373 protein-coding genes, 1 tRNA gene, 3 rRNA genes, 1 other RNA gene and 17 pseudogenes (2 of these 395 cut by a window edge) are annotated in these 461373 nt (G+C 63.3%); 228 read left to right on the forward strand and 167 right to left on the reverse strand.

The window, feature by feature from the left end:
- The 65 genes from flgE to KU43P_RS08045 all read left to right on the forward strand — a co-directional run.
- A protein-coding gene (flgE, locus tag KU43P_RS07725) for a flagellar hook protein FlgE (RefSeq protein WP_317662018.1) crosses the window boundary here: on the forward strand, positions 1-45 show its final stretch. The gene continues 1317 nt to the left of window position 1, outside the view; the window shows 45 of its 1362 coding nt (coding positions 1318-1362); the start codon falls outside the window, past its left edge; its stop codon occupies positions 43-45.
- Between the two features lie 72 nt (positions 46-117).
- The gene (locus tag KU43P_RS07730) at positions 118-303 is read left to right on the forward strand and encodes a hypothetical protein (protein WP_317662020.1); all 186 of its coding nucleotides are present in this window, start codon (positions 118-120) and stop codon (positions 301-303) included.
- Positions 304-600: 297 nt separating this feature from the next.
- Positions 601-1341: a flagellar basal-body rod protein FlgF gene (flgF, locus tag KU43P_RS07735; RefSeq protein WP_317662022.1), complete on the forward strand. Its 741-nt coding sequence runs from the start codon at positions 601-603 to the stop codon at positions 1339-1341.
- A 47-nt stretch (positions 1342-1388) separates the two neighbouring features.
- Positions 1389-2174, forward strand: a complete 786-nt coding sequence (gene flgG, locus KU43P_RS07740) for a flagellar basal-body rod protein FlgG (protein WP_054900084.1) — start codon at positions 1389-1391, stop codon at positions 2172-2174.
- Positions 2175-2209: 35 nt separating this feature from the next.
- The gene (flgH, locus tag KU43P_RS07745; protein WP_317662031.1) at positions 2210-2905 is read left to right on the forward strand and encodes a flagellar basal body L-ring protein FlgH; all 696 of its coding nucleotides are present in this window, start codon (positions 2210-2212) and stop codon (positions 2903-2905) included.
- A gap of 12 nt (positions 2906-2917) precedes the next feature.
- Entirely contained in the window at positions 2918-4027 is a 1110-nt protein-coding gene (locus KU43P_RS07750; RefSeq protein WP_317662033.1) for a flagellar basal body P-ring protein FlgI, read from the forward strand.
- An 11-nt stretch (positions 4028-4038) separates the two neighbouring features.
- Complete coding sequence (gene flgJ, locus KU43P_RS07755) at positions 4039-5202, forward strand: flagellar assembly peptidoglycan hydrolase FlgJ (protein WP_317662034.1); 1164 nt, start codon at positions 4039-4041, stop codon at positions 5200-5202.
- A gap of 12 nt (positions 5203-5214) precedes the next feature.
- Positions 5215-7245, forward strand: a complete 2031-nt coding sequence (flgK, locus tag KU43P_RS07760) for a flagellar hook-associated protein FlgK (RefSeq protein ID WP_317662035.1) — start codon at positions 5215-5217, stop codon at positions 7243-7245.
- A 15-nt stretch (positions 7246-7260) separates the two neighbouring features.
- Positions 7261-8844 (forward strand): flagellar hook-associated protein 3, encoded by a 1584-nt coding sequence (locus KU43P_RS07765; RefSeq protein WP_317662036.1) that lies wholly within the window; start codon positions 7261-7263, stop codon positions 8842-8844.
- Positions 8845-8917: 73 nt separating this feature from the next.
- On the forward strand, positions 8918-12490 hold the full coding sequence (locus KU43P_RS07770; protein ID WP_317662037.1) for a glycosyltransferase: 3573 nt from the start codon (positions 8918-8920) through the stop codon (positions 12488-12490).
- Between the two features lie 64 nt (positions 12491-12554).
- Positions 12555-15290, forward strand: a complete 2736-nt coding sequence (locus KU43P_RS07775) for a glycosyltransferase family 2 protein (RefSeq protein WP_317662038.1) — start codon at positions 12555-12557, stop codon at positions 15288-15290.
- A 227-nt stretch (positions 15291-15517) separates the two neighbouring features.
- Complete coding sequence (rfbF, locus tag KU43P_RS07780) at positions 15518-16288, forward strand: glucose-1-phosphate cytidylyltransferase (protein ID WP_317662039.1); 771 nt, start codon at positions 15518-15520, stop codon at positions 16286-16288.
- Positions 16270-17343, forward strand: coding sequence for a CDP-glucose 4,6-dehydratase (gene rfbG / locus KU43P_RS07785; RefSeq protein ID WP_317662040.1), 1074 nt, complete (start codon positions 16270-16272; stop codon positions 17341-17343). The genes rfbF and rfbG overlap by 19 nt, the downstream gene beginning before the upstream one ends.
- Positions 17340-18662, forward strand: a complete 1323-nt coding sequence (rfbH, locus tag KU43P_RS07790; protein ID WP_317662041.1) for a lipopolysaccharide biosynthesis protein RfbH — start codon at positions 17340-17342, stop codon at positions 18660-18662. Before rfbG ends, rfbH begins: the two co-directional genes overlap by 4 nt.
- Positions 18662-19357, forward strand: a complete 696-nt coding sequence (locus KU43P_RS07795) for a sugar phosphate nucleotidyltransferase (protein ID WP_317662043.1) — start codon at positions 18662-18664, stop codon at positions 19355-19357. The genes rfbH and KU43P_RS07795 overlap by 1 nt, the downstream gene beginning before the upstream one ends.
- On the forward strand, positions 19354-20718 hold the full coding sequence (locus tag KU43P_RS07800) for a CBS domain-containing protein (RefSeq protein ID WP_317662045.1): 1365 nt from the start codon (positions 19354-19356) through the stop codon (positions 20716-20718). The genes KU43P_RS07795 and KU43P_RS07800 overlap by 4 nt, the downstream gene beginning before the upstream one ends.
- Complete coding sequence (locus KU43P_RS07805; RefSeq protein WP_317662047.1) at positions 20715-22613, forward strand: N-acetylneuraminate synthase family protein; 1899 nt, start codon at positions 20715-20717, stop codon at positions 22611-22613. The genes KU43P_RS07800 and KU43P_RS07805 overlap by 4 nt, the downstream gene beginning before the upstream one ends.
- Positions 22614-22656: 43 nt before the next feature.
- A complete protein-coding gene (locus tag KU43P_RS07810; protein ID WP_317662049.1) occupies positions 22657-24444 on the forward strand; it encodes a thiamine pyrophosphate-binding protein in 1788 nt (595 codons plus the stop codon).
- A gap of 1 nt (position 24445) precedes the next feature.
- Complete coding sequence (locus KU43P_RS07815; RefSeq protein WP_317662051.1) at positions 24446-25201, forward strand: TylF/MycF/NovP-related O-methyltransferase; 756 nt, start codon at positions 24446-24448, stop codon at positions 25199-25201.
- The gene (locus KU43P_RS07820; protein WP_317662053.1) at positions 25194-26258 is read left to right on the forward strand and encodes an FkbM family methyltransferase; all 1065 of its coding nucleotides are present in this window, start codon (positions 25194-25196) and stop codon (positions 26256-26258) included. The genes KU43P_RS07815 and KU43P_RS07820 overlap by 8 nt, the downstream gene beginning before the upstream one ends.
- Positions 26255-26887 carry a class I SAM-dependent methyltransferase gene (locus KU43P_RS07825; RefSeq protein ID WP_317662055.1) on the forward strand — a complete coding sequence of 211 codons (633 nt, stop codon included), beginning with the start codon at positions 26255-26257 and terminating at the stop codon, positions 26885-26887. Before KU43P_RS07820 ends, KU43P_RS07825 begins: the two co-directional genes overlap by 4 nt.
- 25 nt (positions 26888-26912) lie before the next feature.
- Positions 26913-27833 carry a nucleoside-diphosphate sugar epimerase/dehydratase gene (locus KU43P_RS07830; protein ID WP_317662057.1) on the forward strand — a complete coding sequence of 307 codons (921 nt, stop codon included), beginning with the start codon at positions 26913-26915 and terminating at the stop codon, positions 27831-27833.
- 69 nt (positions 27834-27902) lie between these two features.
- Positions 27903-31376: a glycosyltransferase gene (locus tag KU43P_RS07835; RefSeq protein WP_317662059.1), complete on the forward strand. Its 3474-nt coding sequence runs from the start codon at positions 27903-27905 to the stop codon at positions 31374-31376.
- Positions 31373-32419: an NAD-dependent epimerase/dehydratase family protein gene (locus KU43P_RS07840; RefSeq protein WP_317662061.1), complete on the forward strand. Its 1047-nt coding sequence runs from the start codon at positions 31373-31375 to the stop codon at positions 32417-32419. The genes KU43P_RS07835 and KU43P_RS07840 overlap by 4 nt, the downstream gene beginning before the upstream one ends.
- A gap of 242 nt (positions 32420-32661) precedes the next feature.
- Positions 32662-33597: a ketoacyl-ACP synthase III gene (locus KU43P_RS07845; protein ID WP_317662063.1), complete on the forward strand. Its 936-nt coding sequence runs from the start codon at positions 32662-32664 to the stop codon at positions 33595-33597.
- A gap of 252 nt (positions 33598-33849) precedes the next feature.
- The gene (locus KU43P_RS07850; RefSeq protein WP_317662065.1) at positions 33850-34698 is read left to right on the forward strand and encodes a flagellin domain-containing protein; all 849 of its coding nucleotides are present in this window, start codon (positions 33850-33852) and stop codon (positions 34696-34698) included.
- Between the two features lie 69 nt (positions 34699-34767).
- On the forward strand, positions 34768-35127 hold the full coding sequence (locus KU43P_RS07855; RefSeq protein ID WP_317662067.1) for a flagellar protein FlaG: 360 nt from the start codon (positions 34768-34770) through the stop codon (positions 35125-35127).
- Positions 35128-35205: 78 nt separating this feature from the next.
- Entirely contained in the window at positions 35206-36615 is a 1410-nt protein-coding gene (fliD, locus tag KU43P_RS07860) for a flagellar filament capping protein FliD (protein ID WP_317662069.1), read from the forward strand.
- Positions 36616-36747: 132 nt separating this feature from the next.
- Entirely contained in the window at positions 36748-37143 is a 396-nt protein-coding gene (gene fliS, locus KU43P_RS07865) for a flagellar export chaperone FliS (protein ID WP_317662071.1), read from the forward strand.
- Between the two features lie 14 nt (positions 37144-37157).
- Positions 37158-37454 carry a flagellar protein FliT gene (locus KU43P_RS07870; RefSeq protein WP_317662073.1) on the forward strand — a complete coding sequence of 99 codons (297 nt, stop codon included), beginning with the start codon at positions 37158-37160 and terminating at the stop codon, positions 37452-37454.
- A gap of 166 nt (positions 37455-37620) precedes the next feature.
- The gene (gene fleQ, locus KU43P_RS07875; RefSeq protein WP_317662075.1) at positions 37621-39096 is read left to right on the forward strand and encodes a transcriptional regulator FleQ; all 1476 of its coding nucleotides are present in this window, start codon (positions 37621-37623) and stop codon (positions 39094-39096) included.
- A 205-nt stretch (positions 39097-39301) separates the two neighbouring features.
- Positions 39302-40519: a sensor histidine kinase gene (locus KU43P_RS07880; RefSeq protein WP_317662077.1), complete on the forward strand. Its 1218-nt coding sequence runs from the start codon at positions 39302-39304 to the stop codon at positions 40517-40519.
- Entirely contained in the window at positions 40519-41889 is a 1371-nt protein-coding gene (locus tag KU43P_RS07885; protein WP_317662079.1) for a sigma-54-dependent transcriptional regulator, read from the forward strand. Before KU43P_RS07880 ends, KU43P_RS07885 begins: the two co-directional genes overlap by 1 nt.
- A 106-nt stretch (positions 41890-41995) precedes the next feature.
- Positions 41996-42328, forward strand: coding sequence for a flagellar hook-basal body complex protein FliE (fliE, locus tag KU43P_RS07890; protein ID WP_008097326.1), 333 nt, complete (start codon positions 41996-41998; stop codon positions 42326-42328).
- 15 nt (positions 42329-42343) lie between these two features.
- Positions 42344-44119, forward strand: coding sequence for a flagellar basal-body MS-ring/collar protein FliF (gene fliF, locus KU43P_RS07895; protein ID WP_317662081.1), 1776 nt, complete (start codon positions 42344-42346; stop codon positions 44117-44119).
- Complete coding sequence (fliG, locus tag KU43P_RS07900) at positions 44112-45131, forward strand: flagellar motor switch protein FliG (protein ID WP_027921181.1); 1020 nt, start codon at positions 44112-44114, stop codon at positions 45129-45131. The genes fliF and fliG overlap by 8 nt, the downstream gene beginning before the upstream one ends.
- A gap of 92 nt (positions 45132-45223) precedes the next feature.
- Positions 45224-45988 carry a flagellar assembly protein FliH gene (gene fliH, locus KU43P_RS07905; protein WP_317662084.1) on the forward strand — a complete coding sequence of 255 codons (765 nt, stop codon included), beginning with the start codon at positions 45224-45226 and terminating at the stop codon, positions 45986-45988.
- On the forward strand, positions 45978-47336 hold the full coding sequence (fliI, locus tag KU43P_RS07910) for a flagellar protein export ATPase FliI (protein ID WP_317662086.1): 1359 nt from the start codon (positions 45978-45980) through the stop codon (positions 47334-47336). The genes fliH and fliI overlap by 11 nt, the downstream gene beginning before the upstream one ends.
- A gap of 7 nt (positions 47337-47343) precedes the next feature.
- The gene (gene fliJ / locus KU43P_RS07915; RefSeq protein ID WP_317662088.1) at positions 47344-47790 is read left to right on the forward strand and encodes a flagellar export protein FliJ; all 447 of its coding nucleotides are present in this window, start codon (positions 47344-47346) and stop codon (positions 47788-47790) included.
- A 142-nt stretch (positions 47791-47932) separates the two neighbouring features.
- A complete protein-coding gene (locus KU43P_RS07920; RefSeq protein WP_008093298.1) occupies positions 47933-48238 on the forward strand; it encodes an STAS domain-containing protein in 306 nt (101 codons plus the stop codon).
- 8 nt (positions 48239-48246) lie between these two features.
- Positions 48247-49938, forward strand: coding sequence for a fused response regulator/phosphatase (locus KU43P_RS07925; RefSeq protein ID WP_317662091.1), 1692 nt, complete (start codon positions 48247-48249; stop codon positions 49936-49938).
- A 48-nt stretch (positions 49939-49986) separates the two neighbouring features.
- The gene (locus KU43P_RS07930) at positions 49987-50334 is read left to right on the forward strand and encodes an Hpt domain-containing protein (RefSeq protein WP_317662093.1); all 348 of its coding nucleotides are present in this window, start codon (positions 49987-49989) and stop codon (positions 50332-50334) included.
- A 72-nt stretch (positions 50335-50406) separates the two neighbouring features.
- Positions 50407-51702, forward strand: coding sequence for a flagellar hook-length control protein FliK (locus KU43P_RS07935; protein ID WP_317662094.1), 1296 nt, complete (start codon positions 50407-50409; stop codon positions 51700-51702).
- 289 nt (positions 51703-51991) lie between these two features.
- Positions 51992-52489 (forward strand): flagellar basal body-associated protein FliL, encoded by a 498-nt coding sequence (fliL, locus tag KU43P_RS07940; RefSeq protein WP_317662096.1) that lies wholly within the window; start codon positions 51992-51994, stop codon positions 52487-52489.
- Between the two features lie 9 nt (positions 52490-52498).
- Entirely contained in the window at positions 52499-53467 is a 969-nt protein-coding gene (fliM, locus tag KU43P_RS07945; RefSeq protein WP_317662098.1) for a flagellar motor switch protein FliM, read from the forward strand.
- A gap of 47 nt (positions 53468-53514) precedes the next feature.
- Positions 53515-53979 carry a flagellar motor switch protein FliN gene (gene fliN / locus KU43P_RS07950; RefSeq protein ID WP_317662100.1) on the forward strand — a complete coding sequence of 155 codons (465 nt, stop codon included), beginning with the start codon at positions 53515-53517 and terminating at the stop codon, positions 53977-53979.
- Positions 53980-54432: a flagellar biosynthetic protein FliO gene (gene fliO / locus KU43P_RS07955; protein WP_317662102.1), complete on the forward strand. Its 453-nt coding sequence runs from the start codon at positions 53980-53982 to the stop codon at positions 54430-54432.
- Entirely contained in the window at positions 54432-55199 is a 768-nt protein-coding gene (gene fliP, locus KU43P_RS07960) for a flagellar type III secretion system pore protein FliP (protein WP_317662104.1), read from the forward strand. The genes fliO and fliP overlap by 1 nt, the downstream gene beginning before the upstream one ends.
- 21 nt (positions 55200-55220) lie before the next feature.
- Positions 55221-55490 (forward strand): flagellar biosynthesis protein FliQ, encoded by a 270-nt coding sequence (gene fliQ / locus KU43P_RS07965; RefSeq protein WP_008093282.1) that lies wholly within the window; start codon positions 55221-55223, stop codon positions 55488-55490.
- Positions 55491-55497: 7 nt separating this feature from the next.
- Entirely contained in the window at positions 55498-56274 is a 777-nt protein-coding gene (gene fliR, locus KU43P_RS07970; RefSeq protein ID WP_317662106.1) for a flagellar biosynthetic protein FliR, read from the forward strand.
- 2 nt (positions 56275-56276) lie between these two features.
- Positions 56277-57419, forward strand: coding sequence for a flagellar biosynthesis protein FlhB (gene flhB / locus KU43P_RS07975; protein WP_317662107.1), 1143 nt, complete (start codon positions 56277-56279; stop codon positions 57417-57419).
- Positions 57420-57594: 175 nt separating this feature from the next.
- Entirely contained in the window at positions 57595-59724 is a 2130-nt protein-coding gene (gene flhA / locus KU43P_RS07980) for a flagellar biosynthesis protein FlhA (protein ID WP_317662109.1), read from the forward strand.
- Between the two features lie 11 nt (positions 59725-59735).
- The gene (gene flhF / locus KU43P_RS07985; RefSeq protein WP_317662111.1) at positions 59736-61043 is read left to right on the forward strand and encodes a flagellar biosynthesis protein FlhF; all 1308 of its coding nucleotides are present in this window, start codon (positions 59736-59738) and stop codon (positions 61041-61043) included.
- A 93-nt stretch (positions 61044-61136) separates the two neighbouring features.
- On the forward strand, positions 61137-61970 hold the full coding sequence (fleN, locus tag KU43P_RS07990; protein WP_016393812.1) for a flagellar synthesis regulator FleN: 834 nt from the start codon (positions 61137-61139) through the stop codon (positions 61968-61970).
- On the forward strand, positions 61967-62707 hold the full coding sequence (fliA, locus tag KU43P_RS07995) for an RNA polymerase sigma factor FliA (RefSeq protein ID WP_054900043.1): 741 nt from the start codon (positions 61967-61969) through the stop codon (positions 62705-62707). Before fleN ends, fliA begins: the two co-directional genes overlap by 4 nt.
- 118 nt (positions 62708-62825) lie before the next feature.
- Positions 62826-63200, forward strand: a complete 375-nt coding sequence (locus tag KU43P_RS08000; protein ID WP_104881405.1) for a chemotaxis response regulator CheY — start codon at positions 62826-62828, stop codon at positions 63198-63200.
- Positions 63201-63218: 18 nt separating this feature from the next.
- Positions 63219-64007, forward strand: coding sequence for a protein phosphatase CheZ (locus KU43P_RS08005; RefSeq protein WP_317662116.1), 789 nt, complete (start codon positions 63219-63221; stop codon positions 64005-64007).
- Positions 64008-64019: 12 nt separating this feature from the next.
- Positions 64020-66230, forward strand: coding sequence for a chemotaxis protein CheA (locus tag KU43P_RS08010; RefSeq protein WP_317662118.1), 2211 nt, complete (start codon positions 64020-64022; stop codon positions 66228-66230).
- 46 nt (positions 66231-66276) lie between these two features.
- Positions 66277-67407 (forward strand): chemotaxis response regulator protein-glutamate methylesterase, encoded by a 1131-nt coding sequence (locus KU43P_RS08015; protein ID WP_317662120.1) that lies wholly within the window; start codon positions 66277-66279, stop codon positions 67405-67407.
- A complete protein-coding gene (locus tag KU43P_RS08020) occupies positions 67407-68147 on the forward strand; it encodes a flagellar motor protein (protein ID WP_317662122.1) in 741 nt (246 codons plus the stop codon). Before KU43P_RS08015 ends, KU43P_RS08020 begins: the two co-directional genes overlap by 1 nt.
- A gap of 3 nt (positions 68148-68150) precedes the next feature.
- Positions 68151-69008 carry a flagellar motor protein MotD gene (gene motD, locus KU43P_RS08025; RefSeq protein ID WP_317662124.1) on the forward strand — a complete coding sequence of 286 codons (858 nt, stop codon included), beginning with the start codon at positions 68151-68153 and terminating at the stop codon, positions 69006-69008.
- A 149-nt stretch (positions 69009-69157) separates the two neighbouring features.
- Positions 69158-69949: a ParA family protein gene (locus KU43P_RS08030; protein WP_317662126.1), complete on the forward strand. Its 792-nt coding sequence runs from the start codon at positions 69158-69160 to the stop codon at positions 69947-69949.
- Positions 69946-70815: a CheW domain-containing protein gene (locus KU43P_RS08035; RefSeq protein WP_317662128.1), complete on the forward strand. Its 870-nt coding sequence runs from the start codon at positions 69946-69948 to the stop codon at positions 70813-70815. Before KU43P_RS08030 ends, KU43P_RS08035 begins: the two co-directional genes overlap by 4 nt.
- A 42-nt stretch (positions 70816-70857) precedes the next feature.
- Positions 70858-71337 carry a chemotaxis protein CheW gene (locus KU43P_RS08040; protein WP_016393802.1) on the forward strand — a complete coding sequence of 160 codons (480 nt, stop codon included), beginning with the start codon at positions 70858-70860 and terminating at the stop codon, positions 71335-71337.
- A gap of 1 nt (position 71338) precedes the next feature.
- Positions 71339-71734 (forward strand): DUF2802 domain-containing protein, encoded by a 396-nt coding sequence (locus KU43P_RS08045; protein ID WP_317662131.1) that lies wholly within the window; start codon positions 71339-71341, stop codon positions 71732-71734.
- A 37-nt stretch (positions 71735-71771) separates the two neighbouring features.
- Here KU43P_RS08045 and KU43P_RS08050 read toward each other — a convergent pair whose 3' ends face one another.
- The 4 genes from KU43P_RS08050 to KU43P_RS08065 form a co-directional block, all read right to left on the reverse strand.
- The gene (locus KU43P_RS08050; protein WP_317662132.1) at positions 71772-74519 is read right to left on the reverse strand and encodes a dermonecrotic toxin domain-containing protein; all 2748 of its coding nucleotides are present in this window, start codon (positions 74517-74519) and stop codon (positions 71772-71774) included.
- Positions 74520-74608: 89 nt separating this feature from the next.
- Positions 74609-77338 (reverse strand): dermonecrotic toxin domain-containing protein, encoded by a 2730-nt coding sequence (locus tag KU43P_RS08055; RefSeq protein ID WP_317662133.1) that lies wholly within the window; start codon positions 77336-77338, stop codon positions 74609-74611.
- Positions 77339-77401: 63 nt separating this feature from the next.
- The gene (locus KU43P_RS08060) at positions 77402-77746 is read right to left on the reverse strand and encodes an EscU/YscU/HrcU family type III secretion system export apparatus switch protein (RefSeq protein WP_317662134.1); all 345 of its coding nucleotides are present in this window, start codon (positions 77744-77746) and stop codon (positions 77402-77404) included.
- On the reverse strand, positions 77743-79281 hold the full coding sequence (locus KU43P_RS08065; RefSeq protein WP_317662135.1) for a flagellar hook-length control protein FliK: 1539 nt from the start codon (positions 79279-79281) through the stop codon (positions 77743-77745). Before KU43P_RS08065 ends, KU43P_RS08060 begins: the two co-directional genes overlap by 4 nt.
- Positions 79282-79409: 128 nt before the next feature.
- Here KU43P_RS08065 and ccmA point away from each other — a divergent pair, with 128 nt between their 5' ends.
- The 15 genes and pseudogenes from ccmA to KU43P_RS08140 all read left to right on the forward strand — a co-directional run bounded on the left by ccmA (position 79410) and on the right by KU43P_RS08140 (position 90490).
- Positions 79410-80042, forward strand: a complete 633-nt coding sequence (gene ccmA / locus KU43P_RS08070; RefSeq protein WP_317662137.1) for a cytochrome c biogenesis heme-transporting ATPase CcmA — start codon at positions 79410-79412, stop codon at positions 80040-80042.
- Positions 80030-80707: a heme exporter protein CcmB gene (gene ccmB / locus KU43P_RS08075; RefSeq protein ID WP_411567235.1), complete on the forward strand. Its 678-nt coding sequence runs from the start codon at positions 80030-80032 to the stop codon at positions 80705-80707. The genes ccmA and ccmB overlap by 13 nt, the downstream gene beginning before the upstream one ends.
- A gap of 46 nt (positions 80708-80753) precedes the next feature.
- Entirely contained in the window at positions 80754-81518 is a 765-nt protein-coding gene (locus KU43P_RS08080) for a heme ABC transporter permease (protein WP_317662139.1), read from the forward strand.
- Complete coding sequence (gene ccmD, locus KU43P_RS08085) at positions 81518-81694, forward strand: heme exporter protein CcmD (protein WP_016393795.1); 177 nt, start codon at positions 81518-81520, stop codon at positions 81692-81694. The genes KU43P_RS08080 and ccmD overlap by 1 nt, the downstream gene beginning before the upstream one ends.
- Entirely contained in the window at positions 81691-82134 is a 444-nt protein-coding gene (gene ccmE / locus KU43P_RS08090) for a cytochrome c maturation protein CcmE (protein WP_317662140.1), read from the forward strand. The genes ccmD and ccmE overlap by 4 nt, the downstream gene beginning before the upstream one ends.
- A gap of 11 nt (positions 82135-82145) precedes the next feature.
- Positions 82146-84118: pseudogene (locus tag KU43P_RS08095) on the forward strand (heme lyase CcmF/NrfE family subunit).
- Positions 84115-84651 (forward strand): DsbE family thiol:disulfide interchange protein, encoded by a 537-nt coding sequence (locus KU43P_RS08100; RefSeq protein WP_317662142.1) that lies wholly within the window; start codon positions 84115-84117, stop codon positions 84649-84651. The pseudogene KU43P_RS08095 and the gene KU43P_RS08100 overlap by 4 nt, the downstream one beginning before the upstream one ends.
- The gene (locus KU43P_RS08105; protein ID WP_317662144.1) at positions 84648-85124 is read left to right on the forward strand and encodes a cytochrome c-type biogenesis protein; all 477 of its coding nucleotides are present in this window, start codon (positions 84648-84650) and stop codon (positions 85122-85124) included. The genes KU43P_RS08100 and KU43P_RS08105 overlap by 4 nt, the downstream gene beginning before the upstream one ends.
- Entirely contained in the window at positions 85117-86301 is a 1185-nt protein-coding gene (ccmI, locus tag KU43P_RS08110) for a c-type cytochrome biogenesis protein CcmI (RefSeq protein WP_317662146.1), read from the forward strand. The genes KU43P_RS08105 and ccmI overlap by 8 nt, the downstream gene beginning before the upstream one ends.
- 12 nt (positions 86302-86313) lie before the next feature.
- On the forward strand, positions 86314-86733 hold the full coding sequence (locus KU43P_RS08115; protein ID WP_176517193.1) for a hypothetical protein: 420 nt from the start codon (positions 86314-86316) through the stop codon (positions 86731-86733).
- A 203-nt stretch (positions 86734-86936) separates the two neighbouring features.
- Complete coding sequence (locus KU43P_RS08120) at positions 86937-87875, forward strand: 2-hydroxyacid dehydrogenase (protein WP_317662149.1); 939 nt, start codon at positions 86937-86939, stop codon at positions 87873-87875.
- Positions 87876-87925: 50 nt separating this feature from the next.
- Entirely contained in the window at positions 87926-88714 is a 789-nt protein-coding gene (locus tag KU43P_RS08125) for a PhzF family phenazine biosynthesis protein (RefSeq protein ID WP_317662150.1), read from the forward strand.
- A gap of 77 nt (positions 88715-88791) precedes the next feature.
- Positions 88792-89199, forward strand: coding sequence for a GFA family protein (locus KU43P_RS08130; RefSeq protein WP_317662152.1), 408 nt, complete (start codon positions 88792-88794; stop codon positions 89197-89199).
- 72 nt (positions 89200-89271) lie between these two features.
- Entirely contained in the window at positions 89272-89610 is a 339-nt protein-coding gene (locus tag KU43P_RS08135; protein WP_317662154.1) for an FKBP-type peptidyl-prolyl cis-trans isomerase, read from the forward strand.
- 217 nt (positions 89611-89827) lie between these two features.
- Positions 89828-90490 (forward strand): histidine phosphatase family protein, encoded by a 663-nt coding sequence (locus KU43P_RS08140; RefSeq protein ID WP_317662156.1) that lies wholly within the window; start codon positions 89828-89830, stop codon positions 90488-90490.
- A gap of 111 nt (positions 90491-90601) precedes the next feature.
- Here KU43P_RS08140 and KU43P_RS08145 read toward each other — a convergent pair whose 3' ends face one another.
- From KU43P_RS08145 to KU43P_RS08155, 3 genes are all read right to left on the reverse strand, one after another.
- On the reverse strand, positions 90602-91330 hold the full coding sequence (locus KU43P_RS08145; protein WP_317662157.1) for an aspartate/glutamate racemase family protein: 729 nt from the start codon (positions 91328-91330) through the stop codon (positions 90602-90604).
- 16 nt (positions 91331-91346) lie between these two features.
- Positions 91347-92879 (reverse strand): NCS1 family nucleobase:cation symporter-1, encoded by a 1533-nt coding sequence (locus KU43P_RS08150; RefSeq protein ID WP_317662159.1) that lies wholly within the window; start codon positions 92877-92879, stop codon positions 91347-91349.
- Positions 92880-93331: 452 nt separating this feature from the next.
- Entirely contained in the window at positions 93332-93769 is a 438-nt protein-coding gene (locus KU43P_RS08155; protein ID WP_317662160.1) for an Lrp/AsnC family transcriptional regulator, read from the reverse strand.
- Between the two features lie 133 nt (positions 93770-93902).
- On the opposite strand from KU43P_RS08155, the gene KU43P_RS08160 reads away from it, so the two are divergent.
- The 3 genes from KU43P_RS08160 to KU43P_RS08170 are packed head-to-tail and all read left to right on the forward strand — an operon-like array spanning position 93903 to position 95957.
- Entirely contained in the window at positions 93903-94799 is an 897-nt protein-coding gene (locus KU43P_RS08160; protein ID WP_317662162.1) for a DMT family transporter, read from the forward strand.
- 32 nt (positions 94800-94831) lie between these two features.
- The gene (locus KU43P_RS08165; protein WP_317662164.1) at positions 94832-95758 is read left to right on the forward strand and encodes a class I SAM-dependent methyltransferase; all 927 of its coding nucleotides are present in this window, start codon (positions 94832-94834) and stop codon (positions 95756-95758) included.
- 55 nt (positions 95759-95813) lie between these two features.
- Complete coding sequence (locus KU43P_RS08170; protein ID WP_411567236.1) at positions 95814-95957, forward strand: class I SAM-dependent methyltransferase; 144 nt, start codon at positions 95814-95816, stop codon at positions 95955-95957.
- A gap of 105 nt (positions 95958-96062) precedes the next feature.
- Here KU43P_RS08170 and KU43P_RS08175 read toward each other — a convergent pair whose 3' ends face one another.
- Positions 96063-98087 carry a mechanosensitive ion channel family protein gene (locus KU43P_RS08175; protein ID WP_317662166.1) on the reverse strand — a complete coding sequence of 675 codons (2025 nt, stop codon included), beginning with the start codon at positions 98085-98087 and terminating at the stop codon, positions 96063-96065.
- 183 nt (positions 98088-98270) lie between these two features.
- The gene (locus tag KU43P_RS08180; protein WP_317662168.1) at positions 98271-99269 is read right to left on the reverse strand and encodes a sulfate ABC transporter substrate-binding protein; all 999 of its coding nucleotides are present in this window, start codon (positions 99267-99269) and stop codon (positions 98271-98273) included.
- A gap of 149 nt (positions 99270-99418) precedes the next feature.
- Between KU43P_RS08180 and KU43P_RS08185 the strand changes: the two genes are divergently transcribed.
- Positions 99419-99541: a hypothetical protein gene (locus tag KU43P_RS08185; RefSeq protein ID WP_317662170.1), complete on the forward strand. Its 123-nt coding sequence runs from the start codon at positions 99419-99421 to the stop codon at positions 99539-99541.
- On the opposite strand, the gene KU43P_RS08190 is transcribed toward KU43P_RS08185, so the two are convergent.
- From KU43P_RS08190 to gcl, 7 genes are all read right to left on the reverse strand, one after another.
- Positions 99525-100349, reverse strand: a complete 825-nt coding sequence (locus KU43P_RS08190; protein ID WP_317662172.1) for an ion transporter — start codon at positions 100347-100349, stop codon at positions 99525-99527. The two genes, KU43P_RS08185 and KU43P_RS08190, sit on opposite strands and share 17 nt — an antisense overlap.
- 44 nt (positions 100350-100393) lie before the next feature.
- Positions 100394-101269, reverse strand: a complete 876-nt coding sequence (locus KU43P_RS08195; RefSeq protein WP_317662174.1) for an urea transporter — start codon at positions 101267-101269, stop codon at positions 100394-100396.
- A gap of 351 nt (positions 101270-101620) precedes the next feature.
- Entirely contained in the window at positions 101621-103036 is a 1416-nt protein-coding gene (pyk, locus tag KU43P_RS08200; protein WP_317662176.1) for a pyruvate kinase, read from the reverse strand.
- Positions 103033-104307: a glycerate kinase gene (locus KU43P_RS08205; protein WP_317662178.1), complete on the reverse strand. Its 1275-nt coding sequence runs from the start codon at positions 104305-104307 to the stop codon at positions 103033-103035. The genes pyk and KU43P_RS08205 overlap by 4 nt, the downstream gene beginning before the upstream one ends.
- A gap of 198 nt (positions 104308-104505) precedes the next feature.
- Positions 104506-105399, reverse strand: coding sequence for a 2-hydroxy-3-oxopropionate reductase (locus KU43P_RS08210; RefSeq protein ID WP_317662179.1), 894 nt, complete (start codon positions 105397-105399; stop codon positions 104506-104508).
- A gap of 49 nt (positions 105400-105448) precedes the next feature.
- A complete protein-coding gene (gene hyi, locus KU43P_RS08215; RefSeq protein WP_317662181.1) occupies positions 105449-106231 on the reverse strand; it encodes a hydroxypyruvate isomerase in 783 nt (260 codons plus the stop codon).
- A 52-nt stretch (positions 106232-106283) separates the two neighbouring features.
- Positions 106284-108059, reverse strand: a complete 1776-nt coding sequence (gene gcl, locus KU43P_RS08220; RefSeq protein WP_317662183.1) for a glyoxylate carboligase — start codon at positions 108057-108059, stop codon at positions 106284-106286.
- Positions 108060-108316: 257 nt separating this feature from the next.
- On the opposite strand from gcl, the gene KU43P_RS08225 reads away from it, so the two are divergent.
- Entirely contained in the window at positions 108317-108757 is a 441-nt protein-coding gene (locus KU43P_RS08225) for a GlcG/HbpS family heme-binding protein (protein ID WP_317662185.1), read from the forward strand.
- A 102-nt stretch (positions 108758-108859) separates the two neighbouring features.
- On the opposite strand, the gene KU43P_RS08230 is transcribed toward KU43P_RS08225, so the two are convergent.
- On the reverse strand, positions 108860-109471 hold the full coding sequence (locus tag KU43P_RS08230) for a TetR/AcrR family transcriptional regulator (RefSeq protein ID WP_317662188.1): 612 nt from the start codon (positions 109469-109471) through the stop codon (positions 108860-108862).
- A gap of 131 nt (positions 109472-109602) precedes the next feature.
- Between KU43P_RS08230 and KU43P_RS08235 the strand changes: the two genes are divergently transcribed.
- A complete protein-coding gene (locus tag KU43P_RS08235) occupies positions 109603-110517 on the forward strand; it encodes a DUF808 domain-containing protein (RefSeq protein WP_317662190.1) in 915 nt (304 codons plus the stop codon).
- A 108-nt stretch (positions 110518-110625) separates the two neighbouring features.
- Here KU43P_RS08235 and KU43P_RS08240 read toward each other — a convergent pair whose 3' ends face one another.
- The 7 genes from KU43P_RS08240 to puuE all read right to left on the reverse strand — a co-directional run bounded on the left by KU43P_RS08240 (position 110626) and on the right by puuE (position 117592).
- Entirely contained in the window at positions 110626-111408 is a 783-nt protein-coding gene (locus KU43P_RS08240; RefSeq protein WP_317662192.1) for an outer membrane protein OmpK, read from the reverse strand.
- Between the two features lie 354 nt (positions 111409-111762).
- Positions 111763-112548 (reverse strand): outer membrane protein OmpK, encoded by a 786-nt coding sequence (locus tag KU43P_RS08245; RefSeq protein ID WP_317662194.1) that lies wholly within the window; start codon positions 112546-112548, stop codon positions 111763-111765.
- Between the two features lie 139 nt (positions 112549-112687).
- Positions 112688-114043: a nucleobase:cation symporter-2 family protein gene (locus tag KU43P_RS08250; RefSeq protein WP_317662196.1), complete on the reverse strand. Its 1356-nt coding sequence runs from the start codon at positions 114041-114043 to the stop codon at positions 112688-112690.
- A gap of 171 nt (positions 114044-114214) precedes the next feature.
- Positions 114215-115543 (reverse strand): urate hydroxylase PuuD, encoded by a 1329-nt coding sequence (locus KU43P_RS08255; protein WP_317662198.1) that lies wholly within the window; start codon positions 115541-115543, stop codon positions 114215-114217.
- A 46-nt stretch (positions 115544-115589) separates the two neighbouring features.
- Positions 115590-116093: an ureidoglycolate lyase gene (locus KU43P_RS08260; protein ID WP_016393761.1), complete on the reverse strand. Its 504-nt coding sequence runs from the start codon at positions 116091-116093 to the stop codon at positions 115590-115592.
- A gap of 57 nt (positions 116094-116150) precedes the next feature.
- Positions 116151-116666 carry a 2-oxo-4-hydroxy-4-carboxy-5-ureidoimidazoline decarboxylase gene (gene uraD, locus KU43P_RS08265; protein WP_317662200.1) on the reverse strand — a complete coding sequence of 172 codons (516 nt, stop codon included), beginning with the start codon at positions 116664-116666 and terminating at the stop codon, positions 116151-116153.
- Positions 116666-117592: an allantoinase PuuE gene (gene puuE, locus KU43P_RS08270; protein WP_176517141.1), complete on the reverse strand. Its 927-nt coding sequence runs from the start codon at positions 117590-117592 to the stop codon at positions 116666-116668. The genes uraD and puuE overlap by 1 nt, the downstream gene beginning before the upstream one ends.
- Before the next feature lie 375 nt (positions 117593-117967).
- On the opposite strand from puuE, the gene uraH reads away from it, so the two are divergent.
- Positions 117968-118321: a hydroxyisourate hydrolase gene (gene uraH / locus KU43P_RS08275; protein ID WP_054884130.1), complete on the forward strand. Its 354-nt coding sequence runs from the start codon at positions 117968-117970 to the stop codon at positions 118319-118321.
- Between the two features lie 373 nt (positions 118322-118694).
- Here the strand turns inward: uraH and KU43P_RS08280 are convergent, their stop codons facing one another.
- Positions 118695-120044 (reverse strand): NCS2 family permease, encoded by a 1350-nt coding sequence (locus KU43P_RS08280; RefSeq protein ID WP_176517138.1) that lies wholly within the window; start codon positions 120042-120044, stop codon positions 118695-118697.
- 284 nt (positions 120045-120328) lie between these two features.
- Here KU43P_RS08280 and KU43P_RS08285 point away from each other — a divergent pair, with 284 nt between their 5' ends.
- Together KU43P_RS08285 and aqpZ are read left to right on the forward strand one after the other, a co-directional pair.
- Positions 120329-121084 carry a GntR family transcriptional regulator gene (locus KU43P_RS08285; protein WP_317662207.1) on the forward strand — a complete coding sequence of 252 codons (756 nt, stop codon included), beginning with the start codon at positions 120329-120331 and terminating at the stop codon, positions 121082-121084.
- 232 nt (positions 121085-121316) lie between these two features.
- On the forward strand, positions 121317-122015 hold the full coding sequence (gene aqpZ / locus KU43P_RS08290; RefSeq protein ID WP_317662209.1) for an aquaporin Z: 699 nt from the start codon (positions 121317-121319) through the stop codon (positions 122013-122015).
- On the opposite strand, the gene guaD is transcribed toward aqpZ, so the two are convergent.
- The 4 genes from guaD to xdhA form a co-directional block, all read right to left on the reverse strand.
- Positions 122012-123316, reverse strand: a complete 1305-nt coding sequence (gene guaD, locus KU43P_RS08295) for a guanine deaminase (protein ID WP_317662211.1) — start codon at positions 123314-123316, stop codon at positions 122012-122014. The two genes, aqpZ and guaD, sit on opposite strands and share 4 nt — an antisense overlap.
- Positions 123317-123326: 10 nt before the next feature.
- Positions 123327-124172, reverse strand: a complete 846-nt coding sequence (gene xdhC / locus KU43P_RS08300; protein ID WP_317662213.1) for a xanthine dehydrogenase accessory protein XdhC — start codon at positions 124170-124172, stop codon at positions 123327-123329.
- 139 nt (positions 124173-124311) lie between these two features.
- Complete coding sequence (gene xdhB, locus KU43P_RS08305; protein WP_317662215.1) at positions 124312-126711, reverse strand: xanthine dehydrogenase molybdopterin binding subunit; 2400 nt, start codon at positions 126709-126711, stop codon at positions 124312-124314.
- On the reverse strand, positions 126704-128158 hold the full coding sequence (gene xdhA, locus KU43P_RS08310) for a xanthine dehydrogenase small subunit (protein WP_317662217.1): 1455 nt from the start codon (positions 128156-128158) through the stop codon (positions 126704-126706). Before xdhA ends, xdhB begins: the two co-directional genes overlap by 8 nt.
- A gap of 267 nt (positions 128159-128425) precedes the next feature.
- Between xdhA and KU43P_RS08315 the strand changes: the two genes are divergently transcribed.
- From KU43P_RS08315 to ffs, 5 genes are all read left to right on the forward strand, one after another.
- Positions 128426-129085 carry a GntR family transcriptional regulator gene (locus KU43P_RS08315; RefSeq protein ID WP_317662218.1) on the forward strand — a complete coding sequence of 220 codons (660 nt, stop codon included), beginning with the start codon at positions 128426-128428 and terminating at the stop codon, positions 129083-129085.
- Positions 129086-129088: 3 nt separating this feature from the next.
- Positions 129089-132577 carry a chromosome segregation protein SMC gene (smc, locus tag KU43P_RS08320; protein ID WP_317662220.1) on the forward strand — a complete coding sequence of 1163 codons (3489 nt, stop codon included), beginning with the start codon at positions 129089-129091 and terminating at the stop codon, positions 132575-132577.
- A gap of 205 nt (positions 132578-132782) precedes the next feature.
- Positions 132783-133682, forward strand: a complete 900-nt coding sequence (gene zipA, locus KU43P_RS08325; RefSeq protein WP_317662222.1) for a cell division protein ZipA — start codon at positions 132783-132785, stop codon at positions 133680-133682.
- A 100-nt stretch (positions 133683-133782) separates the two neighbouring features.
- A complete protein-coding gene (gene ligA, locus KU43P_RS08330) occupies positions 133783-136113 on the forward strand; it encodes an NAD-dependent DNA ligase LigA (protein WP_317662224.1) in 2331 nt (776 codons plus the stop codon).
- Positions 136114-136345: 232 nt separating this feature from the next.
- An RNA gene (ffs, locus tag KU43P_RS08335) (signal recognition particle sRNA small type) lies at positions 136346-136442 on the forward strand.
- A gap of 32 nt (positions 136443-136474) precedes the next feature.
- On the opposite strand, the gene KU43P_RS08340 is transcribed toward ffs, so the two are convergent.
- Positions 136475-136903 carry a helix-turn-helix domain-containing protein gene (locus KU43P_RS08340; protein WP_317662225.1) on the reverse strand — a complete coding sequence of 143 codons (429 nt, stop codon included), beginning with the start codon at positions 136901-136903 and terminating at the stop codon, positions 136475-136477.
- Between the two features lie 82 nt (positions 136904-136985).
- Here KU43P_RS08340 and KU43P_RS08345 point away from each other — a divergent pair, with 82 nt between their 5' ends.
- A complete protein-coding gene (locus tag KU43P_RS08345) occupies positions 136986-137474 on the forward strand; it encodes a DUF2938 domain-containing protein (protein WP_317662226.1) in 489 nt (162 codons plus the stop codon).
- A 338-nt stretch (positions 137475-137812) separates the two neighbouring features.
- Here KU43P_RS08345 and KU43P_RS08350 read toward each other — a convergent pair whose 3' ends face one another.
- Positions 137813-138580, reverse strand: a complete 768-nt coding sequence (locus tag KU43P_RS08350; protein ID WP_317662228.1) for a substrate-binding periplasmic protein — start codon at positions 138578-138580, stop codon at positions 137813-137815.
- Between the two features lie 123 nt (positions 138581-138703).
- On the opposite strand from KU43P_RS08350, the gene dnaX reads away from it, so the two are divergent.
- The 3 genes from dnaX (at position 138704) to recR (ending at position 141830) form a co-directional block, all read left to right on the forward strand.
- Positions 138704-140740, forward strand: a complete 2037-nt coding sequence (gene dnaX / locus KU43P_RS08355) for a DNA polymerase III subunit gamma/tau (RefSeq protein WP_317662229.1) — start codon at positions 138704-138706, stop codon at positions 140738-140740.
- 63 nt (positions 140741-140803) lie between these two features.
- Positions 140804-141139, forward strand: a complete 336-nt coding sequence (locus KU43P_RS08360; RefSeq protein WP_317662230.1) for a YbaB/EbfC family nucleoid-associated protein — start codon at positions 140804-140806, stop codon at positions 141137-141139.
- A gap of 88 nt (positions 141140-141227) precedes the next feature.
- Positions 141228-141830, forward strand: a complete 603-nt coding sequence (recR, locus tag KU43P_RS08365) for a recombination mediator RecR (RefSeq protein WP_317662231.1) — start codon at positions 141228-141230, stop codon at positions 141828-141830.
- 138 nt (positions 141831-141968) lie between these two features.
- On the opposite strand, the gene KU43P_RS08370 is transcribed toward recR, so the two are convergent.
- From KU43P_RS08370 to ccoN (KU43P_RS08445), 16 genes are all read right to left on the reverse strand, one after another.
- Positions 141969-142517, reverse strand: coding sequence for an adenine phosphoribosyltransferase (locus tag KU43P_RS08370; protein WP_009683910.1), 549 nt, complete (start codon positions 142515-142517; stop codon positions 141969-141971).
- A gap of 55 nt (positions 142518-142572) precedes the next feature.
- Positions 142573-143307, reverse strand: coding sequence for a Crp/Fnr family transcriptional regulator FnrA (fnrA, locus tag KU43P_RS08375; RefSeq protein ID WP_317662233.1), 735 nt, complete (start codon positions 143305-143307; stop codon positions 142573-142575).
- Positions 143308-143494: 187 nt separating this feature from the next.
- Complete coding sequence (hemN, locus tag KU43P_RS08380; RefSeq protein WP_317662234.1) at positions 143495-144877, reverse strand: oxygen-independent coproporphyrinogen III oxidase; 1383 nt, start codon at positions 144875-144877, stop codon at positions 143495-143497.
- A gap of 247 nt (positions 144878-145124) precedes the next feature.
- Entirely contained in the window at positions 145125-145808 is a 684-nt protein-coding gene (locus KU43P_RS08385; protein ID WP_317662235.1) for a sulfite exporter TauE/SafE family protein, read from the reverse strand.
- Positions 145801-146013, reverse strand: coding sequence for a cbb3-type cytochrome oxidase assembly protein CcoS (gene ccoS / locus KU43P_RS08390; RefSeq protein ID WP_317662236.1), 213 nt, complete (start codon positions 146011-146013; stop codon positions 145801-145803). Before ccoS ends, KU43P_RS08385 begins: the two co-directional genes overlap by 8 nt.
- Positions 145992-148466, reverse strand: coding sequence for a heavy metal translocating P-type ATPase (locus KU43P_RS08395; protein ID WP_317662238.1), 2475 nt, complete (start codon positions 148464-148466; stop codon positions 145992-145994). The genes ccoS and KU43P_RS08395 overlap by 22 nt, the downstream gene beginning before the upstream one ends.
- Positions 148466-148993 (reverse strand): FixH family protein, encoded by a 528-nt coding sequence (locus KU43P_RS08400; RefSeq protein WP_317662239.1) that lies wholly within the window; start codon positions 148991-148993, stop codon positions 148466-148468. Before KU43P_RS08400 ends, KU43P_RS08395 begins: the two co-directional genes overlap by 1 nt.
- Before the next feature lie 15 nt (positions 148994-149008).
- On the reverse strand, positions 149009-150424 hold the full coding sequence (gene ccoG / locus KU43P_RS08405) for a cytochrome c oxidase accessory protein CcoG (protein WP_317662241.1): 1416 nt from the start codon (positions 150422-150424) through the stop codon (positions 149009-149011).
- A gap of 302 nt (positions 150425-150726) precedes the next feature.
- Positions 150727-151704, reverse strand: a complete 978-nt coding sequence (gene ccoP / locus KU43P_RS08410) for a cytochrome-c oxidase, cbb3-type subunit III (RefSeq protein ID WP_317662243.1) — start codon at positions 151702-151704, stop codon at positions 150727-150729.
- Positions 151701-151898: a cbb3-type cytochrome c oxidase subunit 3 gene (locus KU43P_RS08415; RefSeq protein WP_317662245.1), complete on the reverse strand. Its 198-nt coding sequence runs from the start codon at positions 151896-151898 to the stop codon at positions 151701-151703. The genes ccoP (KU43P_RS08410) and KU43P_RS08415 overlap by 4 nt, the downstream gene beginning before the upstream one ends.
- 5 nt (positions 151899-151903) lie before the next feature.
- A complete protein-coding gene (gene ccoO / locus KU43P_RS08420; RefSeq protein WP_317662247.1) occupies positions 151904-152512 on the reverse strand; it encodes a cytochrome-c oxidase, cbb3-type subunit II in 609 nt (202 codons plus the stop codon).
- Positions 152512-153954, reverse strand: a complete 1443-nt coding sequence (gene ccoN / locus KU43P_RS08425; protein ID WP_317662249.1) for a cytochrome-c oxidase, cbb3-type subunit I — start codon at positions 153952-153954, stop codon at positions 152512-152514. The genes ccoO (KU43P_RS08420) and ccoN (KU43P_RS08425) overlap by 1 nt, the downstream gene beginning before the upstream one ends.
- Positions 153955-154554: 600 nt before the next feature.
- Positions 154555-155496, reverse strand: coding sequence for a cytochrome-c oxidase, cbb3-type subunit III (ccoP, locus tag KU43P_RS08430; protein WP_317662251.1), 942 nt, complete (start codon positions 155494-155496; stop codon positions 154555-154557).
- Positions 155493-155684, reverse strand: a complete 192-nt coding sequence (locus tag KU43P_RS08435; protein ID WP_317662253.1) for a cbb3-type cytochrome oxidase subunit 3 — start codon at positions 155682-155684, stop codon at positions 155493-155495. Before KU43P_RS08435 ends, ccoP (KU43P_RS08430) begins: the two co-directional genes overlap by 4 nt.
- Positions 155685-155689: 5 nt before the next feature.
- Positions 155690-156298 (reverse strand): cytochrome-c oxidase, cbb3-type subunit II, encoded by a 609-nt coding sequence (ccoO, locus tag KU43P_RS08440; RefSeq protein ID WP_317662254.1) that lies wholly within the window; start codon positions 156296-156298, stop codon positions 155690-155692.
- Positions 156299-156311: 13 nt separating this feature from the next.
- Positions 156312-157736: a cytochrome-c oxidase, cbb3-type subunit I gene (gene ccoN / locus KU43P_RS08445; protein ID WP_317662256.1), complete on the reverse strand. Its 1425-nt coding sequence runs from the start codon at positions 157734-157736 to the stop codon at positions 156312-156314.
- 51 nt (positions 157737-157787) lie between these two features.
- Between ccoN (KU43P_RS08445) and KU43P_RS08450 the strand changes: the two genes are divergently transcribed.
- Positions 157788-158480 (forward strand): alpha/beta family hydrolase, encoded by a 693-nt coding sequence (locus KU43P_RS08450; RefSeq protein ID WP_317662257.1) that lies wholly within the window; start codon positions 157788-157790, stop codon positions 158478-158480.
- Between the two features lie 152 nt (positions 158481-158632).
- On the opposite strand, the gene KU43P_RS08455 is transcribed toward KU43P_RS08450, so the two are convergent.
- Together KU43P_RS08455 and KU43P_RS08460 are read right to left on the reverse strand one after the other, a co-directional pair.
- A complete protein-coding gene (locus KU43P_RS08455) occupies positions 158633-158917 on the reverse strand; it encodes a pyrimidine/purine nucleoside phosphorylase (RefSeq protein ID WP_317662258.1) in 285 nt (94 codons plus the stop codon).
- Positions 158918-158982: 65 nt separating this feature from the next.
- The gene (locus KU43P_RS08460) at positions 158983-159531 is read right to left on the reverse strand and encodes an exonuclease domain-containing protein (protein ID WP_317662259.1); all 549 of its coding nucleotides are present in this window, start codon (positions 159529-159531) and stop codon (positions 158983-158985) included.
- Between the two features lie 162 nt (positions 159532-159693).
- Here KU43P_RS08460 and KU43P_RS08465 point away from each other — a divergent pair, with 162 nt between their 5' ends.
- The gene (locus tag KU43P_RS08465) at positions 159694-160494 is read left to right on the forward strand and encodes a substrate-binding periplasmic protein (RefSeq protein ID WP_317662260.1); all 801 of its coding nucleotides are present in this window, start codon (positions 159694-159696) and stop codon (positions 160492-160494) included.
- A 64-nt stretch (positions 160495-160558) separates the two neighbouring features.
- Entirely contained in the window at positions 160559-161572 is a 1014-nt protein-coding gene (locus KU43P_RS08470; protein ID WP_317662262.1) for a GNAT family N-acetyltransferase, read from the forward strand.
- Between the two features lie 114 nt (positions 161573-161686).
- Here KU43P_RS08470 and KU43P_RS08475 read toward each other — a convergent pair whose 3' ends face one another.
- Positions 161687-162217 (reverse strand): RNA polymerase factor sigma-70, encoded by a 531-nt coding sequence (locus KU43P_RS08475; protein WP_317662264.1) that lies wholly within the window; start codon positions 162215-162217, stop codon positions 161687-161689.
- 306 nt (positions 162218-162523) lie between these two features.
- Here KU43P_RS08475 and KU43P_RS08480 point away from each other — a divergent pair, with 306 nt between their 5' ends.
- The gene (locus KU43P_RS08480; protein ID WP_317662265.1) at positions 162524-175477 is read left to right on the forward strand and encodes a non-ribosomal peptide synthetase; all 12954 of its coding nucleotides are present in this window, start codon (positions 162524-162526) and stop codon (positions 175475-175477) included.
- 259 nt (positions 175478-175736) lie between these two features.
- On the opposite strand, the gene dsbG is transcribed toward KU43P_RS08480, so the two are convergent.
- From dsbG to dsbD, 3 genes are read right to left on the reverse strand one after another with little or no spacing between them, the layout of a single operon-like run.
- A complete protein-coding gene (dsbG, locus tag KU43P_RS08485) occupies positions 175737-176495 on the reverse strand; it encodes a thiol:disulfide interchange protein DsbG (protein WP_317662267.1) in 759 nt (252 codons plus the stop codon).
- A gap of 1 nt (position 176496) precedes the next feature.
- Positions 176497-177333 carry a TlpA family protein disulfide reductase gene (locus tag KU43P_RS08490; RefSeq protein ID WP_317662268.1) on the reverse strand — a complete coding sequence of 279 codons (837 nt, stop codon included), beginning with the start codon at positions 177331-177333 and terminating at the stop codon, positions 176497-176499.
- Positions 177333-179045, reverse strand: coding sequence for a protein-disulfide reductase DsbD (gene dsbD / locus KU43P_RS08495; RefSeq protein WP_317662270.1), 1713 nt, complete (start codon positions 179043-179045; stop codon positions 177333-177335). Before dsbD ends, KU43P_RS08490 begins: the two co-directional genes overlap by 1 nt.
- A gap of 254 nt (positions 179046-179299) precedes the next feature.
- On the opposite strand from dsbD, the gene KU43P_RS08500 reads away from it, so the two are divergent.
- The 5 genes from KU43P_RS08500 to KU43P_RS08520 are packed head-to-tail and all read left to right on the forward strand — an operon-like array spanning position 179300 to position 185411.
- Positions 179300-182131 carry a xanthine dehydrogenase family protein molybdopterin-binding subunit gene (locus tag KU43P_RS08500; protein ID WP_317662271.1) on the forward strand — a complete coding sequence of 944 codons (2832 nt, stop codon included), beginning with the start codon at positions 179300-179302 and terminating at the stop codon, positions 182129-182131.
- Positions 182124-182660, forward strand: coding sequence for a (2Fe-2S)-binding protein (locus KU43P_RS08505; protein ID WP_317662272.1), 537 nt, complete (start codon positions 182124-182126; stop codon positions 182658-182660). The genes KU43P_RS08500 and KU43P_RS08505 overlap by 8 nt, the downstream gene beginning before the upstream one ends.
- Before the next feature lie 2 nt (positions 182661-182662).
- Positions 182663-183874 (forward strand): cytochrome c, encoded by a 1212-nt coding sequence (locus KU43P_RS08510; RefSeq protein WP_317662274.1) that lies wholly within the window; start codon positions 182663-182665, stop codon positions 183872-183874.
- 2 nt (positions 183875-183876) lie between these two features.
- Positions 183877-184848, forward strand: coding sequence for an XdhC family protein (locus tag KU43P_RS08515; RefSeq protein ID WP_317662276.1), 972 nt, complete (start codon positions 183877-183879; stop codon positions 184846-184848).
- Positions 184845-185411, forward strand: a complete 567-nt coding sequence (locus KU43P_RS08520) for a nucleotidyltransferase family protein (protein WP_317662277.1) — start codon at positions 184845-184847, stop codon at positions 185409-185411. Before KU43P_RS08515 ends, KU43P_RS08520 begins: the two co-directional genes overlap by 4 nt.
- 15 nt (positions 185412-185426) lie before the next feature.
- Here the strand turns inward: KU43P_RS08520 and KU43P_RS08525 are convergent, their stop codons facing one another.
- From KU43P_RS08525 to KU43P_RS08535, 3 genes are read right to left on the reverse strand one after another with little or no spacing between them, the layout of a single operon-like run.
- A complete protein-coding gene (locus KU43P_RS08525; RefSeq protein WP_317662279.1) occupies positions 185427-186047 on the reverse strand; it encodes a GAD-like domain-containing protein in 621 nt (206 codons plus the stop codon).
- A 45-nt stretch (positions 186048-186092) separates the two neighbouring features.
- Positions 186093-186716 (reverse strand): GAD-like domain-containing protein, encoded by a 624-nt coding sequence (locus tag KU43P_RS08530; protein WP_317662281.1) that lies wholly within the window; start codon positions 186714-186716, stop codon positions 186093-186095.
- Between the two features lie 15 nt (positions 186717-186731).
- On the reverse strand, positions 186732-188066 hold the full coding sequence (locus tag KU43P_RS08535) for a DUF6861 domain-containing protein (RefSeq protein WP_317662282.1): 1335 nt from the start codon (positions 188064-188066) through the stop codon (positions 186732-186734).
- A gap of 250 nt (positions 188067-188316) precedes the next feature.
- On the opposite strand from KU43P_RS08535, the gene KU43P_RS08540 reads away from it, so the two are divergent.
- From KU43P_RS08540 to KU43P_RS08600, 13 genes and pseudogenes are all read left to right on the forward strand, one after another.
- Entirely contained in the window at positions 188317-189000 is a 684-nt protein-coding gene (locus KU43P_RS08540; protein WP_317662283.1) for a response regulator transcription factor, read from the forward strand.
- Positions 188997-190319 carry an ATP-binding protein gene (locus KU43P_RS08545; RefSeq protein WP_317662284.1) on the forward strand — a complete coding sequence of 441 codons (1323 nt, stop codon included), beginning with the start codon at positions 188997-188999 and terminating at the stop codon, positions 190317-190319. Before KU43P_RS08540 ends, KU43P_RS08545 begins: the two co-directional genes overlap by 4 nt.
- A 439-nt stretch (positions 190320-190758) precedes the next feature.
- Positions 190759-191029 (forward strand): annotated as a pseudogene (locus tag KU43P_RS08550) (hypothetical protein).
- A 4-nt stretch (positions 191030-191033) separates the two neighbouring features.
- Positions 191034-191306, forward strand: a complete 273-nt coding sequence (locus tag KU43P_RS08555; protein WP_317662286.1) for a DUF3077 domain-containing protein — start codon at positions 191034-191036, stop codon at positions 191304-191306.
- Between the two features lie 208 nt (positions 191307-191514).
- Complete coding sequence (locus KU43P_RS08560; RefSeq protein WP_317662287.1) at positions 191515-192906, forward strand: aspartate aminotransferase family protein; 1392 nt, start codon at positions 191515-191517, stop codon at positions 192904-192906.
- A 198-nt stretch (positions 192907-193104) separates the two neighbouring features.
- Positions 193105-203298 carry a non-ribosomal peptide synthetase gene (locus tag KU43P_RS08565; RefSeq protein WP_317662288.1) on the forward strand — a complete coding sequence of 3398 codons (10194 nt, stop codon included), beginning with the start codon at positions 193105-193107 and terminating at the stop codon, positions 203296-203298.
- The gene (locus KU43P_RS08570; RefSeq protein WP_317662289.1) at positions 203295-206357 is read left to right on the forward strand and encodes an amino acid adenylation domain-containing protein; all 3063 of its coding nucleotides are present in this window, start codon (positions 203295-203297) and stop codon (positions 206355-206357) included. The genes KU43P_RS08565 and KU43P_RS08570 overlap by 4 nt, the downstream gene beginning before the upstream one ends.
- 227 nt (positions 206358-206584) lie before the next feature.
- Entirely contained in the window at positions 206585-209116 is a 2532-nt protein-coding gene (locus KU43P_RS08575; protein WP_317662291.1) for a TonB-dependent siderophore receptor, read from the forward strand.
- A 532-nt stretch (positions 209117-209648) separates the two neighbouring features.
- The gene (locus KU43P_RS08580; RefSeq protein ID WP_317662292.1) at positions 209649-209924 is read left to right on the forward strand and encodes a PAAR domain-containing protein; all 276 of its coding nucleotides are present in this window, start codon (positions 209649-209651) and stop codon (positions 209922-209924) included.
- Between the two features lie 17 nt (positions 209925-209941).
- Positions 209942-210388 (forward strand): polymorphic toxin type 44 domain-containing protein, encoded by a 447-nt coding sequence (locus KU43P_RS08585; protein ID WP_317662293.1) that lies wholly within the window; start codon positions 209942-209944, stop codon positions 210386-210388.
- Positions 210369-210761 carry a hypothetical protein gene (locus KU43P_RS08590; RefSeq protein ID WP_317662294.1) on the forward strand — a complete coding sequence of 131 codons (393 nt, stop codon included), beginning with the start codon at positions 210369-210371 and terminating at the stop codon, positions 210759-210761. The genes KU43P_RS08585 and KU43P_RS08590 overlap by 20 nt, the downstream gene beginning before the upstream one ends.
- Before the next feature lie 542 nt (positions 210762-211303).
- Positions 211304-211579 (forward strand): hypothetical protein, encoded by a 276-nt coding sequence (locus KU43P_RS08595; RefSeq protein ID WP_317662295.1) that lies wholly within the window; start codon positions 211304-211306, stop codon positions 211577-211579.
- Positions 211576-211848 (forward strand): annotated as a pseudogene (locus tag KU43P_RS08600) (DUF3077 domain-containing protein). The gene KU43P_RS08595 and the pseudogene KU43P_RS08600 overlap by 4 nt, the downstream one beginning before the upstream one ends.
- A gap of 128 nt (positions 211849-211976) precedes the next feature.
- Here the strand turns inward: KU43P_RS08600 and KU43P_RS08605 are convergent.
- The 7 genes from KU43P_RS08605 to pvdM form a co-directional block, all read right to left on the reverse strand.
- Positions 211977-212927: an alpha/beta hydrolase gene (locus KU43P_RS08605; RefSeq protein ID WP_317662296.1), complete on the reverse strand. Its 951-nt coding sequence runs from the start codon at positions 212925-212927 to the stop codon at positions 211977-211979.
- A 61-nt stretch (positions 212928-212988) separates the two neighbouring features.
- Positions 212989-221532: a non-ribosomal peptide synthetase gene (locus tag KU43P_RS08610; protein ID WP_317662297.1), complete on the reverse strand. Its 8544-nt coding sequence runs from the start codon at positions 221530-221532 to the stop codon at positions 212989-212991.
- The gene (locus KU43P_RS08615) at positions 221532-227891 is read right to left on the reverse strand and encodes a non-ribosomal peptide synthetase (RefSeq protein WP_317662298.1); all 6360 of its coding nucleotides are present in this window, start codon (positions 227889-227891) and stop codon (positions 221532-221534) included. Before KU43P_RS08615 ends, KU43P_RS08610 begins: the two co-directional genes overlap by 1 nt.
- A 119-nt stretch (positions 227892-228010) precedes the next feature.
- On the reverse strand, positions 228011-229666 hold the full coding sequence (locus KU43P_RS08620; protein WP_317662300.1) for a cyclic peptide export ABC transporter: 1656 nt from the start codon (positions 229664-229666) through the stop codon (positions 228011-228013).
- A 73-nt stretch (positions 229667-229739) separates the two neighbouring features.
- On the reverse strand, positions 229740-230621 hold the full coding sequence (locus KU43P_RS08625; protein WP_317662301.1) for a formylglycine-generating enzyme family protein: 882 nt from the start codon (positions 230619-230621) through the stop codon (positions 229740-229742).
- A gap of 14 nt (positions 230622-230635) precedes the next feature.
- Positions 230636-231907, reverse strand: coding sequence for an aminotransferase class V-fold PLP-dependent enzyme (locus KU43P_RS08630; RefSeq protein ID WP_317662302.1), 1272 nt, complete (start codon positions 231905-231907; stop codon positions 230636-230638).
- Positions 231908-231924: 17 nt separating this feature from the next.
- Positions 231925-233271: a pyoverdine-tailoring dipeptidase-like protein PvdM gene (gene pvdM, locus KU43P_RS08635; protein ID WP_317662303.1), complete on the reverse strand. Its 1347-nt coding sequence runs from the start codon at positions 233269-233271 to the stop codon at positions 231925-231927.
- A gap of 210 nt (positions 233272-233481) precedes the next feature.
- On the opposite strand from pvdM, the gene KU43P_RS08640 reads away from it, so the two are divergent.
- Positions 233482-235110, forward strand: coding sequence for a PvdJ/PvdD/PvdP-like protein (locus tag KU43P_RS08640; RefSeq protein WP_317662305.1), 1629 nt, complete (start codon positions 233482-233484; stop codon positions 235108-235110).
- A gap of 140 nt (positions 235111-235250) precedes the next feature.
- Here the strand turns inward: KU43P_RS08640 and KU43P_RS08645 are convergent.
- Positions 235251-235439 (reverse strand): annotated as a pseudogene (locus KU43P_RS08645) (TolC family protein); the annotation flags it as partial.
- 1 nt (position 235440) lies between these two features.
- Between KU43P_RS08645 and KU43P_RS26985 the strand changes: the two are divergent.
- Positions 235441-235554 (forward strand): annotated as a pseudogene (locus KU43P_RS26985) (hypothetical protein); the annotation flags it as partial.
- A 140-nt stretch (positions 235555-235694) separates the two neighbouring features.
- Here the strand turns inward: KU43P_RS26985 and KU43P_RS08650 are convergent.
- Positions 235695-235883: pseudogene (locus KU43P_RS08650) on the reverse strand (TolC family protein); the annotation flags it as partial.
- Between the two features lies 1 nt (position 235884).
- Here KU43P_RS08650 and KU43P_RS26990 point away from each other — a divergent pair.
- A pseudogene (locus KU43P_RS26990) lies at positions 235885-235998 on the forward strand (hypothetical protein); the annotation flags it as partial.
- 140 nt (positions 235999-236138) lie between these two features.
- Here KU43P_RS26990 and KU43P_RS08655 read toward each other — a convergent pair.
- A pseudogene (locus KU43P_RS08655) lies at positions 236139-236327 on the reverse strand (TolC family protein); the annotation flags it as partial.
- A gap of 1 nt (position 236328) precedes the next feature.
- On the opposite strand from KU43P_RS08655, the pseudogene KU43P_RS26995 reads away from it, so the two are divergent.
- Positions 236329-236442, forward strand: a pseudogene (locus tag KU43P_RS26995) (hypothetical protein); the annotation flags it as partial.
- A gap of 140 nt (positions 236443-236582) precedes the next feature.
- On the opposite strand, the pseudogene KU43P_RS08660 reads toward KU43P_RS26995, so the two are convergent.
- Positions 236583-236771: pseudogene (locus tag KU43P_RS08660) on the reverse strand (TolC family protein); the annotation flags it as partial.
- 1 nt (position 236772) lies between these two features.
- Here KU43P_RS08660 and KU43P_RS27000 point away from each other — a divergent pair.
- A pseudogene (locus tag KU43P_RS27000) lies at positions 236773-236886 on the forward strand (hypothetical protein); the annotation flags it as partial.
- Positions 236887-237026: 140 nt separating this feature from the next.
- On the opposite strand, the pseudogene KU43P_RS08665 reads toward KU43P_RS27000, so the two are convergent.
- Positions 237027-237215: pseudogene (locus KU43P_RS08665) on the reverse strand (TolC family protein); the annotation flags it as partial.
- A 1-nt stretch (position 237216) separates the two neighbouring features.
- Here KU43P_RS08665 and KU43P_RS27005 point away from each other — a divergent pair.
- Positions 237217-237330: pseudogene (locus KU43P_RS27005) on the forward strand (hypothetical protein); the annotation flags it as partial.
- A 140-nt stretch (positions 237331-237470) separates the two neighbouring features.
- On the opposite strand, the gene KU43P_RS08670 reads toward KU43P_RS27005, so the two are convergent.
- Genes KU43P_RS08670 through KU43P_RS08680 form a run of 3 tightly spaced genes read right to left on the reverse strand, consistent with a single transcriptional unit; the run spans position 237471 to position 242021 of the window.
- Entirely contained in the window at positions 237471-238874 is a 1404-nt protein-coding gene (locus KU43P_RS08670) for an efflux transporter outer membrane subunit (protein WP_317662306.1), read from the reverse strand.
- A gap of 3 nt (positions 238875-238877) precedes the next feature.
- Positions 238878-240842, reverse strand: a complete 1965-nt coding sequence (locus KU43P_RS08675) for a MacB family efflux pump subunit (protein WP_317662308.1) — start codon at positions 240840-240842, stop codon at positions 238878-238880.
- On the reverse strand, positions 240843-242021 hold the full coding sequence (locus KU43P_RS08680) for an efflux RND transporter periplasmic adaptor subunit (RefSeq protein WP_317662310.1): 1179 nt from the start codon (positions 242019-242021) through the stop codon (positions 240843-240845).
- 198 nt (positions 242022-242219) lie between these two features.
- Here KU43P_RS08680 and KU43P_RS08685 point away from each other — a divergent pair, with 198 nt between their 5' ends.
- From KU43P_RS08685 to KU43P_RS08695, 3 genes are all read left to right on the forward strand, one after another.
- Entirely contained in the window at positions 242220-242696 is a 477-nt protein-coding gene (locus KU43P_RS08685; protein WP_317662312.1) for a sigma-70 family RNA polymerase sigma factor, read from the forward strand.
- 170 nt (positions 242697-242866) lie between these two features.
- The gene (locus KU43P_RS08690) at positions 242867-243343 is read left to right on the forward strand and encodes a histidine kinase (RefSeq protein WP_317662313.1); all 477 of its coding nucleotides are present in this window, start codon (positions 242867-242869) and stop codon (positions 243341-243343) included.
- Positions 243344-243410: 67 nt separating this feature from the next.
- On the forward strand, positions 243411-244736 hold the full coding sequence (locus tag KU43P_RS08695; protein ID WP_317662315.1) for an MFS transporter: 1326 nt from the start codon (positions 243411-243413) through the stop codon (positions 244734-244736).
- 366 nt (positions 244737-245102) lie between these two features.
- On the opposite strand, the gene KU43P_RS08700 is transcribed toward KU43P_RS08695, so the two are convergent.
- Positions 245103-246785, reverse strand: a complete 1683-nt coding sequence (locus KU43P_RS08700; RefSeq protein ID WP_317662317.1) for an electron transfer flavoprotein-ubiquinone oxidoreductase — start codon at positions 246783-246785, stop codon at positions 245103-245105.
- A gap of 533 nt (positions 246786-247318) precedes the next feature.
- On the opposite strand from KU43P_RS08700, the gene KU43P_RS08705 reads away from it, so the two are divergent.
- From KU43P_RS08705 to KU43P_RS08745, 9 genes are all read left to right on the forward strand, one after another.
- Positions 247319-248068 carry an electron transfer flavoprotein subunit beta/FixA family protein gene (locus KU43P_RS08705; RefSeq protein WP_016498683.1) on the forward strand — a complete coding sequence of 250 codons (750 nt, stop codon included), beginning with the start codon at positions 247319-247321 and terminating at the stop codon, positions 248066-248068.
- Positions 248069-248998, forward strand: coding sequence for an electron transfer flavoprotein subunit alpha/FixB family protein (locus tag KU43P_RS08710; protein WP_317662320.1), 930 nt, complete (start codon positions 248069-248071; stop codon positions 248996-248998).
- 78 nt (positions 248999-249076) lie between these two features.
- Positions 249077-249898, forward strand: coding sequence for a substrate-binding periplasmic protein (locus KU43P_RS08715; RefSeq protein WP_317662321.1), 822 nt, complete (start codon positions 249077-249079; stop codon positions 249896-249898).
- 9 nt (positions 249899-249907) lie between these two features.
- Entirely contained in the window at positions 249908-250261 is a 354-nt protein-coding gene (locus tag KU43P_RS08720) for a DUF4398 domain-containing protein (protein ID WP_317662323.1), read from the forward strand.
- Complete coding sequence (locus KU43P_RS08725) at positions 250258-251070, forward strand: OmpA family protein (RefSeq protein WP_317662325.1); 813 nt, start codon at positions 250258-250260, stop codon at positions 251068-251070. The genes KU43P_RS08720 and KU43P_RS08725 overlap by 4 nt, the downstream gene beginning before the upstream one ends.
- A 216-nt stretch (positions 251071-251286) precedes the next feature.
- Entirely contained in the window at positions 251287-252729 is a 1443-nt protein-coding gene (locus KU43P_RS08730; protein ID WP_317662327.1) for a PLP-dependent aminotransferase family protein, read from the forward strand.
- A gap of 64 nt (positions 252730-252793) precedes the next feature.
- Positions 252794-253240: a hypothetical protein gene (locus KU43P_RS08735; RefSeq protein ID WP_317662329.1), complete on the forward strand. Its 447-nt coding sequence runs from the start codon at positions 252794-252796 to the stop codon at positions 253238-253240.
- Positions 253241-253361: 121 nt separating this feature from the next.
- Complete coding sequence (locus tag KU43P_RS08740; protein WP_317662331.1) at positions 253362-253616, forward strand: YkgJ family cysteine cluster protein; 255 nt, start codon at positions 253362-253364, stop codon at positions 253614-253616.
- Positions 253617-253650: 34 nt separating this feature from the next.
- Positions 253651-254262: an START domain-containing protein gene (locus KU43P_RS08745; protein WP_317662333.1), complete on the forward strand. Its 612-nt coding sequence runs from the start codon at positions 253651-253653 to the stop codon at positions 254260-254262.
- Positions 254263-254417: 155 nt separating this feature from the next.
- Here the strand turns inward: KU43P_RS08745 and gltA are convergent, their stop codons facing one another.
- Complete coding sequence (gene gltA, locus KU43P_RS08750; RefSeq protein WP_054884059.1) at positions 254418-255707, reverse strand: citrate synthase; 1290 nt, start codon at positions 255705-255707, stop codon at positions 254418-254420.
- A gap of 352 nt (positions 255708-256059) precedes the next feature.
- On the opposite strand from gltA, the gene sdhC reads away from it, so the two are divergent.
- The 11 genes from sdhC (at position 256060) to KU43P_RS08805 (ending at position 270186) form a co-directional block, all read left to right on the forward strand.
- Complete coding sequence (gene sdhC, locus KU43P_RS08755; RefSeq protein WP_012315350.1) at positions 256060-256446, forward strand: succinate dehydrogenase, cytochrome b556 subunit; 387 nt, start codon at positions 256060-256062, stop codon at positions 256444-256446.
- The gene (sdhD, locus tag KU43P_RS08760) at positions 256440-256808 is read left to right on the forward strand and encodes a succinate dehydrogenase, hydrophobic membrane anchor protein (protein ID WP_008091903.1); all 369 of its coding nucleotides are present in this window, start codon (positions 256440-256442) and stop codon (positions 256806-256808) included. Before sdhC ends, sdhD begins: the two co-directional genes overlap by 7 nt.
- 3 nt (positions 256809-256811) lie before the next feature.
- A complete protein-coding gene (gene sdhA, locus KU43P_RS08765) occupies positions 256812-258584 on the forward strand; it encodes a succinate dehydrogenase flavoprotein subunit (RefSeq protein ID WP_016393098.1) in 1773 nt (590 codons plus the stop codon).
- Between the two features lie 11 nt (positions 258585-258595).
- A complete protein-coding gene (locus KU43P_RS08770; protein WP_012315348.1) occupies positions 258596-259300 on the forward strand; it encodes a succinate dehydrogenase iron-sulfur subunit in 705 nt (234 codons plus the stop codon).
- 246 nt (positions 259301-259546) lie between these two features.
- Entirely contained in the window at positions 259547-262378 is a 2832-nt protein-coding gene (locus KU43P_RS08775) for a 2-oxoglutarate dehydrogenase E1 component (protein WP_317662340.1), read from the forward strand.
- A gap of 42 nt (positions 262379-262420) precedes the next feature.
- Positions 262421-263644 carry a 2-oxoglutarate dehydrogenase complex dihydrolipoyllysine-residue succinyltransferase gene (gene odhB, locus KU43P_RS08780; protein WP_317662342.1) on the forward strand — a complete coding sequence of 408 codons (1224 nt, stop codon included), beginning with the start codon at positions 262421-262423 and terminating at the stop codon, positions 263642-263644.
- 93 nt (positions 263645-263737) lie between these two features.
- Positions 263738-265174 carry a dihydrolipoyl dehydrogenase gene (lpdA, locus tag KU43P_RS08785; protein WP_317662344.1) on the forward strand — a complete coding sequence of 479 codons (1437 nt, stop codon included), beginning with the start codon at positions 263738-263740 and terminating at the stop codon, positions 265172-265174.
- Between the two features lie 172 nt (positions 265175-265346).
- Positions 265347-266513 carry an ADP-forming succinate--CoA ligase subunit beta gene (gene sucC, locus KU43P_RS08790; RefSeq protein ID WP_011534748.1) on the forward strand — a complete coding sequence of 389 codons (1167 nt, stop codon included), beginning with the start codon at positions 265347-265349 and terminating at the stop codon, positions 266511-266513.
- On the forward strand, positions 266513-267397 hold the full coding sequence (sucD, locus tag KU43P_RS08795) for a succinate--CoA ligase subunit alpha (protein ID WP_003254203.1): 885 nt from the start codon (positions 266513-266515) through the stop codon (positions 267395-267397). The genes sucC and sucD overlap by 1 nt, the downstream gene beginning before the upstream one ends.
- A gap of 433 nt (positions 267398-267830) precedes the next feature.
- Positions 267831-269144, forward strand: a complete 1314-nt coding sequence (brnQ, locus tag KU43P_RS08800; RefSeq protein WP_317662347.1) for a branched-chain amino acid transport system II carrier protein — start codon at positions 267831-267833, stop codon at positions 269142-269144.
- 295 nt (positions 269145-269439) lie between these two features.
- On the forward strand, positions 269440-270186 hold the full coding sequence (locus KU43P_RS08805) for a DUF599 domain-containing protein (RefSeq protein ID WP_317662348.1): 747 nt from the start codon (positions 269440-269442) through the stop codon (positions 270184-270186).
- 67 nt (positions 270187-270253) lie between these two features.
- On the opposite strand, the gene KU43P_RS08810 is transcribed toward KU43P_RS08805, so the two are convergent.
- Positions 270254-270529, reverse strand: coding sequence for a hypothetical protein (locus tag KU43P_RS08810; protein ID WP_016393105.1), 276 nt, complete (start codon positions 270527-270529; stop codon positions 270254-270256).
- A gap of 152 nt (positions 270530-270681) precedes the next feature.
- Here KU43P_RS08810 and KU43P_RS08815 point away from each other — a divergent pair, with 152 nt between their 5' ends.
- From KU43P_RS08815 to KU43P_RS08830, 4 genes are all read left to right on the forward strand, one after another.
- Positions 270682-271158, forward strand: coding sequence for a PaaI family thioesterase (locus KU43P_RS08815; RefSeq protein WP_317662350.1), 477 nt, complete (start codon positions 270682-270684; stop codon positions 271156-271158).
- Positions 271155-271637, forward strand: a complete 483-nt coding sequence (locus tag KU43P_RS08820; protein WP_317662351.1) for a PaaI family thioesterase — start codon at positions 271155-271157, stop codon at positions 271635-271637. Before KU43P_RS08815 ends, KU43P_RS08820 begins: the two co-directional genes overlap by 4 nt.
- Positions 271638-271707: 70 nt before the next feature.
- Positions 271708-273612 (forward strand): molecular chaperone HtpG, encoded by a 1905-nt coding sequence (htpG, locus tag KU43P_RS08825; protein ID WP_317662353.1) that lies wholly within the window; start codon positions 271708-271710, stop codon positions 273610-273612.
- A 61-nt stretch (positions 273613-273673) separates the two neighbouring features.
- On the forward strand, positions 273674-274399 hold the full coding sequence (locus KU43P_RS08830) for a dienelactone hydrolase family protein (protein WP_317662355.1): 726 nt from the start codon (positions 273674-273676) through the stop codon (positions 274397-274399).
- 99 nt (positions 274400-274498) lie between these two features.
- Here KU43P_RS08830 and KU43P_RS08835 read toward each other — a convergent pair whose 3' ends face one another.
- Complete coding sequence (locus KU43P_RS08835; protein WP_317662357.1) at positions 274499-275362, reverse strand: pirin family protein; 864 nt, start codon at positions 275360-275362, stop codon at positions 274499-274501.
- Between the two features lie 112 nt (positions 275363-275474).
- On the opposite strand from KU43P_RS08835, the gene KU43P_RS08840 reads away from it, so the two are divergent.
- Positions 275475-276479, forward strand: coding sequence for an amidohydrolase family protein (locus KU43P_RS08840; RefSeq protein WP_317662359.1), 1005 nt, complete (start codon positions 275475-275477; stop codon positions 276477-276479).
- Between the two features lie 239 nt (positions 276480-276718).
- On the opposite strand, the gene fabB is transcribed toward KU43P_RS08840, so the two are convergent.
- From fabB to KU43P_RS08865, 5 genes are all read right to left on the reverse strand, one after another.
- Positions 276719-277939 carry a beta-ketoacyl-ACP synthase I gene (gene fabB, locus KU43P_RS08845; protein ID WP_317662361.1) on the reverse strand — a complete coding sequence of 407 codons (1221 nt, stop codon included), beginning with the start codon at positions 277937-277939 and terminating at the stop codon, positions 276719-276721.
- Positions 277940-277950: 11 nt separating this feature from the next.
- A complete protein-coding gene (gene fabA, locus KU43P_RS08850) occupies positions 277951-278466 on the reverse strand; it encodes a 3-hydroxyacyl-[acyl-carrier-protein] dehydratase FabA (RefSeq protein ID WP_008089108.1) in 516 nt (171 codons plus the stop codon).
- Positions 278467-278667: 201 nt separating this feature from the next.
- Positions 278668-280599: an ATP-binding protein gene (locus KU43P_RS08855; protein ID WP_317662364.1), complete on the reverse strand. Its 1932-nt coding sequence runs from the start codon at positions 280597-280599 to the stop codon at positions 278668-278670.
- Complete coding sequence (locus KU43P_RS08860) at positions 280596-281486, reverse strand: ABC transporter substrate-binding protein (RefSeq protein WP_317662366.1); 891 nt, start codon at positions 281484-281486, stop codon at positions 280596-280598. The genes KU43P_RS08855 and KU43P_RS08860 overlap by 4 nt, the downstream gene beginning before the upstream one ends.
- Entirely contained in the window at positions 281486-283633 is a 2148-nt protein-coding gene (locus KU43P_RS08865) for a TonB-dependent receptor plug domain-containing protein (RefSeq protein WP_317662368.1), read from the reverse strand. Before KU43P_RS08865 ends, KU43P_RS08860 begins: the two co-directional genes overlap by 1 nt.
- A 115-nt stretch (positions 283634-283748) precedes the next feature.
- On the opposite strand from KU43P_RS08865, the gene KU43P_RS08870 reads away from it, so the two are divergent.
- From KU43P_RS08870 to sixA, 3 genes are read left to right on the forward strand one after another with little or no spacing between them, the layout of a single operon-like run.
- Positions 283749-284774, forward strand: coding sequence for an NAD(P)H-dependent glycerol-3-phosphate dehydrogenase (locus KU43P_RS08870; RefSeq protein ID WP_317662370.1), 1026 nt, complete (start codon positions 283749-283751; stop codon positions 284772-284774).
- A gap of 26 nt (positions 284775-284800) precedes the next feature.
- Positions 284801-285148, forward strand: a complete 348-nt coding sequence (locus KU43P_RS08875; RefSeq protein ID WP_317662372.1) for a DUF4389 domain-containing protein — start codon at positions 284801-284803, stop codon at positions 285146-285148.
- On the forward strand, positions 285145-285597 hold the full coding sequence (sixA, locus tag KU43P_RS08880) for a phosphohistidine phosphatase SixA (RefSeq protein WP_317662374.1): 453 nt from the start codon (positions 285145-285147) through the stop codon (positions 285595-285597). Before KU43P_RS08875 ends, sixA begins: the two co-directional genes overlap by 4 nt.
- 740 nt (positions 285598-286337) lie before the next feature.
- On the opposite strand, the gene KU43P_RS08885 is transcribed toward sixA, so the two are convergent.
- The 3 genes from KU43P_RS08885 to KU43P_RS08895 form a co-directional block, all read right to left on the reverse strand.
- A complete protein-coding gene (locus KU43P_RS08885) occupies positions 286338-286856 on the reverse strand; it encodes a hypothetical protein (protein WP_317662375.1) in 519 nt (172 codons plus the stop codon).
- A gap of 827 nt (positions 286857-287683) precedes the next feature.
- The gene (locus tag KU43P_RS08890) at positions 287684-288967 is read right to left on the reverse strand and encodes a hypothetical protein (RefSeq protein WP_317662376.1); all 1284 of its coding nucleotides are present in this window, start codon (positions 288965-288967) and stop codon (positions 287684-287686) included.
- 533 nt (positions 288968-289500) lie between these two features.
- On the reverse strand, positions 289501-290511 hold the full coding sequence (locus KU43P_RS08895) for a hypothetical protein (protein ID WP_317662378.1): 1011 nt from the start codon (positions 290509-290511) through the stop codon (positions 289501-289503).
- 105 nt (positions 290512-290616) lie between these two features.
- On the opposite strand from KU43P_RS08895, the gene KU43P_RS08900 reads away from it, so the two are divergent.
- The 13 genes and pseudogenes from KU43P_RS08900 to KU43P_RS08960 all read left to right on the forward strand — a co-directional run bounded on the left by KU43P_RS08900 (position 290617) and on the right by KU43P_RS08960 (position 303540).
- A complete protein-coding gene (locus tag KU43P_RS08900; RefSeq protein ID WP_317662380.1) occupies positions 290617-290994 on the forward strand; it encodes a hypothetical protein in 378 nt (125 codons plus the stop codon).
- Positions 290995-291088: 94 nt separating this feature from the next.
- On the forward strand, positions 291089-291877 hold the full coding sequence (locus tag KU43P_RS08905; protein ID WP_317662382.1) for an alpha/beta fold hydrolase: 789 nt from the start codon (positions 291089-291091) through the stop codon (positions 291875-291877).
- Entirely contained in the window at positions 291874-292728 is an 855-nt protein-coding gene (locus tag KU43P_RS08910) for an alpha/beta hydrolase (protein WP_317662384.1), read from the forward strand. Before KU43P_RS08905 ends, KU43P_RS08910 begins: the two co-directional genes overlap by 4 nt.
- Positions 292729-292837: 109 nt before the next feature.
- Positions 292838-293620 carry a DUF4892 domain-containing protein gene (locus tag KU43P_RS08915; protein WP_317662386.1) on the forward strand — a complete coding sequence of 261 codons (783 nt, stop codon included), beginning with the start codon at positions 292838-292840 and terminating at the stop codon, positions 293618-293620.
- A 12-nt stretch (positions 293621-293632) separates the two neighbouring features.
- Entirely contained in the window at positions 293633-294685 is a 1053-nt protein-coding gene (locus tag KU43P_RS08920) for an AI-2E family transporter (protein ID WP_317662388.1), read from the forward strand.
- Between the two features lie 223 nt (positions 294686-294908).
- Positions 294909-294998: a K(+)-transporting ATPase subunit F gene (gene kdpF, locus KU43P_RS08925; protein ID WP_033743702.1), complete on the forward strand. Its 90-nt coding sequence runs from the start codon at positions 294909-294911 to the stop codon at positions 294996-294998.
- A gap of 9 nt (positions 294999-295007) precedes the next feature.
- Positions 295008-296702: a potassium-transporting ATPase subunit KdpA gene (gene kdpA / locus KU43P_RS08930; RefSeq protein WP_317662390.1), complete on the forward strand. Its 1695-nt coding sequence runs from the start codon at positions 295008-295010 to the stop codon at positions 296700-296702.
- A gap of 10 nt (positions 296703-296712) precedes the next feature.
- The gene (gene kdpB, locus KU43P_RS08935; RefSeq protein ID WP_317662391.1) at positions 296713-298767 is read left to right on the forward strand and encodes a potassium-transporting ATPase subunit KdpB; all 2055 of its coding nucleotides are present in this window, start codon (positions 296713-296715) and stop codon (positions 298765-298767) included.
- A gap of 10 nt (positions 298768-298777) precedes the next feature.
- Positions 298778-299329 (forward strand): potassium-transporting ATPase subunit KdpC, encoded by a 552-nt coding sequence (kdpC, locus tag KU43P_RS08940; protein WP_317662393.1) that lies wholly within the window; start codon positions 298778-298780, stop codon positions 299327-299329.
- Between the two features lie 142 nt (positions 299330-299471).
- Positions 299472-299687 (forward strand): annotated as a pseudogene (locus tag KU43P_RS27010) (sensor histidine kinase KdpD); the annotation flags it as partial.
- A gap of 145 nt (positions 299688-299832) precedes the next feature.
- Positions 299833-300048 (forward strand): annotated as a pseudogene (locus KU43P_RS27015) (sensor histidine kinase KdpD); the annotation flags it as partial.
- A 145-nt stretch (positions 300049-300193) separates the two neighbouring features.
- A complete protein-coding gene (locus KU43P_RS08955) occupies positions 300194-302848 on the forward strand; it encodes a sensor histidine kinase (protein WP_317662397.1) in 2655 nt (884 codons plus the stop codon).
- Entirely contained in the window at positions 302845-303540 is a 696-nt protein-coding gene (locus tag KU43P_RS08960) for a response regulator (RefSeq protein ID WP_317662398.1), read from the forward strand. Before KU43P_RS08955 ends, KU43P_RS08960 begins: the two co-directional genes overlap by 4 nt.
- 48 nt (positions 303541-303588) lie before the next feature.
- Here the strand turns inward: KU43P_RS08960 and KU43P_RS08965 are convergent, their stop codons facing one another.
- The 11 genes and pseudogenes from KU43P_RS08965 to gloB all read right to left on the reverse strand — a co-directional run bounded on the left by KU43P_RS08965 (position 303589) and on the right by gloB (position 317026).
- A complete protein-coding gene (locus KU43P_RS08965) occupies positions 303589-304944 on the reverse strand; it encodes a hypothetical protein (RefSeq protein WP_317662400.1) in 1356 nt (451 codons plus the stop codon).
- Positions 304945-305088: 144 nt separating this feature from the next.
- A pseudogene (locus KU43P_RS08970) lies at positions 305089-306146 on the reverse strand (NAD(P)-binding protein).
- Between the two features lie 118 nt (positions 306147-306264).
- Positions 306265-306528: a DUF3077 domain-containing protein gene (locus tag KU43P_RS08975; protein WP_317662401.1), complete on the reverse strand. Its 264-nt coding sequence runs from the start codon at positions 306526-306528 to the stop codon at positions 306265-306267.
- Between the two features lie 133 nt (positions 306529-306661).
- Positions 306662-306901 (reverse strand): hypothetical protein, encoded by a 240-nt coding sequence (locus KU43P_RS08980; protein ID WP_317662403.1) that lies wholly within the window; start codon positions 306899-306901, stop codon positions 306662-306664.
- A gap of 285 nt (positions 306902-307186) precedes the next feature.
- Complete coding sequence (locus tag KU43P_RS08985) at positions 307187-308806, reverse strand: ABC transporter ATP-binding protein (RefSeq protein ID WP_317662405.1); 1620 nt, start codon at positions 308804-308806, stop codon at positions 307187-307189.
- Position 308807: 1 nt separating this feature from the next.
- The gene (locus KU43P_RS08990) at positions 308808-309827 is read right to left on the reverse strand and encodes an ABC transporter permease (RefSeq protein WP_016393134.1); all 1020 of its coding nucleotides are present in this window, start codon (positions 309825-309827) and stop codon (positions 308808-308810) included.
- Between the two features lies 1 nt (position 309828).
- Entirely contained in the window at positions 309829-310902 is a 1074-nt protein-coding gene (locus KU43P_RS08995; RefSeq protein WP_317662408.1) for a microcin C ABC transporter permease YejB, read from the reverse strand.
- A 1-nt stretch (position 310903) separates the two neighbouring features.
- Positions 310904-312739, reverse strand: coding sequence for an extracellular solute-binding protein (locus KU43P_RS09000; RefSeq protein WP_317662410.1), 1836 nt, complete (start codon positions 312737-312739; stop codon positions 310904-310906).
- Positions 312736-314565 carry an extracellular solute-binding protein gene (locus KU43P_RS09005; RefSeq protein WP_317662412.1) on the reverse strand — a complete coding sequence of 610 codons (1830 nt, stop codon included), beginning with the start codon at positions 314563-314565 and terminating at the stop codon, positions 312736-312738. Before KU43P_RS09005 ends, KU43P_RS09000 begins: the two co-directional genes overlap by 4 nt.
- A gap of 165 nt (positions 314566-314730) precedes the next feature.
- Positions 314731-316146, reverse strand: coding sequence for a lytic transglycosylase domain-containing protein (locus KU43P_RS09010; protein WP_317662414.1), 1416 nt, complete (start codon positions 316144-316146; stop codon positions 314731-314733).
- 100 nt (positions 316147-316246) lie between these two features.
- A complete protein-coding gene (gene gloB / locus KU43P_RS09015) occupies positions 316247-317026 on the reverse strand; it encodes a hydroxyacylglutathione hydrolase (RefSeq protein WP_317662416.1) in 780 nt (259 codons plus the stop codon).
- 85 nt (positions 317027-317111) lie between these two features.
- Here gloB and KU43P_RS09020 point away from each other — a divergent pair, with 85 nt between their 5' ends.
- The 4 genes from KU43P_RS09020 to KU43P_RS09035 all read left to right on the forward strand — a co-directional run bounded on the left by KU43P_RS09020 (position 317112) and on the right by KU43P_RS09035 (position 321563).
- On the forward strand, positions 317112-317885 hold the full coding sequence (locus tag KU43P_RS09020) for a class I SAM-dependent methyltransferase (RefSeq protein WP_317662418.1): 774 nt from the start codon (positions 317112-317114) through the stop codon (positions 317883-317885).
- A 13-nt stretch (positions 317886-317898) separates the two neighbouring features.
- Positions 317899-318345, forward strand: a complete 447-nt coding sequence (rnhA, locus tag KU43P_RS09025) for a ribonuclease HI (RefSeq protein WP_176516318.1) — start codon at positions 317899-317901, stop codon at positions 318343-318345.
- Positions 318346-318396: 51 nt separating this feature from the next.
- Entirely contained in the window at positions 318397-319155 is a 759-nt protein-coding gene (dnaQ, locus tag KU43P_RS09030) for a DNA polymerase III subunit epsilon (protein WP_317662421.1), read from the forward strand.
- 158 nt (positions 319156-319313) lie between these two features.
- A complete protein-coding gene (locus KU43P_RS09035) occupies positions 319314-321563 on the forward strand; it encodes an Orn/Lys/Arg decarboxylase N-terminal domain-containing protein (RefSeq protein WP_317662423.1) in 2250 nt (749 codons plus the stop codon).
- Here KU43P_RS09035 and KU43P_RS09040 read toward each other — a convergent pair.
- Positions 321547-321765 (reverse strand): hypothetical protein, encoded by a 219-nt coding sequence (locus KU43P_RS09040; protein WP_176516311.1) that lies wholly within the window; start codon positions 321763-321765, stop codon positions 321547-321549. The genes KU43P_RS09035 and KU43P_RS09040 overlap by 17 nt on opposite strands.
- Positions 321766-321921: 156 nt before the next feature.
- Here KU43P_RS09040 and KU43P_RS09045 point away from each other — a divergent pair, with 156 nt between their 5' ends.
- Together KU43P_RS09045 and KU43P_RS09050 are read left to right on the forward strand one after the other, a co-directional pair.
- Positions 321922-322482 carry an NADPH-dependent FMN reductase gene (locus KU43P_RS09045; protein WP_317662425.1) on the forward strand — a complete coding sequence of 187 codons (561 nt, stop codon included), beginning with the start codon at positions 321922-321924 and terminating at the stop codon, positions 322480-322482.
- Positions 322483-322574: 92 nt separating this feature from the next.
- The gene (locus KU43P_RS09050; protein ID WP_317662427.1) at positions 322575-327032 is read left to right on the forward strand and encodes an NEL-type E3 ubiquitin ligase domain-containing protein; all 4458 of its coding nucleotides are present in this window, start codon (positions 322575-322577) and stop codon (positions 327030-327032) included.
- A 117-nt stretch (positions 327033-327149) separates the two neighbouring features.
- On the opposite strand, the gene phnX is transcribed toward KU43P_RS09050, so the two are convergent.
- Together phnX and KU43P_RS09060 are read right to left on the reverse strand one after the other, a co-directional pair.
- The gene (phnX, locus tag KU43P_RS09055; RefSeq protein ID WP_317662428.1) at positions 327150-327977 is read right to left on the reverse strand and encodes a phosphonoacetaldehyde hydrolase; all 828 of its coding nucleotides are present in this window, start codon (positions 327975-327977) and stop codon (positions 327150-327152) included.
- A gap of 34 nt (positions 327978-328011) precedes the next feature.
- Entirely contained in the window at positions 328012-329118 is a 1107-nt protein-coding gene (locus tag KU43P_RS09060; protein ID WP_317662429.1) for a 2-aminoethylphosphonate--pyruvate transaminase, read from the reverse strand.
- A 133-nt stretch (positions 329119-329251) separates the two neighbouring features.
- Between KU43P_RS09060 and KU43P_RS09065 the strand changes: the two genes are divergently transcribed.
- From KU43P_RS09065 to KU43P_RS09100, 8 genes are all read left to right on the forward strand, one after another.
- The gene (locus KU43P_RS09065) at positions 329252-330115 is read left to right on the forward strand and encodes a LysR substrate-binding domain-containing protein (protein WP_317662430.1); all 864 of its coding nucleotides are present in this window, start codon (positions 329252-329254) and stop codon (positions 330113-330115) included.
- 58 nt (positions 330116-330173) lie between these two features.
- The gene (locus tag KU43P_RS09070; protein WP_317662432.1) at positions 330174-331202 is read left to right on the forward strand and encodes an AraC family transcriptional regulator; all 1029 of its coding nucleotides are present in this window, start codon (positions 330174-330176) and stop codon (positions 331200-331202) included.
- A gap of 83 nt (positions 331203-331285) precedes the next feature.
- Positions 331286-335752, forward strand: a complete 4467-nt coding sequence (locus tag KU43P_RS09075; RefSeq protein ID WP_317662434.1) for an NEL-type E3 ubiquitin ligase domain-containing protein — start codon at positions 331286-331288, stop codon at positions 335750-335752.
- A 131-nt stretch (positions 335753-335883) separates the two neighbouring features.
- Positions 335884-337530 (forward strand): acyl-CoA synthetase, encoded by a 1647-nt coding sequence (locus KU43P_RS09080; RefSeq protein ID WP_317662435.1) that lies wholly within the window; start codon positions 335884-335886, stop codon positions 337528-337530.
- Between the two features lie 12 nt (positions 337531-337542).
- Entirely contained in the window at positions 337543-338310 is a 768-nt protein-coding gene (locus KU43P_RS09085; RefSeq protein ID WP_317662436.1) for an SDR family NAD(P)-dependent oxidoreductase, read from the forward strand.
- 12 nt (positions 338311-338322) lie between these two features.
- Entirely contained in the window at positions 338323-339516 is a 1194-nt protein-coding gene (locus tag KU43P_RS09090) for an acetyl-CoA C-acyltransferase (protein WP_317662437.1), read from the forward strand.
- An 8-nt stretch (positions 339517-339524) separates the two neighbouring features.
- Positions 339525-340652, forward strand: a complete 1128-nt coding sequence (locus KU43P_RS09095) for an acyl-CoA dehydrogenase (protein WP_317662439.1) — start codon at positions 339525-339527, stop codon at positions 340650-340652.
- Positions 340653-340665: 13 nt separating this feature from the next.
- On the forward strand, positions 340666-341439 hold the full coding sequence (locus KU43P_RS09100) for an enoyl-CoA hydratase (RefSeq protein ID WP_317662440.1): 774 nt from the start codon (positions 340666-340668) through the stop codon (positions 341437-341439).
- Positions 341440-341472: 33 nt separating this feature from the next.
- Here KU43P_RS09100 and KU43P_RS09105 read toward each other — a convergent pair whose 3' ends face one another.
- The gene (locus KU43P_RS09105) at positions 341473-346008 is read right to left on the reverse strand and encodes a dermonecrotic toxin domain-containing protein (protein WP_317662441.1); all 4536 of its coding nucleotides are present in this window, start codon (positions 346006-346008) and stop codon (positions 341473-341475) included.
- 396 nt (positions 346009-346404) lie between these two features.
- Here KU43P_RS09105 and KU43P_RS09110 point away from each other — a divergent pair, with 396 nt between their 5' ends.
- From KU43P_RS09110 to KU43P_RS09125, 4 genes are all read left to right on the forward strand, one after another.
- The gene (locus tag KU43P_RS09110; protein WP_317662442.1) at positions 346405-346809 is read left to right on the forward strand and encodes a TraR/DksA family transcriptional regulator; all 405 of its coding nucleotides are present in this window, start codon (positions 346405-346407) and stop codon (positions 346807-346809) included.
- Between the two features lie 186 nt (positions 346810-346995).
- Positions 346996-347190 (forward strand): hypothetical protein, encoded by a 195-nt coding sequence (locus tag KU43P_RS09115; RefSeq protein ID WP_317662443.1) that lies wholly within the window; start codon positions 346996-346998, stop codon positions 347188-347190.
- 360 nt (positions 347191-347550) lie between these two features.
- On the forward strand, positions 347551-348021 hold the full coding sequence (locus KU43P_RS09120) for a hypothetical protein (RefSeq protein ID WP_317662445.1): 471 nt from the start codon (positions 347551-347553) through the stop codon (positions 348019-348021).
- A complete protein-coding gene (locus KU43P_RS09125) occupies positions 348018-348230 on the forward strand; it encodes a hypothetical protein (RefSeq protein ID WP_317662446.1) in 213 nt (70 codons plus the stop codon). Before KU43P_RS09120 ends, KU43P_RS09125 begins: the two co-directional genes overlap by 4 nt.
- A 12-nt stretch (positions 348231-348242) precedes the next feature.
- Here KU43P_RS09125 and KU43P_RS09130 read toward each other — a convergent pair whose 3' ends face one another.
- The 7 genes from KU43P_RS09130 to KU43P_RS09160 all read right to left on the reverse strand — a co-directional run bounded on the left by KU43P_RS09130 (position 348243) and on the right by KU43P_RS09160 (position 355398).
- Positions 348243-348608, reverse strand: a complete 366-nt coding sequence (locus tag KU43P_RS09130; RefSeq protein ID WP_317662448.1) for a Na+/H+ antiporter subunit G — start codon at positions 348606-348608, stop codon at positions 348243-348245.
- Positions 348605-348883 carry a K+/H+ antiporter subunit F gene (locus tag KU43P_RS09135; protein WP_016393160.1) on the reverse strand — a complete coding sequence of 93 codons (279 nt, stop codon included), beginning with the start codon at positions 348881-348883 and terminating at the stop codon, positions 348605-348607. Before KU43P_RS09135 ends, KU43P_RS09130 begins: the two co-directional genes overlap by 4 nt.
- On the reverse strand, positions 348880-349368 hold the full coding sequence (locus KU43P_RS09140; RefSeq protein WP_317662450.1) for a Na+/H+ antiporter subunit E: 489 nt from the start codon (positions 349366-349368) through the stop codon (positions 348880-348882). The genes KU43P_RS09135 and KU43P_RS09140 overlap by 4 nt, the downstream gene beginning before the upstream one ends.
- Positions 349365-351044 carry a monovalent cation/H+ antiporter subunit D gene (locus KU43P_RS09145; protein ID WP_317662452.1) on the reverse strand — a complete coding sequence of 560 codons (1680 nt, stop codon included), beginning with the start codon at positions 351042-351044 and terminating at the stop codon, positions 349365-349367. The genes KU43P_RS09140 and KU43P_RS09145 overlap by 4 nt, the downstream gene beginning before the upstream one ends.
- Positions 351041-351385 (reverse strand): Na+/H+ antiporter subunit C, encoded by a 345-nt coding sequence (locus tag KU43P_RS09150; RefSeq protein ID WP_003250128.1) that lies wholly within the window; start codon positions 351383-351385, stop codon positions 351041-351043. The genes KU43P_RS09145 and KU43P_RS09150 overlap by 4 nt, the downstream gene beginning before the upstream one ends.
- Entirely contained in the window at positions 351385-354300 is a 2916-nt protein-coding gene (locus tag KU43P_RS09155) for a monovalent cation/H+ antiporter subunit A (protein ID WP_317662457.1), read from the reverse strand. The genes KU43P_RS09150 and KU43P_RS09155 overlap by 1 nt, the downstream gene beginning before the upstream one ends.
- A gap of 150 nt (positions 354301-354450) precedes the next feature.
- Complete coding sequence (locus KU43P_RS09160; protein ID WP_317662459.1) at positions 354451-355398, reverse strand: DMT family transporter; 948 nt, start codon at positions 355396-355398, stop codon at positions 354451-354453.
- An 83-nt stretch (positions 355399-355481) separates the two neighbouring features.
- On the opposite strand from KU43P_RS09160, the gene KU43P_RS09165 reads away from it, so the two are divergent.
- Positions 355482-356045 (forward strand): helix-turn-helix domain-containing protein, encoded by a 564-nt coding sequence (locus KU43P_RS09165; protein WP_317662460.1) that lies wholly within the window; start codon positions 355482-355484, stop codon positions 356043-356045.
- A gap of 52 nt (positions 356046-356097) precedes the next feature.
- On the opposite strand, the gene KU43P_RS09170 is transcribed toward KU43P_RS09165, so the two are convergent.
- Positions 356098-356646 carry a cysteine hydrolase family protein gene (locus tag KU43P_RS09170; protein ID WP_317662461.1) on the reverse strand — a complete coding sequence of 183 codons (549 nt, stop codon included), beginning with the start codon at positions 356644-356646 and terminating at the stop codon, positions 356098-356100.
- A 79-nt stretch (positions 356647-356725) separates the two neighbouring features.
- Complete coding sequence (gene soxR / locus KU43P_RS09175; protein ID WP_317662462.1) at positions 356726-357196, reverse strand: redox-sensitive transcriptional activator SoxR; 471 nt, start codon at positions 357194-357196, stop codon at positions 356726-356728.
- A gap of 87 nt (positions 357197-357283) precedes the next feature.
- On the opposite strand from soxR, the gene KU43P_RS09180 reads away from it, so the two are divergent.
- Positions 357284-357664: an antibiotic biosynthesis monooxygenase gene (locus KU43P_RS09180; protein ID WP_317662464.1), complete on the forward strand. Its 381-nt coding sequence runs from the start codon at positions 357284-357286 to the stop codon at positions 357662-357664.
- Here the strand turns inward: KU43P_RS09180 and KU43P_RS09185 are convergent.
- Both KU43P_RS09185 and KU43P_RS09190 read right to left on the reverse strand, forming a co-directional pair.
- Positions 357643-358413 (reverse strand): alpha/beta hydrolase family protein, encoded by a 771-nt coding sequence (locus KU43P_RS09185; RefSeq protein ID WP_317662466.1) that lies wholly within the window; start codon positions 358411-358413, stop codon positions 357643-357645. The two genes, KU43P_RS09180 and KU43P_RS09185, sit on opposite strands and share 22 nt — an antisense overlap.
- Positions 358397-359515 (reverse strand): DUF3182 family protein, encoded by a 1119-nt coding sequence (locus tag KU43P_RS09190; RefSeq protein WP_317662468.1) that lies wholly within the window; start codon positions 359513-359515, stop codon positions 358397-358399. Before KU43P_RS09190 ends, KU43P_RS09185 begins: the two co-directional genes overlap by 17 nt.
- A gap of 208 nt (positions 359516-359723) precedes the next feature.
- On the opposite strand from KU43P_RS09190, the gene KU43P_RS09195 reads away from it, so the two are divergent.
- Positions 359724-361532: an aminopeptidase P family protein gene (locus KU43P_RS09195; RefSeq protein WP_317662470.1), complete on the forward strand. Its 1809-nt coding sequence runs from the start codon at positions 359724-359726 to the stop codon at positions 361530-361532.
- Between the two features lie 43 nt (positions 361533-361575).
- Here the strand turns inward: KU43P_RS09195 and KU43P_RS09200 are convergent, their stop codons facing one another.
- Positions 361576-361857 carry a hypothetical protein gene (locus tag KU43P_RS09200; protein ID WP_317662471.1) on the reverse strand — a complete coding sequence of 94 codons (282 nt, stop codon included), beginning with the start codon at positions 361855-361857 and terminating at the stop codon, positions 361576-361578.
- Positions 361858-362045: 188 nt separating this feature from the next.
- Positions 362046-362933 (reverse strand): threonine/homoserine exporter RhtA, encoded by an 888-nt coding sequence (gene rhtA / locus KU43P_RS09205; RefSeq protein WP_317662472.1) that lies wholly within the window; start codon positions 362931-362933, stop codon positions 362046-362048.
- A 595-nt stretch (positions 362934-363528) separates the two neighbouring features.
- Between rhtA and KU43P_RS09210 the strand changes: the two genes are divergently transcribed.
- The 3 genes from KU43P_RS09210 (at position 363529) to rrf (ending at position 368507) form a co-directional block, all read left to right on the forward strand.
- A 16S ribosomal RNA gene (locus KU43P_RS09210) occupies positions 363529-365065 on the forward strand.
- A gap of 298 nt (positions 365066-365363) precedes the next feature.
- Positions 365364-368255: ribosomal RNA gene (locus tag KU43P_RS09215) — 23S ribosomal RNA — on the forward strand.
- A 136-nt stretch (positions 368256-368391) separates the two neighbouring features.
- Positions 368392-368507: ribosomal RNA gene (gene rrf / locus KU43P_RS09220) — 5S ribosomal RNA — on the forward strand.
- The 16S, 23S and 5S rRNA genes sit together here, the layout of an rRNA operon.
- 59 nt (positions 368508-368566) lie before the next feature.
- Here rrf and KU43P_RS09225 read toward each other — a convergent pair.
- Entirely contained in the window at positions 368567-369430 is an 864-nt protein-coding gene (locus KU43P_RS09225) for a universal stress protein (RefSeq protein WP_317662474.1), read from the reverse strand.
- A gap of 154 nt (positions 369431-369584) precedes the next feature.
- Here KU43P_RS09225 and KU43P_RS09230 point away from each other — a divergent pair, with 154 nt between their 5' ends.
- Positions 369585-370202, forward strand: coding sequence for a tRNA-(ms[2]io[6]A)-hydroxylase (locus KU43P_RS09230; protein ID WP_317662476.1), 618 nt, complete (start codon positions 369585-369587; stop codon positions 370200-370202).
- A 22-nt stretch (positions 370203-370224) separates the two neighbouring features.
- Here the strand turns inward: KU43P_RS09230 and KU43P_RS09235 are convergent, their stop codons facing one another.
- Entirely contained in the window at positions 370225-370545 is a 321-nt protein-coding gene (locus KU43P_RS09235; RefSeq protein WP_317662478.1) for a YqjD family protein, read from the reverse strand.
- A 128-nt stretch (positions 370546-370673) separates the two neighbouring features.
- Here KU43P_RS09235 and KU43P_RS09240 point away from each other — a divergent pair, with 128 nt between their 5' ends.
- Positions 370674-370937: a hypothetical protein gene (locus tag KU43P_RS09240; protein WP_317662480.1), complete on the forward strand. Its 264-nt coding sequence runs from the start codon at positions 370674-370676 to the stop codon at positions 370935-370937.
- A 5-nt stretch (positions 370938-370942) separates the two neighbouring features.
- Here the strand turns inward: KU43P_RS09240 and KU43P_RS09245 are convergent, their stop codons facing one another.
- Complete coding sequence (locus KU43P_RS09245; RefSeq protein WP_317662482.1) at positions 370943-371431, reverse strand: LEA type 2 family protein; 489 nt, start codon at positions 371429-371431, stop codon at positions 370943-370945.
- Between the two features lie 135 nt (positions 371432-371566).
- On the opposite strand from KU43P_RS09245, the pseudogene KU43P_RS09250 reads away from it, so the two are divergent.
- The 3 genes and pseudogenes from KU43P_RS09250 to KU43P_RS09260 all read left to right on the forward strand — a co-directional run.
- Positions 371567-372073 (forward strand): annotated as a pseudogene (locus tag KU43P_RS09250) (RNA polymerase sigma factor); the annotation flags it as partial.
- Positions 372074-372077: 4 nt separating this feature from the next.
- Positions 372078-372953, forward strand: coding sequence for a FecR family protein (locus tag KU43P_RS09255; RefSeq protein WP_317662484.1), 876 nt, complete (start codon positions 372078-372080; stop codon positions 372951-372953).
- 128 nt (positions 372954-373081) lie between these two features.
- A complete protein-coding gene (locus tag KU43P_RS09260) occupies positions 373082-375502 on the forward strand; it encodes a TonB-dependent receptor (protein ID WP_317662485.1) in 2421 nt (806 codons plus the stop codon).
- 130 nt (positions 375503-375632) lie between these two features.
- Here the strand turns inward: KU43P_RS09260 and KU43P_RS09265 are convergent, their stop codons facing one another.
- The gene (locus tag KU43P_RS09265) at positions 375633-376523 is read right to left on the reverse strand and encodes a LysR family transcriptional regulator (protein ID WP_317662486.1); all 891 of its coding nucleotides are present in this window, start codon (positions 376521-376523) and stop codon (positions 375633-375635) included.
- Positions 376524-376625: 102 nt separating this feature from the next.
- On the opposite strand from KU43P_RS09265, the gene KU43P_RS09270 reads away from it, so the two are divergent.
- The 6 genes from KU43P_RS09270 (at position 376626) to KU43P_RS09295 (ending at position 382081) form a co-directional block, all read left to right on the forward strand.
- Positions 376626-377705 (forward strand): extracellular solute-binding protein, encoded by a 1080-nt coding sequence (locus KU43P_RS09270; RefSeq protein WP_317662488.1) that lies wholly within the window; start codon positions 376626-376628, stop codon positions 377703-377705.
- 26 nt (positions 377706-377731) lie between these two features.
- Entirely contained in the window at positions 377732-378697 is a 966-nt protein-coding gene (gene speB, locus KU43P_RS09275; protein WP_317662489.1) for an agmatinase, read from the forward strand.
- 133 nt (positions 378698-378830) lie between these two features.
- Entirely contained in the window at positions 378831-379148 is a 318-nt protein-coding gene (locus KU43P_RS09280; protein ID WP_317662490.1) for a hypothetical protein, read from the forward strand.
- A 23-nt stretch (positions 379149-379171) separates the two neighbouring features.
- Positions 379172-380320: a PQQ-dependent sugar dehydrogenase gene (locus tag KU43P_RS09285; RefSeq protein WP_317662491.1), complete on the forward strand. Its 1149-nt coding sequence runs from the start codon at positions 379172-379174 to the stop codon at positions 380318-380320.
- A 60-nt stretch (positions 380321-380380) separates the two neighbouring features.
- Positions 380381-381487: a cell division protein ZapE gene (zapE, locus tag KU43P_RS09290; RefSeq protein WP_317662493.1), complete on the forward strand. Its 1107-nt coding sequence runs from the start codon at positions 380381-380383 to the stop codon at positions 381485-381487.
- 12 nt (positions 381488-381499) lie between these two features.
- Positions 381500-382081: a DinB family protein gene (locus KU43P_RS09295; RefSeq protein ID WP_317662495.1), complete on the forward strand. Its 582-nt coding sequence runs from the start codon at positions 381500-381502 to the stop codon at positions 382079-382081.
- Positions 382082-382117: 36 nt separating this feature from the next.
- On the opposite strand, the gene KU43P_RS09300 is transcribed toward KU43P_RS09295, so the two are convergent.
- From KU43P_RS09300 to yegQ, 6 genes are all read right to left on the reverse strand, one after another.
- Positions 382118-383116, reverse strand: a complete 999-nt coding sequence (locus KU43P_RS09300; protein ID WP_317662497.1) for an alpha/beta fold hydrolase — start codon at positions 383114-383116, stop codon at positions 382118-382120.
- Between the two features lie 75 nt (positions 383117-383191).
- Complete coding sequence (locus KU43P_RS09305; RefSeq protein ID WP_317662499.1) at positions 383192-383629, reverse strand: YqaA family protein; 438 nt, start codon at positions 383627-383629, stop codon at positions 383192-383194.
- A complete protein-coding gene (locus KU43P_RS09310; RefSeq protein ID WP_317662501.1) occupies positions 383629-384057 on the reverse strand; it encodes a DUF411 domain-containing protein in 429 nt (142 codons plus the stop codon). Before KU43P_RS09310 ends, KU43P_RS09305 begins: the two co-directional genes overlap by 1 nt.
- Before the next feature lie 15 nt (positions 384058-384072).
- Positions 384073-384813 (reverse strand): copper resistance protein B, encoded by a 741-nt coding sequence (locus tag KU43P_RS09315; RefSeq protein ID WP_317662502.1) that lies wholly within the window; start codon positions 384811-384813, stop codon positions 384073-384075.
- Positions 384806-386545: a copper resistance system multicopper oxidase gene (locus KU43P_RS09320; protein ID WP_317662503.1), complete on the reverse strand. Its 1740-nt coding sequence runs from the start codon at positions 386543-386545 to the stop codon at positions 384806-384808. The genes KU43P_RS09315 and KU43P_RS09320 overlap by 8 nt, the downstream gene beginning before the upstream one ends.
- A gap of 80 nt (positions 386546-386625) precedes the next feature.
- Positions 386626-387969: a tRNA 5-hydroxyuridine modification protein YegQ gene (gene yegQ, locus KU43P_RS09325; protein WP_317662505.1), complete on the reverse strand. Its 1344-nt coding sequence runs from the start codon at positions 387967-387969 to the stop codon at positions 386626-386628.
- Positions 387970-388099: 130 nt separating this feature from the next.
- Here yegQ and KU43P_RS09330 point away from each other — a divergent pair, with 130 nt between their 5' ends.
- Positions 388100-389164: an AI-2E family transporter gene (locus KU43P_RS09330; protein ID WP_317662507.1), complete on the forward strand. Its 1065-nt coding sequence runs from the start codon at positions 388100-388102 to the stop codon at positions 389162-389164.
- Between the two features lie 18 nt (positions 389165-389182).
- Here KU43P_RS09330 and KU43P_RS09335 read toward each other — a convergent pair whose 3' ends face one another.
- Complete coding sequence (locus KU43P_RS09335; protein WP_317662509.1) at positions 389183-391246, reverse strand: TonB-dependent receptor family protein; 2064 nt, start codon at positions 391244-391246, stop codon at positions 389183-389185.
- A 230-nt stretch (positions 391247-391476) separates the two neighbouring features.
- On the opposite strand from KU43P_RS09335, the gene KU43P_RS09340 reads away from it, so the two are divergent.
- From KU43P_RS09340 to KU43P_RS09350, 3 genes are read left to right on the forward strand one after another with little or no spacing between them, the layout of a single operon-like run.
- On the forward strand, positions 391477-391725 hold the full coding sequence (locus tag KU43P_RS09340; RefSeq protein ID WP_317662511.1) for a helix-turn-helix domain-containing protein: 249 nt from the start codon (positions 391477-391479) through the stop codon (positions 391723-391725).
- Between the two features lie 10 nt (positions 391726-391735).
- Complete coding sequence (locus KU43P_RS09345) at positions 391736-392128, forward strand: head completion/stabilization protein (RefSeq protein ID WP_317662513.1); 393 nt, start codon at positions 391736-391738, stop codon at positions 392126-392128.
- Entirely contained in the window at positions 392112-392474 is a 363-nt protein-coding gene (locus KU43P_RS09350) for a hypothetical protein (protein ID WP_317662514.1), read from the forward strand. Before KU43P_RS09345 ends, KU43P_RS09350 begins: the two co-directional genes overlap by 17 nt.
- Before the next feature lie 9 nt (positions 392475-392483).
- Here the strand turns inward: KU43P_RS09350 and KU43P_RS09355 are convergent, their stop codons facing one another.
- Positions 392484-392864: a helix-turn-helix domain-containing protein gene (locus tag KU43P_RS09355; RefSeq protein ID WP_317662516.1), complete on the reverse strand. Its 381-nt coding sequence runs from the start codon at positions 392862-392864 to the stop codon at positions 392484-392486.
- Between the two features lie 200 nt (positions 392865-393064).
- Between KU43P_RS09355 and KU43P_RS09360 the strand changes: the two genes are divergently transcribed.
- Positions 393065-393367 (forward strand): ogr/Delta-like zinc finger family protein, encoded by a 303-nt coding sequence (locus KU43P_RS09360; RefSeq protein ID WP_317662518.1) that lies wholly within the window; start codon positions 393065-393067, stop codon positions 393365-393367.
- Between the two features lie 44 nt (positions 393368-393411).
- Here KU43P_RS09360 and nuoN read toward each other — a convergent pair whose 3' ends face one another.
- The 16 genes from nuoN to KU43P_RS09440 all read right to left on the reverse strand — a co-directional run bounded on the left by nuoN (position 393412) and on the right by KU43P_RS09440 (position 412280).
- Positions 393412-394881, reverse strand: coding sequence for an NADH-quinone oxidoreductase subunit NuoN (nuoN, locus tag KU43P_RS09365; protein WP_317662520.1), 1470 nt, complete (start codon positions 394879-394881; stop codon positions 393412-393414).
- Positions 394882-394888: 7 nt separating this feature from the next.
- The gene (nuoM, locus tag KU43P_RS09370; protein WP_176518015.1) at positions 394889-396421 is read right to left on the reverse strand and encodes an NADH-quinone oxidoreductase subunit M; all 1533 of its coding nucleotides are present in this window, start codon (positions 396419-396421) and stop codon (positions 394889-394891) included.
- A 40-nt stretch (positions 396422-396461) separates the two neighbouring features.
- Positions 396462-398315, reverse strand: a complete 1854-nt coding sequence (gene nuoL / locus KU43P_RS09375) for an NADH-quinone oxidoreductase subunit L (protein WP_317662522.1) — start codon at positions 398313-398315, stop codon at positions 396462-396464.
- Positions 398312-398620 (reverse strand): NADH-quinone oxidoreductase subunit NuoK, encoded by a 309-nt coding sequence (gene nuoK / locus KU43P_RS09380; RefSeq protein WP_003251446.1) that lies wholly within the window; start codon positions 398618-398620, stop codon positions 398312-398314. Before nuoK ends, nuoL begins: the two co-directional genes overlap by 4 nt.
- Before the next feature lie 3 nt (positions 398621-398623).
- On the reverse strand, positions 398624-399124 hold the full coding sequence (gene nuoJ, locus KU43P_RS09385) for an NADH-quinone oxidoreductase subunit J (RefSeq protein ID WP_317662523.1): 501 nt from the start codon (positions 399122-399124) through the stop codon (positions 398624-398626).
- A gap of 10 nt (positions 399125-399134) precedes the next feature.
- Entirely contained in the window at positions 399135-399683 is a 549-nt protein-coding gene (gene nuoI / locus KU43P_RS09390) for an NADH-quinone oxidoreductase subunit NuoI (RefSeq protein ID WP_003251442.1), read from the reverse strand.
- A gap of 11 nt (positions 399684-399694) precedes the next feature.
- Positions 399695-400702: an NADH-quinone oxidoreductase subunit NuoH gene (nuoH, locus tag KU43P_RS09395; protein ID WP_016391389.1), complete on the reverse strand. Its 1008-nt coding sequence runs from the start codon at positions 400700-400702 to the stop codon at positions 399695-399697.
- Positions 400699-403413 (reverse strand): NADH-quinone oxidoreductase subunit NuoG, encoded by a 2715-nt coding sequence (gene nuoG, locus KU43P_RS09400; RefSeq protein WP_317662527.1) that lies wholly within the window; start codon positions 403411-403413, stop codon positions 400699-400701. The genes nuoH and nuoG overlap by 4 nt, the downstream gene beginning before the upstream one ends.
- 133 nt (positions 403414-403546) lie before the next feature.
- The gene (gene nuoF / locus KU43P_RS09405) at positions 403547-404911 is read right to left on the reverse strand and encodes an NADH-quinone oxidoreductase subunit NuoF (RefSeq protein ID WP_063544322.1); all 1365 of its coding nucleotides are present in this window, start codon (positions 404909-404911) and stop codon (positions 403547-403549) included.
- Positions 404908-405405 (reverse strand): NADH-quinone oxidoreductase subunit NuoE, encoded by a 498-nt coding sequence (gene nuoE / locus KU43P_RS09410; RefSeq protein ID WP_176518011.1) that lies wholly within the window; start codon positions 405403-405405, stop codon positions 404908-404910. The genes nuoF and nuoE overlap by 4 nt, the downstream gene beginning before the upstream one ends.
- 2 nt (positions 405406-405407) lie before the next feature.
- Positions 405408-407189 carry an NADH-quinone oxidoreductase subunit C/D gene (gene nuoC, locus KU43P_RS09415; RefSeq protein ID WP_317662531.1) on the reverse strand — a complete coding sequence of 594 codons (1782 nt, stop codon included), beginning with the start codon at positions 407187-407189 and terminating at the stop codon, positions 405408-405410.
- Positions 407190-407268: 79 nt separating this feature from the next.
- Positions 407269-407946: a NuoB/complex I 20 kDa subunit family protein gene (locus KU43P_RS09420; protein ID WP_003251429.1), complete on the reverse strand. Its 678-nt coding sequence runs from the start codon at positions 407944-407946 to the stop codon at positions 407269-407271.
- A 9-nt stretch (positions 407947-407955) separates the two neighbouring features.
- Positions 407956-408369 (reverse strand): NADH-quinone oxidoreductase subunit A, encoded by a 414-nt coding sequence (locus KU43P_RS09425; RefSeq protein ID WP_003251427.1) that lies wholly within the window; start codon positions 408367-408369, stop codon positions 407956-407958.
- A 380-nt stretch (positions 408370-408749) separates the two neighbouring features.
- Positions 408750-409412 (reverse strand): lysoplasmalogenase, encoded by a 663-nt coding sequence (locus KU43P_RS09430; protein WP_317662534.1) that lies wholly within the window; start codon positions 409410-409412, stop codon positions 408750-408752.
- 315 nt (positions 409413-409727) lie between these two features.
- Positions 409728-411053, reverse strand: a complete 1326-nt coding sequence (gene aceA, locus KU43P_RS09435; RefSeq protein WP_008096174.1) for an isocitrate lyase — start codon at positions 411051-411053, stop codon at positions 409728-409730.
- Between the two features lie 492 nt (positions 411054-411545).
- Positions 411546-412280: a secretin N-terminal domain-containing protein gene (locus tag KU43P_RS09440; protein WP_317662537.1), complete on the reverse strand. Its 735-nt coding sequence runs from the start codon at positions 412278-412280 to the stop codon at positions 411546-411548.
- A gap of 165 nt (positions 412281-412445) precedes the next feature.
- Here KU43P_RS09440 and KU43P_RS09445 point away from each other — a divergent pair, with 165 nt between their 5' ends.
- On the forward strand, positions 412446-413888 hold the full coding sequence (locus KU43P_RS09445; RefSeq protein ID WP_317662538.1) for a SulP family inorganic anion transporter: 1443 nt from the start codon (positions 412446-412448) through the stop codon (positions 413886-413888).
- Positions 413889-413970: 82 nt separating this feature from the next.
- On the opposite strand, the gene fusA is transcribed toward KU43P_RS09445, so the two are convergent.
- Both fusA and KU43P_RS09455 read right to left on the reverse strand, forming a co-directional pair.
- Entirely contained in the window at positions 413971-416082 is a 2112-nt protein-coding gene (gene fusA, locus KU43P_RS09450; RefSeq protein ID WP_317662540.1) for an elongation factor G, read from the reverse strand.
- A 73-nt stretch (positions 416083-416155) separates the two neighbouring features.
- Entirely contained in the window at positions 416156-416581 is a 426-nt protein-coding gene (locus KU43P_RS09455) for a hypothetical protein (protein ID WP_317662542.1), read from the reverse strand.
- Positions 416582-416830: 249 nt separating this feature from the next.
- Between KU43P_RS09455 and KU43P_RS09460 the strand changes: the two genes are divergently transcribed.
- The gene (locus tag KU43P_RS09460; protein WP_110744700.1) at positions 416831-417133 is read left to right on the forward strand and encodes a hypothetical protein; all 303 of its coding nucleotides are present in this window, start codon (positions 416831-416833) and stop codon (positions 417131-417133) included.
- Between the two features lie 3 nt (positions 417134-417136).
- Here the strand turns inward: KU43P_RS09460 and KU43P_RS09465 are convergent, their stop codons facing one another.
- Positions 417137-418381 carry an aspartate aminotransferase family protein gene (locus tag KU43P_RS09465; RefSeq protein WP_317662543.1) on the reverse strand — a complete coding sequence of 415 codons (1245 nt, stop codon included), beginning with the start codon at positions 418379-418381 and terminating at the stop codon, positions 417137-417139.
- A gap of 160 nt (positions 418382-418541) precedes the next feature.
- A complete protein-coding gene (gcvA, locus tag KU43P_RS09470; protein WP_317662544.1) occupies positions 418542-419438 on the reverse strand; it encodes a transcriptional regulator GcvA in 897 nt (298 codons plus the stop codon).
- Between the two features lie 254 nt (positions 419439-419692).
- On the opposite strand from gcvA, the gene KU43P_RS09475 reads away from it, so the two are divergent.
- The 5 genes from KU43P_RS09475 to KU43P_RS09495 all read left to right on the forward strand — a co-directional run bounded on the left by KU43P_RS09475 (position 419693) and on the right by KU43P_RS09495 (position 423894).
- On the forward strand, positions 419693-421075 hold the full coding sequence (locus tag KU43P_RS09475) for an amino acid permease (protein WP_317662545.1): 1383 nt from the start codon (positions 419693-419695) through the stop codon (positions 421073-421075).
- 57 nt (positions 421076-421132) lie between these two features.
- Positions 421133-421630: a PaaI family thioesterase gene (locus KU43P_RS09480; RefSeq protein ID WP_317662546.1), complete on the forward strand. Its 498-nt coding sequence runs from the start codon at positions 421133-421135 to the stop codon at positions 421628-421630.
- Positions 421631-421908: 278 nt separating this feature from the next.
- The gene (locus KU43P_RS09485; protein ID WP_317662548.1) at positions 421909-422304 is read left to right on the forward strand and encodes a DUF4398 domain-containing protein; all 396 of its coding nucleotides are present in this window, start codon (positions 421909-421911) and stop codon (positions 422302-422304) included.
- Positions 422305-422315: 11 nt separating this feature from the next.
- Positions 422316-423089 (forward strand): OmpA family protein, encoded by a 774-nt coding sequence (locus KU43P_RS09490; RefSeq protein ID WP_317662550.1) that lies wholly within the window; start codon positions 422316-422318, stop codon positions 423087-423089.
- A 109-nt stretch (positions 423090-423198) separates the two neighbouring features.
- Positions 423199-423894 carry a glutathione S-transferase N-terminal domain-containing protein gene (locus KU43P_RS09495; protein ID WP_317662552.1) on the forward strand — a complete coding sequence of 232 codons (696 nt, stop codon included), beginning with the start codon at positions 423199-423201 and terminating at the stop codon, positions 423892-423894.
- Between the two features lie 89 nt (positions 423895-423983).
- Here KU43P_RS09495 and KU43P_RS09500 read toward each other — a convergent pair whose 3' ends face one another.
- A complete protein-coding gene (locus KU43P_RS09500; RefSeq protein ID WP_317662553.1) occupies positions 423984-425600 on the reverse strand; it encodes an inorganic phosphate transporter in 1617 nt (538 codons plus the stop codon).
- A 128-nt stretch (positions 425601-425728) separates the two neighbouring features.
- On the opposite strand from KU43P_RS09500, the gene KU43P_RS09505 reads away from it, so the two are divergent.
- Complete coding sequence (locus KU43P_RS09505) at positions 425729-426115, forward strand: DUF488 domain-containing protein (RefSeq protein ID WP_317662555.1); 387 nt, start codon at positions 425729-425731, stop codon at positions 426113-426115.
- On the forward strand, positions 426105-426536 hold the full coding sequence (locus tag KU43P_RS09510) for a GNAT family N-acetyltransferase (RefSeq protein ID WP_317662557.1): 432 nt from the start codon (positions 426105-426107) through the stop codon (positions 426534-426536). Before KU43P_RS09505 ends, KU43P_RS09510 begins: the two co-directional genes overlap by 11 nt.
- A 117-nt stretch (positions 426537-426653) precedes the next feature.
- On the opposite strand, the gene KU43P_RS09515 is transcribed toward KU43P_RS09510, so the two are convergent.
- The 11 genes from KU43P_RS09515 to KU43P_RS09565 form a co-directional block, all read right to left on the reverse strand.
- Positions 426654-428108 carry a right-handed parallel beta-helix repeat-containing protein gene (locus KU43P_RS09515; protein ID WP_317662559.1) on the reverse strand — a complete coding sequence of 485 codons (1455 nt, stop codon included), beginning with the start codon at positions 428106-428108 and terminating at the stop codon, positions 426654-426656.
- A gap of 3 nt (positions 428109-428111) precedes the next feature.
- The gene (locus KU43P_RS09520; protein WP_317662560.1) at positions 428112-429317 is read right to left on the reverse strand and encodes a polysaccharide lyase; all 1206 of its coding nucleotides are present in this window, start codon (positions 429315-429317) and stop codon (positions 428112-428114) included.
- A complete protein-coding gene (locus tag KU43P_RS09525) occupies positions 429308-430708 on the reverse strand; it encodes an alginate O-acetyltransferase AlgX-related protein (RefSeq protein WP_317662562.1) in 1401 nt (466 codons plus the stop codon). Before KU43P_RS09525 ends, KU43P_RS09520 begins: the two co-directional genes overlap by 10 nt.
- 28 nt (positions 430709-430736) lie before the next feature.
- On the reverse strand, positions 430737-431366 hold the full coding sequence (locus KU43P_RS09530) for an alginate O-acetyltransferase AlgF (protein WP_317662564.1): 630 nt from the start codon (positions 431364-431366) through the stop codon (positions 430737-430739).
- 18 nt (positions 431367-431384) lie between these two features.
- Positions 431385-432479 (reverse strand): alginate O-acetyltransferase, encoded by a 1095-nt coding sequence (locus KU43P_RS09535; protein WP_317662566.1) that lies wholly within the window; start codon positions 432477-432479, stop codon positions 431385-431387.
- 9 nt (positions 432480-432488) lie between these two features.
- Positions 432489-433916 (reverse strand): MBOAT family O-acyltransferase, encoded by a 1428-nt coding sequence (locus KU43P_RS09540; RefSeq protein ID WP_317662568.1) that lies wholly within the window; start codon positions 433914-433916, stop codon positions 432489-432491.
- 14 nt (positions 433917-433930) lie between these two features.
- Positions 433931-435385 (reverse strand): alginate export family protein, encoded by a 1455-nt coding sequence (locus KU43P_RS09545; protein WP_317662570.1) that lies wholly within the window; start codon positions 435383-435385, stop codon positions 433931-433933.
- A complete protein-coding gene (locus KU43P_RS09550) occupies positions 435382-436833 on the reverse strand; it encodes a sel1 repeat family protein (protein ID WP_317662572.1) in 1452 nt (483 codons plus the stop codon). Before KU43P_RS09550 ends, KU43P_RS09545 begins: the two co-directional genes overlap by 4 nt.
- A gap of 18 nt (positions 436834-436851) precedes the next feature.
- Positions 436852-438015, reverse strand: coding sequence for a PilZ domain-containing protein (locus tag KU43P_RS09555; protein WP_317662574.1), 1164 nt, complete (start codon positions 438013-438015; stop codon positions 436852-436854).
- A 16-nt stretch (positions 438016-438031) separates the two neighbouring features.
- Positions 438032-439561 (reverse strand): glycosyltransferase, encoded by a 1530-nt coding sequence (locus tag KU43P_RS09560; RefSeq protein WP_317662576.1) that lies wholly within the window; start codon positions 439559-439561, stop codon positions 438032-438034.
- Between the two features lie 88 nt (positions 439562-439649).
- Positions 439650-440957 (reverse strand): nucleotide sugar dehydrogenase, encoded by a 1308-nt coding sequence (locus tag KU43P_RS09565; protein WP_317662577.1) that lies wholly within the window; start codon positions 440955-440957, stop codon positions 439650-439652.
- A 537-nt stretch (positions 440958-441494) separates the two neighbouring features.
- Between KU43P_RS09565 and KU43P_RS09570 the strand changes: the two genes are divergently transcribed.
- The 5 genes from KU43P_RS09570 (at position 441495) to KU43P_RS09590 (ending at position 445149) form a co-directional block, all read left to right on the forward strand.
- Complete coding sequence (locus KU43P_RS09570) at positions 441495-441884, forward strand: helix-turn-helix domain-containing protein (protein WP_317662578.1); 390 nt, start codon at positions 441495-441497, stop codon at positions 441882-441884.
- Between the two features lie 63 nt (positions 441885-441947).
- Complete coding sequence (gene uvrY, locus KU43P_RS09575; protein ID WP_317662579.1) at positions 441948-442586, forward strand: UvrY/SirA/GacA family response regulator transcription factor; 639 nt, start codon at positions 441948-441950, stop codon at positions 442584-442586.
- A gap of 6 nt (positions 442587-442592) precedes the next feature.
- Complete coding sequence (gene uvrC, locus KU43P_RS09580) at positions 442593-444416, forward strand: excinuclease ABC subunit UvrC (RefSeq protein WP_317662580.1); 1824 nt, start codon at positions 442593-442595, stop codon at positions 444414-444416.
- Between the two features lie 33 nt (positions 444417-444449).
- On the forward strand, positions 444450-445010 hold the full coding sequence (pgsA, locus tag KU43P_RS09585; RefSeq protein ID WP_317662581.1) for a CDP-diacylglycerol--glycerol-3-phosphate 3-phosphatidyltransferase: 561 nt from the start codon (positions 444450-444452) through the stop codon (positions 445008-445010).
- Between the two features lie 63 nt (positions 445011-445073).
- Positions 445074-445149: transfer RNA gene (locus KU43P_RS09590), tRNA-Gly, on the forward strand.
- A 319-nt stretch (positions 445150-445468) separates the two neighbouring features.
- Here the strand turns inward: KU43P_RS09590 and KU43P_RS09595 are convergent.
- The 9 genes from KU43P_RS09595 to KU43P_RS09635 all read right to left on the reverse strand — a co-directional run bounded on the left by KU43P_RS09595 (position 445469) and on the right by KU43P_RS09635 (position 452643).
- On the reverse strand, positions 445469-445648 hold the full coding sequence (locus KU43P_RS09595; protein WP_317662582.1) for a rubredoxin: 180 nt from the start codon (positions 445646-445648) through the stop codon (positions 445469-445471).
- Positions 445641-446627 carry a LysR family transcriptional regulator gene (locus KU43P_RS09600; protein ID WP_317662583.1) on the reverse strand — a complete coding sequence of 329 codons (987 nt, stop codon included), beginning with the start codon at positions 446625-446627 and terminating at the stop codon, positions 445641-445643. Before KU43P_RS09600 ends, KU43P_RS09595 begins: the two co-directional genes overlap by 8 nt.
- Positions 446628-446693: 66 nt before the next feature.
- Entirely contained in the window at positions 446694-447560 is an 867-nt protein-coding gene (locus KU43P_RS09605) for a DMT family transporter (RefSeq protein ID WP_317662584.1), read from the reverse strand.
- Between the two features lie 52 nt (positions 447561-447612).
- Positions 447613-448824, reverse strand: a complete 1212-nt coding sequence (locus KU43P_RS09610; protein ID WP_317662585.1) for a cation:proton antiporter — start codon at positions 448822-448824, stop codon at positions 447613-447615.
- Between the two features lie 38 nt (positions 448825-448862).
- The gene (locus KU43P_RS09615) at positions 448863-450095 is read right to left on the reverse strand and encodes an ATP-grasp domain-containing protein (protein WP_317662586.1); all 1233 of its coding nucleotides are present in this window, start codon (positions 450093-450095) and stop codon (positions 448863-448865) included.
- Positions 450092-450967 (reverse strand): iron-containing redox enzyme family protein, encoded by an 876-nt coding sequence (locus tag KU43P_RS09620; protein WP_317662588.1) that lies wholly within the window; start codon positions 450965-450967, stop codon positions 450092-450094. Before KU43P_RS09620 ends, KU43P_RS09615 begins: the two co-directional genes overlap by 4 nt.
- 11 nt (positions 450968-450978) lie before the next feature.
- Positions 450979-451425, reverse strand: coding sequence for a DUF3291 domain-containing protein (locus KU43P_RS09625; protein ID WP_317662590.1), 447 nt, complete (start codon positions 451423-451425; stop codon positions 450979-450981).
- Positions 451422-451880, reverse strand: coding sequence for a VOC family protein (locus KU43P_RS09630; RefSeq protein WP_317662592.1), 459 nt, complete (start codon positions 451878-451880; stop codon positions 451422-451424). The genes KU43P_RS09625 and KU43P_RS09630 overlap by 4 nt, the downstream gene beginning before the upstream one ends.
- A 16-nt stretch (positions 451881-451896) precedes the next feature.
- Positions 451897-452643 carry an ArpA protein gene (locus KU43P_RS09635; protein WP_317662594.1) on the reverse strand — a complete coding sequence of 249 codons (747 nt, stop codon included), beginning with the start codon at positions 452641-452643 and terminating at the stop codon, positions 451897-451899.
- Between the two features lie 898 nt (positions 452644-453541).
- Here KU43P_RS09635 and KU43P_RS09640 point away from each other — a divergent pair.
- A complete protein-coding gene (locus KU43P_RS09640) occupies positions 453542-453901 on the forward strand; it encodes a transposase (protein ID WP_317658071.1) in 360 nt (119 codons plus the stop codon).
- An 8-nt stretch (positions 453902-453909) separates the two neighbouring features.
- Positions 453910-454743 (forward strand): IS3 family transposase, encoded by an 834-nt coding sequence (locus KU43P_RS09645; RefSeq protein WP_317663719.1) that lies wholly within the window; start codon positions 453910-453912, stop codon positions 454741-454743.
- A 317-nt stretch (positions 454744-455060) separates the two neighbouring features.
- On the opposite strand, the gene KU43P_RS09650 is transcribed toward KU43P_RS09645, so the two are convergent.
- Together KU43P_RS09650 and KU43P_RS09655 are read right to left on the reverse strand one after the other, a co-directional pair.
- Entirely contained in the window at positions 455061-456443 is a 1383-nt protein-coding gene (locus KU43P_RS09650; RefSeq protein ID WP_317662596.1) for a DUF1329 domain-containing protein, read from the reverse strand.
- 23 nt (positions 456444-456466) lie between these two features.
- A complete protein-coding gene (locus tag KU43P_RS09655) occupies positions 456467-458044 on the reverse strand; it encodes a DUF1302 domain-containing protein (RefSeq protein WP_317662597.1) in 1578 nt (525 codons plus the stop codon).
- Positions 458045-458273: 229 nt separating this feature from the next.
- Here KU43P_RS09655 and KU43P_RS09660 point away from each other — a divergent pair, with 229 nt between their 5' ends.
- Complete coding sequence (locus KU43P_RS09660; RefSeq protein WP_317662599.1) at positions 458274-459083, forward strand: FAD-dependent oxidoreductase; 810 nt, start codon at positions 458274-458276, stop codon at positions 459081-459083.
- A 4-nt stretch (positions 459084-459087) separates the two neighbouring features.
- Positions 459088-459966, forward strand: coding sequence for an SDR family NAD(P)-dependent oxidoreductase (locus KU43P_RS09665; RefSeq protein WP_317662601.1), 879 nt, complete (start codon positions 459088-459090; stop codon positions 459964-459966).
- A gap of 117 nt (positions 459967-460083) precedes the next feature.
- Here KU43P_RS09665 and KU43P_RS09670 read toward each other — a convergent pair whose 3' ends face one another.
- Positions 460084-461373, reverse strand: partial view of a FadD3 family acyl-CoA ligase gene (locus KU43P_RS09670; protein ID WP_317662603.1) — the 3' portion only. 294 nt of this gene lie beyond the right edge of the window; only the last 1290 of its 1584 coding nucleotides appear in the window; the start codon falls outside the window, past its right edge; its stop codon occupies positions 460084-460086.

Here is a 461373-nt window from a genome sequence, read left to right on the forward strand (position 1 = left end):
TCCACCGAAAGCACCATCATGCAGACCATCATCCAGATGACCTGATGGTCGCGGCTTGATGGTGTGAGGACGAACCCCTTTGTCGTGAAGGGGTTCGTCGTTTTTGCCGGAGGATTCATGAAAAGGCTGGTTGTCGCATTGCTGGCTGCTTTTTGCCTGTACCAGGCGCAGGCAGGTACGGCGCCGTGGTGGCGTTGGGAAAGCCAGGTGGATGGGCGCCTGGTGTGTTCGCAGTGGTCGCCGGGGGAGGGCTGGAAGCGCTTTGCCGGTCCTTACAACAACGGCGGTTGCCGGGAACGATGATTGCTGTGCCTGCCTCATCGCCGGCAAGCCGGCTCCTACAGGTACGGCACTGACTTGAGCAACACCGCCGCACCTGTGGGAGCCGGCTTGCCGGCGATGAGGCCGCCACAGGCAGCCGCCATTGCCGCCACCGGCAATCAGGCGCCGGATAACCGGCGTTCGCCCCTCCGCTAAAACCCGCCAAAGCCCGTATTCACGGGCTTTTTCTCACTTTCAAAAAGTTGGTTCGGAACTTGCTTTAGTGCCTGCACAGCAACGGCAAGCGGCAAACGCTCGCCAGTGCAGCGGAGGATGACTGTGGACAAGATGCTTTACGTGGCCATGACCGGCGCCAGCCAGAACGCGCTGGCGCAGAAGGCCCACGCCAACAACCTGGCGAACATTTCCACCAACGGCTTCCAGCGTGACCTGGAGCAGGCCCGCTCGATGCCGGTGTTCGGTGACAGCTTTCCGTCGCGAGCCTTTGCGATGACCGAGCGCCCGGCCACCGACTTCAGCGAAGGGCCGATGGTCGAGACCGGGCGTGACCTGGATGTGGCCGTGGCCGGCCAGGGCTTCATCGCCGTGCAGGCTCCCGACGGTAGCGAAGCCTATGTGCGTACCGGCAGCTTGAACATCGACGCCCTCGGCGTGCTGCGCGCCGGCAACGGCATGCCGGTGATCGGCAACGGTGGCCCCATCGCCATTCCGCCTGAGCAGAAGGTCGAAGTCGGCGAAGACGGCACCATCAGCATCCGCTCCATGGGCGAAGACCCGCGGGTGATGGCCGAGGTCGACCGCATCAAGCTGGTCAATCCCGACACCAAGGGCCTGACCAAAGGCCTGGACGGGCTGATCCACACCGGCAACGGCCAGCCTGCGGCTGCCGACGTCAACGTGCGTGTGGTCTCGGGCTTCCTGGAGGGCAGCAACGTCAACGCCGTGGAAGAAATGACCTCGGTACTGGCGCTGTCCCGTCAATTCGAACTGCACGTCAAGATGATGAACGCGGCCAAGGAAGGCGATGAAGCCATGGCGCGTGTTTTGCAACTCGGCTAACCACACTTGAACGGGTGCCGTAAAACAGGCGCACGAGGAGAATACTGATGCTTCCGGCTCTTTGGGTCGCTAAAACCGGCCTGTCCGCCCAGGACACCAACCTCACGGTCATTTCCAACAACCTGGCCAACGTTTCCACCACCGGCTTCAAGCGTGACCGCGCCGAGTTCCAGGATCTGCTGTACCAGATCAAGCGTCAGCCAGGTGCCCAGTCGACCCAGGACAGCGAGCTGCCGTCGGGCCTGCAGGTCGGTACCGGTGTGCGCATCGTCGGCACCCAGAAGAACTTCCAGACCGGCAGCCTGCAAACCACCGAGAACCCGCTGGACATGGCGGTCAACGGCCGTGGCTTCTTCCAGGTACTGCAGCCGGACGGCACCGTTTCGTACACCCGCGACGGTACCTTCCACCTGAACTCCGACGGCCAGATCGTCACCGCCAACGGCTTCGCCCTGGAGCCTGCGATCGTGGTGCCGAACGACGCCCAGACCTTCACCGTGGGCCAGGATGGCACCGTGTCGATCACCACTGCCGGCAACCCGGCTGCCCAGGTGATCGGCAACATCCAGACCGCCGACTTCATCAACCCGGCTGGCCTGCAGGCCATTGGCGAGAACCTGTTCCTGGAAACCGCCGCCAGTGGCGCGCCACAGGTTGGTACTCCAGGCCTGAACGGCTTCGGCACCACCCTGCAGCAGACCCTGGAAAACTCCAACGTCAGCACCGTCGAAGAGCTGGTGAACATGATCACCACCCAGCGTGCCTACGAGATGAACTCCAAAGTCATCTCCACCGCCGACCAGATGCTGTCGTTCGTCACCCAGCAGCTGTAAGCCCTAGTCCCTGATACACCGTGAGGTAATGAGTCATGAAGCGTTCGTTGTCTGTCTTCGCCCTGGGGGGGGCGGTGTTGCTGGCTGGTTGCGTCGCGCCGACGCCCAAGCCCAACGACCCGTACTACGCGCCGGTTCTGCCGCGCACCCCATTGCCGGCGGCGGCCAACAACGGTTCGATTTACCAGGCCGGGTTCGAGCAGAGCCTGTACACCGACCGCAAGGCCTTCCGGGTCGGTGACATCATTACCATCACGCTCAACGAGAAGACCTCGGCGAGCAAGAATGCCGGCTCGCAGATTCAGAAGAACAGCAAGGCAGACATCGGCCTGACCTCGCTGTTCGGCACCACGCCGAACACCAACAACCCGTTCGGCAGTGGCGACCTGAGCCTCGAAGCCGGCTACAGCGGTGACCGCGCCACCAAGGGCGACAGCAAGGCGACCCAGGGCAACACCCTGACCGGCTCGATCACCGTCACCGTCGCCGAAGTGCTGCCCAACGGCATCATCGCCGTGCGCGGCGAGAAATGGCTGACTCTGAACACCGGCGAAGAGCTGGTGCGCATCGCCGGCCTGGTGCGCGCCGACGACATCGCCACCGACAACACCGTGCCATCGACCCGGGTGGCCGATGCACGTATCACCTATTCGGGCACCGGCTCGTTCGCCGATGCCAGCCAGCCGGGTTGGCTCGATCGCTTCTTCATCAGCCCGCTCTGGCCTTTCTGAGTACGGATGAACATGTTCAACCTTAGGCAGCTGATTGCCGCAACCTTGCTCCTGTCCTGCGCGTTCGGTGCCCATGCCGAACGCCTGAAGGACATCGCCAGCATTTCTGGCGTGCGTTCCAACCAGTTGATCGGTTACGGCCTGGTGGTGGGGCTCAACGGCACGGGTGACCAGACCACCCAGACGCCGTTCACCCTGCAGACCTTCAACAACATGCTGTCGCAGTTCGGCATCAAGGTGCCGGCAGGTTCCGGCAACGTGCAGTTGAAGAACGTCGCGGCAGTGTCGGTGCATGCCGACCTGCCGGCCTTCGCCAAGCCAGGCCAGGTGGTGGACATCACCGTGTCCTCGATCGGCAACTCCAAGAGCCTGCGCGGCGGCAGCCTGCTGATGACCCCCCTCAAGGGTATCGATGGCAACGTCTATGCCATCGCCCAGGGCAACCTGGTGGTCGGCGGTTTCGATGCCGAGGGCCGTGACGGTTCGAAGATCACCGTCAACGTACCGTCGGCCGGCCGCATCCCTGGCGGTGCTTCGGTCGAGCGCGCGGTGCCGAGTGGCTTCAACCAGGGCAACACCCTGACCCTGAACCTCAATCGCCCTGATTTCACCACCGCCAAGCGCATCGTCGACAAGGTCAACGAACTGCTTGGCCCAGGTGTCGCCCAGGCCGTGGACGGCGGCTCGGTGCGGGTCAGTGCGCCGATGGACCCGAGCCAGCGCGTCGACTACCTGTCGATCCTGGAAAACCTCGAGATCGACCCGGGCCAGGCGGTTGCCAAGGTCATCATCAACTCGCGTACCGGCACCATCGTGATTGGCCAGAACGTCAAGGTCTCGCCGGCGGCCGTAACCCACGGCAGCCTCACCGTGACCATTACCGAAGACCCGATCGTCAGCCAGCCGGGGCCGTTCTCCAATGGCCAGACCGCCGTGGTGCCGCGCTCGCGGGTCAATGCCGAACAGGAAGCCAAGCCGATGTTCAAGTTCGGCCCGGGCACCACGTTGGATGAGATCGTCCGTGCGGTGAACCAGGTGGGCGCAGCGCCTGGCGACCTGATGGCCATCCTCGAAGCCCTGAAGCAGGCCGGCGCGTTGCAAGCCGACCTGATCGTGATCTGAGGACGCTGGCGATGAACTCCAAGAGCCTGGTCTCCAGCACAGCCGACAGCGGCGCCTACACCGACCTCAATCGCCTGAGCTCGCTCAAGCACGGTGACCGCGACAGCGATGCCAACGTGCGCAAGGTGGCCCAGGAATTCGAGTCACTGTTCATCAGCGAGATGCTCAAGGCCTCGCGCAAGGCCAGCGATGTGCTGGCCGACGACAACCCGATGAACACCGAGACGGTCAAGCAGTACCGCGACATGTACGACCAGCAGCTGGCCGTGAGCATGTCTCGCGAAGGTGGCGGTATTGGCCTGCAGGACGTGCTGGTGCGCCAGTTGTCCAAGCACAAGCCAGCCACGGCCAACACCAGCCCGTTCCCGCGCATCGAAGGCAATGCCCCGACGCTGTGGGGCAACAAGGTGGCAGAGCCTGTACATGCGGCCCAGTCTGCCCTGCGCAACGACGTGGCCGCGCTCAATTCGCGGCGCCTGGCGTTGCCAAGCAAGCTCACCGATCGTTTGCTGGCCGGTATCGTGCCGTCGGCAGGCGGCACCGCAGCCACCACCAATACCTTGGCTGTGCCAGTGCGTGACGGGCAGCAGGTGGCAAGGGCCATAGCCGTGCCCGACAACGGCCTGCGTATCACTGGGCGCGCCGTGGCCCAGCCGCCGCTGGCACCGAAGAAAGCCTTTGCCGACAGCGACGAATTCGTCGCCACCATGCTGCCGATGGCCGAGCAGGCCGCCAAGCGCATCGGTATCGATCCACGTTACCTGGTGGCCCAGGCCGCGCTGGAAACCGGCTGGGGCAAGTCGGTCATGCGCAACAGCGATGGCAGCAGCAGCCACAACCTGTTCGGCATCAAGGCCACCGGCAACTGGGAAGGCGATTCGGCGCGGGCGATCACCAGCGAATTCCGCGATGGCCAGTTCGTCAAGGAAACGGCGGCGTTCCGTTCCTACGATTCCTACCAGGACAGCTTCCACGATCTGGTCAGCCTGCTGCAGAACAATTCCCGCTATCAAGATGCGGTGAAGTCGGCCGATAGACCAGAACAGTTCGTGCAAGAGTTGCAGAAGGCCGGGTACGCCACCGACCCGAATTACGCCAGCAAGATCTCGCAGATCGCAAGACAGATGAAGTCGTACGAGCAATACGCAGCGCTCGGTACCACAACGAAACTTTAAGGGCATGGAACCATGGCGAGTCTGATCAACATTGGTATGTCGGGGCTTGGCGCCGCGCAGTCGGGGATGTACACCCTCGGTAACAACATCGCCAACGCCGACGTCGAGAGCTACTCGCGCCAGCAGAACGTGCAGAAGACCAAGGGCGGCCAGCAGGTCGGCCAGGTCTTCATGGGCACCGGCACCACGCTGGCCGATGTGCGCCGGGTGTACAACTCGTTCCTCGAGAACCAGCTGCGCACCACCACCTCGCTGAGCAGCGATGCCTCCTCGTACCTGGACCAGATCTCGCCGCTGGACACTGCCCTGTCGAGCAGCGACACCGGCATCACCGCCGCCCTGCAGAGCTTCTTCAGCGCCATGCAGGACGCTGCGGCCAAGCCCACCGAAGACGCTTCGCGTCAGCTGCTGCTGACCAGCGCGCAGTCTCTGGCCAAGCGCTTCAACACGCTGGCGTCGCAGCTCAACCAGCAGAACAGCAACATCAACAGCAACATGGCGTCGCTGACCGATCAGGTAAACAACCTGACCAAGACCATTGCTGATCTCAATGACCAGATTTCCCGTGTCAGCTCCGTCACCGGCCAGCCCAACGACCTGCTCGACCAGCGCGATGGCGCGGTGCGCGAGTTGAACAAGCTGATCGGCACCGACGTGGTCGAGCGTGAAGGCAACTACGATATCTACCTGAAAAACGGCCAGGCCCTGGTGCTGGGCAAGACCACCCAGACCCTGGGTGTCGAGCCGAGCGCGACCGACCCGACGCGCATGAGCCTGATCCTCAATCGTGGCTCGACCAAGATGGACATCACCAACAGCGCCACCGGTGGCGAGCTCGGTGGGTTGATCCGCTACCGCAAGGAAACCCTCGACCCGGCGCTCAACGAGTTGGGCCGCGTGGCCCTGGTGGTAGCCGACGCGATCAACAGCCAGTTGGCCCAGGGTATCGACAAGAATGGTGACTTCGGCGCCACACTGTTCGGCGATATCAACAGCCTCAAGGCCATCAGCGAGCGCAGTGTCGCCAAGCTCGGCAACAGCGCCGGTTCCGGCAACCTCGACGTGACCATCAAGGACACCGGCAAGCTGTCCACCAGCGATTACCAGGTGACCTTCACCAGCGCCACCGGCTACAGCGTGCGCAAGCTGCCTGAAGGCACCGACATGGGCAGCTTCGACCTTACCGACAACCCACCACCGGTGATCGATGGCTTCACCCTGTCGTTGAACGGCGGTGGCCTGAGCGCCGGTGACAGCTTCAAGATCACCCCAACGCGCAACGCTGCGGCCAGCATCGATACCGTACTCACCGACCCCAAACGCCTGGCGCTGGCTTCGCCACTGACCGCCACCAGTGGCTCTGGCAACAAGGGCACGGGCGTGATTACCCAGCCGACGTTGACGTCGCAGCTGGACATCTACGATGCAGCCCAGCGCACCCAGTTGCAGAACGGCCTGAAATACTCCACGCCGGTCAAGCTGGTGTTCGGAGACGAAGGTACCTCGCCCCAGGCGTACAAAATGTACGACGCCAAGGGTACCGAGATCGGCAGCGGCACCATCATCCCGGGCCAGGAAAACAAGCTGCAACTGTCGGTACCAATGGTCGACGGCAATGGCAACTCGCTGGGTGGCAACTTCACCTTCGAAATGAGCGTGTCCGGCGCACCGAAGAATGGCGACAGCTATTCCGTCGCGCTGACCGGCGCAGGCTCGGCGGACAACCGCAACGGCCAGTCGGTGATCGACCTGCAGACCAAGCCCACCGTCGATGTCGGCGCCAACGGCAAGGGCATCAGCTTCACCGATGCCTACGCCAAGCTGGTGTCCAACGTCGGGGGCAAGGCCGGCCAGGCACAGATGGACAGCGACGCCACCACCGCGCTGCACACCTCGGCGCTGGAAAGCCGCAACAACCTGTCGGGGGTGTCGATCGATGAAGAGACTGGCAACCTGATCAAGTTCCAGCAGTACTACACCGCGTCGTCGCAGATCATCAAGGCGGCTCAGGAAACTTTCGCCACCCTGATCAACAGTCTTTAAAAGGAGCCGTAGATCGTGAGCGTACGCATCTCTACTTCGCAGTTCTACAACACCAGCAGCAGCAACTATCAGCGCAACTTCGCCAACGCGGTGAAAAGCCAGCAGGATGCCAGCGATGGCATCCGCGTGCGCTCTGCCAAGGACGATCCGGTTGGCGCGGCGCGCCTGCTGCAGTTGGAGCAGCAGCAGAACATGCTCAAGCAGTATTCGGGCAACATCACCAGCGTACGCAATGCCCTGGGCACCACCGAGAGCACCCTCAATGCCATCGGCACGATCCTGCAGCGGGTCAACGAACTGGCGGTGAGCTCGGGCAACGGCACCTTCACCGATGCCGATCGCAAGGCCAACGCCGACGAACTGGCCTCGCTGGAAGATCAACTGTTCTCGCTGATGAACAGCAAAGACGAGAACGGCAAGTACATCTTCTCCGGCTCCAAGGGCGATACTGCGCCTTACGTGCGCAATGCCGACGGCACCTACAGCTATCAGGGTGATCAGGGCAAGCTGAACCTGCAGGTGGGTGACATGCTCAGCCTGGCCGCCAACGAGACCGGTTACGACGCCTTCGAGCAGGCGCTCAACACCAGCCGCAGCGAAACCAAGCTGACCGCGCCAGCCACCGACGATGGCCGTGTCAGCCTGTCCAACGGCCAGGTTTCCGGCAGCTCGACCTACAACGACCGTTTCCGCAGTGGCGAGCCGTACACGATCGAGTTCATCAGCAGCACCGAGTACAAGATCACCGACGCCAACAACAACGACGTCACCCTCGAAGCCAGCCAGGGCGGCAAGTTCGACCCCAATGGCGACAACACCACCATCAGCTTCCGGGGTGTCGACCTGCGCCTGGACATCAGCCTCAAGGACGGCGACAAGGGCAACGAAGACGCCGCCATCGCCGGCCATACCTTCAGCCTGAGTTCCAAGGCCGACCAGGTCTCCGGCACCCGTAGCCCAGGCAACACCTCGTCGGAGCAGGTGACGGGCGCGACCATTACCGATGAGGCCGCCTACAAGGCAGCGTTCCCCTCCGGCGGCGCGGTGCTCAAGTTCACCGGCACGAACACCTTCGAGCTGTACGCCTCGCCGATGACCGCAGACAGCCGCCCAGTCGCCTCGGGTGCCCTGGGAGGCCCGAACGGCACGACTGCCACGGCAGCCGGCGTCAGTTTCGAGTTGTCGGGTGCGCCTAATGCGGGCGATTCGTTCGGGGTGAAGGTCGACACGCACCAGACCCAGAACGTGCTCGACACCATCGGCCAACTGCGCAAGGCGCTGACCAGCCCGGTCGACAACGACCCGGTTGCCCGGCAGAACTTCCTCGCCTCGCTGGATTCGGCGATCGGCAACATCGCCAGCGCCACCGATCAGGTGTCCTCGTCGATCAGTGCCATCGGTGGGCGTGGCCAGGCGCTGGATGTGCAGGCGGAAACCAATGAAGCGCTGAGCACCGAAAACACCAAGACCCAGAGCTCGATCCGCGAAAGCGATCCGGCCGAGGTGATGCTGCGTCTGCAGATGCAGACCAACATGCTGCAAGCCTCGCTGCAGGCCTATGCCAAGGTCGCCGGGTTGTCGCTGGTCAACTACATCTGATCCTCCTCTCGTGTCACCGGCCGCGCATTGCCCCTACGGGGCCGTGCGCGGACCTCCTCCCAGGTCCCTCATCGTGAATCATTCGGCTCTCGTCACCCTTGCCATCGCCGCATTCAATCCCGACTTCCTGCGCAGCGCCTTGCTCAGCGCGGTGAACCAGGATTATCCGAACCTCGAAGTGCTGGTGTGTGACGACAGCCGGGGCGAAGACGTGCAGCGGATCGTCGACGAAGTGGCGAGGGAGGCTGGCAAACCGGTGCGCTACCTGCGCAACCCGCAGACACTGGGGTTCGGTGGCAACCTGCTGATGTGCCTCGAACAGGCCCAAGGTGAACTGATCAAGTTCCTCTGCGATGACGATTTGCTGTTCACCGATTGCGTAAGCCTGCAAGCGGCAGTGATGAACGCACATGCCGATGTCAGCATGACCATCTGCCAGCGCATGCTGTGCGCTGCGGACGGTACCTTGCTGCCGTCGCGCAACCTCAACAGTGTGCTGTGTCCGGAAGAGGCCGTGGTCAAGGGCAGTGACCTGCTCGAAGCGCTGGAAGTGGGCGCCCCCAATCTGTTCGGCGGCCTCAGCCATGCGCTGATGCGGGTTGCCCAGGTGAAGATGTTCCTGCCGGCACTGGTCGAGCAGGGGCAGGGCTTCGTTGCACGCCTGGACCTGGCGCTTTACATCTGCCTGATGCGCCGTGGCAACCTGGGGCATCTGGAGCGTTTTCTCAGCGTTGAGCGGCTGCACCCGGGGCGCCTGAGCCACCAACCGAGCGTGACTCTGGCTTACCCCATCGAAACCGACTGGATCAAGGCGATGCTGGCCGCGCGCGGCAGCGAGGCGGCACCGGCCAAGGGCTGGGTGCGCTATGTGCCAATGGCGCGCTATGTCGATGATCAGCATACGTGCTGGGAAGAGTATGACCTCAATGGGCTCAGCGCCCTGCAGGAGGCGCGCACGCTACAGCAGGTGGGCAGCGACAGCCTGTCGTTCGAAGAGGTCTACGCCGAGTGGCTGGACTACCGCACCCTGTCCGATGCCCAGCTCAAGCTGCTGCCCAAGCGTTTCGAGCAATGGCCTGCAAAGCCGCGTATCGTGCCGGTGATCTGGGCTGAGGCGGGCGATGAGCAGGCGCTGCGGGCAACGCTCGACAGCCTGGCGGGGCAATCTTATGCGCCCGCTGCTTGCTGGGTGCTCGCCGCAGAGCAGGTCAAGGCGCCGCAGGTGCCCGGTATCGAATGCCTGCCCCGGCAGGGCAACGGCCTTGCCCAGTTGCAGGCGCGCCTGATGCAGGCGGACAGCGCCGACTGGGTCTTCCTGCTGCAGGCCGGCGACCGCCTGGTGCCCCAGGCGCTGGCGATCATGGCCGAGCGCATGGCGTTGCGTGATCGTGTGTGCCTGTATGTCGATGAAGGGGGCCACGACACCCTCAACCCAGGCATGCCGATCTTCAAGCCGGACTTCAACCTCGACCTGATGCGCAGCTTGCCCTACGTCGGGCGCTTGCTGGCGTTCGAGTGCAAGGCACTGCTTGCCGCAGGCGGGTTCGATGAGCAATTCGACATCCTGGCGCCCCACGACCTGTTCTGGCGCCTGGTGGAGAACCGCGGCCTGCAGGTGGTCGAGCACATCGACGAACTGCTGGTGCACAGCCAGTGGGATTACGGCCAATGGTTGAGTGACCCGCGCTGCGTGGCGCAAGCGCCTCGCGTGGTGCAGGCGCACCTGCAGCGCCTGGGCGTCGAGGCCGAGGTCGAGGGTGCCGCAGACCAGGCGGTATGCCAGGTCACGTATCACCATGAGGGCCAGGCGGGGGTGTCGATCCTGGTGAGTGTCGGCGATGACCTGGCCAAGGCCCGGCGCTGTGTCGAGTCGTTGTTCGAGCACACGGCCTATGGCAACTTCGAAGTGTTGCTGGTTGCCGCTGCCGACGCGCCGCTCGACCTGCGGCAGTGGCTGGAGGCCATGAACAGCCTGGGCAGTGACCAGCTGAGGGTGATCGAAGTGGCCGCCGGCACGCGCGTAGCGCGGCTCAATGAGGCGAGTGCGGTAGCACGGGGTGATTTTCTGCTGATGCTCGACAGCGCCTGCGTGGCCTTCGATGCGCGTTGGCTGGGTGAGTTGATGGCCCAGGCGCAGCGGCCTGAAGTCGGTGTGGTCGGGCCCAAGTTGTGCGACGCTGCCGGCCAAGTGGTGGGCGCCGGGCTGGTACTCGGCTTGCACGGCGAGGTGGGCACTCCGTTCGTGGGGTTGCCGGCGCACGAGAGCGGCTACATGCACAGGCTGCGTTCCACGCAGAACTGCAGTGCCCTGGCTCTTGATTGCCTGCTGGTACGCCGTGAGCTGTTCGAGACCTTGGGTGGTTTCGACCTGGAGGGCTTGCAAGGCTCGTTGCAGGATGCCGATTTTTGCCTGAGGGCGGGCGAGCAGGGGTATCTGCTGGTGTGGACGCCTGCGGCGCTGCTGGCCCGCCTGGGGGCGGCGAGCCACAGCGCCGTGGACAGCCAGCAACTTACTGGCGACAAGGGCCTTTTCTACCAGCGCTGGCTGGCCAAGGTCGCTCGCGATCCGGCGTACAACCGTAACCTCAGCCTCAAGATGGCCAGCTTCACCCTCGAGCCCGGGCTGCGCCAAGGCTGGGATCCTTTCCTCAAGCGGGTGCTGCCTGCTGTGTTGGCGTTGCCCGTCAACTCGTCTGCCGTTGGGCACTATCGCATGACCCAGCCGTTCCATGAGCTGGAAAGTGCCGGCTGGGTCCAGGGCCGGGTGGGTTATCGCTTCCCGGACTTGATCGAGCTGGAGCGTGAAAAGCCCGATGTGGTGGTCTTCCAGTACCGCAGCAAGATGGCTTCGGTCGAGGAGATGGGGCGCCTGGTGCGCTCGTCCAGCGCCCGGCATCTCTACGAGATCGATGACTACATCATCGATGTGCCCAAGCGCAACGACCACTCGCGCAACATGCCCGCCGACATTCGCGAGGCGGTGCGCCAGGGTATCGCCATGTGCGACCGGGTGATCGCCTCCACCGAGCCGTTGGCCGATGCCTTGTCGAGCATGCACCGCGATATCCAGGTGGTGCCCAACATGCTCGCAGCGCAGCTGTGGTGCGGCCTGGCCAGTGAGCGCCAAACCAGCGCCCGTCCGCGTGTGGGCTGGGCGGGTGGCACCAGCCACCGAGGTGACCTGGAGCTGCTGCTGGAGGTGATCAAGACCTTGGCCGACGAGGTCGACTGGGTGTTCTTCGGCATGTGCCCAGATGCGCTGCGCCCTTACGTGAAAGAGTTCCATCCGGGCATACCGATGGCGCTCTACCCGAAGAAGCTGGCCAGCCTCAACCTGGACCTGGCGTTGGCCCCGCTGGAGCAGAACCTGTTCAATGACTGCAAGAGCAACCTTCGCCTGCTCGAATACGGCGCTTGTGGCTTCCCGGTCATCTGTTCGGATACCAAGGCCTACGCCGGTTACCTGCCGTGCACGCGGGTGGCCGGCAATCAGCCGCACGAGTGGCTGGAGGCGATACGCATGCACCTGGCCGACCCGGATGCCAGCTACCGCCAGGGCGACGCCCTGCGCGAAGTGGTGCTGCGCGACTACGTGCTGACCGAGCGCCATCTGCAGCATTGGGCCAACGCCTGGTTGGCCGACTGAAGCACCGCGCCGGCGCCCAGGGCGCCGCCTGCGGTATCACTGGAATTTGAGCATCGGGTACATCATGACTGGACCAACAACCGTGAACACCTTGTCACCCCGCCATACCCATGTCTTGCTGCTGGGCAGCGCCGATCAGGGTTACCGCACGCGCGCCATGGCCTACCTGCAGGCGGGCGGATGCCAGGCCAGCGTTGTCGACGGTGAGACCGGCGAGCAGTTGCGCGCCGCGTTGAAACAGGCGCTGGACCAGGTCGATACGCCGTTCGTGGTGCTGGCCAAGGACAGTGACTTCCTGCTGGTCGATGCCCTGCAACAGGCCCTGGACTGTCTGCAGGCTCACCCCCATGTGCAGGGTGCGCAGGGCTATGCCTTGGGCATGCAGCCGGGTAACAGCACGGTCAGCTATTACCGACTGGGTCGCACGGCCCACCAGGCGGTGGCAGGTGGCCTGCGCGAGCGCGTGCAGCAGTATGGCCTGAGTGGCCTGCAGCCGTGGCGCGCGGTGCTGCGCGTGGATGCGCTGCGCAGCGCCCTGCACGAGGCGGCGCTGCAGGTGGCGGATGAAGACTGGCTGCTCGGCCTGTCCTTTGCGTTGCTGCGCCAAGGGGACATCAAGGTGCTCGAGCAGACCCAGGTGGTCAGCGAGTGCGTGGACCTGGCTGTCGATGCCGACGCCATGCTGCCGGCCATCCGCACCCTGCGCCAATGGGACGAGCAGAAAGGCGGCGACTTCGCGGACGAGGAAGGCTTCGCCATTCTGCGCCAGTTCGCGCTCAGCCTGGGTGCGCCCGACCCTGCGCCGTTGCTGTTCGTATCGCCATGGACCAGCGTGGTCAATGAGCCGGAGCGCAGCTTCGAAGCCCGTCAGTACGTCGAGCTGCCTTACTACAACGCCGGGTTGTTCCGGCAGTTGTCGGCGCTGGAGTTCCTGCAGCACGCCTGGCCGGTGGGCCAGGCCCATGTACGGGCGCTGGAGGGCGCCTGGGTGCGTCAGCGCGATCTGCTGCAGCAGCATGCCAACGACAACGTGAAGACACTGCGCAGCCGGTACTGGCAGGCACTGTCGGTCAACCTCTTCGCGCCACAGATCTGCAGCCTGCTGCTGGACACCTTGGCAGACGATGAAGACGATGCCCGCAACGAACTGCAGGCCTGGATCGAGCGCCTGCAGTTGGTTGGTGCTGCGCAGGTGTCCGAGCGCCTGGCGCACACTCCATCGGGGCAGGTGCTCCAGGCCCTTGCCCAGGCGACCTTGGACGCTGTCGGCCAGCAGCGAGTACGCAAGCACCTGAAGGCTGGCCAGCGCACCGCAATGGCCTTGCTGGTGCTGGACCTGGCAGACGATGACGAAGCCTTGCAACGTACCTTCGACAGTGTGGTCGCCAGTGGCTTGCGCGATCTGCGCATCGTGGTGCTCAAGGCCGGCAAGCTACCTGCGATCACTACCGTGCGCGATACCTTGCACTTCATCAAGGTGTTGCCTGATACCGTTGTTTCGCACCTCAACCAGGTGGTACGCCAGCTCCCGAGCGATTGGCTGATGCTGCTGCAAGCTGGTGACGAGCTGGCCGGCAGCGGCTTGTTGCGCCTGCAGGTAGAGCTGGCGCAGGCAGGCCAGTGCCATGCCGTGTGTGGCAATGAAGTGCAGCGCGACAGTGAAGGCCGCCTGATTGCCATCCAGCGGCCAGGGGCTGACGTCGACCTGCTGCGCAGCCGGCCAGATCTCATGGCGCAGCACTGGCTGTTGCGCAAGGACGTGGTTCTGGAAGTCGGCGGGTACAGCGACGCCTGTCGCCAGGCGCTGGAGTTCGACCTGCTGCTGCGGGTGATCGAGGCCCATGGCCTGGGCGGCCTGGCACATGTCGACGAATACCTGGTGGTCGGCCAGGTCGACCGTGAGGCCATGCTGCCGGGTGTGCTGTCCACGCTTGACCGACACCTGGGTGTGCTGGGCTACCGTGCCCAGGTCGTGCAGGGGCATGAGGGGCGCCTGGACATCGAGTTTCGCCATGCCGCCACCCCGATGGTCAGTATTTTGCTGTCGGCCAGTGGCGACATGCAGCAGCTCGCGGCAAGCCTTGCCAGCATCCAGCAGCGTACCCGATACCCGCGTTATGAAGTGCTGGTGGTCACCGAGGGTGAGCAGCCGCAGGAAGCCAGCCTGGGCGGGCGAGTCAGAATGTTGTCCTGCCCGTCGCAGGCGCTGGCGCAGCGCTTCAATCTGGCGGCAGAGCACGCACGTGGTGAGTACCTGGTGTTGATGAGCGACCGCAGCCAGGTTGCCAACCCAGGCTGGATTGAAGCTTTGCTCAACCAGGCCCAGCGCCCTGAGGTGGGCGTGGTGGGCTGCCAGATGTACGACGCGGACGGCAGCGTCAGCCATGCAGGCTATGAGTTGCTGGAGGGGCAGCAGGTGCATGCCAGCTGGTTGGGCGTCGCCGGCCGCGCCGGTGCTGATGCGTTGGGGTTGGGGGTGGTGCGCGCCAGCCATGCGGTTTCGGCCGATGGCCTGATGGTGCGCAAGGAGGTGTTCGAGGCACTGGGGGGCTTGCCGCAGGGCGATGCGCCAGACATCGCGCTGTGCCTGCAGGTGTCGCAAGCAGGCCTGCTGGTGCTGGTGGCGCCCCAGGCGCAATTGTTCAATGCCGGCGTGCCGTCGCTGCCGTCCGCGGTGCGCGAGGCACTGGCTGCGCAAGCGCCTTGGGCCTTCGCCCGTGCGCTGGCGGTGGATGGCGCGTTCGGCATCGGCGAGCAGCCAGGTGAGGCCGGGCCACGCTGGTTGCGTGAGCTGGGCTAGCCCCCAGCGCAAGATGAAGCCGGGCTCAGCCCGGCTTTTTTTTGTCTGTCGAATGGGGCGAAGCCCCGAAATCTCCTGCCTTTGGGCGCTTTTTCGCGCCATTCGCCCGGCGCTGCGCCATCGATGGGCAAGTTGGCAATCTTTTTGCTTCGCCTGCCCAAGTTGCTGAATTGGTCAGTATTTTGTCAGCCCGGTCCGGGGCAACGGCCTCTCAAGGTAAGTCGACAATGAAAACAGTCATCCTGGCCGGCGGCCTGGGTACACGCATCAGCGAAGAGTCGCATCTTCGTCCCAAGCCGATGATCGAGATCGGTGGCAAGCCGATCATCTGGCACATCATGAAAATCTACTCCCACTACGGGATCAACGATTTCGTGATCTGCCTGGGTTACAAGGGCTATGTGATCAAGGAGTACTTTGCCAACTACTTCCTGCACATGTCCGACGTGACCTTCGACATGTCGGAAAACCGCATGCACATCCACAACCGCAATGCCGAGCCGTGGCGCGTGACCCTGGTCGACACCGGTGACAACACAGCCACCGGCGGGCGCCTGAAGCGTGTGCGCGACTATGTCGGTGACGATACCTTCTGCCTGACCTACGGCGACGGTGTGGCCGATGTCGATATCCCGGCACTGATCGATTTCCACAAGGGGCACGGCAAGCTGTCCACCGTCACTGCCGTGCAGCCGCCAGGACGCTACGGTGCGCTGGATGTGCGTGGCGAGCAGGTGCACGGCTTCCAGGAAAAACCCCTGGGTGACGGCGGCTGGATCAACGGCGGTTTCTTCGTCCTCGAACCGGGCATCTTCGACTACATCGAAGGCGACGACACCACCTGGGAATACGAACCGATGCGCGCTCTGGCCAGCAGCGGCCAGTTGATGACCCATACCCACCGCGGCTTCTGGCAGGCGATGGACACCCTGCGCGATCGCACCTACCTGGAAGAGCGCTGGAAGTCGGGAGAGGCGCAATGGCGGGTATGGTCGTAAGCCGCAGCTTCTGGGCCGGGCGCAGGGTCTTCCTGACTGGCCACAGCGGTTTCAAAGGCAGTTGGCTGGCGTTGTGGCTCAGCGAGCTGGGTGCCGAGGTGTACGGCTATTCGCTGGCACCGTGCACGTCTCCTGCCTTGCACGACAGCGCACGCCTGGCCGAGCGAGTGGCCGGCGAATTCGCCGACATACGTGATGCCGAGCAGTTGACGCGCAGCCTGGTGGCGTTCGAGCCGGAGATCGTCCTGCACCTGGCGGCGCAGCCACTGGTGCGCGAGTCGTACCGCACGCCAGCGCAGACCTATGCCACCAACGTCACGGGCACGCTCAACCTGCTCGAAGCGGTGCGCCGCTGTGACACGGTGCGTGCGGTTCTGGTGGTGACCAGCGACAAGTGCTACGAGAACCGCGAGTGGCTGTGGCCCTATCGCGAGCAGGATGCCCTGGGCGGTCACGACCCCTACAGCAGCAGCAAGGCCTGCGTCGAACTGCTCTGCGCCTCGTGGCGCGAGTCGTTCCTGCGCGAGCGCGGCGTGGCCTTGGCCACTGCACGGGCCGGCAACGTGATTGGCGGTGGCGACTGGTCGGCCGACCGCCTGCTGCCCGACATCCTGCGGGCCTGGGACGCAGGGCAGGCGCTGACCTTGCGCTACCCCGGTGCGGTGCGCCCCTGGCAGCACGTGCTCGACCCCTTGCAGGGCTACCTGTTGCTGGCCCAGGCGCTGGTCGAACAGGGCCAGGCACTGGCTCAGGCATGGAACTTCGGGCCTGACAGCGAAGGCACGGCAACCGTGGGTGAAGTGGTCGAGGCCATGGCCGCGCTGTGGCCTGGCGAGGCGCGCTGGGCCGTCGAGGCCGGTGTCCAGCCTCACGAGGCCGGGTTGCTCACCCTCGATTCATCCCGCGCGCGCCAGCAATTGGGCTGGCGCCCGCAATGGGATCTGCAGCAGGCCCTGCGGCAGACCCTGGAGTGGCATCGCGCCTGGCGCGACGGTCAAGACATGCAGCAATACAGCCGCGCGCAGATCGCGGCCCATGAAGGCGGAAAACAATGACTGATCAAACGGCGCAGCAGTTGCGCCAGCAAATTGCCGAACTGGTGGGCCGTTACGCGGAACTCGAGTTGACCGCACCTGCGTTCGTGCCGGGGCAGCATGCCGTGCCGCCATCGGGCAAGGTCATCGGTGCGCCGGAGCTGCAGGCCATGACTGAGGCGGTGCTGGACGGCTGGCTGACCACCGGGCGTTTCAACCAGGCCTTCGAAAAGCGTCTGGCCCGCTACCTGGGGCGCCGTGGCGTACTGACCGCCAACTCGGGGTCTTCGGCCAACCTGCTGGCGTTTTCCGCGCTGACCTCGCCGCGCCTGGGTGACCGGGCGATCCGCAAGGGTGACGAAATCATCGGTGTGGCGGCGGGCTTCCCGACCACGGTCAACCCGATCCTGCAGTTCGGTGCCGTGCCGGTGTTCGTCGATATCGAGATGGGCACCTACAACATCGACCCTGCATTGATCGAGGCGGCAATCAGCCCGCGGACCAAGGCAATCATGCTGGCCCATACCCTGGGCAACCCGTTCAACCTCAAGGTCGTGCGCGAGCTGTGCGACCGCTACGGGCTGTGGTTGATCGAGGACTGCTGCGACGCCCTCGGCGCGACCTACGATGGGCGCCAGGTCGGCAGCTTCGGCGACCTGGGTACCCTGAGCTTCTACCCCGCGCACCACATCACCATGGGCGAGGGCGGTGCGGTGTTCACCGATTCGCCGCTGCTCAAACGCATCGTCGAGTCGTTCCGCGACTGGGGCCGTGACTGCTATTGCGGCCCAGGCGAGGACAACACCTGCTCCAAGCGCTTCTGCTGGCAACTGGGCGACCTGCCGCAAGGTTACGACCACAAGTACACCTACTCGCACTTGGGCTACAACCTGAAGATCACCGACATGCAGGCCGCCTGTGCGTTGGCGCAGATGGACCGGGTCGATGACTTCATCGCTGCACGCAAGCGCAACTTCAACTGGCTCAGCGAGCGCCTGGCCGGCTGCAGCGAGCAGTTGATCCTGCCGCACGCCACACCCAACAGTGACCCTTCCTGGTTCGGCTTCCCGCTGACCCTGCGTGACGGCTGTGGCGTCGAGCGCCTGGACCTGCTGCGCCACCTGGACGCGCAGAACGTGGGCACACGCCTGCTGTTCGCCGGCAACCTGACCCGCCAGCCTTATCTGCAAGGCCTGGAATACCGCGTGTCGGGTGAGCTGACCGTGACCGACAAAGTGATGAAGGACACCTTCTGGATCGGCTTGTGGCCAGGCTTGACCGATGACCACCTGGAACATGCTGCCAGCAGTATCGAGCAGTACGTGCGGAGGCTGCGCTGATGCGTGCCTACGTTCTGTGCGGCGGCTTCGGCACGCGCCTGCAGAGCGTGACCCAGGGCTCGCAAAAGGCCCTGGTCAGCGTGCATGGCGCGCCCTTCCTGCAAGCGGTGCTGTGCCAGCTGGCGCAGGCCGGCATTACCCAGGTGGTGCTGTGCGCGCACTACCGCGCCGACCAGGTGGCCGAGCAACTGCCGGCCCTGGCCCAGGCCAGCGGCCTGGCGCTGCACCTGGTGGTCGAGGCCGAGCCGCTGGGCACCGGCGGGGCGCTGCTCAATGCGCTGCACGAACACCCGGCAGCGGGGCGCTACCTGGTGCTCAATGCCGACACTTACCTGGATGCACCGGCCTACCGCCTGGCCGTCCAGGGCTCCGGCAATGCCATCCTCGGTGTCCAGGTCGACGAGCGCAGCCGTTACGGCAGCCTGGCGCTTGACGAACAGGGCGCGCTGCACGCGATCAACGAAAAAGGCGTGGCCGGCCCAGGGCTGATCAATGCCGGGGTCTATGCGTTCGACGCTGAGGCGTTTGCCGCAGCCGCTGGGCACGCCTGCTCGCTCGAGCGCGACCTGTTGCCCACCTTGTTGCGGCGCAGCGCGGTCGCTGTGTGCCAGTACCAGGGGCGATTCATCGATATCGGCACGCCGGAATCGTTTGCCCGTTACTCCAGCGAATTCCAGATGAGCGCTGCCCAATGAACTCACTCGTCCAGACCCTGAGCATCAGCGAAAAGCACAGCATCCTCGATGCCGTCGAACGCATCGAGGCCGGCGCCCTGCAGATCGTTTTCGTCGTCGATGGCGCCGGGCGCCTGGTCGGCGTGGTCACCAACGGCGACGTGCGCCGGCACTTGTTGCAAGGTGGGCAGACCGACCTGCCGGTAACGGCCTGCATGAACCGCCAATTCCGAGCGGTGCCGGTGGGTACCTCGCGCGAGGAGCTGCTCAAGCTGTTCGACCTGGGCTACATCGCTCTGCCGGGTCTGGATGTCGAGCAGCGGCTGGTTGAGGTGTACACCCGCCAGCTTGCTGCCAGTGCCGAAGTGCCGGTGCTGGCTCGGGCACGTGCGCCGGTGCGCATGAGCTTCTGCGGTGGTGGTACCGACCTGACCTATTTCTTCATCGACCATCCGGCCGCCGTGCTGAGCTGCACCGTGGGCCTCTACGCCCACGCCACGCTGGTGCCGCGCAACGACAAGCAGATCACCATCCATGCCGAGGACCTAGGCCGCGAAGAGCATTTCGATTGCCTGGCAGATCTGCTGGCCACCCCCGAGAAGAGCCTGCTGGCGACGATCGTTGCGGTGATCAAGCCCAAGTACGGCTTCGACCTGTTCCTGCGCTCGGACTTCCCGGTGGGGTCGGGCCTGGGCGGCTCGTCGGCGGCCACCACGGCCACCATCGCGGTGTTCAACGAGCTGCGCCAGGACCGCTGGAGCACCTACGAGATTGCCGAACTGGCGTTCCAGGCCGAGCGCCTGTGTTTTGGCATCGCCGGAGGGTGGCAGGACCAGTACGCCTCGGCGTTCGGCGGCTTCAACCTGATCGAGTTCGAGAACCAGCGCAACCTGGTGCACCCGATCCGCCTGGAGGATGCCATTCGCAACGAGTTCGAGTCGTGCCTGCTGCTGTGCAACACCGGCATCTCCCACGACTCGGGCCGGCTGCACGAGCTGCAGCGTGAAGAGATCGCGGCCGAGGAGTCGCAGACCGAACTGCTGCATGCCAGTGTCACCCTCTGCCGGCGCATGCATCGGCACCTGATTCGCGGCGAGCTGCGCGGGGTCGGTGAATGCCTGGATGAAGCGTGGCGGCTGAAGAAGCGCTTTTCCTCGGCGATCAGCCACGGGCGCCTTGACGCCATCTACGACGCGGCAATCGCCGCCGGCGCGGTCGGCGGCAAGCTGCTCGGTGCTGGCGGCGGTGGCTTCTTCCTGTTCTACGTGCAGCCTCAACTGCGCCAGCGTGTGATCGACGTGCTGGCGGGTGTGGGCTGTCAGACCCAGAATTTCCGCTTTGAATCCAGCGGCGTAACCTCATGGCGAGCGAAAATCCAATGACTTCCATTCTTCTCGACGGCGTCCCTGTTGGCGGCGAGCGTGTCTACGTCATCGCCGAAGTGGGCAACAACCACAATGGCTCCCTGGCGCTGGCCCGGCAACTGGTGGATGCGGCGATCGAGGCCGGTGCCGATTGCGTCAAGTTCCAACTGCGCAACCGCGAAGCGCTGTACCGGCGCAAGGCCGATGGCTCGCGCGCCGAAGACCTGGGCGTCGAATACATCCAGGACCTGCTGGACAAGGTCGAGCTGAGCCTCGATGAACACCGCCAGGTGCGTGAGTACTGCGCCCACAAGGGCATCACCTACCTGTGCACGCCGTGGGACGAGCCGAGTGTCGATGCGCTTGCCGAGTTCGACGTGGCAGCGCTGAAGATCGCCTCGGCGGACCTGTGCAACCCGTACCTGATCGCCAAGGCCGCGAGCCTGGGCAAGCCGCTGATTCTCTCCACCGGCATGTCGTTCGAGCACGAGATCATTCGTGCCATCGAGCAGTTGCAGGCACTGGGCACGCCGTTTGCCCTGCTGCACTGCAACAGCGCCTACCCGGCCCCTGAGTCCGACATCCAGCTGGGCTACCTGGGGCGCTTGCAGCAGTTGCACGGGCTGATCGGTTACTCGGGGCACGAGCGCGGCATCGCCATCACCCTGGGCGCCGTGGCGCTGGGGGCGAAACTGGTGGAACGCCACATCACCCTGGATCGCGACATGGAAGGGCCGGACCACCTGGCCAGCCTGGAGCCGACCGAATTCCGCCAACTGGTCGAAGGTATTCGCCAGTTGGAACTGGCCCTGCCATGGCAGGGGCCTGGCCGTCATGCCAGCCAGGGCGAGCTGCTCAACCGCGAGAACCTCGGCAAAAGCGTGATTGCCGCCCGCCCCATCGCCCGTGGCAGCGTTCTCGAAGCGGGCATGCTGCGCATCGCCAGCCCTGGCCAGGGCCTGGCGCCTTACCGCCTGGAAGAGCTGCTGGGCAAGCCAGCGCAGCGGGACATCGCCCAGGGCGATTTCCTGTTCGAAAGCGACCTGCAAGAACAGCAGCCCGAACAGAAGCTGGCCTTCGACATGCCGGTGCGCTGGGGCGTGCCGGTGCGTTACCACGACTTCCTCGACTACCGCCGACGCATCGAGCCGGACCTGTTCGAGTTCCACCTGTCGTATCGCGACCTGAGCCTCGAACCGCAGCCATTCCTGGCGCCGGTTGCCTGTTCGCGCCTGGTGGTGCATGCCCCGGAGCTGTTCGAGAACAGCGAGCTGCTGGACCTGGTCGCGGACGACCCCGCCTACCGCCAGCGCTCCATCGATAACCTGCAGCGGGTGGTGGAGGCGACCGAGCAGATCGCCGCGTTCTTCCCGGATGCCGATGCCCGGCTGATCGTCGCCAATATCGGCGGCTTTTCCGCCGATGCGCCGCGCCCCCTGGCGATGCGCCCGGCGCTGTACGAGCGCTTCTACGAGAGCTGCGCACGGGTCGACTTCGGCAGCACCGAGCTGATCCCGCAAAACATGGCGCCGTTCCCATGGCACTTCGGCGGCCAGCGTCACCAGAACATTTTCATGATGCCGGACGAGCTGGCCGCCCAGGCCCGTGACAGCGGCATGCGCCTGTGCCTGGACCTGTCGCACCTGCAGATGACCTGCTTCCACTTCGGCCTCGATTTCCAGGAAGCCCTGGGCTTGCTGTTGCCGTACTCGGCGCACCTGCACGTGGCGGATGCCAAAGGCACCAACGGCGAAGGCGTGCTGATGGGCACCGGCGACATCGACTGGCCTGCGGCCTGGGCGCAGATCAAGGCCCATCGGCAGGTGAGCTTCATTCCAGAGGTATGGCAAGGCCATAAGGATCACGGCGCAGGTTTCTGGTCGGCGCTGGCGTTTTTGAATCGATTGAATTGAGCCGAACGTTCGGCGAACTGAGGTTTGAGAGATGGGAAACAAGATGCGTGTAGCTGACTACATCATGAATCGGCTGGCGGAGCTGGGCATCAAACAGGTGTTCTTCCTGCCGGGCGGCGGTGCCATGCATCTTAACGATGCCCTGGGCCGTCACCCTGACCTCGAGCCGGTCCTATGCCTGCATGAACAGGCCTGCGGCATTGCCGCCGAGGCCGCCGGCAAATTGTCGGGCGGGCCGAGCGCCTGCATGACTACCTGCGGGCCGGGCGCCACCAACGCGGTCACCGCGACTCTGGGCGCCTGGCTGGACTCCACCCCGGTGTTCTTCATTTCCGGGCAGGTGAAGACCGCCGACCTCAAGGCTGACAGCGGCCTGCGCATGTTGGGTGTGCAGGAAGCCGATATCGTCTCGATCGTGTCGTCGATCACCAAGCGCGCCGTGACCCTGACCGACCCGCTGGCCGTGGCCGAAGTGTTCGACGAGCTGGAGCACGCCGCGCTCACCGGCCGTCGTGGCCCCGTGTGGCTGGACGTGCCGTTGGATGTGCAAGCGGTGCAGATCGACCCGGCGACCCTGCGGCGTGCGCGCCTACCAGCACCGGCTGCGGCCGCTGACCTCACGCAGCCCGTGGCCCGTACCCTGGAGCTGCTCAAGCAGGCCAAACGCCCGGGCATCATTGCCGGCAGCGGCATCCGCATGGCAGGGGCGGTCGAGGCGTTCCGGCAGCTGGCGCAAAGCGCTGGCGTGCCAGTGATGCCGACCTGGCTGGCGATGGACCTGATCGAAGACGAGCACCCGCTGTACGGTGGCCGTCCAGGTTCGATCGCACCTCGCTGGGCCAACTTCACCCTGCAGAACTGCGACCTGTTGATCGTTCTCGGCTCGCGCCTGGACATGGCACTGACTGCCTACAACCATGCGCACTTCGCACCCAAGGCGAAAAAGATCGTGGTCGACATCGACCCAGCCGAAATCGCCAAGCTGCAGATGGACATCGAGTTGCCGGTGGTCTGTGACGTCAAGCCGTTCATCGAACAGCTGCAAGCGGCGGTGAATACCGAGTGCCTGCCAGACTTCGCCAGCTGGCGTGCGCAGATCGCGACCTGGCGTGCACGTTATCCGCTGCTGCAGGCCGAGCACGCCGACGACAGCCAGGGCGTGAGCATGTATCACTTCAGCGACCGGCTTTCGGACCTGCTCAAAGAGGGCGATGTCATCGCCCCGGGCAGCTCCGGCTTCGCGTCGGAACTGTTCCTGCTCAACCTGCGCTTGAAGAAGGACCAGCGCTGCTTCCACAACCGCGGTACCGGCTCGATGGGCTTTGGCGTACCAGCGGCGATCGGCGCATGCCTCGCGGCGGGGCGCAAGCAGACCATCTGCGTCGACGGCGACGGTGGTGTGCAGATGAACATCCAGGAACTGGCGACCCTGGCAGCGCAGAAGTTGCCGATCAAGTGCTTCGTCATCAACAACCAGGGCTACGCCTCGATCCGCACCTCGCAGAACGCGCACTTCAAGTTGCTGGTCGGCGCCGATGCCAGCAGCGGCCTGCAACTGCCTGACCTGCAGCAGCTCACCGCAGCCTACGGTGTCGGCTATGCGCGCATCGACAGCCATGCGGCGCTCGACGAGCAATTGCTGGCCGTGCTCGAGCGCGACGGCCCAGTGGTCTGCGAAGTCGTGGTGCAGGTCGAGGAAGCGCGCGTGCCGCGCGTCATGACCCGCATCAACGAACAAGGCAAACCCGAGACCGGCGCGCTGGAAGATCTGTACCCCTTCCTGCCACGGGACGAGTTTGCCGCGCAGATGGCCATTTCGGAGCACGACTGACATGGCGTGGCTGAAGAGAACGCTGACGGGCTGGAGCTATCGCTACTTGCGTGGCACCCGCGCATGGGCGCATGCCCGCTCGCCGGAAATCCACCACGAGCGGCTGTTGCCTTACGCCAGCTATGCGCCCTGGCAGGGTGACCAGGCCTTCGAGCGCGCCTTGGCGCAGGTCCAGGGCAAAACCCTGGTCGACAAGTATCGCCTGTACGAACTGTGGTCGCTGGCGCGTCAGCTGGAGCACCTTGAAGGGGACTTCCTCGAGGTCGGCGTCTGGCGGGGCGGCTCCGGCTGCCTGCTGGCGATGGCCAGCCAGCGCCCCGGTCGCCAGGTGTTCCTGGCCGATACCTTTGCCGGGGTGGTCAAGGCGGGCAGCCACGACACCCGCTATCAGGGCGGCGAGCACGCCGACACCGACATCGGCCTGGTCCAGGCGCTGGCACGCGAGTGCGGCGTTGCCGACCGCGTGCAACTGCTCAAGGGGATGTTCCCCGAAGAGAACGCCGAGCGCGTCACGGGGCAACTGGCCTTGGTGCATATCGACGTCGATGTCTACGAGTCCGCTCGCGACGTGCTGAACTGGGCATTGCCGCGCCTGCTGCCAGGCGCCGTGGTGGTGTTCGACGACTACGGCTTCTTTGGCTGTGAAGGCGTGACCCGCCTGGTCAACGCCTTCGTGCTCGACAATCCGGACTTCCGCTTCCTGCACAACCTCAATGGCCACGCCGTGCTGGTGCGCGTGGGAGCCAGCCATGCTTGACCGGCAGAACTTCAAGCACCTGCTGGTGTACGGCGCTCGCCTGGCGGGGCAGCGTGTGCAGGCCTACCTGGCTGAGCGCGATATCCGCGTCGACGGCTTTCTCGACCGCGACACCTTGTTGGGCGATGTCCAGGGGCTCGGCGTCAGCACTGCGCAGGCCTGGGCCGAGGCCCATGACCCGGCCCAGGCCTGTGTGGTCATCGGCCTGTTCAACAACTACGTCGATGTGGCCGAGGTGGTGCGTGACCTGCGCCAGCTCGGTTTCGGCCGAGTGCTCAGCCTGGTCGAGTTCGTCAACCTGATGCCGGAGGGGCAGCCGTTTCGCTACTGGCTGGTCGAAGGCGCCTATTACCAGGCCCATGCCGAGCGCATTGCATTCATGCGCGAGCACCTGGCCGACGAGGCCAGCCGCACGTTGCTCGACCGTATCGTCGAATTCCGGACCACCGGCGACTACCTGGGCCTGCCCGCACCGTCCCCACGCCAGTACTTCCCCGCCGACCTGCCGGCCTGGCCGCAGCCGCTGCGTTTCATCGATTGCGGCGCCTACGTGGGCGACACCGTGGCAGAAATGCGTGAGGCAGGCGTGGCGTTTGCGTCGGTCGCGTGTTTCGAGCCCAACCTGGAGAACTATGCAGCCCTGGTCGAGAGCGTGCGTGGCCTGGATGCGGTGAACTTCCCGTGCGGGGTATCCGACCGCAACCGCCAGGTGGGCTTCGATGGGGCCCTGGGCGCCGGTGGCCACCTGGTCGAGTCGGGCGGCGAGACGGTGACCTGCGTGCGCATCGACGACGCCTTGCCGGGCTTCGCGCCAAACCTGATCAAGATGGATATCGAAGGCGAGGAACCTGCGGCGCTGGAAGGTGCGAGGCAGACCTTGGCGCGCCATCGACCGAACCTGGCCATCAGCATCTATCACCGCGCCGAACACCTGTGGAGCATCTTCGAGCAGTTGCACGGCTACGGGCTGAACTACCGATTTTATTTGCGCTGCCACGCTCACAGCACGTTCGACACCGTGCTGTATGCGCTGAGCAGTGAAGAGGGAAGACCATGAGCCTGTTGGAAAAGTCGATCTACTGGGACAGCTTCTACAGCAGTCGTAAAAAGGGCGCGCCGGCGTACCCCTCGCAGTTTGCCGCGTTTGTCATCAATGAACTGGCGGATGTCGACGGCATCATCGAGTTCGGCTGTGGCAATGGTCGCGACAGCGAATTCTTTGCCGCTCACGGCTTCGAGCTGCTGGCCCTGGATGCCTCGAAAGAGGCCATCGAGCTGTGCCGGTCGCGTTCCGCCCATGAGCGTGCGCGCTATGTGCAATCCACGGCAGGTGAGGCACGCGACGCCCTCCAGGGCTTCCTGGCCGGCAAGCGCAAGGTGGCCGTGTACGCACGGTTCTTCCTGCATGCAATCGAGGAAGCCGAGGCCGCGGCATTGCTGGACCTGCTGGGCGTGATGCTGCCCTCCGGCAGCCAGGTGTTCTTCGAGTACCGCACCGTGGACGATGCAGCCCAGGACAAGATCTTCGGCACCGACCACTATCGTCGCTACCTGGAACATGGCAGTGCATTGGCCGGCATCGAGCGGGCAGGGTTCAGCATCGTCTACCAGATCGAAGGGCACGGCCTGGCCAAGTTCCGCGACGAAGATGCCAAGGTTGGCCGTTGTGTCGCGCAGAAAAATTGAGCAGCAGTGAACCGAGGTGAATGACATGCAGGACCTGCAAGGCAAGAAAATCGTCCTCTTTGGCGCGGGCAAGAGTGGCGGCCTGTTCATCGAGCAGAACCTGGCACTGAACATTCTGGCCGTGGCCGACAACGACCCCGGCAAGCAGGGTGGGCTGTTCAATGGCTACCCGGTGATTGCTGCGCAGCAGATCGCCCAATCCGGTTGCGAGGTGATCGTGATCACCAGCGTCTGGTCCGACAGCATCCTCAAGCAATTGGCGGAGCTGGGCCTTGACCACCTGCCGACGGTGATTCCGGGCAAGCGTGAAATGAAGGGCATGCGCGACATCCATCCCTTCTCCCACCCGTTGACCAAGCGCTTGGCCAGCGAGCTGGTGATCGCCTTGAACACCCTCACCGATGCTGCAGGCATCGATCTGTACCTGGACTTCGGCACGTTGCTCGGCGCTTTGCGCGAAGGCGATTTCATCGCTTGGGACGACGATATCGACTTTTCCGTGAATGCCGAGCAGTTCGAGCGCCTGGTCGGCCTGGTGCGGGAAAACCGCGACAGCCTGCCGGTGCACGAAGGCGTGTTGTGGCGCATCGAGGTGATCGCCACCCATGGCGTCGACTTCGCGATCCGCATCACTTGCGACAACGCCGAGGGAAGCGACGCGATCATCCCGTTCGAGACCGACATCGCCCGCCGTGTGCGCCGCGACGGTTCGGCTGTGGTGATTGGCGCCATGCCGGAGTGGTTCTGCCCCGAGCGGCACTTCGATGGCTTCGACCCGGTGCAGCTGTTTGGCACGACGCTCAAGGCGCCAAGCGATGCCTACGGCTACCTGGATTTCGTGTATGGGGAGTGGCAGGTGCCGAAGAAGGACATGTCGTTCGCCGATTACAACCATTCCGGCGAAGTGCTGTTCGAGCACTACGACAATTCCATTCGCGCGCTGTAACACGCGTGCCAGGAAGCGACCGGGCCCTGCGTGGGCCCGGTCACGTTCAACGGTCAGCAGGAGTTCCAGATGGTCCGTTCGTTGTTTGCCAAGCGACCCAGCCCTTACTACATCATGGCCCCGGATTACCGCCGCAGTTCGGCGGGCATCCGGGTGTTGCACATGCTGTGCGATGCCTTGATGCGAGCCGGGCAGGAGGCCTACGTCGCGGCAACTGGCATGCACCCCGGCCTGATGACGCCGCTGCTGACCGAAGCGGTCGTCGCGGTGCACAAGGCGCAAGGGGTCGAGCCGATCATCGTTTATCCGGAAGTGGTCGATGGCAACCCGTTCAAAGGCAACGTGGTGGTGCGTTACCTGCTGAACCGGCCAGGGTTTCTGGCCAGCGTCAGCCCGTTCGCCGAAACGGATGTGCTGTTCGCCTACACCCGCGAGCTGCTGCAGCCGGGCATGGATGAGGACCGCGTGCTGTACATGCCTGCAGTCGACCTAAGCATTTTCTGCCCGCCAGCGGACAGCGCCACGCGCATTGCCGGCAAGGTCTGCTATTACCGTGGTAGAAAGTCCCAGGTCGAGATCGACCCGGCGCTGCTGGGGGCCGACGCCGTCGAGATCACCGGGCAGAGCCCAGGCTCCTGGGAAGAACTTGCCGCACTGTTCCAGAGCTGCGAGTACTTCTATTGCACGGAACCGTCGGGGCTGGCTGCCGAGGCCGCCTTGTGCGGCTGTGTCGCGGTAGTGTTGCCGGGCGCCTATGCCCCCCGCCCCCTGTCGCAGCACGAGAACAACAGCTACGGCGTTGCGTGGGGCAACACGCCGCAAAGCCTGGAGCAGGCCAGGGAAACACTGCCGTTGCTGCGTGAGAGCCTGTTGCAGCACCAGCGTACGTTCTGGACGGCGCTCGATCATTTCATCGACGTGACCCAGCAGGCTGTCGAGCTGCACCGAGCACGCGCGCAGATCAGCGAGGCCCAGCGCTGGCTGGCGCAGCGAACGCTGAGCGACGCCCAGCGTACGCAGGTCGATCACTACCTCGAAGCACGGCCGACGCTGCGTCTGGCAGTGGTGGTGGTCGACCGGCAGGGTGAGCCTGCCGCGCTGGGCAAAACCCTCGACAGCCTGGCGGCGCTCGCTGTGCCCGGCCTTTCGGTGCAGCCTTTGGTGGTGGCCGATCGTCAGGGTCTGGTGACGGCGATCAATACGCAGGTTGCCGACAGCGCCTGTGAACTGTTCATGCTGCTGGAGCCTGGCGAAACCTTGACTGCGTCGGGGGCGCTGAGCCTGGTGCTGGAGCGCGCCGCTGCACCGACGTGCCGTGCGTTGTATGCCGACGAGGCATTGCAGGGCAGCAATGGCACGCTCGAACTGCAACTGCGCCCGGCCCTCAACCTGGATCTGTTGCTGAGCCTGCCGGCGGCCATGGCGCGCCATTGGCTGTTCGACCGTGAAGTCTGGCTAGGCCTGGGGGGCTTCGATGTCGAATACCCAGAAGCATTCGAGTTGGCCTTCATCCTGCGCCTGATCGAAGCCGCTGGCCTGGAAGACCTGGGGCATATCAGCGAACCGCTGGTGATTGGCCATGCACCGTTGTTGCAGGACCTTGCCCAGCAGCGCGAGGCAATCGAGGCTCACCTGCGCCAGCGCGGCTACGCCGCGGCGGTGGTGACCTCGCGCAGACCAGGCCGCTACGAGCTGGATTACGGCCACGACAACTGCCCGCCAGTCAGCATTCTGATCCGCGTGCAAGGCCAACTCGCCTACGCCCAACGCTGCCTGCAGAGCCTGCTCGAAGGAACCGACTACGGCAATTACGAAGTGCTGCTGCTCGACCACGGCAATGATGATGCGGCCGTCGTGCAGTGGTTGGCAGGCATCGAGCAGATGGCTGCCGGCCATCTGCGGGTGCTGCGTTTTGCCGCCGAGATTGACCAGCAGGCCGTGTTGAACCAGGCGGCAGGTGAGGGGCGGGGCGAGTATCTGGTGTTCCTTGATGCCCAGGCCGGGGTGATCGAAAGGGACTGGCTGGTGCAGATGCTCAACCACGCCATGCGACCTGAAGTAGGGGCCGTGGGCGCCAGGTTGATCGACGGTGATGGCAAGGTTCGCCACGCCGGCCTGTTGCTGGGGCTTGCTGGGCCGGTGGCTGCGCCCTTCGAGGGGATGGCAGGCGATGCGCCGGGTTACCTGCATCGCCTGGAAGTCGATCAGAACTACACGGCCCTGGGCGAGCAATGCCTGATGGTGGGCCGGGAGCTGTTCGTCTCGCTGGGCGGTTTCGATGCGCAGATGGCGCCTTGGGCGCACGTCGACCTGTGCCTGAAATTGCAACAGGCAGGCTACTTGAATGTATGGACGCCGCGTGCGCAGTTGCTGATCAGCGGCGGCGAAACAGCGCCTGCCACGGCGGAGCAGGAAGATGGCCTGTACGGCCGCTGGTTGCCGGCGATTGCACGTGATGCTTCGAGCAATCCGAACCTGATCGCGGGGGAGGATCAGCAGAGCTTTGCCTACGCTGACGCGGCGGTCTCCTGGCGCCCGCTGGCGGCCGTTACCGCACTGCCGACCGTGCTGGCACTTGGTGGCGGGGCTGGGGGGAGTCAGCATCGGCTCGAACGGCCTTTCGATTCGTTGAGTGCACGCGGGCTGATCCAGGGTGCGCGGCCTGGCAAATGGCTGGAGGTACCCGCGCTGGAGCGCTTCGCGCCTGATGCGATCGTCATGCAAGGCCCGCTCGGCCCTTCGCATGTTCAGGCAATGCGGCGCATGAAGGCCTTCAGCAAAGCCTTCAAGGTCTACGACCTGGCTACCTACCTGCCGGGTGCTCAACTGCAGGGGCCTTTCGCGCGTCAGCGGCCCGAAGATGTGCTGGCCTTGCTGCAGCTGGGCCTCGAGTGCGTGGATCGCCTGCTGGTGCCGACACCGTTCATGGCGCAGGTTTGCGATGGCTTCGCTGCCGATATCCGGGTGCTGGCCGATCGCCTTGTGCCTGAGCAGTGGGCGGGCCTGCAGAGCTTGCGGCGCTGCGATGTCAAGCCTCGGGTGGGTTGGGTAGGCGGCTTGGGGGAGCTGGACGATCTGGAACTGATTGCCGACGCGGTCAAGGCGTTGGCGGGCGAGGTGCACTGGGTGGTGCTGGGCAGTTGCCCTGAACACCTGCGGCCGTACCTGCATGAGATCCATGCAGCTGTGACGCCTGCCCAGTATCCCGGCAAGCTCGCTTCGTTGAACCTCGACCTGGCGGTGGTGCCGTTGCGAGACAGCCTGTTCAACCGTTGCAAGAGTCATTTGCGTCTGCTGGAGCATGGCATTTGCGGTGTGCCGGTGATCTGCAGCGATATCGAAGCGCACCATGGCGATCTGCCGGTCAAGCGGGTGTCCGACGAGGCCGCCGCGTGGGTGGAGGCAATCCGGCTGCATGCCGGCGACCTGGACGCCGTTGCGCAGCTCGGCGATTACCTGCGCCAATGCGTATTGCAGGGCTGGATGCTGGACGGGCCTGCGCTGACGCAATGGCGTGACGCCTGGCTGGGGGCGGCATCATGAGGCAGGACTCGGCCGAGGCCTTGATGGCCCAGGATATCCAGCGCATCGCCACGCATGTGGACCTCACTGCGTTGTCGGGCCAGCACCTGCTGCTGACCGGCTGCACCGGTTTTTTCGGTAAATGGTTGCTGGTGATGCTTGCCATGCTGAACCGCAATGGCGCGGCGATTCAGGTAACGGCGGTCTCTCGATCGCCCGAGCAATTTCTCTGCCGGTATCCGCAGTATGCCGATGCGGCCTGGATCCGCTGGCTGCAAGCCGATGTTCGCGCTCTCGATGGGGTGCTGGCGGGCGTTCGGGTTGACGGCGTGATCCATGCCGCCACCGATACCCTCGGTGGCGGTCAGGCGGATGCTCTGCAGCTGTATGACACGATCCTGGGGGGCGCGCGCAGTGTCTTGGAATTGGCCGTGCGCAGCGGTGCTCGGCGTGTGCTGTTCACCGGCAGTGGGGCGCAGTACGGTGCCCTCCCATGGGGATGTCCGGTAGCGGAAAGCAGTGCTCGCGCCTGTGATAGCACGCAGCCGGCCAGTGCTTATGCCGAAGGCAAGCGCGCACAGGAAACCCTTGCTGCGCTTTATGCGCAGCGCCACGGCCTGGAGGTGGTCTTCACTCGCTGTTTCGCGTTTTCCGGGCCTGGATTGGCACTGGACGCGCATTTCGCCATCGGCAACTTCGTTCGCGATGCCTTGTACCAGGACGAACTGGTGCTCAACTCCAGCGGCAGTGCGGTGCGCAGCTATCTGTACGGCGCGGATCTGGCCGTCTGGCTGCTCGCCCTGCTGGCCAGAGGGGAGGGCGGGCAGGCCTACAACGTCGGCTCCGACAAGGCATTGAGCATCGCTGAACTGGCCCATCGAGTGGTCGCGCGGCTGGCACCCGGCAAGCCGGTGCGCATCCTTGGGCAGGACGCAGCAGCGCAGGCGCGCTCCTACTACGTGCCGGACATCGCAAAGGCGCGCGCGCTGGGTCTGGATGACTGGACGACACTCGATCAGTCCATCGACAGCATGGGGCGGTGGGCCGCTGCATTGGACCGCTGAACCGGGCCTGCCTGCAGGCAATGGCCACCCATCACGCGATGATTCTTGCCCGTGGTTTCACTTGGGCGACAAAAAGCGCGTGACTCGGGAGTCAGAACGGGCATCTTCACTGTATATTGTCGAAACCGGGAACCGTCGTGTCGCCCGGACACAGCGTCAGGGATAGGGCCTGCACCCATCGCCTGGCGTTTTGCCGTTTAGGCCACGACGGGCATTTCGCTGTTACTGAATTGGGAAGCCATATGATTGGCATTAAAAGCATCGCCAGTTACGTGCCGACTGAAGGCGTGGACAACTACGCCCAGGGCGCGAAATTCGGCAAGGACCAGGATTTCATCTTTGGCAAGATCGGCTCCACGTTCTTGCCACGCAAGGAAGCCGCCCAGGAAACCTCCGACCTCTGCGTCGAGGCCGCCAGGAACCTGTTCGCTGCCAATCCATCGCTGGACCCGGCATCCATCGACGCCGTGATCGTCGTGACCCAGAACGGTGATGCCGAGGGCCTGCCGCACACGGCCGCCATCGTCCAGCACAAGCTTGGCCTGTCGACCGCCATCGCCGCCTTCGATATTTCGCTCGGTTGCTCCGGCTATGTCTATGGCCTGTACGCGATGAAAGGCTTCATGGAAGCCGCAGGCTTGAAAAATGGCCTGCTGATCACCGCCGACCCTTACTCGAAGATCGTCGACCCGGAAGATCGCAATACCACCATGTTGTTCGGCGATGCCGCTACCGCGACCTGGATGGGCGAGGGCGCCAGCTGGCAGTTGGGCAAATCGTTGTTCGGCAGCGATGGTGCCGGTGCCGAGCATCTGCGCACTACCGATGGCAAGTTCTTCATGAACGGCCGTCAGGTCTACAACTTCGCCCTGGTCAAGGTGCCGGCGCACCTGAAGCAGCTGCTCGAAGCGAGCGAGCTCAGCGCCGACGACATCGACCTGTACTGCCTGCATCAGGGTAGCGCGGCCATCGTCGATGCCGTTTCGGCGCGCTTCGATGAGGGCGAGCACAAGCAGAAGTTCGTTAAGGACATGGTCGAAACCGGTAATACCGTTTCGTCGAGCATTCCGCTGCTGCTGGAAAAGCACGTGATGGGCTCGCAGCACAGGCGCATTGCCCTCAGTGGTTTTGGCGTAGGGCTGTCGTGGGGCTCGGCGATCATCGAGCGTCAGAACTGATCGCTCGCCAGCCTTGGAAAAAGCGCCACCCCCTGCAGGTGGCGTTTTTTTTTCGCCTGCGACGGCGTCCGCCTGGATTCTGGCGTCAAACCCTTGATTTCATTGGGCTGGCAGGATGCCAGCAATTTTTTTTGAAAAATCCCTAAAGCAACCCGCCCTGACGACGATAACAATTACGAAGGTTCTCTGTGCCGCACCCGGCGAATTGCCAAGGCCGGAAGCCGTAGTACCCAATCCAACGAGGAATTCGTCATGGCTTTGACTGTTAACACCAACACCACCTCCCTGGGCGTCCAGAAGAACCTGAACCGTGCTACCGACGCGCTGGCCACCTCGATGACCCGCCTGTCCTCCGGCCTGAAAATCAACAGCGCCAAAGACGACGCTGCCGGCCTGCAGATCGCTACCCGCATGACCTCGCAGATCCGTGGCCAGACCATGGCGATCAAAAACGCCAACGACGGTATCTCCATCGCCCAGACCGCTGAAGGCGCGATGCAAGAGCAGACCAACATTCTGCAGCGTATGCGTGAACTGGCCATCCAGTCGCGAAACGACTCCAACAGCGCCGACGACCGTATCGCCCTGGACAAAGAATTCCAGTCGATGTCTTCGGAACTGACCCGTATCGCCAACAGCACCCAGCTGAACGGCAAGAACCTGCTGGACGGTTCGGCTTCGACCATGACCTTCCAGGTTGGCTCGAACACCGGTAGCGTCAACCAGATCACCATCAACCTGACCCAGAAGTTCGACGCTGCCTCGCTGGGTATCGGTTCGTCGATCAACATCCAGGGTTCCAGCAGCACCCTGTCGGAAACCAACTACAGCGCCGCTGTTGCTGCCATCGACACCGCTCTGCAGACCATCAACACCAACCGTGCTGACCTGGGTGCCTCGCAGAACCGTCTGACCAGCACCATCAACAACCTGCAAAACATCAACGAGAACGCCGAAGCCGCCCGTGGCCGTGTACAGGACACCGACTTCGCTGCTGAAACTGCCCAGCTGACCAAGCAGCAGACCCTGCAGCAAGCTTCGACTTCGGTTCTGGCCCAGGCCAACCAGCTGCCGTCGGCAGTACTGAAGCTGCTGGGCTAATCTGCCTAGTTGCTGGCGGGGAAGTGCTCTTGCGGCGCTTCCCCGCCTTTTCATTGCGAGGTGGTGGACATGGACATGAGCGTCAAGCTGAACCTGTCTTATCCGGCCGCACGTTCGGCCGAGCAGGTTGCCGAAAAGCCGGTTGTCCGGCAAACGGAGCAGGTTAAGACCGAAGACGACAAGAAAGACCCATTGGCGGTGCAAGATACCGACAAGGTCAAGAGCGCCGTCGCGGAGATCGAGAAGTTTCTGAAGGCGTCGCAACGCAATCTGGAATTCTCCACGGATGAAGAATCCGGCAAAATCGTTGTCAAAGTCATCGCAACCGATAGCGGTGAGCTGATTCGTCAATTGCCCTCGGAAGAGGCGCTGCGGATCGCCCACAGCCTGAGCGATGTCAACAGTGTTCTGTTCGACGCCAAGGTATGATCGGCGGCGAACACTAATGAAGTGATGCTTCACGGTCCCGCAGGAGCGGGCCTGACGCGTTGAGAGAGGGACTACAGCATGGCAAGCCCGATTACTTCCAGTACTGGCCTTGGATCCGGTCTGAACATCACCGAGATCGTGAGTGCTCTGGTTACCGCCGATACGGCGGCGAAAAAGGCGCAGATTACCCGCCAGACCAGTAACAATACCGCGATGATCTCGGGCATTGGCTCGCTGCGCAGTGCCCTCACGGCGTTCCAGGACGCCATGAAGAAGCTCAACGACAAGGACGCGCCGTCCTTCAACGCATTCGCGGCCACCTCGGGCAACGAAGCGGTGGTCAAGGTCAAGTCGAGCAACGCCGCAGTAGCCGGTAGCTATGACATCAAGGTGATCAACCTGGCGACCGCATCCAAGGTCGCTAGCCAGTCGTTTGCCGGTGGGGCGAGCACATCGATTCCCGAAGGCGAGCTGACCATTTCCCAGGGCGACAACGACTACAAGGTGAACGTGGCCGCAGGTTCGACCCTGCAGAGCGTGCGCGACCAGATCAACAAGGAGCTGGGCGCCAAGGGCCTTTCCGCGAACATCGTCAACGAAGAGAGCGGTTCGCGCCTGGTCATCGGCTCCACCACCACCGGTAAAGGGTCGGACATTTCGGTGAGTGGCATCGCCGAGCTCGAAATCGACGGCACCAGCAAGATGACGGGTACCGGCGCGGGTTACATCACCGACCTGGCCAAGGACGCCGAGCTGACCGTCGACGGCCTGACGGTGAAGAGCGCGAACAACACCATCAGCGATGCCATCAGCGGCATGACCCTGGAGTTGACCGGGGCCACGGCGAGCGGTGCCGCAGGTACGGCCACCAAAATCACCGTGGCTGCCGATAACGATGGCCTGAAGAAGTCGGTGCAGAGCTTTGTCGATTCCTACAACACCCTGCAGAAGGCGATTACCTCGCTGACGACCACCTCGCGTGACGCGGATGACAATCTGGTCCTTGGCCCATTGACCAACGACCCGACCACTCGCTCGCTGCTGGCCGACGTGCGCAAGGTGTTGAGCGAGGTGGGCAGTGGTGACCAGCTGACATCCCTGAGCCAGCTGGGTATCAACACCCAGAAGGACGGCACGCTGGAATTCAACACCACCAAGTTCACGTCGGCGATGAACGACAAGAAGCTGGGTACCGAGGTGCAGCAGCTGTTCACGGGTACCAACGGCATCTTCGAGCGCATGAACAAGGCGATCGATCCGTACAACGCGACTGACGGCAGCCTCGCCACACGCAAGGCCAACCTCGACAAGGTCGCCAAGAACCTCAGCGACCAGCAGGCTGCGCTGGATCGGCGCACCGACTCGCTGACCGAGTCGCTGACCAAGAAGTACGTCGCCCTGGACACCGCGCTGGGCAAGATGAAAGCCCAGGCGGACCAGATCACCTCGATCTTCGAGGCGATCAACGCCCAGGCCAAGAAGTCCTGATTCGGCCTGCGTGATAAAAGCCCGGCAGCGTCCACCGACGCGCCGGGCTTTTCGTTTTGGCCCTAAAGTTTTTTGACGCAGCGGCGATACACAAGGTACAAGCAACCTTTTTCGCTGCAACGAGGTAGATCCATGAACCCGATGTTGGCCCTTCGGCAATACCAGAAAGTCAATGGTGTGGCACAGACTTCCGAAGCCAGCCCGCACCGCTTGGTGCAGATGCTCATGCAGGGCGGCCTCGATCGCCTGGCGCAGGCCAAAGGCGCCATGGCACGCAAGGACATTGCCCAGAAGGGCATTCTGATCGGCAAGGCCATCGACATCATCGGTGGCCTGCGCGAAGGCCTGGACCTTGAAAACCACGCAGACAGCCTGACCGAACTGGACAACCTGTACACCTACATGAGCCGTCGGTTGATCGAGGCCAACGCCAAGAGCGACCCCGCCATCATCGACGAAGTGGCGCGCCTGCTGATCACCGTGAAAGAGGGTTGGGATGCGATCGGCGACCCGTCGTCGGCTTCCTGATCAAGGAGGATGACATGACCGAGGTAATCGCCCGAATCGAACAGACCCGCGAGATGCTGCTGGCTGCCCTGGCCAGCCGCGACTGGGACGCGGTCGGCGAGCTCGACCTGCAGTGCCGCCTGCGCATCGACGATGTGCTCACCGAGGCGCGTGGCAACGAGGCTGACGTGCGCGATAGCCTGGAGCAATTGCTGCTCGTGTACCGCCAATTAATTGAAGTTGCAAGTGGCGAACGTCAATCGATAGTCGACGAGATGACGCAAATCCGTCAGGCGAAAAACGCGGCTAAGGTATACCATCTGTTCAGTTGATCCACAGATGGGCAAAAAGCCGTGCGCCATTAATTTGACTGTATGCGTTTTTTTGACTTTACTAGTGGCTGTTTTCGAATTTCAGACGTCCGAACACTGACCATTCAGTCGGAATGATCTCGAGCATGCCTTCGGGCGCCGATATGACTAGGGAAGTTGCTATTGCATGTGGCGTGAAACCAAGATTCTTCTGATCGATGACGACAGCGCCCGCCGCCGCGATCTGGCGGTGGTTCTGAACTTTCTCGGGGAAGAGAACCTCTCGTGCTCCAGCCAGGACTGGCAGCAGGTGGTTGAGTCGTTGTCTTCCAGTCGCGAAGTGCTCTGCGTGCTGATCGGTGCCGTGAATGCTCCAGGCGGGGTGCTTGGGCTGCTTAAGACAGTGGCAGGGTGGGATGAGTTCCTTCCGGTGCTGCTGATTGGTGAAATTTCTTCTGCGGACTACCCGGAAGAGCTTCGCCGCCGGGTGCTGTCCAACCTGGAAATGCCGCCCAGCTACAGCCAGCTGCTCGATTCGCTGCACCGTGCCCAGGTCTACCGCGAGATGTACGACCAGGCCCGCGAGCGCGGTCGCCAGCGTGAGCCCAACCTGTTCCGCAGCCTGGTCGGCACCAGCCGTGCCATCCAGCACGTGCGGCAGATGATGCAGCAGGTGGCCGATACCGACGCCAGCGTGCTGATCCTCGGTGAGTCCGGCACCGGCAAGGAAGTGGTGGCGCGCAACCTGCACTACCACTCCAAGCGCCGTGAAGCGCCGTTCGTGCCGGTCAATTGCGGGGCAATTCCCGCCGAGTTGCTGGAGAGCGAGCTGTTCGGCCATGAGAAGGGCGCCTTCACCGGCGCCATTACCAGCCGCGCCGGGCGTTTCGAGCTGGCCAATGGCGGTACCTTGTTCCTCGACGAGATCGGCGACATGCCGCTGCCGATGCAGGTCAAGCTGTTGCGTGTGCTGCAGGAGCGCACCTTCGAACGGGTGGGCAGCAACAAGACCCAGAGCATCGATGTGCGCATCATCGCCGCGACCCACAAAAACCTCGAAAGCATGATCGAGGATGGGACGTTCCGCGAAGACCTGTACTACCGCCTCAACGTGTTCCCCATCGAGATGGCGCCGTTGCGCGAGCGCGTGGAAGACATCCCGCTGCTGATGAACGAGCTGATCTCGCGCATGGAACATGAGAAGCGCGGCTCGATCCGCTTCAATTCCGCGGCCATCATGTCGCTGTGCCGCCACGGTTGGCCGGGTAACGTTCGTGAACTGGCCAACCTGGTCGAGCGCATGGCCATCATGCACCCCTATGGGGTGATTGGCGTGTCGGAGTTGCCGAAGAAATTCCGCTACATCGACGACGAGGACGAGCAGCTGGTCGACAGCCTGCGCAGCGACCTCGAAGAGCGTGTGGCGATCAATGGCCATGCGCCGAGCTTCGCCAACCACGCCATGCTGCCGCCTGAAGGGCTGGACCTGAAGGACTATCTGGGCAGCCTGGAACAGGGCCTGATCCAGCAAGCGCTGGACGATGCCAACGGTATCGTGGCACGGGCCGCTGAACGTTTGCGCATTCGTCGTACTACCTTGGTGGAGAAGATGCGCAAGTACGGCATGAGTCGTCAGGGTGGTGAGGATCAGGCCGAAGATTGATTTCGCCTGGGTCCGCCCCATCGCCGGCAAGCCGGCTCCCACAGGTAAGCAACAGCCTTTGAAATGTTGTGGAACACTTGTGGGAGCCGGCTTGCCGGCGATGGGGCCAGGCCTGAAAAGTACAAACCCCCATCCCCGGCACGGCTATTGCTACACCGCTGGCACCACACCGTTTTTATGACGGTCAGCCACGCGAGAGAGCACGATGCCCCAGGCCGCCCACCATTCCCGAGCCCTTGATCTGCAGGGGCGAACCCCGGTCGAACAGGAGAGTCGAGAGGGGCTGGAGCAGGCGTTCGCCCTGTTCAGCCAGATGTCCACCCAGCTCAACCAGTCCTACAGCATGCTCGAAGCGCGCGTCAGCGAGCTCAAGGGTGAGCTGGCAGTGGTCGGTGCCCAGCGCATGGCCGAACTGAACGAAAAGGAACGCCTGGCCAACCGCCTGCAAAACCTGCTCGACCTGCTCCCGGGTGGCGTGGTGGTAATCGACGACCAGGGCCTGGTGCGCGAAGCCAACCCGGCGGCCTGCGAACTGCTCGGCGAGCCTTTGATCGGCCAGCTCTGGCGCCAGGTGATCGCCCGGTGCTTCGCCCCGCGCAAGGACGATGGCCATGAGGTGTCGCTGCGTGACGGGCGTCGCCTGTCCATCGCCACGCGTTCGCTGGATGCCGAACCTGGCCAGTTGGTGCTGCTCAACGACCTGACTGAAACCCGTCGCCTGCAAGATCAGTTGGCGCGCCATGAGCGCCTGTCTTCGCTGGGGCGCATGGTCGCCTCGCTGGCCCATCAGATCCGCACGCCACTGTCGGCAGCCATGCTGTATGCCAGCCACCTGGCCGATGGCGAGCGCGAGCTCGCGCCAGAGACCCGTCAACGTTTTGCCGGTAGCCTCAAGGAGCGCCTGCACGAGCTGGAGCACCAGGTGCGCGACATGCTGGTGTTTGCCCGCGGCGAACTGCCGATGACCGACCGGCTGACGCCAAAGGGCCTGTTCCAGGCCTTGCAGCAGGCGGCCCAGGCCCATGTGCAGGGGCATGCTGTGCGCTGGCAGTGCGACACCCACCTGGGGGAGTTGCTGTGCAACCGCGATACCCTGGTGGGCGCCTTGCTCAACCTGATCGAGAACGCCCTGCAGGCCAGCGAAGGCCCGGCGCGGCTCAAGGTGCACCTGTTCCGCCGCCAGCACTGCTTGCACCTGTGCGTCAGCGACGCCGGCAGCGGCATCGAGCCCGATCTGTTGGGGCGCCTGGGCGAACCGTTCCTCACCACCAAGGCCACCGGTACCGGGCTCGGCCTGGCGGTGGTCAAGGCCGTGGTGCGTGCGCACCAGGGCAGCTTGCAGCTGCGTTCCAAGGTGGGTCGCGGCACCTGCGTAAAAGTTGTGCTGCCGTTGATCGACGGGCAGCCCGTGGAGGTCGTGTGATGGCAATCAAGGTGCTGCTGGTCGAGGATGACCGTGCCCTGCGTCAGGCGCTGGGCGACACCCTGGAAATCGGTGGCTTCGCCTACCAGGCCGTTGGCAGTGCCGAGGAAGCGCTGGAAGCGGTAGCGGGCGAAGCGTTCAGCCTGGTGGTCAGCGACGTGAACATGCCAGGCATGGACGGCCACCAGTTGCTGGCGCAATTGCGTCGCCATCACCCGCAGTTGCCGGTGCTGCTGATGACCGCTCATGCGGCTGTGGAGCGTGCGGTGGAAGCCATGCGCCAGGGCGCGGCCGATTACCTGGTAAAGCCGTTCGAGCCCAGGGCGCTGCTGAGTTTGGTCGAGCGCCACGCGGCGGGGCGTCTGGCGGCAGACGAAGGGCCGGTGGCCTGCGAGGCGGCCAGCCGGCAACTGCTGGAGCTGGCCGCACGCGTTGCCCGCAGCGACTCCACCGTGCTCATTTGCGGTGAGTCGGGTACCGGCAAGGAAGTGCTGGCGCGCTATATCCATCAGCAGTCGCCGCGGGCAGCGCAGCCGTTCGTGGCGATCAACTGCGCGGCGATCCCCGACAACATGCTCGAAGCCACCCTGTTCGGCCATGAAAAAGGCGCGTTCACCGGCGCCATCGCCGCCCAGGCCGGCAAGTTCGAGCAGGCTGAAGGCGGCACCCTGCTGCTCGACGAGATCTCCGAGATGCCTTTGGGCCTGCAGGCCAAGTTGCTGCGTGTGTTGCAGGAGCGTGAGGTGGAGCGGGTCGGTGGGCGCAAGCCTATTGCTCTGGACATCCGCGTGCTGGCTACCAGCAACCGCGACATGGCCGGTGAAGTGGCGGCGGGGCGCTTCCGTGAGGACCTGTTCTATCGTCTGTCGGTATTCCCCTTGGCCTGGCAGCCCCTGCGCGAGCGCGCCGGCGATATCCTGCCGCTGGCCGAACGCTTGCTGGCGCGGCATGTGGCGAAGATGAAGCATGCGCCGGTACGCCTTTCTGCAGAGGCTCGCGCCTGTCTGCAGGCGCACACTTGGCCGGGTAACGTGCGTGAGCTGGACAACGCCTTGCAGCGGGCGCTGATCCTGCAGCAGGGCGGGGTGATCGAGGCGGCGGATTTCTGTCTGGCAGGCGCCATTCCCTTGTCGGCGGCGCCGCAAGCCATTATTGCGCCGGTATCGGTCGATGCCGTGGCCGATGCCGGCGGCCTGGGCGACGACATGCGTCGCCACGAATTCCAGATGATCATCGACACCTTGCGCGCCGAACGCGGCCGCCGCAAGGAGGCGGCCGAGCGGCTCGGCATCAGCCCGCGAACCCTGCGCTACAAGCTGGCGCAGATGCGCGATGCCGGGCTGGACGTGGAAGCCAGCCTGTACGGCTGATTCGGCCTTTTCAAAGATCGTGGAGCGGGCTGGCACTCTTGTTGCTAGTTCTGGGCTATCCGCCGCATGAGTGTCAAAAAAATGCGGCCGCCGGAGAGAGAAGTTCATGAGCCAAGGTGTTGAATTCAATCGTCTGATGTTGGACATGCGCGCCATGCAGGCAGAAGCCATGTCCGCGCCCAAGGCCACTGCCGCGCCTGAACTGGCGCCAGGGCAGAGCAGCTTTGCCGACATGCTCGGCCAGGCCATTGGCAAGGTGCATGAGACCCAGCAGGCCTCGACCCAGTTGGCCAATGCCTTCGAAATCGGCAAGAGCGGCGTCGACCTGACTGACGTGATGATCGCCTCGCAAAAAGCCAGTGTGTCCATGCAGGCGTTGACCCAGGTACGCAACAAGCTGGTCCAGGCGTACCAGGACATCATGCAGATGCCGGTTTGAGGACGGAAGTGAGTCATGGCTGAAGCAGTCGTCGAAAACGCCCCCGCCAAGAGCGGATCGCCCGCGAGCAAGCCGCCGTTGTTCGGCATGGCGTTTCTGGAAAACATCTCGCAGATGCCCATGCTGCGCCAGGTTGGCCTGCTGGTCGGGTTGGCGGCGAGCGTGGCGATCGGCTTTGCCGTGGTGCTGTGGTCGCAGCAGCCGGACTACCGCCCGCTGTATGGCAGCCTGGCGGGCATGGACACCAAGCAGGTCATGGATACCTTGGCCGCTGCCGATATTCCCTACAATGTCGAGCCCAACTCCGGTGCTCTGCTGGTCAAGGCCGACGACCTCTCCCGTGCGCGCCTGAAACTGGCAGCCGCCGGTGTGGCGCCAAGCGACGGCAACGTCGGTTTCGAACTGCTCGACAAGGAGCAGGGCCTGGGCACCAGCCAGTTCATGGAAGCCACCCGCTACCGTCGCAGCCTGGAAGGCGAGCTGGCGCGTACCGTTTCCAGCCTGAACAACGTCAAGGCCGCACGTGTGCACCTGGCGATCCCGAAAAGCTCGGTGTTCGTGCGCGATGAGCGCAAGCCGAGCGCCTCGGTGCTGGTCGAGCTGTATCCGGGCCGTGCGCTGGAAGCGGGCCAGGTAATGGCCATCGTCAATCTGGTCGCCACCAGCGTACCGGAACTGGACAAATCTCAGGTCACCGTGGTCGACCAGAAGGGCAACCTGCTCTCCGAACAGTTGCAAGACACGGCGCTGACCATGGCCGGCAAGCAGTTCGACTACAGCCGCCGCATGGAAGGCATGCTCACCCAGCGGGTGCACAACATCCTGCAGCCGGTACTGGGTAACGACCGCTACAAGGCCGAAGTGTCTGCCGACCTCGACTTCAGCGCGGTGGAATCCACCTCCGAGCAATTCAACCCGGATCAGCCGGCGCTGCGCAGCGAGCAGTCGGTCAACGAACAGCGCGCCAGCAGCCAGGGCCCGCAAGGTGTGCCGGGTGCCTTGAGCAACCAGCCGCCAGGCCCGGCCTCGGCGCCGCAGACCACCGGCGGTGCCGCAGGCGCCGCCGGTGCCATCCAGCCTGGCCAGCCGCTGGTGGACGCCAACGGCCAGCAGGTCATGGACCCGGCCACCGGCCAGCCGATGCTTGCCCCATACCCTTCGGACAAGCGTCTGCAGACCACCAAGAACTTCGAGCTGGACCGCTCCATCAGCCACACCCGCCAGCAGCAGGGTCGCTTGACGCGCCTGTCGGTCGCGGTGGTGGTCGATGACCAGGTCAAGGTCGACGCCAATGGCGAAAGCACCCGTGCGCCATGGGGCGCCGAAGACCTGGCGCGCTTCACCCGCCTGGTGCAGGACGCCGTGGGCTTCGATGCCAGCCGTGGCGACAGCGTGACGGTGATCAACGTGCCGTTCGCCGCTGACCGTGGCGAAGAGATCGCCGACATCGCCTTCTACCAGCAGCCGTGGTTCTGGGACATCGTCAAGCAGGTACTGGGCGTGCTGTTCATCCTGGTGCTGGTATTCGGCGTGTTGCGCCCGGTGCTCAACAACATCACTGGCGGCGGCAAGCAAGCTGCCACAGACAGCGACATGGAGCTGGGCGGCATGATCGGTCTGGATGGCGAACTGGCCAACGACCGCGTCAGTCTGGGTGGCCCGACAAGCATTCTGTTGCCAAGCCCGAGCGAGGGTTACGAGGCGCAGCTCAACGCAATCAAAGGCCTGGTGGCCGAAGACCCGGGCCGTGTGGCTCAGGTCGTGAAAGAGTGGATCAACGCCGATGAGTGACAATCGAGCCATTACCGCCAAGCTCAGCCGTGTCGACAAGGCAGCTATTCTGCTGCTGTCGCTCGGTGAAACCGATGCTGCGCAAGTGCTGCGCCACATGGGCCCGAAGGAAGTGCAGCGGGTCGGTGTGGCCATGGCGCAGATGGGCAATGTGCACCGCGAGCAGGTCGAGCAGGTGATGAGCGAGTTCGTCGAGATCGTCGGCGACCAGACCAGCCTGGGCGTGGGCTCCGACGGCTACATCCGCAAGATGCTCAACCAGGCCCTCGGCGAGGACAAGGCCAACGGCCTGATCGACCGCATCCTGCTCGGTGGCAACACCAGCGGCCTGGACAGCCTCAAATGGATGGAGCCGCGTGCGGTGGCCGATGTGATCCGCTACGAGCACCCACAGATCCAGGCTATCGTGGTCGCTTATCTGGACCCCGACCAGGCCGGTGAAGTGCTGAGCAACTTCGACCACAAGGTGCGCTTGGACATCATCTTGCGCGTGTCGTCGCTCAACACTGTTCAGCCAGCGGCGCTCAAGGAACTGAACCAGATTCTCGAGAAGCAGTTCTCGGGCAACTCCAATGCCGCGCGCACCACCCTGGGTGGCATCAAGCGCGCCGCCGACATCATGAACTTCCTCGACAGCTCCGTGGAAGGCGCACTGATGGATTCGATCCGCGAGATCGACAACGACCTGTCGGAGCAGATCGAAGACCTGATGTTCGTGTTCAACAACCTGGCCGACGTCGACGACCGCGGAATCCAGGCGCTGCTGCGCGAAGTGTCCTCCGACGTGCTGGTGGTGTCGCTCAAGGGCGCCGACGAGCGGGTCAAGGACAAGATCTTCAAGAACATGTCCAAGCGTGCCTCGGAACTGCTGCGCGACGACCTGGAGGCCAAGGGCCCGGTACGCGTCAGCGACGTCGAGACCGCGCAGAAGGAAATCCTCACCATCGCCCGCCGCATGGCCGAGGCCGGCGAGATCGTGCTCGGTGGCAAGGGCGCCGAGGAAATGATCTGACCCTGCAAACGGTTATAGGAGCGGCCTTGTGCAGCCCTTTCGCGACACAAGGCCGCTCCTACAGCGAGCAGGGTTTTTGAGTAATTGAGAACATGCCCACCAAAGAATCCCACCCCAGTGACCTGATCCGCGCCCGCGACCTCGTGGGCGTCGACGTCTGGGCGTTGCCCAGCTTCGATCCCGAGCCGGAACCCGAGCCTGAGCCGGAACCGGAAGTCGTCGAGGAAGAAGTCGAGGAAGTGCCGCTGGAGGAGGTCCAGCCGCTGACCCTCGAAGAGCTCGAAGCGATCCGCCAGGAAGCCTACAACGAAGGCTTCGCCACCGGCGAGCGCGAGGGTTTTCACAGCACCCAGCTCAAGGTGCGCCAGGAGGCCGAGGAAGCCCTCAATGCCAAGCTGGCCGGCCTGGAGCAACTGATGGGGCACCTGCTCGAGCCCATCGCCGAGCAGGATACGCAGATCGAAAAGACCGTTGTGCACCTGGTGGCGCACATGGCCCGTCAGGTCATCGGCCGCGAACTGCGCAGCGACTCCAGCCAGATCACCCAGGTGCTGCGTGAAGCCCTGAAGCTGCTGCCCATGGGCGCCGACAACATCCGCATTCACCTCAACCCCCAGGACTTCGAGCTGGCCAAGGCCCTGCGCGAGCGCCATGAGGAGAGCTGGAAGCTGCTGGAGGATGACGCACTGCTGCCAGGTGGTTGCCGAATCGAAACGCTGCACAGCCGCATCGACGCGACCATGGAGACGCGCATCGAGAAGGCCGTGGCCCAGCTGTTCGACCAGCTGCACGACCAGGCCCTGCACCCGGCGGCGCCAGACATGTCCGTCGAGATAGGCGCCAATGATGCGCCTTGACCGCACCAGCTTCGGCAAACGCCTGGGTGGCTATGCCGAAGCGATCGAGCTGCCCGTGCAGCCGGTGGTCGAAGGCCGCCTGCTGCGCATGGTCGGCCTCACCCTCGAGGCCGAGGGCCTGCGCGCAGCGGTCGGCGGGCGCTGCCTGGTAATCAACGACGACAGCTACCACCCGGTGCAGGTCGAAGCCGAGGTGATGGGCTTTTCCGGCAGCAAGGTGTTTCTCATGCCGGTCGGCAGCATCGCCGGCATTGCCCCGGGGGCGCGGGTGGTGCCGCTGGATGACAGTGGGCGCCTGCCCATGGGCATGAGCATGCTCGGCCGGGTGCTCGATGGCGCCGGCCGTGCGCTGGACGGCAAGGGCGGGATGAAAGCCGAAGACTGGGTGCCGATGGATGGCCCAATCATCAACCCGCTCAACCGCGACCCGATCAGCCAGCCGCTGGACGTTGGCATTCGCAGCATCAATGGCCTGCTCACCGTCGGGCGCGGCCAGCGGCTGGGTTTGTTCGCCGGTACCGGTGTCGGTAAATCGGTACTGCTGGGCATGATGACCCGCTTCACCGAGGCCGAGATCATCGTGGTGGGGTTGATCGGCGAGCGGGGCAGGGAGGTCAAGGAGTTCATCGAGCACATCCTCGGTGAAGAAGGCCTCAAGCGCTCCGTGGTGGTCGCCTCTCCAGCAGACGATGCGCCACTGATGCGCCTGCGCGCCGCCATGTACTGCACCCGTATCGCCGAATACTTCCGCGACAAGGGCAAGAATGTCCTGCTGCTGATGGACTCGCTCACCCGCTTTGCCCAGGCCCAGCGGGAAATCGCCCTGGCCATCGGCGAGCCCCCGGCGACCCGCGGTTATCCGCCGTCGGTGTTCGCCAAGCTGCCGAAACTGGTGGAGCGCGCTGGTAACGGCGAGCCCGGTGGCGGCTCGATCACCGCGTTCTACACCGTCTTGTCCGAAGGCGACGACCAGCAAGACCCCATCGCCGACTCGGCGCGCGGCGTGCTCGACGGCCACTTCGTGCTGTCTCGCCGTCTGGCCGAGGAAGGTCATTACCCCGCCATCGACATCGAGGCCTCGATCAGCCGGGTCATGCCGCAAGTGGTCGATGCCGACCACCTGCGCCAGGCGCAGAAGTTCAAGCAGCTCTGGTCGCGCCTGTCGCAGAGCCGCGACCTGATCAGCGTCGGTGCGTATGTTGCCGGTGGCGACCCGGAAACCGACCTGGCCATTGCCTTGCAGCCCAGGCTGGTGGACTTCCTGCGTCAGGGGCTGGACGAAAATGTCGGCATGGGCCAGAGCCGCCAGGAACTGGGGGCGATCTTCATGCCCCCGGGCAATGGTTGAGTAGGCCATGAGCACGCCTAGCCGTGCCGCGCGCCTGGCGCCGGTGGTGAACATGGCCGAGGAGGCCGAGCGCAAGGCTGCGCAGCGCCTGGGGCATTTTCAGCAACTGGTGGCCCAGGCGCAGGCGAAGCTGGCGGAGCTGGAGTCGTTCCGCGAAGGCTACCAGGCGCAATGGGTCGAACGTGGCGGGCAGGGCGTCGATGGCAGTTGGCTGCTCAATTACCAGCGCTTCCTGGCCCAGCTGGAAACGGCCATGACCCAGCAACGGCAAAGCCTCATCTGGCACCAGAACAACCTGAAAAATGCCCGTGGCACCTGGCAGCAGGCCTATGCCCGGGTAGAAGGGCTGCGCAAGCTGGTGCAGCGGTACATGGACGAGGCGCGGCGGGCGGAAGACAAACGTGAGCAGCGCTTGCTGGATGAGCTGTCCCAGCGGTTGCCGAGGCATCTGTAGGCTGTGACGGCCCTATCGCCGGCAAGCCGGCTCCCACGGGGCCGGCGATAGCGCCCACGCAGGCAAGCCCGGTTTGCTACTCCAGCCGCCGCCTGCTAAACCTTGAAGAGTTGCATTCGCCATCATCGAAGGAATCGCTAGCATGGCAGTCGAGACCGATTTTTCGCAGGACGGGAAAAAACTCACGATCAAGATCAAGGGGCGGTTCGATTTCGGCAAGCATCAGGAGTTTCGCGATGCCTACGAGCGCCAGCCAAAACGGCCCGACTCGGTGGTGGTCGACCTGAAGGACACCACCTACCTGGACAGTTCCGCCCTCGGCATGCTGCTGTTGTTGCGCGACCACGCGGGCGGCGATGACTCCGACGTGCGGGTGGTGCATGCCAGCTCCGACGTGCGCAAGATCCTGGCCATCTCCAACTTCGAAAAACTGTTCGACATCAGTTGAGCGCCGAGATGCCTCCCGAACAGGCATTGACCGTGCTAGTGGCCGAAGATGGCGCCACCGACCGCCTGTTGCTGGCGCAGATCGTGCGGCGCCAGGGGCACCAGGTGTTCACTGCCGAGAACGGCGAGCAGGCCGTGGCGCTGTTTGCCGAAAAGCGCCCGCATATCGTGCTGCTCGATGCCCTGATGCCGGTAATGGACGGCTTCGAAGCCGCACGACAGATCAAGGCCCTGGCCGGCGAGGCGCTGGTACCGATCATCTTTCTGACCTCGCTCAACGAGGAGGACGCGCTGGTGCGCTGCCTGGAGGCCGGGGGCGACGACTTCATGGCCAAACCCTACAGCGCGGTGATTCTCGGCGCCAAGATCCGCGCGATGGACCGCCTGCGCCGGCTGCAGGCCACGGTGCTCGAGCAGCGCGACCAGATCACCCGCCATCACCACCACCTGCTCAATGAGCAACGGGTGGCCAAGGCTGTGTTCGACAAGGTTGCTCATTCCGGTTGCATCACGGCGCCGAATATCCGTTACCTGCAGTCGCCCTACGCGTTGTTCAACGGCGACTTGCTGTTGGCGGCGTTCACGCCTTCGGGCGACATGCATGTGTTGCTCGGTGATTTCACCGGCCATGGCTTGCCCGCCGCCGTGGGTGCCATGCCCCTGGCCGAGGTGTTCTACGGCATGACCGCCAAGGGCTACGGCCTGGCGCAGATTCTGCGCGAGATGAACGCCAAGCTTAAGCGCATACTGCCGGTCGACATGTTCTGCTGCGCGCTGTTGCTGAACCTGAGCGTGCAGCGCGGGACGGTGGAGGTGTGGAATGGCGGCATGCCGGACGGTTACCGGTTGTCGGCCAGTGGTGATGTGCTCTGTACCTTGACCTCACGCCACCTGCCTCTCGGAATCCTGGGTGCCGAGCGTTTCGACGACAGCACCGAGGTGGTTCCACTGGCATCGGGCGAGCGATTGCTGCTGCTGTCCGACGGCGTCGTCGACACTGCAGATGACCAGGAGCGGCTGTTTGGCGTCGAGCGCCTGCGGGCGGTGCTGGCGGCCAACCGTGACCCGGCGCACCTGTTCGACGAAGTGATGAAAGCATTGCAGTGCTTTGGCGGGCGCCCGAGAGATGACATCAGCCTGTGCGACATCCGCATGTTCGCCCCCCAGGAGCAGGTGCCGGCGCCAACGCTCTATTCCGACAGCGGGCGCTCCAGCCCGCTGGACTGGTCGCTGGGCTTCGAGTTGCGCGGCGAAAGCCTCAAACGGTTTAACCCGGTTCCCTATCTGGTGCAATTGCTGCAGGAGATCCATGGCCTGCGCCCACGTACTGGCGCTTTGCACAGCGTGCTCAGCGAGTTGTATTCCAATGCCCTGGAACATGGCGTGCTGGGCCTGGATTCGCAGCTCAAGCGTGATGTGCAGGGTTTTGCCGATTACTATCAGGAGCGCGCTCGACGGCTGGGCACCTTGGCCGATGGCTTCGTGCGCATCGACCTGAAAGTGGAACCGTTGGCCACCGGTGGGCGTCTGATGATCGAGATGCGCGACAGTGGCGCGGGGTTCGATGTGAGCAAGGTGCTTTCGCGCCCGCCTCGGGAACAGAGCCTCAGCGGTCGCGGCCTGAGACTGGTACGCCGGCTTGGCAGCAGTGCCGAATGGCGCGAGGGCGGGCGTTGTGCGCGGGTGCAGTTCGAATGGTGAGCCGTTTGGCGGCTCGGGCATAATCCGGCTTGATCAAGGAGTGAGCAAGTGACTGACATGCATATTGACCACAGAGTGCTCAGGGACCTGCAGGAGGTCATGGAAGAGGGCTATCTGCAATTGCTGGAAACCTTCCTTGAAGATTCCGAGCGACGCCTTTGCCAGCTGCACGGTGCCAGGACCGCCGACGAGCTAGGCAGGGTGGCCCACAGTTTCAAGGGCAGTAGCAGCAACATGGGCGCTGTAGAGCTCGCCCAGCTCTGCCAGCAACTGGAGCAGCGGGTAAAGGACCGCTCGTTGTACGGCATCGAAGACCTGATCAACCGCATCGACCAGGAATACCTGGAGGTACAGCGCTTCTATCGCGGCGAGCGCGAACGGGTGTCGGCGAGCTGATCGGCAGGTTGGCGCGAGTTTTGCGTGTCTGTGCCAGGACGATATTCATGTTTTTGGCGCGGAGACCTTTCAATGCCTGTCGCACCCAACCCTTTGTTGCAAGCCAGCACCCTGAGCAAGCCGTCGAGCGCCGCTTCCTCTCGGGTGGACAAGCCGCTGCAGGCGGCCGGCGGGCAGGGCAGCGGCTTCGACCAGGTCATGGCCAACCAGGGGCGCGACAAGCCTTCGCTGCGTGATGACAAGGTCAAGCCTAAGGACAAGCCTGATACCGACCAGGGCGGCAAGCAGGCGGCAACCGACAAGCCGGCTGTTGCCGATGACGGCAACAAATTGCCAGCAGACGATCAGGCGCAGGCCAGCACTGACGCCACCGCCAATGCTGACGCCAGCTCGTTGGATGCCAGTCTGGTGGCTGGCCAGGTCACCGATGCGCAGCCGGGCGCGCAACTGTTGCAGGCACAAGCCCAGGCCGTGGCGCCGGTGTTGCAGGCAGCTGCCCAGCAGCCATTGGTGCCGGCGTTGCCCGAAGAAGATGCCGGCGAACCTTTCGACCCTGAGGCCGATGCGCTGGCCAACATGCCAACCCTGCGCCTGGCCCTCGAGCAGAGTGCCCAGGCAAAAGGCACGACATCGGCTCATGCGGCCAGCACCGCGCAGCAGCCGCAAGCCGAGGATGGCCCGGTTGCCGTCAATCCATTGGCGAACCTCATCGACAAGGTCGAGGCCGAGGCGGGGCAGTCGGAGTCGGGTGACAAGGCATTCGGGGCCTTGCTCGAAGACGGCCTGAAAGACACCAAGAGTGCCAGCAGCGATACGCGCATCGACGATTTCGCCAACCGTCTCGCCAGCCTGACCCAGGCGGCCACGGCCAAGACCGCCAATGCCGTACCGGTCAGCCCCAGCCCCTTGCAACAGCCGCTGGCGATGAACCAGAACGCCTGGGCTGAAGGCTTGGTCAACCGGGTCATGTACCTGTCGAGCCAAAACCTCAAGTCGGCGGATATTCAGTTGGAACCGGCCGAGCTGGGGCGTTTGGACATTCGCGTCAACCTGGCGGCGGACCAGTCGACCCAGGTCACCTTCATCAGCGGCCATGCGGGCGTGCGTGATGCGCTGGATAGCCAGGTGCACCGCTTGCGCGAGCTGTTTGCACAGCAGGGGTTGGCGCAGCCGGACGTCAATGTCGCCGACCAGTCGCGCGGGCAGCAACAGCAGCAAGCGCAGCAGGATGGTTCGCAGTTGTCTGGCGTAGCGGCGCGGCGGGCGCAGGAAGGGGGTGGCGTGGGGCAGGGTGAAGTTGCCGATGCTGGTCGGGTGGTCGAGCAGCAGGTGGTTGTTGGTGATAGTGCGGTAGATTTTTACGCTTGAGGTTTTTGTAGTGGGTGAGATCGAGCGCCGCCCGCGCGGCGCATCGCGGATGAATCCGCTCCTACATTTCTTGTAACGTGCCACAGTCTGCCAGGCCATGGTTGCCCGCCTTTGGCGCCCGCCAAAAAATCCTGTAGGAGCGGATTCATCCGCGATGCGCAGCGCCGGCGGCGCTCGATCTCGACCTCACCACATCACCCTCATCAAACCTCCTCTCAAAACCTGGCATAACACTTGCTCAAGCCACGTCATCCTCCTTTGAAACCCCGCTGGACGACGGATTATTGGCATGGCGAAGAGCGACGCAGTGAAAGACCCCGCCGCTAAAGGCAAACTCAAGCTGATCCTGCTGCTGGTGCTGGCCCTGCTGCTGGCAGTCGGCCTGTCGGTGGGCGCCACCTGGTTCATCATGCACAAGAGCGAGCCAGCCCCGGCCGCCGACCCGGCGGCGGCCAACGTCAAGCCGGCGGCGATCTACGAGCCCCTGGCCCCCGCCTTCGTGGTCAACTTCAACCAGAACGGCCGCCAGCGCTACATGCAGGTGAGCATCACGATGCAAGGGCGCAGCCAGGCCGACCTGGATGCCCTCAAGGTGCACATGCCGGTCATCCGCAACAACCTGGTGATGATGTTCTCCGGGCAAGGCTTCGACACCCTCGCCAGTAGCTCGGTAGGGCAGGAGATGCTGCGTCAGAAAGCCACCGCGGTGGTGCAGGAAGTCGCTCAGAAAGAAGTCGGCAAGCCGGTGGTCGACCAGTTGCTGTTCACCAATTTCGTATTGCAGTAGGAGTCCGCCATGGCCGTACAGGACCTGCTGTCCCAGGATGAGATCGATGCGCTGTTGCATGGCGTCGACGATGGGCTGGTACAGACCGAAAGCGTTGCCGAGCCCGGCAGCATCAAGAGCTACGACCTGACCAGCCAGGACCGTATCGTGCGGGGTCGCATGCCGACCCTGGAAATGATCAACGAGCGGTTCGCCCGCTACACCCGCATCAGCATGTTCAACCTGCTGCGCCGTTCCGCCGACGTGGCCGTGGGCGGCGTGCAGGTGATGAAGTTCGGCGAGTACGTGCATTCGCTGTACGTGCCTACCAGCCTCAACCTGGTGAAGATCAAGCCGCTGCGCGGCACCTCGCTGTTCATCCTCGACGCCAAGCTGGTGTTCAAGCTGGTGGACAACTTCTTCGGCGGTGACGGCCGTCACGCCAAGATCGAAGGCCGTGAATTCACCCCGACAGAGCTGCGTGTGGTGCGCATGGTGCTCGACCAGTGCTTCGTCGACCTCAAGGAGGCCTGGCAGGCGATCATGCCGGTCAACTTCGAGTACATGAACTCCGAGGTCAACCCGGCCATGGCCAACATCGTCGGGCCAAGTGAGGCGGTGGTCGTGTCCACCTTCCACATCGAGCTGGACGGCGGTGGCGGCGACCTGCACGTGACCATGCCGTACTCGATGATCGAGCCGGTGCGGGAAATGCTCGACGCAGGCTTCCAGTCCGACCTGGACGACCAGGACGAGCGCTGGGTCAAGGCCCTGCGCGAGGACGTGCTGGATGTTTCCGTGCCGCTGACCGCCACGGTCGCCCGGCGCCAGCTCAAACTGCGCGACATCCTGCACATGCAGGCCGGCGACGTGATCCCGGTGGAGCTGCCCGAGCACCTGGTGCTGCGCGCCAACGGCGTGCCGTCGTTCAAGGCGCGCCTGGGCTCGCACAAGGGCAACCTGGCCCTGCAGATCATCGACCCGATCGAACGCCGCTGACGGTGTGCCGGTCGCTCACTACGAATTGAATGCCTGTCGAGGACATCATGGCTAACGAAAACGAGATCACCTCCCCCGAGGACCAGGCCCTGGCCGACGAATGGGCTGCCGCCCTGGAAGAAACCGGTGACGCCGGCCAGGCTGACATCGACGCGCTGCTCGGTGGCGACGCTGGCAGTGCCGGCGCGGGCCGCCTGCCGATGGAAGAGTTCGCCAGCTCGCCACGGCCGAAGGAAAACGTCAGCCTCGAAGGCCCGAACCTGGACGTGATCCTGGATATTCCGGTGAACATCTCCATGGAGGTCGGCAGCACCGAGATCAACATCCGCAACCTGTTGCAGCTCAACCAAGGCTCGGTGATCGAGCTCGATCGCCTGGCGGGCGAGCCGCTCGACGTGCTGGTCAACGGCACCCTGATCGCCCATGGCGAAGTGGTCGTGGTCAACGAGAAGTTCGGCATCCGCCTGACCGACGTGATCAGCCCCAGCGAACGCATCAAGAAGCTGCGCTGAGTGAAAGGCACGGTGCGGGCCATGACGGCCCTGATCGCCTTGCTGGCCAGCGAAGTGGCAATTGCCGCAGCCGTCACCACGCCGGCCGCACCACCCGCCGCCGCGCCCGGCAGCATGGGCGGGCAACTGGCACAGATGGTATTCGGCCTGCTGCTGGTGGTCGGCCTGATCTTCTTCCTCGCCTGGGTGCTGCGCCGCATGCAGGGCGCTGCCCCCAAGGGCGGCCAGGTGATCGAGATCGTCGGCAGCCGCGCCATCGGCCCGCGTGATCGGCTGCTGCTGGTGCAGGTGGGCAAGGAACAGATCCTCATCGGCCATACCCCAGGCAGCATCGAAGCCTTGCATGTGCTGGCGGAGCCGGTGGAGGTGCCAGCCAGTGCCCGCCAGGCGACGCCGGAATTCGCCCAGCGGCTGATGGAGCTGATGGGCAAGGATCAGAAGGACAAGAAGTGATGAGTCGCGCCCTGCGCATCCTGTTGAGCACCTTGCTGCCAATCGCGCTGTTGCTGGTCGCGCCGCTGGCCCTTGCCGCCGACCCGCTGTCGATCCCGGCCATCACCCTGTCCAATGGCCCGGACGGCCAGCAGGAATATTCGGTCAGCCTGCAGATCCTGCTGATCATGACGGCGCTGAGCTTCATTCCGGCGTTCGTCATCCTGATGACCAGCTTCACCCGCATCATCATCGTGTTCTCGATCCTGCGTCAGGCCCTGGGCCTGCAGCAGACGCCGTCGAACCAGGTGCTGACCGGCATGGCGCTGTTCCTGACCATGTTCATCATGGCGCCGGTGTTCGACCGGGTGAACCAGGACGCTCTGCAGCCGTACCTGAAGGAGCAGATGACCGCCCAGCAGGCCATCGACAAGGCCCAGGGGCCGCTCAAGGACTTCATGCTGGCGCAAACCCGGCAGAGCGACCTGGACCTGTTCATGCGCCTGTCCAAGCGCACCGACATCGCCGGCCCCGACCAGGTGCCGCTGACGATCCTGGTGCCGGCGTTCGTCACCTCGGAGCTGAAGACCGCATTCCAGATCGGCTTCATGATTTTCATCCCGTTCCTGATCATCGACATGGTGGTTGCCAGCGTGCTGATGGCGATGGGCATGATGATGCTGTCGCCGCTGATCATCTCGCTGCCGTTCAAGATCATGCTATTCGTGCTGGTTGATGGCTGGGCGCTGATCATGGGCACCCTGGCCGGCAGTTTCGGCGGCGTCTGACGCCGTCAAGGAGAGCCCCGCATGACCCCTGAAGTTGCCGTCGACCTGTTCCGCGATGCCCTCTGGCTGACCACGCTGATGGTCGCCATCCTGGTAGTGCCGAGCCTGCTGGTGGGCCTGATCGTGGCGATGTTCCAGGCCGCCACGCAGATCAACGAACAGACCCTGAGCTTCCTGCCGCGCCTGCTGGTGATGCTGGTGACGCTGATCGTCGCCGGGCCCTGGTTGGTGCAGAAATTCATGGAGTACATCACCGGCCTGTACACCAGCATCCCGCAGCTGATCGGTTGAAGCCGCCATGCTGGAGCTGACCGACGCGCAGATCGGCACCTGGGTCGCCACCTTCATGCTGCCGCTGTTTCGGGTGACGGCACTGCTGATGACCATGCCGATTTTCGGCACCCGCATGTTGCCGGCGCGCATCCGCCTGTACGTGGCGGTGGCCATCACCGTGGTGATCGTGCCGGCGCTGCCACCGTTGCCCGAATTCGACCCGCTGAGCCTGCGCGGTTTGCTGCTGTGCGGTGAGCAGGTGATCGTGGGTGCGTTGTTCGGCTTCTCCCTTCAGTTACTGTTCCAGGCTTTCGTGATCGCCGGGCAGATCGTCGCGGTGCAGATGGGCATGGCCTTCGCTTCCATGGTCGACCCGGCCAACGGCGTCAACGTGGCGGTGGTCAGCCAGTTCATGACCATGCTGGTGAGCGTGCTGTTCCTGCTGATGAACGGCCACCTGGTGGCCTTCGAGATACTGACCGAGAGCTTCACCACCCTGCCGGTGGGCAATGCGTTGGTGGTCGGCCAGTTCTGGGAGATGGCCGGGCGGCTGAGTTGGGTGTTCGGTGCGGGGTTGCTGCTGATCCTGCCGGCGATCGCCTCGCTGCTGGTGGTGAACATCGCCTTCGGCGTGATGACCCGCGCCGCGCCGCAGTTGAACATCTTTTCCATCGGTTTCCCGCTGACCCTGGTGCTGGGCATCGGCATCTTCTGGGTGGGCCTGGCCGATATTCTTTCCCACTACCAGGCATTGGCCAGCGAAGCGCTGCAGTGGCTGCGTGAACTGGCAAGGGCGCGCTGAGCATGGCTGAGAGCGAGAGCGGTCAAGACAAGACAGAAGACCCCACCGACAAGCGCAGGCGCGACGCGCGCGAAAAAGGTGAGATCGCCCGCTCCAAGGAGCTGAACACGGTGGCGGTGACCCTGGCCGGCGCCGGGGCCTTGCTGGCCTTTGGCGGCAACCTGGCCGAGACCTTGATGACGCTGATGCGCCTGAATTTCTCGCTGCCACGCGAGGTGCTGGTCGACGAGCGCTCCATGGGCCTGTTTCTGCTGACGTCCGGCAAGATGGCCATCTGGGCGGTGCAGCCGATCCTGGTGCTGCTGTTCGTGATCGCCTTCGTCTCGCCCATCGCGCTGGGTGGTTTCATCTTTTCCGGGAGCCTGCTGCAGCCCAAGTTCAGTCGCATGAACCCGCTTTCGGGGATCAAGCGCATGTTCTCGCTGAACTCGCTGACCGAGCTGCTCAAGGCGCTGGCCAAATTCTTCATGATCCTGATCGTGGCGCTGGTGGTGCTCAGCAATGATCGCCAGGCGTTGCTGGCCATCGCCAATGAGCCGCTGGAGCAGGCGATCATCCACAGCGTTCAGGTGGTGGGCTGGAGTGCGCTGTGGATGGCGGCTGGCTTGCTGATCATCGCCGCGGCGGATGTGCCGTTCCAGCTCTACCAGACATTCCAGAAGCTGAAGATGACCAAGCAGGAGGTCAAGGACGAGTACAAGGACAGCGAGGGCAAGCCCGAGGTCAAGCAGCGCATCCGCCAGCTGCAGCGTGAGGTGTCGCAGCGGCGCATGATGGCTGCGGTGCCGGAGGCTGATGTGATCATCACCAACCCGACGCACTATGCCGTGGCCTTGAAGTACGACCCGGAGAAGGGTGGGGCGGCGCCCCTGTTGCTGGCCAAGGGTACCGATTTCATTGCCTTGAAGATTCGCGAGATCGGCGTGGAGCACAAGGTGCAGATTCTCGAGTCGCCGGCCTTGGCGCGGGCGATCTACTACTCCACCGAAGTGGAGCAGGAGATCCCGGCGGGGTTGTACCTGGCGGTGGCGCAGGTGCTGGCCTATGTGTTCCAGATTCGTCAGTACCGGGCTGGCAAGGGCAAGCGGCCTGAGCCGTTGAAGGAAGACCTGCCGATTCCGCCGGACCTGCGCCGAGACGGTTGAGGGCTGGGGGTTTGGCGGTAGGGGTGTGTTGGTTTTGAGATCGAGCGCCGCCCGCGCGGCGCTCGATCTCAAAACCACCCTACATTCCAAGCCATGCCCAAAGTTGGAAGGCTTCTTGCAAAGCCACGCCCAAGCGCCCCTTGGGCGTCAAAGTTTTGCATGAAGAGGACTCGCGGTGGATCGCACTCAGTTAATCAGCAACGCCCGGCAAAACCTGGCCGGTCTCGGCCGGGGCAACCTGGGGGTGCCGTTGTTGCTGCTGGTGATGTTGGCAATGATGATGTTGCCGATACCGCCGTTCCTGCTCGACGTCTTCTTCACCTTCAACATCGCCCTGTCGATCGTGGTCCTGCTGGTCTGCGTGTACGCTTTGCGTCCGCTGGATTTCGCCGCGTTCCCCACCATCCTGCTGGTGGCCACGCTGCTGCGCCTGGCCCTGAACGTCGCCTCCACGCGGGTGGTCATGCTTCACGGCCAGGAAGGCCACGGCGCTGCGGGCAAGGTGATCCAGGCCTTCGGTGAGGTGGTGATCGGCGGCAACTACGTGGTCGGTGCGGTGGTGTTCGCCATCCTCATGATCATCAACTTCGTGGTGGTGACCAAAGGTGCCGGGCGTATCTCCGAAGTAAGCGCGCGCTTCACCCTCGACGCCATGCCCGGCAAGCAGATGGCCATCGATGCCGACCTCAACGCCGGCCTCATCGATCAGGCCCAGGCCAAGTTGCGCCGCGCCGAGGTGGCCCAGGAAGCCGAGTTCTACGGCTCCATGGACGGTGCCAGCAAGTTCGTCCGAGGCGACGCCATTGCCGGCCTGCTGATCCTGTTCATCAACCTGATCGGCGGCATGCTCATCGGCATGCTACAGCACGGCATGAGCTTCGGCGATGCCGGCCGGGTGTACGCCCTGCTGACCATCGGTGACGGTTTGGTGGCGCAATTGCCATCTCTGCTGCTGTCCACCGCCGCCGCGATCATGGTCACCCGTGCCTCGGGCTCCGAGGACATGGGCAAGCTGATCAACCGGCAGATGTTCGATTCGCCAAAAGCCCTGGCGGTGTCGGCGGGGCTGATGATCGTCATGGGCCTGGTGCCAGGCATGCCGCACGTCGCCTTCCTCAGCCTCGGCCTGTTGGCCGGTGGCGGCGCTTACCTGGTGTGGAAAAAGCAGCAGAAGGCCAAGGTGCAGGCGCAGCAGGAAGCGCAGCGCCAGCAGGACCTGCTGCCCTCGCCGCAGCGTGCGATGGAAACCAAGGAGCTGGGCTGGGACGATGTCACGCCCATCGACATGATCGGCCTGGAGGTTGGCTACCGGCTGATCCCACTGGTCGACCGTAACCAGGGTGGCCAGCTGCTGGCGCGGATCAAGGGGGTGCGCAAGAAGCTCTCCCAGGACCTGGGCTTCCTCATGCCCACCGTGCACATTCGCGACAACCTCGACCTGCAGCCCAGCGCCTACCGCCTGACGCTGATGGGGGTGATTCTGGCCGAAGCGGAGATTTATCCGGACCGTGAGCTGGCGATCAACCCGGGGCAGGTGTTCGGCACCCTCAACGGCATTGCCGCGCGCGACCCGGCGTTCGGCCTGGAGGCGGTGTGGATCGATATCGGCCAGCGCGCTCAGGCGCAGTCGCTGGGCTACACCGTGGTCGACGCCAGTACCGTGGTGGCCACCCACCTCAACCAGATCCTGCAGAAGCACTGCCACGAACTGATCGGTCACGAGGAAGTGCAGCAACTGCTGCAGGTATTGTCCAAGGCTTCGCCTAAACTTGCCGAGGAATTGGTGCCCGGTGTCATTTCCTTGTCGGGCCTGCTCAAGGTCCTGCAAGCGTTGCTCGCCGAACAAGTGCCAGTACGCGACATTCGCAGTATTGCCGAGGCCATCGCCAACAATGCCGGCAAGAGTCAAGATACCGCCGCGCTGGTCGCGGCAGTGCGCGTCGGATTGTGTCGTGCCATCGTGCAAAGCATTGTCGGCGTTGAGTCCGAGCTGCCTGTGATCACCCTTGAGCCAAGGTTGGAACAGATTTTGCTCAATAGTCTGCAAAGGGCCGGGCAAGGTCAGGAAGACGGTGTTCTTCTGGAGCCGAGCATGGCCGAAAAGCTGCAGCGTTCGTTGATCGAGGCGGCCCAGCGTCAGGAGATGCAGGGCCAGCCGGCCATCCTTCTGGTTGCCGGCCCGATTCGAGCCATGCTGTCGCGCTTCGGTCGCCTGGCTGTACCGAATTTGCATGTTCTGGCGTATCAGGAAATACCGGATAACAAGCAAGTCACCATCGTTGCCACCGTGGGCCCCAACGGCTGAGGTAGTGGGTTATGCAAGTTAAGCGTTTTTTCGCCGCCGATATGCGTCAGGCCATGAAGCTGGTCCGTGATGAGCTGGGCTCCGATGCCGCCATCATCGGCAACCGCCGCATCGCCGGCGGTGTCGAGCTGACGGCCGCGCTGGACTACAAGCTGTCCGCGCTGGCCCCGCGCGTGCCCAACGCCGAGCTGGAAGAAGAGCTGCGCAAGACCCAGACGCGCATCGCCACTGCCCAGGCCGAGCTGGACAACCGTGAAGACGCCAGCGAAGGCAATCGCCAATTGTTCGCCGGGCAGTCGCTGACTGCTTCCGAACCGTTGATCGAACCGCATGTGGATGTGCCGGTGGCGCCTGCCGCGCCAGCACCTGCGGCGGTCGATCAGCGCGTGTTCGATGCCATGCGCTCCGAGCTCTCGGGTCTGCGCGAGCTGCTGGAAGTGCAGCTCGGCTCGCTGGCCTGGAACCAGTTGCAGGGCGCCAAGCCTGCACAAGCCAACCTGTGGCGTCGCCTGCAGCGCATCGGCCTGTCCGGCCCGATCGCCCGCGAGCTGCTCGACCTCACTGCCGAGATCGAAGAGCCGCGCCAGGCCTGGCGCATGCTCCTGGCGCACCTGGCGCGGATGATCGAAGTGCCCGAGGTCGAGCCGATCGAAGAGGGCGGGGTGATCGCGGTGGTCGGCCCGGCCGGCATGGGCAAGACCACCACGCTGGCCAAGCTGGCTGCCCGCTACGTGCTCAAGTACGGCCCGCAGAACCTGGCCCTGGTGAGCATGGACAGCTTCCGTATCGGCGCCCAGGAGCAGCTCAAGACATTGGGCCGCATCCTCAACGTGCCGGTGACCTACGTCGACCCGGGCCAGTCGCTGGCCCAGGCACTGGAGCCGCTGCTGCGCAAGCGCGTGGTGCTGATCGATACCGCTGGCCTGCAGGCCAGCGACCCGGCCCTGCGCATGCAGCTGGAAACCCTGGCTGGACGCGGCATCGCCGCGAAGAATTACCTGGTGCTGGCCACCACCAGCCAGAAACAGGTGCTCACCGCTGCCTACCACAGCTACAAGCGCTGCGGCCTGGCCGGTTGTATCCTGACCAAACTCGATGAAACGGCGAGCCTCGGCGATGTGCTGAGCCTGGCCATCAGTCATGAACTGCCCGTGGCCTACCTGACGGATGGCCCGCGCATTCCTGACGACCTGCACCTGCCGCGCCCGCACCAGTTGGTGACCCGCGCCGTCAACGTGCAGTTGCAGGACGAGCCCAGCGAAGAGGCCATGGCCGACATGTTCGCTGATCTCTATCACAACCCGCGTCGAGCAGGTTGATGATGAAGCGTGTGCAAAATACCTACACCAAGGGGGCCGCAGTAATGCCCCTAGTGTGGCTTGGGTCCAAGCGAGACAAGGTAAACAACGAACATGGGTAGCATGCATCCCGTACAGGTGATCGCCGTCACCGGTGGTAAAGGTGGCGTCGGCAAAACTAACGTTTCAGTGAACCTGTCCCTGGCGCTGGCCGAACTCGGCCGCCGGGTCATGCTGCTGGACGCCGACCTGGGCCTGGCCAATGTCGACGTGTTGCTGGGCCTGACCCCTAAACGCACCTTGGCCGATGTGATCGAAGGGCGCTGCGAATTGCGCGATGTGCTGCTGCAAGGGCCGGGCGGTGTACGCATCGTGCCGGCGGCCTCGGGCACCCAGAGCATGGTGCACTTGGCCCCGGCTCAGCACGCCGGCCTGATTCAGGCGTTCAGCGAGATCGGTGACAACCTCGACGTGCTGGTGATCGACACCGCTGCGGGCATTGGTGACTCGGTAGTCAGCTTCGTCCGTGCGGCCCAGGAAGTGTTGCTGGTGGTGTGCGACGAACCGACTTCCATCACCGACGCCTACGCGTTGATCAAGTTGCTCAACCGCGACTACGGGATGAACCGTTTCCGCGTGCTGGCCAACATGGCGCAGAGTCCGCAGGAAGGGCGCAACCTGTTCGCCAAGCTGACCAAGGTCACCGACCGTTTCCTCGACGTGGCCCTGCAGTACGTGGGCGCCGTGCCTTACGACGAGTGCGTGCGCAAGGCGGTGCAGAAGCAGCGGGCCGTGTATGAAGCCTTCCCGCGCTCCAAGTGTGCGCTGGCCTTCAAGGCCATCGCCCAGAAAGTCGACAGCTGGCCGCTGCCGGCCAACCCGCGCGGGCACCTGGAGTTCTTCGTCGAGCGCCTGGTGCAACCCACCAGCGCAGGGCCGGTGCTATGAACGCGAGCGGTTTCAAGATGTACAGCAAGGCATCCAAGGACGCCCAGTACGAATTGATCGAACGCTACGCCCCGTTGGTCAAGCGCATCGCCTACCACCTGCTGGCGCGCCTGCCAGCCAACGTGCAGGTCGAAGACCTGATCCAGGCCGGCATGATCGGCCTGCTGGAAGTCGCCAACAAGTACGACGCCAGCAAGGGCGCGAGCTTCGAAACCTATGCCGGCATCCGCATCCGTGGCGCGATGCTCGACGAGGTGCGCAAGGGCGATTGGGCACCGCGTTCGGTGCACCGCAACACCCGCATGGTCAGCGACGCGATGCGCGCCGTTGAAGCCAGAACCGGCCGCGACGCTAAAGATCATGAAGTTGCTGCCGAACTCCAATTGAGTCTCGATGATTACTACGGGATCTTGAACGATACCTTGGGTAGCCGCCTGTTCAGTTTCGACGACCTGTTGCAGGACGGCGAGCACGAAGGGCTGCACGAGGACGGTGCCAGTGGCCAGGTCGAGCCATCGCGGGACTTGGAAGACGAGCGCTTCCAGGCGGCCTTGACCGATGCCATTGCCAACCTGCCGGAGCGTGAGCGGCTGGTGCTGGCGCTGTACTACGACGAAGAGCTGAACCTCAAGGAGATCGGTGAGGTGCTGGGGGTCAGCGAGTCGCGTGTCAGCCAGCTGCACAGCCAGTGCGCCGCGCGCCTGCGCAGCCGTTTGGGGGAATGGCGGGCGCGTTGAGCCCGAGGTCGTTGCAGTCGTTTTCCACGTGCGTTTTCCATGTTGCACCGATTTGATTGAATGCGTGCTCGCAGCCGAGCGCGTTTGAGACTGCTTGGAGGTCTACTTGAACAAAGACATGAAAATCCTCATCGTTGACGACTTTTCGACGATGCGGCGGATCATCAAGAATCTGTTGCGTGATCTGGGCTTCACCAACACCGACGAGGCCGACGACGGCACCACGGCGCTGCCGATGCTCGAAAGCGGCCATTACGACTTCCTGGTGACCGACTGGAACATGCCCGGCATGTCCGGTATCGACCTGCTGCGCAAGGTGCGCGCCCATGACCGCCTCAAGGGCATGCCGGTGCTGATGGTGACCGCCGAAGCCAAGCGCGACCAGATCATCGAAGCGGCCCAGGCCGGCGTCAATGGTTACGTGGTCAAGCCGTTCACCGCCCAGGTGCTCAAAGAAAAGATCGAGAAGATCTTCGAACGCGTCAACGGCTGAGTCACGTCAGGGGGCGCCATGGAATCAACACAAACGTCTTTGGGGGAGTTCGAATCGACCCTGAAGAAGCATGCCCAGGAGCTGGTCGAAAGCCTGGAACGGGGGCGTTTCGGCGAGGCGGTGCAGCTGATCCATCAGCTCAACCAGACCCGCGACCGTGGCCTGTACCAGGAAGTCGGCAAGCTCACCCGTGAGCTGCACAGCGCGATCGTCAGCTTCCAGATCGACCCGGCCATGCCGCAGGCCGAGGAAGTCTCGCAGATCACCGACGCCACCGAGCGCCTGTCCTACGTGGTCAAACTCACCGAAGGTGCCGCCAACCGCACCATGGACTTGGTGGAGGAGAGCACACCCGTGCTCAACGACCTGGCGGCCGAAGCGCAGAACCTTAGCGTCGACTGGCAGCGCTTCATGCGCCGCGAAGTCGCCGCGCCGGAATTCCGCGAGCTGGTCAAGCGCGTCGACAGTTTCCTGACGCACAGCGCCGAGGGTAACCGCAAGGTCTCCGGCCACCTCAACGACATTCTCCTGGCCCAGGACTACCAAGACCTGACTGGCCAGGTGATCAAGCGCGTCACTGCGCTGGTGACCGAAGTCGAAAGCAATCTGCTCAAGCTCGTGCTGATGGCCAGTCAGGTCGACCGCTTTGCCGGCATCGAACATGACCACCAGCAGCTGCGCGCTGAAAAAGATCAAGAAAAACATCCGACTCGGGGTGAAGGTCCGCAGATTCATGCCGATAAGCGTGAAGACGTCGTGTCCGGTCAGGACGATGTCGATGATCTGCTGTCCAGCCTGGGTTTTTAAGGAGCACGTTTAATGAGCTTCGGCGCCGATGAAGAAATCCTTCAGGATTTCCTGGTAGAAGCCGGCGAAATTCTTGAGCAACTGTCCGAGCAACTGGTCGAGCTGGAAAGCCGGCCCGACGATGCCGACCTGCTCAATGCGATCTTTCGCGGTTTCCACACTGTAAAAGGGGGCGCCGGCTTCCTTCAGCTCAACGAGCTGGTGGAGTGCTGCCATATCGCCGAGAACGTGTTCGACATCCTGCGCAAAGGTGAGCGCCGGGTCGACGCGGAATTGATGGATGTGGTGCTCGAAGCGCTGGACACGGTCAACAGCATGTTCGGCCAGGTGCGCGAGCGCAGCGAAGTGACCGCGGCCACGCCTGAACTGCTGGCGGCCCTGGCGCGCCTGGCCGAGCCTGCCGGCGCCGACCAGCCAGCGCCTGCGCCTGCGCCGGTGGTGCAAGCGCCTGCCGCCGAGGCCGACATCACCGACACCGAGTTCGAGCAACTGCTCGATTCGCTGGATGCGGTGAAGGCCCAGGCAGAGGCCGCCGCCGAACAGCTCGAGGGCGAGACCCTCAGTGGTTCGGCAGACGAAATCACCGACGCCGAATTCGAATCGTTGCTCGATCAGTTGCATGGCAAGGGCCAGTTTTCGCCCGAAGTCGCCGCGGCCGAACCGGTGGCCGATGCCGCCAGCGTGCCGGTGAGCGACGAGATCACCGACGAGGAGTTCGAGTCCCTGCTCGACCAGTTGCATGGCAAGGGCACCTTCCAGGCCGACGCGCTGCCTGCTGCTGCAGCGGTGGCCAGCAGTGCACCTGCCGCCAGCAGCGAGGAGATCAGCGAGCACGAATTCGAAGCGCTGCTCGACCAGCTGCATGGCAAGGGTAAGTTCTCCGGTGACAGCGTCACCGCCGAGGCCCCCGCTGCGGTTGCAGCGCCCGTTGCGGCCAAGGCTGAACCGCAGCCGGTGGCCAAGCCGGCCCCGGCCGCAGCGCCTGCCGCCGCCAAGCCTGCCGCACCTGCCCGCGCACCTGCACCTGCTGCCGACAAGCATGCGGTCAGCGAAGCGGAAACCACCGTGCGCGTCGACACCGCGCGCCTGGACGAGATCATGAACATGGTCGGCGAACTGGTGCTGGTGCGTAACCGCCTGGTGCGCCTGGGCCTGAACAGCGGCGACGAGGCCATGTCCAAGGCCGTGTCCAACCTCGACGTGGTCACCGCCGATTTGCAGACCGCGGTGATGAAAACCCGCATGCAGCCGATCAAGAAGGTGTTCGGCCGCTTCCCGCGCCTGGTTCGCGACCTGGCCCGCCAGCTCAAGAAGGAAATCAACCTGGAGCTGGTCGGCGAAGAGACCGACCTCGACAAGAACCTGGTCGAAGCCTTGGCCGACCCGTTGGTGCACTTGGTGCGCAACGCCGTCGACCATGGCGTGGAAATGCCCGACGAGCGTGAAGCCGCCGGCAAGGCCCGCACCGGCCGCGTGGTGCTTTCGGCCGAGCAGGAAGGCGACCACATCCTGCTGTCGATCTCCGACGACGGCAAGGGCATGGACCCCAGCGTCCTGCGCGCCAAGGCCGTGGAAAAGGGCCTGATGGACAAGGACGCCGCCGAACGCCTGAGCGAATCGGACTGCTACAACCTGATCTTCGCCCCGGGCTTCTCGACCAAGACCGAGATCTCCGACGTGTCCGGCCGTGGTGTCGGCATGGACGTGGTGAAGACCAAGATTTCCCAGCTCAACGGCTCGATCAACATCTTCTCGGCCAAAGGCCAGGGTTCGAAGATCGTCATCAAGGTGCCGCTGACCCTGGCGATCATGCCGACCCTGATGGTGATGCTGGGCAACCAGGCGTTCGCCTTCCCGCTGGTCAACGTCAACGAGATCTTCCACCTCGACCTGTCGCGCACCAACGTGGTCGACGGCCAGGAAGTGGTGATCGTGCGCGACAAGGCGCTGCCGCTGTTCTACCTCAAGCGCTGGCTGGTCCAGGGCCAGGTGCACGAAGAGCAGCACGAGGGCCACGTGGTGATCCTGTCGGTCGGCACCCAGCGCATCGGCTTTGTCGTCGATCAACTGGTCGGCCAGGAAGAAGTGGTAATCAAGCCGTTGGGCAAGATGCTGCAGGGCACCCCGGGCATGTCGGGGGCCACCATCACCGGTGACGGCCGCATCGCGCTGATCCTCGACGTGCCGAGCATGCTCAAGCGTTACGCGGCACGGCGTATTTGATTTCGGCGGCGCACCCTGGCGGGTTGCGCCGCCTAATGGAGTGTTTATGGCAGTCAAGGTCCTGGTGGTGGATGATTCCGGTTTCTTCCGCCGCCGCGTCTCGGAAATCCTCTCGGCGGACCCGACGATCCAGGTCGTGGGTACCGCGACCAACGGCAGGGAAGCGATCGACCAGGCGCTGGCGCTCAAGCCCGATGTCATCACCATGGACTACGAAATGCCCATGATGGACGGCATCACCGCGGTGCGGCATATCATGCAGCGCTGCCCGACGCCGGTGTTGATGTTCTCCTCGCTGACCCATGAAGGCGCCCGGGTCACTCTCGATGCGCTGGATGCCGGCGCGGTGGACTACCTGCCGAAGAACTTCGAGGACATCTCGCGTAACCCGGACAAGGTCAAGCAGATGCTGTGCGAAAAGGTGCACACCATTTCCCGCAGCAACCGCCGTTTTGGCGGTTACGCCAGCCAGCCTGCCGCCCCTGCACCGGCACCGGCCATCTCCGCGCACCATGCTCCAGCCAGCAGCCTGGCCAGCCCGGCTCCGGCACGCACCGCTGCGCCTGCACGCCCTGCACCGGCCCCTGCTGCCCATTCGCCTGCGCCCAAGCGCAAGCCCTACAAGCTGGTGGCGATCGGTACTTCCACCGGCGGCCCGGTGGCGCTGCAGCGGGTGCTGACCCAGCTGCCGGCCAGTTTCCCGGCGCCGATCGTGCTGATCCAGCACATGCCCGCAGCGTTCACCAAGGCCTTTGCCGAGCGCCTCGACAAGCTGTGCAAGATCAGCGTCAAGGAAGCCGAGGACGGCGACGTGCTGCGACCAGGCCTGGCGCTGCTGGCCCCCGGTGGCAAGCAGATGATGATCGACGGCCGTGGCACGGTGAAGATCCTGCCCGGTGACGAACGTCTCAACTACAAACCCTGCGTGGACATTACCTTCGGTTCGGCGGCCAAGTCGTATGGCGACAAGGTGCTGTCGGTGGTGCTCACCGGCATGGGCGCCGATGGCCGCGAAGGCGCGCGGCTGCTCAAGCAGGGCGGCAGTACGGTGTGGGCCCAGGATGAGGCAAGCTGCGTGATCTATGGCATGCCCATGGCCATCGTCAAGGCCAACCTGGCCGACGCGGTGTACAGCCTGGACGAGATCGGCAAGCACCTGGTAGAGGCCTGCGTCTGATGGATGTCCTTAGCCTGATTGGCCTGATCCTGGCCTTCGTCGCCATCGTCGGCGGCAACTTCCTCGAAGGTGGCCATGTCGGTGCGCTGATCAATGGCCCGGCGGCGCTGATCGTGCTCGGCGGCACCCTGGCGGCGGCCTTGCTGCAGTCGCCGCTGCCGTCGTTCAAGCGTGCCCTGCAGATTCTGCGCTGGATCATCTTCCCGCCGCGGGTGGACCTGGCCGGTGGTATCGATCGGGTGGTGAACTGGAGCCTGACGGCGCGCAAGGAAGGCCTGTTGGGCCTGGAGGGCGTGGCCGATGCCGAGCCAGACCCGTATGCGCGCAAGGGCCTGCAACTGCTGGTCGATGGCGCCGAGCCGGAGTCGATCCGCAGCATTTTGGAAGTCGACTTCCTGACCCAGGAAGGCCGCGACATCCACGCCGCCAAGGTGTTCGAGAGCATGGGCGGCTATGCGCCGACCATCGGCATCATCGGTGCGGTGATGGGCCTGATCCATGTGATGGGCAACCTGGCCGACCCCTCGCAGTTGGGCAACGGCATTGCCGTGGCCTTCGTCGCGACCATCTACGGCGTGGCCAGTGCCAACCTGATCCTGCTGCCGATCGCCAACAAGCTCAAGGCCATCGTGCTGCGCCAGTCGCGCTACCGCGAAATGCTTCTCGAGGGCCTGCTGTCGATCGCCGAAGGCGAGAACCCGCGCTCGATCGAGCTGAAGCTGCAAGGCTTCATGGAGTAGCCCATGCGTCGCCGTCGTCACACCGAAGAACATGAGAATCACGAGCGTTGGCTGGTGTCCTATGCCGACTTCATCACCTTGCTGTTCGCGTTCTTCGTGGTCATGTACTCGATTTCTTCGATCAACGAGGGCAAGTACAAGGTCATCTCGCAAGCGCTGCTGGGGGTGTTCAACGACCCCGAGCGAAGCATGAAGCCGATCCCCATCGGCGACGAGCAGCCGCTGAGCGTCAAGCCGGCCGAGCCGCTGATCAAGGACAGCGAACAAACCGACGCGGGCCTGGCACAGACCAATGTCGACCCACTCAAGACCATCAGCGACGACGTGCGTGATGCCTTCGGCGACTTGATCAAGTCGGACCAGATGACCGTGCGTGGCAACGAGCTTTGGGTCGAGATCGAGCTCAACTCCTCGCTGCTGTTCGGCAGCGGCGACGCCATGCCCAGCGACAAGGCGTTCGACATCATCGAGAAGGTGGCGAACATCCTCAAACCGTTCGCCAACCCGGTGCATGTGGAGGGCTTCACCGACAACCTGCCGATCCGCACCGCGCAGTACCCGACCAACTGGGAGCTGTCGTCGGCGCGGGCGGCGAGCATCGTCCGCTTGCTGGCGATGAACGGGGTGAACCCTGGGCGCATGGCGTCGGTGGGATATGGCGAATACCAACCGGTGGCCAGCAACGACACCGCCGATGGCCGTGCGCGCAACCGCCGAGTGGTGCTGGTGATTTCGCGCAACCTTGAAGTACGCCGCAGCCTGACCGGCACCGGCAGCGCCAATGCCACCCCGGACGCTGCACTGCGACGGGCTGGCACACAAAGTGCACCGGCAACGCCAGCAACCAAGGCGGGGCAATAACTCGTCAATTCTCTGTCACCGCATGTTCTGTGGGAGCCGGCTTGCCGGCGATGCAGCCCACGCGGTGTGTGGCACCGGCTCCGCCGGTGATCGCCGGCAAGCCGGCTCCCACAGAGGTTCAGCGGCACTAATGAGTCAAGAGTTGTCCTATGAGAGTCTGGGCAGTAGCCAACCAAAAAGGTGGAGTCGGCAAGACCACCACCACCATCGCCCTGGCCGGCTTGCTGGCCGAGGCGGGCAAGCGCGTGGTCGTCGTCGACCTCGACCCGCATGGCTCGATGACCAGCTATTTCGGGCATAACCCCGACGCCCTGGAGCACAGCTGCTACGACCTGTTCCTGCACAAGGGGCAGGTCCCTGATGGCCTGCCCGGGCAACTGCTGCTGCCCACCAGCGATGAGCGTATTTCGCTGCTGCCGTCGAGCACCGCGCTGGCGGTGCTGGAACGCCAGTCGCCGGGGCAGAGTGGCCTGGGCCTGGTGATCGCCAAGAGTCTGGCGCAGCTGTGGCAGGATTTCGACTTCGCCCTGATCGACAGCCCACCCTTGCTGGGCGTGCTGATGGTCAATGCCCTGGCGGCCAGCCAGCAACTGGTGATCCCGGTGCAGACCGAATTCCTGGCGGTGAAGGGCCTGGAGCGGATGATCGGCACCCTGGCCATGGTCAACCGCTCGCGTAAGCAGGCGTTGCCCTATCAGATCGTGCCGACCTTGTTCGACCGCCGTACCCAGGCCTCGCTGGGTACCCTCAAGGTGTTGCGCGATACCTATGAACAGCAGGTCTGGCAGGGTTACATTCCGGTCGACACGCGCCTGCGCGACGCCAGCCGCAACGGCGTCACGCCGTCGCAGTTCGACGGCAAGAGCCGCGGCGTGATTGCCTACCGGGCGCTGCTCAAGCACTTGCTCACCTACAAGACTGCAGTGCAGGTGGCGTCATGACGTTGAAGACCGGCAGCCGGCCGCAGATGGCCTTGCAGTCTTACCTGGACGGCCTGCTGCAAGAGGCCACCGAGTGCGCAGACCTGCTCGACTTGCCGCCAGCGCGTGACGAGTTCGCTGACGCCGTGCGTGAGGAGCAGGCCCGCGATGCGCGCCAGCCGGCGCCGGTCGTCAGCCTCGCGGCCAAGCCTTTCGCTGAGCCGCAGCTCAAGATCTTGCCGACCGTGCTCCCCGTTGAAGAGCCGGTCGTGGTGGTGGTCGAGGCTGAGGTGGTGGCCGAGGCCAGCGTCCCGGTACTGACCGAGGTGCAGGCGCCCGAGCCGGTAGCGCCGCTGGTCGAAGTGCACCTGCCGGCCGCCGAATCGCCGCCGCCACGTGCCACGGCCGACGGCCGCCCGGCCTGGGCCGCCGAGCCATTCGAATGCCTGCTGTTCGACGTCGCCGGGCTGACCCTGGCGGTGCCGCTGGTGTGCCTGGGCTCGATCTACAGCCTGGAGGGGCAGGAGCTGACGCCGTTGTTCGGTCAGCCAGACTGGTTCCTCGGCATCCTCACCTGCCAGGCGGGCAACCTCAAGGTGCTGGACACCGCGCGCTGGGTGATGCCCGACCGCTACCGCGACGACTTCCGCCAAGGCCTGAACTACGTGATTTCGGTGCAGGGCTACGAATGGGGGTTGGCGGTGCATCAGGTCAGCCGCTCGCTGCGCCTGGACCCGTCGGAAATCAAATGGCGCAGCCAGCGGGGCCAACGCCCGTGGCTGGCCGGCACGGTCATCGAACACATGTGTGCACTGCTCGACGTTGCCGAACTGGCCGAATTGATCGCCAGCGGCGCGGTCAAGCAGCTGCACGGCAAACACAAATAACTGCGAACACACCGCCATTGGCGGCATTTGAGGGCTAGGGGAATGAAAAAGTCGTCTGCACAAGGTTCCGAAGATCCGATCCTGCAGTGGGTAACCTTCCGTCTGGACAACGAGTCCTACGGCATCAACGTCATGCAGGTGCAGGAAGTGCTGCGCTACACCGAGATCGCCCCGGTGCCGGGCGCGCCAAGCTACGTGCTGGGCATCATCAACCTGCGCGGCAACGTGGTGACGGTGATCGACACTCGTCAGCGCTTCGGCCTGATGCCATCGGATGTGACCGACAACACCCGTATCGTCATCATCGAGGCGGACAAGCAGGTGGTCGGCATCCTGGTCGACAGCGTGGCCGAGGTGGTCTATCTGCGCCAGTCGGAGATCGAAACCGCACCGAACGTCGGCAACGAAGAATCGGCCAAGTTCATCCAGGGCGTGTGCAACAAGAACGGTGAGCTGCTGATCCTGGTCGAGTTGGACAAGATGATGACCGAGGAAGAGTGGTCCGAGCTGGAGAACATCTGAGTTGATCTTCGAGGTTGCTGTCATCTTCCTGGCGCTGCTTTGGGCGCTGAGCCTGTGGTTCTTCCTCAACTACAGCAAGCGCCAGCGCGAACTGGCCGCCCAGCAGGCGGTCGGTGATGCGCTGCGTGACCAGCGCATCAAGGACCTGGCGAAGAGCCTGGAGGACTATCAAAACGGCACCGTGCGCATGGGTGATGCCATTCATGAGTTGCGGGCGACGGTGTCGACCCTGCCGGACCGGCTGGAACGCCTGGAACAGCGCGACCCGAGCAATGTCACTTTCACCCAGGCCGCCAGGCTGGTGGGGATGGGCGCCAGCGTGGCAGAGCTGACCGAGACCTGTGGGCTGACCCAGGCCGAGGCGGAGCTGATGAGCAAGTTGCACCGCAGCGAGTGACAGCAGTGCCGGGCCGCTTGGCGGCCCGGGCTGTGCTTCAGGTGGTGGTCCAGGAGTGGTTGCCGCCAGTTCTGGCGATGCGGTTCAACGGCAGGTGCGCGCGCCAGGACTGGCTGAAAGCCTGCCTGGGAATGAACAGATCGCCGTTGAGCAGTTGCATCGCATACAGGTTGAATATCTGCCGCAATGTACCCAACCCCGGCAGTTGCCGCTCCACGACATCGGTGAGCAAGCGTGGTCCGGTCATCCGGTTCAGGCGCGCGGCATACAGATAGAACCCGCGCGAATCGCTGGCAATGTCTGGCCGGCTATCATAGAAATCAGGCTCTGCCAGATAGCGGGTGTGCATTTCATCCGAGATCGCTCGCAGCGTAGGGTTGCCGGGGTGGCTGCCGATCAGGCTGGTGTTGTATTCCCAGTTCATCGTCAGCTTCTGGTTGCTCATGGGCGGTGGCAGCAACAGGCCCTCCGGTGTGGTGGCCAGTGTCAGGTTGTCGATGGCCGCCATGTCCTGAGGTGCGGGTTGCTGCGGATCACGCAGCGGGTCTTCGTGAGCGCCCAGGAGCGTATCGTCGATGTCCATGTACAGCCCGCCTTCGTGGTCCAGCAGCGGGTAGCGCAGCACATCCGAGGCTGACGAGAAGTTGCTGGCAACGCCACCGTTACCGTCGATTGCATGCTGGTATTGCGTGAAGTACGGGCTTTCCCTGAACGATGCATAGAACGCATGCTCCTCAAGTGTGAGCACTTCCACGCCTGGCGCCTGTTCGGCCAGTAATCGGGTGTTCTCGGCGAACGCCTCGGGCGACGTATTGGACAGGAACAGCCGGTAGCGGTATTCGCTACCGGCCAGCCTTCGTGCGTTTGCTGCCAAGTTATCGAGCAACTTGGCGTCGATCACCTTGTTGCCCACCCAGATCGAGGAAATGCGCTTGGGGATCGCTTGCAGCCGCTCGGTTTCCAGTGTGGGCAGCTCGACCGGCAGAGGCAGATCGACCCCTAGCGAGCGCAGGGTTCTCATGCGCATAGGGTCCGTGACCGGGCGCGCCATGGCATCGATAGGCGTGAGGTCCATGTTGCCGTCCTTGGCAATGTAGAAGGTTGGCATCACAGCGTTGGCGTCAATGTCGGCGATGAATGCGTCATGCTCCATGTCATACATCACATTGAAGCCATACCCGCCACTGGAGGCTTGAAGTTCGTCCAGTTCACCGTTGTACAGCGGTTGACGTATCACCGACTCGGCCACGGCAGGATCGCCACCGGGTAAAGGCGCGATGGCGTCGTTGATGACGAAGTAGTCCGCGACATCCAGTTCGGGGAGGTGTGGCGGTGAAACCGGGCTCAGCGGGTATCCCCAGCGTTCGTTGACCCAGGTGGGAAACACGAAGCCGTCGCGCTTGATACTGAAAAGCTCGGTCGCCTTCAGGCCTGCTTGCGCTGCCAGCGGCAAGGCATTGAGCAGGCCGAATTCGATGTTGCCGACAGCGTCAGCTTTGGCATCCAGCGACTTACCATTGACGGCCTGATCGACGCCGAGCCCGAACTGGGCGAGGCCGCCAAGCGCGAACAGCGGCGCCAACTCCGGCACCACCAGCGCCAGGGGTGCCAGGATAGTGAGGGTGGTGCTCACGTAGCCGCGCCATTTGGCCTTGGTCACGTCACTGTTGCGGGTGATGATGAAGTCGGCATCATCCAGGCTGCGCTGGCGCTGGTATTGGCAGAGGGCCTGGAAAATGTCGCCATCGATGCTCGGGCTGTACGTGTTGGCGCGGTAGTTCACGTAATCGTGCGGGGACCATCGACCATCGGTGGTGAAGCCGGGTCGGTTGGGCGAAAGATGAGGGATGTCCGGATAGGTCGCCAAGCCTTCAAGCGCTGTGTCCAGGCCGCTGAAATCCAGACCGTCCGGGGTGTCGGCGAGGCGAAAATGGCTGCGCAGGGCCTGGCGGGTGTCCTTGTTTCGACATTGCGCTGCAATCCAGTCCTTCATGGCCTCCATGCTTTCAAACGTATGCATGGGCGACGCATTGCCCGGTATGTACAACAACACACCCGGTGTGGCCCTGTCGGCGATGCACAACACATCGGTGGCGACATAGCCGTAGATGTTCAACGGGCGGATCTTCAGGCCATCCGAGCGCTTCGACAGCCCTGCGGCCTGCCAGGCCAGCGCGCGCCCTTGCTCGCTGAGCGAACCCTGGCTCACCTGCTTGTTGCAGGCTGCGATGAAATTGATCTTGGCTGCCAGGCAGTGGTCTTGGGTGTGCTCATTCCAGTAGCTGTCCAGCATGGTTTTGAAGCGGGTGTGGAAGTCGAGCTCCCAGATGAAACGCTGCAAGGCCTCGGCAGGTATCTGAAGATGGGTGCTGGCGTCGTAGCGAGGAGGATTGGTCTTGCGGAACAGGCCGTTGAATACCGAATAGTCGGCGCCACTGTGCAGGGCGCCAGGTGGCGGCAGGGCTTCGACGATGTGCAGGGGCCCTTGCGGAAAATAGCCCGCCCAGGGTGCGCCGATCAATCCACCGATCAGGTTGTTGCTCGACTCGCCCTGCCAGTCCGTGAGCACGGCCTCGATCAGTGACAGGCGGTTGACGACCACGGCCTTCTGGCCACGGTAGTGCAGGGTCACGACGTCAGTGTTCGCAGGGTCGAGTTCCAGCCCTTGCTGGGTGTTCGCCCACTCGCCGATCTGGCGACCGGCTTCGAGGTCGGGCCTGGGGAGATGGGCCAGCAGGTTGCGAACGAATTGCACGCCAGTGGCGTTCACATAGGAGGTTGGCATGGGGTCACCTGGTCTTGGAAGGAGTGCAAGGGTTTACCAATGCGGTGATGGCCCAGCGGTACATACTGCAGCCACCACTGTGAATGCCCTTACAGGTGAAGCCAGCTATGGGCCTGGCCAATCCGAGCCACTCGGTCAAGCGGCGCGTAGGCATGTATCCGCTGCATGAACTCACTCAGGTCCACGGTCTGGCGGATGTCATGGATGGGGGAGGCCAGCAGGTTGCAGATCTCGCGCAGTTGTGAAAGCCAAGGAAGGTGCTGGTCGATGACCTCGTTGAGCATGCCCGGGCCGGTCAGCTGGCTCAGGCGCCGGGTGTAGGTGGAAAAGGCGGTCGGCGCGTTCGTCGGGTCAGGGCGGTGCTGGTAGAAGTCCGCGGCAAGGTCGAAACGGCGGCGCATCTCGTAGGAGATAGTGTCCAGAGTCGGGTTGCCTGCGTGGCTGCCAATCATGCTGGTGTTGTACTTGATGTACATGCCCAACTGGTCGTTGGAAACCGGCGGGGCCAGCAACAGGCCGTCTTGGGTGGTGCTAAGTTCGGTGTCCAGCAGCGGCACATGGGATTGTTGGTTATGCACGGTCACCAGCAACCGGTCATCGGCATCCAGATACAGCCCGCCGAAGTGGTGCAGCACGCGGTAGCGCAGGATGTCGCTGGCTGAGCTGAAGTTGGTAGCGGTGCCACCGTTGCCCTCGATCGCCGACTGGTACTGGTGATAGAAGGGCGACTTGAGGAAGGTTTGGTAGAAGGACTGATCCTCCAGAGGCAACACCTCGAGGGCTGGGGCCTTGTCCGTCAGTTGCGCGAAATTGGCCTCGTAGGCCCCACGGTTCATGCGCGACAGCAAGAGCTGGAAACGGTAGCCGCTGTCCTTGGCTGCTTGGGCGTTATGCACCAGGCTGTCGAGAAATTCACCCGCGATCAGGCGGTCACCGACCCACACACTGGTGATCAGCCGAGGTATAGGCGTGCACTGCAGCAAGTCGTAGGCCGCCAGTTTGATCGGCAACTGCAGATTTATGCCCAACGTGCGCAATGTGGCCATGCGCTGGGCATTGGAAACCAGGCGCTCGGGCGCTTCAAGGGGCACGAGGGCATCGCCTCCGGGTACCCAGCGGGGCGGCTGGGCGAGCAACGCATCGCGGGTCCTGATGAAGCTGTTGCTCGATATTTCGTATTTGACCCACTCGGAAACAATCTCCTGGCCATCGTGAAAGTAACCGATGAAACGGTGCTCCAAGCTTGCATCGACACGGGCGACGACGCTCGCTAATTGCGCGTCGGACAGCTGGGGTGCTTGGCGAAAGGCGCTTTGCGCCGGTTGCATCTCGATCGCATCAGCTTCGTCCGGCGTGCTTTGGTTCATCAGACTTCGCAGGCGCGACGGCACGGCGAAATCAGGGCGGCACCAACTGAACAGGTCGCGCGAGGCGCGCGCCAGATTGATCGCCGTCGGCACCGCGTTGAACAGCCCATAGACCTGATCCGTCACACCCTCGGCCTTCTCTTCCAGGCTGCGACCATTGACCACCCGGTCCATGCCCAGGCTGAACTGGGCCAGGCCGCCGATCACCAACATGGGCGTCAGCTCTGGCACCACCAGCACCAGTGGCGCTGCGATCGTCATGGCCAGGTTGAGGAAGCTGACCCATTGGGCCTTGTCGATCTGATGATTGGTCGTGATCTGACTGTTGGCATCCTGGTAGCTGCGCTGCTTCTGAAGTCGGGCCAGGTAATGAAACAGGTCGTCACCGATGTGCGGGCTGTATTTATCGGGTTGGAAGTCGACGATAGCCTGTGGATCCCAGATCCCGCTGGTGGCGAACCCTGGGTGGTTGACCGGGAAATGGTGCGCGGCGGGAAAGCGTCCAAGGCCGGTCAACGCGGTTCGCACGCCACTGAAGTCCAATCCATCGGGCCAGTCCAGGGGGCTGAAGGCCTGTAGCAGTGCCTGACGCTTGCTCGGGTTCTGGCACTGTTCGGCGAACCACGCCTTCATGGCCTTTCGCTCAATGAATTCGTGGAACGGCGATGTGTTGCCTGGCAGGTAGAGCAGGGTGAGCCCAGATGCCGTGTCGCGGATACAAAGTATCGAGGACGAAGCATACCCATAGACATTGAGCATCGAGACCTGGGTTGAGGGGCTTCGGGGGATCAGATCGGCGGCCTGCCAGGCGAGGCGCTTGGCCTGTTCGCAGAGGCTGCCTTCGAGCAACTGCTTGTTGCAGGCGGCAATGAAACTGATCTTCAGGCCCCGCTGATAGAGCGTCAGATGCGTGTTCCAGTAGTCATCGAGGCTGGTCTTGTAGCGGTTGTGCAGGTGCAAGCCCCAGATGAACGACTGAAAGTCCTCGGCACGGATCTGCACCCGGTTGTGTGGCCCATAGCTGGCAGGCTCGGTGCGCTGGTACAGGCCGTTGAAGACTATGAATGGCGAGCCATTGGAGAACAGGTCGAGCGGCTTGAGGCGGGTCACAAGGTTGACGCTGCTCGAGGGCGCGATACCGGCCCAGTCGCCGAAGTGAAAACCGCCGAATGTTGCGGTAGATTCGCCTTGCCAGTTGCCCAGCAGGGCTTCGATCAGGCTCATGCGCTGCATGATCACCGCATTTTCACGCACGAACGGCTTGCCAGCGTCATCCTGCTGGCGTTCGAGCTGATAGTGAAGGGTCACGACGTCGATGCTCTCAGGTGGCAGAGCCACGCCTTGCTTTTTCAGCCATTCATTGAGCAACTGGCGCGCCAGGCTGTCTGGGCGCGGCAGGCCGACCAACGCCTCGCGCGCCAGGCGCAGGTTTTCCGGGGGGATAAAGTTCATCGGGGGCAGCTTCCTGTGGCTTGAGAAAGCCCAAGCTTTCAGTGCCTGCCCCGGCGCAGGGTGCTAGATAGTGCTCGACCCGGGTGGCAGGAGCAGTTGCCCCGGTGTGATGTCTTGCGGGCTGCAGGGTTGTTCGTTGAAGCCTGCCGGCACCTTGCCGCGCAAGTGCCAGGCGAAGGCGATGATTTCGGCGATGGTCAAGTACAACGCCTCGGGGATCTGGTCGCTCAGCTCCAGGCGCGCTAGCAGGCGCACCAGCTCGGCGTTTTCGTAGATGGGCACTTCGTGCTCACGGGCGATGGCCAGGATGGCCTCGGCCAGCTCGTCGTCGCCCTTGGCGCTCAAGGTCGGGGCTTGCTGGCCGTCGTAGCTCAGGGCAATGGCCTGGCGGGGTTGCCTGTCGGTCATGCAGTTTCGTCCACCCAGCGTTGTTCGAGGCGTGTGCGCGCACCTTGTGGCGGTGTGCCGGGGTGGCAGGCCAGGTCGCCGACCTCCAGGCCCCGGGCCAGCAGACGTTCGCGTAGTGCGCCGAGCTGGCTGTCGATCAGGCGCGCGGTATCCGGAAGCTCTGCCCACAGTTGGCCGCTGAGGCGGCCCTGGGTCAACTGTGCCTGAACTTGAAGCGGCCCCAGCGGCGGCAGGTCGAAGGCCAGTTCGATGCGCCACAGCGACTCCAGCGGGTCGCGTTGTTCGCGGCGGGGGTCGGCTTGTTGCTCGGGGGTGTCTTCGCGTTGCAGCTTGGCCTGCAGCGGGATGAACTCTTGGCCGTGGCGCACTGGGATTTCGGTCTGCCAGGTGGTCTGCAGGTTGCCGTTTTCCAGCGTGCCGGTCTGTTGCAGGCTGCTCAGGGCGTGGCTTTGCAGGCGCGAGATGGCGGCGGCGGCCAGGCGCAGCAGTTGTTGCAGGTCGCCTTCGTCTTCCATGGCCTGCAGCAGCCGCGAGGGCAGGGGGAAGACGCCGGGGGGCTGGCGCGGGCTGACCCGTTCGAGCATGCCCAGGGCGCTGCGGGCCACGGCCGGCATGATCTGGGCCAGGCTCGAGGGGCTGGCCGAGGTGATCGCGCCATCCACGGGCACCTGTGCCACCAGGCGTAGCAGCTGGGCTTTGAGGTCCACACCCGTGGCCAGGCCACCCAGGAGTTTGGCTTCGAGAAAGGTGCCGCTGTTGGCAAGGGCCTGGGCCAAGCTTTTGGCATCACCCAGCTGACGTGCATCCGGCAGGCTGGCCAGCAGGCGTTCGGCGCTGCCGCGCAGTTCGCCATCGCCTGTGCGGGCCAGTTGCTGCAGGGCGTCGAGCAGCCCTGGCAGGGAGGCTTGGCGCCCCTGTTGGGTGGCAAGCTGCTGGGCGACGTTCAATTGTTCCTGGCGCCCGCTCAGGGGCACGAAGCGCAGCGACTGGTCGCCTTGCACCAGGGCGCTGAGCAGGCTGCCGACAGGTAATGGGCGAGGGCTGTCGATGGTCAGTGTGGCGCCGGCCTGGGCGGTGTTGAGCAGGCTCACCAAAGAGCGGAAGGTGGTGGCGGTGCCGGGGTCCTGCAGCAACTGGCTGGTCAGGACTTTGCCTTGGAGCAGGGTGCCGACTGGCACCTTGCCGGTATCGAGTTGGGTCAGGGTGGCGATATTGCTGGCGCTGGCCTGTTGCACCATCACCGCCAGGCGATCGCTTTGTGGCTGGCTCACCGTGACCTGGCTGCCCGGCGCAAGCGGTTGGCTGGCACTTGCCTGGACCTGGGCCTGATTGCCATTGGCCTGGAGAATGCGCAGCACCAGCTGGAACTCGCTGCCACTCTGCTTGAGTGTCAGTACCTCGGCCTGCGCGGTCTCGCCAGGCTTGAGCAGGCCGGGCTGCGCCTGGGTCAGGCTGAGCAGTTCGGCGGTCATCGCCGCCTTGATCGCTTGGGCGCTCACCGCAGTTTGTGCGCCGAGACTATTGATTTCAGTCATGATTGTATACAACCTGTCGAACCCGCCCTCTTGGCAGCGAAGCCGTGCATGTAATAATGCCGTCCGTCCGCCACTGCCAGTTTAACGGCAGCGAAGAGGGCGACTTGAGAATTGCATAAGGCGAAACCGTGACCTTTCACCTCCAAGCCGTGGGCCTGGCCTGCGAGCGCGACTGGCGCCTGCTGTTCGAGCACCTGCATTTCGAACTGCGGCCCGGCGACATGCTGCAGATCAGCGGCCCCAACGGCAGCGGCAAGACCAGCCTGCTGCGTTTGCTCGCCGGGCTGATGCAACCGACTGCCGGGCAGATCCTGCTGGGCGGCCAGCCGTTGGCCGAACAGCGCCATGCGCTGGCCAGCATCCTGTTGTGGATTGGCCATGCCGCGGGCATCAAGGACCTGCTGACCGCCGAGGAGAACCTCACCTGGCTGTGTGCCCTGCACCAGCCGGCCACCCGCGATGCCATCTGGTCGGCCCTGGAAGCTGTTGGTCTGCGTGGTTTCGAAGATGTGCCTTGCCATACCCTGTCGGCTGGCCAGCAGCGCCGCGTGGCCCTGGCCCGCCTGCACCTGGACAGCCCGCCGCTGTGGATTCTCGACGAACCGTTCACCGCCCTCGACAAGCAGGGCGTGGCGCAGCTCGAGGCGCACCTGGCGGCCCATTGCGAGCAGGGCGGCACGGTCGTGCTGACCACCCACCACACGCTGGAACGCAAACCCTCTGGTTACCGTGAACTCAACCTGGGGCAATGGGCGGCATGAGCGTATTCATCCTGTTGGTGCGCCGCGAAGCGCGCCTGCTGTTCCGCCGTCCGGCGGAGCTGGCCAACCCCTTGGTGTTCTTCGCCATCGTCGTGGCCCTGTTCCCGCTGGCGGTAGGTCCGGAGAGCCAATTGTTGCAAACCTTGTCGCCCGGACTGGTCTGGGTCGCGGCATTGCTGGCGGTCCTGCTGTCGCTCGACGGTCTTTTTCGCAGTGATTTCGAGGACGGCTCGCTGGAGCAGTGGGTACTCTCGCCACACCCTTTGGCCATGCTGGTACTGGCCAAGGTGCTGGCGCACTGGATCTTTTCCGGTCTGGCACTGGTATTGTTGGCGCCTCTGCTAGCGCTGATGCTGGGTTTGCCCAGCCATTGCCTGCCGGTGCTGTTGGGCTCACTGTTGCTGGGTACGCCGGTGTTGAGCCTGCTGGGCGCGGTAGGCGCAGCGCTGACGGTCGGCCTCAAGCGCGGTGGTTTGCTGCTGGCGTTGCTGATTCTGCCGTTGTATATCCCTGTATTGATCCTGGGCAGTGGTGCGTTGCAGGCGGCGTTGCAGAATATGCCGGCCACCGGCCATCTGCTGTGGCTGGCGAGCCTGACGGCCCTGGCGGTTACCCTGGCACCCTTTGCGATAGCGGCCGGCCTGAAGATCAGCGTCGGCGAATAACGAGTCCCGGGCTTTCAAGCCCGGCTAATACCCTGGATGTACCCTGATGAAAATAAGCTGGACGTGGTTCCACAAACTGGGTTCCCCCAAATGGTTCTATGCCATCAGCGGCCGCATGCTGCCGTGGCTGACCGTTTCCGCCATCTTGCTGCTGGCCACCGGCGTGATCTGGGGCCTGGCCTTCGCCCCCGAGGACTATCAGCAGGGCAACAGTTTCCGCATCATCTACATCCACGTGCCGGCGGCCATGCTGGCGCAGTCGTGCTACGTGCTGCTGGCGGTGGCTGGGGTGGTGGGGCTGGTATGGAAGATGAAGCTCGCCGATGTCGCCCTGCAATGCGCCGCCCCCATTGGCGCCTGGATGACCGCCGTCGCGCTGGTGACCGGGGCCATCTGGGGCAAGCCGACTTGGGGCAGCTGGTGGGTGTGGGATGCACGCCTGACCTCGATGCTGATTTTGCTGTTCCTGTACTTCGGCATCATCGCCCTGGGCCAGGCCATCACCAACCGTGACAGCGCGGCCAAGGCCTGTGCGGTCTTGGCCATCGTCGGCGTGATCAACATCCCGATCATCAAGTACTCGGTGGAGTGGTGGAACACCCTGCACCAGGGGGCGACCTTCACCCTCACCGAAAAACCAGCCATGCCCGCCGAAATGTGGCTGCCGCTGCTGTGCACGGCGCTGGGCTTCTATTGCTTCTTCGGCGCAGTACTGCTGTTGCGCATGCGCCTTGAAGTGCTCAAGCGCGAAGCGCGGGCCAGCTGGGTGCGGGAAGAGGTGTTGAACAGCCTGGGTCGGAGGGCCGCGTGATGAGCTTTTCTTCATTCGGCGATTTTCTCGCCATGGGCCACCATGGGCTGTACGTCTGGTCGGCCTATGGCATCTGCCTGACGGTGCTGGCGATCAATGTCGCAGCGCCGCTGCTGGCCCGCCGTCGCTACCTGCAAGAAGAGGCGCGCCGTCTGCGCCGGGAGAACAACCTGTGAATCCGCAGCGCAAGAAACGCCTGTTCCTGATCCTCGGCCTGCTGGTCGGGGTCGCGGTGGCCGTCGGCTTTGCCTTGAGCGCCCTGCAGCAGAACATCAACCTGTTCTATACGCCCACCCAGATCGCCAATGGCGAGGCACCGCTGGATACGCGCATCCGCGCCGGCGGCATGGTCGAGAAGGGCTCGGTGCAGCGCTCAGGCGACTCGCTCGACGTGCGCTTCGTGGTCACCGACTTCAACAAGTCGGTGCCGATCACCTACCGCGGCATCCTCCCGGACCTGTTCCGCGAAGGGCAGGGCATCGTCGCCCTGGGCAAACTCAATGGCGACGGTGTGGTGGTGGCCGACGAGGTGCTGGCCAAGCACGACGAGAAGTACATGCCGCCTGAAGTCACCAAGGCCCTGAAAGAAAGCGGCCAAGCGGAGGCTAAGCCATGAATGCAGCGCTGGTGATCCCCGAACTCGGCCAACTGGCGATGATCCTGGCGATCTGCTTCGCCGCCGTGCAGGCCACCGTGCCGCTGCTCGGCGCCTGGCGCGGCGACAGCCTGTGGATGAGCCTGGCGCGGCCGGCCGCTTGGGGGCAGTTCGCCTTCCTCGCGTTTGCCTTCGCCTGCCTGACCCACGCGTTCATGACCGACAACTTCTCGGTGGCCTACGTGGCCAGCAACTCCAACAGCGCCTTGCCCTGGTACTACAAGTTCAGTGCCGTGTGGGGCGCGCATGAAGGCTCGCTGCTGCTCTGGGCCTTGATCCTGGGGGCTGGACTTTCGCCGTGTCGATATTCTCGCGGCAGTTGCCGCAGGTGATGCTGGCGCGGGTGCTGGCGGTGATGGGCATGATCAGCGTGGGCTTCCTGAGCTTTTTGATCATCACCTCCAACCCGTTCGAGCGCCTGCTGCCGCAAGTGCCGACCGACGGTCGCGACCTCAACCCGCTGCTGCAGGACTTCGGCCTGATCGTTCACCCACCGATGCTGTACATGGGTTATGTGGGCTTCTCGGTGGCCTTTGCCTTCGCCATCGCAGCTCTGCTCGGCGGGCGCCTGGATGCGGCCTGGGCGCGCTGGTCGCGGCCCTGGACAATCGTCGCCTGGGCGTTTCTCGGGGTAGGCATCACCTTGGGCTCCTGGTGGGCCTACTACGAATTGGGCTGGGGTGGCTGGTGGTTCTGGGACCCGGTGGAAAACGCCTCTTTCATGCCGTGGCTGGTGGGCACCGCATTGATCCACTCGCTGGCGGTGACCGAAAAGCGTGGGGTGTTCAAGAGCTGGACCGTGCTGCTGGCGATTGCCGCTTTTTCGCTGAGCCTGCTGGGCACCTTCCTGGTGCGCTCCGGCGTGCTGACCTCGGTGCACGCGTTCGCCGCCGACCCCTCGCGCGGCGTGTTCATCCTGATCTTCCTGCTGTTCGTGGTCGGTGGCTCGCTGACCCTGTTCGCCCTGCGCGCGCCGGTGGTCAAGAGCCAGGTGGGCTTTGCCCTGTGGTCGCGCGAGACGCTGCTGCTGGCCAACAACCTGGTGCTGGTGGTGGCCGCCTCTATGATCCTGCTCGGCACCCTGTACCCGCTGGTGCTCGATGCCCTGACCGGGGCCAAGCTGTCGGTCGGGCCGCCTTACTTCGATGCCTTGTTCCTGCCGCTGATGGCGCTGCTGATGGTGGTGCTCGGGGTAGGCGTGGTGGTGCGCTGGAAGGACACGCCGGGCAAGTGGCTGGCGAGCATGATGACCCCGGTGCTGATCGGCAGTGCGGTGCTGGCACCGCTGGCAGGCTTCATCCTCGACGACTTCGACTGGCCGACCCTGAGCGCCTTCGCCCTGGCTGCCTGGGTGGTGCTCAGCGGCCTGCGCGACATCCTCGACAAGACCCGCCACAAAGGCCTGGCCAAAGGTGTGCGTGGCCTGACCCGCAGCTACTGGGGCATGCAGCTGGCGCACCTGGGCCTGGCGGTTTGCGCCCTCGGCGTGGTGTTGTCGAGCAACAACAGCGCCGAGCGCGACCTGCGCATGGCGCCGGGCGAAAGCGTGGAGCTTGGTGGCTACCACTTCTTGTTCCAGGGGGCCAAGCACTTCGAAGGGCCTAATTTCATCTCCGACAAAGGCACCATCGTGGTCAGCCGTGACGGCCGTGAAGTAACCACCCTGCATCCGGAAAAACGCCTGTACACCGTGCAGCAGTCGATGATGACCGAAGCGGGTATCGATGCCGGCTTCACGCGCGACCTGTACGTAGCCCTGGGCGAGCCGCTGGAAAACGGCGCCTGGGCGGTGCGGGTGCATATCAAGCCTTATGTTCGCTGGATCTGGCTGGGCGGTCTGCTGACCGGCCTGGGCGGCTTGCTGGCGGCCTTCGACCGGCGCTATCGCGTCAAGGTCAAGACCCGGGTGCGTGATGTCCTGGGCGTGTCTGGAGCAGCTGCATGAAGCGTTGGATCATGGTGGTGCCACTGGCGGTATTCCTGCTGATGGCGGTATTCCTGTACAAAGGGCTGTTTCTCAAGCCCGACGAGCTGCCCTCGGCGATGATCGGCAAGCCGTTCCCGGCGTTTTCCCTGGCCTCGACCCAGGGCGATCGCAACCTCACCCAGGCCGACCTGCAGGGCCGCCCGGCGCTGGTCAACGTCTGGGCTACCTGGTGCCCGTCGTGCAAGGTCGAGCACCCATACCTCAACCAGCTGGCCGAGCAGGGCGTGGTGATCTACGGCATCAACTACAAGGACGACAACGCCGCTGCCTTGAAGTGGCTGGCCGAGTTCCACAATCCGTACCAGCTGGATATCCGTGACGAGCAGGGCAGCCTGGGCTTGAACCTTGGTGTGTACGGCGCGCCAGAAACCTTCCTGATCGACGCCAAGGGTGTCATCCGCTACAAGCACGTGGGCATCGTCGATGCCAGCGTCTGGCGCGAGCAACTGGCGCCCCTGTACCAGGGCTTGGTCGACGAGGCCAAGCCATGAAGCGCTGGCTTGCAGCCGCCGTGCTGGGCATGAGCCTGGCCGGTGTGGCCAAGGCGGCCATCGATACCTATCAGTTCCGCGACGACGCCGAGCGCGAGCGCTATCAGCAACTGACCAAGGAACTGCGCTGCCCCAAGTGCCAGAACCAGGACATCGCCGACTCCAACGCGCCGATCGCCGCCGACCTGCGCCGCGAGATCTTCCGCATGTTGGGCGAGGGTAAGAGCAACCAGCAGATCGTCGACTTCATGGTCGACCGCTATGGCGACTTCGTGCGCTACAAGCCTGCGCTCAGTGGCCGGACCTGGCTGCTGTGGTTCGGCCCGGGCATTCTGCTGGCAGGCGGGTTCTTGGTGCTGGCGGTGATCGTTCGCCGGCGCCGTGGCCCGGTGACCCAGGGCGCGGAGCATTTGTCCGCTGAAGAACGCGAGCGTCTCGCCAAACTGCTGGAAAAAGAACAGACCCATGATTGAATTCTGGCTTAGCGCGGGCCTGCTGCTGCTCGCTGCCCTCGGCTTTCTGCTGATCCCGATCCTGCGTGGCCGCCGCCAGCAGCAGGAAGAAGACCGTACGGCGCTGAACGTGGCCCTGTACCAGGAACGTGTCGCCGAGCTGGCCGCCCAGCAGGCGGCCGGCGTGCTGGACGACACGCAACTGGCCAATGGCCGCGATGAGGCTGCACGGGAACTGCTGGCCGACACCGAAGGTGCCGATGCGCCGCGCCAGGGGCACCTGGGCAAGGCCTTGCCATTGTTGGCGGCGGTGCTGGTGCCGCTGCTGGGGCTCGGGCTGTACCTGCACTTTGGTGCGGCCGACAAGGTCCAGCTCACCCAGGAATTCGCTGCCGCACCGAAGAGCATGGAAGAAATCACCTCTCGCCTGGAGCGTGCAGTCGAAGCCCAGCCGGATTCCGCCGAAGGCTTGTACTTCCTCGGCCGTGCCTACATGGCCGAGCAACGGCCGGCGGATGCCGCCCGGGCCTACGAGCGCGCCGTGGCACTGACCGGTCGCCAGCCCGAGTTGCTCGGGCAGTGGGCCCAGGCGCTGTACTTTGCCGCCGACAAGCAGTGGAGCGCTCAGGTGCAGGCGCTGACCGACGAGGCACTCAAGGCCGACCCCAACGAGGTCACCAGCCTTGGCCTTCGTGGTATCGCAGCCTTCGAAGGCGAGCGTTATCAGGAAGCGATCGATTACTGGACGCGCCTGCTCACGCAGTTGCCCGAGGGCGATGCCTCGCGCGCGGCGTTGCAAGGTGGCATCGACCGCGCAGCGGAGCGTCTGGGCGGCAAGGCTGCCAAACCTGTCGCCACGGCGCGGCTGAAGGTGCGGGTGGAGCTGGCGGCAGCGCTCAAGGACAAGGTCAAGCCCGACGACACCGTGTTCATTTTCGCCCGTGCCAGCAATGGCCCGCCCATGCCGTTGGCGGCTAAACGGGTGACCGTGGCGCAGTTGCCGCTGGAGGTCGAGCTGTCCGATGCCGACGCGATGATGCCGCAGATGAAACTGTCGGACTTTGCCGAAGTCCAACTGGTTGCACGTGTGTCCCGTGCCGGTCAGCCTACCCATGGCGAGTGGATCGGCCAGGGAGCACCGTTGGCCAACACGACCCAGGCCACCCAACAATTAGTCATCGACAGCCCTGACCCGTAAGAGAAACCTGCCATGCACAGTACCGTCCGCCTGACCCTGATCACCCTGGCCCTGGGTTTGTCCGCGTGTACGGTGCGTGAGCCGTATGAGCAGCCGTCGCCGCCGGTGGAGACGGTGCCGTCCCACCCGGGGCCGGTGGTCAAGCCCCTGCCTGGCGGCCAGCCGTCGACGCAGCCGAGCAAGCCGGCGGCGATTCCCAAACCGATGCCGCGTACCTCGGCCAGCTTCGCTCCGCCACCGGGTGGCGCCAGTCACTGGGATCCCAAGCTGGGTGTCTATGTGCTGGAGAAGAAGCCCAATACCTTCTACCGGCAGCGTACCTACTACCGCTATGACGGTGGCTGGAGCTGGTCACTGAGCCCGGATGGGCCGTGGCAGGAAACCGACAGCAGCGGGGTGCCGGGTGGCCTCGGGCGGGCCTTTGCGCAGTAAGTCCTATGGCCCTATCGCCGGCAAGCCGGCTCCCACCTGTGCGCCACGGCTTCCAGTCCAGCGGTGAACCTTGTAGGAGCCGGCTTGCCGGCGATAGGGCCAGGACAGGCATACCCATACAAAACAGTTACCCCCTGATTTTGCGATTGACTGTGCCGGCCCCTGACTCCGCATAATGCCTCCCTGATATTCAAGGAGGTGGCATGCACAAGACAGTTCTGGTGCTGGTGGAAACCGTCGACGATTACCTGCCACTGCTCGAGCAGGCCGGCTACCGGCTCATCCGCGCACCGTCCCCCCAGTTACGCGCCGAAGCGATCCAGCGCCACGCCGCTGAAATCGACGCCGTGCTGACCCGCGGCCCTCTTGGCCTGAGCGCCGTCGAAATCCAGGCGATGCCGGCACTGCAGATCATCTGTGTGATCGGTGCCGGTTATGAACAGGTTGACCTGGCCGCCGCCGCCGCCCGCGGCATTACCGTCACCAACGGCGCTGGCGCCAACGCGACCGCCGTTGCCGACCACACCTTGGCCATGCTGTTGGCGCTGCTGCGCGACATCCCCCGCGCCGATGCCAGCACCCGTCGTGGCGAATGGAACCGGGTCATCAGCCCCTCGGTCAGCGGCAAGCGGCTGGGCATCCTCGGCCTGGGAGCGGTTGGCCAGGCCATCGCCAAGCGAGCCAGCCTGGGCTTCGACATGAGCATCAGCTACCACAGCCGCAGCCCACGCCAAGGCGTGCCCTACACCTGGTACGACAGCCCGCTGCACCTGGCCGAGGCCGTCGACATTCTGGTGGTGGCTACGCCCGGTGGTTCCAGTACCCGGCATCTGGTCGATGCCCAGGTGCTAGAAGCGCTGGGCACCGAGGGTTTCCTGGTGAACATTGCCCGCGCCAGCGTGGTGGATACCGAGGCCCTGATCGCCGCGTTGCAGCAAGCCCGGATCGCTGGTGCCGCGCTGGACGTGTTCGACGATGAGCCGGCCGTTCCCGAAGCATTCAAGGCACTCGGCAATACCGTGCTCACCCCTCACGTGGCCGGCCAGTCGCCGGAGGCCGCGCGCGACACCGTAGGCCTGGTGCTGCGCAACCTGCAGGCATTTTTTGCCGGTGAGCCCGTGTTGACCCCGGTGCGCCTGTAACCCTTTTCAGACATCTGCCTGGCAACCCCCGGGCTACAAGGAGTGTGTGCATGCAACTCGAAATCTTCCAGGTCGATGCCTTTTCTGCCGAGCCGTTCGGTGGCAACCCGGCGGCGGTGATCCCGCTGGATGCCTGGCTGCCGGACGATGTGCTGCAGCGCATTGCCGAAGAAAACAACCTGTCGGAAACCGCCTACTTCGTGCGCAATGGGGAGGCCTTCGACCTGCGCTGGTTCACCCCGACCGTGGAGGTTGACCTGTGCGGCCACGCCACCCTGGCGTCGGCCTATGTGCTGTTCGAGCAACTGGGCGAGCAGGCAGCCGTGCTGCGCTTCAACACCCGCAGTGGCGAACTGCGGGTAAGCCGAAGCGCCGACGGTCTGCTAGCCATGGACTTCCCGGCCAAGCAGCCGACCGCCGTGGAAACCCCGGCGGGGCTGCTGCAAGCGCTGGGCCTGGGCCAGGCAGCGGCGGTGTACCGCAGCGACGACTATGTCGTGGTGATCGAGGATGCGCTGTTGCTCGACAGCCTGACGCCAGACTTCGTTGCGTTGAACGCCTTCGATGTGCGTGGCATTGCCGTGACGGCGGCAGGGCGTGGCTTTGACTTTGTTACCCGCTGGTTCGGCCCGCGGGTTGGCGTGAATGAAGACCCGGTAACCGGCTCGGCGCACACTTCGCTGGCGCCCGTGTGGGCGGAGCGCCTGGGCAAGCAGGTACTGAGCTGCGAGCAGGGCGGCGTACGCAAAGGCCAACTGCAGTGTGAAGTGCCTGGCAATGGACGGGTCATCATCAGCGGGCGAGCGGCCTTGTACCTGAAGGGCAGCATCTACATCTGATGCCGGGGATGGGGCGGCGGGCCCTTGGCAATGGCCCGTCTATACTTGCCCACCCACCCCTTGCAAGGAGCCCCATCATGACCCTGGAAAAACGCGGCAGTTGCCTCTGCGGCGAAACCCATCTGCGTGTCACGGTCGACAACACTCATATCAGCGCCTGCCATTGCAGCATGTGCCGCAAGTGGACCGGGGGCCCGATGCTGGTGGTGCATTGCAGCCAGCCGCCAGTGATCGAGGGGCGTGCACCCAGCGTCTACGACTCGTCCGACTGGGCCCAGCGCGGCTTTTGCGGGCAGTGTGGCACCCACCTCTATTACCGGCTCAAGGCCAATGATTTCTACGCGGTGCCGGTCGGCCTGCTCGACAACGATGAAGCCTGGGATTTCGACCTGCAGATCTTCGTCGAGCAGAAGCCGGCCTGGTACTGCTTCGCCAACCAAACCAAGGAACTGACCGGGCAGCAAGCCTTCGAGCAGCTGGGTTGAGCCTGTCGGCTTGCCAAAACCGTGCATTCCTGCGAAAAGGGCGGCCATGAATTTCAGCGTTGGAGCACGCCCATGAGCAGCGAACTGCACATTACCGACCTCGTCGAAGGCGACGGCAAGGCCGTCGTCAAAGGCGCCCTGATCACCACCCAGTACACCGGCTGGCTGGCCGACGGCAGCGAATTCGATTCGTCCTGGTCGCGGGGCAAGCCCTTCCAGTGCGTGATCGGCACCGGCCGGGTGATCAAAGGCTGGGACCAGGGCCTGATGGGCATGCGCGTCGGCGGCAAGCGCAAGCTCCAGGTGCCGGCGCACCTGGGGTATGGCGAACGCAGCGTGGGCGCGATACCGCCGAATTCGGACCTGACGTTCGAAATCGAGTTGCTGGAGGTGTTGACTCGGGACGATTGAGGCGCAATCGCCTAAATATTTTGGCAACACTTGGTCACTATTCTGAGCCTTGCCTAGGGAACGGCCTCCACACTCAGGAAGGAACCAAACGGGCCAACGGTACTCTGAGCCCTACTCGTTGCCAGGGAAGGCACTCACTATAGGGACGCCTCGGGCACAGTCCGCAGGGCAGGTGGCGGGTAAACCGACACCTTTTTGCCACGAGAGCCACCTTTCCATGAAGTTGCCACCTTTCCTCCGGCGCCGTCGCCACCTGCTGCTGAGCCTGGCCTTGATCGGCGCGGCGGCGCCTCTGGCACTGGAGGTGGTCGAAAGCCGGGCACAGCCGGTCGACGGTACCCAGACCCTGGTGTTCCTGCGTCACGCCGAGAAGCCTGGCGAAGGGTTGGGGCAGCTGAATTGCCAAGGGCTCAACCGCGCACTGGACCTTGCCACACTGCTGCCGGAACGCTTTGGCAAGGCGGATTACGTATTCGCCGCCAACCCCACGCGGGAAGTCGAGGAAGGTAGCCAGGACCAGAGCTACAGCTACATCCGCCCGTTGATGACCATCACCCCGAGCGCGATTCGACTGGGGCTGCCGGTGAACATCGATTTCGGTGCCAACGACACCGACGCGCTCGCCGACGAACTGCTCAGCGAAAAGTACCGCAACGCCACCGTCTACACGGCCTGGTCCCACGGTTACCTGCCGGAGCTGATCAATACGGTAGCCGGCAAGGCACTGGGTGAAGATCGGGTGATCACCCAGGACTGGAACGGGGATGATTTCGATAGCCTGTATGTGCTGACCCTGACCTGGCACGACGGCAAGGCCAGCCTGCTCAGCCGTAGTGTGCGCCAGGGGCTGGACGGCGGGGAGCAGGGTTGCCCGACTTGAACCGCACCGGCCCTATCGCCAGCAAGCTGGCTCCCACAGCTACTCCACAAGCCATGAAAGCAGTGGTTTCCCTGTGGCAGCCGGCTTGCCGGCGATAGGGCCCGTCGAGGCTTAACGCCCGAACCGCATCGGCCAGCCCACCACCTTCTTGACCCGAGGCGTGGCATAGGTGCGCACCTTCGAGGTGCTCAAGCCCATGCGCACCAGCGATTCGGCGATGGTCACCGCCGCACCCACACCGTCCACCACCGGCACCCCGGTGCGCTGGCGAATCTGCTCGTCCAGCCCGGCCATGCCGCCGCAGCCCAGGCAGATCACCTCGGCCTTGTCGTCGCGCACGGCCCGTTCGGCCTGCTCGACGATCGCCTCCACCGCACGTTGCGGGTCGGCTTCCAGCTCCAGCACGGCCAGGCCACTGGCGCGCACCGACGCGCAGCGGTCGTACAGCCCGGAAAGCTTCAGGCGGTCCTCGATCAGTGGCACGGTGCGGTCCAGGGTGGTCACCACCGAGTAGGCGTGGCCCAGGTACATGGCCGTACTGGCCGCCGCATCGGTAATGTCCACCACCGGCACATCGAGCAGTTCCTGCAGGCCTTCTCGACCATGTTCGCCATAGCCGGCCTGGATCACCGCGTCGTAGGGGCCGTCATAGGCCAGTACACGGTCCATCACGGCAATGGCGGCCAGGTAACTCTCGAAGTTGCCCTCCACCGACTCGGCACCGAACCACGGCGTCAGGCCGATGATTTCTGTACCGGGCGATGCCACGCTGCGTGCCTGTTCGGCGATGGCTTCGGTGATGGCGGTGGTGGTGTTGACGTTGGCGATAAGGATACGCATGGACAGTCCTCCCTGATCAGTGGCTGCTGTGGTCGACGGCGATGCATTCGCCGCTGACGTCGAGGTATTGGCGGTTGCGCGGGGCGATCAGCAGGTACACCGCGGCGGCGATGCCGGCACCGATCAGCCAGGAAAACGGCGCGATGGCGTGGAAGTTCGGTACCAGGGCCAGGACGATGGCCAGCAGGGCAGCCGGCAGGAAGGCGGCCACGGCGCGCAGGTTGATGCCCTTGCTGTAGTGGTAGGCGCCGGCCGGGTGCTCGCTGTACAGCTCCGGCACGTTGATGCAACCTTTGCGCAGCAGCCAGTAGTCGGCCATGATCACGCCGTACAGCGGGCCAAGCAGGGCGCCCAGGCCGGACAGGAAGTACACGATCACCAGCGGGCTGTTGTACAGGTTCCACGGTAGGATCAGCACGGCAAGGGTGGCGCTGATCAGCCCGGCACGGCGGAAGTTCAGGTGACGCGGCGCCAGGTTGCTGAGGACGAAGGCCGGGGCGACGAAGTTGGCCATGATGTTCACCGCCACGGTGACGATCAGGAAGGCCAGGCAGCCCAGCACCAGGAAGGCCGTGCTGGGAATGCTGGCGATGATCTGGGTCGGGCTGTCGATGATCTGGCCGTTGATCTGGAACTGCGCGCCGCACAGCACCACGGTGATCATGGCGAACACCAGGATGTTCACCGGCAGGCCCCAGAAGTTGCCGACGCGGATGGTCTTGCGGCACGGCGAGGAGCGGGCGAAGTCGCAGAAGTTCAGCACCAGGGTGCCGTAGATCGCCAGCCACAGGGCGCCGCCGGCGAAGATGTTGCGCCACATCTCATAGCCGCTCAGCGGCTCGGTCACCGACCAGGCGATGCGCGCATCGGCCTGGAAGTACATGAACACCGCCAGGCTCGCTACGGTCAGCAGGATCACCGGGCCGGCGAAGGCCTCGTAGCGGCGCACCATCTCCATGCCGTAGGCGAGGATCACCAGCTGCACCAGCCAGATCGCCACGAAACACACCCAGCCCAGGCTCGAAAGGCCCAGGATACTGTTGTGGTCGTAGCTCGCCAGTTGCGGCCACACGGCGGTGAGCAGCACGCGCAGCACCACCGAGGCCAGGTAGGTCTGAATGCCGAACCAGGCGATGGCGATGACCGCGCGGATCAGCGCCGGAATCTGCGCCCCGTGGATGCCGAAGGCGATGCGGCTGATCACCGGAAAGGGCACGCCGGTCTTCTGGCCCATGTAGCCGGAGAGGTTCATGAAGAAGTACACCAGCGCAGCGCCGATGGCCAGCGACAGGAGAATTTGCCAGCCGCCCAGGCCCAAGGCGAACAAGCCCATGGCGAAGGAGTAGTTGGCGATGTTGTGCACATCGTTGGTCCACAGCGCGAAGATGCTGTAACGGCCCCAGCGCCGACCTTCCATTCGGGTCGGGGCGAGGTCGCGGTTGTGCAGGCGTGGGCTCAGCTCAAGTAACGGAAGCTCGCCGGCATGGGTGGATGAAGGGCTGGTGCTGGCGACGGATAGTTCAGGGGCAAGGTCGAGGCTGGTACTCATTCCGGCGGGCTCCTGATGCACGTGGACTGCGATGAGCGGGCATGCGCACGGGCTCGCCATCTCGTCGGTGCAGCGTTGGCATCACAGGGTTCTGGACGCGGCGGCTGGTGGTTGGGCCAGCGTCGCGGGTTCTTGTGTATTTATGTTTTGTTGAACTTGTATACAAAACACGAACACACAAAAGCGAGTTCCATGCCAGGCGATAAACAGTCTTTTGCTGGCCATCATTTTGAATCTATCTGACTGATAGATAAGTGAATGAAATAGCGAAACTATAAGTTGACCAATTGAACAGGATTAAATTTTTAGTTGGTCTGTTAGTTGATCGATTGGTCAAATTTAGTTAAACGGAATGTGTAACGGTTTGGGGCGTTACTTGAGAAAGTGCACACAAAAATGGCACCTATGGTGACATTCTTGTGTACAAAAAATAGTCAGCTTTTTTCCAGCCCTCACGCCATCGGCGGCAAGCGCCGTTTCACCGGCGACTTCTTGATGATCGCGGTATTGGTTTCGGCCAGCACATTGATCCGGTCCAGCAAGGTATCGAGCTGCTCCATGGACCGCACATGCAACCGGGCGATGAAGCAGTCCTCGCCGGTCACCTTGTCGCACTCGGTGAATTCCGGGATGGCGATGATCTGCCGTTCCACCTCCTGCAACTGCCCCGGCAACGGACGGATGCGCACGATGGCCTGCAATTGGTAACCAAAACTGCGTGGGTCGACATCGACCGTATAGCCACGCAGCACGCCACGCTCTTCCAGGCGCCGCAGCCGCTCGCTGACGCTGGGGGCAGACAGGCCGCTGATCTGTGCCAGCGCCTTGAGTGAACGGCGTGAATCCTCCATCAGGGCGTTGATCAGCAATTGGTCGATGGCATCGGTCATGGTCGCCTCATTAGGTATTTGTGAAGATCTGCCTTGATAGTAAAGGTGATCTGGCAAACGCGCCTTGGTTATCGACTGGAAGGCAGGTGGCATGCCTCTGCATACTAGGGCCATCGTCAATGGGAGACATGCGATGGACAGTTCATTGCGCCGTGGTTCGTTGGAGATGGTCGCCGCCATGCTGATATCCGGCACCATCGGGTGGTTCGTGCTGGTCTCTGGCCAACCGGTGCTGGAGGTGGTGTTCTGGCGCTGCGTGTTCGGCGCCGGCACCTTGCTGGTGATCTGCGCGGCACTGGGTTTGCTCAAGCCGGGCGTGATCAGCGGCACTGCCTTGCTCCTGGCCATTGCCAGCGGGGTGGCCATCGTCGGTAACTGGGTATTGCTGTTTGCCTCCTACTCGCGGGCGTCGATCGCCATTGGCACTGCGGTTTACAACGTACAGCCGTTCATGCTGGTGGGGCTGGCGGCGCTGTTTCTCGGTGAAAAGCTGACCCTGGCCAAGGTCACCTGGCTGAGCGTGGCCTTCCTGGGCATGCTGGCGATCGTCAGTGCCCACGGCGCTCGGCAGGCCAGTGGTGACGACTACCTGCTGGGGATTGCCCTGGCCCTGGGTGCGGCGTTTCTGTACGCCATCGCCGCGTTGGTGATCAAGCGCCTGAAAGGCACGCCCCCGCATTTGATCGCCCTGATCCAGGTGATCACCGGTGCGCTGCTGCTGGCGCCCTGGGTCGAGTTCGGCGGGCTGCCTGGCGAGCCTTCGGCGCTTGCCAGCCTGGTGACCCTGGGCATTGTGCACACCGGGCTCATGTACGTGCTGCTGTACAGCGCCATCCAGCGCCTGCCCACGGCGCTGACCGGAGCTTTGTCGTTCATCTACCCGATCGCCGCGATCCTGGTCGACTGGGTGGCCTTCGGGCACCGCCTGGCGCTATTGCAGTGGCTGGGGGTGGCGCTGATTCTGCTGGCAGCGGCGGGCATGCAGCAAGGTTGGTGGTTCCGTTCGGCGCAGGTCGTGGCCAAAGGGTAGAATGCTCCCCTTTTACTTGCTTGCGACTTGCCATGACTTCGCCGATCCAGACCCTCGAACAGCACCTGCTCACCGCACTCGACCCCGCCCCGCAGGAAACCCGCCGCCTGTTTCACGGCCGCGGACGCTGCTGGCCGGGGCTGGAGCAGATCACTGTCGACTGGCTCCAGGGCGTGCTGTCGGTGGCGCTGTTTCGCCAACCGCCAGAAGGCCAGCTGGCCGAACTTGAGGATATGCTCGGCCGTATCGCTTCGCACCCGCACTGGGCCGGCCAGGCAATGCTGATCCAGCACCGCTACTTGCCCGACAGCCCAGGCCAGTGGGTGTGGGGCGAGCCCAGTCAGCAGCGCGAGGTGGTCGAGGATGGCCTGCGTTATCTGCTCGATCTCGGCGTGCGGCAGAACACTGGCCTGTTCCTCGACATGCGCTATGGTCGACGCTGGGTGCGCGAACAGTCCGCAGGCAAGCGGGTGCTCAACCTGTTCGCCTACACCTGCGGCTTCTCGGTAGCAGCGATTGCCGGCGGCGCCGAGCAGGTGGTCAACCTGGACATGGCCAAGGCCGCGTTGTCGCGGGGCCGCGACAACCACCGGCTCAATGGCCATGATGCGTCGCGGGTGGCGTACCTGGGGCATGAGCTGTTCAAGTCATGGGGTAAGGTGCGCAAGTACGGGCCGTATGACCTGATCATCATCGACCCGCCCACGTTCCAGAAGGGCAGCTTCGTGCTGACCCAGGATTACGCGAAGATCTTGCGACGCTTGCCGGAGCTGCTGAGCGAGGGCGGCACTGTGCTGGCGTGTGTGAACGACCCAGGGATTGGGCCGGAGTTTCTGATCGAGGGCATGGCAGAACAGGCGCCGTCGTTGGTGTTCGTCGAGCGGTTGGAGAACCCGCCGGAGTTTCCGGATGCTGATCCGGCGGGGGGGTTGAAGGCTTTGGTGTTTCGGCAGGTTTGATGTTGGTTTCGCTGGCGCTATCGCCGGCAAGCCGGCTCCCACAGGGATGGCAGCGGTGTACCTGTGGGAGTTTCTGATCGAGGGCATGGCAGAACAGGCGCCGTCGTTGGTGTTCGTCGAGCGGTTGGAGAACCCGCCGGAGTTTCCGGATGCTGATCCGGCGGGGGGGTTGAAGGCTTTGGTGTTTCGGCAGGTTTGATGTTGGTTTCGCTGGCGCTATCGCCGGCAAGCCGGCTCCCACGGGTACACCGCTGCCATCCCTGTGGGAGCCGGCTTGCCGGCGATAGCGCCAGTAGCGCCAACCTCAAGCTGAAACCCCCCGCACCGCCAGCGGATACACTTGGGCAAAGCTTACGTTCTCGGTCTGGTCCACACGTTTCTTCAACCGCTCGTTGAACGCCCGGCTCACCGCATACTGCCCCCCTGAAATGGTGCGGAACTGCGCCGTGAGCACAAACCCGTTCAAGTCCATCCTGTCCACCCCAAATACCTGCAGCGGGCCCTGCAGGTTGATGCGCAGCAGCGGATCATCGCTGATCGACTGCCCCACCTCATGGATCAGCGCCAGCGACTCGTCCACGTCGCTGTCATAGGTGAACTGCACCGAGAAGAACGCATAGGCGAATTGCCGCGACTGGTTGGTGACTGCCTTGATCTGGCCGAATGGCACCGAATGCACGAAGCCCTTGCCATCGCGCAGGCGCAAGGTGCGGATGGTCAGGCTCTCGACCGTGCCAGCGTGGCCGGAGTCGAGTACCACCCAGTCGCCGATCGAGATGGTGTCTTCGATCAGGATGAACAGCCCGGTGATCACATCCTGCACCAGCTGTTGCGAGCCGAAGCCGATGGCCAGGCCAATCACCCCAGCACCGGCCAGCAGCGGCGCCACATTGATGCCCAGGTTGGCCATGGTGGTGATGGTGCAAATGACCACCAGCACGACCTTGATGGCATTGCGCAGCATCGGCAGGATGGTCCGCACCCGGGTACTGGGCTGGCGCGCCGCACGGCGGCCGGCCGGCGGTTTCAGTGCTTCCTGGATGGCGGTGTCGAGCACTACCCAGAGCAGCCAGGTCACCAGCAGGATCAGGCCGATGCTCGACAGCGAATTGCTGATCGCCTGGCCCAGGCTGTTGCTCAGCGCAAAGTCGATCACCGAAAAGCCCCAGATCCGCCCCAGCAGTTCGATGAAGGTGACCGCCATGGCAATGCGCAGCAGGGCATGGGCGAGGCTTCGCAGCAGCTCCTTGTACGGCCGCACCCGCTGCGCGGCATCGGCGTCTCCAGGGGCCAGCAGGTGTTGCAGCAGGGTGCTGAGGAACACGGTGCAAACCAGCAGCACTGTAGTCAGCAGAGCGTTCTGCAAGGCTTTATGGCTTTCGGCGCCGGCACCGACCAGGTGAATGGCCGACACCAGGATCATCAGCAGGATCGGCAGGTACCACAACACCGAGAAGATCCGCAGGGTTTCCTGCACGGCCCGGTGCTGCTGACGATCCTTGAAAGCGCGGTTGCGGATCAGGTGCGCGACCGGGCGGCGCAGGCGGATGACCAGGCTGGCGAAGATGAAGGTGGCGACCAGCCCGGTGGCCACGGCGATGCTGGCGGTGATGTTACCGCCCAGTTGGCGAGCGATCTGCGGGCTGGTCAGGGCATCGCTCCAGGCGGCGAGAAAACCGATCATGAACAGCGGCCGCGGTGCCAGGCGCTTGATCACCGCCACGGCGGCGCGCTTGTGGCCGGCATCGAACAAGGTGACCAGGCAGAGGATGATCGAGGTGGAGAACAGGCCGCTGCTGGTGGCGTAGGCCAGGCTCAGGCCCAGGGCCCGGGCCACCGACGGCTCCAGGAAGCGGCTGGCGTACAGAGTCAACGGCAGGCTGGCGAGGGCGGGAAGCGTGTAGGGCAGCAAGTACCCGAGCAGGCTGCTGGCGCGTTTGCGGGCGCGCAACCACGGAGTGCTTGCGGCGCGTTTGGCGGCCCAGCGGCCGAGGGTGGTGAGCAGTGCGAAGCAGGCGGCCCAGGCCAGCGTCAGGAGCATGAAGTCGCCAGCCAGTTGCAGTGAGTCGTTGGCCGAATGGCGGTCGACCAGGCGCTCCATTTCCTTGGCGGCGCGGTCGGTGCGCAGGCGCCAGGCATCGACCAGGTGGGCGTCCAGGTCGAGCTCCTGGGCGGCGCTGTCCAGGCCGTCGGCCAGTGCACCGAGCAAGCCGCCCTGGAGCACCGGTTCGGGGTCGGCGGGTGATTCTTCGGTGAGGGCAGGGTCTGCGGCGAGCAGGTGGCTGCTCAGCAGGCAGCCGAGCAGCAGGGTGGCGAGGTAACGCAGCACTGGAGTACTCCTTGGGCCGGGTGAGCGGGGCAGGGTTACTCAAGGAACTGATGGCTGATGGGTGGGGAAAGTTCGATGGAATTGTAGGGCCCTATCGCCGGCAAGCCGGCTCCCACGGGTACAGCGGTGCTCTCACTGTGGGAGCCGGCTTGCCGGCGATAGGGCCGGCGCTGCCTGCATCAATTACTGATTGGTATAGATCTGGTCGAACACGCCACCGTCATTGAAGTGGGTCTTCTGCACGGTACGCCAGTCACCAAAGGTCTTCTCGACCGACAGGAAGTCCACTTTCGGGAACCGGTCGTTGTACTTGGCCAGCACGGTTGCATCACGCGGGCGCAGGTAGTTTTGCGCGGCGATTTCCTGAGCCGCAGGCGACCACAAGTACTTCAGGTATTCCTCGGCCACGGCTTGGGTGCCTTTCTTGGCCACCACCTTGTCGACCACGCTCACCGGCGGTTCGGCTTCAGCCGACACGCTTGGGTAGACCACCTCGAACTGATCGCGACCGAACTCGCGGGCAATCATCTCGGCTTCGTTCTCGAAGGTCACCAGCACGTCGCCGATCTGGTTGGTCATGAACGTGGTGGTGGCGGCGCGGCCACCGGTATCGAGCACCGGCGCCTGCTTGAACAGCTTGCCGACGAACTCGCGGGCCTTGGATTCATCGCCGCCCTGCTTGAGCACATAGCCCCAGGCCGACAGGTAGGTATAGCGGCCATTACCCGAGGTCTTCGGGTTGGGCACGATCACCTGCACGCCGTCCTTGAGCAGGTCGGGCCAGTCCTTCAGTGCTTTCGGGTTGCCCTTGCGCACGATGAACACGGTGGCCGAGGTGAACGGCGCGCTGTGGTTCGGCAGTCGCTCAACCCACTCTTTCGGAACCAGCCCACCATTGTCGGCCAGGGCATTGATGTCGGTGGCCATGTTCATGGTGATGACATCGGCCGGCAGGCCATCGATCACCGCGCGCGCCTGCTTGCTCGAACCGCCGAAAGACATCTGCACAGTGACCTTCTCGTTGTTCTCGGCCTCCCAGTGTTTCTGGAACGCTGGGTTGTAGTCCTTGTAGAAGTCGCGCATCACGTCGTAGGAGACGTTAAGCAGGGTCGGAGCGGCCTGGGCGAGGTTGCCCAGGGCCAGGCCTGCGGCCAGCAGCGAGGCGGTGAAGAGCTTTTTCACGAAGCATTCCTTGGTCTGGTTCAAAGGTTTGGCAATTTGCCAGCGACTATAGCGTTTCGCTATGCAGCGCTTAAAGACCGAATGGCTCTTTGCTTATGCGCTTTGCATGGGCAGCTTTTGCCGCCCATCGGCGTTAGCTCGCAGGGTCTGTGCCTGAAGTCGGGTACCTGGCCCGTGTCGAGGCGGTCAATGCCGAGCGCCAGGCAGCCCGCACCGCCTTGCTGGTAGAAATGACTCGCGAGGCATTGGCGGCGGTCAGTCGCTCTTGCTGAACAGCGCATTGCCACAGCGCGAGCAAAAGGCTGCGCCGTGCTCATGGGTGGATTTGCGGCACGTCGGGCAATCGTGCTGCAACTGCTCGCCGCGCATGGCGTTGGCCAGTTCTGCGGTGAAGATGCCGGTGGGCACGGCGATGATCGAGTAACCGGTGATCATCACCAGCGACGACAGCACCTGGCCCAGTGGCGTCTTCGGAACGATGTCGCCGAAGCCCACGGTGGTGAGGGTGACGATGGCCCAGTAGATGCCTTTGGGGATGCTGGTAAAACCATGCTCCGGGCCTTCGACCACGTACATCAGGGTGCCGAACACGGTGACCAGGGTTGATACGCTGAGCAGAAACACGATGATCTTCTGCTTGCTGCCGCGCAGGGCCTCCAGCAGGTAATGGGCCTGCTTGAGGTAGGGGCTGAGCTTGAGCACGCGGAAGATCCGCAGCATCCGGATGACCCGGATGATCAGCAGGTACTGGGCGTCGCTGTAATAGAGCGCGATGACCCCGGGCACGATCGCCAGCAGGTCGACCAGGCCGTAGAAGCTGAAGGCATAGCGCAAGGGCTTGGGCGAGCAATACAGGCGGGCCAGGTATTCGACCAGGAAGATCGCCGTGAAGCCCCATTCGATGCCGGCCAGCACCCCCGCGTAACTGCGGTGCACTTCGTCGATGCTGTCGAGGATTACCGTGACCAGGCTGGCGAGAATGATCAGCAGGAGGATCTTGTCGAAGCGTCTTCCAGCCACGGTATCGGTCTGGAAGACGATGACGTAGAGCCGCTCGCGCAGGCTCGCAGGGTTGTTCATGGGCTCGTTCCATTGGGCAATGGGCTGAGCCTAGGGGCTGGCTTTCAGCTCTGCAAGCGGCGGGCGTTGCTGCGCTGGTTGAGCTGCGTGAGGTGGTTGCCCAGGTGCATCAGCCAGCAGGCGACGACGAAGGGCGCGGTCAGCCCGGCGACGGGCAGCAGCTTGAACAGCGGCTGCAGCAGCAATGCGAGGATGATCGCCAGCAGCGTCACCCAAGGTTTTTCGTTCTGGCGGCAGAAGGCCAGTGCGGCCAGCGCGGCATTGAACCCATACAACCCCATCCAGGCAGCTTGTGCCTGGTCAGCCAACAGCGCCACGCCACCGCCGATGGCCGAACCGATCACAGCCCACATGGCCGCGTAAGGGCTGGCGATGAACATCCCGATAATGATCAGCAAGCCGGCCAGTGGCTGATCGAGCAGGAAGATCTGCCCCACTCCGCGTGCCAGGGCAGGCAACGGCTCGGCTTCGACGAAACCGTTGGGTGTGGGTGTGGCCATCAGCAGCGTGGCCCAGCCGAGCAGGACGAAGGGGGCGGTGTAGGCGATCAGCAGCTTGCCACCGCGCTTGCGCCACTGGTGGGTGATGATGCTGGACAGGCCGCCGGCGGCGATGATCAGCGGCGGCATGATTGCCGACCAAGGCAGCACGGCGCTGATCAGGATGCCGATCAGCACGCCGTTGTAGCAGTACAGCCCGGCCTGACGGTCGGCGCGGTCATAGCCGCGGCGCTGGGCGGTGAGCAGGCCGGCGAGGGCGCCGAGCAGGGCGCCACCGACCAGGTTGGGGGCGGTCAACAGGATGGCCAGCAGGCAACACAGGCCGCACAGGGGGTTGCGCAGCAGCAGCACCTGGCTGAAACCGTTGAGCAAAGCCGTGGCCCAGTCGGGGCACGGGTTGACGAAATTCTTGGTGTACATGGGCAGTCGGTAAGGTTGAGAGAGGAGCGGTGGGCCTCTTTGGGCCTCGGTTTTCCGCATGAAGGGGAGGGCTTCGCCCTCCAATCGCTGGCAAGCCAGCTCCCACAGGTACAACAGTGCTTCCAGAAGCAGCACAGAAGTGCTTCCAGAAGCACCACAGAAGTGCTTCCAGTAGCAGTGCGAAGTGCTTCCAGAAGCACCACAGAAGTGCTTCCAGTAGCAGTGCGAAGTGCTTCCAGAAGCACCACAGAAGTGCTTTCAGAAGCAGCGCAGAAGTGCTTCCAGAAGCAGCGCAGAACGCTGTGGGAGCCGGCTTGCCGGCGATCGGGGCGCCAAGCGCCCCCAAGGATTTCAGACCAGCGTCTCGATCCGCAGCGTATTAGTCGAACCCGGCTTGCCAAAAGGCACACCGGCGGTAATGAGCAACGTATCGCCACGGCTGGCCATGCCCTGCGCCTGGGCAATTTCCAGTGCAGTGGAAACCACCTCGTCTACCTGGCGCAGGCGGTCGTTGACCACCGAGTGCACGCCCCAGGTCACGCTCAGGCGACGCGCAGTATTCAGGTTCGGCGTCAGGTTCAGGATCGGCGCCCGTGGCCGCTCGCGCGCGGCGCGCAGGGTCGAGGCACCCGATTCGCTGTAGTTGACCAGCACCGCCACCGGCAGGATGCCGCTGATACGGCGAATCGAGCAGCTGATGGCATCCGACACGGTGGCCTCGGCCTTCGGCCGACCGACATCGAGCTGGGCCTGGTAGTCCGGGCCATTCTCCACTTGGCGGATGATTTTGCTCATCATCTGCACGGCTTCCAGCGGGTAGTCGCCGGAGGCGGTCTCGGCCGAGAGCATCACTGCATCGGCACCTTCGGCCACGGCGTTGGCCACATCGGTGACTTCGGCGCGGGTCGGCGCTGGCGAGAAACGCATCGATTCGAGCATCTGCGTGGCCACCACTACCGGCTTGCCGAGCTGGCGGCAGGTATTGATGATGCGCTTCTGGATCTGCGGCACGCTTTCGGCCGGTACTTCCACGCCCAGGTCGCCGCGGGCGACCATGATCGCGTCGGATAGCTCGGCGATGGCCTGCAGCTGCTCGACGGCGGACGGCTTCTCGATCTTGGCCATCAGGTAGGCGCGGTCGCCGATCAGCTGGCGGGCCTCGGTGATGTCTTCCGGGCGCTGCACGAACGACAGGGCTACCCAGTCAACCCCCAACTCCAGGCCGAAAGCCAGGTCGCGGCGATCTTTCTCGGTGAGCGGGGAGAGGTCGAGCACCGCTTGCGGCACGTTGACGCCCTTGCGGTCGGACAGCTCACCACCGGCCAGCACTTCGGTGTCGATGGCGTCGCTGTGCTTGGCGGTGACCCGCAGGCGCAGCTTGCCATCGTCGAGCAGCAGGTCCATGCCTGGCTCCAGTGCGGCGATGATCTCCGGGTGAGGCAGGTTGACCCGGCGGCTGTCGCCTGGGGTCTTGTCCAGGTCCAGGCGCAGGGCCTGGCCGCGTTGCAGCTGGACCTTGCCGTCAGCGAAACGGCCCACGCGCAGTTTTGGCCCCTGCAGGTCCATGAGGATGCCCAGCGGGTAGTTCAGTTGCTGCTCGACTTCACGGATCCACTGGTAGCGCAGGGCGTGGTCGGCATGCTCGCCGTGGCTGAAGTTGAGGCGGAAGATGTTCACCCCGGCTTCGACCAGCTGGCGGATGTCGTCGATGCCGTTGATCGCAGGGCCGAGGGTGGCGAGGATTTTGACTTTCTTATCAGGCGTCATGATTGTGCAGTCTCGAGGATCAGGATGGCGCGGAAGTCGTTGACGTTGGTGCGGGTCGGCTCGGTGACGATCAGTGCGTCGAGCGCTGCGAAGTATCCGTAGCCGTTGTTGTTGTCCAGCTCATCGCTGGCCGACAGGCCCAGGGCTTCGGCGCGGGCGTAGCTGTCTGGCGTCATGAAGGCGCCGGCGTTCTCTTCCGAGCCGTCGATGCCGTCGGTGTCACCGGCCAGGGCGTAAACGCCCGGCAGGCCCTTGAGGCTTTCGGTAAGGCTGAGCAGGAACTCGGCGTTGCGCCCGCCACGGCCATTGCCGCGCACGGTCACGGTGGTTTCGCCGCCGGACAGGATCACGCAGGGTGCCTTCAATGGCTGGCCGTGCTGGACGATCTGCCGGGCGATACCGGCATGCACCTTGGCCACTTCGCGCGATTCGCCCTCCAGGTCGCCGAGGATCAGCGGGCTGAAGCCGGCCTGGCGAGCCTTGACGGCGGCGGCCTCGAGCGATTGCTGGGGCTTGGCGATCAGCTGGAAGTGGCTGCGGGCCAGGGCCGGGTCGTCGGCCTTGACGGTTTCCGACGCCGGGTTGTTGAGCCAGTCGATGACGGCTTTGGGCGCTTCGATGTCGTAGCGCTTGAGGATCGCCAGGGCATCGGCCGAGGTGCTCGGGTCGGCCACGGTGGGGCCGGAGGCGATGACCGTGGCCAGGTCGCCTGGTACGTCGGAAATGGCATAGGTGTAGACGGTGGCTGGCCAGCAGGCCTTGGCCAGGCGGCCGCCCTTGATCGCCGAGAGGTGCTTGCGCACGCAGTTCATCTCGCCGATGGTGGCGCCGGATTTGAGCAGGGCCTTGTTGATCTGCTGCTTGTCGGCCAGGGTCAGGCCTTCGGCCGGCAGGGCCAGCAGGGCGGAGCCGCCACCGGAGAGCAGGAAGATGACGCGGTCGTCTTCATTGAGGTTGCTGACCAGTTCCAGCACGCGCTTGGCCACGGCCAGGCCGGCAGCGTCGGGGACCGGGTGGGCGGCTTCGACCACCTCGATCTTCTGGCAGTTGGCGCCGTGGCCGTAGCGGGTCACGACCAGCCCGGAGACTTCGCCCTGCCAGCTTTTCTCGACCACCTCAGCCATGGCGGCGGCGGCCTTGCCAGCGCCGATGACGATGACCCGGCCGCTACGGTCGGCGGGCAGGTAGGGTTCGAGGACTTGGCGCGGGTGGGCGGCGGCGATGGCTGTTTCGAACAGCTCGCCCAGAAGTTTTTGCGGATCGACCGACATGGCAGGCTCCCAGAATTCTTGTTGTTCTCAGAATCGAAAACGCCCCTGGAACTGCCTCCGTGCAGGCCGAACCAGGGGCGGGTGTTGCTCGGTGTGAGATTCATCGCCGGCAAGCCGGCTCCCACAGGGGAGGGTGTGCAGTCCTTGTGGTAGCCGGCTTGCCGGCGATTGGGCTGCAGAGCAGCCCCACTACTTGAATCACTTATCGTCGCGGATCGAGAAGTTGGCCATGTGCTCCAGGCCTTTGATCAGCGCCGAGTGGTCCCAGTCGCCGCCGCCCAGCGCCACGCAGGTGCTGAACACTTGCTGGGCGTTGGAGGTGTTGGGCAGGTTGATGCCCAGCTCCTTGGCGCCTTGCAGGGCCAGGTTCAGGTCCTTCTGGTGCAGGTTGATGCGGAAGCCTGGGTCGAAGGTGCCTTTGATCATGCGCTCGGCGTGCACTTCGAGGATCTTCGACGACGCGAAGCCGCCCATCAGTGCTTCACGTACCTTGGCAGGGTCGGCGCCGTTCTTGGCGGCGAACAGCAGGGCTTCACCGACGGCCTGGATGTTCAGGGCAACGATGATCTGGTTGGCGACCTTGGCGGTCTGGCCGTCGCCGTTGCCGCCGACGCGGGTGATGTTCTTGCCCATGGCCTGGAACAGTGGCAGTGCGCGTTCGAAGGCTTTCGGGCAACCACCGACCATGATGCTCAGGGTCGCAGCCTTGGCACCGACTTCGCCGCCGGACACCGGAGCGTCCAGGTAGGCAGCACCAGTGGCCTTGATCTTTTCGGCGAAGGCCTTGGTGGCGGTCGGCGAGATCGAGCTCATGTCGATCACCACCTTGTTCGGGCCGACACCTTCGGCAACGCCGTTCTCACCGAACAGGACGCTGTCGACCTGCGGGGTGTCCGGAACCATGACGATGATGAATTCGGCTTCCTGGGCAACCTCTTTCGGGTTGGCCAGGGCCACGGCGCCAGCGGCGATCAGGTCGGCCGGGGCAGCATCGTGGTGGGTGGAAACGAAGATGCTGTGACCTGCTTTCTGCAGGTTCTGAGCCATGGGCTTGCCCATGATGCCGGTGCCGAGGAATCCGATTTTAGCCATGAGAAATTACCTCTTTTATATTTGTTCGCGGGCCCGAAGGCGCGGTGATTCAGATCGCGTTATGGGTCTTGAGCCAGCCCAGGCCTGCTTCGGTAGTGGTCAGCGGCTTGTACTCCGCGCCCACCCAACCCTGGTAGCCGATGCGGTCCAGGTGTTCGAACAGGAAGCGGTAGTTGATCTCGCCGGTGCCAGGTTCGTTGCGGCCCGGGTTGTCGGCCAGCTGGATGTGGTTGATCAGTTGCAGGTTGGCTTCCATGGTGCGAGCCAGGTCACCTTCCATGATCTGCATGTGGTAGATGTCGTACTGCAGGAACAGGTTGTCGCTGCCCACCTCGGCCTGGATTTCCAGGGCCTGCTGGGTGGTGTTCAGGTAGAAACCCGGGATGTCGCGGGTGTTGATCATTTCCATGACCAGGCGAATACCGGCGGCCTTGAGCTTGTCGGCGGCGTAGCGCAGGTTCTCGACGAAGGTCTTGCGCACGGTGGCGCAATCCGGGCCTTGTGGACGAATGCCGGCCAGGGCGTTGACCTGGGTGTTGCCCAGTACCTTGGCGTACTCAATGGCCTTGTCGACACCGGCGCGGAACTCTTCGATGCGGTCAGGGTGGCAGGTAATGCCGCGCTCACCTTTCGACCAGTCGCCCGCCGGCAGGTTGAATAGCACTTGGGTCAGGCCGTGGGCATCGAGCTGCTGTTTGATTTCGGCTGCGCTGAAATCATACGGGAAGAGGTATTCGACACCGCTGAAACCGGCGTCGGCGGCAGCCTTGAAGCGGGCCAGGAAGTCCTGTTCGGTGAACAGCATGGACAGGTTGGCAGCGAAGCGAGGCATGAGTTGTCTCCTTGCGTTGAAGGCCCCCGGGCAGCCCGGGGGCGTCAGGCGATCAGTCGAGCAGCGAGATGGCGGTTGGCGCGTCGTTGCCGACCAGGGCGAGGTCTTCGAATTCGTTGACCGCGTTGATCTCGGTGCCCATGGAAATGTTGGTCACACGCTCGAGAATCACTTCGACCACCACCGGCACGCGGAACTCTTCGGCCATCTTCTGCGCCTTGAGCAGGGCAGGGGCGATGTCGTTCGGCTCGAACACGCGGATGGCCTTGCAGCCCAGGCCTTCGACCACGGCGACGTGGTCGACACCGTAGGTGGCGGCGTCGGTGGCGTTGATGTTCTCGAACGCCAGTTGTACACAGTAATCCATGTCGAAGCCACGCTGCGCCTGGCGAATCAGGCCCAGGTAGGCGTTGTTCACCAGTACGTGGACGTACGGCAGGTTGAACTGCGCGCCCACGGCCAGTTCTTCGATCATGAACTGGAAGTCGTAGTCACCGGACAGCGCCACAACCTTGCGTTTCGGGTCAGCCTTGACCACGCCCAGGGCAGCAGGGATGGTCCAGCCCAGCGGGCCGGCCTGGCCGCAGTTGATCCAGTGGCGTGGCTTGTACACGTGCAGGAACTGTGCGCCGGCGATCTGCGACAGGCCGATGGTGCTGACGTAGCAGGTGTCCTTGCCGAAGACCTGGTTCATCTCTTCGTAGACGCGCTGAGGCTTGACCGGCACGTTGTCGAAGTGGGTCTTGCGCTGCAGGGTGGCTTTGCGCTGCTGGCAGTCTTCCAGCCACGCCTTGCGGCACTTCAGCTTGCCAGCGGCTTTCCACTCGCGGGCCACTTCCAGGAACACGTCCAGCGCCTTGCCGGCATCGGAAACGATACCCAGGTCCGGGGTGAATACACGGCCGATCTGGGTCGGTTCGATGTCCACGTGCACGAACTTGCGGCCTTCGGTGTAGACATCGACCGAACCGGTGTGGCGGTTGGCCCAGCGGTTGCCGATACCGAACACCAGATCGGATTTGAGCAGGGTGGCGTTGCCATAGCGGTGCGAGGTCTGCAGGCCGACCATGCCGACCATCAGTTCGTGGTCGTCCGGGATGGTGCCCCAGCCCATCAGGGTCGGGATCACCGGCACGCCGGTCAGTTCGGCGAACTCGACCAGCTTGTCGCTGGCGTCGGCGTTGATGATGCCGCCACCGGCTACCAGCAGTGGGCGCTCGGCGTCGTTGAGCAGGGCCAGGGCTTTTTCAGCCTGTACGCGGGTAGCGGACGGCTTGTTGACTGGCAGCGGCTCGTAGGCGTCGATGTCGAATTCGATCTCGGCCATCTGCACGTCGAACGGCAGGTCGATCAGCACTGGGCCTGGGCGGCCGGTGCGCATTTCATAGAAGGCCTTCTGGAAGGCGTAAGGCACCTGGCCCGGCTCCAGAACGGTGGTGGCCCACTTGGTGACCGGCTTGACGATGCTGGTGATGTCGACGGCCTGGAAGTCTTCCTTGTGCAGGCGAGCACGCGGAGCTTGGCCGGTGATGCAGAGGATTGGAATGGAGTCGGCCGACGCGCTGTACAGGCCGGTGACCATGTCGGTGCCGGCTGGGCCGGAGGTACCGATGCACACGCCGATGTTGCCCGGGTTGGCGCGAGTGTAGCCCTCGGCCATGTGCGAGGCGCCTTCGACGTGACGAGCGAGGACGTGATCGATGCCACCCACTTTCTTCAGGGCCGAATACAACGGGTTGATGGCAGCCCCCGGGATGCCGAATGCGGTATCTACACCTTCACGGCGCATGACCAGAACGGCTGCATCGATTGCTCTCATTTTGCTCATGGTTTGTGCCTCATCGATTTTGTAATTGTATACAACTTGCTTTGTGCCAGAGTGTATTCATGGCTGGCAGCTCAGGTCAACGGGTTTTCGTCGGAGGAGGTCGCTTTCGTTCGAGCGCCCATGAAAACGGCGGTTTGCGGTCTCGCATACGATCGTTTCAATTTATTGTATACAAAAATACATTCAGTTGTGTTCTATTGCCTTATCGGTTTTTCACCTGCCCTCAGGGCTTCTCACAACAAGAAGAGGACCTTTCCATGAACGCTTTGAACCTGAAAGTCGCTGTCAGCCTGGTCAACGCCGCGCTGGCGGCGGGCCGCAAGATCAATGCCGCACCCTTGACGGTGGCGGTGCTGGATGCCGGTGGGCACCTGCTGGCGCTGCAGCGCGAGGACGGGGCCAGCCTGATTCGGCCGGAAGTGGCCACGGGTAAGGCCTGGGGGGCGATTGCCCTAGGCAAGGGATCGCGCTTGCTGGCGCTGGATGCTCAGCAACGGCCGGCGTTTTTCGCGGCGTTGAACGGTCTTGGCGAGCGCCCGGTGGTACCGGCGCCGGGTGGTGTGCTGATTCGTGATCAGGACGGCAAGGTGCTGGGAGCGGTAGGGATCAGCGGCGATACGTCGGATATCGACGAACAGTGTGCGATCAGTGCGATCGAGGAGATAGGGTTGAAGGCGGATGCTGGGGTGGCTGCCTAAATCCCTCTTGGCTGTACTGGCCTCATCGCCGGCAAGCCGGCTCCCACAAAGTGCCTGTGTGGCCCATCCCTGTGGGAGCTGGCTTGCCGGCGATGGGGCCCATCAGGCCGCCTCAGGCTCACACCCCTTGAGCACCAGGCGAATGATGGTCTCCGCCGCCGCTTCATAATCACTGTCGGCCAGCTTGGCCTTGCCGGTGATCACCGAGATCTGCCAATCGAAGTCGGCGTAGGTCTGCGTCGCTGCCCAGATGCTGAACATCAGGTGATGCGGGTCGACATTGGCAATCTGCCCACGCTCGATCCAGCGTTGGATGCACTCGATGTTGTGGCGAGCCTGCTCGTTGAGCTGCTCGACCTGGTTCGGCGACAGGTGCGGCGCACCGTGCATGATCTCGCTGGCGAACACCTTCGAAGCATGCGGCAGGTCGCGCGAGATGCGGATCTTCGAGCGGATGTAGGAACTCAGCACTTCCTTTGGATCACCGTCGGCATTGAACGGCGTCGACGCCTGCATGATCGGCGCGATGATGCTCTCGAGCACTTCGCGGTAGAGGTTGTCCTTGGACTTGAAGTAGTAGTACACGTTCGGCTTGGGCAGGCCGGCCTTGGCCGCGATATCGCTGGTCTTGGTGGCGGCGAAGCCCTTGTCGGCGAATTCCTCGCTGGCCGCGCGCAGGATCAGTTCCTTGTTGCGCTCGCGAATGGTGCTCATGGTCGGGGGTCTTCCTCGTGTCTGGCCACCTCTGAGAGTGACCGGGCATGGTAGCACCGGCGTCCACAAGCGCTCAAGGCAGCGACTTTCGGCTAGACTCCGGCCCACTCATCAAACAGGAAGCGACAAACATGGCAGGCAGCAGTCTATTGGTACTCCTTGACGACATCGCCACCGTGCTCGATGACGTCTCGCTGATGACCAAGGTCGCGGCGAAGAAGACCGCAGGCGTGCTGGGCGACGACCTGGCGCTCAACGCCCAGCAGGTCACGGGTGTGCGCGCCGAGCGCGAGATCCCGGTGGTGTGGGCGGTGGCCAAGGGTTCGTTCATCAACAAAGCGATCCTGGTGCCGGCGGCGCTGCTGATCAGCGCGTTCATCCCGTGGGCGGTGACACCACTGCTGATGATCGGCGGTGCCTACCTGTGCTTCGAAGGGTTCGAGAAGCTGGCGCACAAGTTCCTGCACAGCAAGGAAGAGGACAGCGCCCAGCACGAGGCGCGCAAGGAAGCCGTGGCGGATACCAACGTCGATCTGGTCGCCTATGAGAAGACCAAGATCAAGGGCGCGGTGCGCACCGATTTCATCCTGTCGGCAGAGATCATCGCCATTACCTTGGGCACTGTGGCGGATGCGCCACTGACCCAGCAGATCATCGTGCTGTCGGGCATCGCCATTGTCATGACCATCGGCGTGTACGGGCTGGTGGGTGGCATCGTCAAGCTAGATGACCTGGGCCTGTGGATGACCCAGAAGGCTTCGAAAGTTGCCCAGGCGGTAGGCAATGGCATCCTGCGTGCTGCGCCCTACATGATGAAAAGCCTGTCGGTGATTGGCACCGCGGCGATGTTCCTGGTCGGTGGCGGGATTCTGGTGCATGGCGTCGCACCCCTGCATCACGCCATCGAGGCATTCAGCGCAGGGCGCGGTGGGGCGCTGACCGGCGCTTTGCTCAATGGTGGTGTGGGGATTGTCGCGGGTGCCGTGGTACTGGCGTTGGTTGCAGTGGCCGGGAAGCTGTGGCGAGCTGTAAAACCCGCAACCTGATGCGGATCGCCGGCAAGCCGGCTCCCACAGTCGACCGCCTATCTCAGGCAGGGCGCTATGCTCGTGGGAGCCGGCTTGCCGGCGATGGGCTGCAGAGCAGCCCCCCTATCAGAAGTGAACCTTGACCAGGAAGCTCGCGGTGTTCTGGTCAGTGGTGAACCCATCGGAATCCTTGATCCCGTACTTGTTCTTCCAGTAGTCGTACTCGAAACCGACGTACAACTGCTTCTCGCCCAGGTGCAGCGCCTTGCCCAGGTCGTACTTGACCTGCGGGTTGAAGTGCAGGTTGGCGTGGTACTCGCCGCGGCTGTTCTCGTCGTTGTCGACGACCCAGTCCATGAAACCGTCGATGAGGATGTCGGACGAGCCCACAGGGATGGTGTACGACCATACGGGCGTGATCTGCCAGACGTTGTCACCCGGGCGGCTGCCGTCGGTGGTGCGCTGGTAGAAGTTCAGCTGGAAGTAGTCAAAGCCTGGGATGGCCAGGTCGAAGCCTGGGCCGATCAGATACGACTCGGTATCACCTTCGCCGAACTCGTAGGTCATGGCCAGCAGCACGTCCTTGACCGGGCCGAACTCCAGCTTCTGGTCGAAGATCTTGCCGAACGACAGGCGCGGGCTGAATTCACCGTAGTAGGTGTTGTCGCCGTTGTTGAAGTCCTTCTTGCCGTTATAGAAGATCTTGTCGACGAAGAAGAAGTTGTCGCCGTACTTCCAGCCATCGGCGTGCTCGAAGGTAACGGTCTGCTGAACCTCGGGGTTGACCTTGAAGTTCTTGCCCCACAGGTAGGTCAGGCTGTTGTTCTGCCACTGCAGCAGGTCGCCGGCGAAGGTCGTGCCGCAGGCCAGCAGGCCGCCCGCGAGAATCAGGCTATTGATGGTACGCATTGCGAGTGTCGCTCCCTTGTTTTGATCTGTTGTCAGCGCTCGTACAGGCGCTGTTTTTGTCTTTTGAGTCAGCTTTTTTCGATAGGCCACAGCTGTTTGGCAAGAGCTGCGCCAACTTTTCCGGGTTGGCTACAACGGTCCTGCTCGACTCGTTCTGAACGGATGAAAATGGGTATTTCAGGCTGGCAACACGTTGGCCAACCGCCCGAATTCATTGACTGAGCGGTCAGTAAACGCAGGCAGGATCCGTCCTGCCCTGATCGAGGGGGCGCGCAGATTACTGGCTTGCGCGCCGGTCCTCAAGTGCTCCGTCCTGGAGCACGGTGTTACAAACTTGTGCGTTCGGTCAGGTTATCAGAAATGCACCTTGATCAGTGCACTGGCCACGCTCTGATTGCTTTCCAGGTTGCCGCGGCTGTCGATGCCGTACTTGTCCTTCCAGTAGCTGTACTCGAAGCCGACGTAGAGCTGTTTGGCGCCCAGATTCAGCGCCTTGCCCAGGTCGTATTTGACCTGCGGGTTGAAGTGCAGGTTGGCGTGGTAGGTGCCACGACGGGTTTCGTCGTTGTCGGTCACCCAATCCATGTAACCGTCGATCAGAATGTCGGATTTACCCAGCGGGATGGTGTACGACCAGCCGGGGGTGATCTGCCAGACATTGTCGCCAGGGCGGCTGCCTTCGGTGTTGCGCACATAGAAGTTGAGGGTGAAGTAGTTGAAGCCCGGGATGTCCAGGTCGAAGCCGGGGCCAATCAGGTAGGCCTCGTTGTCGCCTTCACCGCGTTCGTAGGTCATGGCCAGCAGCACGTCCTTGACCGGGCCGAAGGCCAGCTTGCGATCGAGGATCTTGCCGAACGACAGGCGCGGGCTGAACTCACCGTAGTAGGTGGTCACGCCTTTGCTCGGGTCGGGTTTGCCGTTGTAGAAGATCTTGTCGACGAACATGAACGTGTCGCCGTACTTCCATTTGTTGGCGTGTTCGAAGGTGATGGTCTGCTGGATGTCGGGGTTGACCTTGAAGTCCTTGCCGTACAGATAGGTCAGGCTTTCGCCATGCCAGAGCAGCCATTCGCCTGCATGGGCGGGGAGTGTGGCCAGCAGGCTGCTGCCCAGCAGCAGGGACGTGGTGATGCGCTTCATGTTGTGATTCCCGGACTTATTGTTTTTGTTGGCGGTTTTTTCGGCGCGCAGGCGCCCCGAGCGGCCCATTCCGGCGGGCCGACGGTGTAACGGTTACTGCGGGTATGAGCAGGGGCGGCCAGAAGCCGCCCCGCTAGGCTCAATGCTGGTGACAGGCGTCGTTGTGCACAGCGCGGTCGGCGCCACCGAGGATGTTGAACAGCACGTTCAGCACCAGGGCGCTGACCGTGGCCATGGCGATGCCGCTGTGGGTGATGGGTTCCATCCACTGGGGCATTTGCGCGAAGAACTCCGGACGGACCACGGGGATCAGGCCAAAGCCGACGCTGACCGCAACCAGCAGCTGGTTGCGGCGGTCGCCGATGTCCGCTTCCTGGAGGATCTTGATCCCGGTGGCGGTGACCATGCCGAACATGGCGATGGACGCGCCGCCCAGTACCGCAGGTGGGATCGAGGCAATCAGGAAGGCCGCCTTCGGCAGCAGGCTGAGCAGAATCAGCAGTGCGCCGGCGACCACGGTGACGTAGCGGCAGCGTACCCCGGTCATCTGCACCAGGCCGATGTTCTGGGCGAAGGAGGAGTGGGTGAAGGTGTTGAAGAAACCGGCGACGAACGACGCACCGGCATCGCACAGCAGGCCGCGACGCAGCATGCCGGGCGTGACTTCACGATCGGTTACCTTGCCCAAGGCGAGGAACATGCCCGTGGACTCGACGAAGATGATCACCACCACCAGGCACATCGACAGGATCGGTGCCAGGCTGAAGGTCGGCATGCCGAAGTGCAGTGGGGTTACCACTTGCAGCCACGGTGCCTCGTTCAGGCCAGACAGGTCGACCATGCCGATGGAGCCGGCCAGGATGTAACCCAGGCCCATGCCTACCAGTACCGAGACGTTGACCCAGAAGCCGCGCATGAAGCGGTTGATCAGCAGGATGACTGCCAGCACCAGGCCAGCCACCATCAGGTAGATCGGCGAGCCGAAGGCTTCTGCCTCGTGGCCGCCACCGGCCCAGTTGACCGCCACCGGGAACAGCGAAAGGCCGATCGAGGTGATGACGGTACCGGTGACCAGCGGTGGGAAGAAGCGCACCACCTTGGACATGAACGGCGCGATCAGCATGCCGAAGAAACCGGCGGCGATGGTTGCACCGAAGATGCCCTGCAGGCCTACGCCGGGCATGCCGGCCATGGCCACCATGCTGCCGACCGCAGCGAAACTGGCGCCCATCATCACCGGCATGCGGATCCCTACCGGGCCGATACCGAACGACTGGATGATGGTGGCCACGCCGGCGACGAGCAGGTCGGCGTTGATCAGGAAAGCGACTTCTTCGCGAGACAATCCGGCAGCCTGGCCGATGATCAGAGGTACGGCGATCGCGCCTCCGTACATCAGCAACACATGTTGCAGGCCTACCAGGATCAGTTGGAACAGGGGCAGAGGCTGTCGCGGCGGCGCCACTGGAATGTACGCCTTGCGTGACTCGGACATGCAGCACCTCGAGTTTTGTTTTTATTCTCGGATCCAAGCGCCAGGCCAAGGCCTGGGCGCTCGATGCTTGCTTGTTGCGTGTTTCTTGTAAGTTGGGCCGGCAATGCCGGCCCATTCGCGGCGCAAGGCCGCTCCCGCTGGGGCGCGCGGACGCCCCGTCGGGAGGGTGTATCAGTTGACCTGCGCGCCTTTGGCGATCCAGTCACCGACGAGCTTGCGCTCTTCGGCGGTCATCTGGGTGATGTTGCCCAGCGGCATGATCTGGCTGGCGACCGCTTGCGCTTGAATGCGCGCGGCCTGGGCCTGGATCTGCTGCGGGGTGTCGAACATCACGCCGGCAGGGGCGGCGCTGAACAGTGGGCTGGTCGGTTTCGACGAGTGGCACACACTGCAGCGCTCCTGGATGACTTTGTGGATCTTGTCGAAGTCGCCACCGGCGGCCTGTGCGGTCGCCTGGGCGGGGGCTTCGGCCGGTGCGGCAGGGGCTTCTGCCGCCTTGGCAGCGTCTTCGGCACGCTGCTCGGCAGCGGTCTTGCCACCCACTGCGGTTGCTGGCAGCGGTTGGTACTCGATCTTCGCCGCAGCCTGCTCAGGTGCAACAGCCATCGGCTTCGGACCGGTGACGTAGGCCAGGCAGATCATCGCCAGAGCGCCCACAGGCAGGGTCCAGGCGTACTTGTTGCTGTCGTGGCGGGTGTTGAAGTAGTGGCGGATCAGAACCGCGGCTACTGCGATACCGGCCAGGATCAGCCAGTTGTACTGGCTACCGTAGGTGCTCGGGAAGTGGTTGCTGATCATGATGAACAGCACCGGCAGGGTGAAGTAGTTGTTGTGACGCGAACGCAGCAGGCCTTTGGCCGGCAGTACCGGGTCAGGCGTCTGGTTGTTCTCGATCGCCGCCACCAGCTGGCGCTGGGCCGGCATGATGATGCGGAACACGTTACCCACCATGATGGTGCCGATGATCGCGCCGGTGTGCAGGTACGCACCACGGCCGCTGAACACCAGGCTGAAGCCGAAGCAGGCAGCGATGATCAGGACGAACAGCACGGCACCGAGCAGGGCAGGGTGCTTGCCCAGCGGCGAGTCGCACAGGAAGTCGTAGATGAACCAGCCGGCGACCAGCGAACCGATACCAATGGCCACGCCTTCGGCACCGCTCAGGGTGCTGCCGGGTGCCAGCAGGTACAGGCTCGGGTTCCAGTAGAACACCACGCACAGCAGGGCGATACCGGACATCCAGGTGAAGTAGGCTTCCCATTTGAACCAGTGCAGGTTCTCGGGCATTTTCGGGGGTGCGAGTTTGTATTTCTCCAGGTGGTAGATACCACCGCCGTGAATCGCCCAGAGATCACCCGACAACCCATCGCGCGGGTTGCTTCGATTCAGGTGGTTCTCCAGCCAGACGAAGTAGAACGATGCACCGATCCAGGCGACACCGGTGATCATGTGAACCCAGCGAATGCTCAGGTTCAGCCATTCGTGAAGGTGTGCTTCCACAGTATGTACCTCATGCCGATCACCCTGTTGGATGACCGACCGTTTCTTATTGGTGGGGATTGAGGATCAGCATCTGTTCCTCGGTGAAGTAATGCTCGTCGCAGTTGTTGCCGGAACCACTGCGATCAACCACCAGGAAATCATCCCGCTTTTCGATCGTCAGCACCGGGTGGTGCCAGACGCCGCGATGGTAATTGACGCCCTGCCTGCCGTTGCTGCGGAAGGCACGGACCAAACCTGATACAGGTGCATCGCCAACCGGCGCGACCACGATCAGAAAGGGGTTGCCGAGCAGCGGAATGAAAGCCTGGCTGCCCAGCGGATGGCGTTCCAGCATGCGCACGGTCAGCGGCATGTCCTGCGCGTCGGCGCGGAAGATGCTGATGATCGCGTTGTCTTCAGGCTCGGCGGTCTCGACCGTGGCGAGCTTGTGGAAGCGCATGGTCGAACCGTTGTTGATCATGAAGTGGTCGCTGCCATCGGTTTCGATCACGTCTCCGAAAGGGGCGAAGGCTTCTTTGGTCAGGGGTTCGATCATCAGGGTGCGCATGCGGTTATCTCTTCTAAGTTCGTTGTTCTGGATAAGGCTCTTTCGTTGCCGCAGCGGTTACAGCTGCAGCAGGCGGAACAGGGCGATCAGGTTGATCTGCGCCAGGGCTTCCTTGAATTCGGCATCGGCATCGTTGTGGATGCGTTTTTCGAACGAAGCAAGGATCTGGTGCCGGTTGCTGCCCTTGACCGCCATGATGAACGGGAACTGGAACTTGGCCTTGTAGGCGTCGTTCAGTTCGGTGAAGCGGGCGAATTCCTCGGCGGTGCACTGGTGGATACCGGCGCCGGCCTGCTCGTTGGTGCTCGATTCGGTCAGCTCGCCCTGGATCGCGGCCTTGCCGGCGAGGTCCGGGTGAGCATTGATCAGCGCCAGCTGATCGGCGTGGTTGGCGCTGAGCAGGATGTCGCTCATGCGCTGGTGCAGCGCCTCGATCTCGTCCAGTTCACCCAGTTGGCCCAGGTCGTAGGCTTTTTCGGCGACCCACGGCGAGTGCTCGTAGATGTCGGCGAAAACCTTGACGAAGGCGTCACGGCTCAGGGTGGATGGCTTGAGGGTCTTGAAGGCGGTCATCAGGCGTTCTCTTTCTTGTACGGGTGGGTGGTGTGCCAGTGGCGGGCGATATCCGCGCGACGGGCGAACCAGACCTGCTCATGGCTCTTGGCGTAGTCGACGAAGCGCTTGAGCGCTGCCAGGCGCGCCGGGCGGCCGACCAGGCGGCAGTGCAGGCCGATGGAAAGCATCTTCGGCGACTCGGCACCTTCGGCGTAGAGCACGTCGAAAGCATCCTTGAGGTACTGGAAGAACTGCTCGCCGCAGTTGAAACCCTGGACCTGGGTGAAGCGCATGTCGTTGGTGTCCAGGGTGTAGGGGATCACCAGGTGCGGCTTGCCGGTCGGGTTGTTCGGTTCCCAGTAGGGCAGGTCATCGTCGTAGGTGTCGCTGTCATACAGGAAACCACCTTCTTCCATGACCAGGCGACGGGTATTCGGGCCGGTGCGGCCGGTGTACCAGCCTACCGGACGCTCGCCGGTCAGCTCGGTGAGGATGCGGATGGCTTCGAGCATGTGCTCGCGCTCCTGGGCCTCGTCCATGTTCTGGTAGTCGATCCAGCGGTAACCATGGCTGCAGATCTCGTGGCCGGCTTCGACCATGGCGCGGATCACGTCAGGGTGGCGCTGGGCGGCCATGGCCACGGCGAACACGGTCAGCGGTACGCCGCTGTCCTTGAACAGCTTGAGCAGGCGCCATACGCCGGCGCGGCTGCCGTATTCGTACAGCGACTCCATGCTCATGTTGCGCTGGCCCTGCAGCGGCTGGGCAGCGACCATCTCGGAGAGGAAGGCTTCGGATTCCTTGTCACCGTGCAGGATGTTGCGCTCGCCGCCTTCTTCGTAATTGAGGACGAACGACAGCGCGATGCGAGCGTTGCCCGGCCATTGCGGGTGAGGAGGGTTGTTGCCGTAACCGATCAGGTCGCGAGGGTAGTCAGCGCTCACTGCAGTCTTCCTTCTTGTGTGTTGGTGCGGGGTGGGCGGGCCGCGTCGGTATGTCGCACCACCGGATGGGCTGATTGTATACAACTTCTGAAATCTTTTGTAAGCCTGTTTTTCCGCATTTCTTCCCTTTTGTCGCATGAGAATGTATTGCAAGAAACCTGCCCAGTTGGTCAGCAATTACCATGGGGGTCTGCGCAGGCCTTGAATTTGCGACAGAAAGCATTGGGCGCAGGGCTGTGACGGATGGGCTCAAAAAATTGTGTACAATTTGCTAATGGAATGTCTTAATAACGCCATTCCCGCCCATCGCAGGCGCTTTGCCGTGGCGATGGCTGTGTATTTTTTGCCCACAGATTGAACAAGAGGCGACAAGCAATGGGACGTTTGACCACACACGTACTGGATGCCGCTCACGGCTGCCCGGGCAGCTCGATCAAGGTTGAGCTGTATCGCGTCGAAGGCCAGCAGCTGGAGCTGGTGAACACTGCCCTGACCAACAGCGATGGCCGCGTCGATGCGCCACTGCTGCAGGGTGACGATTACCGTACTGGCGTCTATCAGCTGCAGTTCAGCGCTGGCGCCTATTACCGTGCTCGCGGCGTACAGCTGCCGGACACGGCGTTTCTCGATGTTGTTGTGTTGCGCTTTGGCATCGACGAGAAGCAGGAGCACTACCACGTGCCGCTGCTGATCTCGCCGTACAGCTATTCGACCTATCGCGGGAGCTAGTTGGTCGCTAGAAGAATCTTCGTAGGTCCTTGGCCCGCTCTCACACTGGCGGGCTTTTTTTCGTCTGCAGGAAAGTGACGCAGAATGTACGCCGTGAATGTTGCAGTGGGCATGAAATCGAGCGCCGCCCGCGCGGCGCATCGCGGATGAATCCGCTCCTACATTTGTTGCAACGTGCCGCAGTCTGTCAGGCCATGGTTGTCCGCCTTTGGGGCCCGCCGCAACATAGCGTCGAGCCAACAAGGCTGGCAACCATGGCCTATCAGGCATAGGCACGTTGCAACAAATGTAGGAGCGGATTCATCCGCGATGCGCCGCGCGGGCGGCGCTCGATCTCGAAAACCCTAAAAACCTACAGCCAAGCCACCCGTGTTCAGAGGAACACGAACTTGGCAATGAAGATCGCGCACAGCACCCACAGGCTGGCCGAGATTTCCTTGTACTTGCCGGTCCCCGCCTTCAGCGCCACATAGCTGATAAAGCCCAGGGCAATACCATCCGCCACCGAGAAGGTCAGCGGCATCATGATCACCGTGACGATCGCCGGAATGCTGTCGGTCGCTTCATCCCAATGAATGTGCGCCATGCTGCCCATCATCAGCATCGCCACGTAGATCAGCGCACCGGCCGTCGCATAGGCCGGAATCATCCCCGCCAACGGCGCGAAGAACATCGCGGCAATGAACAGAATACCGACCACCACGGCGGTCAGCCCGGTACGGCCGCCGGCGGCCACGCCCGCAGCACTCTCGACGTAGCTGGTCACCGGCGGCACCCCGACCACGGCACCGAACACGCTCGAAGCACTGTCGGCCTTCAGGGCCCGCGACAGGTTCTCGATACGCCCGTCAGGCGCCACCAGGTTGGCCCGCTGGGCAACGCCCATCAGCGTGCCGGCAGTGTCGAACATGTGCACGAAGAGGAACGCCAGTACCACGCTGATCATGCTGACGTTGAACACGCCCGCTACATCCATGGCCATCCAGGTCGGTGCCAGGCTCGGCGGCATCGACATCACCCCGCCAAACTTCACCAGGCCAAGGCCCCAGCCGGCGAGGGTCACGCCGATGATGCTGATGAGGATCGCGCCGAACACACGCTTGTAGCTGAGGATGGCGATCAGCAGGAAACACACTGCCGCCAGCAGCGGGCCTGGCTCATGCAGCGAGCCCAGCTTGATCAGGGTGGCCGGGCTGTCAACGATGATGCCCGCGGTCTTCAGGCCGATCAGCCCGAGAAACAATCCGACGCCGGCCCCCATGGCATGGCGCAGGCTGACCGGGATGCTGTTGAGCAGCCATTCGCGCACTTTCGACAAGGTCAGGAACATGAACAGCACACCCGAGACGAACACCGCCCCCAGCGCGGTTTCCCAGTTGTAGCCCATGGTGCCGACCACGGTGTAGGTGAAGAAGGCGTTCAACCCCATGCCTGGTGCCAGGCCCACCGGCCAGTTGGCGTACAGGCCCATCAGCAAGCAACCGAGCGCGGCGGCGATGCAGGTGGCGACGAACGCCGCACCGTGATCGATGCCGGCGTCGGCCATGATGTTGGGGTTGACGAAGATGATGTAGGCCATGGTGATGAAGGTGGTCACCCCGGCTATCAACTCGGTTCTGACGGTACTGCCGTGTTGCTTGAGTTTGAAAATCCGTTCCAGCCAACTCGTTTCGAGCGGTGGAGCGAGATCCAGCGTAGGTGCGTCGGATTTGCGGCTTTCCACAGCGAGTACTCCTCAAGTCTTTCTTGTTGTTCTTGGAGCCAGTGACCTGCGCAATGCACTTGGTGGCTCCGCGAGGGATGGCAGACGTCTGACACGCTTTGTTGACTCGCGGGTCAAGAAGTTGCCCGATGGATTATGCTTTTGTGTACAAAGAATGCAAATAATGTTTTATGTTTTGTGCGCAGAAACCGCCGCGCAACGGCTATATAGGTAAAAGCCCACCTGCAGAAACGGCTCAGCCTGTGTACAATGGCGCCATACTTTCCTTCGTGCCTCGAGAGCCCATGAACGAACAGCTGCAACCTCTGAAGAAACCTGCACGTGCCGGCAAGGCTGGCCGCAGTGGTACCCAGGACGACATCGTCTATGCGCATATTTTCGAGGCGATCCTCGAACAGCGTCTGGCGCCGGGCACCAAGTTGAGCGAGGAAGCGCTGGGCGAGATCTTCGGCGTCAGCCGCACCATCATCCGTCGCGCTCTGTCGCGCCTGGCCCATGAAAGCGTGGTGCTGCTGCGGCCCAACCGCGGCGCGGTGGTGGCCAGCCCAACGGTGGAAGAGGCGCGCCAGGTGTTTTTCTCGCGGCGCATGGTCGAGCGTGCCATCACTGAACTGGCCGTTCAGCATGCCACCCCCGAGCAGCTCAACGAACTGCGCCACATGGTGCGCGAAGAGCGCGACAGTTTCTCCCGTGGCGACCGAGGTGCCGGTATCCGGCTTTCCGGCGAGTTCCACCTCAAGCTGGCCGAAGCGGCGGGCAATGCACCCCTGGTCAGCTTCCAGCGCAGCCTGGTGTCGCAGACCTCGCTGATCATTGCCCAGTACGAAAGCGGCAACCGTTCACACTGCTCTTACGACGAGCACATGCAGCTGATCGATGCCATCGAGGCGCGTGACGCCGAGCAGGCGGTGAGCCTGATGATGCATCACATGGACCATATCGACAGCAAGCTGAACCTGGACGAGGAAAGTGCCTCGGACGACTTGCATGCCGTGTTTTCCCACTTGCTGAAGAAGCCCAAGGCCTCGGCCAAGGGTTGATCGTATGCCTGAATGAACTGGGGGCCGCTTCGCGCCCCATCGCCGGCAAGCCGGCTCCCACGGATCACATGCTGTACCCGTGGAGCCGGCTTGCCGGCGATGGGGCTGCGAAGCGGCCCCCTGCAGTTTCTGGCCTTTCGCCGATTACCTGATAAATTTGCTAGTTGCAAACCCCTTTTCAATGTGGTTGGGCTTGCGCCGTTCGTGCGTTCAACTACAGAGGAAAAGGTCCATGACCATGTCTTTGGGTGTGCGTATGGGTGCCGAGCTTGTCGGTACCTTCTGGCTGGTGCTGGGCGGCTGTGGCAGTGCAGTGCTCGCGGCCAGTTCCCCGCTCGGCATCGGCGTTCTTGGTGTCGCCTTCGCCTTCGGCCTCACCGTGCTGACCATGGCGTTCGCCATCGGTCACATTTCCGGATGCCACCTCAACCCTGCCGTGTCGTTCGGGCTGGTGGTGGGTGGGCGCTTTCCGGCCAAGGAGTTGCTGCCCTACGTGATCGCCCAGGTGATCGGGGCCATCCTGGCAGCGGCGGTTATCTACTTCATCGCCAGTGGCAAGGCAGGCTTCGAGCTTTCATCGGGCTTGGCCTCCAATGGCTACGCGGACCATTCCCCCGGAGGCTACTCGCTGGCGGCAGGTTTCGTCAGTGAAGTGGTGATGACGGCGATGTTCCTGGTGATCATCATGGGTGCGACCGATGTGCGTGCACCGGCCGGCTTTGCCCCAATCGCCATCGGCCTGGGCCTGACACTGATTCACCTGATCTCGATCCCGGTGACCAATACCTCGGTCAACCCCGCGCGTAGCACGGGGCCGGCATTGTTCGTCGGTGGCTGGGCCTTGCAACAGCTGTGGCTGTTCTGGCTGGCGCCGCTGATCGGGGCAGCGATCGGCGGCGCGCTGTATCGCGGCCTGGCAAAAGAACCTTAGCGCTGGTGCACGCAACGCCCGGCGGCGTAGGTTTCACGCACAGTGCGGTCGTCGCCCAGGGTGGTTAGCACGAACAGGGTCTCTTCGATGCTGCCGGACTGCTGGATACGGTAGTCCAGTAGCGGCGTGGCCTTGTAGTCGAGCACCACGAAGTCGGCATCGTTGCCTGGGCGCAGGCTGCCGATGCGGTCGTCCAGGCGCAGGGCGCGGGCGCCGCCGAGGGTGGCCAGGTACAGTGACTTGTAAGGGTGCAGGCGCACGTCCTGCAGCTGCATCACCTTGTACGCTTCGTTCAGGGTGTTGAGCAGCGAGAAGCTGGTGCCGGCGCCGACATCGGTGCCCAGGCCCACATTGACCTTGAAGCGCTCGGCCTGGGGCAGATTGAACAGGCCGCTGCCCAGGAACAGGTTGGAGGTCGGGCAGAAGGCGATGGCCGAGCCTGTTTCGGACAGGCGCTGGCACTCTTCGTCGCACAGGTGCACGCCATGGGCGAACACCGAGCGCTCGCCGAGCAGCTCGAAGTGATCGTAGACGTCCAGGTAGCCCTTCTGCTCAGGGAACAGCGACTTGACCCAGTCGATTTCCTTGAGGTTCTCGGACAGGTGAGTGTGCATGTATACACCCGGGTGTTCCTTGAGCAACTGGCCGGCAACGGACAGCTGTTCCGGGGTGCTGGTCGGTGCGAAACGCGGGGTTACCGCATAGTGCAGGCGGCCCTTGCCATGCCAGCGCTCGATCAGCGCCTTGCTCTGGGTGTAGCTGGTTTCGGCGGTGTCGGTGAGGTAGTCCGGGGCGTTGCGATCCATCATCACCTTGCCGGCGATCATTCGCAGGTCCAGGCGCTCAGCTTCTTCGAACAGGGCATTGACCGACTCGGGGTGCACGCTGCCGAACACCAGGGCGGTGGTGGTGCCGTTGCGCAACAGCTCCTGCAGGAAGATCTTCGCCACCTTGTCGGCATGGGCCTTGTCGGCGAACTGCTTTTCGCACGGGAAGGTGTAGGTGTTGAGCCAGTCCAGCAGCTGCTCGCCGTAGGAGCCGATCATGCCGGTCTGCGGGAAGTGGATGTGGGTGTCGATGAAGCCAGGGGTGATCAGCGCGTCCTGGTAATGCACCACTTCGATGTCGGCATCCAGGGTCGGCAGCAGCTCGCTGGCGTGGCCCAGGGCGCTGATGCGGCCATCGTCGATCACCAGCAGGCCGTCCTCGAAGTATTCATGGGAAGCGTCCAGGCCCACCTCGGCCGGGTCGGCGATGCTGTGCAGGATGGCGGCACGGTAGGCTTTGCGGGTAAGGGTCATATCACACTCGTCAAAGGGCTTGGCTGCGCCGGGAGGGCGGCAGCAGTTGGGCAATGGGGCCGGCGTTGACAGCAGCGTCGTGCTGGCCGAAGCAGGCGTTGTAGGTGGCAATGATTTCGGCGGCGATGGACACGGCGATCTCGATCGGCAGCTTGCCCTTGACCTCGGCCATGCCCATCGGGCAGCGCATGCGTGCCACCACGGCGTCGTCGAAGCCGCGCTCGCGCAGGCGATGCTCGAACTTGACCCGTTTGGTCTTCGAGCCGATCAGGCCGAACCAGGTGTAATCGTTGCGCTTGAGGATGGCGGCGGTCAGTTCCAGGTCGAGCTGGTGGTTGTGGGTCATGACGATGCAGTAGCAGCCGGCAGGCAGCTCGGCCACTTCGTCGACCGGTTCCTCGCTGACCACCTTGGTCACCCCGTTGGGGATGAGTTCGGGGAATTCCTGTTCGCGCGAATCGATCCAGCGCACCCGGCAGGGCAGTGCGGCGAGCAAGGGTACCAGAGCACGGCCGACATGGCCCGCGCCGAAAACGGCGATCTCGGCCTGCACGGCGGCCATCGGTTCGAACAGCAGCACGGTGGCGCCGCCGCAGCACTGGCCAAGGCTGGCGCCGAGGCTGAAACGCTCCAGATGCGGGGTGCTGCGGTGTTCCTCCAGCATCTGCCGGGCGATGTGCAGCGCCTTGTATTCCAGGTGGCCGCCGCCGATGGTGTCGTACAGGCCGGTGGCGCTGACGACCATCTTCGAGCCGGCGTTGCGCGGGGTCGAGCCGCGTTCCTCGATGATGGTCACCAGGACGCAGGCTTCGCCACGGGACTGGTGGTCGGCGAGGGCGTTGATCCATTGGTGCATGATGCAGATCCTCATGTTCAGGTGGCCTGTTCGGGCCCCATCGCCGGCAAGCCGGCTCCCACAGGGTCAGTGCAGCCATGGACGCGTGTGTGGGAGCCGGCTTGCCGGCGATGGGGCCCTCAAAGGCGCCCAGCCAACCTCAGTGAGTCACGGTTTCCAGTTCTTGTTCGGCAGCTTGCTGTTGAGCCACCGCCTTGCGCATCTGCTCGCAGCCCCACAACACCCGCTCCGGCGTCGCCGGTGCATCGATATCCGGCTGCACTTTGTAGTCGGCCATGCTGGCCACGGCATCCTTGATCGCGCACCAGGCGGCGATGCCGAGCATGAACGGCGGCTCGCCCACGGCCTTGGAGTGGAACACCGTGTCTTCGGGGTTCTTGCGGTTCTCCACCAGCTTCACCCGCAGGTCCAGCGGCATGTCGGCCACTGCTGGGATCTTGTAGCTGGCCGGGCCGTTGGTCATCAGCTTGCCCTTGGCGTTCCACACCAGTTCTTCGGTGGTCAGCCAGCCCATGCCCTGGATGAAGCCGCCTTCGACCTGGCCGATGTCGATGGCCGGGTTCAGCGAATCACCCACATCGTGCAGGATGTCGGCGCGCAGCATCTTGTACTCGCCGGTCAGGGTGTCGACCACCACCTCGACGCAGGCAGCACCGAAGGCGTAGTAGTAGAACGGCCGACCACGCGCCTGGCTGCGGTCGTAGAAGATCTTCGGCGTGCGATAGAAGCCGGTGCTGGACAACGACACCTGGGCGAAATAGGCCTGCTGCACCAGTTGTTCGAAGCTGACGATCTGGTCGCGCGCCCGCACATGGCCGTTGCGGAACTCCACATCCTCCTCGGTCACGTTGTAGTGTCGTGCGGCGAATTCGGTCAGGCGCTTCTTGAGAATCTCGGCAGCGTTTTGCGCCGCTTTGCCGTTCAGGTCGGCGCCACTGGAGGCCGCGGTCGGCGAGGTGTTGGGCACCTTGTCGGTGTTGGTGGCGGTGATCTGGATGCGGCTGAAATCGACCTGGAAGATCTGCGCCACCACCTGCGCCACCTTGGTGTTCAGGCCCTGGCCCATCTCGGTGCCGCCGTGGTTCAGGTGGATGCTACCGTCGGTATAGATGTGGATCAGCGCACCGGCCTGGTTGAGGAAGGTGGCGGTGAACGAGATGCCGAACTTCACCGGGGTCAGCGCCAGGCCTTTCTTGAGCACCGGGCTGTTGGCGTTGAAGCGGCGGATCGACTCGCGGCGCTCGGCGTAGTCGCTGCTGGCCTCCAGCTCTGCGGTCATTTCTTCGAGCATGTTGTGCTCGACGGTCTGGTAGTAGTGGGTGACGTTGCGCTCGGTCTTGCCATAGTAGTTGGCCTTGCGCACCGCCAGCGGGTCGCGGCCCAGGTGACGGGCGATATGGTCCATTACCTGCTCGATGGCAACCATGCCCTGCGGGCCGCCAAAGCCGCGGTAGGCGGTATTGGAGGCAGTGTTGGTCTTGCAACGGTGGCCGTGCACGGTGGCATCGCCCAGGTAGTAGGCGTTGTCGGAGTGGAACATGGCGCGGTCGACGATCGAGCCGGACAGGTCCGGCGAGTAACCGCAGTTGCCGGCCAAGTCGAAGTTGATACCGTGCAGCCGGCCGTCATCATCGAAGCCCACGTCGTACTCGACGTAGAACGGGTGGCGCTTGCCGGTCATCATCATGTCTTCGACACGCGGCAGGCGCATCTTGGTCGGCTGGCCGGTCAGGCGCGCGATCACCGCACACAGGCAGGCCGGGCTGGCGGCCTGGGTTTCCTTGCCGCCAAAACCGCCGCCCATACGGCGCATGTCGAGCACCACTTTGTTCATCGGCACGTCGAGCACTTCGGCGACCAGCTTCTGAACCTCGGTGGGGTTCTGCGTGGAGCAGAACACGATCATGCCGCCGTCTTCGGTGGGCATCACCGACGAGATCTGCGTCTCCAGGTAGAAGTGCTCCTGGCCGCCGATGTGCAGCGTGCCCTGCAGACGGTGCGGGGCGCTGGCCAGGGCAGTGGCCGAGTCGCCGCGTTGGTGGGTGTGGCTGTCGAGCACGAAGTGTTGCTTGCGAAATGCCTCGACCACGTCCAGTACCGGCTCCAGGTCTTCGTACTCGACGATCGCGGCCATGGCTGCGCGGCGGGCAGTGTCCAGGTCGCGGGCGGCGACGGCGAGCACCGGCTGGCCGAAGAACTCCACCTTGTCGATGGCCAGCAGCGGATCACCGGCGACCACCGGGCCGATGTCCTTGAGGCCGGGAATGTCTTCGTGGGTGATGGCGATGCGCACGCCTTCGAAGGCGTAGCACGGCGTGGTGTCGATGCGCAGGATGCGCGCATGGGCACGGTCGGCGGTGCGGGCATAGACATGCAGCTGGTTGGGGAATTCCAGGCGGTCGTCGATGTACACCGCTTCGCCGGCCACGTGCTTGTCGGCGCTGTCGTGCTTGACGCTGCGGCCGACTCCGGTGGTCAGGTCCTGGCTGAACAGTTCGGCCATCTCGGCCTGGCTCTTGACGGCGTGATGGTTAGACATAGTCGGTCACCCGGGTTTCGATGTACGGCGTTTGCAGTTCGATGAAGTACTTGCGCAGCAGGTTCTGCGCGGTCAGCAGGCGGTATTCCTTGCTGGCGCGGAAGTCGCTGAGCGGGGTGAAGTCTTCGGCCAAGGCCTGGCAGGCACGCTCGATGCTGGCCTGGTTCCACGGCTTGCCGCGCAGGGCCGCTTCGCAGGCGCGGGCGCGCTTGGGGATCGCTGCCATGCCGCCGAAGGCAATGCGCACACCGCTGACTACGCCGTCTTCGATGCTCAGGTTGAAGGCGCCGCACACCGCCGAGATGTCATCGTCCAGGCGCTTGGACACTTTATAGGCACGGAAGGCCCAGTCGTTGCTGGCTCGTGGCACGATGATCTTCTCGATGAACTCGCTGTCCTGGCGGGCAGTGATGCGGTAGTCGATGAAGTAGTCTTCCAGCGCCATGCTGCGCTGGCGCTCGCCTTGGCGCAGGACGATCTGCGCATCCAGGGCGATCAGCAGGGGTGGCGAGTCGCCGATCGGCGAGGCGTTGCCGATGTTGCCGCCGAGGGTGCCCTGGTTGCGGATCTGCAGCGAGGCGAAGCGGTGCAGCAGGTCGCCGAAGTCCGGATATTCCTCGTTGAGCGCGCCGTAGCAGTCGGTGAGCGGGGTGGCCGCGCCGATTTCCAGATGGCTGGCGGTCTTGTCGATACGCTTGAGTTCGGCGACGTGACCGACATAGATCATCACCGGCAGGGTCTTGTGGAACTGGGTGACTTCCAGTGCCAGGTCGGTGCCGCCGGCCAGCAGGCGTGCTTCAGGGTGCGAGCTGTACAGGTCGGCCAGGTCGGCCACGGTCAGCGGTACCAGGCAACGTTTGTCGCCGCTGTTGAGTTCGCCGGTCTGGGTCGGGGCGATGGCCTTGAGGCGGCTGATGGTTTGTGCCTGCTGCGCATCGAACTGGTCACGGCACGGCAGGCGGCAGCTCTGCTCGGCAGCATCGAGGATCGGGCGATAACCGGTGCAGCGGCACAGGTTGCCGGCCAGGGCTTCCTGGGCCTGGTGCAGGTCGTGGCCCTGGCTGTTCTTCTGCAGGGCGAACAGCGACATGACGAAGCCGGGGGTGCAGAAGCCGCATTGCGAGCCATGGCAGTCGGCCATGGCCTGTTGCACGCTGTGCAGCTGGCCCTGATGCTTGAGCCCTTCGACGCTGATCAGTTGCTTGCCGTGCAGGGAGGAAACGAAGGTCAGGCACGAGTTGACGCTGCGGTAGCGCAGGCTGTCCTCGCCTTGTTCATTCTGCATGAGCTCGCCCACCACCACGGTGCAGGCGCCGCAGTCGCCACTGGCGCAGCCCTCTTTGGTGCCGGGTTTGCCCAGGTGCTCGCGCAGGTATTGCAGCACCGTCATGTTCGGGTCCAGGGCGTGCTCACTACGCAGCTCCTGGTTGACGAGAAACTGGATCACGGGGAAGGCCTCGCAATGGTTTTATTGTTGTTGAGCCGACAATAAGCAGAGCTGACGAACTGGTCAATATTTTTCTGACTTTTGAGTCAGGAAAGTGCGCATGCCAATGCCCGACCGAACATACTGCCCATAGCTAAAGCATAGATCGCGCCGAACCACAGGCTGCCCGGCCGCCTAAATAAAGCGCCGCGCCCCTCTGCGCGAGGGCCGGGCAAGTGCGCTACAATCCGCCCCTTGAGCCCAGTTCAATGATTTTGAAGGAAAACCATGACGTTCAAGGCGCCGGACAGCCTCTCCGAGCAAATTGCCGACTACCTGGCCGAACGCATCATTCGCGGCGAGCTTGCCCCCGGCGAGCGTATCCAGGAGCAGAAGGTCACCCAGGCACTGAATGTCAGCCGTGGCTCGGTGCGTGAAGCGTTGTTGATCCTCGAACGTCGCCATCTGGTAGCGATCCTGGCGCGTCGTGGTGCCCATGTGACACGTCTGGACGAGCGTAGCGTACGCAGCCTGTGCGCCCTGATGGGGGAGTTCTACATCCTGCTGGGCAACGCCGTTGCACAAAAATGGCGCACCGATGCCGACCTGCGCCCGTTCCTGGAGATCCAGCAGCGTTTGCAGCAGGCGCGCGAACAGCAAGATATCAAGGCGTTCGTGGCAGAAAGTTTTGCAGTGATGCGCGCCGCTTATCCGTTCGCCGACAACCCGTACCTGCAGGAAACCGTGGAAAACCTGCAGCCGGCCATGAGCCGTGCCTACTACCTGGCTCTGGACCAGCGCCAGGCCAGCATGGTCGACTACCTGGACCTGTTCGCCCGCCTGCTCGACGCCGTGGTCGCCCGCGACCTGCCGCGCATCCGCGAGGTGCTCACCGCCTATTGCCAGCGCAGTTGCGAGCTGGTGCTGGCGGCGCTGGCCCGAGGCTGATCGATGCGCCTGAAGTGCATTCGCCTGGCCGGGTTCAAGTCGTTCGTCGACCCGACCACGGTCAACTTCCCCAGTAACATGGCGGCCGTGGTCGGCCCCAACGGCTGCGGCAAGTCCAACATCATCGACGCAGTGCGCTGGGTGATGGGCGAAAGCTCGGCGAAGAACCTGCGCGGCGAATCGATGACCGACGTCATCTTCAACGGCTCCACCAGCCGCAAGCCGGTGAGCCAGGCCAGTATCGAGCTGATCTTCGACAACAGCGAAACCACGTTGCTGGGCGAGTACGCCGCCTACGCCGAGATTTCCATCCGCCGCAAAGTCACCCGCGACGGGCAGAACACCTACTACCTCAACGGCACCAAGTGCAGGCGCCGTGATATCACCGATATCTTCCTCGGTACCGGGCTGGGCCCGCGCAGCTACTCGATCATCGAGCAGGGCATGATCTCCAAGCTGATCGAGGCCAAGCCCGAGGAGCTGCGCAATTTCATCGAGGAAGCGGCTGGCATCTCCAAGTACAAGGAGCGCCGCCGCGAGACCGAAAGCCGTATCCGCCGCACCCAGGAAAACCTGGCGCGGCTGACCGACCTGCGCGAAGAGCTGGAGCGTCAGCTCGAACGCCTGCATCGGCAGGCCCAGGCGGCCGAGAAGTACCGCGAATACAAGGCCCAGGAGCGCCAGCTCAAGGCGCGCCTGTCGGCCCTGCGCTGGCGCGATCTGGATGAACGGGTACGTCAGCGCGAGGCGGTGATCGGTGACCAGGGCGTGGCCCACGAGGCCCTGGTCGCCGAGCAGCGCAACGCCGACGCCAGCATCGAGCACTTGCGCGATGGTCACCATGAGTTGTCCGAACGCTTCAACCAGGTGCAGGGCCGCTTCTATGCGGTGGCTGGCGATATTGCCCGTGTCGAGCAGAGCATCCAGCATGGCCAGCAGCGCCTGCGCCAGCTGCAGGACGACCTCAAGGAAGCCGAGCGCACGCGTCAGGAAACCGAATCGCACCTGGGTCATGACCGTACCCTGCTGGCCACCCTGGGCGAAGAGCTGGCCATGCTCGAGCCGGAGCAGGAAATGACCCTGGCAGCCGCCGAGGAAGCCGCCGCGGCCCTCGAAGAGGCCGAACTGGGCATGCACGGCTGGCAGGAGCAATGGGACAGTTTCAACAACCGCTCCGCCGAGCCGCGACGCCAGGCTGAAGTGCAGCAGGCGCGGCAGCAGCAACTGGAGGCCAGCCTGGAGCGCCAGGCCGAGCGCCAGCGCAAGATGGCCGAAGAGCGCGACCAGTTGGGCGCCGACCCGCAGGATGCCGCCATGCTCGAGCTCGCTGAACAGCTGGCCAGCAGCGAGATGCTGCTCGAGGAGCTGCAGCACTCGGAAGGCCAGGTGGTCGAACAACTGGAAACCGTGCGCGAGCAATTGCAGCAGGCGACCCAGGCCCAGCAACAGCAGCAGGGTGAACTGCAGCGCCTGGGCGGCCGCCTGGCCTCCCTGGAGGCACTGCAACAGGCTGCCCTGGAGCCCGGGGTCGGTGCCGCCGACTGGCTGCGCGGGCAAGGCCTCGAGCAGCGTCCGCGCCTGGCCGAAGGGCTGCGGGTGGAGCCGGGCTGGGAGCTCGCAGTGGAGGCCGTACTGGGTGCCGACTTGCAGGCAGTGTTGGTGGATGAGTTCGCCAGCCTGGATTTCAGCGCTCTGGAGCAGGGCGAGTTGCGCTTGCTGCTGGCGTCCGACACAGCGGCTCGCCAGCCCGGCAGCCTGCTCGACAAGGTCGAAGGGCGCACCGACCTGGCGCCCTGGCTGGGCCAGGTTCGGCCGGTGGAAGATCTTGCCCAGGCCTTGGCGCAACGTGCCTCGCTTGGCGATGGGCAAAGCCTGGTCAGCCGCGATGGCTATTGGGTCGGCCGGCATTTTCTGCGCATCAGCCGAGGTGGCGAGGCCCAAGGTGGCGTACTGGCCCGTGGCCAGGAAATCGAGCGCCTCGGCGAGGAGCAGCTGGAGCAGGAAGCCGCGCTGGAACAGCTTGAAGAGCAACTGCAAGCGCTGCGCGAGCAGCAGTTGGGCCTGGAAGAACAGCGTGAAGCGCTGCGTCGCCGCACTCAGGATGAAAACCGCCAGCATGGTGAGTTGAACGCAAGTCTCAGCGCCGGGCGTGCCCGTGCCGAACAGGTCGAACTGCGCCGCCGCCGCCTGCAGGAAGAATTGAGCGAGCTCCAGGAACAGCGCGAACTGGAGCATGAGCAACTGGGCGAGGCGCGCCTGCTGCTGCAGGACGCCCTGGACCTGATGGCCCAGGACACCGAGCAGCGCGAGCAGTTGATGGCCCGCCGCGACACCTTGCGCGAAGGCCTCGACCGTATCCGCCAGGAAGCCCGCCAGCACAAGGATCACGCGCATCAGCTGGCCGTGCGCCTGGGTTCGTTGCGGGCCCAGCACGATTCCACCCGCCAGGCCCTGGAGCGTCTGGAGCAGCAGGCTGCGCGTCTGAACGAGCGTCAGGAACAACTGAACCTGAACCTGGAAGAGGGCGAGGCGCCGCTGGAAGAACTGCGCCTGAAGCTTGAAGAGCTGCTGGAGCGTCGCATGAGCGTCGACGAAGAAATGCGCCAGGCCCGCCTGCACATGGATGAGGCCGACCGCGGCCTGCGCGATGCCGAGAAGCGCCGCACCCAGGCCGAGCAACAGGCCCAGTTGCTGCGTGGCCAGCTGGAGCAACTGCGCCTGGAATGTCAGGGCCTGGATGTGCGCCGCAAGACCTTGCAGGAGCAACTGCTGGCCGATGGCTACGACTTGCAGGGCGTGCTTGCCACTGTCGAGGCCGATGCCAGCGAGCAGGGCACCGAGCAGGAGCTGGAGCAGGTGGAGGCACGCATCCAACGCCTTGGCGCGATCAACCTGGCGGCCATCGAAGAGTACGAACAGCAGTCCGAGCGCAAGCGCTATCTGGATGCGCAGGACGCTGATCTGGTCGAAGCGCTGGACACCCTGGAAAACGTCATCCGCAAGATCGACAAGGAAACCCGCAACCGCTTCAAAGATACCTTTGATCAGATAAATGCCGGATTACAGGCACTTTTCCCAAAAGTTTTCGGTGGTGGCAGCGCTTATCTGGAACTGACGGGCGAAGATCTACTCGATACAGGGGTGACGATCATGGCGCGTCCGCCGGGCAAGAAGAACAGCACCATCCATCTGCTGTCCGGCGGCGAGAAGGCATTGACGGCACTGGCGTTGGTGTTTGCCATCTTCAAGTTGAACCCCGCACCGTTCTGCATGCTCGACGAGGTCGATGCGCCGCTGGACGATGCCAACGTCGGCCGGTACGCCCGGCTGGTCAAGGAAATGAGTGAAAGCGTGCAGTTCATCTACATCACCCATAACAAGATTGCCATGGAAATGGCGGACCAATTGATGGGGGTGACCATGCATGAACCGGGTTGTTCACGTCTCGTTGCGGTTGATGTGGAGGAGGCGCTGGCCATGGTTGACGCCTGATAAGCGAATATGGGTCGCATTCTGTAGGTAAATGCCCCCCGTCACGTGCGACAGACGGTGTAAAGTTGTCTTTGGTCGTGCTAGCTTAATGTCACTCGTTTTTTGCGTGGGTAAAACGCCTGTCAGAACATAGAGTTGGCGCCACGTGTTAAAGGGCTTTGAACCCTTTGTTTTCAAGCATATTTTTATAGAGGCACGGGATTACATGGAAATCGGTCTGCGCGAGTGGCTGATCGTCATCGGCATCATTGTCATTGCCGGTATTCTTTTCGACGGCTGGCGCCGCATGCGCGGCGGAAAAGGCAAGTTGAAATTCCGTCTGGATCGCAGTTACTCCAACCTGCCGGACGAGGAGGGCAGTGCTGAAGTGCTCGGCCCGTCGCGGGTGCTGGATACCCAGAAGGAGCCTGAGCTGGACGAAAGCGACCTGCCTTCGCTCAGTGCACCTGCGCGAGAGCGCGAACGCGAGCGTGAGCCGAAGCCGGCAAAGGCCAGCAAACGTGGCAAGCGTGCCGCCGAGGCGCCGGTGCAGGCTCAGGGTGACCTGAACCTGGCCGCCGAGCCCCGTGAGCCCGACCTGTTCGCTGATGCCGCCGACGATTTTGCCGCCGACGACAACCGCAGCAGTGGTTTCACCGCTACCGGCACTGCGGCCGCCAAGGATCTGCCGCCGGTGGAAGAAGTGCTGGTGATCAGCGTGATTTCCCGTGACGAAGGCGGCTTCAAAGGCCCGGCACTGCTGCAGAACATTCTCGAAAGCGGCCTTCGTTTCGGCGAAATGGACATCTTCCACCGCCATGAAAGCATGGCCGGTCACGGCGAAGTGCTGTTCTCCATGGCCAACGCGGTCAAGCCCGGTATTTTCGACCTGGACGACATCGACCACTTCAGCACCCGTGCGGTGAGCTTTTTCCTCGGCCTGCCAGGCCCACGTCATCCGAAGCAGGCCTTCGACGTGATGGTGGCTGCGGCGCGCAAGCTGGCCCATGAACTCAATGGCGAGCTGAAGGATGACCAGCGCAGTGTGCTGACCGCGCAGACCATCGAACACTACCGCCAGCGCATCGTCGAGTTCGAGCGCCGGGCGCTGACCCAGAAACGTTGATGCTGTTTTGCGAGCGGACCTTGCCTCGGTCCTGCTCGCCCCGATACGAGCGCAAGAGCAGCCAGGGGCTGCTCTTTTGCTTTGCAAGAGAGCCTGAAAAATGAACGCCGAAACCCGAATCCACGCCTTGCGCGCCGAACTCGACCAGCACAACTACCGCTATTACGTGCTCGACGAGCCGAGTGTGCCCGACGCCGAGTACGACCGTCTCTTCAACGAACTCAAGGCGCTGGAAGCCGAGCACCCGCATCTGGTGACCCCTGACTCGCCAACCCAGCGCGTCGGAGGGGCGGCCTTGGCAGCCTTCGGCCAGGTGCGCCACGAAGTGCCCATGCTCAGCCTGGGCAACGCCTTCGAAGAGGCCGACCTGCGTGAGTTCGGTCGCCGTGTGGTGGATGGCCTCGATCAGCCCGGCGCGGTCGACTTCAGTTGCGAGCCTAAGCTCGATGGCCTTGCGGTCAGCCTGCTGTACCGCGACGGCCAACTGGTGCAGGGTGCCACCCGGGGCGACGGCACCACCGGTGAAGACATCAGCGCCAATGTGCGCACCGTGCGCAATATCCCGCTGAAGCTGCAAGGCGAAGGCTGGCCGGCCGTGCTCGAAGTACGCGGCGAGGTGTTCATGAGCAAGGCCGGGTTCGACCGGCTCAACGCCGCCCAGGCCGAAGCCGGCGGCAAAACCTTTGCCAACCCGCGCAACGCCGCCGCTGGCAGCCTGCGCCAGCTCGATTCGAAGATCACCGCCAGCCGGCCGCTGGAATTCTGCTGCTACGGTGTAGGGCAGGTGTCAGCCAGCATCGGTGAAAGCCATATCGGCATTCTCGAGCAGCTCAAGCAGTGGGGCCTGCCGATCAGCCGTGAGCTCAAGCACGCCTCGGGTATCGAGGAGTGCCTGGCCTACTACCGTGACATCGGCGAGCGACGCAACAGCCTGGCGTACGAAATCGACGGCGTGGTGTTCAAGGTCAATAGCCTGGCAGCCCAGCGTGAGCTGGGCTTCCGTGCCCGTGAGCCGCGCTGGGCCATCGCCCACAAGTTCCCGGCCATGGAAGAGCTCACCGAAGTGCTGGATGTGGAGTTCCAGGTTGGCCGTACCGGCGCGGTGACCCCCGTGGCGCGCCTCAAGCCGGTCAAGGTGGCGGGTGTGACGGTGTCCAACGCCACCCTGCACAACATGGACGAAATTGCCCGCCTGGGCCTGCGCATTGGCGATACGGTGATCATCCGCCGTGCCGGCGACGTGATCCCACAGGTCATGCAGGTGGTGCTCGAGCGGCGTCCCGAGAATGCTCGCCCGGTAGAAGTACCCAGCGAGTGCCCGGTGTGCGGCTCGCAGGTCGAGCGTACCCAGTTGATCAAGCGCAGCAAGGGCAAGGAAACCACCAGCGAAGGTGCCGTGTATCGCTGCGTTGGCCGCCTGGCCTGTGGGGCTCAGCTCAAGCAAGCGATCATCCACTACGTATCTCGCCGTGCCATGGACATCGACGGCCTGGGCGAGAAGAGCGTTGAGCAGTTGGTGGACGAAGGCCTGATCGGCTCCCCGGCAGACCTGTACAAGCTGGAGTTCGACCAGATCGTCGGCCTGGAAGGCTTCGCCGAAGTGTCGAGCAGGAAGCTGCTCGATGCCATCGACGCCAGCAAGCGCCCGACCCTGGCGCGCTTCATCTACGCCCTGGGCATCCCGGACGTGGGCGAGGAAACCGCCAAGGTGCTGGCGCGCTCGCTGGGCAGCCTTAAGCGCGTGCAGCAGGCGCTGCCCCAGGTGCTGACCTACCTGCCGGACATCGGCCTGGAAGTTGCCCATGAGATCCACAACTTCTTCGAAGACGAGCACAACCGCAAGGTGATCGAGCAGTTGCTGGCGTGTGGCATGAAGCTGCAGGACGAAGGCGAGCTGGCCGCCGAGTTCGCCGCCAGCACCACCTTGGCCGGGTTGATCGCCAAGCTCGACATCGCCTCTGTCGGGCCTACCGGGGCGGAAAAACTGGTGGCCAAGCTGGGCAGCCTGGAAAAGATCATCGAGGCTGACGGTATCGACCTGCGCCAGGCCTTGGCGGCGAAGCAGGCCGATGCGGTGCGTGAGTTCTTCAAGGACGAAGCCAATCAGAAGCTGGCCCGTGGCATCGAGGCCCAGTTGCTGGCGTTCGGCATGCACTGGAGCTGCGAGAAGAAAGTTGCCGAAGGCTTGCCACTGGCGGGCCAGACTTGGGTGCTGACCGGCACGCTGGAACGCATGAGTCGCGACGTTGCCAAGGAGAAGCTGGAGAGTCTGGGGGCCAAGGTGTCTGGATCGGTGTCGGGCAAGACCCATTGCGTGGTGGCCGGCCCAGGGGCGGGTTCCAAACTGGCCAAGGCCAGTGAGCTTGGGGTGAAGGTGCTGGATGAGGATGCGTTCGTCGTATTCCTGGGTGAGCAGGGCATCGCGGTCTGACTGCGCTTGCCTCATCGCCGGCAAGCCGGCTCCCACAGGGACAGCGCTGCGGTCAAGGCCTATGCCGCCCCTGTGGAAGCCGGCTTGCCGGCGATGAGGCCCTTTCAAGTATCTTGATCTCGGGACAAGTCATTGAGAAATGATGACTTTTTCTCCCTCAGAGGTTGTATCTGCTCTCCAGACCGGTACAATGGCGCCACTCGCTGCCTAGCGAGTCGCGTAGTGGTGGCCCCATCGGTCCCCCCGCATTGATTACCCGTTAACCTGGTCAGGCCCGGAAGGGAGCAGCCATAGCGGGAACATCGAGTGCCGGGGTGTGGCTGGTGGGGCCGCCTCCATTTCCGGGGTCGGAAAATCGGCCTTATCCCCTGAATGGCCGTTTCAACGCATAAGCCGATTTGTCCTCTTTCTTTCCATGTCCCGCCGCTGACAATTTCATCAGCCGCTGGAATGTCGGGCAGGCCAGATGATCCTCCTCAGGGCACTGCGCCGCATGTCGCAATCCCTTGCTCATCGCTTGCAACTGCCTGATCCGCGCATCCAACTCGTCGGCCTTGGCGATCAGCATCTGCCGGTCAACCTGCAGGTTTACCAGCATCGTGCCCACTTCATCCAGCGAAAATCCCGCAGCCTGCCCCAGGGCGATCAGCGCGAGCCTGTCTGCCACATCGGCCGCAAACTGCCGCCGCTGGCCCTGCCCGGCGAGTGATGTAAGCAAGCCTTTCTTCTCGTAATAACGCAGCGTCGATGCTGGTACACCTGTGCGCTTGGCGACATCGGCAATGTCCATGTTGGGCCCTTGACTTGAAGTTGACTTCAACTTCTATGCTGCGGGGCAAAGGGGTGATCGTCAATCTTCGAGGGCTTGTTCAATGACGTTGTCTGCGATGTTTCTTGCTGCTTTGCCAATAGGTATAGGTGCCACGGTGGTCATGGACTTGTGGGGGCTGCTGCTGAGGCGGTTGGGTGTGGCCACGTTGAACTTCGCCATGCTCGGGCGTTGGGCAGGGCATGTGCTTCAGGGGCGAATCCGGCACCAGGCGATTGCCAAGGCCGAGCCGGTGCGGCATGAACTGGCGTTGGGGTGGGTAATTCATTACGGCATCGGCGTGTTGTTCGCGGGGCTGCTGGTGGTGCTTGTCGGGGAGCGTTGGTTGCAGGCGCCCACCTTGGGGCCTGCGCTTCTTGTCGGCCTGGGCACGGTCGTGGCGCCGCTGTGTTTCATGCAACCAATAATGGGGGCAGGGTTCTTTGCCTCGAGAACGCCGACGCCTGCGCGTAACTGTTTGAAGAGCTTGGTGACGCATTTTGTGTTCGGGGTGGGGTTGTTTCTGAGCGCGGCGATGATCGTCTCGCCCTAGTGCGTGGACACGAGTGCTCGCCGTTAAAGGTGTGTAGTCATTGAGACCGAGCGCCGCCCGCGCGGCGCATCGCGGATAAATCCGCTCCTACATTTGTTGCAACGTGCCTATGCCTGATAGGCCATGGTTGCCAGCCTTGATGGCACGACGCAATTTTTGGGGGGGTGCTGGGCTCACCTGGCTATTTCGGCGGGCGCCAAAGGCGGACAACCATGGCCTGACAGGCCGTGGCACGTGGCAACAAATGTAGGAGCGGATTTATCCGCGATGCGCCGCGCGGGCGGCGCTCGGTCTTGACCATGACACATCACCCAACTCAAGCCCCCGCGCGCGCCCCTTCACGGTCGAGCCGCCGAAACTCCCTCCGAATATCCCGTCGCCCCATACCGCCGAGCAATCCGATCGATCTCCCCCGATTCTTTCATCCTCACCAACGCCCTCAGCACCCCTTGAGTCGGTATCGCCGGGTCGTTGCGTACCATGCATCCCAAAGCCTGCTCCTCCAGCACCCCAAGTGCCTGCAGGCGCTGCTCTGGAGGCAAGTGTTGATTGAACCACTGCAACGACAGCTCATTGCTTACCGCATGCCGATAGCGCCCAGCCAGCAGCTTCTGCAGCGCCAACTCCTGGCTGCGGCTGTCCTCCCGGTGCAATTGCCCCTGCACGAACAGCGGCTCCAGTGTGCGGTAGGCATACCCCAGCACGGTACCAATGGCCTGCTGCGGCAGCTGCTCCGGGCGTAAAGGGCTACTTTCGCTGGCCCTCCCCACCAGCACATCACGCTGATGAAACAGCGGTATGCTCCAGACGAAATTCCCCGGCCGGTCGTTGAACCACTGGGTGCTCACATAGCAGCGTACGTCGATATCGCCGTCCTCCATCGCCTGTTGCAGGCGCAGACGGGCCAGCACGTGATATTCGGGAAGGGAGCCCGCTTCGCGGGCCACGGCTTGCATCAAGTCGAACAGCAAGCCTTCCACCGGCTGGCCGCCTTCGACCCGCACCAGCGGCATGCTCCAGCTCTCGGCCACGGAAAAACGCAGCACCGGTGGGTCCGCCAGGCCGTGGGCGCACCAGAGCAACAGCAGGGCAAGCAGTCTTCGCACTGCACATCCTCCTTGAACAGCGTGCCAGTGCCTAAGCTTAGACGAACCACGCAGGGTGCAATTTCGGCCCCGCTCCGCTAGCATTAGCGATCTTCCGCTCGATCAGGCTGCGATGGTTTTTCGATGAGTTATCAGGTTCTTGCACGTAAATGGCGTCCGCGCTCGTTCCGCGAAATGGTCGGCCAGGCCCATGTGCTCAAGGCCTTGATCAATGCCTTGGACAACCAGCGCCTGCACCACGCCTACCTGTTCACCGGTACGCGAGGGGTCGGCAAGACTACCATTGCGCGCATCATCGCCAAATGCCTGAACTGCGAAACCGGCATCACCTCGACGCCCTGCGGCACCTGCTCGGTCTGCCGGGAGATCGATGAGGGCCGTTTCGTCGACCTGATCGAGATCGACGCCGCCAGCCGCACCAAGGTCGAAGACACCCGCGAACTGCTCGATAACGTGCAGTACGCGCCGAGCCGTGGGCGCTTCAAAGTCTACTTGATCGACGAAGTGCACATGCTCTCCACCCACTCGTTCAACGCCTTGCTCAAGACGCTGGAAGAGCCGCCGCCCTACGTCAAGTTCATTCTCGCCACCACCGACCCGCAGAAACTGCCGGCCACCATCCTTTCGCGCTGCCTGCAGTTTTCGCTGAAGAACATGAGCCCGGAGCGGGTGGTCGAGCACCTGAGCCATGTGCTGCAAGCCGAGAACGTGCCGTTCGAGCCGGACGCCCTGTGGCTGCTTGGCCGTGCTGCCGATGGTTCGATGCGCGATGCCATGAGCCTGACCGACCAGGCCATCGCCTTTGGCGAGGGCAAGGTGCTGGCTGCCGATGTGCGTGCGATGCTCGGTAGCCTCGATCACGGCCAGGTCTACGGCGTGTTGCAGGCACTGCTCGAAGGCGATGCACGGGCACTGCTGGAAGCCGTGCGCAATCTCGCCGAGCAGGGGCCGGACTGGAGCGGCGTACTGGCCGAGATGCTCAATGTGCTGCACCGGGTGGCTATCGCCCAGGCCCTGCCGGACGCGGTGGACAACGGCCAGGGCGATCGTGACCGGGTGTTGGCACTGGCCTCGGCCTTGCCGGCCGAAGACGTTCAATTCTATTACCAGATGGGCCTGATCGGCCGCCGCGACCTGCCATTGGCGCCGGACCCGCGTGGCGGTTTCGAAATGGTTTTGTTGCGGATGCTGGCGTTCCGCCCTGCGGATGCCGACGATGCACCGAAGCCGGTACTAAAGCCGGTGGGGATCAGCCAGGCCACAGCTGATCCGGCAACTCCGGTGGCAGCGCCCGCAGTTGCGGCGCCTGTCGTTGCTGCCGTGGCGCCCGCGCCTGAAACTGCCCCAGCGGTAGAGGCAGCGCCTGCTCCGGCGTCAGAACCCGAGCCCGAGCCCGAGCCTGAACCCGAGCCCGTTGAGCCTACGCCGGTGGCAGAGGAAGTCATCGACCTGCCCTGGGAAGAGCCCGCCACCGCCATCGCGCCCGTGCCGGTCAATGTGGAGCCCGAATCCGTTGCTCCCGTAGTGCCCCCGGCGCCCGCCTGCGAGCCGGCCTATGAAGCGCCGCCGTTCGACCCGTCCGCCTATGCCCCGGCCGGTATGGATCGCGACGACGAGCCGCCCATGGACGAGGACTACTACGGCGGTGACAGCGATCCGGTCGGCTTCAGCTACCTCGACGAACTGGCCGAACACGTGCAGGAAGAGGCGCCTGTCGTCGCCCCTGAGCCGTTGCCCGCGTCCAAGCCGGCGACCGGCCTGGCCCTGCAATGGCTAGAATTATTCCCGCAGTTGCCTGTCTCCGGCATGACAGGCAACATCGCCGCAAACTGCACGCTCATGGCTGCAGAAGGCGATGACTGGCTGCTGCACCTGGACCCGGGCCAGGGTGCATTGTTCAACGCCACCCAGCAGCGCCGGTTGAACGAAGCGCTCAACCAGCACCTGGGGCGCACCCTGAACCTGCGGATCGAGCTGATTCGCCCCGAGCAGGAAACCCCGGCCCAGGCTGCGGCGCGCAAGCGTGCCGAGCGCCAGCAGGACGCCGTGAGTGCGATCCAGCAGGATCCGTTGATCCAGCAGATGATCAAGCAGTTCGGTGCCACGGTGCGACAGGATACTATTGAGCCTGTAGACGCCCTGGTCAGCCAGGAGCAGTAACGGATAACCATGCGGCCGGCCTTTGCCGGGCCGCATCACATGACCCAATCGAGGTATACCCCCATGATGAAAGGTGGCATGGCCGGCCTGATGAAGCAGGCCCAGCAGATGCAGGAAAAAATGGCCAAGATGCAGGAAGAGCTGGCCAACGCCGAAGTGACCGGCCAATCCGGTGGTGGCCTGGTCAGCGTCGTGATGACTGGCCGTCATGACGTCAAGCGTGTCAGCATCGACCAGAGCCTGATGTCGACCGAAGAAGACGACAAGGAAGTGCTGGAAGACCTGATCGCCGCAGCGCTGAACGACGCCGTGCGCAAGATCGAGCAGAACAGCCAGGACAAGATGGGCAGCATGACCGCCGGCATGCAACTGCCGCCGGGCTTCAAAATGCCGTTCTGATCGTTTATTTGCTACACAGGGGGAGTAACGGCCTGGCGGTCGTTGCTCCCTTGTTCATTCTGATTCCCTGACTTGCAGGCCTGCCTACATGAGCTTCAGCCCCCTGATTCGCCAACTGATCGACGCTTTGCGCACCCTGCCGGGTGTCGGCCAGAAAACCGCCCAGCGCATGGCCTTGCAGCTGCTGGAGCGTGACCGCAGTGGCGGCGTGCGCCTGGCCCAGGCGTTGAGCCAGGCCATGGAAGGGGTTGGCCATTGCCGCCAATGCCGGACCTTGACCGAGCAGGAGCTGTGCCCGCAGTGTGCCGACCCACGCCGTGACGACAGCCAGCTGTGCGTGGTGGAGGGGCCTATGGATGTATATGCGGTGGAACAGACCGGCTATCGTGGCCGCTATTTCGTGCTCAAGGGGCACCTCTCGCCGATGGATGGCCTTGGCCCGGAGGCGATCGGTGTGCCGCAGTTGATGGCACGCATCGAGGAGCAGGGCAGCTTTACCGAGGTGATCCTGGCGACCAACCCGACGGTGGAGGGGGAGGCGACTGCGCATTACATTGCCCAGTTGCTGGCGGAGAAGGGGCTGGTGGCGTCGCGGATTGCCCATGGTGTGCCGTTGGGCGGCGAGCTGGAGCTGGTTGATGGCGGCACGCTGGCGCATGCCTTTGCGGGACGCAGGCCGATTTCGCTGTGATTGCGTGGGGCTGCTCTGCAACCCAATCGCCGGCAAGCCGGCTCCCACAGGTACTACGCTGACCTCAAGGGCTGTGCACCTCTTATGTGGGAGCCGGCTTGCCGGCGATTCGGGCCGCAAAGCGGCCCCGGAACCCACTCAGTACTCGCTGAGGGAAAACTCGGTCAGGCAGAATGTCGGCACACCCGCAGCCTGCAACCGACGCGACCCATCCAGTTCAGGCAAATCGATGATCGCCGCGGCCTCGAACACCTGGGCCCCGGTACGGCGCACCAGGTTGGCTGCCGCCAGCAGCGTGCCGCCAGTGGCGATCAAATCATCGAAGATCAGCACCGAGTCCCCTTCGCACAGGCTGTCGGCATGCACTTCAAGGAAGGCTTCGCCGTATTCGGTCTGATAACCTTCCGACAACACGTCGGCCGGCAGCTTGCCCTGTTTGCGGAACAGGATCAGCGGCTTGTTGAGCTGGTGGGCAATGATCGAACCGATCAGGAAGCCCCGCGCGTCCATGGCGCCGATGTGGCTGAACTCAGCCTCCACATAGCGCTCGATGAACTGGTCGGCCACATAGCGCAGCCCGCGTGGCGATTGGAACAGCGGGGTGATGTCGCGGAAGATCACGCCCGGTTTGGGGAAGTCCACTACCGGGCGGATCAGGGCTTTGAGGTCGAAGGCGTCGCTGTGCATTATTGCGGGTATCCTGGAAAAACGAATGCGCCAGTATACCTTTTTAGCGCAGCTTTCAGGCCTCCATCGCGCCACCGGCCAGCGCACAGAGCTGGATCGGGTCGAGGATGTGAACTTCCTTGCCTTCGGCGCGGATCAGGCCGTTCTGCTGGAAGCGGGTGAACACCCGCGACACGGTTTCGACCGCCAGCCCCAGGTAGTTGCCGATCTCGTTGCGCGACATGCTCAGGCGAAACTGGTTGGCCGAGTAGCCGCGGGCACGGAAGCGTGCGGAGAGGTTGACCAGGAAGGTGGCGATGCGCTCGTCGGCAGTCTTCTTCGAGAGCAGCAGCATCATCTGCTGGTCGTCGCGAATCTCGCGGCTCATCACGCGCATCAACTGGCGGCGCAGTTGTGGCAATTGCACCGAAAGCTCATCGAGTCGCTCGAACGGGATCTCGCACACCGAAGTGGTTTCCTGGGCCTGGGCCGACACCGGGTATGCTTCGGTGTCCATGCCTGACAGGCCGACCAGTTCACTGGGCAGGTGGAAGCCGGTGATCTGTTCTTCACCGCTGTCGCTCAGGCTGAAGGTCTTGAGGGCGCCGGAACGTACTGCGTAGACCGAGCCGAAATTGTCACCTTGGCGGAACAGGAACTCGCCTTTTTTCAGCGGTCGTCCGCGCTTGACGATGTCATCCAGTGCATCCATGTCTTCCAGGTTGAGCGAAAGAGGCAGGCACAGGGGCGCCAGGCTGCAATCCTTGCAATGGGCCTGGTTGTGGGTGCGCAGTTTGACTGGCTCGGACATTTGAATCGATCCTTGTGGGAAAGCACACATAAGTCGTAAGGGTAACCTACGGCATAGGGTGTAGGCCAGCGTGCGCTATTGTGGTGCGCCCTGGCCGAACCCCAGCTGCATGATGCCGGGGGTTCGTTCACTGCCCATAGTGTGCCTGGCTTTGCCGCTTGTCCATGCGGTCAAACGACTCGTCTGGCTAGATGACGCGCGAGAAGCGCTGACGGTCGTGCATCGCCAGGTAGGCATCGAACAGCATGCAAACCGAGCGAGCCAGCAGGCGCCCGGCCGGCAAAATGCGAATGCCCTTGTCGTCGATGCTGATCAGGCCATCGCGCTGCAGGGTCTGCAATTGCGGCCAGAGGTCATTGAAGTAGCCGCGAAAATCGACCGTGAAGGCCTCCTCGATCGGCTCGAAATCCAGTTCGAAATGGCAGATGAGCTGCTGGATCACCGCTCGCCGTACCCGGTCATCGTGGTTGCACAGCAGCCCGCGTTGGGTCGCGAGCTGGGCGTTGGAGAGGCTGTCCTGATAGGTGTTGAGGTCGCTGCTGTTCTGGCAGTAAAGGTCGCCGATCTGGCTGATCGCCGACACCCCGAGGCCGATCAGGTCGCAGTGGCCATGGGTGGTATAACCCTGGAAGTTGCGCTGCAGCGTGCCTTCCTCCTGGGCTACGGCCAACTCGTCGTCGGGCAGGGCGAAGTGGTCCATGCCGATGTAGCGGTAGCCGGCTGCGGTGAGCTGTTCGATGGTGTTGCGCAGCATCTCGAGTTTCGCCGCCGGCCCCGGCAGTTCGCCGGCGTCGATGCGCCGTTGGGGCATGAAGCGCTCGGGCAGGTGAGCGTAATTGAACACCGACAGGCGATCGGGCTGCAGACGGATGACTTCCTCCACCGTGCGGGCGAAGCCTTCCGGGGTCTGCCTGGGCAGGCCATAGATCAGGTCGAGGTTGACCGAGCGAAACTGCAGGGTGCGCGCCGCTTCGATCAGGGTGCGCGTCTGCTCCAGGCTCTGCAGGCGGTTAACCGCCCGCTGCACCGCCGGGTCCAGGTCCTGCACGCCGAGGCTGACGCGGTTGAAGCCCAGTTCGCGCAGCAGGCCCATGGTGGACCAGTCGGCTTCGCGCGGGTCGATTTCGATGCCGTAATCGCCGGAGTCATCGTCCAGCAGGTTGAAGTGCTGGCGCAGGGTCGCCATCAACTGGCGCAGTTCGACATGGCTGAGGAAGGTGGGGGTACCGCCGCCGAAATGCAGTTGCTCGACCTTTTGCTTGGGATCCAGGTGGCAGGCGATCAGTTGGATTTCCTGCTCCAGGCGCTGCAGATAGGGCGCAGCGCGGCCGCGGTCCTTGGTGATGACCTTGTTGCAGGCGCAGTAGTAGCAGATGTTGGCGCAGAACGGCACGTGCACGTACAGCGACAGCGGGCGTACCGCTCGACGGCTTTCACGCAGGGCGTGGAGCAGGTCGAACGAGCCCACCTCGCTGTGCAGTTGCACCGCGGTCGGGTAGGAGGTGTAGCGTGGGCCGGCCAGATCGTAGCGGCGGATCAGGTCGGCATCCCAGCGTAGATCTTCGAGCATGTGGGCGGTCCCCGGAATGAGCAGCAGTGTCCGGAGTCTATGACTGTCTGAAGAGGGCCGTTTTGATTTGTATCAAAAGGCATCAGGGCGGCGGGGCGGGCGTGAAATCGGTTTTTTGATTCACATTAAAAGCAATTGGCTGCGCTGTAGGGCCCAATCGCCGGCAAGCCGGCTCCCACAAGGACCTCGCGGTGCGCTTCCTGTGGGAGCCGGCTTGCCGGCGATGGGGCTGCGCAGCAGCCCCCCCTCAATGCCCCATCAGCCAGTGCTGATGGGGCCCGGGCAGGGTCCAGATGCCGAACAGGATCACCAGCACGCCGCCCGCCATCCGCACGCTGCGCCGGCGCAACAGGCTGTTCACCCGCTCCGCCGCCAAGCCAGTGGCTACCAATACCGGCAACGTACCCACGCCGAACGCCAGCATCAGCGCCGCGCTGTACCCCGCATTGCCCTGGCTGGCGGCCCACAGCAAGGTGCTGTACACCAGCCCGCACGGCAACCAGCCCCACAAGGCGCCGAGCAACAGCGCCCGAGGCAGGCTGGACACCGGCAACAACCGCGAAGCCACAGGCTGTACATGTCGCCACAGCCCCCTGCCGAGGGCCTCGATGCGCGTCAGCCCGCTCCACCAGCCGGCCAAGTACAGGCCCATGGCGATCAGCAGCAGTGCAGCTATCACCCGCAACCCGAGGGCTGCCGGGCTGCTGGCCACGGCCCAGCCGGCAAGGCCCAGGAGTAGGCCGGCGCAGGCGTAACTGAGGATGCGGCCCACGTTGTAGGCCAGCAGCAGGCGTGCGCGCCGGGCGCGTTGCTCGGGGGGGATGGCCAGAGTCAGGGCGCCCATCAGGCCGCCGCACATGCCCAGGCAATGACCGCCGCCGAGCAGTCCGAGGATCAGTGCCGAGCCGAGCAAGGCAAGCAAGTCAGGCACGGGGCGGTGTTTCCTTGTCTTCGGGCTTGGCGGCTTCGTCGTTCACGGCGGCCTGGTGGCGTGGGTCCTGGTCATCGAACAGGATGCTGTGGGCGGGGCTGTCGAGGTCGTCGTACTGGCCGCTGTCCACCGCCCAGAAGAAGATGTACACGGCAACCCCGACAAGCAGCAGGGCGGCCGGGATCATGACATAGAGGGCGGGCATGTGGACTTCCTTCCAGTGTGTGCCGCGCCGCTTGCGTGCGAGCCCGTGCCGGCGGGCAGGCGGGTCAGGCGCAAGGCGTTGAGCACCACGATCAGCGAACTGACCGACATACCGATGGCCGCCCACACCGGGGTGATCCAGCCGAGCGCGGCGAACGGCAACATGAGGCCATTATACAGGGTTGCCCAGAGCAGGTTCTCGAGGATGTTGCGGCGGGTGCGGCGGGCCAGGTCGAAGGCCTGTACCAGTGCTTGCAGGCGGTTGCTCAGCAGCACCGCGTCGGCGCTGGTCTTGGCAAGGTCGGTGGCGCTGCCCATGGCGATGCTGATGTCTGCGGCGGCCAGCACCGGCACGTCGTTGACGCCATCGCCGAGCATCAGCACTTTGCGGCCGGCCGCTTGCAGGGCCTTGAGCCGGTCCAGCTTGTCGTCCGGGCGCAGGCCGCCGATGGCCTGGTCGATGCCCAGCTGCGCGGCCACCTCGGCGACCATCGGCGAGCTGTCGCCCGACAGCAGCAGGGTGCGCCAGCCGCGTGCCTTGCAGGCGGCCAGCAGGGCCGGAGCATCTTCGCGCAGGCGGTCATCGAGGCCGAACCAGGCCAGCGGGCCCTGGCGGTCGCCCAGCAGCAGCCATTGCCCGCGCGGCTCCGGCACAGTGGGAATCTCCGTGCCGCTCAAGGCGCACACGAAGGTGGCCTGGCCGATGCGCAGGCGCTGGCCTTCGACCTGACCTTCCAGGCCCAGCCCCGGTACGCTCTGCACATCATCGGCGGCGCTGGCGGTGCGGCCGAACGCGCGGGCGATGGGGTGTTCGGAGCGGTTTTCCAGAGCGGCGGCCAGGGCCAGGCAGCGGTCGGCGGGCAGTTCGCCGAGCGGGCGGATGCTGCGCAAGGCCAGGCGGCCTTCGGTAAGGGTGCCGGTCTTGTCGAAGATCACCGTGTCGATCTGGTTGAGGCCTTCCAGCACGTGACCGCGGGTGATCAGCAGGCCGAGTTTGTGCAAGGTGCCGGTGGCAGCGGTGAGGGCGGTGGGGGTGGCCAGCGACAGGGCACAGGGGCAGGTCGCCACCAGCATGGCCAGGACGATCCAGAACGCCCGCGTCGGTTCTGCATGCCACCACCACAGGCCGATGGCCACGGCAGCCAGCAGGCTGAACAGCAGGAACCACTGCGAGGCACGGTCGGCGATTTCCGCCAGGCGCGGCTTTTCGCTCTGTGCCCGCTCCAGCAGGCGGACAATGGCCGACAGGCGCGAATCGTGGCCCAGGGCTTGGACCTCCACGTGCAGGGTGCTTTCCACGTTCAGCGTGCCGCCGGTGACGTGTTCGCCAGCCCGGCGCGGCTGCGGCAGGTACTCGCCGGTGAGCAGCGATTCATCGACGCTGGAGCGGCCCTCGACAATGCGACCGTCGGCCGGTATCACCGCACCGGGCAGCACCTGCACGGTGTCGCCGCGCTGCAGTTCGCCGAGCAGGATACGTTCGGCATGGCCAAAGGCATCCAGGCGCAGGCACGAGGCCGGCAGCAGGTTGACCAGTTGCGCGGTGGCCGCTGCCGTGCGCTCCCGGGCGCGGCGTTCCAGGTAGCGCCCGGTCAGCAGGAACAAGGCGAACATGCCCACGGTGTCGAAATACAGCTCGCCACTGCCGGTGACTGCGGTCCAGATGCCGGCACCGAAGGCCAATGCGATGGCCAGCGAGACTGACACGTCCATGGTCAGGTGACGGGTGCGCAGGTCTCGGGCAGCGCCCTTGAAAAACGGTGCGCAGCTGTAGAACACGATCGGGATGGTGAGAAACAGCGCGACCCAGCGCAGGATGGTGTGCATCTCGGGCGACAGGTCGATGTTGAATTCCGGCCAGGTTGCCATGGTTGCCATCATTGCCTGGAACCACAACAACCCGGCCACGCCCAGGCGGCGCAGGGCGCTGCGGTTTTCCCGGGCCAACTGTTCGGCGGCCTGGTCGGGCTGGTACGGATGAGCCGCATAGCCGATATGGCGCAGTTCGGCCAGCAGCCTGGAAAGTGGCAACTGCTGGTCGTCCCAGTCGAGCAGCAGGCGGTGGTTGGACAGGTTCAGGCGGGCTTCGGCGACACCGGGCAGGTTGCGCAGGTGCTTCTCGATCAGCCAGCCGCAGGCGGCGCAACTGATGCCTTCGACCAGCAGGGTGGCCTCGGCCCGCTCCCCGGCGTGGCGCACGAACGACTGTTGCACGTCGCTGCGGTCATACAGGGCCAGTTCGTCTTGCAGCTGCTTGGGCAGTGCCTCGGGGTTGGCGCTGCTGTCGCTGCGGTGCTGGTAGTAGTGTTCCAGGCCGCCAGCAACGATGGACTCGGCCACCGCCTGGCACCCGGGGCAGCAGAACTGCCGAGGCTCGCCGAGGACCTCGGCGGTGAAGCGGCTACCGGCGGGGACGGGCAGGGCGCAGTGGTAGCAGGGAGTGGGTTGGGTCATTACTGGTGCTCGGCACCTTGCAGCGCTTCATCACCCAGTTGCAAGGCCACCCCATGCTCGACCTTTTCTTCCTCGAACAACCGCCACACATGTTCATCCTGGCTGCCCAACAGTTCGACGAACCGCCGCCCTTCGACCTTGTCATCCAGTTGCCCGACATAACGCCCCGCTTCGGCGCGGCTGAGCGGCACCTTGCGGTCCTTGTCCGGCTGGGTCGGCGAGATCAGGTTCAGCTCCAGGCTCTGCGGGTCGCTGTTGCCGGTCAGGCGCACGTCCACTTCGCCGGTCAGTTCGTCGAGGTGCACGCTGGCCTTGAGGTTCAGGGTCTGGGCCAGCAGTTCACGGTCCAGCGAGCGGTTGATGCCCTTGCCGGCCTCGTAGTAGTTGTCGTTGACCAGGTTGTCCGGGTTGTGCACGGCGATGCTGACCATGGTCAGGCTCAGGCACACCGAGGTGGTGAGGATGCCGATGATGATCCAGGGCCAGAGGTGCTTGTACCAAGGGCTGGTGGCGGTAGCGGCAGGCATTGTCTGTATTCTCTCTCAGCGGATCTGTGGGCCGATGAAGCGGCTCTTGGCATTGACCTCGGCGGCGCTGTCGTCGGCGCTCTTGAGGATGAAGGTGATTTCGTTGGTGGTCGAGGGCAGTTTCTCGGGGGAAACCGACAATTGCACCGGCAGGCTGACGATATCGCCGGCCGCCACGCGGATTTCGCGCTGGCCTTCCAGGCGCAGGTCCGGCAGGCCGGTAGCGTCCAGCACGTAGACGTGGTCGCGCTGGTCCTTGTTCATGACCTTGAGGCTGTACACGTTCTCGATCCGTCCCTGGGCATTCTCGCGGTACAGCACGCGGTCCTTGCTGACGTCGAAACCAACCAGCGAACGGGTGGCGAAGGCAGTGGCCAGGGCGCCGATCATCACCAGCAGCACCACGGCGTAACCAATCAGGCGCGGGCGCACCCTATGTGTCTTCTGCCCCGACAGGTTGTGCTCGGTGGTGTAGCTGATCAGCCCTTTGGGGTAGCTCATCTTCTCCATGATGCTGTCGCAGGCGTCGATGCAGGCGGCGCAGCCGATGCACTCGATCTGCAGGCCGTCGCGGATGTCGATGCCGGTCGGGCATACCTGCACGCACATGGTGCAGTCGATGCAGTCGCCCAGGCCCTGGGCCTTGTAGTCAGTGTCCTTCTTGCGCGGGCCGCGGGTTTCGCCGCGGCGCGGGTCGTAGGAGACGATCAGCGTGTCCTTGTCGAACATCACGCTCTGGAAGCGTGCATAGGGGCACATGTACACGCACACCTGCTCGCGCAGCCAGCCGGCGTTGCCGTAGGTGGCGAGGGTGAAGAAACCGACCCAGAAGTAGGCCCAGCCATCGGCCTGGCCTGTGAAGAATTCCATGACCAGTTCACGGATCGGCGAGAAGTAGCCGACGAAGGTCATGCCGGTGACGAAGCCAATCAGCAGCCATAGGCTGTGCTTGGCGAACTTGCGCAGGAACTTGTTGCCGCTCATGGGCGCGCGGTCAAGCTTCATGCGCTGGTTGCGGTCGCCCTCGGTGACTTTTTCGCACCACATGAAGATCCACGTCCACACGCTCTGCGGGCAGGTGTAACCGCACCACACGCGGCCGGCGTACACGGTGATGAAGAACAGGCCGAAGGCGGCGACGATGAGGATGCCTGAGAGCAGGATGAAGTCTTGTGGCCAGATGGTGGCGCCGAAGATGTAGAACTTGCGCTCGGGCAGGTTCCACCACACGGCCTGGTGGCCACCCCAGTTCAGCCACACGGTGCCGAAGTACAGGAGGAACAACACTGCCCCGCCGACCATGCGCAGCCTGCGGAACACGCCGGTGAAGGCGCGGGTGTAGATTTTCTCACGAGAGGCGTAGAGGTCGACGGAGTCCTTCCCTTTGCTGGCAGGCGGGGTGACGTCATGTACCGGAATTTGCTTGCTCATCATCAAGTCCCACGGCAGTGGAGAAACGCCGCGGCCAGTGCATGCCGGCCGCAGTCTCGCGCCGTCTGCCGGCGCGCTGCGATCCATGATACGCCGGTGATGGCACCCTGGGGTCGCGCTGCGACCTTTTGTCGCATTGGGTTGGCGATGTGAATCGTGATATGGCGGGTGTCAATTGATTCAGGTCATGAAGCGGGTGAATTCACTGGCCTCATCGCCGGAAAGCCGGCTCCCACAAGGTCTCCGTACTACTGGGAGGCTTTTGTGGGAGCCGGCTTGCCGGCGATAGGGCCAGGCCTGCCTTACTCGGCCTTGGCCGGCTCCGCCTGATGCGACAGGCTGTACACGTAAGCGGCCAGCAGGTGCACCTTGTCGTTACCCTGAAGCTGTTCCTGCGCCGGCATCTGCCCCTGGCGCCCGTAGCGGATGGTCTGCTGCAACTGGGCAAAGCTCGACCCATAGATGAACGCCTGCGGGTGGGTCAGGTTAGGTGCGCCCATTGCTGGCGTGCCCTTGCCTTCCGGCCCGTGGCAGGCCACGCAGTTGGTGGCGAAGATCTTCTGCCCGTTCTCGGCATCGGCCTTGACGCCTTCCGGCAGGCTGCGGCCATCGAGTTTGCTGACCACGAACGCCGCCACATCGGCCACGCCCTGCTCGCCGATCACTTCCGACCAGGCCGGCATCACCCCATGGCGACCGCCCATGATGGTGGTCTTGATGGTTTCCGGCTCGCCGCCCCAGCGCCAGTCGTTGTCGGTCAGGTTGGGGAAGCCGTAGGCGCCCTTGGCGTCGGAGCCGTGGCACACCGAGCAGTTCGAGGCGAACAGCCGTGCGCCCATCTTCAATGCCTGCGGGTCCTTGGCCACTTCCTCGATGGGCATGGCTGCGAACTTGGCGAAGATCGGCCCGAAGCGGGCATCGGCCTTGGCCATTTCCTTTTCCCACTCGTGCACGCCGGTCCAGCCTGGCTGGCCATTGGTGAACTCGGTCTGCTTGTCGTTATCCAGGTAGCTGTAGCCTGGCAGGATGCCTTTCCAGTTGCCCAGGCCCGGGTACAGCACCAGGTAGCCCAAGGCAAAGATGATGGTGCCGACGAACAGCCAGAACCACCATTTCGGCAACGGGTTGTCGTATTCCTCGATGCCATCGAAGGCATGCCCGACGGTTTCGTCGGTGACCTCTTCGCGCTGGCCCTTGCGGGTCGACAGCAGCAGCCAGGTCAACGAGAAGATGGTGCCCAGGGTCAGGACGGTGACGTACAGACTCCAGAAGGTTGTCATTGTTGTTTGCTCCCAGAAGCTTTTGCTTGCGCTTGCTCGACGTGCTGTTTGGCCTCGGGATCATCCGCGAAGGGCAGTTGCGTGGCTTCGTCGAATTCCTGCTTGCGCCGTGGGTTGAACACCCACAGCGCCAGGCCCACGAACGCCACCATCACCACCACGGTGCCCAGGCCGCGAATCATCCCGATATCCATCAGCGTCACCGTTTGCTTTTGATGATGGTGCCAAGACCCTGCAGGTACGCGACGATGGCGTCCATTTCGGTCTTGCCCTTGACCGCGTCGCGGGCACCGGCGATATCGGCGTCGGTGTACGGCACGCCGAGGGTGCGCAGCACGTCCATCTTCTTCGCGGTGTCCTTGCCGTCGAGCTTGTTTTCGACCAGCCACGGGTAGGACGGCATCTTCGACTCCGGCACCACGTTGCGCGGGTTGTACAGGTGCGCGCGGTGCCAGTCGTCCGAGTAGCGCCCGCCCACGCGCGCCAGGTCCGGGCCGGTGCGTTTGGAGCCCCACAGGAATGGGTGGTCCCACACGCTTTCGCCGGCCACCGAGTAGTGGCCGTAACGCTCGGTTTCGGCGCGGAACGGGCGGATCATTTGCGAGTGGCAGCCGACACAGCCTTCACGGATATAGATATCGCGGCCTTCCAGTTCCAGCGCGGTGCGTGGCTTCATGCCTTCGACGGGTTTGTTGGTCACGTCCTGGAAGAACAGCGGGACGATCTGGGTCAGGCCACCGACGCTCACGGCGATGACCATGAAGAAGGCCAGCAGGCCTATGTTCTTCTCGACGGCTTCATGCTTCATCAGTGCGCTCCCACGACGACGATCTTGGCGGCTTCTTCAGCCTGCACCGGGTTGGCGGCGCGAACAGTGCGGTACACGTTGTAGGCCATCAGCAGCATGCCGGAGGCGAAGAACGCGCCGCCCAGGGCCCGGACGATGTAACCCGGGTGGCTGGCCTGCAGGGCTTCGACGAAGGAGTAGGTGAGCGTGCCGTCATCGTTGATGGCGCGCCACATCAGGCCCTGGGTGATGCCGTTGACCCACATCGAGGCGATGTACAGCACGGTGCCGATGGTCGCCAGCCAGAAGTGCGCGTTGATCAGGCCGACGCTGTGCATCTGGTCGCGGCCATACAGGCGCGGGATCATGTGGTACACGGCGCCGATCGAGATCATCGCTACCCAGCCCAGAGCGCCGGCGTGGACGTGGCCGATGGTCCAGTCGGTGTAGTGCGACAGCGAGTTCACGGTCTTGATGGCCATCATCGGGCCTTCGAAGGTGGACATGCCGTAGAACGCCAAGGACACCACCAGGAAGCGCAGGATCGGGTCGGTGCGCAATTTGTGCCAGGCACCGGACAGGGTCATCATGCCGTTGATCATGCCGCCCCAGCTCGGAGCCAGCAGGATGATCGACATCACCATGCCCAGCGACTGTGCCCAGTCAGGCAGTGCGGTGTAGTGCAGGTGGTGCGGGCCGGCCCAGATGTACAGGGTGATCAGCGCCCAGAAGTGCACGATCGACAGGCGATACGAGTAGATCGGCCGCTCGGCCTGCTTGGGCACGAAGTAGTACATCATCCCCAGGAAGCCGGTGGTAAGGAAGAAGCCCACGGCGTTGTGGCCGTACCACCACTGGATCATCGCATCGGTGGCGCCGGAGTAAGCCGAGTACGACTTGAACAGGCTCACCGGCAGCGAGATGTGGTTGACGATGTGCAGCATCGCGGTGACCACGATGAAGGCGCCGTAGAACCAGTTGCCGACGTAGATGTGCTTGGTCTTGCGCTTGACGATGGTGCCGAAGAACACCAGGGCGTAGGTAACCCAGACAATGGCCAGCAGGATCGCGATCGGCCACTCGAGTTCGGCGTATTCCTTGGTGGTGGTGTAGCCCATCGGCAGGGTGATCAGCGCGCCGAGGATCACCGCCTGCCAGCCCCAGAAGGTGAAGGCGGCCATGCTGTCGGAAATCAGCCGGGTCTGACAGGTTCGCTGCACCACGTAGTAGCTGGTGCCGAACAGCGCACAGCCGCCGAAGGCGAAGATGACCAGGTTAGTGTGCAGGGGGCGCAGGCGGCCGAAGCTGGTCCAGGGCAGGTCCAGGTTCAGTTGCGGCCACACCAGCTGCGAGGCGATGAAGACGCCGAGGCCCATGCCAAGGATCCCCCAGACCACCGTCATGATGGCGAACTGGCGGACGACCTTATAGTTATAAGCAGTCGGACTGATTGCTGTGCTCATTCTAAGGTTCCACGGTTTTGGTGTTCTTGTTGGTTGAAAAATCGGCGCCAGTATCGATAACCACCAGGGTTATGGCAACGCAAGGAACGTGCGCCGACCCGTGTCCGGGCCCTGTTGCCGGTGTCCCGCGGCAACTGGGTACGAACGATTGTACACAAATAAATATTTGTAATGTGTACCGTTTTTCACCTTTTTCTGATCGATCGGTCAAGCTTTTTCTGCGGATGGCGTCAGGCGCTGCGCCACGTCTGCCTCGCTGGATTGGCGGCGAGGTCCACTGAGGCAACAAGCTTAGTTCGGTTAGGGGGGGGTGCAAGGCGAGGGGAGGCTTGGTATTGGTGGTGTGGCGTAGATCGAGCGCCGCCCGCGCGGCGCATCGCGGATAAATCCGCGCCTACATTTGTTGCAACGTGCCACGGTCTGTCAGGCCATGGTTGTCCGCCTTTGGCGCCCGCCGAGAAATCGCGTCGTACCCCAAGAGCTGGCAACCATGGCCTATCAGGCATAGGTACGTTGCAACAAATGTAGGCGCGGATTTATCCGCGATGCGCCGCGCGGGCGGCGCTCGATCCAACAGTCGAAATATCTCTTACGTCCAACTCACTGAGCAGTCACGACCTCAGTAGCGTTCGCCTGCGACAGGCTATACACATAAGCCGCCAGCAAATGCACCTTGTCATTCCCCTGAATCTGCGCCTGGGCCGGCATCTGCCCCTGGCGGCCATAGCGAATGGTCTGCTGCAACTGAGCAAAGCTCGACCCATAGATGAACGCCTGCGGATGGTTCAGGTTCGGTGCCCCCATGGCCGGTGTGCCATTGCCTTCAGGCCCGTGGCAGGCCACGCAGTTGGCGGCAAAGATCTCCTTGCCCTTGGCCGCGTCAGCCTTGACCCCTTCCGGCAGGCTGCGGCCGTCGAGGTTGGTCAGCACATAGGCGGCCACATCGGCCACGCCTTGCTCGCCAATCACCTCGGCCCAGGCCGGCATCACCCCATGGCGGCCGTTCATGATCGACGCCTTGATGGTTTCCGGCTCGCCACCCCAGCGCCAGTCCTTGTCGGTCAGGTTGGGGAAGCCATAGGCGCCCTTGGCGTCCGAGCCGTGGCACACCGAGCAGTTGGAGGCGAACAGGCGGCCGCCCATTTTCAGCGCCTGCGGATCCTTGGCCACTTCCTCCACGGGCATGGCGGCGTACTTGGCGAAGATGGGGCCGAACTTGGCGTCGGCCTTGTCCATTTCCTTCTGCCACTCGTTGACGCCGGTCCAGCCGTTCTCGTAGCCGGGCAGGATGCCTTTCCAGTTGCCCAGGCCCGGGTAGAGCACCAGGTAGCCAGCGCCGAACACCAGGGTGCCGACGAACAGCCAAAACCACCACTTGGGCAGCGGGTTGTCGTATTCCTCGATGCCATCGAAGCTGTGCCCCATGGTCTGGTCGGTGGTGTCGCTGCTCTGGCCCTTGCGGGTCGACAGCAGCAGCCAGGCCAGGCCAATCAGGCTGCCGATGGTCAGTACGCTGATGTACGTACTCCAGAAGGTTGTCATTGCTGGGTACTCCTAATGGCGGTTTCCCGGCCCGCAGGCGGCAGGCGGTCGTCGACGAAGGGCAGCAGGCGCGCTTCGGCGAAATCACGGTCGCGGCGGCGGTTGAACACCCACAGCGAGAGGCCGATGAAGGCGATCATCACCACCAGGGTGCCCAGGCCGCGGATCATGCCGATGTCCATTTCCATCGCAGTTACCTCTTGTTCTTGATCGCGGTGCCCAGCACCTGCAGGTAGGCGACCAGGGCGTCCATCTCGGTCTTGCCCTTGACCGCATCACGCGCCCCGGCAATGTCCTCGTCGCTGTACGGCACGCCCAGTGTGCGCAGGGTGCGCATCTTGGTGTCGGTGTGGCTGTTGTCGACCTGTTGCGCCACCAGCCACGGGTAGGACGGCATCTTCGACTCCGGCACCACGTTGCGCGGGTTGTACAGGTGCGCGCGGTGCCAGTCGTCCGAGTAGCGCCCGCCTACGCGCGCCAAGTCCGGGCCGGTGCGCTTGGAGCCCCACAGGAATGGGTGGTCCCACACGCTTTCGCCAGCCACCGAGTAGTGGCCGTAGCGCTCGGTTTCGGCGCGAAACGGGCGGATCATCTGCGAGTGGCAGCCGACGCAGCCTTCGCGGATGTAGATATCGCGCCCTTCGAGCTGCAGCGCGGTGTAGGGCTTCATGCCTTCCACCGGCTTGTTGGTCACGTCCTGGAAGAACAGCGGGACGATCTGGGTCAGGCCGCCGATGCTGACGGCGAACACCATCAGCAAGGCCAGCAGGCCGACGTTCTTCTCGATCACTTCATGTTTCATCAGGCAGGTCTCCTCAGGCCAGTTGCACGTTGGCAGGGGCGGCGACGGCGGCCGGTGCACGCACGGTGCGCCAGGTGTTCCAGGCCATCAGGAACATGCCGCTGAGGAAGATCGCACCACCGACGAAGCGCACGATGAAGCCAGGGTGGCTGGCCACCAGGGTTTCCACGAACGAGTAGGTGAGCGTGCCGTCGCTGTTCACCGCCCGCCACATCAGGCCCTGGGCGATGCCGTTGACCCACATCGAGGCGATGTACAGCACGGTGCCGATGGTCGCCAGCCAGAAGTGCGCGTTGATCAGGCCGATGCTGTGCATTTGCTCCTTGCCGAACACTTTCGGGATGGTGTGGTACAGCGCGCCGATGGAAATCATCGCCACCCAGCCGAGGGCGCCGGCGTGGACGTGGCCGATGGTCCAGTCGGTGTAGTGGGACAGGGCATTGACCGTCTTGATGGCCATCATCGGGCCTTCGAAGGTGGACATGCCGTAGAACGCCAGCGATACCACCAGGAAGCGCAGAATCGGGTCGCTGCGCAGCTTATGCCAGGCACCGGAGAGGGTCATCATGCCGTTGATCATGCCGCCCCAGCTCGGGGCCAGGAGGATCAGTGACATCACCATGCCCAGCGACTGCGCCCAATCGGGCAGCGCGGTGTAGTGCAGGTGGTGCGGACCGGCCCAGATGTACAGGGTGATCAGCGCCCAGAAGTGGACGATCGACAGGCGATAGGAATACACCGGGCGCTCGGCCTGCTTGGGCACGTAGTAGTACATCATCCCCAGGAAGCCTGCGGTCAGGAAGAAGCCCACCGCGTTGTGGCCGTACCACCACTGCACCATGGCATCGGTGGCTCCGGCATACACCGAGTACGACTTGGTCAGGCTGACCGGCAGCTCCAGGTTGTTGATGATGTGCAGCATCGCCACGGTGAGGATGAAGGCGCCGAAGAACCAGTTGCCCACATAGATGTGCTTGGTGTTGCGCTTGATCAGCGTGCCGAAGAACACGATGGCGTAGCAGACCCAGACGATGGTGATCAGGATGTCGATGGGCCATTCCAGTTCGGCGTATTCCTTGGAGCTGGTGTAGCCCAGCGGCAGGCTGATCGCTGCCAGCAGGATCACCAGTTGCCAGCCCCAGAAGGTGAACGCGGCCAGGCGCGGTGAGAACAGGGTGGTCTGGCAGGTGCGTTGCACCGAATAATAGGAGGTGGCGAACAGGGCACAGCCGCCGAAGGCGAAGATCACCGCATTGGTATGCAGGGGGCGCAGGCGGCCGAAGCTGGTCCAGGGGAGGTCGAAGTTGAGGGAAGGCCAGGCGAGCTGGGCGGCGATGAAGACGCCGAGCCCCATCCCGACGATTCCCCACACCACCGTCATGATGGCGAATTGGCGGACCACCTTGTAGTTGTAGGCGGTACTGCTGGTTGTGTTCATGTATGGGTTCCCATCCACGGTTATTTTGGCAGGCTTTACAGCGAGGCAAGCATGAGTAATGGGCAAAGTGCCGGTATTGACGGGGATCAATGGGCGAAGATCGGAAATGTCCCAGGCTTGCGCTGCGATCCTCCATGGAATCAGGCAGATAGCGCACCCAAGGGGTGCCTGATCCTGGCCCACGGCGCAGGGGCGCCGATGGACAGCGATTTCATGAACGAGATGGCGCAAAGGCTTGCGGCGCTAGGGGTAGGGGTGATTCGTTTCGAGTTCCCCTACATGGCCGAGCGCAGGGTCGGGGGTGGCAAGCGGCCGCCCAATCCGCAGAAGGTGTTGCTTGATTGCTGGCGCGAGGTTTACCGGCAGGTGCGACCTTTGGTCACAGGAAAGTTGGCCGTGGGCGGCAAATCGATGGGCGGGCGCATGGCCAGTCTGCTGGCCGACGAATTGGGCGCGGATGCGCTGGTGTGCCTGGGGTATCCGTTCTATGCGGTGGGCAAACCGGAGAAACCACGGGTCGAGCATTTGGCGCAGTTGCGCACGCCGACGTTGATCGTGCAGGGCGAGCGAGATGCGTTGGGCAATCGGGAGGCGGTGAAAGGGTATGCGCTGTCACCGGCGATCGAGGTGAGCTGGCTGGTGGCGGGGGATCATGACCTCAAGCCGCTGAAGGCTTCGGGGTTCAGCCATGAACAGCATCTGCAGGCGGCGGCAGAGCGGGTGGCGGGGTTTCTGCTGAAATAGCGCTGGCCTCATCGCCGGCAAGCCGGCTCCCACAGAGTGCGGTGCGATTCTTGGACTGCCCCCAAGGCTTGGATTGGTGTCCAACTTCCTGGGGGCAGTCCATTCTTGTGGGCGCCGGCTTGCCGGCGATGAGGCCGGTGCAGGCGTGCTGCTTAGTCGCGGTACTCGCACAGGTAAGCGGTATCCACCTTGACCTGCAGCTGGAACTTGCTGTCGGCAGCCACATTGAACTTGTCGCCGGCGTTGAAGGTTTCCCAGTTGTCGCTGCCTGGCAGCTTGACGGTCAGCGCACCGGAAACCACGTGCATGATTTCACGCTTGGCAGTGCCGAACTCGTATTCGCCCGGGGCCATCACACCGACGGTGGCCGGACCTTCGGTGCCTGCGAAGGCGATCGACTTGACGGTGCCGTTGAAGTACTCATTGACCTGGAACATGGGCGACTCCTGAAAGAATGGGGGTGAAAAAGGGCTGGCCAGTATGCCCAAGCCCATTCACGCCGTCATCTGCTTTCAGGCAGGCTCAAGGGCAGCAGGCGCGCGGTATTGCGCGCATCCTCCAGGGCCCGGTGCTGCTGGCCGCAAAAGTGCATGCCGGCCAGTTGCAGGGCTCCGTTGAGCCCGGTCGGGCGCTGCAGGTGGCGGGCCTTGGCGAAGCGCTGCTTGAGGTTGATGTGGGGCAGGGTGCGCAACAGGCTGTCGAGCTGATGCTGCTGCCATTCCTGCAGCAGTTGCTGGCGGTCGTAATCGCCCCAGCTCACCCAGGCCTGCAACTGCCCGCGGTGGTGCCCCAGCCAGCGCTCGAACCGCGCCCATACCTCGGGGAACGCTGCGGCGCTGTCGACGCTGGCCTGGCTGATGTGGGTCAGCTCGCGGCAGAACGGCGTCAGTTGCGGCCGCCGCCGCGGCCGCACGAAACGCTGGAAATGGTCCACCTCGCGGCCCTCGCGGGTCACCAGGCTGGCGCCGATTTCAATGATTTCCATCTCCGTGACCGGCCAGCCACCGTCATCGGTGGTGGCTTCCAGGTCGATCACCAACCAGTGGCCCATACCAGGCTCCCATGCCGTACATGCTAGAGCAGCGTAGCCAATCTCCGGGCTCACGGCACCCTCTGGCAAAATGCCCTCACTTTGGCGTTTCCAGCAGTTGTGCCGTTATCCGAAAACGCCTAGCTTAGGCCATCCAGGTATGAACCGTGATGAGTGTCCGTCTTGACTCCAGCACCCGGCCTGAAGGTTTTTTCCACCCTGCTGCTGGCGGCCGCTGCCTGGCTGGCGGCACCGGCATGGGCGGCCGACGCCATTGATGTGAAGATTGGTGCCGCGCATTTCCCGCCATATACCGTGCGCCCGGAGCAGGGCGCCGACACCGGGCTGCTGCCGCAACTGGTCGAGGCCCTTAACCGCCTCCAGCCGGAGTATCGCTTCGTGCTGGTGCCCACCTCCATCCAGCGGCGCTTTGGTGACTTCCAGCAAGGCCGTACCGACATGGCGATCTTCGAGAACCCGGAGTGGGGCTGGCAGCAGATCCCGCACCAGGCCGTGGACATGGGCCTGGAAGATGCCGAAGTGTTCGTTGCAAAGAAGCTCGACGGCCGCGACCAGCATTATTTCGACGACCTGCACGGCAAGCGCCTGGCGCTGTTCAACGGTTATCACTATGCCTTCGCCCGCTTCAACCCCGACCCGGAGTATCTGCGCAAGGCCTACAACGCGACCCTGACCTACTCCCACGACAGCAACCTGCTGATGGTTCAGGCCGGGCGTGCCGACATCGCCCTGGTCACGCGCTCCTACCTCAGCGACTTCCTCACGCGAAACCCCGCCAGCCTCGACCAGCTGATGGCTTCCGAGCGCATCGATCAGGTCTATCACCACTACGCCTTGCTGCGCCCAGGCGCCCCTATCAGCGACCAGAAATTTGCCGCCTTGATGCGTTACCTGCGTGAAACCGGTGAGCTGACGCGGATCTTCCAACCCTACCGGATCACCGTCGCGGCGCCTGCCGAGTAAATTCCCCGGCTGCGGCCACGTTTGCACAAGTGAGCCTTTCTTCCACTTACCGTGAGCCGAGACCATGCCGTTCGATGCCGCTACGCAGCCGTTGTCACAGCCTCGCTGGCCCAGCCTCAACGCCGAAGAGGGCGATTGCTGGCTGAGGCTGACGCTGGATGAGCGCCCCTTGATCCAGGTGCGCCTAGTGCCGGGCGATACTGTGCAAGTCCATGTCGAAAGCTTGTGCCCGGAGCGCCCGCAGCAAGCCTTGTGGGCCGCCTGCTACTGGCTGCTGTCGCGTGACCCCGCCTGTCAGCGCCTGGCCTGGCAGTTGCCCCAAGCGCTGCCCGAGGCGCTGAGCAGCGGGCTGCTGGTGGCAAGTGACAAGCCAGGGCTGTACCTGTGCGAGCGCACCCTGTTCTGGCAGTTGCCGCAACCCTGGCTCGGCCAGCTGTCGACCGGCGCCTACCCGCAGCAGCTGCAATTGAGCGACGGCAAGCGCCACCCGCGCCGGTCGCCCAAGCCCCGTGGCGAGGTGTACCGCCGGTTCGATGCCCGGTTGGGCAGTTGGGTGTCGCTGCGCACCCTGGATATCGACCGAGACTTGGAGCGCTTCAACCGCTGGCAGAACAACCCGCGGGTGGAGAAGTTCTGGCAGGAGGGCGGCTCGCTGGCGCAGCACCGGGAATACCTGGCCAAGCTCGAGGCCGACCCGCACGCCCTGACCCTGATCGGTAGCTTTGACGACCAACCGTTCGCCTACTTCGAAGCCTATTGGGCCAAGGAAGACCGCATTGCACCGTTCTACCCGGCCGACGATTACGACCGTGGCGTGCATATGCTGGTGGGCGAAGAGAACCACCGGGGGCCGCACAAGGTCGCCAGCTGGCTGTCGGCGCTGGTGCACTATCTGTTCCTCGACGACCCGCGCACCCAGCGGGTCGTCGCCGAACCGAGGGCCGACAACGGCAAGATGATCGGCTACATGCAGGACCAGTGCTTCCATTGCGAAAAGGAGTTCGACTTCCCGCACAAGCGGGCGGCGCTGATGATCCTGGGGCGTGAGCGCTTCTTCGACCGGTGCAAGTTGGCCTGATACCGAGTCGCCTTCATCGCCGGCAAGCCGGCTCCCACAGGTACCCCACCGACATTGAGATCGGTGGTGTCCCTGTGGGAGCCGGCTTGCCGGCGATGAAGGCGACGCCGAACTTCACCCCTGCCGATTGGCCGTCTTGCGGCAATGCACCAACGCATCTCGAATCATGAAGTTGACCAGGGTCGGCGACACCCCCAGTTCCTTGGCGATGTCCTTCTGCGGCACGCCATGCAACCGGTACATCTCGAACGCATAGCGGGTGCGCGGGGGCAGTTCGTTGAGCGCCTCGGCAATGTGTTCCAGCGCCGCGAGGTTGATGTGGGTGGCTTCCGGCGAGGCATTGAGCACAACCACGTTGAGGCCTTCCTCTTCGCTGCCCGAGTACTTCAGCTCCATTGCCTGCTTGCGGTAATGGTCGATCGCCAGGTTGCGCACGATCTGGAACAGGTAGCTGAGCTGGGCTTTGAACGACGAGGTGATCTGAGGCGCGGAACCGAGCCGGAAGAACGCGTCCTGCACCACATCTTCGGCGCGCGAGCGGCAACCGGTGATGCGTGCGGCGATCTTGACCAGAATGCTGCGGTTGTCGACGAATGCCTGGAGTAAGGGTGAATCGCACTTTCTTGTGGATAGTTGTTCCGCCATGGAAATCACCTTGTCTCGGAAGGGAAAGGGAGCCCCCCAGATGGGGAAGCTTCCTACGACGTGCGACAAACTATTCATAATGATAATGATTGTCAAATACGAAAGTTAATGAGTATCTATTAGTTTCAGATCTAAGCCAGTGGCCGTGATGCAGTTCACTTTTTGACAGGCCCGGCACGGCGTCCTGCCGTTAATTTCTTCCGCTGCCCATCCGTTCCCCTGTGTACATCCGGCCGCCGCACGCTGCCCGCCGACCCGCGCCAGGCAGCCCGGCCCGACCTATCCAGACACTGGCAGGAACACCCCATGACGGACGCCCACGAACTCCCGCTCTCGCTGGTCCAGGCACTGGCGCAACGCGCCGCGCGCACGCCGGACCGCATCGCCCTGCGCTTCCTGGCCGATGCCCCCGGCGAGCAGGCCGTGCTCAGTTACCGCGAGCTGGACCTTCGCGCGCGCACCATCGCCGCCGCCCTGCAGGCCCGCGCCAGCTTCGCCGACCGCGCCGTGCTGTTGTTCCCCAGCGGCCCGGACTACGTTGCGGCCTTCTTTGGCTGCCTGTATGCCGGCGTCATCGCTGTGCCGGCCTATCCGCCGGAGTCGGCGCGCCGCCATCACCAAGAGCGCCTGCTTTCGATCATCGACGACGCCGAGCCGCGCCTGCTGCTGACCGTGTCGGCATTGCGCGATGGCCTGCAGGGCCTCGAAGCCCTGGCCGGCGCCAACGCCCCGGCGATGCTGGCAGTGGACACCCTGGACCCGGCCTTGGCCGAAGCCTGGCGCGAGCCGGCGCTGGCCAGCGACGACATCGCCTTCCTCCAGTACACCTCCGGCTCCACCGCGCTGCCCAAAGGCGTGCAGGTCAGCCACGGCAACCTGGTGGCCAATGAACAGTTGATCCGCCATGGCTTCGGCATCGACCTGAACCCCGACGATGTGATCGTCAGCTGGCTGCCGCTGTATCACGATATGGGCCTGATCGGCGGCCTGCTGCAGCCGATCTTCAGTGGCGTGCCGTGCGTGCTGATGTCGCCGGGCTACTTCCTCGCCCGGCCATTGCGCTGGCTCCAGGCGATCAGCGAATACGGCGGCACCATCAGCGGCGGGCCGGACTTCGCCTACCGCCTGTGCAGCGAACGGGTCAGCGAGGCGGCCCTGGCCGGCCTCGACCTCAGTCGTTGGCGCGTGGCCTATTCCGGCTCCGAGCCGATCCGCCAGGACAGCCTGGACACCTTCGCCGAGAAATTCGCAACCTGTGGTTTCCAGGCCAGCAGCTTCTTCGCCAGCTACGGGCTGGCCGAGGCGACCCTGTTCGTCAGCGGCAGCCGCCGCGGGCAGGGCATTGCAGCGCTGGAGCTGGATGCCCAGGCGCTGGCCGCCAACCGCGCCCAGGCCGGTGAGGGCAGCGTGCTGATGAGCTGTGGCTACCCGCAGCCGGGGCACGCGGTGTGCATCGTCGAACCCCAGCGTCTGGAGACGCTGGGTGACGACCAGGTAGGTGAAATCTGGGCTGCCGGCCCGAGCATCGCCCTGGGTTACTGGCGCAACCCCGAGGCCACTGCCCGCACGTTCGTCGACAGGGACGGGCAGACCTGGCTACGCACCGGTGACCTCGGTTTCATGCGCGCAGGCGAGGTATTCGTCACCGGCCGCCTGAAGGACATGCTCATCGTACGCGGCCAGAACCTCTACCCGCAGGACCTGGAAAAGACCCTGGAGCGTGAGGTCGAGGTGCTGCGCAAGGGCCGTGTGGCGGTGTTCGCCGTGGACGACCAGGGCGAGGAGGGGATTGGCGTGGCGGTGGAGATCAGCCGCAATGTGCAGAAGGCACTGCAGCCCGAGGCGCTGATCAAGACCCTGCGCCAGGTCATCGCCGATGCCTGCCGCCAGGCGCCGGCGGTAGTGCTGCTGCTCAACCCGGGCGCGCTGCCCAAGACCTCCAGCGGCAAGTTGCAGCGCTCGGCCTGCCGCCTGCGCATGGATGACGGCAGCCTGGATTGCTACGCCCGCTTCCCGGCACCTGCCGCCAGTTGCCAAACCGGTCCCGCGAGCGAGGGCTTGCAGGCGCGTATCGCCAGTGTCTGGCGGGAATTGCTCAAGGTCGAAGCGGTGGCCGGCGACGACCATTTCCTGCTGCTGGGCGGCAACTCCATCATCGCGACTCAGGTGACCGCGCGCCTGGCCGACGAGCTGGGCATCGCGCTTGGTCTGCGCACCTTGTTCGAGGCCCCGATTCTGGCCGACTACAGTGCGGCCGTTGCGGCCGTCATCGAGCAGGGCGGCGGCCAGGCCTCGGCCATCGCCACCCTGAACCGCGGCCAGGCGCTGCCGCAGTCGCTGGCGCAGAACCGCCTGTGGCTGCTCTGGCAACTTGAACCGCAATCGGCGGCCTACAACATACCCGCCGGCCTACACCTGCGTGGCGAGCTGAACGAGGCCGCGCTGGAATCGGCGTTTCAGGCGCTGGTGGCGCGGCACGAAGCGCTGCGCACGGTATTCAGCGAAGAAGATGGCCAAGCGTTGCAGCGGGTATTGCCCGAGCAGCCGTTCAGCCTGAACCGCCTGGGCCTGGAAGGGTTGTCGGCCGCTGAGGTGGCCGAGCGTCGCGAAGCACACGCGCAGCAACCGTTCGACCTGGCCCAGGGCCCGCTGCTGCGGGTAATGCTGGTGCGCCTGGCGGACGAAGACCACCAGTTGTGGGTGACCCTGCACCACATCGTCGCCGATGGCTGGTCGCTGAACATCCTTCTCGACGAATTCGCCAAGCTGTACGCGGCCCACAGCCAGGGGCTGGAAGTGACGCTGGCGCCGCTGTCGCTGGGCTACGCCGACTACGGCGACTGGCAGCGCCAATGGCTGGCCGAGGGCGAAAGCACACGGCAACTGGCTTACTGGAAAGATCAGTTGGGCGATGCGCTGCCGGTGCTCGACCTGCACCCCGACCAGCCGCGCGCCAGCCAACAGGCCAAGCGCGCCGAACGCCTGACCGTGAAGGTACCGGCCCCGCTGGCCGAGGCCATCAAGCAGTTGGCCCGCGAACAACAGGCCAGCCTGTTCATGGTCCTGCTGGCGGGCTGGCAAGGCTTGCTGCACCGTTACACCGGCCAGGGGGATATCCGCGTCGGCGTGCCCAACGCCAACCGCCCGCGCCAGGAAACCCAGGGCATGGTCGGCTTCTTCATCAATACCCAGGTGCTGCGTGCGCAACTGCACGGTCGCCAGCCGTTCGCCGAGCTGCTGACCCAGGTGCGGCAAGCCACCCTGGGCGCGCAGGCCCACCAGGACCTGCCATTCGAACAATTGCTCGAAGCCTTGCCCGAAGCCCGCGAACAAGGCCTGTTCCAGGTCATGTTCAACCACCAGCAGCGTGACCTGTCGGCCCTGCGCCGCCTGCCGGGCCTGTTGGCCGAAGAACTGCCGTGGCACAGCCGCGAAGCCAAGTTCGACCTGCAGTTGCACAGCGAAGAAGACCATCAGGGCCGCCTGAGCCTGGCCTTCGACTATGCTGCCGAGCTGTTCGACCGCCGCACCGTCGAACGCCTGGCCCAGCACCTGCTGGCGCTGCTGGAACAGGTGTGCGCGCAACCGCAACTGGCCTTGGGCGATGTCGACCTGCTCGATGCGCCAGGGCGCCAGCAATTGCTGGCCTGGGGGCAGGCGCCTGCGCCCATGGCGCAACGCCTGGTGGTCGAGCAGCTCAACGAGCAAGCGCGCCTAACCCCGCAACGCACGGCGCTGGCCTGGGAGGGCGGGAGCCTCGACTACGCCGAACTGCACCAGCAGGCCAACCGCCTGGCCCATTACCTGCGCGACAAAGGCGTCGGCCCCGACACCCGTGTAGCCATCGCCGTGGAGCGTTCGCCGCAACTGCTGGTCGGCTTGCTGGCCATCCTCAAGGCCGGCGGCGCCTACGTGCCGCTGGACGTCGACTACCCGGCCGAGCGCCTGGCCTACATGCTGGGCGACTGCCAGGCCAGCCTGCTGCTGAGCCACAGCGGGTTGCTCGATAGCTTGCCGCAGGTCGAGGGCGTCAGCGCCATCGCCCTCGACCAGCTGCACCTGGACAGCTGGCCAAGCCACGCGCCGGGGCTGCACCTGCACGGCGACAACCTGGCCTACGTGATCTACACCTCCGGCTCCACCGGCCAGCCCAAGGGCGTGGGCAACACCCATGCGGCCCTGGCCGAGCGCCTGCAGTGGATGCAGGCCACCTACACGCTGGATGACAGCGACGTGCTGATGCAGAAGGCACCGATCAGCTTCGACGTGTCGGTATGGGAGTGCTTCTGGCCGCTGGTCACTGGCTGCAAGCTGGTGCTGGCCGGCCCTGGCGAACACCGTGACCCGCAGCGCATTGCCGCGCTGGTGCAGCAGCATGGCGTGACCACGCTGCACTTCGTGCCGCCGCTGTTGCAGGTTTTCGTCCAGGAGCCTCTGGCCGCAGGCTGCACCAGCCTGCGCCGGCTGTTCTGCGGTGGCGAGGCGCTGTCGGCGAGCCTGCGCGACCGCGTGCTGCAATGCCTGCCGCAGGTGCAGCTGCACAATCGCTACGGCCCGACCGAAACCGCCATCAACGTCACCCACTGGCATTGCCGGGCCGAGGATGGCGCGCGTTCGCCGATCGGCCGGCCGCTGGGCAACGTGCTCTGCCAGGTGCTCGATGATGAACTGCAACTGGCGGCGCCAGGTGTGCCGGGGGAGCTGTACCTGGGCGGAGCGGGCCTGGCCCGGGGTTACCTGGGGCGCCCAGGCCTGACCGCCGAACGCTTCGTGCCCCAGGCCGATGGCGATGGTGCGCGCCTGTACCGCAGCGGCGACCGCGCCCGTTGGCATGTGCAGGACGAGGCCCTGGAATACCTCGGGCGTCTCGACCAGCAGGTGAAGGTGCGTGGCTTCCGGGTCGAGCCCGAAGAAGTCCAGGCCTGCCTGCTCGGCCAGCCGGGCGTGGAGCAGGCGCTGGTGCTGATCCACCAGGATGCCGTCGGTGCGCAACTGGTCGGCTATTACAGCGGCCCCGCACTGGCGGAGGCGCTGCTGGCCAACCTGGCGCAGCGCCTGCCGGCCTACATGGTGCCGGCGCAGTTGATCGCGCTGCAACACCTGCCGCTGGGCCCCAGTGGCAAAGTCGATCGCAAGGCGCTGCCGGCGCCGGTCTGGCAGCAGCGTGAACATGTCGAACCTCAGACTGCGTTGCAGCAGCAGGTCGCGGACATCTGGCGCGAGGTGCTGAACCTGCCACGCATCGGCCTGTACGATGACTTCTTCGCCCTCGGCGGCCACTCCCTGCTGGCCACCCAGATCGTCTCGCGCACCCGCCAGGCCTGCGATGTCGAGTTGCCGCTGAAAGTGCTGTTCGAAGCCAGCGAGCTGGGCGCCTTCTGTGAGCAGATCGCCCGCATCCAGGCAGCCGGCGAGCACAACCTGCAAGGTGCGATCGCCCGAGTCGATCGCCGCCAGGCCGTGCCGCTGTCGTACTCGCAGCAGCGCATGTGGTTCCTCTGGCAGATGGAGCCGCACAGCCCCGCCTACAACGTCGGCGGCATGGCGCGCCTGCGTGGCACGCTGCATGTGGATGCCTTCGAGCGTGCCTTGCAGGCGCTGATCGTGCGTCACGAAACCCTGCGCACCACCTTCCCGGCCATCGACGGCGTGCCCTACCAGTGCGTCGCCGAAGACAGCCCGCTGCACCTGGACTGGCAGGACTTCAGCGCCTTGCCAGGCGCAACCCGCCAGCAGCGCCTGCAGCAGCTGGCCGACGAGCAGGCGCACCAGCCGTTCGACCTGGAGCGTGGCCCGCTGCTGCGCGCCTGTCTGGTCAAGGCCGAGGAGCGCGAGCACTACTTCGTGCTGACCCTGCACCACATCGTCACCGAAGGCTGGGCCATGGACATCTTCGCCCGCGAGCTGGGCGAGCTCTACGAAGCCTTCGTCGACGACCGCGAGTCGCCCCTGGCGCCGCTGCCGGTGCAATACCTCGACTACAGCGTGTGGCAACGCCAGTGGCTGGAAAGCGGCGAAGGCGCCCGCCAGCTGGCCTACTGGAAAGCCCGTCTGGGCGATGAGCACCCGGTGCTGGCGCTGCCCGCCGACCGCCCACGCCCGGCAGTGCAGAGCCACCGTGGCGAGCTGCACCGCTTCGACCTCGACCCGGCGCTGGTGGCCCGCGTGCATGCCTTCAACAACCAGCGCGGCCTGACCCTGTTCATGACCATGACCGCCACCCTGGCCGCCTTGCTGCACCGCTACAGCGGCCAACGCGACCTGCGCATCGGCGCGCCGGTGGCCAACCGCATCCGCCCGGAAAGCGAAGGCCTGATCGGCGCCTTCCTCAATACCCAGGTGCTGCGCTGCGAACTGGACGGGCAGATGACCGCCGCCGCCTTGCTCGACCAGGTACGCCAGGCCGCCATCGAAGGCCAGTCGCACCAGGATCTGCCGTTCGAGCAGTTGGTGGAAGCACTGCAACCGCCGCGCAGCAGCGCCTACAACCCGCTGTTCCAGGTGATGTGCAACGTGCAGCGCTGGGCCTTCCAGCAAAGCCGTGAGCTGGCGGGCATGCAGGTGGACTACCTGGTCAACGACGCCAGCGCCACCAAGTTCGACCTGTACCTGGAAGTCACCGACCTCGATGGCCGCCTGGGCTGTTGCCTGACCTACAGCCGCGACCTGTTCGACGCACCGCGTATCGCCCGCATGGCCGAGCATTGGCAGCAGTTGCTGGCCGGCCTGCTCGACGACCCGCAACAGCGCCTGTGCGAACTGCCGATGCTGGCCGACGCCGAGCAGCAGGTGCTGATCGGCCAGTTGCAAGGCGAGCACCACCATGCCCTCGACCAGACCTTGCACGGCCTGTTTGCCGCTCAAGCCGCGCGCACGCCGCAGGCCGGTGCGCTGACCTTCGCAGGCCAGCACCTGAGTTATGCCGAGCTCGACCAGCAGGCCAACCGCCTGGCCCGTGCCCTGCGCGAGCGCGGCGTCGGCCCGCAGGTGCGCGTAGGCCTGGCCCTGGAGCGTTCGCTGGAGATGGTGGTCGGCCTGCTGGCCATCCTCAAGGCCGGGGGCGCCTATGTGCCGCTCGACCCGGAATACCCGCTCGACCGCCTGCGCTACATGATCGAGGACAGCCGCATCGGCCTGCTGCTGAGCCAGCGCGCCTTGCTCGATACCCTCGGTGAGCTGCCGGCCGGTGTGCAGCGCTGGAGCCTGGAAGACGACGCCGTAAGCCTGTCCGCCTACAGCGATGCGCCACTGGACAACCTCAACCTGCCCCAGCACCAGGCCTACCTGATCTACACCTCCGGCTCCACCGGCAAGCCCAAGGGCGTGGTGGTCAGCCACGGTGAAATCGCCATGCATTGCCAGGCGGTGATCGATGCCTTCGGCATGCGCGGCGATGACTGCGAGCTGCACTTCTATTCGATCAACTTCGACGCCGCCAGCGAACGCCTGCTGGCACCACTGCTGTGCGGCGCTCGCGTGGTGCTGCGGGCCCAGGGCCAGTGGGGAGCCGAGGAGATCTGCCAACTGGTGCGCGAGCAGCAGGTGAGCATTCTCGGTTTCACCCCCAGCTACGGCAGCCAGCTGGCCCAGTACCTGGCCGGGCAGGGCAAGCAGTTGCCGGTGCGCCTGGTGATCACCGGCGGCGAGGCGCTGACCGGCGAGCATCTGACGCGCATCCGCCAGGCCTTCGCCCCGCAGCAGTTCTTCAACGCCTACGGACCGACCGAAACCGTGGTCATGCCGCTCGCGTGCCTTGCACCCGACACCTTGCCCGCCGACGCCGGCAGCGTGCCAATCGGGCGGGTGATCGGTGCCCGCAGCGCCTATATCCTCGACGAGGACCTGGCGCTGCTGCCACAAGGCGGCATCGGCGAGCTGTACGTCGGCGGTGCCGGCCTGGCCCAGGGGTACCACGACCGCCCAGGCCTGAGCGCCGAGCGCTTCGTCGCCGACCCGTTCAGCGCGGGCGGCGGGCGCCTGTACCGAACCGGTGACCTGGTGCGCCTGCGCGCTGATGGCCTGGTGGAATACATCGGCCGCGCCGACCAGCAGGTGAAGATCCGCGGCTTCCGCATTGAACTGGGCGAAATCGAAAGCCGCTTGCAAGAGCACGCCGACGTCGACGAAGCCGTGGTCCTGGCACTCGACCTGCCCGGTGGCAAGCAATTGGTCGGTTATCTGGTGTGCAAGCAGGCCGGCGCCGACTGCGACGCACAGGCCCGGCTGCGTGAAGCGGTCAAGACCGATGCCCGCCAGCACTTGCCTGACTACATGGTGCCCGCGCACCTGGTGCTGCTCGACAGCCTGCCGCTGATGGGCAACGGCAAGCTCGACCGCCGCGCATTGCCAGCGCCGGACCTGGAACAGGCCCGCCAGCATTACCAGGCACCGGCCAACGCGCTGGAAGAGCAACTGGCCCAGGTATGGCGCGAGGTGCTCAACGTTTCCCGTGTGGGCGTGCAGGACAACTTCTTCGAGCTGGGCGGCGATTCGATCCTGTCCATCCAGGTGGTCAGCCGAGCCCGCCAGTTGGGGTTGCAGTTCACACCACGCGACCTGTTCCAGCACCAGACCATCCAGACACTTGCCGCCGTGGTCACCCGCAGCGAGGCCGCCAGCGGCATCGAGCAGGGGCTGCGGCAGGGCAAGACTGGCCTGACGCCGATCCAGCACTGGTTCTTCGACAGCGAAGTGATTCAGCCCCAGCACTGGAACCAGGCGGTACTGCTGCAAGTGCGCCAATCGTTGGACCAGGCGCAACTCGAATACGCACTGGCAGGGCTGCTGGAGCACCATGACAGCCTGCGCCTGCGCTTCACCCAGGCAGCTGGCCGCTGGCAGGGCGAGTATGCCGCGCCTGCCAATGCGCAGTTGCTGTGGACGGCCACGGTGGCCGACTTCGAAGACTGCCAGGCGCTGTACAGTGACGTGCAGCGCAGCCTGGACCTTGAACAGGGCCCGTTGCTGCGCGCCGTGCTGGTCACGGACGGGCAGGGTGCCCAACGCCTGCTGCTGGCGATCCACCACCTGGTGGTCGACGGCGTGTCCTGGCGGGTGCTGCTCGAAGACCTGCAGGCGCTGTACCGTGGCCAACCACTGGTGGCCAAGACCCACGCCATGGCCGACTGGGCCGCACGCGTGGCCAGCTACGCCGGCAGCGACTCGCTGCGTGACGAGCTCGGCTGGTGGCAAGGCCAGCTCGGCAGCCTGCGCCATGACCTGCCTTGCGATCACCCGCAAGGTGGCAACCTGCATCGCCATGCCGACACCTTGACCATCGACCTGGACGTGGAGCAGACCCGCCAATTGCTGCAACAGGCCCCGGCGGCCTACCACACCCAGGTCAACGACCTGTTGCTGACCGCCCTGGCACGCACCCTGTGCCGCTGGAGCGGCGACCAGCAAGTGCTGGTTCAGCTCGAAGGTCACGGCCGTGACGGCCTGTTCGAAGACATGGACCTGACCCGCAGCGTCGGCTGGTTCACCAACGCCTACCCCCTTTGCCTCAACCCGCAGGCGGGTGACGGCGATGCCGCGCGCGCCACGTCGATCAAGCGGATCAAGGAACAACTGCGCCAGGTGCCGCACAAAGGGCAGGGCTACGGCGTGCTGCGCTATCTGGCCGAGCCTGCCACCCGTGAACACATGGCGGCGCTGCCGCAGGCGCGGATTACCTTCAACTACCTGGGCCAGTTCGACCAGCAGTTCGACGCCGCAGCGCTGTTCCAGCCGCTGGATGCCCCGGCGGGCCTGGCCCATGATCTGGATGCGCCGCTGCCGAACTGGCTCAGCGTCGACGGCCAGGTCTACGGCGGTGCCTTGCAGCTGCGCTGGACCTACAGCCGCGAGCGCTACGCTGCGCAGACCATCGCCCAACTGGCCGACGCCTACCGCCAGGAGCTGCTGGCTCTGGTCGCCCACTGCCTGGCCGATGGCAACGGCAGCTTCACGCCGTCGGACTTCCCGCTGGCGCACCTGACCCAGGAGCAGATCGACGCACTGCCGGTTGCCGCCGCCGAGATCGAGGACGTCTATCCACTCACCCCGATGCAGGAAGGCCTGCTGCTGCACACCCTGCTGGAGCCGGGCACCGGCATCTACTACATGCAGGACCGCTACCGCATCAACAGCGCCCTCGACCCGCAGCGCTTCGCCCAGGCCTGGCAGGCCGTGGTGGCGCGGCACGAAGCCCTGCGTGCCTCGTTCAGCTGGAACGCCGGCGAAGCGATGCTGCAGATCATCCACAAGCCGGGCAAGACGTCGGTCGACTACCAAGACTGGCGCGGCCTCGACGAAACGGCCCAGGAGCAGCGCCTGCAGGCCTTGCACAAGGACGAGCGCGAGGCCGGTTTCGCGTTGCTGCGCGAGGCACCGTTCCACCTGCGCCTGGTGCGGGTCGACGATGAGCGCTACTGGTTCATGATGAGCAACCACCACATCCTCATCGATGCCTGGTGCCGCTCGTTGCTGATGAACGACTTCTTCGAGCTCTACCAAGCCCTCGGCGAAGGCCGCCAGGCGCAACTGCCGGTACCGCCGCGCTACCGCGACTACATCGGTTGGCTGCAGCGCCAGGACCTGGACGAGGCCCGTGGCTGGTGGCAGGCCAACCTGGCCGGCTTCGAGCGCGCCACGGCCATCCCCAGCGACCGCCCGTTGCGCAATGACCACGCCGGGGACGGCATGGTCGTCGGTGACTGCTACACCCGTCTGGCCGTCAGCGACGGAGTGCGCCTGCGCGAACTGGCCCAGGCCCACCAGCTGACCATCAATACCTTCGCTCAGGCGGCCTGGGCGCTGGTGCTGGCACGCTACAGCGGCGAACGTGACGTAGCCTTCGGCGTGACCGTGGCCGGGCGCCCGGTGAGCCTGCCGCAGATGCAGCGCACCGTCGGCCTGTTCATCAACAGTATCGCCCTGCGCGTGCAACTGCCCGCACCCGGCCAGCGCCGCAGCGTGCGGCAGTGGCTGCAAGGCCTGCTGGAGCGCAACATGGAACTGCGCGAGTACGAATACCTGCCGTTGGTAGCGATCCAGGAATGCAGCGAGCTGCCCAAGGGCCAGCCGCTGTTCAACAGCCTGTTCGTGTTCGAGAACGCGCCGGTGGAAAGTGCGGTGCTCGACCATGCCCAGCACCTGAACGCCAGCTCCGACTCGGGCCGTACCCACACCAACTTCCCCTTGACGGCGGTGTGCTACCCGGGCGACGACCTGGGCCTGCACCTGTCATTCGACCAGCGCTACTTCGACTACCCGACCGTCGAGCGCCTGCTGGCCGAGTTCAAACGCCTGCTGCTGGCGCTGGTGCAGGGCTTCGAAGGAGATGTGAACGAACTGCCGCTGCTCGGTGAAGCAGAACAGCGCTTCCTGCTCGACGACTGCAACCGCACCGAACACGCCTATGCCCTGGAGCACAGCTATGTTTCGCTGTTCGAGGCGCAGGTCGCCGCTCACCCGCAGCGCACCGTGGCTCGCTGCCTGGAGGCGTCCTACGACTATGCCGGGCTGAACCTTGCGGCCAACCGCCTGGGCCATGCCCTGGTTGCCGCGGGCGTGGCCGTCGACCAGCCTGTCGCTTTGCTGGCCGAGCGCGGCCTGCCGCTGCTGGGCATGATCGTCGGTAGCTTCAAGGCCGGTGCCGGCTACCTGCCGCTGGACCCAGGCCTGCCGCCGGCGCGCTTGCAGCGCATCGTCGAGCTCAGCCGCACACCGGTGCTGGTGTGCAGCGCGGCCTGTGCCGAGCAGGCGCGCCAGTTGCTGGATGAACTGGTGAGTGTGGCCCGGCCGCAGCTGCTGGTATGGGAAGACATCCAGGCCAGCAACGTCGCCAGCCACAACCCCGGCATCCACAGCGGGCCAGACAACCTTGCCTACGTGATCTACACCTCGGGCTCCACCGGCCTGCCCAAGGGCGTGATGGTCGAGCAGCGCGGCATGCTCAACAACCAGCTCAGCAAGGTGCCGTACCTGGCCCTGAGCGAGCAGGACGTGATCGCCCAGACCGCCTCGCAGAGCTTCGACATCTCGGTGTGGCAGTTCCTCGCCGCGCCGCTGTTCGGCGCCAAGGTCGAGATCGTGCCGAACACCATTGCCCACGACCCACAGGGCCTGCTGGCGCATGTGCAGGCCACCGGCATCACCGTGCTGGAAAGCGTGCCGTCGCTGATCCAGGGCATGCTCGCCAACGACCATCAGGCCCTCGACGGCTTGCGCTGGATGCTGCCGACCGGTGAAGCCATGCCCCCGGAGCTGGCTGCGCAATGGCTGCAGCGCTACCCGGGCATCGGCCTGGTGAACGCCTACGGGCCGGCGGAGTGCTCGGACGATGTGGCGTTCTTCCGCGTCGATCATGAATCGACCCAGGGGAGCTACCTGCCGATCGGCACGCCGACCGACAATAACCGTCTGTACCTGTATGACGAAGACCAGGCCCTGGTGCCGCTGGGGGCCGTAGGCGAGCTGTGCGTGGCCGGTACCGGCGTAGGTCGTGGCTATGTGGGTGATCCGCTGCGTACTGCGCTGGCGTTCATCCCGCATCCGCACGGAGCGCCGGGCGAGCGTCTGTATCGGACCGGCGACCTGGCACGGCGGCGGCCGGACGGTGTGCTCGAGTATGTCGGGCGTATCGACCATCAGGTGAAGATTCGCGGCTACCGCATCGAGCTGGGCGAGATCGAGGCCCGTCTGCACGAGCAGGTCGAGCTTCGGGATGCTGCGGTGGGGGTGCAGGAAGGTGTCAATGGCAAGCACCTGGTCGGTTACCTGGTGGCGCATCAGGGTGTCAGCGCCGACGCCGCGCTGCTCGAGCAGGTCAAGCAACGCCTGCGCGCCGAGTTGCCGGAGTACATGGTGCCGCTGCACTGGGGTTGGTTCGACAGCCTGCCGCACAACGCCAACGGCAAGCTCGATCGCAAGGCCTTGCCGGCCATCGACATCGGCGGCCAGCACAGCCAGGCCTACCTGGCGCCGCGCGATGAGCTGGAGGAAGTGCTCGCGGGTATCTGGGCCAGTGTGCTCAAGGCCGAGCGGGTAGGGGTGCACGACAACTTCTTCGAGCTGGGCGGGCATTCGTTGCTGGCGACGCAGATCGCTTCGCGGGTGCAGAAGCAGCTGCAGCTCAATGTGCCGCTGCGGGCGATGTTCGAGTGCAATACGGTGGAGGCGTTGGCGGGCTATGTGCGTGGGTTGCAGGACAGTGCATTGGATGAGGACAAGGTGGATCGGCTGAGTGACCTGATGGCGGAACTGGAGGGGTTGTGATGGGTTCGCCGAGCGTCAATCACCGTCCATGAGATCGAGCGCCGCCCGTTCGGCGCATCGCGGATGAATCCGCTCCTACAGAGGCCGGCGCAATTTCTCGGCGGGCGCCAAAGGCGAACAACCATGGCCTTACAGACCATGGCACGTTGCAACAAATGTAGGCGCGGATTCATCCGCGATGCGCCGCGCGGGCGGCGCTCGATTTGTGCCGCGCCACAACGCCCAAGGCTTGCACCGACTTCGCGCGCCAGCCAGAAACTCAACGCTTCCCGAGAATCTGCCCCAGCAACTCGGGACGCGGCGCCCCCTGTTGGCTCTGCAGGTTCCCCTGCTCATCCTGATAGAAAATCGCCGGCGTCGCCTGCAACCCCATCTCGTCCATCAGTGCCATGTTGGCCTCAAGCTTCTTCTGCACCGCCTCTGGCACCTGCTCCAGCGCCTTCAAGGTGCTCGCCTTGCCGGCCTTCTCATGCTGCTCCAGCGCCTTGGCCGGATCCTTCGCGGCCAGCAGCGCCGCCGACTTGCCCGGGCTGTCCTCGCGAATGATGCCGACCATGATGTGCCGCAGCTGCACCTTGCCCGACTCCACCCACGGCCGGGCCTGCTGCCAGAACATGTTGCAATACGGGCAGTTCGGGTCGCTGAACACATACACCTTGCGCGGTGCATCCGCCTTGCCGTCGGCGATCCAGTTGGTCTTCTCCAGCTTGGCCCAGATGGCTTTGGACATCGGCCCGTACACCAGCTTTTCCAGCGGCTCGGCGCTCATGTCCTTGCCTTGTTCGTCGAGCAGGCTACCGACCAGCACGTGCTTGCCACCGGGCGTGAGGTACAGGGCGATGCCGTTGTTCTGGTACTCGGCGGCGTAGCCGCGCAGGCCGTCAGGCGCATCGAAGCTGCCCTTGATCACGGCGCCCTTGGCTTGCAGTTGCTGGATCGCCTTCGGCAACTCTTCAGCCTGCGCCATGGGGCTGGCCAGCAGGGCCAGGGAGAGGGGCAGCAGTGCAGTCAATCGCATGTCAGTTTCCTTGTGCGGCAGGGGCGGGCTCGGCGGCCCGCTGGAAAGGTTCCAGGGCATGGCGCAGGCTGGCCCGGGACAGTTCGCCGAGGTGGCTGCCGATCAGGCGGCCGTTGGCGTCGTAGAACAACGTGGTGGGCAGGGCCATCGACCCGACCCGCTGGGCCAGCACACCGGTGCCGTCGAACAGCACATGGGTCAGGCTCAGCCCGGTGGTGGCAAGGAAGGTGCTGACGTTCTCCGGCGTCTCGCCCTGGTTGACGAACAGGAACGTCACGTGGGGGTATTCGCCCTGCGCCTGCTGCAGCACCGGCATCTCCCGCCGGCACGGCGGGCACCAGGTGGCCCAGATGTTGATCACCAGCGGCTTGCCCCGGTAGCTGTGCAAGGCCACCGACTGGCCACCGGCGTTGCGCAGGCTCAGCTCGGGCAGCTCGGTGCCCTTGCTGTACAGGTGGCTGCCCAGGCTGGTCAGGCCCCAGAACAGTGCGCCGCTGAACAGTGCCCAACCCAGTGGGCGGCGCAGCCCGGGGTGGCGCCAGCCCTGCCAGAGGGTGGCCAGCACGATGCCGATCAGGCCGGACCAGAGCAGGAAGCCGCCATCGCGGATGTCGATGACCTGCAGCAGGTCATCGCGGTACATCGGCCAGTAGGCCAGGACGAAACCCAGGCGGGCGCACAGCAGGCCGACAAGGAACAGGTTGAACAGCGCCGACTCCGGGCTTTCGCCGCCGCGCCGGGCGGTCCACCAGCCCACCAGGCTGGCCACGCCCAGGGCAGCAAGCATCAACAGGTGGTTGAGGGCCATGGTCAATGGCCCCAATGTGACGGTCAGCATCAACCTTGGCTCCTGGTCTGGTTCCAGTGTTGCAGGAACCCGGCGGCATCCACTTCACCGGTGATGCGTCGGGCACGGCGCTCCTCGCCCTCCGGGCCGAGCCAGATGATGCTGGGCGGGCCGGGTACCTGGTAGCGTTGCAGCAGCTCGCGGCTGGCCGGTGAGTCGGCGGTCACGTCCAGGCGCAGCAGGTGCACGCCGGCCAGGCTGGTTTGCACGTCGGAGCGGGTGAACACCTGCTTTTCCATGACCTTGCACGACACGCACCAGTCGGCATAGTAGTCCAGCATCACCCACTGGCCGCGGGCCTTGGCAGCGTCCAGTTCGCGTTGCAGATCTTGCGGGTTGCTGACCGTGACGAAGGTATCTTCGCTGTGTTGCGCGGCAACCGGCGCGCCACCGCCGGTGAAGGGCCGCAGCGGTTGCCACAGGTCATCGCCACCGGCGGCGGCGCCTACCAGTAGCAGGCCGCCCCACAGTGCACCCAGCAGCGGCACTGCACGCAGGGCAGGCAAGCGCTGCAACGCAGGCCACGCTGCCCAGCCCAGGGCGATCAGCCAGGCGCCGCTCAAGGCAAGCAGCAACGGGGCGCCGAGCAGGCCACGCACGGTGTACAGGGCCATGGCCAGGAACACGAAGCCGAATACTCCCTTGACCCGGTTCATCCAGGCGCCCGGGCGCGGCAGGTAGCGGTTGCCCAGGGTCACCAGCAACAACAGCGGCACGCCCATGCCCAGGCCCAGGGTGAACAGCACCAGCGCGCCCTGCAGCACATCGCCGCTCTGGGCGATGTAAAGCAGCGCGCCGGCCAGGGGGGCGGTCATGCACGGGCCCATCAGCAAGCCCGACAGCGCACCGAGCAGCGCCGCGCCAAACAGGTTGCCGCCCTGGGTGCCTTGCCCGGCACGGTCCAGGCGGTCGCGCAGGGCCGCGGGCAGTTGCAGCTCGAAGGCGCCGAACATGGGCAGGGCCAGCACCACGAACAACGCCGCCAGGCTGCCCAGCAACCACGGCTGTTGCAGCCACGCCTGCAGGCTGGCACCGAGCAATGCGGCAACCACACCCAGCGCCGCGTACACCAGCGCCATGCTCAATACATAGACACCCGCCAGCACCCAGCCACGCCGGGCGCTTGCGCCGTTGCCCAGGACGATGCCGGCCAGGATCGGCAACATCGGCAGCGAGCAGGGGGTGAACGCCAGCAGCAGGCCAAGGCCGAAGAACGCCAGCAGGCTCCAAGCCAGGCTGGCGCTCTGCAAGCCGCTGGCCAGGGCCTGGTCGCTGGCCTGGTCGGCGACCGGTGCGGCGCTGCCGCCCAGGTCGATCACCGTGGTCTGTGGTGGGTAGCACAGGCCGGCGTCGGCGCAGCCCTGCCAGCCCAAACGCAGCTGGCCCTGGGCGTTGGCCGGCAGCAGCAGTTCGAGCTGATCGCGGTACACCGCGCTGTCGCCGAAAAACTCGTCATGGTGGTTGAGGGCAGGGGGCAGCTGCGGATGCTGGTCGGCAGGCAGCCCGTCGAACTTAAGCCGCTTCTGGTACAGGTAGTAACCCTGCTTGATTTGGAAGAACAGGCGCATCTGCCCGTCGGCCTGGCGGTCGTGGGTGAGCACAAAGGCCTGGTTTACCGGTAGGAAGTCGGGTTTGACGTCGAAGGGGTTGGCCTGCAGCGGGCCGGCCAGCAGCAATGTCAGGAAGAGCAGGAAAACGCGCATGTCTTCGCCTTGGCAGTACGTGAAGTGGGGCCATGCTGGCCTGGAACGATTAACCCAAGGTTAACCCAAGGCCTTCCGATGCAGCCTTCGGCTCAGACACACCGCGACATACTGTCCGCTTGACTTTGCTTAAAGGCAATTTTCCTGATATAAAACTGACTTTATAGTCAGCTTTCAGGCTTTTCCCCTCCCTGTTCTCCAGCACCTAGAATCAAAAGATGGGCAGACATCCTTTTCTGCCCAGAGGATCAAGCATGTCCAACCGTGATATTTCCCGGCGCTCCTTCCTGCAAGGTGGGTTGATCGCCGGCGTCGGCGTGACCCTGGCGCCCCTCGGCAGCCAGGCGTTCGCCGCCCTGATGGAAGACCGTGTCACCACCTCGCCGCAGAAGTGGATGAACCATGATGGCAAAGCGCGTTTCCGCAACGACGCCCTGTCCAAGGTGTGTGGCAACAAAGTCTTCGCCCGCGACATCCGCTCCAAGGACATGCCCGGCTGGCCCGCCCAGCAAGGCCACGCGATGTTGCTCAAGATCACCAAGGCCGACCGCATCTATGCCGGTTACGACCTCGACTGGCTCGGCGCTGACCTGCAGCCGGACCGTGTCGTCACCGCGGCCGACCTGCAAAAGGACGGCATCGCCTGGCCGGAAGCCCACTCGCCTGACCCGCTGCTGCCCCCTGGCAAGGTGCCGATGTTCATCGGCCATCCGGTGGCGATCCTGATCTGGAACGACTTCGAGCGTTACCGCCAGGCCAAGCGCAAGCTGCAGTTCAACGACAAGGCAATCCGCTACGGCGCCCAGGCGCCGCTGTACCAGGGCGACCCCTATGGCAGCTTCCGCTTCGTGCGCGTGGGCGGCGCCACGCCGTTCGACGACGACGAGTTCTCCAGCCTGAAGAACTCCATGCTGTTCCCCACCATCCTCAACCGCAAACCGGTGTGGTCCAAGCAGCCCAACCAGCACGGCGACCTGACCGAGCAGGGCCTGTTCTATGCCAAGCGCATGGGCGAGCAGCTCGATAACCCGCCGCAAGACTGGCTGGTGTTCGACGAGCGCTACAAGACCCCGTCGATCGAGCCAGCAGCGCTGGAGCCGGACAACGGCAACGGTTGGTACGACCCGGCCAGCGGCACGCTGCACTTCGTGGTCGCCACCCAGTGCCCGTTCGAAGTGGCGCAGGAATGCGTGCACATGATCAAGCCGTCGCGCTTCGCCCTGCAGCACCTGAACATGCACCCCGGCTACACCGTGGGTTACGGCTCCAAAGACAACAACATCTTCGTGTTCTACGCCGCGGTTGCCGCGCTGTATGGCGCCGGTGTGCCGATCCGCCTGGCCAACGACCGCTACGAGCAGTTCCAGAGCGGCATCAAGCGCCACGCCTTCGACATCCGCTACCAGTTGGCCGTGGACAAGAAGGACAACAGCTTCAAGATCTTCCGCGCCGACATGAGCTGCGACGGCGGTGGCCGCATCAACTACAGCCCGTCGGTGGCTGCGGTCGGTGCCACGGCTGCCCAGTCGATCTACTACATGCCGCAGAATGACCTGTCCGTCACCGCGTACCACTCCCGTGGCGTCGAGGCCGGCTCCATGCGCGGCTACGGCACCCTGCAGACCATGGCCGCCACCGAAATGATGGTCGACGAGATCGCCGGCCGCCTGGGCGTGGATGCCATCGAACTGCGCCGCGCCAACGCGCTGAAATCGGGCATGAAGAACACCCAGGGCGCGGTCCCGGCCGGCGCCTTGCGCCTGCACGAGATCCTCGACAAGGCTGCCGCCCACGAGTGGTGGCGCAACCGCGACGCGCGCAAGCAGGCGATGGACGCCAAGGACCCGGACCACTGGTACGGCGTGGGCTTCGCCATCTGCCAGAAAGACTTCGGCACCGGCTCCGAAGCGCCGATGGCCAGCATCGAGTTCACCGCCGATGGCCGCATCAGCCTGCGCCACATCGGCACCGAGCTGGGCACCGGCATGTCCACCTCCCAGGCCCTGGTGGTCAGCGACTTCCTCGGCCGCTCGGCCGATGAAGTGACCACCGCCGTCACCGAATGGCCGGAGCTGCAACTGACCACCAGCGGCAATCCGTACCTGATCAGCCAGGCCGAACAGGACGCCGCGCTGCGTAACCCGCGCTGGGTCGGCAAGCTGGCCTCTCCATCGTCGGCCACCAACTCGGCCTTCTACTTCAGTCACGCCACCCGCGAAGCGGCGCGCGCGCTGTTCAACCACGGCCTGTGGCCCGCCGCCATGGCGCTGTGGAGCAAAGGCCCGTTCGGCGGCCAGGCCAACCCGTTGGTGGTACGCCGCGAGAACGCGGTGTGGGTCAACGGTGAGCTGACCGGCAACGGCCTGGCGCCGATCCCCTTCGCCGAGCTTGCGAAAAAAGCCCACGAAATGGGCCTGGTCACCGGCGTCAGCGTGCACGGTTTCAACCGCTGGAGCTGGGCCGAGGCCGACTTCGTCATCGACGGCGTGCGCGAGCGCTTCCCGCTCGATGCCATGGCGGTGAAGTATGGCGACGGTGCGGTCAATGCCAAGAAAGCGCAGATGACCAGCAACGGCTACCACCTGCTGGATCGGCAGAACGCCGGCTACCCGGCCACCCAGCTGAACAACGCCATGGTCACCTACTACAGCCCGGTGGCGACCATCGTCGAAGTGAAAGTGAACAAAGGCACCCGCGAAGTGCAGGTGCTCAACCACCACAGCTGGGTCGAGTGCGGCCGTGTGCTGGTGCCGGAACTGGTCAAGGGCCAGCTCGAAGGCGGCATCGCCATGGGCATCGGCCATGCCCTGACCGAAGAAATGCCCCTGCATGAAGGTGGCCCGGGGGAGGGCGACTGGAACTTCAACCGGTATCGCCTGCCGCATGCCAAAGATGTGGCGGTGTGGCAGCAGACTTCCGAGATCCTGCCGCCGCTGTCGCCGACCGACCCGTCCAAAGGCATCGCCGAGGTGGTGATGATCCCGGTGGTCGGTGCCATCGGCAACGCCGTGGCCCACGCCATTGGCAAACGTGTACGCGATCTTCCGATTACTCCAGCCCGTATCAAGGAGGCCCTCAATGGCTAACCGTTCGCTTCAACTGACCCTCAACGGTCAACCGGTCGGCCCGGTCGAGGTCCCCGATGACCTGGCGATGATCGACTACCTGCACGAGCACCAGAACCTCACCGGCTCCCGCCTGGGCTGCGGCCAGGGCATCTGCCACGCCTGCGTGGTGATCGTCGACAACCCCGACGGCACCAGCGAGGAAGTGCGCACCTGCATCACCGGCGCCCACTACTTTGCCGGCAAGAAAGTGCGCACCATCGAAGGCCACGCCAAGCAGGACGAGGCCGGCAACATGACGCTGAACCCGATCCAGCAGAAGTTCGTCGACCTGTTCGCCTTCCAGTGCAGCTACTGCGCACCGGGCTTCGTCAACGCCGCCACCGTGCTGGTGGAAAAGGCCCAGCGTCAGCCGCTGAAGAAAAGCGAAGTGGAAGACAGCATCGAGGCCAGCCTCGGTCACCACATCTGCCGCTGCACCGGTTACGTGCGTTATTACGACGCCACGCGGACCGTGCTCAATGATCTCGGCCTGGTCAAGGAGGGTTGAGCATGGGCTTTGTTCGTTCCGGCCTGGCGCTGGCGCTCGGCCTCGCCGTTTCGCTGGCCGCGCAGGCGTCCGATGACGCGCAGGTCAAGCGTGGTGAATACCTGGCCCGCGCCGCCGACTGCATGGCCTGCCACACCGCCGAGGGCGGCGCGCCGTTCGCCGGTGGCCTGCCGATCCATTCGCCGTTCGGCACCATCTACGGCAGCAACATCACCCCGGACAAGCAGCACGGCATCGGCAACTACAGCGCCGACGAGTTCTTCGCCGCGGTGACCGAGGGCAAGCGCAAGGATGGCGCCAACCTGTACCCGGCGATGCCGTACACCTCGTACCACCTGATCACCCGGGAAGATTCCGACGCGATCCTGGCGTATCTGATGACCATCCCGCCGATCAACCGCCCGGCGCCGGAGACCAAGCTGAGCTTCCCGTTCAACGTGCGCACAGGCCTGTCCGGCTGGAACATGCTCTATGGCAAGAGCGTGCAGTTGCAGCCCGCCGAGGGCAAGAGCCCGGCCTGGCAGCGTGGGCAGTACATGGTCGAAGTCATGGGCCACTGTGGCGAGTGCCACACCCCGCGCAACCCGATCGGTGCACTGCAACAGGACAAGCGCCTGACCGGTGGCCTGCTCAACGGCTACCTGGCCCCGAGCCTGCTGGCCCAGGACCTGGCGGATCGTGGCTGGACCCAGCCGGACCTGACCACCTTCCTCAAGCACGGTATCAGTGCCCAGGGCAGCATGTTCAACGAGATGTTCCCGGTGGTGCACCACAGCACCCAGCACCTGGAGGACGCCGACCTGGCCGCCATGGCCACCTATCTGCTGGGTGAACAGCCACCGGCTGCCAAGGTCATAAAGGAAGTGCCACTGGACCAGCTGACCGACAGCGCCAAGCGCGGCCGCCAGCAGTACCTCAACGTCTGCGCCGGTTGCCACGGTGTCGACGGCGAAGGCAAGCCGCACATCGCGGTGGCCATGCAGGGCAACACGGTGCTGCGCCAGGGCGACTCGCGCAACCTGGTCAAGGCTATCCTTGACGGCATCCGTGAGCAGCAGTTCACTGGCTTCGAACGCATGCAACCGATGCCAGGCTTTGCCGACAAGCTCAACGATCAGCAGGTGACGGACATGGTCAACTACCTGCGCCAGGCCTGGGGCGGACTGCCCGGTGACCTGAGCGTGCAGCAGCTCGCCGAGCTGAAGGCGGAGTAAAGGTGCAGCATCTCGATCTGCAAGTCATGCGCCAGGCCCTGCAGTGGTCTGGCAACGGCCAGCGGGTATGGTTGTGCACGGTGCTCGCCACCTACGGCTCGGCGCCCCGTGCGCCGGGCTCGTTGCTGGCGGTGAACGACAGCGGGCAGTGGGTCGGCTCGCTGTCGGGCGGCTGTGTGGAAGATGATTTCCTCGAACGCGTGGCGCTGGGCGAGTTTCCCGAGCCGGTGGCCATCGTGCGCTACGGCGACGGTAGCGACCGGCGCTCGAACATTCGCCTGCCGTGCGGCGGGGTGCTCGAGGTGCTGGTGGAGAACCTGCCGGCCGACTGCGAGGTGCAGGCGCATTTGCGTGCGCTGGAAAGTGCCTTGCAGGGGCAGCGTCGGTTGTTGCGCGAAGTGAGCCTGCCGCAAGGCGATCGCCGGCTCAGCGACGACTGCGCTCAGGGGCCGCGGGTGGTGCGTGAGGCCAGCCGCGTGTACTTGCGGGTCGGTGCTGCCCAGCGCCTGCTGCTGGCGGGGTATTCCAGCGTCGCGCATTACTGCGCCGAGTTCGGCAAGGGCATGGGCTTCGAGGTCATCCTCTGCGACCCGCGCGAAGAGGTGCTTGAAGGCGTGGTGCTGGACGGCATTGAAATACGCCGGGAGCTGCCTTCGGAGTACATCGCCAATGGCGGTTGCCATGCCGACACGGCGGTGGTGGCGCTGACCCATGACCCCAAAATCGACGACCTCGCCATGCTCGAAGCCGTGCGCACCGAAGCGTTCTATATCGGTGTGATGGGTTCGCGCGCGACCTCCGACAAGCGCCGCGAACGCCTGCACCGGATCGGCGGCCTGGGTGCCGACGAGCTGGCCCGCATCCATGCCCCCATCGGCCTGAACCTGGGCAGCAAGACCCCGGCGGAGATCGCCCTGGCGGTGCTCGCCGATATCCTGCGCCAGCGCAACGGCATCGAGCGGGCTTCGTTGTGAGTGTGGTGGCGCTGGTGCTGGCGGCGGGGCGCAGCGTGCGTTTTGGCGGTGACAAGCGCCGGGCCACGCTGGACGACGGGCGCAGCTTGCTGGTACATAGCGTCGAGCGCGCCTGCTCGGTGTTCAGCGATGTGCGCGTGGTGCTGCGTGAGGGCGAGCGGGGCGAGGATCTCGGCTTGCCGGGGAATTGCCGAGTCATTGCCAGCCCGGATGCCGGGTTGGGGATGGGGCATAGCCTGGCGGCTGGGGCGGCTTCGCTGGTCGACAGTGATGCACAGGCAGTGGCGGTTCTGTTGGGCGATATGCCTTGGATAGCGCCGGCAACCTTTGGCCAGCTGGTCTCGGCTGCGGGTGCATCCGCCATCGTCTTGCCACAGCATGACGGGCAGCAGGGGCATCCGGTGTTGTTCGGGCGCGCTTTCTGGCCGGCGCTTTCACGCCTCACGGGTGATGAAGGGGCAAGGTCGGTAGTGAAGGCGCACCCGGCGAGTTGCATCAGGCTTGAAGTGCAGGACGCCGGGGTGTTGCAGGACGTGGACCGGCCTGAAGCGGTTTACCGCTGAGCGCGTTCGTTCTGCCTATTCATCTTGTGCGTCCTCGTCATCGAGTTCATACGGCTCGAGCTCGGCCATCTGCGAGAGCAGAATCAAATGCACTTCGGCGTTCAGTCGCTGCAGATGTTCCAGCTTGGCTGAGCCTCCCAGCATCAGGGCAGGCACGAAACCGTACATCTCATCAGATGCCAGGTCGCCCAGTGTTGCCCGGGCCTCGTCGAAAAGGTCCAGGCCGATGTTTTCGGTCATGGCCCACATCAGCAGGCTCTGGATCTTGTTATCTCGTTCTTCGTTGTTCGCGCTTGGAGCGCTCAGGAAGTAGCGGGAATGGTAGGCCGCAATGGTCAGGATGGAACCGGTGTTTTCACCCCACAGGTACAACTCGCCGAAAGCGCTGCGGGCGATGAGGTGGTAGGTGTCGTGGGTGCTGCCTCCGATCCATGAATCGACTACGGATTCGTATTCAGCTGGGTTGACCAGCCAGAAAAGGCCACCGCCGTAGCCGCACCAGCCGTGTTCTTTCCAGTAGTCGAGGAGTTGGATGGGGAGTTTGTCTTTGTAATGTTCGAGAGCTGAAGCCGGTACGGGCCGGTGGCCGATCGGGTCGCCGAAGGTTTCGAGGAAGATGGAGAAGACTACGTTCATAGGTTAATTCCTTTTTAGTTTTATGTATGTTGAAAAGCAGCGGCACTAGGCTGGTCTGGCGGAAAAAGGGTAGGGTTCAAGGTCTGTCAGCTGTGCCAAGAAGACCAAATGCTCAACGGCGCTGACCTTTTTGAGGTGTTCCAGAGAGTCGGAACCACCTAGCATGAGGGCCGGGAAAAAGCCGTACATCTCGTCATGGTTGAGATTGCCAAGCTTTTTTCGTGCGGATTCGAATAGGTCGTTAAAATCGTTCGAGTCGACTTTTCTTGATAGGATAAAGCCTTGAATTTCAGTGTTGAGCTGTTCCTTTGTGAAGTGCTTGTTGTGAAATACGAATCGGGAGGCAACGCTTGTTATCTTCAAGGAGAAGCCCGTATTTTCACCCCACAGGTACAAATCTCCGAAAGCACTTCGTGCAATCAAGTGGTAGCTGTCGTGCAAACTGAGATTGGTATTATCTAGCCAGTATGAAACCACGGCATCGTATTCTTGTGGATTGACCAGCCAGAATATGCCATTTCCATAGCCAGCCCACCCATGCTCTGACCAATACTCCAATAGTTTGGGAGGGAGTTTATCTTTGTACCGCTCAATTGTTGAGGTGGGTACTTCTCGGCGGTCGATCGCCGGGCCAAAATTTTCAATGAATCTAGAAAATATCTTGTCCATTTCAGGTTCCTGGTTTTAGCATTTATGAAGTTTGACATTCATACGTGTTGAGCTTCTGAGGTGCGGCGGCACCGTTTCAGCAGCTTTTTTTAGTTCCGGTATCTTGGTTTTCCATTGAGCGCCAATTATTGAATTAATTTGGCGGTCTCCAAAGTCGGATATCATATCTTTACCACCGGCTACGAGGTCCGGATTGTGTAATGCTGCTATGACTGACATGTGGTTTTTGGTTTTTTCGATGGCTACAATTTGTGCCTCAAATGGATCCATGATTTTCATTAGCTCAGATTCTATGTCGTCCTGAAATGAGTCTTGGTAATCTTTTCTCGCCTTTGTGGCTAATCCTTTATTCCGTTGTTCAGGGTTTTCGATTCTTTCCAGAAATTTTTCGACAGTCATCCAGTTCAGTCCATCCTCCTGGCCATTCAGCTGTCGTTTGAATTCGCCTATGTTGTATTCCGGCACCTTATCAGCTTTGAAACATTCGACATTATGTAATGCCATTGTGCTGGGATGGGGCTTTGTCGTCTCCTTCTTGGATTGATTCGTTGGACCTTGGTCATGTGAGTCAGATGCCCCCTTACGCCGCTCCGGCACCTGCAGATCCGGCCGCTTCTTCAACCCCTCCTCATGCTTGAGCATCCACTGCCCCAGCCGCGCGCCCTTGCTGCTGGCCGCCATCTCCTGCGCCAGCACCCGGGCATCGCCGCGTCCGCGGGTGAGGTAGGAGACGATCGCCCCCAACAGCAGCACCACCACTTCCACATGCCCCAGCGCAATGTGATGAGCAGCACGGGAGACCGTATCCGGGTGGTCCTGGCTGAAGGGGTTGAGGCCATCGCTGCGCGTCCCTTCCCAGGCGATGCGAATGCCATCGAGGTAGTACTCGCCGATGCGCGGCAGGCCTTCGACGAAGAACTCGGCGATGGAGGCAAGCCCCAGCACACCGAGGATCCAGCCACTGACCTGCAGGCCCATCGCTGCGCCGGCGCCGGCGAAGGGAATCACCCCCGCGCCGCCGGCAAACGCCCCGAACCCGGCGCCGATGGCGCCGCCGGTGAGGGTGCTGGCGGCGACGATCATCGCCATGTCCCTCACCACCCTCAGCAGGTCATCGACGATGCTGGCGATCTCAAGCTCGGCAAAGCGTTGGCGCAGCATGACGCTGGCCTGCCACTGGGCCTGGTTGAAGGCCGAACGCACCGCCTTGACCCGGTTCAGGTTGAGGGACAGCGAGGGGGCGGCCTGGTTGAGAGGGTCGAGAAAATGGGCGCCTCCTTGATAGCCCATTGCGTCAATGATGCGTGATTCGATCTCGAGCCATGACGGCACGAGGAAATCCAGATACATGAGGTGTCTCCCTGACATCGCGTACAGGGGGAAATCTCATCACAGATCTTTTGAGGAAAAATCCGTAAAGCTTGTAGGAAAAGTCTCTATCGTCTCCGAACGAGCAGGTTTAAGGTCGAATCGAAGAAAAGGATATTTCGCCTTGCATCCAAGGCAATCACCCCACACCAACCGCCGAATAAAGCCCATAATCCCCAGTTAATCCCTCCATAGTGCAATGCCACCCACACCATTCCGGGAGCTTCAGACCATGCACGTTCTGCTCTGCGAGGACGACGACCTGATCGCCAGCGGCATCTGCGCCGGCCTCACCGCCCAGGGCCTGACCGTCGACCGCGTAGCCAACGCCGCCGCTGCCCGGGCCATGCTCCAGGCGGCGCAGTTCGACGTGATGATCCTCGACCTGGGCTTGCCCGACGAAGACGGCCTCAAGCTGTTGCGCCGCCTGCGCCAGCAGGGCATCGACTTGCCGGTGCTGGTGCTCACCGCCCGCGATGCGGTCACCGACCGGGTCGACGGTTTGCAGGCCGGCGCCGATGATTACCTGCTCAAACCCTTCGACCTGCGCGAGCTGGCCGCACGCTTGCACACCTTGTTGCGGCGGGTCGCCGGGCGGGCGGTGAACGTGATCGAGCATGGCCCGCTGCGTTACGACCCAAGCAGCTGCGAAGCCACCTTGGCCGGCCAATCCGTGGACCTGTCGCGGCGCGAGCAGGCGTTGCTCCAGGCGTTGCTGCAGAACCCCGGGCGGGTGCTGTCGAGCGAGCAGCTCAAGGATTGCGTGTACGGTTTCAGCGATGAAGTGGAGAGCAACGCGCTGAACGTCCACATCCACCATTTGCGGCGCAAGCTCGGCAACAGCATCGTCGAGACCGTTCGCGGCCTGGGCTATCGCCTGGGGCCGGCGCAGGCGCCGGAGGACGCGGCATCATGAGCCTGCGGGTACGCCTGAGCCTGATCCTGGGCAGCGCCTTCATCATCATCTGGGTGCTGGCCGCCGCCTGGATGCTGCGCGACCTGCGCCAGCAGATGATGTTCTCCCTCGACCAGCGCCTGGTGGCCTCGGCGCGCATGGTCGCCGGGCTGATCGACCAGTTGCCCAAGCCGCTGACTGCCAAGGGCGAGGAGGCGCATTTTTCCGCCGACCAATTCACGGTGCCCGATGGCATGGCCTGCCAGGTGACGTCGCTGCGCGGCGAAATCCTCGCCAGCAACCACAAGCACGACGGCACGATGGATGACCAGCAGAGCGGCTTCCGCGACCAGACCATCGACGGCGCGCTGTGGCGCACCTTCACTTACAACCACGGCGATGTGCGCATCACCACCGCCGACCGCCACATGGAGCGCGAGGCGCTGAACCAGTCCATCCTGCTGGCCGCTTCGGCGCCGGTGCTGATGGCGTTGCTGGGCAGCCTCGGGCTGGTGTGGATCGGCCTGGGCAAAGGCCTGGAACCGCTGAACCGCATGCGTGATGCCCTGCGACGACGGCGCGCCGACAGCGTCGAGCCGTTGCAGGTGTCCGGCCTGCCCAGTGAGCTGCAGCCCTTGCTCGATACCCAGAACCAGCTGTTCCTGCGCATCGCCCAGACCCTGGAGCGCGAGCGGCGCCTGACCGACGATGCTGCCCACGAACTGCGCAGCCCGCTGACCGCGATCAAGACCCACCTGCAGGTGGCGCGGATGACCGATGGCGCAGTGCGCGAGCAGGCGCTGGAACATGCCGAGCAGGGCGCCGATCGCATGCACCGCACGCTGGAGCAGTTGCTGATGCTGGCGCGGGTGGAGGGCAGCCTGTCGTTCGAGGATGGCGTGCAGTGCAGTGCCGAGCAGGTCGCGCGGCAGGCGGTGCAGGATGCCGGGGGCGGTGACAACCGGCGCATCGTGCTGCGGTTGCCCGAGGAAGCTGCGCAGATCTACCTGGGCATGCCTGCGCCGCTGGCAGTGGCGGCGTTGCGCAACTTGCTGGATAACGCGTTACGTCATGGCGGCGGCAGCGAGGTGGAGCTGGAAGTGCAGATGGACGCGGGGCAGGTGGGCTTCATGGTGCGTGACCATGGGCCGGGGATCGCCGATGGGGATCTGCAGCACCTGACCGAGCGCTTTTGGCGCAATGGGCAGAGTGGTGGGTGCGGGCTGGGCCTGGCGATTGTGCAGGCCATTGTGCAGCGTTGTGCCGGGAGCCTGAAGTTTGACAGCCGTGGTGATGGGTTGCGGGTGTTGTTGCAGGTACCGGCGCGTTCGGGCGGTTGATCATTTCTGCCTGTACTGGCCCTATCGCTGGCAAGCCAGCTCCCACAGATGCACCGCTGTTCTCAAGGGCGGTGCTGTACCTGTGGGAGCTGGCTTGCCAGCGATAGGGCCAGCAGCCGTAAGATATTTCTGAACCTGAAACCAAATGCTTCAGTGTTGGCATCTTTGGGAATTATCCTACGTGCGCTACTGAAGTTTCGCTGTTGTCGGGGAAATGCCTCACGGATAACGTTTCCGGGTCGCTCCGGCGACCGGGCATGAGAACCCGACAGATCAGCTAGCAGCACCTTTATGGTGGCCGTACGTGGGCGGGCTTTTGCCTGGCCGAGTGTTTGCTAGCTTCTATCGGCTTTCTCACACCCGCGTACGGCTGCCGCCTTCAATCCATGAGAAAGATTCAGGTGGTAGTTCCCTTTGCCTATGAAGCTGGAATTACACAATGAAGAAGCTCGTACCCGATCCTCCCCGACCTAAAACCCCCAACACCCCTTTCTTCACTGTCCAATCCGACATGTACCCCCCCCGACGCCCTGGCCCACGTCAGCGAGCTGCTACGCGGCGTCATCGAAACCATCGACGAACACTGCCGAACCCGTGCGGGCGAACCTGGCTTGAACATGCTGGGCAATGCCATGCATGCCAGCGAGATCGCGTTTGCGCTGGTGGAGCATGTGCACACGCGGCTCTATGGCCAACAGGCCCAGGGGTAACGACATGGCTGACCAGCCCAAGATCGTCACAACCGTCGGCGTCGAGACGTTCCTCGATGTCGGTAACCCGCCCATCGACCTGTTACGCGTCCAGCCAGGCATTCCGATCGATGATGCCTACGAGCAAGTTTCGATACTGCTGGGCTACATCAAGCACCTGGTGCGTGAGGGTGACATGGAAGATGACCACAAGCTGCTCGGCGCAGCGGATTACCTGGGAGCCTTGGCCAAGGCATTGATGAATGATATCGAGGTGGCCAAGAACAGGTTGCATTGACCTCAAGGGCCCAATCGCTGGCAAGCCAGCTCCCACAGGTATCCCACTGTTCTCAAGTGCGGCGCCGTACCTGTGGGAGCCGGCTTGCCGGCGATAGGGCCCGCGCAAACCCCAAAAAATCCAACCGCAACCGCTAAATCCTCCCCGCACCCAAGCGTTTCCCAAGCGACAACCACCCGCACATTCGCTTGCTTGCGAGGATTCACCCATGTCGATCGCTTCCAGCCTTGCCCAGGCCCTGCCGGCCAGTGCGCCGCAACCGCTGTACGAGTTCACTGACTCGCCCCTGCTGCAACGCCAGCAACAACAGGAATCCAACGCCCGCAGCTACCCCCGGCGCATCCCGCTGGCACTCAAGCGCGCCCGTGGCATCCATGTCGAGGACGTCGAGGGTCGTCAGTTCATCGATTGCCTGGCCGGTGCCGGCACCCTGGCCCTGGGCCACAACCACCCGGTGGTGATCGAGGCGATCCAGCGCGTGCTGGCCGACGAAATCCCCCTGCACACCCTGGACCTGACCACGCCGGTCAAGGACCGCTTCGTCCAGGACCTGTTCAGCGTGCTGCCCGAAGCGCTGCGCCGCGAGGCCAAGGTGCAATTCTGCGGCCCCACCGGCACCGACGCGGTGGAAGCGGCGCTCAAGCTGGTGCGCAGCGCCACCGGGCGTAGCACCGTGCTGGCCTTCCAGGGTGCCTACCACGGCATGAGCCAGGGCGCGCTGAGCCTGATGGGCAGCCACGGTCCCAAGCAGCCGCTGGGCGCGTTGCTCGGCAATGGCGTGCAGTTCATGCCATACCCCTACGATTACCGTTGCCCGTTCGGCCTGGGGGGCGAAGCCGGGGTCAAGGCCAGCCTGCATTACCTGGAAAACCTGCTGCTCGATCCGGAAAGCGGGGTACCACTGCCCGCGGCAGTGATCCTTGAAGTGGTGCAAGGCGAAGGTGGGGTGATCCCGGCCGACATCGCCTGGCTGCAAGGTGTGCGGCGCATCACCGAGCAGGCCGGGGTAGCGCTGATCGTCGATGAAATCCAGAGCGGCTTCGCCCGCACCGGGCGGATGTTCGCCTTCGAGCACGCCGGTATCGTGCCGGATGTGGTCACCCTGTCCAAGGCCATTGGCGGCAGCCTGCCGCTGGCGGTGGTGGTCTACCGGGACTGGCTCGATACCTGGAAGCCAGGCGCCCACGCCGGCACCTTCCGAGGCAACCAGATGGCCATGGCGGCGGGCTCTGCGGTAATCAACTACCTGGTCGATCATCGCCTGGCCGAGCACGCCGAAGCCATGGGCCAGCGCCTGCGTGAGCACCTGCTGAGCCTGCAGCGCCAGCACCCGCAACTGGGTGACATTCGTGGCCGTGGCCTGATGCTGGGGGTGGAACTGGTCGAGCCGACCGGCACCCTCGATGCACTGGGGCACCCACCGGCCAACCGCGAGCTGGCGCCCAAGGTGCAGCGCGAGTGCCTCAGGCGCGGGCTGATTCTCGAACTGGGTGGCCGCCACGGCGCGGTGGTGCGCTTCCTGCCGCCGCTGATCATCACTGCGCCGCAGGTCGATGAAGTGGCGCAACGTTTCGCCGAGGCGCTGGCCGCAGCGCTTTGACCCAGGGGGCCGTATGGCGGCCCCCCTCTGAGCCCCTTTCCTTCAGAGGCGGCGTGCCTGCCGCCTCTCATCCTTGCGTGGGCGGCCGCCCACCTCGCACAGCCCATCCGCCACGGTTAATTTTTTCCAGGCTGCATCCGTTTCGTAGGGATAGCCGGGCACTGCCCGTGGTACCTCACTCGTACGGAAAGCAAGCCGATGAATCCCGAAAAGTCCCTGCAACTGGCCCGCCGTTTCATTGAATTGCCGCTGGACAAGCGCCGCCTGTTCCTTGAGACCCTGGCCAGGGAGGGTATCGACTTTTCCCAGTTCCCGATCCCCGCCGGGGTAGCGGCCGAAGACCGCCTGGCACCGTCCTACGCCCAGCAGCGCATGTGGGTGTTGTGGCAACTGGACCCGCAAGGCGGCGCCTACAACCTGCCGGGCGCGGTGCGCCTCACCGGCGCCCTGGACGAGGCGGCCCTGCAGCAGGCGTTCGTGTGCCTGCTGGAGCGCCACCAGAGCCTGGCCTGCGTGTTCCAGCAACAGGCCGACGAGCGCCTGCACCAGGTGCACCGCCCGGCGGCACCGCAGGTGCAGCGCCTGGACCTGCGCGCACTGGCCCCAGCCGCCCGCGAGGCTCGAGTGCAGGCCGAGGTCGAGGCCGAGTCGCTGCGCCCGTTCGACCTGGCCCAGGGCCCGCTGCTGCGCATTCGCCTGCTGCAACTGGCCGAGCAGGAACACGTGCTGCTGCTCACCCTGCACCACATCGTCTCCGATGGCTGGTCGATGAACGTGCTGATCGACGAATTCAGCCGTTGCTACGACGCCTTCGCCGCGGGCGCACAACCGCAGTTGCCGGCTTTGCCGATCCAGTACGTCGACTACGCCCTGTGGCAGCGTCGCTGGCTCGAAGCCGGCGAGCTGGAGCGCCAGCTGGCCTACTGGCAGGGCAATCTGGGCACGGAGCATCCGGTGCTGGAGTTGCCCCTGGACCACCCACGGCCCGCCAGCCCGAGCTTTAGCGGCGCGCGCTTGGAATTGCCGCTGGACGGCGAACTCGCCCAGCAACTGCGCAGCTTCGCCGCCCGCCACAACCTGACCCTGTTCATGCTGCTGCTCGGCGCTTTCGGGCTGCTGCTGCAGCGCTACACCGGCCAGAGCGACCTGCGCATCGGCAGCCCAGTGGCCAACCGCAACCGCGCTGAGGTCGAAGGGCTGATCGGCCTGTTCGTCAACACCCAGGTGCTGCGCCTGCAGCCCGATGACCAGGGTGATGCACTGCGCTATCTGCAGGCTGTGCGGCAAACCGTGCTGGGCGCCCAGGCCCATCAGGACCTGCCGTTCGAGCGCCTGGTGGATGCCTTGAAGGTCGAGCGCAACCTCAGCCACGCGCCGCTGTTCCAGGTGATGTACAACCACCAGCCACAGGTGGCAGACCTGTCGGCAGTGACCCTGGCCTCGGGCCTGGCGTTGTCGGCGCTGGAGTGGCGTAGCCGCACCACTCAGTTCGACCTGAGCCTGGACACCTACGAGCGCGGCGGCGTACTGCACGCCGCCTTCACCTACGCGGTCGACCTGTTCGACGCGGCCACCGTCGAACGCATGGCCGAGCACTGGGTCACCTTGCTCCGCGAGCTGGTGGCCGATGCGACGCGGCCGATCTGGCAACTGCCCATGCTCGCGCCGGCAAGCCTTCACACCCAGCTTCACGAGTGGAATGCTACGGCCGCCCGCTACCCGCTGCACCAAGGTGTGCACCAGTTGTTCGAGGCCCAGGCACAACGCACCCCCCAGGCCCGCGCGCTGCGCTTTGGCGACAGCACCTTGAATTACGAAGAGCTGGACGCCCGAGCCAATCGCCTGGCCCATTACCTGCGAGGGCAGGGCGTGACCACCGACACCCTGGTGGGCGTGTCGGCCCAGCGCAGTGTTGAAATGGTCGTGGCCCTGCTGGCGATTCTCAAGGCCGGTGGCGCCTATGTGCCGCTCGACCCGGAATACCCCGAAGATCGCCTGGCTTACATGATCGAGGACAGCGGCATCCGCCTGCTGTTGACCCAGCAAGCGTTACTCGCCAGCTTGCCGCTGCCGGCGGGCGTGCAATGCGTGGCCCTGGACACCCTGGAACTGGGCGGCTTGCCCAGCCGCTCACCGGCGCTGGCGCTCGAACCGGCCCAGCTGGCCTATGTGATCTACACCTCCGGCTCCACCGGCCGCCCCAAGGGCGCCGGCAACAGCCACCAGGCACTGACCAACCGGCTGTGCTGGATGCAGCAAGCCTACGGCCTGGGTGCCAGCGACACGGTGCTGCAGAAGACCCCCTTCAGCTTCGACGTGTCGGTATGGGAATTCTTCTGGCCGCTGATGACCGGCGCCTGCCTGGCCGTGGCAGCCCCCGGCGAACACCGCGACCCGCAGCGCCTGATCGCCAGCATCCAGCGCCATGGCGTCACTACCTTGCACTTCGTGCCGTCGATGTTGCAGGCCTTCATCCATGAACCCGGTGTCGAAGCCTGCCGCACCCTGACGCGCATCGTCTGCAGCGGCGAGGCGCTGCCGGTGGATGCCCAGCGCCAGGTGTTCACGCGCTTGCCGGGCGCCGGCCTGTACAACCTCTATGGCCCCACCGAAGCCGCCATCGACGTGACCCACTGGACCTGCGTCGAAGAGGGCAAGGACAGCGTGCCGATCGGCCAGCCGATCGCCAATATCCGCACCTACGTGCTCGACGCTGGGCTGCAGCCCGTTGCCCCGGGCGTGTCCGGCGAGCTGTACCTGGGCGGCATCGGCCTGGCCCGTGGCTACCACCGCCGGCCTGGGCTGACAGCCGAGCGCTTCGTCGCCGACCCGTTCGCCGACGGCAGCCGCCTGTACCGCACCGGCGACCGCGTGCGCCAGCGCGCCAATGGCGTCATCGAATACCTCGGGCGCTTCGATCACCAGGTGAAGATCCGTGGCCTGCGGATTGAACTAGGCGAGATCGAGGCGCGCCTTGCCGAGCATGAATACGTGCGCGAGTGCGTGGTGCTGGCCCTCGATGGCCGCCAGCTGGTGGCCTACCTGGTGCTCAACGCCCAGCCCGAGGGCTGGCAGGGCACGCTCAAGGACTGGCTGCTGCAGACCCTGCCCGAGTTCATGGTGCCCAGCTACCTCATGGCCCTCGACAACTTGCCGCTGACCCCCAACGGCAAGCTCGACCGCAAAGCCTTGCCGCAACCCGAGGCCACGGCGCAAGGCGCCTACGTGGCCCCTGAAAGCGATGCCGAACGCCAGCTTGCGCAGGTGTGGAGCGAGGTGTTGGGCGTGGCCCAGGTAGGCCTGGACGACAACTTCTTCGAACTGGGTGGCGACTCGATCATCGCCATTCAGGTGGTCAGCCGTGCCCGCCAGGCCGGGCTGGCACTCAACCCACGCGACCTGTTCCAACACCAAACCCTGCGCACCCTGGCCCAGGCCGCAGGCGAGGTGAAGTGCGTGCAGATCGACCAGCGCCCGGCCGAAGGGCCGGCGCTGCTCACCCCCGTGCAACGGCAGTTCTTCGACACACCGATACCGCAGCGCCAGCACTGGAACCAGGCCTTGCTGCTGGTGCCGCGCCAGCCGCTGCAGCCGGAGCAACTGCAGCAGGCCTTGGCCCAGGTGGTGGCGCAGCACGATGCCCTGCGCCTGCGCTTTACCCAGGGCGATGGCCACTGGCAGCAGGCCTATGCAGCACAGGCTGTGCCACGGCTGTGGCAGCGCGAGGCGGCCAGCGAAGCAGCCCTGGCCGCCGTGTGCGATGAGGCCCAACGCAGCTTGCGCCTCGACCAGGGCCCGTTGCTGGCGGCGGTGCTGGTGGCCATGGCCGACGGCAGCCAGCGCCTGTTGCTGGTGATCCATCACCTGGTGGTCGATGGCGTGTCCTGGCGCATTCTCCTCGAAGACCTGCAACGGGCCTGCCTGGGCCAGCCGCTGCCGGCCAGAACCAGCAGCTATCAGGCCTGGGCCGAGCGCCTGGCCGGGCATGCCGAGGCGTGCATGGCGCAGCTCGAACACTGGCAGGCGATGGGCGAGGGCGAAGAGCTGCCGCGCGACCGCGCCGTGGCCCACACCCGCGTGGCCGATGAGCGCAAGGTCAGCATCAGCTTCCCGCCGGCCCTGACCCAGGCCCTGTTGCAACAGGCGCCCAGCGCCTACCGCACCCAGGTCAACGACCTGCTGCTGGCGGCGCTGGCCCGCGCCGTGTGCCAGTGGAGCGGGCAGCGTCAGGTGCTGGTGCAGCTCGAAGGCCATGGCCGCGAGGCGCTGTTCGAAGACATCGACCTGACCCGCACCGTGGGCTGGTTCACCAGCATGTACCCAGTCGCCCTGCGCCCTGAAGCTGAGCCCGGCGCCTGCATCGCGGCGGTCAAGGAGCAACTGCGCGCCGTGCCGGCCCGTGGCTTGGGCTACGGCGTGCTGCGCTACCTGGGCCCTGACGCGGTGCGCGAGCAACTGGCGCGCCTGCCGCAACCTCGGGTCACCTTCAACTACCTAGGCCAGTTCGACAGCCAGTTCGAGGCGGGTGCGTTGTGGCAGCCCGATCCGCAGGGCGCCGGCCAGGGCCAGGACGAGGAGGCGCCGCTGGCCAACTGGCTGAGCGTGGAAGGGCAGGTTTATCAAGGCGAACTGGGCATCAGTTTCGGCTTCAGTCAGGCCATGTACGACACCGCTACCATCGAAGCCCTGGCCGCAGGTTTCGAGCATCAGTTGCGCGCGTTGGTCGAGCATTGCCTGCAACCGGGCGTGGCCAGCGCCACGTCGTCGGACTTCCCCTTGAGCGGCCTGGACAGCGCCGGGCTGGCCGCGCTGGAGCAGAATCTTGGCGAGGTCGAGGACATCCTGCCGCTGTCGCCGCTGCAACAGGGGCTGCTGTTCCACTGCCTGCACGTGGCCGAGGCCGGCGACTACATCAACCAGTTGCGGATGGACATCGACGGGCTGGAGCCACAGCGGTTCGTGGCCGCCTGGCAGGCCGCACTGGATGCCCACCCCAGCCTACGTGCCAGCTTCCATTGGCCCGATGGCGCGCCGCAGCCGCTGCAAGTGATTCACCGCCAGCGGCAACTGCCGTTGAGCGAGCACGACTGGCGCAACGAGCCGGCACAGCAGGTGCACCTGCAGGCGCTGGCCGAGCAGCAACGCCTGGCGCTGAGCGCCACCGATCAGGCGCCCTTGCTCGGCATTGCCCTGGTGCGCCTGGGCGAGCAGCGCTGGCACCTGATCTACACCCATCATCACTTGCTGCTCGACGGTTGGAGCCATGCGCAACTGCTCGGCGAAGTGATGCAGCGTTACCGCGGTGAGCGGCCGCGCCAGGGCGGGGCCAATCCACGGGCGTACCTGGCCTGGCTGCAGGCCCGTGACCTGCAGCGGGATCAGCAGTTCTGGCAGGCCCAGCTGCAAGGCCTGCAGGCGCCATCGTTGCTCGCCAACCAGCGCCGCGGCATAGAAGCAACCGGCCAGGGGCTTTGGCAGCAACGCCTGGACGCTGAAACCTCGGCGCAGATCAAGGCTTCGGCACGGGCACGCAAGGTCACGGTCAATACCCTGGTTCAAGCCGCGTGGCTGTTGCTGCTGCAACGTCACTGCCGCCAGGACGTGGTGTGCATGGGCGCCTCGGTCGCCGGGCGGCCTGCGCAGCTGCCGGGTATCGAAGCGCAGCTGGGGCTGTTCATCAACACCGTGCCGGTCGTGGCCGCGCCTCGCTTGGAGCAACGCCTGGACGACTGGCTGGAGCAACTGCAGGCCGGCAACCTGGCGATCCGCGAGCACGAGTACACCCCGCTGGCCGATATCCAGCGCTGGGCGGGCAGGGCCGGCGAGGCGCTGTTCGATACCCTGCTGGCGTTCGAGAACTACCCGGTGGCCGAGGTGCTGCAGGCTACCGGCGACGGCCCGCGTTTCGGCGTGCCGCAGAGCCATGAGCAACCCCACTACGCGCTGACCTTGTCGGTGGGCATGGGCGACGCCTTGCAGGTGGACTATCGCTTCCGCCATGACGCCTTCGCCCTCGCCGACGTGCAGCGCCTGGCCGTGCAGTTCGGCCACCTGCTGCAGGCCATCGCCGCGCCGGGCAACCCGTGTCTCGGTGAGCTGGGGTTGCTCGAAGGGGCTGCACGGCAACGCTGCGCACTGCAGTGGCAGGCCGCGCAGGCCCCCGTTGCAAGGCTGGCCGTGCACCAGCAGATCGAGGCCCAGGCTGCGCGCAACCCACGGGCCACGGCGCTGATCGCCGAGGACGGCAGCCTGGATTACGGCCAACTCAATGGCCTGGCCAACGCCTGGGCACAGCTGCTGATCGACCGCGGTGTCGGCCCCGAAGACCTGGTGGGGCTGTGCAGCGAGCGCGGCCTGGCCATGGTCGTCGGCCTGCTGGCGATCCTCAAGGCCGGTGCAGGCTATGTACCGTTGGACCCGCACTACCCACGCCAACGGCTGCAGGACATCCTCGACGACAGCGCAGTGAAACTGGTGCTGGCCACCCACGAGGCCGCCCAGCCGCTGCAACTGGCCGCCGCCGACTGGCTGTGGCTGGACCAGCCGCAAGCGCCGCTGGCGGCCAACCCCGCACCGCGTGCGGCTGCCGACAACCTGCTGGCGCTGATCTACACCTCCGGCTCCACCGGCCGGCCGAAAGGCGTGGCGCTGACCCACGGCGTCATCGCCGCGCACCTGCAGACCATGGCCGAGCAGTACCAGGTCACGGCGCAGGACCGTTTCGTGCACTTCGCTTCGATCAACTTCGACTGGGGCACCGAGCAGTGGCTGTTGCCCCTGAGCCAGGGTGCCTGCTGCATCCTGCGGGGCGACCAGATCTGGACGGCGGCCCAAGCGTTCGAGGTGATCGAGCGCGAACGCGCCAGCGTGGTGTATTTCCCCACCCAATACGCCTGCCAGCTGGCCGAATGGGCCCGCCAGGAAGGCCGGGAACTGCCGGTCCGTTGCCTGAACGTGGCCGGTGAGGCACTGCCACGCGAAGGCTTCGAGCGGCTCCAGGCGCATGTGCGGCCGCAGCGTATCGTCAATGGTTACGGCCCCACCGAAACCGTGATCACCCCGCTGCTGTGGCAGGCAGATGGCACCACCCGAATCGACACCGGCTACGCGCCGATCGGCACACCGGTGCCGGGGCGCAGTGCCTACCTGCTCGACCCGGCCATGCAACTGCTCGATGCCGGCAACGTCGGCGAGCTGTACATCGGCGGCCCATGCCTGGCCCGTGGCTACTTCGGCCAGGCGGCGCTGACCGCCGAGCGCTTCGTGCCCGATCCGTTCGACCCGGTGGGTGGTGGGCGCCTGTACCGCAGCGGCGACCTGGTGCGCCAGCAGGCCAATGGCGAGCTGGAGTTCCTCGGTCGCCTCGACCACCAGGTGAAGATTCGCGGCTTCCGCGTCGAACCCGGTGAGGTCGAGGCTTGCCTGCTGGCCCGCGCCGATGTGCGCGAGGCGGTGGTGATGCCACGCGGGCAGGGCGCCGACCTGCACCTGGCGGCCTGGCTGGTGCCGGCCGAGGCGCCGCTCGACGGCAGTGGCCTGCGCCAGCGCATCCTTGACGACCTGCGTGCGAGCCTGCCGGCGTACATGGTGCCGGCGCGCCTGCAACTGCTCGATCGAATGCCGCTGAACCCCAATGGCAAGGTCGATCGCAAGGCGCTGCCAGAGATCGCGGACGACAGCGCCGTGGCCTTCAGTGCGCCGCTGGACGCTCTCGAACGTGAAGTCGCCCAGGCCTGGGCAGACGTGCTGGGCATGGCCGAGGTCGGGCGCTTCGAGCATTTCTTCGAGGCCGGCGGCCATTCCTTGCTGGCCACCCAGGTCGTCGCCCGCTTGCACCGTACGGGCCACACCGGCATCGGCGTGCGCGAGCTATTCAGCCACCCGCGCCTGTGCGATTTCGCCGACTGCCTGCGTCAGGCGCAGCCGGCCGCCGTCACCGGGCCGCAGTTGCGGGCCCTGGGCGACAAGGCCAGCGCGCCGTTGTCCCTGGCCCAGCGCCGGCTGTGGATCGCCGAGCAGTTCAGCCAGGGCAACGGCGCCTACGGTATGCCGCTGGCGCTGCGCCTGGCCGGCCCGCTGCAGGTCGAGTGCCTGCACCAGGCCTTGCAGGCGTTGGTGCAGCGTCACGAGGTGCTGCGCAGTGCGGTGGGCTGCGACGACGAAGGCGAGCCGCTGCTGCTGATCCAGGCGGCGCTGAACATCGAGCTGCCGCACGAAGACCTCACCGCGCTCGGCGCTGGCGAACAGCATCTGCATGTGCTCGAAGCGCAACTGGCCAATGTGCGCCAGCCGATCCCGCTGGACCAGGCGCCGATGCTGCGGGCGCGCCTGCTGCGGCTGTCGGGCGAGGCCCATGTACTGCTGCTGAACATGCACCACATCATCTCCGACGGCTGGTCGATGGCGCTGATGGTCAACGAGCTGATCGCCAGATACAGCGCCTTCGCCCAGGGCCAGGCGCCCGCGCTGCCTCCCTTGGCCTTGCAATACTCCGACTACGCCTTGTGGCAGGCCGAATGCGAGCGCGCCGGGCTGCTGCAGGCGCCGGCCCAGTGGTGGCGCGACGCACTGCATGGCAGCAGTGGGCGGCTTGGCCTGCCCACCGACCTGCCGCGCCCGGCCCAGGCGTCGCAGGCCGGCGAGAACCACACCTTCGACCTGCCGCAGGCCACCGTCGAGGCGGTGCGCGCGCGCGCGGCGCAACTGGGCGTGACGCCCTACATGCTGCTGCTGGCGGCGTTCCAGTTGCTGATGCACCGCGCCAGCGGCCAGCACGACCTGCTGCTGGGCGCCGACGTTGCCGGCCGCGAGCACTCCGACCTGGAGGCGCTGATCGGCTTCTTCGTCAACGTGCTGCCGCTGCGCTCGCAACTGGATGAGCAACTGGACTTCGCCGCCTGGCTGGCCCGTACCCGCAGCACTTTGCTCGACGCCAGCGCCCAGCAGGCGCTGCCGTTCGACCTGATCGTCGAAGCCGCCGGCGCCCCGCGCCACCCGGGCATGAATCCGCTGGTGCAAGTGCTGTTCGTGATGAACGACATGCCTGTGGCACACAGCGGCCTGGCCGACCTGCAGGTGCAGGTGCTGCCGCAGGCGGGCGGTTACTCGAAATTCGACATGGCGCTGTTCATCGACCCGGTCGAGGCCGGCTGGCGCGTCACCTGGCAGTACGCCACCGATCTGTTCAAGGCAGAACGGATCCAGGCCCTGCAGTGTGGCTGGCTGGACATCCTCGGCCAGGTGCTGGGCAACCCACATATCCAACTGAGAGAGATCACTATGTCGGTTCACAGTGAAATCGTCGCGGCGCCCGCTGCAGGCAGCGCGCAACCGCGCAAGGACAAGCTCGGCAGTTTCCTCAAGCGTGGCGCGGCGGCGGCCAAGCCGGCCAGCGTGGTGCGCGAGCAGACGATGGTGCCGGGCCAGGCCTTCCCGTTGCTGGTCGAGCCCATCGACCCCGGCGTGAGCCTGACCGATTGGGTGGTGGCCAACCGCGCCGAGGTCGAGCGCAAGCTGGTCAGCCATGGCGGCATTCTGTTCCGCGGCTTTGGCCTGCAGACCCCGCAGGATTTCGAAGCCTTCGCCGAAGCGGTGCAGCCAGGGTTGTACGGCCAGTACGGTGACCTGCCGAAGAAGGAGGGCGGCAAGAACACCTACCGTTCCACGCCGTATCCAGAGCAGAAGATGATCCTGTTCCATAACGAGAGTGCCCACCAGGACCGCTGGCCGCGCAAGCAGCTGTTCTTCTGCGAGCTGCCGTCGCCGGTTGGGGGCGCCACCCCGGTCGTGGACTGCCGGCTGATGTACCAGCGCCTGCCTGATGGCTTGCGCCAGCGATTCGAAGAGAAAGGCCTGCTTTACGTGCGCACGTTCACCCACAAGCTGGACGTGTCCTGGCAGCACTTCTTCAAGACCGAGTCGCGCGCCGAGGTCGAGCGCCGTTGCCAGGCCGCAGGCATCCAATGGCGCTGGCTGGACAACGACGAGCTGCAGATCCGCACACCGTGCCCGGCCGTCATCGAGCACCCGGTCAGCGGCCAGAAGAGCTTCTTCAACCAGGTGCAGCTGCATCACGTGTTCTGCCTGGATGAAGATGTGCGTGAAGACCTGCTGGCCCTCTATGGCCTGGAACGCATGCCGCGCCATGTGTACTTCGGCGATGGCAGCCCGATCGAGGACGCCGACATGGCGCTGATCGGTGAGCTGTACGAAGCCTGCGCCGTGCGCTTCGACTGGCAGGCGGGTGACGTGATCCTGCTCGACAACATGCTCGCTGCCCACGCCCGCGATCCGTTCCAGGGGCCGCGCAAGATTGTCGTCGCCATGGGCGACATGATGACCCGCGCCGACCTCGAAACCCACACGCTGAACCGTACCGGAGAGCAAGCATGAACATGACCGTCGAAGCGAGCGGCTTGCCGCTGTTGCCCGCGCAAGCGCTTGGCGTGCCAGTGCAGCCGATGCCCCGTCAGGAGGTGGCGAGGTTCATCACCTTGCAACTGGCCGCGCTGCCGGCCCCAGGCCTGCTGCAGGCCGCCTTGCAGCAGTGGCAGGGGCAACACGACGCCTTGCGCCTGCGTATCGGCCAGGCGACCGGCTATCGTGGCCTGCGCCAGTTCTTCGAGGCCCAGGGGCGGGCCCCGGTGGTCACGCGTGTGGCGGCGGATGACGCCGCCGGCCGCCAGGCCTGGTTCGAGCAGACGGTGGATGTGCAGGCCGATGCGCCTGTCGCGCTGCTGCTGTGCGAGCGGGCTGATGGCGGTGGCGAGCTGGTGCTCGGCGTGCTGGCCGCGGTGGCCGATGAGGCCAGCCTGCCGTTGCTGGCGCAGCGCCTTGCGGCTGCCTGCCAGGGCGAGTGGGCCGCGGCTGAAGAGGGGGATTTCGAACAGTACGTGCAGTGGCGCAGCGAAGTTATGGTCGATGAAGACGCCGCCACAGCACGGGCCTACTGGGCCGCGCTCGACGCGACGGCTGCCGGTGCCCAGCAGTTGCCCTGGCGACAGGCCCAGGGCAGCCCGCGCTGTGCCCATGCCGCACTCGACGCGGTGGTGCTGCAGAGCTTGAGCGGCTTGGGCGTGCCACTGGAGACGGTACTGCAGGGCGCCTGGTGGTTGCTGCTGGCACGCCTGGATGGCCAGCCAAGCCAGGTGGTCAACTGGAGGTACGACAGCCGCCGTGACTATGACTACTTCGCCAGCAGCGTGGGCGTGTACCACAAGCAACTGCCGCTGCTCATCGACTATCAGGCCGACCAGCCCGTGCAAGCCTGGTTGCAAAACCTGGCCGCGCAGCTGGAGCAGCACGGTACCTGGCAGGAGTACTACGCCCCCGAACTGCCCCCAGGGTTGTCGCCTGCGGCCATCGGCTTCGCTTTGCTGCCTGTTCACCCAGCCTTGCCGGGCGGTTGGAAGGTGCTGGGGCTGAAATCTCCGGCACTTGGCCAAGAGGTGCTGCTGCACGTGGACCTGGACCCGGCACAGCCCCAGGTAGTGCTGCAGCATTGGGCTTCGCTGCAGTGCCCTACCTTGCTGCTGGAGCAGTACGTGACGTTGCTGGCGAGTATCGCCCAGGCCCCAGGCACGGCGTTGGCCAGCCTGGCCCTGGTCGGTGAGCAGCAGCGCGGCCTGGTGCTGGAGCGCAACATCGACGTCGCAGCGGTCACGGCGGGCGAGCTGTTGCCGGTACGTGTTGCACGCTGGTTGCAGGAGCAGCCACAGGCACTGGCAGTGGTCGAGCCCGGCGCGTCCTGGAGCTGGCAGCAATTGGACCAGTTGGCGAACACCCTGGCCGCGCGTCTGCAAGCCGAAGGGGTTGGCGAAAACAGCGTGGTGGGCCTGCTGCTGCCGCGCTCGGCTCAGTGGCTGGCGGCGGTGCTCGCATGCTGGAAATGCGCGGCTGCCTATGTGCCGCTGGACCCGGCCTGGCCTGGCGCGCGACGCGAGCAGGTGTGCCGCCTGGCCGGGGTACAGGTGCAGGTCGATGCTTCGCTGTTCGAACAGCTCGGCAACACGGTCCAGGCGTTCGCAGCGCGTCCGCTGCACACCCACAGCGCCGCCTATGTGCTGTTCACCTCCGGCTCCACCGGTGAACCCAAAGGCGTGGTCATCGAACATGGCCAACTGGCCGGTTATCTGCAGGCGGCCGAACAGGCCTTGGGGCTCGCCACCTGCAAGCACTTCGCCTTCAGCGCCACGGTAGCGGCCGACCTGGGCCTTACCAGCCTGTTCGGTGCTTTGCAGGTAGGCGCCACCTTGCATGTGGCCGACGAAGCGGTGATGCAGGACCCCGCAGCCTTCGCCGTCTTCGTGCGCGAGCAGGGCATCGACTGCCTGAAGATCGTGCCGTCGCACCTCGCTGCGCTGCTGGACAACGCCCAGGCCTGCCTGCCTTCCACGGTGGTGCTGGGCGGCGAGGCGCCGGGTGCGCAACTGCTGGAGCGCATTCACCGGCTGGCACCGCAGGCCCGCGTGTTCAACCACTACGGCCCGACCGAGGCCACGGTCGGGGTGCTGGTGCAGCGGCTGCAGGCCGGCGCACCGGCGCCGGGTTTCGCCGAGGTGCTGGCAGGCAACCGGGTGTACGTGCTGACGGCCGATGGGCAGTTGGCAGCTGTAGGCGAGTTGGGTGAGCTGCACCTGGCCGGGCGCCAGCTGTGCCGTGGCTACCTGGGGAGTGACAGCGGCGAGCCGCGTTTCATCGACAACCCCCTGCGCCCCGGCGAACGCCTGTATCGCACAGGTGACCTGGCGCGCTACCAGCCTGACGGCAGCATTCTGCTGCAAGGCCGCCAGGATCATCAGGTGAAGATTCGTGGCTTCCGAATCGAGCTGGCCGAGGTGGAAGCGCGCCTGCTTGAGATCGAGGGTATCGCCCAGGGCGCAGTGGTCACGCTCGAGCCGCAACCAGGGCAGCAAGAATTGCTGGCCTGCTACGTCGCCCCGGCGCTGGATGAGGCGACCCTGCGCGCACGCTTGGCCGCGAGCTTGCCGGCAGCCATGGTCCCGGCCCACTTGCGCCGCCTGCAAAGCCTGCCTCGCTTGGCCAATGGCAAGGTCGACCGGCGTGCCTTGGCGCAATTGCCAGCCCAGGCGGAGCAGCGCGAGCCGCACGACGAACCGCAGGACGCGCTGCAGCGCCTGCTGGCCCAGCGCATGGCCCAGTTGCTCGGGCGCGACAAGGTCGGCATCCACACCGACTTCTTCGCTGCCGGTGGTCATTCGCTGCTGATCATCAAGTTGGTGGCGGGTATTCGCAAGTTGCTCAACTGCGAGATTGCCCCGGCACTGGTGTTCGAGCATCCCACGGTGGCGGGGCTGGCCGAGGCGCTGCAGGCAGGCGAGGCGAACAGGGGGCAGTTACAGAGGATCGCCCAGGCTCGCCTGCAACTGGAAAGCATGAGCCCGGAAGAAAAGGCCCGATTGCTGGCCAAGGCGAACAACGCCACGGCCTAGCTTGGCGACATGGCACGTGATGAAGGCAGCCCTCGGGCTGCCTTTTTCATGGCCGTGAAAACCGCCCGCAAACGTAAATGAAAAAAGTTATCAGTTTTTTTAACGTTCGTGCGTCTTACTAGTGAGCCGCACTAAACGCGTTGTTCCATCCGCGTGGTCCTCACCCCAAACGGTTCATAGAGACCGTCAACCAAACACTCATAGAACAGTCGGAGTCAGTTGCGCACATGAAGTCCAAACGTACGCGAAACAAGGGGGGCGCCGTTGCTGGCAAGCCAGGTAAGTGGAGCCTGCAGGCTTCGGCACTGGTACTGAGCCTGGCGATGGCGCACGCGCATGCCAAACCGGTGGCGGTGGACATTCCAGCCCAGCCGCTGGACCAGGCCTTGGTTAGCCTCGGTCAGCAGACCGGGCTGCAGATGGTTTACTCGCCCGACCTGGTCAGCGGCAAGCGTGCACCCAAGGTCAGCGGCACCATGGAGCCTGACCAAGCGCTCGCGCAACTGCTGGCCGGCGCTGGCCTCACCTACCGTATCGAGAACAATTCGGTGCTGCTGATCAGCACCGACAGCAGCGACATCGGCGCAGGCGCCATGGTCATCGGTGAAACCACCATCATGGGCCAGGGGATGGGCCAGGCCACCGAGAACACCGGTTCCTACACGCCGGGCCTGACCAGCGTCGGCTCCAAGAGCCCGACTTCGCTGAAGGAAACCCCGCAATCGGTGTCGGTGGTTACCCGCCAGTTGATCGAGGATCGCCAGATCACCGACATCAACGATGCGATGAAGACCGTGCCCGGCGTGACCGTGCAGAGCAACACCTTCCGTATCCAGGACTTCTATTCGCGCGGCTTCCCGATCCAGAACATCCAGCTCGACGGCGCCGCGCCCATGGCCCTGGGCACCACGGCCGGCAGTTTCTATTCGTCGAACGTCTACGACCTCGCCGAATTCGACCACGTCGAAGTGCTGCGCGGTGCCAGCGCGCTGTTCGGCGGCACCGGCGACCCGGGCGGCATCATCAACCTGGTGCGCAAGCGCCCACTGGACTTCTACCAGCTCAAGTTCACCGCCTCGGCGGGTAGCTGGGACAACTACCGCAGCGAGCTGGACGTGACCGGCCCGCTGGGCTTTGATGGCAAGCTGCGTGGCCGCATGGTGGTGGCCTATCAGGACCGCCAGTACTTCGTCGACAACCGCGCCACCGACAAGCCGCTCATCTACGGCGTGCTCGAGGCTGATGTCACCGACGACACCATGCTCACCGCTGGCGTGCGCTACAACAAAGTGCATGAAACCGGTACTGCCTCGGCCGTGCCGCGCTACAGCAACGGTGCCGACCTGGGCCTGCCGCGCCACACCGGCCTGTCCACCACCTGGGCCTATGCCGATGGCTATTCCCGCGAATACTTCGCCAAGGTCGACCATCGCCTGAACGACGACTGGAAGCTCAACCTGAGCTACACCAACATCTACGACACCATCGACACCAACAACGCCACCACCCTGGGTTCGGTCAACCCGGTCACCGGCAGCGGCGTGACCCGCTACGGCACCTGGGTCACCCAATGGAGCGAACAGCACCTCTGGGATGCCAACGTCTCGGGTGACTTCAGCATGTTCGGCCTCGACCACCGCCTGGTGGTCGGCGGTGACTATCAGGAGATCGACAGCCGCTGGCAAGGTACCGGCCGCTTCACCACCGCCGGTGGCCCGGTCAATGTCTTCGACCCAGACTCCACGCCGTGGGACGATCCGGGGGCGCGGCCGAACATCAGCCGCGACTACAAGCCCAACAGCCAGACCCAGTACGGCCTGTATTCGAGCCTGCGGCTGCAGCTGGCCGAGCCGCTGCACGTGATCCTTGGCGCACGGGTACAGCGTTACAAGTTCGACCAGACCTACCAGTCTGCCAACGCTGCTGGCGTGTGGACCCAGCAGTCGCGTGTCGACATGCGTGAGCCGACCAAGGTCACGCCGTTCGGCGGCATCGTCTACGACCTGAACGACGAGTGGGCGGCTTACGCCAGCTACGCGGAAATCTACAAGCCGCAGCAGAACCTGCTGGCTGGCCCGGCGAGCTCGGGCTCGACGCTCGACCCGATGAAAGGCAAGACCTACGAAACCGGGATCAAGGGCGAGCTGTTCGGTGGTGCGGTCAACACCAGCATCGCGCTGTACTACACCAAGCGTGAAGACCAGGCCGTGTTGGACCCGAACTACCCGTCCAGTGCGGTGCTGTTCGGTGGCAACTGCTGCTACCTCAATGGCGGCGAGACCATCAGCAAGGGTGTCGACATGGAAATTTCCGGCGAGATCCTGCCGGACTGGATGATGATGGCCAGCTACACCCTCAACCTGAACAAGAACCGCGACACCGGGAGGGCGCTGAGCACTGTCACGCCCAAGCACTTGGCCAAGCTGTTCACCACCTATCGCCTGCCGGGCGTGCTGAACGACTTCCGCGTCGGTGGTGGCGTGGACATCCAGAGCGCCACCAAGGTCAGCGGCACTGCCGCGACCTATGACAGCCTGGGTAATGTGGTGCAGGCGGATGTGCCGTTCGAGTACCAGCAAGGGGGCTATGCGATCTGGAACGCGATGGTCGACTACCGCATCGACGAGCACTGGAACGTGGCGCTCAATGGCAACAACCTGTTCGACAAGAAGTACTACCAGACGGTGGGGACGTCGACCTATGGCAACTACTATGGCGATCCGCGCAACTTCATGCTGACGGTGCGGGCTACGTACTGAGTGTTGAGGGTGTGAGAAAAACCGGGGCTTGCTCCGGTTTTTTTGTGCTTGTCGTGGGTTTTCTGGCGCCCTTGAGATCGAGCGCCGCCCGCGCGGCGCATCGCGGATGAATCCGCTCCTACATTTGTTGCAACGTGCCTATGCCTGATAGGCCATGGTTGCCTGCCTTGTTAGTACGACGTGATTAGTGGGTTGGTGCTGATGCCCACCCTATTGTTCGCCGGGCGCCAAAGGCGGACAACCATGGCCTGACAGACTGCGGCACGTTGCAACAAATGTAGGAGCGGATTCATCCGCGATGCGCCGCGCGGGCGGCGCTCGATCTCAAGGACGCCAGCGATGGGGCCTTTACATCCACAGTGTGGAAAATCTTTGGTTTGGTGAGCGATTGTCTCTTTAAAAGTGACTATTTGAGAACGAGCGTGTAGGACATTTCAGCGTGCTTTGTAGGATCACTCTTGCTGTGTTTCGGGGTGATTTTCTTGCTCTTGGTGGGTGCTAGCTTCCCGGCTTTCACTCGAGGAGATAGCGCATGGCACGTTTCAGGATCCAAGGCAGGAACCAGGCCTTGAACGGGGATCGCACCACCACAGGGGCCGTATGCCTGGCTAGCGGCACCGGATTCAAAGGGCGTGGGCGTGAAGCATTGCGGGTGCAGGACAAGACCACCCCATGTCCTGTCTGTGGTGAAGTCGGAACGCTCGTCGAGGGCGTACAAAACTTCGTGATCCAAGGCCGCCCGGCGGTGATTGATGGGGCGTTGGTGGCGTGCAAATGCCCCTTGGTATGCACGCCTTTTACCTCCTAAGTTCCAAGCAATGGAGCTTGGCAATATTGCTGCTGCAATGGCCCTTTGGGCCATGGGACCATAAGATGACGATTGGACAAAGGTTCGGTGGGCCTTGGCAAAAGCAAGGCCACGTCGACGACTTCTACGATATCTGGTCGAACATCCACTATGGCTACGTAGGGCGCGCTGGCGGCCTATCTGAAAGCGCTCTTCTGGACGGCGCGGGGCTTGAACAGATTGCATCAGACTCGATTCGGAAAGTTCAAAAGTGGGACGAGCGAAAAGGGCCACAGCGCTCCGCAGACATCGAAGCATTGAGGGCTTGGGATGATATAGGTGACCGAATCGCTATCAGCATTGGCGTCAACCTGTACAAAAAGCACCCAAACGGCGGGATTACGGCAAAGATACTCATGGACGAAGTTTTAGTATTGCCTCGTTCAAGCTGGGGAGATGGCATACGTGACCACGTCTGCAAATAAGCCGAAACGGCATTTCTGGCGTTGGATGACGGCGCTATTACTCGCGCCCATCATCTTTTGGTATGTCGCCACGCCTCAAGTGAGTTTCCATTTCTCTGACAAAGGACAAGGGCGCCTCGGGTACATTTTGAATATTCAGCACGCTATCTCAAAAGGTGAGATCTACCCAGGTGGAGCCACGGGTGGTGCAGGGCACATTTTCCCGAACGATCAGTTCTTCATGGAGTTCGATTGGAACAACAGGGGAGAATCGCACTGCATTCGGGTTAAGCCGAAGTGGCCGAACACCGATGTTTACATCGGGGCAGATGGTGCTGTCGATAGCCGCACTGACGGTAAACTTATCGAAGCATGTGGGCCACTACCCAAATAGGAAACCCGCCTAGGCGGGTTTTCTCATGACGACTCACTGCAAATGCACTTTGAATTCTGTGACTGCCTGTCGCATCGCCGCCTAACCGCTGACACTTGACTCGCAATCGGTTAGCCGGCGCCTGATGCAATTGGAGGAGGGGCGGCATGTGACGAGGGCCGTGTAAGGCTTTGTCGGTTTTTTGAGAAAACGGTTGGCTCAGCTCTAGTGCTCCGCAGGTCAGGTGTAAGACATTTCTGAATCTGAAACCAAATGCTTCAGGATTCGCATATTTGGGAATTATCCTACGAGCGCTGCTGAAGTTTCGCTGTTGTCGGGGAAATGCCTCACGGATAACGTTCTCGGGTCGTTCCGGCGACCGGGTGTGAAAACCCGACGATAAGCAATCTCGGCCAGCTGTCATGGCGGCCGTGCGCGGGCAGACTTCGGTCTGGCCGAGTTTTCCTTTGCTTCCTCGGTTTCTCACCCCGCGTACGGCTGCCACCTAAACCCGTGAGAAGGTTCAGGTGGTGGTTCCTTTAAGTAAGCGAAGGGAAATCACCATGAATAAGATCGTCCCCGATCCTCCCCGCCGTAAACCTGTCACTACCCCTTTCTTCACCGTCCAATCCGACATGTACCCGCCCGACGCCCTGGCTCACGTCAGCGAGCTGCTACGTGGCGTCATCGAAACCCTCGACGAACACTGCCGCGCCCGCGCTGGCGAATATGGCCTGAGCATGCTGGGCAATGCCATGCATGCCAGCGAGATTGCCTACACGCTCGTGGAGCATGTGCACACTCGGCTGTATGGCCAACAAGTGTGGGGTGAGATATGACGGATAAACCCAGGATCATTACCACCGTCGGCGTGGAGACTTTCCTTGATGTGGGGTTCCCGCCAGCAGGCCTGCTGCGTGTGTAGCCTGGTATTCCGATCGATGATGCCTATGAGCAAGTTTCGGTGCTGCTGGGCTACATCAAGCACCTAGTGCGTGAGGGCGACCTGGAGGATGACCATAAGTTGCTTGGTGCAGCGGATTACCTGAGCGCCATGGCCAAGGCGTTGATGAACGATATCGAGATGGCCAAGAACCGCCTGCATTGAGCTCGAGGGCCCTATCGCCGGCAAGCCGGCTCCCACAGGTACACCACCGCTCTTGAGGCTGGTGATGTACCTGTGGGAGCTGGCTTGCCAGCGATAGGGCCGGTTCAGGATATCAAGCAGGCACCTGCCTATCCCAAAACCCCCTCCAACCACTGCCCAGCTGCCGCATAAACCTCGGCGCTAGCCCCGGTAATCCCCGACATCCGCAAAAAGTCATGGGTCAATCCCGCCTCGATGCGCAGGCTGGTCGGCGTGCCGCTGGCTTCCAGCTTGCCGGCATACTCCAGCCCTTCATCGAACAGCGGATCGTACTGAGCCAGGTTCACGTAAGCCGGCGCCATGGCCGGCAGCGCCGGATGCAGCAGCGGTGAGGCGCGCCAGTCGCCGTGCGCCTGGGTGCTGCCCAGGTAGTGTGCGTAGAACCAGTCCAACGTCGCACTTTCCAGCAGGTAACCTTCGGCATACCGTTGATGCGAGTTGCGTCGGGTACTACTTTCCGCCACCGGATAGAACAGCAACTGCGCCTTCACCGCCTTGGCCTGCGGTCGTTCGGCCGCCGCGATCGCCATCACCGTGGCCAGCGTCGCCCCGGCGCTATCGCCGGCCAGCACCAGGTCCGTCGCCTGCAGTTCGAGCATGCCGGCGTTGCGCTGCAGCCATTGGACAGCATCCTCGCAGTCGTGCAGGGCGGTCGGGAACGGTCGCTCCGGCGCCAGTCGGTACTCAGGTGCGAACACTGCGTAGTCACCCAGGCAGGCCAGCCGACGACAGACGCAATCGTGCGAATCGAGGCTGCCGACCACATAGCCACCGCCATGCAAATACACCAGCGTGGACTTGGGCGTGATACCCGGGCGACGGTACAGGCGGGCGGGCAATTGCACGCCATCGCGGGTGTCGAACTGCAGCGCGCTCACCTCGACCTGCGCGGGTGGGTCGGGGTCGAGCAGGCGTGAAGCATTTTCGAACTCCGCACGTGCCTGGGCGACGCCCAGCGCATGCATCGGCTGGCTCTTACCGGTCAGGCGGCCGAGTTCGGCCAATTCCAGGAACGCTTCCAGATCGCAGTCCAGGGACATTCAGGTATTCCTTGCAAATCGATGAAAAAGGCCCGGCCGCAGAGCGCGGCCGGGCGTCGGTTCAGACGGCTGGCGCGGTCACCCTGTGCAGGCGCTCATGCAGGGCGTCGAGCAGGGCGGCATGGCCGACGATGGCGTAGTGGTCCGCGGCCAGGCGCTGGCTGGAGCGCACTGCGCGGTTCGCTTCGAAGGCCTGGGCAAAGCCGGCATCGGTACTGTCGGCCCACCAGCAATCGAGGCGTGCGGTCACCGGGGGCAAGGCATGCAGCCGCAGCGACAGGGCCTTGAGGGTCATGGCAGTGGCGAAGGTGCGCGCCAGTTCGTCGCTCGACGGCAGCCCGCTTGCCTCGGCACCAGCCAGGCTTTGTTGGATCAGCATCTGCAGCCTTGCAGCATCGGCATTGGCCGGCGCCGACAGCAGCGGCAAGCTGGCTGCAGGGAGGCCGCTGACCACCGCAAGGAAAGCCCGCAGGTCGCCCCCGCAGTCGTCCTTCAGTGCCTCGCCCGCTTCCCCCGGCACGTACGTGTCCACCAGGCCGAGCAGCTCGACCTGCTGGCCCTGGCGCTCCAACTCGCGGCCAACCAGCATGGCCAGCGTCCCGCCCAGCGACCAGCCCAGCAGGCGATACGGGCCCTGTGGCTGTTTCTGGCGGATGTACTGGGCATAGTCGATGGCCATGGCCTCCAGCGACTCGTCCTGCCACTGACGGTCGAGCAGCATGCGGTTCTGCAGGCCATAGACACTGCACAGGCCGTCCAGGCGCTGGGCCAGCGGGCGGTAGTCGAACACCGTGCCGAACCCTGCATGCAGGCAGAACAGCGGCGCCTGCTGCTCGACCTTGCGGTTGAGCAGCAGCAATGGGTCGAGCGCAGCCTGCGGCTGGTCGCTGGCCGGGCACAGCTCGGCGATGGTCGGCCGGGCGATCAGGTCGCGCAGCTTCAGGTTCAGGCCCAGTTCGGGCTGGTTGCGCAGGCGCGACAGCACCTTGAGCACGCCCAGCGAATCGCCGCCAAGTTCGAAGAAGTGATCGGTCACGCCGACCCGTTGCAGGCCCAGCACATCGGCCCAGATGGCCGCCAGGGCCCGCTGGCGCTCGTCCGCTGGCGCCTGATAAACGCGTTCTGCCAGGCTCGGCTCGGGCAGCGCACGGCGGTCGACCTTGCCGTTGGGGGTCAGGGGCAGGGCATCGAGCACCATCAACTGGGCCGGCACCATGTAGTCCGGCAGCACCTGGCGCAGGTGCTCGAGCAACGGCGCGGTAGCGCGCTCGCCCTCGCTGCGCACCACGTAGCCGACCAGTTGCTTGCCCGTGGCCGCCTCACGGGCCACCACCACGGCATCGAGCACATCGGGAATGTCGCGCAGGCGCGCTTCGATTTCGCCCAGCTCGATGCGAAAACCACGGATCTTCACTTGGTTGTCCAGGCGGCCGAGGTAGTCGAAAACGCCGTCCGGGCGCTGGCGCACCAGGTCACCCGTGCGGTACAGCCGCCCGCCGGTAGTGCTGAACGGGTCAGCGACGAAACGCTCGGCGCTCAGCCCCGGGCGGGCGTGGTAACCACGGGCCAGGCCTTCGCCGCCGATATACAGCTCGCCGGCCAGGCCCACAGGCAGCGGATTCAGGCAATCGTCGAGCACGTACAGCGTGCGGTTGCCCACCGCTTCGCCAATCGGTGCATACACCGCGTCGCAGTGTGCGCTGACGGGGGCCTTCCACAGCAGCGGGGTGACCACGGTCTCGGTCGGGCCATAGCCATTGGTGAGGTACTGGGGCTTGAGCACCTGCTTGACCCGCTCGAAGTTGGCGTCGGCCACCGCATCGCCACCGAAGCAGTAGATGCGCACCGGCGGCGGGGTGGGCTGGCCTTGGCCGTACTCAGCCAGTTGCTGCAGGTAGGCCGGTGGGAAACAGGCGATGCTGATCGCCTCGGCGTGCAGCACGTCCCAGGTCTCCTGCGGGGTCCACAGCGTATTGCCGCGAATCACCAGCTGGCCGCCGCTGATCAGGGTCGACAGCCAACGCTCCTGGGCGCCGTCGAAGGCGAACGACATGAACAGCAGCTCGCGGGTCGCCGGGCTCATCTCGTAGCGTTCGATGATGGCCTGGCAGTGCATGCGCAGCGGGCCGCGTGCCACGGCAACGCCCTTGGGGTTACCGGTGGAGCCGGAGGTGTAGATCATGTAGCTGAGCTGGTCGTCCAGGGCCTGTCGGCTGGGGCTGTGCTCGTTGAGCGACAGTGCGCAGCAGTCCAGGTCCAGGCGGCGCTGCGCCGCTATGCCAAGGCGCTCGCCGATGGCCTGCTCGGTGAGCAGCAACGCCACGTCGGCGTCGCCGATGATCCACTGCAGGCGCTCGGCGGGGTAGTCGATGTCCAGCGGCACGTAGGCGGCGCCGGCTTTCATCACGGCATAGAAGGCGACGACGGTATTCACCGAACGGCTCAGGGCAATGCCGACCCGGTCTTCGCGGCCGATGCCGCGTTCGATCAGGGTCCAGGCCAGGCGGTTGGCCTGTTGCTCGAGCTGCGCATAGGTCAGCTCGCGGCCATCACAACGTACCGCGACCTGGTCGGGGCGTTGCTCGGCGTGGCGGCCGATCAGGGCGGCCAGGTCGGGCTGATCGACAACGCTCGCCTGTGGCTGCGGTTGGGCGACGCCGACCGGCAAGCCGAGCGTGCCGACGGGGGCTTCGGGGTTGCCCAGCAGGCCGCCCAGCAGGGCCTCGTAGTGGCTGCGGATGGCCTCGACCTGGTGCACCTGGAAGTGGTCCAGGCGGTAGAGGAACTCGATGCGCAGGCGTGTATCGAGGTGCACGGCCAGGTCCATCGGGTAGTTGGTGACATCGCGCAGCTGCGCCTCGCCGAAGCGCAGGCCGGCGCTGCCAGCCGATTGCAGGCGTTCGTCGATCGGGTAGTTTTCGAACACGATGATGCTATCGAACAAGGCCTGGCCGTTGCTCTGGGCCCAGCGTTGGATGTCCGCCAGCGGGGTATGTTCGTGGTCGCGCACTTCAAGGTTGCAGGTTTGCAGTTGCTGCAGCCAGGCGTGCAGCGGTTGGGCCGGGTGCGGGGTCTGGATGATCGGCAAGGTGTTGATGAACAGCCCCAGCAGGCTGTCGGCACCCGCCAAGCTTGCCGGGCGCCCGGACACCGTGGCGCCGAAGCACACGGTCTGCTGCCCGGTGTAGCGCTGCAGCAGCAACACCCACGCGGCTTGCACCAGGGTGTTGGGGGTGACCCGCAGGCGCTGGGCCTGTTCGCGCAAGCGCTGGGTGCGTTGTTCGTCCCAGTGCAGGTACAGCGCATCGTGGCCTTGCGCGCCCGCCGCGTTGCGGGTGCCGGCGGCACCTGCCAGTTGCGTCGGCCCCTGCAGCTCGGCCAGGCGTGGCCGCCAGAAGGCCTCGCTGGTTTGTTGTGCGGGTGCCTGCAGCCAACGGATGTAGTCGCTGTAGCGGCCTTGCAAGGCCGGCAGAGGCTGCCCGGCATAGCACTGGAACAATTCACCGAGCAGGCGCGACTGGCTCCAGCCGTCCATGAGGATATGGTGGCTGGTCAGGATCAGCTGGTGGCGTTCGTCGTCCAGGCGAACCAATAGCAGGCGCAGCAAGGGCGGGGCGAGCAGGTCGAAGGGGCGACGACGCTCGGCTTCGGCGGCGGCGGCCAGGCGCACCGGGTCGATGGCCTGGCCGCGCCAGTCTTCCTCGCGGGCGTCGAGTTGGCCCTGGCGCAATACCACCTGCAGCGGCTCGCGCAGGTGCGGCGCTTGCCAGAAGGCGCTGCGCAGCATTTCGTGGCGTTCCACCAGCTGGCCCCAGGCGGCGATGAAGCGTGCCGCTTGCAGGCCCTCGACCTCGACGCTGGTCTGGTTGATGTAGAAATCACCGTCGCCGTTGTCCTGGGTGTGGAACAGCATGCCCTGCTGCACGGTGGCCAGCGGGTAGAGGTCTTCGACCTGCTCGCAGGGGAATGGCAGCGTGGCCAACTGGGCCTGGGTCAACCGCGCCAGTGGCACGTCCGAAGGGGTCAGGCCAAGGCGCTTGCCCTGGCCGCACAGCGCCACCACGGCGCGCAGTTCGCAGGCGTAGTCGTCGGCCAGTTGCTGCAGCCGGGTGGGCTCGAACATCAACGGGCTGAAGCTCCAGTTCAGGCGAAGCTCGCCGTCGAACACTTGGCCATTGAGCGCCAGCCAGTTCTGCAGCGGTGCATCCGGGTGCTGCTCGTGGCCCTTGTCTGCCGGGGTCGGGCGGAACAGGGCGCGGTCATCGCCGTTGCCACTGTCGAACTGGCCCAGGTAGTTGAAGGTGATGCGGGCGCTCGGCAGTGCCTTCAGGGCCTCGCGCAGCGCTGGGTTGGCGTAGCTGCGCAGGGCGCCGAAGAACGCGCCCTTGGCAGGCAGCGCGCGCAGCTGCTCCTTGGTGAGCATGATTGCCTCGGCCAGCGATTCGCCGGCGCTGATGCGCGCCGGGTAGAGGCTGGTCAGCCAGCCGACCGTGCGGGTCAGGTCGGCTTCGTCGTCGGCGAAGGCTTCGCGGCCATGGCCTTCGAGTTCCACCAGGTGGTCGCGGGCGCCGGTCCAGCGTTGCAGCACACGGGCCAGGGCGGCCAGCAGCAGGTCGTTGACCTGGGTGCGGTAGGCCGGCGGACAATCCTTGAGCAGGCGCGCGGTGGTGTCGGCGTCCAGGTGGGTGGTAACACGCTGGCTGTCACGCACGCGCAGCGGTGCGCCGGTGTCCAGGGCGGGGAGTGCGGTGTCGATACCGGCGCTCTGGGTTTGCCAGAACGCGTCCTCCTGCTCACCTGCAGGGCTTTGGGCATGCGCTTGCAGGCGCAGGGCCCAGTCTTTCACCGATAGCGTACGCGGTGGCAGTTCGCAGGTTTGACCGGCGCTGGCCTGGGTGTAGGCGGTGTGCAGGTCTTCGAGCAGGATGCGCCAGGACACGCCGTCCACTGCCAGGTGGTGAATCACCAGCAGCAGCTGCACTTGGCCTTCGACTTCACCCAGCACTGCCCGCAGCAGTGGGCCGCGGCTCAGGTCGAGGCTGCCCTGGGCGCGGTCGCTCAGGGCCTGCCAGGTGTCGCCGTGGCTGACGTCGAACAGCCAGAGCAGATCGTCACCCGGCGCGTGTTCATCAAAGCGTGCCTGCCATTCGCCTGGCTGCGCTGCAAAGCGCAGGCGCAGGGCGTCATGGGCAGCCACCAGGGCGTGCAGCGCCTGGCGCAGGTGGGCAGGCTCCAGCCGCTGGCTGGCGTTGAGCATCACCGATTGGTTCCAACGGTGCGCCTCGGGCATGGCTTGGGCGAAGAACTGCTGTTGCATCGGTAGCAGCAGGCTGTTGCCACGGGCCGGCAGGTGGGTGACCTGAGCCTGGTGCGGCTGGGTCTGGGTGACTTGCGCCAGGGTGCGCACGGTCTGGTGGTTGAACAGGTCCTTGGGGCTGAAGTGCAGGCCGTCGCGACGCGCCTGGCTGACCAGCTGGATGGACACGATCGAGTCGCCGCCGAGCTCGAAGAAGTTGTCGTCGATACCGACCTGCTCGCGCTTGAGCACGCGCTGCCAGAGCTGCACCAGGCGCGCCTGCAATTCATCCTCGGCGGCGCTGTAGCTGGCCTGGGGCTGGGCCTGGCCGGGTTTGGGCAGGGCCTTGCGGTCGAGCTTGCCGTTGGGGCTCAGTGGCATGGCGTCGAGGAACAGCCAGTGGTTGGGCACCATGTAGTCGGGCAGGTGGGCCAGCAGGGCCTGGCCCAGTTGCTGGCGATCTGGCGCTGGCTGGTCTGCCTTGGCGACCAGGTAGGCGACCAACTGGTTGTCCACGGCCAGTACCGCCGCTTCGTGAATGGCCGGTTGCTCCATCAGCCGCGCCTCGATCTCGCCCAGCTCGATACGCAGGCCGCGGATCTTCACCTGGTGGTCGATGCGCCCGCAGTATTCGATCACGCCGTCGGCGCGGTAGCGTGCCAGGTCGCCGGTGCGGTACATGCGTGCGCCGGGCTGGAACGGGCAGGCGACGAAGCGTTCGGCGGTGAGCGCCGGGCGCTGGTGGTAGCCGCGGGCCAGGCCCACGCCGCCCAGGTACAGCTCGCCGATGACGCCGGCAGGCTGTGGTTGCAGACCGGCGTCGAGGATCCAGCAGGCCAGGTTGGCAATCGGTGTGCCGATCGGCACGGTGGTTTTTCCTTCGTCACGGCAGGTCCAGTGGGTGACGTCGATGGCCGCCTCGGTGGGGCCGTAGAGGTTGTACAGGTGTGCTTGTGGCAGGCGTGCGAACACCTGCTGCTGGGCGTCCACCGGCAGGGCTTCGCCGCTGCAGATGATCCGCTGCAGCTGGGTGCACGTGGCGACTTGGTCGTCGAGCAGAAACGCCTGGAGCATCGAGGGCACGAAGTGCAGGGTGCTCACCTGATGCTGGTGGATCAACTGCACCAGGCGCGCCGGGTCGCGGTGGTCGCCGGGTGCTGCGATGGCCAGGCGGGCGCCGGTGATCAGCGGCCAGAAGAACTCCCACACCGACACGTCGAAGCTGAATGGCGTCTTCTGCAGCACGGTGTCGCTGGCGTCCAGGCCATAGGCCGCCTGCATCCATTGCAGGCGGTTGGCCAGGGCCTGGTGACTGTTGCCGGCGCCTTTGGGGCGACCGGTGGAGCCGGAGGTGTAGATGACGTAGGCCAACTGCTCTGGGGTGCAGGGCAGTTGCGGATCGTGCTCGGGCTGCGCTGCTTGCGAGTCGTCGAGCAGCAATACCGGCAAGTCGGCTGGCAGTGGCAGGTGTTCGCGTAGGTGCGACTGGGTCAGCAGCAGGCCGATGCCGCTGTCCTCGAACATGTAGCTCAGCCGGTCGGCGGGGTACTCCGGGTCCAGCGGCACATAGGCACCACCGGCCTTTAGGATCGCCAGCAGTCCGACCACCAGTTCCAGGCTGCGCTCGGCCGCAATGCCGACTGGGGTGTCCTGACGCACACCCTGGGCGATCAGGGCGTGGGCCAATTGGTTGGCCTGGCGGTTGAGCTGGGCGTACGTCAGCGTGGTTTCGCCGAACAGCAGCGCCGTGGCGTCCGGCGAGCGGCGCGCCTGGGCTTCGACCAGGGTATGGATCGACGGTGCGGCAGGGTAGGCGTGGGTGGTGTCGTTCCACTGTTCGAGCAGTTGCTGGCGCTCGTCATCAGCCAGCAGCACGACTTCACCGATGGCCAGTTGCGGGGCATCGACCACCTGTTCCAGCAGGCGCAGCCAGTGCTGGCCCAGGCGCTCGATGGTGGCGTGGTCGAACAGCGCGGTGGCGTAAGTAAGGCTGGCGCTCAGGCCTTGCGCGTCCTCGTGGGTGTTGAGAGTCAGGTCCAGTTGCGCGGTTTCGCCGGCCAGTGCCAGCGGCTCGATATCCAGGCCGTGGTTGCGTGCTGCGCTGCCCTGCTGGGCCGCACTGACCTGGTGGTTGAACATCACCTGGAACAGCGGGTTGTGGCTGAGGTTGCGCTGCGGTTGCAGCGCCTCGACCAGTTGTTCGAACGGCAAGTCCTGATGCGCCTGGGCCTGCAGGGTGGTGGCCTTGACCTGGTCGAGCAGTTGGCTGAACGACAGGGTCGGCTGGCACTGGCCGTCGATGACCAGGGTGTTGACGAAGTAGCCGATCAGGTCTTCGGTCTCGACCCGGTTGCGGTTGGCACTGGGCACGCCGATGCGGATGTCCCGCTGGCGCGTGTAGCGGTGCAGCAGGGCCATGAACGACGCCAGCAGCACCATGAACGGCGTGGCCTGGTGCGCGTGGGCAAGCTGGCGCACGGCCTGGGCCAGGGTGGGCGAGATCGCCAGTGGCAGGCGCGCGCCCTCGAAGCGCTGCACGCTCGGGCGCGGGCGATCCAGTGGCAGCTCCAGCACCGGCACTTCGCTGCCCAGACGCTGGCGCCAGTAGGCGAGCTGGCGCTCCTGCTCGCCGGCTTCCATCCAGTGACGCTGCCAGATGGCGTAGTCGGCGTATTGCAGCGGCAGCTCGGCCAATTGGCTGGGGTGGCCCTGGCTGAGGCGGGCGTAGCAATGGGTCAATTCCTTGACCATCACCTGCATCGAGCGGCCATCGCTGACGATGTGGTGCTGCACCAGCAGCAACACGTGATCGTCAGCGCCCAGTTGCACCAGCTCGGCGCGCAGCAAGGGCCCGTTGGCCAGGTCGAATGGCTCGCGTACCTGCTTCTGAAGGTAGCCCTGCAGGGCGGCCTCGTCGAGCACGGTCAGGTTCAACACAAGGGGGGTTGCTGCTGCGACCTGTTGGGCGACACCGAGCTCATCCTCGACGAAGCGAGTGCGCAGGCTGTCATGGCGGTGCACCAGCTGCTCCAGGCTGGCCTGCAAGGCTCGGTGGTCCAGCGTGCCGCGCAGGCGCAGAGCGCAAGGGATGTGGTAGGCGCTGGACTGGCGGTCGAACTGCCACAGGAACCACTGGCGCTGCTGGGCATAGGACAGCGGCAGGCGCACGAATTCCTCGCGCACCCGCGGGATCGGCAGGCTGGCCAGCGACAGGCCTTCCTCGCGCATTTTCTGCAGGTATTGCCGGCGCTTTTCCAGCGCCAGCAATACGAAGCGCTTGGCGATCCTCGAAGCGGTAGTGCTGTCCATCAGTGTTCCTCCATTTCGTCGAGCCAGGCTTCGAGGGTGTCGAGCTTGTGTTCATCGACCGCGGTTGTCGTGGTGTCCAGGTGAAGCGCCAGGGCTTCCAGGGTCGGGTGCTGGAACAGGTCCGGCGGGGTGAGCTCGCGGCCCAGGTCGAGTTGGATGCGCGAGACGGCATTGATCACCAGCAGCGAGTGCCCGCCCAGCTCGAAGAAGTCGTCGTCCAGGCCCACGGCCTGCACGCCCAGCACCTGCTGCCAGACGCTTGCGAGCTGCTGTTGCAAGGGGGTCTGCGGAGCACGGAAGGGCCGATCGGTATTGCTGTCGGGTGGGCCTGGCAGGGCCTTGCGATCGAGCTTGCCGTTGGGGCTCAGCGGCATGGCGTCGAGCCATACGCAGTGGGCTGGCACCATGTAGTCGGGCATCTGCGCCTTCAGCGCGGCGCGCAGGGCGGCGCTGTCGCGGGCGTGGCCGGGGTGGGCCACCACGTAGGCGAGCAGGCGCGCACCGGTCGGGCGTTGGTCCGCGATCACCACGGCCTGGCTCACGCCCGGTTGCTCCATCAGCCGTGCCTCGATCTCGCCCAGCTCGATGCGCAGGCCGCGGATCTTCACCTGGTGGTCGATGCGCCCGCAGTATTCGATCACGCCGTCGGCGCGGTAGCGTGCCAGGTCGCCGGTGCGGTACATGCGTGCGCCGGGCTGGAACGGGCAGGCGACGAAGCGTTCGGCGGTGAGCGCCGGGCGCTGGTGGTAGCCGCGGGCCAGCCCCACGCCGCCCAGGTACAGCTCGCCGATGACGCCGGCAGGCTGTGGTTGCAGGCCGGCGTCGAGGATCCAGCAGGCCAGGTTGGCAATCGGTGTGCCGATCGGCACCGCCGTCCTGCCTTCGTCGAGGCAGGTCCAGTGGGTGACGTCGATGGCCGCTTCGGTGGGGCCGTAGAGGTTGTACAGGCGTGCCTGGGGCAAGTGCTCGAACACTTGCAACTGGGCGTCCACTGGCAGGGCTTCGCCGCTGCAGATGATCCGCTGCAGCTGGGTGCACGTGGCGACCTGGCCGTCGAGCAGAAACGCCTGGAGCATCGAGGGCACGAAGTGCAGGGTGCTCACCTGATGCTGGTGGATCAACTGCACCAGGCGCGCCGGGTCGCGGTGGTCGCCGGGTGCTGCGATGGCGAGGCGGGCACCGGTGATCAGCGGCCAGAAGAACTCCCACACCGACACGTCGAAGCTGAATGGCGTCTTCTGCAGCACGGTGTCGCTGGCGTCCAGGCCATAGGCCGCCTGCATCCATTGCAGGCGGTTGGCCAGGGCCTGGTGACTGTTGCCGGCGCCTTTGGGGCGACCGGTGGAGCCGGAGGTGTAGATGACGTAGGCCAACTGCTCTGGGGTGCAGGGCAGTTGCGGATCGTGCTCGGGCTGCGCTGCTTGCGAGTCGTCGAGCAGCAATACCGGCAAGTCGGCTGGCAGTGGCAGGTGTTCGCGTAGGTGCGACTGGGTCAGCAGCAGGCCGATGCCGCTGTCCTCGAACATGTAGCTCAGCCGGTCGGCGGGATACTCCGGGTCCAACGGCACGTAGGCACCACCGGCCTTTAGGATCGCCAGCAGTCCGACCACCAGTTCCAGGCTGCGCTCGGCCGCAATGCCGACTGGGGTGTCCTGACGCACACCCTGAGCGATCAGGGCGTGGGCCAATTGGTTGGCCTGGCGGTTGAGTTGGGCGTACGTCAGCGTGGTTTCGCCGAACAGCAGCGCCGTGGCGTCCGGCGAGCGGCGCGCTTGGGATTCGACCAGGGTATGGATCGACGGCGCGGCAGGATAGACGTGAGCCGTGTCGTTCCACTGTGAAAGCAGTTGCTGGCGCTCGTCATCAGCCAGCAGCACGATTTCACCGATGGCCAGTCGCGGGGCATCGACCACCTGTTCCAGCAGGTGCAGCCAGTGCTGGCCCAGGCGGGCGATGGTGGCCGCTTCGAACAGGTCGCGGTCGTAGCTGAAACTGGCGCTCAGGCCATGAGTGCCCTGAGCGGTGGCCAGGGCCAGGTCGAACTGGGCCTGCAACGGCTGGGTGTCCAGCGCTTCAAGGCGCAGTGCACCGAGCGGCGTGGCTTCGGCGGCCTGGTGGTGGTTGTACAGCACCTGGAACAGGCCCTGTTGCGCGCCGCGCTGGGGCAGCAGGGCGTCGAGCAGTTGCTCGTAGGGCAGGTCCTGGTGGTCCTGGGCGTCGATCATCGCCTGGCGGGTCTGCGCCAGCAGCGCGGCGAACGGCAGGTCGACGGTGCATTCGGCGCGCACCACCAGGGTGTTGACGAAGAAGCCGATCAGGGGCTCGGTCTCCACCCGGTTGCGGTTGGCCGCCGGCATGCCGATGCGCAGGTCCGGCTGGCCGGTGTAACGGTGCAGCACAGCCTGCCAGGCGCTGAGCAGGACCATCGGCACGGTGGCCTGGTGGGCACTGGCAAAGCCTTGCAGGGCTTGGGCGAGCGCATCGGGCAACGTTAGCTGCAGGCGCCCGGCCGGGCGTTGCGAGTGGTCGCGGCGCGGATGGTCGCAAGGCAGTTCCAGCACCGGTTGCTCACCGCCCAGCCGTGTGCGCCAGTAGGCGAGCTGGCGCTCGCGCTCGCCAGCGTCGAGCCAGCCCCGTTGCCAGGCGGCGAAGTCGGCGTATTGCAGCGCCAGTGGCGGCAGGGCCTGGCCCTGGTAGAGCGCGCACAGCTCGCGGACCATCACCTGCATCGACCAGGCGTCGGACACGATGTGGTGCTGCACCAGCACCAGCAGGTGTTCATCGGCAGCCATGCGGGCCAACCCCACCCGCAGCAGGCGACCGCTGGCCAGGTCGAAAGGCTGGCCGAGCAGGCTGCCAACGAAGGCGTCGCGTGCGGTTTCGGGCAGGGCCTGCGCCTGCAGGTTCAGCGACCACGGGGCGAGGATCTGCTGGCGTGGTTGCGCACCGTCGAGGCTGAAGGCCGTGCGCAGGGTTTCATGGCGGGCGATCAGCTGGTCGAAGGCACGGTTCAGGGCGGCGACGTCCAACGGGCCATTCAAGTGCAGCACGCTGGGGATATGGTAAGCGGTGCTGGCCGGGTCGAGCTTCCACAACAGCCACTGGCGTTCCTGGGCGAAGGACAACGGTAGCTGTTCGCGCGTGGCCTGAGCCTCGATGAGGCTTGGCCGGGTGCTTTGCAGGTTGGCCAGCGACTGGCAGAAATCGCCCAGGCGCGGCTGGTCGAACAACAGGTGCAGGGGGAACTCCAGGGCCAGTTCGTGACGCAGGCGCGAAACCACCCGTGCCACCAGCAGCGAGTGCCCGCCGAGGGCGAAGAAGTCGTCCGCCAGCCCCACGCGCTCGGCCTTGAGCAGCTCGGCCCAGGTGGCCGCGACTTGCCGCTGCAGGGCGGTGGAGGGTGCCAGGTATTCGGCCTGTTGCGGTTGCTCGCCCAGGGGCGGCAGAGCCTTGCGGTCGAGCTTGCCGTTGGGGCTCAGCGGCATGGCGTCGAGGAACAGCCAGTGGTTGGGCACCATGTAGTCGGGCAGGTGGGCCAGCAGGGCTTGGCTCAGGTGCTGGCGATCCGGTGCTGGCTGGTTGGCCTTGTGCACCAGGTAGGCGACCAACTGGTTGTCCACGGCCAGCACGGCGGCTTCGTGAATGGCCGGTTGCTCCATCAGCCGTGCCTCGATCTCGCCCAGCTCGATGCGCAGGCCGCGGATCTTCACCTGGTGGTCGATGCGCCCGCAGTATTCGATCACGCCGTCGGCGCGGTAGCGTGCCAGGTCGCCGGTGCGGTACATGCGCTCGCCGGGCCGGAACGGGCAGACGACGAAGCGCTCGGCGGTGAGTGCCGGGCGCCGGTGGTAGCCGCGGGCCAGGCCCACGCCGCTCAGGTACAGCTCGCCGATGGCGCCGGCAGGCTGTGGTTGCAGGTTGGCGTCGAGGATCCAGCAGCCCAGGTTGGCAATCGGTGTGCCGATCGGCACGCTGGTCCTGCCCTCGTCGAGGCAGGTCCAGTGGGTGACATCGATGGCCGCTTCGGTGGGGCCGTAGAGGTTGTACAGGTGTGTTTGCGGCAGGCGTGCGAACACCTGCAACTGGGCCTCCACCGGTAGGGCCTCACCGCTGCAGATGATGCGTTGCAGGGTGCCGCAGCGCGGCATCTCGCCATCGAGCAGAAACGCCTGGAGCATCGAGGGCACGAAGTGCAGGGTGGTTACCCGGTGACGCTCGATCAGCGCCACCAGGCGTGCCGGGTCGCGGTGGTCGCCGGGTGCGGCGATGGCCAGGCGGGCGCCGGTGATCAGCGGCCAGAAGAACTCCCACACCGACACGTCGAAGCTGAACGGAGTCTTCTGCAGCACGGTGTCGCTGGCGTCCAGGCCATAGGCCGCCTGCATCCATTGCAGGCGGTTGGCCAGGGCCTGGTGACTGTTGCCGGCGCCTTTGGGGCGACCGGTGGAGCCGGAGGTGTAGATGACGTAGGCCAACTGCTCTGGGGTGCAGGGCAACTGCGGATCGTGCTCGGGCTGCGCTGCTTGCGAGTCGTCGAGCAGCAATACCGGCAAGTCGGCTGGCAGCGGCAGGTGTTCGCGTAGGTGCGACTGGGTCAGCAGCAGGCCGATGCCGCTGTCCTCGAACATGTAGCTCAGCCGGTCGGCGGGGTACTCCGGGTCCAACGGCACGTAGGCACCACCGGCCTTTAGGATCGCCAGCAGTCCCACCACCAGTTCCAGGCTGCGCTCGGCCGCAATGCCGACTGGGGTGTCCTGACGCACACCCTGGGCGATCAGGGTGTGGGCCAATTGGTTGGCCTGGCGGTTGAGTTGGCCGTAGCTCAGTTGCGTGTCGCCGAACACCAGCGCAATGGCGTCCGGGGTGCTGCGTACCTGGGCTTCGACCAGGGCGTGGATCGACGGCGTGGCAGGGTAGGCATGAGCAGTGGCATTCCAGCCTTCCTGCTGCTGTCGATGCTGGGCGGTGGCCTGCAGCTGCAGTTCGCCGAGCGCGCAGTGGGGGTTGTCGAGCATGGCCTGCAGCAGCGCCAGCCAGTCCTGGCCCAGGCACTGGGCGGTGGCAGCCTCGAACAGTGCAGCGTCGTACTCCAGGGTGATGCGCAACTGCTCGCGGCCCGCCTGCACGTTGAGGCTGAGGTCGAACTTGGCGTTGGCAGGCGCGCTCGGCAGCGGCTCGATGCGCAAGCCGGCGAAGCCCGGCGTGGCCTGTTCGGCGTTGTCGCTGGTCCAGTTGAACAGGCAATGGAACAGTGCACCGCTGGCGCCCTGGCGCTGTTCGGCCAGCACCTGCTCCAGCGGGTGGTCGGCGTGCTCGAGGCAGGCCAGGGCGTGGCGACGGACCTGATCGAACAGGCCGGCCACGGTCTGCCGCGGGTCGAGGCGGGCGCGGTGGATCTGGCTGTTGACGAAGTAGCCGATCAGCGCCTGCACCTGCTCCTGGTTACGCCCGGCATTGGGCACGCCGAGGATGAAATCGTCCTGGCCGCTGCGCCGGCCGAGCACCAGCTGCCAGGCCGCCAGCAGCACCATGAACGGTGTCAGGCCATGGGTCCGGCAAGCGGCCTGAAGCTGGTTGAACAGCGCTGGCGATACGGTCCATTCACAGGTTCCGGCAGCCACCGGCGGCAAGCTGTTCCGTGGATGGTCGGTGGGCAGTTCGAGCAGGCGGATGCCGCCTTGCAGATAGTCGCGCCAGTAGTTCGCGGCTTGGGCATGCGCCGGGCTGGTCAGGTAGGCGCCGCGCTGCCAGTGGGCGAAGTCGTGGTACTGCACGGCCGGGCGCGGCAAGGCGTGCCCGCTGGCGTATGCCTGCGCCAGGTCGCGCAACAGCAACGGGTTGGACCAGGCATCACTGATGCTGTGGTGGCTGGTCAGCGTCAGCACATGGCGATCGGTGTCCAGCTGGTACAGGCAGGCGCGCAGCAGCGGTGCCTGGGCGAGATCGAACGGGGTGCTGGCGTCCGCTTCCAGCGCCGTTTGCAACACGGCTTGCGGTTGGCCGCGCAGGTCGACGCTACGCAGGTTCAGGCGTGCCTCGCGCTCTACCAGCAGGCGCGGCTGGCCCTGCACCTCGGCAATGCGCGAGCGCAGGATGTCATGCCGATCGATCACACGGTCCAGGGCCTGCTGCAGGTCGGCTGGGCGCAACGCACCGTGCAGCACGAAGGCACGCGGCTGGTTGTAGGTGGCGGCGTTGGGGTCCAGCTGGGCGAGCAGCCAGAGTTGTTCCTGGGCGAAGGACAGCGGGGCGTCTTCGCAGCCTTTGGCAACGATGCCGGCTGGGGTGGCGGTGGGCTCGTCGAGCTCGCAGAGCAGGGCCAGCAGCGCGTCATCGGTCGATTGGTCGTGGAAGGTCATCTCGGTCTCGCCATCACTGGAGAATTAAGCGTATTGAGAGAGACGAAGGTGCAGCGGGGTGATTTAGGCGGGCGGCGAAACAGCCGCACCCGGCGCGCACGGGGCGCGCCAGGTGGGGCTCAGGCGAGGGCGGGGGCGGGTTCGATCAGCACGTTGCCTGCCTGCAGGCGCACCAACTGATCGGCGATGTCGAAGTAACGGTCGTCGTGGGAGATGACGATGATGGTCTTGCCCAGGCGCTTGAGGTCGGGCAGCAGCTCGGTATAGAAAATGCGTCGGAAGGTCGGGTCCTGGTCGGCGGCCCATTCGTCGAACACCAGTACCGGGCGTTCCTCGAGCCAGGCGTTGATCAGCGCCAGGCGCTTGCGCTGGCCGGTGGACAGGTCGGTGGTGCTGAACGCGCCGCCCTCCACCTTGACCTTGTGGGCGATCTCCAGGCGTTCGAGGTAGCGGTTGGCATCGTCGGGGATGTGCGTGTCGCCCTGCACCACGTCATCGAACAGGTAGTAGTCGGCGAACACCGTGGTGAACAGCTGGCGGTAGTCGTCGCGCTGGGCGGCGTCGATGGCCTGGCCGTTGAGCAGGATCTGCCCGCGCTGCGGCGGGTACAGGCCCAGCAGCAGCTTGATCAGGGTGGTCTTGCCGCAACCGTTCTCGCCGACCACGAAGACGATGTCGCCTTGGGCGATGCGCAGGTTCACCGGGCCTACCTGGAACGGCTGGGCGCCTGGGCTGGGCTGGTAGGCGTAGCTCACCTCGCGCAGCTCCAGGCTGTCGACCGCCACCGGCTTGTTGCCGTGGTCTTCCAGCAGCAGGTGCGGTTCGGGCGAAGAGAACTGCTCGGACAGCTCGGCGATGCGGCGGAAGGCGATCTGCGCCCGGCTGACCACCGGCAAGGTGCCGATCAGATGCTCCAGCGGGCCTTTCATGTACAGCAGCACCAGCACGAACCCGCTGATAGCCTTGGGCTCGGCACTCGGCCAGAGGAACTGCAGGGTCAGGCCAAGGCCGATGACCACGAAGAACAACATCGAGCCGAAGCTCTTGGCGATCACGAAGGTGTTGATCGAGCGCACCTGGGTGGCGCAGATCTCGTCGGCAGTGTCCTGGATGCCCTGGCGGAACATGCGCTGGCGTCGCGGGCGGTGGATGCGCAGTTCCTTGGCGCCTTCGGCCACCGCGTGGTAGTGCTTCTGCAACCGGTCTTCGGCTTCGCGTGCGGCCATGAAGCCCTTGATGCCGCGGCCGCGGGCAATGTACTGGATGACGCTGCCGATGCCGATCGCCAGCAGCATCATCAGGAACATCGGCAGCGACAGCGTGGCCAGGTAACCCAGGCAACCGAGGGTCACGGTCAGCGAGATGGCCAGCGGCGCAAAGGCGAAGGCGAAGTCGCTGATGGTGTCGACGTCGTGGGTGAGCACCGGGATCAGCCGGTGGCTGCGAAAGCGCTCGATCTGCTCGATGGGCGCCGACAGCACTTTCTCGCCCAGGGCTTTGCGCAGCTTGGCAATGATGTGCTGGCCGACGTAGTTGGTGCCGATGTCCGAGCAGATGGAGCTGGCCAGGGCCAGTGCGCATAGGCCGGCAAAGCCCAGCACCACGCTGTTGCTCAGGCCGCCCTCGGCGTGCAGGCCGCTGTTGATGGTGGCCAGCAGCGCGGTGACGCTGAGGCCACCGACCATGCCCATGGCAATGGACAGGCTGACGATCGGCCAGAAGGGTTTGAGCAGGATGAACAGCTCGCTCAGGGCCCCGCGGGGTTTGGAGGTCATGATGGATTCCTGGATCAGAGGCGTGAGTACACCGTTAGGACGAGTGGCCCGAAAGGCAATTTAAGTGCTGGCCCTACAGCTCCCGAACCACCCGAAAGCCCAGCCAGTCGCCCAGGCGGCCGGGGGTATTGGTGTTGCGGTTGCCCGAGCGGGAGAAGATCGGCGCCTCGCCCCAGTCGTTGCCGCGGATGCTCACGACCTTGCAGCTGCCTTCGGCGCGGTGGGCCTGGCCCCAGGCACTGCCGTCGGCGGGCGCGCCCTGGTAGCTGTTGTGGTAGCAGTCGGCGACCCATTCGTAGACGTTGCCGTGCATGTCGTAAACGCCGAAGGCATTGGCCGGGAAGCTGCCCACCGGCGAGCTGAAGCTGAAGCCGTCCTTGGGGCCGTAGACGTTGGCGTGCTGGCTGATTTCCAGGGTGGCGTCAGGGTCGAGCGGGAAGGGGAACATGCCGTTGCTGCCGCCACGGGCGGCGTATTCGCGCTCGGCCTCGTTGACCATGCGGTAGTGCTTGCCGGTCTTCTTCGACAGCCAGGCCACGTAGTCCTGCACGTCGTGGTAGCTCATGCACACCGCCGGTTGCCGCGGGCCTTGCTTGTAGCTGGGCTTGCTGGCGGTGCAGCGCCGGCCGGGGCGCTCGTCGCCGTCTTCGATGCGGGTGCCGCTGGCCTTGAGGTAGGCGTCCCACTCCCCGGCGGTGACCTGGAAGCGGCTGATGGCGAAGGGCTTGGCGAAGGTCACCGGGTGCTGCGGGCCTTCGTCGTCCTGGCGGCCCATTTCGTCGGGCGGGGTGCCCATGGTGAAGGTGCCGGCGGGCAGCACCACCATTTCCGGGCAGAGCGTGTCGCAGTCACGGAACACGTTGCCGGGGCTGTCGACGGTTGGCGCAGCCAGGGCCGGCAGGCTGCAGGTGGCCAGCAGGGCGGCCAGGGTCAGGCGGTTCAGGGGAGCAGTCATGGGCAATGCCTTGTTCACAGGTTGCGAGTGATCAGGGCCATGGCCCGATCGATCTGCTGCTCGTCGTTGAGCAGGCTGGGGGCCAGGCGAATCACCGGGCCGACGTCGCGGTACACGGCGTCGCACATCACCTTGTTGGCGGTGAGGTCGGCGGCGACGGCGTCGACGTTGCGGTCCTTGATGCGGAAGAAGGTGAAGCCTGCGCTATGGCGTTCGCTGCGCGGGGTCACCAGCTGGATCTGGCGGTGCTCGGTGAGGCGCTCTTTGAGCAGGCTGTTGAGCTGGTGGATGCGTTGCTGCACGTCGGCCTTGCCCAGCTCCAGGTGCAGCTTGAAGGCTTCGCCGGCAGCCCAGCGGTGTTCGAAGGCGTGGTAGCCGCCTGGGGTCATGATGGTGGCGAAGTCTTCGTCGCGGGAGAAGGTGGCGAAGGTCGGCGTCAGGTGCTCCATGCCGGTGGAGGCGGCGCAGATGATGCCGGTGCCGCGTGGGCCGAACATCCATTTGTGGGTGCCGGCGATGAAGTAGTCGCAGTTGAAGTCGGCGAAGCGTGCGTTCTCCACGCCGAAGCCGTGCACGCCGTCGACCACGTAGAGGATGCGCTCGGCTTCGCTGCGGTTGCGATTGTGCTGGCGCACCAGCGCGCCGATCTCGCCCACCGGCAGCTTGACGCCACTGCCGGAGTGCACCCAGGTCATGCCCAGCACCCGGGTCTGAGGGCCGATGGCGTTGTCCAGGGTGCTCAGGACCTGGTCGGTGGACACCGTCCAGGGGTCGTCGAACAGGCGGATCTTGCGCACTGCCGTGCCCTGGCGCTGGGTGCGGAAGGCCAGTGCCTTGTGGGTGGAGTAGTGCTCGTGCTCGGTGACCAGGATTTCCTGGTCGGCGCCTACCTTGAGGCCGCCGTAGATCATCGCCAGGCCCTCGGTGGTGCTTCCGGTCAGGGCGACCTGGCGAGGCTGCACCTCCAGGTAGCGCCCGGCCCATTCACGCACTTCGTCCTCGCGCTTCCATTCGTACTGGCTTTCCCAGTCCATCAGCGCGGCGGGGTTGCGGTCGAGGTCGGCGCGGTGGCGATCGATCGCCGCCTGCACCGGGCGCGGGTGGGCGGTGACCAGGAAGTTGGCGAAATGCGCCACCTGTGGGTCGAGCGCAAACAGCGTGCGCAGGTTGCGCCATTTGTCTGCGCCCGTGAGCGGGGTGTCGGTGCTGGCCAGGGCATTGGGCAGCAGGGGCAGGCCGGCGGCCAGCAGGCCGGCCTGTTTGAGGAAGGTGCGGCGGTTGCTCATGGTAAGGCGGGCTCGCTTCAGCGGTTGGCGACGGGGAGGGCGGCTTTTTGCACTTGGGCCCAGGCGCGCAGGAAGTTGCCCGCCCAGAGTTTGGCGATGTCGGCTTCGCTGTAGCCGCGGGTGAGCAGCTCGGCGGTGACATTGCGGATCTCGCTGACGTCCTTCCAGCCGTCCAGGCCGCCGCCGTCGTTGAAGTCCGAGGCGATGCCGACGTGGTCGATGCCAACCTTCTTCACTGTGTAGTCGATGGCGTCGACATACTGCTTGAGGGTGGCCTTGGGCTCTTCGTCGAGGATGCTGTAAAGCGAGCTTGCGTACTCGCCGAAGCGGGCTTCTGGCCAGATCGCAATCACCGCGTCGCCCGGCATCAGGGCATTGGCCAGACCTTGCAGGGGTTGCAGATCGAAGCGCGCCCGCAGGGCGTCGAGCTTGTCCACCACCGGTTGGGTCAGGGGTTTGAGGTACTGGCCGAAACCGACCACCTGGATCACGCCGCCGCTGTCCTTGATCAGCTGCATTTCCTTGTCGGAAAGGTTGCGCGGGATGTCCACGAAGGCCCGCGGTGCCGAGTGCGAGGCCACCAGCGGCGCGCGCGACAGGCGGGCGACGTCTTCCAGGGCGAGGGTGGACATCTGCGAGACGTCGATGATCACGCCCAGGTCGTTCAGGCGCTTGACCGCCTGCTCGCCCAGTGGTGACAGGCCGCCCAGCGCGTCGGCAGTGTCGTTGAAGAACGGCAGCGGTCGCGAGGAGTCGGCCCAATCGTTGTTGCCGACATAGCTGAAGCCGAACATGCGCATGCCGCGTGCGGCCCACAGGTCGAGCTGCGACAAGTCGTGGCCCAGCGGGTAGGCGTTGAGCATGCTGATGAAGATGGCGAACTTGCCTTCGCCGTTCAGGCGCCGGAAGTCGTCGGGGGTGTAGGCGATGCCGACCTGGTTGGGGAAGTCACGGACCATGCCGGTGATGATCTTGTAGCGCGCTTCCTGCTCTTGCCGGGCGGCGTCGACGAAGCCTGCGGTGGGGCGGTGCGGGGCATTGGCGCCGTTCCAGATTTCCGGCCAGCCGAACACCGTCAGGGCCGCGCCCGACAGACGCCCGCGGTTGGCCTTGGCCAGGTCGAACTGGCCAGGGCCGTCCTTGTCCGCTTCGTGGCCGGCGCTGCCCAGCGCCAGCGGCACGGTGACGTGGCTGTCGAACGAGAGCATGTGGTCGTGCAGCGCCTCGGCCTGCTGGACGATCTTCAGCGGGTAGCCTGCGTGCAGGTGGCGCCAGTAGAAGTAACCGGCGGCACTCCCCAGGGCGACCGTCAGGGCCAGGGGAAGGCCAATGTACAGGGCTTTGCGGGAGCGGGTCTTGGTCATTGCCATCTCGTTGCGCGTTGATCGGGTGGGCCTTGCGCCGCAGCGGCTGGGCACGGCCAGGGCTTGGGTATGAGGTTGAACGAACGACGACGGGGCAAATTTATCGACGACGCTGCTGCGTGCCGGCCCGTTAAATTTCGCTGCGCGGGCAACGTTCTAGCCTTGGACAGGCCGTGCTTCATGGCCGCAACGAATGCTCAGGTAGTGGCAATGACGATTTCTCGACGCGGGTTCATCGCCGGTGTGGCATTGACGGGCGTGGTAGTACCCGGTGCGCTCTATGCGCGGCACGTGCAGCGCCAGCAGTTCGACGAGCAGTTCCCGGAAACCCCGGGCGAGGCCGTGGTGGAACTGGCCGATGCACCCCTGCAGCAGTTGGGCGATACCTTGCGCGGGATCTGGCGCTGGACCTGCCATGGCGAAGATGCCGGCCTGCAAGGCTTACCTGAGGGTGAGCTGGAGCTGCTGCTGGACGTGGCGCCGAGTGGGCGCGGTCTGCGCGGCTACCTGGACACGCCCGAGCGCCTGCGCAGCGAACAGGCGCCACGCTACCGGGTACTGGGCGACTTGCTGACGGACAAGCCCGGCACCTTGCGCTGGCGCCTGTTTGCCACCCAAGCCGGCGACGATCAGGCCCACTATGAGTGCCAGGTGGTGCTCGACGAAGCCTGGGGCGGCCTTGGCAATGCCGGGCCGGCCAGCCTCAACGGGCGGATTGCCCGGCTCGACCGGGCACTGACGCTGCCGTTGCAGGACAATCAGTTCCTGGCGGTTAAGCGCACCTTCCCCGAACCCCGGGAAACGACTCCTTTGTCACCCGCCCTGCTGGCCTGGTTGGTGGCGCCGGAGCATCGGCTGTTCCATCAGTTGTGGCATGCGTCGCGTGACAAGTGGCACAAGCTGGACAAGGACAAGCAGGCGTCACTGCGTGGCCTGGGCTGGCAGCCGGGGCCGCGTGACCAGGAGCGCGATGCCCGTGGCCGGCACAAGGATCGCAACGGCTCGGGGGTCGACTTCTTCTTCATGCACCGGCACATGCTGCGCGCCGCCCGTGCCCTGCAGGACCTGCCATCGTGGCCGCGCTTTCCGTTACCGCAGCCGGAGCTCGAGCGCGACCGTGCCGGTTTCGTGCGTTACTTCGACAACCAGGATGGCAATGCCTTGCCGCCCACCTGGCTGGCGCCGAGCGATGCGCAGTACACCCAGTGGGTGCGCGACATCAAGACGCCCGATACCTATCACGGCAATTTTCAGGTGTGGGAGTCGCGCTACAGCGACCCGCACTACCTGAGCACGCTGACCCTTGGCCAGTTCGGCTCGGAGATGGAGCTGGGCCTGCATGACTGGTTGCACATGCGTTGGGCCTCGGTGCCGCGTGACCCGTCCAATGGCATGCCAGTGCCGTTCGCGCGTGCGCCGGAGGACTTCGCGGCACGCTGGTTCGAGGCGCAGAACGACTTTCTGGGCGACCCGTTTTCATCCCATGTGAACCCGGTGTTCTGGCATTTTCATGGCTGGATCGATGACCGCATCGAGGATTGGTTCAGGGCCCACGAGCGTTTGCACCCGGGCCAGGTCCGGCGCACCGAAGTCAATGGCGTGCCGTGGTTCGCCAAAGGGCCGTGGGTCGAGGTGGCCGACCCTTGGTTGGGGCCGGATACCCATGGTTGCTCGACGGTGCCGGGGCTGAGGCCGGGGCGCAGTGTGGAGATGGACCCGGAAACCATGAAGCTGGCGTTGCGGATCATTTTTGGTGATGACGACCTGTTTGCCAGGTTGAAGCCGAAGGTGCCACAGCGGCCTTGGTATGCGCGCAATCTGAAACTGGCAAAACGCTGAGAGCAGATGCCACGCCGCCCCGCGATCCCTGTGGGAGCCGGCTTGCCGGCGATAGGGCCCTGACAGGCTAACCGGCTTTGCCTGCTCCGGCCTCATCGCCGGCAAGCCGGCTTCCACAGCCGGTCATGGGCAACGCGGTATCAGCGCTCGACCTGCCAGCCTCCACCCAGCGCTTTGTACAACGCCACGCTCCCTTGCATCCGAGCCAGCCGCAACTGCGCCTGTTGGTCCTGGGCCAGGTACAGCGTGCGCTGGGTCTCCAGCACGCTCAGCAAAGTTTCCGCCCCAGCGCCATAGCGCTGCTGCGCCAGGTCGAAGGCCTGCCGTGCCATGAAGCTGGCGTTGCGGATCATTTTTGGTGATGACGACCTGTTTGCCAGGTTGAAGCCGAAGGTGCCACAGCGGCCTTGGTATGCGCGCAATCTGAAACTGGCAAAACGCTGAGAGCAGATGCCACGCCGCCCCGCGATCCCTGTGGGAGCCGGCTTGCCGGCGATAGGGCCCTGACAGGCTAACCGGCTTTGCCTGCTCCGGCCTCATCGCCGGCAAGCCGGCTCCCACAGCCGGTCATGGGCAACGCGGTATCAGCGCTCGACCTGCCAGCCTCCACCCAGCGCTTTGTACAACGCCACGCTCCCTTGCATCCGAGCCAGCCGCAACTGCGCCTGTTGGTCCTGGGCCAGGTACAGCGTGCGCTGGGTCTCCAGCACGCTCAGCAAAGTTTCCGCCCCAGCGCCATAGCGCTGCTGCGCCAGGTCGAAGGCCTGCCGTGCCATGAAGCTGGCGTTGCGGATCATTTTTGGTGATGACGACCTGTTTGCCAGGTTGAAGCCGAAGGTGCCACAGCGGCCTTGGTATGCGCGCAATCTGAAACTGGCAAAACGCTGAGAGCAGATGCCACGCCGCCCCGCGATCCCTGTGGGAGCCGGCTTGCCGGCGATAGGGCCCTGACAGGCTAACCGGCTTTGCCTGCTCCGGCCTCATCGCCGGCAAGCCGGCTTCCACAGCCCGTCATGGGCAACGCGGTATCAGCGCTCGACCTGCCAGCCTCCACCCAGCGCTTTGTACAACGCCACGCTCCCTTGCATCCGAGCCAGCCGCAACTGCGCCTGTTGGTCCTGGGCCAGGTACAGCGTGCGCTGGGTCTCCAGCACGCTCAGCAAAGTTTCCGCCCCAGCGCCATAGCGCTGCTGCGCCAGGTCGAAGGCCTGCCGTGCCATGAAGCTGGCGTTGCGGATCATTTTTGGTGATGACGACCTGTTTGCCAGGTTGAAGCCGAAGGTGCCACAGCGGCCTTGGTATGCGCGCAATCTGAAACTGGCAAAACGCTGAGAGCAGATGCCACGCCGCCCCGCGATCCCTGTGGGAGCCGGCTTGCCGGCGATAGGGCCCTGACAGGCTAACCGGCTTTGCCTGCTCCGGCCTCATCGCCGGCAAGCCGGCTCCCACAGCCGGTCATGGGCAACGCGGTATCAGCGCTCGACCTGCCAGCCTCCACCCAGCGCTTTGTACAACGCCACGCTCCCTTGCATCCGAGCCAGCCGCAACTGCGCCTGTTGGTCCTGGGCCAGGTACAGCGTGCGCTGGGTCTCCAGCACGCTCAGCAAAGTTTCCGCCCCAGCGCCATAGCGCTGCTGCGCCAGGTCGAAGGCCTGCCGTGCCATGAAGCTGGCGTTGCGGATCATTTTTGGTGATGACGACCTGTTTGCCAGGTTGAAGCCGAAGGTGCCACAGCGGCCTTGGTATGCGCGCAATCTGAAACTGGCAAAACGCTGAGAGCAGATGCCACGCCGCCCCGCGATCCCTGTGGGAGCCGGCTTGCCGGCGATAGGGCCCTGACAGGCTAACCGGCTTTGCCTGCTCCGGCCTCATCGCCGGCAAGCCGGCTTCCACAGCCGGTCATGGGCAACGCGGTATCAGCGCTCGACCTGCCAGCCTCCACCCAGCGCTTTGTACAACGCCACGCTCCCTTGCATCCGAGCCAGCCGCAACTGCGCCTGTTGGTCCTGGGCCAGGTACAGCGTGCGCTGGGTCTCCAGCACGCTCAGCAAAGTTTCCGCCCCAGCGCCATAGCGCTGCTGCGCCAGGTCGAAGGCCTGCCGTGCCATGAAGCTGGCGTTGCGGATCATTTTTGGTGATGACGACCTGTTTGCCAGGTTGAAGCCGAAGGTGCCACAGCGGCCTTGGTATGCGCGCAATCTGAAACTGGCAAAACGCTGAGAGCAGATGCCACGCCGCCCCGCGATCCCTGTGGGAGCCGGCTTGCCGGCGATAGGGCCCTGACAGGCTAACCGGCTTTGCCCGCTCCGGCCTCATCGCCGGCAAGCCGGCTTCCACAGCCGGTCGTGCGCAACGCGGTATCAGCGCTCGACCTGCCAGCCTCCACCCAGCGCTTTGTACAACGCCACGCTCCCTTGCATCCGAGCCAGCCGCAACTGCGCCTGTTGGTCCTGGGCCAGGTACAGCGTGCGCTGGGTCTCCAGCACGCTCAGCAAAGTTTCCGCCCCAGCGCCATAGCGCTGCTGCGCCAGGTCGAAGGCTTGCCGTGCCTGCAGCACTTCCTCGTCCTGCCATTGACGCTGGGCGTCCACCCCGTGGATGGCGTTGAGGGCCTTTTCGACATCCGCGAAGCCGGCGAGGATGCTACTGCGGTAGGCCTCCAGCAATTCGTCATGCTCGGCCTCGGCCAGTTGCTTGGAAGCGCGCAGTCGGCCGTTGTTGAACACCGGTGCGACGAGGCCAGCAGTCAGTGTGTAGTAGGACGTGTCGAAAACCTCGGCGAAGGTATTGGCGCCGGTGCCCAGGTTGGCGCCGAGGGTCAGTTTGGGCAGCATCGCCGCTCGTGCCACTTGCACGTTGGCACTGGCGGCGGCCAGGCGTGCCTCGGCGGCGGCGATGTCCGGGCGCCGGGCCAGCAGTTCGCTGGGCACGCCACTGCCGATGGCCGGCCATTGAACGCTGGCGATGGTTTGCCGGCTGGCAGGTAGTGCCTGCACCGGGTCGCCGAGCAGCGTGGCCAGGGTCACGCGGCTGTCCTGCAGTTGTTGTTCGACCCGCGGCAGTTGGCGCTGCTGAGCGGCCACCAGGCTACGCTGCTGGGCCAGCTCCAGGCGCGTGGCCGAACCGGCGCGTTCGCGGCTTTCGACCAAGTGCAGCACGTCGCGGGCATTGCTCAGGTTGAGTTGGGCGATGCGCAGTTGTTCGGCCAGGGCCAGGCCTTGCAAGTAGCTGTCGGCCACGGCGCTGACCAGGGTCAGCTCCACTGTCTGGCGGTCGAAGCGGCTGGCATCGAGGTCGTGCAGCGCGCTGGCCCGGGCTGCGCGCAGGCCACCCCAGAAGTCGAGTTCGTAACTGGCACTGAGCTGGGTGCCGAACGCCGTGTAGGTCGGTTCGCGGCGGCTCACGTCCAGTTGGTCGGCGCCGTTACCGTGCAGCAGGCGCTGGCGGCTGCCATCCACGCCCACTTGCAGTTCCGGCAGCAGCGGCGCGCCGGCGATCACGGCGCGGGCTTGGGCCTGGCGGACCCGCGCCGTGGCGGCGGCCAGGTCATGGGCATTGCGCCGGGCGCGTTCGATCAACTGGTCAAGCTCCGGGCTGGCGAAGGCTTGCCACCAGGTTGACGATGGCAGCTCCAGGTTCGAGGCGGCCGTTTCGCCTTGCCAGTGCAGCGGTGCTGCGATGCCGCTGGCGGGCGGTGGCGGCGTACTGCAGGCGGCGAGGCCCAGGCACAGGGTCAACAGGCTGATGCGGCTTGGCATTGTCATGGCTTATTCGCTGGTAAGGGCTTTGACCGGGTCGAGTCGGGAGGCCTTGCGGGCCGGCATGAAGCCGAACACGATGCCGGTGGCGACAGCGCAACTGAACGCGCCGAGGATGGCCGGCAGGGCGAAGGCCACCGCGACCTGCGCCAAGGTCAGCGCGCCGCCGATCGCCAGGGCCAGGACAATGCCGGTGACCCCGCCGACCATCGACAGCATCATCGCTTCAGTGATGAACTGGCGCTGGATGTCGCGCTGGCGGGCTCCGGTGGCCATGCGGATGCCGATCTCGCGGGTGCGTTCGCGCACGGTCATGAGCATGATGTTCATCACCCCGATGCCGCCGACCAACAGCGAAATCGCGGCGATCGCGCCCAGCATCAGCGACAGGCTGTTCTGGGTGCGTGCCTCGGCCTGGATCAGTGCTGCGTCGTTGGTCAGTTCGAAGTCGTCTTTGCCCTGGTGACGCGTGCGCATCAGCCGTGTGATCGCCGCCTCGCTGTCGGCGACCCGGGCCGAATCGGCGGCGGCGATGATCACGTATTCCGGGTCATGGCTGCCGAACAGGCGGGTGGCGGCGGCGGAGTAGGGGACCACGATGCGCTCGTCGCTCTTCTGGTCGCCGGAGCTGGCGCCCTTGGCGGCGAGCAGGCCGACCACTTGGAATGGCACGTTGCCGATCAGCAGGTATTGGCCCAGGGCATCGCTGCCAGGGCCCATGAGCTTGTCCCGGACCTTCTGGCCGATCACCGCCACGGCGGCGCCGCTGCGTTCGTCGGCTTCGCTGAAGAAGCTGCCCTCGACCACCGGCCAGTTGAGAATGCGCGGGAACTCGACGTTGTTGCCACCGACGTAGAACTTCTGGTTGTTGTTGCCGTGGCGCACCATCACGTCGCTGCCGATCACCGGCATCACCCGCTGCACCTGGGGCAGCTCGGCGATGGCCGCGACATCGTCGAGGGTGACGATGCCGCCCGGCTCGCGCAGGGTCGGCGGGCGGCCGTTGAGGTAGAGGATGTTGGAGCCGAATGCCGCCATCTGCGCCATCACCTGGCGCTTGCTGCCTTCGCCGACGGCCAGCATGACCACCACCGAGGCCACGCCGATGACGATGCCGAGCAAGGTCAGTGCGGTGCGAAAACGGTTGATCCACATCACCCGCCAGGCGGCCTGCAGCGCTTCGAGCAGCTCACCTTGCCAGGCACCATACTGGGTGGCGCCGCGGTCCAGGCGCTGGCGCAGCGCTTCGGCCTGCAAACCGTGGGAGGCACCAGCCGGTGCTTGATCGGCGGCGGAGTCGCTGATCACCAGGCCATCACGAATTTCCACGACGCGACGCGCCCGCTGCGCCACCGTACGGTCATGGGTGATCAGAATGATCACATGGCCCTGGCTGGCCAGCTCGTCGAGCAAGGCCATGACTTCGCGGCCGCTGTGGCTGTCGAGGGCGCCGGTGGGCTCGTCGGCGAGGATGATTTGGCCGCCGTTCATCAGTGCCCGGGCAATCGACACGCGCTGCTGCTGGCCGCCGGACAACTGGTGCGGGCGGTTGCCCAGGCGGCTGGCCAGGCCCAGACGTGTCAGCAAAGCGGCGGCGCGGGCGTGGCGTTCGGCGGGCGGGGTGCCGGCGTAGATTGCCGGCATTTCGACGTTTTCCTGGGCCGAACCGGACGGGATCAGGTGGTAACCCTGGAACACGAAACCGAAGGCTTCCCGGCGTAGCCAGGCCAGTTGGTCGCCATCGAGCTGGGCGACGTCCTTGCCGGCGAACAGGTAGCTGCCTGAGGTCGGCCGGTCGAGGCAGCCGAGGATGTTCATCAGGGTCGACTTGCCCGAGCCTGAGGCGCCGACGATGGCAATGAACTCGCCGGGCTGGATGCTCAGGCTGATGCCGCGCAGCACGTCGACCTTGGGCGTGTCGTCGCCGCCGTAGGATTTGCGGATATCCCGCAGCTCGATCAGGGGACTGGACATTCAACCTCCGCTGGCGGTGGCGGCGCCGATGACCAGGCGCTCGCCTTCGTCGAGCCCGTCGAGGATCTGCACGCGCAGGCGGTCGCTGAGGCCGGTGCGTACCTGGCGCTGTTCGACCTTGCCGTCCTTGCCCAGTACCTGGGCCAGGCGCTGGCCGTCGCTGGCGCCGTCGTCCAGAGCAGCCAGCGGTACGGTGAGCACTTGGCTGGCCTGGCCGGCGACGAAGAACACCTGGGTGGTCATGTCAGCCATCAGCGCGCCATCGGGGTTGTCGACGTCCAGTAGCACGGTGTACTGCACCACCTGGCTGGCGGTGGAGCCGGCACTGGCGCTGAGCGGGCTGCCGCCGCCCTGGCTGGCGTGAGCCAGGGGCTTGGGCGGGATCGGCAGGATCTGGCGCACGGTGCTGTTCCAGCGGCGCTTGCCACCGGCGAGGGTGGTGAAGTAGGCGGTCATGCCCGGTTTGACCTTGCCGATGTCGGCTTCCGACACCTGGGCCCACACGGTCATTGGCGACAATTTGGCGATGCGCAGGATCAGCGGAGTCTGCTGCTGGGCGTTGAGGGTCTGGCCTTCGCGGGCATCCACCGCGACCACGGTGCCGTCCATGGGCGCGTAGATGCGGGTGTAGCCCAGCTCGGCTTCGTCGCTGCGCAGGTTGGCCTGGGCCTGGCGAATCTGCGCCTGGTACATGTCGATGCGGGCCTGGGTCACCTTGAGCTGGGCATCGGCTGCCTGCAGGTCTTCGGCGCGGGTGGCGCCTGCGGCGGCCAGTTCGTGCTGGCGTTTGTGCTGCTGCTGGGCCAGCAGGTATTGCGCCTGTTGCTCGGCGAGCTGCGCCTTGAGGTTATCGATCGAGAAACGCCCGGCGTCGAGCCTGGCTTGCTGGGTAGAGGGGTCGATCTCCACCAGCAACTGGCCCTTGCGCACTTCGTCGCCGGCTTCCACGTGCAAGGTGCGGATCTGCCCCGAGGCCTGTGCACCCACATCTACATAACGGCGTGGCTGCAGGGTGCCGAGGGCGGTGACACTGCTTTCGATGTCGCCACGGGCAACGGCAACGGTGCTGACCGGCAGGGCGTCGAAGGGCAGTGCCTTCCAGGCCAGCAGGCTGCCCGCGGCCAGCAAGCCGAGGCTACCGAGGAGAATGCGGCGGCGGGTATTGGGTGAGCGTCTCATGCGGGCTTCCAGCCAAGGGTGGGCCACACGCGGCCAGGGCAGGGCGCGCAGGGAGGTGCCAGTAAGACGAAGGCAGGCGGGGCGGATTTAGATCGGGGCGGGAAGGAGTGTTGCTGAGAATAATTATAATTTGTAAGATCCGTCGCTGTTATCACTCAGACCTTGTCCCGGCCTGTCAGGACGACCCCAGGTGCCGTCGTGGAACATTACTATCGCGAATTGGTGAGTTTTCTTTCTGCTCGCCTGGGTAATCGCCAGGCGGCCGAAGACGTTGCCCACGATGCGTACCTGCGGGTGCTGGAGCGCACCGGCACGCAGCAGATCGATCACCCCCGCGCCTTCCTCTACCGCACTGCGCTGAACCTGGTGATCGACCGCCATCGGCGCCATGTGCTGCGCCAGACCGAGCCGCTTGAGGTACTGGACCAGGACGAGCGCTGGCACAGTGCGGCACCCACCCTGAACCTGCAGCTCGACCAACGCCTGGCTTTGATGCGCAAGGCCCTGGACGAGTTGAGCCAGCCCTGCCGCGACAGCTTCCTGTTGCGCAAGCTCGAAGGCCTGTCCCATCAGCAGATTGCCCAACGCCTGGGCATCTCCCGCAGCCTGGTGGAAAAGCACATCGTCAACGCCATGAAGCATTGCCGGGTGCGCATGCGCCAATGGGAATCCTGAAAAAGTGGTCGTAAGCCGGTGAAAATTCTGTGTGCTGGCCACTTGATTTCTCACTGTTTCCCGACAACTATCTAAATTGACCCCTCCAGGAACCTCCTGGTGGTTGCCTGTTACTGGCGTAGTTGGGTCAGGGAGCGTGCCCTTATTCACCTGACTGCCCAGGTCCGACAATGACCAACAAGACCCTGCGCATCCTGATTGCCGACGAGCACCCGTGCCAGCGCCTGCAGCTGGAAAAACTGCTCAATGGCCTGGGCTATTACCGGATTGCCCCGGTGGAAAGTTTTGACGAACTGCAGCGCCTGGTGCATTGCGCACTGCAGCCATTCAATCTGCTGGTGGGCAATTACGAACTGGGCAGCCACGCCGGCGTCGACCTGGCGCGTTTCTGCCGGGTCAGCGCGCAGATCCAGCACGCACTGCTGTATCACTCCCAGCATCTGAAAGTCCCTGCGGTGCCGCAGACCGAGCGCCAGGCGGTGAACGTCAGCCTGCCGCAGGTGCCGGACAACGAGGCGCTGGAGTCTTTCATGGCGATCATCGACGCACCGGTGGTGATCGGCAAATTGTCCCTTCCGCCAGGGCTCTCCGGCGGCAAGCAGGCCTATCATCGCCGAAACTTCGCACACACCGTATTCAGCCGCTAACCGGAAGGGCAGGGCCTGACAGGGATTTGCTATCCTCTTGCCCTTTGCCGATTTGCGGACTCCTGCCATGACTTCCATCGATACCGCTCGCCCGCCCCGGTTCAGCCGCGGCGACCATCGGACCCTGGGCCTGGCGGCGCTGGGTGGCGCGCTGGAAATCTACGATTTCATCATTTTCGTGTTCTTTGCCCTGACCCTCAGCCAGCTGTTCTTCCCGCCGGAAATGCCCGAGTGGCTGCGCTTGCTGCAGAGCTTCGGCATCTTCGTCACCGGCTACCTGGCCCGGCCGCTGGGGGGCATTCTCATGGCCCACTTCGCTGACCACCTCGGGCGCAAGCGGGTGTTCAGCCTGAGCATCCTGATGATGGCCCTGCCTTGCCTGCTGATCGGGGTGATGCCGACCTATGCCGACATTGGTTATGCCGCGCCCTTGATCCTGCTGGCCCTGCGCATCCTGCAGGGCGCCGCGGTGGGCGGCGAGGTGCCGAGCGCCTGGACCTTCGTCGCCGAGCATGCCCCTGTCGGGCGGCGCGGTTATGCCCTGGGCTTCCTGCAGGCTGGGTTGACCTTCGGCTACCTGCTCGGCGCGCTGACCGCGACGCTGCTGGCGCAGTTGTTCACCCCGCAGGAAATTCTCGATTACGCCTGGCGTTATCCGTTCCTGCTCGGTGGGGTGTTCGGCGTGATCGGCGTATGGCTGCGCCGCTGGCTCAGTGAAACGCCGGTGTTTCTGGCCATGCGCGAGCGCCAGCAGCCGCCGGTGAAATTCCCCCTGCGGCAGGTGCTTGGCGAGCATCGCCGGGTGTTGATCCCGGCAGCGCTGCTGACCTGCGTGCTGACCTCGGCGGTGGTGGTGCTGGTGGTCATTACCCCGACGGTGATGCAGCAACGCTTCGGCATGACGCCAGGGCACACCTTCGCCCTGAGTAGCGTTGGCATCGTCTTCCTCAATATCGGTTGCGTGCTGGCCGGGCTGCTGGTCGATCGCCTGGGCGCCTGGCGTGCGCTGATGATCTACAGCCTGTTGCTGCCGCTGGGCATCGGTGCGCTGTATGCGAGCTTGGTCGGGCAGTGGGGCGTGACCTGGCTGGCCTATGCGCTGGCGGGGTTGTCGTGTGGTGTGGTGGGGGTGGTGCCGTCGGTGATGGTCGGGTTGTTTCCGGCACAGATCCGCGTGTCGGGGATTTCCTTCACGTACAACGTCGCCTATGCTCTCTGGGCGAGCACCACGCCTTTGGCTTTGATTGCGCTGATGCCGTGGAGCCCATGGGTGTGTGTCGGTTTTTGTCTGATCATGGGTACGGTCGGGTTGCTCACCGCGCTGTATTTCGGGCGTCGGGAGCCGCTGGTGTTCGCGGCCGAGCCGATGCCAATCATGTGTGCTGACAAATGAGGCAGGGCATGGCTTGGGTTCTGTAGTGGGGCTTAAACCGAGCGCCGCCCGCGCGGCGCATCGCGGATAAATCCGCTCCTACATTTGTTGCAACGTGCCATGGCCTGTCAGGCCATGGTTGTCCGCTTTTGGCGCCCGCCGAAATAGCCAGGTGAGCCCAGCATCACCCCAAAAATTGCGTCGAGCCACCAAGGCTGGCAACCATGGCCTATCAGACATCGGTACGTTGCAACAAATGTGGGAGCGGATTTATCCGCGATGCGCCGCGCGGGCGGCGCTGGATCTCGAAGGCGCCAAAGACCTCAAAGCGAAAAGCCCCCGGTTCTCACAAACCGGGGGCTTTTCTTTGCCGCAAGGGCAGGGGGCTTACATGTTCGGGTAGTTCGGCCCGCCCGCACCTTCAGGGGTGACCCAGGTGATGTTCTGGGCCGGGTCCTTGATGTCGCAGGTCTTGCAGTGCACGCAGTTCTGCGCGTTGATCTGGAAGCGCTTGTTGCCGTCTTCCTGGGTGACCACTTCGTACACGCCGGCCGGGCAGTAGCGCTGGGCGGGCTCGTCGTACAGCGGCAGGTTGCTGGCGATCGGCACGTTGGGGTCGGTCAGCTTCAGGTGGCAGGGTTGTTCCTCTTCATGGTTGGTGCTGGAGAGGAATACCGAGCTGAGCTTGTCGAAGCTGAGCTTGCCGTCCGGTTTCGGGTAGTCGATCTTTTTCGAGTCGGCGGCCAGCTTGAGGCAGGCGTAGTCCGGCTTGGTGTCGTGCAGGGTGAACGGCAGCTTGCCGCCGAACCAGTTCTGGTCGACGTAGTTGAACGCCGCACCCAGCAGTGGGCCGAACTTGTGCATGGCCGGGCCGAAGTTACGGCTGGCGAACAGTTCTTCGTGCAGCCAACTGGCCTTGAAGGCGCTGACGTAGCTGTTCAGTTGGTCACCGCCTTCGCTGCCGGCAATCAGGGCGTCTGCCACTGCTTCGGCGGCGAGCATGCCCGACTTCATAGCGGTGTGGCTGCCTTTGATCTTGGCCACGTTCATGGTGCCCAGGTCGCAACCGATCAATGCGCCACCATTGAAGACCATTTTCGGCAGCGAGTTGATGCCGCCCTTGGCCAGGGCACGGGCACCATAGCTGATGCGCTTGCCGCCTTCGAGGTATTGGCTGATCACCGGGTGGTGCTTGAGGCGCTGAAATTCGTCGAACGGCGACAGGTACGGGTTGGCGTAGGACAGATCGACGATCAGGCCAACCACCACTTGGTTGTTTTCCAGATGGTAGAGGAACGAGCCACCGGTGTTGTCCTTGGCCACCACATCCAGAGGCCAGCCAGCGGTGTGCACCACCAGGCCTTGCTCATGCTTGGCCGGGTCGATTTCCCAAATTTCCTTGAGGCCAATGCCGTAGTGCTGGACGTCGGATTCGCTGTCGAGGTTGAAGCGCTTGATCAGCTGCTTGCCGATATGGCCACGGCAGCCTTCGGCGAACAGGGTGTACTTGGCGCGCAGCTCCATGCCCGGCGTGTAAAGGCCTTCCTTCGGGTTGCCTTCACGGTCGACGCCCAGGTCACCGGTGACGATGCCGCGAACCACGCCGTTCTCGTCGAACAGCGCTTCCTGGGCAGCGAAGCCCGGGTAGATTTCCACACCCAGATTCTCGGCCTGCTGGGCCAGCCAGCGGCACAGGTTGCCCAGGGAGATGATGTAGTTGCCGTGGTTGTGCATGGTCTTGGGCACGAACAGGTCGGGAACCTTGGTCGAGCTGCCGGCGTCTTTGAGCACGTAGATATCGTCGCGCTTGACTTCGGTGTTCAGCGGCGCGCCGAGCGCTTTCCAGTCAGGGAACAGTTCGTTCAGGGCGCGTGGTTCGAATACCGCACCGGAGAGGATGTGGGCGCCGACTTCGGAGCCTTTCTCGACCACGCAGACGCTGATCTCGCTACCGGCTTCGGCGGCCTTCTGCTTCAGGCGGCAGGCGGCGGACAGGCCCGCCGGGCCGGCGCCGACGATGACCACGTCGAATTCCATGTATTCGCGTTCCACTGGTTCTCTCCTACTCATCAAGGCTCGTGCTGTTGCTTGGTCTTATTGGGGTGCTTGCGTGCAGCGGCTCATCACGGGAGCGAAACTGTAGCTACGCAAGGGATGGACTACACCGTTTTGTCTTGGCCGCGCATTATATCTACACCACTCGGCGGGTCCAATACAAACGTTTGTTTGAATTTGCCGCAGGCCAGTAAAATCACAGGAACGCGGCTGGAGGGTGACCGATTTGCCGTATTGACCGGATTGGGTGTTACGGTCAAGATACGAGCGGTTTTACGTTCGCCGTAGCCTGACCGTCGGGCGCAGGTGCACCCCTAAAGACCAGGCGTAGCGCAGGGTTTTCGGGCCAGACCCGGTTTTGTAGTGGAGTCTACACGCCACGACAGAAAATGACTCGCGGGTTTTGCCTGAAGCGTCTGAACAGGACTGATTGGTCATTGTGAAGTTTGCACTTCCCGGTACGTTTTTAGAGGTGCCCTTGTACCCACGCGCATCGCCGGGCATGGCCCCAGGCGACTATCTATTCACCGGAGAGTAACGAGGAATCCATGAAGGTTCTTGTAGCTGTCAAACGAGTGGTCGACTACAACGTCAAGGTTCGCGTCAAGGCGGACAACTCCGGCGTCGACCTTGCAAACGTCAAGATGTCCATGAACCCCTTCTGCGAAATTGCCGTGGAAGAGGCCGTGCGCCTGAAAGAGAAGGGCGTCGCGACCGAGATCGTCGTCGTCTCCGTCGGCCCGACCACTGCCCAGGAACAGCTGCGTACCGCGCTGGCGCTGGGTGCTGACCGCGCCATCCTGGTCGAAGCCGCCGATGAACTGAACTCCCTGGCCGTGGCCAAGGCGCTGAAAGCCGTTGTCGACAAGGAGCAGCCACAGCTGGTCATCCTCGGCAAGCAGGCCATCGACAGTGACAACAACCAGACCGGCCAGATGCTGGCCGCGCTGACCGGCTATGCCCAAGGCACCTTCGCCTCCAAGGTTGAAGTGGCTGGCGACAAGCTGAATGTCACCCGTGAAATCGATGGCGGCCTGCAGACTGTTTCGCTGAACCTGCCGGCGATCGTCACCACCGACCTGCGCCTGAACGAGCCGCGCTACGCGTCGCTGCCGAACATCATGAAGGCCAAGAAGAAGCCGCTGGAGACTGTCACTCCAGACGCGCTGGGCGTATCGCTCGCGTCCACCAACAAGACCCTGAAAGTCGAAGCGCCGGCTGCTCGCAGCGCCGGTATCAAGGTCAAGTCGGTGGCCGAACTGGTCGAGAAGCTGAAGAACGAAGCGAAGGTAATCTAAATGACTATCCTGGTTGTCGCTGAATACGAGAACGGTGCCGTTGCCCCGGCTACCCTGAACACTGTCGCCGCCGCCGCCAAGATCGGTGGTGAGATCCACGTGCTGGTCGCAGGCCAGAACGTCGGTGGCGTCGCCGAGTCCGCTGCCAAGATCGCTGGCGTGGCCAAGGTGCTGGTTGCCGATAACGCAGCCTACGCCCACGCCCTGCCGGAAAACGTCGCGCCGCTGATCGTCGAGCTGGCCAAGGGTTACAGCCACGTGCTGGCGCCTGCCACCACCAACGGCAAGAACATCCTGCCGCGCGTTGCTGCGCTGCTGGACGTCGACCAGATCTCCGAGATCATCTCGGTGGAATCGGCCGACACCTTCAAGCGCCCGATCTACGCCGGTAACGCCATTGCCACCGTGCAATCGAGCGCTGCGGTCAAGGTCATCACCGTGCGTACCACCGGCTTCGACGCCGTGGCTGCCGAAGGTGGTTCCGCTGCCGTTGAAACCGTTGCTGCCGCGCACAACGCCGGTATCTCCGCCTTCGTCGGCGAAGAGCTGGCCAAGTCCGACCGCCCAGAGCTGACCGCTGCCAAAATCGTCGTCTCCGGCGGCCGTGGCATGGGCAACGGTGACAACTTCAAGCACCTGTACAGCCTGGCCGACAAGCTCGGCGCCGCCGTCGGTGCCTCGCGCGCTGCGGTCGACGCAGGCTTCGTGCCGAACGACATGCAGGTCGGCCAGACCGGCAAGATCGTTGCACCACAGCTGTACATCGCCGTCGGTATCTCCGGCGCGATCCAGCACCTGGCCGGCATGAAGGACTCCAAGGTGATCGTCGCGATCAACAAGGACGAAGAAGCGCCGATCTTCCAGGTGGCCGATTACGGCCTGGTCGCTGACCTGTTCGAAGCGGTCCCAGAGCTGGAAAAGCTGGTCTGATCCGGCTGCTTCACTTATAAAGAAGCCCGGCCCTCGTACTGAGGGCCGGGCTTTTTTTTGCCGGGCAAGGAGTGATGGATGGCGTTTAGCAAAGCGGGCAGGGGGCTGATGTGCGTGTTGGCGATGTGTTCGCCGCTGGTCATGGCAGCAGGCAAGTGCGAGCGCCTGGTGGCAACCGGCAGCCCGGATGCTCCACCGTACTCCTGGCAGGACCCGAAAGACCCGAAGCACCTGATTGGCGCCAATGTCGACCTGCTCCGGCAGGTGGCCGGCGAGCTTGGCGTGAAAGTGGAAGTACTCAATGCCGGCAGGCGCGACCAGGCGTTGGAAGAGGTGCGCAGCGGGCGCATCGACCTGCTGCTCGATACGCCCATGCAAGTGGAGCAGTTGACCGCGCTGGATTACATTCACCCACCCCTGCAGCTTAATGAGTACCTGGTGTGGACGCGCCATGATGCGGCGCTGGCGTTCGAAGGCCCGGCGGATCTGGCCAAGTACCGCGGCAGCCTGTCGGAGCGCGCTCGCCTGACCCCGGCATTCAGTGCCTTCGCCAAGGCCCAGCTTCAGCTGGAGCCTGCGCAGAACCTGACCCAGGCCTTCCAGAAACTGGTGCTGGGGCAGGTCGATTACGTGCTGGCCGGGCGCTACTCCGGCATGGCCATGACCCAAAGCCTGGGCATGAGCAGCCACCTTATTGCCCGCGGCCTGCCGGTGGATCGCCCTGGCTTGTACCTGGCGGTTTCGCACAACTCGGCTTGCAATGATGCCTGGCTGCGTGGGCAATTGGCGAAAAAGCTGACAGAATTGCCGATCTCCGGTGCGTCCGAAGCCGTGCTGCAACGAAATGTCGAGCGCTGGAAAGTGCAGATGCAAGTGCAGGCGGACGCCCCCAAACAGTAGGAAGAGTGCGTGAGAACCCAATCACTGATCCTTGCCGTGGCTTTGCTCGGCCTGGCTGGCTGCGCCAACGATCCGGCGCCCAATGAGCAGATGCGTATTTCCGAGCAGGCGCTGGAGCAGGCCAAGGCTGTTGGCGCCACCGACGAGGTCGAGGCGATGAAACTGGCCGAGGGCAAGTTCGCCCGGGCCAAGACCAATATGCTCACCGAGGACTACCGCGACGCCCGCATGCGTGCCGAGCAGGCCGAGCTGGATGCGCGCCTGGCTGAGGCGCAGGTGCTGAACCAGAAAAGTGACGAACAGCTCGAGCTGCTGCAGTCGCGGGTCAAGCGCCTGCGCAAGCAGCTGGAGGTGCAGCCATGATGCGCAGCAAACCGATTGCAGCATTGGCGTTGCTGGCGCTGGTGGCGGGCCTGCAGGGCTGTGCCAGCCAGCGCAGCTCGGCGGCGCTGGACGATGCCACGGCGGCCTTCCAGAAGGTCAAGGATGATTCCGATGTGCTGCGCAGCGCGCCGCGTGACGTGATCCGAGCCGGCGAATCCCTGGCCCGTGCCGAGCGCCTGTCCAGTTACATCGGCACTGGCAGCGACGTGCGCCATTATGCCTACCTGAGCCAGCGCTACAGCGAGATTGCCAGCGAACATGCCAAGTTGGCATTGAACCAGGAGCGCCTGGCCAAGCTCGACCTCGAGCGCCAGCGCCTGCAGCTGGCCCTGCGTGAGGCCAAGCTAACCAGCGTGCAACAGCAGGGCAAATGGGTTGAAACGCAGATTGCCGCATTGGCCTCGGAGCAGGCCGATCGTGGTCTGGTGATGACCTTGGGCGATGTGCTGTTCGACACCGGCCGCGCCGACCTCAAGAGTTCGGCCAGCCGCACGGTGCTCAAGCTGGTGCAGTTCCTTCAGCTCAACCCGCGGCGCGTGGTACGCATCGAGGGTTATACCGACAGTACCGGCGCGCCCGAGGACAACCTCAAGCTGTCGCGTGATCGCGCGCAGGCGGTGGCCGATATGCTGGTCGACCTGGGCATCGACGATAAACGCCTGCAGGTCGAGGGCTATGGCGACCAGTATCCGGTCGAGGCCAATGCTTCGGAGCGGGGTAGGGCGCAGAACCGTCGGGTGGAGATCGTCTTCTCCGACGAGAAGGGCAAGTTGGCGCCGGCGCGCTGACTTCAGGGCCTCATCGCCGGCAAGCCGGCTCTCACAGGTGCGGCGCGGCCCTTGAACGTTGGGTTGTGCCTGCGAGAGTCGGCTTGGCGGCTACAGGGTTTGCAGTGCCATGCAACTGTAATGTCGACTATTCTGCAATCTGTCCCAGTACACTTTGCAACTGTTACGGTATTCTCTACCGCCAGTGAGTCGCACAAAAACAACGAGCCGCCCGCCATGACCAACCTGCTGCTGTACCAGCGTATCGCCCAGCAACTGGCCGACGACATCCGCCGTGGTGTCTATCAGCCAGGCGAGCGGGTGCCGTCCGTGCGCAAGATGAGTGCCCAGCTCAATGTCAGCCATGCCACGGTGCTGCAGGCCTATGCGAACCTCGAAGACCAGGGGCTGATCCGCGCCCGGCCGCAATCGGGCTATTACGTGCACCAGACCCCGGCGCTGACCGCGCAGACCCCGGATATCGCCCGGGTCGAGCGCCCAGGCCTGGTCACCCGCGCCAGCATCATCCAGCAGGTGCTGACCGAAGCGCGCCGTGATGGTGTGTTCCCGTTCGGTGCTGCCGTGCCCCATGTCGACTACCTGCCGGTGCGCGCCTTGCACCAGCAGATTGCCAAGGTCACCCGCTTCCATAGCCCTCGCGCTTTCAGCTACATGTTCAGCCCCGGTTTTGAGCCACTGCGGCGGCAGATCGCGATTCGCATGCGCGATGCCGGTGTGCTTGTGGACCCGCGCGAGGTCATCGTCACCCATGGTTGTGTCGATGCATTACAGATGTCGTTGCGGGTGCTGACCCGGCCGGGTGACCTGATCGCTGCCGAGTCTCCCACCTACTATGGTTTGCTGCAGCTGGCGGATCTGCTGGGGCTCAAGGTCATTGAGATTCCAAGCGACCCTTCCACAGGTATCAGCCTCGAAGCCTTGCAGTTGGCGGCCAACCAGTGGTCGATCAAGGCGCTGGTGCTGACCACGCGCCTGAGCAACCCGCTGGGTGGCACTGTGCCCGAGGAGCGGCAGAAGCAACTGTTGCGCCTGGCCTCGGACTTCGACATCCAGATCGTCGAAGACGACATCTATGGCGAACTGATGTTCGAGCAGGGCAAGACCAAGGCGCTCAAGGCGTTCGACCGGCTTGACCGGGTGATCTACTGCTCGAGTTTCTCCAAGACCCTGTCGCCTGGTGTACGGGTCGGCTGGATGGTGGCGGGGCGCTACCAGGACGAGATTCAGCGGTTGCAGACCTTCACCACCCATTCGGCATGCAGCGTGACGCAGATGGGGGTGGCGGCCTACTTGGAGAACGGCGGTTACGACCGCCACCTGCGCTATATTCGCCAGGAGTACCGCAAGAATCTCAGCGCCTATCAGCTGGCGGTGCAGCAGCACTTTCCCGAAGGCACACAGATGACCCGGCCCACTGGTGGCTTCATCCTCTGGGTGAGCCTGCCGGGGCGGGTCAATACCCAGGAGCTGCATGTGCGTGCGCTGGAGCAGGGGATCAGCATTGCGCCGGGGCTGATCTTCAGCAATACCGAGCAGTTCAATCACTGCATACGGCTCAACTGCGGGATTCCGTGGAACAAGGAAGCCGAGCGGGCGGTGATCACCTTGGGCTTGCTGGCCCAGCAGTTATGCAGAGAGTCTGTAACCGCACTTTTGTAAGGCTTGCCAGGGGCGGGAGGAACGTAGAGCATACGCACTTTTCCAGCCTGCCCGCCGATGTCCCATGAAACTGTTGCGTAGCGTTGCCCTGATCGTTTGCCTTGCGCTGTTGTGCCTGCCTGCCGGTATGGCCCAGGCTGCGCAACCTGCCGCCCAGGAGCAGGGCAAGGTGGCTCGGCACCCTGCCAAGTCTCCCGCCAAGCAGCCCGCCAAGCCTGTCAAGAAAAAGGCCAAGCCGGTCAGCAAGGCGGTGCGTCAGCCACTGCCCAAGGCCAGGCTGGACTTGAGCCTTCCGGTCGATATGGTCAATGAGCTCGAGCCCAATGTCGGCAACTCAACTACCCGACGCAAACCTTTGCTGCCCGCCATGTTCACGGAAAAGCCGCAAACCGACGACAGCCCGTTCCAGCTCAATGGTCGCTTGATCAGCAATGAAATGCAGCTGCAGTTGCGTAACGACAGCCGGCGTGATGTGGAGGGTGCTGCCATCGAATTCGAGTTCCGCCAATAGGTATGGCGAACTGACTGCCGGGTCACGGCAGATTTCATCGGGCCAGTAATTTCAAACATGTGTTTGAGCGGTTACTATCCAGGGACGTTCGTCCCGTTTTGCTCCAGGGAGTCCTGTTTCCATGAAGTGTCGCGAGGGTTGCGGTGCCTGTTGCATCGCCCCATCCATCAGCTCGGCGATGCCGCGCATGCCCGAGGGCAAGCCGGCCGGCGAACGCTGCCTGCACCTGACTGTCGACAACCTTTGCGACTTGTTCGGCAAGCCTGAGCGCCCGGCGGTATGTGGGGGGTTCAAGGCGGATGTCGAGGTGTGCGGCAATGACCGTGAGGAAGCGATCAGGATACTGGGCTGGTGGGAGCAGATGACGGCGGCGTGACAAGGCTGGGTCTTCGACAACAAGGATAAAGATGATGAGATCGTTCAAGCGTATTGCACTGCTGTGTGGCATGGGTGTTCTGCTGGCGCCGGCCGCCTGGGCGGAAAACTGGCAAGTGGCCAAGGACGAGGAGGGGATCAAGGTCTCCCTCAGTGAAGTGGCGGGGTCCAAGTACAAGGCCTACCAGGGTGTGGCCCTGATCAAGGCGCCCTTGGCCAAGGTGAAGGCGCTGCAGGAGGATGTGGCTGGGGCATGTGCATGGATACATGAGTGCAAATCCCAGAAGTTGCTCAAGCACGAGGGCGACCAGAGCTGGACCTATACCCAATTCAATACCCCGTGGCCGGTAACGCCGCGGGATTCGGTGCTGCATATCACCACGGTCGAGGGTGCTGATGGCAGCCTGACCCGTAATCTGAAAGAAGAGCCTACCTATCTGCCGGAAGAGAAAGGTTTTGTGCGGGTGGCGAAAGTCGAAGGCTTCTGGAAGTTGGTGCCCAAGGGAGCCGACATGACGGAAGTCACCTATCAGGTGCACACCGAGCCAGGTGGCAGCGTGCCGGCGATGGTCGCCAACAAGTTCGTGGTGGACGCGCCGTTCAATACCCTGAAGGGGTTGCGCGAACGGGCTGAAAAGAACAACTGAGGTCTGAACTGGCCCTATCGCCGGCAAGCCGGCTCCCACGTTTAGCATTGTGGGTTACCTGTGGGAGCCGGCTTGCCGGCGATAGGGCGGATACAGGCACACAGCAACAAAAAAGGCTGCCCGAGGGCAGCCTTTTTGCGTTCGGCTCAGGGAGCTTACTTGCGGTCTTTCAGTTCAACGATGTCGCGCTGCAGCTCACCGGTGTACAACTGGCGCGGACGGCCGATCTTGTACGGGCTGGAGAGCATTTCCTTCCAGTGCGAGATCCAGCCCACGGTACGGGCCAGGGCGAAGATCACGGTGAACATGCTGGTTGGAATGCCGATCGCCTTGAGGATGATCCCCGAGTAGAAGTCGACGTTCGGGTACAGCGAGCGCTCGATGAAGTAAGGATCGGTCAGGGCGATCTCTTCCAGGCGCATGGCCAGTTCGAGCTGCGGGTCGTTTTTGATGCCCAGCTCGCCGAGCACTTCGTCGCAGGTCTTCTTCATCACGGTGGCGCGCGGGTCGCGGTTCTTGTACACGCGGTGACCGAAGCCCATCAGCTTGAACGGGTCGTTCTTGTCCTTGGCCTTGGCGATGTACTTGTCGATGTTCGAGACATCGCCAATTTCATCGAGCATGGTCAGTACGGCTTCGTTCGCACCGCCGTGGGCAGGGCCCCACAGTGCGGCGATACCGGCGGCGATACAGGCGAACGGGTTGGCACCCGAGGAGCCGGCCAGGCGCACGGTGGAAGTGGAGGCGTTCTGCTCATGGTCGGCGTGGAGGATGAAGATCCGGTCCATTGCCTTGGCCAGTACCGGGCTGATCGGTTTGATCTCGCACGGGGTGTTGAACATCATGTGCAGGAAGTTTTCCGCGTACGACAGGTCGTTGCGCGGGTACATCATCGGCTGGCCCATGGAGTACTTGTAAACCATCGCGGCCAGGGTCGGCATCTTGGCGACCAGGCGCACCGCGGAAATTTCGCGGTGTTGCGGGTTATTGATATCCAGGGAGTCGTGGTAGAACGCCGACAGGGCGCCGACCACGCCGCACATCACCGCCATCGGGTGAGCGTCGCGGCGGAAACCGTTGAAGAACGACTTCAGCTGCTCGTGAACCATGGTGTGGTTCTTCACGGTGCTGACGAACTGAGCCTTCTGCTCGGCATTGGGCAGTTCGCCGTTGAGCAGCAGGTAGCAGGTTTCCAGGTAGTCCGATTGCTCGGCGAGCTGTTCGATGGGGTAGCCGCGGTGCAGCAGTACGCCCTTGTCGCCGTCAATGTAGGTGATCTTCGACTCGCACGAGGCAGTCGCCATGAAACCAGGGTCGAAGGTGAAGTGACCAGTGGCCCCCAACCCGCGGACGTCGATTACATCAGGACCAACGGTGCCGGTTAAAATGGGCAGCTCGACGGGGGCAGCGCCCTCGATGACCAACTGCGCTTTTTTGTCAGCCATGTGGCCTCCTATTAATGCTTGAAATCATCAGACAGACCCCCCACGCAGGGCCCGCACCACTATAGAGAAGTAAATTCGAATGTCAATTTGCCTAAAGGCTGCTTGAAAGCGGGCTGCAGGCCTGATTTTTCACGAAATTCTCGCCCATTTACGCCTTTTGCTCGCTAAAGGCAATGCGCTATTTGGGCTACCCCCTCACGTTGTCATAAGCAGCCTAACTGTCTATACTCGGCACCCGACTCCCAGGGGCTTGCAAGCCCGAACTGCTGGGGGTCGCCGTTCCCTGGGTGGTGGGTACCTGACCAGTACACTTACCAACAACTTTGCCCTGATTCGCTAGGGGCTCTTCAGTGTGAAAAAAGCCGTGAAAAGCCAACGACCTGTAAACCTAGACCTAAGGACCATCAAGCTTCCTGTCACTGCGTACACGTCCATCCTGCACCGTATCTCCGGCGTCATCCTGTTCCTCGGCCTTGCCATCATGCTTTATGCACTGGGCAAGTCGCTGGGCTCCGAGGAAGGCTTCGGCGAGGTGAAGGCGTGTCTGACCAGCCCGCTGGCCAAGTTCGTGACCTGGGGCCTGCTGTCCGCCCTGCTTTATCACCTCGTGGCAGGTGTACGCCACCTGATCATGGACATGGGCATCGGTGAGACGCTGGAAGGCGGCAAGCTGGGCTCGAAAATCGTGATTGTCATCTCCGTGGTGCTGATCGTTCTGGTGGGAGTTTGGGTATGGTAACCAATGTCACGAACCTGTCGCGTTCGGGCCTCTATGACTGGATGGCGCAGCGCGTATCGGCGGTCGTTCTCGCGGCTTACTTCATCTTCCTGATCGGCTACGTGGTCGCCCACCCAGGCATCGACTACACCCAGTGGCACGGTCTGTTCTCCAACAACGCGATGCGGATCTTCAGTCTGCTGGCCCTCGTTGCCCTGGGCGCTCACGCCTGGGTCGGCATGTGGACCATCGCCACCGACTACCTGACGCCGATGTCGTTCGGCAAGTCGGCGACTGCGATTCGTTTCCTGTTCCAGGCGGTATGCGGCGTTGCAATGTTCGCTTACTTCGTCTGGGGTGTGCAGATTCTCTGGGGTATCTGATCCATGGCTAGCATTCCTACTATTTCCTTCGACGCCATCATCATTGGTGGCGGCGGCGCCGGCATGCGCGCAGCGCTGCAGCTGGCTCAGGGTGGTCACAAGACTGCCGTGGTCACCAAGGTCTTCCCGACCCGTTCGCACACTGTATCCGCCCAGGGCGGCATCACCTGCGCCATCGCTTCGGCCGACCCGAACGACGACTGGCGCTGGCACATGTACGATACCGTCAAGGGTTCCGACTACATCGGTGACCAGGACGCTATCGAATACATGTGTCAGGAAGGCCCGGCTGCGGTCTTCGAGCTGGACCACATGGGCCTGCCGTTCTCGCGTACCGAAACCGGCCGTATCTACCAGCGTCCGTTCGGTGGCCAGTCCAAGGACTTCGGCAAGGGTGGCCAGGCTGCCCGTACCTGCGCCGCTTCCGACCGTACCGGCCACGCGCTGCTGCACACCCTGTATCAGGGCAACTTGAAAGCCGGCACCACCTTCCTCAATGAGTACTACGCAGTCGACCTGGTAAAGAACCAGGAAGGCGCCTTCGTCGGTGTGATCGCGATCTGCATCGAAACCGGCGAAACCATGTACATCAAGTCGAAGGCCACTGTTCTGGCCACTGGCGGTGCGGGCCGTATCTACGCCTCGACCACCAACGCCCTGATCAACACCGGTGACGGTATCGGCATGGCCCTGCGTGCAGGTGTACCGGTGCAGGACATCGAGATGTGGCAGTTCCACCCGACCGGTATCGCCGGCGCCGGTGTACTGGTGACCGAAGGTTGCCGCGGTGAAGGTGGCTACCTGATCAACGCCCACGGCGAGCGCTTCATGGAGCGTTACGCGCCAAACGCGAAAGACCTGGCCGGCCGCGACGTAGTCGCCCGTTCCATGGTCAAGGAAATCATCGCCGGCAACGGCGTGGGCCCGAACAAGGACCACGTACTGCTGAAGCTGGACCACCTGGGCGAGGAAGTGCTGCACAGCCGCCTGCCAGGTATCTGCGAACTGTCCAAGACCTTCGCCCACGTCGACCCGGTTGTCGCGCCGGTGCCGGTCGTTCCAACCTGCCACTACATGATGGGCGGCGTTGCCACCAACATCCATGGCCAGGCCATCACCATGGACGAAGAAGGCAAGGATCACATCATTCCTGGCCTGTTCGCCGTAGGTGAAGTGGCGTGCGTATCGGTTCACGGTGCCAACCGTCTGGGCGGCAACTCGCTGCTCGACCTGGTGGTGTTCGGCCGTGCTGCCGGCCTGCACCTGGAGAAGGCGCTGAGCGATGGCATCGAGCATCTCGACGCCAGCGACACCGATATCGATGTTGCCCTGAGCCGCCTGAACAAGCTCAACGAGCGTTCCACTGGCGAAGACGTTGCCAGCCTCAAGCGCGAGCTGCAGAGCTGCATGCAGAACTACTTCGGTGTATTCCGTACCGGTGAATACATGCTGAAGGGTATCGAGCAGCTGGCTGGCCTGCGCGAGCGTATCGCCAACGTCAAGATCAACGACAAGTCCCAGGCCTTCAACACCGCGCGTATCGAAGCGCTGGAGCTGCAGAACCTGCTGGAAGTTGCCGAAGCGACCGCCATTGCGGCCGAAGCCCGTAAAGAGTCCCGCGGCGCTCACGCCCGTGAAGACTTCGAAGACCGTGACGACGAGAACTGGCTGTGCCACACCCTGTACTACCCGGGTGAGAAGCGCGTTGCCAAGCGTGGCGTCAACTTTGCGCCGAAGACTGTTCCAGCCTTCGAACCAAAAGTCCGGACTTACTAAGGGTGGCTGCTATGTTGAAAGTCGAAGTTTATCGTTACAACCCGGACACCGACTCGGCGCCCAAGATGGAGTCGTTCGACGTCGATACCGGCGGCAAGGACCTGATGGTTCTGGATGTGTTGGCGCTGATCAAGGAAAAGGACGAGGGCTTCTCGTACCGTCGCTCCTGCCGTGAAGGCGTTTGCGGTTCCGATGGCATGAACATGAACGGCAAGAACGGCCTGGCCTGCATCACCCCGCTGTCGGGCGTGGTCAAGGGCAACAAGCTGGTATTGCGCCCGCTGCCGGGCCTGCCGGTCATTCGTGACCTGGTCGTCGACATGAGCATCTTCTACAAGCAGTACGAGAAGGTGAAGCCATTCCTGCAGAACGATACGCCGGCTCCGGCTATCGAGCGTCTGCAGTCGCCGGAAGATCGCGACAAGCTGGACGGCCTGTACGAGTGCATCCTGTGCGCCTGCTGCTCGACCTCCTGCCCGTCGTTCTGGTGGAACCCGGACAAGTTCCTGGGCCCCGCTGCCCTGCTGCAGGCCTATCGCTTCCTGGCCGACAGCCGTGACACCAAGACCCAGGAGCGCCTGGCGTCCCTGGACGACCCGTTCAGCGTATTCCGCTGCCGCGGGATCATGAACTGCGTGAACGTTTGCCCGAAGGGTCTGAACCCGACCAAGGCAATCGGCCACGTACGTAACATGCTGCTGCAAAGCGGCACCTGATTCAAAGCGTTGTAACTGCAGTAAGCCGAGGTGCGGGTGGTGAGCCCGCACTGAGGTAAAACCTGAGCAAGGGCCTACAAAGCCCGCGCTCGATACCTATGAAGATATGAGACCAGCAGGGGCTTTCCGGGCTGGTACCCGGAAAATCAGCAGGATCCAAGTGGCGTGGTTCAGTCGCTGTGTTCGGACTTTTCCAGGTTTGCTGTGGCTCTCGCCGATCAGTCCCCTAACCGAGGGTGACCAAGCATGCAAGAAAGCGTGATGCAGCGCATGTGGGAAAGCGCCCACCTTTCAGGTGGTAACGCTGCATATGTGGAAGAGCTCTACGAGCTCTACCTGCACGACCCTAACGCTGTGCCAGAAGAGTGGCGCACTTACTTCCAGAAGTTGCCTGCTGATGGCAGCACCGCTACCGATGTATCGCACTCGACGATCCGCGACCATTTCGTACTGCTGGCAAAGAACCAGCGCCGCGCCCAACCGGTATCCGCCGGGAGCGTGAGCACAGAACACGAGAAGAAGCAGGTTGAAGTTCTGCGACTGATCCAGGCCTATCGTATGCGCGGCCATCAGGCTGCCAAGCTCGACCCGTTGGGGTTGTGGCAGCGCCCTGCGCCCGTAGACCTGTCGATCAATCACTACGGCTTGACCAATGCCGATCTTGATACGACCTTCCGTGCCGGCGACCTGTTCATCGGCAAAGAGGAAGCGAGCCTACGCGACATCTTCGAGGCGCTCCAGAAGACATATTGTCGCACCATTGGTGCCGAGTTCACCCACATCACCGATTCCGAGCAGCGCAGCTGGTTCCAGCAGCGCCTGGAAAGCGTGCGCGGCCGTCCGGAGTTTTCCGCCGACGTGCAGGCCCACCTGCTCGAGCGCGTGACTGCCGGTGAAGGCCTTGAGAAGTACCTGGGCACCAAGTACCCGGGCACCAAGCGCTTCGGCCTGGAGGGTGGCGAAAGCCTGATCCCGATGCTGGACGAGATGATCCAGCGCTCCGGCTCCTACGGCACCAAGGAAGTCGTCATCGGCATGGCCCACCGCGGCCGTCTGAACGTGCTGGTGAATACCTTCGGCAAGAACCCGCGCGAGCTGTTCGACGAGTTCGAAGGCAAGAAGATGAACGAGCTGGGCTCCGGTGACGTGAAGTATCACCAGGGCTTCTCCTCGAACGTGATGACGCCGGGTGGCGAAGTTCACCTGGCTATGGCGTTCAACCCGTCCCACCTGGAAATCGTCTCGCCAGTGGTGGAAGGTTCGGTGCGCGCCCGTCAGGACCGTCGCAACGACACCGTCGGTGACAAGGTTCTGCCGATCTCGATCCACGGCGACGCTGCATTCGCCGGCCAGGGCGTGGTCATGGAAACCTTCCAGATGTCGCAGACCCGCGGTTTCAAGACCGGCGGTACCGTGCACATCGTGATCAACAACCAGGTTGGTTTCACCATCAGCAACCCGCTGGACTCGCGTTCCACCGAGTACGCTACCGACGTCGCCAAGATGATCCAGGCGCCGATCCTGCACGTGAACGGTGACGATCCGGAAGCGGTGCTGTTCGTGACTCAGCTGGCCATCGATTACCGCATGCAGTTCAAGCGTGACGTGGTCATCGACCTGGTCTGCTACCGTCGCCGCGGCCACAACGAGGCCGACGAGCCGAACGGCACCCAGCCGCTGATGTACCAGCAGATCAGCAAGCAGCGCACCACCCGTGAGCTGTACGCCGAAGCGCTGATCCAGGCCGGTCGCATCGACGCCGAGCGTGCCCAGGCCAAGATCGACGAGTACCGCAACGCGCTGGACAACGGCCTGCACGTTGTGAAGAGCCTGGTCAAGGAGCCGAACCGCGAGCTGTTCGTCGACTGGCGTCCATACCTGGGTCATGCCTGGACCGCGCGCCACGACACCCGCTTCGACCTCAAGACCCTGCAGGAACTGTCGGCCAAGCTGCTGGAACTGCCAGAAGGCTTCGTCGTTCAGCGTCAGGTATCGAAGATCTACGAAGATCGCCAGAAGATGCAAGCCGGTGGCCTGCCGATCAACTGGGGTTATGCAGAGACCATGGCCTACGCCACCCTGCAGTTCGAGGGTCACCCGATCCGCATGACCGGCCAGGACATCGGCCGTGGCACCTTCTCGCACCGCCATGCGGTGTTGCACAACCAGAAGGACGCCACCACCTACGTGCCGCTGCAGAACCTGTTCCCGGGCCAGCCGAAGTTCGAACTGTACGACTCCTTCCTGTCGGAAGAAGCGGTACTGGCCTTCGAATACGGCTACTCGACCACCACGCCGAACGCGCTGGTGATCTGGGAAGCCCAGTTCGGCGACTTCGCCAACGGTGCGCAAGTGGTGATCGACCAGTTCATCACCAGCGGCGAGCACAAGTGGGGCCGTCTGTGCGGTCTGACCATGCTGCTGCCACACGGCTATGAAGGGCAGGGGCCGGAGCACTCCTCCGCGCGTCTGGAGCGTTACCTGCAGCTGTGCGCCGAGCACAATATCCAGGTCTGCGTACCGACCACCCCGGCACAGATCTACCACCTGCTGCGTCGTCAGGTCATCCGTCCGCTGCGCAAGCCGCTGATCGTCCTGACGCCGAAGTCGCTGCTGCGCCACAAGCTGGCCATCTCGACTCTGGAAGACCTGGCAGAAGGTTCGTTCCAGACCGTGATCCCGGAAGTCGACGCAATCGACCCGGCAAAGGTCGAGCGCCTGGTCCTGTGCAGCGGCAAGGTCTACTACGACCTGCTGGAAAAACGCCGTGCCGAAGGCCGCGAAGACATCGCGATCCTGCGTATCGAGCAACTGTATCCGTTCCCTGAGGACGATCTGGTCGAAATCCTGGCGCAGTACACCAACCTCAAGCATGCGGTCTGGTGTCAGGAAGAGCCGATGAACCAGGGCGCCTGGTACAGCAGCCAGCACCACATGCGCCGTATTCTGGGCCGCCACAACAAGGCACTGGTCCTCGAATACGCCGGCCGCGACGCGTCTGCCGCGCCAGCTTGTGGTTACGCTTCGAAGCACGCCGAACAGCAGGAAAAACTGCTGCAAGACGCCTTCACTGTCTAACGCCTTCGCGCACCTGAAACCGAATTTAAGGAAACACTGATAATGGCTATCGAGATCAAAGCCCCAACCTTCCCGGAATCGGTCGCCGACGGCACCGTTGCCACCTGGCACAAGAAGCCTGGCGAAGCCGTCAAGCGTGACGAGCTGATCGTCGACATCGAGACCGACAAGGTCGTTCTGGAAGTGCTGGCTACCGCCGATGGCGTGCTGGGCGACATCGTCAAGGGCGAGGGCGACACCGTCCTGTCCGACGAAGTTCTGGGTTCGATCGTTGAAGGTGGCGCTGCTGCCGCTGCGCCAGCTGCTGCCCCGGCCGCTGCTGCTCCGGCTGCCGCTGCCGCCGACGCTGGCGAGGACGACCCGGTCGCCGCTCCAGCCGCGCGCAAACTGGCTGAAGAGAACGGCATCGACCTGGCTACCGTTGCCGGCACCGGCAAAGGCGGTCGCGTGACCAAGGAAGATGTGGTTGCCGCCGTTGCCAACAAGAAGTCGGCACCTGCCGCCGCTCCGGCTGCCAAGCCTGCCGCTGCCGCCGCTGCCCCGGTTGTGACCGCTGCTGGCGACCGCACCGAGAAGCGCGTACCGATGACCCGCCTGCGCGCCAAGATCGCCGAGCGTCTGGTCGAAGCCCAGTCGAACATGGCGATGCTGACCACCTTCAACGAAGTCGACATGACCGAAGTCATGGCCCTGCGTTCGAAGTACAAGGACCTGTTCGAGAAGACCCACAACGGCGTACGCCTGGGCTTCATGTCGTTCTTCGTCAAGGCCGCCACCGAAGCGCTGAAGCGTTTCCCGGCAGTCAACGCCTCGATCGACGGCAACGACATCGTCTACCACGGCTATGCCGACGTCGGCGTTGCCGTGTCGAGCGACCGTGGCCTGGTGGTTCCGGTTCTGCGTAACGCCGAGTCGATGAGCCTGGCTGAAATCGAGAACGGCATCGCCACCTTCGGCAAGAAGGCCCGTGACGGCAAGCTGGCCATCGAAGAGATGACCGGCGGCACCTTCACCATCACCAACGGTGGTACTTTCGGTTCGATGATGTCGACCCCGATCGTCAACCCGCCGCAGGCTGCCATCCTCGGCATGCACAACATCATCCAGCGTCCGATGGCCATCAACGGCCAAGTGGTAATCCGCCCGATGATGTACCTGGCGCTGTCGTACGATCACCGTCTGATCGACGGCAAGGAAGCGGTAACCTTCCTGGTCACCATCAAGAACCTGCTGGAAGATCCGTCTCGCCTGCTGCTGGACATCTAACCCTCTGGCTGCGTACCGTTCGGCCCCTGCCTTCGAAAGAAGCGGGGCCGCGCGGTTCGCGGCTTGTAGCTTGTAGCTGATAAGGAATCTTTTATGACCCAGAAATTCGACGTAGTGGTGATTGGTGCAGGTCCTGGCGGCTATGTGGCTGCCATCAAGGCTGCCCAACTCGGTCTGAAGACTGCCTGTATCGAGAAGTACACCGACGCCGAGGGCAAGCTGGCCCTGGGCGGTACCTGCCTGAACGTAGGCTGCATTCCATCCAAGGCGCTGCTGGACAGCTCCTGGAAGTACAAGGAAGCCAAAGAGAGCTTCAACGTCCACGGTATCTCCACTGGCGAAGTGAAGATGGACGTGGCCGCGATGGTTGGCCGCAAGGCCGGCATCGTCAAGAACCTGACCGGCGGCGTTGCCACCCTGTTCAAGGCCAACGGCGTCACTTCGATCCAGGGCCACGGCAAACTGCTGGCTGGCAAGAAAGTCGAAGTCACCAAGGCTGACGGCACCACCGAAGTCATCGAAGCCGAGAACGTGATCCTGGCTTCCGGCTCCCGTCCGATCGACATTCCGCCGGCTCCGGTCGACCAGAATGTCATCGTCGACTCCACCGGCGCCCTGGAATTCCAATCGGTACCCAAGCGCCTGGGCGTGATCGGCGCTGGCGTGATCGGCCTGGAGCTGGGCTCGGTATGGGCTCGCCTGGGTGCTGAAGTCACCGTCCTGGAAGCCCTGGACACCTTCCTGATGGCTGCCGACACTGCCGTGTCGAAAGAAGCCCAGAAGACCCTGACCAAGCAAGGCCTGGACATCAAGCTGGGCGCTCGCGTGACCGGTTCGAAAGTCAACGGCAACGAAGTCGAAGTGACTTACACCAATGCCGAAGGCGAGCAGAAGATCACCTTCGACAAGCTGATCGTTGCGGTCGGCCGTCGCCCGGTGACCACCGACCTGCTGGCCTCGGACAGCGGTGTGACCATCGACGAGCGTGGCTACATCTTCGTCGACGATCACTGCGCTACCAGCGTTCCAGGCGTGTACGCCATCGGTGACGTGGTGCGTGGCATGATGCTGGCACACAAGGCCTCGGAAGAGGGCATCATGGTCGTCGAGCGCATCAAGGGCCATAAAGCCCAGATGAATTACGACCTGATCCCGTCGGTTATCTACACCCACCCGGAAATCGCGTGGGTCGGCAAGACCGAACAAGCCTTGAAGGCCGAGGGTGTTGAGGTTAACGTAGGCACCTTCCCGTTCGCGGCCAGCGGCCGTGCGATGGCTGCCAACGACACCGGTGGTTTCGTCAAGGTCATCGCCGATGCCAAGACCGACCGCGTTCTGGGTGTGCACGTGATTGGCCCATCGGCTGCCGAGCTGGTGCAGCAGGGCGCAATCGCAATGGAATTCGGCACCAGTGCCGAGGATCTGGGCATGATGGTCTTCAGCCATCCAACCCTGTCCGAAGCGCTGCATGAAGCAGCGCTGGCTGTGAATGGCGGCGCCATTCACGTGGCCAACCGTAAGAAGCGTTAATTATAAGAAACCACGGCGGGCTGCCCGTCGTGAGTCTTGCGTGCATGACTCACCGCGGAACGTCCGCCGGATCGAACTACACGGGAAAACCCGGGGTTAACGGTCACAGGTGGTGCGGCGCCAGCAATGGCGCAGCGCCGAAGCGCAGTACCTAACGAAGACGGTAAAAAGCATGAATCTTCACGAGTATCAGGGTAAGCAGCTGTTCGCTGAATACGGCCTGCCAGTTTCCAAGGGTTTCGCAGTCGATACCCCTGAGCAAGCTGCAGAAGCCTGCGACAAGATCGGTGGTTCCGAGTGGGTTGTTAAGGCCCAGGTTCACGCCGGTGGTCGCGGTAAGGCGGGCGGCGTCAAGCTGGTTCGCAGCAAGGAAGACGCCAAGGCGTTCGCTGCACAGTGGTTGGGCAAGAATCTGGTCACCTACCAGACCGATGCCAACGGTCAACCCGTCTCCAAGATTCTGGTCGAATCCTGCACTGACATCGCCAAAGAGCTGTACCTGGGCGCTGTCGTAGATCGTTCGAGCCGCCGTATCGTGTTCATGGCCTCCACCGAAGGTGGCGTGGACATCGAGAAAGTCGCTCACGAAACGCCTGAGAAGATCCTCAAGGCCACCATCGACCCGCTGGTCGGCGCTCAGCCGTTCCAGGGTCGCGAGCTGGCATTCCAGCTGGGCCTGGAAGGCAAGCAAGTTCAACAGTTCGCCAAGATCTTCGTTGGCCTGGCCAAGCTGTTCAAGGATCACGACCTGGCGCTGCTGGAAGTGAACCCGCTGGTCATCAAGGCCGACGGCGACCTGCACTGCCTCGATGCCAAGATCAACATCGACGCCAACGCCATGTACCGTCAGCCCAAGCTGAAGACCTTCCACGACCCGTCCCAGGACGACGCCCGTGAAGCCCACGCCGCCAAGTTCGAACTGAACTACGTTGCCCTCGAAGGCAACATCGGCTGCATGGTCAACGGTGCCGGCCTGGCCATGGGTACCATGGACATCGTCAACCTGCACGGCGGCAAGCCAGCCAACTTCCTCGACGTAGGCGGCGGCGCTACCAAAGAGCGCGTTACCGAAGCGTTCAAGATCATTCTGTCCGACAGCAATGTCGCGGCCGTTCTGGTCAACATCTTCGGCGGCATCGTTCGCTGCGACATGATTGCCGAAGGCATCATCGGTGCAGTGAAAGAAGTCGGCGTCAAAGTACCGGTCGTCGTTCGCCTTGAAGGCAACAACGCCGAACTGGGCGCTAAAGTACTGGCAGAAAGCGGTTTGAACATCATTGCGGCAACCAGCCTGACCGACGCTGCTCAACAAGTTGTCAAAGCTGCGGAGGGCAAGTAATGAGCGTCCTGATCAATAAAGACACCAAAGTCATCTGCCAGGGCTTCACCGGCTCGCAGGGTACTTTCCACTCCGAACAAGCCATCGCCTACGGCACCAAGATGGTCGGCGGCGTAACCCCAGGCAAGGGTGGCACCACCCACCTGGGCCTGCCGGTGTTCAACACCGTCAAGGAAGCCGTGGAAGCTACCGGCGCTGACGCTTCGGTCATCTACGTTCCGGCTCCGTTCTGCAAAGACTCGATCCTGGAAGCGGCCTTCGGCGGCATCAAGCTGATCGTCTGCATCACCGAAGGCATTCCTACCCTGGACATGCTGGACGCCAAGGTCAAGTGCGACGAGCTGGGCGTGACCCTGATCGGCCCTAACTGCCCAGGCGTCATCACTCCGGGCGAGTGCAAGATCGGCATCATGCCAGGCCACATTCACCTGCCAGGCAAGGTCGGTATCGTTTCCCGTTCCGGCACCCTGACCTATGAAGCTGTGAAGCAGACCACCGACGCCGGCTTCGGCCAGTCGACCTGCGTCGGCATCGGCGGTGACCCGATCCCAGGCTCTAACTTCATCGATATCCTGAAGCTGTTCCAGGAAGATCCGAAGACCGAAGCGATCGTGATGATCGGTGAGATCGGCGGTTCGGCTGAAGAAGAAGCTGCGGCCTACATCAAGGCCCACGTGACCAAGCCGGTCGTTTCCTACATCGCCGGTGTTACCGCACCTGCGGGTAAGCGCATGGGCCACGCTGGCGCCATCATCTCCGGCGGCAAGGGCACTGCGGACGAGAAGTTCGCTGCCCTGCAGGACGCGGGTGTGAAAACCGTGCGTTCCCTGGCTGACATCGGCAAGGCCCTGGCCGAGCTGACTGGCTGGGAAGCCAAGAAGTAAGTAGCACGTAATACCCCCACGCGCACAAAGGCCACCTTCGGGTGGCCTTTGTCGTTTCTGAGGTTTGTATTGCCTGTACTGGCCCCATCGCTGGCAAGCCGGCTCCCACCGTCACACCACATGTCATAAAGGCTGTGTTGTACCTGTGGGAGCCGGCTTGCCGGCGATAGGGCCGACGAATGTTTCAATCCGAGGATAATTCCTACTGTTCGCGGTCAACCAGACGACAAACATGTACGCACATCGGACAAGCAGCACTGTGCCAGTGCGTTTGCTGGGTAAAACGGTTAATCTACGCGTTCACTCTGTGCCCGTACCCCAAAAGGGAACGACACGCTAAACGGGTCTGGCCTATCAAGCCGGGCAGCATTTCCCTCATCCATGGGGAAATCCCTTCTCGAATCCCGATTTCAGCAGTGTGGTACTACCCTAAATGAAAGTTTTAAAAGGCCAGGATATCCTGGCGCTTGGCTTTATGACGTTCGCGCTTTTCGTGGGCGCCGGCAATATCATCTTCCCGCCTATCGTCGGCCTGCAATCCGGCCCGCACGTGTGGATGGCAGCACTAGGCTTCCTGGTGACTGCGGTAGGCCTGCCAGTCATCACCGTGGTCGCGCTGGCCAAGGTCGGCGGCGGCATGGATGCGCTGAGCAGCCCGATCGGCAAGTTCTTCGGCGGCTTGCTGGCGGCCGTGTGCTACCTCTCGGTCGGCCCGCTGTTCGCGACCCCGCGTACCGCGACCGTGTCGTTCGAAGTGGGCGTGGCACCGCTGACCGGCGAAAGCCCGCTGGCGCTGTTCATCTACAGCCTGGTGTACTTCATCGTCGTGCTGGCAGTTTCCATGTATCCGGGCAAGCTGCTCGATACTGTGGGCCGCTTCCTCGCGCCATTGAAGATCATCGCCCTGGCCGTGCTCGGCATCGCCGCCTTCGCACTGCCGGCCGGGACCATTGGTGAAGCGCAGCCGGCCTATGCCGCCGCCGCGTTCTCCAAGGGCTTCTCCGATGGCTACCTGACCATGGACACTTTGGGCGCCCTGGTCTTCGGTATCGTGATCGTCAACGCTATCCGCTCGCGCGGTGTCGAGTCGCCGAAGCTGATCACCCGCTACGCCATCATCGCCGGCCTGATTGCCGGTGTCGGCCTGGCGCTGGTGTACATCAGCCTGTTCCGCCTGGGTGCCGGCAGCCACGATATCGCTGCGGATGCCACCAATGGCGCGGCAGTACTTCACGCGTATGTGCAGCACACCTTCGGTTCGCTCGGCAGCGGGTTCCTGGCCGTGTTGATCGCCTTGGCTTGCCTGGTAACTGCAGTGGGCCTGACCTGTGCCTGCGCCGAATACTTCAGCCAGATCCTGCCGCTGTCGTACCGCGCTCTGGTGGTGATCCTGGCGGGCTTCTCGCTGCTGATCTCCAACCTGGGCCTGACCAAGCTGATCATGTTCTCGATCCCGGTGCTGACCGCCATCTACCCGCCGTGCATCGTGGTGGTGGGCTTGAGCTTCGTGAAGGACCTGTGGAATTCGCCGACCCGTATCCTGGCGCCAGTGATGCTGGTGTCGCTGGTATTCGGTATTGTCGACGCGATCAAGGGCAGCACCATCGCCCACGTGCTGCCAGACTTCATGGCGCACCTGCCGCTGAGCGATCAGGGCCTGGCCTGGCTGGTACCGTCGGTGGTAACGCTGGTTGGCGCCGTGGCCTGCGACCGCATGCTCGGCAAGCCGCGCGAAGCGCTGGCCTGATGTGTTGAAGCCTGGGGGCTGCACCGGCCACAAGCCACAGGGTGCGCGCCGCAGGTGAAGACCAGAAAACCCCGCATTCGCAAGGATGCGGGGTTTTTGTTTGTCTGCACCGGCCTCATCGCCGGCAAGCCGGCTCCCACAAAAAAAGCCACCACTGACCCTGTGGGAGCCGGCTTGCCGGCGATGAGGCCGGTGCAGGTAAAGCGTATTTTCAGCCAATCATGTGTCTTTACTGGCTTGCCGGCGTCGAAACCCGGTCCTTACCCTTTATGCACCTTGCCCTCGGGAAACCTGCATGAACTTCATCCAAAGCAACCTCCACAACCTGCTGGCCATCTGCTGGTTCGCGCTCTGCTGGGGTGGCTACACCCGTTATGCCATCTGGAAAGGGCGCGACACCGCGTGCCTGGCCAGCGTGCTGCACCTCTACCGCGAAGACTGGATGCGCCGGATGTTGCTGCGCGACAACCGTATTGCCGATGCCAGCGTGATCGGCAACCTCGAACGCAATGCATCGTTCTTCGCTTCCAGCACCCTGATCATCCTGGCCGGCATTCTCACCGTGCTGGGCGCATCGGACCGTGCACTGTCATTGCTGGCTGACCTGCCATTGGTGCAGCAGGCATCCCAGGGCATGTCGGAAATCAAGCTACTGTGCCTGGCAATGGTATTCGTCTATGCGTTCTTCACTTTCAGCTGGTGTATGCGTCAATACAACTTTGCAGCGGTGTTGGTGGGCTCTGCACCCATGATTGGCGAGCGCCTGGTCAATGAGCTGGAGCGCAAGGCCTTTGCCTCAAGAGCCGCACGGGTATTGTCGTTGGCGGCCAACCAGTTCAACTTCGGTCTGCGTTCTTATTATTTCGGCATGGCCATGCTCACCTGGTTCATCAGCCCGTGGTTGTTCATGGTCGTGAGTGTGGGGGTAGTGCTGATTCTGTATCGTCGCGAGTTCCATTCCGATGTGCTCGAGGTCATGGTATTCACGCCAACGGAGAGTGCACCCGGCGAGACAAGCAAGGAAACTACCGTCATTAACTGAAACGTTTAATCCAAAAGTGATGGATACAAAAAAACCCGACAATGTCGGGTTTTTTTGTACAGCTCGATTACTGCTTGGCAGGCTCGGCTGGCGCGGTTTCCGGAGCCGGAGTTGCCGGAGCGGCTTCTTCGGCTGCCTTCTTCTCGGCTTCGGCCTGATCTTTGGCGGCTTCGGCGTTTTCCTTAGCAGCGTCGTTCATTTTATCCTGAGCTTCGCCCATCTTCTCCTGGGCTTGCTCGGCGTGTTGCTGTGCGTCCTGGGCTTTGTCTTCGCTCGCTTTATCGCAAGCGGCCAGGCCCATGGCAGCGGCCAGCATCAGAGCAAAAGCAAAAGGTTTACGCATGGGGGTGTATCTCCTTGGTGGGATAAGTGACTTGTTCCTTCGAGTTCACGAGTCTGGAATAAGTTCCGCAGAGATTACAGATATATAACATCGTGTTCTATATAGACTTTTTATCCTTTTTATGAAGCGCGCAGGTAACAGGGAAAGAACCGATGAGCGACTCCAGCTTGATGGCCATGGCCGAACGATTCTTGTCGGCACTAAAACATTGCCAAGTGTTGCAAATGCGTGTGGACCATGCGGATGCCGAAGGCATGACACTGATGATGCCCTGGTCACCGACCATCGTCGGCAACCCGCAGACCGGTGCCGTGCATGGTGGTGCGCTGACCACACTGATGGACACCACTTGCGGCATGGCCACCTTGTGTGTGCTGCCGCGTTTCGAGGTCTGCCCGACCCTGGACCTGCGCATCGACTACATGCACCCGGCCGAGGCGGGCAAGGCAATTTACGGCCATGCGCAGTGCTACCGGGTTACCCGTGACGTCATCTTTACCCGCGGTACCGCCTACCAGGACGACCCGGACCAGCCGATCTGCCAGGTGGTGGGCACGTTCATGCGTCTGGGTCAGGAAATCAAAGGCGGCATTCGTTTCGGCAACAGCCTGAAGGAGGGCGGCGCATGATTCCCCAGGACGTCCGTCAGCGGCTGAACGCAGCCCATGCCGTGGGCGATTATGAACCCTTGCTGGCGCTGATCCCCTACGCGGCCCTGATCGGCATCACTTGCGAACGCCAGGGCGATGACCTGCTGTTTTGCCTGCCGGCCAATCAGGACAACATTGGCAACCCGTTGCTTCCGGCCATTCACGGGGGGGTCATCGCCGGCTTCATGGAGCTTTCGGCAGCGCTTTACCTGTTGATCTACAGCGAGAGCGCGAGCATTCCCAAAATCATCGATTTCTCCATCGACTACCTGCGCGCCGGCCATTATCGCGACACCTATGCCCAGTGCCAGCTCTGGCGCCAGGGGCGGCGAGTGACCAACGTGGCGATCACCGCCTGGCAGGCTGACCGGCAATCACCGATCGCCACGGCGCGTGCACATTTCAAGATCGAACCGGAAAAGCCCTTGAAATCATCAGGTCAGCCCCCATCTGAATGACATCCGCCGTCAACGCAGGCCAAATCGGCTGCCAGGCGCCAACTGCCATCAGATCGGAGTTTTGAAGACCATGAGTGTGGAAACACAAAAGGAAACCCTGGGCTTCCAGACCGAGGTGAAGCAACTGCTGCACCTCATGATTCATTCGCTGTACTCGAACAAGGAGATCTTCCTGCGTGAGCTGATCTCCAACGCCTCCGACGCGGCCGACAAGCTGCGTTTCGAAGCCCTGGCCAAGCCCGAGCTGTTCGAAGGCGATGCCGATCTGAAGATCCGCCTGAGCTTCGACAAGGACGCCGGCACCGTGACCCTCGAGGACAACGGCATCGGCATGAGCCGTGAAGACGTCATCGCTCACCTGGGTACCATCGCCAAGTCCGGCACCGCCGACTTCATGAAGAACCTCACCGGTGACCAGAAGAAGGACTCGCACCTGATCGGCCAATTCGGCGTGGGCTTCTACTCGGCCTTCATCGTGGCCGACAAGGTCGACGTCTTCAGCCGCCGCGCCGGCCAGCCGGCCGCCGAGGGCGTGCACTGGTCGTCCAAGGGTGAGGGTGAGTTCGAGGTCGCGACCATCGACAAACCTGAGCGTGGCACCCGTATCGTCCTGCACCTGAAGAAGGACGAGCAGGAATTCGCCGATGGCTGGCGCCTGCGCAACGTGGTCAAGAAGTACTCCGACCACATTGCCCTGCCGATCCAGCTGCCCAAGGAGCAGGCTGCCGCCGAAGGCGAGGAACAGCCGGCCCAGGAGTGGGAAACCGTCAACCGCGCCAGCGCCCTGTGGACCCGTCCGCGTACCGAGATCAAGGACGAGGAATACCAGGAGTTCTACAAGCACATCGGCCATGACTTCGAGAACCCGCTGGCCTGGAGCCACAACAAGGTCGAAGGCAAGCTCGAGTACAGCTCGCTGCTGTACGTGCCGGCCCGTGCGCCGTTCGACCTGTACCAGCGCGAAGCGCCACGCGGCCTGAAGCTGTATGTGCAGCGCGTGTTCATCATGGACCAGGCCGAGTCGTTCCTGCCGCTGTACCTGCGCTTCATCAAGGGCGTGGTCGACTCCAACGACCTGTCGCTGAACGTGTCCCGCGAGATTCTGCAGAAAGATCCGATCATCGATTCGATGAAGACCGCGCTGACCAAGCGCGTGCTGGACATGCTGGAAAAGCTGGCGAAGAACGAGCCGGAGCAATACAAGGGCTTCTGGAAGAACTTCGGCCAGGTGCTGAAGGAAGGCCCGGCCGAGGACTTCGCCAACAAAGAGAAGATCGCCGGCCTGCTGCGCTTTGCGTCCACTCACGACGACAGCGGCGAGCAGAGCGTTGCCCTGGCGGACTACCTGGCACGCGCCAAGGAAGGCCAGGACAAGATCTACTACCTCACCGGCGAGACCTACGCGCAGGTCAAGAACAGCCCGCACCTGGAAGTCTTCCGCAAGAAAGGCATCGAAGTGCTGCTGCTGACCGACCGCATCGACGAGTGGCTGATGAGCTACCTCAACGAATTCGACGGCAAGTCCTTCGTCGACGTCGCCCGTGGCGACCTGGACCTGGGCAAGCTGGACTCCGAAGAGGACAAGAAGGCCCAGGAAGAAGTCGCCAAGGAAAAAGAAGGCCTGGTCGAGCGCCTGAAGGGTGCCCTGGGTGACAGCGTTGCCGAAGTGCGTGTGTCGCACCGCCTGACCGATTCGCCGGCGATCCTCGCCATCGGCGAGCAGGACCTGGGCTTGCAGATGCGCCAGATCCTCGAGGCCAGTGGGCAGAAAGTGCCGGATTCGAAGCCGATCTTCGAATTCAACCCGACCCATCCGCTGATCGAGAAGCTCGACAACGAGCAGAGCGAAGACCGCTTCGCCGAACTCTCGCACATTCTCTTCGACCAGGCGGCCCTGGCGGCCGGCGACAGCTTGAAGGATCCGGCGGCTTACGTTCGTCGCCTGAACAAGCTGCTGGTCGAGCTGTCTGCTTGAGTTGATGCACAGGAAAGCCCGCTTCGGCGGGCTTTTTTCATGGTGGGCTAAGGAGTGCTTGATGAGCAAGGTAATCGTCGAATCGTTGGTTTATCACCTGTCCGGCAAGACCTATGAAAGCCGCCTGGTCTACGAGCCAGGCGCGCTGGCGAGGCCGGGCCTGGTGATGGCGCCGAACTGGATGGGTATTGGCGAAGGCGCGGAGCGCATTGCCAAGGAAGTGGCCGAGAAAGGTTACGTAGTGCTGGTTGCCGACCTGTATGGGCAATTGGTGCGCCCGTCCAATGCGGACGAGGCAGGCGCGGCGATGATGCCGTTGAAGAATGACCGGGCCGAGCTGCGCAAGCGGATGACCGAGGCCTTGTCGCAGCTGCTGGGGCAGTCCAAGGCGTTGTTGGAGCCTGGCGAGGTGGCCACCTTTGGCTTCTGCTTTGGCGGTTGCTGCGCCCTGGAGCTGGCCCGTAGCGGTGCCGACCTGAAGGCTGCAGTGTCGTTCCATGGCACGCTGGATACCCCGAACCCCGAGGATGCCAAGCGTATCAAGGGCTCGGTGCTGGTGCTGCACGGCGCTGCCGACCCGCTGGTGCCGAAGGAGCAGTTGCCGGCGTTCGAGGAAGAGATGAACGCGGCCAAGGTGGATTGGCAGTTACTGAGCTACGGCGGTGCGGTGCATTCGTTTACCGATCCGAATGCCAATGTGCCAGGCAAGATGCAGTATGACCGCCGTACCTCGCAGCGGGCATTCTGCTCGATGCACAACCTGCTTGCCGAAGTGTTCCGGCGCTGATTGGGCAGGGGCTGCTACGCAGCCCATCGCCGGCAAGCCGGCTCCTACACAGAGCTGTGGGAGCCGGCTTGCCGGCGATGGGCCGCAAAGCGCCCTAGGTCAGCGGGGCAAGTCGATCCGCGATGTCTCCCCTGGAACCACTGGCCAATCCCCCGCAGCCCACTTCGCCCTGGCCTGCTCGATCAACTCCGGATCGCTCGCCACGAAATTCCAGTTCATCCGCCGTGGCCCATCCAGCGGCTCGCCGCCGATAAGCACCAGCTGGCACTCACCCTGCGCATACAGGGCTATTTCTTCGCCCTCCGGCAGCACCACCAGGCTGCACGGCTCGACTTCTTCATCGTTCATCATCAGCTCGCCATCCAGTACATACAGCGCCCGCTGCGGATGTTCATCGGGCACCAGCAGGGTGGTGGCCGGTTGCATCCGTACATGGGCATAGAGGGTAGGGGAGAGCACCGGCACCGGAGACTCCAGGCAGAACCCGCTACCGGCAATCATGCAGATGCGTACCCCCAGGCTGTCGCTGACCGGCAGGCTTGCCGCCGGGTGATGGCTGTAGCTAGGCGTGCCTTGCTCCAATTTTCGCGGCGACGCCAGCCATACCTGCAGCCCATGCAGGCGCGAGCCATGGGCCAGGGCGTCGGCAGGGGTTCGCTCGACATGCGCCACGCCGCTGCCTGCGGTCATCCAGCTCACGTCGCCGGGCAGCACGCGCTGTTCCGAGCCCAGGCTGTCCTTGTGCAGGATCGCCCCTTCGAACAGGTAGGTCAGGGTCGACAACCCGATATGCGGGTGCTGACGGATATCCATGCCATGCCCCGGCGCATAGTCGGTTTCGAGCATGTGGTCGAAGAACACGAACGGGCCGACACTGCGGCATTGGGCCGAGGGCAGCGGGCGCAGGATCGGTTGGCCCTCCACCGATTCGGCGCGTGGGCGAATGATCAGGGGGCTGCTCATACTGGGCTCCAGGGGGGAGGAATTGCCCAAGCATAGCGGTTTGGCGGGTGAAGCTGAACCGTCGTGCCCGCCGCTCGGTCTACCTTGCTGTATTCGCAAAAGGAAGCTGCCCATGATCGCCAGAGCGCTGGCTTGCGTGCTGTTGTTCGGAACGTTGTGCCAGGCGGCGCAGGCGCGCGACTACCGCTACAGTGACGCCCACCTCCACTATGTCGACTTCTTCCAGGAAACCGAGGGCATGCCGGCGCTGCTCAAGGCCATGGACGAGGCCGGCATCGAGCACTCGATGATCTCGGGCATCCCGGTGGCCAAGAAATGGCACGAGGACGAACCCAAGCGCCCGCGCTACTACGCAGGCGACGATGCCGATGCCTACTGGTACAGCGCCACCGATACCTACGTGGCGGCGGCTCTCCAGCAGTTGCCTGAAGCGCAGCGCAAACGCTTTCATCCGTTTCTCACCGGTTTCAATCCGGTGGACAAGAACGCAGTCAGCCATATCGAACGCATGCTCGACCTATACCCCGGCCTATGGCAAGGCATTGGCGAGGTCTTCACCCGCCATGATGACCTCACCGCACTCACCAGTGGCGATACGCCGCGGGCCAACAACGAGGCCATGACACGCATCTATCACCTGGCGGCCGAGCGTGACATGCCGGTGCTGCTGCATTCAAACATCACCTCCAAGCGCGAGCGCAACCCGCTGTACCTGGCCGAGATCGAGGAGCCGCTACGCAATCATCCGCATACTCGGTTCATCTGGGCGCATGCGGGCAGCAGCATGGAGATTCATCGGCACCAGACGCAGATGGACTTTCTTTTGCCGGTGCTGTCGCGCTTGCTGGAGGATTACCCGAATCTGTATGTCGACCTGTCGTGGAGCGTGCTGGAGCCTTATCTGCTGGATGACAAGGGCGTTCCGCGCCAAGCGTGGGTCGACCTGGTGGTGAAGTACCCGGAACGGTTCATGCTGGGGTCTGATGTGGTGGGCAAGTTTGGCAGCCTTGGCGAGCAGATGCACGGGTTCAAGCCGTTTCTGGAGGCGTTGCCGGAGGGGGTGGCGAACAAGGTGGCGCGGGAGAACTTTCTGGCCGTTTTGCCCGGGCAGAGGTAGAGGTAGCCTCGGCTGGCCCTATCGCTGGCAAGCCAGCTCCTACATGTACCGCGCTGTACTCAAGGCCTGTGGTAAATCGGTGGGGGCTGGCAAGCCAGCTCCTACATGTACCGCGCTGTACTCAAGGCCTGTGGTAAATCGGTGGGAGCTGGCTTGCCAGCGATAGGGCCAGTTCAGGCGGCCCATGAATGAAAACGCCCCGAACCAGTCGGGGCGTCTTCAACTACAGCATCAAGGCCTTACTTGCCTTCCCAGCGCTTGAGCACCAGGGTGGCGTTGGTGCCGCCAAAGCCGAAGCTGTTGCTCATGACCGTGTCGATCTTCGCGTTCTCTTCGGTCTTGCGCAGTACCGGCAGGTCGGCGACCTCAGGGTCCAGCTCGTCGATGTTGGCGGAGCCGGCGATGAAGTTGTTCTCCATCATCAGCAGGCAGTAGATCGCCTCGTGCACGCCAGCGGCGCCCAGCGAGTGGCCCGACAGGCTCTTGGTCGAGCTGATCTTCGGTGCCTTGTCGCCGAACACTTCACGCACACCCTTCATCTCGGCAACATCACCGACCGGGGTCGAGGTGCCGTGGGTGTTCAGGTAGTCGATCGGGGTGTCGACGGTGGACAGTGCCTGCTGCATGCAGCGGATGGCACCTTCGCCGCTTGGGGCAACCATGTCGTAGCCGTCGGAGGTCGCACCGTAGCCGACGATTTCGGCATAGATCTTGGCGCCACGGGCCAGGGCGTGTTCCAGCTCCTCGACCACCACCATGCCGCCACCGCCAGCGATGACGAAGCCATCACGGTCGGCGTCGTAGGCGCGCGAGGCCAGTTCCGGGGTGTCGTTGCGCTTGGTCGACAGGGCGCCCATGGCGTCGAACAGGAACGACTGGCTCCAGTGCTCTTCTTCACCGCCACCGGCGAAGACGATGTCCTGCTTGCCCCACTGGATCTGCTCCAGGGCGGTGCCGATGCAGTGCGCGGACGTGGCGCAGGCCGACGAGATCGAGTAGTTGATACCTTTGATCTTGAACGGAGTGGCCAGGCACGCCGACACGGTGCTGCCCATGGTGCGGGTGACGCGGTATGGGCCGACGCGCTTGACGCCTTTCTCGCGCAGGGTGTCCAGCGCTTCCATCTGGTTCAGGGTCGAGGCGCCGCCGGAGCCAGCCACCAGGCCGGTACGCGGGTTGGAAACCTGCTCTTCGGTCAGGCCGGCATCCTTGATCGCGTCCTGCATCGCCAGGTAGGCGTAGGCAGCGGCGTGGCCGACGAAGCGGTAGACCTTGCGGTCGATCAGTTCTTCGAGGTTGAGGTCGATGGAGCCGGAAACCTGGCTACGCAGCCCCTGTTCCTTGTATTCCGGGTTGTAACGGATACCCGGACGGCTGTTGCGCAGGTTTTCGGTGACGGTAGCTTTGTCATTGCCCAGGCACGATACGATGCCCAGACCAGTGATAACGACGCGGCGCATGCGAATAACCCTTAGAAATTGTCAGTGGAGGTGAACACGCCGACCCGCAGGCCTTCGGCAGTGTAGATCTCGCGGCCGTCAACGCTGACCGAGCCATCGGCGATGGCCATGTTCAGCTTGCCCTTCAGGACGCGCTTGATGTGAATGTTGTAGGTGACTTTCTTGGCGGTAGGCAGAACCTGGCCGAAGAATTTCACTTCGCCCGAACCCAGCGCACGGCCGCGGCCTGGCAGGCCCTGCCAGCCGAGGAAGAAGCCGACCAACTGCCACATGGCATCAAGGCCCAGGCAGCCCGGCATCACCGGGTCGCCTTCGAAGTGGCAGGCGAAGAACCACAGGTCCGGGGTGATATCCAGCTCGGCGACCAATTCACCTTTGCCGTACTTGCCGCCTTCTTCGCTGATATGGGTGATGCGATCGACCATCAGCATGTTCGGCGCGGGCAGTTGCGCATTACCTGGGCCGAACAGCTCACCGCGACTGCAGCGCAGCAGGTCTTCCCGAGTAAAGGCGTGTTGTTTGGTCATGCGAGCTCCTCAATAACCCCCTGTGGCAGGGGATGAATCTTCCCGGCCAACCCGGCATCTCTCCGAGCGGCAGCCTACAGGTAGACTATTGCGTTGTGGTGAAAGTCACAGCGCACCTGGCGAAAGAAGTACAGGTGTGCACTGAAACGTCTATTTTCAGGGCCGACGAAGGTCCTGTCCAGTCCTTAAGACTGCCGCACTTTAGCATTTATCGCCAGTCGCGGCTGTCCGGCCGGGTAACCAGCGTTGCAATACCCGCTGCAGGTCGGTGCGGCGGAACGGTTTGCTCAGGTAATCATTCATGCCGGCGGCCATGCAACGCTCGCGATCGCCCTGCAGCGCATTGGCGGTCAAGGCGATGATCGGTAGCTCGGCGGTGCCGGGCAGCAGGCGGATGCGCCGAGTGGCCTCGTAGCCGTCCACCTGGGGCAGGCGGCAGTCCATCAGCACGGCTGCGAAGCGCTGATGGCTGGCTTGCTCCACCGCCTGGATGCCGTCGTGGGCCACGCTGACTTCCAGGCCCAGGCTGCGCAACATGGCCTCGATGACGCTTTGATTGACCGGATTGTCCTCAACCAACAGGATCCGTTCGCCTGTGGCCATCGGTGCCGGCTCCAGCGCGCTGCCCGGGAGGGCCGCCGGTGCGGGGTTGGCCAGGGTCAGCGGCATTTCCAGGGTAAAGGTTGAACCCAGGCCTTCGCGGCTCTCGCCACGCAGCTTGCCACCCATGCGCTCGGCCAGGGTGCGGGCGATCGACAGCCCCAGGCCGGTACCGCCATAACGGCGCGAAATCGAACTGTCGGCCTGCTGGAAGGCCACGAACATCATTTCCAGGCGTTCACTGTCGATGCCGATGCCGGTGTCGCGCACGCTGCAGGTAAACCACAGCTGCTGGCGGTCAAGCATCTGCCAGCGCGCCTCCACCTGCACTTGGCCGCGTTCGGTGAATTTCAGGGCGTTGCCTACCAGGTTCAGGATGACCTGGCGAATGCGTGTAGGGTCGCCAACCACATGCGCTGGCTCCGCGCCGTCCGGCAGTTGCAGGTGCAGCTCCAGACCTTGCTGCTGCGCGGTGTGCTGAAACGACTGCACGCTGCTGGCGATCAGCTCGCCCAGGTTGAAGTCGATGCGCTCCAGCTCCAGCGTGGTGCGCTCGATACGCGAGAAATCGAGGATGTCGTTGATCACCTTCAGCAGGTGCCCGGTCGATTCGCTGGCTACCGCCGTGTACTCGGCCTGCTCGCTGGTCAGTTGGGTGGTTTCCAGCAGTTGCAGCATGCCCAGCACGCCGTTCATCGGCGTGCGCAGCTCGTGGCTCATCATCGCCAGGAATTCCGACTTGGCGCCGTTGGCCTGTTCGGCTTCCTCGCGTGCCTGGATCAGTTGGGCAATCGCTCGCTTCTGCTCGACGCTGGCCTGCTCCAGGGCGCTGGCCAGGTTGTTGATGTGACGGGCCAGGTGGCCTAGCTCGCTGTCGTCGACCACCGGCAGCGGCGCATCGTATTCACCTTGCTGAATCGCCTTCACCGCGTGCCCCATGTCGCTGATCGGCTTGGCCAGGCTCAACGCCAGGCGGCGGGCGAGCAAGAAGGTGAAGAGCAAAGCGAACAGGGCCAGGATGCCCGCCTTGATGACGATTTCCTGCTGGCGCTGGCTGAACGCATCATCCGACATGCCGACGATCACTCGGCCTAGATAGTCGTCGCCGATGGACGGTGGCGCTGCCTTGCCTTCCTGCAGGAAATCGCTGTCCAGGCGAATCTGCTGCAGGCGGATCGGTGCCTGGAACACTTCCACCCGCTGCGCCCGATTGCTGCTCTCATCGGACTGCTCGACGTACACCAGGATGTGGTTGCGGCTGTCCTGCACCTCCAGGAAACGCACGTGGGGGATGCTCAAGGTGGCGCGCATCAGGCCTTCGAGCACTTCGTTGTTGCCGGAGATCACCCCGTATTCGCTGGCCGGTGCAAGCTGGTTGGCGATCAGTTGCCCGGTGTGGTTGAGCTCCTGGCGTAAATCCTGGATGCGCACGAAGGTGAAGAAACTGATCAGCAGCAAGGTCAGCAGCAGCGCAGGGCCCAGGCTGATGATCTGGGTGCGGGTGTGGATATCCCAGCTCAGGCGTTTGCTCATGGGGTGGGTTCTCCTTGCGCCAGGGCCTTGGCAGTGGCCTTCGGATCGATCGGTTCAAGGCCCAGGGCGCGTGCCACCTGCTGGTTGCCACTGACCCCGAAACGTGCCGGATAGAGGCTGCGCGGCCAGCGCGCGGGCGGTTGATCGAGCAACTGGTCGAGTACCGCCAGCCAGTCATCCTGGTCGCTGTAGGTACTGGCCAGGGCGCCGGCGCGGACGAAGCCGGCATTTGGGCCGATCAGCGCCATCTGCCGGCCATAGCTGCTGAGCAGCAGGTTTTTCGCGGTCTTGGAGTTGAACAGGTCGTTGTCGTCGAGCCCGAGCAGGACGTCGCTGCTACCCAGAAGGTGCTGCAACGGCCGGCTGTCACGCTGGTCGGGCCAGTCCTGGGCGACGATTTCCAGGCCCAGCGGGCGTGCTGCCAGGCGCAGTTCATCGACCAGGAAGTGGCTGTGCTCACCGTACAGCACGCCAATGCGCTGGGCCTGCGGCAGCAGGTAGCGGGCCAGGCGCAACTGCCGGGCCAGGGGCGGGTCACTCCAGAGCAGGGTCAGGTAAGCGGGGCGTGACTTTCCCAGGCGCTGTTCAGCCTGTACCCGGCTGATACGCATGGCCAGGGCGGGCGGCCCGGCGCTTTCACTCAGGCGCCATTGCAACGCGTCGCTGTCGAGCAGCACCAGGCGCAGGTCGGGCTTGAGCTGGCCGGGGCGTGGCAGTTCGGCGACGGTCTTGAACATTACCTGGTCATGGCCGCGACGGCTTTCCAGGGCTGCGGCGAAGCTGCGGATGCCGGGCTGATCCTCGCCGCCGACCACCAGGATTTCACTGGCGCACAGCGAACCCAATGGCCAAAGGCAGAACAGCAGCAGGCGCAGCAGACGGGCCATCAGAACTCCAGCTCCGCGCTCACGCTCAGGCGGTGGCGGCTGTCGTAGCGGTTCTGCATGGCGGTGGTGGGTTCATCGTCCAAGCGCTGCTGCCACAGGGCGGCCAGCTCCAGGTTGCTGCCCTGAATGCGAAAACGCTTGGCCAGGCGCAGGTCGAGGCGCTCGTAGCGGTATTGGTTGAGGGCGTCGTCGCCATAGTAGAACAGCGCGCTGGACCAGCCCTTGCCCCATTCGCGCATCCAGCCGGCCGAGCCGCTGTTGCGGGCGGTATTGGCGCTGTCGGCGGGGTTGCTGGCCCAGGCATCGACGTAGGCATAGGTGAAACGCAGGCGATCACGCCGGGTGGCGCGCCAATCGAACTGCGCTTCGCTGCCACTGAAACGGGCCTTGTTGGCATTGCTGGCGATGTACTGGTTGTTGCGCAGAGGCTCGCTGATCATTCCGGTGATCTCGTCGTAGAACAGCTTCACATCCATGTTCAGGTCGAAATCGGTGAACTGGCCGTTGTAGCCCAGCTCCCGCGAGCGCATGCGCTCCTGGTCGAGGTTGCCCGGGCCGCGGGTCTTGACGAAGTATTCGCCATGCTGCTGGCCGAAGGCATTGGGGGTCAAGTTCTTGACCGTGTAGCTCCAGTTGACGTTGTTCTCGAACATGTCCGGCGAGCGTACCGCCTCGGAGTACACCGCCCGCAAACCGTGGCGGGGAGTGATCAAGTAGTTCACCGCCATGCGCGGAGTGAGCGAGCTGCCAGACAGCTGGGAGTCTTCGAACATCGCGCCGCCCTGCAAGATCCAGTGCTCGTCGGCGCGCCATTCGAGCTGGCCGAAAAGGCGCCAGGTCTGATCGTCGAGGCTGCCGTCGAAGTAGGTCTGTGAATCGGCGCGGTCGTAGCGGTAGTTCATGCCGCTGAGCAGGCGCAGGCTGTCGGTGAGGCTCAGGGTGTCCTGGATTTCCAGGTCATAGCGGGTTTCCCGGGTGCTCTGGTCGACGTCACCGCAGACCACGTTCTTGCCGCCCTGGTTGTTCCACTGGTCCTTGATGGCATCGACCAGGGCCTGCTCTTCGGGGTTGCTGCTGCTGGGCGGGTTGTTGGCCCCGCGCGCGACCTGCTCGGCGAAATTCGGGTTCAGTTGCCACAACCGGGTCAATTCCGGGCTGAACGACAGCGCCGCATCGCAGGCGCGCCAGACCTGCTGGCGGTCGAAATGCTGGGCCGAGCCCTGCACATACAGGCTGTGCTCGGGGTTGAAATCGATGTTCCAGCGTACCGAGCCTGCATAGTCCTTGGCATTGACGTCGGCGTTGTCGCCGCTTTCGGTAACGAAGGGGAACACCGGCTGGTAGGTGTAGGGCCGTTGATTGCTGTCTTCCTTGGCCGCCAGTTGCCACTCCAGGGTCTGGTTGGGCGCCAGGGTATGGCTGACGCTGAGGTTGAAGCGGTTCAGGCGGCGGCTGTCACGGTAGTCCTGGCCGAACTGGTTTTCATCGAAGCCGTCGTCCTTCTGGCCCGATACCGAAAGGCGCAGGTCGCCGCCGTCCCAGCCCAGGCCGTGGCTGAGGTAGTAGTCGTCGATGCCGTCCTGGCCGCGGGTCAGCTTCATGCGCGTGCCATGGCTGTCGGCCGGGTTGCGGGTCAGGATGTTGACCACCGCCATCAGCGCGTTGGCGCCGTAGCTCACGGTATTGGGGCCGCGGAACACCTCGATGCGCTCGATATCCTCCAGCGCCACCGGGATATCGCTCCAGTCCACCGTGGCCAGCCCGGCACGGTAGACCGAGCGGCCATCGATAAGCACTTGCATGCGTCGTGCTTCGTTGACGTTGGTGCCGTGGTAGTTGACGGTCGGCTGGTTGCCGGCGCCGTAGCCGATCATCATGCCCGGCACCAGGCGCAGCAATTCGGGGATGTCGCGGGCCCCGCTGGCACGGATCAGTTCGCTGTCGAGCACGGTCATGCTGCCTGGCACCGCTGCCGGGGATTGTTTCAGCCGCGTGGCGGTCAGAACCTGCGGCAGGTCGGTGTTGTCGATGAACAGGTCGTCGGCCATGGCCGAACCGCCGAGCAAGGCGGTGAGCAGCAGCAGGCGAGGGTAGGGGGGCGTGCCAGGAAACACGATACGGCCTTGTATCAGAGTTGAAGCACGCATGTTAACTGACCGGTGAGGTTTTGCCAGTGGCCTGCGAAGAGGCCACTGGCTCTGGCGCAGGCGCGCCGTATAATGGCGGGGTCGCCACTTAACTTATGGCCTTAACGGATTGAATATGACTGAACAGCAACCTGTTGCAGTTCTGGGAGGTGGCAGCTTCGGCACCGCCGTGGCGAATCTGCTGGCCGAGAACGGTGTGCCGGTGCGCCAATGGATGCGCGACCCCGAGCAGGCTGAGGCGATGCGCGTCAATCGCGAGAATCCGCGCTACCTCAAAGGTATCCGCCTGCACGATGGCGTCGAACCGGTCAACGACCTGTTGGCGACGTTGCAGTCCAGTGACCTGATCTTCGTTGCGTTGCCCTCCAGCGCCTTGCGCAGCGTGTTGGCCCCGCATGCCCAACTGCTGCGCGGCAAGTGCCTGGTCAGCCTGACCAAGGGCATCGAGGCGCAGAGCTTCAAGCTGATGAGCCAGATCCTCGAAGAGATCGCACCCCAGGCGCGCATCGGCGTGCTGTCGGGCCCGAACCTGGCCCGCGAGATCGCCGAGCACGCACTGACCGCCACGGTGGTCGCCAGCGAGGACGAAGCACTCTGCCAGCGTGTGCAGGCCGTGCTGCACGGGCGTACGTTCCGTGTCTACGCCAGTGCCGACCGTTTCGGCGTTGAGCTGGGCGGTGCGCTGAAGAACGTCTACGCCATCATCGCCGGCATGGCGGTGGCCCTTGGCATGGGCGAGAACACCAAGAGCATGCTCATCACCCGCGCACTGGCCGAGATGACCCGCTTCGCCGTGAGCCAGGGTGCCAACCCCATGACCTTCCTTGGCTTGGCTGGCGTCGGTGACCTGATCGTCACCTGCTCCTCGCCCAAGAGCCGCAATTACCAGGTCGGCCATGCCCTCGGCCAGGGTTTGAGCCTGGAAGAGGCCGTCAACCGTCTGGGCGAGGTGGCCGAAGGGGTCAACACGATCAAGGTGCTCAAGGCCAAGGCCGAGGAAGTACAGGTCTACATGCCGCTGGTGGCCGGCCTGCACGCCATCCTGTTCGAAGGCCGCACGCTGAACCAGGTGATCGAGCGTCTGATGCGTGCAGAGCCCAAGACTGACGTCGACTTCATTTCCACTAGCGGCTTCAACTGAGCCGCTTAATGAGCAAGGAGCAAGACATGAACGATACCCCCGAGCGCGCCCAGCGCGAATCGATCATCCTGCGGGTGCTGTGGATGGTGGTGTTCCTGATCATCTGGCAACTGGCCGAGATTCTGCTTGGCGGGCTGGTGTTGGTTCAGCTCATCTACCGGATTATCTACGGCGCACCGAGCGCCAGCCTGATGAACTTTGGCGACAGCCTGAGCCAGTACCTGGCGCAGATCGGCCGCTTCGGCACCTTCCACACCGACACCAAGCCCTGGCCATTCGCCGACTGGCCGGCCCCCCGTGCGCCGGAAGGCGAAGCACCGCACGCCGTGGCCCCGGCACCGCATCCGGTGCGTGACGAGGAGCCCAAGCTGTGAAGCTGTGGGTGTTGCGCCATGGCGAAGCGGAGCCACGGGCCAACAGTGACGCCGAGCGGCGGCTGACCGCTCATGGCCGCGAACAGGTGCTGCACAGCGCGGCGCGGCTGCTGAGTCAGCCTTTGCAGGCGATCATCGCCAGCCCCTATGTGCGCGCTCAGCAGACGGCGGCGCTGGTGCATGACACGCTGGGGTTCGTAGAGCCGGTGCGCACCGTGCCGTGGCTGACGCCCGACAGTGACGTGCGTGAAGTGATCGATGAAATCGAGCGGCTCGGGCTGGAGCATGTGCTGCTGGTCAGTCATCAGCCATTGGTGAGTTGCCTGGTGGGGATGCTGAGCGAAGGGCACCGACAAGGGCCGGGGATGGGGACGGCGAGTCTGGCGGAGCTGGAGGGTGAGGCTGGGTTGGTGGGTTCGATGAAGGTGTGTGGGGTTCATCACGCCTGAGGATCAGGGACAGTTGACTTATGTTCAAACACAATACTGCGCGGTAGTCCCAGCTCACAGCCGCCAAATCGAAAGTCGACAATCACGCACGCCAGGAAATGTTCCTGGCGTGCGCCTCTCCTTCCCAAAACTGCCCTATGAATATTTATCGTTTGCACAGGGGGTCAGTTAGTTTTGGTAGCCATTTTGCGGGCTCGATTATTTACATGGGTGTTTACAGGTACTTCATGTAGATGTCGGATAATCTGTCATAGCTGTGGTCTCCGTCGTTGGCTACGGAAAGTTGCATTTTTGTTATTTTTTGTGAATAGGTAAATGTGTAAGTTCCTCGGTATTGGTGATGTCGGGTGTCTAGAAGTTGGCTTCCATTGTATAGACTAAATTGATTGTCTGCGCCGCCAGTGTGAGTTAGGGTGAGGCTTTTGAGTGGTCTATTAAAGATCCATTCTATGGAATGCTGGCCAGGTGTATAGCGCACGATGCCAACCGTCAAAAAGTTCGTTCCGATCGTGGCGGTAGCAATAGCACTGACGCTGAAAAATGATAGCTGTAAGGGCGCCGTAATTATTCCTTCTGGAGCGGTTACAAAGTCCTCAAAATCCTCTGCGCTTAGTATGGCTAGTTCCTGGATAGCTGAGGTGTAAGGTTGCCCGCCACCGGCGCGCGTAACCTGGTAATAGACTTCTAACCGTTGCCCTGCGCAGGCAATTACCTGCGCTATTGGTACATCGATTAGTTGGTCAGTGATTCTCTGTCACTTCCTTTAAAGGCTGGCGTTGGGCGCCGAAGTACAGAACAATACTATCCTGAGGGGCCATCCCTTTGTATGCCTTGATTATCACTCGCAGCCCGGTTGCCGGCACATCCTCTGGCGGTAACTGATCACCAGTCGCCAATGGAATTTCAGGCGCTGGTAACACGAGATCTTCCAGCTTTCGCACGGTCAGTTCCAAACCCGGGAACAGCCGTGCCGCTGCCTCATCCGTGCCCTGGTCGAATGCCACCCGCACCTCGACTTTCAATGGCGTCCCATGCTTGAGCTTCAGCAACTCCGAGCGTTCTGCTGCCTTGCTTAATCCATTGGCGACTTCCGGCGCTGTCACGGGCAGGTTCTGCGCTGCGTAGAAACTATGCGCCGCCCCGTTTTCCAGCGTACCACTGAGCTTGATCCAGTACCGCTGACCTTCGCCAATCAACGGCCAAGGCTCGATTTGCACTTCGGCGTCGCCGCTGAAGCTGCTCAGGTCCAGATGTGCCATCTTCGGCTTGCGGCACCCCCGGCACTGGCAGCCGAGTGTTACTGAGTGTCCCGACTTTCAGCATAAGCGGCAGCGAGAGTTTCGGCGTCTCCTCCCCACGGCTAACGGCATACAGCACCTCAGGTTCTTTACCCTGGTTGGCCCCGATCACATGAGCCGGCACCGTGAACTGCTTCGTGCCACTGCCATCGCCATTTTCCGGATCGCTCTGATAACTGGCCGCCGCGTTATGGCCGATGACGCGCACGTCAATGCGGTCGCTGGCGTTCATGCTGTCGTAGGTCACCTCGACCGTTGCACCGTTTCTTGCGTCGTACGGCCTCAAGCTGCCATCGGGCTGAGCTTCCAGCACCTTTGGCGGCCCAAATGTCTCACTGGCCTGGCGCTTGACGGTGAAGACCAGAGGCTTGGAAATGCTGTTGGCGCTGGTCGTCACACGCGTGCCGTGGGGAGCACCGCCCTGCGCTGACACGCTTTCGGTCAGTCCAGGGGTACTGTTGCCGGTAGGGTGTACCATGTTCTGGATACCTGCTGTATGGGAAGGTGCGAGCAGTATGTGAGTTTTATCTGCACGGAAAAACTGGCAAAAATACTAGGTCCCTGGCCATTCGCGATTGGCCGCCGCCGTGCCGCCAGTGCGCAATGGCCATTTGCAGAAATCGGCACCGCAGAGCACCGCCAGCCTGGCAGTGCTAAGGGGATGGGCCATTGGTTGGCCTGATGGCTTTGCACGGTGTTTATGTACCCATTTGATTATTCAGCGATGAAGCCGCTCCCATCAAATCAGCACAGGTCAGATGACCTGTGCTGATTTATTCGGATAATCCTCAACGCCATTCCAGATCGTTAACCCAGTATCCCCCTTGAGTTGAATGTTTTCCTATGAGTAGGAGATGCGTTATATAATGGCCGTCAGGCGCAGAGTAGCAGAAAGGTACTGGGGTGAGGTCGGGAGTGGGTGGAGAGGTTTGTTCGAACAGCAGTTGGTTGTTGTTAAAATACTGGATCGAGTTTGTTTTGCCTTCGTTTGCAACTTCTGCGGCGGAGAAATTTTTAATCGGATTGGGGAAAATGATCTTCACGGTAGAAATGCCTGATATCATTAGCCCGTGAATGCGTGTGGTGGGGTCCGTATATATTCCGGTATAGTATGTGCTGGGCTTGTGTGTCATTAACTCTGCAGTGATTCCGGAGGGGAAGTTATTAGGCCTTCCAATGGAGAATCTTTGTTGGGTAGCGGTAGACCAATTCTCTCGCCCTTTTGGATAAATCATAACAATCAATTCGAGAATCGGGAATTCCCGTGCAGCCGATTCGTTCGATCCTTGATCGAATGCCACCCGTACCTCGACTTTCAATGGCGTCCCATGCTTGAGCTTCAGCAACTCCGAGCGTTCTGCTGCCTTGCTTAATCCATTGGCGACTTCCGGCGCTGTCACGGCCAGGTTCTGCGCTGCGTAGAAACTATGCGCCGCCCCGTTTTCCAGCGTACCACTGAGCTTGATCCAGTACCGCTGACCTTCGCCAATCAACGGCCAAGGCTCGATTTGCACTTCGGCGTCGCCGCTGAAGCTGCTCAGGTCCAGTGTGCCATCTTCGGCTTGCGGCACCCCCGGCACTGGCAGCCGAGTGTTACTGAGTGTCCCGACTTTCAGCATAAGCGGCAGCGAGAGTTTCGGCGTCTCCTCCCCACGGCTAACGGCATACAGCACCTCAGGTTCTTTACCCTGGTTGGCCCCGATCACATGAGCCGGCACCGTGAACTGCTTCGTGCCACTGCCATCGCCATTTTCCGGATCGCTCTGATAACTGGCCGCCGCGTTATGGCCGATGACGCGCACGTCAATGCGGTCGCTGGCGTTCATGCTGTCGTAGGTCACCTCGACCGTTGCACCGTTTCTTGCGTCGTACGGCCTCAAGCTGCCATCGGGCTGAGCTTCCAGCACCTTTGGCGGCCCAAATGTCTCACTGGCCTGGCGCTTGACGGTGAAGACCAGAGGCTTGGAAATGCTGTTGGCCCTGGTCGTCACACACGTGCCGTGGGGAGCACCGCCCTGCGCTGACACGCTTTCGGTCAGTCCAGGGGTACTGTTGCCGGTAGGGTGTACCATGTTCTCGATACCTGCTGTATGGGAAGGTGCGAGCAGTATGTGAGCTTTATCTGCACGGAAAAACTGGCAAAAATACTAGGTGTTCAGTCCCAGTGAGTCATGGTGCTTCCTTAACGCCTCATGAGGAGGATGCATTTTGGAAGGACGTATCCATGGCTCAGCCCGCACGACGCCGCGAATCCGAGCCGAGCTCCAAGCGTCGAAAGAGTCGAATCGAAAGCTCGCCGCCTGCGCAAGCACATATACCTTGCACTTTTCACGGGTGGCTAACGTTGCCGAGCAGCCTTGGCGATGTGAAATGAATTGCCGCCGTTTGAAACTGGCAAGTTCGCGTGACTTGCCAAGCAGGCTGGAGAATCTGAATAACGATGCAGCTGTTGCGCGAACCAGCCGGCACCACGCTCCTGCTGTTGCGGGGTTAGGGCTCAACGACAAGGAGCGACCGCAGGCATTGGGCGATCAGCAAAGCGTCTATCTGGCCATGCGCCGCAGCCTCGATTCAATGCTGGACGGGTAGGTTCTGGATGCGGCTCTCACTGCTTCCAGCAGACGGATGTAAGCCGCACGGTGGTCGAGTGGGGCGGCTGGCCAGGATTGCACTCCAAAAGAATACAGACACCCTCGACGTCCCTGTGAAAATGCGAAGGTGTGGCGCCGACGGGTATCGTCATCGTTGCGCTATTTGCGTTCAATGGGAGGCGGATAGTTTGCCTTTGATCACCGTTCAGGTGCCATTCTGCGCGGAAGTTCAGAGTATGAATGTTTGGGCTGATCAAATAAAAGTTGAAAGTAACGGTGAGTGGACTTGTCAGTGGGTAGGTAACGCCTGCTATGCCAACACGCAGGAAGCTGTAGGCCCTGCCATCTGTTGTATCCCCATCGTAGAAAGACAGCTCACGACCGCTAGCGGATGCAACGATTTGAGCATTGGCCGCGCCGCCGTTTGCGGCTTGAGGAAAAATGTTCAAACGGGAGGGGAAGTAGTTACGGCTATTGTCAGGGTAACGTTGCCCTACCGGTGCGCTGGAGAAGTCTTCACAGATTTCACGTGACAGAATTTTTAGCGGCACGACAGGAGATGGCACTGGGCCGCCGCCGAATGCGCGAGTAACTTCATACTTCACCTGTTGTGTGGTGTCCGCGTAAGCGTCCACCGTCGTTTTGGGGATAAAGAAGTTCTGCTGAACCTTGGCGTTCACGCGTTGTGCGGGTGTGGCATACGTTCCGAAGTGCATGACGATCATGTCCCCGATCTCCATGCCCTGGTACACCGGCACATCGACGGGCAGCCCGGTAGTGGGTACAGCGTTGGGCGGGAGTTGATTGCCCGGCGCCAACAGTATGACAGGAGGATGCAGTAGCAGATCGTCCCGTTTGCTTACTTTGAACGTCAGCGGCTGTGATTGCCCTGCGCGACGGTTGGTCGTTATCAGTGACATGTGCAGATCTCCTGGCGAGAGGGTGATGGCAATCACATTATGCAGCACGGCCAGTGGGGCGAAACTGGCAAAAATATCAGGTATGCGGCGGTACACGGTCGGCACGTTCAGGCACCCTGTACCTGGTATTTTTGCCAGTTGCCGTGCGCTTTGGCTCGCGGTTAGCGTTGAGCCAAAGCCCTGAATAAGTCGGGGATCAGGGAGTGGCGCATGAGTGTTCGACGTTTGGAACTGGTGAGTTCGCTGGATTTGCTGAGCACGGTGGATAGCCTGCACAACGGTCTTGAGCTGGACTTTGCTCAGTACAGCCTGCTGCGTGAAGCGGCCGAGGCCAAACTCTGCCTGCTCAGGGAACGAGTAAAGCGGCGCGATGCACGGGCACCGCAGAATGCCGAGGTGGAATTGGTCAACCTGCAGAGTGCCTGCCTGCGCGTCGCCCATCTGCTGCAGACCAGTTGCCTGGCGTTGCGCCGCCTGCAACTGGACTACCAGGACCAGTGCCTGGCGCGCGAAGCGTTGGAAAGCCAACTGCTGTACATGCAAGCCTGCCTGCGCCGCTCGATGAGCAGTTTCAAGTCTGGGCAATGACCTGATTGCCCTTGCCGATGACCTATACGGACATTGCCGAACGCCAGTGCCATGCCGACAATGGGCCATCCTTCCCTGCTCCGGACCCGGCGCCATGTCGCAGCAGATCTTCTTCGCCCATGCCAACGGCTTTCCCTCGGCCACCTACGGCAAGCTGTTCGCTGCCCTGGCGCCGGACTACCAGGTCAGCCACCTGGCCCAGCACGCCCATGACCCGCGCTTCCCGGTGAACGAAAACTGGCAGAACCTGGTGGATGAACTGCTGCACCACCTGGCCCGCCAGGACACACCGGTATGGGGTGTGGGCCATTCCCTGGGTGGTGTGCTGCACCTGCATGCGGCCTTGCGCTGCCCGCATTACTACCGCGGCGTGGTGATGCTGGATTCCCCAGTGCTGACCCGCGCCGACCAGTGGCTGCTGCGCACCGCCAAGCGTTTCGGCTTCATCGATCGGATCACGGCGGCGGGGCGTACCCTAGGGCGGCGTGAGGCATTCACTGACCGCGACAGCGCGCGGGACTACTTCGCCAGCAAAAGCCTGTTCCGCCACTTCGACCCCGACTGCCTGGACGCTTACGTGCAGCATGGCCTGGAAGAGGCCGAGCAGGGGTTGCGCCTGCGTTTCGACCCGGCCACCGAAATCAGCATCTACCGCAGCATCCCCCATGCCAGCCCGGCCCCCGCGTGGCAGTTGCAGGTGCCGTTGGCGATGGTGTGCGGCGAACGTAGCAATGTGATTCGCCGTCATCACCGACTGGCCGTGCGTGGCATGCCCACGGGTGAATACCACCGCGTGCCCGGTGGCCACATGTTCCCCCTGGAGCGGCCGACCGATACCGCCAGCCTGATCAAGGGCCTGTTCGACCGCTGGAGCCAGGCATGAGTGCACACGTCGAGGAAATCCGCCTGAGCCTTGGCCATATCGAGCTCGCCGCGCATCTGTTCGGCCCCGCTGACGGCCTGCCGGTGATCGCCCTGCATGGGTGGCTGGACAACGCCAACAGCTTCGCCCGCCTGGCGCCGCAATTGAAGGGGCTGCGCATCGTCGCCCTGGACCTGGCCGGGCATGGATACTCCGAACACCGGCCGCCAGGCGCCGGCTATGCGCTGGCCGACTATGCCCACGACGTGCTGCGGGTTGCCGAGCAGCTGGGTTGGCAGCGGTTTGCCCTGCTCGGGCATTCGCTGGGCGCGATCATTTCGGTGCAACTGGCCGGGGCGCTGCCTGAGCGGGTCAGCCATCTGGCGTTGATCGACGGAGTCATCCCGCCGACCGGTGCCGAACAGGACGCCGGTGAGCGCCTGGGCATGGCCCTGCAGGCCCAACTGCGCCTGGACGGCAAGCGCAAGACGGTATACCCGACCCTGGAGGAGGGCGTGCAGGCGCGCATGAAAGGCATGGTCGCGGTCAGCCGTGAGGCCGCCGAACTGCTGGCCCAGCGCGGCCTGATGCCGGTGCCCGGTGGTTACAGTTGGCGCAGCGACAGCCGCTTGACCTTGCCGTCCCCGGTGCGCCTGAGCCAAGCCCAGGCGATGGCTTATGTACGCCGGGTGAGTTGCCCTTCCCGTCTGGTGGTAGCCGCAGACGGCATGCTGGCCCGCCACACCGAATTGCTGGAGCAGCTACCCTTTGAGCAGGCAGTGTTGCCCGGAGGGCATCACCTGCACCTGAACGATGAAGAAGGCGCGGCCCTTGTCGCAGACTGTTTCAATCGCTTCTTTGGCTTTGCTTGACTTGCACCGGACAAGTGTCGAGGCTTGGCGGGTTGAACAGGGAGACAACCATGTACATGCCAGACATCCATCAATCTTTCACCGGCGCCGCGTGCGGCATGGGTGGCCGATGAGCATTCGAGTTCTCGTCGCCGGCTGCCTGGGGCTCGCCAGCCCGTTGTTGTGGGCCGGCAGCCTGCCGGTCCCCGTGGATGCCAAGGTGGTCGACCAGCGCCCGGCCGTGGAGCAGGAGCGTATCTACCCGATGGGCCCGCTGCGCAAGATCAGCGGCCGCCTGCGCGTCGACGACAAGGTCGAGAGCCGCGGCCAGGTCAGCTCGGTAACCTATGAACTGCCGGTCGAGCGTACCGCGCGCGAAGCCTTCACCAGTGCCCGCGAAGCATTGCAGCACGACGGTGGCTACCCCTTGTTCTGGTGCCAGGGCCGCGACTGTGGCGAGGCCAGCCTGTGGGCCAACGATGTGTTCGGCAATGCCCGCCTCAATGGGGGTGACGAGCAGCAGGCATTCATCCTGTTGCGCCGTTCCGCCGAAGAGGCCGACACCTTGGTCGCGCTGTACAGCGTCACCCGCGGCAACCGCCGCGCCTACCTGCATGTGGAAGAGTTCGTCGCCGGCAGCCCGCTGGGCGACCTGCTGCCCACGGCGGCCACGGTGCTGCGCGAAATGCGCGACACTGGCAAGCTCGACTACCCTGACCTGAGCGCGCCGCAGCCCACCTGGGTGGGCCTGCTCAGCCGCAGCCTGAACCTGGACAGCACCTTGCGCGCCAGCCTCAGCGGTGTCGAGGCCGAGGCCTGGCGCGAGCAATTGGTCAAGGCCGGCGTGCGCAGCAACCGGCTCGAAGTCGGCAGCGCACCTACCGATGGCTTGCACCTGGAACTGATCCGTTGAACGAGTGCCAGCATGGCCAACAATGACCGCCTGTTGATCCAGATTGTTCTGCTGGCGTTGCTGGGTGCAGCGCTGTGGGTGATGGCGCCCTTCATTTCCGCGTTGTTGTGGGGCGCCATCCTAGCCTTCGCCAGCTGGCCGTTGATGCGCCTGCTGACGAGGGTGCTGGGCGGGCGCGAAACCTTGGCTGCCAGTTTGCTGACCACGGCCTGGATCTTGATCGTGGCGTTGCCGCTGGTGTGGCTGGGGTTCAACCTGGCAGACCATATTCGCGATGCCACGGCTTTCGTGCGCGATGTGCAGGTCGACGGCCTGCCTGAAGCGCCGGACTGGCTGGGCAGCATCCCCCTGGTCGGCGAGCGCCTGGTCCGTTGGTGGCAATCCATGGACCAGCAAGGTGCGGCGCTGATCGCCTCGGTCAAGCCATACCTCGGCCAAGTCGGCAACTGGCTGTTGGCACGCAGCGCCCAGATCGGCAGCGGCGTGCTGGAGTTGTCCCTGAGCCTGGTCTTCGTGTTCTTCTTCTACCGTGACGGCCCGCGCCTGGCGGCGTTCGTGCTGCGGTTGCTGCAGCGGTTGGCGGGAGACCGCGCCGAGTACTACCTGGAGCTGGTGGCGGGAACCGTGCAGCGGGTAGTCAACGGCGTGATCGGTACCGCCGCGGCCCAGGCGCTGCTGGCGCTGATCGGCTTCCTGATTGCCGGTGTGCCAGGGGCCATCGTGCTGGGCCTGGTGACCTTCATGCTCAGCCTGATCCCCATGGGGCCGCCGCTGGCCTGGATACCCGCCACCGGCTGGCTGGCGTGGAAGGGCGAGTATGGGATGGCGGTGTTCCTGGGCATCTGGGGTACCTTCGTCATCAGCGGCGTGGACAACGTGCTCAAGCCTTATCTGATCAGCCGGGGCGGCAACTTGCCGCTGGTGATTGTTCTGCTGGGCGTTTTTGGTGGGTTGATTGCCTTTGGCTTCATTGGTCTGTTCATCGGGCCGACCCTGTTGGCGGTGGGGTACAGCCTGCTGCTGGACTGGAGCCGCAATGCGGGGCAGCAGACGCCGCAGCGCTGATCTGACAGTCCCTATCGCCAGCAAGCTGGCTCCCACAGGGGAGGTACCCCATAGCCGCCTGTGGGAGCCAGCTTGCTGGCGATAGGGCCTGTCCAGCCACCCCAAAGCTCAATCTTTACGCTTTCTTTATTCCCACCCCCACCCCTCGATCTCGCCCCTTTACGCCCCTCCCTCGCACACTTTCCCCAAAGCGGCCCAAGCCGCACCAAGGGGAGTTCCACTCATGTACATGCTCGACGGGCTGTCACTGCTTCTGGCAGTGGCATTGGCGATTTACCTGCTGGTGGCGCTGCTGCGCGCCGATCGCAGCTAGGGAGCGGCCATGCACAGTCACGACTTCGTTTTGCTGCTGGCATTCTTCGCCATCGTGCTGCTGCCGGCACCTTGGCTGGGGCGGTTCTACTACAAGGTCATGGAAGGCCAGCGCACCTGGCTGACGCCACTGCTCGGCCCCGTCGAACGCGGCTGCTACCGGCTCGCAGGGGTGAAGGCTGAACAGGAGCAGGGCTGGAAGCAATACGCCCTGGCGCTGCTGGCCTTCAACCTGGCCGGCTTCCTGTTGCTGTTCGCCATCCTGCTGTTGCAAGGCTACCTGCCACTGAACCCGCAGCACCTGCCGGGCCAGGCGTGGTCGCTGGCCTTCAACACGGCGGTGAGCTTCGTCACCAATACCAACTGGCAGGCCTACAGCGGCGAGGCCTCGGTCAGCTACCTGAGCCAGATGCTGGGCATGACCGTGCAGAATTTCGTCAGCGCCGCCACCGGCCTGGCCGTGCTGGTCGCCCTGTGCCGCGGCATCGCCCGCCGCTCGAGTGCCAGCCTGGGCAACTTCTGGGTCGACATGACCCGCGCCACCCTCTACGGCCTGTTGCCGCTGTGCCTCGTGCTGGCACTGCTGCTGGTTTGGCAGGGCGTACCGCAGACCTTCGCCGACTACGCCCATGCCGTGACCTTGCAGGGTGCCGACCAGAGCATCCCGCTCGGCCCGGCCGCCAGCCAGATCGCCATCAAGCAACTGGGCACCAACGGTGGCGGCTTCTTCGGCGTCAACTCGGCGCACCCCTTCGAGAACCCCACGGCCTGGAGCAACCTGTTCGAGGTGGCCTCGATCATCCTGATCCCGGTGGCGCTGGTGTTCACCTTCGGGCATTACGTCAAGGACCTGCGCCAGAGCCGGGCGATCCTGGCCTGCATGCTCAGCCTGTTTCTCATCGGCGGCGCCACCGCGCTGTGGTCGGAGTACCAGCCGAACCCGGCGCTGGAAAGCGCCCAGGTGCAGCAGGGCGCGCCCATGGAGGGCAAGGAAAGCCGCTTCGGCACGACCGGCTCGGTCCTGTGGACGGTAACCACCACCGCGGCCTCCAATGGTTCGGTCAACGCCATGCACGACAGCCTCAACCCGCTGACCGGCATGGTGGCGATGGTCAACATGATGGTCGGCGAGGTGATCTTCGGCGGCGTCGGTGCCGGGCTCTACGGCATGCTGCTGTTCGTGCTGATCGCGGTGTTCCTGGCGGGCTTGATGATCGGCCGGACCCCGGAATACCTGGGCAAGAAGTTGCAGGCGCGGGAAGTGCAGCTGCTGGTGGCCACCTTGCTGGTGATGCCGGTCGGCGTACTGGTGCTCGGCGCCATCGCCGCCAGCCTGCCGGGCCCGGCAGGCGCGGTAAGCAACCCGGGCGCCCACGGCTTCAGCCAGCTGCTGTACGCCTACACCTCAGGCACTGCCAACAACGGTTCGGCATTCGCAGGTTTTGGCGCCAACACGGTGTTCCACAACCTGATGATCGGCCTGGCCATGCTCATTGGCCGCTTCGGCTACATCCTGCCGATCCTGGCCTTGGCTGGCAGCCTGGCGGCGAAGAAAAGCGCGCCCCAAGGCCTGAACAGCTTCCCCACCCACGGCCCGCTGTTCACCGGCCTGCTGGTGGTGACCATCCTGCTGGTCGGTGGCCTGACCTTCCTGCCGACCCTGGCCCTGGGGCCGATCGCCGAACACCTGAGCCTGGGTTTCTGAGGAGCTGACCATGAATATGCCCATTCCTGAAGTGAACGCCCCGCACAGCGCCAAGGACCAGACCCGTTTCGCCGCGCTCTGGCGCCCGGCGCTGGTGCAGGCTTTCGTCAAGCTCGACCCGCGCCAGCTCAAGCGCTCGCCGGTGATGCTGGTGGTGGCCCTCACCGCCGTGCTGACCACCGCGCTGTGCTTCGCCCCCGATAACGGCGTGAGCACGGCGGTGGCCGTGCAGATCGCGTTGTGGCTGTGGTTCACCGTGCTGTTCGCCAACTTTGCCGAAGCCCTGGCAGAAGGCCGTGGCAAGGCCCGCGCCGACAGCCTCAAGGCCGGTAGCCAGGGCCTCACCGCGCAACGTCGCCGGGGTGATGGTTCGTTCGAAACCGTCGCCGCCAGCCAACTGCGCAAGGACGATGTGGTGCGAGTCGTGTCAGGGGGGATGATCCCCGCCGACGGTGAAGTGCTCGAAGGCATCGCCGCGGTCAATGAGGCGGCCATCACCGGTGAGTCGGCGCCGGTGATTCGAGAGTCCGGTGGTGATCGCTCGGCGGTGACCGGCAATACCCGCCTGGTGTCCGACTGGCTGCTGATTCGCGTCACCAGCAACCCGGGCGAGTCGACCCTGGACCGCATGATCGCCCTGGTCGAAGGCGCCAAGCGGCAGAAGACCCCCAACGAAATCGCCCTCGACATCCTGCTGATCGGCCTGACCCTGATCTTCCTGATCGTGGTCGTCACGCTGCAGCCATTCGCCCACTTCGCGGGCGGCAGCCTGCCGTTGATCTTCCTCGCCGCGCTGTTGGTGACGTTGATTCCGACCACCATTGGCGGGCTGCTCTCGGCCATCGGTATCGCCGGCATGGACCGCCTGGTGCGCCTGAACGTGATCGCCCGCTCGGGGCGTGCGGTGGAAGCGGCCGGCGATGTGCACACGCTGATGCTCGACAAGACCGGCACCATCACCTTCGGCAACCGCCGTTGCAGCGCGCTGCATGCGGCCACCGGCGTCACCGCCAAGGAGCTTGGCGAGGGCGCCTTGCTCGCGTCACTGGCCGATGACACCGCCGAAGGCAAGTCGATCGTCGAGTACCTGCGCCAGCTGCACGACTTCGTCGAGCCGGCTGCCGAGCAGTTCGAAGCCATTGCCTTCAGCGCCGAGACGCGCCTGTCTGGCATTGACTTCCAGCAACACCGTTACCGCAAAGGGGCGGTCGATGCGGTGCTGGCCTTCGTCGGCATGCACCGCCTGGAGATGCCGGCCGCACTGGCCCGCGAAGTGGAGCGCATCGCCCAGAGCGGTGGTACGCCGCTGCTGGTGTGCGTGGACAAGCGCCTGCTCGGCGTGATCCACCTCAAGGATGTGGTCAAGCCTGGCATCCGCGAGCGTTTCGCCGAACTGCGCAAGCTGGGCATCCGCACGGTGATGGTGACCGGCGACAACCCGCTGACCGCCGCCGCCATCGCCGCCGAAGCTGGCGTGGATGACGTGCTCGCAGAAGCCACCCCGGAGAAAAAGCTGGCGCGCATTCGCCAGGAGCAGAACGACGGCCGCCTGGTCGCTATGTGCGGCGACGGCGCCAACGACGCCCCGGCGCTGGCCCAGGCCGATGTCGGCATGGCCATGAATGACGGCACCCAGGCCGCCCGCGAAGCCGCCAACATGGTCGACCTGGACAGCGACCCCACCAAACTGCTGGACGTGGTGCAGGTCGGCAAGGAGCTGCTGGTGACCCGCGGTGCGCTGACTACGTTCTCCATCGCCAACGATGTGGCCAAGTACTTCGCCATCCTGCCGGCGCTGTTCGCGGCCATCTACCCGCAGCTGGGCGTGCTCAATCTGATGCACCTGGCCAGCCCGCAAAGCGCGATCCTCTCGGCGATCGTGTTCAACGCACTGATCATTATCGTGCTCATCCCCCTGGCCCTGCGCGGCGTGCGCGTGCAGGCGGCGAGTGCGGCGCACCTGCTGCGGCGCAACCTGCTGATCTACGGACTGGGCGGCATTGTCGTGCCATTTGCCGGGATCAAGCTGATCGACCTGCTGCTCAACGTTTTGCACCTGGTCTGAGGAGGCCACCATGAACAACTATGTACGCCCGGCACTGAGCCTGATCTTGCTGATGACGGTGCTCACGGGTGCGCTGTATCCGCTGGCGGTGACCGGCATTGCCCAGGTGGCATTCCCGGAACAGGCCAATGGCAGCCTGGTGCGGGATGCCTCGGGCCAGGTGCGCGGCTCGGCGCTGATTGCCCAGGATTTCCAGGGCGATGGCTGGTTCCATTCGCGGCCTTCGGCGGGGGGGTATGCCACCGTGGCCAGCAGTGCCAGCAACCTGTCGCCGAGCAACCCGGCGCTGGCCGAGCGGGTGGCCGGGGATGCGGCGAAGTTGTATCGGGCGGAGCAGGGGCCGGTGCCGCAGGCCTTGCTGACCACGTCTGGCAGTGGGCTGGACCCGCATTTGCCGCCGCAGGCGGTGGCTTACCAGATCCCGCGGGTGGTGGCATCGCGGCAAGTGCCGGTGGAGAGGTTGCAAGCCTTGCTGGAAGAGGCCACCCTCCACCCATTGATCGGGCCGCCGGTGGTCAATGTGCTGGCGTTGAACCAGGCGCTGGAGAATTTGGGACAGTGACGCTGGGGCCGCTTCGCGGCCCAATCGCCGGCAAGCCGGCCCCCACAGGATCGGCACAGGTCTTGCGTCGTGTGGGGCCCTTGTGGGAGCCGGCTTGCCGGCGATGGCCTGCGAAGCAGGCCCAACCATTGAAGGATGAAACATGAGTAACGCAGCCCGCGCCGACGCGCTGTTGGCCAATCTTCCGCGCGAAGGCCGCGGCCGGCTCAAGGTCTTCCTCGGCGCCGCCCCCGGTGTAGGCAAGACCTTCGCCATGCTCCAGGCCGCCCACGCCCAGCAACGCCAGGGCGTGCAAGTGCTCGCCGGGATGGTGGAAACCCACGGCCGCGCCGAAACCGAGGCCTTGCTTGGCGGCCTGCGCCACCGGGGCCGCTTCGCGGCCCAATCGCCGGCAAGCCGGCTCCCACAGGATCGGCACAGGTCTTGCGTCGTGTGGGGCCCTTGTGGGAGCCGGCTTGCCGGCGATGGCCTGCGAAGCAGGCCCAACCATTGAAGGATAAAACATGAGTAACGCAGCCCGCGCCGACGCGCTGTTGGCCAATCTTCCGCGCGAAGGCCGCGGCCGGCTCAAGGTCTTCCTCGGCGCCGCCCCCGGTGTAGGCAAGACCTTCGCCATGCTCCAGGCCGCCCACGCCCAGCAACGCCAGGGCGTGCAAGTGCTCGCCGGGATGGTGGAAACCCACGGCCGCGCCGAAACCGAGGCCTTGCTTGGCGGCCTGCGCCACCGGGGCCGCTTCGCGGCCCAATCGCCGGCAAGCCGGCTCCCACAGGATCGGCACAGGTCTTGCGTCGTGTGGGGCCCTTGTGGGAGCCGGCTTGCCGGCGATGGCCTGCGAAGCAGGCCCAACCATTGAAGGATGAAACATGAGTAACGCAGCCCGCGCCGACGCGCTGTTGGCCAATCTTCCGCGCGAAGGCCGCGGCAGGCTCAAGGTCTTCCTCGGCGCCGCCCCCGGTGTAGGCAAGACCTTCGCCATGCTCCAGGCCGCCCACGCCCAGCAACGCCAAGGCGTGCAAGTGCTCGCCGGCGTGGTGGAAACCCACGGCCGCGCCGAAACCGAGGCCTTGCTCGGTGGCCTGCAGCAGCAGCCGCAACTGCGCAGCGAGTACCGTGGCGTCACCCTCGAGGAAATGGACCTCGACGGCCTGCTCAAGGCCGCCCCCTCCCTGGCCCTGGTCGACGAATTGGCCCACACCAACGCGCCCGGCAGCCGCCACGCCAAGCGCTGGCAGGATGTGCAGGAACTGCTTGCCGCTGGCATCGACGTGTACACCACAGTCAACGTCCAGCACCTGGAAAGCCTCAACGACAAGGTCCGCGACATCACCGGCGTACAGGTCCGCGAAACCCTGCCAGACTGGGTACTGCAGGAAGCCTTCGAGCTGGTGCTGATCGACCTGCCGCCACGCGAACTGCTCGAACGCCTGCGCGAAGGCAAGGTGTATGTGCCCGAGCAGGCGAGGGCTGCGATCGATGCCTACTTCTCGCAAACCAACCTCACCGCACTGCGTGAACTGGCCATGCAGACTGCCGCGGCCCAGGTCGATGCCGACCTGGCCCATGGCTACCGCCAACGCGGCCAGGAGGCGCCGACCCTGCGCGGGCGCATGCTGGTCGGCGTTGACGGTGACGACCAGGCCGAGCGCCTGGTGCGCCATGCCAGCCGCGTTGCGCAGCGGCGTCATCTGCCCTGGAGCCTGGTCCATGTCGACAACGGCCGGCTGCGCGACGAAACCGCCCGCCACCGCTTGCAGGCCGCCCAGCAACTGGCCGAACGGCTTGGCGGCGAAGTGGTACTGCTGCGCGCCGGCGAAGTGGCGCGCACGCTGATCCAGCATGCCGTCGAGCGTCGTGCCAGCCTGGTGTTGGTGGGGCAGTCCCGCGACCGGCTGCGCCGGCGTTTCTTCGGTGCAGGCGTGGCGGCGCGCCTGCTGCGTGAAAGCCATGGATTGGAGGTCAACGTACTCGACCGCGACGCACAGCCGGCCCCGGCGAAGGCTGCGGTGCAACGGGTTTGGGTGTGGCGGCATTACCTGCTGGCATTACTCGCCACTGTGCTCGCGGCGGGGTTGTCATGGGCCGTGTCGAGCGTGCTGGCATTGCCTAATATCTCCCTGGTGTTTCTCGCCGCCGTGCTGCTGGTCGCTGTGCGCAGCAGCCTGGGGCCGGCGCTTGCCTGCGCGGCCTTGTCGTTCCTGACTTACGATTTCTTGTTCATTCCGCCGAACTTCTCCTTCAGCATCCAGCGCGAAGAAGACGTGCTGACGCTGGTGTTCTTTCTGCTGATGGCGGCCCTCACCGGCAATCTCGCCGCGCGTCAGCGCAGCCAATTGCAGGCCTTGCGCGAAACCCAGGCGCAGACCAGCCAACTGCTCGACCTGTCGCGCCGGCTGACCGTGGCCACCGACCGCCAAGCGGTATTCAACGCCGCAGGTCAGCACCTGAACGGCTGGCAGGACGTGCAAGTGTGCCTGCTCGAGCGCAACGCCGAAGGCTTGCTGCAGCTGGCCAGCGGCGAAGCGCACGTGCTGGGCGACAATGAGCGCGCCGCCGCCGAGTGGGCCTGGCAACACGGCCAGGCTGCAGGGCATGGCAGCGATACGTTGCCCAATGGCCGCTGGTGGTGGTGGCCGTTGGCCGTCGATGATCAGCCCTTGGCCTTGCTCGGCGTGCGCCCGCGTTCCGGCGAGCCGCTCAGTGCCCAGCGCCGGCGCTTGCTTCAGGCACTCGGCCAGCCCCTGGCCCAGGCGCTGGCCCGTGCCCGCCTGGCCGAGCAGTTGGAGGCAGCGCGCCTGCACGGCGAAACCGAGCAACTGCGCAGCGCCTTGCTGGCCTCGGTCTCCCACGACTTGCGCACCCCGTTGACGGCCATGCGCGGCAGCATCGACAGCCTGCTGGCGCTGGGCGAAGCGATCCCCGCCGAGGATCGCCGCGAATTGTTGGAAGGCACCCGTGACGAGGCCGAACGCCTCGACCGCTACATCCAGAACCTGCTGGACATGACCCGCCTCGGCCACGGTGGCTTGAAGCTCGCCCGCGACTGGGTGGTCCCGGCCGATATCGTCGGCAGCGCGCTCAACCGCCTGCGCGTGGTGCTGGCGCCGTTGCGCGTGCACACCAACGTCCCCGCCGAGCTGCCGCTGCTGTTCGTGCATGCTGCGCTGATCGAGCAGGCGCTGATCAATGTGCTGGAGAACGCCGCGCGTTTCTCGCCTGCTCAAGGCCGCCTGGAACTGCAGGTATCGGTACACGAAGAGCAGCTGCGTTTCGCTGTCAGCGACCAGGGCCCGGGCATCCCGGTGCCTGAGCGCGAGAAAATCTTCGACATGTTCTACACCGCCGCTCGCGGTGACCGGGGCGGGCAGGGAACCGGCCTGGGCCTGGCGATCTGCCAAGGCATGATCGGCGCCCACGGTGGGCAGATACGGGTCGGCGAAGGCATCGATGGCCAGGGCACCTGCATCACTCTATGCTTGCCGCTCCCTCAGCAACCCGAAGCCGAACACGAAGCCCCATGAGCCAGTCCGCCACCCTCCTGGTCATCGACGACGAACCGCAGATTCGCAAGTTCCTGCGCATCAGCCTGGTCTCCCAGGGCTACAAGGTGATCGAAGCCGCCACCGGCAGCGAAGGTCTGGCCCAGGCAGCATTGGCCAAGCCCGACCTGGTGGTGCTCGACCTCGGCCTGCCGGACATGGACGGCCAACAGGTGCTGCGTGAACTGCGTGAATGGAGTGCGGTGCCGGTGCTGGTGCTGTCGGTGCGGGCCAGTGAGGTGCAGAAGGTCGACGCGCTGGACGGCGGGGCCAACGACTACGTGACCAAGCCGTTTGGCATCCAGGAGTTTCTCGCCCGAGTACGTGCGCTGTTGCGCCAGGTGCCGCAGTCCGGTGGGGGCGAAGTGTCGGCCAGCTTCGGGCCACTGACCGTGGACTTTGCCTTTCGCAAGGTGACCCTGGCGGGCGTGGAGGTGGCGCTGACGCGCAAGGAGTACGCGCTGCTGGCGCTGCTGGCCGGGCACCCGGGGCGGGTGATCACCCAGCAGCAGCTGCTCAAGGATATCTGGGGGCCGAGCCATGTGGAGGACACCCATTATCTGCGGATCGTGGTCGGGCATTTGCGGCAGAAGCTGGGTGATGATCCAACGGCGCCGCGGTTCATCATTACCGAGGCCGGCGTCGGTTACCGGCTGGTTGCGCCTTCACACTAGCGACCGGCTGACGCAGCGGCCCGAAGGCCGTTGCGTCAGCAAAGGCTGTCAAGTCTCTTTCAGGACGATGACGGGGCGTGGAGCGTGGGTCTGACCAGCATCGACGAACTGACCGTTGCCTGATCGCACATTGCATATATTCATGAAATAGGCCCAGCCAGCACTTGCTGGTTGGTTACTCCAGATGCCGAATGCAATATTCGGATGGCTCCTGGCCAGTGGCCAATTAAGCAGTGTGGCCACGTCCGCGTTCTCCCTAGCGTACATGTCGTACATCTGTTGCATTTCTGTCGTCGAAGCAAGGCGCCCGCCCCAACTTGCTGCAGTCTGCAAGGCTGTCGCCCAATTTTGCAAACCACCAGTGTCCTGCATCGTTTTTACACCGGTGACCGTCAAGAGGAAATGGCCAGTCACGCCGGAGGCATCTGTGGCGTTGATGTAGGCAGTGCCGTTTCTCCATACGGTGATCAAGCCGCTATTGTTGATCGTTGCCACCGTCGGATTTTGGCTACTGTAGGTATAAGGGGGGGTTCCACCTTGCGCAGTTCGCGTGAACATCGCCCCAGCGGGCGGGTAGACAGGGTTGCGCGAAGTCGCGACGACGTAATTGGTGGCTGGAAATGTGTAGTTGCTGCCGAAGTCGAGCCCAGATTGAACGGTATAGCTTTTCAATGGGAAGCTGACGGCGGCAGAACCATCATTGAATGCCACGGTGAGGTATAGAGTGAGCGTCGAATTGTTCTTGAGCTGCCTGAGCGTAGATAGGGCAACGGGCGCCTGCTGCTGCGATACGCTGCCAACCGCAAAATTCTGCCAGGTCGGATGGCTCCAGTTGTAAGCCCCGCCATCATGGCCAGTACCCTCGAAACGTAGGCTGATCTTCTGCCCGACCGCCATGAAGGGCCACACATTTACTACCACGGTCGCGTCACGTACCAACCCTGTGATGTTCAGCTGGCCTGTGTTGTTGGCTTCGAGAATAATCGGTCCATGTGCGTTCAAAGCCGGTGGATCTACTTTCAGTGTCAACACCCCGGACGTGTCGGTCACACCCTTGTGGGTAACCTCGTAGATCACGTTGATACTGCGGCTTATCCCCTTGATGATATCCGGTCTGTTCACCGGCACCGTGACAGTGCCACCGGCTTCCCCAGCTCGTGCTGGGTAGCGTGTGCCATCCCAGATCAGCACGATGCTATCGGTTGTGCTCATCTTGTCATAGTTGATAACCACATTGACTGGCACATTTTCAATCGGCACCAGCACATTGTCGGGTGCTTCGCGCACACTGGGTGCAGGCAAAGTCAGGCTGACATTGCGAACGGTGAACACCAGTGGCGAAGAAGTGCGGGTGATGGCGTTGCGCGTGCTCGAACAGGTCTGGGAGGTCATGGTTGTTTTCATAGAATCCTCGTCGATAAGCGGGCGCCGAAATACAGTTTTTGGTTGAACCAACTATGCAAAGCGGACTGTTGATTAACCTATACAAAGCGCGTGCACGTGTAACCTGTCAGTTTTGCTAGGTCCGGCAGTTTTATCCGTGACACCTCACCCCAGTTCACTCACCGCGCGCCACGCCTCATCGATGGCCGCGTGGGCGTAGGGGGCCCCGGCTGCATCGGAATTGGCGATGGTGACATTGCCGACCTTCTGGCGGGCCAGCGCCATCAGCGCTGCGCTTTGCTGCATGTCATCGAACAAGGGATTGGCAAAATACGAGTAGCCGTGTGGCCAACGATTGACGGTGACGGCCTGGACATCCTTGCTGTAGTCAAAGCCAGCCGGCCCCAGCATGGCTTGCAACTGATCGCGGATCATGGCTTCCATCTGCTCGAAACTCATGGCGTAGAGCTTGCTGCGCCCGGTACGGGCCTGGCTGCGGGCGTCCAGACCCGAACCTGGGCTGGTAGGCACATGGACCATGTGCAGGCCGATGGGCCGGTTCGGATCACGTGGGTGGCGGTAACCACCGATATCGACCGGGTAGTCCAGCTTGACCCGGCTGTAGGGCTGGTTCGGCGCATAGATTTCATGCACGCCCAGTTTCATGAAGCTGCGCCAGTTGCGGATGATCACTTTGCTGTACACCAGCGGGAACTTCACGTTCTGCGCTCGAAGGCGGTTTCGAACCGGTCCACATTGACGTTGAGCGCCTTGAGCAGCCCGTTCACGGTATCGCTGAACAGATGCTTGGGTGACTGAAACGCTTCGCTGCCACCGTAGCCGAGGATCAGCCCGTCGCTGGCGTTGAATTCATTGCGCGTGGCGTGACCGCCGAAGTCATCATGGTTCTCGAGGATCAGCACGCGTGCCCCTGGGTGCTTTTGCCGATAGAACCAAGCGGCTGACAACCCGCTGATCCCACCACCGACCACCACCAGGTCGTACTGCTCTTCTACCTGCAGGTTGTCGGTGTCGAACACCTTCTTCTCCCAGCCCATCTGGTGCGCCACCTCGAACGCGCCGGGGTGGCTGCCGCGCAGGCCGGTGAGGGCAGGGGGGTAGTAGCGACCAGAAGGGGCGGCCTGGAGGATCTGTATCGGGGTGAGGCCCGCACCGATGGTGAGGGCTACGCCATTGAGAAAGTCGCGTCGTGTGATGGTCATGTCAGTGTCCTTACCGGGAAACCATTTGGCCATCGGAGTCTAGTTGCGCCCCCTCGATCATGGGCGCAGCCCTGCCAGGTAAAGTGCTTCCAAAGATGCACAGGCAGTGCCCGTGACCTCAGTGCATCATGCCCAGTTCGGCGTCATCGATCAGCGCCTTGGCCAATGCGCTCAGGTAGTGCGAGGCCCAGATCAGTTGGGGGTTGTCGTCCATCAGGCCGGCGATGGTCATGTCGCGCACATAGCCCATCAGCTCGGAGGCTTGTTCGCGGGCGTCCTGGCAGGGGATGCCGGGTTCGATGCGGAACAGGGGGTGGGTGTGGTTTTCGCCTTGGAAGAAGGTGGTTTTGCCTACGGTGAAATGGGTGTTGTCTGTGGTCATTGCATCATCTCCCTGAAATTTCCGTTGCCTGGGCTGGCCCTATCGCCGGCAAGCCGGCTCCTACAGGGATCTCCACAGGGCCTGTAGGAGCCGGCTTGCCGGCGATAGGGCCAGGCAACACATCACTGTTGGTCTAGTGCAGCGTCCTCGGCTCAGCCGGCATCTGCACCTGGATCAACATGGATTCGAGCATGACGCGCAGCGCCTCCATCTCATGCATCGACGCCATCATCAGAATCGAAGCAGGTGCCTTGGGCTGCAGCAGAAGTGCCTGGTGAATCACGGTCTGGGCGCACAGGGCGTAGTCCGTGGCCTGGATGAGGGTGTCTTCGAGGGAGTGGTTGTGCGGTGGATCGGGGACGATCTTTAACATGACGACTTTCCGTTTTGGTGCGGCCACCTGACTGCTGTCAAACAGAAGGGTGGCAGCTGTACGTGGGTTGACAGACCGGCGGAAATCGTAAAGTTCCGGCGCACGCAAGCGTGCCCGCACGTACAGCCGCCATAAAGGGCGTTCCGTACACGATTTCCCGTCACAGCCTGTCAAAGCTGTATCGTTGATTTGCAACGACCCACCGAGCCTAGGGCTCTGCCAGAACGACCGCAACGGAAAAATGGCGGTAAGAGTATCTTTGGGAAACGTCCTACAAGATAGAGCTTAAAACTGATTTCTTTCCCCATTCGGCTGCAAGAACGCCGCTTCCAGCAACTGCTGCGTGTAAGCATGTTGCGGCGCACGGAAGATCGCCTGCGCATCCCCCTGTTCCACCACATGCCCATGCTTGATCACCATCAGCTGGTGGCTCAGCGCCTTGACCACCGCCAGGTCATGGCTGATGAACAGGTAGGTCAGGTTGTACTTCTGCTGCAGATTCCTCAGCAGCTCCACCACCTGCCGCTGCACCGTGCGGTCCAGCGCTGAAGTCGGCTCATCCAGCAGAATCAGCGCAGGCTTGAGCACCAACGCCCGGGCAATCGCGATGCGCTGGCGCTGCCCGCCGGAAAATTCATGGGGATAGCGATGCCGCGTGCGCGGGTCCAGCCCCACTTCCTCAAGCGCCGCAATGATCGCGGCCTCCTGCTCGGCCGGGGTGCCGATACGGTGAATCCGCAAACCCTCGCCGACGATATCCGCCACGCACATGCGCGGGCTGAGGCTGCCGAACGGGTCCTGGAACACCACCTGCATCTCGCGCCGCAGTGGCCGCACTTGCTTCTGGTTCATCTCTTCCAGCGATTGCCCGTGGAAGCGAATACCGCCGCGGCTGGAAATCAACCGCAGAATCGCCAGCCCAAGGGTGGACTTGCCCGACCCGGACTCGCCGACGATGCCTAGTGTCTGCCCCTGGGGCAGGCTGAAATTGATGCCGTCCACCGCCTTCACATGGTCGACCGTGCGCCGCAGCAACCCCTTCTTGATCGGGAACCACACCTTCAGGTCGTTCACTTCCAGTAGTGGCGCGCCAACCGGGTTGTGCGCCGGCCCACCGCTAGGCTCGGCATTGATCAGCATCTGGGTGTAGTGATGCTGCGGCGCGCTGAACAGCGTGGCGCAATCGGCCTGCTCGACGATCTGCCCGCGCTGCATCACGCACACCCGGTGGGCGATGCGCCGGACCAGGTTGAGGTCATGGCTGATCAGCAGCAGTGCCATGCCCAAGCGCGACTGCAGCTCCTTGAGCAAGTCGAGAATCTTCAACTGCACGGTCACATCGAGCGCGGTGGTCGGCTCGTCGGCAATCAGCAGGTCCGGCTCGTTGGCCAGGGCCATGGCGATCATTACCCGTTGGCGCTGGCCGCCGGAGAGTTCATGGGGCAGGGCCTTGAGGCGCTTACGCGGCTCGGGTATACCGACCATTTCCAGCAACTCCAGGGTGCGCGCCGTCGCTTCCTTGCCGGTAAGGCCCTTGTGCAGCAGGAGGATTTCGTTGATCTGCTTTTCGATGCAATGCAGCGGGTTCAGCGAGGTCATCGGCTCCTGGAAGATCATCGCAATGCGGTTGCCGCGGATGCGCTGCATGACCTTTTCGTTCTGTTGCAGCAGATCTTTGCCTTCGAAGCGGATGCTGCCGCTGGGGTGACGCGCCAGGGGGTAGGGCAGCAGGCGCAGGATCGAGTGGGCGGTCACCGACTTGCCCGAGCCGCTTTCGCCGACCAACGCCAGGGTTTCGCCCTTGCGGATGTCGAAGCTGACGCCGTCGACCACGCGGTTGACCTGCTCCCCGGTGACGAATTCCACCGCCAGGTCGCGCACTTCGATCAGGTTCTGTTCGGTCATTTCACTTCCTCGGGTCGAAGGCATCGCGGGCGGATTCGCCGATGAACACCAGCAGGCTCAACATGATCGCCAGCACGGCGAAGGCACTGATGCCCAGCCAGGGCGCCTGCAGGTTGGACTTGCCCTGGGCCACCAGCTCGCCCAGCGATGGCGCACCGGGCGGCAGGCCGAAGCCGAGGAAGTCCAGCGCAGTCAGGGTGCCGATGGCGCCCGTGAGGATGAACGGCATGAAGGTCATGGTCGAGATCATCGCGTTGGGCAGGATGTGCCGGTACATGATCGCGCCGTTGCGCATGCCCAGCGCGCGCGCGGCACGCACGTATTCCAGGTTGCGCCCGCGCAGGAATTCGGCGCGCACCACATCCACCAGGCTCATCCACGAGAACAGCAGCATGATCCCCAGCAGCCACCAGAAGTTGGGCTGCACGAAGCTTGCGAGGATGATCAGCAGGTACAGCACCGGCAAGCCCGACCAGATCTCCAGAAAGCGCTGGCCGGCAAGGTCCACCCAGCCGCCGTAGAAGCCCTGTAAGGCGCCGGCGATGACGCCGACGATGGAACTGAGAATGGTCAGGGTCAGGGCGAACAGCACCGAGATGCGGAAGCCGTAGATCACCCGTGCCAATACATCGCGGCCCTGGTCGTCGGTGCCCAGCCAGTTGTCCGCCGAAGGCGGTGCGGGGGCGGGTACGCGCAGGTCGTAGTTGATGCTCTGGTAGCTGAACGGGATCGGCGCCCACAGCACGAAGCTGTCCTTCTTGGCCAGCAGTTCCCGGATGTACGGGCTCTTGTAGTTGGCCTCCAGTGGGAATTCGCCGCCGAAGGTGGTTTCCGGGTAGCGCTTGAACGCCGGGAAGTACCATTCGCCGTCGTAGCGCACGGCAATCGGCTTGTCGTTGGCGATCAGTTCGGCGCCCAGGCTCAGGCCGAACAGGATCAGGAACAGCCACAGCGACCACCAGCCGCGGCGGTTGGCCTTGAAGCGCTCGAAGCGCCGGCGATTGAGAGGGGACAAGGCCATGTCAGTGCTCCCGGCTGGCGAAGTCGATGCGTGGATCGACCAGGGTGTAGGTCAGGTCGCCGATCAGTTTCACCACCAGCCCCAGCAGGGTGAAGATGAACAGGGTGCCGAAGACCACCGGGTAGTCGCGGTTGATCGCCGCTTCGAAGCTCATCAGGCCCAAGCCGTCGAGGGAGAAGATCACCTCGATCAGCAGGGAGCCGGTGAAGAAGATGCCGATGAAGGCCGAGGGGAAGCCGGCGATCACCAGCAGCATGGCATTGCGGAACACGTGCCCGTACAGCACCCGCGGGCGGCTCAGGCCCTTGGCCTTGGCAGTGACCACGTACTGCTTGTTGATCTCGTCGAGGAAGCTGTTCTTGGTCAGCAGGGTCATGGTGGCGAAGTTGCCGATCACCAGCGCGGTAACCGGCAGCACCAGGTGCCAGAAGTAGTCCAGCACCTTGCCGGTGGTGGACAGCTCATCGAAGTTGTTGGAGGTCAGCCCGCGCAGCGGGAACCAGTCGAAGTAGCTGCCGCCGGCGAACAGCACGATCAGCAGGATGGCGAACAGGAACGCGGGGATGGCATAGCCGACGATGATCGCCGAACTGGTCCAGACGTCGAAGTGGCTGCCGTGGCGCACCGCCTTGGCGATGCCCAGGGGGATCGACACCAGGTACATGATCAAGGTGCTCCACAACCCCAGCGAAATCGACACCGGCATCTTCTCGACGATCAGGTCGATGACCTTGGCGTCACGGAAGAAGCTGTCGCCGAAATCCAGCTGGGCGTAGTTCTTGACCATGATCCACAGGCGCTCGGGCGGCGACTTGTCGAAGCCGTACATGCGCTCGATCTCGGCGATCAGGGCCGGGTCCAGCCCTTGGGCGCCACGGTAGTTGGAGCCGGCCACCGACACTTCGGCGCCGCCACCGGCGATGCGGCTGGTGGCGCCCTCGAAGCCTTCGAGCTTGGCGATCATCTGCTCAACCGGGCCGCCGGGGGCGGCCTGGACGATGATGAAATTGATGATCAGGATGCCGAACAGGGTCGGGATGATCAGCAGCAGGCGGCGCAGGATGTAGGCCAGCATGTCATTGAGCCTCTTGCGCAGACGCTTCGGTCACCGCCGGAGTGACGTCGGGCTTGATCCACCAAGTGTCGATGCCGATATCGTACTTGGGCGATACCTTGGGGTGGCCGATGTGGTTCCAGTAGGCCACGCGCCAGGTCTTGATGTGCCAGTTGGGGATCACGTAGTAGCCCCACAGCAGCACGCGGTCCAGGGCGCGGGTGTGGTCGACCAGGCTTTGCCGGGAGTCGGCGTTGATCAACTGCTCGACCAGTTGGTCGATGGCCGGGTCGCGCAGGCCGATGAAGTTGCGGCTGCCGGGGTTGTCGGCGGCGGCGCTGGTCCAGTATTCGCGCTGTTCGTTACCGGGCGAGTTGGACTGCGAGAAGCCGCTGACGATCATGTCGTAGTCACGCGAACGCAGGCGGGTGATGTACTGCGAGACGTCGACCCTGCGGATGTTCAGGTCGATGCCCAGGTCGGCCAGGTTGCGCTTGAACGGCAACAGGATGCGTTCGAATTCGGTCTGCGCCAGCAGGAACTCGATGGACACCGGCTTGCCGTCCTTGTCGACCATCTTGTCGTCGACGATCTTCCAGCCGGCTTCCTGCAGCAGCTTGTAGGCCTGGCGCTGCTGTTCGCGGATCATGCCGCTGCCGTCGGTCACCGGGTTGTGGAAGGCTTCGCCGAAGACCTGATCGGGCACTTTGCCACGCAGCGGTTCGAGGATTTTCAGCTCGCTCGGGCTGGGCACGCCCTTGGCCGCCATTTCGGAGTTCTCGAAGTAACTGCCGGTGCGGGTGTAGGCGCCGTTGAACAGCTGTTTGTTGGTCCATTCGAAGTCCAGCAGCAGGCTCAGTGCCTGGCGCACACGGATGTCCTGGAACACTGGCTTGCGCAGGTTGAAGATGAAGCCCTGCATGCCGGTGGGGTTGCCGTTGAGCAGTTCTTCCTTGATCAGGCGGCCGTCGCGCACTGCCGGCACGTTGTAGGCGGTGGCCCAGTTCTTCGCGCTGGTCTCCAGGCCATAGTCGAACTGGCCGGCCTTGAGGGCTTCGAGGGCGACGGTGTTGTCGCGGTAGGAATCGAAGGTCATGACGTCGAAGTTGTAGAAGCCGCGGTTGATCGGCAGATTCTTGGCCCAGTAGTCCTTGACCCGCTCGTAGCGGATCGAGCGGCCGGCCTTGACCTCGGCGATCTTGTAGGGGCCGCTGCCCAGCGGGATTTCCAGGTTGCCACGGTTGAAGTCGCGGCCTTCGTACCAGTGCTTGGGCAATACCGGCAGCTGGCCGAGGATCAGCGGCAGCTCGCGGTTGTTCTTGTGCTTGAACTTGAACAGCACGCGCAGCGGGTCTTCGGCGACCACTTCGGCGACGTCGGCGTAGTACTGGCGGTACAGCGGCGCGCCGTCCTTGATCAGGGCGTTGAAGGTGAACACCACGTCTTCGGCGCGCATCGGGTGGCCGTCGTGGAAGCGTGCCTCGGGGCGCAGGTAGAAGCGTACCCAGCTGTTGTCCGGCGCCTTTTCGATCTTGCCGGCCACCAGGCCGTATTCGGTGAAGGGCTCGTCCAGGCTCTGGCGCATCAGGGTGTCGTAGATAGCGCTGACGTTGTCGGCCGATACACCCTTGTTGATGAATGGGTTGAGGCTGTCGAAGCCGCCGAAGCTGGACTGGCGGAAGGTGCCGCCCTTGGGCGCGTCCGGGTTGACGAAGTCGAAGTGCTTGAAGTCGGCCGGGTACTTCGGCGCCTCGTCGTACAGGGTCAGCGCGTGCTGCGGCGCGGCCAGGGCCGGCAGGCTCAGGCAGGCCAGCAACAGGCTGCCGGCCAGCTGGCGCAGGCGGGGCATGGGCATCATTGGGCTTTCTCCGAAGGCTTTATCCACCAGCTGTTCAGCCCGAGGGTGTAGGGCGGCGTGGTGACGAAGGCGAACCGGTTGCGGTAGGCCAGGCGGTGATTGTCGAGGTACCAGTTGGGGATCATGTAGTACTGCCATGAAAGCACGCGGTCCAGGGCGCGCGCGGCGGCGACCTGGTCATCGCGGGTGCGGGCGGCGAGCAGGGTGTCGAGCAGGTGGTCGACCACCGGGTCCTTGACCCCAGCATAGTTCTTGCTGCCCTTGGTCGAGGCCTGGCTGGAATGGAAGTACAGCCACTGTTCCAGGCCGGGGCTCAGGGTCTGGTTGAGGGTCATCAGGATCATGTCGAAGTCGAACTGGTCCAGGCGTTGTTTGTACTGGGCACGGTCCACGGTGCGCAGGCGCGCATCGATGCCGATGCTCGCCAGGTTTTCGACATAGGGTTGCAGAATGCGTTCGAGGTTGGGGTTCACCAGCAGCAATTCCAGGCGCAGTTGCTGGCCCTTGCTGTCCACCAGGCGCTGGGCGTCGAGTTTCCAGCCGGCCTGGCCGAGCAGGGTCAGGGCCTGGCGCAAGGTCTGGCGGCTGATGCCACGCCCGTCGGTGTGGCTGACCTGGTAGGGCTGGGTGAACAGCCTTTCCGGCAGTTGGTCGCGAAACGGCGCCAGCAGCAGCCATTCCTTGCCGGTGGGCACGCCGGAGGCAGCGAATTCGCTGTTGGGGTAGTAGCTGGTCGAGCGGCGGTAGGCGCTGCTGAACAGGGCGCGGTTGGTCCACTCGAAGTCGAGCATCAGGCCCAGCGCCTGGCGTACCCGGGCATCGCTGAAGGCGGCGCGGCGGCTGTTCATGAACAGGCCTTGGGTCTGGGTCGGGATGCGGTGCGGGATCTGCGCCTTGATCACCTCGGCGCGGCGCACGGCCGGGAAGTTGTAGCCGTTGGCCCAGTTCTTCGCCTGATGCTCGATATAGATGTCGAACTCGCCGGCCTTGAAAGCTTCGAAGGCTACCGTGGCGTCGCGGTAGAACTCGTACTCGACGCGCTTGAAATTGTACTTGCCGCGGTTTACCGCCAGGTCCTTGCCCCAGTAGTTCTTCACTCGCTCGAACACCAGGCGCCGGCCCGGTTGCACCTGGGTGATGCGGTAGGGCCCGCTGCCCAGCGGCGGCTCGAAGGTGGTGGCCTTGAAATCGCGGCCTTGCCAGTAGTGCTTGGGCAGCACCGGCATTTCGCCCAGGCGCAGGATCAGCAACGGGTTGCCGGCACGTTTGAAGACGAAGCGGATGCGCAGCGGGCCGAGGATATCGACGCGCTGTACTTCCTGCAGGTTGGTGCGGTAGATCGGGTGGCCTTCCTTGAGCAGAGTGCGGTAGGAAAACGCCACGTCCGCCGAGGTAATAGGCTTGCCGTCATGCCAGCGTGCTTCTGGGCGCAGATTGAACACCACCCAGCTGCGGTCCTCGCTGTATTCGACCGAGCGGGCGATCAGGCCGTAGCTGGAGGTGGCTTCGTCGCCCGATGGGTCGTACTGGCCAGTGCCGACCATCAGCGTTTCATTCAGCTCGCTCACGCCGTACTGCAGGAAATTTGGCGTGGTCACCGGGCTGGTGCCCTTGAAGGTGTAGGGGTTTAGCGTGTCGAACGTGCCGAACGCCATGGCCCGCAAGGTGCCGCCCTTGGGCGCTTGCGGGTTGACCCAGTCGAAGTGGGTGAAGGTGGCTGGGTACTTGAGCGTGCCGAACTGCGCGTATCCGTGGCTTTCGCTCACCATCGCGGCTGCGGGAAAGCTCAAGGCCAGGCTGAGTGACAGCAGGAGGGGACGTATCAAGTCGGCATCCGATCCAGAGGCGTTGGGCTTTGGTCGGGGTACAGTAACAGCTTGGCGGGGTTGGAAAAAGAGGATGTCAGGGGGAACGGGAGGGGGCGCTGTGCGCCCCAATCGCCGGCAAGCCGGCTCCCACAGGCGGCGTGCGATTGGGCGATTGGGGTTACATCAATGCGACAGATAGACGGTCAGCGTCTGCCCCGGCTTGAGCGCATGCCCGCTGCGCGGATTCCAGCGCTTGAGGTGCTGCATCTCGACATTGAAACGTTTGGCAACCAAATACAGCGAGTCGCCCTTGCGGACCTTGTACTGGGTAGAACGCTTGCCGGAGGCGGCCACCCGGTTACCTGCAGCGCTTGGCCCTTTGCCACCGCGCAAGGCCAGGACCTGGCCGGCCTTCACGCGGTTACCCGGCAGCTTGTTCCAGCGCTGGATGTCCTTGACCGAGACACGGTTGGCCTTGGCGATGCTGCTCAAGTTGTCGCCACGCTTGACCCGGTAGCTGCGTGCGGTAGCCGGCGCCCTGGATTCGGCCACGGCGCGTTCGAACACGGCCTTGTTCGGTTGCAGGCTGACAATCTGCTCGGGTTTGAGGTCGGTGAGCAGTTGCGCCTTGGCGGTTGGCACCAGCAGTTGCTTGGGGCCGTCCACGGTCATGCGTTTCTTGAATGCCGGGTTGAGCTGGATAAGCTCGTCTTCGTCGATGTTGGCGAAGGCGGCAACCCGCGACAGGTCGAGGCGCTCGTTGATGGCGACGGCTTCGAAGTAGGGCTCGTTGGCGATCGGGTTGAGGTTGACGCCATAGGCCTCGGGGGTCGAGACCACCTGCGACAGAGCCAGCAGCTTGGGCACGTAGTCGCGGGTTTCCTGCGGCAGTGGCAGGTTCCAGTAGTCGGTAGGCAGACCGAGCCTTTCGTTGCGCTCGATCGCCCGGCTAACGGTGCCTTCGCCGGCATTGTAGGCGGCCAGGGCCAGCAGCCAGTCGCCGTTGAACATGTCGTGCAGGCGGGTCAGGTAGTCCAGTGCGGCGTTGGTCGACGCGGTGATGTCGCGGCGGCCGTCGTAGAAGTTGGTCTGGCGCAGGTTGAAGTGGCGCCCGGTGGACGGGATGAACTGCCACATGCCGGCGGCATGGGCACGCGAGTAGGCCATCGGGTTGTAGGCACTCTCGATTGCCGGCAGCAGGGCCAGCTCCAACGGCATGTCGCGCTCTTCGAGGCGTTCGACGATGTAGTGCAGGTAGAGGCTGCCACGCTCGCCGGCATTCTCGAGGAACGACGGGTTGCTGGCGAACCACAGGCGCTGCTGCTCGATGCGCGGGTTGACGTCGATGCTGTCCTGCAGGGCGAAGCCCTGGCGCATGCGTTCCCATACATCCTGCGGTGGCTCGGCGGGCTTGATCGCCAGCGGGGCTGGTTTGTGCTTGATCCGCGCCTGGTAGTTGTGCGCGCGAACGCTGTCGGCTTCGTCGAGCTGACGGGTGCTCTGGCAGCCCACCAGGGTGGCGGCCAGCGCCAGCGCACTGATTTGGGCCAGGCGCGTCAGGGCGACTGAGTGAGCGGTTCTGCGGCTACGTGAAGACATCGGCTGGGACAGGTTTCCGGGCGAAAAATTTCGGCGATTCTAGAAACCGCTCCCGGCCGGGTCAACCGTTGTCAGCCCTCTGCGATATATCTTGAGGTTATCAGAAGGTGTCCTTCCAAGACCTCAAGGCAGCAAAAACAGTGACCTGCGAGTCGTTTGAATGTCCCTTCCATTCGTCTGCTTTTTGTTTAACTAATGTTTCAGATGTACGCAGGAAGGGGTTGGTCAGGCGCTCCAGGCCGATGGTTGATGGCAATGTGATGCGATTTTCCGCGCGCAAACGGGTAACGTCTTCGAACCGCTGCTGAACGTGCGGATTGCCGGGCTCCACGGCCATGGCAAAACGCAGGTTGCTCAGGGTGTATTCGTGGGCGCAGTACACTTTAGTGTGTTCCGGCAGCGCGGCCAGGCGGGCCAGGGCGGGCTGCATCTGCTGTGGCGTGCCTTCGAACATACGCCCGCAGCCTGCGGCGAACAGGGTGTCGCCACTGAACAGCACGGGCGTGGCGGGCTGATCGCTGAACAACGCGATATGGCCAAGGGTGTGCCCTGGCACGGCGAGCACCGTGAAGTTCACGCCCAGCACCGTGACCTGGTCGCCTTCGTCCAGCGCCAGGTCGCGGCAGGGAATGCGCTCGTTGGCAGGGCCGCAGACTCTGGCGCCGGTCAGCTGCTTGAGGCGTTCGACGCCACCGACGTGGTCGTTGTGGTGGTGGGTGACCAGAATGTCTTCCAGTACCCAGCCGGGGTGCGCGGCCAGCCAGGCCTCCACTGGGCCGGCGTCGCCGGGATCGACCACCGCGCAGCGGCGTTTGGCAGTATCCTGTAACAACCAGATGTAGTTGTCGGAGAAAGCGGGGAGAGCATCGATCTGTATCATGGTGCGGATCCGATTCGCCTAGCGTGGCACATGAGGGCATCTTAGCCGCGATGGCGCGGGGCGAGAACCTTCGAGGGAGAGCGCAATGACCGACCAAGCCTTTGCCCAGGCCGACCCAGACTGGATCGAGCTGATCAGCCTGGCCCGTGAGTGGTTCAACGGCCCGCTCGGCCAGTTGATGTTGAAGGAAGAGGAAAAACTGCTGGAAGAAGAGCTGGGGCGCTTCTTTGGCGGTTACCTGGTGCATTATGGCCCTTGTGCCGAAGCGCCGCCCAGCGCCCCTCAGGTGCAACGCAATGTGCGCCTGGGCGCACCGCTGCCGGGTGTGGAGATCGTCTGCGAGGAGCAGGCCTGGCCGCTGAGCGAGCATGCCGCCGACGTGGTCGTGCTCCAGCATGGCCTGGATTTCTGCCTGTCGCCCCATGGGTTGTTGCGCGAAGCCGCCAGTGCTGTGCGCCCGGGCGGCCATTTGCTGATCGTCGGCATCAACCCCTGGAGCAGTTGGGGCATGCGCCATTTCTTCAGCCATGGCGCGTTGCGCAAGGCTCGCTGCATTTCACCATCTCGGGTAGGCGACTGGTTGAACCTGCTGGGCTTCGCCCTGGAGAAACGCCGCTTCGGGTGCTATCGTCCGCCGCTTGCCTCGCCGGCCTGGCAACAACGCCTGGCAGGCTGGGAACGTTTGGCGGGTGGCTGGCAAGGCTCCGGTGGCGGGGTCTACCTGCTGGTGGCGCGCAAGATGGTGGTCGGCCTGCGGCCGCTGCGCCCGGAGCGTCGCGAGCCGATGGGCAAGCTGCTGCCCTTGCCGTTGGCCAAGGTCAACCGCACCGCCGTCAACCCCGATACCGAAAAGCACTGAACATGAGTGGTACATGAGCGAAAGCGTCGAGCTGTATACCGATGGTGCCTGCAAGGGCAACCCTGGCCCCGGCGGCTGGGGCGTCCTGCTGATCTACAAGGGCGTCGAGAAGGAACTGTGGGGCGGTGAGCGCGAAACCACCAACAACCGCATGGAGCTGATGGCGGCGATCCAGGGGCTGATGGCGCTCAAGCGTGAATGCGAGGTGGTGCTGACCACCGACTCGCAGTACGTGATGAAGGGCATCAACGAATGGATGGTCAACTGGAAGAAGCGCGGCTGGAAGACCGCCGCGAAAGAGCCGGTGAAAAACGCCGACCTGTGGCAGTTGCTGGACGAGCAGGTCAACCGCCACAAGGTCACCTGGAAATGGGTGCGTGGCCACATCGGCCACCCGGGCAACGAACGTGCCGACCAGCTGGCCAACCGCGGCGTCGAGGAAGTGCGCGCCAAGCGCTGAGCTGGGGTACAATCCGCGGCTCTGTAATCGATGCAAGTTGGAGCGCCCCGCGTGGAGCAGCAGCAAGATAAACGCCTGGTCATTCTCGACACCGAAACCACCGGCATGCCGGTCAGCGAAGGCCACCGGATCATCGAGATCGGTTGCGTCGAGGTCATCGGCCGGCGCCTGACCGGGCGGCACTTCCACGTCTACCTGCAGCCTGACCGCGAAAGTGACGAGGGCGCGATCAACGTCCACGGTATCACCGATGCCTTCCTGGTCGGCAAGCCGCGCTTCGCCGATGTCGCCCAGGAGTTCTTCGACTTCATCCAGGGCGCCACGCTGGTCATCCACAACGCGGCGTTCGACGTTGGTTTCATCAACAACGAGTTCGCGTTGCTGGGGCAAAGCGACCGCGCCGATATCTCGAACCACTGCACCATCCTCGATACCCTGTTGCTGGCGCGTGCCCGTCACCCGGGGCAGCGCAACAGCCTCGATGCGCTGTGCAAACGCTACGACATCGACAACTCCGGCCGCGAGCTGCACGGCGCATTGCTCGACTCCGAGCTGCTGGCGGACGTCTACCTGGCGATGACGGGTGGCCAGACCAGCCTGTCGCTGGCTGGGCACGGGGCTGACGGTGACAACGACGGTCAGGGCAGTGGTGGTAGTGAAATTCGCCGGATTGTCGGCCGTGCGCCGGGGCCGGTGATCATGGCCAGTGCCGAGGAACTGGAGGCCCATGCCGAGCGTTTGGCGGCGATTGCCAAGTCGGCGGGTGGGCCTTCGATGTGGCAGGCGTTGACGGAGACGCCTGCTGGCTGACTCTTGGTTTGTAGCGGCCCTGTCGCCGGCAACCCACTGAACTCGATAACAGTGGTTTTCCTGTGGGAGCCGGCTTGCCGGCGATAGGGCCGCTACGGTAATCATCAGGCTCTACTACCCTGAGGAAGGATGCTCTGTCCTTCGGAGGTAGCAGCCTGATGTACAAGGACCTCAAGTTCCCCATCCTCATCGTCCACCGTGCCATCAAGGCCGACAGTGTCGCCGGTGAGCGCATCCGTGGCATCGCGCAGGAACTGAGCCAGGACGGCTTCGCCATCCTCGCCGCCGCCGACCACGCCGAAGCGCGCCTGGTCGCCGCCACCCACCATGGCCTGGCCTGCATGCTGATCGCCGCCGAGGGCGTCGGGGCCAATACCCACCTGCTGGAAAACATCGCCGAACTGATCCGCCTGGCCCGTGCCCGTGCGCCCGACCTGCCGATCTTCGCCTTGGGTGAGCAGGTCACCCTGGAAAATGCCCCCGCCGAGGCCATGGGCGAGCTGAACCAGTTGCGTGGCGTCCTCTACCTGTTCGAAGACACCGTGCCATTTCTCGCCCGCCAGGTGGCGCGCGCTGCGCACAACTACCTCGACGGCCTGCTGCCACCGTTCTTCAAGGCGCTGGTCCAGCACACCGCGCAGTCCAATTATTCCTGGCATACCCCTGGCCACGGCGGCGGTGTAGCCTACCGCAAGAGCCCGGTGGGCCAGGCGTTCCACCAGTTCTTCGGGGAAAACACGCTGCGCTCGGACCTGTCCGTCTCGGTGCCCGAGCTTGGGTCGCTGCTCGACCACACCGGCCCGCTGGCCCAGGCCGAAGCCCGTGCGGCGCGCAATTTTGGCGCCGACCACACCTTCTTCGTGATCAACGGCACTTCCACCGCCAACAAGATCGTCTGGCACGCGATGGTCGGCCGTGATGACCTGGTGCTGGTGGACCGCAACTGCCACAAGTCGGTGGTGCACGCGATCATCATGACCGGTGCTATCCCTGTCTACCTGTGCCCGGAGCGCAACGAACTGGGCATCATCGGGCCTATCCCGCTCAGTGAGTTCACCCCAGAGGCGATCCAGGCAAAGATCCAGGCCAACCCGCTGGCGAAGGGGCGTGAGCCGCGGATCAAGCTGGCAGTGGTGACCAACTCCACCTACGACGGCCTGTGTTATCACGCCGGCCTGATCAAGCAAGTGCTTGGCCCCAGTGTCGAGGTGCTGCACTTCGACGAGGCCTGGTTCGCCTACGCGGCGTTTCATGAGTTCTTCGCCGAACGCTATGCCATGGGCACCCTGTGCAATGCCCATAGCCCACTGGTTTTCAGCACCCACTCCACCCACAAATTGCTTGCCGCCTTCAGCCAGGCGTCGATGATCCATGTGCAAGATGGCGCGCAGCGCCAACTCGACCGCGACCGGTTCAATGAAGCGTTCATGATGCATATCTCCACTTCGCCGCAGTACAGCATCCTCGCCTCGCTGGATGTGGCGTCAGCGATGATGGAGGGGCCGGCGGGGCGCTCGCTGTTGCAGGAGATGTTCGACGAAGCCCTGAGTTTTCGCCGGGCCCTGGCCAACCTGCGCGAGCACATTGCCGCCGATGACTGGTGGTTCAGTATCTGGCAGCCGCCAGCGGCGGAGGGTATCCAGCGCCTCGATGCCCAGGACTGGCTATTGCAGCCGAGGGCCGAGTGGCATGGTTTTGGCGAGGTTGCGGACGACTATGTGCTGCTCGACCCGCTGAAGGTGACATTGGTGATGCCGGGCCTGAGTGCCGGTGGCGTGCTGGGCGAGCACGGCATTCCTGCGGCGGTGGTCAGCAAGTTTCTCTGGGAACGCGGCCTGGTGGTGGAGAAGACCGGGCTCTACAGCTTCCTGGTGCTGTTCTCGATGGGCATCACCAAGGGCAAGTGGAGCACGCTGCTGACCGAGCTGCTGGAGTTCAAGCGCCACTATGACGCCAACACCGCGCTTGGCACGTGCCTGCCCAGCATCGTCGCGGTCGACGCTTCACGTTACCAGGGCATGGGCCTGCGCGATCTGTGCGATCAGTTGCACGCCTGCTACCGCACCAATGCCACGGCCAAGCAACTCAAGCGTCTGTTCACGCGCTTGCCCGAAGTGGCCATGACGCCGGCGCGGGCCTACGACCTGATGGTGCGTGGGGAGGTGGAGGCGGTACCGATCGAGGCGCTGCTCGGCCGGGTCGCTGCCGTGATGCTGGTGCCTTACCCGCCGGGCATTCCGTTGATCATGCCGGGCGAGCGGTTTACCGAAGCGACCCGCTCGATCCTCGACTACCTGGCATTCGCCCGTGCTTTCAACAGTGGCTTCCCCGGCTTCGTCGCCGATGTGCATGGCCTGCAGAACGAAAGTGGCCAGTACACGGTGGACTGCATCAAGGGATGCGAATGATCTCGACGCCGGTGCGCGCCAGTTCGAAGCGGTCTTCACCCAGGTGGTTGACGCGGTCGCCAATGGCCAGGCGATAGGTGGTGATCGGCGCACCCAGGGCGCTGCCGTCGGTTTGCAGGGTCGACTCCTGGAACTCGTGAACGGGGTAGATGCGGCCTTCGGCGTCTCGGGCGTGGAACTGGCCGACCATTACTGCTGCCATTTAGGTGAAAACCTCTGAAATACGTAGGAAATGTCTGCAGGGATAGACCGTGCAACCCGGCGGGAGTTTTCGTCTTCGGCAAAAAAAACCTAAGTGCCGAGGAACGGTCATCTATAACTACATCGTCTCTTTAGCCAGCAAAGGTTGGAAATCGCCATGAGCCAGGTGTATTCGGTAGCGGTCGTCGTCGGCAGCTTGCGCAAGGACTCCTACAACCGCAAGGTGGCCCGCGCCCTTTCAGAGCTGGCACCGTCCAGCCTTGACCTGAAGATCGTCGAGATCGGCGACTTGCCGCTGTACAACGAGGATGTCGAGGCCGCAGGTGTGCCCGAGCCGTGGAAGCGCCTTCGCGAAGAGATCCGCCGTAGCGATGCCGTGCTGTTCGTCACCCCGGAGTACAACCGCTCGGTGCCAGGTTGCCTGAAAAATGCCATCGACGTAGGTTCGCGACCTTACGGCCAGAGCGCCTGGAGCGGCAAGCCCGCGGCCGTGGTGAGCGTGTCGCCGGGGGCCATTGGCGGCTTTGGTGCCAACCACGCCGTGCGCCAGTCGCTGGTCTTCCTCGACATGCCCTGCATGCAGATGCCAGAGGCCTACCTGGGCGGTGCAGCGAACCTGTTCGATGACAGTGGCAAACTCAGCGACAAGACCCGGCCGTTCCTGCAGGGCTTCATCGACAAGTTCGCCTCTTGGGTCAAGCTGAACCGGGCGGTCTGAGCTCACGCCCTTGCCGGCAGCCATTCCAGCTGTAGTCAGGCCGGGTAATCCTTACAGCATTGTCGCTCCTGAACCTCGTTGCTGGAGCGACAATGTCCAACACACCCTCGGCGATGCGCACGGCCGATGAAAAAATCCTCGGCGCCACCGATGACTTCATTGCTGCAAGGCTGCCGGCCTGGTTGAAGCAGGCTTCACGCGCCCAGTTGTCAGGATTGCGTGCGGCTTTCAATATTCACCAGGCCAGCCAGGCGCGCCTGCGTAGGCACACCCTGAAGCTCGAACCGCTTGACGTATTCGCCGAAAAGCACCTCAAGGTGCTGTTGGCCAAGCCACTGCCCGAGGGCGTGGAGTTTTCACAGCTTGAATGGCTGGTGGTGACGCCCTGGCTGGGTACGCTCGGCAGTTCTGACATGCAGGCGTTTGGTTACCAGGCATCACGCACCTCCGGCATCTTGCGGCTGATGAGCAACTTCGAGCTTGGCAATTCCTTCTATGCCGGATCCGGTCTGGTCGCGCCTGGCCAGGATGAAGTGCTGTCGATCTCGGATACGGAGCTGGTGTCCACGTGCCGAATGCTGGATGTGGGAAAAAAATATCAGGATGAGTTGGACCAGGTCTTCAACGCTGAGGCCTTGGGCATCCTGGCCGATGACAAGCGTTCCGGGCTTGCGTTGGCAAGCAAGATCGCAGCGATGAAAGGCGACATTTCCGCCAAGGTGGAGATCGCCTTGCTTGAAATGACACGCGAACAGATACATCTGGAGAAGTCGGGGCTGCGCGGTTACGGCGGAACATTGCAGGTGCTCGGTCAGGTTGCGGCTGATGGCATGCTGGTCCGCTTGCGCGATGTGGAGGGCCGGCAGGTGGGTGTCCTGCTCTACCTGCCGAGCGATCCGTTGCAGGCATTGCGCTACTTCGCTGATGAAACTTCGATGAACAGTGCCCTGGCCGCATTGCTGCAAGACGAATCCTACCTTTCCTTTTTCACTCAGCTGATCAGCCTGCAAAACCGGGCCAGTTTCGTCGAGCAACTCGGCAAGCGCCTGAAAGACCCGAAACCTGACCTTGACCTCGAAGGTGTCGTGGTTGAGGGCAGCATTTTCGACGCATTGGCCAGTGCCCAGGTCAAACGCACCAAAGAAGATGCGCGGTTACTGTTGGTGCCAACGGCCGAGGCCGATGTCAAGGCCGCCCGCGCCCGGCATGAGGCCTGGAAGTCGGCAGGCCTGAACCTGATCAACCTGGCAGGGCTTTTCATCCCGGTGCTTGGTGCGCTGTTGCTGGGGCAACTGGTGTTGCAGACCTTGAGTGATGTCTTCGAGGGCGCACAGGACTGGTACGAGGGGCACCGTCATGAAGCCTTGGAGCATATGCTCGGCGTGGCCGAAGCGCTGGCTGTGACCACCGCGACCGTGGTCGGCGTGAGTGTCGTGCGCAGTGCCCTGGTCGCTGCCATGGAGCCCGTCAATGTAAGAAGCGGTATCAAGCGTCTGTGGGACGACAGTCTCGTGCCTTACGAGTCGGTGCCCGGGAACATTGCCCTGCGTCCCGATGGCTTGTATGGCGATGGCAAGCAGCGCTGGCTGCGCTCCGGTTCACGTTACTACGAGGTGCATCGGCCTGACCCGCAGGGCCCTTATCGGTTACGCCATCAGCGTCGTTCAGGGGCATACGAGCCCGTCGTGCTGCATAACGATGAGCGATGCTGGCGGCCGATATGCGAGCGGCCCTGGGAGTGGGATGACCGTGCGCGAATGCTCGATCGGCTGTGGCCGCAGCACCCGATGATCGGTGCGCAACGGGCGGAGCAGGTGTTGCGCGTGGCAGGGGTCGATCAAGATGAACTGCGTGGCATCCTGATGGAAAACCGGGTGTTGCCTGTCAATCTGCGCGAAGCGCTGCGCAGCTTCGAGGCGGATGAGCAAATCGGGCGGTTCTTCGACCATTTGCAGCGCAAACGTCTGGATGCGCAGGATGAGAAGCTATTGAAGTGGTGCGAGGGGTTGCCCGATGTGGGCAAGGGTATCGCGCAGGTACTGAAGGCAAAGCTGCAGCTGCGCGGGGCGCTTTACATGCACCTGACACGGCCGGACATTGTTGGAAACGACCCTTTGTTCAAACAGTTGCAGAGGGATTTTCCTGGTTTGGGAGATAGCTATGCCACGCTGCTGGCAGGCGGGGCCAGTGCGCTTGAACGCAGTGAAGCAGTCAGCAATCGCAGGCTTCCCCAAGGGTTGGCGCTCAAAGCGGCTTCGTTGCTGCGTGTGGCGAGAATCAGCAAGGCCTTGGCGGGCCTTTACCTTGCCAGCGGCTATTGCACGGAAACCGGCGAGCTGGTGTTCGCATTGCTCAATCAACTTGACCCTCGGACCATCAACATCAACCTGTGTGAGGGTGAAGTCGACGGACGCCTGGTGGCGAGTCTGGTGGCGCAGGGCCAGGGAGAGCCATTACGGACACTGGTTCATCAGGAGGGGCGGTTCAATGCCTTCGAGGCTGATGGCAGCAAGCTTGAGATTTCCGTAGACGACCCGGGCGATCTTTTCGAAGTCATCACCGCATTGACGACGCCTGCCCAATGGGCCGAGTTGGGGGTCGAGGGGGATGACGGGGTCAGCCAGGTACTGCGGGGCCGGGCACTGGAGCAACTGCCTGAAGGCCATGAGGAGATTGCCCGCTTCATGGAGTGGCCAGAGCGCACACGTTGGTTCAACCCGGGGCAACGCCTGGAAGACGGCCGGGTCGGTTACCTGCTCAGTGGGCGCGGTGCAGAGCGCGCGAGAACGTCTCGGGAGGTGTTGCGAGACGGTATGCGCCGCTACTTTCCGGGCTTGAGCGAAACGCAAATCGATAAGGAACTGCAGCGAATGCTGGCGGGACGGGCTTCGGCGTACGATCTGTTGCTCGAGTTGCAGGACGACCACGAGCAGTTGGAAGTGACGCTGCAACGCTGGCAAGGCAGTGAGCTCAATGATGCCAGGCGGCAAATCCGTGGACACGTTGCCCAACGTCTGAGAAGAGCGTGGGGCGCGCAGGCCGAGGTGGAAGCGGTGAACGATGACGGTGTGGTACGGCAGCGCCTGAGCCTGACTGACTTGACTATCACCACCCTTCCGGCATTTGCGCTACAACTGAACTTCACCTACATCACCTCGTTGGTGATGACCGGTACAACGATCAGCGAAGTGCCGTCACAATTTCTCAGTGCTTTTAGCGGTTTGCGGGTTTTGAGCATGGGGGGGAATGCGCTGCTGCGGGTTCCAGAAGGTATTTCATACCTCACCGAGCTGCGCGAACTGAGCTTGGCGCGCAACAACATTCGACTGGACGCTGCCTCCGAGCAGGCATTGACCCGATTGCCGCGCCTCTGCTCGCTCGACCTCAGCCATAATCCTCTTGGTCAATTCGCGATGAGGTTCAATCATCTGCCGCACATGGTGAAACTCTATTTGCGTAACTGTCGCCTGGGTACCTGGCCGCTCGGCGTGGAGCTCTGTGGCTTTCTCGAGGTAGCAGACTTGCGCTACAACCAGTTGCCGGCTGCGCCAAACGACTTGCTGCTCATGCCGTATGAGTTTCGCCGCGCTTTCCAGCTTGACGGCAATTCGATAAGCAGTGGAGACCTGCAGCGCTTCTACGCGTTGGACAGCATACCGGAAGAGCCGTCTGGGCCGCCCGTCTCGACGATCGATGCACGCGCGTGGTGGTCAGGTGAAGATGCCCAGGGCCAGGTCAGCCTCGGTAAACGCTGGGACGAATTGCAGAAAACAGTGGAAGGGCAAAAGTTTGTTGGACTGTTGGGCAACCTGATTGCGTTTGCCGACTTCAGCTGGAAGCGGTCTTACCTGTTCGAACAGGGCTGGAGCGTGCTGACCGAGCGGGAAAACAATGCCGTGTTTCGCCAGCAAGTCGACGCATTGATGGCCCAGCCGATGACAGATGACAACGCTGTCATCGACCGTTTCAGCCAGTTGTCATTGCACTTGCGCATTGCTCGGGCAGAGGCGCGTGTGGCTGTTGGCCGCGGTGCCGAGCTATTGGATTTCGGGCGGGCGTTGATGCGGCTGGACTTCCTGAACCAGTACGCGCGTCGAGATGTTGTCCGGCGTCAGCAGGTGCGCGCGCGCGTAGACCGCATGGCAATTGTCTTGGGCTACAGGGTGCGGCTGCGCCAGCGCTTGAACTTGCCCCAGCAGCCGTTGGCACTGCGCGAGTCGCAGGACGGTCGGGTATCCGGGGAGCAGTTGCTGGAGGCGCTGCGTGCCTTGCGCGAGAACGAAACCCATGAAAATCTGGCAGCCAGCCTCTGTCGCCGGTCGTTCTGGCAACGGTATGTGGAGCTTGAGAATGCCGGTGCATTCAGTCACTTGACAGACGTGTACACGCAGAGGCGCAACCTTATCGAAGGGCAGCGTGTTCAGTTGGGTGAGCTCCAGTATCGAGCCAGCCTGAACGCGCTGGAAATCGAAAAGGACGCCGATACCCATGCCTTGAGGCTGCAGCTCACCTTGCAGACCATTCGCAGCCTTGAGAGAAGTCGGGGATAGACAAGGGTTGCGCTCGGGCGATTTCACCCAGCGCTTTGGCGCGCAAGCCCGCTCCTGCAGGCTCGAGGTTGTGCCTGTAGGCGCGGGCTTGCGCGCGATGGGTGCAGCACCGAAGGATCAGGATGCCTGCGGCATTTCCCCTTTGGCCAAGCGCCGGTTGATGTCTGCAATCACCTCGGGCAGCTCATTGATGGTATCGATCAGGTAGTGCGGGCGAGAATGCTCGAACATCGCGTGGATACGTTTTCGCTCGCTTTCCAACTTTTCCGCACTCAGTGCCTGATAGCCTTCCCAGGTCAGGCCCAACGCGTTGCCCGAGCACACCAGGGCCACGGTCCACATGCCGGCGCGGCGGCCTTCCAGGATGCCCGGCACCGTGTCGTCAACCTTCACGCAGGCCGCCACATCATCGATGCCCAGGGCAATCACGTTGGCCAGGGCCTGGGCTGGCCATGGGCGGCCATTCGGGGTTTCGTCGGTGGCCACCACATGGTCGGCGACATAACCGTTGTTGGCCGCCAATTCCACCACCTTGTCCATCACCACTTTCGGGTAGCCCGAGCACGAGCCGATCTTCAGGCCGTCCTGGCGCAGGCCGGTGAGGGTGTCCAGGGCGCCAGGGATCAGCGCCGAGTGCACGGCGATCTTTTCGATCTGCAGTGGCATGAAGCGGTTGTAGATGGCGGTGACATCATCATCGGTCGGCGTGCGGCCGAACACCTTGCGATAGCGTTCGGCGATTTCTGGCACATCGCACAGGGTGCGGATGTGGTCCCACTTGCCCATGCCCATCGGGCCACGGGCTTCTTCGATCGAGACCTGTACATCGAACTCGGCGAAGGCTTCGACGAAGATCTGGGTCGGGGCGAATGAGCCGAAGTCGACCACGGTGCCGGCCCAGTCGAGGATGGCGGCTTGCAGCTGGGTAGGGTTGCTGTAGTTCATGTGCGCGTTTTCCTGAAATTGAAAGGGCAGCGAGTCAGATGTCCAGTACTTCCATTTCCCGCAGCACGTCGGCCACGGCAGTGACGGCGGCCTGCATGCCGTCCGCCCCGACCACGCCAATGCAGCCGACGCGGAAGGTCTCGACCTGGGTCAGCTTGCCCGGATAGAGGATGAAGCCCTTGGCCTTGACGCGTTCGTAGAAGTCCTTGAACTGGTAGCGGGCATCGTTCGGCGCATGAAAGGTAACGATGATCGGCGCCTGGATCTCGGCTGGCAGGAAGCTGCGCAGGCCGATGGCGGCCATGCCCTCGAGCAAGGTCTTGCAGTTGTTGGCATAGCGCTGGTGGCGGGCGGGCAGGCCGCCTTCCTCGTTGTACTGCTGCAAGGCCTCGTGCAGGGCCGCGACCACGTGGGTCGGTGGGGTGAAGCGCCACTGTCCGGTCTTGGCCATGTAGGCGTGCTGGTCGTGCAAGTCCATGGCCAGCGAATGGGCATTACCTTCGGCAGCGGCCAGCGCGGTCTTTTCGGCGAATACGAAGCCCATGCCCGGTACGCCTTCCAGGCATTTGCCCGAGGCGGCGATCAGTGCTTCGAAGGGGATCTGGCGGGCGTCGATCGGCAGCGCACCAAAGGAGCTCATGGCGTCGATGATCAGGCGCTTGCCGTGGCGTTTGATCACCTGGGCGATCTCTGGCAGCGGGTTGAGGATGCCGGTGCTGGTTTCGCAGTGGATCAGCGCCACGTGAGTCACGGCCGGGTCCGCGGCGAGCAGGCGGTCGACGTCGGCGGCAGTGGTCGGTTGGTCTTCGGCGGTTTCGAAGGTGCTGAAGGTACGGCCGAGCACTTTGCAGATCTTCGCCAGGCGTTGGCCGTAGGCGCCGTTGATCAGTACCAGGACCTTGCCGTCAGGGGGTACCAGGGTGCCGATGGCGGCTTCCACGGCGAAGGTGCCGCTGCCCTGCAGGGGCACGCAGTGGTGGCTGGCGCTGCCGTCGATGATCGCCAGCAGCTGCTCGCAGACGCTGGCGGTCAGTTGGTTGAAATCGCGGTCCCAGGAGCCCCAGTCCACCAACATGGCTTGACGGGTGCGCAGTGACGTGGTCAATGGGCCGGGGGTCAGCAGAATCGGGGCGTTGCTCATTCCGTGGTTCCTCACAAGCTGCGGTGGTCGCCGGTTGGGTGGGCGCTGAAACTACGGGGCCTAGGTTGCAATTCGCCAAGCTATCAATCAAATTGTTTGTTGTTATGTCAGCTATAAGTCAGGCCGATACGAAATGAACCTGTTCCAGCTTCGTGCTTTCGATGCCGTTGCCCGCGAAGGCAGCTTCACACGTGCCGCCGAGCGTCTGTTCATCAGCCAGCCGGCGGTCACCGGGCACGTCAAGGCACTCGAGGAGCACTATCAGATCACGCTGCTCAGGCGTACCGCTCGGCGCGTCGAACTCACCGAAGAAGGCACGCGCCTGGCGGCCATCACCCGTGCCATGTTCGGCCTGGCCGAGGAGGCGCAGGCCATGCTCGAAGCCAATCGTCAGCTCCTTACCGGGCGTCTGGAGGTGGCTGCCGATGGGCCGCACCGGGTCATGCCCATGCTGGCGCTGCTGCGCGAGCGCTATCCAGGCATTACCGTCAACCTGCGCCTGGGCAATGCGCAGGAGACCCTGGCCGCGCTGCTGTCGGAGCATGCTGACGTCGCCGTGCTGACCGAGATCGAGCCGCGCAAGGGGCTGCATCTGCAGAGCCTCTGCGAGTCGCACTTGTGCGCATTGCTGCCCGTAGGCCACGACTGGGCCAGCGGCGAGGGTGACCTGCCGCTGGCCGCACTGCACCAGCAGATCATGGTCCTGCGCGAGCCGAGCTCGACAACCCGGCGTACGTTCGACAAAGCCTGTGCCCAGGCCAAGGTACAACCGCGTGTACTGCTGGAACTGGACAGCCGCGAGGCGGTGACCGAAGCCGTGGCCTCGGAACTGGGCATTGGTGTTGTCTCGTCGACCGAGGTGGCGCATGACCCGCGTGTGGTGGCTCGACCGTTGGCGGGAGAGGGGCTGCGTAACCAGCACATGCTCGGTTGCCTGGAGCGGCGCCGCGAATTGCGCTTGATCCAGGCCTTCCTTGGCTTGGCGGCAAGCCTGTGAGGCCGCGCCTGGTTGCCGTAAGATGGCCGCCAACGAGCAAGCTGGCGCCGGATGGCCGATGAGCGAGAAAGATACGATTTCCATGCAACTGGTGCGTGAGGCGCTGTTGCAGAGCTGCCCCGACAGTGATGCCGCTGGCGCCCTGCTGCGACGCGCCGGGATCGATGCCAGCCTGTTCGAACAGGCCGATGCACGGGTGCCTGCAAGCGCCTATGCGCGCCTGTGGCGGCTGTTGTCGCAGCGCTGCAATGACGAGTTCTTTGCCATGGATCCCCGTGGCCTGCGAACCGGCAGCCTGGCTCTGCTGGCGCGCGCCGCCATGGCCCAGCCCAGCCTGGGTGAAGCGTTGGACGTGGCCTTGGGTTTCCTTGGCCTGATGCTCGAAGACCTGCAACCGGTACTGGTGCGCCAAGGCAGCCTGGCCGAGATCGTCATTGGCGAGCCGCGGGAGCGACCGCGGCGCGCCTTCACCTATTTCACCTTCTGGATGATCGTGCATGGTGTGGCCTGCTGGTTGGCCGGACGGCGCATTCCCATTCTGGCCATCGACCTGCGCTGCGCCGAGCCAGCGTTCTGCGATGACTATCGGGTGATGTTCTCCGAAAATCTCCAGTTCGACCGGCCACGCACACGCATGATCATCGCCGCCGATTGCCTGGCGCTGACGCCCAGGCGCACGGCGGAAGACCTGCAGCGCTTCCTGGCGGAGGCGCCCGGCAACATTCTTGTCAAGTACCGCGACCCGGACAGCCTGGCCCGGCGCATTCGCCATGACCTGCGCCAGCATGACCCGGCGGGTTGGCCTGATGCCGAGCGCCAGGCGCTTGAGCTGTGCATGTCAGCTTCCACGCTGCGCCGCCGGCTGGCGGAAGAGGGGCAGACCTATCAGGGCCTGAAAGACAGCGTGCGGCGGGAACTGGCGATCAGTTGGCTGGCCGACGCCGAACTTGGCCTGGCGCAGGTTGCCGAGCGCCTGGGGTTCGCCGACAGCAGTTCGTTCTACAAGGCGTTTCGCAAGTGGTTCGGTTGCAACCCGGGACATTACCGCACGTTGGTGTTGCAAGGGGATGGCGCGAGCGTCTCGTAGTTTGCTGCTGCGGCAGTTCCCTCTGCGGTGTCGAACCGCCACTGCAGCACTGTATGCGTTTTCCGACCTTCAGAGGTGTAGTGATGGCGCAAACCAAACAGCCTGTCAGGGCGCTCGACAAGTATGCCGACGCGTTCGTGGCAACCCGGCTTCCCCAGTGGCTCAAGCAAGCATCGCCCGGACAGATCAACAAACTGCGTGACTGTTACACGGCGCATCGCAACAGCCATGAGCCACTGGACAAGGCACTGCGCAGCCTGCCAACGCCCCAGGCCTACGCGCTGAAGGTATTCACACCTTTGCTGTCGAATTCAGCGGCCACACTGGGACTCGACAAAATGGAATGGCTCGATGTGCGTCGTCGCCTGAACGTGCCCGTTGGCATTGGCGTACCCACCGATGAGCTCAGGTACGTGCGAACACCGGCATTGTTGACCCTCATGCAGAATTTCCCCGAGGGCGATCCTTTCTATGAGGGCAGTGGGCTGGTGGTCGCGGGCGAGTCATTGGTACTGATCGATGGGAATGGCTTGGCCAAGCAGTGCCGAAAGGCGGATGCAGGCCAGGGTTATCAGAAATTGCTGGCATCCACCGTCACCGATTCAGTGCTTGGGAAATTGGCCGCGCACAAGCGCACAGGTTTCGCGTTGGCGCTGGAATTGACGGCGCTCAAAGGGCAGCTGGACGGTGCAAGCCATGCAGCATTGCGGGCTGTGGGCACGACCTCGCTCGGGGACAAGCTGCTGCGTGGTTATGCCGGGCAGCTGAAAGTCCTGAATTGCTTGATCGCCGATGCCTTGCTGATCCGGCTGCACGAAGCAGACGGGAAGAACAAGGGCATGGTGCTGTATTTGCCCAGCGATGTGCAGCAGCCGCTACGCTATTTCGCTGATCTCGCGGCGCTGAGCGATGCCTTGGTCAAGGACCTGGGCGAGACGGCATTCAAGCAAAACCTGTGCAATCAGGTGAAGCTGAGGGAACGGGCCAACTTCATCGAAACCCTGAACCAGCGACTGATGGATTCCCAACCCGATCTCCAACTTGAACACGCCACGCTGACAGGCGATGTTTTTGCCGCCCTCGCCAAGGCACATTTCGAACACCTGGAAGACGATGCCAGGATGCTGCTGGTGTCCACGGCCGATGCCGACAAGACTGCTGCGAGCGAGCGCCTGAAGCGGTGGGAGGGGATTGCCATGGGTGCAGCGGGCATCGCCGGCTTGTTCGTCCCGGGGCTGGGTGAGTTGCTACTGGCGCAGCTGCTGGTTCAGGTCACCGAGCAGTTCTACGACGGCGTGACGGATTGGGCGCAAGGCCATCAGCATGAGGCTGCGGAGCATTTGCTCGGAGTGGCGGAAATTGTTGCAGTCACAGCCGTGACTGCGGTCGGAGCCGGCGTGGTCGCTCGCGGCTTCGCGCGTAGCGCCGTTATCGATGAGCTTGAACCGGTCACCGTGAAACAAGATGACGACCGCCTGTGGAAACACGACCTGAGTGCTTACGAAGTCAGCCCCGGTCTGGCGACATTGCAAGATGATGGCTTTTACCATGAGGGTGACCTGCGCTTTTTGCGCATCGATTCGCGCTATTACGAAGTGTATCGACCTGACGAGGCTGGCCCCTGGCGGCTGCTTCATCCAGAGCGTGACGATGCCTTCGAGCCCGAGTTGGTCGGCAATGGCGAACGCTGCTGGCGACTGCGCTTGGAACGCCCATTGGAGTGGGACGACAGCACCTTGATGCTCGAACGGTTGTGGCCAAGCCACCCACCTCGGGAGGCCACAGAGGCCGCACGGATTCTGCAAGTGGCCGGTGTCGATAAAGACGAGCTGCGTGGCTTGCTGGTGGAGAACCGCCAACTGCCGGTGAACTTGCGTGATACGGTGCGGCGCTTCGACGCCGATGCCCGGATCAACCGGTTGTTCAGCGCGCTTGGCCAAGCGCCAGAGACAATTCCCGAAAAGGACATGCTCACCTGGTGCAAGGCACAGGCAGAACTGCAAGGGCTGTCTGACACGCAGATCGGCAGCACGCTGCTGCAGGACCAGGGCCGATGGGGGCATGCTCTGTTCGAGCATCTGACCGCCCCCGGTGAAGTGGATGATGCGGTGCTGGCACTGCTCAAACGCGATTTCCCAGGATTGCCGGATGCCTATGCACGTGAAGCGCTGAGCAGGCTGAAAGTCGACGAGCGCCTGGCCATGGCGGCGAGCCAGCGGTTGAACCTGTCGCTGGCCCAGAAGGCCCGCGCGCTGCTGCAACTGGCACGGGTCAATCGCGCAATCGATGGCGTGTACCTGCAGAACGCCTATACCGACGGTAGTGGTGAACTGGTGATTGCGTTGCTGAGAAAACTGCCTGACTGGCCTGGCGATCTCAATCTCGAACTGCGCAAGGGTAACGAAAGCGGGCCTTTGCTGGCGCAATCGAACCCACAGGGTAACGCCGAGTCGCGCACGGTGATGGTCTATCGGCAAGGCGGCTTTCGCCTGTATGACCACCGAGGGGTGGAGCGCGCCGAGGAAATCGCTGAGCCCGCCAGCCTGTTCGATGCCCTGGTGGCCTTGCTCAAACCTGAACAGCGTACGCGCCTGGGGCTTTCTCAGGACAGCGCGGCGCAACAACTGCGTGAGCGGTTGGCCAAACAACTGCCAGGCCAGCGAAGCCAGGTGTTCAATCTGCTCGGCTGGCGCAATCAGTCGCCATGGTTCAACCCCGGCGCACGCCTGGCCGATGGCCGAGTCGGTTACACCTTGGGCGGCCGCACACCGGGCAGTGAAGTCTCCGTTAGAACCCTGCGCGAGCGTATTCGCGCGTTGTACCCAGGGTTCACCGAAGTGCAGGTCGAGAGCTTTTTCCAGCGTTTGTTGCGCGAGCCTGGTTCGCCCTTGGACCAGCTTCTGGAGCACGAGGACAATTTCAGGCAACTGGACCGCGCGCTCACGCGCTGGGAGCGCGCCACCACGAACGAAAACTTGCGCAATCAGCAACGACAATTCGCTGAACAGCTTCGTCGGGCCTGGCGCCTGGATGGCGGAGTTGAAATCGATCTCGCAGACAACACCGACACGGTGCGCCTGAGTCTCAGTGGCTGGCAGATCGAGCGATTACCGACTCTGCCCGCTGAGGTCGACATGAGCCATATCGGCGAATTGGTGTTGGCCGGCATGGGGCTGCAGGACGTGCCGGCGAACTTCCTGCGTTGCTTTCGCCACGTGCATACCTTGGTCCTCACCAACAATCACCTGACCAGTATTCCTCCAGGCCTTTCCCACCTGCAGTCGTTGCGCACGCTGCGGTTGATGTCCAACCGTATTCGCATGAGCAGCCAGGACCAGGACATGCTGCGTTCGATGCCCTACCTGCACATGGTGGACTTGAGCCATAACCCGTTGCGTAGCCTCAGCCTGAGGTTCAATGAACTGCCACAATTGCGTAGGCTGCGTCTTGACAATTGCCATTTGCAGGTCATGCCTGAAGGCCTTGAGCGCTGTGAGTTTCTGGAGTTCGCGGACCTGAGTGACAACCAGATCCGGACCCTACCGCCCGAACTGGTGCGGATGCCCTGGAGATTCCGGGCGCGGCTGAATCTGAGTCGCAACCCGCTGTCCGCTGCAGAGCGTCAGCGGTTTTACGGGCTGAGTCACCAACGTCACGGTACAGAGTTGAACGTGCCTGTTGACGCTGATGCGCACCTGAACCGATGGCTGGGCGACCAGCCTGAAGCACATCACCCCGCGCGAAGGGCGCTGTGGCAACGGCTGCGGGGGATGGGTGGCAGCAGCGAGCTGTTCGAACTGCTGCAGGCGCTGACTGAAGGCAGCGATTTCACCCATGCAAGAGCATACGTGAGCGACCAGGTGTGGCGATTGCTGTCGGCGCTTGACCAGGATCAAACACTGCGCATGGAAATCTTCGAGAGTGCCCGCGAACCCATAGGTTGTGTGGACAGTTCGGCAGAGCGCTTCAGCCGTCTGCAGATCCAGGCGCTGGCCCATGAGGCGAGCCTGCGCAGTGCGCAAGCCGACGCGGGGCCGGAATTACTGACGCTCGGTCGCCAGTTGTTTCGTCTGGAAGCGCTCGATCGCTTCGCTTTCCAGGCAGTGGAACAGCGGCGGCGGGTGCAAGGTGTTGTTGATGACCTGGAGATTGTGCTCGGCTACCGCATTCACCTGGCCAAAGCGCTCAACCTGCCTTGCCAGCCCCAGAACATGCGCTTTCAGGGCCTGGCTGACATCACCGAAGAGCGTGGGCGGGAGGCGCTGGCTGCCGTGCAGGCAGAGGAAACGCCTGAAGCACTGGCGCAAAGTATCGCCCGCCAAGGGTTCTGGACCGCCTATCTGCGCCAGCAGCACCCTGAAGCCTTCGCCGCAACCGCCAGGGCTTTCGACGCGCGCGGTGAAGCGCTCGATGAGCAGGCCAGCACGTTGACCAGCGAGGACTACACCCAGCGTTGGGATGAGCTCAAATACGAGCGCGAAGCGGCAGAGCAGGCGCTTGAACTGATGTTGACCCGCGACGCGTTGGAGCGGACCACCGGGGAGCGCTAAGGCCAAGGAGCGCCAACGGCCAAACCGCTCATCCAGATTGACAGCTTTGGCCATTGTCCCAGTGCGGCCTTGGCGTGACCATCGTTAGACCTATGGTGCGATTCCAACAATAAAAAACCAGGAGTCTGACGATGCGCGATTACGCCGAGGCCGTCCGTTCGTTCGCCTATGCCGATGCCGTGAGCACGGCACTGCAGGGCAACCTCAAGGGCCTCAATGCCTGTATCGAATGCTGCGATCGGCATGTGGGCGAGGGCAAGACCGCGTTGGTCTGGGAAGACCGCGACGGTAACGGCAAGCGCTACACCTTCGAGCAGTTGCAAGGATTGGCAAGCCGTTTTGCCAATGTCCTCAAGGAACAGGGCGTAAAGCCGGGCGACCGGGTTGCCGGCCTGTTGCCACGAACCCCCGAGCTGCTGGTGACCATTCTTGCCACCTGGCGTCTCGGCGCGGTGTACCAACCGCTGTTCACCGCCTTTGGCCCCAAGGCCATCGAACACCGCCTTGAGCAATCCGGGGCCAAGGTCGTGGTCACCGATCGGGGCAACCGTCCCAAACTCGATGAGCTGACAGTCTGCCCAGTCCGCATCACCGTCAATGCAGCTCGAGGCGAGCTGGATTTCCAGTGCCTGCTCGACGCCGCAGCGCCCGCATGCGACCCGGTTCTGCGCTGTGGCGACGACCCGTTCCTGCTGATGTTCACCTCGGGCACCACGGGCCCGGCCAAGCCGCTGGAAGTGCCGCTGCGGGCAATCGTGGCATTCCAGGGCTACCTGCGCGATGCCATCGACCTGCGCCCGGAAGACCACTTCTGGAACCTGGCCGACCCTGGTTGGGCCTATGGCCTTTACTACGCCGTTACCGGCCCGCTGTCGCTGGGCCATGCCACCACCTTCTACGATGGCCCTTTCAGCGTCGAAAGCTGCGCGCGGGTCATCGCCAAGCTGGGTATCACCAACCTGGCGGGTTCGCCTACGGCTTACCGCCTGCTGATTGCTGCCGGGCGTGAGTTTTCGGCGCCAATCCAGGGGTATCTGCGGGTGGTCAGCAGCGCGGGCGAGCCGCTCAATCCTGAAGTGATTCGCTGGTTCGCCGACGAACTGGGCGTGACCATCCACGACCACTACGGCCAGACCGAGCTGGGCATGGTGCTGTGCAACCATCATGGCCTGCAGCACCCGGTTCACCTTGGCTCGGCCGGCTTTGCCATCCCCGGTCACCGCATCGTCGTGCTCGACGAGCAGGGCAACGAACTGCCTGCCGGCCAGCCTGGCATCCTTGCCGTGGACCGGGAGCAATCGCCGCTGTGCTGGTTCGCCGGATACCATGGTCTGCCCACCAAAAGTTTCGTCGGCAAGTACTACCTCAGTGGCGATACCGTCGAGCTCAACCACGATGGCAGCATCAGCTTCGTCGGTCGTAGCGACGATGTGATCACCACCTCCGGATACCGGGTCGGTCCGTTCGATGTGGAAAGCGCACTGATCGAGCACCCCGCAGTGATCGAGGCGGCGGTGATCGGCAAGCCGGATCCCGAGCGTACCGAGCTGATCAAGGCCTTCGTCGTGCTCGCGGCCGGTGTGAGCGCTACCCCGGAACTCGAAGAGACGCTGCGCCAGCATGTACGCCAGCGCCTCTACGCCCATGCCTACCCACGGGAAATCGAATTCGTCAGCGAGCTGCCCAAGACCCCCAGTGGCAAGCTGCAACGTTTCATCCTGCGCAATCAGGAAATTGCCCTACAACAAGCGGCGCATGCCAACCGCGCCAGCGCCTGAAGGAAATGCATCATGCAGATAGCCAACAGCAACTTCATCGTCAGCGGCGCGGCCTCGGGGCTGGGTGCCGCAACCGCGCACATGCTGACCGAGGCCGGTGCCAACGTCATGCTGGTCGACCTCAATGCCCAGGCCGTGGAAGTCACAGCGCGCGAGCTGGGTGACCGTGCACGGTTCGCGGTGGCCGACATCAGCGACGAGCAGGCCGCCAAGGCAGCCGTAGACGCCGCCGTGGCCGCCTTTGGCAGCCTGCACGGGCTGGTCAACTGCGCAGGCATCGTCGGTGCCGAGAAAGTATTGGGCAAGCAGGGGCCCCATGGGCTGGCCAGCTTCGCCAAGGTCATCAACGTCAACCTGATCGGCAGTTTCAACCTGCTGCGCCTGGCGGCCGCGGCCATGGCCGAAGGCGCCGCCAACGCTGAAGGCGAGCGCGGGGTGATCATCAATACGGCGTCGATTGCCGCCTACGACGGCCAGATCGGCCAGGCTGCCTACGCAGCGTCAAAGGGCGCCATCGCCAGCCTGACCTTGCCGACCGCCCGCGAGCTGGCGCGCTTCGGCATTCGGGTAATGACCATCGCCCCGGGCATTTTCGAAACCCCGATGATGGCCGGCATGACCCAGGAGGTCCGCGACTCGCTGGCCGCCGGTGTACCGTTCCCACCTCGCCTGGGCCGCCCCGTCGAATACGCGGCACTGGCTCGTCACATCATCGAGAACAGCATGCTCAATGGCGAGGTGATCCGCCTCGACGGTGCGCTGCGCATGGCTGCCAAGTAAGGAGAAACGAACATGACCCTTGCCAACGATCCGATCGTCATCGTCAGCGCCGTGCGCACGCCCATGGGTGGGCTGCAGGGCGACCTCAAGAGCCTGACCGCGCCGCAACTGGGCAGCGCTGCCATCCGCGGTGCTGTGGAACGTGCCGGTATCGACGCTGCCAGTGTCGAGCAGGTGCTGTTCGGTTGCGTACTGCCTGCCGGCCTGGGCCAGGCTCCGGCACGCCAGGCCGCGCTGGGCGCCGGGCTGGACAAGCACACGACGTGCACCACCTTGAACAAGATGTGCGGCTCGGGCATGCAGGCTGCGATCATGGCCCACGACCTGCTGCTGGCCGGTAGCGCCGACGTGGTGGTGGCCGGCGGCATGGAAAGCATGACCAATGCCCCATACCTGCTCGACAAGGCGCGCGGCGGTTACCGCATGGGGCACGGCAGGATCATCGACCATATGTTCATGGATGGCCTCGAGGATGCCTACGACAAAGGGCGCCTGATGGGCACCTTTGCCGAGGACTGCGCCCAGGCCAACGCCTTCAGCCGCGAAGCCCAGGACCAGTTCGCCATCGCTTCGCTGACCCGCGCCCAGGAGGCGATCAGCAGCGGTCGGTTCGCGGCCGAGATCGTTCCGCTGGAAGTCACCGAGGGCAAGGAAAAACGCATCGTCAAGGACGATGAGCAGCCACCCAAGGCGCGCCTGGACAAGATCCCGCAGCTCAAGCCCGCGTTCCGCGAAGGTGGCACCGTCACCGCCGCCAACGCGAGCTCGATCTCCGACGGTGCTGCGGCACTGGTGCTGATGCGCCGCTCCGAAGCCGACAAGCGTGGCCTCAAGCCGCTGGCGGTGATTCATGGCCATGCGGCGTTCGCCGATGCCCCGGCACTGTTCCCCACCGCGCCGATCGGTGCCATCGACAAGCTGATGAAACGCACTGGCTGGAACCTGGGCGAGGTCGACCTCTTCGAGATCAATGAAGCCTTTGCCGTGGTCACCCTGGCGGCCATGAAGCACCTGGACCTGCCCCACGAGAAGGTCAATATCCACGGCGGTGCCTGCGCCCTGGGCCACCCGATCGGTGCCTCCGGCGCGCGCATCCTGGTGACCTTGCTGTCGGCCCTGCGCCAGAACAACCTGCGCCGTGGCGTGGCAGCCATCTGCATTGGCGGTGGCGAGGCCACGGCCATGGCAGTCGAATGCCTGTACTGAGGTGAGCCATGCTGGTAACTGACGAGCAACAACAGATCGCCGACGCCGTGCGCGAATTTGCCCAAGAGCGGCTCAAGCCGTTTGCCGAGCAGTGGGACAAGGCCCACCGCTTCCCGAAAGAGGCCATCGAGGAGATGGCCGGCCTGGGCCTGTTCGGCATGCTGGTGCCGGAACAGTACGGCGGCAGCGACACCGGCTACGTGGCCTATGCCATGGCGCTGGAGGAGATCGCCGCTGGGGATGGCGCCTGCTCGACCATCATGAGCGTGCACAACTCGGTGGGTTGCGTGCCGATCCTCAAGTTCGGCACCGAGCAACAGAAGCAGCAGTTCCTCGCGCCGCTGGCCAGTGGCGCGATGCTCGGCGCCTTCGCTCTGACCGAGCCCCAGGCCGGCTCCGATGCCAGCAGCCTGAAAACCCGTGCGCGGCTGGACGGCGATCACTACGTACTCAATGGCAGCAAGCAGTTCATCACGTCCGGGCAGAACGCGGGTGTGGTCATCGTCTTCGCCGTCACCGACCCAGACGCCGGCAAGCGGGGGATCACGGCCTTCATCGTGCCCACCGATAGCCCTGGCTACCAGGTGGCGCGGGTCGAGGACAAGCTCGGTCAGCACGCCTCCGATACCTGCCAGATCGTCTTCGACAACGTGCGGGTGCCGGTGGCCAACCGCCTGGGCGAGGAAGGGCAGGGCTACAAGATCGCCCTGGCCAACCTCGAAGGTGGGCGCATCGGTATCGCCTCGCAGTCGGTGGGCATGGCCCGCGCAGCCTTCGAAGTGGCGCGCGACTACGCCAACGAGCGCCAGAGCTTTGGCAAAGCCTTGATCGAGCACCAGGCGGTGGCCTTCCGCCTGGCCGACATGGCCACGAAAATTGCCGTGGCGCGGCAAATGGTGCTGCATGCTGCGGCGCTGCGCGATGCCGGGCGTCCGGCCCTGGTGGAAGCCTCGATGGCCAAGCTTTTCGCCTCGGAAATGGCCGAAAAGGTCTGTTCGGATGCCTTGCAGACGCTTGGTGGTTATGGCTATCTGAGCGACTTCCCGCTGGAGCGGATCTACCGCGACGTGCGTGTCTGCCAGATCTACGAAGGCACCAGCGACATTCAGCGCATGGTCATTGCGCGCAATCTTTGAAGGAGCAGTCTGCATGGCATTTGAAACCATTCTGTTGGACATCCACGGCAAGGTCGGCCTGATCACCCTGAACCGCCCGCAGGCGCTCAATGCGCTGAACGCGCAGATCGTCGGCGAGATCAACCAGGCCCTGGACCAGCTGGAGAAAGACCCGAACATCGGTTGCGTGGTACTGACCGGTTCCGCCAAGGCCTTTGCCGCGGGCGCCGACATCAAGGAAATGGCCGACCTGCAATACCCGCAGATCTATGTCGATGACCTGTTCAGCGATGCCGATCGTGTTGCCAACCGGCGCAAGCCGATCATCGCTGCCGTGTCCGGCTTCGCCCTTGGCGGTGGCTGCGAACTGGCGATGATGTGCGACTTCATTCTCGCCGCCGATAACGCCAAGTTCGGCCAGCCCGAAATCAATCTGGGCGTGCTGCCCGGCATGGGCGGTACCCAGCGCCTGACCCGCGCCGTGGGCAAGGCCAAGGCCATGGAGCTGTGCCTGACCGGCCGCCTGATGGGCGCCGAGGAAGCCGAGCGTGCCGGCCTGGTCGCCCGCGTGGTACCGCAGGCCGAGCTGCTCGAAGAAGCCCTGAAAGTGGCGGCCACCATTGCCAGCAAATCGATCCCGGTGAGCATGATGGTCAAGGAGAGCGTCAACCGTGCGTTCGAAGTCACCCTCAGCGAGGGGGTGCGCTTCGAACGCCGGGTGTTCCATGCCGCGTTCTCCACCGAAGACCAGAAGGAAGGCATGGCCGCCTTCATCGCCAAGCGTGAGGCGCAGTTCAAGGATCGTTGAGATCCCTGGCCAGACCCTTCTGCGCGCAACCACTCAGGGTGTGAAGAAGTAAGCGTTCGCCGCGGCCCGATCGATCGGGCTGCGGTGGACCTCGACTTCACGGCCGTCAGGATTCTTGGCCAACCGACCGCGCTCGTAGCGTTGCTCGGCGGTCTTGAGATGACCTGCGGTGTAGTCGGCCTGCCGCGTGTTCATGGCGGGGTAGTGGAAGTGGGCAAACCAGTGCGCCTGGTTCTGGTGGCGTATGACGAACTCTTCCAGATAGTCGTCGCTGCGCCCTGCGACCTTGGCCAGTTTGTGGCGTGGCCCGGTCGACTCGATCACCACCTGTTCCCGCTCCAGCAGGAACTGCAGCTCACCCATCCTGGGGGCCTGCAGCAGTGCCACTCGTGCCCGCTGTGCGGTCGCCTGATCGGCCAAGGTCGATGACATGTCCTCTATCGCCTTGATGCTGATGGCTGCGTCAGCATCCGGCGTGCCTTCGTCGGTCTGGTTGTCGCGTGTCAGGCGCAACTCGATGGCGGCGCGGTGCTCGTCCAGTCGTGCGCGATGGCCAAGCAGGCTGTCCTGGATGTCGACCGGGATATAGGTGTTGGCCTTCTTGCTCTGCATCAGGGCGACTTCCTTGCGGGCACCATCGAGTAACCGGGTGCTTTGCTTGAGCAGCGTCTTCAACATCGCAGGTGCCTTGCCCGGTGACGTATTGGTCTTGTTTATCGGAGTGGGCTCGACGGCGGCCCACAGGTCGTCTTCGCGCTTGTAAGCAGCAGAGACAGAGTCGCCCTCGACCCCTGGAATGTCGACGATGTCGTTGTCATCTGTACGGGGTTGGCCAAGCAGCAGACCGTCATCGCGGGTTTCGATGAGCCCGGGCAGTTGCTCGTTCAACTGGGATATCGTGCTGCGCTCGTCGTTCCCGGGATACTCCGAGCGCTCGAAGTCGACGCTGGTGCTGATGGCGTTGACATCGCTCCTCAGGTCATTGAGCAATGGGGGCACGTTGTCCTTGCCGAAGGCGTCTGCCAGGGCACTTAGCCGAGTCCTGGCTTTGCCCAGATTCGAGGCGATGCTTTGCAGCACCCGCCGCATGACCTCATCGCTGGCGTTGGCTTGCTTGTGCAGTTGCAAGTACTGACTGATGGCCAGATCGATGTTGCGCCAGGCACGCAAGAGCCAGATACCTTCATTGTGTTCTTCGTCGAGAATCAGGCGGTCGAAGCGGTTCTCGCAGCGTATGAAGCGCCAGTGCACGATCGTCCAACTGCCCTGGTGCGGCTCGATCTGTCTCAGCATCTCGGTCACCTTGGGCAGGGCCGGACCGGCCAGTCGGCGCATCTGTCCCAGGCATTGGGTGAAGGCGGTGGCATTGTCGAAGAGCTGGTCGATCAGGCCTCCCGTATCTTCCAGGCGTTTTCGAAGAATGATGACGTCTGTGGGGGAGAGCTCGGCCAGGCGATCAATCATGCCCGTCAGGTGCGCGCGTTCGGGCTTGTAGAGGCGCAACTGCAATTCACGTATCTGCAACTGGCATTCGAGCTGATGGAACAGGGTGCCGGCGCGCTTGAGCTTGTAATCTTGCACCGGGGTTTGTGCGTTCAGCTCGTGCAGGCGCTGGATATGTTCTGCGATGAACGCCTCAAAGACTTGCAGTTTTTCCAGGCAGCCGCGAATGACGCGAGGCTCATTGGAGCCTTGCCCCAGCGTGCTGACTTTCCTGAGTTCGGGTAGTCGGGCGACGATGCTTTTCGAGTCGGTGACCAGGCGTTTGGCCAACTCCTCGGTGCTTTTCCTGATGGTGTCCTTCGATTTGGCGATCTGCTTCCTGGGAGGCATGCCACCTCTGAGGCGCAACCCAAGGTCCAGCTGCCAGCGGTCCGCTTCATCGCGCCGCAGCCACGGGCCGAGTGCGCTGCCATCGGCTGTGCCGACGATTCGAAACTGTTCGCTCACAGCATCGAGTTGCACCTTGTAGACCTTGCCTTCGATCCGACCGTACAGCTGGTCGGCATGCAAGTAGAGGCCGCGCATGGGGCCAGAGGGCACCGCGGAACCGAGGGTGTCGGCCGAAATGTCGGCCCGCAGCTCGTCGAGCGCACTGGCCTGCTTGCTGTCGAGCTTGAGCGTCGGTTGCGCCCAACCGAATTCGAGCCGTGTCTCGGTCGGGCTGGTGACCACCACCGGTGCAGGCGTCTGTGCCTGCTGCTGGCCGGGAGGCAGGGCAGCGTCCAGAGGGTGCTCCTGCTCCATACGGTCCATCGCGTGGTTGAAGATCAGAAAGGCGACATTGACCAGCAGTGCTATCCAGTCTGCGCTGCGGTCTCCCGGCTGGTTGTTCTCGTTGGCCTGCACCAGATGGGCGAACGCGGTTTCCATCTGCACCAGCCAGGCGGCTTCGGCTATGGGGCCTTCTACGAACGGCAAGACCGTGTTGAGCAACAGCCAGCCCAACTCCTCCCAGCGTTGCCAACGGGTTTCGTCGCTGCTGGCCGATCGTTCCTTGAAGTTGTGCAACGCTTCCTCGACGCAGGCCTCGTAGATGGCGCCAACCCCATCGACGACAGGGGCTTCGCGTGACAGGGTCACCGGTGCCGGCTTGCTCGATGCGACCGCCCAGTCATCTTCCAGCGGGAAGAAAAGATGCGGTTCCATGAAACCACCATGCTTGTACACCCGCCGGTCTTCTTCGGGCAGTCGATGAATGATGTCATCCTGCAGGTCGCCGCTTTCGCTGAGTGCCACCAGTAAAGCAAGGCGATCGCGAAACTCTACGATGGGCTCGTGGTGCAAGGGGCGGTAAAGCAGGCAGCTCTGGCCGGGCAAGGTGTCGTTTTCTATCAACCAAGCGTTGCGCGGGTGGTCAGGGAACGCGTCCATCGTTCTCAGCAGGCCCAACGGGCGCATGACCCAGTGATCGTGTTCATCGGGCAGCGCAGCGAACAGCTGTTCGACGGCGATGATCGCCAGCAGTGAGGGATGCCCGTGCTGGAGATACCGGGTCATGAGCTGCGTTGGCAGTTGGCTGCGCAATTGATCGGCAAGCAGTCGCTGCCGCTCGTTGCTCTGTTGGGCATCGTCGAGGAGCAGAGCCTTCAATTTTTTCGGGTAGGTCGCGCCGATGTCGGCTTCGTCGATCAGGGCACGCAGCGCCGATGTATCGAGCCAGGTGGGGATGGGTTGTCCATCGGTCGTTTCCAGCGTGACTCGCCCCGGCTTGAGCAGCCCGAGGTTGGCGATGGCCAGCTGCGTCAGGCTGAAGGTCACCGCTTGCGTGGTGCCTTCGCTCACCAATTGCCCTCCCGTCGGAATTGCCGTGGCGGTGGTCTGGTGGTTGATCACCCGCACGGCAGCAGGGTCAAGGGTCGACGTAGGATGATCACGGCGAATCAGTGCGCTCAGGCGCTCGCTGGCGAAGGCCTGTGCGCTGGGTACGCCGCTCAGCCAGGTCTTGCCGTCGGCGTCGGTGCTGCTGCGGGCGACATCGGTCAGCATCGAGCTGTAGACGATCAGCGCCTTGGGGTCGCCATCGCGCATCCAGCTGGGGAGTTGGTCGATGAGGTTTCCATGACCCGCCAGGTCGTCCATGCTGCACAGGTGCGCCAGCGAGCTGAGGCGGTCCAGGGCATCTGCCAGCTGCTGGGCACTGCCTTGGGTATGAAAGCCGGTGGCGGCGATCTCGATACCTTCGAGTTGCTGCTGCAGCAGGTTTGCAGCCTGCGCCTGAAACACTTGCCGCTCGGGTGTGGCCAGTTTTACGGCGGGTGGTGACTTGGCGATGATCGCTGGCCAGTGCTCGCTGATGGCTCCCAGCAAGCGCGTGCGGGAAGGGAAGGACAGCAATCGGCCCCCGGGGGTGAAGAGCAAGGTGAAGGGTGGGCGGCCAGGAGCGTCCTGGCGCTCGATCAAGACAGCGCTGGCCAGGTTGGGGTCCAACTGCCAGTCGGCGGAAAAATTGGTGGCTACCGTCTGCAGCATGATGCCGTGTTCGGCGCAAAGCTTGAGCTGGTCGTCGTAATTGGCAGGCTCTTCGGCGAGTGCCTTGAGCGCGGCTTGGGCGGCAGGCAGCTCATGCTTTGCAGCGGCTTCGGCCACCGCGCTGCGCAAGCGCTCCTGCAGATGGTTGCTCAGCCAGGACCAAGGGGTTTCACCGCTGCGGTCGGCCGCGCACCAGAAGTCGACCAGTGCTGCGTTGAAACTGTCGAGAAGAAGCGGGCCGCATTCGTTTATCAGGGCTTCGAGGCGCACCAGATCGACCGGCACCGGCTGCTCGGGTTCGATGCGCAGCTCGCGGCAGACGACATCCAGCCCCGGGGTCAGATTGAGGGTGGCGCGCAGGCAGTAGCGCTCTGCCAGCAACTGATACAACGGGCGGACATAGGCGATACCCGGCACAGGGCCGAAACTGGCCAGTTGCAGACCCACTGGGTCGAGTGTGGCGTCGAAGCCGTAGGCGGGCCATTGTTCCACAAGCAGGCTGGCGGCAACCTCGAACAGTCGAGGGCGGTTGGCGAAGGTCTGGGCGATCTGGCATGGCAGCGTGGTGTTGCGACGTAGCCTGTTGACGGCGGGCATGGCGGCGGTCTCGGTGATGGTCCCGCCGCTATTAGGCCGTCAGGGCGACGGCTTGGTGTACTACAGATTTACTGCCAGGCCTGCGGACTGCGCAAGGAAGCAGCGTCGAGAGAACCCGCAGAATTAGGGGGGCAAGCCGGTGGGGTAGCAGGTTGCTGCCAGTGTCTTCCACTGCCTTGGGCAGGTTTTCCGATCGGAAAATGACAGCCGGCAGGCAGATTCCACCTCATTTCGGTCAAATCCACCGTCATTGGTGTTGCCCCTGGCGACGCGGCGCCTTAGACTTCCGCCCCCTGTAAAAGAGTGCCAGTTGGCGCTTGAAGAATTCCGCTGCCGATGCCAGTGCGTCGGCGGCACCTGAATCGCCCAAATGCACATTTTTTCATAGAGAAATCGATGACCAAGGAACAGTTGCTGGCCATGTCGGCCGATGACTACATGAACGCTGACCAGCTGGCATTCTTCACTGCCCTGCTGCAGGCGATGAAAGTCGAAACCCATGAACGCATCGAGCTGAGCCGTGCCACCATCGAAGGCCTGGACACCCCGTCGGACCCTGCCGATGTGGCTTCGGTCGAAGAAGAGCGTAGCTGGCTGGTCAATGCCATCGACCGCGACCAACGCTTGCTGCCGCAGCTCGAAATGGCCCTGGACCGCATCGCCGACGAGAGCTTCGGCTGGTGCGATGACAGTGGTGAGCCTATCGGTCTGAAGCGTCTGTTGATCAGCCCGACCACCAAGTACTGCATCGAAGCCCAGGAACGCCACGAGCAGCTCGACCGCCACCAGCGGCAGGTCTGACCGCGCCCGGTGTGCCAAGCCCCATGGATCAGTCCCTGGGGCTTTTTGCGTTTCTTGTGCCTGGTGCGCAGGCGGGTTTGTTGCCAAAGGTGTAATGCTGCTATTCCGCAATGCGCTGTTTCTCCCCGCGCGGCGGGAGTATCATGATCATATCGTTAGGGTGCTAATTATATTCCGGAGGGAATGATGAATAGCCGAGTCGATGTGGCGGTGATGATCGGTACGGGTGTGCCGGCAGTATTGCAGGCGTTGGGCAAGCGCATTTGCTGGGTGGTGTTGGTCAACGGTGAGCGTCGAGGCACCGCGTTCTCTACCCGTGAAGAAGCCCTTGAGTGCCAGGCCGCATGGTTGCAACAGCTGCAGAAGAGCCAGGCCGCCTGAGGGCAGATCAATTAATGCTTTTTAGCGCTCGACGGATTTCGGTGTTTTCGTGCATATTTAATCCCCGGTAATGCGCCATGGATGCCAGCGCCCGATCTGCCGAAGGGCCTGCCGTTATCCATCGCATCTTTCTGGCGGATGTATTGTCAGGCATTACGCTTCCCGTTCAGGGAATATGTCGAACGGCTGAGTCAAGGTCGGGTCTGACAAGCTTGTGTAAAGTTTCCTGCGTGCTGCATCGCCAGCAGGCACAGACGATCAGCGTATCGCTTTATTATTCTTTTCGCCTATCGAATTGAAATGGCCGCACCTCACCGAGGCCGAGTGAGGGCGGATGTCACCGATTTGAGGATTACTTCTTTGGCAGTCAGTACACTGGATACCCACGCCTTGTTTGCACTTGGCGATTTGCGCGGTAAGTTGGCCAAGCTGTTTCAAGGCCGTTTCATATATGTCACCGAACAAAACCCCGAAGGCCTGTACATGGCCGAAATCGACACCGAGAGTGCCTTGGTCGTCGATGACAAACAGCGCTTGGAATTGAAGGTAGGCGACCATTTCCGCGCCGCCGTGCTGCCCAGCCGGGAAGGCGGCAAGCTGGAAATGCGCTTTCGTGAGATCAAGCTCAATGTCTACGGCGTGGGCGACTATGCCTTCGTTACGGTGCCGGAAGGTGAGGGCATCGTCTTCCGTGAGGGCCAAGGCGTGATGCTGGTTTTCGCGGCCCAACAGCAAGTGCAGGAAGGCCTGGGCAAGTTGCTCAAGGCAGTCACCGGCAAGGTTGCCAAGTGGCGCAAGGGCGAACTGACCACCTTCAAGGCCAGTGAATGAATGAGCAAGGCGAGGAGCCCGACACCCGTGCTGCGTTTCATCAGCGGCACCAGGCGCGGGCAACAGCTCAGGCCGAAGCCCTGCTGTCGCGGCGTGAAGACCTGCAAGGCGCCTGGTTGAACTGGGTGGCTGCGCAGTTGTACCAGCTTGGTCCGCCCCCGTTCGTTGCCATGGTGCGACGGGAATTGCAGCGCCTTACCCAATTGTGAGGCTGGCGCCACTCAGTTGCCGCGATGCCCGCCGCTACTGGTTTCTTCCGGTACTGGCTCTTTGGCCGTGCGCTTGCGAAATAGCGCTGCCCTGGCCAGCAGCAGCGTGGTGACCGGCACGGTGATGGACAGCAGCACCGGGATCAGCCAGGCGTGCAGCACCGGGGTCTGCTTGAGCCACGAGAAGTAGATGATCGAGGCCAGCGCTACGCACCATGCGCCGATGGTCGAGGCTAGCGCAGGCGGGTGCATGCGCTGGAAGTAATCTTTCAGCCGCACCAGCCCGATCGCTCCGATGAGCGCGAACAGGCTGCCCAGCAGCAAAAGTGCGGCAGTGACCAGTTCCAGCCAGAACGGCAGTTCAAGGGTTTCGTTCATTCGATCACCTCACCACGCAGCAGGAACTTGGCCAGGGCGAACGAGCCGACGAAGCCGAACAGGGCAATCAGCAGAGCGCCTTCGAAGTAGGTGTCACTGGCATAACGAATGCCCAGCACCAGCATCATCAGCATCCCCAGGATGTACAGGTAGTCCAGCGCCAATACCCGATCCTGGGCGGACGGGCCGCGAAACACCCGTATCAGCGCCAGGCCCATGGCCAGGGCGAAGATGAACAGGCTGGCAAGGACTGCGTTGGCGAGCAGGCCTGTCATTCGAAAATCTCCATCAGTGGGCGTTCATAGGTGAGCTTGAAGTGGTCGATGAAGGCCGCTTCGTCCTCCAGGTCGAACACGTGCAGCAGCAGGACGCTGCGGTCCAGGGCCAATTCGGACCAGACAGTGCCGGGTACCACGGTGGTGATCATCGACAGCGCGGCCAGGCCGTGGGCGTCATGCAGGTCGAGCGGGATGTGCACGAAGGCAGAGCGTGGTGGTTGCTGGCCGGCACGCAGCACACCGCGGGCCACCATCAGGTTGGACATGATCACATCGATGCCGACGCGGCCGATCAGCTTGGCGATCAGCAGTGGGCGCCGCACATGGGCGCGTTGCGGGCGCAATGGCGCCATCAGCAGTGGAGCAAGGATCCCGAGGGTGGCTCCGAGCAGCAGGTTGCCGGGGCTGACGGACAGGTTGAGCAGCAGCCACAAGACGAATAGCGCGACGGACAGCAGCGGAGCGGGGAACAATCGACTCATGGCTGTACCTGCTCGTCGAGGGTGGTCGGGCCGGGGATGGGGCGTGCGGCCATTACCGCTTCGATGTAACGCTCCGGGGTCTGCAGGCTGGCGGCGGTGTCCTGGGTGTAGCGCAGCAATGGCTCTGCCTTGAAGCTGAGGATGATGCACAGGCCCAGCAGAATCACGATCGGCAGGCATTCATAACGGCGCAATACCGGCGAAGGCCGCTCCTCGGGCTTCCAGAAGCGCTGGATGCCCACGCGGCCGAAGGCGATCAGCGATGCCATGCCCGACAGCACCAACAAGGCCACCAGGCCCCAGCCGGCGACAGTCAGCGGTTGTTCGGGGGCAACGCCCAACCCTAGCGGATTGAACAGCGCATTGATCAGGTTGAGCTTGCCGACGAAGCCTGACAGCGGCGGCATGCCGATGATCAGCAGGGCGCAGGCGATGAAACTGAGGCCGAGGAAGGCCATGGTCCAAGGGATGATCTGGCCAATCACGGCCTTTTGTTCGTCGTCGAGGTTGATGCCTTTGGGTGGGTGCAAGGATTCGAGCGGCGACGGGATGACGTCTTCTTCTTCATCCAGCGGCGCCTCGTTGGCCGAGCGCGAGCGCTCGACCAGTTCGGCGAGCAGGAACAGGGCGCACAGCGCCAGGGTCGAGTTCACCAGGTAGAACAGCGCTGCGCCGGTGAGTGCGGGCTGGGCGAAGCCGACGGCGCCGAGCAGGGTGCCGGCGGAAACCAGGATGCTCAGGGCGGCCATGCGCTCCAGGCGTTGGGCCGCCAGTATCGACACGGCCGCCACGGCCAGGGTGGCCAGGCCACCATAGACTAGCCATTGCCCGCCGAAATGCGCCGACGCGCCCGCCTGCCCGGAAAACAGCAAGGTCCACAGGCGCAGGACGGCATACAGCCCGACCTTGGTCATGATGGCGAACAGCGCGGCGACCGGGGCACTGGCCGAGGCATAGGCGGGCACCAGCCAGAAGTTCAGCGGCCAGATCCCGGCCTTCACCAGGAACGCCATGGCCAGCACCGCCGCACCGGCATGCAGGAGGCCGCGGTCGGCTTCCGGCACCAGCGGGATCTTCAGTGCCAGGTCGGCCATATTGAGGGTGCCAGTCACGCCGTAGAGCATGGCCGCGCCGATCAGGAACAGCGACGAGGCGAACAGGTTGATGGCGATGTAATGCAGGCCCGCGCGTACCCGCGCCCGCCCCGACCCATGCAGCAGCAGGCCGTAGGAGGCTGCCAGCAGCACTTCGAAGAACACGAACAGGTTGAACAGGTCGGCGGTGAGGAAGGCGCCGTACAGGCCCATTAGCTGAATCTGGAACAGCGCATGGAAGCTGGCACCTGCACCGTCCCAGCGGGCGCGGGCAAACAGCAATGCGCTGACGCCGATGACCCCGGTCAGGGTCAGCAGCAGTGCCGAAAGGTGGTCGAGCACCAGCACGATGCCGAACGGCGCCGGCCAGTTGCCGGGCAAGTAGACGCCGATCGACTCCGCCTGGCCCTGAGTGCGCACCCACAGCAGCAGGCTGACGGCAATGGCCAGGCCGGTAAAGGTCGACAGCAGGTTGAGGCGGCCCTTCAACTGGCGATGTTTCTCGCCCAGCAAGAGCATCACTGCTGCTGTCAGCAGCGGTAGCAGAATGGGCGCCACGATCAGTTGACTCATGCCCGTCATTCGTCACGCTCCCGGCCATCCACGTGGTCGGTGCCGGTCAGGCCGCGCGAAGCCAGAAGCACCACCAGGAACAGGGCGGTCATGGCGAAGCTGATGACGATTGCAGTCAGCACCAGGGCCTGGGGCAGCGGGTCAGTGTAGTGCAGCAGGTCCTGGGTCACACCGTCCTTGATGATCGGCTCTTTGCCGATGAACAGACTGCCCATGCTGAAGATGAACAGGTTGACCCCGTACGACAGCAGGCAAAGGCCCATGATCACCTGGTAGGTACGAGGGCGCAGGATCAACCACACCCCCGAGGCGGCCAGTACACCGATGGCGACTGCAATGACTTCTTCCATCAGGCGGCTCCTGCTTGGCTGGTTTTCGACGGGTTGCCCGGGCGGTAGGCGCGCACCGACTGGTGCGCCAGGGCAGTGAGGATCAGCAGGGTCGAGCCGACCACCACGGTGTACACGCCGATGTCGAAGAACAGCGCGCTGGCCACGTGCACATCACCCAGCAACGGCAGGTGCAAGTGGGCGGTGTGGGTGGTGAGGAACGGGTAGCCCAGGAGCATCGCGCCCACCCCGGTCAGGGTGGCGCACAGCAGCCCAGTGCCCATCCAGCGCAGCGGCCGCAGGCTCATCTGCGCCTCGACCCACTGAGTGCCGGCGACCATGTACTGGAGGATGAAAGCCACCGACATGACCAGGCCGGCGACGAAACCACCCCCCGGTTGGTTGTGGCCACGCATGAATAGGTACATCGACACCAGTAACGCGATCGGCAGCAGCAGGCGGACCAGTACCGCGGGCACCATCATGAAGCCCAGGGCGGTATCGGTGGCATGGCGCGGGTTGATCAGGTCGGTGACCACGTCAGGTGCCAGCAGGCGCTGCTGGGAGGGAAGCTGCATGCTCTCCTTGGGCGGGCGGAAGCGGCGCAGCAGGGCGAATACGGTCAGCGCCACCGCTACCAGCACGGTGATCTCGCCGAGGGTATCGAAGCCGCGGAAGTCGACCAGCATCACGTTCACCACATTGGTGCCGCCGCCTTGTGGCAGGGCCCGGCTCAGGTAGAACGAAGAAATGTCGTTGGGCGTGGGGCGCGTGAGCATGGCGTAGGACATAACCGCCATGCCAGTGCCGACCAGGATGGCCAGCACCAGGTCGCGCAGGCGCCTGACCCGAGCGCGCTCGAGGCTGCCGGGCAAGGGCGATACTCCTTCGATACGGCGTGGCAGCCATCGCAGGCCGAGCAGTATCAGTACCGTGGTGACCACTTCCACTACCAGTTGTGTCAGGGCCAGGTCGGGGGCGGAGAACCAGACGAAGGTGATGCAGGTCATCAAGCCGCAGACGCTGACCATGATCAGGGCAGCCAAGCGGTGATATTTGGCCTGGTAGGCGGCGCCTAAGGCGCAGGCAATGGCGATCAGCCACAGCGCGACGAACACGCCTGAACCAGGGATTTTCGGCCGGTCGCCCCAGCTCAGGCCGCTGTACAGCATGGGCGTGAGGCCGGCAAGGAAGGCCGCCAGTACCAGCATGAACAGTTGCGCCTGCAGCCGGCGGCTGGTCAGCAGCCTCTCGACCCGGCGGGCCAGCAGCATCAGGCGCACCTGGCCATGTTCGAACAGGCGCTTGCCATTGAAGCGCTCCATTAGCGGCGGGTACGGGAAGCGACCAAGACGCAGCTGGTTGCGCAAAAGCAGGTAAAGCACGATGCCGCCGCTCATGGCCACCAGGCTCATGATCAGCGGGGCATTCCAGCCGTGCCAGATGGCCAGGCTGTATTCCGGCAAGGTACCGCCCACCACGGGCAGCGCGGCAGCGGCCAGCAACGGGCCGACCGATTGTGCAGGGAAGATGCCCACCACCAGGCAGGTGAGTACCAGCAGCTCGACCGGCGCACGCATCCAGCGAGGCGGCTCGTGAGGCGTGTGCGGCAGATCCTGGGCAGGCGGGCCGAAGAATACATCGACGGTGAAGCGCAGGGCGTAGGCGACGCTGAAGGTGCCGGCGAGGGTGGCGATCACCGGTAGTGTGGCCTCGACCCATGCCGTGGAGGAGATGAACACGGTTTCGGCGAAGAACATTTCCTTCGACAGGAAGCCGTTCATCAAGGGCACGCCGGCCATCGAGGCGCTGGCCACCATCGCCAGAGTCGCGGTGTACGGGACCAGCCGGATCAGGCCGCTGAGGCGGCGGATGTCGCGGGTACCGCTCTCGTGGTCAATGATGCCGGCAGCCATGAACAGCGAGGCCTTGAAGGTGGCATGGTTGAGAATGTGGAACACCGCAGCGACGGCTGCCAGCGGGCTGTTGAGGCCCAGCAGCAGGGTGATCAGGCCGAGGTGGCTGATGGTGGAATAGGCCAGCAGGCCTTTGAGGTCGTTCTGGAACATGGCCGCGAAGGCGCCCAGCAGCAGGGTCAGGGCGCCGGCACCGCCGACGATCCAGAACCACTCTTCACTGCCGGAAAGTACCGGCCATAGCCGTGCCAGCAAGAACACCCCGGCCTTCACCATGGTCGCCGAATGCAGGTAGGCAGAAACCGGTGTCGGCGCTGCCATGGCGTGGGGTAGCCAGAACTGGAACGGGAACTGCGCGCTCTTGCTGAGCGCGCCGATCAGAATCAGGGGTAGCAGCACCGGGTACAACGCGTGCTGGCGGATGGTGTCGCCTGCGGCCAGGACCTTGTCCAGGTCGTAGCTGCCGACCACGTGGCCAAGCAGCAGCGCCCCCACCAACAGGCACAGGCCGCCGGCGCCGGTGACCATGAGGGCCATGTAAGCACCGCGGCGGGCGTCGGCGCGGTGGTGCCAGTAGCCGATCAGCAGGAATGAGAACAGGCTGGTCAACTCCCAGAAGAACACCAACTGGATCAGGTTGCCGGAGATCACCAGGCCGAGCATGGCGCCCATGAACGCCAGGAAGAAGGCAAAGAAGCGTGGCACCGGGTCTTGTGGCGACATGTAGTAGCGCGCATACAGCGACACCAAGGCTCCGATGCCTAGCACCAGCAGCGAGAACAGCCAGGCGAAGCCGTCCATGCGCAGCACCAGGTTCAATCCGAGGCTGGGCAACCAGAGGAACTCTTCGCGGATGACGCCACCGTGGGCGATCTGGGGGTACAGCAGTGCTACCTGGACGGCGCCGACCAGGGCCACGAGCCCCGCGAGGATGGACTCGGCATTTCGTGCGTTGTGCGGCAGCACAGCTGCCAAGCAACTGCCCACGAACGGCAGAAGCAGTAGCACTATCAATGACATAGCGTTCTATTCTGGAGAGGTTTGCCAAGGATCATACGTGCCGAGCAGTTGATCACCAACACGCAAGCTGTCGCAGAATCATACAAACTGGGTGTGACCAGCTATTTTTTTATAACAGTTTTTTACAAAGCATAGCTGCAGTTGCGCGGTTTACAGGCCCGTTTCTCGTTGATCAGGCGTTGTTTCTATTTCCTCGGCGGCCGCGCGAGCGCGTCGAAACTTCAGTTCGCTTACCACCACGGCGGCCACGATCAGCCCGCCGCCCAGTAATGCCACGCCGGGAAGGCGGTCGCCGGCGACGCGCCCGACAATCCCGGCCCACACCGGTTCGCCGGCATAGATCAAGGTGGCGCGGGTCGGCGAAACCGATTGCTGGGCCCAGTTCATCGCCACCTGGATCACCGCGCTCATGGCGCCCAGGCCGAGTGCGCTGAGCAGCAACAGCCAGGAGAAATCGGGGAGGCGCTCCTGGGTCGGCACAATCATCAGGAACGACAGCAACGAAGCCGTGGCCAGTTGCACGACGGTGACCCTGCGCACATCGACCTGACCTGCATAGCGGCTGATCAGGATGATCTCGCCCGCGATGGCCACGGCACTTACCAGGGTGACCACTTCGCCCTCGCTGAAGTGCAGAGCGCCGCCCTCGGGGCCGGCCAGCAGCATCAGGCCGATGAACGCCAAGCAGATGCCAATGCTCGGCATCAACCCGGGGCGTCGGCCCAGCACCAGCCACTGCAGCAGCGGCACGAACGGCACATAGAGCGCGGTGATGAACGCCGACTGGCTGCTGCTGATGCTCTGCAGGCCCATGGTCTGCAAGCCATAGCCGAGCATGATGGTCACACCGATCAGCACCCCGGCCTTCAACTCGGTGAAGGTCAGCCCCGATAGCGACCGCGCTGACACCAGGCCGACGAACAAGGCCGCTGCGGCAAAGCGCAGGCCGACGAAGAACATCGGGCCGCTGACGGTCATGACGTTGTGCACCAGCAGGAAGGTGCCACCCCACAGCATGGTGATAAACACCAGCACCATTTCGGCTTTGCTCAGGCGAAAGGACAGGGGCGTCTTCGGGCTGCTGTTTGGTTGGCTCATGCTCTTGCACACTCAAGGGGGGCGGCGCACAATCGGCGCAAAGTGGGCAGTATACTGCGCAATCTGGGTAAGTGAGCAATATAGTGCACAAAGACTCCACGCACCGCGCGTCGGTGCTGCAACATGTCAGCTTCAATGTCCGCAGCCTGCGCAATGCTAGCGCGATGAGCCAGGCCACCCTGGCCGAGCGCTCAGGGGTCAGCCGGCGCATGCTGGTGGCAATCGAGGCTGGCGAGAAGAATGTCAGCCTGACCACCCTGGACCTGATTGCCGAAGCTCTCGGTGTGGCATTCAGTACGCTGATCCAGGCACCCGACCAGCGTGATCCCAGCCGCATCGACGAATTGGCCTGGGCAGGTGTGTACCCGCAGAGCAAGGCGGTGCTGTTGGCCAGCAGCGCGGCCCGGCGTGAAGTGGAAATCTGGGAATGGACCCTGGCGCCGGGCGAGTGCTATGTCAGCGAAGCCGATGCCGAGGGCTGGAGCGAGCAGATATACGTGGCCGAAGGGCAGCTCACGCTGGTGATTGAAGGGGTCGAGCATTGCCTGCAGGTTGGCCAGTTTCACGTGTTCCCCAGCAACTGTCGGTACGCTTACCGCAACGACGGTGCCGTGGCCACGCGCTTCGTGCGCAATGTGGTGATCTGATCGCGAGCCTGTATTGGCCCCTTCGAACCATGAAGAGGCCGATGCCGATCATTCAGTGGTTCAGCAATTCGTCCGTCTTCACCACCTTGGCGTAGGCAAACGCCAGGGCTGCCATGGCCGAGGCATGGACATCCGCAGCAGGCACCTGCTTGCCATCGAAGTCCAGCGGCAGCGTGGCACAGGCATCATGCGCCACGGTGACGTCATAACCGAAGTCGGCCGCGGCGCGGGTTGCGGCGTCGATGCACATGTGGCTCATGCTGCCAACGATGGTCAGCGCCTCGATGCCGTGCTGGTCGAGGGTGCTCTTGAGCGGTGTATCGCGAAACGCATTGACCTTGTGCTTGAGTACCACGGGTTCGCCTTCCTGCGGTTGGACTTTGCTGTGGATCGCGGCACCCTTTGATGCCGGCGCGAAGAAGGGTGCGTCGGCCGTCTCGAATTCATGTCGCACGTGCACCACCAGGTCGCCGCGCTGGCGCGCTGCGGCCAGCAGCCGTGCGGCATTGTCGGCCGCCTGCTCGGCGCCGTCGAGGGTCCATTTGCCGCCGGGGAAATAGTCGTTCTGGATATCGATGATGATCAACGCCTGCTTGCTCATGCTGCCTCCTGTGGCAATTGTTGTGGCAAGACGCTAGTTATAGGCGTTGCCAGACAGTACTGCCGGAAACCGCAGGCAATCACGTCGCCTCGGGATGTCCTGGCGGGTGCGGCCCCGGTCCCGCGTCGGCCAGATGGTCCTGGCGGTTGCGCAGCGGGCATTCCTTGAGTGACAGGCAGCCGCAGCCGATGCAGCCGTCCAGTTGATCGCGCAACATGACCATCTCATCGATACGCCGGCTCAGGTCCTCACGCCAGCGCGCTGACAATCGTTGCCAGTCTTGTGCGGTAGGGGTGTGATCACTGGGCAGCGTGGCAAGGGCCGTGGCGATTTCGGCCAGCGGTATGCCAAGGCGCTGGGCCATCTTGATGACCGCGACGCGGCGCAACGTCGCCCGCGGATAGCGGCGCTGGTTACCAGTATTGCGACTGCTGTGGATCAACCCCTTGGTTTCATAGAAGTGCAGGGCCGTGACGGCCACGCCGCTGCGTGAGGCCAACTGACCGACACTGAGTTGCGTGTCCTGTGCTGACGCGGTATGGCGTGGCATGCGGAAATAGCTCTTGACCTTGAGTTAACTAGAGGTTTTACCCTGCTGGCCATCGCGCTGCAAGCGTTCGTAGCAAGGAGACTGACCATGACGGCCACGCCGCATACCCTGTGGTTTACCCAGATGATCGAATACGAAGTTCCGGTTTCTCGTCAGGCCGCACTGGCCCAGGTCCTGGTCACGCGCAGCGAGGAACTGGCCTTGCGCTGCGAGGGCTTGCAGGGGGTCAGTGTCCAGGCCAGTGATGACGGCAGTCGCGTGCTGCAGTATTTGCAGTGGCAGTCTCGCCAGGCATGGGCGATGGCGGCGCAGCGCTTTGCCGAAGAACCCTTTCTCGACTTGCTCAGCCAACATCAGGCGCGGGGCGTCAACTTCACCGCCTATCAGGCACTACGCAGCCTGGTGCGCGGTGCCGATGGCGGCTTGCATTGCCAGGTGGGCGAGCTTCAGGCGTACCACGGCGCATAGTGCGGGTAGCGGTCCAGGCGCGCGCCAATCACCATTTCGCTGATCCAGGCGGCAAGGATCGAGCTGTAAGCCTTCTGGCTTTCCTCGCTGGAAAGTGCGTGGTCGGCACCGTCGACAGTCCGGTGGGTAAGCGAGTGGGCGCTGCTGAAGGCCGACCGGTAGCTCATCAGCGTGGTGTGCGGCACGTAGTCATCCTGCTCCGACTCCACCAGCAAGACATCGCCCCTGAACTCCGCGCAGGCGGCGAGGGCTCGGTTATCGGCAGGGCCGAGCAGGCGCTGGCGATAGTCGATGAGGCGCTGGCGGTCGAGGGTCTGCTTGGGGATGTCCCATTCGTCGTCCCAGTACATCGCCGGAACTCGCAACGCCAGCCATTTCACCGGGCGTTGCAGCGTCAGCAGGGTGGCCAGATAGCCGCCATAGCTGCTGCCAATGATAGCAATGGCGTTGCTGTCAACGGCCGGGTGGTTGGCCAGGCAGTCATAAGCGGCCAGCAGGTCCTTCAGGTTTTGTTCGCGGGTCACCGTCAGCCTCTGGCTTTCGGTCTTCTCGTGGCCGCGCAAGTCGAAAGTCATGCACACACAACCCAGCCCGGTGATATGACGGGCACGGGCCAGATCACGCTGTTGGCTGCCGCCCCAGCCATGGACGAAGAGAATGCCCGGCATCTTGCTGCCGGGGCTTACCAGCGTGCCGACGATGCTGTCGTTCTCGACTTTCAGTTCAACGGTTTCACTCTGAATGGTCATGCTCGCGAATCCGCGCGAATTTGCTGAGTTGTCCGAGTTCACTGTCGTTTCCTTGGTAGAAGAGGGTGGCGTCGTGGGGGAGCTCGGGAGTGCCGAACACTTCGTGGGTGGAGGCGTGCACCCGTTGCAGGCCCGGGTCGGCGGCAAATGCCTGCAAAGCCAGGAGTTCTGCGCTGCTGGCTCCGCCCAGGCGCCACGACTGCTCGAGCACGCCGCTGCGCACGTGGCCCTGAGCGTTGCTGCCACGGGCGATGTCATAGTTGCGCCGAGAGGCGATGAAACCAGGAAAGTGCTGCTCTGCTGCCTGCTCGTAGGTAATGGCCTGGTTGATCGCCAGGCGTAGGTGATCCTCCAGTGGCAACTGCAGCAAGGCTTGGTAATCGCCGCGCACCACGATCAAGTCGGAGCCGCCGTAGACTTCGGTGCCCTGGTGGTCGTGGGTCAGTTGCTGGGTGCCGTGATAACTGCAGGTCAGGCCGGCAACGCGAACCTGGCCAACACTGAACGTCAGCACATCGTTCAAGTCTTCTTCTAGCACCAGGCCCCACAGGCCCAGGTCTTGCTCATCAATGCCTGCCAGTAGCGGTTCCAGTTCATCTGGCTGGGTAATCACTTGCTGGCCCCGGCCGGCGCAGGCCAGCACCGGCTTGAACCGCACCGGGCCATCGAGCAGCAGCAACTGCGCGGCGCGGCGGGCATCGGCTTTACTGAACACGGTATAGCCGCGGAGCAGGGCATCACTGGCCTGCAGGGCGAAGGCGTCAGTCCAGCCAGGCGGAAAATTGGCGTTGGCAGGCAACGGATGGGAGATAGCCTTGGTGGACATGTAGGGGTGACTGACCAAGCCACCGAACAGGTCCTGTTCGCTGCGGATACCCATGCAGGCATGGCGAGCCGGGTCGATCAGGGTTTCCGTGGGCAGGTAATAGTAGTTGTCCGCTGCAGTGGGCAGTGGCGTGGTCTGCACGGTTGTGCAGCCCAGCAGCCGGGCCAGGCCTGCAGCGAGCTTGAGATGCACGGCGTGCTCGTGCTCCGGAGTGTGTGCGCGGGTGTCGAGCAGCACGACAGCAGTCTTCGGGTCGCAGGCGCTGGGCATGGGCATCGACCTGTCGGCAAGGAATGTACTGGTTGTGAAGCTTGTGCCCGAGGGAAGTTCAGCGGAAGTCGATCGAAGGTAAAGGCGTAGCTGTAGGAATGCTCCTGTTTTCACGTATTAGCAGAGTGTGCTTCGTTGTCTTGATTGCAGCCCTGGGGTGGCTGTTCCATTATCGTCATTCTGGATTAACCAAGATGTGTCCGCAGGAGTGCGCATGAACGTTCAGACCACGATTCAGCAAAGTGTGCCAGAGCGCCTGGCGCGCGTGCGCCAGGTAATGGCCGAGGAGGGTATCGATGGCCTCCTGGTGCCTTCGGCAGACCCGCATCTGTCCGAGTATCTGCCGGGTTACTGGCAAGGGCGCCGCTGGCTGTCGGGGTTCGATGGTTCGGTCGGCACACTGGTGGTCACTGCGGATTTTGCCGGCCTGTGGGTCGACAGCCGTTATTGGGAGCAAGCCGACAAAGAGCTGGCGGGCAGTGGTATCGAACTCATGAAGCTGCAGTCCGGCAAGCCGGGTGCGTTGGAATGGCTGGGTGACAAAATCGCGGCTCAAGGCGCGGTGGCCGTGGATGGTGCGGTAATGGCCCTGGCTTCGGCGCGTCAGCTTGAAGAACGCCTTGCCGCTCGTGGCATACGTCTGGTGACTGACCGCGACCTGCTGGGCATGGTCTGGGACGGGCGCCCGGCACTGCCAGGCAACCCGGTGTACCAGCACCTGCCGCCACACGCCACGGTGAGCCGGGCCGAAAAACTCGCTCAGTTGCGCAGTACCTTGAAGGAGAAGGGTGTGGATTGGCACTTCCTGGCCACCCTCGATGACATCGCCTGGCTGTTCAATCTGCGCGGCAGCGACGTTTCCTATAACCCGGTGTTCGTTTCATTTGCGCTGATCGGCCAGTCGCAGGCCATTTTGTTCGTTGGAGCCGAAAAACTCGATGAGCATTTGCGCCATGTGCTTCAAGTCGACGGTATCGAGGTACGTGACTATGAGCAGGTTCATCAGGCGCTCGCGAGCCTGGCCGCAGGCAGCCGCCTAATGGTCGACCCGGCGAGGGTGACGTGCGGGTTGCTGAAGAACCTGGGTGCCCAGGTGCAACTGGTCGAGGGCCTGAACCCGACCACCTTGAGCAAATCACGCAAAGGCGATGAGGAGCTGGTGCACATCCGCCGAGTCATGGAGCAGGATGGCGCTGCATTGTGTGAGTTCTTTGCCTGGCTGGAGGCGCATCAGGGCAAGGAGGTTATCACCGAGCTGACCATCGATGAGCAGTTGAGCGCAGCGCGGGCCCGTCGGGCTGATTTCGTCTCGCTCAGTTTCTCCACCATTGCCGCCTTCAATGGCAATGGCGCGATGCCACACTATCGGGCGACCGAACAATCCCACGCAGTGATCGAAGGGGATGGCTTGCTGTTGATCGACTCGGGCGGGCAGTACCTGGGTGGAACTACCGATATCACCCGAATGGTCCCGATCGGTACGCCAAGCTTTGAGCAGAAGCAGGATTGCACGCGCGTGCTCAAGGGGGTGATCGCCCTGTCACGGGCCACGTTCCCTCGCGGCATCCTCTCCCCGCTGCTCGATGCCATTGCGCGTGCGCCGATCTGGGCGGACCAGGTCGACTACGGTCACGGTACCGGCCATGGCGTGGGCTATTTCATGAACGTGCACGAAGGGCCACAGGTCATTGCCTACCAAGCTGCAACCACGCCGCAGACAGCCATGCAGGCCGGGATGATCAGTTCGATCGAGCCGGGTACGTATCGCCCCAGTGCATGGGGCGTGCGTATCGAGAACCTGGTAGTGAATCGAGAGGCCGGCAGCAGTGCATTTGGCGACTTCCTGAGTTTCGAAACCCTGACGCTGTGCCCTATCGATACCCGCTGCCTGTTGCCAGAGCTGCTGACGCAGGAGGAACTGAACTGGCTCAATCGTTATCACGCGACCGTGCGCGAGCGTATTGCCCCGTTGCTCAAGGCTGATGCACTGGCATGGCTGCAAGCCCGCACCGAACCGGTGTAAGGGCTGGAAAGCAGAAAGGGCAGCCCGTTGGCTGCCCTTTCTGTTACTTGCAGATGACGATCATGCTGCGGCTGGTGTAACCGGCCGGATTGATGCCAAACAGGTAATCGCCCGGCTCTTCATCGGTATCCCCGGAGCGCGCGATGACTTTATAGCCGCGCTTGCTGCAGGAGGTGGCCGCTTTGCTATAGCACTTGTCCCACGACGAGGACAGGCCGGAGCAATTGATATGCAGGCCCTTTTTCCCCTGCTTGACCTCGGTCTTGGCCGTCGCGGCACATCCGGCAATGGCCAATACGGCCAGGATGAGCAAAATACGTTTCATTCCTGTCCTTAAATGCAGGGCTGGTCAGGCACCTTACCCTGTCGTTATCGCTGCGTTTCTTCCTGAATTCCCCGGCATCCGTGTGCGTACAAGTAGATAGCGTAAAGATTATGCTTTTGTGACAGCTTAATCAGCGGGGCGGGTCGCCACAATGGTTAATGCCGTCACAAATGCAAATATTTCTCAAATCAGTCGGCGGCTACGGCTGGATTGCTGTCCCGGCGCATGGAAAGTGTGGCGCCTACCGATGCAGCAATGATCGCGAGAATCGCCAGCCATTGGCTCACGCTCAGTACCTCGCCGAGGAACAGCAATCCGGAAAGTGCGCCGATTGCAGGTTCAACGCTCATCAACGTGCCGAAGGTGCGGGCCGGCATGCGGGTCAGGGCAACCATTTCCAGGCTGTATGGCAAGGCCGTAGACAGAATGGCAACGCCGAGTGCCAGCGGAATAAGCGCAGGGGTGAGGAGTGCGCTGCCGGCATGCACGATGCCAATGGGGGCCACGAACAGGGCGGCGACCACGACGCCCAGGGCGGCACTCTGGATGCCGTGTTCCGCGCCGGCGCGCTGGCCGAAGAGAATGTACAGTGCCCAGCAGACACCGGCCCCCAGCGCATAGCCAACCCCTGCCAGGTCGAGGGGTTGGCCACCATCGCCTATCGGGATCAGCAATAGCAGGCCGATAACGGCCAGGCCTATCCACAAGAAATCGATCGCCCGTCGTGAGGCAAAGAGTGCCACGGCCAACGGCCCGGTGAATTCCAGCGCTACGGCGATACCCAGTGGCGTTGTTTGCAGGGCCATATAGAAGAGGAAGTTCATCCCGCCCAGGGACATGCCGTAAATGACCACGTTGCGCAGGGTGGTGGCATTCATGCGTACACGCCAAGGGCGCAGGATCATCAGCATGATGATGCTGGCGAATACCAGGCGCAGGGTCGTGGTGCCCTGTGCGCCAATGATGGGGAACATGCTTTTGGCCAGGGAGGCACCAGACTGGATCGACGCCATGGCTATAAGGAGGAGGCCAATCGGGAAAAGCGTGGCGGCCAGGCTGCGAGGCTGGGTGTTCATTTGCGGGGGGGAGTCCTTAGAGGGGTGAGGCCGGGTGTGCACTATAGTGCGCAATAGCTGGGGGGCAGTGCAAGGTGTATGCGGACAGTGAATTCAAATAATCGTATTGCAGGGGTTGACGGTTTCTCGAATCCCCTTATAATGCGCCCCACTTCCAGCGTAGTCGGAATGAGAAACTCCTTGAGATTCAATGAGTTACTCAATCCAGGTGGTGCTGGTGGTGCTTCGATCGTCTGATCGATAGCGGTTGAAACGGTGGTTGACAGCGCTTCTAAACGCTGTATGATTCGCCTCCCGCTACGAGAGATCGCAGCGAGCCAAGTGTTTGAAGCTAAACGAGTTTCTCGCGAAAAACTTCAAAATAAACGCTTGACAGGCTCTGAGGAAAGCGTAGAATGCGCGCCTCGGTTGAGACGAAAAGATCTTAACCAAACGCTCTTTAACAAATCGAATCAAGCAATTCGTGTGGGTGCTTGTGAGTACGGACTGATAGTCAAAAAGATTATCAGCATCACAAGTGACCATGCGAGAAATCACATAGTCATTTGAGATTGCTGAGCCAAGTTTAGGGTTTCTTAAAAACCCAAGCAGTATTGAACTGAAGAGTTTGATCATGGCTCAGATTGAACGCTGGCGGCAGGCCTAACACATGCAAGTCGAGCGGATGATGGGAGCTTGCTCCTGGATTCAGCGGCGGACGGGTGAGTAATGCCTAGGAATCTGCCTGGTAGTGGGGGACAACGTTTCGAAAGGAACGCTAATACCGCATACGTCCTACGGGAGAAAGCAGGGGACCTTCGGGCCTTGCGCTATCAGATGAGCCTAGGTCGGATTAGCTAGTTGGTGAGGTAATGGCTCACCAAGGCGACGATCCGTAACTGGTCTGAGAGGATGATCAGTCACACTGGAACTGAGACACGGTCCAGACTCCTACGGGAGGCAGCAGTGGGGAATATTGGACAATGGGCGAAAGCCTGATCCAGCCATGCCGCGTGTGTGAAGAAGGTCTTCGGATTGTAAAGCACTTTAAGTTGGGAGGAAGGGCAGTAAGTTAATACCTTGCTGTTTTGACGTTACCGACAGAATAAGCACCGGCTAACTCTGTGCCAGCAGCCGCGGTAATACAGAGGGTGCAAGCGTTAATCGGAATTACTGGGCGTAAAGCGCGCGTAGGTGGTTTGTTAAGTTGGATGTGAAAGCCCCGGGCTCAACCTGGGAACTGCATCCAAAACTGGCAAGCTAGAGTACGGTAGAGGGTGGTGGAATTTCCTGTGTAGCGGTGAAATGCGTAGATATAGGAAGGAACACCAGTGGCGAAGGCGACCACCTGGACTGATACTGACACTGAGGTGCGAAAGCGTGGGGAGCAAACAGGATTAGATACCCTGGTAGTCCACGCCGTAAACGATGTCAACTAGCCGTTGGAATCCTTGAGATTTTAGTGGCGCAGCTAACGCATTAAGTTGACCGCCTGGGGAGTACGGCCGCAAGGTTAAAACTCAAATGAATTGACGGGGGCCCGCACAAGCGGTGGAGCATGTGGTTTAATTCGAAGCAACGCGAAGAACCTTACCAGGCCTTGACATGCAGAGAACTTTCCAGAGATGGATTGGTGCCTTCGGGAACTCTGACACAGGTGCTGCATGGCTGTCGTCAGCTCGTGTCGTGAGATGTTGGGTTAAGTCCCGTAACGAGCGCAACCCTTGTCCTTAGTTACCAGCACGTTATGGTGGGCACTCTAAGGAGACTGCCGGTGACAAACCGGAGGAAGGTGGGGATGACGTCAAGTCATCATGGCCCTTACGGCCTGGGCTACACACGTGCTACAATGGTCGGTACAGAGGGTTGCCAAGCCGCGAGGTGGAGCTAATCTCACAAAACCGATCGTAGTCCGGATCGCAGTCTGCAACTCGACTGCGTGAAGTCGGAATCGCTAGTAATCGCGAATCAGAATGTCGCGGTGAATACGTTCCCGGGCCTTGTACACACCGCCCGTCACACCATGGGAGTGGGTTGCACCAGAAGTAGCTAGTCTAACCTTCGGGAGGACGGTTACCACGGTGTGATTCATGACTGGGGTGAAGTCGTAACAAGGTAGCCGTAGGGGAACCTGCGGCTGGATCACCTCCTTAATCGACGACATCAGCCTGCTGATGAGCTCCCACACGAATTGCTTGATTCATTGTCGAAGGCGATAACGCTGTTCCTGATCAGAACTCAGAAATGAGCATTCTGCTTGAATGCTGATTTCTGGCTTTTGTCAGATCGTTCTTTAAAAATTCGGATATGTGATAGATATAGACTGACACGCACTTTCACTGGTGTGTGATCAGGCTAAGGTAAAATTTGTGAGTTCTGCGCGAAAGCGCAACATGCGAATTTTCGGCGAATGTCGTCTTCACAGTATAACCAGATTGCTTGGGGTTATATGGTCAAGTGAAGAAGCGCATACGGTGGATGCCTTGGCAGTCAGAGGCGATGAAAGACGTGGTAGCCTGCGATAAGCTTTGGGGAGTCGGCAAACAGACTGTGATCCAGAGATCTCTGAATGGGGGAACCCAGCCAGCATAAGCTGGTTATCTTGTACTGAATACATAGGTGCAAGAGGCGAACCAGGGGAACTGAAACATCTAAGTACCCTGAGGAAAAGAAATCAACCGAGATTCCCTTAGTAGTGGCGAGCGAACGGGGACCAGCCCTTAAGTTGGTTTGAGATTAGTGGAACACTCTGGAAAGTGTGGCCATAGTGGGTGATAGCCCCGTACACGAAAATCTCTTATCAATGAAATCGAGTAGGACGGAGCACGAGAAACTTTGTCTGAATATGGGGGGACCATCCTCCAAGGCTAAATACTACTGACTGACCGATAGTGAACCAGTACCGTGAGGGAAAGGCGAAAAGAACCCCGGAGAGGGGAGTGAAATAGAACCTGAAACCGTATGCGTACAAGCAGTGGGAGCCTACTTTGTTAGGTGACTGCGTACCTTTTGTATAATGGGTCAGCGACTTATATTCAGTGGCGAGCTTAACCGAATAGGGGAGGCGTAGCGAAAGCGAGTCTTAATAGGGCGTTTAGTCGCTGGGTATAGACCCGAAACCGGGCGATCTATCCATGGGCAGGTTGAAGGTTAGGTAACACTGACTGGAGGACCGAACCGACTACCGTTGAAAAGTTAGCGGATGACCTGTGGATCGGAGTGAAAGGCTAATCAAGCTCGGAGATAGCTGGTTCTCCTCGAAAGCTATTTAGGTAGCGCCTCATGTATCACTGTAGGGGGTAGAGCACTGTTTCGGCTAGGGGGTCATCCTGACTTACCAAACCGATGCAAACTCCGAATACCTACAAGTGCCGAGCATGGGAGACACACGGCGGGTGCTAACGTCCGTCGTGAAAAGGGAAACAACCCAGACCGTCAGCTAAGGTCCCAAAGTCATGGTTAAGTGGGAAACGATGTGGGAAGGCTTAGACAGCTAGGAGGTTGGCTTAGAAGCAGCCACCCTTTAAAGAAAGCGTAATAGCTCACTAGTCGAGTCGGCCTGCGCGGAAGATGTAACGGGGCTCAAACCATGCACCGAAGCTACGGGTGTCATCTTTGATGACGCGGTAGAGGAGCGTTCTGTAAGCCTGTGAAGGTGAGTTGAGAAGCTTGCTGGAGGTATCAGAAGTGCGAATGCTGACATGAGTAACGACAATGCGAGTGAAAAACTCGCACGCCGAAAGACCAAGGTTTCCTGCGCAACGTTAATCGACGCAGGGTTAGTCGGTCCCTAAGGCGAGGCTGAAAAGCGTAGTCGATGGAAAACAGGTTAATATTCCTGTACTTCCAGTTATTGCGATGGAGGGACGGAGAAGGCTAGGCCAGCTTGGCGTTGGTTGTCCAAGTTTAAGGTGGTAGGCTGAAATCTTAGGCAAATCCGGGATTTCAAGGCCGAGAGCTGATGACGAGTTGCCATTAGGCGACGAAGTGGTTGATGCCATGCTTCCAAGAAAAGCTCCTAAGCTTCAGATAACTGGGAACCGTACCCCAAACCGACACAGGTGGTTAGGTAGAGAATACCAAGGCGCTTGAGAGAACTCGGGTGAAGGAACTAGGCAAAATGGCACCGTAACTTCGGGAGAAGGTGCGCCGGTGAGGGTGAAGCACTTGCTGCGTAAGCCCACGCCGGTCGAAGATACCAGGCCGCTGCGACTGTTTATTAAAAACACAGCACTCTGCAAACACGAAAGTGGACGTATAGGGTGTGACGCCTGCCCGGTGCCGGAAGGTTAATTGATGGGGTTAGCGCAAGCGAAGCTCTTGATCGAAGCCCCGGTAAACGGCGGCCGTAACTATAACGGTCCTAAGGTAGCGAAATTCCTTGTCGGGTAAGTTCCGACCTGCACGAATGGCGTAACGATGGCGGCGCTGTCTCCACCCGAGACTCAGTGAAATTGAAATCGCTGTGAAGATGCAGTGTATCCGCGGCTAGACGGAAAGACCCCGTGAACCTTTACTATAGCTTTGCACTGGACTTTGAATTTGCTTGTGTAGGATAGGTGGGAGGCTTTGAAGTGGGGACGCCAGTTCTCATGGAGCCATCCTTGAAATACCACCCTGGCAACTTTGAGGTTCTAACTCAGGTCCGTTATCCGGATCGAGGACAGTGTATGGTGGGTAGTTTGACTGGGGCGGTCTCCTCCCAAAGAGTAACGGAGGAGTACGAAGGTGCGCTCAGACCGGTCGGAAATCGGTCGTAGAGTATAAAGGCAAAAGCGCGCTTGACTGCGAGACAAACACGTCGAGCAGGTACGAAAGTAGGTCTTAGTGATCCGGTGGTTCTGTATGGAAGGGCCATCGCTCAACGGATAAAAGGTACTCCGGGGATAACAGGCTGATACCGCCCAAGAGTTCATATCGACGGCGGTGTTTGGCACCTCGATGTCGGCTCATCACATCCTGGGGCTGAAGCCGGTCCCAAGGGTATGGCTGTTCGCCATTTAAAGTGGTACGCGAGCTGGGTTTAGAACGTCGTGAGACAGTTCGGTCCCTATCTGCCGTGGACGTTTGAGATTTGAGAGGGGCTGCTCCTAGTACGAGAGGACCGGAGTGGACGAACCTCTGGTGTTCCGGTTGTCACGCCAGTGGCATTGCCGGGTAGCTATGTTCGGAAGAGATAACCGCTGAAAGCATCTAAGCGGGAAACTTGCCTCAAGATGAGATCTCACTGGGATCTTGAATCCCCTAAAGGGCCGTCGAAGACTACGACGTTGATAGGTTGGGTGTGTAAGCGCTGTGAGGCGTTGAGCTAACCAATACTAATTGCCCGTGAGGCTTGACCATATAACACCCAAGCAATTTGCTAGCGCAGATTGCGGTGGTGAAGACGAAACGAACCGAAAGTTCGCAAGCAACATCACAAATATCGCATATCCGAATTCGCTGGGCTGTCCATCTGGACATTCTGGCAACAGAATTTCTTGACGACCATAGAGCATTGGAACCACCTGATCCCATCCCGAACTCAGCAGTGAAACGATGCATCGCCGATGGTAGTGTGGGGTTTCCCCATGTGAGAGTAGGTCATCGTCAAGATTCATTTCGCAAAACCCCTATCTGCGCGAGCAGGTAGGGGTTTTGTCTTTTCAGCTCGATCAACCGCGGGCCAGTTCCGCGATGTGTGCGGTGGCTTCCTCGCTCTTGAGCACCAATACATCGCCTTTCAACGAATCGAGCACCACCTCCGAAGTATTACCAATCAACGCCCCAGAAATGCCTGTACGGGCGACAGTGCCAATCACCGTGACCACTGCATCGAGTTCCTTCTCGAAATGAGGAATGAGCACATCGGCAGGCCCCTCTTCCACATGCAGACGGTCCTCACTGATGCCGTACTCCGCCTGGAACGCTCTGCAAGCTTCCCGATAACGCTTGTCGATGGTCTCGCTCAACTGATACACCGGGTCTGACGCCGAGAGCATGGGGGAGGGGTGGGCGCTGATGACATGCAAATGCCCTTTGGCAAGCCCGGCAATTGCGTAACCATGATCGATGATGTCCGCGTGCAGCCTGCGATGGTCTTCATCCTGGTTGCCGACATCAACTGCGGCGAGTATCACCCCACCCGTCCATGGCCTCTCGCTCTTGACCATCAGCACCGCACAAGGGCAAAGGCGCAGTAATTTCCAGTCGTTGGGCGTGAGCAATGCCTTTTTCAGGGGGCTGTCTGGCCGGTGATCCTTGATCACCAGTTCGCAACCTTCGGCCTCCTGCACCTTGATGATCGACTCATGCAAGGTCTCATGCCAGGCCTGCTCGTGGGAGACGTTATCGTATCCGTCATCGTGCATTTGGCTGCTCAACAGGCTGAGCAGCGCACTGTGGTCATGTTTCTTGTCGCATATCAGCAAGTGCAGGCGAGCACCTGTCACACCTGCAATCAGCTTGGCACGGGTGAGTGCAAGGCTGTGGGCGTGTTCTGGGTCGAGGACGACAAGGATGCTACGGACAGCTTGCATGGGCTTGAACTCCCTTTAACGATGGCGACCAATGCCTGACTATAGTCGGCGTCCGCTGCTGCGCCGTTTGACGTACATCAAGCATAGCCACTGGAGATCCCTGGCGCCGCCGGTATAATCGCCGGTCCTGCCTGTTCTGTGTGGTTGCACGTCTATGTCCCTGATTCCCGAAATCGAAGCCTTCCTCGGATGCCCAACGCCAGATGCCTGGATCGAAGCGGCACTTGCCGACCAGGAGACGTTGCTCATCGACCACAAGAACTGCGAATTCAAGGCCGCCAGCACTGCGTTGAGCTTGATTGCCAAGTACAACACCCACCTGGACCTGATCAACATGATGTCGCGCCTTGCGCGCGAGGAACTGGTGCACCATGAGCAGGTGCTGCGCCTGATGAAGCGTCGTGGGGTGCCGCTGCGGCCAGTGTCGGCGGGGCGCTATGCCTCCGGCCTGCGACGACTGGTACGTGCCCATGAGCCGGTCAAGCTGGTGGATACTCTGGTAGTGGGGGCGTTCATCGAGGCCCGCAGCTGCGAGCGCTTCGCAGCCCTGGTGCCACACCTGGATGAAGAGCTGGGAACTTTCTATCACGGCTTGTTGAAGAGTGAAGCGCGCCATTATCAGGGCTACCTGAAGCTGGCTCATCACTACGGGGACGAGGCGGATATCGCCCGCCGAATAGCGTTGGTGCGGGAAGCGGAAGCAGAACTGATCCAATCACCGGATCAGGAGCTCCGCTTCCACAGCGGTATTCCAATGGCGCAAGCCGCCTGATTGCGCACAGGCGGCTCAGCCTTCAGGGACGGCGCCCCAGCAGCAGGCCGATGACCAGGCCGAAGCCGGCGGAAACCGCCACGGTCTGCCATGGATGGCCACCGATGTAGTCCTGTGTCGCATCGACTACCGGTTGCGCCTTGGCGCGTACCTGGCCAGCGGCTTCACGCGCCTGGCGCAGTTTCAGGCTGACTTGCGCGCGCAAGGTATCGGCCTCTTCGCCAACCAGGGACGCGCTGTCGTTGAGCAGCTTTTCCGACTCTTCGATCAGTGACTGCAACTCACTGAATACCTGATCCTTGATCTGATCGCTGTCGGCCAGTGCGGCAGTTTTTCGGGCCATGAACTCGTCCTCGTCGATGGGGGTGGATAACCAATGGATGCCAGCGCGTGCGGAAAGTTGCGACGGCTTTTCGATGATGCGTCGCCAGGGTGTAAGATAGCGGGCATTTTCAACCGGCAGGAATTTCCATGAGTTTCAATCTGGCCAACATGAGCTTTGAGGAACGGGCGCAGATCGAGGCAGAGAAAGCCCGGCTGTTCGAGCTGTGGCAGAACAACCTGGGCAAGGCCAAGGGTGAAGCAGCCCGGCTGATTTCGGAGAAACCACGGCGCAAGGGCAAGTGGGCCGAGTGGGTAAGGGCCGAACTGGACGCCATGTCACCGCCTGAATACGCCGGCATGGTACGCAGTGAGGTCAACAAGATGATGGCGGCTGCCAGCAGCAGCCGCTGATACTGTCACCAGTTCAGGCTGGCGCCCTTGGGCAGGTCGAGCTTGCCCTCATCGGTGAAACGTACGGTGCCGAACAGCCCGCCCGCCAGTTTTCCGCGCAGCACGTAAGGCATGCCCTGCAGCGTATCGAGCTTGCCCAGGCCATAGGCCTGGCGCAGGAACGAGAACGCCGTGATGCTGATCGGCACCACGATCACCGCCTCCCCGAAACGGCCTATATGCCCCGACTGGTCGCTGACGCCCGCAGCCAAGGGCTGGCCATTGACTTCCAGCTTCAACGCGATGCCGTTGTAATCGATTTCCTGCTCATTGGGGTTCTGCACGCGCATCTTCACGGCCATGCGCATTTCCAGTTCCTGCCCGGCAAGCGGTTCGAAGCCGATTACGGTGATGTCGAGCGGGTCACGGGGCTGGAACAGCGCGCAGGCGTTGAGCCCGATCGCCATCAGCAAGACCAGCATGAGGCGTGTGTAACGTTGTAATTGCAGAGCCATGGGCGCGAACCTTGCTGCAGAGTCAGACCTGCAGTGTGGCAAATGCACGGTAGCGTTGAAAGTGTGAGGCATTATGAAAGATACTGTTTCTCATTAACGCCCGATAATCCCTCTTACTGGCAGTGCTTCCACCCCATGCTGACGTCTCCCGTGTCTGGTCTGCTGGCAAGTTTCCAGGAGCACTATGACGACCTTCTGCAGTTTCTGACTCGGCGCATGAGTGACCGGCAGCGCGCCGCTGACGTGGCCCAGGAAACCTACCTCAAGCTGGTGAAGATCGACGAGCAGGCCGTGCCAGTGTTGCATGCGCGCAGTTTCATCTTCCGCGTAGCGGGCAACCTGGCCATTGACGCCTTGCGCCGAGAGCAGCGTCTGGCTGCCAGCCACGAGGACAGCGATGGCGCGGCGCAGGTGGCTTGCCCCGCACCGGCGCCGGAGGCGGCGCTGTTGGCCCGTGAGCGCCTGCAGATCCTCGATGAAGGCTTGCTGCAGCTGCCCGAGAATGCCCGCCAGGCCCTGTTGCTCAATCGTGTCGAAGGCCTGACCCAGGCACAGATTGCACAACGACTGGGCGTTTCCGAGAGCATGGTGGCAAAATATATCGGCCAGGCGCTGCGCCACTGCCGTGACTGGCTTAAACATAATCATGACTGACACCTCGACCATGCCCGTGCCCCAGCCTATCAGCGATTTGTCCGACGATGCCCTCGACTGGCAGGTGCTGCTGCATTCGGGTAACGCCAGTGCGGCCGATCAAGCGCGCTACAAGCGCTGGTGTGAACTTAGCCCGGCGCACGCCGAGGCGGCATGCGAAGCGCAAGCGCTCTGGCAGGATCTGGGCCAGACGCCGACTGCCCAAGCATTCGAAACACCGCCCATGCGGCGCCAGAAGCGGCACTGGGCCGTAGGCCTTGCCGCGTCCCTGGTGCTGCTCGTGGCCGGCTATGGTGGATGGCAGCAAGTGCCGGTATGGCTGGCGGACTATCACACCGGCATGGGCGAGCGGCAGAGCATAACCCTGGCAGATGGCTCGCGGGTGACGCTCAACAGCGCCAGTGCCCTGAATGTGGCCTTCACCGCCAGCGAGCGCAGGGTGTCGTTGCGGGCTGGCGAGGCGTTGTTCGAGACGGCCGATGATCCACGGCCGTTCGTGGTCCAGAGCGCAGGCGAAGCCGTGCAAGGCAGTGCCGCGACCTTCAGCGTGCGCAGTGATGGCCACGTGGTGCTGGCCAGCGGTGAAGCCCGGATTGGCGCGCAGAGCCTGGCCGTATCACCCGATGCCAGCGCCCAGACCGCCTGGCAACGCGGCAAGCTGATCTTCAATGGCAAGCCGCTGGGGCAGGTTCTTGCGGAGCTTGAGCGTTACCAGCACGGCCGGATCGTGCTGTCCGACAGCAAGCTGTCGGCGCTTGAAGTCAGCGGCGTGTTCGATCTTGACGAACCCCAAGCGCTGCTGCGCACCCTTGAACAGCGCTACGGCCTCAAGGTCACCTACCTGCCGTGGTTGGCAGTCGTGTACTGAGCCTGAGAAAAATAATCAAAACTTTTTCATTTGGCACTGCAAGTTCGTGCGAGCCAGATCGTCGTAGTGGGACTGATCAGCAACCCATTCTCATTTACGACTTGTCTGGAAGCTCATTCGTGCCTCTCATGCCCAAGCCTTCGTACCGTCGCGGCGGTCGTTTCCATCATGCCTTGCTGTCCTGCAGCGCCTTGGCCGTATTCGCGGGCCCACTGCAAGTGTGGGCAGCCACACCAACCGCCCAGGCGGCGATGGAGACGCGCCAGGTACAGCTGGACCTGCCTGCGCAACCCCTGGACCAGGCACTGACGGCATTCGCCGACCAGGCCGGGCTGCACCTGTTGTACACCACTGCCGATGTTAAGGGCCTGACCAGCCCAGCATTGCAGGGCAGTTACAGCGTCGAGCAGGCGCTCCAACAGTTGCTCGCCGGCAGCGACATGGCCTGGCAGTTCAGCGATACCCGCACTGTCACCCTGCGCAAGGCCGCACCGCAAGCGGTCAACCTCAAGCCGATCGAAGTCAGCGTCGCCTCGCGCACCAGTACTGCCATCAGCGAAATCCCCGGCACCGTGTGGGTAGTCGACCAGCAGCAACTGCGCGAACAGATCGACAGCGGCGTAAGCCTCAAGGAAGCCATCGGCAAGCTGGTGCCAGGCTTGGACCTGGCGCCGGAAGGGCGCACCAACTACGGCCAGAACATGCGCGGGCGCAACGTGCTGGTGATGATCGACGGCGTCAGCCAGAACAGCTCGCGGGGCCTGTCGCGCCAGTTCGACAGCATTTCGCCGTTCAACGTCGAGCGTGTCGAAGTGCTGTCCGGGGCCAGCGCCATCTATGGCGGTGGCGCCACCGGCGGGATCATCAACATCGTTACCAAGAAGGGCGAGCCTGGGCCAGCGCGCTTCGAGACCCAGCTTGGCGCCAGCAGTGGCTTCAACAACAGCGATGACTTGGCGACGCGCTTCGCGCAATCCATCAGTGGCGGCAACGAGCGGATCAACGCCCGTCTGGGTATTTCCGGCGAGCAGAACGAAGCCTTCTACGACGGCGCGGGCGAGCAGATCTTCATCGACAATACCCAGACCGACCTCCAGTACAACCGCACCATCGACGTGCTCGGCACCGTCGGGCTGAAGCTTACCGATGAGCAAAGCCTCGACCTGTTGGCCCAGTACTACGATTCCGGTAACCACGGCAGCACCGGTATCTACTTCCCCAATCTCAATTACAACGCGCCCTCCGACCTCGAAGACGCCGAGCTGCGCAGCGGCTACTCGTCCGACCTGGAACCGCGCACCCGGCGCCTGCTGCTAAACGCCAACTATCACCACACAGACGTGCTGGGGCAGGACTTCTACCTGCAGGCGTCCTATCGCAAGGAAGACGACAACTTCTATCCGTTCCCCTACTACAACCGCGCCACCCCAACCGGTTCACGCGGCGTGTACTTCGCCGCTTCGCAGCAGAATTTCGAAGTTACCAGCCTCAAGGGCCTGTTCGCCAAGCAGTGGGACACGCTGAAGCTCACCTACGGCGTCGACCTCGACCGAGAACGCTTCAACGCTGATCAGACCACCTTCGATGCCCAGACCTCGTCCGACAGTGGCGGCCTGGACCTCGACAAGCAAAGCAAGGCCCCGCGCTATCCCAGCTATCGCGTGGACGGTGTCTCGGTCTATGGCCAGCTGGACTGGCATGCCACCGACAACCTGACCCTGTCCGGTGGGGCCCGGCGTCAGCAGATGGACGTGGATGTCAGTGACTTCAAGGGCGTGCCCGGCGGCAGCAACGACTACCAGGTAAGCCTGTACAACATCGGCGCCATCTACGACTTCAAGAATGGCCACCAGGTGTGGACCAACTACGGCGAAGGCTTCGACCTGCCGGACCCGGCCAAGTACTACGGCAAGCCAGGCCTGAGCGTGGCGGACAACCCCCTGGCCGGCATCAAGAGCCGCCAGGTCGAACTGGGCTGGCGTTATGCTGATCTGGACTGGGATGCCCAGGCAGCGCTGTACTACATCTGGTCGGACAAGATCATCAACGTCGATTCGCAGACGCTGACCATCAACGTAGAGGATCAGAAGAGCCGTGACTTCGGCTTCGAAGGGGCATTGACCCGACACTTCCAGAGCGGCTGGGAGGCCGGCGGCACGCTGCACCTGACCCGCTCCGAAGAGGAGGATGTAAACGGTGGCTGGATCAAGCGCGATGCCCGATATGCGTCGCTGTCCAAGTCCACGGCATTCGTCGGCTGGAAGGGCGATGGGCGCAGCGCCAGGCTGCAGGCCAACCATGCCTTCAGCCTGAAGGATGATGCCGACCACGAGATCGACGGGTACACCACCTTCGACCTGCTGGGCAGCCAGGACACCGGCTTCGGGACGTTCAGCGCAGGCATCCAGAACTTGCTGGACAAGCAGTACAGCACCGTCTGGGGGCAGCGGGCGACGTTGTTCTATTCGCCGACCTACGGGCCGGCCTATCTGTATGACTATCAAGGGCGAGGGCGTACCTACACCCTGACCTGGAGCATGGCCTACTGATTCAGGGGCCTGCAACGGCCTCATCGCCGGCAAGCCGGCTCCCACCGGTACGCCGCAGGCCTGGAAGCTGCGGTATCCCTGTGGGAGCCGGCTTGCCGGCGATGAGGCCAGTACAGACAACCAACCACTATCAGCCAAACACCGCCAGCAAATCCTCCGCAAACGCCCGCTGCGCCTCCCCCGGCGCCTGCCCTCGATGCCTGGCCAAGGTAAACGGCACCACAAAGTCCAGCGCGTGATCCAGCGGCCACAACAACCCCTGTTCCTCCCATCCCTGGGCACAATGGCACGGCAAGTAGCCGATATGCCGCCCCGACAGAATGAACGTCAGTACGCTCTCGATCTGTTCGGCCACGGCCATGCTGCGTCGGCTCTGGAACGGCTCGCCGCCCTTGAGGAAACGATAGGGGTGGCGCACCTGATCTGCCTCCAGCAGTTGCTCGTACGTTACCGGTGTCACCCTGAACAGCGCATGCCCCTTGCCGCAGTACAAACGCTGCCGTTCCTCGAACAATGGTTGGTAGTCGAACGCCGCCTGCTGACCGGAGAAGTAGCTGATGGCGTAGTCCAGGCGCTGCTCGAGCAATAGCCGTTCAAGCTCCGCGGGCGGAGCGCTGATCAATTCCAGTTGCACCGTTTCATCCCGTTCACGAAAGCGTGAGATGGCCCGCGCCAGGCGCAGGTTGACGGCCGCGTCCTGGTTCTCCGCCATACCGACCCGAACCGTGCCCAGCAACCGCCCACCCACGCCATTGGCCTGCTGGCGAAAGCGCTCGATATCCAGCAATAAGCCACGGGCGGCATCCAGCAACAACTCGCCCTTTTCCGTCAGGCTGAAGCCGCGTTTGCCACGGCTGCACAGGCGATAACCCAGGCGCGCTTCCAATTGCGCCATGCGCTGGCTGATGGTGGGCTGGCTCAGGCCCGATACGCCTTGGGCGGCACTGAAGCCGCCAGCCTCGACTACAGTGACGAACAGCCGCAACAGGTGCAGGTCAGGGTCGTGCAGTTGTCCGAGCATCACATTGCTCCCGGTGAATGTCAGCTTTCTAAAGTTGCCATTCTTGCAATGTAACTCGGCTGGCATGCTGGCGGCATCCACCCATTGCCCGAGGTGTCCGTCATGCGTAGATCGCTGTGCCTGCTGTCCCTGTGCCTTGCCTTGCCGCTGCAGGCCGAAGAGAAGGTCGTCAACCTCTATAGCTGGGCCGACTATGTCGCCCCGGAAACACTCCGGCGTTTCGAGCGTGAGACCGGCTACAAGGTGCGCTATGACACCTTCGATACCACCGAGGTGCTGGAAACCAAGCTGCTGACCGGTGGCAGCGGCTACGACGTGGTCGTGCCATCGTCCACCGTGCTGGCGCGGGCACTCAAGGCCAATGCCCTGCAGCCGCTGGATGCCCACGACATGCCCGGTTATGCCAACCTCGACAAGGACTTGCTGGGCAAGCTCGCCGAGGCCGACCCAGGTAATCGCTATGCGGTGCCCTACACCTGGGGCACCTTGGGCCTGGGGGTGAATGTGGAGGCGGTGCGCCAGCGCCTGGGTGAGGTGCCGATGGACAGCCTCGACCTGCTGTTCAAGCCCGAATACGCCAGCCGGCTCAAGGATTGCGGCATTGCCATGCCCGATTCGCCGCAGGAAGTGATAGGCGTGGCCCTCAACTACCTGGGCAAGGACCCATACAGCCAGGACAAGGCCGATCTTGCCCAGGCTCAGAACCTGTTGAACCAGCTGCAGCCTTCGATCAGCTATGTCGCCAATGGCCGGCAGATCAACGACCTGGCCAATGGCAGCGTGTGCCTGGCCCTGACCTACAACGGTGACGCGGCAATGGCTGCTGACCAGGCACGCCGCGCCGGCAAGCCGTTCGAGCTGATCTACCGCATTCCGCGCGAAGGGACGCTGGTCTGGCAGGACAACCTGGTCATTCCCAAGGACGCGCCGCACCCGGAAGCAGCCCGCGCCTTCATTGCCTTCATGCTCAAGCCAGAGTCGGTGGCTGCGTTGACCAATACCCTGTTCTTCGCCAACGCCAACCAGGCGGCCACGCCGCTGGTAGACGAGGCGGTGCGCAATGACCCGGATATCTACCCGCCGGCAGCGGTGCGCGAACGCCTGTATGCCGACCGCAGCATGGCGCTGTCCGACCTGCGCCAGCGCAATCGGTTGTGGACGGCGTTCCGCACCCGGCAATAAACCTACAACAACAAAGGAGCCCAACCGTGGACCAAGCCCAGAGCAATGACCAGGCCATGACCCGTGACAGCCTGTATGGCACCGCTGCGGAGAGTACCTACGCCGGTATTACCAGTTTCTCTCGACGTCGTTATAGCCGCGACCTGCGCGGTGTGAATGTGGTCGTCAGCGGAGTGCCCTTCGACACCGCCACCAGCAACCGCCCGGGTGCGCGGTTCGGGCCGCGGGCGATCCGCGCCGCTTCGGTGCAACAGGCCTGGGCCCGCCACTGGCCCTGGGCGTTCGACCCGTTCGACCATCTGGCCGTCATCGACTATGGCGATTGCGCGTTCGACAATGGCACGCCGCAGTCGGTACCTGACAGCATCGAAGCGCATGCTGAGCACATTCTCGAAGCCGGCTGTGCGATGCTCACCTTGGGCGGCGATCATTTCATCAGCTACCCGCTGCTCAAGGCCCATGCCCGACGCCACGGCCCTCTGGCGCTCATCCATTTCGATGCGCACAGCGACACCTGGCCGGACGAGGAGGGCAAGCGCATCGACCACGGCACCATGTTCTGGCATGCCGCGCGTGAAGGCCTGGTCGATCCCTCCTGTTCCGTGCAGATTGGCTTGCGCACCACCAATGATGACAGCCAGGGCTTCGCCATCCTCGATGCCCGGCAAGTCCACCGCCAAGGCACCGAGGCGATCATCGCGGCGATCCGCCAGCGGGTGGGCGAGCGCCCGGTGTACCTGACCTTCGATATCGACTGCCTCGACCCGGCGTATGCCCCCGGTACCGGTACTCCCGTGTGTGGCGGGCTTAGCACTGTGCAGGCACTGGAAATACTCGGCGGGCTACGCGGTATCAACCTGGTGGGCATGGACCTAGTGGAAGTGGCGCCTGCCTATGACCATGCCGACATCACGGCGTTGGCCGGCGCGACACTGGCCATGGAGATGCTGTGCCTGTACGCGGCGCGGCACAAGGTCGATAGCACCCTGTAACAAAGGCTGTACGCCCACCCTCACAGGTTCATACTGAAACATCAGGAATCGCATTCACACTTTTGCCGCGAACCCATCGCGCCTTAGGCTATCCAACGCACGAGGCGCGCCTTTTTCGTACAGGAGGTGAAGCATGAACCTTACATTGCCAACCCTGGCCGTCGGCCTGTTGCTGTGCCTGCCGGCGCAGGCTGCCTCGCTGCAGCCTTTACAGCTCGCTGCCAGCAACAACAACCCGTACAACAGCCCGATCCAGCGCGCCAATCCCAATAGTCGCCAAGGCAGCATGCCTGCCACGCCGCCTGTGCGCGGGCCCTCGACCGAACCCATCTATCGCACCCCCAGCCTCGACAACCGTGGCATCGGCAATGGCGACAACCTGCGCCGCCAGCAGCAGGCACCCAACCTGGAACCCACCCGGCCCCCGCGGGACAGCCAACGCGCGCCCTGAACCACCCACGAAAGGAATTGTGCATGAGCAAAGCTAACTGGCTGGCCACCCTGGCCGCCGCCGCCCTGCTGCCATTGTTGGCTCAGGCCGCTTCCGAGCAGCAGTTCTCCAGTGAAGAAGGGCAGCTCACCGTCAGCACCCTGGCGGACGGCTTGCGCAACCCCTGGGCATTGGCCTTCCTGCCTGGCGGCAAGGACATGCTGGTCACCGAGCGCCCCGGTAACCTGCGGCTGGTCAACGCCGAGGGCAAGGTCGGCCCACCCATCAGCGGCGTGCCCAAGGTGTGGGCCGAGGGCCAGGGTGGCCTGCTCGACGTGGTGCTTTCGCCGGAGTTCGACAAGGACCGCACCGTTTATCTCTCCTATGCCGAAGAAGGCAGTGATGGCAAGGCCGGCACAGCCGTGGGGCGCGGGCAATTGACCGAGGACCGCGCACGGCTGGAGAACTTCACCGTGATCTTCCGCCAGGAGCCCAAGCTGTCGGTCGGCAACCACTTTGGTTCACGGCTGGTGTTCGACCGTGACGGCTTCCTGTTCATTGCCCTGGGCGAGAACAACCAGCGTGCCACCGCCCAGGACCTGGACAAGCTGCAGGGCAAGGTGGTGCGCATCCTGCCTGACGGTGAAGTGCCCAAGGACAACCCCTTTGTCGGCAACCCCAAGGTGCGCCCGGAAATCTGGTCGTTCGGCCACCGTAACCAGCAGGGGGCTGCACTCAACCCCTGGACCGGCAAGCTCTGGACCCATGAGCACGGCCCACGCGGTGGTGACGAGATCAACATCCCGCAAGCGGGCAAGAACTACGGTTGGCCGATCGCCACGCACGGCATCAACTACTCGCTGCTGCCGATTCCCGAAGCCAAGGGAGAGCACGTCGACGGCATGGTCGACCCGCACCACGTCTGGGAAAAATCGCCTGCCATCAGCGGCATGGCCTTCTATGACAGCCCGACCTTCAAGGCCTGGGACCACAACCTGTTCATCGGCGCGCTGGCGACCGAGGAGCTGATTCGCCTGCAACTCGATGGCGACAGGATCGTCCACGAAGAGCGTTTGCTGGCGGACCTGAAGGCGCGTATCCGCGATGTGCGGGTCGGGCCGGACGGGTATCTCTATGTGCTGACCGACGACAAGGATGGGCGGCTGCTGAAGGTCGGGCTGAGCCCTGGCTGAGCAGGGTTGTGGGCTGCATCGCCGGCTTGCCGGCGATAGGGCCCTTGAACATAATGCCGCATGACGCCAGATCCCAGATCCCGCTACCACCAGGCCCTCGCCGACCAAGGCTACGCCCCCGACCCGGCTCAAGCCCAGGCCGTCGATGCCCTCCAGGCCTGCTTCGAAGCCGTCGAGCAAGGCCGCCCCACCCAGGGCCTCTACCTCTGGGGCCCGGTCGGCCGCGGCAAGACCTGGCTGATGGACCTGTTTCATCGCTGCCTCACCGTCCCGGCGCGCCGTCAGCACTTTCACCATTTCATGGCCTGGGTCCACCAGCGCCTGTTCCAGCTCAATGGCACCCCCGACCCGCTGCAGGCGCTGGCGCGTGAGCTGTCGAGCGAGATCCGCGTGCTGTGTTTCGACGAGCTGTTTGTCAGCGACATCGGCGATGCGATCATCCTCGGCCGTCTGTTCCAAGTACTGTTCGACCAGGGCGTGCGGGTAGTCGCTACCTCCAATCAGCCGCCCCAGCAGTTGTACCGCGACGGCTTCAACCGCGAGCGTTTCCTGCCGGCAATCCACGCTATCGAGCGGCACATGCAGGTGTTGTCGGTGGCCGGCGAGCGGGATCATCGCCTGCACCCAGGGGCAGAACGGCAACGCTACTGGGTGGCCCAAGCTGGTGAGCCGTGCAGGCTTGCAGCCGTGTTCGAGCAACTCAGCCCTGACGACCCTGGCTGCACCCAGCCGTTGCGCCTTGGCGCACGGCAGGTTCCGGTCGTGCGCCACAGCGCCGGGGCAGTCTGGTGCCGTTTTGCCGATCTGTGCGAGCAGCCGCTGGCAGCCATGGAATTCATGGCCTTGTGCGACCGTTTCCCGGCGATACTGGTCGAGGGGGTACCGGCCCTTGGCGGTGATCAGCGTGAAGGGCGTATTGCCCGTGGCACCGAGGATGGCGCGGCGCGGGTGATGGCGGGGGACCGCGAGTTGCCCGCCTTGTCGCCCAAGGATGACGCCGTGCGCCGCTTCATTGCCCTGGTCGATGAATGCTATGACCGCCGGGTGGCCTTGTACCTTGAAGCGCAGGTACCGCTGGATGCGCTCTACACTCAAGGGTATCTGGCGTTCCCGTACCAAAGGACCCTGAGCCGGCTACGGGAGATGCAACTGCAACGCTTCGCCTGAAGGAGCCGAACCATGGAGCCGTTGTCGCATCATCTGCTGACCCAGGCCTATAACAATGGCTGGGCCAACCACCGCCTGTACAAGGCTTGCCTGCAACTGACCCACGACGAATTCGTCGCCCCACGCTGCAGCTTCTTTCCGTCGATCAAGGCGACGCTCAACCATCTGCTGACGGTGGACTGGTTCTACCTGCACATGCTCGAGTGCGAGCAGCGCGGCGAGGCGCCGGATGCCGACGGCGAACGTTTCTTCGACCCTGAGCAGCCGTTTGCCACCTGCACCGACCTGCATGCCGAGCAGGCCCAGGCCGACCACCGGCTCATCGCTTACTGCACCCTACTGCGCGACGACCAGCTTGCCCGCTACGTGAGTATCGTGCGGCCAGATCGGATCCAGCGCGAGCAGCGCCTGCGCTTGCTGTCGCACCTGTTCGAGCACCAGATCCATCACCGGGGCCAGGTGCACGCCATGCTCAGTGACACGGCAGTACGGCCACCGCAACTGGATGAATTTTTTTGCGAGGAAGAGTCTGAGCTGCGGGTAGGGGATTTTGCCGAGCTTGGCTGGAACGAAGCGCAGGTCTGGAAGCACTGAAGGTTGAAAGGGGGCGCATGGCGCCCCCCCGTCCCGTCAGCGTGCCAGCCACTCGACGAGCGTTCGGTTGAACCGCCTCGGTTCCTCGATCTGTGGTGCATGCCCCATGCCTTCGAAGGTCATCAGCTCACCGTGTGGAATCAGCTTCGCCACCTGCGGGCCGAGCTCCTTGTACTTGCCCAGTCTGGCCTTGACTTCCGGCGGCGCGATATCACTGCCGATGGCGGTGGTGTCCTGGTCACCGATCACCAGCAGGGTCGGCATCTTCAAGTCCTTGAACTCGTAGTACACCGGTTGGGTGAAGATCATGTCGTAGATCAGTGCCGAGTTCCACGCCACCGCCTCATGCCCCGGCCCCTGGTTCAGCCCCACCAGCATCTGCACCCAGCGCTCGTACTCAGGCTTCCAGCGCCCGGCGTAGTACGTCTTGCGCTCGTATTCGCGCACACCCTCGGCATCGAGTTTGAGTTCCCGGGCATACCACTGGTCCACCGAGCGGTAGGGCACGCCGAGGGCTTTCCAGTCTTCCAGCCCGATCGGGTTGACCATCGCCAGGCGCTCGACCTGCTGCGGGTACATCAACGCGTAGCGGGTCGCGAGCATGCCGCCGGTGGAGTGGCCGAGAACAACCACCTGCTGGATGCCGAGATGCTCGAGCAACGCGTGGGTGTTGCTGGCCAATTGCTGGAAGCTGTACTGGTAATGCGCCGGCTTGCTCGACGTGCAGAAGCCGACCTGGTCTGCGGCAATGACCCGGTAGCCGGCCTGGCTCAAGGCGTCGATGGTGGTTTCCCAGGTGGCGGCGCAGAAGTTCTTGCCGTGCATCAGGACCACGCTGCGACCATTGGCCTGGCCTTTGGCGGGCACGTCCATGTAGCCCATCTGCAGCGGCTGGCCCTGGGATTGGAACTCGAAATGCTTGAGCGGGTGAGGGTAGCTGAAACCTTCGAGCTGTTTACCGTAGGTGGGCGTTTCGGCAGCGATGGCCGGGGCGCCGGCAAGGCAGGCCAGGGCCAGGGCGGTTGCACGCAGCATGGGGGCACTCCATGTAGGACCATGTAGGAAATGGCGACTGTAGCAGCCAGTGGACCACCTTGAACGTTAAAGGTGTCACCAAGTGTGAAACCAACCCAGGGTAACCAGCGCCACAACGATGTAGCGCCCGCCCTTGGCCAGCGTCACCAGCAGCATGAAGCGCCAGAACGGCTCACGCATGATCCCGGCGATCAGGGTGAGGGGGTCGCCGATCACGGGCATCCAGCTCAGCAGCAACGACCACTGTCCCCAGCGTTGGTAGCGCTGCTGGGCGCGTTCGAGCTGGCTGGCGCTGAACGGAAACCAGCGCCTGTGGCGCAGGTGCTCGATGGCCCGCCCCAACAACCAGTTGACGACCGACCCCAGCACATTGCCCAGGGTGGCGACCAGCAACAAGGTCAACCAGGCGTCTGGCTGGCGCAGCAGCAACCCCACCAGTACCGCCTCAGACTGCAGTGGCAGCAGCGTGGCGGCGCCAAAGGCGCTGAGAAACAGCGCCCAGAGGCTGAGCATCAGTAGGTGGCGACCACGGTGTCCTGGCCGTCCTGAGTCACGCCGATGACCTGGTAGGCGTCCTTGTGATCCCCCATCTCCATTCCCGGTGAGCCCATGGGCATGCCGGGCACGGCCAGGCCCTTGAGGTCGGTGCGCTTGGCCAGCAGGCGTACCTGTTCGGCCGGTACATGCCCTTCGACGAACTTGCCGTTGATCACCCCGGTGTGGCACGACGCCAACCGTGGCGCCACACCCAGGCGCTGCTTGACGGCGCTCATGTTTGGCTCGACATGGTCATTGACGGTGAAGCCGTTGTCGCGCAGGTGGCTGATCCACGCCTTGCAGCAACCGCAGTTGGGGTCGCGGTAGACGTCGATGGTGTCGGCCGCGTGGGCCAGGCCGGTGATGGCCAGCAGGCCGAGGGCTATCAGGTTTTTACGCAGCATGGTCGAACGACTCCTTTAGAAACGCAGGCGCACGCCTGCCACCACGCGGGTCTGGGCGAGATCTTCGCCGTGCTCGCGGGCCTGGTCGGCGCGGTTGCCGTGCAGGCGGTTGAAGCTTACCCCGATATAGGGCGCGAAGCTGCGGGTGATTTCGTAGCGCAGGCGCAGGCCGAATTCGCTGTCGGCCAGCCCGGCGCCTTGCTCATGGCCTGCAGCGTTGCGCCCGTAGAAGTTGGCTTCGAGGGTGGGCTCGAGGATCCAGCGGTTGGTCAGCAGCATAGCGTAAGCGGCTTCCAGGCGCAGCGCGGTCTGTTGCCGCTCGCCTGCATAAGCCGTGGCTTCCAGCTCCAGGCCATACAGCGCGGTGCCCTGGATACCGAAGGCTGCCCAGGCCTGGCCGCTGGCGGGCTTGAAGTCCTGGCGCACACCGCCGACCAGCTCCCACCAGGGGCTGATGGCATGGCCCCACAGCGCCTGCAGTTCGGCCTTGTGGGTCTTGCCTTGTTCGCGCTCGCCTTCACTGCGCAGCCAAAGGCGGTCGACATCGCCGCCGACCCAGGCCGTGGCGTTCCAGTTCAGTGCGCTGCTGCTCTCGAAGTGCTGGTACTCGAACTGGTCGATGATGACTGCCCCGTTGACTGCGCGATCATGCACCTGGTGATTGCTCATGGGGGCAGGGCCGGCCACGGCCCGCTCGCTGTTGAGCAAAGCCAGCAAGGCCAGGCTGCCCACGATGTGCTTGCTGATCTCATTCATCGACGCGTACCTCGCGGAACATGCCGGTCTCCATGTGATACAGCAGGTGGCAGTGATAGGCCCAGCGGCCCGAGGTATCGGCGCTGACCCGGTAGCTGCGGCGGCTGCCGGGCGGCATGTCGACGGTGTGCTTGCGCACCAGGAAGCGCCCGTGTTCGTCCTCCAGGTCGCTCCACAGGCCGTGCAGGTGGATGGGGTGGGCCATCATGGTGTCGTTGACCAGGGTGATGCGTACGCGCTCGCCATGCGCCAGGCGCAACGGCTCGGCGTCACTGAACTTGATGCCGTTGAACGACCAGGCGAAGCGTTCCATGTGCCCGGTCAGGTGCAGTTCGATGTCGCGCGAGGGTTCACGGCCATCCGGGTCGGGGTAGGGGCTGCGCAGGTCGGCGTAGGTCAGCACCCGCCGGCCATTGCCCCGCAGGCCGATACCAGGGTCGTCCAGGTTGGCGCGTGGGGCCATGGTCTGCATGTCCACCAGCGGGTTACCGGTTTCACTGGATGGGTGCTGCTGCATCGGCGCCGTCGCCGATGGGCTCATGCCGGCCATGGCGCCGTGGTTCATGCCGGTCATCTTGCTGTGGTCCATCCCCGCCATGCTGCTGTGGTCCATCGCGGCCATGTCGCCATGGCCCATGTCGGTCATGCTCAGCACCGGCCGTGGGTCGGGCGTTGGCACCGGTGCCTGCAAACCTGCAGCACGGGCCAAAGTGCCTCGGGCATAGCCGGTGCGGTCCATGCTCTGGGCGAACAGGGTATAGGCGGGCAGGTCGCCGACCGTCACCAGCACGTCGTACGTTTCGGCCACGGCAAGGCGCAGTTCGTCCACCGTCACCGGCGTCACCGGCAGGCCGTCGGCGGCGATTACCGTCAGTTGCAGACCGGGAATGCGGAAATCGAAGTAGGTCATGGCCGACGCATTGATCAGCCGCAGGCGCACGGTTTCACCTGGCTGGAACAGGCAGGTGAAGTTGCCGCCCGGTGGTTGGCCGTTGAGCAGGTAGGTGTAGGTGGCAGCGCTGATGTCGGCAAGGTCGGTGGGGCTCATGCGCATGCGCGCCCAGGCCAGGCGTTCGTCGACGGTGTTGCTCCAGCCGTTCTGCGCCACATCGTCGATGAAGTCGCCCAGCGTGCGCTTGTGGTAGTTGAAGGCATCGGACTGCTGCTTGAGCGTTGCCAGCAGGGCCTCGGGAGCCTCGTCGGACCAGTCGCTGAACAGCAGTACATGGTCGCGTTGGTAACGGTGCACCTCTGGTTCGCGCGGTTCGATGACGATTGCCCCGTAGACCCCAGCCTGCTCCTGCAGCCCGGGATGGCTGTGGTACCAGTAGGTGCCGCTCTGGCGCAGGGTAAAGCGGTACAGGTAGTCGCCACCGGGGGCGATGCCGGCGAAGCTCAGGCCAGGTACGCCGTCCATCTCGCTGGGCAGCAGGATGCCGTGCCAGTGGATCGAGGTGTCCTGGTCAAGCCGATTGCGTACGCGCAATGTCACCGTGTCACCTTCGCGCCAGCGCAACAGAGGGCCGGGCAGGCTGCCGTTGACGGTCAATGCCGTGCGCGGTCGACCGGTGATATTGACGGGTGTCTGGCCGATGAACAGTTCGAAGTGCTGGCCGGCCAGGGCCTGGCCGTCGGTAGCACCGGCCAGCGGCCGCCACAGGCCGAAGCCCGCTAGCGTGGCAGCGGCGCCCAAGCCTTTGACGAAGGTGCGACGGGAAGTGGTGGGCAACATGCAGTGGCGCCTCTTGCGGGGGAGCCACGATGGTCGCCGGTTGCGCCTGTCAGCTAGCTGAGGCGGGGATTACAGCCCTGTCAGGCAAGCGGCACCTGAGTGTCCTGCTGGAGCAGGTCACGCATCAGCAGCGTATGTTCGAGCGCGACCTGCTCGGGGATCGGCAGGTAAACCACATGGCCGTCCCCGGGCGCCACGTCGATGGCCAGTTGCTGGTGGTTGAACAGGTTGTGCAGGTCGAAGTGATAATTGCCGCGCGGAGTCATCAATTCCAGATGGTCACCCACGGCGAAACGGTTCTTGACCTTGACCTGCGCCAGGCCGTCGACGCGTGCACCGGTCAGTTCGCCAACGAACTGCTGGCGCTCTGACAGCGAATTGCCGCGCAGGTAGTTCTGGTATTCGTCATGCACATGACGGCGCAGGAAACCTTCGGTGTAGCCGCGTTGTGCCAAGGATTCGAGGTTGTCCATCAGGGCCATGTCGAACGGCCGTCCTGCCACGGCATCGTCTATGGCCTGGCGATACGACTGCACTGCGCGGGCGCAATAGAAATGCGACTTGGTGCGGCCCTCGATCTTCAGTGAGTGCACGCCCATGGCGGCCAACCGTTCGACGTGCTGGATCGCGCGCAGGTCCTTGGCGTTCATGATGTAGGTGCCGTGCTCATCCTCGAACGCTGGCAACTCGCTGCCGGGCCGGTTGCTTTCCTGCAGCAGGAACACCTGCTCGGTCGGCGCCCCCAGGCCCAGTGTCGGCTCGACGTGATGCACGATGTCGCCAGTGGCGTTCTCGGTGGCCGGCGCGGCCTGGTACTTCCAGCGGCAGGCATTGGTGCAGGTGCCCTGGTTGGGATCGCGCTTGTTGAGGTAGCCCGACAGCAGGCAACGGCCGGAATAGGCCATGCACAGGGCGCCGTGGACGAACACCTCCAGCTCCATGTCCGGCACCTGCCGGCGGATTTCCTCGATCTCTTCCAGTGACAGCTCCCGCGACAGGATCACCCGGCTCAGGCCCAGGCCCTGCCAGAATTGCACGCTGGCCCAATTGACCGTGTTGGCCTGCACCGACAGGTGCACGGGCATCTGCGGGAAGTGCTGGCGAACCAGCATGATCAGGCCGGGGTCGGACATGATCAGAGCATCTGGCGCCATCTCGATCACTGGGGCAAGGTCCTTGAGGAAGGTCTTGAGCTTGGCATTGTGGGGGGCGATGTTGACCACCACGTAGAAGCGCTTGCCCAAGGCATGCGCCTCGGCGATGCCGAGGGCCAGGTTGGCATGGTCGAATTCGTTGTTGCGTACCCGCAGGCTGTAGCGTGGCTGGCCGGCGTAGACAGCGTCGGCGCCATAGGCGAAGGCGTAGCGCATGGTCTTGAGCGTGCCGGCGGGGGCCAGCAGTTCGGGCTTGGCAATCGGGTTCATGGGCGCACCGGGGCAAAAATCGCGGATCCTAGAGCGTCAGTGGGGGAGGCGTATTGATTTGAATCAAGGCTCGGGTGGCACTTTTCCAGCGATGGCCTGCACTAATGTTCAGGACACTCAAGGAACTTCCATGAACGCTACAGCGTTGCAGAACAAAGCCCTGGCCGTACTCCTGGCAATGGTGACGATAGCCTTCGTCTGGATTCTGCTGCCGTACTACGGCGCCATCTTCTGGGCGGTGATCCTCGGTATCTTGTTCGCCCCGCTGCAACGCCACCTGTTGATGCGTTTTGGCCGGCGGCGCAACCTCGCTGCGGCCACTACCTTGCTGGTCTGCATGGTGGTGGCCGTGCTGCCGGTGATCATCACCAGCGCACTGCTGGTGCAGGAGGGTGCCAACCTGTACCAGCGTATCGAAAGTGGGCAACTTGACATCGCCGGCTTCGTCGCGCGCGGCAAGCACATGCTGCCGGCATTCGCCCAGCATGGCCTGGACAGCCTGGGCATGGGCAACCTGGACGGTCTGCAGGACAAGATTTCCAAATGGGCCACGCAAGGCAGCCAGGTGCTGGCCGGCCAGGCTTACAGCTTCGGGCAGGGTACGTTCGATTTCCTGGTGAGCTTCGGCATCATGGTGTACCTGCTGTTCTTCTTTCTTCGCGAAGGTGCGGAGGTGGCGCGCCAGGTCCGGCTTGCCGTGCCACTGCCCGAGCAGCAGAAGCGCAGGTTGCAGCTGAAGTTCAACCGGGTGGTGCGCGCCACGGTAAAAGGCAATGTGCTGGTGGCCATCACCCAAGGCGCGCTGGGTGGCTTCATCTTCTGGGTGCTGGATATCCCCAGCGCGCTGGTCTGGGCCGTGATGATGGCCTTCCTGTCACTTCTGCCAGCGGTGGGCGCCGGCATCATCTGGGCGCCGGTGGCGGCCTACTTCCTGCTCACCGGGGCGTTCCTGCAGGGCATTATCCTGACAGCGTTTGGCGTGCTGGTGATCGGCCTGGTGGACAACGTGCTGCGGCCGATCCTGGTAGGCAAGGACACGCGGATGCCCGATTACCTGATCCTGGTGTCGACCCTGGGAGGGCTGGCGGTGTTCGGGCTCAATGGCTTTGTGATCGGGCCGCTGATCGCGGCCTTGTTCATGTCGAGCTGGGCGATTTTCGCGGCCTCCAAACCTCAGGTGCAGTTGCCTCAGTAGGGGGCCGCACAGGCCTCATCAGCGAAAGCTGTACGAAACCCCGGCATACACACCCAAGCCTTCCCCCGGGGTCGAGCGGGCGATGTCCTTGCCGCCGTCGTCATACCCCGGCGTCACCGTCGCCGCATAGCGCTCGTTGGTCAGGTTGCGCAGGTCCAGCCAAGTCTGCCAGTCCTGTTTCGGCGAGTTCCAGCCCAGCCTTGCACCCAGCAGCGCGTAGGCGTCGGCGTGATAGCTGTTGGCGTAGTCGACCTGCACCTTGGAAGCCATCTGCGTATTGACCCCGGCATAGAAACCGCTCGGCCAGTCGTAGCGCAGCTCGGCCTGGTAATAGTGCATTGGTATGCCAGGCAGGCGATTGTCGCCGAACTGGTCGTCATCACGGTAATGGAAGTCACTGAAGGTGTAGGCCTGGCGCAGGCTCAGCCTGCCCGTTCCAGAGCGCTCCCAGAGGGTGCTGTCCAGGCCTGCTTCGACACCCTGGTGCACCGTGGGGCTGGCATTGAACTCCTTGGGCAGTACGCCAGGGACGATCTCCACCGCCAGCAGTTCATGACGAACCTGCGAGTAGTACCAGGTCAGATCCCAGCGGCCCAGCAGCGCGTCACCGCGCGCGCCCAGTTCAAGCGTGGTGGCGGTCTGGTTCTGCATCTCGATGGGTTGAGTGCTGACTGGCGCACTCCAGATGAGCGCCCAAGGGTGTGGCGGCTCCACGGAGCGGCTGAGGTTGCCATACACCTGCAACTGCGGGCTGATGTCGTAACGCAGCCCCAGCCGGGGCGCGTAGTCCCAGTCATGCTGGCTGACCTTGCCGCCCGTGGCGGGGTAGCTCACGTCACTCTCCCGGCGGGTGTAGATCATGGCCAGCCCAGTGGTCAGCCACAAGTCCGGGATTAGCTCCAGGTCGTTGCCGGCATGCAACACGGTGTCCGAACCCTGATAGCTGAAATCGCGGGTGCGGGCGCCGAAGTTCTCGCCGCCGCTGCGGGCGAACTGGGAAGCGCCACTGTTGGGCAGGTGCTTGGTGGTGCGCCAGCCGACGGTGGTCTTGCTCTCGTGGCCGAACAGCGTGTCGCGGCGCAGATAGTTCAACGTGCCGCTCACGTCGGTGTAGGCGACCTTGAGGCGCATCGGGCCTTCGCGCAGGTCCATCGGGTAGTCGTGATAGACCAGCCCTGCTTCCACGCGTGCGTCATCTTCCAGGTAGAAGGTCGTCTTGTTGCCCACCCAGGTGCTGCCCGGTTGCGGGCGGCTGTCGTCGCGGGCCAGGTACGCCGCATTTGCTGCGCGCGGGTCATGCTTGATCTGTTGCTTGGTCAGGCGCCCGGCCAGGTCGTTCTCGGTTTCCCGGTAGCGCAGGTAGAAGCGCGTTTCCAGGTTGGGGTTGAAGCGGTAGCCGAAGTTGGCGGCGATGCCTTTGGCGCTGCCGCTGCTGTGTGCCTGATAGCCGTCGTATTGCGAGTCGGTCAGGGCCACGTAGTAGTCGAGGTCGCCCAACACCTGGCCGGAGCTGACATGCCGGTGCTGATAGCCACGGCTACCCACTTCGTAACGTACCTGCAGCGGTGCGGCATCGTAGCCGGTATGGGTCACGTAATTGATCGCCCCGCCCAGGGCCAGGGCGCCCTGGTCGAAACCATTGGCACCGCGCAGCACTTCGGCGCGGCTCAGCCACAGCGGTTCGAACAGCTCATAGGGGGTGCCGCCCGGGCCGGTCAGTGGCAGCCCGTCGAACATCGTGTACACCCCGGAGCCGTGTGCGCCTGGTGCACGGTTGATGCCCGAGCCACGGATCGAGAGCTTGATGCCATCGTTGCCTGCCGATTGGGCAAACACACCCGGTTGATAGGCCAGCACATCCTGGTTGCTGGCGATGCGGCCTTGCTCCACGCGTTGCATGTCCACCAGGTTGCTGGCGCCCGGGATCGCCTTGAGTCGTTCACGAGCGTCTTCCAGCTCGCTTTGCGCCTCGTCGTTGATCAACAGTTGGCCTAGCTCGACCGAGGGTGCTGCCGTGGCAGGCCCTGCAGAGAAAGCGGCCACAAGACCAAGACATGAGGAAAGGGGCAAAACAGGACGCATCGTACGACTCCAGGCGAAGGGCAGGCAGGGCAACGCCGTTGTGACGAGCGAAATGGCATCCAGAGCACGCGGAATTTCACTCAATCGCAAGAAGCACCTCAACACGGGTTTTGTAGGGCGGGGATCTACAAGCCGTACGAGTAGTGCGGGGACGCTGCGCTTCGTAATGTGCCTTCCAGGGCGGCAACACAGTTGGTTGTCGCAAGTGGCGATGATTCAGGAGTTCGATTATGCAAAGCGAAGAACCAGTGATAACAGACAGCACAGTCGATTTGCCGATACGTCTCACCCCTCGAGAGCAGGAGGTCCTGCTGTGGTGCGCCTATGGCAAGAGCTCATGGGAGATCGGCCGGATCCTGCAATGCAAGGAGTCGACCGTTAACTTCCATGTGTCCAACATCCTGCGCAAATTTGCTGTCCCCACCCGTGTCGGGGCGGTGATCAAGGCTATTCGCTACGGCATATTGGCCGAGGTGTGAGGATTTGAGCATGTTGAACGACATCTCGATTTCTCTGCCGCCTGATGCCCAGGGGGGGATCAACAGTGCGCGCTTTCCCGATTGTCATGATCCTTTCTGGCCACGCATCGAGCTGAGTGCGCTGCGTGAGCAATTGCGCCTCAGCGACGATGTCAGCGAGGCTCGCCTGGCACTCGCCGTGCGCTGCGCGGCGATCGCTGCGGCCCAGGAGTTCTCGCGCTGGCGAGCTGTACTCCGCGCACGGGGTTGCAGGCGCCTCGAAGACTTGGCCGGGCACGCTCACGGGCGCGCGCTGTCGGTTTGCTACCGCTGTTTCATCGGGGCTGCGGTACTGCGCACATTACATACCGGGGGCCTATACCAAGCGCTGCCCGGGGAGGTGGAGCATGGCAGATGGCTGTGAACTGCAGGCCGTGGTGGATGCACTCGCTGAATTGCTGGCGTCGGAGGGTAGGGTGCTGTTGGGCGCGTTTCTCGGGGCCTTGCTGGTCAGTGCCGCGCGGGACCGCATGAACATCGTATCGCGCAAGCGTCTGTCAGTGCGCAAGCAGCTGATGCTGATATTCCTGACCTTGGGCGTCGGCTATCTCTTCGAACCCCTGCTGCTATCGCTGGCGCCCTTGCTGTCCCGTGGCATGGCGGCATTCGTCGCCGCGGTAGTGGTGATCCCGATCACGCTCAAGGTCCTGGTGTGGCTGGACACGGTGGACGTTCGTGAACTCCTCCAGCGCTTGCGTCGGCGTGGCTAGCACCGAGGCCTACCGGTGGGGCCGTTCGACAAGAGCCGCCAGCTGTCGTTCCAGTTGCTGCATACGGTACTTGTCTTCGACATACAGGAGCACTGCCTGCCGGTCTGTAGATGAAAGGCCACGCAGCCGTTCGAGCACGCTGTGCTCCCAGCCATCGTCGGCCTGGCCCGACGAGCCGTAATGGGGCTCACCGAGTAGTAGCCAATCTAGGGTACAGCGGTATTTTATGGCTGCGGATACGCATAATGAGTATGGGATGCTGTCGCGGACCTTCCAGCTGCTCAGTGTCTGGGGGCTGACATCTAGCGCCTTGGACAGCTGAGCATCACTAGCTGAGCCTGTCAGCAGCTTTAGGCGTGCCAGAACTGATGCAAGCGAGTGGCTACTCATAACTAATATCCATGGTTGGTTTGAGGATATCCTTGGGCTTAAAATACTCGTTATGAATACTTTGGTTTCAAATTAAGGAGTAATCCTGGCATGAAAAGTAGTGTAATGAAAAAAAACGCTAATGACTTGGCTGATACCACGCTCACTTGTCGATCAGCCCTACAGCTTTCTCGCATGATTGCCATCAGCAGGTACATGCCGTGAGTACTTACAAACTGGTCTGCCCTCATTGCAACAGCCGAATGCGTATCCGTACAAGCGAAGGGCGGCATATTTTCCTGCGGGTAGCCTACCTGCAATGCACTACCGAGGCGTGCGGCTGGTCGGTGCGGGCAGAGTTCGAAATGACCCATGAACTGTCCCCCAGCGGTATGCCCAATCCGCAGGTGCATCTACCTTCCGCCAGCACCGAATTGCGCAATACGGCATTGAAGCGCGGCGAGGAGGCCCCCCCCAGGCATCCGTCACCCAAGCGTGCTACCGAGTGTGCGTCACGCAGATAAAAAAACACCCCGCAGAGCGGGGTGTCTTTTTTTTACCAGCCTGATCAACCGATCAGTTGCAGCCCTGCCTGCTGGACCATCTCCAGCAGCGGTTGCGGGTAGACGCCCAGCACGAACGCCAGGATGGCGATTGCCAGCAGCATGACGCCACCGGTGCGCTGTTCCCACTTCAGTGGGGCGTCGTGGCGACGCAGGTTCGGTTCGACCAGGTACAGGGTGACCATGACGCGCAGGTAGTAGTACACGCCGATGGCACTGCCGATCACCAGGGCACCGACCAGCCACCACAGCTGCGACTCGACGCCGGTAGCGATGATGTAGAACTTGCCGATGAAGCCGGCGGTCAGCGGGATACCTGCCAGCGACAGCATCATCACGGTCAGTACCGCGGTCAGGTACGGACGACGCCAGAACAGGCCGCGGTACTCGTACAGGGCGTCGGCATCACGGCCGCCGTAAGGCGAGGACATCAGAGTGATGACACCGAAGGCGCCGAGGCTGGTGATCACGTAGGTGACCAGGTACACCCCCATGGCTTCCAGGGCCAGGCCCTTGCTGGCGACCAGGGCGATCAGCAGGTAACCGAAGTGGGCGATGGACGAGTAACCGAGCAGGCGCTTGAGGTTGCTCTGGGTCAGCGCCAGCAGGTTGCCGATCAGGATCGAGGCGACCGCGATCACCGCCAGTACGGTGCTCAGCACACCGCTGCTGGCAGCAGGGGAGAGCATGAACAGGCGTACGACCACGGCGAACACCGCGACCTTGCTGGCCGTGGCCAGGAACGCCGCGACCGGTGCCGGGGCGCCTTCGTACACGTCCGGTGTCCACAGGTGGAACGGTACCAGCGACAGCTTGAAAGCCAGGCCAACCAGCATCATGCCCAGACCCAGTTGTGCCAGCAGGCTTGGCAGGCTGGTAGCCGCCAGGGCCTTGCCGATCTGGTCGAAGCTCAGGCTGCCGGCATCAGCGTACAGCAGGGCCATGCCGAACAGCAGGAAGGCCGAGCCTGCGGCCGACAGCACCATGTACTTGATGCCGGCTTCCAGCGACCGCTTGTTGAAGAACGCGTACGCCACCAGGCCGTAGACCGGTACCGACAGCAGCTCAAGGCCGATGAACAGGCCGGCCAGGTGGTTGGCGCTGACCAGCACCAGGCCACCGAGGGCCGACATCAGCAGCAGCAGGTACAGTTCTTCACGGTTGCCCGGGAAGCCCTTGGAGCCTTCGCCGAGGTAGGCGTGGGCGAGAGTGACGCAAGCCAGCGTGGCCACCAGGATGATCGCCATGTACAGGCAGGCGAACTTGTCGATGGTGATCAGCGGGGTGACCGCCAGCGGCGCGACTTTCAGCGCCGGCAGGATCGACAGCAGGGCCAGGTTCAGCCCCACGGTGGACAGCAGGAAGGTCTGCGAGTGGTTGCGCTTCCAGGCGATCGCCAGCATCACCACCACCGTGGTGATGGTGGTGATCAGCATCGGCGCCAATGCGATGAAGTGTTGAGTGGTGAATTCCATAGCGCTCTTACCGGGCCGAAGCGAGTTGAGTGAAAGCGGAACCGAGCCACTGCTGCACACCACTCATGGTGGCGGCAGAGGTGTCGAGGAACGGCTGCGGATACACGCCCAGCAGCACCAGCAGTACCGCCAGGCCCAGGACCATGATCATTTCGCGTCCGTCCATGCCGGCCAGCACGGTGTCGGCTTTGGCCGGGCCGAAGTAGGCGCGGTGGATCATGATCAGCGAGTACACGGAACCGAACACCAGGCCGGTGGTGGCAATCACGGTGATCCACGGTACATGGGCGAAGCTGCCGATCAGGATCAGGAACTCGCCGACGAAGTTACCGGTACCTGGCAGGCCCAGGGACGCGGCGGCGAAGAACAGGCTGATGGCGGGCAGGTAGGCGATGCGGTGCCACAGGCCACCCATCTGACGCATGTCACGGGTGTGCAGGCGCTCGTACAGCTGGCCGGACAGGATGAACAGCGCGGCGGCCGACAGGCCGTGGGCCAGCATCTGGATCACCGCGCCTTGCAGAGCCTGCTGGCTGCCGGAGTAGATACCGATCAGCACGAAGCCCATGTGCGAGACGCTGGAGAAGGCGATCAGGCGCTTGATGTCGCTTTGCGCGAAGGCCAGGAAGGCACCGTAGAAGATACCGATCAGGCCCAGGGTCATGGCGATCGGTGCGAACTCGGCCGAGGCGTTCGGGAACAGCGGCAGGGCGAAGCGCAGCAGGCCGTAGGCCGCGGTCTTCAGCAAGATACCGGCCAGGTCCACGGAACCTGCGGTCGGTGCCTGGGCGTGAGCGTCAGGCAGCCAGGAGTGGAACGGCACCACCGGCAGCTTCACCGCGAAGGCGATGAAGAAGCCCAGCATCAGCACGTATTCGACGCCGGCCGGCAGCTCGGCCTTGAGCAGGTCGCTGTAGTTGAAGGTGAGCACGCCGGTGGTGTTGTAGTTGACCAGTACCAGGCCAAGGATCGCCACCAGCATGATCAGGCCGCTGGCCTGGGTGAAGATGAAGAACTTGGTGGCGGCGTAGATCCGGGTCTTCTTGCCGTCTGCCGAGCTGTGACCCCAGAGCGCGATGAGGAAGTACATCGGCACCAGCATCATTTCCCAGAAGAAGAAGAACAGGAACAGGTCCAAGGCCAGGAACACACCGACCACGCCGCCGAGGATCCACATCAGGTTGAGGTGGAAGAAGCCGACGTGGCGCTGGATCTCTTTCCAGGAGCACAGTACCGACAGCACACCAAGCAGGCCGGTGAGCAGGATCATCAGCAGCGACAGACCGTCCAGGGCCAGGTGGATGCTGATGCCGAAGCGCTTGATCCACTGGACCTTGTATTCCAGTGCCCAGGCAGGTTCGGCGCCCGGAGCAGGGGCCAGGGTGTAGTCGCCGGTGCCCCACAGCCATAGGCCGATACCGAGCAGCAGGGACATGGTCAGCAGTGCGATCCAGCGCGGCAGGGTGGCGCCGAAGCGCTCACCCAGCCAGCACAGGAAGCCGCCGATGAAGGGGATCAGGATCAGCCAAGGCAAAATCATGACGGGTTGGTTTCCTTTGGCAAAGTCGCAAGATTCATTGTCATACCGCGGCCACTACCACGGCGCCGATGACCAGCACGGCACCGACGGCGATCGAGGCGGTGTACCAGCGCAGCTGGCCAGTCTCGGTCTTGCTCATGGCAACGTGGCCACCGCGAGCCATCCGAGGGATCAGGCCAATGCTGCGGTCAACCGGGTCCTTGCGCAGGATGTGGCTGATCAGCAGGTAAGGTTTGACGAAGAGCTTGTCGTAGATCCAGTCGAAGCCCCAGGCGGCGAACCACCAGGCCGACAGGACGCGGCCGATGCCGCTGTTGGCGATGGCCGAGACCAGGCGACGCTTGCCCAGGAACAGCACCGCGGCCAGCAGGATACCGGCGATGGCGATAGCGCCCGAGGTGATTTCCAGCGCGTGCTTGGCTTCACCACCGGCGTGGCCAGCGCTTTCAGGCAGCACGCCTGCCAGCGGCGGGTGGATCCAGGCGCCGACGAAGGTCGACAGCACGATCAGCACGCCCAGTGGCAGCCAGTGGCTGATGCCGTGGCCGGCGTGGGCTTCGGTCTTGGCTTCGCCGTGGAAGGCGATGAAGATCAGGCGGAAGGTGTACAGCGAGGTCATGAAGGCACCGACCAGGCCGGCGTACAGCAGGCCGCTGTTGCCGCTGGCGAAGGCTTCCCAGAGGATCTCGTCCTTGGAGTAGAAGCCCACGGTCAGGATCGGCAGGGCGGCCAGGGCAGCACCACCAACCACGAAGCTGGCATAGGCCAGCGGCAGCTTCTTCCACAGGCCGCCCATCTTGAAGATGTTCTGCTCGTGGTGGCAGGCAACGATCACCGCACCGGAAGCAAGGAACAGCAGGGCCTTGAAGAAGGCGTGGGTCATCAGGTGGAAGATCGCCGCGTCCCAGGCACCGACGCCCAGGGCCAGGAACATGTAGCCGATCTGGCTCATGGTCGAGTAGGCGAGGATACGCTTGATGTCGGTCTGTACCAGGGCAGCGAAGCCGGCCAGTACCAGCGTCACGCCGCCAACCACGCCGACCAGGTGCAGGATGTCCGGCGCCAGCAGGAACAGGCCGTTGGTACGGGCGATCAGGTACACGCCTGCGGTCACCATGGTTGCCGCGTGGATCAGTGCCGAGACTGGAGTCGGGCCCGCCATCGCGTCGGCCAGCCAGGTCTGCAATGGCAGCTGGGCCGATTTACCGACCGCACCGCCCAGCAGCATCAGGGTCGCCAGGACCATCCAGGTGTCACCCGCCTGGAACTTCTGCGGCGCCAGCACCAGCAGCTCCTGCACGTTCAGGGTACCCAGCTGAGCGAACAGGATGAACAGGCCGATGGCCATGAACACGTCGCCGATGCGGGTGACGATGAAGGCCTTGAGTGCCGCGTTACCGTTGTTGCGGTTGCTGTAGTAGAAACCGATCAACAGGTACGAGCACAGGCCCACGCCTTCCCAGCCGAAGTAGATGAACAGCAGGTTATCGCCAAGGATCAGGAACAGCATGCTGGCGATGAACAGGTTGGTGTACGAGAAGAAGCGCGAGTAACCGGCTTCGCCACGCATGTACCAGGAGGCGAACAGGTGGATCAGGAAGCCGACACCGGTGACCACGCCAAGCATGGTGACCGACAGGCCGTCCAGGTACAGGGTGAAGTTCGGCGCGAAGCCGTCCACCGACATCCACTGCCACAGCAGCTGGCTGTACGCGCCGCCTTCAGGCGGGGCGACATTGAATTGCCAGATCACGTAGGCGGCCGTGGCGGCCGAGAGGCCGACCGAGCCGACGCCGATCAGGGCGGACAGGTTCTCCGAGAACCGCCCGCGCGAGAACGACAGCAGCAGGAAGCCGATCAGGGGGAAGACGAAAGTCAGGAAGAGAAGGTTCATCCGCGCATCTCACTGGCAGCATCGATGTCGAGAGTGTGGAAGCGGCGATACAGCTGCAGCAGGATGGCCAGGCCAATGCTGGCCTCGGCGGCTGCCAGGCTGATCACCAGAATGAACATCACCTGGCCGTCGGGCTGGACCCAACGGGCACCGGCGACGACGAACGCCAGGGCAGAGGCGTTCATCATGACTTCCAGGCTCATGAGCACGAAGAGGATGTTGCGGCGGACCATCAGGCCAACCAGACCTAAACAGAACAGGATACCGGCGACCGCCAGACCATGCTCGAGAGGGATAGCACCCATGATTTACTCCTTCGCCTCGTTGCGGCCCAGGTGGAAGGCAGTGACGGCCGCAGCGAGCAGCAACATCGAAGCCAGTTCGACCACCAGCAGGTACGGGCCGAACAGGCTGATGCCCACTTCTTTCGGGCCCACGGTGGTACCGCTGATGCCGGCGCCGCTCGGGGCAACGAACAGCACGTACAGCAGCTCCAGCAGCAGCAGCGCGCCGAGGATGACCGGCCCCGCCCAGATACCGGGCTTGAGCCAGCCCCGCTCCTGGGCGACCGAAGCCGGCCCCAGGTTGAGCATCATCACCACGAACACGAACAGCACCATGATGGCGCCGGCGTAGGCGATCACTTCCAGGGCGCCGGCGAACGGCGCACCCAGGGCGAAGAAGATCATGGCCACGGAAATCAGCGAAATGATCAGGTAAAGCAGGGCGTGTACGGGGTTGGTGCCGGTGACCACCCGAAGGGTGGAGACCACGGCGATCCCGGATGCGAAGTAGAAAGCGAATTCCATCTTTCTGTCCTTATGGGAGCAAGCTCTTCACGTTGATCGGCTCGGCTTCGTTCTGTGCAGAGCCCTTCGGCTTGCCAGCGATCGCCATACCCGCAACACGGTAGAAGTTGTAGTCAGGGTTCTTGCCGGGGCCGGAGATCAGCAGATCTTCTTTCTCGTACACCAGGTCCTGACGCTTGAACTCGGCCATTTCGAAATCCGGAGTCAGCTGGATCGCGGTGGTCGGGCACGCTTCCTCGCACAGGCCGCAGAAGATGCAGCGCGAGAAGTTGATGCGGAAGAACTCCGGGTACCAGCGCCCGTCCTCGGTCTCGGCCTTCTGCAGGGAGATGCAGCCCACCGGGCAGGCGACTGCGCAGAGGTTGCACGCCACGCAGCGCTCTTCGCCGTCGGGGTCGCGGGTGAGGACGATGCGGCCGCGGTAGCGCGGCGGCAGGTACACGGGTTCTTCGGGGTACTGCAGGGTGTCGCGCTTGCGGAACCCGTGGGAGAACACCATTGCCAGGCTGCGCAGCTGGGTGCCGGTGCCCTTAACGATGTCGCCGATATACTTGAACATGGGTCAAATCCTCACTGGGCCGCGACGGCTGGCGTGTTGTAGAGCACGATCGCAGCGGTCACCAGCAAATTGATCAGGGTCAGCGGCAGGCAGAACTTCCAGCTGAAGTCCATCACCTGGTCATAGCGTGGGCGCGGGATCGAGGCGCGCAGCAGGATGAACAGCATGATGAAGAACGCGGTCTTCAGTGCGAACCACAGGAACGACAGTTGCGGCAGGATGCCGAACGGGCCGTGCCAGCCGCCGAAGAACAGGGTCACCAGCAGCGCCGAGATGAGGATGATGCCGATGTACTCACCGACGAAGAACATGCCCCATTTCATGCCGGCATACTCGATGTGGTAGCCGTCGGCCAGTTCCTGTTCCGCTTCCGGCTGGTCGAACGGGTGACGGTGAGTCACGGCGACGCCAGCGATGAAGAAGGTGCAGAAACCGAAGAACTGCGGAATGATGAACCACAGGTTCTGGGCCTGGTATTCAACGATGTCGCGCATGTTGAACGAGCCCACCTGAACCACCACGCCCATCAGCGCCAGGCCCAGGAACACTTCGTACGACACGGTCTGTGCCGAAGCCCGCAAGCTGCCCAAAAGGGCGTACTTGTTGTTCGACGACCAACCGGCGAAGAGCACGGCATACACCGACAGGCCGGCCATGGCGAAGAAGAACAGCAGGCCGATGTTCAGGTCGGCAACGCCCCAGGTCGGGGTGATCGGGATGACCACGAAGGCGATCAGCAGGGCGCTCATCGCCACCACCGGTGCCAGGGTGAAGATCACGCGGTCGACGAAGGGTGGGTTCCAGTCTTCCTTGAAGAACATCTTCAGCATGTCGGCTGCGATCTGGAACATGCCGAACGGGCCGACGCGGTTCGGACCGTAACGGTCCTGCCACCAGCCCAGCAGGCGGCGCTCGACGAAGCTGAGCAGCGCGCCGCAGACCACCACCGCGAGCAGGACCACGATGGCCCGGATCACGGTGAGGATCACATCGATCACTTCGGGGGTGAACCAGCTCATTGTGCTGCCTCCTGCAGACCTTCGACGGATGCACCGAAGATGGCAGGCGGGATGCCGGCCAGGCCTTTGGGCAGCGCAACCAGGCCAGCGCCCAGTTCTTCATTGATACGAAGTGGCAGGCGCAGCGAAACGCCGGCGACGTTCAGGCTCAGCAGGGCACCTTCGTTGACACCCAGGCGGTCGGCTTCGGACTTGGCCAGGGCCACGTAGGCGGTCGGGATGCGCTCTTGTACCGGGGCGGCGCGCGAGGAACTCTCTTCGCTGCCGAACAGGTGGAAGAACGGTACCGCGGTCCAGGTGCCACGGGCCGGGTTGAAGGCGCCCGGGATGGCGTTGAACCAGTTCAGGCGGTCGCCTTGCGACTCGATCAGGCGCACGCCCGGGTCACCGGCACGCAGGTGACCACCGACCTCGTCCTGGAACTTGTTCCAGGCTTGCGGCGAGTTCCAGCCCGGCGACCAGGCGAACGGCACCTGCTGGCGCGGCTCGGCCGAGCCCGAGTAGCCTTCCATGGAGAAGGCGAACGCGGTGTCCTTGTCTTGCGGGGTACGCGGCTCGTGCACGCTGATGTTGGCGCGCATGGCGGTACGGCCGGAGTAGCGCAGCGGCTCACGGGCCAGCTTCATGCCCTTGATGCGGAACGCGGCGGACGGTGCTGCGTTGACGATGCCAGCCAGTTGCGGGGCGGCTTCGGCGCAGGCGCTGGTGACGTGGTCCAGCTGGGTCCAGTCGACCGGCTTGTTCAGCAGGGTGGCACGCAGGGCGTGCATCCAGCGCCAGCCTTCGTGAACCAGGATGCTGCTGTCCAGGTACTGCGGGTCGAACACCTGGAAGAAGCGCTGGGCACGGCCTTCCTGGCTGACCAGGGTGCCGTCGCCTTCGGCGAAGGAGGCGGCCGGCAGCACCAGGTGGGCGCGGTCGAGGGTCGGGGTCTTGGAGTGATCGGCGACGATCACCACCTTGGCCGCAGCCAAGGCTGCGTCGACCTTGGCGGCCGCCACGCGGGCGTACAGGTCGTTTTCCAGCACGACGATGGCGTCGGCCTTGCCGCTGATGACCGCGTCCAGCGCGGCATCGACGGACTCGCCGCCCAGCATCGCCATGCCGAGGCTGTTGGCCTCAGGCACGACCAGGCTCAGCGAACCGTTCTTCTCGCGCAGCTTCAGGGCCTTGGCAATGTTGGCGGCGGCTTCGATCAGCGCCGGGTCGGCCAGCGAGGTGCCGGCGACCACCAGCGGACGCTGGGCGGCCACCAGGGCATCGGCGATGCGTTGGGCCAGGGCTTGCGCTTCCTGCTCCAGGCCGGCGACTACTGGCGCGCTCGGGTCGATGGCGTGGGCTACGGCGAAACCGATGCGGGCAAGGTCGGCCGGGGAGGCATGTACGCACTCTTCGGCCACATCGTCGAGCTTGGTTTCAGCCAGGGAAGCGATGAACAGCGGGTACAGCGCGTGCTGGCCGATGTTCTTCACCGCGGCGTCGAGCCACGGCTGCACTTTCATCGATTCGGCCATGGCCTCGGCTTTGCCTTTTGTCGCCTGGCGTACGGCCAGGGCAACGCGGGCAGCGGTCTGGGTCAGGTCTTCACCGAGCACGAACACCGCGTCGTGGTCTTCGATGTCGCGCAGGGTCGGCACCGGCAGCGGGCTGTTGTTCAGCACGTTCAGGGCCAGGCGCACGCGAGCCAGTTCGCCGGCTTCCATACCCGAGTAGAAGTACTCGGCACCGACCAGCTCACGCAGGCCGTAGTTGCTTTCGAGGCTGGCGCGTGGCGAGCCGATACCGACGATGGTGCGACCGCGCAGCAGGTCGGCGGCCTTGTCCAGGGCAGCGTCCAGGCCCAGCTTGGTGCCATCGGCAAGGAACGGCTGGCGCGGGCGATCGGTGCGGTTGACGTAGCCATAGCCGAAGCGGCCACGGTCGCACAGGAAGTACTGGTTGACCGAGCCGTTGAAGCGGTTCTCGATGCGGCGCAGCTCGCCGTAGCGCTCGCCCGGGCTGATGTTGCAGCCGCTGGAGCAGCCATGGCAGATGCTTGGGGCGAACTGCATGTCCCACTTGCGGTTGTAGCGCTCGGAGTGGGTCTTGTCGGTGAACACGCCGGTCGGGCAGACCTCGGTCAGGTTGCCGGAGAATTCGCTTTCCAGCACGCCGTCTTCAACGCGGCCGAAGTACACGTTGTCGTGGGCGCCGTAGACGCCCAGGTCGGTACCACCGGCGTAGTCCTTGTAGTAGCGCACGCAGCGGTAGCAGGCGATGCAGCGGTTCATCTCGTGGGCGATGAACGGGCCGAGGTCCTGGTTCTGGTGGGTACGCTTGGTGAAACGGTAGCGGCGCTCGTTGTGGCCGGTCATTACCGTCATGTCCTGCAGGTGGCAGTGACCGCCTTCCTCGCAGACCGGGCAGTCGTGCGGGTGGTTGGTCATCAGCCATTCGACGACGCTGGCGCGGAACGCCTTGGACTCGTCATCGTCGATGGAGATCCAGGTGCCGTCGGAGGCAGGGGTCATGCAGGACATGACGATACGACCACGGGTGTCGTTCTCGTCGGTGTACTGCTTGACCGCACACTGGCGGCAGGCGCCGACGCTACCAAGCGCCGGGTGCCAGCAGAAATAAGGGATGTCGAGGCCGAGCGACAGACACGCCTGTAACAGGTTGTCTGCACCGTTGACTTCGAGCGCTTTGCCGTCTACGTGGATAGTGGCCATTGTTCAAAGTTCTTCGTTGGCCCGCGTGAGCGGGCGTGGCTAATGGAAATCGGTGGGCCAGCGGCTCATCGCCAATCTTTACGGCGAGCCTGCAAGGCCGGCGGGTGGCACGGACCACCCGCGTTCTGTCTTTTTATGCGCCGACTACGATCGGCTTGGCCAGGTTCGGGCGCAGGGTGTCGGCTGCGGATGCTGGCGCGACACCGGCCTCGAACTCGGACCGGAAGTATTTGATGGCACTGCCCAATGGCTCGACGGCACCCGGTGCGTGAGCACAGAAGGTGCGGCCTGGGCCGAGGAAGTTGACCAGACCCAGCAGGGTCTCGATGTCTTCGGCGCGGCCCTGGCCTTTCTCCAGTGCGCGCAGCATCTTCACGCTCCACGGCAGGCCGTCACGGCAGGGGGTGCACCAGCCGCAGGATTCACGGGCGAAGAACTCTTCCATGTTGCGCAGCAGCGAGACCATGTTGACGCTGTCGTCCACCGCCATGGCCAGGCCTGTACCCATTCGGGTGCCAACCTTGGCGATGCCACCGGCGTACATCTGTGCGTCGAGGTGCTCGGGCAGCAGGAAACCGGTACCGGCGCCGCCTGGCTGCCAGCACTTGAGCTTGAAGCCATCGCGCATGCCGCCGGCGTAGTCTTCGAACAGCTCGCGGGCGGTGACGCCGAATGGCAGTTCCCACAGACCTGGGTTCTTCACCTTGCCGGAGAAGCCCATCAGCTTGGTGCCATGGTCTTCGCTGCCTTCGCGGGCCAGCGACTTGTACCAGTCGTTGCCGTTGGCGACGATGGCCGGCACGTTGCACAGGGTCTCGACGTTGTTCACGCACGTCGGCTTGCCCCACACGCCCACGGCGGCAGGGAAGGGCGGCTTGGAGCGCGGGTTGGCACGGCGGCCTTCCAGCGAGTTGATCAGTGCGGTTTCTTCACCGCAGATGTAGCGGCCGGCACCGGTGTGCACGAACAGCTCGAAGTCGAAACCGCTGCCCAGGATGTTCTTGCCCAAGAGGCCCGCGGCCTTGGCTTCGTCGATGGCGCGGTTGAGGTTCTTCGCCGCGGTGGTGTATTCGCCACGCAGGAAGATGTAGCCACGGTAGGCCTTCAGGGCGCGGGCGCTGATCAGCATGCCCTCGACCAGCAGATGGGGCTGTTGCTCCATCAGCATGCGGTCCTTCCAGGTGTTGGGCTCCATTTCGTCCGCGTTGCACAGCAGGTAGCGGATGTTCATGGATTCGTCTTTGGGCATCAGGCCCCACTTCACGCCCGTGGGGAAGCCTGCGCCGCCACGGCCCTTGAGGCCGGAGTCCTTGACGCTCTGCACGATGTCGTCGGCGGACATGTCTGCCAGCGCCTTGCGGGCGGCAGCGTAGCCGTTCTTGGACTCGTACTCGGCAAGCCATACCGGCTCGCCGTCGTCACGCAGGCGCCAGGTCAGCGGGTGGGTTTCGGCCGAACGCGCGATGCGGTTGGCCGGGCCGAAGGAAGTGATGGTCATACGTAACCCTCCAGCAGCTTGGAGACGCCAGCGGGCTGCACGTCGCCAAAGGTGTCGTCGTCGATCATCAGCGCCGGTGCCTTGTCGCAGTTGCCCAGGCAGCACACCGGCAGCAGGGTGAAGCGGCCGTCCGGGGTGGTCTGGCCCAGGCCGATGCCCAGTTCGCTCTGGATCTGGCTGACCACCGATTCGTGGCCACCGATGTAGCAGACCATGCTGTCGCACACGCGGATGATGTGGCGGCCGACCGGCTGGCGGAAGATCTGGCTGTAGAAGGTGGCCACACCCTCGACGTCGCTGGCGGGGATGCCCAGCACTTCGCCGATGGCGTAGATGGCGCCGTCCGGCACCCAGCCACGTTCCTTCTGGACGATCTTCAGGGCTTCGATGGACGCCGCGCGCGGGTCCTCGTAGTGATGCATCTCGTGCTCGATGGCCGAGCGCTCGGTTTCGCTCAGGGCGAAACGGTCAGTCTGGATAAGCGTGCTGTTCATGCTTAGCGGTCCACGTCAGCCATAACGAAGTCGATACTGCCCAGGTACGCAATGAGGTCGGCGACCATGCTGCCTTTGATCACCGAAGGGATCTGCTGCAGGTGCGGGTAGCTCGGGGTACGGATCCGGGTGCGGTAGCTCATGGTGCCGCCATCGCTCGTCAGGTAGTAACTGTTGATGCCCTTGGTCGCCTCGATCATCTGGAACGACTCGTTGGCCGGCATGACCGGGCCCCACGAGACCTGCAGGAAGTGCGTGATCAAGGTTTCGATGTGCTGCAGGGTGCGCTCTTTCGGCGGCGGCGTGGTCAGCGGGTGGTCCGCCTTGTACGGGCCTTCCGGCATGTTGCGCAGGCACTGGTCGATGATGCGGATACTCTGGCGCATCTCCTCGACACGGACCATGCAGCGATCGTAGGCATCGCCGTTGTGGGCCAGCGGTACTTCGAACTCGAAGTTCTCGTAACCGGAGTAGGGGCGGGCCTTGCGCAGGTCGAAGTCGCAACCGGTGGCACGCAGGCCGGCACCGGTGGTACCCCACTCCAGGGCTTCCTTGGTGTTGTACGCGGCAACGCCGATGGTACGGCCCTTGAGGATGCTGTTCTGCAGGGCAGCCTTGGTGTACTCGTCGAGGCGCTTGGGCAGCCATTCGACGAAGTCCTTGACCAGCTTGTCCCAGCCGCGTGGCAGGTCGTGGGCGACGCCACCGATGCGGTACCAGGCCGGGTGCAGGCGGAAACCGGTGATCGCCTCGATCACGGTGTAGGCGCGCTGGCGGTCGGTGAAGGTGAAGAACACCGGGGTCATCGCGCCCACGTCCTGGATGTAGGTACCCAGGAACAGCAGGTGGCTGGTGATGCGGAAGAACTCGGCCAGCATGATGCGGATCACGTCGACCTTCTGCGGCACCTGGATGCCGGCCAGTTTCTCGACGGCCAGTACGTACGGCAGGTTGTTCATCACCCCGCCGAGGTAGTCGATACGGTCGGTGTAGGGGATGAAGCTGTGCCACGACTGGCGCTCGGCCATTTTTTCGGCACCGCGGTGGTGGTAGCCGATGTCCGGAACGCAGTCGACGATCTCTTCACCGTCCAGCTGCAGGACGATACGGAAGGCACCGTGGGCCGAAGGGTGGTTCGGGCCGAGGTTGAGGAACATGTAGTCCTCGTTGGCGCCCTGGCGCTTCATGCCCCAGGCTTCCGGGTTGAAACGCGCCGACTCCTCTTCAAGCTGCTGCTTGGCCAGGGTCAGGCTGTAGGGGTCGAACTCGGTGGCACGGGCAGGGTAGTCCTTGCGCAGCGGGTGGCCTTCCCAGGTGGGCGGCATCATGATGCGGCTCAGGTGCGGGTGGCCGGCAAAGTCGATGCCGAACATGTCCCAGACTTCGCGCTCGTACCAGTTGGCGTTCGGCCAGATACCGGTCACGGTCGGCAGGTTCAAGTCGCCTTCGCTGAGCGACACCTTGATCATCACGTCGCTGTTACGTTCGATCGACAGCAGGTGGTAGAACACGCTGAAGTCGGCGGCGGGCAGGCCGCGGCGCTGGGTGCGCAGGCGCTCGTCGACGCCGTGCAGGTCGTACAGCATGCTGTAGGGCTTGGCGACACCGCGCAGGAAGCTGAGCACCTCTTTGAGCTGGGCGCGCTTGACCCACAGCACAGGCATGCCGGTGCGGGTTTCCTGGGCGACGAATGCATCGGCGCCAAAACGGTTGTTCAGTTCGACGACCACATCCTGGTCGTCAGCCTTGTAGGGCGGAATGAAAATAGCGTTGTCCGCTGTCATGGTCTCGGTCGCTTTGGGTCAACGTTAAGAATGAAGCCAGGCCGCCGGCTCCTTCGGGAGCGGGCGGCAGGTCGCTGGATCAGACTTCGTCGGGGCTGCGCAGGTTGGTCACTGCAATGCGCTGCTCACGACGCAGGTCTTTCTGGGCTGGCATCTCGGCACGGTAAATACCTTGATCACCAACAACCCAGGAAAGCGGGCGTCGTTCTTGGCCGATCGACTCCTGCAGCAGCATCAGGCCCTGCAGGAAGGCTTCGGGACGTGGCGGGCAGCCAGGCACATAGACGTCCACGGGGAGGAACTTGTCGACCCCCTGAACGACCGAGTAGATGTCGTACATGCCACCGGAGTTGGCGCACGACCCCATGGAGATGACCCATTTGGGTTCGAGCATCTGCTCGTACAGGCGCTGAATGATCGGCGCCATTTTGACGAAGCAGGTACCGGCGATGACCATGAAGTCGGCCTGACGCGGCGATGCCCGGATGACCTCGGCGCCGAAGCGGGCGATGTCGTGGGGCGCCGTGAAGGCCGTGGTCATTTCCACGTAGCAGCAGGACAGGCCGAAGTTGTACGGCCAGAGGGAGTTCTTGCGACCCCAGTTGACCGCGCCACGCAGCACATCTTCAAGTTTGCCCATGAAGATGTTCTTGTGGACCTGGTCCTCTAGCAGTTGATCGGTGACGGTTTCCCGTTCACCGACCGGGTACTGCTCGTTGGGCGCATCCGGATCGATTCTGGTGAGATTGTATTGCATGCCAAAGCCTCATTGTTTCAGCTTCGCTTGCCGCTTGCGACGACCTTCGGGAGCCCAATCAAGTGCCCCGACGCGCCATAGGTAGACAAGACCTGCCAACAGAATTGCTATGAAAACGAGTGCTTCGACGAATCCGGTCCAGCCGCTTTCGCGGACGGACACAGACCATGCAAAGAGAAAGAGGGCTTCGATATCGAAGATCACGAACAGCATCGCGACCAGATAGAATTTGGCGGACAGGCGCAGGCGAGCGCTGCCGACGGGCAGCATGCCGGATTCGAAGGGTTCGTTCTTGGCGCGACCCCAAGCCTTGCTACCGAGCAGGCTGGACAGGCCGAGCATGAAGGCACACAGGCCGACGACACCCAGGAGGAAGATGGCAAAGCCCCAGTTGTGGGCGATGAGTCCTGCCGAATCGGACATGCTAGAGATCCTTATACAGAGACCCAGCTCTGCAGTCTGAAATAAGTAGAGCGGCGACGTGGTGTCGCAGGTGCAGTGACCAAATGTCGCAGCTGAATCAATCGGGCTGATTTTATGGGTAAACCCGGTGCAAGTAAAATTTCTGTCGCAAATTTATTCGTAGCATTAAGAATAAAAATCCCTCCTAACTGGCTGAAAGCCTTGAAATTCGGGCATTGCACACGGTTTTGTTAATTATGTTTCTTGCCCGGTGTAACGAAAGGCTAACTTGGTAATGATAATTAATATCGTTTGAGCTGATCCCTGAAACTTTGTCTTGGCTGGATATTGCAAGTTCAATTGCCGGTACCCCCTACTTGCAAATGCGAAAGACTCTTGTTCTAGCAGTTTCCGGCGCCACCTGCACCGCTCTGGGTCAATACTTTGTCCGGTAAGCCGTGACGGGCTGACGAGGCAATTGCCCATTGACCCAGCCAATAGGCGAGGATGATCAGGTAGGGCGCGGCAGCGAATGGGCTGACGAAACGGTCGATGCCGATCAGGCTGTCGGAGAAGACGAAGAGGCAGGCACCCAGCGCGGCAAGGCCGCCGCAGGCCAGTGCGCGCCAGAGCATGGCGCTGATCGCCAGTGCGTAAACTGCCACGGGTATCAACAGCGGACCGAGACCGTGGCTGGCCAGTACGCCGAGCAGGCTGATGCCGGTGATGGCGCTCAATAGCAGGGCTGGTAGCGCTGCTCGCCGGGTTTGGCTGTAGTAGGCGCGCAGGTAGGCGAGGTGCGCGCAGAGGAAGGCGGCCAGGCCGAACACGAAGAGGTCGGCAGGGATGGCCAGCAAGATGTCGCCGAGCACCGAGAAGCCCAGGCCGATCGTGATCCAGCGGCGGTAGGGGGTGGCGGGTGCGGCGAGCATCCAGGCGATCAGGGCCAGGACCGGAACGGGCTTGAGCAGAAGACCCAGCAGGGTGTTGCCGGTGGCCAGTGCATATATATAGAAGGCGGCGGCTGCAGCGGCGACGATGAGCAGGTGGCTTGGACGGGGCATGGGCGGACCTTGCTGCTGGGCTGCCCCAAGCATAGCTCGGATCCTGGGTTCTGCCGTGGCCCTATCGCCGGCAAGCCGGCTCCCACACCGAACGCATCAGCGCTAAAGATCCCTGTGGGAGCCGGCTTGCCGGCGATAGGGCCGGCGCAGGCAAAAAAGGCCCGGAATCCTCGCGAATTCCATGCCTCCCACACCGAACGCATCGACGCTGAAGATCCCTGTGGGAGCCGGCTTGCCGGCGATAGGGCCGGCGCAGGCAAAAAAAGGCCCGGAATCCTCGCGAATCCCGGGCCTGCTTTCAGCCATCCACGGTTATCAGTGGAACTGCTCTTCCTCGGTCGAGCCGGTCAGTGCAGTCACCGACGAAGCGCCACCCTGGATCACGGTGGTCATGTCGTCGAAGTAGCCAGTGCCCACTTCCTGCTGGTGCGCCACGAAGGTGTAGCCCTTGCTCGCGTCGGCGAACTCTTGTTCCTGCAGCTTCACGTAAGCGGTCATGTCGTTGCGGGCGTAGTCGTGCGCCAGGTTGAACATGCCGTGCCACATGTTGTGGATACCGGCCAGGGTGATGAACTGGTGCTTGTAGCCCATGGCCGACAGCTCGCGCTGGAACTTGGCGATGGTGGCGTCGTCCAGGTTCTTCTTCCAGTTGAAGGAAGGCGAGCAGTTGTACGACAGGATCTGGTCCGGGTATTCCTTCTTGATCGCTTCGGCGAAGCGGCGTGCTTCGTCCAGGTCCGGCTTGGCGGTTTCGCACCAGATCAGGTCGGCGTACGGTGCATAGGCCAGGCCGCGGGCGATGGCCTGGTCGAGGCCGGCGCGCACCTTGTAGAAGCCTTCACGGGTACGCTCGCCAATCACGAACGGCTGATCGTAAGGGTCGCAGTCGCTGGTCAGCAGGTCGGCGGCGTTGGCGTCGGTACGGGCCAGGATGATAGTCGGCACGCCCGAGACGTCAGCAGCCAGGCGCGCAGCCACCAGCTTCTGTACCGCTTCCTGGGTCGGGACCAGTACCTTGCCACCCATGTGGCCGCACTTCTTCACCGAGGCCAGCTGGTCTTCGAAGTGCACGCCGGCAGCGCCCGCTTCGATCATGTTCTTCATCAGCTCGTAGGCGTTCAGTACGCCACCGAAACCGGCTTCGGCGTCAGCCACGATCGGCGCGAAGTAGTCGATGTAGCCGTCGTCGCCTGGGTTCTTGCCGGCTTTCCACTGGATCTGGTCGGCGCGGCGGAAGGCGTTGTTGATGCGCTTGACCACGGTCGGTACCGAGTCGACCGGGTACAGCGACTGGTCAGGGTACATGGACTCGGCCGAGTTGTTGTCGGCGGCCACTTGCCAGCCAGACAGGTAGATGGCCTGGATGCCGGCCTTCACCTGCTGCACTGCCTGGCCACCGGTCAGGGCGCCCATGCAGTTGACGAAATCTTTTTCTGGGCGGAAGGACGGGTGGGCACCTTCGGTGACCAGCTTCCACAGTTTTTCTGCGCCTTGGCGAGCAAAAGTGTGCTCCGGCTGCAGGGAGCCACGCAGGCGAACGACATCAGCGGCGGTGTAGGTACGGGTCACGCCTTTCCAGCGCGGGTTTTCGGCCCAGTCTTTCTCGAGGGCTGCAATTTGCTGTTCGCGTGTCAGTGCCATGGAAATAAACCTCGTCGCATCGATCTTGGGGTAATTGTGCTGATGCTCACGAAGCGAATCAGGGGGCTGGCGGCTGTCCTGTCCGGGGGAGTGCGGCGGCGAACGCGAAGGCTCGAAGGGGAAGGAGGTGCAGGCCGGGCGAAGGTGTGCGCCTGCAGGTCGGCTCGTGGTTGCCTTGCTGCGGTGCTACGCGATTGCCAGTACTGCGGTGATGCGCTTCCGTCCCTCGGGACAACTTCTTCGTTGCAGTCGCAATCCCGTCGAACCGCCTTGTGGGCCGTATAGACACGAGGGGACTCCCGGGGTGTTGGGAGTGCGCCTCGAAGGCCCTTGCCAGGGCCCCTGATTAGCGGGAGCGAGGCCATCATGCCTTCGACAAAAAGTGCCTGTCAAATGATTTGTAGTGCTTTTTTTCGCTTACTACATCTTTTGTCTAATGCGACTTGCTGGTCAGTTTCAAGGCCTTTGGTCGAGGCCTTGATTTGCCTGGGATCAGTCGAGAAGGTCGACTTTGACACGCAAAGTCATGTTTTCACCCCGCTGGGTGCTGTAAGTGCGGCTTGACAGGTTGCGGTCCGCTTGAGACTGCTGGTTGTAGCCTGCCAGGGTAATCCATTCGCCCAGCCTTCCGGTGACGGTCGTGTCGGTGCTCTGTACTTTCACTACATCGGCACGTTCCTGGCTCATTCGGTCATTATTGGTGCTTATTTGCAGACGAACCGTGTCGCCACTCAGGCTTGGCGTGACGTAGAAACCCTGGGTCACGTTGCGGTATTCGGTGTCGCTCTGGATACGCCCATAGCCGTCGGTGCTGGTGCTTGTGATCGGGATACTCTGGCCGACCTGGATCAGCGCCGGCTGGCCTTCACTGGCCTGAATCTGCTGCAGTCCGCCTTCGCGATTGCTGGTGCCGTAACGGATGACGCGCCCATTGCCACGGTCGTCCTGGAAGTTGCTGTCGTTGTTGTCGACGCTGATCAGCAGGCGCTTCGGGGCGGTGTCCAGTTGCTGCATCAGGGCGCGCAGGTCGTCGATGCGCTCGGGGCTGGCGTTGACGATCAGCTTGTTCTCGAAGGCGCTGACACTGCCATCCCTGCCGATGAAGGACTGGGCAGCGGGCAACAGTTCGGCGCTGCTGCGGTGCTGCAACGGCAGCACCTCGGTGGCGGCTTGGGCAGTCAGGCTCGCAGCCAGCAGCAGCGAGGCGAAAAGAGGGCGTAGCGGCATGTCCATGATCTCCGCAGGTTGAATCAACATGATGGCAAATTTGTCGGCGGTTTGTCGGGCGGGATGAGGGGCAGGGTTTCGCGGTGGCCGTTGTTCGACAAAATCCGTAACATCCCGCTTCTTCGTTTTTCGTACTGTCCGCACGGACTGCACCACAGGAATGCCATGAAACCCGCCCGCCTTCGCGCCGACATGCTCGCCGGCCTGACCACGTCTTTCGCCCTGGTGCCCGAGTGCATCGCCTTTGCCCTGGTAGCCCACCTCAACCCGCTGATGGGCCTGTATGGCGCCTTCATCATCTGTACCCTGACGGCCCTGTTCGGCGGCCGCCCGGGCATGATCTCCGGTGCTGCGGGCTCCATGGCGGTGGTGATCGTCGCCCTGGTGGTGCAGCACGGCGCCCAGTACCTGCTGGCCACGGTGCTGCTGGGCGGGGTGGTGATGATCCTGTTCGGCGTTCTGCGCCTTGGCAAGCTGGTGCGTCTGGTGCCATATCCGGTGATGCTCGGCTTCGTCAATGGCCTGGCGATCGTCATCGCCCTGGCCCAGTTGGAGCACTTCAAGCAAGGCGAGCAATGGCTCAGCGGCGCGCCGCTGTACCTGATGATCGGCCTGGTGGCGCTGACCATGCTGGTGGTCTACCTGCTGCCCAAGCTCACCCGGGCCGTGCCACCCGCATTGGTGGCGATCCTTGGCGTCGGTGTGCTGGTGTATCTGCTCGGCCTGCCTACCCGCACCCTCGGCGATATGGCGCACATTGCCGGCGGCCTGCCGGCGCTTGCCCTGCCGGACGTTCCCTGGAACCTGGAGACCCTGAAAATCATCGCCCCATACGCGGTGTTGATGGCCATGGTAGGGCTGCTGGAAACCCTGTTGACCCTCAACCTCACCGACGAGATCACCGAAAGCCGCGGCTATCCGGACCGCGAGTGCGTGGCCCTGGGCGCGGCCAACATGGTGTCGGGCCTGTGCGGCGGTATGGGTGGCTGCGCGATGATCGGGCAGACCGTGATCAACCTCAGCTCCAATGGCCGTGGCCGGCTGTCTGGGGTGGTCGCCGGGGTGATGATCCTGCTGTTCGTGCTGTTCCTGTCGCCGCTGATCGAGCGCATTCCGCTGGCGGCGCTGGTGGGTGTGATGTTCGTGGTCGCCCAGCAGACCTTCGCCTGGGCATCCTTGCGGGTGCTGCACAAGGTGCCGGTGAGCGATGTGCTGGCAATCATCGCGGTGACCGTGGTCACGGTGTTCACCGACCTGGCCACGGCAGTGCTGTTCGGCATCGTCATCGCCACGATCAATTTTGCCTGGCAGCATGCGCGCGAGCTGTATGCCGAAAGCCATGAGGATGCTGAAGGGAGCAAGCACTACCAGGTGCACGGCACGCTGTTCTTCGCCTCCACCACGGCGTTTCTCAATCAGTTCGATGCGGCGGGCGACCCGGCCAGGGTGACCCTGGACTGCAAGCACCTGAGCTTCGTCGACTATTCGGCGATTGCGGCGTTGAAGGCCTTGCGCGAGCGCTATGCCAAGGCGGGCAAGCACCTGCGGGTGGTGCACCTGTCGGAGCGTTGCAAGAAGCTGCTGAAGCGGGCTGGCGAACAGCACTGAGTCGGTGGTGAGGCCATCGCCGGCAAGCCGGCTCCCACAGGGAGCCGGCTTGCCGGCGATCGAGAGCGAAGCCCTCGCTCGATCACTCCCCGCGGCTTTTCTTGACGATGCCATCGGCAATGCTTGCCGGCGCCTCGGCATAGCGGGTGAACTCCATGGTGTAGCTGGCCCGGCCCTGGGTCATCGAGCGCATGGAGGTGGCATAGCCGAACATCTCTCCCAGCGGCACTTCGGCGCGGATCACCTTGCCGGCCGGGGTTTCGTCACCATCCTGGATCATCCCGCGGCGCCGGCTCAGGTCGCCCATGATGTCGCCCTGATACTCCTCGGGCGTCACCACCTCAACCTTCATCACCGGCTCCAGCAGCACCGCACCGCCTTTCTGTGACAGCTGCTTGGTGGCCATTGAGGCAGCGATCTTGTAGGCCATCTCGTTGGAGTCGACGTCGTGGTAGGAGCCGTCGAACACCGCCGCTTTCAGGTTGATCAGCGGGTAGCCGGCGAGCACGCCGTTCTTCATCTGCTCCTCGATGCCTTTCTGGATCGCCGGAATGTATTCACGCGGCACCACACCGCCGACGATTTCATTGATGAACTCCAAGCCTTCCTTGCCTTCATCGCCCGGTGCGAAGCGGATCCAGCAATGGCCGTATTGGCCGCGCCCGCCGGACTGGCGAACGAAGCGGCCTTCGATCTCGCAGGTGTTGCGGATCTTCTCGCGGTAGGCCACCTGCGGCTTGCCGATGTTGGCCTCGACGTTGAACTCGCGGCGCATGCGGTCGACGATGATGTCCAGGTGCAGCTCGCCCATGCCGGAGATGATGGTCTGGCCAGTTTCCTCGTCGGTACGCACGCGGAACGACGGGTCTTCCTGGGCCAGCTTGCCCAGGGCGATACCCATCTTTTCCTGGTCGGCCTTGGTCTTGGGCTCTACCGCCACGGAGATCACCGGGTCGGGGAAGTCCATGCGCTCGAGGATGATCGGCTTGTCGATGTCGCACAGAGTGTCGCCGGTGGTCACATCCTTCATGCCGATCAGCGCGGCGATGTCGCCGGCGCACACGTCCTTGATTTCGGCGCGCTGGTTGGCGTGCATCTGCACCATGCGGCCGATGCGTTCCTTCTTGCCCTTGACCGAGTTGAGCACGGCGTTGCCGGAGCTGAGCACGCCGGAATAGACACGGGCAAAGGTGAGGGTGCCGACGAACGGGTCGGTGGCGATCTTGAACGCCAGGGCCGAGAACGGTTCCTTGTCGTCGGCGTGGCGCTCCAGGTGCTTTTCTTCATCGTCCGGGTCGGTGCCCCTGATCGCCGGGATTTCCGACGGCGCGGGCAGGTAGTCGATAACGGCATCGAGCATCAGCGGCACACCCTTGTTCTTGAACGACGAGCCGAGAATGGTCGGCACGATTTCGTTGGCGATGGTGCGCTGGCGCAGTGCGGCCTTGATCTCGTCGATGCTCAGTTCCTCGCCGTCGAGAAACTTCATGGTCAGTTCGTCATTGGCCTCGGCCGCCGCCTCGAGCATGTGCGCACGCCATTCGTCGGCCAGCGCCTGGAGTTCGGCGGGGATTTCTTCTTCGCGGTAGCTGGTGCCCTGGTCGGCATCGTTCCAGTAGATGGCCTTCATCTTCACCAGGTCGATCTGGCCGATGAAGTTCTCTTCGCTGCCGATGGCCAACTGGATCGGCACCGGGTGGTGCCCCAGGCGTTTGTCGATCTGCTTGACCACGCGCAGGAAATCGGCGCCCTGGCGGTCCATCTTGTTGATATAGGCCAGGCGCGGCACGTGGTATTTGTTGGCCTGGCGCCAGACAGTCTCGGACTGCGGCTCGACCCCGTCGGCGCCACTGAACACCACCACCGCGCCATCGAGCACGCGCAGAGAGCGCTCCACCTCGATGGTGAAGTCGACGTGGCCGGGGGTGTCGATGATGTTGAAGCGGTACTTGTCGGCGAACTGCTTGGTCGAGCCTTGCCAGAAGGCCGTGGTCGCCGCCGAGGTGATGGTGATGCCGCGCTCCTGCTCCTGGGCCATCCAGTCCATGGTCGCGGCGCCGTCGTGCACCTCGCCCATCTTGTGGTTGACCCCGGTGTAGAACAGGATGCGCTCGGTGGTCGTGGTCTTGCCAGCATCCACGTGGGCGACGATGCCGATATTGCGGTACAGCTCGATGGGCGTTGTACGGGCCATGACGGACTACCTGCGGCGATGCGGATTCTCCCACGGTAGCAGAGCGGGAGAATCCTGCTTTACCGCCGGGCCGTCAGTCGGCCTGGGCTTGCAGCAGCCAATGGCCTTCCACGTCACGGGCCAGGCCGCTGGCCGTCAGCAGGGCCAGCAGGCGCTCGTGCAGGGCGGCGTCGGTGAAGGTCTTGAGCGTGGCCAGGTCGAGGGTGCCGGCCAGGGTCAGCTCGGCCTTGGTGTACGACAGCCAGGCTTTTTTCAGTGCTTGTGCCACATCGCTGCCAGCGGTGCTGGCGAAGCGGCGGTGCCAGCTGCGGCCTTCGAAGGTGAAGGTGTGCAGGTGGCTGTAGGTGCTTTCGTCAGCGCCCTCAACGCAGCGGTGGCAGCGGCATGGGCCTTCGCCGAAGGCAGTGCGCAGGTAGCTGTTGAAGTCCACGACGGGCTTGAGGGTCAGGCGTTTGTCGACCTCGAACAGGTCGGCGATCAGGGGTTCTTCGGCGCTCACTCGGTGTCCTCGTGTGGTGTGGCGTGCATCGGCGGGCACCCTACCAGATCGGGGCGGGGGAGGCCATGTGGTTGTGGCCGGGCAGGCCCGGCCTGAGCGCCGGCAAGCCGGCTCCCACAGGGATCGCCATTGTTGACCCGACCGGTGTGGGAGCCGGCTTGCCGGCGATAAGGATGGTAGAGACAACCAGGCACGGCTGCCGTACTCTACGCGCCCCCAAGCCTACATCCGACACCGAGGTAACCCCGCTTGAGCAACAAGTACCCGTACACCGCCACCGTGACCATCAGCGCCGAAGACCGTGGCGGCGATACCGAGGCCTCCGAGAACCCCAGCATGCGTGTCGGCCTCGAAGCGGTGACCGAAACCCTGAAAAAGGTGCATTTCGTCGGTACGCTCGCAGCGCCCGAGAAACCCGCTACGCACATCTGCGTGACCCTGGAGAACGGCCTGACCTACTACGGCCCGATCGTCAACGGCCACGCCGAACTCGAAGGCGGTTGGATCGCCTTCGAATCCGACATGCTCACCCCCGAAGAACTGGGCCTGTAAGCCTCAGCCCAGCGCCGCCAGGCACTGCTCGAGGATATCCAGGCCTTCCTCGAGCACCTCGGCCTCGATGGTCAGTGGCGCCAGTAGGCGGATGATGTGCCGCGCCTTGCCACTGGGCATCAACAGCAACCCCTTGGCCCGCGCCGCGTCCATTACCTTGGTCAGTTGCGCCGGAGCTGGGCTGCCGTCGGCATTGACGAACTCGATCCCGCGCATGGCGCCAATTCCGGTCAACCGGCCGATGAACGGGTAGGTGCCTTGCCAGCGTGTCACGCGGCGGACGATCGCCTGCTCCTGACGCTCGCCCCAGGTGGCGAGATTCTCATCGCTCATCTGCGCAAGGCTCGCCAGGGCGGCCGCGCAGGCGATCGGGTTGCCCGAGTAGGTGCCCCCCAGCCCGCCTTTGGGCAGGGCCGACATCAGTTCCTGGCGCCCGACCACCGCCCCCAGTGGCATGCCGCCGGCGATGCTCTTTGCCACCAGCAGCAGATCAGGCTCGATCCCAAGCCGCGGGAAGGCGAAGCGCTGGCTGGTGCGGCCGAAGCCTGACTGGATCTCGTCGATGATGATCAGTATCCCGTGCTCGTCGCAGAAGCGGCGCAGGGCTTGGGCGAACGCCGGGTCGAGGGCGAGGAAGCCGCCTTCGCCCTGCACCGGTTCGAAAATGAATGCTGCCACGTCCTCCACGGCCAGTTCGACGTTGAACAGCCGCTCCAGGGCCTTGAGCGCCTGCTCGCAGGTCACGCCGGTGTCGGCGCTGGGGTAGGGCAGGTGGTAGACCGGGCCGGGCAGTTCACCCACCCGTTGCTTGTAGGGGGCGACCTTGCCGTTGAGGTTCAGGGTGGCCAGGGTGCGGCCATGGAACCCGCCGTCGAAAGCGATGATGGCGCGCTTGCCGGTGGCGGCGCGGGCAACTTTCAGGGCGTTTTCCGCCGCTTCCGCGCCACTGTTGGTGAGCATGCCGGCCAACGGGTAGCTGACCGGGACGAATTCGCGCAGGCGCTCCATCAGCGCCAGGTACGGGCCATGGGGGGCTGCGTTGAAGGCGTAGTGGGTCAGGCGCGTGGCTTGAGTTTGAATGGCCTCGACCACGGCCGGGTTGCAATGGCCCAGGTTGAGCACGCCGATACCGCCGACGAAGTCGATGTAACGTTTGCCGTTGGTGTCCCAGACTTCGGCATTGCGGCCATGGGAAAGTGTGATCGGATGAACGATGGCAATGGATTGGCTGATACTTTCCTGGTTCATGGGGCACGCAGACCTTGTTCGAGTTTTTAATATCGAAGCGCGCCCGGGCATTATTCCGCAAACGAATTATTTGATTGCGATCATTCCATGGATTCGTGATCTTCCTGCGCGGGCTTGTATGAATCCGCTCTTGCAAGTGCGGGGGCCAGAACGGCCGCCTTCAATCCCCCTCAGCCACTCGCTCCCGAATCCACTGCACGAAGGCCCTGACCTTCGGCACCTCCGCCGCATGCTCGGCATGGGCGATGAAGTGCCGCCCATTGCTTGCCACCGGGTGATCCCAGGCCACCACCAGCTTGCCTTCGCTCAGCTCCTCGGCCACCAGGTAGCGCGGGATCAGGGCAATACCGCAACCGGCAATGGCCGCGCGAATGCACAGGTAGAACGTGTCGAAGCGCGGCCCGTGGTAACTGTTCTGGCTATGCAGGCCCAGGCCGAGAAACCACTCGTGCCAGGCCTCCGGGCGCGACGCGCACTGCAGCAGGCGGTGCTCGGTCAGTGCCTGGGCACTGTCGAAACGGTGGCTGGCGCGCAGTTGCGGCGCACACACCGGCACCACTTCCTCGCTGAACAGCTCGATGCAGGTCGCCCCCGGCCAGGTGCCCTGGCCGAAGAAAAAGGCGATGTCGGCCTTGGCCTGCACCAGATCGAACGGTTCCAGTTCGTTGCGGATGTCCAGGTGGATACGCGGGTGGCGATCGCCAAAGCCCTTGAGCCTGGGCACCAGCCAGCGCGCGCCGAAGGTCGGCTGGGTGGCGATGCGCAGCACTTCGGTCTCGTCGCCGTAGCTGAGGATGTAGCGGCTGGACATGTCGATCTGGGTAAGGATCTTGTTCACTTCAGTCAGGTACAGGGCGCCTGCGGGAGTCAGGTGCAGGCGCCGTCGAATGCGCTGGAACAGGGAATGGGCAAGCATCTCCTCCAGTTGCGCAACCTGCTTGCTCACGGCGCTCTGGGTCAGGTGCAACTCCTGCGCCGCGCGGGTGAAGCTGAGGTGGCGGGCGGCGGCTTCGAAGCACTGCAAGGCGGTGGTGGAGGGCATCAGGCGTTTGGACATGGCAAGGGTTTACCGAGCAAAAAAGGAAGGAGTTCATTCCTGAATGGAATCATGTGCTTCGAAAAGGTCGTTTGTTGACCCGCGCCTATAGATTAATACTGACCTCGATCAACGATTACAACCGGTGATGCAAAGAGGAGGCAAGTGCGCGACCGGCAACTTCAGAACAAGAAAAAAGAGCAAGACACCTACAAGAATTCTGCTCCAACTTTTTCAGCCGTCCGTGTGGCGGCCGACCCATTCGAGGGTTCTCCATGGCTTCGCTAGACAACAACAAACAGCGTTCCTTGCAGCACGGCCTGACGTCGCGTCAGGTGTCCATGATTTCCATTGCCGGCATCATCGGTGCCGGCCTGTTCATTGGCTCGTCCAACGCCATCGCGACCGCCGGCCCGGCCATTCTCATCTCCTACGCCATGACCGGCCTGCTGGTGCTGCTGGTGATGCGCATGCTCGGCGAAATGGCCATCGCCAACCCCAACAGCGGCTCGTTCTCCACCTATGCCAGCGAAGCCATCGGCCCCTGGGCGGGCTTTACCATCGGCTGGCTGTACTGGTGGTTCTGGGTACTGATCATTCCGGTCGAGGCCATCGCCGGCGCGGATATCCTGCACGCCTACTTCCCTGGCGTGCCGTCCTGGCTGTTCGCCTTCCTGATCATGTTCCTGCTGTCGGGCACCAACCTGGTCAGCGTGAAGAACTTCGGTGCATTCGAGTACTGGTTCGCCCTGGTCAAGGTAGTGGCCATCATCGCCTTCATCGTGGTCTGCAGCCTGGCGGTGTTCGGCGTCTGGCCGCTGGCCGAGGTGTCCGGCGTGAGCCGCCTGTGGGACAACGGCGGGTTCATGCCCAACGGCTTCGGCACCGTGCTCGGTGGCGTGCTGATCACTATCTTCTCGTTCTTCGGCGCCGAGATCGTGACCATCGCCGCCGATGAAACCGCCAACCCGAAAGACAAGATCCGCCGCGCCACTAACCTGGTGGTGTACCGCATCGCGATCTTCTACCTGGCGTCGATCTTCCTGGTGGTGTCGCTGGTGGCCTGGAACGACCCGGGGCTCAAAGCGGTGGGCTCGTTCCAGCGTGTGCTGGAAGTGCTCAACGTGCCGGGTGCCAAGCTGCTGGTCGACCTGGTGGTGCTGGTGGCGGTGACCAGTTGCATGAACTCCGGCCTCTATACCGCTTCGCGGATGCTGTATTCACTGGGTGCGCGTGGCCAGGCGCTGAGCATGACCAAACGGATTTCCGGCGCAGGTGTACCGACCGTGGCCGTGCTCCTGTCGACCCTGGCAGGCTTCGTCGGTTGCTTCGTCAACTATGTCTTCCCCGGCAAGGTGTTCGGCTTCCTGCTGTCCACCACCGGCGCGATCGCCTTGCTGGTGTACCTGGTCATCGCCGTGTCGCAACTGCGCATGCGTGCCCGCGCCGACCGCGAAGGGCGGCCGCTGGAGCTCAAGATGTGGCTGTTCCCGTGGCTGACCTGGCTGGTGATCGGCACCATCGTGATGGTGTTGGGCTACATGCTGTTCAGCGATGCCTACCGTTACGAAACATTGATGACGGCCGGGGTAACGCTGTTCATCCTTCTGGTTGCGCTGACCCAGAAGGGTGGCAAGGTGGTTGCGCAGACGGCTTGAGCTTTCTGATCTAATGGGGGTGTTGCGCGCCCCCATTCCAACAAGCACAGGAAGCGTATGAACGAACACACACTTTCCCTCCAGGCCCTGGCCGCCCCCGAGGGCACCTGCTACGGCTGCGGTTGCTCCCACCCCAGCGGCCTGCATCTGCAAAGCCACTGGGACAGCGACGGTATCCACCTGCTGTGCCGGCACAACCCCGACAGCACGTTCATCGGCTGGCCCGGCCTGGTCTACGGCGGCCTGCTGGCGATGCTGGTCGACTGCCACTCCAACTGGACGGCCATGGCCTACCACTACCGCGCCGAGGGCCGCGAGCCCGGCACCCTGCCGCGTATCGATTGCGTCACCGGCAGCCTGGGCCTGAACTACCTCAAGCCCACGCCCATGGGCGTCGAGTTGCTGCTCAAGGCGCGCGTGGAAGGTGAAGTGGGGCGCAAGACCCGCGTGCTGTGCGAGGTCTGGGCCGGCGATGTGCTGACTGTCAGCGCCGACTCGGTATTCGTCCGGGTGGATACCGAAAAGCTTAAGCTCAAGGCCCATGGTCAAGCCTGACCGCATGCTCTGAAGCGCACTATTGTTGAATAATCCTGAGTGTTTCAGGGTACAAATCCTATATGGATAGCTCTTCTCTCCGACTAGTCTGGCGGCGTTTTCACTACAAGAAGCCCAGGATGTTCACTGTTCCCCGCAAATCCGTACCTCTCCCGGCCTGCTGACGCGGCCGGGGCTCTCACGAACGTCCTGGGTCAATCCACCCTCTGCAATGACACTCCGGCCACGGCGGTAGCTGTGTGCCCGGCTTGTCGCAGGCGCATACAAGGAGATCCTTCATGCGTGCCAGATTCACTAGCAAAGCCCTGTCTACCACCGGGTTGTTGTTGCTGCTCGGCGGTTGCGCCGGCGCCGTCGTGCCCAGCGAACAGATCGAGCTGACCCGCAGCGCGGTCAACCGTGCCGTGTCTGCCGATGCCACCCAGTACGCACCGGTCGAGATGCGCGCCGCCCAGGACAAACTCGCCGCCATGGACCGCGCACTTGGCCAGCAAGACCTGAAACAGGTGCGCGCCCTGGCCGAGCTGGCCGAGGCGGATGCGCGCCTTGCCGAACGCAAGGCGCTGGCCGCCAAGAACCAGGAACAGCTGGAGATCGCCCGCAAGGGGATCGAAGTGCTCAGGCAGGAAATGCTCGATGCACCGGACAGCAACCCTGCCAACACTGCTCAATAAAGGCACCGAACATGTCCAAACGCTATCTGCATTCCACTGTTGCCGTGGTCGGCCTGCTGTTGGCCGGCTGCAGCACGACGCCGGAAAACGCCACGCTGCTCGAAGCGCGTGAATCGTATTCGCTGCTGCAAAGCAAGCCACAATCCGCTCGCATCGCTGCCCTGGAAACCCAGGAGGCCTACGTCGCCCTGGGCAAGGCTGAAGTCGCCTCGCTGAAGGATCGCCGCTCGGCCGAGGTCGAACAATTGGCCTACCTGGCCCAGCGCAAGATCGAAACCGCCGAGCAAACCATCGTGCTACGCCAGGCGGAAAAAGACCTGCAGGGCATCGAGGCGCAGCGTACCCAGGCCCGCCTGGACGTGCGTACCGCCCAGCTCAAGGCCCTGCAGTCGCTCAAGGCCAAGCAGACCGAGCGCGGCATGGTGGTGACCTTCGGTGATGTCCTGTTCGACACCGGGCGCGCCGAGCTGCGCAGTGCGAACCATCGGAATATCCAGCAACTGGCTGGCTACCTGCAGGCCAACCCGGAACGTAGGGTGCTGGTGGAAGGATTCACCGACTCGACCGGCAGCGATGCCTTGAACCAGCAGCTGTCCGAGCGCCGCGCCGCTTCGGTGGCCAACGCCCTGCGTCGCCAGGGTGTCGCCGCCGAGCGCATCACCAGCGCGGGTTACGGCAAGGAGTACCCGGTGGCGAGCAATGACGATGCGCAATCGCGTCAGCTCAACCGCCGGGTCGAGGTGATCATTTCGCAAGGTGCCGAGACGGTGGCGCCACGCTTCTGACCCTGGCCAAGGCGCGGCGCCCAGCCGCGCCTTCGGTCGTTTTCATCGAGGTGGTCAAACCCCGCTGTTGTCCCTAAAGTGGTCACTTCCACTCTTCCAGGGACCGAGCATGACCGATCTCAGCGCATTCCCCATCACCCGCAAATGGCCCGCGCAGCACCCCGAGCGCCTGCAGCTGTATTCGTTGCCCACGCCCAATGGCGTGAAGGTGTCGATCATGCTGGAGGAGATCGGCCTGGCCTATGAGCCGCACAAGGTCAGCTTCGACAGCGACGACCAGATGAGCCCGGAATTCATCTCCCTCAGCGCCAACAACAAGATCCCGGCGATTCTCGACCCCAACGGGCCGGGCGGCCAACCGCTGCCGCTGTTCGAGTCGGGGGCGATCCTGCAGTACCTGGCCGAAAAGAGCGGGAAACTGCTGAGCCAGGACCCCGCCACCCGTTACCAGACTATTCAGTGGCTGATGTTCCAGATGGGCGGCATCGGGCCGATGTTCGGCCAGGTCGGCTTCTTCCACTTCTTTGCCGGCAAGGAATACGAAGACAAGCGCCCCCGTGACCGTTACGTCAACGAATCGAAGCGCCTGCTGGGTGTGCTGGATCGGCATTTGAAGGGCAGGGAGTGGATGGTCGACGAGTACAGCATTGCCGACATCGCCATCTTCCCCTGGGTGCGCAACCTGGTGGAGCGTTACAACGCGCGGGATTTGGTGGGGTTCGATGCGTTCCAGGAAGTGCAGCGCGTACTGGCCAATTTCCTCGAGCGGCCAGCGGTGCAGCGTGGCCTGAAAATTCCGGGTTGAAGGCAGGTCTGGCCCTATCGCCGGCAAGCCGGCTCCCACGCGATCGGTGTGGGAGCCGGCTTGCCGGCGATAGGGCCAGCCCCGTCAGCTCAAAAAATCTGGTTGAGCAGCCAGTACAGGCTCCCCGCCAACAGCATCGCCGCCGGCAAGGTCAGCACCCAGGCCATCAGCAGGTTGATCAGCGTGCGCTTCTGAATCCCCGAACCATTGGCAACCATGGTCCCGGCCACGCCGGAACTCAGCACATGGGTGGTCGATACCGGTAACCCGAACATGTCCGCCGCGCCGATGGTGCACATCGCCACCACTTCGGCCGAAGCGCCCTGGGCATAGCTCAGGTGGGTTTTGCCGATCTTCTCGCCCACCGTCACCACGATGCGCCGCCAGCCAACCATGGTGCCCAGCCCCAGGGCGATGGCCACGGCCACCTTGACCCACAACGGGATGTAGCGGGTGGCGTCGTCCAGTTGAGTCTTGAACAGTTGCAGGTGGCTGCGGGTATCGGCATCGAAGGTCACCAGCTGGTTCTTCTCCATCAGGCGGATCGCTTCGCTGGTCAGGTACATGTCGTTGCGCACGTTGGCCATGGCTTCGGCCGGCACGCGCTTGAGCGAGCCATAGCCTTTGACTTCTTCGCCGATCATGCCGGTCAGCGAGGCGAGGGCAGGTACCAGTTGCGGGGCGGCCTTGGGCTCGGAGATGAAGGCGGTCAGCACCAGGCGCGGGTCACCGGGCAACGGGGTTGGGTCGGTGCGCACCAAGGCTTGTCGGGTGACCTCGGCGACGGCGGAAAACTGCAGCGCCTGCTCGCTGGGCATGGTCTTGTTCAGTGCGTAGGCCATCGGCAGGGTACCGACCAGGATCAGCATGATCAGGCCCATGCCTTTTTGCCCATCGTTGGAGCCGTGGGCGAACGACACCCCGGTGCAGGTCAGGATCAGTACGCCCCGTATCCACCACGGTGGCGGCGTGCGGCCTTCAGGCGCCTGGTACAACGCCTTGCGCTTGAGCAGTGCCCGCAGGGAAAGCAGCAGCAGGGCCGCGCAGGCAAAGCCGATCAGCGGCGAGAACAGCAGGGCATAGCCGACCTTGCTGGCCTGGCTCCAGTCCACCCCGCTGGTGCCGTCACGCCCGTGCATCAGGGCGTTGGCCACGCCCACGCCGATGATCGAGCCGATCAGCGTATGCGAAGAGGACGCCGGCAAGCCCAGCCACCAGGTGCCGAGGTTCCAGATGATTGCGGCCAGCAGCAAGGCGAAGACCATGGCAAACCCTGCCGTGGAGCCCACCTTCAGGATCAACTCCACCGGCAGCAGGGCAATGATGCCGAACGCTACCGCGCCGCTGGAAAGCAGCACGCCAAGGAAGTTGCACAGCCCTGACCAGACCACCGCCACCGGCGCCGGCAACGAGTGGGTATAAATCACCGTGGCCACTGCATTGGCGGTATCGTGGAAGCCATTGACGAATTCGAAGCCCAGGGCGATCAACAGCGCCAGGCCCAGCAGCAGAAACGGCGTGACCGTGGTGATCACGGTGCCGCTGGCACTGACGTCTTGCTTGAGGCTCCAGGCGGTGTAGGCGATGCCGGCCATGAGCAGGCCGAAGAACAGAAATAAGGTGGCGCGCCCGGGTTTGTGCGAGAGCTGCGGGCGGGAATCGCGGTGGGCCAGTTGCGGCTGGCTGGCCAATGACGGGGTTGCCATGGTGGCTCCGAGTGGCTTCAGGCGAAGATGCCGAAGGCTGTCAGCATAGGAACAAATCCTTACCGGGACGTGACCTCGGTCAATGAATTACCTAGGCTCAAGACGAGTGGTAAAGGCAGGAGAACCCCATGATTCGCTGCAAGCGCGTCTATGACGCGGTCGACCAAGGCGATGGCCAGCGTGTGCTGGTCGACCGCCTGTGGCCGCGCAACAAACGCAAGGACGCGTTGCAGGGTGCGTGGTTGCGCGAGGTGGCGCCGTCGGCGCAATTGCGCAAGGCGTTTCACCTGGGTGAGGTGGACTTCAGCGGTTTCACCCAGCGCTATCGGCAGGAGTTGGCGGCGCACCCCGAGCATTGGTACCCGCTGCTGGACCTGATGGCCAAGGGTGACCTGACCCTGCTGTATGCCGGCAAGGATACCGAGCACAACAATGCCCAGGTGCTGGCCGCGTGGCTCGAAGAGGAATGGGAGCGGCGGGGGCCGGGCAGTTCGCCGGTGTGTTATGCCCCTTGAACTCAAACCCGCCAGCGAGCGGGATTGCACCTTTGCCCGGGGCCTTACGCGCCGGGCGATGCTGCCTTATTACCGCGAGTTCGATCTGCTGTGGATCGAGGAGGCGTTCGACCAGGCGTGGAGCTGGCGCGAGCAGTGGCTGATCGTTGACGGAGAGAGCGTGCTGGGCTTTTGCAGCCTCAGTCAGGATCGCCAGGCGCTGTTCATCCGGGAGCTGCACCTGGTGCCGGAGCAGCGTGGGCGCGGGGTGGGCAGTTGGGTGCTGGAGCAACTGGCGTGTTGGGCTGGGCAGCGGCGCTTGCCTTTGCTGAGGTTGATGGTGTTCAAGAGCAACCCGGCGCGGCGTCTGTACCTGCGCCATGGGTTTGTCGAGATGGGGGAGGATGACTGTTTCGTGCGCATGCAGCGGCGAATCATCTGATCTGTTCGGCCCCATCGCCGGCAAGCCGGCTCCCACAAGGGATTGCAGCGTCGACACGACCGGTGTGGGAGCCGGCTTGCCGGCGATAGGGCCAGAACAATCACCGCAAGAGGTGTCTCACTGCTGCTGCACCCGCACCGTCCCACCCTGGCCCACAGTCGCTTCCAGCAACTGCCCCTGCAACGGCAACAGATCACCGATCAACAGGTTCTGCAGCAACGGCTTGCCCTCATAGCGGTTCGCCCCCAGCACCACATCCCGCACCCCCTCCACCCGCACCAGTGCCTTGCCCACCTGGCCCAGGCGGTTGCCGCTGAGCACCAGCGGCCCCGGCAGCGGCGTTGAGTTGCGCACGCTCACGGCATATTCCGAGGTATTGCCGATGCGGTTGTCGAGCAACGCCACGGCGCCCACCTCGCTGGCATCCACCGCGCTGCCCTGGCTGCTGGCCAGCAGGTTGTCGTCGATCACCAGTGGTGCCGCCACGCTTGGCGCCAGGTTGCGCAATTGAATGCCATTGCCGCGGCTGTCGCCAATACGGTTACTTGCCAGCAACACCGCCCCCTGCTGTTCGCTGACCTCGATGGCCGCCTTGGCTGCACCAAGGATCAGGTTGCCTTCCACCCACGCACGGGTCTGCCCGCGCAGGCGCACGCCGCTGTTGTTGTCGATGCCGCGCAGCTGGTTGCCCTGCAGCTTGAGCTGGCTGTCGCGCACGTCGATGGCGTACTGCTGCGACTGCTCGAACTGGCTGGTGCTGATGGTCGCCTGGCTGTGCTGCAACTCTACTGCGCTGGACATCTCGCTGAAGTGGCTGTCACGGATGATCACCGTGGCCAGGCGTGTGCCTGCCGCCTGCTGGGCGCTCAGGGCGGTGGTCAGGCCGCGCGAGAGGTTGGCGTTGTAACCCAGGCGCTTGAGGGTCGAGCCGAGCACTTGGGTATGGCTGCCGGCCCAGGCCACCACGAACGGCCGCCAGGCGCGTTCGGTGGCGCTGGGCTGGTCGCCGGCCATGCTTTCCAGGTTCGACTGGTTGAGCCCCAGCCAGCCCTGATTGATCAGCGCCGTGCCGGAATAGCTCGACAGGTACAGGCTGGTGCCTTCGATCAGCAAACCGGCATCGGCACCGATCAGCAACGGATAGCTGAGCAGGTAGCCGTCCTTGTAGCGCTTGAGGATGCGCGGGTCGTCGAGCGCATCGTGCAGTTGCGCCAGGGTGATGCTGCCGCCACGCAGCTGTACCACTTGCGGGTGGTGCGCCTGGTAACCGGCAATGGCACGGAACAGGCCGTTGTTGACGAAGGGCTCGAACGGCCAGCTACCGGCCTGGGCCGAGAACATCGGTTGCAAGCTGACGCTGGCGCGGCCTGCCGGGCGCGGGCGTTCGCCTTGCTGGAAGGCTACTGCCTGGCGCACCTGCTGGCGCAACTGGTCGACCTTGAGCTGGCGCTGGTCCTGGGGCAGTGCGGTAACCGATGCGTTGACCGGCAGCGTCTGGCTGGCGGCATGGGCGGTGCCGGCCAGGCACAGGGCGGCCAGGCAGGTAACGGAAAAGCGGGCGAGGGCGGCCATGGGTCAGCTCCTTGATCCGGGCAGGGGCGAATAGAAGGGTTTGAGCGGGCCACCGAGCTGGCTGTAGTTGTCCACCTCGCCGTCTTCGCTGTCGTACAGCTGGCGCGCCAGAGCATGGTGCGGGTTGCGCTGCAGGAACGGGATCAGCCAGGCCAGCTTGTAGGGCGCCACCTCCGTCTGTGACTGGCCCTTGAGTTCGGGCAGCTCATCCGGGGCGAGCACGCTGCGGGCGGCGAAGTTGGCCAGCAGGTCGAGGGTGTGCTGGTCGTCGGCGCTCCACGGCAGGCCGTTGGCCCGCGCCGATTCGGCCAGCAGCACCAGCGGCACCAGGGCGTACTGGCTGTAGGTGGCGGCCAGCTTGCTGCGGGCCACCTCCAGCGGCAGGTAGGCATAACTGCCGTCGCTGCTGCGCACGGCCTGGGCGAGGCCCCGGCGCAGGTTGCCGTCTGCCCACTGGATGAAGTCGTCGCGGCCCACCAGCATGCCCGCGGCGGCCACGGCCCAGGCGGCCCAATAGTCGTGGTTGTTGAAGTAAACACCGCTGGCCGTGCGGCGCGGGTCGTATTCGGCGATCACCCGTTCACCCAGGCGGGTGAACCAGGTTTTTTGCGCGGGGCTCAGTTGCAGCTTGCCGTCGCTGGCGGCCTGGGTCAGCAGCACGCTGCCGGCCATGGCCGCCAGCGCCCATTTGCGCGCGGCCATGCCGGTGCCGCTGGCGTCGGGGTTGAGCAGGGCGCCGGCTTCGGCCCAGCGCTGCAGCCACTGGTCCTGGCAGGCCAGGGCCATGTTGGCTTCCTGGGGTTTGCTGGCGCGCTGGAAGTGCTTGCTGGCGTAGATCAGGCCGCCGACGAACTGCTTGACCTGCTTGCCGATGCGTTCGCTGTCGGCGTCAGGGCTGCTGCGCAGGGTCGACTTGCTGGCGTCGCGCTGGTCGTACTTGCTTTGCAGGTGCAGGGCGCCGGTATAGGGCGCGGGGGGCTCCCGGGTGCAGGACAGGGTGCGGTAGTCGGCGATCATCGCCGACTGTGGCGTGCTGTGGGGGGGCCAGATGGATTGGGCGGCGTGGGCTTGGGGGGCCAGCAGGGCGATAGCCAGCCAAAGCGGGGCCGCTTTGCGGCCCATCGCTGGCAAGCCAGCTCCCACACTCATCGCGTGGGCGCTGGAGATCCCTGTGGGAGCCGGCTTGCCGGCGATGGGGGTCACAGACACAGTCGAGTCTCCACATCGGTAGCCGCAGCCCCCGCCTTGGTCGGCTCCATGAACACCGACAACAAGTTGGCCCCTGCAAACGCTGGGTCCTTGCTCAGCTCCAGGTAGTACTGCCCCCCGGTCACCGCCGCCTCACGGCGGAACCACACCTTGTCCCGCGCCCCGTTGTCGTAATAAACGATGATGTAGAAGTCCTTGACGTTCTTGTCACTCAGGCGAATGTCGAGAAACCCCTTCGAACCGCTCAGCGACTGCCGCCCACTGCCGGCATTGCTCAACAGCTCGATCCGCTCGCCCACCTTCAGCGCCGGGCGTTGCAGTTTCGACCCCAGCACTTCCCTGGACGCCGAACACCCCCCCTGCACCGCAGGCACCAGTTGGCGGTACATCAGCGGCGAGTCGAGCCGGTAGTTGGCCGGCAGCTCCCAGACGATCAGCTTGGGCGGTGCCTTGGGTTTGTAGTCGCTCGACAGCAGGTACTCCAGCAACGAGCCATCCTCGCCAACCCCCGGCAACGCATAGTTGAGGATGTCCACCCCAAGGTACTGCTTCAGGTAGCCATCGAAGTTGAACTGCTTGCTCTCGTCCTCACGGGCCGCTGCGTTACTGTCGCCGACCAAGATCACCTCGGGGTCGGGCGCTTCGTCGAACAGCGCATCGGCGCCAGCGGCCTCGGGGATGGTCTGATAGCCGCGCACGTACTGGAAACCATAGTTGTTGCCACAGATGTAGCTCAGCGCCAGGTTCAGCGTACCGTCCTTGGGCACCATCACCCCGGGTTCGGTGCGGTAGGCCTTCCTGGCCAACCCGGCGTAGAACGGTTGCCGGCGGATTTCATCGGCCATCAGCCTGGCGGTGGCCTCGGCACCGTGGGGCGTCCAGTGGTGGTCGCGGCGGAAGAAGTACTCGTCCTTGGGCGGCTGCTGCACCAGTTGCATCATCGGCGCCACCACCGCGCCACCCTGGCGAAGCTGCCCCAGGTAGGCGCCCAGGTTGCTGCTGGCGCGGGCGTAGTCGAAGCCGTGCAGTTGGCCGGGCAGCAGCTTGTCACGGTGCATCAGCCCGCGGGTCGGCTGGATCGCCATGGCCACATGGATGCCCTGGCGCTCGAAGGCCTGCATCAGGCGGGCGAACTCCGGGCGCATGGGGGCAGGGATGCCAAAGTCGTTGGTCAGGTCGACCATCGAGCGGAACAGCCAGCGGTCCTTGCCGGGCACGATCTCGCGCATCAGCTTCATGCGCCCTTCGCCATAGCGTTGCGGGTCGCTCAGCGCCGGGCAGACCATGCATTGCAGGTTTTCACAGCCGGCCTTGCCCGCCGGGGCGGCCTGCCCGGACAGGCTCAGCAACGTCATGGCCAGGCCGAGGGCGGAGGTTAGAAGCGTCTTCATGTGCCATTCATCCTTGCAGCGTGGGGCGTCACTCGGTGGGGTCGATGCTGTTGGCCAGGGTCATGCTGCGGTTGCCCGGCAGCAGCACATAGCTGTAGGAGCGGCCCTTCTTGAGGAACTGCTCGTCGAAGCTGGCGACCTTGGTGTCCTGGGCGTAGGCGGCGAAGTCGATCTTGATCTCGTTGACCATGCGCGTGCCGGTCTGGCCGTTGCCCAGCGGTGCGACCACTTCGTGCTTGCCATCGGAAGTCTTCAACGCAGTCTGGGTCGGGGTCAGGTTGTAGAAGGCGATCTGGGCCTTTTTCGGCTCGTTGACATACTTGTCGCTGATCAGGGTCAGTTGCTTGCCATCGAAGATCACGGTGCTGGCGGCATTGGCCTTGAGCTGCGGCTCGATGGCCTTGCTGCCCACGGCGATCTTGTGCGGGCCGGCGGGGGTGAAGCGGTAGCCGCTGATCTGGCCGGCAGCGACCCGCTGCGGGTTGACCTTGCCGCTGAGGGTCACGTCGATGTTGCTGTCGGACAGGTTCAGCACGCGCACGAAGGCCGAGTCGGCCGGGGCCACGGCGTCGTACAGGTCGGCGTTGCCCTCGGCGGCCAGGGTGGCGTGGCTGGCGGTGGCCAGGGCGATGGCAGCGAACAGGTGGGTCAGTTTCATCAGGTTCTCCATGATTCGTCAGAAATGTTGGGGTGTGGCGCTGTGGCTGAGTGAACCGGGCCGGTGGGCGAGCAGGGTGCGCAGGGGGAATTCCCAGACCACGGTGTCGATCTGCGCGTTGGCCAACTGGTCGCTGGCCAGGAACTGGTTCATCGCCTCGAAGGGGCCACGGGCTTCCACGGCGATGCTCAACAGGTCACGGTTGAGCGCCTCCTTGAGAAAGCCGACGAAATTCCAGTCGTCGATCTTGCTGTAGCTGGTGCCTACCAGCAGCAGGCTCTGCTCCTGCTCGGCGAACAGGTCGTCGGCCTTCTGCTCGGCCTTGAGGGTTTCGTACAGGGCGATCGGGTTGGGGCCGTATTGCGGTGCCAGGCGGGCGTGGTCGAACTGGAGGTAGTTCATCAGGTCGCCCTTGACGCTCTTCTCGCCGGCCTTGTGCGACACGTACACCTGATCACCGAGCAACTGCGGGCGCTGGCGCGCCAGCTCGTAGGCCGACAGCCGCGCGCCTTCCGGGCTCCAGTGGGTGTCGGACTTGAGGAACAGTTGTGGGCCGTTGAGGTTGGCGAGGAAGGCAGAACGCAGCGGTACCACGTCCAGCTGGCGGCTCTGCAGCTCACCGACAAAGCGGTCGTAGAGGCTGCTCACCCGTGGGTCGAAGGCCTGTTGGGCATGGGCCGCGTACACGTCCAGCTTCATCGGCAACGGCAGGATCACCAGCTGCTTGCCATGCTCGGCCAGTTGCGCCTGCACCTTGGTAATCTGCGCGAGCTGGCTGGCCAGGTTGGCGTCCAGGTCGTAGGGCACGCGGTACTCCTGGTTGGTGTAGAGCCAACCCTCCTTGCCCAGCACCACGCCCTTGGTGCCTTCGCCGAACAGGTGGAACTGGGCATCGGCCCACAGCTCCACCGAAGGGTCACGCAGGAAGAAACGCTTGTCGTAGGCCTGTTCGAACTTGCGCAGCAGTTTGCCGTCGACGAACAGGTTCCAGGTGTCGGTCGAGGTGCGGGCGAAGCTCACCACCGGCGGCAGCGAGTAGATGAACATCGCCCCCAGCACCAGGGCGAAGATCAGGCCGTTGGCCTTGCTGGCCGTGTTCATTACTGGGTACATGGCCGTCTCCTAGAACTGGAAATACAGGAAGGGCGAGAAGGAATTGGCCGCCAGGCTGCTCAGCGCCAACAAAAAGCCACCCCACAGCAGCACGCTGTTCAGCGCGCCGACATGGCGCATGAAATAGCCTTGCTTGTTGCCCGCGTAGAAGCGCACGTTGTTGATCCCGGCCAGCACCAGCCAGGCCAGTGCCACCAGGGCGAAGGCCATGGCCATCTTCGAGGCGCCGAGCACGTACAGCTGCAGCGAGCCGAAGCCGTTGAAGCCGAACAGTGCTTGGTAGATGTCGAGGCTGTGGCGCAGGTCCATGGTGAAGAACAGCGGCATGCTCAGCACGATCAGCACGGCGGTGCGCAGGTTGCGGCCCAAGTGGTAGGGCGTGGTGACCTTGGTCGCCAGGCCGAACTTGCGCTCGATGACCATGCCGATACCGAAGAACAGCCCCCAGCAGATGAAGGCGAAGCTTGCCCCGTGCCAAAGGCCCGACAGCAGCATGGTCCAGACCAGCGCCGGCAGCGCCCCGGCCACGCGCTTGCGCACCAGCGGCATGTACACGTAGTCACGCAGAAAATGCGCCAGCGTCATGTGCCAGCGCGCCCAGAACTCGGTGATGCTCTGGGACACATACGGCTGGTTGAAGTTTTCCGGGAAGCGGAAGCCCATCATCAATGCAAGGCCCAGGGCCATGTGGCTGTAGCCGGCGAAGTCGAAATACAGCTGCAGGGTGGAAATCACCAGGCCGAACCAGGCGTCGCTGAACTGCAACGCGCCCTCGCTGACGAACAGCACGTTGATCGGCGCCAGGCGGTCGGCAATCAGCACCTTCATGATGAAGCCGAGCATGAAGCGGCATACGCCCAGCGAGAACAGCTCCAGGGAATGGTTGCGTTCACGCAGCTGCGGGGCCAGCTGGCTGTAGCGCAGGATCGGCCCGGCCACCAGGTGCGGGAACAACGCCACGAAGGCGGCGAAGTCGATGAAGCTGCGAGTGGGCGTGGCGTCCTTGCGGTAGATGTCGACGATGTAGCTCAGGGCATGGAACACGTAGAACGAAATGCCCAGCGGCAGGAAGATGTTCTCCAGCGTCCAGGTGTTGATGCCCAGCGGCGCCAGCAGCAGGGCCAGCACTTCGGCGCCGAAGTTGGCGTACTTGAAGTAGCCCAGGGTCGACAGGTTGCCGGCCACGCCGATCCACAGCAGGCGCAAGGCCCAGCGCTTGTCGCCGGCATCCAGGCGGGCTTTTATGCGCAGGCCGAAGGCGTAGTTCCAGTAGGTGATGCCGACGAACAGCAGCAGGAAGTCCGGCCGCCACCAGGCGTAGAAGATGTAGCTGGCGGCGACGATCACCGTCGAGCGCCACTGCGGCCTGGCCAGGAAGTACACGGCCAGGAACAGCGGCAGGTAGAGGAACAGGAACACGTTGGAGGCGAAGATCATGGCGGGGCCCGTCCTTAGTAACTGATCACCACGCCAACGCTCAGCTGGTAGTCGTCGCCGGTTGCCAATGCGCTGCCGGCATTGAGGTAACTGGCGCTGACCAGCGCGTTGACGTCCAGGTGCTTGCCGTCGATGGCCACCGGAAACATCTTCCAGTAGTAGTTGAGGTCGAGCATCTGCCCGACGTTGCGGCCATTGCCGTTGCTGCCCTGGGCGATGGCGCGGTTGCGTTCGGCGCGCTGGTCGCCGTTCATGCGGATCGGCAGGGTGCCGTCGGCGTCGCGCAGGTTCAGTTGGGTGACCCGCAGGTCCAGCGCGCTGCGCGGGGTGGGGCGGGTTTCCACGGCCAGGCCGTAGTAGCTCAGGTTGCGCAGGTCGAGGGCGACGAACGCGCTGGTCAGGCGGGTGCTGTAGGAGCCGCTGCGGGTGATGCGGTCGGACTGGATGGCGTTCAGCCGAAAGCCATCGTTCTCGTCGCCGGGCTTGTCGGTCAGGCCGCCGCGCAGGGCCAGGCGTGGCGTCCACGGCAGGCTGTCGAAACGCTTGCCGACTTCGCCCAGGGCTGCCCAGCCTTTGCTGCTGTGGCCGGTGGTGGTCTGGCCGTTGCCGTCGGTGTTGTCCATCTTGCCGTCCAGCGCCGCCAGTTCCAGGTGGTAATCGCTGAGTACCGGGTAGGCCAGGTTGTCGCCCTTGAAGAACAGCCCGTAGCGCATGCCCTTGAAGTCGTAGCGGTCGTCGGCGTCGTGGCCGCTGTGGTCGTTCTCGTGCATCAGGCGCACGCCGACCTGGTTGTTCGGGCTCCAGCGGTAGGCGTACTGGCCCATCAGGTAGGTGGTGCGCTCCTCGCTGTCGGCCAGGCGATTGACGTCGGTGTTGTAGTTGTGGAATTTCTGGCCGACGGCGAAGAACGCCTCGGAGAAGGTGTCCTGGTAGTTGAAACGCACCGATTCCAGGCTGTCGTCCCACCAGATGCCGTAGTCGTCGTAAAAGCGCTGGCGGCCCAGGGATGCCGAGAAGCGCGGGTCGTCGCCGATCAGGTTGCGCTTGACGTACAGCTCGCGCAGTTCGGCGTACCAGCCTTCTGGCTGTTCGCGTTCATTGGCGTTGCTGGCTTCGTTGGTCAGGTTGCTCGACTGGCTGGAGTCGTAGTTCAGCCACAGGCGGCCGTAGACCATCCATTTGGCCCAGCGCTTTTCCGGCGAGTACCAGGCGAACGATGGCTCATAGCGCAGGCTGTAGAACGATTCGCGGTCGCTGCCGACCTGGGAGTCCTCGGGGCCGTAGCCGGTCTGCACCGTGAGCTTGTTGAAGAACTCCGAAGTGATGACCGGCTCGCTGCCATCGGCCGCGGCGACGCGCACTGGCGCGTTGCTGTCGGCTTCGGGGCCGGTGATTTCTTCCGCCGCCAGGGCCGCTGGCAAGGGGGCCAGGGCCAGCAGGGCGCCGAACAGGGGGTGATGCGCTTTCACAGGGTGGCCTCCTTGAACAGTCCGTTGCGAGCAGCGAGGGCGCGCTCGATGTCATCCTTTGGCAAGGTCTTTTCCAGCCGCTTGAGCAGGCTGCGTGCACTGCGTTCGCCCAGGTCCAGGGCAACGCGGGCGTAGGCGTAGGCCTTGACCGGGTCATGGCACAGAGCTCGGCCATAGGCGTGCAACGTGGCCATGCGGTACCAGGCGGCGGTGTTGCCCTTGTCGGCTTCGGCCTGAAACAGGGCCAGGGCCTTTTCCTGGTCGGGCTGGTCTTCGACGCCCTTGCTGTAGTACTCGGCCTGCAGCAGGCCGGCACCGGGGTAGCCGCTGGCACGCAGTTCCTCGATCAAGCTGCGGGCCTTGTCCGGGTTCAGGGTCAGCCAGTTGTTGACCATGTAGAACTGCGCCTGCAGGGCCTTGGCCCGGGTCGGCTCGCGCTCGCGCACCTGGTCGATCAGCGCCTGGGTTTCCTCGGCGTTGTGCTCGGTGGGGTTGGAGATCATGTAGTTGGCCTTGGACACCATGGCCGGCACGAAGCCGCGGGCCACGGCCACGTCGCGCCAGCGTTGCACCCGTGCGCTGGCCAGGTTCAGGGCATCGTCCTGGGCCTTGTCGCGGGCCAGTTGCTCGGGGCTGGGCGGCAGCTTTTCGAGCGTGCTGGTGGCCGCCTGGCGCTCGTAGCGGTCGGCGTCCAGCTCGGCGCGCTGCACACTGGTGATGCTGTCGAGCAAGGCCGCGATGCGATGGACGATCTCCACCGGCAACTGCTCGCGCTGCGCTTCGAGCTGGTCGGCGAAGGCTGGGAACAGCGCATCCTGGCGCTCGCCGAGGAAGGCGTAGTAGCGGTCGATGGCGCGTACATCCACTTGCACGGCCTGGCGGTACCAGTGCTCGGCGCCGGCGCGGTCGCCCTGGCGCTCGGCCAGCACCGCGTGGTACAGCTCGGGGCGGCAGCCGAGCAGGCAGGCGCGCTGGTACAACTCCAGCAGTTGTGCAGCCTGAGTGACCTCGACCAGCTCTGGATAGGCCAGGAATACCTCGAGGGTGGTGCTGGTATTGCGTGGGTCGAGGTTGGCCGGGTAGCGCGTCAGCGCCTGCGCCACCCAAGGCCGCTGCGCTTCACGCAGGCTGGGCGTGCGGTCGATCAGGCGCGCCAGCGAGGCCAGCGCCGGTACCAGGCCGTGGCCGTCGGCAAAGGCCTTGCGATACAGCGCCACCACCTCCGTGCGGCTGGCGTCGTCGCGCCCGGCCAGCACATCGCCCAGCAGCAGGGTGCTGGCCAGGTCGCCACGGGCCGCCAGCTCGCGCAGGTCGCGGGTGACCTCGGCGGAAGGGTCTTTGTACAGCGCGTAGCGGATCTGTTCCAGGCTCTGCCCGGCAGTGGCCGCGCTGGCGCAGGCCAGGGCGATGCTTGCCAGCAGCAGGCGGGAGGGCATGTTCACGCTCATGGGTCAGTCCTCGGCCAGTCAGCGCGCAGCGCCGAATGGCAGGCCCAGGTACAGGTCGACCGCCACTGCTTGCTGGTAGGCGTCGGCCGGCAGCGGGGTGTCCGGCTGGATGGTCAGTGCCAGGTTGCGGTTGGTTTCATCGACACGGGCATCGACCACCTTGCCGCTGAAGTGCCCATCGAGGCCGAACACCTGCATGTCCACCGATTTCACCCGGCCGACATCGGCGAGCTTGTCGAATGGCACATTGGCGCGTACGAACAGGCCCTGGTCCTTGGGCAGCAGGTGCATCAGCGGCGCTTGCTTGTAGCCGTAGCCGTCCAGCCGCTGAGCCGGGTAGTAGACCTGGCAGTCGCAGGGGCTGTTGATCACCGTTTCGATGGTGGCGCGGCCGAGCAGGGCTTGCAGGTCACCGGGCGCAAGGTCGGCCACGGCTTTCATGTCGGCCGGGCTGGTGAAGCTGGTGGCCAGTTGCGTGGAGATGTTCGCCAACGGCTGGCCGGCCTTCACTTCGCTGGCATCGGCGGGCAGCAGGTACTTCACGTAGCCGTTGTCGGGCATGCTGATGACCTGGGCATTGGCCGCCACCTGCGCCTGCACCGCGGGAATGCGGAAGAACAGCAGGTAGCCTTTGTAGCCGACGAAGGCCAGGGCCGCGACACCGGCGGCGGTGTACAGCAGGGTGCCGGTCAGCGCCTTGAGCCGCGCCCCCGGGGTGCGTGCGCTGGCGTACTTCTGCTTGCGTTCCTTGATGTAGTTCTCGCGCTGCATGACGTTGAACAGGCCGTTGATGTCGGCGATTTCGCCCGACATGTAGGCGCTGATCAGGTAGCGCAGGATGTCGCGTTTCTGCGCATCCAGTTCGACGAACTGCGCACCCACTTCGCTGCCGCGCTGGGAGACGATGCGCACCTTGCTGTCGATGCTCAGGTCGACCTGATTCAGGCGCAGGCGGATCGAGGCGTCGTACAGCGCGCCAACGGTCAGCGGCGCCTCGTGGCGCAGGCCCAGGCCACCGAGCGAGATGTCCTGCAAGGCCGTTTCGAACGGCGCCTGCCCGGCGCTGCTCAGGCGCACGCGGGCGTTCATCCGGGTGCGCACGTACTGGCGCTCGTCGATGGCCTCGTGGACGATGTTGGCCGCAGTCTTGCCCGGGGCCACGGGAATGTTCGTGCTACTCATGTGCAGGCGCCTTTCCTTAACGTTGCGTGAGTTCCAAGAGAACGGTGATGACCCCGAAGAAGATGGCGATCGAGGAGCACAGCATCGCCTTCGAGGACCAGCGGTTGAGGGTGGCGTCGAAGTCGACGCTACCGGTGGCCAGGGTGGTCTTCTGCCGCGTCCAGCTTTGCTGGTCCATGTGGAACATCGCGTAGACCTTCATCAGCGAACCGACGATCTGGTTGTAATAGAGAACGAAGGGGTACATCGGGCTGACCGGGTGGCCGGCGAAGACGAACAGCACGGTCACCAGGCTGCGCGAGATGAGTACCCAGAACAGGTACACCAGCAGGTACTGGATGCCGAACACCAGGCCGGCCACCACCGAGGCGGTCAGGCCCATCAGGCAGGTCCACATCGACACCCGTTGGTCGAGCAGCACATACAGGGTGAACAGCCCCAGCCGCGCGCGGCCGAGCAGGGCGGTGGCGCGGAAGTTCTGGCGCAGCGAGTTGCCGTACCAGCGGAACATCAGCTGGCGCGTGGCCACCCAGAAGCTGTCGCTGGGCGGGTGCTCGACGGTCAGGGTGTGGCTGTCGGGCACGTAGAAGGTGTCCCAGCCGGCGCGCATCAGGCTCAGCCAGCTCGACTTGTCGTCGCCGGTGAGGAACTGGAAACGGCCCAGGCGCCAGTGCTCGAGGAAGTCGGCCTCGACGTCACGGATGAACGCCGGGTCGATCATCACCGAGGCACGAAAGAACGACAGCCGCCCGGTCAGGGTCAGCACCCGGTGCGACAGCGCCATCGAGCACATGTTGATGTGCCGCTGGACGAAGCGCATCGAGTGCCACTGGCGCATCCAGCGGCTGCCCTCGACTTCGCAGAACTCGTTGGTGGTGAGGCCACCGACAGCCGGCAGCACGGCGAACAGTTTGACCGCACGCTCGACGCAGCCCGGCAGCATCATGGTGTCGCCATCGACCACGCCGACCACCGCGTCATCCAGCGGCATCTGCCGCGACAGCGCACGGAAGGCATGGGCCAGGCCATCGCGCTTGCCGGTGCCACGGGCGCGGACGATCACCAGCTTGATGTCGTCGCGGCCCTGGACCTCGTTGCGCATGATGTCCTTGATGAAGGTCTCGTCGCCTTTTTCCACGATCGAGGCGATCACCGTGCACGGTACCTTCAGCCGCTGCACCTCCTGGAACACCGACTGGTACACCTTGAAGGTGGTGTGGGTGGGGATGCGAAAGCTGGTCACTACCATGAACAGGTGCGACGGCAAGGCCGCATCGCCCATGCGCTCGACCCGCCGGCGCAGGCGTGGGAACTGCCAGTGCAGGAAGTACATGCCGCGCACGTAGTGGATGATGGCATTGCCATACCGCCACATGCCCAGGGTGCCGATGATGAAGATGAACAGGTGGTGGTTCGGGTCCAGATACTGCGGCGCGACCATCTCCGATGCCAGTGCGATCAGGCCGGCCAGGCACGCCCAGGCGAAGAAGCTGGCGCCTGCGCGCAAGTAGCCTGGTGCCACGAAGGGCGGTTGCTGTCGATCCATGTAGCCTTCACTCCTGTTTGCCGCCGCCCGCACAGCACCCGCACAGGCCGGGGCCTGTGGGGCGTTGTGCAGCAGTGCGGGGTGGCGTTTACCAGCAGATGCCCTGGGTACGGGCGTCGCTCACGCCCGGCATGAAACCGACCAGGTCGATCACCTGTTTGCCTTTGCCGGCACCCAGTGCTTGGGCAAAGCGCTCGTCGTTGTTGCCCAGGACGATCACATCGGCGTCATCGATCACCTGTTGCAGGTTGCTGTCGAGCAGCGACGAGACATGGGGGATCTTCGATTCGATGTAGTCGCGGTTGGCCCCGAACACGCGGGCGTATTCGACGTTGGCATCGAAGATGCGCAGCGCGTAGCCCTTGCCGATCAAGCGTTCGGCCAGCTCCACCAGGGGGCTTTCGCGCAGGTCGTCGGTGCCGGCCTTGAAGCTCAGGCCCAGCAGCGCGACCTTGCGTTTGTCCTGGCGCTCGATGAGGTCGAAGGCGTTCTGCACCTGGTTGCGGTTGCTGGCCATGATCGAGGCCAGCAGCGGGTGCTCGACGTCGAGTTGGCTGGCGCGGTAGGTGAGGGCGCGCACGTCCTTGGGCAGGCACGAACCGCCGAAGGCGAAGCCCGGGCGCAGGTAGTAGCGCGACAAGTTGAGCTTGAAGTCCTGGCAGACCACGTCCATCACGTCGCGGCCGTCCACGCCCGAGGCTTTGGCGATGTTGCCGATCTCGTTGGCGAAGCTGACCTTGGTGGCATGCCAGACGTTGCAGGTGTACTTGATCATCTCGGCGACTTCGATCGGTTTGCGGATGATCGGTGCGTCGAGGCCCTGGTACAGCGACTCGAGCAGGTCGCCCGAAGCCTTGTCCAGCTCACCGATCACCGTCATGGCCGGGAAGTCGTAGTCCTGGATAGCGGTGCTCTCGCGCAGGAATTCCGGGTTCACCGCCACACCGAAGTCGACGCCGGCACGTTTGCCGGAGGTTTCTTCCAGAATCGGGATGACCACGTTCTTCACGGTCCCGGGCAGCACGGTGCTGCGTACCACCACGGTGTGGCGGCTGCCCTTGTCGCGCAGGGCGGTGCCGATTTCACGGCACACCGCTTCCATGTAGACCAGGTCGAGGTCGCCATTTTTCTTGCTCGGCGTGCCGACGCACAGCAGCGACAGCTCGGTGGCGAGAATGGCGGCCTGCACGTCGGTGGTGCCGCGCAGGCGGCCCTGGCGCACGCCATCGAGCAGCAGCTGCTCCAGCCCCGGCTCGACGATGGGCGACTTGCCCTGGTTGATCAACTCGATTTTCGCCGGGGAGATATCCACCCCCAGCACATGATGACCGCGGGCCGACAGGCAACCCGCGCAGACCGCGCCGACATAGCCAAGTCCAAAGATACTGATGTTCATAGATCCCTCTCCCCAGGCGCGGCGAAGCCGGCCGAGATTGCACAGTTCACGTAGGTTTCGAATGGCAGACGCGCAGAAGTAAGCCGCGCTCAGAAGTGGCGTTACAGGCTGTTTCTTAGTGGTCTTTTTACAGACTAAATGCGTTTTTATTTTTATTGCAAGCGTAGATCTTTGCTTATTTTGAAATAACTTTGATTGTGCGTGTGAAAGTTAAAAAACTGTTTAAAATCAATAATTTAAAGTTGCTGTTAGTTGGGCGTCAAAAAACTGCTTTGTCGCGTTGTGTCGGCTAAATGGCGCCAGATCGATGGCGTTCAGCGTGGCTTAGCACTCGTCGCAGGACTTTTTGCAATCGCCTAAGTTGATATTTTTCATAATTAACAAGCGCTTCGTGTGGCTTATTCCAGTTTCACTGGTGGCCTAATACTGGCTTGCGACGGATGCCGACCAGGGGCATAGTGACCGCACAGTCTGCATCTGCGCACAGGATGGTGAGCAGGCCCCAATGACGGCAAAAAGGAAGAAGGAGAGCGTCATATGAACGGACTCGGTCCGCGACTGAGGGAAGAGCGCGAGCGGTTGGGCATGACCCAGCGGGTGTTTGGGGATATCGGTGGTGTCGAGCCCAATGCCCAGGGTAAATACGAAAGCGGCGAGCGCACGCCACGGGTCGACTACCTGGCGGCGCTGGCGGCCAAGGGGGTGGATGCCCTCTATGTGCTCAGCGGTGTGCGCACACCCGCGCCACTGCAGAGCCTGAGTGTGGATGAAAGCGGTTTGCTGGGTGCGTTCCGGCGCCTGTCGGCTGCAGACCAGGCCGCGTTGTGGCATTTGCTCGGGCGCCTGGTGGGCGAGGGGCGCAGTGGCCATGGCACGTGGCCTCGGCATCATGAGCGCCAGTCAGGTGTGACAGAAGTTTTACGCTAGGTCCGCTTTGAAAAATTTTGTTAAGGTGGCGGGATCCAATCGCCCTGTTGACGAGGTGTCTGCTTGATAAGGGTCCTAGTGGTCGACGATCACGATCTGGTGCGAACCGGTATTACACGCATGCTCGCCGACATCGATGGCCTGCAGGTGGTGGGTGAGGCGGATTCGGGTGAGTCGGCGCTGAAGCAGGCCCGAGAGCTCAAGCCGGACGTCGTGCTGATGGACGTGAAGATGCCTGGGATCGGCGGCCTGGAAGCCACCCGCAAGCTGTTGCGCAGCCACCCGGACACCAAAGTGGTGGCCGTCACCGTGTGCGAAGAAGACCCGTTCCCCACCCGCCTGATGCAGGCCGGGGCTGCTGGCTACCTGACCAAGGGCGCAGGCCTGGACGAGATGGTCCAGGCCATTCGCCTGGCGTTCGCCGGGCAACGCTACATCAGCCCGCAGATCGCCCAGCAGATGGCGCTCAAGTCGTTCCAGCCGCAAGGCTCGCCGTTCGATGCGTTGTCGGAGCGGGAAATCCAGATCGCCTTGATGATCGTCGGCTGTCAGAAAGTGCAGATCATCTCCGACAAGTTGTGTCTGTCGCCCAAGACCGTCAATACTTACCGTTATCGGATCTTCGAAAAACTCTCGGTCACCAGCGACGTCGAACTGACCTTGCTGGCCGTTCGCCACGGTATGGTCGACGCAAGCCTGTAAACCCTCATGTCCCAAACTTTTGATGCCAGCGCATTCCTGGCGACCTGCAGTGGTCGCCCGGGCGTTTACCGGATGTTCGACGCCGAAGCTCGCCTGCTTTACGTGGGTAAGGCCAAGAACCTCAAGAAGCGCCTGGCCAGCTATTTCCGCAAGGCCGGCCTGGCGCCGAAAACCGCTGCGCTGGTGGGCCGCATCGCCCAGGTTGAAACCACCATCACCGCCAACGAGACCGAGGCGCTGCTGCTTGAGCAGACCCTGATCAAGGAATGGCGACCGCCGTACAACATTTTGTTGCGCGACGATAAATCCTACCCCTATGTCTTCCTTTCTGACGGCCAATTCCCACGACTGGGTATTCACCGCGGCGCGAAGAAGGCCAAGGGCCGCTACTTCGGCCCGTACCCCAGCGCCGGTGCCATTCGCGAGAGCCTGAGCCTGCTGCAAAAAGCCTTCTCGGTGCGCCAGTGCGAAGACAGCTATTACGCCAACCGCACCCGGCCGTGCCTGCAGTACCAGATCAAGCGCTGCAAGGGGCCTTGTGTAGGGCTGGTCGAGCCGCAAGAGTACGCCGAGGACGTGCGCCATTCGGTGATGTTCCTCGAAGGCCGCAGTCAGCAGCTGGGCAACGAGCTCAACGCCGAGATGGAGCAGGCCGCCATGGCCCTGAACTTCGAGAAGGCCGCCGAGCTGCGCGATCAGATCGCCCTGCTGCGCCGGGTTCAGGACCAGCAGTACATGGAGGGTGGTTCTGGCGACGTCGATGTGGTCGCCGCCTTCGTCAACCCGGGTGGTGCCTGTGTGCACCTGATCAGCGTGCGTGGCGGGCGGGTGCTCGGTAGCAAGAACTTCTTCCCGCAGGTGGGCATCGAGGAGGAGGTGGCCGAGGTCATGGCCGCGTTCCTGTCCCAGTATTACCTGGGCAACGCCGAGCGCGAACTGCCGGGCGAACTGATCGTCAACGTGGTGCACGAGGACTTTGCTGCCATCACCGAGGCGCTGCAGACCCTGCGCGGCCGCGAGCTGACCATCAGCCACCGGGTGCGTGGCACCCGCGCCCGCTGGCAGCAGTTGGCTGTGACCAACGCCGAACAGGCACTCAACGCACGGCTGGCCAACCGTCAGCACATGGCCGCCCGCTTTGAGGCGCTGGCCCAGGTGCTCGGCCTGGATGAAGTGCCGCAGCGCCTGGAATGCTACGACATCAGCCATTCCAGCGGCGAAGCCACGGTAGCCAGTTGCGTGGTGTTCGGCCCGGAAGGCCCATTGAAGTCCGATTACCGCCGCTTCAATATCGAAGGTGTCACCCCGGGCGACGACTACGCTGCCATGCACCAGGCCCTCACCCGGCGCTATGGGCGTATCAGGGACGGCGAGGGCAAGCTGCCCGACGTCTTGCTGGTGGACGGCGGCAAAGGCCAGCTCAACATGGCCCGAGAAGTGATGCAGGAGCTGGCCTTCACCGACCTGACCCTGCTCGGCGTGGCCAAGGGCGTGACCCGCAAGGCCGGCTTCGAAACCCTGTACCTCAATGACGTGGCCCACGAGTTCACCCTCAAGGGCGACAACCCGGCGCTGCACCTGATCCAGCAGATTCGCGACGAAGCTCACCGCTTCGCCATCACCGGCCACCGCGCGCGCCGCGGCAAGGCCCGGCGCGTGTCGAGCCTGGAAGATGTGGCCGGAGTAGGGCCCAAGCGCCGCCGCGACCTGCTGAAACATTTCGGCGGCCTGCAGGAGCTCAACCGCGCCAGCATCGACGAAATCGCCAAAGCCCCCGGCATCAGTAAAAAGCTTGCCGAATCAATTTATGCCAGCCTGCATAGCGAGTAGAATGCCGGGCTCAACCCGCAGCCAGTCGTACCGATGAATATTCCAAACCTGCTCACCGTTCTACGCGTCCTGCTCATCCCGATCTTCATCCTGCTGTTCTATGTGCCCTATCACTGGAGCTACATGGCCGCCAGCACGGTGTTCGCCATCGCTGCCGCCACCGACTGGTTGGACGGCTACCTGGCGCGCCGCCTGCAGCAGAGCACGCCATTCGGCGCCTTCCTCGACCCGGTGGCCGACAAGCTGATGGTAGCCGTGGCCCTGGTCTTGCTGGTGCAGGTGCACGCCAACTTCTGGCTGACCCTGCCGGCTGCGGTGATCATTGGCCGCGAGATCGTGGTATCGGCCCTGCGCGAGTGGATGGCTGAGCTGGGAGCCCGGGCGCATGTGGCCGTGTCCAACCTGGGCAAGTGGAAGACCGCCGCACAGATGCTGGCGCTGGTGATCCTGCTGGCCAACCCACCGATCGTGAGCTTCTGGGTGGTGCTGGGTTATGGCCTGTTGCTGGTGGCTGCAGCGCTGACCCTGTGGTCGATGGTGCATTACCTGGTAGCCGCCTGGCCGCACCTGCGCGAAGGTTCGGAGCAGAAATAAAACTTTTTTGAATCAAGGGGTTGACGCCATTTTAGATATCGGTAGAATGGCGCCCATCACGACGCGGGAATAGCTCAGTTGGTAGAGCACGACCTTGCCAAGGTCGGGGTCGCGAGTTCGAGTCTCGTTTCCCGCTCCAAATTTGATCCTCAGTGCGTCGCTGGGATCACAAAGAAGAGGCCTTAGGGCCTCTTTTTTTGTGCCTGGGATTTGGCAATCAGCTTGCTTGGCTTCGTAGCCCTTCAGCAAGCCGCCATTTACAGTGTTTGCGCGAGGGGCCACCTCGCCTCGACAGAATGCATGACCTCATGCAGCAATGGTTGGGCACAGCTGATGTCAGTCTGAGAGAAAGCGGGCATAGCAATTTTTTGAAAAATGCCCAACTTCCTTAGCCTGCATAATTAAGTTTGATGACTATCATCAACATGCAATATAGATAGGTGCATTACTGGCCTGCTCTAGCGAAACTCTTCCTCTATAACGTAAAACTCTGTTTTTTTTGCTCCGCAATCTGGGCATAACCAGTCTTCTGGCAGGTCAGCAAAAGCTGAAGAAGCGAATTCCTCTTGACCAATACGCTCAAAAGTCTCGTCGTAGCAATACCAGCATTTTCGACAAAAATACTTTGCTTCAGCCATTTCGATACTCCTCTTTACTGCCAGCCCCAGCTACTATTTTGGTCTGCCATTCGTTACTAAGCACTATGAGTTCACCCAAAAGAAACTCAACTATAATTTTTACTTTTTTGGGGACAAACCGTCCAGGTTGATAAACAACCCAGGCAGCTCCCTGAGATGCCCCTTTAAAGATCCACCCTGGCAGTAAACGACATAATCTTCTACTCTCTATTGCTTCAGCCGCCATGCAAATTGGCATACAAGAGATACCTAGTCCGGATAGCGTAGCAGTGAGCGTTGCCTCGGGACACTCTGACAAATACCGACCAGCGACTGATACATCACACTCTTCGTTACCCGATATAAATTTCCAGCACTGCCTGTCAGGGTTTCCTATGAAAGGAATACAGCTGTGTCCAATAAGCTCAGACGGATGATTAGGCGCATCATGCAGCTTCAAGTAACCATCCGTAGCACACACTACAAAATCTACATCAAAGAGCTTTCTAGCCACCATCCCCAGTGGTGGTCTATCAGTGATGACAATGCCAACATCTATAGCATCCGCAATGAAGTCAAACTTCTCACCGCATATTAGGTGAACGTTAACACCACTGTGTGCAACTAAAAATCTCGGCATCAGCTTGCTGCATAAAGCATACAGGGACTTCGGTACGGCCAGCCTTATCAAACCTTGAGGAGACTCCAAGAACCGTTCTTTTACCTTGAACATATTTGCAGATGAATCGAGCACTGATTTGCAGTGTGCGTAAATCTCCTCACCTTCTGCATTGATTTTCAAGTGTCGAGTGCTGCGTTCAAGCAGTCTCAAAGAAAGTGCACTCTCAAGCTTCGTTACTTGCTTGCTAATGGCTGAGGCAGTTACTCCTAATTTAACTGAGGCCTCAACAAAGCTGCCGGTTTCAACAACTACGGCGAAGGCAGCCATGCACGGTAATATATCAATATGACTCTTTGGAAGGTAGCCTTTAGGTTCCATTTATCGACCACTCATATTTTTTATTAAAAACATACATCAAGTCAAGGGCGTGAAGCTCCTGAGGAATCAGGCAACAATGTGAAGCATTACTGCGCCACACAAAACTAATGTGATTCCAAGCAGTTGAATTAGAGATAAGCGCTCTTTTATGAAGATAAAACCTAGAACAGCAGCCACACCTCCAGATAGCGTGCTGATAATGGTGACAATCGCGATAGATCCATGGATAGCTCCATACGAAAACGCTGTGAATCCTCCTAAGTTAAAAAGACCGGCCCCACCTAAGGAAATGTATGATCTTACACCCAGAGAATTTTTCGCATGCTGCTTAAGCATGAATGGAAAAAGGAAAATAACTCCCACTAGATAAGTTGTCCAAAGCATGTTAACTGGCCCTATCGCCGGAAGCGTATATTCTCCCTGAATCCAAAAACTCAATCCATATAATATGGCAGCTACAAGAGCAAAGGAAATGGCTTTGCTCTCGCCGAAGCAAACCGGACGGCTTTTGGATTTATGGCCTGCTCCGACAAGTATTACGCCCAATACACATCCTGCAAGACCCAGAAATTGAAGTGTTGACAATAACTCTCCGCTCATCCATGCAAGTAATGCGGTAACAACTCCATACAAGGTGATCAAAGGAGCAACAATTGCGGTTTTTCCGTATTTAAAGGCTTTGGTCAGCGCGATAGCTCCTGTTAACGTTAATAATGAGGCGGCTAAACTAATTAGCATTACAGCTAAGCTAGCTATCCGAATAAATTCAAAACCCTCTTGGGACATCCAAACGAAGGCACTCAAGAGCACTAAGCCTAGAAACTGCCCTAGAAAGACAGACCTGCTCACACCAAAACGCCTTGCGTTTACGCTTACTAAATAGTCAGTAATACCCCAAAATACCGCTGCTACCAGCCCCATCGTTACGTCCATTCTTATTTTCCTTCCCTACAGTAGTTTCAAGAACGAGACGACAGCCACTCGTCTAGAGGCGATCAAAAGACAACTTTCGTTCGAAGAATCTATTTGAGATGGAAATAAAAGGCGCTGTCAATATTGTGGAGAAGAACGTCACGAGCATTAGAACATTATAGGAATTTTCCGACAGTAGCCCTGCCTGATATCCTACAGCGATAACAATCAGTTCAGCTGCACCTTTTGTACTCATCAGAATACCAAGCTCAATTGATGCGCGCTGGCCTAAGCCTATGATCCGGCCAGCAAAGTAAGAGCTCAAAGCCTTGCTGATAACTGCCCCACTTAGGAAGATCAGCACCCACAACCAAACTTTCAATTCCGCAAGCCCGTTAAGTGAGAATTGAAGGCCAACATTAACAAAAAATAGGGAGATCAGAAGTTGACCAATACCACCTATCCATCTATCCCAAACATTTTTTGCACCCTCCATCTCAACGGCTACACAAGCAGCCAAAACTATGCCTATTGAAAAATGGAAGCCAAGGATATCTGTCGTCACTGCCGAAACAATAAAGAATACAAATAAACCTACGCCACTCGATTTGCTAGTAGGCTTGGCTTTTAGTTTGCGCAAGAAGGGCTTGATTAATAACAGCATGGTTGCAGTGTACGCGGCAAGCAGCATCACATTAGCAAGATTACCTACCTCATCATGCCGAACCACAATCAATAGAAAAGCTAATGCCAGCCAAGCAAATATATCCGTGTATACAGCTGCTGTAACAGCTAGTCGTCCACATCTGGCTTGAAGCCCATTCGATTCTTTCACTATTGCCATAAGAACGGGGAGGGCTGTCACCGAAAAAGCAATCCCGCAGAAGACTATATATCCTGCTAAATTGGAAATAGGACCAATATCAAATCTTGAGTAAAATGCCAGAACCCCTCCAGCAATAAACGACACTGCTATTCCTGCGCCTGAGAACAACATGATGTATGTCTCGCTGATCTCAAGTTTATTTTTTAAGCTTATTTCCCACGCGGCCTCAACCAGTATAAAAACTAAGCCAAATTCACCAAGCATTTTTAACAGCGTTAGCGCGTTAGCGGGGATGACGCTCCAAAAGAAAGGATAATAGAAACCAAGAACCGTCCCTCCTAATACAACGCCGGCGCATACATCTCCTAAAACCGTAGGCTGACCAAGTTTGCCCAGTACTGTTCTACATGCGACGCAGGCAATTAGTATCATCAGCGCCAATGCAATAAACTCTTTCATTGCAGCACCTTAATTTTTGCAGGGATGAACGCTTGAGGCTACATGTTCAAGCGAAGAAGCTGATGCACTAACTCGGCGTGCTCCGCTAATAGTTCTCGGTTCTCGTGTACTAGATAAACCATGCCCCATGAAGAAAGGAAGTCTCGTGTCACCTCTACACGCTGCCCTGTCGATACAAATAGGTTCATAGAATTGAAAGAGCTTAGTTGGCTAACAAGCTCCACTCCTGAAATGCTCTTAACCTCACCCGGTGCTGTGCTAATCAGACAGCATATGCAGAAGTGTTTATTAAATCTTGGTGTTGCAGTATGTTGAAATTTTTTGCCCAAGTAGATATCGAGATTAAAGTCGTAGCAATTGAAGCCAGAACAGAGCTCAATCATTCTCGGTACATCGGCACCTGGTAAACGACCATTCTGCTCGATAATCAAGACACCTTTCGGGCCTATTTTTAATTCTATATCGTTGATTCCATAATCTAATTCAATCGCTTCATTTACATCGCAAGCATAAGAAAAAGCAAGTTGAGCATTGTCTCCCGATAGCGGTAGCGACATGATATTCTTGTAAATGCTTAGGTTGCCCGAGCATTCAATCTTCTCGTATTTCGCAAAACATAAAAATATCTTATTTTCGTTCTTTCCAAGATTGGCTGTTACAACAAAATACTCTATGCCCTCAATATACTCTTCAGCTAGCGCAACTACTTCTCCATCTACATGAAAATCATGATTGCCCTCTATGTTAGATATGGCAAGGCTCAGCTCAGCGAGATTCTTACATACTTTCACATTTTTGCTGCCGGTTCCTTGGCTAGGTTTAACTACGAGAGGAAAATTAAAGTTCTGATCTTGACTGCGCTCAATAGATTTCAGGCTAACCTCAATCGAATGAGTCGCAGGAACGTTCTTGTATTCAAGTGTTTTCTTTAACTCTAGTTTGCACATTCGCGATTTTAGGCTGATTACTGGGTTTCCCACCAATCCATAATGATAATTCAACATGTCTGAAAGCCCCAATCCGAGGTCAGAACCCGGAATTACCGCGCATATTTCGTATTCTGCTAGGCGGCATACAGCTAGTTCAAAACTTCCTGCATATACCACTACTTCGAACCCACTCAGATCCTGCAGACGGCGAAGCCCCTCCGATAGTTTGGCAACACTTATGAGTGCAACACCAATTAGACCTTTGCTTCGAATCTCACTACCGTAGTGGCGAGCAGAGCTGACAGGATCAACTATGACGATCGCAGATCGACGCCCATTCATTGAATACTCCTCATCATCTGATACATATGCTCGTAATATCTAATTGCAACGTTATATCGAATGGCAACTCCCAGAGATAACTCTCGCAAAACATCTGGACCGCAATCTGCATAGTGCGGCAAGACTCGCTCCAACCAAGCACAGCTATGCCGTGTATCGATTTTGATATGCGTTTTGTGATAAGCAATAACCTCTGTTGGCAACTTTAAGCGTTCGAGCGCTTCAGTGGTTGCACGAAATCGGACTGGTGCAGATCCCTCTACAAGTCCCATTGCGCCAATCAACCTCACGTTATATTCTCTTCTTATCGCCCACATAAGCAGAACATTGCCGTTCATAAGGCATTCCAGTGTGGGGTATTTTACAGATATTCCAGCTCCGTCCAGCACCTTGCGCATATGTGCTGATGACTGCTTGAACATTGAGGTATGAACGGCAGTGAAATCGCCATTTCCCATTTCATCCCAGTAGTTTTCTCCAGCCACCATTTTTTGTTTTACTGGCATCCCTATTTGGACCATTGCCATTAAATCATCAAATGAACCATCAACGAGCTCTTCCATGCAGATGTAGTATGCCATCTGCTCAACGGTCGCTTCTTGCCTAACATACTCAATGAACAGTTGAATATCGATATTAAGCTTGTTTTCTTTTGCGATATACCAACTGACAAACTCTTCTTTATTAGTGGGTAGTTCATCTGTATTTACGTTATGCTCCTCGAACGTAAGCCAGTTGTCTTCCAGGCGATGGATTTCATTTTTTATATTTTGAAGCACCCCCCTCATGGCAACCAGGCTCTCTGGTGATCCAAGTACTTTTCTATAATAACTTGCAAGCTTCTCTTGCTCTTCATAAATCAAGGAATTCATATCGACGCCTCTCAATACAACGCTGTTGGGAAATCGCAAGATTTGAGATTAAATGCCTGGTATGAAGGGCCATTTTCATACAGCCATATCAAGCGCCTATGTGCCTCTTCGAGAGTTGGGATATGCCCCGAATCGACCCACCATAAAACAATCCGTGGATGCTCAATTGGCTGAAACCAGTTGTGTCTACTGAGGATCATTTCGGCATGTGGGGTTTTATAAAGAAAGTTTTTCAGCGACCACACATCTTTCCACAGCGAGAGCGTATAGAGATAGCCTTCGCCCCATAACGTATCTAACTTGTCTTGATCTTCATTTACTTCGCGCCATATGAATCCGCGTGAGCTTTCCGCTAACTTGTTTATGTAATCAACGTTGTTGTAAAATTCATCCATTTTACGATCATCGCGTGGGAATTTAGGCTTTACCAGGTCAAACTGCGCCAATATTTTAGTCATAGGTACTCCCAGCTTTGAATTTCGATAATGTTTCTCTCTGGGTCCCGAACATATAAAAAATTGCAGGTGCCCACTTCTTCCACGAAAACTTCAGAGAGCCTACCTAGCAGCGCACCGCCCCAGCGGATTACATCCACACATACGCTTTCTAGATTTTTTACTTCAAAAGCCAAATGGGTTAGACCTTGTGTGTTGGCCTGTTTTTCTGCCGCTTGAATGCTCTTTTTATATTGAAAGATTTCCAGCGTTGGGCCACAACTCCCATAACCCGGTAGCCGTAAATGAATGCCCTCGATCTCTGGTGAGCACACTCCGGTCCCCGCTGCAATTGAATCTCCAGAGAGTTTTCTCGGCGAACCGACTGGGACACACCCAAAGACACAAATATAGAAATTTGATAAATTGCGCCAGTCGCACGATATTAAGTTTGCGTGCGCGTATTTAATATTGTTCATAGGGTAGCCCTGATACTTAGTCCCGAAAAACAAAGGTCTCGTGTTCTACGAAGCGATCCTTGTCTCTAGCTCGCTCCCATGTGGTGTTTAGAATAATTCGATTAACGTCATGGGTTAGTGGCTTGACACGATGTAATGTCGTATCGGCTTTCAGTAAATATATATCTCCAGAAGAATGGAAGTATGAGTCAATTTTGTTTTCCACCAAAAGTTCTTCCACTCGCGGGTTTTTCTTATTCCACCTGGTGTGTGGGACACACTCCAATAGCCCCCCGCAGTCAATAGCGGGGGCTTCTACTACCCAGATAATTGTGTAAGGGTAGTCCCCCCAGTGCCATCCATGTGTATCCCCTGACTTATGCTGACAGTTAATAATGTAGTTGTCCCATTTCCATGGTGTGGGGATTACGTCCTCTTTAACAATGTTTGCTATCAGGCTGGACAGGTACTTTGACTCATAAGCCAAGGAAATAAATTTTCCATTTTGCTCAATGGATTCCTGAGGCACATTACTTAAACGCCTAGGAGTATTGCCGGTTGACTCAATGACAAAATCTCGACGTTTCGAGTGGTTCGCTAGGAGAAACCTTACATCCTCGGCAATTAAAGCATTTACTGCCGGATCAACAAGATCATTGATCTTCAGGTAGCCATTTCTTTCAAAGCGGTGTTGCTCCCAAAAGAAATCTCTTTCTGAAAACGGATCAGAGTTCAGTAATTCAGAAAGCTGTGAGGATATATGTTCCAGGGTATTCTCAGGCATGTTGGCTTACCTCATTTGAATGGCGGATACCATGAAACTGATCCTACAAGTGAGTTATCACCAAATAAAGTATCCGGCTGGCAGTTTATAAATTCCTAAAGCGGCCGAATGAAATTGCCGAACGTGCTTAGCTAAGGCGATATGTAAAATCATGTTTCCCTTGTACGTCGTAGGGTTATCAGGTCTCACATATGGAAGTGCGCTTGGGGGTAGTGGCGGCCAATTTGTAAGCGATGTGACGTGTACCGAAAATAATGAGAGGAGGTGCTTGGGTTGTATTTTTAGGCACTAGCAATTGGAGGGATAATCAAAATGGAGTCAGATTGAGCTTAAGCTTGATAAGCTCCAACTCATCGGATCGTTTATACATGAGGTAGGGCATAGCTGAGGTCACTGGTTCGGCCGCCAGATGAGAGGGCGCGCAACGTTGTGAGAGTGTGCGGGTTCTGGTTGTCAGACTAACGCGGCTGTGGAGCAGAGCGTTATCGGCAGGCTTGACAGCCCTCTTTATCCCAAGTGCCGGACGAGACTCGGGTTGCGCGTACTGCGCTTTCGTCGATCATCCAATCTGACTTAAATGTGCTCGACCATCTGATCGAAAGTCCCTGATTCCTCCAGTCCCGGAACCGTTGCTAAATCGCTGACCATGGGCCGAAGCGCTCCGGCATATATGGCCAAGCAGCGCGTGAGCAGAGTACACAGAACATGCCATCGAGGATTAGGGGGCGCACAGGCGCAGCCGTCCTTGATCATGAGTTCGATGAGGGGAATAGGAGGCCACTCCCCAAGCCTCGCCCGAGTCTTCATAACGCTTTGTCATCATAGAATACTTCTCCGTCGACAGCGGGGGCTCTACAGAATCTAGGCGCTCAAAGACTGCCGATAGTGAACTGGCCTAATGATTTTGGACACCTTCTTAGGGCGCTATGATGGCGCCCAATTGGAGGCAAAATCAGTGCGAAAGTCATACTCGAAAGAACAGAAAGTCCGGGCTGCCGAGATGGTGCTGGACGGTGGCCAGTCAGTCCCCGAAGTCTGCGAAATGCTTGAGATTGGGCCTACAGCCCTGCGGCGTTGGGTCGAACAGGTGCGCAAGGAGCGGGAGGGCCAGGTGCCAGCTGGAGCCAAGGCCATTACCCCGGATCAACATCGAATCCAAGAGCTTGAGGCACTGGTTCGGCAGAAAGATCGAGATATCGAAATCCTAAAAAAGGCCAGTGCTCTCCTGCTTCGGGACTCCAAAGATCGTTCTCGCTGATCAACGAACTGAGTGAGCAATATGGTGTTGTCGAATGCTGTCGCGTGCTTGGGGTCAAGCGCAGCAGTTTCTATGCGTGGCGCCAGCGCCAAGCCCGAAAAAATCCTGAACGGGATCAGTTACGCTCGGCTGTGGAAGGCCACTTCAAAGCCTCTCGCGATTCGGCCGGGTCGCGGACGCTAACCCAGGAGTTACGACGCGACGGCCATAAGATTGGGCGTTACAAAGTACGTGCGCTGATGCGTGAAGCTAACCTTAAGTGCAGGCAGCGTAGGCCGCACCGGTACCGCTCATCAGGCGTGGAAGCATTGATTGCTGAGAATCAGCTGAAGCGAAATTTCAAAGTTTCGACGATCAACGAGGTTTGGTGTGGAGACGTGACGTACATCCAGGTTGGCAAGCGCTGGCTGTACTTGGCCGCTGTGATCGACCTTTATGCGCGCCGTGTAGTCGGCTGGGCATTTTCGATGATTGCGGACGCCAGGCTGGCCTGTAACGCACTGCACATGGCGGCCGAGTCCCGTGGCAAACCGACAGGCGTGATGTTTCATTCCGACCAGGGATGTCAGTACACCAGCCACAAATTCAGGGCTGCACTTGAAGAGTACAGCCTGAACCAGAGCATGAGTCATCGCGGACAGTGCTGGGACAACGCCGCCATGGAGCGTTTCTTCGGGGCCCTGAAATCAGAGTGGATCCCTGCTAAGGGCTATGAAACCGAAGAGCAAGCTCGGGCGGACATCCAGGCTTACTTGGTGCGCTACAACCTGAAGCGCCTCCACAGCTACAACGGTTACGAAACCCCGGTAGCCATGGAGAAAAAGCTGAAGGCAGCGGCATAAAACCTAAACCGGTGTCCAAAATTAGTTGACCAGTTCATAGGGGCTCCTCAGAACCCAGGCGTTAGGTGCAAAACTCGAATCTGGACCATCCCAGTGATGCCAAACTATTTCAGCAGTGTATTCACCAGTTGCGCCTGCGCCGTCTCATCTAGGTTGGAACAGACTGCACATCTGCTGGAGTGGAGCTAAGGGCAAGCCGTCGGGTCGCGAATGATCATTGCACAGACGTAGTAAAAGAAGCTGTACCGTTCGCGTGTGAACACAAAGCCCCGGTTCACGGGGCTTTGTGTTCACACGGGGGGGGCGGGGCTTCGCACTCAACGAGTACCCAATTTGCGCAAGTTCCCGGGCGTGAACTCTTCAGGCCCGAAGTTGCTGGCATTGAGCAGTGCCGGTTTCTGATGATCGAGCAGCCGGTCGACCATGTAGGCGCCGGCAATCAGGTCATGGTAGATGGCCAGGCGCGCGTGGAAGCGCTGGATGTCGTAGGCATAGATCGAGGTCTGCATGTTGGTGCGCCACAGTTGGCCGCGGCCATCGTAGTTGTCGGCCAGGGTGGCGGCCCAGCTGTCTTCGTCGATGTAGAAGGTGCGCTTGGCATAGATGTGGCGTGCGCTGGGCTTGAGCGTGGCCTGCAGAATCCAGGTGCGGTGCTTCTCGTAACGCATCAGGTCCGGGTTGATGTGGCCGGCGGCGTTGATGATGTCCGACTGTTTGACGTCCGGTTCATCGATTTTGTAGTTGTTGTAGGGGATGTAGATTTCTTTCTTGCCGACGATGGTCCAGTCATAGCGGTCGGTCGCACCGTTGAACAAGCGGTCTTCGTCATACACACGGAAGCCACCGGCGCCGGTTGGCGAGTCGTAGCCCACGGTCGGCGCCCGGCGCACGCGACGCTGGCCGGGGGTGTACTGCCAGGCCTGGCGGGGTTGCGCGGCTGAGTCGGTGAATTCGTGGCCGACAATGATCTCGCCTTTCTTGCGCACCGGCTCCAGCGTGGTGAGCAGGAAGTTGGTGAAGATGCCGTTGGTGGTCTGGGCGTTCTGCTTGGGGTCGGACCACAGTGAGTAGATCTTGTAGTTGACCTTTTCCAGCACCCGGTTGTTGTCGGCATAGACGACCACCTGGTTGTAGTTGGCTTCCTCGGTGACTGCCCGTGCTTGCATGTTGTGGTTGAGGATCAGCTCGTTGCCGTTCTTCGGGATCGGGAACGGCGAGGCGCCGAAGGCTTCCAGTGCATCATTGCCGTCGGCGCTGAGCTTGGCGCTCTGGGCGTTGCGCAAGATTGCCGCTTCGGTGTCCTTGTCGGCACGGAAATCCCGGTGGCTGGGGTAGACCGGCATCTTGAAGGTGGCGGGGTAGCGCTTGAACAGCGCCTTCTGGCCCTCGGAAAGGTTTTCGGCGTACTGGTCCATGTTCTGCGCGGTGATGACGAACAACGGCTTTTCGTTGGCGTAGGGGTCCGGGTAGGGGCTGCCGGGGCCGTCGAATTTCACCTGTGGCGGGGCGCCGCGCCACTTGCCGGTCCACTCCGGGATGCTGCCATCGGCGTTGCCGGCGCGCTCGGCGCCGATCGGGGTCAGGGCCTTGCCCAATTGCGCGGCATCGCTGCCATTGGCGCTGGCCTGCAGGGCCACGCTGCTGCTCAGCAGGGTGGCGGTAAGCGTGGCGCGCAGCCAGGTGTGCTTGAAGTCATGCATGTCGTTGATCCTCATTCAGGGCTTCAGAACCGGTATTTGAAGTTGAGTGCGACGTTGTCGCGGTCGGCCCAGGGCGAGTTGTTGGCGTTGCCCAGGAAGGCGCTGTAGAGCGCTTCGACGGTGAAGTTGCCGAGGTAGCGCCAGGTCGTGCCGATGCTGGCGCGATCGTCGCCCTGGCCATAGTTGATCGAGCCGGTGAGGGCGCTGTCGTGCTGGGCGGCGGTGCTGAAGTTGATCGGCACCGACATGTCCCAGCCGCTGAAGACGTCGTTGTAGTCGAAGTTGACCTGCACCGTGTAACCCCAGGCATCGCGGTCGCCCACCAGGCTGTCGGTGCCGCCCAGGGTCAGGCCCGGGGCCAGGGTCAGCGGGTCGGATTTGTCGTTGTGCAGCACGGTGTTGTAGACCAGCTCCCCGGTCAGGGTGGTGTTGTCGGAGAAGGCATTCGGCCCGAACACGTGGATGGCCGAGAGCTGTGCCTGCAAGGTCTCGGCGCGCACCGCGCTGGAGAAGCCGTTGTCGACCATCACCGGCTGGCCGTCCCGGTAGCTGACTTCGCCGGCCAGGCTGGTATCGCCGAGCACGGTGGCGAAGCTGGCGCCATACAGGTCGATGTTGTCGAAGTAGCGGGCACGGTAGAAGCCCAGGTCGCTCTGGAAGTCCAGGGTCGGGGTCTTGTCGTGGTAGCGCACGTAGTACAGGCCGAATTCGGTGTTGTTCAGCGAGGCGGCGCTGTAGCGCAAGGCCACGCCGTACTGGCCGCTGTCGCTGGGCTCGTCGTCCTTCAGGCGCCTGACGAAGCCGGTGGCGTCGCTGTAGCCGCCCCGGTCGATGTAGTCGGTGGTGGAGAAGTAGCTGCCGACCCCGAACATCTGAGTCTTCTCCCACTTGTACTGGTAGTAGGCTTCCACATCCAGGTCGTCGGTCAGGCTGAACTGGCCGAACACCTGGCCGACCGGCAGCAGCACTTCCTTCACTTCGACGCCCGGGGTGGTCGCCTTGGTCGCGTCCACCGGGCTTTGTGCGCCCGAGACACCCGGATAGAACAGGCTTTCACCCCAGCTCACCACCTGGTCGCCCACGCGCAGGTTGAGGTTGTGCCCGGCCATGTCCCAGGTGCCGTAGGCATAGGCATCGAGCATGCGCAGGTCATCGCGGTGCTGGTCGACGGTGTCCTTGGGGAAACGGTTCGGTTTGCTGCACACGCCACTGGCAAAGCAGTTGGAGGTGCCGGTGTCGTTGTCGTTGCTCTGATCGTAGGCCCGGTCGTAGAAGCCCGAGGCCCGCATGAACACGCCGTAGTTGTCCTGCCAGCGCAGGTTGGCCTCGGTGAGGAAGCCCACGCGGTCGGTGATCAGGCTGCCCCGGTCGAATGCATTGTCGCCGTCGTTGCCATCGGCATTGGCCACCAGCTTGTGGTCGCGTTTCTCGGTACGCCAGGCAAGGCTGTAGCTCAACGTGGTGTCCCAGTCGATGCTGAGGTCATCGTTGGGCTGGAAGGTCAGGGCGCTGGCCGGCTGGCTGAGGCTCCCGGCCAGCAGCAGCAGGGGCAGGCTTACGTACGTGTTGAGCGGTGGCTGGGCGATTGTTGTTCTTATCATTGTCGTCCTCGTGCGCGGGCATGCCTGCCCGTCCGACGTTTTGGGTAGGTGGTGCAGGCACGACTATGGGATGGGGCCTTGGCAGCAACATCGTCCAAGTGGACTACGCGCGCGGTGCATCGACGCGGTAGTCCCATCGGACGATGCCGGGGCGCTTCGTGCGTTGGACAATCCCTGGCCGATGGCCCCGCGCGGGCCGTGCTGCGGTCTGCCCGACGGAGGTACGCGGATGATCAGGTGGGATGAATGCTGCGACGTGCTGGTGGTCGGGGCGGGCGCTGGCGGCATGACCGCCGCGCTGCGTGCCCATGACCTGGGCCTCGATACCCTGCTGATCGAGAAGCGCGATCAGTACGGCGGTACCTCGGTGGCTTCTGGCGGTAGTGTGCGGATCCCCGACCTGGGCCGCGCCATGCTCGAGTACCTTGAGCGCGACACGCGCGTACGCTTCGTCGCCATGGAGCCCAAACCCTTCGAAGGCGCAGCCCTGGGCGAGGAATTGCTGCGCATGCGCGAGCCATCGCCCGGCACGCTGCTGATGGGGCGCGTGGCCATGACCCTGACCGAAACGCAGGTGCTTGTTCACCGCAGCAAGGGCTGGCTGGGCCTGGCGGCAACCGTGCTGTGGCGCTACTGGCGTGACCGTGAGGGCCGCAGGTTGTCGCGGCGCGACCGTTATCTCACCCAGGGCAGCGCCCTGGTCGGCGCCTTGCGTTGCTCGCTGCTCGACCGCGGCCTGCCGCTGTGGCTGAACTGCCCGCTCGACCAACTGCTGATGGTCGGCCATCGCCTCGGCGGTGCCCGCGTGCGGCGCGACGGGCAATGGCTGAACATCAAGGCCCGCCATGGGGTGATCATCGCCTCGGGAAGTGGCGAGCGTAGCCTGGCGATGCGCCCCGGCACCCAGGGCCTGTACGCCATCGGCCCGGGTACCGGTCTCGGGCCCGCCATGGCCTTCGGCTTCCTGGCCGCCAACCAGATTCGCGGCAAAAGCCAGCAACGCCAGGGTGAGTTCACCCTGGCCCTGACCGGGAGATAGAAGCATGCACACAGACAGGCGACAGGTGGCGTTGGTGACCGGCGCCAGCCGAGGCGTGGGGCGGGGGATTGCCCTGGCCCTGGGGGAGAAGGGCATGACCGTGTACGTCACCGGCCGGGTGCCGGGGCAGGGCGGTGCGACCCTTTACGGCCATGCGCTGGAGGGCGACCTGCAGGGCGTGGCCGCGGCCATCGACGCCGCTGGTGGGCGCGGCATCGCGGTGGCGTGCGACCATGGTGACGATGAGCAGGTGCGAGCGCTGTTCGAACGCATCGACCGGGACTGCGGGCGGCTGGATCTGCTGGTCAACAACGTTGCCCATGTTCATGACCAGTTGATCGAGCCGGAGCCCTTCTGGGAGAAACCGCTGTCGCTGGTGCGCATCCTCGATGTCGGCCTGCGCTCGGCCTATGTCGCCAGTTACCACGCGGCCCCTCTGCTGCTGCGCAGCGGCCAGGCGCTGGTGTGCTTCATTTCGTCGTTTGGCGCGGGATGCTACATGCACGGGCCGGCCTATGGCGCGCAGAAGGCCGGGTGCGACAAGCTGGCGGCGGACATGGCCGTGGATTTCGAAGGGCGCGGGGTGGCCGCCGTGTCACTGTGGCTGGGGCCGCAGTTGACCGAGCGTACGCGCATAGCCGGGGAGGAGCATGGCGAGCAGTATCGGGCGTTCCTGGAAAATGCCGAGACGCCCGGGTTCAATGGCCGGTTGATCCATGCCTTGCTCAATGATCCGCAGTTGGCGGATTACAGCGGGCAGACGCTGATCAGTGCCGAGGTTGCACCGCGCTATGGCATTGCCGAGGCTGACGGGCGCCAGCCGCCTTCGCACCGGGCGATGCTGGGTGAGCCGCGCCGGCAGCATCCGGCTCGGGTGATCTAGGGCTGCTGTGCAGCCCATCGCCGGCAAGCCGGCTCCTACAGGTATCGCGCAGTTCCTGAAAGCGGCGCTGTACTTGTGGGAGCCGGCTTGCCGGCGATGGGTCGCGTAGCGGCCCCCTCAAGCAGGCACCGCCACCCAACTGCGCAACACCTGCTTGGCCACTTTCCCCGTGGCATTGAGCGGCATGTTGTCCAGCACCTGGACCCGCCGCGGCACCTTGTAGTTGGCCATCTGCTCCCGGCACCAGGCCAGCACCGCAGCCTCATCGAGCCGCTGCCCCGCCACCGGCAGCAGAAACGCCATGGCTACCTCACCAAGGCGTTCATCGGCAATCCCGATCACCGCCGCCTGGGCCACGCCCGGGTAGCGCACCAGGGCCTGCTCGATCTCCGCCGGGTACACATTGAACCCGCCGGTGATGAACATATCCTTCAGTCGATCGGTGATGCGCAAGTAGCCCTCTTCATCGAGCACGCCCACATCCCCGGTATGCAGCCAGCCTTGCTCATCGATCGCTTCGGCCGTGGCATGGGGGTCGTCCAGGTAACCTCGCATCAGGTTATAGCCCCGCACCAGAACCTCGCCCGGCGTGTTGGCCGCTACCGGCCGCCCCTGCGGGTCGACGCAGCGCACTTCCACATCAGGCATCGCGCGCCCGCAAGTGGTGGCAACCCGTTCGGCGCTGTCGCCGGTGCGGCAGATCGTGACGAAACCGCAGGCCTCGGTCAGGCCGTAAGCCGTGACGATGGTGGCAAAACCCAACTCGCTGCCCATGCGCCGGATCATCTCCACCGGGATCGACGCTGCCCCGGTCACGGCCACGCGCAAGCTGCCCAAGTCGTACTCACCACGCTGCGGATGGGCCAGCAGCGACTGGTACAGGGTCGGTGGCCCAGGCAGCACGTTGATGCGTTCCTGCTCGATGCATTCGAGCAGCGCCCGGGTGTCGAACACCTGCTGTGGCAGCAGCGTGCAGCCACGCATCAAGGCCGCCAGCCAACCCGCCTTGTAGCCGAACGAGTGGAAGAACGGGTTGACGATCAGGTAACGGTCACCCACCTGCAGGCCGACGATCTCGCTCCAGTCACGCACCACCCGCAGGTTCTGGCCATGGCCAGTCATCACACCCTTGGGCTTGCCCGAGGTGCCGGAGGTGAACAGCAGGTCCGACAAGGTCTCGCCGTTCACCTGCTGCTCGCGTTCGGTCAGCCGCGCCTCATCGACCTGGTCGGCCAAAGCGAGGAAATCGCCCCAGGCCAGGCCGCCGGCAACCTCGCCCTGAGGGCGCAGGTGGATCACCTGGCGCAGTGCAGGCAATGCTTGCCCGGCCAGCTGGGCAGGGTAGTCGGTGTCGAGGAACTGGCTGATGCAGAACAGCACGCAGGTGTCGCTGTCACGCAGGACCTG

It is taken from the genome of Pseudomonas sp. KU43P (assembly GCF_033095865.1).
Taxonomy (GTDB): Bacteria; Pseudomonadota; Gammaproteobacteria; order Pseudomonadales; family Pseudomonadaceae; genus Aquipseudomonas.

What these genes read in the sequence shown, in the direction of transcription:
- KU43P_RS08740 (WP_317662331.1), top strand. Translation starts at nt 253,362, where the DNA reads ATGAAGTGTCGCGAGGGTTGCGGTGCCTGTTGCATCGCCCCATCCATC.
- KU43P_RS08480 (WP_317662265.1), top strand. Translation starts at nt 162,524, where the DNA reads ATGACGGACGCCCACGAACTCCCGCTCTCGCTGGTCCAGGCACTGGCG.
- KU43P_RS09100 (WP_317662440.1), top strand. Translation starts at nt 340,666, where the DNA reads ATGGCATTTGAAACCATTCTGTTGGACATCCACGGCAAGGTCGGCCTG.
- fliD (WP_317662069.1), top strand. Translation starts at nt 35,206, where the DNA reads ATGGCAAGCCCGATTACTTCCAGTACTGGCCTTGGATCCGGTCTGAAC.
- pgsA (WP_317662581.1), top strand. Translation starts at nt 444,450, where the DNA reads ATGAATATTCCAAACCTGCTCACCGTTCTACGCGTCCTGCTCATCCCG.
- KU43P_RS08525 (WP_317662279.1), bottom strand. Translation starts at nt 186,047, where the DNA reads ATGAACGTAGTCTTCTCCATCTTCCTCGAAACCTTCGGCGACCCGATC.
- KU43P_RS09635 (WP_317662594.1), bottom strand. Translation starts at nt 452,643, where the DNA reads ATGCCTGAGAATACCCTGGAACATATATCCTCACAGCTTTCTGAATTA.
- KU43P_RS09610 (WP_317662585.1), bottom strand. Translation starts at nt 448,824, where the DNA reads ATGAAAGAGTTTATTGCATTGGCGCTGATGATACTAATTGCCTGCGTC.
- KU43P_RS08745 (WP_317662333.1), top strand. Translation starts at nt 253,651, where the DNA reads ATGAGATCGTTCAAGCGTATTGCACTGCTGTGTGGCATGGGTGTTCTG.
- fliF (WP_317662081.1), top strand. Translation starts at nt 42,344, where the DNA reads ATGGCTGAAGCAGTCGTCGAAAACGCCCCCGCCAAGAGCGGATCGCCC.
- KU43P_RS08605 (WP_317662296.1), bottom strand. Translation starts at nt 212,927, where the DNA reads ATGTCCCTGGACTGCGATCTGGAAGCGTTCCTGGAATTGGCCGAACTC.
- nuoL (WP_317662522.1), bottom strand. Translation starts at nt 398,315, where the DNA reads ATGAACCTTCTCTTCCTGACTTTCGTCTTCCCCCTGATCGGCTTCCTG.
- KU43P_RS08620 (WP_317662300.1), bottom strand. Translation starts at nt 229,666, where the DNA reads ATGACCTCCAAACCCCGCGGGGCCCTGAGCGAGCTGTTCATCCTGCTC.
- KU43P_RS09430 (WP_317662534.1), bottom strand. Translation starts at nt 409,412, where the DNA reads ATGCCCCGTCCAAGCCACCTGCTCATCGTCGCCGCTGCAGCCGCCGCC.
- KU43P_RS08715 (WP_317662321.1), top strand. Translation starts at nt 249,077, where the DNA reads ATGGCGTTTAGCAAAGCGGGCAGGGGGCTGATGTGCGTGTTGGCGATG.
- KU43P_RS08245 (WP_317662194.1), bottom strand. Translation starts at nt 112,548, where the DNA reads ATGAAGCGCATCACCACGTCCCTGCTGCTGGGCAGCAGCCTGCTGGCC.
- ccoP (WP_317662243.1), bottom strand. Translation starts at nt 151,704, where the DNA reads ATGACAACCTTCTGGAGTCTGTACGTCACCGTCCTGACCCTGGGCACC.
- KU43P_RS09615 (WP_317662586.1), bottom strand. Translation starts at nt 450,095, where the DNA reads ATGAATGGGCGTCGATCTGCGATCGTCATAGTTGATCCTGTCAGCTCT.
- KU43P_RS08165 (WP_317662164.1), top strand. Translation starts at nt 94,832, where the DNA reads ATGACTTCGCCGATCCAGACCCTCGAACAGCACCTGCTCACCGCACTC.
- KU43P_RS09050 (WP_317662427.1), top strand. Translation starts at nt 322,575, where the DNA reads ATGTCCAACACACCCTCGGCGATGCGCACGGCCGATGAAAAAATCCTC.
- KU43P_RS09340 (WP_317662511.1), top strand. Translation starts at nt 391,477, where the DNA reads ATGCAAAGCGAAGAACCAGTGATAACAGACAGCACAGTCGATTTGCCG.
- KU43P_RS09620 (WP_317662588.1), bottom strand. Translation starts at nt 450,967, where the DNA reads ATGAATTCCTTGATTTATGAAGAGCAAGAGAAGCTTGCAAGTTATTAT.
- KU43P_RS07855 (WP_317662067.1), top strand. Translation starts at nt 34,768, where the DNA reads ATGGACATGAGCGTCAAGCTGAACCTGTCTTATCCGGCCGCACGTTCG.
- nuoM (WP_176518015.1), bottom strand. Translation starts at nt 396,421, where the DNA reads ATGATTTTGCCTTGGCTGATCCTGATCCCCTTCATCGGCGGCTTCCTG.
- KU43P_RS08545 (WP_317662284.1), top strand. Translation starts at nt 188,997, where the DNA reads ATGAGCCTGCGGGTACGCCTGAGCCTGATCCTGGGCAGCGCCTTCATC.
- KU43P_RS08460 (WP_317662259.1), bottom strand. Translation starts at nt 159,531, where the DNA reads ATGGGCCACTGGTTGGTGATCGACCTGGAAGCCACCACCGATGACGGT.
- KU43P_RS08010 (WP_317662118.1), top strand. Translation starts at nt 64,020, where the DNA reads ATGAGCTTCGGCGCCGATGAAGAAATCCTTCAGGATTTCCTGGTAGAA.
- KU43P_RS07850 (WP_317662065.1), top strand. Translation starts at nt 33,850, where the DNA reads ATGGCTTTGACTGTTAACACCAACACCACCTCCCTGGGCGTCCAGAAG.
- KU43P_RS08835 (WP_317662357.1), bottom strand. Translation starts at nt 275,362, where the DNA reads ATGAGCAGCCCCCTGATCATTCGCCCACGCGCCGAATCGGTGGAGGGC.
- KU43P_RS07840 (WP_317662061.1), top strand. Translation starts at nt 31,373, where the DNA reads ATGAGGCAGGACTCGGCCGAGGCCTTGATGGCCCAGGATATCCAGCGC.
- KU43P_RS09195 (WP_317662470.1), top strand. Translation starts at nt 359,724, where the DNA reads ATGAACGTTCAGACCACGATTCAGCAAAGTGTGCCAGAGCGCCTGGCG.
- KU43P_RS07750 (WP_317662033.1), top strand. Translation starts at nt 2,918, where the DNA reads ATGTTCAACCTTAGGCAGCTGATTGCCGCAACCTTGCTCCTGTCCTGC.
- fliM (WP_317662098.1), top strand. Translation starts at nt 52,499, where the DNA reads ATGGCCGTACAGGACCTGCTGTCCCAGGATGAGATCGATGCGCTGTTG.
- KU43P_RS08985 (WP_317662405.1), bottom strand. Translation starts at nt 308,806, where the DNA reads ATGACCGAACAGAACCTGATCGAAGTGCGCGACCTGGCGGTGGAATTC.
- KU43P_RS09270 (WP_317662488.1), top strand. Translation starts at nt 376,626, where the DNA reads ATGCGTAGATCGCTGTGCCTGCTGTCCCTGTGCCTTGCCTTGCCGCTG.
- KU43P_RS09480 (WP_317662546.1), top strand. Translation starts at nt 421,133, where the DNA reads ATGAACGAACACACACTTTCCCTCCAGGCCCTGGCCGCCCCCGAGGGC.
- KU43P_RS08395 (WP_317662238.1), bottom strand. Translation starts at nt 148,466, where the DNA reads ATGACCCAACCCACTCCCTGCTACCACTGCGCCCTGCCCGTCCCCGCC.
- xdhB (WP_317662215.1), bottom strand. Translation starts at nt 126,711, where the DNA reads ATGTCTAACCATCACGCCGTCAAGAGCCAGGCCGAGATGGCCGAACTG.
- KU43P_RS09190 (WP_317662468.1), bottom strand. Translation starts at nt 359,515, where the DNA reads ATGCCCATGCCCAGCGCCTGCGACCCGAAGACTGCTGTCGTGCTGCTC.
- KU43P_RS08050 (WP_317662132.1), bottom strand. Translation starts at nt 74,519, where the DNA reads ATGCCAACCTCCTATGTGAACGCCACTGGCGTGCAATTCGTTCGCAAC.
- KU43P_RS08640 (WP_317662305.1), top strand. Translation starts at nt 233,482, where the DNA reads ATGACGATTTCTCGACGCGGGTTCATCGCCGGTGTGGCATTGACGGGC.
- KU43P_RS07870 (WP_317662073.1), top strand. Translation starts at nt 37,158, where the DNA reads ATGACCGAGGTAATCGCCCGAATCGAACAGACCCGCGAGATGCTGCTG.
- KU43P_RS08360 (WP_317662230.1), top strand. Translation starts at nt 140,804, where the DNA reads ATGATGAAAGGTGGCATGGCCGGCCTGATGAAGCAGGCCCAGCAGATG.
- gcl (WP_317662183.1), bottom strand. Translation starts at nt 108,059, where the DNA reads ATGAGCAAAATGAGAGCAATCGATGCAGCCGTTCTGGTCATGCGCCGT.
- KU43P_RS08730 (WP_317662327.1), top strand. Translation starts at nt 251,287, where the DNA reads ATGACCAACCTGCTGCTGTACCAGCGTATCGCCCAGCAACTGGCCGAC.
- KU43P_RS07825 (WP_317662055.1), top strand. Translation starts at nt 26,255, where the DNA reads ATGAGCCTGTTGGAAAAGTCGATCTACTGGGACAGCTTCTACAGCAGT.
- hyi (WP_317662181.1), bottom strand. Translation starts at nt 106,231, where the DNA reads ATGCCTCGCTTCGCTGCCAACCTGTCCATGCTGTTCACCGAACAGGAC.
- KU43P_RS08820 (WP_317662351.1), top strand. Translation starts at nt 271,155, where the DNA reads ATGATTCCCCAGGACGTCCGTCAGCGGCTGAACGCAGCCCATGCCGTG.
- fabA (WP_008089108.1), bottom strand. Translation starts at nt 278,466, where the DNA reads ATGACCAAACAACACGCCTTTACTCGGGAAGACCTGCTGCGCTGCAGT.
- KU43P_RS07815 (WP_317662051.1), top strand. Translation starts at nt 24,446, where the DNA reads ATGGCGTGGCTGAAGAGAACGCTGACGGGCTGGAGCTATCGCTACTTG.
- KU43P_RS08340 (WP_317662225.1), bottom strand. Translation starts at nt 136,903, where the DNA reads ATGGACATTGCCGATGTCGCCAAGCGCACAGGTGTACCAGCATCGACG.
- KU43P_RS08990 (WP_016393134.1), bottom strand. Translation starts at nt 309,827, where the DNA reads ATGGCCTTGTCCCCTCTCAATCGCCGGCGCTTCGAGCGCTTCAAGGCC.
- KU43P_RS09060 (WP_317662429.1), bottom strand. Translation starts at nt 329,118, where the DNA reads ATGAGCAACGCCCCGATTCTGCTGACCCCCGGCCCATTGACCACGTCA.
- KU43P_RS09295 (WP_317662495.1), top strand. Translation starts at nt 381,500, where the DNA reads ATGGAGCCGTTGTCGCATCATCTGCTGACCCAGGCCTATAACAATGGC.
- KU43P_RS09420 (WP_003251429.1), bottom strand. Translation starts at nt 407,946, where the DNA reads ATGCAATACAATCTCACCAGAATCGATCCGGATGCGCCCAACGAGCAG.
- sucC (WP_011534748.1), top strand. Translation starts at nt 265,347, where the DNA reads ATGAATCTTCACGAGTATCAGGGTAAGCAGCTGTTCGCTGAATACGGC.
- ccoG (WP_317662241.1), bottom strand. Translation starts at nt 150,424, where the DNA reads ATGAGCAAGCAAATTCCGGTACATGACGTCACCCCGCCTGCCAGCAAA.
- KU43P_RS08920 (WP_317662388.1), top strand. Translation starts at nt 293,633, where the DNA reads ATGGCCAACAATGACCGCCTGTTGATCCAGATTGTTCTGCTGGCGTTG.
- KU43P_RS08490 (WP_317662268.1), bottom strand. Translation starts at nt 177,333, where the DNA reads ATGCTGACCGTCACATTGGGGCCATTGACCATGGCCCTCAACCACCTG.
- KU43P_RS08080 (WP_317662139.1), top strand. Translation starts at nt 80,754, where the DNA reads ATGAAAATAAGCTGGACGTGGTTCCACAAACTGGGTTCCCCCAAATGG.
- nuoF (WP_063544322.1), bottom strand. Translation starts at nt 404,911, where the DNA reads ATGACCATCACTTCCTTCGGCCCGGCCAACCGCATCGCGCGTTCGGCC.
- KU43P_RS09085 (WP_317662436.1), top strand. Translation starts at nt 337,543, where the DNA reads ATGCAGATAGCCAACAGCAACTTCATCGTCAGCGGCGCGGCCTCGGGG.
- dsbD (WP_317662270.1), bottom strand. Translation starts at nt 179,045, where the DNA reads ATGCGCGTTTTCCTGCTCTTCCTGACATTGCTGCTGGCCGGCCCGCTG.
- KU43P_RS09550 (WP_317662572.1), bottom strand. Translation starts at nt 436,833, where the DNA reads ATGAGCGTGAACATGCCCTCCCGCCTGCTGCTGGCAAGCATCGCCCTG.
- KU43P_RS08695 (WP_317662315.1), top strand. Translation starts at nt 243,411, where the DNA reads ATGACTTCCATCGATACCGCTCGCCCGCCCCGGTTCAGCCGCGGCGAC.
- ccoP (WP_317662251.1), bottom strand. Translation starts at nt 155,496, where the DNA reads ATGACAACCTTCTGGAGTACGTACATCAGCGTACTGACCATCGGCAGC.
- KU43P_RS09515 (WP_317662559.1), bottom strand. Translation starts at nt 428,108, where the DNA reads ATGGCCGCCCTCGCCCGCTTTTCCGTTACCTGCCTGGCCGCCCTGTGC.
- KU43P_RS08975 (WP_317662401.1), bottom strand. Translation starts at nt 306,528, where the DNA reads ATGACCACAGACAACACCCATTTCACCGTAGGCAAAACCACCTTCTTC.
- KU43P_RS08680 (WP_317662310.1), bottom strand. Translation starts at nt 242,021, where the DNA reads ATGAGACGCTCACCCAATACCCGCCGCCGCATTCTCCTCGGTAGCCTC.
- KU43P_RS08830 (WP_317662355.1), top strand. Translation starts at nt 273,674, where the DNA reads ATGAGCAAGGTAATCGTCGAATCGTTGGTTTATCACCTGTCCGGCAAG.
- dsbG (WP_317662267.1), bottom strand. Translation starts at nt 176,495, where the DNA reads ATGCGATTGACTGCACTGCTGCCCCTCTCCCTGGCCCTGCTGGCCAGC.
- KU43P_RS09150 (WP_003250128.1), bottom strand. Translation starts at nt 351,385, where the DNA reads ATGGAAGAAGTCATTGCAGTCGCCATCGGTGTACTGGCCGCCTCGGGG.
- gcvA (WP_317662544.1), bottom strand. Translation starts at nt 419,438, where the DNA reads ATGTCCAAACGCCTGATGCCCTCCACCACCGCCTTGCAGTGCTTCGAA.
- KU43P_RS08115 (WP_176517193.1), top strand. Translation starts at nt 86,314, where the DNA reads ATGCACAGTACCGTCCGCCTGACCCTGATCACCCTGGCCCTGGGTTTG.
- KU43P_RS09200 (WP_317662471.1), bottom strand. Translation starts at nt 361,857, where the DNA reads ATGAAACGTATTTTGCTCATCCTGGCCGTATTGGCCATTGCCGGATGT.
- kdpC (WP_317662393.1), top strand. Translation starts at nt 298,778, where the DNA reads ATGAACAACTATGTACGCCCGGCACTGAGCCTGATCTTGCTGATGACG.
- KU43P_RS08580 (WP_317662292.1), top strand. Translation starts at nt 209,649, where the DNA reads ATGGCACGTTTCAGGATCCAAGGCAGGAACCAGGCCTTGAACGGGGAT.
- phnX (WP_317662428.1), bottom strand. Translation starts at nt 327,977, where the DNA reads ATGAACTACAGCAACCCTACCCAGCTGCAAGCCGCCATCCTCGACTGG.
- KU43P_RS09245 (WP_317662482.1), bottom strand. Translation starts at nt 371,431, where the DNA reads ATGGCTCTGCAATTACAACGTTACACACGCCTCATGCTGGTCTTGCTG.
- KU43P_RS08625 (WP_317662301.1), bottom strand. Translation starts at nt 230,621, where the DNA reads ATGACTGCTCCCCTGAACCGCCTGACCCTGGCCGCCCTGCTGGCCACC.
- KU43P_RS09595 (WP_317662582.1), bottom strand. Translation starts at nt 445,648, where the DNA reads ATGGCTGAAGCAAAGTATTTTTGTCGAAAATGCTGGTATTGCTACGAC.
- KU43P_RS08815 (WP_317662350.1), top strand. Translation starts at nt 270,682, where the DNA reads ATGAGCGACTCCAGCTTGATGGCCATGGCCGAACGATTCTTGTCGGCA.
- KU43P_RS08005 (WP_317662116.1), top strand. Translation starts at nt 63,219, where the DNA reads ATGGAATCAACACAAACGTCTTTGGGGGAGTTCGAATCGACCCTGAAG.
- KU43P_RS08870 (WP_317662370.1), top strand. Translation starts at nt 283,749, where the DNA reads ATGACTGAACAGCAACCTGTTGCAGTTCTGGGAGGTGGCAGCTTCGGC.
- KU43P_RS08670 (WP_317662306.1), bottom strand. Translation starts at nt 238,874, where the DNA reads ATGACAATGCCAAGCCGCATCAGCCTGTTGACCCTGTGCCTGGGCCTC.
- zipA (WP_317662222.1), top strand. Translation starts at nt 132,783, where the DNA reads ATGGAAATCGGTCTGCGCGAGTGGCTGATCGTCATCGGCATCATTGTC.
- brnQ (WP_317662347.1), top strand. Translation starts at nt 267,831, where the DNA reads ATGAAAGTTTTAAAAGGCCAGGATATCCTGGCGCTTGGCTTTATGACG.
- rnhA (WP_176516318.1), top strand. Translation starts at nt 317,899, where the DNA reads ATGAGCGAAAGCGTCGAGCTGTATACCGATGGTGCCTGCAAGGGCAAC.
- kdpF (WP_033743702.1), top strand. Translation starts at nt 294,909, where the DNA reads ATGTACATGCTCGACGGGCTGTCACTGCTTCTGGCAGTGGCATTGGCG.
- KU43P_RS08675 (WP_317662308.1), bottom strand. Translation starts at nt 240,842, where the DNA reads ATGTCCAGTCCCCTGATCGAGCTGCGGGATATCCGCAAATCCTACGGC.
- KU43P_RS08535 (WP_317662282.1), bottom strand. Translation starts at nt 188,066, where the DNA reads ATGTATCTGGATTTCCTCGTGCCGTCATGGCTCGAGATCGAATCACGC.
- fliJ (WP_317662088.1), top strand. Translation starts at nt 47,344, where the DNA reads ATGAGCACGCCTAGCCGTGCCGCGCGCCTGGCGCCGGTGGTGAACATG.
- KU43P_RS09045 (WP_317662425.1), top strand. Translation starts at nt 321,922, where the DNA reads ATGAGCCAGGTGTATTCGGTAGCGGTCGTCGTCGGCAGCTTGCGCAAG.
- KU43P_RS09605 (WP_317662584.1), bottom strand. Translation starts at nt 447,560, where the DNA reads ATGGACGTAACGATGGGGCTGGTAGCAGCGGTATTTTGGGGTATTACT.
- KU43P_RS09555 (WP_317662574.1), bottom strand. Translation starts at nt 438,015, where the DNA reads ATGAGTAGCACGAACATTCCCGTGGCCCCGGGCAAGACTGCGGCCAAC.
- KU43P_RS09280 (WP_317662490.1), top strand. Translation starts at nt 378,831, where the DNA reads ATGAACCTTACATTGCCAACCCTGGCCGTCGGCCTGTTGCTGTGCCTG.
- KU43P_RS08810 (WP_016393105.1), bottom strand. Translation starts at nt 270,529, where the DNA reads ATGCGTAAACCTTTTGCTTTTGCTCTGATGCTGGCCGCTGCCATGGGC.
- KU43P_RS07820 (WP_317662053.1), top strand. Translation starts at nt 25,194, where the DNA reads ATGCTTGACCGGCAGAACTTCAAGCACCTGCTGGTGTACGGCGCTCGC.
- sdhA (WP_016393098.1), top strand. Translation starts at nt 256,812, where the DNA reads ATGGCTAGCATTCCTACTATTTCCTTCGACGCCATCATCATTGGTGGC.
- KU43P_RS08725 (WP_317662325.1), top strand. Translation starts at nt 250,258, where the DNA reads ATGATGCGCAGCAAACCGATTGCAGCATTGGCGTTGCTGGCGCTGGTG.
- KU43P_RS08250 (WP_317662196.1), bottom strand. Translation starts at nt 114,043, where the DNA reads ATGTCCGAGTCACGCAAGGCGTACATTCCAGTGGCGCCGCCGCGACAG.
- KU43P_RS09440 (WP_317662537.1), bottom strand. Translation starts at nt 412,280, where the DNA reads ATGCCGCTACGCCCTCTTTTCGCCTCGCTGCTGCTGGCTGCGAGCCTG.
- fliR (WP_317662106.1), top strand. Translation starts at nt 55,498, where the DNA reads ATGCTGGAGCTGACCGACGCGCAGATCGGCACCTGGGTCGCCACCTTC.
- KU43P_RS08905 (WP_317662382.1), top strand. Translation starts at nt 291,089, where the DNA reads ATGTCGCAGCAGATCTTCTTCGCCCATGCCAACGGCTTTCCCTCGGCC.
- KU43P_RS07730 (WP_317662020.1), top strand. Translation starts at nt 118, where the DNA reads ATGAAAAGGCTGGTTGTCGCATTGCTGGCTGCTTTTTGCCTGTACCAG.
- KU43P_RS08125 (WP_317662150.1), top strand. Translation starts at nt 87,926, where the DNA reads ATGCAACTCGAAATCTTCCAGGTCGATGCCTTTTCTGCCGAGCCGTTC.
- KU43P_RS08370 (WP_009683910.1), bottom strand. Translation starts at nt 142,517, where the DNA reads ATGCACAGCGACGCCTTCGACCTCAAAGCCCTGATCCGCCCGGTAGTG.
- aqpZ (WP_317662209.1), top strand. Translation starts at nt 121,317, where the DNA reads ATGACCATGTCTTTGGGTGTGCGTATGGGTGCCGAGCTTGTCGGTACC.
- KU43P_RS08020 (WP_317662122.1), top strand. Translation starts at nt 67,407, where the DNA reads ATGGATGTCCTTAGCCTGATTGGCCTGATCCTGGCCTTCGTCGCCATC.
- KU43P_RS08915 (WP_317662386.1), top strand. Translation starts at nt 292,838, where the DNA reads ATGAGCATTCGAGTTCTCGTCGCCGGCTGCCTGGGGCTCGCCAGCCCG.
- KU43P_RS08770 (WP_012315348.1), top strand. Translation starts at nt 258,596, where the DNA reads ATGTTGAAAGTCGAAGTTTATCGTTACAACCCGGACACCGACTCGGCG.
- KU43P_RS09600 (WP_317662583.1), bottom strand. Translation starts at nt 446,627, where the DNA reads ATGGAACCTAAAGGCTACCTTCCAAAGAGTCATATTGATATATTACCG.
- KU43P_RS09640 (WP_317658071.1), top strand. Translation starts at nt 453,542, where the DNA reads ATGATTTTGGACACCTTCTTAGGGCGCTATGATGGCGCCCAATTGGAG.
- fleN (WP_016393812.1), top strand. Translation starts at nt 61,137, where the DNA reads ATGGGTAGCATGCATCCCGTACAGGTGATCGCCGTCACCGGTGGTAAA.
- KU43P_RS08500 (WP_317662271.1), top strand. Translation starts at nt 179,300, where the DNA reads ATGTCCAACCGTGATATTTCCCGGCGCTCCTTCCTGCAAGGTGGGTTG.
- guaD (WP_317662211.1), bottom strand. Translation starts at nt 123,316, where the DNA reads ATGACCCTTACCCGCAAAGCCTACCGTGCCGCCATCCTGCACAGCATC.
- KU43P_RS09105 (WP_317662441.1), bottom strand. Translation starts at nt 346,008, where the DNA reads ATGCCCGCCGTCAACAGGCTACGTCGCAACACCACGCTGCCATGCCAG.
- KU43P_RS08160 (WP_317662162.1), top strand. Translation starts at nt 93,903, where the DNA reads ATGGACAGTTCATTGCGCCGTGGTTCGTTGGAGATGGTCGCCGCCATG.
- KU43P_RS09345 (WP_317662513.1), top strand. Translation starts at nt 391,736, where the DNA reads ATGTTGAACGACATCTCGATTTCTCTGCCGCCTGATGCCCAGGGGGGG.
- fliN (WP_317662100.1), top strand. Translation starts at nt 53,515, where the DNA reads ATGGCTAACGAAAACGAGATCACCTCCCCCGAGGACCAGGCCCTGGCC.
- KU43P_RS08195 (WP_317662174.1), bottom strand. Translation starts at nt 101,269, where the DNA reads ATGTACACCAAGAATTTCGTCAACCCGTGCCCCGACTGGGCCACGGCT.
- uraH (WP_054884130.1), top strand. Translation starts at nt 117,968, where the DNA reads ATGGGACGTTTGACCACACACGTACTGGATGCCGCTCACGGCTGCCCG.
- ccoN (WP_317662256.1), bottom strand. Translation starts at nt 157,736, where the DNA reads ATGAACACAACCAGCAGTACCGCCTACAACTACAAGGTGGTCCGCCAA.
- KU43P_RS09485 (WP_317662548.1), top strand. Translation starts at nt 421,909, where the DNA reads ATGCGTGCCAGATTCACTAGCAAAGCCCTGTCTACCACCGGGTTGTTG.
- KU43P_RS08840 (WP_317662359.1), top strand. Translation starts at nt 275,475, where the DNA reads ATGATCGCCAGAGCGCTGGCTTGCGTGCTGTTGTTCGGAACGTTGTGC.
- KU43P_RS09535 (WP_317662566.1), bottom strand. Translation starts at nt 432,479, where the DNA reads ATGTACCCAGTAATGAACACGGCCAGCAAGGCCAACGGCCTGATCTTC.
- KU43P_RS08900 (WP_317662380.1), top strand. Translation starts at nt 290,617, where the DNA reads ATGAGTGTTCGACGTTTGGAACTGGTGAGTTCGCTGGATTTGCTGAGC.
- KU43P_RS08450 (WP_317662257.1), top strand. Translation starts at nt 157,788, where the DNA reads ATGAGTAATGGGCAAAGTGCCGGTATTGACGGGGATCAATGGGCGAAG.
- KU43P_RS09655 (WP_317662597.1), bottom strand. Translation starts at nt 458,044, where the DNA reads ATGATAAGAACAACAATCGCCCAGCCACCGCTCAACACGTACGTAAGC.
- KU43P_RS08230 (WP_317662188.1), bottom strand. Translation starts at nt 109,471, where the DNA reads ATGAGCACCATTCGCGAGCGCAACAAGGAACTGATCCTGCGCGCGGCC.
- nuoE (WP_176518011.1), bottom strand. Translation starts at nt 405,405, where the DNA reads ATGAACAGCACGCTTATCCAGACTGACCGTTTCGCCCTGAGCGAAACC.
- KU43P_RS09495 (WP_317662552.1), top strand. Translation starts at nt 423,199, where the DNA reads ATGACCGATCTCAGCGCATTCCCCATCACCCGCAAATGGCCCGCGCAG.
- KU43P_RS09560 (WP_317662576.1), bottom strand. Translation starts at nt 439,561, where the DNA reads ATGGATCGACAGCAACCGCCCTTCGTGGCACCAGGCTACTTGCGCGCA.
- KU43P_RS09330 (WP_317662507.1), top strand. Translation starts at nt 388,100, where the DNA reads ATGAACGCTACAGCGTTGCAGAACAAAGCCCTGGCCGTACTCCTGGCA.
- fliS (WP_317662071.1), top strand. Translation starts at nt 36,748, where the DNA reads ATGAACCCGATGTTGGCCCTTCGGCAATACCAGAAAGTCAATGGTGTG.
- nuoC (WP_317662531.1), bottom strand. Translation starts at nt 407,189, where the DNA reads ATGACAGCGGACAACGCTATTTTCATTCCGCCCTACAAGGCTGACGAC.
- fleQ (WP_317662075.1), top strand. Translation starts at nt 37,621, where the DNA reads ATGTGGCGTGAAACCAAGATTCTTCTGATCGATGACGACAGCGCCCGC.
- KU43P_RS08735 (WP_317662329.1), top strand. Translation starts at nt 252,794, where the DNA reads ATGAAACTGTTGCGTAGCGTTGCCCTGATCGTTTGCCTTGCGCTGTTG.
- KU43P_RS09090 (WP_317662437.1), top strand. Translation starts at nt 338,323, where the DNA reads ATGACCCTTGCCAACGATCCGATCGTCATCGTCAGCGCCGTGCGCACG.
- KU43P_RS09065 (WP_317662430.1), top strand. Translation starts at nt 329,252, where the DNA reads ATGAACCTGTTCCAGCTTCGTGCTTTCGATGCCGTTGCCCGCGAAGGC.
- KU43P_RS08130 (WP_317662152.1), top strand. Translation starts at nt 88,792, where the DNA reads ATGACCCTGGAAAAACGCGGCAGTTGCCTCTGCGGCGAAACCCATCTG.
- KU43P_RS08140 (WP_317662156.1), top strand. Translation starts at nt 89,828, where the DNA reads ATGAAGTTGCCACCTTTCCTCCGGCGCCGTCGCCACCTGCTGCTGAGC.
- KU43P_RS09300 (WP_317662497.1), bottom strand. Translation starts at nt 383,116, where the DNA reads ATGCTGCGTGCAACCGCCCTGGCCCTGGCCTGCCTTGCCGGCGCCCCG.
- KU43P_RS09305 (WP_317662499.1), bottom strand. Translation starts at nt 383,629, where the DNA reads ATGCTCAGCCTCTGGGCGCTGTTTCTCAGCGCCTTTGGCGCCGCCACG.
- KU43P_RS09230 (WP_317662476.1), top strand. Translation starts at nt 369,585, where the DNA reads ATGTCCCTGATTCCCGAAATCGAAGCCTTCCTCGGATGCCCAACGCCA.
- KU43P_RS08470 (WP_317662262.1), top strand. Translation starts at nt 160,559, where the DNA reads ATGCCGTTCGATGCCGCTACGCAGCCGTTGTCACAGCCTCGCTGGCCC.
- uvrC (WP_317662580.1), top strand. Translation starts at nt 442,593, where the DNA reads ATGTCCCAAACTTTTGATGCCAGCGCATTCCTGGCGACCTGCAGTGGT.
- KU43P_RS07810 (WP_317662049.1), top strand. Translation starts at nt 22,657, where the DNA reads ATGCGTGTAGCTGACTACATCATGAATCGGCTGGCGGAGCTGGGCATC.
- KU43P_RS09110 (WP_317662442.1), top strand. Translation starts at nt 346,405, where the DNA reads ATGACCAAGGAACAGTTGCTGGCCATGTCGGCCGATGACTACATGAAC.
- KU43P_RS09125 (WP_317662446.1), top strand. Translation starts at nt 348,018, where the DNA reads ATGAATGAGCAAGGCGAGGAGCCCGACACCCGTGCTGCGTTTCATCAG.
- KU43P_RS08530 (WP_317662281.1), bottom strand. Translation starts at nt 186,716, where the DNA reads ATGGACAAGATATTTTCTAGATTCATTGAAAATTTTGGCCCGGCGATC.
- KU43P_RS07880 (WP_317662077.1), top strand. Translation starts at nt 39,302, where the DNA reads ATGCCCCAGGCCGCCCACCATTCCCGAGCCCTTGATCTGCAGGGGCGA.
- KU43P_RS08060 (WP_317662134.1), bottom strand. Translation starts at nt 77,746, where the DNA reads ATGACCGACAGGCAACCCCGCCAGGCCATTGCCCTGAGCTACGACGGC.
- KU43P_RS09310 (WP_317662501.1), bottom strand. Translation starts at nt 384,057, where the DNA reads ATGCTGCGTAAAAACCTGATAGCCCTCGGCCTGCTGGCCATCACCGGC.
- KU43P_RS09265 (WP_317662486.1), bottom strand. Translation starts at nt 376,523, where the DNA reads ATGCTCGGACAACTGCACGACCCTGACCTGCACCTGTTGCGGCTGTTC.
- KU43P_RS08455 (WP_317662258.1), bottom strand. Translation starts at nt 158,917, where the DNA reads ATGTTCCAGGTCAATGAGTACTTCAACGGCACCGTCAAGTCGATCGCC.
- KU43P_RS08705 (WP_016498683.1), top strand. Translation starts at nt 247,319, where the DNA reads ATGAAGGTTCTTGTAGCTGTCAAACGAGTGGTCGACTACAACGTCAAG.
- KU43P_RS09630 (WP_317662592.1), bottom strand. Translation starts at nt 451,880, where the DNA reads ATGAACAATATTAAATACGCGCACGCAAACTTAATATCGTGCGACTGG.
- KU43P_RS09075 (WP_317662434.1), top strand. Translation starts at nt 331,286, where the DNA reads ATGGCGCAAACCAAACAGCCTGTCAGGGCGCTCGACAAGTATGCCGAC.
- KU43P_RS08565 (WP_317662288.1), top strand. Translation starts at nt 193,105, where the DNA reads ATGAATCCCGAAAAGTCCCTGCAACTGGCCCGCCGTTTCATTGAATTG.
- KU43P_RS08415 (WP_317662245.1), bottom strand. Translation starts at nt 151,898, where the DNA reads ATGGATATCGGGATGATTCGCGGCCTGGGCACCGTGGTGGTGATGGTG.
- KU43P_RS07885 (WP_317662079.1), top strand. Translation starts at nt 40,519, where the DNA reads ATGGCAATCAAGGTGCTGCTGGTCGAGGATGACCGTGCCCTGCGTCAG.
- recR (WP_317662231.1), top strand. Translation starts at nt 141,228, where the DNA reads ATGAGCTTCAGCCCCCTGATTCGCCAACTGATCGACGCTTTGCGCACC.
- KU43P_RS09540 (WP_317662568.1), bottom strand. Translation starts at nt 433,916, where the DNA reads ATGATCTTCGCCTCCAACGTGTTCCTGTTCCTCTACCTGCCGCTGTTC.
- KU43P_RS09180 (WP_317662464.1), top strand. Translation starts at nt 357,284, where the DNA reads ATGACGGCCACGCCGCATACCCTGTGGTTTACCCAGATGATCGAATAC.
- fusA (WP_317662540.1), bottom strand. Translation starts at nt 416,082, where the DNA reads ATGGCCCGTACAACGCCCATCGAGCTGTACCGCAATATCGGCATCGTC.
- KU43P_RS08960 (WP_317662398.1), top strand. Translation starts at nt 302,845, where the DNA reads ATGAGCCAGTCCGCCACCCTCCTGGTCATCGACGACGAACCGCAGATT.
- KU43P_RS08610 (WP_317662297.1), bottom strand. Translation starts at nt 221,532, where the DNA reads ATGGACAGCACTACCGCTTCGAGGATCGCCAAGCGCTTCGTATTGCTG.
- KU43P_RS08700 (WP_317662317.1), bottom strand. Translation starts at nt 246,785, where the DNA reads ATGAGTAGGAGAGAACCAGTGGAACGCGAATACATGGAATTCGACGTG.
- KU43P_RS08315 (WP_317662218.1), top strand. Translation starts at nt 128,426, where the DNA reads ATGACGTTCAAGGCGCCGGACAGCCTCTCCGAGCAAATTGCCGACTAC.
- nuoI (WP_003251442.1), bottom strand. Translation starts at nt 399,683, where the DNA reads ATGTTCAAGTATATCGGCGACATCGTTAAGGGCACCGGCACCCAGCTG.
- KU43P_RS09505 (WP_317662555.1), top strand. Translation starts at nt 425,729, where the DNA reads ATGATTCGCTGCAAGCGCGTCTATGACGCGGTCGACCAAGGCGATGGC.
- KU43P_RS08860 (WP_317662366.1), bottom strand. Translation starts at nt 281,486, where the DNA reads ATGGCCCGTCTGCTGCGCCTGCTGCTGTTCTGCCTTTGGCCATTGGGT.
- KU43P_RS09445 (WP_317662538.1), top strand. Translation starts at nt 412,446, where the DNA reads ATGAAACCCGCCCGCCTTCGCGCCGACATGCTCGCCGGCCTGACCACG.
- KU43P_RS08285 (WP_317662207.1), top strand. Translation starts at nt 120,329, where the DNA reads ATGAACGAACAGCTGCAACCTCTGAAGAAACCTGCACGTGCCGGCAAG.
- KU43P_RS08065 (WP_317662135.1), bottom strand. Translation starts at nt 79,281, where the DNA reads ATGACTGAAATCAATAGTCTCGGCGCACAAACTGCGGTGAGCGCCCAA.
- nuoN (WP_317662520.1), bottom strand. Translation starts at nt 394,881, where the DNA reads ATGGAATTCACCACTCAACACTTCATCGCATTGGCGCCGATGCTGATC.
- KU43P_RS09160 (WP_317662459.1), bottom strand. Translation starts at nt 355,398, where the DNA reads ATGAGCCAACCAAACAGCAGCCCGAAGACGCCCCTGTCCTTTCGCCTG.
- flgK (WP_317662035.1), top strand. Translation starts at nt 5,215, where the DNA reads ATGGCGAGTCTGATCAACATTGGTATGTCGGGGCTTGGCGCCGCGCAG.
- KU43P_RS07775 (WP_317662038.1), top strand. Translation starts at nt 12,555, where the DNA reads ATGACTGGACCAACAACCGTGAACACCTTGTCACCCCGCCATACCCAT.
- KU43P_RS09490 (WP_317662550.1), top strand. Translation starts at nt 422,316, where the DNA reads ATGTCCAAACGCTATCTGCATTCCACTGTTGCCGTGGTCGGCCTGCTG.
- KU43P_RS08120 (WP_317662149.1), top strand. Translation starts at nt 86,937, where the DNA reads ATGCACAAGACAGTTCTGGTGCTGGTGGAAACCGTCGACGATTACCTG.
- KU43P_RS09240 (WP_317662480.1), top strand. Translation starts at nt 370,674, where the DNA reads ATGAGTTTCAATCTGGCCAACATGAGCTTTGAGGAACGGGCGCAGATC.
- fliA (WP_054900043.1), top strand. Translation starts at nt 61,967, where the DNA reads ATGAACGCGAGCGGTTTCAAGATGTACAGCAAGGCATCCAAGGACGCC.
- KU43P_RS09425 (WP_003251427.1), bottom strand. Translation starts at nt 408,369, where the DNA reads ATGTCCGATTCGGCAGGACTCATCGCCCACAACTGGGGCTTTGCCATC.
- nuoH (WP_016391389.1), bottom strand. Translation starts at nt 400,702, where the DNA reads ATGAGCTGGTTCACCCCCGAAGTGATCGATGTGATCCTCACCGTGATC.
- KU43P_RS09080 (WP_317662435.1), top strand. Translation starts at nt 335,884, where the DNA reads ATGCGCGATTACGCCGAGGCCGTCCGTTCGTTCGCCTATGCCGATGCC.
- KU43P_RS09475 (WP_317662545.1), top strand. Translation starts at nt 419,693, where the DNA reads ATGGCTTCGCTAGACAACAACAAACAGCGTTCCTTGCAGCACGGCCTG.
- smc (WP_317662220.1), top strand. Translation starts at nt 129,089, where the DNA reads ATGCGCCTGAAGTGCATTCGCCTGGCCGGGTTCAAGTCGTTCGTCGAC.
- KU43P_RS08965 (WP_317662400.1), bottom strand. Translation starts at nt 304,944, where the DNA reads ATGAAAACAACCATGACCTCCCAGACCTGTTCGAGCACGCGCAACGCC.
- dnaX (WP_317662229.1), top strand. Translation starts at nt 138,704, where the DNA reads ATGAGTTATCAGGTTCTTGCACGTAAATGGCGTCCGCGCTCGTTCCGC.
- KU43P_RS07920 (WP_008093298.1), top strand. Translation starts at nt 47,933, where the DNA reads ATGGCAGTCGAGACCGATTTTTCGCAGGACGGGAAAAAACTCACGATC.
- rfbG (WP_317662040.1), top strand. Translation starts at nt 16,270, where the DNA reads ATGGCGGGTATGGTCGTAAGCCGCAGCTTCTGGGCCGGGCGCAGGGTC.
- rfbH (WP_317662041.1), top strand. Translation starts at nt 17,340, where the DNA reads ATGACTGATCAAACGGCGCAGCAGTTGCGCCAGCAAATTGCCGAACTG.
- odhB (WP_317662342.1), top strand. Translation starts at nt 262,421, where the DNA reads ATGGCTATCGAGATCAAAGCCCCAACCTTCCCGGAATCGGTCGCCGAC.
- soxR (WP_317662462.1), bottom strand. Translation starts at nt 357,196, where the DNA reads ATGCCACGCCATACCGCGTCAGCACAGGACACGCAACTCAGTGTCGGT.
- KU43P_RS07925 (WP_317662091.1), top strand. Translation starts at nt 48,247, where the DNA reads ATGCCTCCCGAACAGGCATTGACCGTGCTAGTGGCCGAAGATGGCGCC.
- KU43P_RS07795 (WP_317662043.1), top strand. Translation starts at nt 18,662, where the DNA reads ATGCGTGCCTACGTTCTGTGCGGCGGCTTCGGCACGCGCCTGCAGAGC.
- KU43P_RS09000 (WP_317662410.1), bottom strand. Translation starts at nt 312,739, where the DNA reads ATGATGCCCATGCCCCGCCTGCGCCAGCTGGCCGGCAGCCTGTTGCTG.
- KU43P_RS09115 (WP_317662443.1), top strand. Translation starts at nt 346,996, where the DNA reads ATGAATAGCCGAGTCGATGTGGCGGTGATGATCGGTACGGGTGTGCCG.
- gloB (WP_317662416.1), bottom strand. Translation starts at nt 317,026, where the DNA reads ATGATACAGATCGATGCTCTCCCCGCTTTCTCCGACAACTACATCTGG.
- KU43P_RS09255 (WP_317662484.1), top strand. Translation starts at nt 372,078, where the DNA reads ATGACTGACACCTCGACCATGCCCGTGCCCCAGCCTATCAGCGATTTG.
- ccoO (WP_317662254.1), bottom strand. Translation starts at nt 156,298, where the DNA reads ATGAAACATGAAGTGATCGAGAAGAACGTCGGCCTGCTGGCCTTGCTG.
- ligA (WP_317662224.1), top strand. Translation starts at nt 133,783, where the DNA reads ATGAACGCCGAAACCCGAATCCACGCCTTGCGCGCCGAACTCGACCAG.
- KU43P_RS08865 (WP_317662368.1), bottom strand. Translation starts at nt 283,633, where the DNA reads ATGCGTGCTTCAACTCTGATACAAGGCCGTATCGTGTTTCCTGGCACG.
- KU43P_RS08100 (WP_317662142.1), top strand. Translation starts at nt 84,115, where the DNA reads ATGAAGCGTTGGATCATGGTGGTGCCACTGGCGGTATTCCTGCTGATG.
- KU43P_RS09660 (WP_317662599.1), top strand. Translation starts at nt 458,274, where the DNA reads ATGATCAGGTGGGATGAATGCTGCGACGTGCTGGTGGTCGGGGCGGGC.
- KU43P_RS08260 (WP_016393761.1), bottom strand. Translation starts at nt 116,093, where the DNA reads ATGCGCACCCTGATGATCGAACCCCTGACCAAAGAAGCCTTCGCCCCT.
- KU43P_RS08690 (WP_317662313.1), top strand. Translation starts at nt 242,867, where the DNA reads ATGACCAACAAGACCCTGCGCATCCTGATTGCCGACGAGCACCCGTGC.
- KU43P_RS08910 (WP_317662384.1), top strand. Translation starts at nt 291,874, where the DNA reads ATGAGTGCACACGTCGAGGAAATCCGCCTGAGCCTTGGCCATATCGAG.
- KU43P_RS08570 (WP_317662289.1), top strand. Translation starts at nt 203,295, where the DNA reads ATGAACATGACCGTCGAAGCGAGCGGCTTGCCGCTGTTGCCCGCGCAA.
- KU43P_RS08235 (WP_317662190.1), top strand. Translation starts at nt 109,603, where the DNA reads ATGGCAGGCAGCAGTCTATTGGTACTCCTTGACGACATCGCCACCGTG.
- KU43P_RS07835 (WP_317662059.1), top strand. Translation starts at nt 27,903, where the DNA reads ATGGTCCGTTCGTTGTTTGCCAAGCGACCCAGCCCTTACTACATCATG.
- KU43P_RS09350 (WP_317662514.1), top strand. Translation starts at nt 392,112, where the DNA reads ATGGCAGATGGCTGTGAACTGCAGGCCGTGGTGGATGCACTCGCTGAA.
- ccoS (WP_317662236.1), bottom strand. Translation starts at nt 146,013, where the DNA reads ATGCCCGCCCTCTATGTCATGATCCCGGCCGCCCTGCTGCTTGTCGGG.
- uraD (WP_317662200.1), bottom strand. Translation starts at nt 116,666, where the DNA reads ATGACCGCCTTCAAGACCCTCAAGCCATCCACCCTGAGCCGTGACGCC.
- sucD (WP_003254203.1), top strand. Translation starts at nt 266,513, where the DNA reads ATGAGCGTCCTGATCAATAAAGACACCAAAGTCATCTGCCAGGGCTTC.
- KU43P_RS09570 (WP_317662578.1), top strand. Translation starts at nt 441,495, where the DNA reads ATGAACGGACTCGGTCCGCGACTGAGGGAAGAGCGCGAGCGGTTGGGC.
- KU43P_RS08435 (WP_317662253.1), bottom strand. Translation starts at nt 155,684, where the DNA reads ATGGAAATGGACATCGGCATGATCCGCGGCCTGGGCACCCTGGTGGTG.
- KU43P_RS09145 (WP_317662452.1), bottom strand. Translation starts at nt 351,044, where the DNA reads ATGACGGGCATGAGTCAACTGATCGTGGCGCCCATTCTGCTACCGCTG.
- motD (WP_317662124.1), top strand. Translation starts at nt 68,151, where the DNA reads ATGCGTCGCCGTCGTCACACCGAAGAACATGAGAATCACGAGCGTTGG.
- KU43P_RS08400 (WP_317662239.1), bottom strand. Translation starts at nt 148,993, where the DNA reads ATGCCTGCCGCTACCGCCACCAGCCCTTGGTACAAGCACCTCTGGCCC.
- htpG (WP_317662353.1), top strand. Translation starts at nt 271,708, where the DNA reads ATGAGTGTGGAAACACAAAAGGAAACCCTGGGCTTCCAGACCGAGGTG.
- aceA (WP_008096174.1), bottom strand. Translation starts at nt 411,053, where the DNA reads ATGGCACTGACACGCGAACAGCAAATTGCAGCCCTCGAGAAAGACTGG.
- KU43P_RS08505 (WP_317662272.1), top strand. Translation starts at nt 182,124, where the DNA reads ATGGCTAACCGTTCGCTTCAACTGACCCTCAACGGTCAACCGGTCGGC.
- KU43P_RS09235 (WP_317662478.1), bottom strand. Translation starts at nt 370,545, where the DNA reads ATGGCCCGAAAAACTGCCGCACTGGCCGACAGCGATCAGATCAAGGAT.
- KU43P_RS09315 (WP_317662502.1), bottom strand. Translation starts at nt 384,813, where the DNA reads ATGAATGAGATCAGCAAGCACATCGTGGGCAGCCTGGCCTTGCTGGCT.
- fliH (WP_317662084.1), top strand. Translation starts at nt 45,224, where the DNA reads ATGCCCACCAAAGAATCCCACCCCAGTGACCTGATCCGCGCCCGCGAC.
- KU43P_RS08575 (WP_317662291.1), top strand. Translation starts at nt 206,585, where the DNA reads ATGAAGTCCAAACGTACGCGAAACAAGGGGGGCGCCGTTGCTGGCAAG.
- KU43P_RS07805 (WP_317662047.1), top strand. Translation starts at nt 20,715, where the DNA reads ATGACTTCCATTCTTCTCGACGGCGTCCCTGTTGGCGGCGAGCGTGTC.
- flgH (WP_317662031.1), top strand. Translation starts at nt 2,210, where the DNA reads ATGAAGCGTTCGTTGTCTGTCTTCGCCCTGGGGGGGGCGGTGTTGCTG.
- KU43P_RS07845 (WP_317662063.1), top strand. Translation starts at nt 32,662, where the DNA reads ATGATTGGCATTAAAAGCATCGCCAGTTACGTGCCGACTGAAGGCGTG.
- kdpA (WP_317662390.1), top strand. Translation starts at nt 295,008, where the DNA reads ATGCACAGTCACGACTTCGTTTTGCTGCTGGCATTCTTCGCCATCGTG.
- KU43P_RS08030 (WP_317662126.1), top strand. Translation starts at nt 69,158, where the DNA reads ATGAGAGTCTGGGCAGTAGCCAACCAAAAAGGTGGAGTCGGCAAGACC.
- KU43P_RS09185 (WP_317662466.1), bottom strand. Translation starts at nt 358,413, where the DNA reads ATGACCATTCAGAGTGAAACCGTTGAACTGAAAGTCGAGAACGACAGC.
- kdpB (WP_317662391.1), top strand. Translation starts at nt 296,713, where the DNA reads ATGAATATGCCCATTCCTGAAGTGAACGCCCCGCACAGCGCCAAGGAC.
- KU43P_RS08775 (WP_317662340.1), top strand. Translation starts at nt 259,547, where the DNA reads ATGCAAGAAAGCGTGATGCAGCGCATGTGGGAAAGCGCCCACCTTTCA.
- nuoG (WP_317662527.1), bottom strand. Translation starts at nt 403,413, where the DNA reads ATGGCCACTATCCACGTAGACGGCAAAGCGCTCGAAGTCAACGGTGCA.
- KU43P_RS08855 (WP_317662364.1), bottom strand. Translation starts at nt 280,599, where the DNA reads ATGAGCAAACGCCTGAGCTGGGATATCCACACCCGCACCCAGATCATC.
- ccmD (WP_016393795.1), top strand. Translation starts at nt 81,518, where the DNA reads ATGAGCTTTTCTTCATTCGGCGATTTTCTCGCCATGGGCCACCATGGG.
- KU43P_RS09355 (WP_317662516.1), bottom strand. Translation starts at nt 392,864, where the DNA reads ATGAGTAGCCACTCGCTTGCATCAGTTCTGGCACGCCTAAAGCTGCTG.
- sdhD (WP_008091903.1), top strand. Translation starts at nt 256,440, where the DNA reads ATGGTAACCAATGTCACGAACCTGTCGCGTTCGGGCCTCTATGACTGG.
- xdhC (WP_317662213.1), bottom strand. Translation starts at nt 124,172, where the DNA reads ATGCACCAATGGATCAACGCCCTCGCCGACCACCAGTCCCGTGGCGAA.
- fliP (WP_317662104.1), top strand. Translation starts at nt 54,432, where the DNA reads ATGAGTCGCGCCCTGCGCATCCTGTTGAGCACCTTGCTGCCAATCGCG.
- KU43P_RS09650 (WP_317662596.1), bottom strand. Translation starts at nt 456,443, where the DNA reads ATGCATGACTTCAAGCACACCTGGCTGCGCGCCACGCTTACCGCCACC.
- KU43P_RS07830 (WP_317662057.1), top strand. Translation starts at nt 26,913, where the DNA reads ATGCAGGACCTGCAAGGCAAGAAAATCGTCCTCTTTGGCGCGGGCAAG.
- KU43P_RS08205 (WP_317662178.1), bottom strand. Translation starts at nt 104,307, where the DNA reads ATGTCGGTCGATCCGCAAAAACTTCTGGGCGAGCTGTTCGAAACAGCC.
- KU43P_RS08805 (WP_317662348.1), top strand. Translation starts at nt 269,440, where the DNA reads ATGAACTTCATCCAAAGCAACCTCCACAACCTGCTGGCCATCTGCTGG.
- KU43P_RS08510 (WP_317662274.1), top strand. Translation starts at nt 182,663, where the DNA reads ATGGGCTTTGTTCGTTCCGGCCTGGCGCTGGCGCTCGGCCTCGCCGTT.
- KU43P_RS08995 (WP_317662408.1), bottom strand. Translation starts at nt 310,902, where the DNA reads ATGCTGGCCTACATCCTGCGCCGCCTGCTGCTGATCATCCCGACCCTG.
- KU43P_RS09040 (WP_176516311.1), bottom strand. Translation starts at nt 321,765, where the DNA reads ATGGCAGCAGTAATGGTCGGCCAGTTCCACGCCCGAGACGCCGAAGGC.
- lpdA (WP_317662344.1), top strand. Translation starts at nt 263,738, where the DNA reads ATGACCCAGAAATTCGACGTAGTGGTGATTGGTGCAGGTCCTGGCGGC.
- flgJ (WP_317662034.1), top strand. Translation starts at nt 4,039, where the DNA reads ATGAACTCCAAGAGCCTGGTCTCCAGCACAGCCGACAGCGGCGCCTAC.
- KU43P_RS08980 (WP_317662403.1), bottom strand. Translation starts at nt 306,901, where the DNA reads ATGTTAAAGATCGTCCCCGATCCACCGCACAACCACTCCCTCGAAGAC.
- ccmI (WP_317662146.1), top strand. Translation starts at nt 85,117, where the DNA reads ATGATTGAATTCTGGCTTAGCGCGGGCCTGCTGCTGCTCGCTGCCCTC.
- flhF (WP_317662111.1), top strand. Translation starts at nt 59,736, where the DNA reads ATGCAAGTTAAGCGTTTTTTCGCCGCCGATATGCGTCAGGCCATGAAG.
- KU43P_RS09530 (WP_317662564.1), bottom strand. Translation starts at nt 431,366, where the DNA reads ATGAAACTGACCCACCTGTTCGCTGCCATCGCCCTGGCCACCGCCAGC.
- KU43P_RS09010 (WP_317662414.1), bottom strand. Translation starts at nt 316,146, where the DNA reads ATGTCTTCACGTAGCCGCAGAACCGCTCACTCAGTCGCCCTGACGCGC.
- fliI (WP_317662086.1), top strand. Translation starts at nt 45,978, where the DNA reads ATGCGCCTTGACCGCACCAGCTTCGGCAAACGCCTGGGTGGCTATGCC.
- KU43P_RS08000 (WP_104881405.1), top strand. Translation starts at nt 62,826, where the DNA reads ATGAAAATCCTCATCGTTGACGACTTTTCGACGATGCGGCGGATCATC.
- KU43P_RS09625 (WP_317662590.1), bottom strand. Translation starts at nt 451,425, where the DNA reads ATGACTAAAATATTGGCGCAGTTTGACCTGGTAAAGCCTAAATTCCCA.
- fliE (WP_008097326.1), top strand. Translation starts at nt 41,996, where the DNA reads ATGAGCCAAGGTGTTGAATTCAATCGTCTGATGTTGGACATGCGCGCC.
- flhB (WP_317662107.1), top strand. Translation starts at nt 56,277, where the DNA reads ATGGCTGAGAGCGAGAGCGGTCAAGACAAGACAGAAGACCCCACCGAC.
- fliQ (WP_008093282.1), top strand. Translation starts at nt 55,221, where the DNA reads ATGACCCCTGAAGTTGCCGTCGACCTGTTCCGCGATGCCCTCTGGCTG.
- zapE (WP_317662493.1), top strand. Translation starts at nt 380,381, where the DNA reads ATGACGCCAGATCCCAGATCCCGCTACCACCAGGCCCTCGCCGACCAA.
- KU43P_RS08475 (WP_317662264.1), bottom strand. Translation starts at nt 162,217, where the DNA reads ATGGCGGAACAACTATCCACAAGAAAGTGCGATTCACCCTTACTCCAG.
- KU43P_RS09140 (WP_317662450.1), bottom strand. Translation starts at nt 349,368, where the DNA reads ATGAGTCGATTGTTCCCCGCTCCGCTGCTGTCCGTCGCGCTATTCGTC.
- KU43P_RS08155 (WP_317662160.1), bottom strand. Translation starts at nt 93,769, where the DNA reads ATGACCGATGCCATCGACCAATTGCTGATCAACGCCCTGATGGAGGAT.
- ccoN (WP_317662249.1), bottom strand. Translation starts at nt 153,954, where the DNA reads ATGAGCACAGCAATCAGTCCGACTGCTTATAACTATAAGGTCGTCCGC.
- KU43P_RS07800 (WP_317662045.1), top strand. Translation starts at nt 19,354, where the DNA reads ATGAACTCACTCGTCCAGACCCTGAGCATCAGCGAAAAGCACAGCATC.
- KU43P_RS08135 (WP_317662154.1), top strand. Translation starts at nt 89,272, where the DNA reads ATGAGCAGCGAACTGCACATTACCGACCTCGTCGAAGGCGACGGCAAG.
- KU43P_RS09070 (WP_317662432.1), top strand. Translation starts at nt 330,174, where the DNA reads ATGAGCGAGAAAGATACGATTTCCATGCAACTGGTGCGTGAGGCGCTG.
- KU43P_RS09335 (WP_317662509.1), bottom strand. Translation starts at nt 391,246, where the DNA reads ATGCGTCCTGTTTTGCCCCTTTCCTCATGTCTTGGTCTTGTGGCCGCT.
- fliL (WP_317662096.1), top strand. Translation starts at nt 51,992, where the DNA reads ATGGCGAAGAGCGACGCAGTGAAAGACCCCGCCGCTAAAGGCAAACTC.
- KU43P_RS08890 (WP_317662376.1), bottom strand. Translation starts at nt 288,967, where the DNA reads ATGGTACACCCTACCGGCAACAGTACCCCTGGACTGACCGAAAGCGTG.
- KU43P_RS08345 (WP_317662226.1), top strand. Translation starts at nt 136,986, where the DNA reads ATGACGTTGTCTGCGATGTTTCTTGCTGCTTTGCCAATAGGTATAGGT.
- KU43P_RS08040 (WP_016393802.1), top strand. Translation starts at nt 70,858, where the DNA reads ATGAAAAAGTCGTCTGCACAAGGTTCCGAAGATCCGATCCTGCAGTGG.
- pvdM (WP_317662303.1), bottom strand. Translation starts at nt 233,271, where the DNA reads ATGACCAAGACCCGCTCCCGCAAAGCCCTGTACATTGGCCTTCCCCTG.
- KU43P_RS09565 (WP_317662577.1), bottom strand. Translation starts at nt 440,957, where the DNA reads ATGAACATCAGTATCTTTGGACTTGGCTATGTCGGCGCGGTCTGCGCG.
- KU43P_RS09525 (WP_317662562.1), bottom strand. Translation starts at nt 430,708, where the DNA reads ATGAAGACGCTTCTAACCTCCGCCCTCGGCCTGGCCATGACGTTGCTG.
- KU43P_RS09170 (WP_317662461.1), bottom strand. Translation starts at nt 356,646, where the DNA reads ATGAGCAAGCAGGCGTTGATCATCATCGATATCCAGAACGACTATTTC.
- KU43P_RS09510 (WP_317662557.1), top strand. Translation starts at nt 426,105, where the DNA reads ATGCCCCTTGAACTCAAACCCGCCAGCGAGCGGGATTGCACCTTTGCC.
- KU43P_RS09260 (WP_317662485.1), top strand. Translation starts at nt 373,082, where the DNA reads ATGCCCAAGCCTTCGTACCGTCGCGGCGGTCGTTTCCATCATGCCTTG.
- KU43P_RS08885 (WP_317662375.1), bottom strand. Translation starts at nt 286,856, where the DNA reads ATGGCACATCTGGACCTGAGCAGCTTCAGCGGCGACGCCGAAGTGCAA.
- KU43P_RS09465 (WP_317662543.1), bottom strand. Translation starts at nt 418,381, where the DNA reads ATGAACCAGGAAAGTATCAGCCAATCCATTGCCATCGTTCATCCGATC.
- pyk (WP_317662176.1), bottom strand. Translation starts at nt 103,036, where the DNA reads ATGACGCCTGATAAGAAAGTCAAAATCCTCGCCACCCTCGGCCCTGCG.
- nuoJ (WP_317662523.1), bottom strand. Translation starts at nt 399,124, where the DNA reads ATGGAATTCGCTTTCTACTTCGCATCCGGGATCGCCGTGGTCTCCACC.
- KU43P_RS08555 (WP_317662286.1), top strand. Translation starts at nt 191,034, where the DNA reads ATGGCTGACCAGCCCAAGATCGTCACAACCGTCGGCGTCGAGACGTTC.
- KU43P_RS08210 (WP_317662179.1), bottom strand. Translation starts at nt 105,399, where the DNA reads ATGGCTAAAATCGGATTCCTCGGCACCGGCATCATGGGCAAGCCCATG.
- KU43P_RS08225 (WP_317662185.1), top strand. Translation starts at nt 108,317, where the DNA reads ATGAACGCTTTGAACCTGAAAGTCGCTGTCAGCCTGGTCAACGCCGCG.
- KU43P_RS08875 (WP_317662372.1), top strand. Translation starts at nt 284,801, where the DNA reads ATGAACGATACCCCCGAGCGCGCCCAGCGCGAATCGATCATCCTGCGG.
- fnrA (WP_317662233.1), bottom strand. Translation starts at nt 143,307, where the DNA reads ATGTCCGAGCCAGTCAAACTGCGCACCCACAACCAGGCCCATTGCAAG.
- fabB (WP_317662361.1), bottom strand. Translation starts at nt 277,939, where the DNA reads ATGCGCCGCGTCGTTATCACTGGTCTGGGCATCGTATCGTGCCTGGGC.
- KU43P_RS08240 (WP_317662192.1), bottom strand. Translation starts at nt 111,408, where the DNA reads ATGCGTACCATCAATAGCCTGATTCTCGCGGGCGGCCTGCTGGCCTGC.
- rhtA (WP_317662472.1), bottom strand. Translation starts at nt 362,933, where the DNA reads ATGAACACCCAGCCTCGCAGCCTGGCCGCCACGCTTTTCCCGATTGGC.
- KU43P_RS08540 (WP_317662283.1), top strand. Translation starts at nt 188,317, where the DNA reads ATGCACGTTCTGCTCTGCGAGGACGACGACCTGATCGCCAGCGGCATC.
- KU43P_RS08560 (WP_317662287.1), top strand. Translation starts at nt 191,515, where the DNA reads ATGTCGATCGCTTCCAGCCTTGCCCAGGCCCTGCCGGCCAGTGCGCCG.
- flgG (WP_054900084.1), top strand. Translation starts at nt 1,389, where the DNA reads ATGCTTCCGGCTCTTTGGGTCGCTAAAACCGGCCTGTCCGCCCAGGAC.
- KU43P_RS07935 (WP_317662094.1), top strand. Translation starts at nt 50,407, where the DNA reads ATGCCTGTCGCACCCAACCCTTTGTTGCAAGCCAGCACCCTGAGCAAG.
- KU43P_RS08105 (WP_317662144.1), top strand. Translation starts at nt 84,648, where the DNA reads ATGAAGCGCTGGCTTGCAGCCGCCGTGCTGGGCATGAGCCTGGCCGGT.
- KU43P_RS08145 (WP_317662157.1), bottom strand. Translation starts at nt 91,330, where the DNA reads ATGCGTATCCTTATCGCCAACGTCAACACCACCACCGCCATCACCGAA.
- KU43P_RS08190 (WP_317662172.1), bottom strand. Translation starts at nt 100,349, where the DNA reads ATGAACAACCCTGCGAGCCTGCGCGAGCGGCTCTACGTCATCGTCTTC.
- KU43P_RS09500 (WP_317662553.1), bottom strand. Translation starts at nt 425,600, where the DNA reads ATGGCAACCCCGTCATTGGCCAGCCAGCCGCAACTGGCCCACCGCGAT.
- KU43P_RS08710 (WP_317662320.1), top strand. Translation starts at nt 248,069, where the DNA reads ATGACTATCCTGGTTGTCGCTGAATACGAGAACGGTGCCGTTGCCCCG.
- KU43P_RS09665 (WP_317662601.1), top strand. Translation starts at nt 459,088, where the DNA reads ATGCACACAGACAGGCGACAGGTGGCGTTGGTGACCGGCGCCAGCCGA.
- KU43P_RS08615 (WP_317662298.1), bottom strand. Translation starts at nt 227,891, where the DNA reads ATGACCTTCCACGACCAATCGACCGATGACGCGCTGCTGGCCCTGCTC.
- KU43P_RS09225 (WP_317662474.1), bottom strand. Translation starts at nt 369,430, where the DNA reads ATGCAAGCTGTCCGTAGCATCCTTGTCGTCCTCGACCCAGAACACGCC.
- KU43P_RS09095 (WP_317662439.1), top strand. Translation starts at nt 339,525, where the DNA reads ATGCTGGTAACTGACGAGCAACAACAGATCGCCGACGCCGTGCGCGAA.
- KU43P_RS08630 (WP_317662302.1), bottom strand. Translation starts at nt 231,907, where the DNA reads ATGAGCAACCGCCGCACCTTCCTCAAACAGGCCGGCCTGCTGGCCGCC.
- KU43P_RS09320 (WP_317662503.1), bottom strand. Translation starts at nt 386,545, where the DNA reads ATGTTGCCCACCACTTCCCGTCGCACCTTCGTCAAAGGCTTGGGCGCC.
- nuoK (WP_003251446.1), bottom strand. Translation starts at nt 398,620, where the DNA reads ATGGGTGCTATCCCTCTCGAGCATGGTCTGGCGGTCGCCGGTATCCTG.
- KU43P_RS09130 (WP_317662448.1), bottom strand. Translation starts at nt 348,608, where the DNA reads ATGAACGAAACCCTTGAACTGCCGTTCTGGCTGGAACTGGTCACTGCC.
- KU43P_RS09035 (WP_317662423.1), top strand. Translation starts at nt 319,314, where the DNA reads ATGTACAAGGACCTCAAGTTCCCCATCCTCATCGTCCACCGTGCCATC.
- KU43P_RS08015 (WP_317662120.1), top strand. Translation starts at nt 66,277, where the DNA reads ATGGCAGTCAAGGTCCTGGTGGTGGATGATTCCGGTTTCTTCCGCCGC.
- KU43P_RS09285 (WP_317662491.1), top strand. Translation starts at nt 379,172, where the DNA reads ATGAGCAAAGCTAACTGGCTGGCCACCCTGGCCGCCGCCGCCCTGCTG.
- KU43P_RS08955 (WP_317662397.1), top strand. Translation starts at nt 300,194, where the DNA reads ATGAGTAACGCAGCCCGCGCCGACGCGCTGTTGGCCAATCTTCCGCGC.
- KU43P_RS08055 (WP_317662133.1), bottom strand. Translation starts at nt 77,338, where the DNA reads ATGAACTTTATCCCCCCGGAAAACCTGCGCCTGGCGCGCGAGGCGTTG.
- KU43P_RS09155 (WP_317662457.1), bottom strand. Translation starts at nt 354,300, where the DNA reads ATGTCATTGATAGTGCTACTGCTTCTGCCGTTCGTGGGCAGTTGCTTG.
- KU43P_RS08035 (WP_317662128.1), top strand. Translation starts at nt 69,946, where the DNA reads ATGACGTTGAAGACCGGCAGCCGGCCGCAGATGGCCTTGCAGTCTTAC.
- KU43P_RS09135 (WP_016393160.1), bottom strand. Translation starts at nt 348,883, where the DNA reads ATGACAGGCCTGCTCGCCAACGCAGTCCTTGCCAGCCTGTTCATCTTC.
- KU43P_RS09020 (WP_317662418.1), top strand. Translation starts at nt 317,112, where the DNA reads ATGACCGACCAAGCCTTTGCCCAGGCCGACCCAGACTGGATCGAGCTG.
- KU43P_RS08595 (WP_317662295.1), top strand. Translation starts at nt 211,304, where the DNA reads ATGAATAAGATCGTCCCCGATCCTCCCCGCCGTAAACCTGTCACTACC.
- KU43P_RS08150 (WP_317662159.1), bottom strand. Translation starts at nt 92,879, where the DNA reads ATGAGTACCAGCCTCGACCTTGCCCCTGAACTATCCGTCGCCAGCACC.
- fliG (WP_027921181.1), top strand. Translation starts at nt 44,112, where the DNA reads ATGAGTGACAATCGAGCCATTACCGCCAAGCTCAGCCGTGTCGACAAG.
- ccmB (WP_411567235.1), top strand. Translation starts at nt 80,030, where the DNA reads ATGGGCGGCATGAGCGTATTCATCCTGTTGGTGCGCCGCGAAGCGCGC.
- ccoO (WP_317662247.1), bottom strand. Translation starts at nt 152,512, where the DNA reads ATGAAGCATGAAGCCGTCGAGAAGAACATAGGCCTGCTGGCCTTCTTC.
- yegQ (WP_317662505.1), bottom strand. Translation starts at nt 387,969, where the DNA reads ATGAACCCGATTGCCAAGCCCGAACTGCTGGCCCCCGCCGGCACGCTC.
- rfbF (WP_317662039.1), top strand. Translation starts at nt 15,518, where the DNA reads ATGAAAACAGTCATCCTGGCCGGCGGCCTGGGTACACGCATCAGCGAA.
- hemN (WP_317662234.1), bottom strand. Translation starts at nt 144,877, where the DNA reads ATGCTCGAAGATCTACGCTGGGATGCCGACCTGATCCGCCGCTACGAT.
- gltA (WP_054884059.1), bottom strand. Translation starts at nt 255,707, where the DNA reads ATGGCTGACAAAAAAGCGCAGTTGGTCATCGAGGGCGCTGCCCCCGTC.